This is a genomic window from Demequina aurantiaca (assembly GCF_000975135.1).
Lineage (GTDB): Bacteria > Actinomycetota > Actinomycetes > Actinomycetales > Demequinaceae > Demequina > Demequina aurantiaca.
In genome coordinates, this window is record NZ_BBRF01000002.1 from 1 (window position 1) to 416,329 (window position 416,329).

The following is a 416,329-nucleotide window of genomic DNA, read 5'->3' on the forward strand; positions in this document are numbered from 1 at the left end:
CCGGAGGTATTCCGAAGGTCGATATCGTCATTGCGTCCACTGTGAGTTTTCTCCCTCAAAGCGTTGATTGAGAGATGCCGCTCGTCATAGTTTTTCATGGCACATTGAGTTCGGGCCAGGCGTTGTACTCAGTCCTCTGGCCGTACGGCGCCGTTTAGGTCAGCTTGGGTCGACCTGTGGATTCACGCATGACCAGTTGAGTGGCAAGGCGTTGACGTGGGTGTGCGATGCGGTTTCCGTGGACCAGCTGCATGGCCATCCGTATTGCTTCGCGCGCCATCTCCTCGAGCGGCTGACGAATAGTGGTCAGTTCGGGCTGTAGCCACTTGGCGATCATCACGTCATCAAACCCGACGACGGAGAGATCGTCGGGGATCACTAGTCCATGGCGTTTCGCCTCCTTGTACACGCCAGCCGCACACTGGTCGGACCCCGCGAAGATCGCGGTGGGCGGCTGCGGGATGCTGAGCATGCGGCGGGTGGCGGACTCGCCACTCTCTGGGAGGAAGTCTCCCCAGTGTTCTAGGCGTGGATCCGTGGGTACACCGGCCTTCGATAGCGCTGCCCGGTACCCCTGTAGTCGCTCGCGTGAGCATGACACCTGGGTGGGGCCAGTAATGATTCCAATACGTTGGTGGCCCAGTTGCAGGAGGTGCTGGGTTGCCGCAAAGCCGCCCTCGTAGTTCGTCGCGGCCACGGCCGGTACGTCAGGGGCGGTCCCTCCCAGCGGATCCACGAGCACCACAGGGGTGTTGAGTTTGGACAGTTCCTCGGCGATGCCTTCCTGGAACTCGGTGACGGTGAGCACCACCGCGTCGGTGCGCCGTGTCGCGAGGTGCTGAACCCAGTGACGGTTGCCAATACGACGGCCGTGGGTAGACGTGACGACCAGGCTCACGCCTGCCCGCGCTGCCTCATCCTCTGCGCCCTGCACCAATGGCATGGCCCAGTTTGGATCGAGATCGCGAATGACAAAGTCGATCAGTCCCGTGGGTCGCTTGCTGGAAGTTCCCCGGCGCATGTAGTGATGCTCCTCGAGCAGTTGGCGCACGTGGTCTCGAGTATCTGAGGCGACCCCTTCGCGTCCGTTAAGCACTTTCGACACGGTCGGTACAGACACTCCGGCCAACTCCGCAATCTCCGCCATGGACACTCGAGTACTCATGCTCCGAGCACCACCCTCAAGTGTTTCTCGTGGCCAGCCTCCACGGCGAAGTCCGCGCTAACGCCACGGTGGGACATGCGGTAGGTGCCGGCAAAACCCTGCACCCGTAGGCGGCCAGCTTCGTCCGTTCGTTGGACGCCCGCTGGATGCCACCACTCGCTTTTGATCAAGTCGTGGATCGCGTCGAAGGCTGGTTTACGTGAGCCATTGGTGCGCAGCAGTCCCGACGGCGCCCCAAGCCATGCGGTTGCGTCGGAGAGCCCCCAGTACGTCACGGACTCGACTGAGGGGTGGGCGAACAGATTCCGGTAGTGGCGCGTGATCTCAGCTGCCTGCCGCGCCTCGCCTTGAGCCGTTGACGGCCAATCGGCGGGCGCGAAGTCATTGAGATCAACGATGTGCGCCGGCATGAGGTCTCCCGACACGAGCGACGTCTCCGTCATCTGTAGCGGCAACCCGAATCTCGCAAACCTCTCGAGGATCTCCCAGATCTCGTCCTCACCGCGGTACCCCTGGTGCATATGAGTTTGAAGTCCAATGGCGTCGATCTGTATGCCCGCATCGAGGCATTCAGAGATCACGTGCTCGTATTCGGGGGAGAGGTCAAAGTCGTTGAGCACAAGGCGTGCTTGGGGGTTGGCGGCACGTGCTGTATCAAAAGCCAGGCGCACTGTTTCGACCCGACCCTGGGACTGGGCGAGGCGGGTCACCGCATTGGTCTCGGCGGTGAATCTGGGCAGGATCACAGATTCGTTGATCGCGTCCCAATGGTCGATCACACCGGCGAATTCTTCTACTTCTCGTTTGATCCGTGCTCGCATTGCCGATTCGGCCTGCGTCTCAGTCACGTCCATCAGCCAGCGTGGGGCTAGCGTGTGCCACAGCAGCGGATGCCCCTTGACACTCACGTCGTGGCTCTTGAACCAGCGCGCTGCCGCGAGCAGACGCGCGGTGTCCGGATGTCCGGGCGTGGGTTCAAAGCGCGCCCAATAGAACGGCAGCGTCGCCATGTTAAAGAGTGAAAGCCACTCCTGCGCAAAAGCTGCGTTGTTGTCGTCGGATGTAGTGACGCTTGAGCCGGCAACAGCATCGTCCGTTGTTGTGGCGTGTTCGTTGGCGAAATCAATCAGGTCAAAGCCGATGTTTCCGAAGCCGAACGCGTGGCGCACCTGCTCCAGGAGGATGTCGGTGTGGGGGATGAGGGTTCCGCTGCCGTCGACGACGGTCACGGTAGTGCGCCCGCGCCTGTGATCAAGCGAGGTGGGCACACTGTCCGCAATTGTTGTCATCGCGTCGCCTAGTTGACCGTGACAGTAGTCATGCGCTCGGAAGCGACGGTCACCAGGTAGTCAGGGCCAGTCAGTTCGATCCGGGCTTCCGCGTCACGTGAATCGCTCGCTCCCACCCAGAGGTCCACGGTGCCTGACTCAACGACGCGCACACCGGCGCGGTTGGTGAAGGCGAGGCGTGTGGTGGGAACCCGCAGTTCGACGCGACGCGACTCTCCGGCCGCGAGTTCGACCCGGGCAAACCCGATCAGTTGGGCGACCGGCCGGGTCACACTGCCGACCAGGTCGTGTCCATACAACTGCACCACGTCCGCGCCCGCGCGCGAGCCAGTGTTGGTCACGGTCACATTTGCAACGATTGCTCCATCGCAGGGGATCTGTGCGTCGACCTCCAGATTGGTGTGGGCGAAGGTCGTATACGACAGCCCCGTTCCAAACGCCGATGCAGGGGTGGTCGAGAGATTGCTGACCTCACCATCGCCGCCAAGCGTGGGGTGGAGGTAGGAATACGGCTGGGCGCCAGCGGACCGGGGGAGGGAGACCGGCAATTTACCTGAGGGGTTGACGCGCCCAGACAGGACGCCAGCGATGGCGCTGGCCCCCTCCTCGCCGGGGAAGAACGCCTGCACAACCGCGGCACACTGTTCCATGGCCCACGCGATCGCGTAGGGGCGCCCTGTGACTGCGACGAGTACCACGGGGGTGCCGGTTGCTAGTAGTCGCTCGACCAGTTCACGCTGCACTCCGGGCAGTTCGAGGCTGTCGGTGTCGCACCCCTCACCGGAGGTGGCTCGGCCGAACAGGCCCGCACTGTCGCCCACCACCACAAGGGCGATGTCTGCGTCGCGCGTCACGCGTTCCGCCTCCTCGAATCCCGAGGTATCGGCGCTAGCCACGTCACAACCGAGCGCATAGGTCACGTCGGCGTCCCATTCTGCAGCGATAGCCTCCCGCACCGAGGGCGCCTCAAATCCCATAGGCGTTCCGGGGTGCTGTGCGAGCACATGATTGGCAAAGGAGTAGCAGCCAAACAGTGCATTGGGACGGTCGGCGTTGGGACCCACCACCGCGATCTTCGTTCGAACGGCCTCGTCTGGAGCGAAGGGCAGCGCACCGTCGTTGCTCACCAACACGATCGACTGTTCGGCGAGCGTGCGGGCCACCCGACGGTGTTCCGGTGAATCCAGGTCAACGCCGGCAGGCGGCGCATCCTCGAAGGTTGCGCCCAACAAGCCGAGTTCCTCTTTCTGAGCGAGGATGCGCAATACCGCTCGGTCCACGAGTGCCTCGTCCACCGTTCCGGCGCGCACAGCCTCGGCGAGGGGCGCGAGGTAGGCATTGCCGGTGGGTAACTCAACATCCACTCCGGCCCTGAGTGCCAGTCCAGCAGCTTCACCCAGGTCGCCTGCCACGTGGTGAAGGATCTGCAGAAAGGCGACGCCAAAGTAGTCGGCCACCACCACGCCATCGAAACCCCAAGTGCCGCGCAGGAGGTCCGTCAGCAGCGTCTCGTCGGCGGCCACTGGAACTCCGTCGATCTCTGCGTACGAGTGCATGACGGAACGCACCTTGCCGTCGAGGACCGCCATCTCGAACGGGATGAGCAGCACGTCGGCAAGCTCTCGGGGGCCCGCATGCACGGGAGCGAAATTGCGTCCCGCTTGCGACGCCGAGTAGCCCACAAAGTGCTTCAGCGTAGCGTGGACGCCCTCGCTTTGAACGCCCTGGACGTACGCGGTGCCGATGGTTCCCACAAGGAAGGGATCTTCGCTGATGCACTCTTCGACGCGACCCCAGCGCGCATCGCGCACGACGTCGAGCACCGGGGCTAGGCCCTGATGAATGCCGAGCGAACGCATCGATTCGCCAATCTGTGCACCCATCGCCGCGACGAGGTCCGGGTTGAAGCTTGCTCCCCACGACAACGGAGCGGGATAGGTCGCCGCCTTCCATGCGCTGAGTCCCGTCAGGCACTCCTCGTGGACAATTGCGGGGATGCCATGACGCGTCTCAGTGACGAGCTTGCGTTGCTGTTCCCAGAGCCATTGTGCGCGAGCATCGGCATCGACGGGAGATGTGCCGTACACGCGAGTGAGGTGGCCGAGCCCGAGTGCCACGGCCTGATCCAGCGCGCCGGTATGCGCGACCTCTCCCTGCAGTGGGGCGACGACATCTCCTCCCTCGTCCTGCCAGAAACCCACGAGTTGAGCGAGTTTTTCCTCGAGTGTCATCGACGCGACGATGCTTGCGATGTCTGTGGAATGTTGTGTGGAGGTCATGATCAGCCCTTCACCGCGCCGGTCAGGCCGTCTACGATGCGGCGCTCCATGAAGAGGAAGAAGACTAGTGCGGGAACCATAGCCAGCGACGTGTAAGCCATGATCATGGTGGTAGCCGAGGAGTGCTGGCCCTGGAAGGTGGTAACCCCGAGTGGCAGGGTCATGCCGGTGGGATCACCCGTGAGCAGCAGGAGCGGTAGCAGATAGGCATTCCATGAGCCGATGAACGCCAGCACCCCTACAGTCACCATCCCCGGCTTGGCTAGGGGCAGCAGCATCCGCCAGAAGAAGCCGATGCGGGAGACGCCGTCCATGAATGCCGCTTCCTCGAGCTCCATCGGGAGGGCCTTCAAGAAGGGGCGCAAGATGATAATCGTGACCGGAAGGCCGAACGCAATCTGAGGGATGACGAGACCGGCGAGACCGCTAATTCCCATGTCGCGCAGCAACAGGTACAACGGCAGCACGGCCACTGTGAGGGGGAACATGAGCCCCGTGGTGAAGATCACGAAGAAGAACTCGCGTCCACGAAACTTGTAGCGAGCTAGCGGGTACGCAGCCATGGTGCCGAGAAGGACAACACCCAAGGTGGTGGCGAGGGCCACCAGGGTGGAGTTCAGCAATTGACGCCAGAACAGTGGCGCCGAGAGGATGCTCCAGTAGTTCTGCCACTGGAACGGGTCGGGGAAGCCAGTGGGATTCTCCGCCAGGTCACCTTGAGTCTTAAAGCCACCCAGGACCAGGTAGAGGATGGGGCCGAGGGTCAGTGCAACACCTACGAGCGCGAGGCCGACCGACAAGTACACGGACCTGTCGAAACTACGCTTCCTGACTGGGCGCATCGGAGGGGCAGTGGCGGACATCTGTTCGACGACTGATGGTTGTGATGAGCTCATGAGGGTTACCGAGCCTTTCGGACGCGGTCGGTGTTGTCGTTGCGCAGCACCACGAGCATGTAGGCGATGGCAATGACAAACGAGATGAAGAACATGATCACTGCAATGGCTGAGCCGTAGCCCCAGTCGGAGCGGAAGAAGCCGATCTGCATCATGTACGTGGCGATGGTCGAGTATTGGCCCGTGGTGCCGCCCTGGTTCAAGACCCACACCATGTCAAAGAGCTGAATGGACCCGATAATCGACAGGAACGCCCAAATGCGGATGGTGGGACCGATCAAAGGAATGTTGATGCGCCATTGGATCTGCCACCAACTAGCGCCGTCGATCGACGCTGCCTCCTGCAGGTCCTCCGGCACGCCGGATAGCCCCGCGAGGAAGAGGATGATCGCAAGTCCGATGTACTTCCAGGTAATAACAAAGAACACGACCCAGAACGCCCACGTCTGATCCTCGAGCCAACCGCCCGCAGGGGGATTGAGCCCGATGGAGTGCATGAAGTCGGTTGCGATGCCATTGGGATCAAAGATGATGAGCCACATGACGCCAGCAATGACTTCGCTCAGCACGTAGGGCGCGAACATGATGACGCGAACCGAGGAGCGTCCCGGGAACTTGCGGTTAAGAGTGAGCGCAATGAGCAGTGCGAGCGGAAGCTGCACCACCATCGACAGGCCGATGATCGCAAAGTTGTGACCGAGCGCGTCCCAGAACGGCTGGGAGTATTGCGTGGTAAATGCCTGCTTGAGGTCGGGGTCGGTCCCGCCGAACAGGGCGCGAGCGTAGTTCTCGAAACCGATGTACTGGGCGTCGGAGAATTGTGAGACGCCGTTCCACTTGTAAAAGCTATACCTGGCCGCGGAGACCACGGGGTACACGACGAAGGTGAGGAACAGGACCAGCGCCGGTCCAACGAACAGGGTGATTTCGCCCCACTTGCGAATGGTGTCGCGGCGCTTGTGATTGGTGACGGGTGTCATGGGACGAGGTCCCGCCGCCGACGCCTTCGCGTCGACGGCGGAACCCTGATCCACACCCGAGGCCTCCAGTGCAGTCACTAGGGGAGCCTCGCTTTCGTATTCGTTGGCGGTGTGAGGACTTAGGAGGTGGCTGCTGCTGCAGTCATCGCGTCAACGATGTCCTGCGAGGAGCCCTGACCGGCGAACATCGCGACGATGCCGTCGTTCATTGCGCCACCCACGTTGGGTCCAAACGCCGTGTCCAGCCAGAGCTGCACGTAGCCTGCGTCGCCGGCTACCGACGACAGCTTCGACAGCACGGGGGATTCGATGGAAGATGCTGCAGCAGGTGCAACCGGCATGCCGCCGACTGCCTCCGCAAAGCCCGCCTGTACGTCGTCGCTGACAATGTAGGACAGGAAGTCGGCGCACTCCGGGGGAGCATCCACATAGCAGGAGAAGCCATCGCCGCCACCAAGCGCGGCGGTAGGGTCACCCGCTCCGCCAGTGGTGGCTGGCATGGGGAACCAGTCGAGGTCCTCGTGCAGAGCGGCCTTGCCTTCATCGGTGCCATCGGTGAAACCTTCGTAAACGAAGTAGTTCCACTGGCCCATGAGTTCCATAGCGGCCTTCCCAGTGGCAACCAGGCCGGCCGACGAGGTGGCGCCGGTCTGCGCCACGGTCGACGTGAACTGATCCTGGAACGGCTCGGTGTCAATCATTGCCTGCAGCTGCTCGCCCGCGTCCACCCAGCACGGATCCGAGAAGTCAAAGCTTCCGGTGCCGGCGTTGAGCGCTTCCTGAGAGCAGGAGCGCAGCGCGAAGTTGTACCACCAGTGCGCAGCGGGCCACTTGTCGCCTGCTCCCACTGCGATGGGAATGATGTCCGCGTCCTTGAGCTTCTGAACCGCATCGTCAAGCTCACCCATGGTGGTGGGCACCGCGGTAATCCCTGCCTGCTCGAACAAGGACGGGCGATACCACACACCCTCGACGGCGAACTGGAAGGGCAGGCCATAGGTCTTGTCGCCAACCTGCCATGGCGCCACGGCGCCACCCAGCTTGGTGACGTCCTCGGCGTTGGATTCACTGAGATCCATCAGGTAGCCAGCGTCTGCCTGGGCGGCCATCTCGCCGCCGCCCCACTGCTGGAAGATATCGGGCGCATCGCCCGACTGCAGTGCGGTGGGAATGCGAGTCCTCTGGAGATCCTCGTTCTGAATCTGCTCAATGTTGATGGTGACGTTGGGGTGCTCTGCTGTGTAGTCGGCAGCGACCTTGTCCCAGTAGTCACCGAGTGAGTTCTCGCCGTTGTCGCCAGCGACGCCGTTGTGCCACCAGGTGAGGGTGACGGGCTCTGCGTTGGGAGCTTCGCTCTCAGTGCCGCCAGTGGCACCGCTAGTGGGCTCTGTTGAAGGCTCTGGGTCGCTGCTACAAGCAGTGAGTACCAAAGCGGTGGATGCGAGGAGCGCGGTGAGTGCGCCCGCACGACGGAGGTTCGTCATGTTGGGTCCTTTCAGTCGTCGTTGACCTAGCCGAACATGGCGAGTCTTGCACCGGCGTCATGAAAGTGTCAATCGTTATCGATAACGTTTTAGTTAGATTGCAGGTAGCATCGTCGGTATGGAAACACGACCGCGGCCGAAGATGTCCGATGTAGCCCGAATAGCAGGCGTTTCTGTCGCAACCGTCTCGAAAGTCGTCAACGGACGCTACGGCGTGTCGAAAGAAACTTTCGAAACCGTGCAGCGCGTGATCGATGAACTCGGATACGTCGGCAACCTCAGTGCGACCTCTCTTCGCAGCGCCAAGACCAATGTCCTCGGGATCCTCGTGGCCTCATTCGAGCCATTCGCCGCGGAACTGCTCAAGGGCGCCGCATCGGCCGCCGGGGGCAGTGGCTTCGAGCTGCTCGCGCACGCTGGAAATGACACACATGGCTGGGAGCGGAGGTCACTGGCGCGTATGGGCGGCACGCTCATCGATGGAGCTGTCGTGGTGACCCCGACGGTGATCGAGGCAAGCAACGTTATCCCCATCGTCGCGGTTGACCCGCATTGGGGACCGACGTTGGTTCCCACCGTGGACTCGGATGGGTTCGGGGGTGGCCGGGCGGCCGCACGGTATCTCTTGTCACTCGGACACACGCGCATCGCCCATATGGCCGGGCGTGAAGACCTCGACTCGGCCCGCGAGCGTGAGCGTGGCTACCGAGCGGCCATGCGCGAGGCTGGCGTTGCTGTCGACAACGCGCTCGTGCGTGACGCGCGGTACGACCCCGATATTGCTCTCGAGGTGGCACGCGAGCTCCTCACTATGGCGGAGCGTCCCACCGCGATCTTCGCGGCCAATGACATTACGGCTTTGAGTGCGATGCGCGTCGCCGCGGAGTTGGGGTTGTCGGTGCCCGACGACGTCTCCATCGTGGGTTTCGATGATGTGCCCGAAGCGACGCTCGCTCAGCCTCAGTTGACCACCGTGCGGCAGCCGTTACAGGCCATGGGTGCCGAGGCGATGCGCATGTTGCTCGACATCTTGGCCGGTGTGGACCGCGAGACCCACGTGCGTATGGACACGGAGCTGATTGTCCGTGATTCCTGCGGGCCAGTTCCGGACGTTGTGAATCCGGCCACCGAGCCGAGTCCGACGACCACTTCATAGCAACCGGTCACTAGTCGCTGAGGGTGCGCGGAGGTGCCGTCGAATTGCGCACCACGAGTGACGTCGCGAGTTCGACTCGCGGCTGTGGAGCGGTGTCGTCGTGAGCGAGTGCCATTGCGGTGCGGATGGCTTCGCGAGCCATCTGTTCCAAGGGCTGTCGCACGGTGGTCAATCGCGGCGTGATCCACTCGCTCACTAGAACGTCGTCGAATCCGACCACAGAGAGATCCTGAGGAATGCTCATCCCGCGTCGCTGCGCCTCCTCGTAGATGCCCGCTGCCTGAAGGTCGGAGCCCGCAAAGATTGCAGTGGGTGGCTGGGCGAGGCTGAGGAGTTTTGCGGCACCGGCGACGCCGCTAGGGAGTTGGAAGTCACCATAGACCTCGAGCTCATGGTCGACATTTATGCCCGCTCTCGTCAGCGCGGCACGATACCCATCTAGTCGGTCGCGTGCGCACATCACATCCTCCGGCCCGGTCACCATTCCGATACGGGTGTGGCCGAGTTCTATGAGATGTTCCGTGGCGGCCAGGCCGCCCGCCCAGTTGGTGGCCGCGATTGCCGGGATGTTAGTGGTGGTGCTGCCGACTGGGTCTACGAGGACGACGGGCGTGTTGAGCCGCGAGAGTTCCTCTTCGGCACCAGGCTGTAGTTCTGAGACGACCAGAACCACCGCATCGGTGCGGCGGCTAGCGAGTTGCTGGATCCAGTGTTTGTTGCCTACCCGCCTACCGTGAGTCGACATCAGTACCAAATTGACGCCGGCACGCGCTACCTCCTCTTCCGCACCTTTGAGGAGCGGCATCGCCCAGATCGAATCGATGTCACGAATGACAAAATCGATGAGCCCCACGGGTTGACGCTTGGTAGTGCCACGGCGGCGGTATCCATTCTGGGCGAGCAATTCCTGAATGCGGTCCCGTGTTTCCGGGGCAATGCCTCCTCGGCCGTTCAGTACCTTCGAAACGGTGGGCGCAGAAACGCCGGCGAGGGCGGCAATCTCAGCGATCGTGGTGCGGGTGTCCCCTGTAGGCATGGTGCCCTCCTTCGCGAAAGTTTTACATGTGTATTGGAAACTTGCCATCGACTTAGGGTCAATGTTGCCGAAAAGTTTGCGATGTGTCTACACCGAACCGTAGCGTATGGGGTGCACCAACGTACTGGGTAGCGCCGCTGCTAGTCGAAAGCAAATGTTGGAAAGTTAACTCTCAATGAGGAGAAAAGTTATGCACATCAACTTCCGTAAGTCAGTGCTCGGTGGCGCGGCCGCCATCACGGCTCTCGCTCTCACGCTTACTGCGTGCAGTTCGAGTGATCCGGAGGCCACTGCCAGCTCCGACGCGCCAGGGGCGACATCCTCTGGTGGCGCTTCAGAGTCCGGTTTGGTCTCGGGCCCGGCGCTTGTGTGGGCCATCGAAGATGCTTCGGTCAATGCCATCAACGAGGACGCGATCACCACCTTCAACGATGCCACCGGTTCTACCGTCAAGCTCGAAACCTTTGCCAACGACCCCTACAAGGAGAAGCTGCGCACCGGCATCGGCTCTGATAACCAGCCGGACATCTTCTACAACTGGGGAGGTGGCAACCTCAAGCAATACTCGGATGCCGGCCACGTCGCGGACCTGACCTCATGGCTTGATGAAAACCCCGACTTCAGGGATCAGTTCCTGCCGTCGGTGCTTGGCGTGGGCACGGTAGACGGCAAGGTTTACGGCCTGCCGATGCAGGGGGTGCTCCCCGTCGTGATGTACGCCAATAAGGATGTTCTGGCCGCGGCGGGTATCGACGCGATGGCAACCACCTGGGACGAACTGCTGTCCCAGATCACCAAGCTCAAGGTCTCTGGCGTGCAGCCGATCGCACTTGCGGGAAATCAGGCATGGACCGAGCTCATGTGGCTCGAATACCTGCTCGATCGCGTAGGCGGCCCCGAGAAGTTCCAGGCGATCGTGAATGGGGATGAAGGAGCGTGGACTGACCCCGCGGTGATCGAGTCTCTGAGCATGATTCAGGACCTAGTCAATGCCGGTGCCTTCGGCACCAACTACGCCTCAGTGGGCTATGACGACCAAGGAACCATCGCGTTGATGGCTTCCGGAAAAGTGGGCTACGACCTCATGGGTGCCTGGCACATCGGCGCACTGAAGGGCAACGGATTTGAGGAATTCGCCGACTCAGGCAGCCTCGAGTGGGGCCCCTTCGTCTCCATCAGTGGCGGCGTCGGCGACCCCAACAACATTGTCGGCAACCCTTCGAACTACTACTCCGTGACGGAGAGCTCTCCTAACCAAGAGGTGGCGCAGGAGTTCCTGCTCGACACCCTCACCAGTGAGTCCTATGTGGATGCCCTGCTGGAGATTGGTCAGGTGCCTGCTGTCGCCGGAATCGAAGACAAGCTGACGGATCCCTTCAACAAGTTCACTTACAACCTCGTGGGCAACGCACCCGCATTTACGCAGTCCTGGGACCAGGCGCTCGACCCGGCTACATCCGAGGCAATGCTCACGAATCTCCAGAAGGTGTTCCTGCTCGACATGACGCCTGAGGAGTTCGGACAGGCGATGGACGCGGTCTAATGTCCAGCCCGGTCACGGGACAGGGGCGGCCCAGTTTTGTCTGGGCCGTCCCGGCGTTCCTCTTCTTTGCCTTTTTCGCGATCGTTCCCATGATCGTGGTGGTATGGCTGTCGTTCACTTCATGGGACGCACTCACGGCACCTACCTGGATTGGCCTCGACAACTGGGCGCGACTCGGAAGTGATCCCATCTTGATGGAATCTATCCGCGTCACGCTCGGGCTCACGGCCTTTAGCTGGCTCATTCAGACACTCATCGCGCTTCCACTGGGGGTCTGGCTTGCACGGCCAGGGCGCTCGCGAGCAACTGTCGGTGCGGTGTTGTTTATTCCGCTGCTGATCTCGTCGGCAGGCATCGGTGTGCTGTGGGGCATGTTGCTGGACCCAAACTTTGGAATGGCGGCGATCGTGGGACCCTGGATCGGCGTCACCGACGGCAACTTCATCGGAGACCCGAAACTCGCTTTCTGGGTCCTCGTCTTTGTCGGTTCGTGGCAGTTTGTGCCGTTCCACGCGCTGCTCTATCAAGGTGCGACCCGGCAGATCCCCGCATCGCTTTACGAGGCCGCACAGCTGGACGGCGCGAGTTACTTGCAGCAGTTCAGGGCGATCACGATCCCGCAGCTCAAGCACACGATTGTCACATCGTCCGTGTTGATGATTGTCGGGTCGCTGACGTACTTCGACCTCGTGTTAATTCTGACCGACGGCGGCCCAGGCACGGCGACCACCACGCTGCCGCTTCATATGTACAAACAAGGGTTCCGGGCATTCGACTTTGGCTATGCGTCGGTCCTCGCCGTGATTCTGCTGGTCCTTGGTACGACCTTGTCCGTGGTGCTCACCCGCATGACGGGCTTCGCAAAGATGGAAAGCCAGCGGGAGGGGTTGTAATGACAATAGACACAACTGCAAGCGGACCCCGAGAGCCCGTGTCAAACGTTCGGCACCCGTCCTCGAATGGCATGGGCAAGGCGCGAGCCAACAAAAAGCGGAACCGACCTGCGTGGATCTCCGGCTCGCTAGTGGCGGTGTGGACCATCATCGTTGCGTTCCCCCTCTACTTCCTCGCCGTGACATCTCTCCGGCAGCAGTCGGGGTACATCGTCGACGGGCCTCTCGCATTGCCATGGCCCATCACATTCCAGAACTACGTCGACGTGCTTACCGGGCAATTCATGCGTTACTTCGCCAACAACGTCATTGTGACCGTGGGCGCCGTTGTGATCTCCGTGGTGTTCGCGTTGTTCGCGGCGTATGCGATCGTGCGGTCCAAGAGTCGGCTACTTCGTCGATTCTTCTACTTCATGCTCCTCGGGCTCGCCATCCCAGCACAGGCTGTGATCATTCCGCTGTATCTGATTATCAACGAGCTGCACCTGTACGACACGTTGTGGGCGATCATTCTGCCGGCGGCGGCCTTTGGTCTCCCGCTCGCGATTCTCGTGTTGGTTGGCAGCTTGCGGGATATCCCGGGCGAACTCTACGAGTCGATGGAGTTGGACGGCGCGACCCCATGGATCGCCTTTAGGCAGCTGGTGTTGCCGCTGTCGCGTCCCGCGATCAGCACCGTCACGATCTATCTCGCCTTGGGTGCCTGGAACGGATTCCTCTTTCCGTTGGTGCTGACGCAGAGCCAGGACGTTCGCGTTCTGACCCTGGGTCTCTGGGACTTCCAAACACAGTTCGGAGTCAATATCCCAGGGCTCACCGCCGCGGTGACGCTGTCACTGGTGCCGTTGCTTGTGCTGTACCTCTTTAGCCGCAAGCAACTGCTGTCCGGGCTCACCGCCGGATTCAGCAAGTAGCGCCGTCATTCTTCTCACGCCATTTTTCAAGTTAAGGACTTCCCATGACTCACGTGGATGAACGGCCCAGTGCCGCGCATGCTCTAACCGGCAACACATACACCTCGGCGCAACGCGAACGCGTGGCAGCGCTGATGGCAGACATGACTGTCGAGGAAAAGCTCGCACAGCTCTACGGCATGTGGATTGGTGCCTCTGGCGATAGCGGCGAGATGGTCGCGCCCATGATGGACGAGATGCTCGGGGAGGTGCCGCCCTTCGAGGAATTCGCGAAGAATGGGCTCGGTCAGCTCACTCGCATCTTCGGAACGCATCCGGTTGAACCCGCCGCGGGCGCCAAGGCACTCATGGAGACGCAACGCTGGCTCAAGACCAACACGAGGCTTGGCATTCCGGCGCTCTCGCACGAGGAGTGCCTCACGGGGCTCGCTGCGTGGAAAGCCACCACCTTCCCCACTCCGCTCGCGTGGGGAGCCTCGTTTGACCCGGATCTGGTGGGAGAGATGTCCGCTGCCATCGGTGACTCGATGGTCAGGTTAGGTATTCACCAGGGTCTTTCCCCGGTGCTCGACGTGATCAGGGACGCACGATGGGGCCGTGTAGAGGAGTGCATCGGCGAAGACCCTTACCTGGTGGGAAGCATCGGCTCGGCCTATGTGAAGGGCCTTGAAGGCGCCGGAATCATTGCGACGCTGAAGCACTTCGTGGGCTATTCCAACTCTCGCGCGGGCCGCAATCTTGCGCCGGTGCATGCCGGTCCGCGCGAGATCGCGGACGTGCTGCTCATTCCGTTCGAAATGGCAGTGCTCGATGCAGGAGTGCGGTCCGTTATGAACTCGTACGCGGAGATCGACGGCGTCCCGGTCGCCGCGGACCCCAAGTTGCTGACGGGGCTCCTACGCGACCGATGGGGGTTCGAGGGCACCGTCGTCGCAGACTATTTCGCGTTCCAGTTCCTGCGAGACTTGCACGGGGTCGCGGAGGATTTTGCGGATGCGGGCCGTCAGGCACTCGCCGCTGGAATTGATATCGAGTTACCGACCGGCCGAACTCTGCGACAGCCGATGGTTGATGCGATCAACGCCGGCGACGTGGACATAGCCATCGTGGACCGCGCGCTGGAGCGCGTGCTGCTGCAGAAGGCCAGCATCGGGCTGCTCGATGCGACTTTTGAGGAGGATGCCCCTACGGACATCGATCTCGACCCAGCAGAACATCGAGCTATTGCTGCGCGACTCGCGGAGGAGTCGGTTGTCTTGCTCGCGAACGACGGCACGCTGCCGCTCGCGGCCGGCAGCACCATCGCTGTGGTGGGCCCGAACGCCGACCGCGCTCCCGCACTGTTCGGTTGCTACTCATTCATCAATCACGTGTTGTCTCAGCACCCCGGCACAGCACAGGGGATTGACGTCCCCACGGTTCTCAGTGCTATCCGTTCCGAACAGGGCGCCGATGCAGTAGTCGCCTATGAGCCCGGATGTGCCGTAGACGACGCGGACACCTCAGGCATCGCCGATGCTGTGGCGGCAGCCACGCGGGCCGACGTCGCAGTCGTGGTCGTTGGGGACCAGGCGGGGCTCTTTGGGCGGGGCACCGTTGGTGAGGGTTGCGACCGCGACTCGCTTGAGCTTCCCGGCGTTCAACGTCAGTTGGTCGAGGCGGTGCTCGAGACCGGCACTCCCGTTGTGCTGGTGATGGTGACCGGCCGTCCGTATGCGGTGGACTGGGCCCTCGATCGCTGTGCGGCCGCCGTGCAGGCATTCTTCCCCGGCGAGGAGGGGGCGGCTGCCATCGCGGGCGCCCTGTCCGGGCGCATCAACCCCTCTGGTCGCTTGCCGGTGAGCTTGCCCAGGTCCGTGGGTGCCCAGCCGTACAGTTACCTGCGACCGCCGCTTGGGGGGCAGAACGGCACCAGCAACCTCGACACGGCACCCGCGCGACCATTCGGATTTGGCCTAACCTACACAGATTTCCGGCACCGTAACCTGAGGGTCGCCTCCGGTGAAGTGGCCTCCGATGGGGCGATCGTCGCCACGGTGACCGTGACCAATACGGGTGAGCGCGACGGCAGCGACATCGTGCAGCTCTACGGTCACGATGTGGTGGGATCGGTCACGAGACCAGTCGCGCAGTTGCTCGGCTACGCCCGAGTGGACCTGGCGGCTGGCGAGAGAGCCGACGTGACGTTCGTCGTGCCAACGACGCGCCTCGCCTTCTCCGACCGAGACCTAGTGCGCATCGTCGAGCCCGGAAAGGTCGACCTATGGGTGGGGTCGGACTGCGAGACGCGTGACACTGAAAAGAGCATTGTGATTGTGGGTGACGTGCACCACGTGAGCCTGAGTGACGCGCGCATGACACTGGTTGAGGTCGCGCGTTGACTCCGGAACATGTGCCCCCGTCGCCGGGGCACAAGGTGTGGCTTATCACTGGTACTTCGAGGGGATTCGGACGGCAATTCGCCCTCGCGGCGCTCGAGCGGGGCGACACCGTATGCGCGACCGCGCGTGACACGTCCACCTTGGATGGCTTGGTGGAGCGGTTCGGCAACCTCGTCGTGCCATTCGAATTGGACGTTCGCGATGGTGCGCGGTGCCGTGAAGTAGTAGCCACCGCATCGAAATGGTGTGGGCGCATCGATGTGCTGGTCAACAACGCCGGTTATGGACTCTTTGGTGCCGTTGAGGAAATCACGGAGCGGCAGTTGCGTGAACAAATGGAGACTAATTTTTTCGGTGCGTTCAATCTCACCCAGGCCGCCATCCCGCTAATGCGGGAACGTAGAGCCGGCCACATTGTGCAGATCTCGACAATGGGTGGCGTGATCGCGTTCCCCACCATAGGCGGGTATCACGCATCTAAGTGGGCGCTCGAGGGGCTAACCGAATCGCTAGCCAGCGAGGTGGCGTGCCTCGGCATCAAGGTGACCATAGTGGAACCCGGCGGGTTCGACACCGACTGGGGCGCGGCATCGTCCGTCAGTGCTCTGGAACTGCCGCACTACGCCCAGGTGCGTGAACGGCTCAGTGAGAACTGGGTGGCAGCACACCCGGATGGCGTGCCATCGCCTCTTGGATTTGGGGCAGCTCTCTGCGAGATTGTGGACGCCGATGAGCCTCCGTTGCGCGTGTTCTTTGGTGCGACACCCGCACGGCTGGTTCCGCCCGTCTATGAGAAGCGCCTGGCTGAGTGGGAGAACTGGGCGGATCTGTCCGTTGCGGCCGAGGGTCGTTAGCGCCCCAACTGAGCGGTGCCGAACTGCAACTCGCCCCGGTCGTTCATTCCACCACCCGACGGATGAAGGTCGCCATGCCGGGCACCGTGAATGCGATCTGCCCTCGCTTGGGCGAGAAGACGATTCCCTTGCCGATCAGCCGGCCGCGTATAGCGCTGATGGACTCCTGAGTCTTGCCAAGGCGCTCGGCGACAACGCGTGCCTGCGACGGGCCGTCGCCGTCCTCCGCCATCGCGGTGAGGTAGCGCTGCTCGGCAGAGGTCGCGCGGTCCCATCGGGCCAGGAAGAAGCCCTGATCCAACTCGTCGAAGCCGATGGACTTGGCGACCACGGCATCGTCCGCATCGATGGGCGAATAAGCGGCGACGTCCCAGGCGGCCTTGCCGAAGACCTGAATAAAGTAGGGGTAGCCTGCGGCGATGGGCTCGAGGATGTCCAACGCGTCCGGGGCCCAACCCTCACCCAGGCTTTCCACGGGCTCGACCAGCGCGCGTCGCGTCGCGGCGGCGTCCAGCGGGCCCAGACTGCGGTAGTCGAACATGCGCTCGGCGTACGAGCGGGCGGTGCCGAGGATGCGCGGCAGTGAGGGAAGACCCGCGCCGCACACCAGTAGCGGCAGGTTCTCGAGATTCGCGTCCTGGACCGCGCGCAGCAGTGCGTTGAGTTCCTCGCGGGTGAGGTCCTGCATCTCGTCGACGGCAACCATGATGCCGGCCCGATTCTCCACCTGTGCTTGGGCGATGGTCACCAGCAGGTCGGGTAGGTCTAGCGTGACTTTGCCGGTGTAGGGGCGCGTGTAGCGGGGGTCGATCTCCACCCCAAAGGAGACCTCGTCGAGGCCGATTGCGATGCGGAACGACGTGAAGGCGCCCAGGGCGGCGTGTGCCCGCTCGGACATGGACGGCTTGACCAGCATGCGCAACTGGATCGACAGGCGGTCTGCGAGTCGTTCGATGAATGGGCTGGAGGAACTGGGATCCGACTCAATTCGCAGCGCCATCCAGCCGTGCGAGGCGGCGATCGACGTGAATTGGCCCAGCAGAACGGTTTTGCCGGTGCCACGCAGGCCGTAGGCGACGATGCCGCGGGCACCGCGTCCCAGGGACAGGCGTTCCACGGCGGCGGTGCAGGCGGCGAGCTCGTCATCGCGGCCCACGAGGGCGAAGGGTGGGTTCCCCGCTCCGGGGTTAAAAGGATTGGTGTTCGCGTGCATGGCTCACACTGTACGTAACTATGCTGACATTCGCATAGGGAGGGCCAGGGAGTGCTGGTTGCGCTCAACCACCACGCTCCTGCGCTTACATCTGGATGCAAAAGCGAGGGCTTTTGGGTTCAGATGTAAGCGCAGAAGCGAAATGTATGCGTCCGCGGAGCGGGCCGAGCGGCCAGGTGACGTGTGCAAAACTGGCATGATGATCACCGTCTCCGTCCCGTACCCAGCCATTGCCGATGCCCTGGGGGACGTTGGCCCCGACGCTCGGGTGGTGGTGTGGGACCCAAGTGTCGACGACGTAGAGCCTGCTGAACGCGACGCCATTAACGTCGTGTGCGTCCCACACTTCAAGGGCGGGCGCACGCTCTATTCGCGGATCGCCCAGTGCTCCAAGGTCTCGCTGATTCAGATTGCATCGGCGGGCTACGAGCATGCAGCCCCCTTTGTTCCTGCAGGCGTGTCGCTCGCGAACGCCAGGGGAGTGCACGACACTCGAACGGCGGAGTTCGCGATCACCCTGGCGCTCGCGAGCCAGCGCCGCATGGTCGAGATTGTCAACGCCCAGCAGCGAGGCGAGTGGCTGCCGTTCAAGGTGGACCCCTCGCTCGCGGACCGCAAGGCGCTGGTGGTGGGGTATGGCAGCATCGGCGCCGCGATTGGTTCGCGCCTGCGGGCGATGGAGGTGGACGTGGAAGGCGTGGCCACCAGGGCGCGCACTGCGGAAGACGGCACCACGGTGCACGCGATCGCAGATGTGATCTCGGTCTTGCCCACTGCAGAGCTCGTTTTTCTCGTCACGCCACACAATGACGCGACGCACCACCTCGTGAACGCCGAGTTCCTCGCCGCGATGCCCGACAACGCCTTGCTGGTCAACGTGGGTCGGGGAGCCTGCGTGGACACGGATGCCCTCGTCGTTGCGCTCGAGACTGGCCGCATTCGCGCGGCGCTCGACGTCACCGATCCGGAGCCGCTGCCCGAGGGGCACCCCCTGTGGTCCGCGCCGAACGTGATCGTCGCCCCGCACGTCGCTGGCAATACGGAACTGACCAACAGGCGCTATACGGACATGGTTCGGGCCCAGATCAACGCCCTTCGCGCGGGCACCGAGCCGATCAACCTCGTGATGACGGGGTCCACAACCTACTAGGCGGGCTCGCTAGTGGTTAGTGAGCGACTCCTCGCGCAGGGCGATCCACGCGCGGATGATCTCCTCAAGTTCGTCGCGCCGCTCCTCGGCTTCGGCAATCGAGACAATCTTCATGGCACGTGCCTCCGTTCCTTGGCCCTGCAAGTGGGGGAAGTTTCCGGGGATGAGTGCGCCCTGGTGGAACATGAGCGTCGCGTAGTTCATGGACTTGGGGTAGAAGCTAGCGAGATTGCCCTCGTACATGAAGGTAGGGGCCTGCCACTTAATGTCCTCGGTGATGCGGTCATCAGCCGCGAGGATCATGTGACGGATTCGCTGGACGACTTCCTTCATCGGATTGTCGTAGGCGGCCATCCACGCATCGACGCTTTCATGTGACATACGTCACACCATACGCTCACGTGTTGCAATTTTCTTGGCTTATTCTCGCGAAGCCTTCAGCGTGTCGAGCGTCGCGAGCCGCTCGACGGCGTGGTCGACTATGGGCTCGGGGTAGGCGGGGGTGTCGAGGTCCGGGATCCAGCGCCGGACGTACTGGTGGTCCGGATCGAACTTCTCCAATTGAGTGGTCGGGTTGAATACCCGGAAGAACGGCGAGGCGTCCCGCCCGGTGCCCGCGACCCATTGCCAGTTCAGTTGGTTCTGCGCATGGTCGTAGTCCAGCAGTGCGCGTCGAAAGTAGTCGGCTCCTCGCTGCCATGGCAGGTGCAGGTCCTTGACGAGGAAACTGGCGACGACCATGCGCACGCGGTTGTGCATGGTGCCTGTCGCCCTCAGCTCCCGCATGCCCGCGTCGACCAGCGGATAGCCGGTGAGTCCCTCGCGCCACGCGACGAACGCGGCATCGGCCTCCTTGCCTGTGTTCCAGGCGTCGTCCGCGAGGACTGGCTTGAGGGACTCGCGGCGTGCTGCGGGGTAGTGCCACAGCACGTCCGCATGGAACTCACGCCAGGCAATTTCGGACTCGTAGACGCGCGCCGATGCCGTGGCGTCCCGGGCGGTCCAGTCCAGAATGGTGCGGGGATGGATCTGGCCATAGGCGAGTGGAACCGACAGACTCGAGGTTCCGTTGGCGGCGGGGAGGTCGCGCGTGGAGTCGTAGTCATCCAGGCGGGCCTCGGCAAAGTGCCGCGCGTCGGCGAGTACCCGTTCCTCACGGAACTCTCGCTGCGGCGAGACTAAGTCGGTGCTGTCGCCATGGGCCGCGTACAGGTCCAGGCTCACGTCCGATGCCGTGGTGACGAAGGCGCCGGGATCCGCCTTGGGGTGAGGCGCGTCCCAGCCGTGATCGCGCCACGCGTTTCGAAACGGGGTAAAGACCTTGTACTCGGTGCCGTCGCCCTTCGTGACGATGCCGGGGTCTACGGCGTAAGGCGACCCTGCGAATCGGAGTTCGCGTCCGTCGGCCTGCAGCGCCTCACGCACCTGATCTTGTTCCGCGACGCCGGCGGGAGAGAACTCTCGCGCGGCCCACACCGTACGGGCGTCGTGCTCGCGCGCGGTGGCCAGGACGGCATCGGCCGCGGTAGCCTTGCGAACCCCCAAGGTGCCGCCGATGTCCTGGTTGAGGCTCCAGAGCACGCGTGCCAGATGAGCGACGCGGCGCCCCGACCAAAAATGCAGTGCGGGCACCCACGCGAACACGGCGGCGACGGGGCCAGCCGCTTGTGCGTGAAGTAGGGCGGGGTTGTCGTACAGGCGAGCGTCGCGCCGTACCCACCACACGGCCGATGCGGGGGCGGGGGCGGAACGAGTAGCGGCATCGGCGGTCATGGCCTTGGAAACCACGGGGAAGTCCAACCTGTTCCCGCGCGCGTCCCGTCGTGAAGGGGGCTCCGCGCATCGTCCTTCCTGAGCGCGCGAAAATCCCGTCCCGAAGGGCGATAACGAGATCGTCCTTCACGACGGGACGGGACGGGGTGGGGCTCGGGTAGGACTGGGCTAGGCAAGACCGGGCTGGGTAGAGGCGCAGGAGATGTGCACGAGAAGCGCCGGTGAGTTAATCAAGCTGCTGCTTGGCGTACTCCGCCATCGCGTCGCGCAGGAACTCCGCGGTGCCCGCGCCGTACTTGTCGTAGCTCGCGCGGAAGCGCTCATCGTCCACATACATCTGGCCGAGTCCCGTGTACGACTCCGCGTTGGGCGTCCACAGCCGACTCACCCACGCGAAGTGGCGACCCACAATTTCCTGCGCCGATGCTCCGGCTGGGTCCGCGCCGGACGACGCCAAGGCGGCGATCGCCTCGGAGATGGCCTCATGCTCAGCGAGGTGTGCACTCTGCGCGTCGGGGCCGAGGTCGCGCCACTGTGTGTAGGCGCGGTCGACCACAGGCGCGCCCCAGCGCTCGCGGGCCTCGGGGGCGTACTTGTCGTGGTCAAAGCCATTGAGGATGTCGTCGGACGTCATGGCTACTCCTTGTTCTAGGGATTCGATGGTGTTGGCGACGGTGGCGGCGAGGGTCGCGAAGCGGTCGCGTTCCCGCTCCAGCCCGCGTCGGTGTTCGCGCAACAGTGCGATGGTGGTGGCTTCGTCGTCCGTGTCGACGATGCTCTGGATGGTGGGCAGGGGGGTGCCGAGCTCGCGCAGTACCAGGATGTGTTGCAGGCGCAGGAGCTCGGCCTGCCCGTAGTGACGCCGGCCGTCGTGTCCGGTCCGCGCCGGGGGCAGCAGGCCGATCGCGTCGTAGTGGCGCAACGTGCGGCTGGTGACGCCGCTGATGCGGGACACTGCCGCGATATCGAGTTCCGACTCCTCTAGAGTGCTCATGGTGACAGCCTAGAAGTTGACGTTGCGTCAATGTCAAGTATCAGTGAGGTCTCAGTCGATCAATTCGCTTGCGCGACGATACTTAATCGATTTAGTATGGCCACACCTCGGACCAAGTGACCGGGGAGTCAATGACGACACCACTGCAAGGGGAATCCAATGGGACGACTGCAAGCAAAGCACTTAATCGTTATAGTTGCGGGCGTCGCGCTCGCGAGTATTGCGATACCGGCGGCGGCACAGCCAAGCGCCGGTATAGGACTCGGCAACGACGCGAGCCATGCCTCGGATTGGCGAGACGGAGCCCACGGGTGGGCATCGGTGAAGGACTGGTGGAACAACCGCAAGGACAAAGCTCCGCTCGAGGATCAGTTTGTCGACACGCGCAAGAACAGCTTCACGCTCGGAGGCAAGCCGTACGGGGTGGTCGGTTCAAACAACTATTACCCGATGTACGAATCGGAGGCGATGACCGATGCGCTGTTTGAGAAGGCGGCCGATTCTGACTTCAACACGATGCGCGTGTGGGGATTCTTCGCGGTTGGCTCGCCCGGTGGGGGTGATAAGCCCACGGTGACGGATTCAGATAAGGGCGTCTACTTCGAGTACTGGGACGATGCCGCGGGCGCGCCTGCGTACAACGATGGCGCCAACGGACTCGAGAAGCTTGACTACGTGGTGGCGAAGGCCAAGGAGGAGGGGCTAAGGCTGGTGCTGCCGCTGTCCAATAACTGGACTGCATTTGGTGGAATCGATCAGTACAACGCGTGGGCCGGCAATGACTATCACTCCGATTTCTACACGGATCCGCAGACCCGTCAGTGGTACAAGGACTGGGTCGATCACCTGCTTCACCGCGTCAACACCTACACGGGCGTGGCGTACAAGGATGAGCCCGCGATCATGGCGTGGGAGCTCGCGAACGAGCCGCGATGCATCGGCGATGGTGGACCAGCCGACGGCTCGTGGGGTAACGGCAACTTCCCGCGCGACCCTAGCTGCAGCGCGGACACGCTACTGCCGTGGGTGACGGAGATGTCGAGCTACATCAAGTCGATCGACTCCAACCACCTCGTCGCTACCGGCGACGAAGGATTCCTTGATCAGTCCGGGACCGACGACTGGGCCTACGACGGCACGGACGGAGTGGACTCGAAGGCGTTCGCCCAGGTCGACTCAATCGACTACCTGTCCTTTCATCTCTACCCCGACTCATGGGACAAGGATGCCGCGTGGGGCACGCAGTGGATCAAGGACCACAACACCATCGCGAAGCAGATCAAGAAGCCTGCACTGATGGGAGAGTTTGGGTGGACGGACAAGTCCACGCGCAACACTGTCTACAAGGAGTGGCTCGATGCGTCCTTGAAGACGAAGGGCGCAGGCTCTCTCTACTGGATTCTGAGTGACGAGCGCGATGACGGGAGTCTGTACCCCGACTACGACGGCTTTACCGTCTATTGCCCAGGCCCCGTCTGCACCACCATCGGAAACTACGGAAAGCAGCTCGCGCATTACGGCTTCGGAACATTCGCACCGGTGGCCGACCACGATGCCGTGACGGTTCAGTTCGGCGAGTCTGCCACGGTCAACCTAGTTGCCAACGACATTTCGTACTCGGCCAAGATTCAGTCCAGCACGGTCGACCTCGACGCGTCTAAGCGAGGTGTGCAACGTTCGGTGGCGGTCGCCGGTGGCACTGCGTCGGTGGATTCACGGGGCGTCGTGACGGTGGTTCCCGACGCTGACTATTCGGGCAAGGTCGTGGTTCCCTACACGGTGCGCGACAACTGGTACCGCACGTCCAACACTGCGAACCTCACGGTGACGGTGCTGCCGGACCCGAATGCCTCGGTAGTCATCGATGACTTTGACGCCGATGCCGAGGGCTGGTCTTGTGATGGAACCGGATCGGTCGCATCGGTCAACGGTCAGGGTGTCTTCACCAATGACACTGGTGACTGGGCCTGGTGCCTGAACACGCTGCCCGCGGCGCTCGACCTGAGCGATAAGGACTCGGTGACCATCGACTTTGTGGGCACTGATTCGGGAGTGAACCCCGAATTCGCGTTCAAGGTGGGAGCTGGCTGGGAATGGTGCCAGGTGGCTCCGATCTCAGGCACCTGGAACACGCCGCGCGAGGTGACCGTGGACCTATCCGCGTTCACCGGGTCGTGTGCCGACGGGTTGAACGATGTTCACGCCATCGGCATGGGAATGCAGGCGGGCGTACACACGTACGACAACCTCAAGGCCAACTAGAAGCAACGCGCTGGTGACCCGCAGGGGCGGGGGAGGGCTCTCTCTGCTCTCCCCGCTCCTGTGGCACGTCGGCGTGGCAACAAAGTTGACGTAGCGTCAATGTAAACCTCGCGCGCTAGGAGTGTTTTCCGCTCAAGCCGGCCGATGCATCGGCCGGCCTCAGCGCGTTCGTTGCCCGTGGCATCGGCGGAAGTCCTAAACTCTGGGGCATGACTGAATTCGATATCAAGCCCCGCTCGCGTCAGGTCACGGATGGCATTGAAGCCACCGCCTCGCGAGGAATGCTCCGCGCAGTAGGAATGGGTGACGACGACTTCGCCAAGCCGCAGATCGGTATTGCGAGTTCGTGGAACGAGATCACTCCCTGCAACTTGTCGCTCCAGCGCCTCGCGCAGGCGTCCAAGCAGGGCGTTCACGCTGGCGGCGGCTACCCGCTCGAATTCGGCACCATCTCGGTGTCCGACGGCATCTCCATGGGCCACGAGGGCATGCACTACTCGCTGGTCTCGCGCGACATCATCGCGGACTCCGTCGAGGTGGTGATGCAGGCCGAGCGCCTCGACGGCTCGGTGCTCCTTGCCGGCTGCGACAAGTCGCTGCCCGGCATGCTGATGGCAGCGGCGCGACTCGACCTCGCCTCCGTGTTCCTGTACGCCGGATCGATCATGCCCGGCAACGTGACGCTTGAAGACGGCACCAGCAAGGACGTCACCGTTATTGACGCGTTCGAGGCCGTGGGCGCGTGCGCCGCGGGACTGATGTCCGAGGCCGACCGCCTCGCCATCGAGAAGGCGATTTGCCCCGGCGAGGGTGCGTGTGGCGGAATGTTCACCGCCAACACCATGGCCTCCGTAGGAGAGGCGCTCGGAATGTCGATCCCTGGCTCCGCGTCGCCGCCCAGCCCCGACCGTCGACGCGACATGTACGCGCACAAGTCTGGTGAGGCAGTAGTCACTATGCTGCGCCAGGGCATCACAGCGCGGGACATCATGACCAAGCCCGCCTTCGAGAACGCGATCGCAGTGGTCATGGCCTTCGGTGGCTCGACCAATGCTGTTCTTCACTTGCTGGCCATCGCGAAGGAGGCTGACGTGGACCTTACGCTCGCTGACTTCTCCCGCATCGCCGACCAGGTCCCGCACCTGGGCGACCTCAAGCCCTTCGGTCAATTCGTGATGAACGACGTGGATCGCGTGGGCGGAGTCCCCGCCGTCATGAACACGCTGCTCGAGGCCGGCATGATGAACGGCGACGTGATGACCGTGACCGGCAAGACGATGGCCGAGAACATGGAAGACCTCAAGCCCAACAAGATCGACGGGCGCGTGGTGCGGGCGCTGAACAACCCCATTCACAAGTCGGGCGGCATCACCATCCTGCACGGCTCGTTGGCTCCCGAGGGCGCCGTGGTGAAGTCGGCAGGATTCGACACGGATGTGTTCGAGGGCACCGCGCATGTCTTTGATGGCGAGCGCAAGGCTCTGGACGCCCTCACCGCCGGAGAGATCGTCGCTGGTGACGTGGTTGTCATTCGCTACGAGGGTCCCAAGGGTGGACCTGGCATGCGCGAAATGCTGGCCATCACGGCTGCCATCAAGGGTGCGGGACTCGGCAAGGACGTGCTGCTGCTGACCGATGGCCGCTTCTCCGGAGGCACCACCGGACTGTGCGTCGGCCACGTTGCCCCCGAGGCCGTTGACGCCGGTCCCATCGCATTCATCAAGGACGGCGACAAGATTACGCTCGACGTCGCGAACAAGACGCTCGACCTGCATGTCGACGAGGCGGAACTCGAGGCGCGCAAGGTGGGCTTCGAGCCGCCCGCGCCCAAGTACACGCGCGGCGTTCTCGCCAAGTACGCGAAGCTCGTGGGTTCGGCCTCGACCGGGGCAGTGGTTGGCTACTAGCCAGCCTGATGGTGTGGGGCCGGAGCAGCGAGACGCGGCTCCGGAACTCGCCAGCCCGCACGCGTCCATCACGGGTATCCCGCGCTGGGCGCTCATTGTGGTGCCTTTCATCCTGGTCATCGTGGTGGTGGGCATCGGCTTTGCCATTGCCGGCGCGACCAGCATCGACGGCGGGCCCGGGTTTGCGACGCCCACACCGCGGGCGCCTGCCCCTGCCACGCCGTAGGGCCCGAATGCAACATGAGGGTTGTTGACGGCACCCTTAGCGGCCACCAGGTTGCGTTGGGGCAATCTGGGGGAAGAGCTGCGAGGCGGGCTCAGCGAGTGATCACTGGCGCTGTCTCATATTTTAAGACGGTGAGCCACGATGTGAGATTTCCGACCTGTGGCGTGACATTGCCCCCTCACGGGCGTACAGTCGTCTACATGCAGACGACTCTCGTTCTAGTTATCGGGCGCGCGGACATTTAGTCCTCGACCCGGCATCGTCCGCGCGCATACCCCGAAAGCCACTCCGGCTCAGGGGTTTTTCCATGCGAGGCGGATTGCGAGAGTCGCCTCACCACATCACACTCAATGGGAGAGAAGATGGCACAGGCCCCGGCCCCCAAGCCGTCCGCGATCAGCGCGACAGCTACCCAGGCACGACCAGCCACCACGACGCAGGCGCGTGGCGGCGGCGAGGAGATGAGCGGCGCGCAGTCGCTCATTCGCTCGCTTGAGCGCGCGGGTGCTACCGACATCTTTGGACTCCCGGGCGGCGCAATCCTCCCGGCCTACGATCCGCTGATGGACTCCACCATCCTGCGTCACGTGCTGGTGCGCCACGAGCAGGGTGCCGGTCACGCCGCACAAGGCTACGCCCACGCCACCGGCCGTCCCGGTGTCTGCATCGCAACGTCGGGACCGGGGGCCACCAACCTGGTGACGCCAATCGCCGATGCCAACATGGACTCGATCCCGCTGGTCGCCATCACCGGCCAGGTGGCAGCCGGCAGCATCGGCACCGACGCCTTCCAGGAGGCGGACATCGTGGGCATCACGCAGCCCATCACCAAGCACAACATGCTGGTGACGGACCCGGCCGACATCCCGCGTGCGATCGCCGAGGCTTTCTACATTGCCACCAACGGCCGCCCGGGTCCCGTGCTCGTGGACGTCACGAAGTCGGCTATGCAGTCACAGACCGTGTTCAACTGGCCGGACAAGATTGAGCTTCCCGGCTTCAACTCCGGCGCCAAGCCCCACTCGAAGACAGTGCAGGAGGCCGCGCGCCTGCTCGCGACCTCTCGCAAGCCCGTGCTGTACGTCGGTGGCGGCGTGATCCGCTCCGGTGCATCGGAGGGCCTGCTCAAGCTCGCCAACCTGTCAGGCGCGGCCGTCGTGACGACGCTGATGGCCCGCGGTGCGCTGCCCGACAGCCACCCGCAGAACCTGGGAATGCCGGGCATGCACGGCACCGTGCCCGCCGTCGCCGCCCTGCAGAACGCCGACCTGGTGGTCTCGCTGGGAGCGCGCTTCGACGACCGCGTGACCGGAAATCTGGACTCGTTCGCGCCGCTGGCGACCATCGTCCACGCAGACATCGACCCCGCGGAGATCGGCAAGAACCGCCACGCGGACGTGCCGATCGTGGGTGACCTCAAGGACGTGTTCGCCGACCTGGTGCCTGCCCTTGCCGAGGAGCACATCAAGCACGGCAAGCCGGACCTTGAGGGGTGGTGGAAGCAGCTCGACGAGTGGCGCACCACCTACTCGCTGGGCTACACGCCCACCGAGGACGGACTTGGTTCGCCGCAGCACGTGATCCAGCGCCTGGGCGAGATCTCCGGACCGGAGTCCATCTTTGTGGCCGGTGTGGGTCAGCACCAGATGTGGGCCAGCCAGTTCATCAAGTACGAGCGCCCCAACTCGTGGATCAACTCGGGCGGCCTAGGCACCATGGGATTCTCAGTTCCCGCAGCCATGGGCGCCAAGGTGGGCGCGCCAGATCGCACCGTCTGGTCCATCGACGGTGACGGCTGCTTCCAGATGACTAACCAGGAGCTCGTGACCTGCGCCCTGAACGAGATCCCGATCAAGGTCGCGATCATCAACAACTCGTCGCTGGGCATGGTGCGCCAGTGGCAGACCTTGTTCTACAACCAGCGCTACTCGAACACCGACCTCAACACCGGTCACGGCACCGCTCGCGTGCCCGACTTCGTGAAGCTGGCCGATGCCATGGGCTGCGTGGGCCTGCGTTGCGAGTCCGACGCGGACGTAGACGCCACCATCAAGCGCGCCATGGAGATCGACGACCAGCCTGTGGTCGTGGACTTCACCGTGTCGCGAGACGCGATGGTGTGGCCGATGGTTGCGTCGGGCACCAGCAACGATGAGATTCAGTACGCCAAGGGCATTGCCCCCAAGTGGGACCGTGAGGACTAGACCATGACGGACAAGCACACTCTCTCCGTACTCGTTGAGAACAAGCCCGGCGTGCTCGCGCGCGTCTCCGGCCTGTTTTCGCGACGTGCCTTCAACATTCATTCGCTGGCAGTGGGCCCCACCGAGCACCCCGAGATCTCACGCATCACCGTGGTCGTGGACGTGGATGAGCTTCCGCTCGAACAGGTCACCAAGCAGCTGAATAAGTTGATCCACGTGCTCAAGATCGTGGAGCTCGAGCGCGATAGGTCAGTTCAGCGCGAATTGCTGCTCGTGAAGCTTCGTGCGGATGCACGCCAGCGCACCGAGATCCTGCAGGTCGTGGAGCTATTCCGTGCCAAGGTCGTCGATGTCGCAACCGACTCCTTGGTCGTCGAGGCCGTCGGCACCCCTGAAAAACTTGAGGCGCTGCTTGCGGCCCTCGCGCCCCATGACATTCGCGAGATTGTTCAGTCGGGCACCGTCGCGATTGGCCGCGGCTCACGTTCCATCACGGAGCGCGCGCTCGACCGTAACCACGGACTTATTCACAACGCTAGCTAGCGCTACCGCTGAGGGGGCCACAGCATCGGCCGCCTGAAATCTTTACCGCATTTTCATCAGAATTCGTCAGATAAGACATAAGGAGAAAATCATGGCTGAACTGTTCTACGAAGAGGACGCAGACCTCTCGATCGTCCAGGGCAAGAAGGTTGCCATCGTCGGTTACGGCTCGCAGGGGCACGCGCACGCGCAGAACCTCCGCGACTCGGGCGTCGAGGTGCGCGTGGCGCTGCGCGACGGCTCGCGGTCCACCGCGAAGGCCGAGAACGACGGCTTCACCGTCCTCTCCGTCGCCGATGCCACGGCTTGGGCAGACCTCATCATGATCCTCGCGCCGGACCAGTTCCAGCGCACGATCTACAACGACGAGATCAAGCCCAACCTCGCCGAGGGCAAGATCCTTGCGTTCGCGCACGGCTTCAACATCCGCTTTGGCTACATCGAGGCTCCCGAGGGCATCGACATCATCCTGATCGCCCCCAAGGCTCCTGGCCACACCGTGCGCCGCGAGTTCGTCGCGGGCCGCGGCATCCCGGACATCATCGCCGTCGAGGCCGATGCTTCGGGCCAGGCCTGGGACATCGCGAAGTCGTACGCGAAGGCCATTGGTGGCACGCGCGCCGGCGTCATCAAGACCACGTTCACCGAAGAGACCGAGACTGACCTGTTCGGCGAGCAGGCCGTCCTGTGCGGTGGCACTTCGCAGCTCGTTCAGTACGGCTTCGAGGTCCTCACCGAGGCCGGTTACCAGCCGGAGATCGCCTACTTCGAGGTGCTTCACGAGCTCAAGCTCATCGTCGACCTCATGCACGAGGGTGGCATCACCAAGCAGCGCTGGTCGGTCTCCGACACCGCCGAGTACGGCGACTATGTCTCCGGCCCCCGCGTCATCACTCCCGAGGTGAAGGAAAACATGAAGGCTGTACTCGGCGACATCCAGAACGGCGCGTTCGCCAAGCGCTTCATCGACGACCAGGACAAGGGTGGCCCCGAGTTCCAGGAGCTGCGCAAGAAGGGCGAGACTCACTCGATCGAGGACACCGGCCGCGAGCTGCGCAAGCTGTTCGCATGGTCCGGCGTTGACGCAGCGGACGCCGACTACGTCGACGGCCAGACGGCTCGCTAGAAGGTATCTCTGTGACCAACTACCGCCTTGCAGTAATTGCTGGAGACGGCATCGGACCCGAGGTCGTAGCGGAGGGGCTCAAGTGCCTCTCCGCCGCGACCGAGGGCACCGAAATCTCGTTCGAGACGACCGACTTTGACCTGGGTGCCAAGCGTTGGCACGCGACGGGCGACACGCTCACGGACATCGACCTCGAGGCCATCCGTGGCCACGATGTGATTCTGCTGGGTGCGATCGGTGACCCGTCCGTGCCCTCCGGCACGCTCGAGCGTGGGGTACTGCTGCCGCTGCGCTTCGCCCTAGACCAGTACGTGAACCTGCGTCCCTCGCGCCTGTACCCGGGCGAAGTGTCACCACTGCGTGACGTCGATTCGGTGGACTTTGTGGTGGTGCGTGAAGGCACCGAGGGACCGTACGTGGGCAACGGCGGCGCGCTGCGCGTCGATACGCCTCACGAGATCGCGACCGAGGTTTCCATCAACACGCGTCACGGTGTGGAGCGCGTGGTTCGCTACGCGTTCGGCGTGGCTCAGGGGCGCGAGCGCAAGCAGCTGACCCTGGTTCACAAGCACAACGTGCTGGTGAACGCCGGCCACCTGTGGCGTCGCACCGTCGAGGCCGTCGCGTCAGAGTTCCCGGACGTGACCTGGGACTACCTGCACATTGACGCCGCGACCATCGTCATGACCACCAACCCGGCCAAGTTTGACGTCATTGTGACGGACAACCTGTTCGGCGACATCCTGACCGACCAGGCGGCAGCCATCTCTGGCGGCATCGGCCTGGCGGCGTCCGGAAACATCAACGCAGACAAGACAGCACCGTCGATGTTCGAGCCCGTTCACGGCTCGGCCCCCGACATCGCCGGTAAGGGCATCGCGGATCCGTCCGCGACGGTTCTGTCCGTGGCGATGCTGCTGGACTTCCTTGGCTACGCGGAGCTCGCTGCAAAGGTTGAGGGCGCTGTGGCGGCCGATGCTGCGGCGAAGGATGGTTCGGCACGTTCCACCAGCGAGGTCGGCGACGCCCTCGCAGCCCGCATTCGCGGTTAGTTTTTTTCATCGCCCTGGCGGTACATGAGTGCGGTTTTCGGACCGAATTCAGCACTCATGTACCGCCAGCGCGCAACATCTTTGAGAAAGGCCCGACATGAGCACCGAAACACCCGCTCTTGGATTTGGCGGCACGGCATCCGAAGGCCCCGTGCCCTCGGCATCGGCGCCCTCCGCAGTCGAGGCCTTTGAGGTACAGCTCAATCCCGCGCCGCAGTCCGTGGCGCAGCGCGAGGCCGCGCTTGCCGACTTGAATTTTGGCACGCAGTTCACGGACCACATGGCGCGCGCCCAGTGGCGGACCGGAACCGGCTGGCTCGACCGCCGTGTCGAGGCCTATGGCCCGCTGTCGCTGGATCCAGCAGCCGCGGTGCTGCACTACGGCCAGGAAATCTTTGAGGGCCTGAAGGCCTACCGCTGGGCCGATGGCTCGGTGTGGGTATTCCGCCCGGAAGCCAATGCTGCGCGCTTCAACAAGTCTGCACAGCGCTTGGCGCTCCCGCAGTTGCACGTCGACGACTTCATTGGGTCCATCGAGGCCCTGGTGCGCACAGACCTGGACTGGGTGCCGGACTCCGAGGAGTCCTCGCTCTACCTGCGCCCGTTCATGTTCGCGTCCGAGGCATTCCTCGGCGTGCGCCCCGCCAACCAGGTCGACTACTTGTTGATTGCGTCTCCCGTGGGCCCGTACTTCACCGGTGGTGTGAAGCCCGTGTCGATCTGGGTCGCACAGGGCTACCACCGCGCGGGCCCTGGCGGCACCGGCGACGCCAAGTGCGGCGGCAACTATGCTGCCTCGCTGTTGCCGCAGATGCAGGCGGCGGAGAACGGCTGCCAGCAGGTGCTGTTCCTCGACGCCAAGGAAGATCGTTACCTGGACGAGCTGGGCGGCATGAATGTGTTCGTGGTGCGCCGCGATGGCACCGTAGAAACCCCACGCCTGACCGGCACCATTCTTGAGGGCATCACCAGGTCCTCCGTCATCACGCAGCTCGAAGACTCGGGTCGCAAGGTGCTGGAGAAGGACATCACGCTCGACGAGGTGCGTTCCGGAATCGAATCCGGCGACGTGGTCGAGGTCTTCGCGTGCGGTACCGCCGCCGTGGTCACGCCCGTGGGCCGCCTCGCGTCGCCCGACTTTGACGTGACCATCAACGATGGAGAGGCCGGCGACGTCACGATGGCGATCCGCGCCGCGCTCACCGACATTCAGTACGGCCGCGCCGCGGACACGTACGGCTGGATGCGCCGCGTCGCGTGACTCAAAGTCCAGAGACGTCATTCTGGGTGCGACTTGATGCGGATGTGCAGCCCAAGTGAACATCGCATCCTTCTTTTCTGATCTCTGGGCGGACGTGACGACTCAGGTGGTGGCGGTGCCGGTGACAGCGCTGTGGCCGCTCGCCGCGGTGGTGGTCTGCCTGGTCGTTCCGCTGTTGTGGCATGTAACGCGCCATGTGGTGACCATCGCGCACGAGGCTGGCCACGCGCTCGTCGCGGCATTGCTGGGGCGTGAGGTGCGCGGTATTCGGCTTCACGGGGACACGTCGGGGCTGACCACGCATGCGGGCTCTTCCAAGAGGGTCCCCTTGGCTCTGGTGGCGTTCGCCGGGTACCCGGCGCCGGCCGTGCTCGGGCTAGGTGCGGCCGCGTTGCTCGGCGCCGGATACGCCTACGCGTTGTTGTGGATCGTGGTCGTCGTGCTCGTTCTGGTGCTCGTACAGATCCGCAACGTCTATGGATACCTCGTCATGGTCCTGGCCGTCGGAGGGTTTGGTTGGCTGGCGTGGTCCGCGCCCGACGCGTGGCGGGTGGGAGTTGCCTACGGTGTGGCGTGGCTTTTGCTGCTCGGCGCGGTGCGAGCGGTGGTCGAGTTGAGTAGGTCGCGGCGAACCCCCGCAGGCAGGGGATCGGATGCTGATGCGCTCGCCCGAGTGACCCGGGTGGCCGGAGCTGTTTGGGTGGGGGTGTTTTGGCTCGTGACCGTGGCGTGTGCCGGGGCAGGAGCATGGCTGATGCTCGGCCAGGTGTTCGGCACTTAGGAGACCGAGAGTTTCGCCCCAGTGTAATTCGGGACGTAGGTCCCCCTACTAACCTACGGTGCCGTAGGTTAGACTGTGGCATGGCCCAATTAGAGATGTCGTCGCCTGGACTAGCTCAACTAGACGACCACCTGCACCTGACCGCGATGCTCGACGAGCGCGCGGCGAGCAACCCCGAGCATGCGTTTGCCGAGGTCAAGGGCGCTAGTGACGACTGGACGTCGGTCTCGCTGGCTGAATTCCGCGCCCAGGTTCGCGCCGTTGCCAAGGGGCTCGTCGCATCGGGCATGAACGTAGGCGACCGCGTCGGCGTGGTAGGGGATACCCGCATCGAGTGGTCGGTCGTGGACTTCGCGATCTTCGCAGCCGGTGGCGTGAGCGTGCCGATCTATCCGTCGTCGTCTGCGTCTCAGGTCGCATGGATTGTGGAGGATGCCGGGGTCAAAATTGCTGTCGCCGAGTCCGCCGAGCAGAGGGACACGTTCGCGGGGCTCGCGACTGCGCCCACGACGTTCGCGCTTGATGAATCCGGCATGGTCGAGCTGAGCGCGCTTGGCGCGAACGTGACGGACGAGGACCTGGATGCGCGCACAGAAAACGCGGTGCTCGACGACCTGGCGACCATTATTTACACCTCCGGCACGACCGGCCGGCCCAAGGGCGCGATGTTGACGCACCGCAACCTGGTGGAGCACGCGGCGAATGTGGAACTCGACCCTGGCTTCGGTGCGTTCGTGAAGGGCGATACTCGTGTGCTGCTGTTCCTGCCGCTCGCGCACGTGTTCGCCCGGTTTGCGATGATCCTGGCACTGAGCGCTGGCTCCGTTATTGGCTACTCGCCGTCGCACAAGACCCTTGCCGCAGATATGGCCTCATTCCGTCCCACGTGGATGCCGCTCGTGCCGCGTGTGCTCGAGACGATTCTGAACCGTGCTGACACGTCGATGACTGGCGTGAAGAAGAGGCTGTTCCGCTGGGCGTCCGAAGTCGCTCGCGAGGCTTCCCGGGCTATGGAGACCGGGGGGGCCAGTACGTCACTGAAGATCCGCTACACGCTGGCCGACAAACTAGTGCTCGGCAAGATCCGTCACCTCCTGGGAGGTCAGCTCGGTTACGTGCTGTCGGGTGGCGCTCGCATGCTGCCCGATGTGGGCGACTTTTTCCGTGGAATTGGTGTCACCGTGATGCAGGGTTACGGACTGACCGAAACCTCTGCGGCCGCTACTGGTACGCAGGTCAAGGACAGCATCATGGGCACCGTCGGTCAGCCGATTGCGGGCTGCTCGGTGAAGGTCAGCGAGGACGGGGAGATCCACCTCAAGGGTGTGAACCTGTTCGCGGGCTATTGGAATGCGCCCGATGCGACGGCTTCCGTCATGTCCGATGGCTGGTTTGCGACGGGTGACCTGGGGGTCATCGAGGACGGCTCGCTGAGGATTGTGGGACGCAAGAAAGAAATCCTGGTGCTATCGTCCGGCAAAAACGTGCAGCCCGCGGTGCTCGAGGACTTCATGCGCGCGCATCCTGCGATTCAGGATGCCGTCGTGGTGGGCGAGGGGCGGAACTTCGTCTCCGCACTTGTCGCGCTCGACGAGGCGCTGCTCTCCGCTTGGCTGCGCGCCGAGGATCTGCCTGAAATGAACGTCGAGGAAGCGTCGATGAACGAGCGAGTGCGCGAGCTCGTCGGCAAAGTGATTGCTGCGGCCAATGAGCAGGTCTCGAAGGCCGAGAGCATCAAGGAGTACCGGATTGTGCCCCGTGGCTTCTCCGAGGCCCGTGAGGAGTTGACGGCGTCGCTGAAGGTGCGCCGCAAGGTAGTACTCGCGCACTTCGGTGATGTTGTTGAGGCGATCTACGCGAAGGCGAAGCCGGCGCCGCAGGAGTAGTCAGCCCGTTAACTGATCGCGGACTTCTTGAACTCTCCCCAACGTCTTGCCAGTCGTTCTTCAGAAGGATGAAGCGATGGGATGGAAGGGACCGTGATTCTCGTCTTGTGTATTCGTTTCAGGGCGTGCTCAAAAACAAGGCCGCCTTCTTGGTTCAAGATTGAAGGTTCCGCATGTATTGCACCGCTGGGTGAGATGCCAATGATGTTTGAGTCATACGCATAATGATGAATTTTGCACAGTGCTAGTCCATTTTGAATTACGGGCAAACCGTCAATCGAAGAATCCGCGTCTATATGAGCGGCATCGATAAGAGTCTCGACAGGAAGCGCACATACCGCGCACTTCGAAGCGTAGGCATCGATGACGGCGCGGCGGAAGAGTCTCTGGTGTTTCCTAACTTTGACTTCGCGTGTCGCCCAAGACCGTAGGGACTTGGCTACGGCGTTCTCGCCTCCAGTCCAATCAATTCTCTCAAGGTCCTTTCGAGCCAGCAGAACAGTGCGCTCAATGGGGTTGTTTTGAACGATTCGAACTGGGTACTCAGGCTGGTAGCGACCTCCTGCAGTTTCCCGAAAGTAGACAATGTCTACCTCAAGATCAGCAGCGCGCTGCAGTTTGCGATTGTCGCCCTCAGTTCCTCCGGCTCGATAGTGGTACTCCCAGAGGCCGTCTCCCAACTGCTTGTCTGGATAGGGGCCATTGAGTACGGAAGTTACTGACAGCGTTGCCAAGAGCCATTTTGGATTCCAGATTCCTTTTTGCAGGTCCACGAGATGTGGGGTGGAGACGGGAAGATCGAGTTTCCTTAGATCTGCTCGCTCTGGAAACTCGTTCAAATTGTCGAGAATCACATCGAGCGCCCCGAGAGCGAGTGTGCGAAGACGTCGATCCTCAAGTTTGTCCATTTGAGCAGCTTGGCAGTTAAGTTCCCTATGGACAAGAGCTGGCGCGTTTCGACCGCGTAGCACCGGCGCAGATAGGCTGGCCAGATGGACAGCATCACGCCAGCCAACCAGTTCGAGGTCCGCCTCAACCCCTCCGCAGCATCGGACGACGAGCGCGTCGCCGCCATGGCCGCGCCCGCGTTTGGCGAAGTCTTCACCGACCACATGGCCCGTGCCACGTGGACCCAATCCGAAGGCTGGGGCGACCGCCGCATCGAACCCCTGAGCGACCTGGCCCTTCACCCGGGCGCCACGATCCTGCATTACGGCCAGCAGGCGTTCGAGGGTCTCAAGGCGTACGTTCACGAGGATCGATCCGTGTGGCTGTTCCGCCCTGAAGCGAACGCCGCCCGCTTGGCAGCATCGGCCGCCCGTATGGCCCTGCCCGCTGTGAGCGAGGAGGATTTCCTCGCGGCGATTGAGGCCCTGGTCGCGACCGACCGCGCGTGGGTGCCCAGCGCCGCGGAATCCAGCCTCTACTTGCGTCCTTTGTTGATCGGAACCGAGCCCACGCTGAGCGTGCGCGGCTCGCAGCAGGTCGAGTTCCTCGTCATGGCGTGCCCCGTGGGCGCGTACTTCCCCAACGGCGTGAAGCCGGTCTCCATCTGGGTCGCACAGGGGTTTCACCGGGCAGGGCCCGGCGGTACGGGCACGGCGAAGAGTGCCGGCAACTACGCCGCGAGCCTCCTGCCTCAGCAGCAGGCGCAGGACAACAACTGCCAGCAGGTGTTGTTCCTAGACGCGCGCGAGGACAGGTACATCGAGGAGCTCGGCGGGATGAACGTGTTCATCGTGCACCGCGATGGCTCAGTGCTCACCCCGCGCCTCACCGGCACCATCCTGGAGGGCGTGACGCGGTCCTCGGTCATCACACTGCTGAAGGAGTCCGGCCGCGAAGTCTCCGAGCGCGACGTCACACTTGAGGAGCTGCGCGCGGGCATCGACTCCGGCGACATCTCGGAGGTCTTCGCCTGCGGTACGGCCGCCGTGGTCACGCCGCTGGGTAGCCTCAAGTCGCCAGATTTCAATGTCGTGGTGGGCGATGGCTCCGCCGGCGACGTCACGATGGGGGTACGCGAGGCGCTCACCGATATCTACTACGGCCGCGCCGAGGACACGCACGGCTGGATGCGCCGCATCGGTTGATTGGTGCTGCGCGTTGGCTAGCGACCGACGTCGTACGCGAGCGTGACGTGCCCGCTCGGCTGGGGTTCGGCCGAGACAAGGGCGAGTTTTGCTTGGTGCGCTAGCGTGTCCGCGAACCCGAGCCCCGAGCCGATCAGCACCGGCACGATGCGCAGGCGCAGGTGATCGACCACGCCGGCCTCGAGGAGCGCTTGAGACAGTTCCAGGCTGCCCCACACGATCACGTCGCGCTTATAGGCGGACGTGAGGCGCTGCGCGACCTCGACGGGGTTGCCGCCCTCTACGGTCGCGGGCGCCAGATCTCCCCAGGGTGCCGATTCCGAGGAGTTGGAGAATACGTGCTTGGGGAGGCGATTGATCGGCTCCGCGACGGCCTCGCTGGATGACTGCGGGGTGGGCCAATAGGAGGAGAACATTCTGTACGTGTTGGCGCCCAGCAGGATCGCGCCGACGCCCTTGAGCATCTCGAGTTGTCCCGCATCATCGGTTTCCGCTCCGGCGGCCCGCTCCACGAAGCCTAAGCCGCCGTCGGGTTCCGCCGCGAAGCCGTCCACGCTGATGATCTGCTCGACGATGAGTCGTCCCATGTGTGGACGCTAGCCCCACCGCCGATGCCTCGCAACCGCTCGCATGTCGGCATCAGTGGATACGCTCGAATCATGTTCACAACGCACACCACCGAAGGTCCAGATGGGCGCACACTTCAGTATTACGTTGCCAAAAACGACAGGGCGGACGGTGCTGTGGCGGGCTCGGCGATCCCGCTGATCTGGTTCCACGGGTCGCCCAACGTCGGCGAACCGCCCGTGCCGCTGTACGACGCGGCGGCTGGTCACGGCATCGGCTGGGTGGGGTATGACCGGCCCGGATACGGCGGATCTACCGAGAATGCGGGGCGCGATATTGCGTCCGCGGCCAAGGACGTCGAGGCCGTAGCCGATGCGCTGGGTTTGGGGCGCTTTGCCGTCATGGGTCACTCGGGCGGGGGAGCGCACGCGCTGGCTTGCGCAGCGCTAATGCCGGATCGTGTGGGGGCTGCAGTGTCGATCTCAGGTTTGGCGCCGTTCCCCGACCAGGGCGAGGAGTTGACCGCCGGAATCAGTTGGTTCGACGGTCTCTACGCGGGCAGCGTGACGGAAATGAGATCGGCGCTCGCCGGGCGCGAGGAACTCACCCGGGTCCTCGAGGCCGGCGAATATGACCCCGAAATGTTCACACCCGAGGACCACGCGGCACTCAACGGCACGTGGAATTGGTTCAATCACATAGTGAAACTTGGCTCCGCGCGTGGCGTGGGCGGCTTTGTGGACGACGACCTCGCCGCCGTCAGTGACTGGGGTTTTGACGTGGAAGACATTCGCGTGCCGACGCTGATCATGCACGGCACCGCGGACCGAGTAGTGCCCGTATCCCACGGCCGATGGCTCGGTCGCCACATTCCGGCGGCTCAGTTGCGCTTGCGCGACGGGGCGGGGCACCTTTCCATCATGGAGGGCGCGGCCGATGCGCTGAGTTGGGTCGCGCAGACGATGGCGGCGGGGGAGCGGTAGTCAGGCGTAGAACCCCGCCACAGCATCGGCAGCGTGGAATGTCCTAGCCCTTGTGGCGGTTGACGGTGACATGACAACTATCGGAATTATTGGTGCAGGCAACATTGGATCCAACGTCGCGAAGGCGGCGATTGCGAACGGCTACGAGGTGGTCATCAGCAACTCGCGCGGGCCTGAGACGCTCGGCGATCTGATTGACGAGTTGGGCTCGAAGGCGACGGCCGCGACGGCAGAGGACGCTGCGGAGGCCGGCGATTTTGTGGTGGTAGCCGTGCCCCTCAAGAACTACCGTGAGGTGCCCGTGGGGCCGCTCGCGGGAAAACTGGTCATCGACGCGAACAACTACTACTTTGAGCGCGACGGGCGCATCGAGGCGCTGGACAACAACGAGACCACCACCTCGCAGATGCTCCAGGAACACCTGCCCGAATCGCAGGTCGTGAAGGCTTTCAACAACATTCCGGCCAAGGACATCCCTACGGATGGCGCTCCTGCTGGTTCGGACAACCGACGCGCGCTGCCGATCGCCGGTGACATCGCTGAAGCCAAGGCTCGTGTTGCGGCATTGCTGGATGAGTTCGGCTTCGACGCCGTTGACGTGGGGCCGCTCGAGGACAGCTGGCGCGTCGAACGGGACCGACCCGCGTATGTGGTCCGTTCCAACGCGGACGAGCTGCGCGATCGGATTGCCGAGGCTGTCCGCTAGGCGTTCTGCCAGGCTGTTCGCAACTGTATTGGCGCGCCCTCAATGGCTCCGTTTCGGGGTTGTTGGGGGCGCGTTTGTGCGCCGTGGCTGATGTCCACAGGCTGTGATTTCTGGGGGTCAATGCACGTTTAATGGCGTTTGGAGTCATTTGTCAGACCCCAGTGATTGACTTACCTCATGACCACAACCGTCGCCGATGCTCCCGCCGCCTTGGGTTACAGGGCGGCGGCCGATGCTGGTATCGGTTCTGGGTCGAGGTCCACGTCGCGAGTGCTTGGGCGCGTGCGTGCGCGTGTAGGAGAGGGACGTGGCTGGGACGGGGTAGACCTCGAAGCACTGTCGGAGTCGGTGCTCCTGGAATCGAGTTCCGCACTTGCTCAGATTGAGCGCGAAGTGAATGCCATGCACGCGGCTATCGCACATCAGATTGCTCGACGGTCAGATGCGGGGCCGGGTGGGCTTGCGCGGCGACAGGGTTTTCAGTCGCCAGCCAAACTGATCGCGTCACAGACAGGCGAATCCACGGCAGAGGCGCAGCGACTGATCAACGTGGGAGGCGCCCTCGCGGCGACGATTCCTGAGGTGGATGGTGCGGGCGGTAGCGAGGTCGGACTGGGGAGTACAGAGACGGAAGCGACGTGCTCAGCCGATGCACAGCGGCCGTCGCGACCTAAGTACGTCCACGTCTCGGCAGCAACCGGCGCGGGGAAGTTGAGCATCTCGTCGGGGAATCTCATTACCAACATGCTGGGCCGGGTTGAGGCGGCGACGACGTCGGAGGTTCGGTTGGCGGCTGAGCGCGACCTCGTAGATCGCGCGATGAGGCTCTCCTACGATCAACTGGCGCGTGCGGTGCGGCAAGCGGAGGCATGGCTCGACCGAGAGCGCATCGAGCAAACGCACCAGATGTTGCGCGACGAGAGGTGCCTCACCATTCGCGAGGACCAGGCGGGTATGACTCTGATCTCGGGCAAACTGGATCCGGAGACGGCGGCGCCGGTGCGCGCAATGCTCGACGCGATGGTGGCGCACGGTCTGCGGGAACGGCGCGAGCAGGATCGACTCGCGGCGGATGTGCGCTCCGTGGGGCAGATGCGCGCGGACGCGCTCGGAATCGCCGCACGGCATGTGTTGGGGTGCAAGTCAGAGAAGCTTCCGATGTCACCGACCGCGATGGTGGTGCGAATGAACCTTGACGACCTGCGTGCCAGCGCGGGAGTGGGCGAAGTAGATGGATTGGGACAACCGATTCCGGCCTCGGTAGTGCGCCGTATGGCGGCTGACGCGAACGTGATTCCGGCGGTACTGGGCGGAGAGTCCGAGGTGCTCGACCTCGGTCGGGAGCAGCGCAGCTTTTCGGTCGGCCAACGTCGAGCACTGTTCGAGCGAGATGGGGGATGCGCCTTTTGTGGGGCTCCACCCAGCTTCACCGAGGCGCACCACATTCGCTGGTGGGAGAGAGATGACGGGCCCACGGATCTCGAGAACGGAGTACTGCTCTGCGTGCGATGTCATCACCTGATTCATCGCGATGGATGGGGGATCGAGGCGACGGTGTCCACGGTCGAGTTTGTGCCGCCGGCATCTGTCGATAGGAACCGAGTGCCGAGACCGGGCGGGCGTGCGATGTTTGACCGTCCGCGTGACTGGCGCGCGTTGGGAGATGGTGAGAGCGTGGGCGCCACCGCTGGGGTTGACAGTGCTGCAGATACGACCGCCGCGGGACTTATCCTGGAGCGACCATGAGTACTGACCTAACTGCCTCTGGCGCGCGTGATGTGTTCGAGGGATCGGACGCCGCGGGCTCCGGCGGCGGCGATTCGGGCGGGATGCCGGAATACGTGTTGACACGCAAGCGGATGAAGCACCTGCGAATGACGGTCAAGGCGCCCCACGGAACTGTCCACGTGAGTGCGCCAGTGCGCGCGAGGCAGCGCGACATCGATGCCTTTGTGATGAGCCGCCGTGACTGGATACTGAAGCAGCAAAAGGTGGCAGTGGAGATGCCGGTGCCGCTCACCGCCGGGCCCGAGACCGAGCGATTGCGCCGCGAGATGCGCGAATCGGTACCGCCGCTCATGGAGTACTGGGCAGACCGCATGGGCCTCGAGATGCCGACGCTGACGTTGCGCAGGATGACGTCTCGCTGGGGCACGTGCAATTCTGTGAAGCGACACGTGACGATCAATCTGGAACTCGGCCGTCGTGATCCGGAGCTGCTCGAGTATGTGATCGTGCACGAGTTGGCGCATCTTTACGAGCCCAACCACTCCAAGCGGTTCTACGCGGTGATGGACAAGTACCTGCCTGAGTGGCAAGCGAAGCGGAGGGAACTTAACAGGCGCTGAACCGACGGTGACCACCCTCAGGGGTTCGTGCGCATATTCGACGGCTGCCGAGAAGGCTGGGGCATTGCTTCACTCGCACGGTCGTAACCACCCACTAGCCGACGGCAACCAGTGACTCGCTGCAGTCGCGGCGCTCATCTTCTTGCACATCACAGGGCACCGAGTTGCGCGTCAATGGTCACCGAGCGGATCTCAACCAGGATGAACCATTTGAGTTGGTGATTGCCGTCGTGTCGGACGAGGTGCGCGAGGTCCAAGCCACGGCCGTCGCGCTGAGCGTGACCCCGCTCGGAGGATGACAGCGTTGCAGGCTGGAGCATCGTCCCTGATGTGCCACAATGAAACCAATGAGCACCTTCATCATCATTCTGTAGCGCGTCAGCCCCAATCGCCGACGCGCAGCCTCCCGTACCCTGGGGGGCTTTTTTGTTGGATGATGGGGATCGCACCGCAGGCATGGCACGAACCGAGGAGAGTCCCATGACGGACACCAACGCAGCCGGCACGTCTTCCGCGTCCGCAAGTACCGCGACCGTGAGCACCGCGACCGTGAGCACCGTAGAGGTCTACGACACCACGCTGCGCGATGGCGCGCAGCAGGAGGGGATGAACCTCTCCGTCGCAGACAAGATGGCGATCGCGCCCCTGCTCGACGAACTCGGCGTGGGCATCATCGAAGGCGGTTGGCCCGGTGCCGTGCCCAAGGACACCGAGTTCTTCCAGCTAGTAAACAAGGAACTGCAGTTCGTCAACGCTCAGTTCGCGGCCTTCGGCATGACCCGTCGTGCGGGCACCTCGGCCGCCGCCGACCCGCAGGTGCGCGCCCTCGTCGACTCCGAGGCCCCCATCATCACCCTGGTAGCCAAGTCGGACATCCGTCACGCCGAGCGCGCGCTACGCGTCAGCGGAGACGAGAACCTCGCCATGATCGAGGAGACCGTCGCGTTTCTCGTGGCCGAGGGGCGCCGCGTGGTCCTCGACGCCGAACACTTCTTTGACGGCTACAACTTCGATGCAGACTATTCACTGAAGGCTCTACTCGCCGCGGCCGGAGCCGGCGCCTCGACCCTGGTGCTGTGTGACACGAACGGTGGCATGCTGCCCGACGACGTTCAGCGCATCGTCCGTGAGGTCGGTGCCCACACCGACGTTCAGCTCGGCATGCACGCCCACAATGACTCCGGCTGCGCGGTGGCAAACTCGATGGCCGCCGTGGCCGCCGGTGCCACCCACGTCCAGGGCTGCATCAACGGCTACGGCGAGCGCACCGGCAACGCGGACATCGTCGCGGTCACCGCCAACCTGGAACTCAAGAAGGGCATCACGGCCCTCAAAGGCGATGGACTGCGCGAATCCAGTCGCATCGCCCACGCGATCTCGGAGATCACGAATATCGCGCCCTTTGCGCGCCAGCCCTACGTGGGCGCCTCGGCGTTTGCGCACAAGGCCGGCCTGCACGCCTCCGCCATCAAGGTAGATCCCGACCTCTACCAGCACATGGACCCGTCGCTCGTGGGCAATGACATGCGCATGCTCGTCTCCGAGATGGCCGGCCGCGCCTCGATTGAACTCAAGGGCAAGGAACTCGGCTTCGACCTCTCCGGCCAGAAGGAACTGCTCACCAGGGTGACGGACCGCGTGAAGCACGCCGAGGCATCGGGCTATACCTTCGACGCGGCCGATGCGTCGTTTGAGCTGCTCCTGCGCGACGAGTTGGGCGAGACGCCCGCATATTGGGCCACCGAGTCATGGCGCGTCATGGTCGAGACCTCGCCTGACGACGTCAACGAGGCCGACGCCGAGGCGATCGTGAAGCTAGTGGCCGGGGGAGAGCGACTCGTGTTCACCGGGGAGGGAAATGGTCCCGTCAACGCGCTCGACCACGCACTGCGCCAGGCGCTCGTCAGCGTCTACCCGCAGATTGAGAAGTTCGAACTCAGCGACTTCAAGGTGCGCATCATGGACGCCTCGCACGGTACGGACGCTGTCACTCGGGTGCTCATCACGACGGTCGACACCGAAACCGGAACGCTGTGGCGCACGGTGGGCGTAGGCCCGAACATCATTGAGGCCTCATGGGAGGCGCTGACCGACGCGATGTTCTATGGGCTCATCAAGCTGGGCGTCGAACCCAAGTAGCCACGTGCCCGCGCTCCGCGTGCGGTCAAAGTGACTGGCTACTCGCGCCGAACACTGCACCAAGGTTTCCCGCTCGGTTCCGCGCGCCGAGAAATGGTGACCCCAGCATCGGCCGTCAGGGCAGACTGAGACCATGCACGGTGAATACAAGGTTCCTAGCGGCAAGCTCGTTGTGGTCGACGTCGACATTGACGGCGAAGGCGACGACGCAGCACTCAACAACGTGGTGGTGTCCGGCGACTTCTTTTTAGAACCCGCCGAGGCGATCCTCGACATTGCCCGCGCGCTTGAGGGACTGCCAGCAGCGACATCGGTCTCCGCCTTGACCGCCGCCATTGCCCGAGCAGCCGGTCCGGACGCCGTCATGGTGGGATTCACCGCCGAGTCGGTCGCGATTGCCGTCCGGCGCGCGCTAGGCCACGCCACGAGCTGGGGTGACCACACGTTCGACGTGATTCACGACGAGCCGCGCGAACCATTCCTGCAGATGGCGCTCGACGAGGTGTTGTCACAAGCCGTCGCGGTGGGAACGCGCCAGCCCACGCTACGCATCTGGGAGTGGGAGCGAAACGCCGTGGTCATCGGCTCCTTCCAGTCGGTACGCAACGAGATCGACCTCGACGGCGCGGCAAAGCACGACGTCACCGTGGTGCGACGCGTCTCCGGTGGCGGCGCCATGTTCATTCAGCCTGGAAACACCATCACCTACTCAATTTCGGTGCCGACTTCACTCGTCGAGGGGCTCACATTCGAGCAGTCCTACGCCTTCCTCGACGACTGGGTGCTGGGCGCGCTGCGCGAGGTGGGAATCAATGCCACCTACGTGCCGCTCAATGACATCGCGAGCCCTGCGGGCAAGATTGCGGGCGCGGCACAGAAGCGCTACGCCGCCGGTGCCGTGCTTCACCACGTGACCATGGCCTACGACATCGACGCTGACGCGATGCTTGAGGTGCTGCGCATCGGCCGCGAGAAGATGTCGGACAAGGGCACCAAGTCAGCGAACAAGCGCGTGGACCCGTTGCGCAGTCAGACCGGCATGACTCGCGAGGCGATCATCGATGCGTTCTTGGCTCACTTCGCCAGTCGCTATGCGACGGCGGGCAGCGCCGTGACCGATGCTGAGCTCGCAGAGGCTCAGAAGTTGGCCGCGGACAAGTTCTCCACGCCGGAGTGGCATGGCCTGGTGCCGTAGAGGCGGCGGAAGCGTTACTGCGGCCCCACGTTGAGCAGTTCGATGACGGGGGAGCCCGCCTCATCCGAGGCATCGAGATTCACCACAGCGACGATGGCCCAGTCGTGGTCGCCGTCGGCGTCATCGAGCACCTGACGCACCAGCCAACTCCCCTCAGGCAACTCGCCGTCGGGCGTCACGGATAGCGCCGCTCGTGCGTGAGCAAGATCGTGGTCGCCGCCCGGCTTCACAAAGCTGACCAGCGCAGCAGATCGGGCGTTGGGGCCGATGCCGATTGCCGCGTCTCCCTGCGCCTCGAAGAGTGGGTCGAGCGCCTCGCGCCACACGTCACCGTTCCAGCCTGCGGCCCCGTCGAGCGCGCCCAAGGCCGCGTACTGCTCGCGCGACGCGAGCTCCACGCGGCGGAACATCGCGTTGCGCACCAGGCGCTGCAACATTCGTGGGTTGCCTGACATTGGGCGAGCGGGGCCTCCCATGCCGGGCGACAAGGCGGCCGATGCGGGATCGGCATCGTCGGAAATAACAGCATCGGGGTTGTTGAGGTGTTCCCATTCGTCCAAGAGCGACGAGTCGGTCGACCGCACGATGGATCCGAGCCACTCGGTGATCGCCACTACGTCCTCGGTGCGGTGCTCCTCTGGGACCGTCTGTCGCATCGCCCTGTATGCCTCGGCCAGGTACCGCAACGCGATTCCCTCGGTGCGCTCTAGGCCGTAAGCCGAGATGAGATCGGAGAACGACATCGCCCTCTCGAGCATGTCGCGCACGACGGACTTGGGCGACAATTCCGCGTCCAGGATCCATGGGTTGGTTGTGCGATACGCGATGAAGGCCGGTTCGAGCAGGTCCTCGAGCGGCTTGGGCCATGTGACTTCCTCGAGCAGCTCCATGCGCTCCTCGTACTCGATGCCGTCGGACTTCATGGAGCCAATTGCCTGGCCGCGCGCCTGATGTTGCTGCGCCATGAGAATTTGGCGCGGGTCCGACAACGTGGCCTCGATGACCGATACGACGTCGATGGCGTGGTCAGGCGAGTCCACATTGACCAGGTCCATCGCGGCCAGGGCGAAGGGGGACAGGGGCTGGTTGAGTGCGAAGTTGCGCGGCACATCGACGGTGAGGCGCACGGAGGGCCGCTCCCCACGAGGGTGATTGGCGTCCGGCACGCGGACGCGCTCAACCACGCCGGCGATGCGCAGCGACCGGTAGATCCGCAGAGCCTGACGAATGTGCGCGGAACGCTGCGTCTCGGTCTCGTGAACGGCCTGCAGGAGGTCGCGCATCGCGAGCACCGGGTCCTGCGCCTCCCGGCCCACCGCCGCGTTGGCGGTGCCGCGGGCCAGGATGTTGAGCACCATGGCGTGGTTGACGGTGAAGTGGCTGGTGAGTGCCTCGGGCGGCGCGTCCCGCAACCGTTCAAACGTCGCGTCGGTCCAATTCACGGAGCCCGCGGGGGCGCCCTTGCGCACAATCTTCTTGCGCTTCTTGGGGTCGTCGCCGGCCTTCGCGAGCATCTTGCGGTTCTCGATGACGTGCTCGGGAGCCATCACGATGACGTCACCCTCGGTATCGAACCCGGCGCGTCCGGCTCGCCCGGCTATCTGGTGGAACTCGCGCGCACTGAGGTGGCGCATGCGTTCGCCGTCGTACTTCACGAGCGAGGTGAGGAGCACGGTGCGGATGGGCACGTTGATGCCGACCCCGAGCGTGTCCGTGCCGCACACCACCTTGAGTACACCCTGCTGAGTGAGTCGTTCGACGATGCGCCGGTACTTGGGCAGCATGCCCGCGTGATGGACACCGATGCCCGCGCGGAGGAACTTACTTAACGTCTTGCCAAAGCCGGTGCTAAAGCGAACGCCATCCAAAGCATCGGCGATGATTTTGCGCTCTTCCTTGGTCGCGACCTGCTGGCTGAGAAGGGCCTGCGCCCTGTCGACCGCGTCCTTCTGCGTGAAGTGCACCACGTAGACGGGGGCGTGACCGGTCTGCACCAGACGCTCGACCACGTCCGGCAGCGGCTCGACGCAGTAGTCGAAGCTCAGCGGGACGGGGCGCTCGAGGGTCGTGACAGTGGCCACGGCGCGGTCGCTCTGACTCTGCAGTTCCTCGACCAGCCAGTCGGTGTCGCCCAATGTTGCCGACATGAGCACGAACTGTGTGTCTGGTAGCTCGAGCAGCGGCACCTGCCATGCCCACCCGCGCTGGGGGTCAGCGTAGAAGTGAAACTCATCCATGACGACAAGCGAGGCGTCGGTCGCGGAGCCGTCACGCAGCGTCAAGTTGGCCAGGATCTCCGCGGTACAGCAGATGATGGGGGCGTCGGGATTGACCGCGGAGTCGCCCGTCATGAGCCCTACGTTTTGCGTGCCGAACAGCGCGATCAGGTCAAAGAACTTCTCGCTGACCAGGGCCTTGAGTGGTGCGGTGTAAAACGTGCGGCCACCCGTGCCTGCCCGATGCGCGGCGAGTGCGGCAAAGTGCGCACCCGCGGCGACGAGTGACTTGCCGGATCCGGTGGGGGTGGCGAGGATCACGTGAGAGCCGGAGACGATCTCCATGAGCGCCTCGTCCTGGTGTGGATACAGAGGGAGGTGCTGATCGTCGGCCCAGCCCGAGAACGCCTCATAAAGGGCATCGGGGTCGGGGTTCTCTCCCGTCGTCGGCGCGGGAAGGCGATCCAGGAGGGGCGTGTCGGCGTCAGTCATCGGTTCCATTGTCTAACAGGCGATCGGCATGGGTCACACCGCCCCGCGTCGCGGCTAGCCTTGGCCAATGACCACCCACGCGCTGCCCTCCACGATTGCGGCGCCCGTCGAGCATCGGTCGGTGGTCAAGAAGTCCGTGTTCTTGGCCAACGCGGTGCCTGTCGCGTCCGTCGAAGCGGCCGATGATGTGGTCGCGTCGATACGCAAGCGGCACTGGGATGCTCGTCACCATTGCACCGCCCTAGTGGTGGGCATGGCCGCCGATCGCCAGCGTTCGAGCGACGACGGCGAGCCCGCCGGCACTGCAGGAACGCCGATGCTGGAGGTGCTCCGCCACCGCCACGTGACCGATGTGGTGGTCGTCGTCAGCAGGTGGTTCGGCGGCGTGAAGTTGGGTGCCGGCGGTTTGGTGCGGGCCTATGGCTCGGCGGTGTCCGCGGCACTGGACGAGGCGGTGTGGGTCGATCGCGTTCCCCTCACTCCGCTGTCGATGGAAGTGCACCAGGCCGATGCCGGGCGCGTCTTGGCCTCGCTGCACGCCTGGGTCGACCGTCACGACGCCGTGCTCGACGAGCCCCGCTATGGTTCCGCCGTGACCCTGGGGGTGCGCGTAGGGCCCGGCTTGGTTGAGGCTGCCCGTGCGGAGATTGCCGAACTTACCTCGGGTGCTGTTGAGGTGGTGGCAGGCGAGACTGTGATCGTGAACCGGAGGCGCTCGTGAGTACCGACTCGCGCACGACCGCGATGCCACTGTTCGTCATCCTTGGGCTGGTGTGTCAGGAGGCGGGCGCCGCCGTGGCGGTGGGCCTGATGCCTGACGTTGGCCCGTGGGGAGTCGTGGCCCTACGCCTCGTGTTCTCTGCGGTGGTGCTGCTACCCCTAGCGATCGTGAGCCTGCGACGAGGTGCCGTGATCTCGTGGCGCCACGTGTTCGCCTTCGGCTTGTCGCTTGCCGCGATGAACGTGTTCTTCTACCTGGCGCTCGAGCGCATCCCTCTGGGCGTGGCCGTCACGATCGAGGTCACCGGCCCGTTGGTGCTGAGCGTGGTCGCGAGCCGTAGCTGGCGCGGCGCACTCTGGGCCGCGTTGGCCGCCGCCGGCGTGGCCCTGTTGGGGGGCTCAGGGCTGTTGCATGGCGGGTCGAGCGCGCTCGACCCGGTGGGGCTCGCCTTCGCGGTGGGGGCGGCCGTGATGTGGGCCGCGTACATCGTCACCGCGCGGGCCGCCGGCGCGGCAATGCAGGGTGTGGTCGGACTCGCCTTGGCAATGGTGGTGGGAGCGCTGGTGACGCTACCCGTCGCCGGCGCGATGGCGGGGTCGGCGCTACTCAAGCCCGAGGTGCTCGCGCTGGGCTTCGCCGTGGCCGTGCTCTCCTCAGCAATTCCGTACGGCATTGAACTCTCCGCTTTGCGCCGCATGAAGGCCGAAACCTTCGCCATCCTGCTTGCCCTCGCGCCGGCCATCGCCGCGCTGGCCGGCCTGGTACTGCTGGACCAACGCCTTACCTGGGCAATCTCCGCGGGAATTGCACTGGTGACGGTCGCGGGGGTCGGGGCCGTAGCATCGGCCGGCCGCCGGGCCGTGCCCGCGGTGGAGGAGGTCGCTGTCGAGATAGGGGAGGACGAGGACGAGCCTCGCTAGAGGACGTGGGTGCCAAGCAGATCGCCGATGCCGTACGTCACCAGCATGGCTAGGGTTCCACCGACGACGTTGCGCACCAGCGCCTTGCGCTTGGAGGAGTGAGCGACGCGCGCCGAGGACAGTCCGGTGATGGCCAGTGCCACAATGACGGCCACGAAGGTGGCCGGGATCGCCCAGGACTCGGGCGCGAGCAGGATGGTCAGCGTGGGAATCATCCCGCCGACGGTGAAGGCGACCAGCGACGCGAAGCCCGCCACCCACGGATTGGTGAACTCGTCGGGGTCGATGCCGAGGTGCATGAGGGCGTGAATTGCGAGCGCGTCGTGGTCCATTTGCTCCGCGGCGGCCACCGTCGCAACCTCTTCTGACATGCCCGTCTTCTTGTTGAGCTCCACGAGTTGCTGGAGTTCCCACTCAGGTCGCGTGTCCTGCCAGATCTTCTCGCGCTCGATCTGCGCCTTCTCGGCGTCGCGCTGGCTCGAGACCGACACGTATTCGCCGATGCCCATCGACAGAGCGCCCGCGGAGATGCCCGCGATTCCGGCCGTCAGAAGTGCGCCCTCGCTCGGCGCTGCAGCCGCAACACCCACCAGCAGCGCCGCCATCGAGACGATGCCGTCGTTGGCTCCCAAAACGCCAGCGCGCAGCCAGTTCATGCGCGAGGAAATCGCCACCTCGTCGGGCCCGGTGTAGTGCTCCTTGTGGCGCTCGTGCTTGGTCATGATGTCAGGCTAACGAGTCGCTGCGGGTGGGCGCTAGCAAGGGGTGCCTGTCTTCGGCGACCCGAACTTCCAGGTAGAGGACTGAAACTGGCGGCGCGCCACGGACGACGAGGTGCAGGTGTTAGGCGCGTTCGCCCATCACGGCAGTGCCAACGCGGACCATGGTGGCGCCCTCGGCGATGGCCCACTCGAGGTCGCTCGACATGCCCATCGACAGGTGCCACGCCTCGCGCAGGTTGTGCTGACCGCGCTCCGACAGGATTAGTGCCTCGTCGCGGATGTCTCGCAGTTGCCGGTAACCGGCGCGCACAGCGCCCTCGTCTGAGGAGTTGAGCCCTATGGTCATGAAGCCCGTCACAGTAAGTGCGTCGAGCGCCTGGACTGCGCTCGCAAGGGTAAGAGCCTCCGACGGCTCTACACCCGCCTTGGACTCCTCACCTGACACGTTGACCTGAACCATCACGTCCAGCTCGCGCTCGGCCTCAAGGCACAGCCGCGAAAGCCGCTCGGCCAGCTTGAGGGAGTCCACGGTCTGCACACACTCCGCGAACTCCACTGCGATGGCTGCCTTGTTGCGCTGCAGCTCGCCAATCACGTGCACGTGGGCTCCGGCAGCGCGTAGGGCCTCGCCCTTCTCGGCGAGTTCCTGCATGCGGCTCTCGCCCACCAGAATCGCCCCAGCAGCCACGGCGGCTGACGCCGCGTGCGCATCCCAGGCCTTGGTAGCGACTAGGAGTTTCACTCCCGACCCGGCGCGGCCAGACTGCGCCTCGGCCACGTGAATTCTGGCCTTGGCATCAGCGATGGCCGCGGTGTAGTCCCAATCTGCGGGGGACGGGGCGAGTTCTCGGGCCACGGGTGCGCTCCTGGTGTTGATCTGCATGCATCGTTGCGGGGGCATGCGGTGAGAAAAGTTACGTACTGACAGTACTCACTCGTGCTCCGAGACATGGACATGGGCTGGCGTCGGCGTCCATTGGCCGCCATCTGAGCGCTGGGATGAGGGAGAGCGCGAAATCAACCAAAACCTGAACATTGGATGCCAAACGCTCGAAAAAACAACCAAAACCTGAACGCAGGGGGGTGGGAGGGTGGGGGAGCCGGACGCCAGGGCGACATGACGACCTGAGGACCGGGTGGCAGGAAGCCAGGACGCCAGGACGACCTGACGACCTGACGTCAGGTGACAGGAATCACGCGGACTTCGCGATGGGGGCGATGCTCCCGTGGGTCACCGCGACCAGATCGGCCGGCGCCATGCCGATATCGAACCCGCGGCGCCCCCCCGAGACATAGATAGCCTCAAAGGACAGCGCCGACTCGTCGAGCACCAGCGGCAGCCGCTTGCGCCCGCCAAGGGGAGAGATGCCGCCCACCACGTACCCAGTGGCGCGTTCAGCGTCGGCAGGCGGGGCCATCTGGGCCTTCTTGGCGCCCAGCGCGTGGGCGATGGCCTTGAGGTCGAGCTGGTGATCGACCGGCACCACACCCATTGCCAGCGCACCGTCCGCGTAGATGCACAGCGTCTTGAATACCTGCGCGGGGTCGATGCCGATCGCGGCGGCGGCCTCGAGGCCGTAGCTCAATTCAGAGTTGGGGTCGTGGTCGTAGGGATGCAAGGTGTGGGAGATCCTCGCCTTCAGCAGTGCAGCCACGGCTGGCGTACTTGCATGCTCCGCTTGATTCTTGGCTCCGTGTTTACTCACCCCGCCAGTCTGGCATCGCCTCCCGTCCCATGCCCACCTCTTCTCCAGCGTTCAGGTTTTGGTTGAAAAACGGAGCCCGGGCGCGCCAGCGTTCACGTGGTGGTTGATCGCAGTCTGTGCCATAGGGTGAACGGCGTGAGCAATGACACCGACGCAGCCAAGCGCCCCCAGGTCGACATGTGGACCGACGGCGCGTGCAAGGGCAACCCCGGGATCGGCGGCTGGGGAACCTGGATGCGTTCCGGCGGCAAGGAGAAGGAAATGTGTGGGGGCGAGCTCCACACCACCAACAACAAGATGGAACTCCAGGCGGTCATCGAAGGTCTGAAGATTCTGAAGAAGCCCTGCGACATCACCCTTCACGTGGACTCCAAGTACGTCATGGATGGCGTCACCAAGTGGATCCACGGCTGGAAGAAGAACGGTTGGAAGACTGGCTCAAAGCAGCCGGTCAAGAACAAGGAACAGTGGCAGGAACTGGACGCCCAGGTGGCCCGTCACGATGTCACTTGGGTGTGGGTCAAGGGCCATGCCGGTGACCCCGGCAATGAGCGGGCCGATGCGCTAGCGAACAAAGGTGTGGAAATGGCCCGACTCAACGCCTAAAGAATTGTAGAAGTCAGGCGAGTGGCCTAGATTCGTGATCATGTCACAGAGCCCATGGACAGATCCCGACGCCGCCATCACACGAGTGGAGGAGCAGGTGCGTCAAGCCGAGGCCGTCGCCGCCAAGGCGCAGGCCCTCGAGAAGGAAATGAAGCTGCTCGTTGGGAGCGCGCAGTCGCCGCGCCGCGAAGCCAGTGTGACGGTCACCGTGCAGGGAGCTCTCGTTGACCTGCAACTGTCACGCGACGCGATGGAACTCGACGAGCGTGCACTCAGCAAGATCATCGTCGAGACAGTGGCGAAGGCGCAACGCAACGTCGGCGAGCGAGCCGTCGCCCTGACCTCCGAGGCGTTTGGTGAGGACTCACCCATCACCGCACGCATGCGTGCCGAGGCGGACGAACGCGATTCGCTACCGGCAACGGACGGCATCCGGTACGAGCAGGAGTAGCACTGTGGCAGAGTTGATTCGCATTGATCCAGACACGGTGAGCTATCACGCGGGCCGGGTTGACGTGGCGGCGGGACGTGTTGGTACGGCCGTACAAGCGGCGCAATCGATGAATGTTGCCGGCGGTGCGTTTGGGCTGATGTGCGCGTTCCTCGTGGCGCCCGCGATGGCGACGACGTATGCCGCCACCTCGGCAATCGTGTCATCCCAGAAATTGTTGGAACGTAGCGCGCGGGAGTTGCGTGGCGCCATGAGGGACGTCGGAGTTTACGAGCAGGGCGTTATTGAATCCTTGAACCGCAGGATTAGCGCGCTCGACGGAACGGTAGACCGATAGTGGGCGTCGGATGACCGGCAACCCGCTGGTCGCCGGACCGGTCTCGATGTCTACGCCCCTGTCAGGGACGTTTCTGTTGGAGGACTGCGAGTCAATCGCGTCGGGTATTCGCAATGGTGACTGGGTCGAGGGTGGCATGGGAGCCTTTGCCGCCGTCGCCGATGGGCTTGCCATGGTGGTCGATCCCCTCGGCTCCTTGATCGCGGCCGGGCTCGGCTGGCTCATGGAGCACATGGAGCCGCTCAAGGGCTGGTTCAACGACCTCACTGGCGACGCAGGCGAAGTCATGGGGTTCGCGGCGACCTGGGAGAACATCGCCAATGAGATGAAGTCCGTGGCCGCCGAGGTCACCCGTATCCTCGGCGACCTCGACGATCAGTCGGGTGCGTTCATCGAGACCTACCGCAAATTCCAGTCTGAGGCGTCTGCTCACGTCGCGGCGGCGGGTGTGCTCGCGGGCGCGATGGGCGTCGGCATGCAAATGGCCTCGACCATCGTGCAGATCGTCCACGACATCACTCGAGACGCACTCTCGCAGATTGTGGGAACGGCGATCTCCGCCACCGCGACGGCAGTGTTCACGCTGGGGTTTGGTACGCCGTGGGCGGTCAGCCAAGTGGCCACGCGGGCCGCGTCCTTGTCCGCACGGGTCTCGTCATTCGTCACCAAGTTGCTCCGCACTGTCAAGGCGCTCCTTCCCAAGCTCGACGATGCTGCACGGCTCTTCCGTTCCCTCCAGGACGGTTTGGATCGTGCAATCCGCAGCGCAACCGATGGCGCGTCGAGCGCGTCTCGCCACCTTGACGACATTGGGCCTGGATCACCATCCATTCGTCACATGGACGATGTACCTCCGGGGCGAACCTACGACGAGGCGGTGAGTGACCGCATTGCTGACGGAACGTGGGAGGACCCCGGGTCGCGTCCATCCTGGGCCAGCACTGCCGAGCGTGGGGAAACATTCTTTGGCCCTGATGCTCTCCGGTACTACGAGGGCGATGGAGTGACGCTGGGTGCGCCAGGACGTCCAGCTTTTCTCATGCCAGGCGAGGATGGCGCGCGAATACTGACACATGAGCAGGCAATGATCCAGACTGGTCGAGCGCCGTCGGTGGAGGAGGCGTACGAGAACGGGCGCCAGATTTTCGGGGTGAATGTGCCGCTTGAAGGGCAAGACCTGCGCGTGCCCACTTTTAATGATGCGAATCTGGATCCGAGCAAACTAGATCCCGCGGACATCAACCCGAATTTTGTCCCCGGGGGCAATACCGCGCTGAACGACGACGGAGTATTCCGAAGTAATCAAACACGGGAAGCGGTAGTCGACGGCGGGCGCACGATTCCGCCCGGTAGTTACGTATTCGAGCTACTTCCCGATGGTCAACGAAGATTGGTGAGGCAATTTTGATAGCGGCGGATGAGCAGGGAGCCGGTTGCGACGTCTGTCGACAAGCCTGGTTTGGTGGTGGAGCGAACAGAACCTGCTTCATTGAGCGTGGCGAGGTCATTCCCTTGCAGATTGCGTTCTTCGAATGCAAGGAGTGTGGATCGTGGTGGGACTATGCCGCGCTGAGCCGTCCCCGACTCATTTCTGAGAGTGATGCCCGGCGCATTATTGACACAAGGGCTATGCCATGACCGCGCCCGAGTCGACCGTGGCTCTCGAATCCGCCATCGCGTCTGCGCCAACTGATGAACATGGACGTGTGCGGGCGATGCAGGCATTCCTGCGCGCCACGGTGGTATTGCCCAGTGGCACTGACGTCTCATCATTCGACTCGGTCACACCTGTGATGTTCCCTCCTGGAGGCGAGCAGTGCATTTCTGTGTTTACCAGCGCCGATGCTGCAGTTTCGGTCGCATCGCGGGCGCCATACATGCTCACGATCAGCGGAACGAGCCTGATCCTCCGTGTGGCGAAGGAGACGTCGATTGCAGTAGCGAGCACCGCTGGCGTGGTGGTGTTCTCATCCGAGTTGCTTCAGGCAGTGCGTGACGACCTCGCCACGCGGGCGGATAGAGACGCCTAGGCGGTGGCTCGAATCGCCTGGCAGGCGTCCACTATTCGTAGCCGCAGGTCCGCCCCGCGCCGCGCAAACTCCCGCTGCATCGTCGCGTATTCGGCCTTGCCCGCGGGCGTCTCGATGGCGATCGCCTCGAGCCCGTAGGAGCTGACGTTGTAGGGCGACGCGCGCATGTCCACGCGTCGCACCTCGAGCGCGAGGTCAAAGCAGTCCTGCTGAAGCTCGCTCGGCACCGCCGGCGACAACTTGAGGCACCACTTGAACAGGTCCATGGTTGCGTGCAGGCACCCGGGCTGCTCGGAGGCCACCTGAGTCTCGCGCGTCAGTTGCGTCGCGTTGAGCGGCCGCGCCTCGGGGGTGAAGAAGCGAAACGCGTCAAAGTGCGTGCACGCGATGGGGTGCGCCTCGACTACCGCATCTGTGCCCTCACGCCCCAGCCGTAGGGGGAGCGTGTGGCGGCGGTCAGGATCGCCGGATTTGTAGATCATGGCCCACTCGTGCAGCCCAAAGCACCCGACGTGTAGCGGCCGCTCGGCGGTGCGCTTCATCAGGTTCTCGACAAAGTCGACGGTGGTGCCGCGCTTCGCCATGAATGCTGCCGCGTCAAAGGTGGTTTCCATTACCCCGGCGGCCGATGCCTGGGTGCGGTACCACTTCCATCTCGCCTGGGCATCGGCCTCCTGGAGCACGATGCCGGGGCCGGGGTGCCAACGCCGCAATTGGGAAGGCTTGGTCGAGTTGTATTCGTAGAGAAAGTCCTCGACAGCGTGGGACTCGCCGGCGTCGCGGCGCTCGCGATGGCCGCAGGTGGCAGCGTCGACCCGGGCGTGAAATAAGTCTTGCAACGGCTCCCACTTGGCCCGGGACAGGACGCGCGGCGCATCTGACACGACCGTGGCATCGGCGGCAATAGGGGAGTGCATGCCCCTATTGTCTCGCGACGGGCTGGCGATCTGATCCGGCGGCGCCGTCGCCAACCACGGCATTGGCCGCGGCCATGGATGAGACGGACAGGAGCTTCTCGAGAGGCCCTTGACCCACCAGCCATCGCCATAGCGAAGCGAAGAGGATTGCGCTCAGACACAGCACCACGTAGGCCACGTTGGTGGCCTCGTAGACGATCTCGTCGCCCACGGCAGAGATCACGATGAGGTGTGCGACGTATAGCGTCAGGGCCATAGATCCGGTGGCAATGAGTGGCCACATCACGGGTCGCGCGACCTGAGCCAGCCACAGGCACACGGCAATCACGAGGCTCGCCGACGCCAGGTTTCCCGCCATCTCGAGCGGCGAGTAGCTGTGCGCTTCGGTGGACAGCCACAGAGAGTCATGCGTCGTCGTGCCCCCCGCACGTGCCGAGATCACCGCTGCGATCACCAGGCCCGCCACGCCCGCTAATCCCAGCACCACTTGCGTGCGCCGTGTCGCCAGTGGCAGTCGTCCGATCGCCATGCCCGCCAAGATGTAACCCATCCAGCTAATAGCGGGGTAGTGCTCGGACCACAGAGTGCCCACCACGGGAAGGTCATGCAGGCCAACATTGCCGGCTCCGGTGGCCGCCGTTCTGACGGCTAGTTGTCCCACCAGCACGCAGACCGCAGCGCCCACCCACAGCCACCGTGCCTGCCAGCGGAAGGCCACGAGGGACAGCAGGAACATCACTCCGAGGTTGGTCAGAATCACGATGACGGGCGTGCCGAGCTCGGAGAGCACGAGCCCAAGCACGATCAGGATGATGGCCCGCACCGCGACGCGCCAGCGCGTATGAAGGACGGCCGATGCTGGGGCCAGGTCTCCCGTCACCCCGGCCTTGCGCGTGAGCATCAGGGAGATGGAGACGCCGGCCAGGATGGCAAACAGTGCCGAGGGTCGACCGTGGGAGACGGTCAGCCACGCCCAGCCGTTCTCGCCCTTGTCATCGCCCACATGGGCTCCGAACATTCCGAGGATCGCGAGGGCGCGCGCGACGTCGAGTCCCTCGATGCGTGCGGGTCGTGGCATGACGACATCGTAGGCGTGCGTGGTGCCCCACGCCGTGCGCCGCGTGACCGGTTAGGCTGGGAGGCATGCGCATCGCCAGATTCACGACCGGAGAAGAGCCCCGCTACGCCATGGTGGACGGTGATCCGGGCGCCGAGGAATTGGTGGTGCTGACCGGCGACCCGATGTACACGCCGGGCACAGTCACAGGGGAGCGGATCCCGCTCACCGACGACGTTCGCCTGCTGGCGCCCGTCATTCCCCGCTCCAAGATCGTGTGCCTCGGGAAGAACTACGCGGCCCACGCCAAGGAGATTCCTGCGCGTGGCCCCGCCTCCGACGTGCCGATCCTGTTCCTCAAGCCCAACACCGCGGTTATTGGGCCGGACGACCCCATCGTGCTGCCGTCGTACAGCCAGGACGTCCAGATGGAGGCCGAGCTCGCGATCGTCATTGGTCGTGTCGCGAAGGAGGTCTCCGTGGAGAACGCCGAGCAGTACATCTACGGATATACCTGTGCGAACGACGTGACGGCGCGTGACCTGCAGCGTCAGGAAGACCAGTGGTTTCGGGCCAAGGCCTTCGACACCTCGCTGCCCCTGGGGCCGTGGATCGAGACTGACCTTGCGCACGACGACGTGGAGATTTCGTCGCGCTTGAACGGCAATGTGTGTCAGAGCGGAAACTCACGCGACATGATTCTCGACGTCGCTGGCGCGGTGTCGATGATCAGCGAGATCGTCACGCTGTTGCCCGGCGACATCATCCTGACCGGCACCCCCTCCGGCGTCACCACGATGAATCACGGCGATGTGGTGGAGATCGACATCGAGGACATTGGTGTGCTGCGCAACCCGGTCCTGCGTCGCGGCTAACAGTCTGTCGGAGGTGGTCGTCGCCCCGAGCGGGCCACCTTCAGATTCCCCATCAACTTTGAGTAGTAGTTCCTTAGGAAGGCCCCATGAGCAACGTTCGAGTCCGATTCTGCCCGTCTCCTACCGGCGTCCCGCACGTCGGCCTGATCCGCACGGCGCTGTTCAACTGGGCCTACGCGCGCCACACCGGCGGCGACTTCGTATTCCGCATCGAGGACACTGACGCCTCGCGCGACTCTCAGGAGAGTTACGAGCAGCTCCTCGACGCGATGCGTTGGTTGGGCCTGAACTGGGATGAGGGCCCCGAGGTGGGCGGCGAGCATGGCCCCTACCGCCAGAGCGAGCGCCGCGAACTCCACATGGACGTCGCGCGCAAGTTGCTCGAAGGCGGCTACGCGTACGAGGCATTCTCCACCGCGGAGGAGGTTGACGCTCGCCACGAGGCCGCCGGCACCCACAAGGCGCTGGGCTACGACGGCTTTGACCGAGACCTGACGGAGGAGCAGAAGGCGGCCTACCGCGCCGAAGGTCGCGTGCCTGTGATTCGCATGCGCATGCCCGACGAGGACATCACCTTCACCGACCTTATTCGTGGCGAGGTGACGTTCCCCGCCGGCTCCATCCCTGATTACGTCATTGTGCGTGGCACCGGCGACCCGCTTTACACACTGGTCAATCCCGTCGACGATGCCCTGATGAAGATCACGCACGTGCTTCGCGGCGAGGACCTGCTCAGCTCTACCCCGCGCCAGATTGTCCTGTACCGCGCCATGGTCGAGCTCGGTATCGCGGACCTCGTCCCTGACTTCGCTCACATGCCCATGGTCACGGGCGAGGGCAACAAGAAGCTGTCCAAGCGCGCTCCTGAGTCCAACCTATTCCTGCACCGCGAGCGCGGCTTCCTGCCCGAAGGCCTGCTCAACTACCTCTCGCTCCTGGGCTGGAGCATCGGCCCCGACCGCGACGTGTTTACAGTCGAGGAACTCGTCGAGGCCTTCGACATCGCGGACGTGAACCCCAACCCCTCGCGGTTCGACCTTAAGAAGGCCGAGGCCATCAACGCCGAGCACATGCGCCTGCTGCCCGTGAATGACTTTGTGGAGCGTGTGGTGCCGTACCTGCACGCCGAGGGCTTGGTGTCCTCACCCGACGCCCACGCACTGACTCCGCACGAGGAGTCCACCCTTGCGGTCGCTGCACCCCTGGTGCAGACCCGTATGAGGCTCTTGGGTGAGGCGCCCGGCATGCTGGGCTTCCTGTTTATTGCGGACGATGCAGTGGTAGTCGAGGACGCAGCACGCGCCAAACTCCCGGAGAACTCGGCAGCTATCCTTGATCGCGCAATCGCGGAACTTGAGGCGCTGCCGGACTTCACCCCCGAGGCGCAGCAGACGGCGCTGACCGCGGCGCTGATCGACGAGATGGAGATCAAGCCACGTCTCGCCTATGGCCCGTTGCGCGTAGCGATCACTGGACGCCTCGTATCGCCGCCGCTGTTCGAGTCCATGGAGATCCTGGGTCAGGACCAGTCGCTGACTCGCCTGCGGGCCTTGCGCGCGTCGCTCTAACGGGCCTCCATGGGTTCCCGGGCGGGCGCGACGGTCCACGCCGTCCTGTTTGACGTCGACGACACGCTCGTGGACACGAAGGGGGCGTTTCGGCACGCCCTCACGACGGTCGCGGCCGAGTACCTTGCGGCCGATGCTTCACTCGCCGACGTCGCGACGTTTTGGCGCGCGGACAGGCACGGCTACTACCGCGCCCATACCCGTGGCGAGATGGATCACCGCGAGCAGCGCATGCGGCGCGCGAACGATCTTCACGCGGAGTTTGGAGGGGCGCTCATGAGTGACGCCGCATATGACGCGTGGGACGTGGTCTTCGAGCAGGGTTTCCAGGACGGCTGGCGCGCGTTCGACGACGCGCACGCGTGCTTGGACTCCCTCGACGAGGCCGGCATTCCCTATGGTGCGCTCAGCAACGCGCGCTTTGACTACCAGAGCCTCAAACTCGCGACCGTGGGATTAGAACGAGTGCCGATGCTCGTGGGGGTCGACACCCTGGGTTTCGGCAAGCCCGACCCTCGAGTATTTGAACTCGCGGCCGAGCGACTCGGGTCCGTGCCGTCCGGGACCGCGTACATCGGAGACGAGCTCGACATCGACGCTATCGCGGCCACGCGCGCCGGGCTCAGCGGCTATTGGCTCGACCGGTGGGGTGGCACCGATGCTCGGTCTGATCAGGGCGCCGACGGGGGCAAATCAGAGGCGACCCAGGACGGATTGACGGTGCCACGGGTGGCAACTTTGCGTAAGTTTTCGGCCAGTATTGGCGCTCACTAGGCCACAGCATCGGCGCCGGTTTTGGATGGGGCGCAGAACAGGCTAAAGTAGTGCCTCGGTCCAGCCTTCGGGTGAGGCCATTGGGGTATGGTGTAATTGGCAGCACGAGTGATTCTGGTTCATTTAGTCTAGGTTCGAGTCCTGGTACCCCAGCCAACAAGATGGCCCGCTTCGGTGGGTCTTTTTGCTGGCCCAACGATTGGCGCGATATGCCAGCCGTAGGGTAAAGTTTGTTTTCGCATTCACCGCATAGTTGCGTGAATCGCTAGGGCCCCGTTGTGTAGCGGCCTAGCACGCCGCCCTCTCACGGCGGTAGCGCGGGTTCGAATCCCGTCGGGGCTACCAAAATTCTCCTCACCGCAATCGCGGTGGGGAGTTTTTTATTGCCCACATGACCCGAGGTGTCCCAGCGCAAGCTCGCTACGCGAGGTCGTCGATCGTTGCGAGGCGCGACGTCCACAGTGTGATGAGTTCCCGTGGCGGCACACCACAGGCGGGGTCCTCGGCGGTGACCCGCGCGCGACGGTTCGCGACGGCGTCGTAGACGCGGTTTCGCCAGGAACGGGGGACGATGCGCGCAACCACTGCCGCTCGCCACGGCCAGCCCAGTCCGCGCAGGATGGTGATGACCGCGTCGGACTTGGTGAGCACGTGGCCTACGTTGCCTTGCACCGCGGCCCAATCAACACCAGCGCCCCCATCAACGCCAGCGGCGTCGTCGGAAGATGATGTGCTATCCCACAGGACGATCGTCGAGGCCCCGATGTCGGCGGGCAGCCCCGCACGCCTGATCACCTCGCGCCCCACCTCGCCAGCGGATCCCGCAATGAGGAAGGCGCCACCGTGGTCGTGGCGAATCAACCACGAGACGAACCCATTGCACAGGCCGCACTCTCCGTCGAAGACCACGATTCGTGCCATGCCCCCAGTCTAGGGCGGGATCGCTGATTGGCATTTACCTGGTATTTCGCTAAGGTCGAGGGGATTCCATCGATGCTCCGGGGGCGTGCCATGCGCATGAGACGCGATCACAATAGTCGAGGCGACGAGGGCTGCACGAAACGCTCGGACGAGCCACGGGCCAACTCCGGTGCTTTCGTAACGATGGGCATCGCGACCGCCTTGATTCTCGCGGGGTGTACGACCCCTGACTCCGGGCCGGAGACGGCTCCCGCCCACCCGTTGGCCGGGGAGACGACCTCGTCCCGCGCGACGCCCCCGGCCTCAGCATCGTCCGCGCGCCCTGAACTGTCCGCAAGCGAGACGCCGGCACCTTCCGCCTCGGCCGACGCCCCAAGGGTGATGGAGGTGGGGGACTGTCTCAACAAAGTGGCAGTGGATGAGCTGGGGTTGCCCGTCCCCGAGTACATCGATTGCGCCAAGCCTCACATGTTTGAGGTGACGGCGATCGTCGACGTTGCGAAGGGCGAGGCGGCGTTCAATTTTGAAGCCATCGATGACGCCCGCAAGGCCCGCTGCCGTGCTGAGTACGAGTCGTACACCGGCCGAGATTCGCGTGAGGCGGGCAATGCGTTTGGGTGGGATCAGCTCACCGAGGTGGCTTGGGACGCGGGCGCGACAGCCTACCCCTGCTACGCGACGGCTCCCGGGTTCGCGGATCTCGTGGGGTCGGTTGCGTCGTAGCGCCACGTAGACGCGCCCTTTAGTTGCCCTCGCCATAGAAACAATCGGGTCCCTTTTGAGTATTTTGCGGCCAGGTGAGACATGAATCACATCATCTAGATGGGGTCTTTACGTCGTAGTTAACGCTCACTATGGTGGTCTACGCGGGAACTGAGGGGTTCTCGCCAATCCGCACGATTCACTGAGACGAACACCGTCCGGGGACGTGTCAACGAAACCCACGCCAGTGAAGGCAGACCCTTGCCTTCGACTTTGTTATGCGTGCCAACTTATAGATTGAGGAACTCTTATGACTACGCCAAACGACTCTGTTGCCCAGGCTCTTGCGATCGACGGCTGCCTCGCCGCAGCGCTCGTTGACTATGACTCCGGCATGACGCTCGCCACTGCGGGCGCTGGCCTCGATCTGGAGCTTGCCGCCGCAGGGAACACCGAGGTGGTCCGCGCCAAGATGCGCGTGATGGACTCGCTCGGCCTTGACGACAAAATCGAGGACATCCTCATTACGCTCGGCAAGCAGTTCCACCTGATCCGCCTCGTCAGCTCAGTGTCGGGCCAGGGCCTCTTCTTCTACGTCGTCCTTGACAAGACGCGCGCGAATCTTGCGATGGCGCGTCGCCAGCTGCAGACCGTCGAGCAGTCGATTCAGATTTAGGTTGAATGGGTGGCCCGCCCGCGGGCGGGCCTCCCGACCACACCATGGAATCTCAGACTTTCAAAGTAGTCGTCGCCGGGCCGTTCGCGTCCGGCAAGACGACGTTTATTGCCTCGGCTGCCGATGGCGACATCATCGGTAGCGAGAACGCTATATCGGATGCGACCAAAGCGCTCAAGCAGACCACGACGACCGCGATGGACCACGCCACGATTGAGCTCGCTGGCTCCGGCGACTTTGTGGGGCTTTTCGGCACTCCTGGTCAGGAGCGCTTCAGCTTTATGTGGCCGGTCCTCGCGCAGGGTATGCATGGCTACCTCATTCTCATCGACGCCAGCCGGTTGCAGGCGCGAGCACAGTCGCGCAGTATTGTGCGCGCGTTCGCCACCTTCGCTCCTCAGGTGCCCATGCTCATCGCCGCAAATCGCTGGGACCCGAATACGTTGCCACGCGCGGAACTCGCCGAGTTCATTGGCGTAGATCCGTCCTTAATTGTGAGTTGTGATCCTCGCGATAAGGACCAATGCCACGAGACGGTGCAGAACCTGCTTCGTTCGGTTCAAGTGGGGGAGTCAGCATGATCATTCCAAAGCAGGGTTTGCTTGCCTCAGCCCGAATTCGGCGTGCTGCGCCAGGTGTGCACCGCGTTCTGATTGCGCGCACTGAGGGGCTTCCGGTCTATGACGATGTGCCGCTGGCAGAACGTGACGCGGGTGCGGCGATGACCGCGACGCTGGTAGGCCTCGCCAACAGTGTTGCGTCGATGCTCACCGCCAGTGCTCTACGTTCGGTCGTAGTGAACACCGAATCAGACAGCCTCCTGGTGGTGCCGATCGACGCGGGGCACCTAATCGCGGCGCTCGCAGGTCCGGGAACGGACTTGGCACTCCTGACCCGTGAGGCAGAGCTCGTGGCCCAGCAACTTGGTGGTCGCTGGCGTCAGGCGGCTGTCGGCGCATGATCACCCGTGAATCGGTGGCACTTCTTACGCGGGAGTTGCGGCAGTTCCCCGGTGTGACTCGAGTGTTGCTGGCCGGGCGCGACGGGGTGCCCTTCTACGATGACTTGGCCCTCGCGGCACGAGACCACGCAGCAGCTGCCACCGCGTCCGCACTGGGCGTGGGAGCCCTCATCTGTGACGGCGTGAAAATCGGTGCGATGGAAGGTGGTGTGGTCTTCGGACGTCACGGGGTGCTTGTTTACCGCCCACTCGAGTCAGACTTTGTGCTGGCAGTGATCGCTACCAGCACTGTCGATCTCGCCGACCTCTATCGAAGAATGCGGCGAGAAGCACGAATACTGGACCAGGCTGCGCGAAAGGAGTGAACTCCTCGCGAGGACCGAGTAGATGCTGACGTGTCGACGTGATCAGAGGTTTGGTGCGAATTTTTAAGGCACCGCCTCCCAATGTTGACGTGTGTTCAGCCTTAATCTTCTGCTATGACTGCCACGAGCGCCGCTGCTAGGCGTCCCACGCAGAGTGCCCCCGTGCGCCATGCGCGGTACGACGACTACTCGAGCACGCCGCGCCGAATCCTCGGACTCGACGGCATGCGAGCTATTGCGGTCGCTGCGGTCGTCATCTTCCACCTGGGACTGTCCGGACTGCCCGGCGGTTACCTCGGCGTGGACGTGTTCTTTGTTATCTCCGGATTCCTGATCACGACGCTACTGCTCGCGGAGAGGTCCAAGAAGGGGAACATCGCGCTCGGCAAGTTTTATGTGCGGCGGGCACGGCGACTGATTCCGCCGCTCGTCCTGGTCCTGCTCGGCACGGCAATCTTGGTCGCCACCGTGGCGCGGGACTCGATCCGGGGCTTCCTGCGTGACCTGCCCGCGGCCGGCTTGTACGTCAGCAACTGGTGGTACATCGGCCATGAGGAGTCGTACTTCGAGCGCATCGGCCGCGGCAACCTGCTTGCGCACCTGTGGTCGCTCGCGGTCGAGGAGCAGTTCTACATCTTTTGGCCCGTGGTTCTGATCGTGATCGCCGCCATTGCGGTGGCCCGCGGGGTGTCGGTACGCAAAGTTCTGCTGTGGGTATCGGTGGCAGGTGCGGTCGCGTCAACCGTGTGGATGGCGACGCTGTCCATCCAGCGCGGTTTCCCGATCGACGCAGACCCCTCGCGCGCCTACTTCGGCACGGATACGCACTCGATGGCTCTGCTGGTGGGTGCAGCATTGGCTGCCATGTGGCGGCCGGGGCTCGCCGCTCAGCGGCTCAACGGCGCCGCCAAGGCAATCCTTGGCGCGGTAGGCGCCGTCGCACTGGCAGCCATGATCATCGTGATGATGAACGCCACCGAGTACAGCGAGGTCATGTATCGCGGCGGCTTTCTTGCGTTCGCGGTGCTCGTCGCAGTTGTGCTCGCACTCGTCACTCACCCGGCGTCACCGATGGGACGGCTGCTCGACAACCCGCCGATGCAGTGGATCGGCGAACGCAGTTACGGCATCTACCTCTGGCATTGGCCGATCTTCCTGGCCTTCCGACCGGGGATCGACGTTCCCTTCGAAGGCCTCTGGTTCGACGCAGTGCGCCTCGCAGCGGTGGTGGGCCTCGCCGCAGCGAGCTACACGTACGTCGAGACCCCCATCCGCGATGGCGCAGTCTCCGCGTGGTGGCGAGCCCGACGGGAAGCACACGCCAACGAACTGCCGGGCCCAAGCTCACTGATGTCCCGCCCCGTCGTCGTGGCTTCGATGGCCGGCGCCACGGCGTTGGTGCTCGCACTCTCCCTCGGTGTTCCCGATGGCACCGCCGAGGAGCACGTGTATGGCGACACCGAAGCCGTCGCGGCGGCCGGAGTGGTAGTAGACCCTGCGGCTGACGCTGAGGCCATGGTCACCGCACAGGATGGGCCGGTGAGCGTCGCCGATCTTGGGCCAGCTGACGTCGCACTTTATGGGGACTCTGTCTCGCTGTGGGCATCGGACGGGCTAGAGGCGGCCATGCCGGGAATCGGCATCGACGCGGCCCAGAACAGGTCGCCAGGCAACTTGCTGGATGCGGTCGGCAGGGCCGTTGCCGACGAATCCGTGCGCCCCATAGTGATCATGCAGATGGGTGCGGGTGGGCCTATTCGTGAATCACTGTTGCGTGACACGATCGACACCATGGGAGACGTCACAAGAATCGTGTTGGTGGGGTCTACCGCAAATTTCGCGTATATCGCTCCCAACAACTCCCTCATGGGAGCGGTGGCGGACGATTACGCCAACGTGGTCTACGTGGACTGGCCCGAAATATCGGCGGGGCATTCCGAGTGGTTCAACGACGGCTTGCATCTCAACGACACCGGCAAGCCGTTCTATGCTGAGGCACTCAAGGAAGCGTCTCTCAGCTGAGTTATTCATCCCGAAAGCACCAAGTTCAACGAGGAACGAGAACACATCATGACCGCATCTGAGACTGACCACGTGGCACCGGCCGTGCGCCCTTCGTCAAAGCTGCCGCTCTATCTGCTGCTGGCGCTCATCGCTGCCTCAGTCGCCTACGGGTTCATCGCGCCCGCGCTCGCGCCCGGCGCCGAGGGGCTGCAGGACGGCGCGATTGGGCTCGCCTCCGCACTAGTCATCACGTATCTGGGTTCGCTGGTGGCTGGCATCGTGCTGATCGTCGCGGCGGTCCAGGCGCGCAAGGGCGCGACCTGGGTCAACCCCACCGCCATCGCCGCCGTGGTCGCATGGGTGATACTGGCGGTCCTCATGACCGTGCTGATGACCGGCCTCTAGCGCTCTGACCGTCCCTCCGCGAGGACGAACGCGACGCCCCCTGCGGCCGCAACCAGCGAGATCAGTAGGGTAAGCCACAGGCTGGAGCCCTCGTCCTCGATCTGTTCGCCGGGGCTTTCCGTGCCCCCATCGCCGGTGCCTCCGGCGGCCGTCGCTGCCCCAGCATCGGCCGCTTGGTCCGCGGCGAATGATGCCACCCAACTGAGCGCCGAATTCCAGTTGATGGTGATCTCATTGGTCGCGAACGATCCGATGTCATCGACGTAGCAGAACTGCGGTGCGCAACCAGTGGAGAACAGGCCCGATGCGATGGGATCCCAGGTGCCCTGGCTCGCGTTGGGGCCTCCCGCGACGGAACCGCGGGGAGGGTTCGGAAGCTCGGGGTTGAGTTGGTTGGCGAACCAACGTGAGTGCTGATGGTGCGCGTACTCGGTACCGTAGCCCGTCACGTAGGACACGTTGAGTGCGTTGCGTCCCAGCAGGTAGTCCAGGCTTTCGAGTGCCCCGTCGCGATATTTTGCGTCTCCGCTGAGGTCGTATGCGGTTCCCAGCACCACGATGTTGTTGAGGATCTGACTGTTGGAGCCCCACACGTACTGGTTGGCCGGCAGGACCTGACCGAACGGTTGGCGGTCCTGCTCGGCGAGCATCCCGTCGGCGCCACTGAGGACCGAGGCGACCACGGCATCGTGCCCGGGAAGTTCGCTCGACACGGTCGCGAGGTCCATGCGCGCGAGTGCGGCGACGCTGCCCCAACTGAAGCCCCCAGTCGAGAAAACGTTGCGCGCGTTCAGTGGCGACCCCGTCACGAAATCCTCAAACTCCTGCTCACCGGTGGTCAGAAAGAGCTCGGCGGCGGCCCAATAGAACTCGTCGGCGACGTCCTGATCTGGGTAGGCCCCTCCGCCGTTGTTGCCGTCGGTCGCGGGCGCGTAGAGGTCCGGATGGGCGAGCGCTGCCGCCCACGCCGTGCGGGCCGAGTCAAGCAACTGTGTCGCGTAATCGGGATCGATGGGGTCGAACAGGCGTGCCCCCTGAGCGGCAGTTGCGGCAAGATTCAGCGTTGCCGCCGTCGACGGGCGGTGGAGGTAGCGGGTCTGAGGGTCGTCCGCGGGCAGCAGAGGGAGCCCCGTCCAGCCGTAGTCATGCATCTTGTGGTGCACCATTCCTGCCAGATCCTGGCCCTGCGGAACCATCATCGACATCATGAAGTCGAGTTCCCATTTGGCCTCGTCGAGCACGTCGGGGATACCGTTGGCTGACTCGGGGATGGTGAGGGTGCCGTCGGCCAGGGCGCCCTGCTGGGCCGATGGTGCGGTCAGATTGCGCTCGTAAGTCGACAGCAGCTGTGCGGTGGCGATGCCGCCATTGACGACGTACTTGCCATGGTCGCCCGCGTCGTACCAGCCGCCCACCACGTCGAGCGTGTAATCGCAGGTCCACGGTTCGCCGTAAATCGGCTTGGGATTGTCTCCGCCCGTGTTGTCGTCGGCGGGCTGACAGGCCACAGCGTTGTCACCCTGATTGGTGTCCGTGCCCCCGGCCATGCTGACGTGTCCAGGAGCGCGCGCGTACTCCTCGCCCACCAGGGCGGGATCGATGTCAGTGCCCGAACGAGCAAGGTAGAAGTACGCCAGTGAGTCTTTGCGCAGTTGGGCGTAGGCGTCAGTTCCGATGGTGAACTCGTAGGACGTGGCTCCGTCAGCACTGAGGGTGTACGTGCCTGGCGTGGTGACGTCCGAGAAGTCGATGGTCTGCGTGGTGAGTAGCGAGGACGGATCTGCCTCTGCCATCGTGGCGGGTCCCGATGCCACGGTGCCGGTTCCGTCGTCGAGCGTCCAGTCCACGGGGGAGGCTTGGTCGGTCACGACGGTGGCGTGCTTGGGTCCGTCAGGGAGGTAGCCCACCTGGTTGACGCGGACGCGGGGGCCGGTCTCCGGTGCGTAGGGCGGCAGTACCTTGCCAGCCACGAGCACGACGTTGTCAATGCAGAATGTCCACGTCTGCGACGCGCCACCGAACTGGAATGCCATCTGGCGGTCCTCGAAGTCCTGGTCGAGAGCGAAGCCCACGTCGTAGTGCTGGATGTCGGCTCCGGCTTGCACGGTCTTGTCCAAGACGGTCGCATACGTCTCAGGGTCCTGCATCAGCGCACGCACGCCCACGGGCTGACCGTCCGCGGTGTCCGCGCTGATGTCGAAGGACAGTACGTAGTCGTTCATGGGCAGGGTGAAGCCGTCCTGGCCGACAATCGCGTCCCAGGGGTTCACCGTGGCGCCAGGCACGTCGACGCATAAGGCGCCTGTGGAGGTGTCGATCGACTCGATGAGGTTTTCGGTAGACCACCAGGTGGCGTCACCGTCGTCGAAAGTGCCGTTGTTGACCGGCGAGGCCTCGTCATCGGCGGCAGATGCCGTGGTGGCGCCGAGTAGGGACCCGGACAGTGCGAGGAGTCCGGCCAGCAGGAGTGCCCCCACGCGAGTGGCAGTGGTCGAGTGGTCGTGTCCGTGGTGGCTCTCGCCGCCCTGGCGCAGTGTCGTCGTTGGCACGTGATCCTCCATCACACTTCCCCCGGCCGGGTGGCCCCGGTCGCGCATCGTCGCGCGTGTTGGCACCCTACACGAAACGTTTCGTTTTTCTCTAGGCCAGCCGCCGATCCCATCCCTCGTCACGGGTGCCAGGAACTCGAGTCTTGGGCGAACGGCAACGCGGGCCGACCAATGCCGACCCGCGCCGCCCCCTATGCTCGCGGCTGTCGCGACGCGAGCATAGGGACATGCCTACTTCTTGCTTGACTTGTCCTTCGTCACCTTCGCATCCTTCGTTTTCTTGGCGTCGCTCTTGCCCACGGTGGAGCACGGCTCCCCGTTGAGCCAGAACTGCGTGGGCTGCGCATCGGCGAGTGTGTGGGTCGACGTGATGAAGCCGATCGTGGTTTTTGCTCCCGGCTTGAGCTTGGCGTTCCACGACAGACTGGAAGCGGTCACCGTTGCCCCGGACTGCGAGTAATTCGCACTCCATGCCTGTGAGGTCACCTCGTCGTCCGCGGGGTACGCCCACGTGAGATCCCAGCCGTCAATGCTTGCGGACCCGGTGTTCTTGATCCAGACCTGGTTGTTCGTTGCCCCTGGCCACGTACCGTGAGTGATGTACTCGACCTCGCATGGAGCAACAGTGGCCGCCGCACCCTCGGACTGATCCGCGAGGAACGACGCCACCCAGCTCAGTGCTGAGTTCCAGTTCACCGTGATCTCGTTGGTCGCCCACGACTGAATCTCGTCCACATAGCAGAATTGCGGAGCACAATCCTGATCCGGGTACAGGGCCGCAAACGTGGGGTCCCAGGTGCCAACGTCGGCGTTGGGCCCACCAGACACGGAGCCGGCCGGAGGGTGCGGCAGGCTTGGACTCAACTGCGCGGAGAACCACCGAGAGTGCTGATTCTCCGAGTACACGTCTCCGTAGCCGGTGACGTAGGAGTTATTGAGGGCGTTGCGACCCAGCAGATAGTCGGCGCTCTCCACCGCAGCGTCGCGGTACTTTGCTTCGCCGCTGAGGTCGTAGGCAGTGCCGAGCACCACCATGTTGTTGAGCACTTGACTGTTGGAGCCCCAGACAAAATTGTCAGCGCCTAGCGCCTGACCAAAGGGCTGTGCCTGCTGGACCGCGCGAATGGCATCGGCGCCGTCCAACACGGAGGCGACGATTGCCTCGTGCCCCGGTAGTGAGTTCGGCACGGTCGCCAGGTCCATTCGTCCCAAGGCGGCCACCGAGCCCCAGTTGAAGCCACCGACATCGAACACATTCTCAGTGCTCAGGTCGGAGGCCAGCAGGTAGTCCTTGAACTCCTTGTCGCCGGTGGTGATGTACAGCTCCGCCGCGGCCCAGTAGAACTCATCGGTCACGTCGTCGTCGTCATAGGCACCGCCGCCGTTGTTGCCGTCGGCAACCGGTGCGTAAATCTCCGGGTGAGCCAGCGCGGCGTTCCAGGCAGTCGTGGCGGATTCCAGCAGTTGTTGTGAGTACTCCGCGTCGTACGGGGCGAACAGTCGCGCGCCCTGCGCGGCGGTGGCGGCTAGGTTGAGTGTCGCCGCCGTGGACGGGCGGTGGAGGTAGCGGGTTTGCGCGTCGTTTGCGGGCAATAGCGGCAACCCGGTCCAGCCGTAGTCGTGCACCTTGTGATGCACCATTCCTGCCAATTCTTCACCCTGCGGCACCATCATCGACATCATGAAGTCGAGTTCCCACTTGGCCTCGTCGAGGACGTCCGGAACGCCGTTGTTCGTCTCCGGAAGAGCCAGCGTGTCGTCGCCCAGCGCAGCGGCATCGGCAGTGGGGGCATTCTTGGTGCGCTCGTACGTGGACAGCAACTGCGCGGTCGCAATGCCGCCGTTGACGACATACTTGCCGTGGTCGCCAGCGTCATACCAGCCGCCCACCACGTCGAGCGTGTAGTCGCATGTCCACGGCTCGCCGTAGATCGCGGCCGAGTCCTCGGCAGGCTGGCACGCGACGTTGTTGTCGCCCTGATTGGTGTCGCTGCCACCAGCGGAACTGACGTGACCTGCGGCACGTGCGTAGTCCTCGCCCACGATGTCACCGTCGATCTCGGTGCCTGAACGTGCCAAGTAGAAGTAGTTCAGGGAGTCCGTGCGCAGCGTTTCGTATGCATCGGTGCCGATCTCGAATTCGTAGGACGTGTCGCCATCCGCTGACAGTGTGTAGGTGCCGGGCGCGGTTACCGAGGAGAAGTCGATGGTGTGAACATTCAGTCCAGCCGATGCGTCCACGCCGTGGGGAGAGGTGTCGCCTGACGCGACCACGGCATCGGCCGCGCTATGAAGCTCCCACGCCACGGCATCGGCCGAATCGGTGACGAGTGTTGCCCGTTTCGGGGCGTTGGTGATGTATCCGGCCTGATTGACGCGCACGCGAGGTCCAGTTTCCGGTTCGTACTGGGGCAGCGCCGCTCCTCCGAGCACCGAGACGTTGTCGACGCAAAAGGTCCAGTCCTCGGTCGAGGTGCCGATCTGGAAGGCGACCTGCACTCCGGTGGTCTCCTCGTCGAGCGAGAATCCCACCTGGTTGGACTCCAGCGCGTCTCCGGGCGTGGTGTTGGCTTCGGCGTAGACGTCGTAGGGGGCGGCGGCCATGCCAACAATGGCACGGACCGGCTTGCCTCCCGACACGTCATACGAGAAGACGTAGTCGCCCGCGGGGAGCGTGAGGTCGTTGAGGCCCACGATCCGGCTCCACGGATCTCCGCCGCCCGCCTGACCCGTCACGGGGGTGCACAGCGCGCCATCGATGATCGCGCCCGCGTTGTCAGGCGTAAACCACGAGCCAAGTCCGGCATCGAAGCCTCCGTCGGGGACGAATTCCGCACCCGGAGCCGCCACCGAGACGTTGTCCGCGCAGAACGTCCACTCTTCCGCCGCTCCGCCCACCTGGAATGCGACCTGGGGATCAACCGCGGCGTCGGACAGCGTGAAACCCACGTCGTAGTGAGTCATGTCCGTGGACTGAGGGGGGAGGGATTCTGCATAGGTGGCGTATGCGCCGCCGTTCTGGGCGACGATCGCGCGGATGGGGCCCTCTCCGGAGACGTCGAAGCTGAAGACGTAATCACCTGCGGGCAGGTCAAGGTCATTCTGGCCAAAGCCGATGTCGTAGGCATTGGTAGTGCCGCCAGGTACGGTGCCGCAGAATTGCCCGCCCTCGAAGGTGGTCGATCCGCCTACAAAGCCGTAGGAGAACCACGCATCGGTGTTATCGCCCTCGAAGTCGCCATTGATGACGTCCGCGTTGGCGGCGGTGGCACCGCTAGTGAGCAGGATGGCAGCCGCACCTAAGGCGGCCAAAGTGGTGCGTGTTGACTTCTTTGTGAACACTGGGATTCCTCTTCTAGTGGAGTCATGCCCCTCAGCACGTGAGCGTCCTTGCCCACGCCGGGAAACGTAGCACGAAACGATTCGACTTGCGATGGCAACGTTCACTTTTTCTACCGCCTGGTAGGGAATCTGCTGCTTGGCGAGTGCCTGGCTGGTGGGTCCCGTGCTGAATCGGACCAACTGGGCGCAGCGAGGCCCAGATTCGTGCCGAATCGGACCAATAGGGCGCGGGGGCCATTGAGGGCGTGGCGCCGTGCGGCGCGAGTGCGGGGGCTAGTGCTCCGTGCGACGGAGGACGTCGCTGAGTTGGCGAGCCGCGTCCATGACTGACTCGGCGTGCTCGCCCGCCGGGTGCGAGGTCAGCCGCTCGATGGGTCCGGATATTGAGACGGCGGCGATGACGGTCCCCGCTGTGCCCCACACCGGCGCGGACACTGAGCTGACACCGGTCTCGCGCTCGCCCGCGGATTCGGCATAGCCGTAGGCGCGCACGTGGTCCAGATCCTTGGCGGTGAAGCGGGCCCCCGCGAGGCCGCGATGCATGCGCGTGGGCTCCTGCCAGGCGAGCAGCACCTGCGCGGCGGAGCCGGCGGTCATGGTCATGGTGGTGCCCACGGGGATTGAGTCGCGCAGGCCAACGGGGCGATCCGCCGCGGCGATGCAGATGCGTTGGTCGCCGTGCGGGCGGTACAGCTGCGCGGACTCGCCGGTGCGGTCGCGCAGCACCGTCAGCACGGGCTGCGCGGCGCTCACCAGGCGGTCCTCGCCCACGGAGGCGGCGAGCTGCGCGAAGCGGCTACCCAGGACAAATGCGCCGTTGGAGTCGCGCCCCACCAGGTGGTGGTGCTCGAGCGCCAGGGCAAGCCGGTGCACCGTGGGGCGCGCCAGGTGAGTGGTCGCCACCAGCTCCGCCAAGGTCGACGGGCCCTGTTCTAGCGCGCCAAGTATCGCAGCCGCCTTGTCAATGACGCCAACTCCGCTATGATTGTCCATAGAGCGATACTAGCGTCTCGCATTGTGAGATGTCTAGATCAAGGAAGAATATCGCTACACGGATCTAACACCCCCGCAGGGTGCCGACACTGGAGGAAAAATGGGAACCACACTGGCTGAAAAGCTGTGGGAGAGCCACCTGGTGCGTAAGGGCACCGACGGCGCCCCCGACCTGATCTACATCGACCTGCACATGTGCCACGAGGTCACGAGTGCCCAGGCGTTCGAAGGCCTCCGCATCGCCGGTCGCACCGTGCGCCGCCCGGACCTCACCATCGCAACGGAGGACCACAATACTCCGACGCTGGACATCGACCAGCCGATCGCTGACGAGACCAGCCGCATCCAGATTCAGACCCTGCGCGACAACGCCAAGGAGTTCGGCGTGCGCATCCACTCGCTGGGTGACGCCGACCAGGGAGTCGTCCACGTGGTGGGCCCGCAGCTTGGCCTGACCATGCCCGGCATGACCGTGGTCTGCGGCGACTCGCACACCTCAACGCACGGCGCCTTCGGAGCGCTCGCGTTCGGCATCGGCACCTCCGAGGTCGAGCACGTGCTCGCCACGCAGACGCTGCCACTCGCGCCCTTCAAGACCATGGCGATCAACGTCGACGGCGACCTGCCGGAGGGCACCACGGCCAAGGACATCATCCTGGCCGTCATCACCAAGATCGGCACCGGCGGGGGACAGGGCTACGTGCTCGAGTACCGCGGCGCCGCGATCCGCGCCCTCTCACAGGAGGCGCGCATGACGGTGTGCAACATGTCGATCGAGGCGGGCGCCCGCGCCGGCCTGATCGCCCCCGACGAGACCACGTTTGAGTACGTCAAGGGACGCCCGCACGCTCCCGAGGGCGCGGACTGGGACGCCGCCGTGGCGGACTGGAAACAGCTCGTCACCGACGAGGACGCGACCTTTGACGCCGAGGTCAACCTCAACGCCGCCGACCTCGAGCCCTTCATCACGTGGGGCACCAACCCGGGCCAGGGTGCTCCGCTGAGCGCCTCGGTTCCCGACCCCGAGGACTTTGCCGACGCGGACCAGCGCGAGGCCGCCGCGAACGCCCTCAAGTACATGGGTCTCACGCCCGGTACCCCGTTCCGCGAGGTCGCCATCGACACCGTGTTCCTGGGCTCGTGCACCAACGGTCGCATCGAGGACTTGCGCGCCGCCGCGGACATCATCGCGGGCCGTGAGAAGGCACCCAACACGCGCTTCCTCGTCGTCCCCGGGTCCGCTCGCGTCCGTCTCCAGGCCGAGGCCGAGGGGCTCGACAAGGTGTTCCTGGACTTCGGCGCGGAGTGGCGCAACGCCGGTTGCTCCATGTGCCTGGGAATGAACCCCGACCAGCTCGCTCCTCAGGAGCGCAGTGCCTCCACCTCGAACCGCAACTTCGAGGGTCGCCAGGGCAAGGGCGGACGCACACACCTCGTGTCCCCGCTCGTCGCCGCCGCCACTGCGGTCCGTGGCACGCTGTCCAGCCCCGCCGACCTCGAGCCCGCCGCAGCGCTGGCGTAAGGGAGATACTCATGGAAAAGTTCACCACTCACACCGGCATCGGCGTTCCGCTACGTCGCTCCAACGTCGACACGGACCAGATCATCCCCGCCGTCTACCTCAAGCGCGTGACGCGCACCGGCTTCGAGGACGCGCTCTTCGCCGCCTGGCGCGGGGACGAGAGCTTCGTCCTCAACCAACCCGCATATCAGGCAGGGTCGGTCCTCGTGGCGGGCCCGGACTTCGGAACGGGTTCGTCGCGCGAGCACGCCGTCTGGGCGCTCAAGGACTACGGCTTCAAGGTCGTCATCGCGAGCCGCTTCGCCGACATCTTCCGCGGCAACTCCGGCAAGCAGGGTCTGCTCGCCGCGATCGTCGAGCAGAGCGACATCGAACTCCTCTGGAAGGCGCTCGAGGCCGAGCCCGGCAAGGAACTGACCGTGTCGCTCGAGGACCGCACGGTGTCCTGCGGCGACATCACCGTCCAGTTCGAGATCGACGATTACGTGCGCTGGCGCCTCATGGAGGGCTTAGACGACATTGGTCTGAGCCTCCAGCACGAGGAGGACATCACTGCGTTCGAGGCCAAGCGCGAGGCATGGCGTCCCAAGACGCTGCCGGAGAAGACTGAGCCCAAGCAGGAGATTGTCGCGGCTCGCCCGGTCAAGTAGTTCGCAAAGTTGCGCCACTGAAGCCGCCGTCCCTTTGGGGGCGGCGGCTTCTGTCATGCTCGGGGGCATGAATGCGCCCACTCACGCTACATCGGCCGATGCTGCGGATGCGTTGCTGCCCGACCATCGGGACGGGGCCGCGGCTGACTCGTCATCGGCCCCGCCGCCGATGCCGCGGCTGGGTTGGGATGGCCCGTCGGCCGCGCGTCTGCTCGCCGCCGCGATGGTCTGTGGCGCCGCGATTCTGCTGTTTGCCGTGCACGTCCGACCGTGGGGCTACATCCCGCTCGTCCTTGGAGTGGCACTCGCCTTCGCTGTCGACCGCCGCCTCGCCCGCGACCTCGGGCTCATAGCGCTCGCCCAGGTCATCATCTCGACCATCTCGCTGCACGCGGACCTCTCCGATGCCGGCATGGCGCGCTTCACCGTGGTGCTGTCACTGGCAGTGCTGGTGCCGTGGGCCATCTCGCGCTTCGTGTTTCGCGACCGTAGCATCGTCTTCCCCGTGGGCACCGGAAAGCGCTGGACGCGACCGCAATGGCTGTACCTTGGCATCGTCGTCGTGTTCGGGTATCTGGTTCTACCCGTGTATTTCATCGGCTCCGGCGCGTACCACAACTGGCCGGACCTCGACGGTGACGGAGACATCGGCCGACTATTCGTGGGTGTGAACGCGGTGGGCCTGTGGGACGAACTGTTCTTCATCTGCGTGGTGTTTGCCCTCCTGCGGTCGCACTTCCCCATGTGGGTGGCGAACGTGCTGCAGTCGCTCGTGTTCGTGTCGTTCCTGTGGGAGTTGGGGTACCGCGAGTGGGGTCCGCTGCTGACGATCCCCTTCGCGCTGGTGCAGGGGTGGATCTTCTCGTGGACCAAGTCGCTGCCCTATGTAGTCACGGTGCATCTGCTCTTTGACGCGGTGGTGTTCGCGGTACTCGTGCACGCCCACCACCCCGAACTATTCGACATCTTCATCACCGCCCCCGCCGTTGGACCATAGGTCGCGGGTCGTCGTGCGCCACCGGCGCGGCCTAATAGGGGAAGATAGTCACATGAGCGACTCCATTCGAATTCACGGCGGCAAGCCGCTCGAGGGTGAGATTTCCGTACGCGGTGCCAAGAACTTCGTCTCCAAGGCGATGGTTGCGGCGCTGCTCGGCTCGACACCCTCGATGCTGCGCAACGTTCCCGACATCCGCGACGTAGGGGTCGTGTCAGGCCTCCTTCGCCTGCACGGCGTCGACCTGGATTACGACGTCGACGCCGGCACCGTGTCGATGGACACCACGAGCCTGAATTCCGCCGAGGCGATCGATATTGCGGCGCACGCCGGATCCTCGCGCATCCCCATCCTGCTGTGCGGCCCGCTACTGCATCGTCTGGGTGAGGCCGTCATTCCCGACCTGGGTGGCTGCCTGATCGGCGACCGCCCCATCGACTTCCACCTGGAAATCCTGAAGAAGTTTGGCGCCACGGTAGCCGAGTCCGGAGACGGCCTCCACCTGACGGCCCCCAACGGCCTCAAGGGCATCCGTCACGAGTTGTCGTACCCCTCCGTGGGAGCCACCGAGCAGTTGCTGCTGACCGCCGTCATGGCCGAGGGCATCACGTTGCTGGAGAATGCCGCAGTGGAGCCAGAGATCAAGGATCTGATCGACACGCTGCAGAAGATGGGCGCCATTATCTCGGTCGACACCGACCGCACCATTCAGATCGAGGGTGTCAAGGAGATGCGCGGGTACGATCACACCGCGCTGTGCGACCGCATCGAAGTGGCCTCCTGGGCGAGTGCCGCGCTAGCCACCAAGGGCAACATCTTGGTGCACGGCGCGCAGCAGCGGTCCATGGGCACGTTCCTGAACGTCTTTCGCAAGGTAGGTGGAGAATTCGACGTCGTCGAGGGTGGCATCCGGTTCTATCACCCGGGCGGCGAACTGCACTCGATCGCGCTACAGACGGACGTCCACCCCGGCTTCATGACGGACTGGCAGCAGCCGCTCGTCGTGGCCCTCACGCAGGCCAAGGGCCTCAGCATCGTCCACGAGACGGTGTACGAGAAGCGGTTTGGCTTCACGCACGCACTCAACGCGATGGGCGCGCAGGTGCAGTTGTTTAGCGAGTGCTTGGGGGACCGCACCTGCCGCTTTGGTCAGCGCAACTTCAAGCACTCCGCCGTGATCTCCGGCCCCACACCGCTGACCGGAGCCGACATCGAGGTACCCGACCTGCGTGGCGGCTTCTCCCACCTGATCGCGGCGCTGGCCGCGACAGGGACCTCCAACGTGTCGGGCATCGGCATCATCGACCGTGGTTACGAGAACTTCCGCGCCAAGCTTGTGGCGCTCGGCGCCAGCATCGAGTAGCCGCGTATGGCAACCGGAATTTCCCGGTGCTATCGCGCGGTGGCGTGCGTGTTGCGCCCCATCGTCTCCGCCATGACGCGCAAGGACTGGCACGGCGAGGCGAACTTGCCGCGCGACACCGGCTACATCGCCGTATCCAACCATGTGTCCTACGCGGATCCCATTACGTTTGCGCACTTCCTCTACAACAATGGCCACCCCCCACGGTTCCTCGCCAAGTCGAGCCTGTTCGACATCCCCATCGCCGGCAAGCTGCTGCGCAACCTGGACCAGATTCCTGTGTATCGCGGCACCAAGCGCGCCCGCGATGCGCTTGACATGGGTGCCGTGGCGCTCGATCGCGGCGACATGATTGCGGTCTTCCCCGAGGGCACGCTGACGAAGGACCCTCAGATGTGGCCCATGGTGGCCCGCACCGGCGCAGCTCGCATGGCGCTCGAGCAGAACGTGCCCGTCATCCCGATCGCCCAATGGGGCGCCCACGAGCTGTTGAGCCCGTATTCCAAGGTGCTCAAGCCATTTCCGCGCAAGAAGATCACCGTGATTGCCGGTCCGCCGGTCGATCTTGACGAATTCCGCGGCAAGCCCATTGACTCGGTGTTGCTGCGTGCGGCGACCAACAAGATCATGGCGACCCTCACCTCTATGCTGGAGGACATTCGGGGCGAGAGCGCTCCCGCCGAGCCGTTCAACATGCGAGACAGGAAGCGAGATCAATGACCAAGGCTGCTGTTCTGGGTGCAGGCGCGTGGGGCACCACCTTCGCGGCCGTATTGGCCGATGCCGGGACTGAGGTATCGCTGTGGGGTCGCGACGAGGCGGTCGTCGCCGGCATTAACAATGACCGCCGTCACGAGCGCGCGTTGCAGGGGCTCGAGTTGCCGTCAGGCATCGACGCCACCACGGTGATGGACGATGCCCTCGCAGGCGCGGACATCGTTGCCGTGGCCCTTCCCTCGCAGCATGTGCGTTCCATCCTTGCCGGGCACGAGGGTGCGCTGCCGGACAGCGCCATCGTGACGTCACTCATGAAGGGGATTGAGCTCGGCACGCACGAGCGCATGAGCGAGGTCCTGGCAGACGTGTGGTCACTGCCCAACGAACGCCTCACCGTTGTCTCCGGACCTAATTTGGCGCGCGAGATCGCCGCCAAGCAGCCCACCGCTACGGTCGTCGCCGGCTACGATGCCGATGCCGCCGTGCTCCTGTCCGAAGCCACTGCGTCGTCCTACTTCCGCCCATACACGAACACCGATGTGGTGGGCGTCGAGCTGTGTGGCGCGTACAAGAACATCATCGCCGTTGCCGTAGGCGTGGCCGCGGGACTCGGCTTTGGCCACAACACCACTGCAACCGTCATTACCAGGGGTCTCGCGGAGATCACGCGGTTGGGTCTGGCACTGGGAGCAACCCCAGAGACGTTCTCTGGCCTGGCAGGAATGGGCGACCTCATCGCGACCTGTGCCTCGCCGCTGTCGCGCAATCACACGCTTGGCGCGCACATCGGCCGAGGCGCGAGCCTCGACAACGCCATCGCCCTCACCGGCGGTACCGCGGAGGGCGTCAAGACCTCGCTCTCGGTGCGTGAACTCGCAGCGACCGTGGACGTCGACATCCCCATTTGCGACGCCGTCGTGGCCATGCTGCACGAAGGCAAGCCCAAGGAGTCCGTGCTGCAGGCGCTGCTCGCGCGACCCCGCAAGGCGGAAGGCGTCTAAGCCCATGAGCAAGCCCACCGTTGCCGTCGCCTTTGGCGGTCGCTCGTCCGAGCACGGAGTCTCGTGTGTCACCGCGGGTGGGGTGCTCGGCGCCATCGACCGCGACAAGTGGAACGTCGTCGCCCTTGGCATCACCTCTGACGGCCGCTGGACGGTCGCGAGCGACGAGCCCAGCGACTGGGCGATCACGGACGGCGCGCTGCCGACGGTCGCAAACGACGGAGAGACCGTCCTGCTCCCCGTGAGCGCCGGTAGCCGGACGTGGCGCGTCGAGGGCCACGACGGCCGGGTCCGCCATCTCGCGGATATTGACGTGGTGTTTCCCGTGTTGCACGGTCCCTTTGGCGAGGATGGCACTCTGCAGGGTGCGCTAGAACTGCTGGACGTCCGGTACGTGGGCGCGGGAGTTCTCGCGTCAGCAGTAGGCATGGACAAGCAGTTCATGAAGACCGCATTCAAGGACGCCGGACTCCCGGTCACGCCGGACGTGGTGCTGTACCCGGGTGAACACCCGGAAGGTCACATGGCAGACATTGAGGCGCTCGGACTGCCGCTGTTCGTCAAGCCCGCGCGAGCAGGGTCCTCCATGGGAATCTCGCGAGTCGACGACCTCGCCGAGCTCGATGCCGCCGTCGACGAGGCCGTGAAGCACGACCCCAAGGTGCTGATCGAGCGCGGCGTGAGTGGACGCGAGATCGAGACCGCCGTGCTCGCCACCGAGACCGAGGTGAGAGTTTCTCCCGCAGGAGAGATCGTCACGGGCGGAGACTACGATTTCTACGACTTCGAGGCGAAGTACCTGGACGATGGCGATGTGAGGCTGCTGTGCCCCACCACACTGCCGGCGGGGGTCGCCGATGTGGTGGCCGACTACGCGCGCCGCGCCTTCAGGGCGGTAGGGGCCGAAGGGCTCGCGCGCGTGGACGTCTTTGTCAGCGAGGACGGCACCGTGACCGTCAACGAAATCAACACCATGCCTGGGTTCACCACCACGAGCATGTACCCGCGTATGTGGGCGTCAGCCGGGGTTGACTACCCCGAACTGGTGCAGACCCTTCTCGAGACTGCTCTCGAGCGCCGCATTGGGCTCCGCTAAACACTCTCGGCAAGCGTCACCGGACCGCGAGGAAACGGCGGCTGCGACAGACGTGCATTGAGGGACCGCTACGGAGTAAGGCTGGGAGTCAGCGGCACTCGAGGCCGTTGGTCGGGGCCAAGGCAGCCGCGTCGGAGACCTCGGCGAGGACGTCACCCACTGCGGCATCGGCGCGGATTTTTGGCACGCGCATCTCGAGTGCGGGCGAGTGCCCAAAGGTGACTGCGAGCCAGTCGTCGCCATCCTCCTCGATGAGCCACCCCATCGTGACGGAAGGGGTCTTCACCTCGGTGCAGGATTCCGCCGTGGGGCCTGGTGGCTCCACGCCGCACCGCGCAACAATCGGAAAGTCGTCGCCCCACGAACTCGTCGCCTGCGACGACGTCGCGTGCACGTCGAGTCCACCCAAGTGATCCGGTACGGAGAGCATCACATCCGCGCAGTCGGGGTCAGCGGCGTACGGCGCCGGATCTACGATCAGCGGCTGCGTGCATCCGGCGAGTGCGAAGGCGGAGAGGACGGCCAGGGCCGCGATTCGAGCGCGAAGCATGGCTCAAGCCTACGGCCGCCGCGATCGTGTCCGGCACGCCTTGCGACGACCGGTAACGTCAGAGCGTGATCACCGTGCGCGAGCTCGTCTCTGACCTGCCGCACAGGCGCGCCTTCGCGCTGGCATGGCCCGCGATCCTGTCCAACATTTCGGTGCCGCTCGTAGGACTGGTGGACACCGCGATGCTGGGGCACTTCTCCGATGAACTCAACCTGGGTGCGGTGGCGCTCGGGGCCACCGTCTTGGGTGCGGTGTTCTGGTTGATGTCGTTCCTCCGCACGGGAACAACGTCGCTGGTGGGTAGGGCGCTCGGGGCAGGTCGCGCTGATGCCGCGCTCACCCACGGGCAACGTGCCGCCCTGCTCGCTTTGATCATGGGTGCCGTCGTGCTACTGATTCAGGCACCGGTGGTGCCGTGGATCATGGACTTCCTGACGCCGGATGGTGCTATCTCCTCAGTCGCGTCTCAGTACACATCGATCCGCCTCGCCTCCGCGCCTGCGGTGCTGCTCACGCTGGTAGTGACGGGTTGGTTCATCGGTGCGGGCGACACCAAGCGCCCGCTTGCCACAGTGGCCGTCGTGGCGACGATCAACATCGTGCTGGATGCGACCTTCGTCGCCGGCCTGGGTTGGGGCGCTCAGGGTGCTGCCGCCGCCACGGTGATCGCGGAGTGGGCGGGACTCGCCGTCGCGCTGTGGCTGTGGTGGCGCATGGCCGGCCCGGCACTTCGCGCCGGCGTCACCAAGCTCCGTGGTCGCGGCCTGCGCCGAGGTTGGACGGCGCTGATGGGCATGAACCGCGACATTTTCCTGCGCACGCTCATCCTCTACGCCGTGATCACGTTTGTCACCGCGTACGGGTCACACATTTCTCCCACAGTGCTGGCCGCGAACGCGATCCTCATGCAGTTGATGTACCTGGCGTCCTACGGACAGGACGGCTACGCGGCGGCCGCCGAGTCGATGGCTGCGCGCGAGATCGGCGAGGGTGACGTCCCAGGCCTGCACCGCGCGGTCGCCGCGGCTACGCTGCCCGCGTTCGCCATCGGGGGTGCGTTCACTCTTGCGTACCTGCTGGCGGGGCCCGCTTTCATCGGGATTCTCACGTCCTTGCCGGACGTCACCGAGGCAGCGCTAGCCGCGCTGCCATGGGTGGCGGTGCTTCCTCTCGCCTCTGCGGGGGCGTACCTGTTCGATGGCGTGTTTCTCGGTAGCGGCAAGGTGGGATGGATGGTGCTGGGCATGGCCATCTCGGCTGCGATCTTCGCGCTCGCCTGGTGGCTGGGCTCGACCACCGATGACCCGAATGGCAACCTGTGGCGCGCGTTCGCGATCTTTAACTTTGCCCGCGGCGCTACCTTGGGGATTGCGTATTGGCGCCAGAGCGTAGCTGGCACATGGCTCACGGGCACGCGCGCGCATTAGCGTGACTCGTGGGAACGCTCATCGCCCGTAGGCTCGTACCTATGACAGACATCGGTCCCAGCACGACCATCGGCGAGATTGACGAGGATGCCCTCATTGCCCTCTTTGCTCCCCGGCTCCCACGCTCCGACGCAGAGATTCTTGGCCCGGGCGACGATGCTGCGGTGCTATCAGTTGATGGCAATCTGGTGGTTTCCACGGACGTGCTGATCGAGAACAGACACTTCCGCACCGAATGGTCCTCCGGCGCAGACGTCGGCTGGCGTGCGGCGATGCAGAACTTGGCGGACATCGACGCGATGGGCGCCGTTCCGACTGCTCTCCAGGTCACCCTTGCCGCCCCTGCGCACACCCCGGTGCAGTGGGTACTCGACTTTGCCGACGGGCTGCGTGAGGCGTGCGAGCCGCATGGCGTGGGTGTCGTGGGCGGCGACCTCAGCGGCGCGAGCGAGATCTGCATCTCGGTGACGGCCATGGGCGAGACGCACGGCACGGAGCCCATCACCCGAGCCGATGCCGTGGACGGCCAGGTGGTGGCGGTCGCCGGTCCGCTCGGCGGGGCAAGGGCAGGGCTCGAACAGCTCACGCGTGGCGAACGTATCGATGCGGAAAGCATCGGCCTGTTCCTGAGGCCCAGCCCGCGCATCGGCGCTGGTCTTGAGGCGGCGCTGCACGGCGCGACCGCCATGATGGACCTGTCAGATGGGCTCGTGCGCGACGCGACCAGGATGGCACGGGCCTCCGAGGTGGGAATCGACATTGAGTCGGCGCTGCTGCCCGTGCACGACGGTGCACGCAAGGTGGCGGTCGCTCTTCAACTGGACCCACGCCCGTGGGCGCTGGCTGGGGGAGAGGACCACCACATGCTGGCCGTCTTCCAGCGCGAGTCCGCGGTGCCCGAGGGGTGGACCGTCGTAGGCGTGACGTCGGACGCGTTCAGCGGCGTGCGCGTCGATGGCGAGGAGCCCACGGTGCGCGGCTGGGATCACTTTGCCGGCTAGGTGCGGCAGGACGTGAACCCGAACGGGGAGTTATTGCCGTTCAAGCATCGGCCGCGGGGGCATGAAAAAAGCGGACGCTCCCCAGGGGAACGCCCGCCTTCCGCGGAAAGACCGCGTTAGATGTTGCGGGTCACCTTGCCGGCCTTGAGGCACGACGTGCACACATTGAGGCGCTTGGGGGTACCGGAAACAATCGCGCGGACGCGCTGGATGTTCGGGTTCCAGCGACGCGAGGTGCGGCGGTGAGAGTGCGAAATAGAGTTACCGAAGGACGGCTTCTTGCCGCAGACTTCGCAGTTGGCAGCCACGATAGATCTCCTAAAATAATGCGCGATTCATTACTGAAATGTCGCGCCACGATGTTCTGCCCGGTACTCGGGCAACCGCACAAGAGTATCTGACGAATGCCCTTCGCGCCAAACCTGACATGACATTGCCTCGTAAATGCGCGCCAAGTCGGTGTGTCGTGCCACCATTGTGCTCAAGAAGTTCGCGTCGCGCGGACTGGATCGAGCGTAAAAGTCGACGATGGAAGGTGAACGCGTGAGCGAAACCGCGAACCTGCGTCATTGGCTTGAGTCCGGGGCCAAGGCTATCAAGGGCGCGCGCACCAAACTGGACTCCATCAACGTCTTCCCCGTGCCGGACTCCGATACGGGCACCAACATGTACCTCACGCTCCAGGAGGGGAACCGAGCGGTCTCGCGACTGCCCTCCACCGCCTCGCACCGAGAGGTTGTTGCGGCGTTCGTGCGCGGCGCACTGATGGGGGCGCGCGGTAATTCTGGAGTGATTGTCAGCCAGTACCTCAGTGCCTTCCTCACGGGCCTCGACGAGCGGGGAGGGCTCGACAAGGTGGGGGCACAGGGCATTGCCGAGGCACTCGACGAGGCGGCCGATGCTGCCTACGGGGCCGTGCTCGACCCCGTCGAGGGCACTATTTTGTCCGTTGCTCGTGCCGCGGCCAAGGGAGCGGCGGACACGTTGCCCTCGAAGCCCGATCGCTCCACGGCCATCGTCGCCGCGGTGCTGGCGGCCCGTACCGCTCTCGCCCAGACCCACGAAGATCTCCCGAGCGCCAAGGCCGCCGGTGTGGTTGACGCTGGCGCCGCGGGACTGGTCCTCCAACTGGAGTCGCTCGCCGAGAACATTGCCGGTGCCGACGCCCTGGACGCCCTCGACGAGGTCGACTGGGAAATCCGTGGCGGACGTGAGCGAATTGGCAGAGACGAGCTTGCGCACACCGGCCATGCGCACGGCGGCGCTTATGAGGTCATGTTCGTGGTTGCGCACGACTCGGGAGCCGGCGCGACCCTGCGTGATCAGCTCGGAAAGATTGGCGATTCCGTGGCCGTCACGGGATCGCATGGGCTCTGGCAGGCCCACGTACACACCGATGCCCCGCACCTCGCGGTGGAGGTCGCCCACGCGCACAGGTCGTACCAAATGCTCGTGAGGAACGTTGCCCTGAGTCACATTGGGGACCGAGCCTCGACGGGGGTGGTGGCGCTCACCACGTGCCCCGGCCTCGCAGAGCCGCTGGCTGATGCAGGCGCCGTGGTCTTGGTGGTTCCAGATCCCGCCGCGCTCAAGCCTCGCGCGCTGGTCCGCGCAGTCAAGGACGCCTCCGGTCGTGCCGCCGTGGTCGCGGCCGGACACCCCGCGCTGCGGGCCGCCGCTCTCAAGCTTGCGGACAAGCGCTCCAAGCCTGAGCTGACTGTGTTGCGGTGTACTCACGAGGCGCAGGTGGTGGCGGCCGTCGCCGCAAGCGCGCTCATCACCCCCGGTCAGGACATTGCTGAACAGATGGCCGAAGCAGTGGCTTCCACCGCGGTCGGTTCGAGCACGGGCGACGCGCTCGACGACGATGTCGACAGGCTGCTGAGCCGCTCTACCGAGGTCGTGACACTCGTGCTCGCAGACGGCATCAACCCCGGTATCGCGGATGCGGTGCGGCTTTCGGCGCGTACGACTGCTCCCGAGGCAGATATCAACGTCTATCTCGGTGGCCACTCAGAGCCCGCCGTATTGATCGGCGTCGAGAATCCGCCTGCGCACTAGCAATGAGCACAGCGTCAACGGGTTCTGAGGAGTCGGATTCAGGGGCACGTATGTCGGCTATGCAGGGCGGACCCGATGCCCAACTTAATCGTGAGCGCCAGCGTGAGTCGCTGACCAAGGTGCTCGGCGCACGTACCGCGAAGCAGTTGGCCAAGCTGTCGCTCGAAACAGTGGAAGATCTCCTGCGTCACTACCCTCGCCGCTACGGAGATCCGGGTCAACTCACGGATATCTCACAACTCAAGGTGGGCGAGCACGTCACCGTGATGGCACAGGTGAGAACCGCAACGATTCGTACGATGCGCTCGCGCGGGGGCGCCATGCTCCAAGCCACCGTGACGGACGGCGCTCACACGCTGCAACTCACCTTCTTCGCCAAGCGCGCTGGCGTGCTACGCATGCACGAGGACAAGTTGCGTCCGGGCCGGACGGGGCTCTTCACGGGCACGGTGGGGGAGTACCGCGGCTCTCGGCAGCTCACGCATCCCGACTATCTGATTGTGGGCGTGGATGCCGCGGACGAGGACGAGGCGGTGCTTGAGGCTTCGCGGCCCATCCCGTTCTATCCGGCGGCCGCAAGTGTGCCCACATGGCGCATCGGCCGCTCGGTTCGTACGGTGCTCGACCCTCTGCCGGACGACTACTTCGCCGACCCCATTCCTACCTTCTTGCTGGAGCGGCACGGCCACTTCCCTCTCATCCCGAGCCTGCGCGATGTTCACATCCCAGACGACTCAGCGGCGTGGAAGCGGGGTCGGGCGCGGTTTGTCTACGAGGAGGCGCTGATTCTTCAGTCCGCCCTCGCGCGTCGGCGCGTTGCACACGAGTTGCTCACGTCGGTGGCGCGACCACGACGCGCCGATGCCATGGCGGCTGCGTTCGACGCTCGCCTGCCGTTCCCGCTCACCCAGGGGCAGAGGGAGGTGGGCGAGCAGATCGCCACGGACCTTGAGCGCAACACTCCGATGATGCGGCTTCTGCAGGGTGACGTGGGCGCGGGAAAGACCGTCGTCGCGCTGCGGGCGATGCTGCAGGTCGTGGACGCGGGCGGCCAGGCGGCGTTGCTGGCGCCCACAGAGGTGCTCGCCGCCCAGCACCTCGTGACGCTTCGAGCACTGATGGGCCCGCTCGCCGAGGGTGGGATGCTGACCGGAGCTGCCGATGCCACGCGAGTGACGCTGCTGACTGGCTCGCAAGGCTCCAAGGCGCGGCGGGCCGCCTTGGCCGAGGCGGCATCGGGTGCGGCCGGAATTGTGGTGGGAACGCACGCACTACTCAGCGAGACTGTGCAGTTTGCGGACCTTGGGCTAGTGGTGGTGGACGAGCAGCATCGCTTTGGAGTCGAGCAACGAGACGAGTTGCGTGCTCGCGGCAACCGTCCGCCCCACATGCTGGTGATGACGGCGACACCGATTCCGCGCACGGTTGCCATGACGGTGTTCGGGGACCTCGAGACGTCGGTGTTGGCGGAGAAACCGGCGGGTCGCGCCGAGATCGCGACGCATGTGGTGCCCGCGGACAATCAGGCGTGGCTGACACGCGCGTGGAGTCGCATCCGTGAGGAGGTGGAGGCCGGGCGCCGCGCCTACGTGGTGTGCGCGCGCATCGATGGCGACACGGCGACCGAGAGCGACGACTCAGCCAACGATGCCCCCGATGTTGATGGTGCTCTCCTCGCTGCGGACGGTAGCCTCGACCTGGAGAACGGGACGCCGGCGAGCACATCGAAGACGCCGCTCGCGTCGGTCAGCGACACGGCGGCGATGCTCGGCGCTCGCCCAGAGCTTGCTGGCATCGGCATCGGGGTCATGCACGGCCGCCTGTCCGCGGAGGCGAAGGCCGAGGCGATGGGCCGCTTCGCGTCCGGCGAGACCCCCGTGCTGGTTTCCACCACGGTGATCGAGGTGGGCGTGGACGTGCCGCAGGCCACTGTGATGGTGGTGTTGGACGCCGACAATTTTGGAATCTCCCAGCTGCACCAACTCCGAGGGCGGGTGGGCCGTGCGGGCCACGACTCGCTGTGCCTGCTCATTTCGCGGGCGGAGGAGGGGTCCGTCGCCCAGGAGCGGCTTCAGGCGCTGGCGGCCACGACGGATGGGTTCGCGCTCGCGGAGACGGACTTGGAACTGCGCCGCGAGGGGGACGTGCTGGGCGCCGCACAGTCTGGTGGACGAAACTCATTGCGCCTGCTGCGCGTGGTGCGAGACGCGAAGGTCATCGACGCCGCACGGATCGATGCGCGCGAACTGGTGGCCGACGACCCAGAACTCACGGCCTACCCCGCGTTGGCACAGGCGATCGAGTCCTGGCTCGAACCCGCGCGCGAGGACTATCTCGAACGATCCTGAGGCTCGCGCGCTCTAGGCTGGGGGCATGACGCGCATCATCGCAGGCACCTTCGGCGGCCGCCGTATCGCTGTGCCGCCCAAGGGGACTCGGCCCACGTCTGATCGTGTACGAGAGGCGCTCTTCAGCCGGCTCGACCACTCCAACCTGCTACGCGGCGCTCACGTGCTGGACCTTTTCGCGGGATCCGGGGGACTGGGTCTCGAGGCGCTCAGTCGCGGCGCGGCGGAAGCCACGTTTGTCGAGGCGAATAGCAGTGCGGCTCGTGTGCTTCAGTCCAACATTCGCGAGCTCGGCGTGGGGACCAGCGCGACGCTCGTGCGCGAGCGAGTGCAGCCCTATCTGCAGCGCGGCGGCCCGTCCACCAAGGCCGACCTAGTGTTCGCGGACCCGCCCTATGACATCCCACGGGGCGAGATGGCGGACATGCTTGCCGCGCTCAAGCCGGCCCTCGCATCGGCCGCCGTGGTGGTGGTCGAGTGGTCCACCCGCGCCCCGTTGCCCGACTGGCCACACTTTCTGGTGCCGGTGGCGCGCAAGGAGTATGGCGAGACCGTGCTGCACTACGCCGAGTTCGACAAGCCCGCCGAGTTCGATGAGCCTGCGGAGTAGAGCGCCAGCCAGGACTTACTCGACGGTGTGCGGTAGCGTCGAGCCATGACAATCGCCGTATTTCCGGGCACATTCGACCCCATCACCCTCGGTCACGTGGACATCGCGGTGCGCGCACGCAAACTGTTCGATGAAGTCATCATCGGCGTCGCACACAACTCGTCCAAGTCGCCGCTTCTGAACGCGGAGGCGAGGCTCGACATTGCATCGGCCGTCGTCGCCCCCATCGACGGCGTGCGAGTGGAGATCGTCGACGGCCTGCTCGCCCAGTTCTGTGAGGAGCGCGGCGTGGGAGTCATCGTCAAGGGACTACGCGGGGGAGCGGACTACGACGCCGAGCTGCCAATGGCCCTCATGAACCGCTCGCTCACCGGGATTGAGAGCATTTTCATCGTGGGAGACAGCTCCCTCAGCCACGTGGCGTCATCGCTGGTGCGTGACGTCGCCAGGCATGGTGGGGACATCTCAGGATACGTTCCCGATGGCGTAGTTCCGGTGGTGGCCGACGCGCTTTCTCGCCAGTAGTGGGATTTGAGCCCCACGACACGGCACAGAGGTTGAGCAACCGCCCAACTTCCCGTAAAGTAAGTCGCTGGTCCTGCCTGTCATGGCGGGCCAAGGTCCACGAGGACTAAGGATTAGTGGGAGGCGCGTGTGACACACTCGCACCGCCCTGCCGCCTCGCCGTTGACATTCTCCATGCGGGATATGTCGCGGCGCCCAGGTGCGCAGCGGATGGAATCTCTCACCTTCCCGGCCCCCGTGGTGCTTGGCACCGACGTGATTGGAGTGCCGGTCGGTGGCGACGTGGAGCTCGAGTTGAGCTTCGAGTCGGTTTCCGACGGCATTTGGGTTTCTGGTTCCGTCAAGGCGCAAGCCGTGGGGGAATGCGTACGTTGCTTGGATGAGGTTCGGCTGGATGTCGATGCCCCGGTCCAGGGAATGTTCATGTTCCCCGACTCGCAGCGCGAGGCGGACGAGGAAGAATCAGAGGATGTTTTCGAGTTCGATGGCGAGACCATTGAGCTTGAGGAAGTAGTGCGGGACGCGGTGGCGACAAGCCTGCCGTACACCCCGCTGTGTTCGCCGGATTGCCCCGGATTGTGCGACCAATGTGGCGCGCGACTCGCGGATGATCCGGACCACGAGCACGAGGTGATCGACCCGCGGTGGTCGGCACTGCAAAATTTGCGAGACAATGAAGGCTGAACCAATACTGGTTTGACCGATACACGGGGATTTTTCCCAAGACAGAGATGAGTTAATCGTGGCAGTTCCGAAGCGCAAGATGTCGCGCAGCAACACCCGTGCGCGCCGTTCGCAGTGGAAGACCACCCCGTCGAACACCGCAACGTGCCCCTCGTGCAAGGCTCTCAAGCTGACGCACGTCGCATGCCCCTCGTGTGGCGCCTACAACGGCCGCCAGTACGCCGAGGCGCTGCGCACCGAGCACGAGGGCTAAAGGTTGCGCCGTGAGGCGCAGGGTGAGTCAATGAATATCCCAGGGCAGGCTGCGGCTGATGCTTTGGTGAAGCGGTTGGGTGTATCAATCGACCCCGATTTGCTCGTATTGGCGTTGACTCACCGTTCTTTCGCTTACGAGGCCGGCGGACTTCCCACCAACGAGCGCCTGGAGTTTCTGGGCGATTCGGTGCTGGGCATTGTCGTCACCAACAAGCTGTACCGCTCGCATCCCGATCTTCCCGAGGGTGACCTCGCGAAGATGCGGGCCGCGAGCGTGTCGCAAAAGGCACTCTCAGTTGTTGCCCGTGACGTTGGCCTGGGCCCGTGCATTCTGCTCGGCAAGGGTGAGCGCGCCACCGGCGGCGCGGACAAAGACTCGATCCTCTGCGACGGCCTCGAGGCAATCTTTGGAGCCATCTACCTGACGCACGGCATCGAGGTGGCCACCGACGCGATCCTGCGCATGGTGGGCCCCACGCTCGACGCCGCTGCGAACTCGGGTGTCGCGCTCGACTGGAAGACTTCTCTGCAAGAGGCCAGCGCCGAGCGCGGCCTCGGCAGCCCCGTCTACGAGGTCGTGGGCAGCGGCCCCGATCATGAACGAAGCTTCATCGCCACCGTGCTGATCGCCGGCGAGGCGCGTGGCACCGGCAAGGGCAGCGCAAAGAAGCACGCCGAACAGGATGCGGCTGCAGCCGCCTATGCAGCGCTCATCGCCGCCGATGCTGCGGCCTCCGGCACCACGCCTGCAGCCGATGCTGTGGTCGGCGACGTTCCTCCCTCGCCCACGCAGTAGCGCGGCAGTTAGACGTGCCCGAACTTCCCGAGGTCGAGACCGTGAGGGTGGGTCTCGAGCGCCTGATCGCGGGCGCAGTGATCGCGGACGTCGACATTCGTCGTGACTCCTGCGTGCGGCTGCTTCCCGGCGGGCCTCAGGAATTCCGTGCGACGGTGACAGGACAGCGCATCGTGGAGGCCGCACGCCGCGGCAAGTTCATGTGGCTCACGCTGGTACCGGCGGACGGCGCCGATGACATCCCACGCGAGGCGCTCTCCGTTCACCTGGGGATGTCCGGCCAGTTTCGGGTACACGAGGGTCCTTGGGTCGATGCCCCCGAGCCGCACTCACATTGCCGCGCGCGGATCTCGCTGCGCAGAGACGACGGCGCCCAGTTGACGGCGGACTTCCTGGACCAGCGCACGTTCGGCTACCTTCACGTGGAGCCGTTGGTCCCGACCCCAGGCCTAGACACCGATACCCGCCCCAATCGCGAGGCATCTGACGACGCAGTGCCGGCCGGCGCGGGTACCACGTGGTCGCTGTTGCCCGCATCGGTGGCGCACATCGGCCGCGACGCGTTGGACCCAAACCTGGATGCCGTGGTCGCGTTAGGTCTCTGGCGGCGCGGGTCACGCGGCATCAAACAGGTCTTGCTCGACCAGACGCTCGTCAGTGGCATCGGCAACATCTATGCGGATGAGGCGTTGTGGGCCGCGCGAGTCCATCCGGAGCGGCCCGCGCACGCAGTCACGCGCGCCACATCACAGGAGTTGCTCACGGCGGCCCGCCACGTGATGACCAGTGCGCTCGCTCAGGGCGGCACCAGTTTTGATGCCCTATACGTGAACGTCAATGGCGAATCCGGGTATTTCTCGCGCTCCCTCGAGGCGTATGGGCGCGAAGGCGAGCCGTGTAGCCGGTGCGGGACGGCACTGCTCCGCCAGAGCATCGGCGGCAGGTCGACTCATTGGTGCCCACGGTGCCAACGTCGGTGGTCCGGGCGCCGAGCGCGGTAGCATCGAGCCATGCCCGACATTACCGTGATGGTCCTGGACGACCACGAGGTTGTCCGCCGTGGAATCTGCGACATCCTGGAGCGTGCCGACGGCATCGAAGTGGTGGCTGAAGCAGCGACCGTGGCGCAGGCGATCCGTCGCGCGGATGCGGTGAAGCCGCAGGTGATCCTGTCGGATCTCCGCCTTCCCGATGGCACCGGGTTGGACGTCGTCGAGCACGTCCGGAGTTCGCTGCCGGACACCCGTATCGTGGTCCTCACGAGTTACGATGACGATGGCGCCAAGGCCGCTGCCCGCGCCGCCGGTGCCGACGTGTTCCTCGCCAAGACGGCATCGTCGGCGCAGATGCTTCAGGCGGTGCGCGACGCGGCCTCGGGACGCGAGCACGGCCAGCACATCTCGGTGCACGAGGACGACGACATCGCCTCGTTGACGCCCATGGAGCGGCGTGTGCTTGAGAAGGTGGGGGAGGGGCTCTCCAACCGCGAAATCGCGGACGCCTTAGGCGTCGCCGAGAAGACTGTCAAGAATCACGTCACTGCTGTCCTCGCCAAAATGGGACTGCAGCGGCGCACGCAGGTGGTTGCGTGGGCGACCGCCAAGCGCAGCCAGGCCTTCGACGGTTAGCGATACGGCGACCAGTAGGTCGAGTTCGCGGAAGTAGTTGCGCGCGAAATCTGACCCCAAGCGCCGCCCCGTGAGAGTGCCGCACGATCTTGCTGGCACGCGTCAAGCGACCAGCCGCATGGTCGAGAGATCGTTATGTCGGCGTTCGTCAAAAGTTGGCGCGTTGGGCGTGTCGGCGTCGTCGCCGCGTTGTCGAAACGCTTCCGCGAATCTACCTCTATTCGCTCAATTATCAGGGAATATGTTCTCCTAGGTCCGCCATGAGCGTCGTCTCTTATCACGACAGGCACTTTTGCGCCCGACTTCAACAATTGAAAGATAACAATATTTGGTTTGTGTTGACACAAAACATATTGCTCCGTAGCGTGACGGCCAATGACCTGGCACGAGTTGTGTCCTCGTCATATCCGATGCAGTTGACGCGGTGCCGCAAAGACGCGGCGCTCGAGAGGAAGATATTCCGTGTACAGAGTCGTACAACGTCCTAGTCTCCGGTTGACATCCGGCCTACTCAGCGGAGCACTCGTGCTCCCTCTCGCTGTACTCGCTACAGCACCCGCACAGGCAGCGACCATTCCAGCGTCGGGCCTCGACGCAGCGGCATTTGAGCTCGGTGCGGTGGCGCCGCTCGCCGTGGGCGAAGAGGAGCCAGAGTTCAAGGCTCTAGTTTTCTCTAAGACTGCTGGTTACACGCATACGTCGATTCCCACGGCGATCGCGGCAATTGAGCAGATGGGGGAGGACGAGGGCTTTGAGGTGGATTCCACTGATGACGCCGGCGCCTTCACTGCCGAGAACCTCGAACAGTACGACGTTGTGGTCTGGGTATCGACCACAGGTGACGTGCTCGACACAACGCAGCAGGAGGCGTTCGAAGGCTACATTCAGGGTGGTGGTGGTTACGCGGGAATTCACGCAGCGTCCGACACTGAGTACGACTGGCCCTGGTACGGCGACCTGGTAGGCGCCTACTTTAAGGGGCACCCTGCACAGCAGAACGCCGATGTCATCGTTGAGGACCATGCACACCCGTCCACGGAACACCTCCCCGAGGTCTGGACGCGTTTTGACGAGTGGTACTCATTCCAGGACAACCCCCGCAGCGACGTGCATGTGTTGGCGTCGGTGGACGAGTCCTCATATACCGGAGGCACGATGGGTGACGATCACCCCATCGCGTGGTGCCACAACTACGACGGTGGCCGATCCTGGTACACGGGCGGCGGGCACACCGACGCTTCGTACAGCGATCCTGCGTTCGCGACCCACTTGCTGCAGGGTATTCGTACCGCCGCTGGCGTCGAGAAGGCCGGGTGCAACGTCACTCAGAGCGACAGCTACGAACTCGTCACGCTGGACGGCGACACCGGAAACCCGATGTCCCTCAACGTGGCCGACGACGGCACGGTGTTCTACCTCGAGCGCAAGGGCACGGTGCGCCGCATCGACGCAGGTACTCAACAGCGTACTGACGCATTGGTACTCCCCGTGGCGCTGAGCGGCGAGGATGGCCTGCTCGGCATGGTCCTCGACCCTGAGTTCGAGACCAACAACTGGGCATATATCTACTACGCGCCGTTGACGCCAACGGCGGAGGATGGGCCTCACAACCGCATCTCGCGCTTCACCTATGATCCCGCAGCGGGGACCTTCGACGCGGAGTCGGAGATCGCCGTGCTGAAAATCACGACTCAGCGTGACGAGTGCTGCCACGCCGGTGGCGACATGGTCTTCGACCTCGATGGCAACCTAATTCTCGCCACGGGTGACAACACCAACCCCTTTAACTCGAGCGGCTACACGCCGATCGACGAGCGAGCCGGACGTTCCTCGTGGGACGCGCAAGGTACCTCGGGTAACACCAACGACCTGCGTGGAAAGATCGTTCGCATCACCCCACAGGCTGACGGTTCGTACACGATCCCCGCAGGCAACCTGTTCGACGAGACTGATGACGCGGACGACAAGACGCGGCCCGAGGTGTACGCCATGGGCTTCCGCAACCCCTTCCGCATTGGACTGGACCCGTATACGGGCAGCGTGCTCGTGGCCGACTATGGACCCGACGCCGGTAGCCGCAACGCAAACCGCGGCCCGGCAGCTACCACCGAGTGGAACATCGTGTCCGAGGCTGGCAACTACGGCTGGCCCTTCTGCACCGGAATTACCTGCTACAACGACTTCAACTTTGAGAATAATCAGTCGGGCTCGGTGTTCAACGCTGCGGCCATCACCAACGACAGCCCCAACAACACTGGGTTAACGACTCTTCCCCCGGTCATCTCTCCCGAGTACTACGGCGAGCGTGGACGCAACGACAACCCCTGGCCGCAGGTGGGCAACGGATCCGGGTACACCGGCGCGCCCATGGGTGGTCCCGTGTACGAGTATGACAAGGACCTCGATGTCGACACTAAGTTCCCCGAGTACTGGGACGGCAAGGCGTTCTTTGGTGATTGGAACACCGGCGAGGCGTTCTCGATTCAGATGAACCGTGAAGGCGCGCAACCCGGAACCGAGATCATGAAGATGGTTCCGATGCTGCCAGGCGTCATCGGCGACGAGTCCGGCTTTAACCGGGTGATGGACGCGGAGTGGGGCCCCGACGGCTCGCTGTATGTGATCGACTGGGGCTCCGGCTTCGGCGGCAACAACGGCAACTCAGGAGTCTTCCGCATTGACTACGTCGAGGGAAACCCCTCACCAATTGCTCGGGCAGCCGCTGACGTCACGCACACCGCAGACGAATCACTTGAGGTCAATTTCTCCTCGGAGGGTACGCGTCACCCCGCAGCGCTTCCGCTCGATTTTGAGTGGGACTTTGGCGATGGATCCGCAACCTCGAGTGAGCTGAACCCGACGCACACCTACAACGGTGTGGGTGAGTACACCGCTCAGCTGACGGTGACCGACCCCGATGGTCGTTTTGCCATCGCCACGGTGAACCTCGTGGTTGGCAACGCCCTACCCACCGTAAGCATTGTCTTCCCCGAACAGGGAGGATTCTTCTCCTGGGGTGACGAGGTCTCCTACAAGGTGATCGTGGACGACCCCGACGCATCCGGAGCTATCGACTGCGCCAATGTGCAGGTGCTTCCGGCGCTGGGTCACGACTCGCACCAGCACCCGATGAGCGAGCTGAATGGCTGCGAGGGCAAGATCCCCACGCAGCGTGACAGCGGACACGGTCTCACGGCCAACATCTTCTGGGTCGTGGACGTCCGCTACACGGATGACGGTGGCGCCGCAGGCGTCCCGCTGACCGCATATGGCACGAACGTTCTCAATTCGAAGCACTTCGAGGCTGAGTACTTCGACGAGACTGGCGGAGACTCTGAGGGAGTGCGTACCGAAGACACCGAGGATGAAGGCGGCGGACTCAACTTGTCCTACGTCGGCGCCGGCGACTGGTGGTCGTACGAGCCAGTCAACTTCAAGGGCATCACTGGCATCGAGATGCGTGGAGCATCTCCAAACAAGCCGGGCACCATCACGATGCACTGGAACGCGCCCGATGGCCCTGTTCTGGGGACCTTCACCTACACCAACACTGGTGGATGGCAGAAGTATCAGGACTTTGGCACTGAACTGACGGATCTTCCTACAGAAACCGGAACGCTATACTTCGTCAACTCAGGCGGCGAGGTCAACATCAACTACTTCGAGTGGACCGGGGTAGGTGTCGACAGCAACCAGCTGCCCGTCATCGACCTGGATGTTCCAGTAGTGTCCGGTGACGCGCCGCTGACGGTGGATGCCACCGCCACGGCGACTGACCCCGAAGGTACCGCGGTCACGCTGACGTGGAACCAGGGCACTGGCGCAGGATTCGTTGCAGGAGATGCCACCGAGCAGTTCGTGTATGACACGCCTGGCCAATACTTGCTGAGGGTACGTGCCACTGACGAGGAAGGCGCCTACGGAGAGGAAGAGGTCACGATTAACGTGACTCAGGCCGGCGGAAACACGGGCACGCACATGTGCTTCAGTGGTCGCTCGGACGACTTCCTTGACGACACGCTCGATACCGACCGCTGGGACGGCATCGTTCGCGCCAACCAGGACGCCACTGTAAAGGACGGCAGCCTGGTCATCCCCGCAGGCAAGACCGACATCTACAAGGAAACGAACAATGTCGAGAACATCGTCTTGCAGGATGTTCCTGCAGGCGCATGGTCCGCGACGACCAAGGTGACCTTCCCTGCCAGGGACAAGTACCAGCAGGCCGGTCTCGTGATCTACGGAGATGACGACAACTACGCGAAGATGGTGCTCCAGGCACGCGGTGCTGACAACGCTGGCCAGCGCATTTTCCAGTTCGTGAGGGAGGAGGCGGGGGCTCCTAACGAAGTCGCGGCCTCCAACACCGCGAACCTGGGTGCCGAGTTCCCGGACACCTACTTTGTTCGCCTCACCAGCGACGGAACCAGTCTCAACGGTTGGTATTCAGAAGATGGTGTGGACTTCACGATGATGCCGGAGACCAAGCTGCTTGCGGGTATAGACAACCCCCGCATCGGCGTGGCCGCCTGGGCAAACGCGGCAGCTCCCATCACCCTGGTGGAGGCTGAGTTCGACTGGTTCCACATCACTCCCGACGACACCGCATCCGCGGTCGGGGGCCCGGATGACGAGTTCGACGGCTCTGCCCTCAACACGTGCATCTGGACTGTGGTGAACGAGGACACCGACGGCTACCGAGTGGCCGACGGTGAATTGCAGATCGACACCACCCCGTACGACATCTACGAAAGCGCAGCGGGCGACGTGACCAACTTCGTCGTCCAGGATGTCGAGGGGGACGAGTGGGTAGTCGAGACCAAGGTCGATGCCTCAGGGCTCGACCGTCGCTACCAGCAGGGTGGCCTGATTGTTCGGGCCGACGATGACAACTATGTGAAGTTGGACATCCTGGCCACGAACGCTGCTGGGTCCACTCTCAACCGCAACATCGAGATGCGCAGTGAGGTTGGCGGTGCGGTGCAACAGCCGCAACCCACAGTCAACGGTTTCTCCGGGGACATCGTTTCGCTCCGCCTTGAGCGCAGTGGCGATGACTTCACTGGCTACTACAGCGTTGACGGTGAATCGTGGACTCAGGTGGGGTCCGTCGCGATTACGAACGCGGCGGCAGCTACGGGCGAGGTTGGACTGTATGCCCTGGGCAACCCCGCGCAGGGATCCCAGATCAACACCGCGCACTTCGATTATTTCCGGGTGATTGAAGACACCGTGGTGGAGCCACTAGAGGTCTCCGCGGCCGTGAGCCCCGAGGACCCTTCGGGTGCGAACGGTTGGTACAACGGTGACGTCACGGTGGAGATCGATGTCACCGGTGGTGGCGAGAGCAGTGTGTACCGCGAGTGGTTGCTGGAAGGCACTCACGTATGGTCCGAGTACACCGCGCCTATCGTGGTGAGCGAAGACGGGGAACACACCATCTACTTCAAGGCGTCCAGCCCTGAGGCGGATGAGGTTGAGGGTGAGGTGTCGTTCAAGATTGACGCCACCAAGCCTTCGGTGACCGGTGCTGTCGCTGACTTGGAAGCTGATCCTCGTGTCTTTGAGGCGACGGCTACCGACGCTGGCAGTGGCGTGGAACTGACCGAGTACAGGATTGATGCTGGGGCATGGACTGAGTACACCGAGGGCGTCGAGCTCACGGATGCTGCGCAGACCATCGAGTTCCGTGCAACTGACGCGGCGGGCAATCTCTCCGCAGTGGGCAGTGCGGCAGTGCCAGCAGTGGAGGGTGAGGTGGAGGTTGCCGCTCCAGTCCTCACCAAGGTCGCGCCGACGTCAGGAACGACCGCAGGTGGAACCACGGTGACCCTGACGGGTACTGACTTCACCGGTGCTACCTCAGTCAAGTTCGATGGCAAGGCGGGCACCTCACTGTCCGTTGTGTCGTCGACCAAGATCACGGTCAAGACTCCCGCGCATGCGGCGGGTTCAGCCAACGTGGTGGTCACCACTGCGGCTGGAGTGTCTGCGGGGAAGTCGTTCACCTACGTTGCTCCGGTGGCGTCCAAGTCGTTTGCAGATGTCACGACGTCAACGAAGTTCTACAAGGAGATCCTGTGGCTTGCCAATGAGGGTGTCTCTACGGGTTGGGATACTCCTGCTGGTAAGGAGTACCGCCCGCTGGTGAGCGTCGAACGCAACGCGATGGTGGCGTTCATGTACCGGTATGCCGGTTCGCCTGCCGTGACATTGCCTGCGAAGTCTCCTTTTGCGGACATCACTCCGAGCACGAAGTTCTACAAGGAAATGGTGTGGGCTTCGCAGCAGGGAATCTCGACAGGTTGGCTTGAGAAGAACGGAACGAAGACGTTCCGTCCGTATGAGGCGATTACTCGTGATGCGATGGCGGCGTTCTTGTACCGCATGGCGGGCAAGCCGTCACACACTAGCCCGGCGTTGTCACCCTTCGTGGACATGACTCCTGCGAGCAAGTTCTACAAGGAAATCACGTGGTTGGCCGACACCGGTATCACCACTGGATGGGGTGTCAGCGGAGGTAAGGAGTACCGGCCCTTTAGCTTCACCAACCGTGACGCGATGGCGGCGTTCCTGTACCGCTTCGACCGACTAGGCAACTAGCCCAATGTGTGAGGGGCTCCGACATCAAGACGATGCCGGAGCCCCTCACACAGGTGCTGACACAGCAACGAGATTTCATGTTTAGGAAGGCAGCACGATGACGCACGCACTAGAACAGGTGGGTAGTTCGGTCCACTACCGTCGCTTCGTGGTAGACGCAGAACATTTCAGTGAAGCCGGGCCCCGGTGGGGCCGTTCGGTTGTATCGGCAATATTTGTTGCAGTGATTGCGCTGACGGGTGGAATGCTCTCGGCTACCAGTGCCGCAGCACACGGCGGGCCCTACGAGCTGGAGATTACTAGCGATGCCGCGGGTGGGATCGCGGTGTCGGCGACGTACGTCGAGGACGGACACGTCGTGAGCGAGATCATGGATCCGGTCGCCGAGGCCACGTCCGCCGACGGTCGGAACGCCGGGCCCATTGAGTTGATCTCGTCATCTGAGGGCGTGGGTCGGTGGGTGTCGGAGGAGCCATTCCTTGACGACGGCGATTGGACGGTGACTGTGACCACGACGCAACCGGAGGAGACTACGGCCACGGTCGAATTCACCGTTGCTCCATTGGAGGCGCCAGTGGAACCCGCGCCGATCACCAGCAACGACGAGTCTGCCGGCGAGGTCGCCACGGATAGTGATTCGACAACAGAAAGCGCGCCTGTGGGGGACGACTCCTCATCATCATTTGCCTGGCTGATCTTCGCAGGAGCTGCCGGGCTTATCGTGATCGTTGGAGTTGCCGTGATTCTGGCCAAGCGCCGCAGCCGCGCACACTCCTAAATCTCGGAGTTGGGATCCACGCGTACGATCCACGTCGCGACGGTACCGGGGTTGTCCGCACCCGGGTCACGCGGTTCCAAAGAGAAAGTACCGTCGCGCCGGATCGCACGGTTCGCCAGGTTGGACGTCCCGGAGTGACGGACGGTCGCACCCGAGGCTCCGCGCCCATTGTCGCTCACCTGAATTTCCAGGCGGTGCTCACGGACCTTGACGGTGACCCAGGCCGCACTAGCGTTGGCGTGCCGAGCGACGTTTGACAGCAGTTCGCGCATGACTGCCACCGCATCGTCCGCCAGCGAGCGGTCGACCTCGCTGGCCGCAGCCACCTCGTCCCAGGATGCGTCCACTCGTGGCGCGAAGCCCAGTGTCTCCCGCGCGAGTGTGACCTCACGCTCAAGGCGAGTAGTCAGCGTCTCCTCACTGCGGCCACCGGCGAGTGCACTCATGACGCCGCGCACCTCATACTGGGCGCGGCGCACGTGCTCCAGGGTGGAATTGAGGCGCCTTGCCGCAGCATCGTCGACGTCTGCGGCAATGCCCTCGAGCTGAATCGAGGTTGCGAAGAGCTCTTGGGAGACGAAGTCGTGGAGATCGTCGGCGATGCGTTGGCGTTCGTCGCTTAATCCGGCCACGTGTTTCAAGTGCGTGATCTCTGCGAGGCCAAGCGCGATCGCGGCATCGGTCGCGAATCGCTGCGCCGTCGCCAGGTCCGACGAGAGAAACTCCTCGGCGCCCCGCTCGCGCCACAGCATCAGCAGCCCCACCGTGGTCTCGCCTGCGCGTAACGGCGCGTACATCGCCGGTCCAAAGTCGCGAATTGCCTCGAGCACATGGGCGCCCGGCGGGATCGACGAGACGAGGCCCACTCCACTGTGAACGGTCTGCATCGCGGGCCCATTCTCGGGGAGGTTGAGCCCCAACAACTCATGCGCTCGCGGGCCACCCGTGAATTCCAGCACCCACCGATCCGCGACTCCTGGCAGCGCGAGTGCAGAATGGGTGGCACGCGCGAGAGAGGACGCCGAGTCGAGGATCATCGTGAAGATCGACTCGTCCTCGGGGTTGGACAACAGCGAGGTGACGATGGTGTTCGAGGCCTCAAGCCACGCCTGGCGTTCCACGGCCTGGCTGTAAAGCTTCGCGTTGTCGATGGCGACCGAGGCGGCTGCGGCTAGCGCACGAACGATGCTCCCATCGGCGGCATTGAAGCCGCCGTCCTTGTTCGCGAGATAGAGGTAACCAAAGGTCGTGTCGCGCACTCGAAGTCGGGTGCCGAGGAACGCCCCGAGGGGCGGGTGCCCGGGTGGTAGGCCGAGAAACGCCGGGTGCGAAGTGATTTCGTCGATCATGAGGACGTCGTCCTGCGGAATCTCGTGCAGTACGCCGACGCCGCTGGGGGCGCGGCCGATGGCGTCCCATACCGAGGCGTCCATGCCGACGTACTGAAAACCCACGCTACGGTCATTGGCGTCGAGCTGATTGATGGCTGCGTATTGTGCGCCGGTGAGTTGCACTGAGGCATCGAGCATCTCGGCGAGAACTTCCGCCAGTTCGTGCTTGGCGTTCAGTCCTACGATGGCGTGCGTCAGTGCGTCGAGAGAAGTGCCGCTGTCATCGTTCATCGAGATTCACCACCTGGTCCGCGCGATCGAGGAGGCTCACGTCGTGCGTCACGATGACCACGGTGCGTCCGCGCCTTCGCATCGTATCCAAGACGGCCCTCAGGGCGTCCCGTCCGGCGGCATCCAGGTGCTCGCCGGGCTCGTCGATGAGGTGAATGGGGGCCGGGGTCACCAGCACGCGGGCAAGGAGTAGGCGCCGGCGCTCGCCGCCAGAAATCGAGTCGCCGCCCGAGCCGAGCACCGTGTCGAGCCCTGCCGGCAGCCCGGCAACCCAGGCCCTCAGCCCGACGGTGTCGAGCGCCTCGGTCGCCTCGTCGAGCGTCACGTCGCCGCGTGCCACGCGCAGGTTCTCCAGCACCGAAGTCCCAAAGACGTGCGCGTCCTCGGCTGTCATTGCCACGGTGTGGCCGGTGGCCTCCTCGGTGACGGGGAGGCCGTCGAGGGTGACGGTGCCCTCCACGGGGTCGAGTGCCCCAGCAATCGTCAGCAGCATGGTGGTCTTGCCGATTCCAGAGCGTCCGATGAGCCCCAGGCTGGCGCCGGGTTCGACTCGCACGCTCACCGGTCGCGTGGGGGCCGATGCTTCCCCATCCTCCGTTGCAGGCCATCCCGCGCGCAGGGCTTGGATCTCGAGTCGTGGCGCAGTGGAGGGCGCGAGAGCCGCCTCGGTGGAGCTGGCCGGGGTAGCCGCTTGAGAACCTGCCACCTGTCCCGTCATCGCTCGTACTCGTCGCGCGGCGAACCTCGACCGGAAATACTGGCTCATGGCGGTGGGGATTGCGCCGACGGCCTCGAACGCGGCGAGCGGAGTGAGGGCCACCACGGCCGCGCCGGGGCCGCTGAGGTTCCCTGCAGTGGCGGCGGTGATCCCGATACCTACCGCGAGGACCAGCGCCGCGCCCGAGGCGAGGGACTGGAGTCCCGCTGCCCACGCCGAGGGGCCGGCCGCAGCATCGGCCGCCGCCTCTGCCTCTCGGTTCGCGGCGTGGAGCTCGTCGCGGACGGCTCCCGTCGTGTCCCACACACGGTGTTCGGAGGCCGAGTCGAGCGAGGAATGAACGGCCGCGGAGACCTCCGCCTGAGCCGCGCCCCCGCGCTCGGCGGCGATGCGTGATGCGCGCGCCGTGAGCATCCCCGGGAGCAGAGCCGCGAGGACGAGGCACACGGCTAGGGCCGCAGCCGCGAGGAGCGAGAAATAGCCAACAATGGCGACGGCGAGCGCGGAGACGGTGAGTGCGACCCAGGCTGGGATGATGGCGCGCACCACCGCATCGCCTATCGCGTCGAGGTCGGCGCCAAGACGCGCGAGGATATCGCCGCGGCGCAGTCCCAAGATGGTGCGCGAGCCCGATGCCGCGAGCGCCGCGTAGGTGCGTTCCCGCAGCGTTACGACTCCCCGCAGCGCGGCGTCGTGGCTGGCGAGACGTTCCAGGTAGCGGAACAGTCCACGGCTGATGCCAAAGAAGCGGACGATGACTGCAGCGAGCGCAATGTCTGCCGGCGACGGCATCTCGGCGGCCTTCGCGATGAGCCACGCGGCCACCGCCGCGAGTCCGACGGCCGAGCCGAGCGCCATCGTGCCGGCGGAGACCGCCTTGACGACCTGCCAGCGGCGCAGTCCGGTGTCGCGGATTGCTTCCTTGAGATCGCTCACCGGGCATCACCAGCGGAGTGCTCGGTGGTGCTTCCGTGACGGTGGGTCTCGGAAACGCGCGGGGCATCGAGTACGTCCACCACGACGTCGGCGGCCACGATCATCTCTTCCTCATGGGTCGCGATCACGACGGTGGCGCCGGAGTGTGCGGCGGCACGGATCTGATCGATCACCTCTGCGCGGGAGGCAGAGTCGAGGTGCGCGGTGGGCTCGTCGAGCACGAGCACGGGGCGGTTAGAGGCGAAGGCGCGCTCGAGCGCCCGTCGCTGGCGCTGTCCTAGGCTCAGGGTGCGTCCGTCGGGACCCAAGTCGGGTCGTTGCGGCACCCAGCCGCACTGGGCGCTCCACGTTGCGCGTTGAACGGTCGCAGTGGCATCGGCGAGGAGACGCGAGTCTGTACCCGTAGCGACCGCGTGGATCGTACCGGAGTCCGGTGCCAGTAGCCCCACCAGTGCCATCAAAGCCGTGGACTTGCCCTCGCCATTGCTGCCGCGCAGCACAGTCACCGTTCCGGGGACAGCATCGAAGCTCAAGCTGGATGGTGCCCATCGGCGACCATCGGGCGTCGCCACTGCGAGGCCGCGAACGTGCAGTGACGTGCTGCGCAGGGGCGGGGCAGCTCCGAGTGACTCGGTCTGCGTTCCCGGCGGGCGCTCGTCCAGAATGGAGAACGCTGCGTCGGCGGCCGCGAGGCCATCGGCGGAGGCGTGGAAGTGTGTGCCGACGTTGCGAACCGGCAGGTAGACCTCGGGGGCGAGGACGAGGACCGCGAGGGCAGTCTCAATACCGATGTCGCCGGCAACCAGGCGGAAACCCATCGTGACGGCCACCAGCGCCACCGCCAGGGTGGTCAGCAATTCGAGCACCATTCCTGATAGGAACGCGATGCGCAGTGAGCTCATGGTTGCGGCGCGATACGCATCGCCGAGCTCGCGGACCCGGGCGGCGGGGCCGCGCTCGCGTCCCAGCGCGCGCAGCGTGGGCAGCCCCTCGATCAGATCCAAGGTGCGTGTCGCCAGACGGTCCATGCTCGCCAGGTGCCGTGCCGAGCGCTCGCGCGTCAGCAGGCCCACCAGAATCATGAAGACAGGGACCAGTGGCAGGGTCACCGCAATTATCACGGCGGACAACCAGTCCAGGCCCAGCACCACGATGAGCATGAGCGGCGTCACGGTTGCCGCCAGCATGAGCTGCGGGAGATAGCGCACAAAGTAGGGGAGTAGGTTCTCCAGCCCGCGAGTCACCACCGTGGTCACGGAGGCGCCCCCACCACTGGCGACCCACCGCGGGCCCAGCGTGGCGGCATGATCCACCACCTGGGTACGAATGTCGCTGATGACTCGAACCCCGGCCCGGTGCGCGAGGCGTTCCTGCAGCCACGTCACCGCAGCACGCGCGGCTACCACTGCGATCAGCCACGCCAGGCCCGTAGCGAGCGAGCGCGTGCCCTCCGGCACGAGCCGACCCCACCAGCCCAGTCCGTCCTCCGCGAGGGGAGCTGGGGCGAGAATTGGGGATAGCAGGCGCGCCAACAACAGCGCCTGCGCGAGAATCAGCAGTGCGGTCACCGCCCCGAGCGCCGCCGTCGTGATGACGTAGCGGCGCGCGGGTCCGATCCGGCCCACCAGGCGCGGATCGAAAGGACGCATACCGCCCTAGTCCTTGGAGAAGGTGAGTTCGTTGTGCTCGGGGATGTGCTTGACGGAGATGCGCTTGCGGAACACCCAGTACGTCCAGCCCTGGTAGAGCAGGATGACAGGAAGCAGGAAGCAGGCGACCCAGGTCATGACGGTGAGGGTGTAGTCGGTTGACGAGGCGTTGTCGACCGTCAGTGAGTTAGCGGCGTCATTGCTCGCGGGCATGACGTCCGGGAACATTGAGCCGAAGATCAGCACGACGGCGCCCGCGATTGCCACGGCGTTAGCGGTAAAGGCCTTGCCAAAGCTGCCCTGGAGAGAGAACCACCAGGCCAGCGCCAGACCCACGGCGGCGATGGCCAGCGGGACCCAGGTCCAGACGACCTCGGAGTACGCCAGCTGTGCCCAGATGGCCCAGACCGCGGCGACAACGAGCGAGATCGGCGCGAAGCGCTTGGCCAGTGACTCGGCCCGCTCGCGCACGATTCCGTCGGTCTTGAGCGCCAGGAAGATGGAGCCGTGCGTCAGGAACAGCAGCAGAGTGACGGCACCGCCCAGGAGTGCAAAGGGGCTGAGCAGCGTGAAGAAGTTGCCGATGAATTCGTGGTTCTCGTCGAGCGGCACGCCGCGCACCAGGTTGGCGAAGGCAACACCCCACAGGATCGAGGGTACCCACGCGGTGATGATGATCGCGCGGTCCCAGTTCTTGCGCCAGGTGGGGTCGTTGATCTTGGCGCGGTACTCGATCGCCACGGCACGCACGATGAGCGCCACCAGGATCAGCAGGAGCGGCAGATAGAAGCCGCTGAACATAGTCGCGTACCACTCGGGGAATGCCGCGAACGTGGCACCACCGGCGGTGAGCAGCCACACCTCGTTGCCGTCCCACACGGGACCGATGGTGTTGAGGGCCACCCGGCGCTCGGTGTTGTTCTTTCCGACGACGGGCATGAGCATCCCCACGCCAAAGTCGAATCCTTCGAGCACGAGGTAGCCGGTCCACAGGACGGCGATGAGGATGAACCAGACGGTTGCGAGTTCCATGTCGTTTTCTCCTTAACCTTCCGGGGCCGACTCAGTACGCGAACGACATAGGCTTGCCGGCCTCGTCGTCGCTGTCGTCGGGTGGGGGAGCGATCACGGGGGCGCCTTCGCTTGTATATCGCTTCTGAAGCCGGAACCAGAACACTCCGAGCACGCCGTAGACCACGGTGAAGGTGATCATGGACGTCAGCACCTCGCCGGCGCTGACGGAGTCAGAGTTGCCAAACATCGTCATCATCAGGATCTGGTCGGAGCCGGTGGGGTTGGGCGCGACCACGAACGGCTGCCTGCCCATCTCGGTGAAGATCCACCCAAAAGCGGAGGCGAAGAACGGCATGGGAATCGCCACCAATGCCAACCGTTTGAACCAGAGCGCGCCGGATACCTGCTTCTTTCGTGTGACCCACAGGATGGCGAGGGCGAGCGCCGCGGAGAACGCGGCCAGGCCGATCATGAGGCGGAACGACCAGTAGGTGACCAGCAGGTTGGGGCGGTATTCGATCGTCTCGCCGTCGGCTGTCGTCGCACCGTAGCGCTCCGAGTAGATCTCCTGGAGCTGATTGATGCCAGTCACCGGGGCATCCCAGTCACCGGTAGCGAGGTAGGACGTCAGGCCAGGAATTTCGAGCACGTGCTTCACGGATTCAGGGTCGTTGCCCGCGAGGTTACCGATCGCGAGCAGCGAGAACGCCGCCGGTTGCTCCGTGTTCATCAGTCCCTCGGCAGCAGCCATCTTGATGGGCTGCTGCTTGAACATCAGCTTTGCCTGCAGGTCACCGGTGACGAGCAGTCCGACGCCGGCAATCAGCATGACGACCGCGCCAAAGCGGGCGGCGGTGCGGTACATGCTCGCGTCGGTGTTCTCGGGACCATCACCGTTGGCGCGCACGGACTTGACCATCCACCACACGCCAATTCCCGCGACGAAGGTGCCGGCCACGAGGAACGCGGTAGCGATCACGTGCGGGAACGCCACAAGGGTGGTGTTGTTGGTCAGCACGGCCCAGATGTCCGTCATCTCGGCGCGGCCGGTTTCCTCGTTGTAGATCGCACCAACGGGGTGCTGCATCCACGAGTTAGCCGCGAGGATGAAGTACGCGGACATCAGTGAACCAATCGAGAACGCCCAGACCGTTGCCAGGTGAACCTTCTTGGACAAGCGATCCCATCCGAAAATCCACAGGCCGAGGAAGGTCGACTCGAGGAAGAATGCGGCGAGGGCCTCCATTGCGAGGGGAGCCCCAAACACGTCGCCTACGTACCGCGAATAGTTGGACCAGTTCATACCGAACTGGAACTCCTGCACGATTCCGGTGGCGACGCCCAGCGCGAAGTTGATCAGCAGCAGCTTGCCGTAAAACTTGGTCAGGCGCAGCCACTTCTCGTTTCCGGTGCGCACCCATGCGGTCTGCATGATCGCGACGAGGGTGGAGAGCCCAATCGTCAGCGGCACCAGCATGAAGTGATAGACCGTCGTGATGCCGAACTGCCATCGGGCTAAATCAAGGGCTTCCACAGGTAATTCCTTTCGCGAAACATCGCGTGCATTGCGCAGGTTGAGCGTCTCTCCCGCGGTCAATGACATCGGCTGAGAAGCACTGCTCCAAACCTACACGCGAAAGCCCCTGCAGGTGGCACCCCATCGTCCCGTGTGCGACGCGCCCTACTCGGGCCGCCACCAGCGCAATCCGCACTTTCCTGGAGGCGTGTGTCACAATGGTCATCAGGTCAGCACCCAGCCACACCGGGAGCGAACCGCGCGACATTTGCAGTGACTGAAGAGCAGCCAGTCCCGCCATGGTCCCGCCGGCTACAGCCACTAGCGGAGACACCGGGGATAGGCGCTTAAGAGATCGACTACAAATGCTCGCCGCGACCTGAAGACTTCTGTGGGCACGGACCGTGACCCATGACCGACAACGATGTCGAGACGATGTGTGGGTCGTCTCGATCTGAGGTACCCGCTTTGAGCGAGGACAACAACACCCCAGCAGCACCCGCCAACGCCCTGGTTTTTCAGGCGCCCGAGCCCGCGAAGCCACGACGTGCTTCCGCACCGGCCGGACCCCCCGCATCGTCCGCCGACAAGGCCGCGGCTTCCACGCCCAAGTCCGGCGCCGATGCTGCGGACAACGCACCCAGGAAGTCAAGTGGTGACGACGGAGACGGCGCACCCAAGAAGAAGACATCGGGCGGCAGGTCCGGTGCCAAGAAGTCAGGCGGCAACAAGAAGTCTGGCGACGCTCCTCAGGGAGACGGTGGTTCTGCAGACGGCTCGAACGACAAGCCTGGCGCCGATGCGGCCGCTAGCGAGAGGTCTGGTGGCCGGGGCAAGCAGTCGTCCGCCGACAGCTCTCGCGGCGACAGCCAGAATGATGACAACTCACGTGGCGACAACTCGGAGTCACGAGACGGCGGTTCCGATGGCGACGATGGTTCGCCTCGCCGCCGTCGCCGCGGAGGACGCGGACGTGGCAAGAAGCGCACCGACGGCGACAACGGAGGCGACGGCTCGAATGACCGTTCCGGCGACGATGCTGGAAACGACAACGGCGGTGACAACGGCCGCAACACAGATGGCGCATCGGACGACGGCGGCAACGGTGGCAACCGTGGTGGCCGCGGCAATGATGGCGACAACGACAACAATGGTGGCGACGACTCGAGTGAGGGTGGCTCGCGTAAGCGTCGCCGCTCGCGCAGCGGACGCGGCTCACGTTCCGGCGGCGGCTCAGGCGGCAGTTCCAACTCGGGCGGCGACGACCAGCTCCAGGGGTCCACTCGCCTGCAGGCGAAGCGCCAGCGTCGACGTGATAGCCGCGACGGTCAGCGCCGTCGCCCGGTAATTTCTGAGGCAGAGTTCCTCGCCCGCCGCGAATCCGTCAAACGCTCCATGGTTGTGCGCGAGAAGGACAGTCGCGTGCAGATTGCCGTCATGGAGGACGACGTGCTCGTTGAGCACTACGTCTCCCACCAGGCTCAGCAGGCGATGGCCGGCAATGTCTACCTCGGCCGCGTTCAGAACGTGCTGCCCGGCATGGAAGCTGCCTTCATCGATGTGGGCCGCGGACGCAACGCCGTGCTCTACGCGGGCGAAGTCAACTGGGATGCCGCTGGCATGGAGGGCAAGCCCCGTCGTATCGAACTTGCGCTCAAGCCAGGCGACACGGTCATGGTGCAGGTGACCAAGGACCCCATCGGTCACAAGGGTGCCCGCGTCACGAGTCAAATCTCGCTGGCTGGCCGCTTCCTGGTCTACGTACCAGGCGGGGGAGTGACCGGTATCAGCCGCAAGCTTCCCGACACCGAGCGCGCCCGGCTCAAGAAACTGCTGCGCGAGGTCATCCCGGCGGACGCGGGCGTCATCGTCCGCACCGCAGCCGAGGGTGCCGCGGAAGAGGAACTCCGTGCGGACGTCGAGCGCCTCAAGCGCCAGTGGGAGTCCATCGAGAAGGAAGCCAAGACCGGAAAGGCACCGCAGTTGCTTCGCGGCGAACCCGACATGGCTATCCGCGTGGTGCGCGACATCTTTAACGAAGACTTTGACTCGCTCACCATCCAAGGTGACGACACGTGGAACTCCCTGAGCGCCTACGTGGGCTCGGTTGCGCCGGACCTCATGGAGCGTCTGCACAAGTTCGTGGGTGACAAGGACGTGTTCTCCGAGTCGCGCATCGACGAGCAGCTTGCCAAGGGCATGGACCGCAAGGTGTGGCTCCCGTCAGGCGGCTCCCTCGTGATCGACCGCACCGAGGCCATGACTGTGGTTGACGTCAATACCGGCAAGTTCGTCGGCAAGGGCGGCACGCTCGAAGAGACCATGACGCTCAACAACCTTGAGGCTGCCGAAGAAATCGTTCGCCAGCTCCGCCTGCGCGACATTGGCGGCATCATCGTGGTCGACTTCGTGGACATGCTCCTCGAGGCCAACCGTGACCGGGTTCTGCGCCGCCTCATCGAGTGCCTGGGGCGCGACCGCACGAAGCACCAAGTGGCCGAGGTCACCTCATTGGGTCTGGTTCAGATGACCCGCAAGCGCGTCGGACAGGGTCTTGTCGAGGCCTTCTCCGAGACCTGTGAGTGCTGCAAGGGGCGCGGTTTCCTCGTGCAGGGCGAGCCGGTCCCCGAGGCCAGCGAGAAGCAGCCAGAGCGTGGCGGCCGTCGCGGTCGTGGCGGAAACAACTCTGGCGGCAATTCCGGAAACAATTCCGGAAACAACTCCGGCGGCGGCAAGCGTGGCGATGGCAACCAGTCGTCGCACGACGACGAGCCGCACGGTGAGACTCACGCCCTCGATGACCGAGAGGACGCGCGCGCGGCAGTCAAGGCCACGCTCGCCTCCATTGCCGCGGCAGCGGAGAAGGCTCACCACCACGACGACCAGCCTGCAGCCGCAGGTGAAAAACTTGCCGAGGACGTGACGGTGGACCTCGTCCTGCCTGAGTCCAAGGACGCCAAGACCGACGCGGAGCCGGCCCCTCAGGCCAGCGTTGACACCGCATCGGACGACGCAGCAGCACCAGAGACCAACGACTCTGCGGCGCCCGCCGTCGAGTCATCACCCGAAGCGGACGAATCGGCTACCAAGGAGTAGCGCTCTGCGTGCCTGTCGCGTTTGACCGAGGGGCATGCAAGGCGGTATCTTTGACAGTCGGCGCGCGAGCGTCCAACCCTGCCTGCGCCCTCACTGGGAACAGCGGAGCGGCAGCGGTAGGGAAACAAGAGACAGACTTAGAGGAATAGATCATGGTTTACGCGATTGTTAAGGCCGGTGGCCGCCAGGAGAAGGTTTCCGTTGGCACCGTTGTGGTGATGAACCGCATCAAGGCAACCCAGGGCGACAAGGTTGAGCTCCCGGCTCTCCTGCTCGTCGACGGTGAAGCCGTCACCTCGGACGCTAAGTCCTTGGCGAAGATTAAGGTCACCGCTGAGGTCGTTCGCGACGAGCGTGGACCCAAGATCGACATCCTGAAGTACAAGAACAAGACCGGCTACCGCAAGCGCATCGGCCACCGTCAGGAGCTCACGCGCCTGAAGGTCACGGGCATTAAGTAAAGGCGAGGATTAACTCATGGCACACAAAAAGGGCGCGAGTTCCTCGCGCAACGGTCGTGACTCGAACGCTCAGTACCTGGGCGTCAAGCGCTTCGGCGGCGAGGTCGTAAACGCAGGCGAGATCATTCTTCGCCAGCGTGGCACGCACCACCACCCTGGACACAACGTCGGCCGCGGCAAGGACGACACTCTGTTCGCCTTGTCGGCGGGCTCGGTTGCGTTCACCAACCGTCGTGGCCGCAAGGTCGTAGACGTGGTGGCTGCGGTCTAACCACCAGCAACTATCTTTCTCACGTCAGGGGCGCGCCGGATGGCAGCGCCCCTGACGTGTATCTAGGCTAGAAAGCACGCTGCACGGTCAATGTTGAGACCGTGCGGGTGTACAACTGCGCAGGCGTAGAGATACGTCGCGATTGAGAGGCGACACATGGCATCGTTCGTGGACCGGGTGGTACTTCACGCCACCGGCGGTAACGGTGGCCACGGCGTGGCGTCCGTGCACCGCGAGAAGTTCAAGCCACTCGGCGGCCCCGACGGCGGCAACGGCGGCAGGGGCGGATCCGTCATCCTGCGCGTCAGCGCGCAAATGACTACGTTGCTCGACTACCACCACTCGCCGCATCGCATTGCTGACAACGGCAAGCAGGGTGCGGGTGACAACCGCAACGGTGCCACCGCCGATGACTTGATCTTGCCCGTGCCGAACGGCACCATCGTCAAGTCCCACACAGGCGAATTCCTCGAGGACCTCGTAGGCGAGGGTGCAGAGTTCGTCATCGCCGCCGGTGGACGTGGTGGGCTTGGCAACGCCGCACTCGCTTCTTCCAAGCGCAAAGCTCCCGGCTTCGCGCTCATGGGTGAGCCCGGTGCCGAGGCATCGGTCATCCTCGAGCTCAAGTCAATTGCCGACGTCGCACTCGTCGGTTTTCCGAGCGCTGGAAAGTCCTCGCTGATCGCGGCCATGTCCAAGGTGCGGCCCAAGATCGCCGACTATCCCTTCACCACGCTGGTGCCGAACCTTGGCGTGGTCGAGGCGGGCGGTGCGCGCTACACGATCGCGGATGTTCCGGGACTGATCGAGGGTGCCTCCGAGGGCAAGGGCCTGGGTCACGCCTTCCTGCGTCACATTGAGCGTTGCTCGGTGATCGCTCACGTGCTGGACACCGCGACGCTCGAGAGCGATCGTGACCCATTGCGCGACCTTGACATCATTGCGGCTGAGCTCGCTGCGTACAGCGGCGACGAGGCCATATCCGGTGTACCGCTGGCCGAGCGTCCGCAGATCATCATTCTCAACAAGATCGACATCCCAGACGGCCGTGAGCTCGCAGAGATGGTTCGTGAGGACCTCGAGAAGCGCGGAATGCCCATCTTCGAGGTGAGCGCGGTGAGCCACGAAGGTCTACGGGAACTCGGCTTCGCGCTGGCAAAGATGGTTGCCGACGAGCGCGCCAAACTACCAGAACTCGAGAAGGCGCCCATGGTGCTACGGCCCAAGGCTGTGGACGACAGTGGCTTCACCGTCAAGCACGTGCGCGACGGCGCCGAGGACTACTTCCAGGTGCGCGGAGAGCGTGTCGAGCGCTGGGTCAGACAAACCGACTTCAGCAATGACGAGGCTGTGGGCTACTTGGCCGACCGCCTTGCTCGTGCCGGCGTGGAGACGGGACTGTTTAAGGCCGGCGCCGTTCCCGGTGTCGAGGTCGTGATTGGCGCCCGCGAGGGTGGCATCATGTTCGACTGGGAGCCCACCATGTACACAGGAGCCGAGCTGCTTGGTCAGCGCGGAACGGATATTCGCGTGGAGGAGCACGACAGTGGCGGGCGAGCCACACGTGCCGAGAAGCGTGCCGAGCACAAGGACCGCATGGACGCCAAGACCGCAGCTCGCAAGGAGCTGTGGACTGAGCGCGATGCGGGACACTGGACGGATCCGAACAAAGACGACTAGCCTCGCACCATCTGCCAGGCGAGAGAACCACAGGAGGACCAGTGCCCTCAGCCGCTCACAGCGCCGCGCGCGCGGAGATTGCCGCCGCGCGTCGGGTGGTGGTCAAGATTGGCTCGTCGTCGCTGACGGGTCCGGACGGTCACCTGGACGAACTTGCCCTTGGTGAGTTGGCCGACGTCCTTGCGGAGGTGCGTGGATCGGGGCGAGAGGTCATCCTGGTCACATCGGGCTCTATCGCGGCCGGCATCGGACCGCTGGGGCTCGCGAACCGCCCGCGCGACCTCGAGATGCAGCAAGCGACGGCATCGGTGGGTCAGGGGATCCTGATCGCCGCGTATTCGGCCGCGTTTGCGCGTCACAGTCTGCGAGTCGGCCAGGTCTTGCTGACCGCTGACGACATGGTGCGTCGCGCGCATTACGGCAACGCCCAACGAGCACTCCACCGACTCCTGGAGCTTGGCGTCGTGCCCATCGTGAACGAGAACGACACGGTGGCAACGGACGAGATTCGTTTTGGTGACAACGATAGGCTCGCCGCGCTCGTCGCGACGGTTGTTCATGCTGATGCCCTGGTACTGCTCACTGATGTCGACGGCCTCTACACGGCGGCGCCTGACACACCGGGTGCACGTCGAGTCTCTGTCGTGTCCTCGCCTACGGAACTTGAAGGCATCGACATCTCGCGACGCGGCTCGGCTATTGGCACGGGAGGCATGGTGACCAAACTTGAGGCTGCTGCGATCGCCACATCCTCGGGCATGCCAGTGGTGCTGACATCGGCCGGCTTGGCCCGTGACGCGATCGGGGGACAGGACGTAGGTACAGCCTTCGTTGCCACGGGCAAGCGCAGCGTGTCGCGACTGGCATGGTTGGCCCATGCCGCGCGGCCATCTGGGCAACTCGTGCTGGATGCGGGCGCCGTGCGTGCGCTCCGTGGGGGAAAGGCGTCGCTCCTCGCGGCTGGCGTGAGCGCCGTTCGCGGCGAATTTGAACCCGGTGATCCCATCGAGTTGGTGGCGCCCGATGGCACCGTGGTGGCGCGCGGTCTTGCGAGCTTCGCGGCGCATGAGGTGCCCGCGATGCTGGGGCTGAGCACTGACCAGCTGCGTGATCAATTGGGCCCCCACTTCGCGCATGAATTGGTTCACATCGATGATCTCGTGGTGGTCTAGGGCTCGATAGTTTCGTGGCCGGATCGCGATTGTTATCTTTCCGTGACTTCAATAGGTGAACCCAACGCCCCCTTTTATCGCTATGGTGAATCGTGCCGCTCAACGTTGAGTGGTTAACGGGGGAAGTTCCTCGCTTACACAGAGAGGTGTGATGTGAAGAAGAATTCAGTTATTGCAATGGGAGCATTTGCCTTCCTAGCAACGGCAACCATTGCCGGATGTTCAAGTGGTGGAGATGGCGGCACTGACGCAACTCCAGCCGCAAGTTCCACCGCGTCTGCCACCGGCGGAGACGCCATGGCAGCGGGAGACGCTCGGGCATGCGTCATCCTTCCCGATGCTGCCTCCTCGCCGCGCTGGGAAAACGGTGACCGTCCCGCACTGGAGAAGGCCATCACGGATGCAGGCTTCGAAGTCGACATTCAGAACGCCCAGGGCGACACCGGTCAGTACGCGACCATCGCAGAACAGCAGATGACGGGTGGGTGTGACGTGATGCTGCTCGTCGACCTGCAGGGTGCCGCCCAGTCGGTCACCGAGAATGCTCAGGCCGAGGGGATCCCAGTGATCGCCTATGACCGTCCCATCCCGGGAGCGGACTACTACGTATCCTTCGATAACTTCCACGTGGGAGAGCTCGAGGGTCAGACTGTTGTCGATGGACTCGAGGCAAACGGAGTCGCAGCAGCCGACGCAGTGGTGGTCTACATCGGTGGAGACCCTGCAGATGGAAACGCAGCGATGTTCCACGACGGTGCCGACTCAGTGATGAAGGCTGCCGGTATCACGCCTGCGGCTGAGCCGCCGGGACTCTGGGACGGCGAACACTCCGCCACGGTCTTTGAGCAGGCGCTCACGGACCTCGATGGCAAGGTAGACGCCGTCTGGGCCGCCAACGACACGAACGCCGCGGGCGTCATCACGATCCTCGACAAGAACGGTCTTACTGTTCCGGTCTCGGGTCAGGATGCATCGGTCGCTGGTCTGCAGAATGTTCTGCTGGGCAAGCAAGGCGGCACGGTCTACAAGCCCTTCCAGGTTGAGGCACAGGACGCATCGAATCTCGCGATTCAGCTCCTGAACGGCGAGACGCCCACGATCGAGAAGTCGCTTGATGACGGAACGCCGTTTATCGCAGCGACCCCGATCCTGGTGACCAAGGACAACGTCCAGGTCGTGATTGACGACGGCAATGCCTCGTACGACGAGATCTGCGCTGGCGACGTCAAGGCCGCCTGCGACGAGGCTGGTCTGACGGCCGGCGCGTAGCGATCCACGCTCACTCGGAGGGGTTCCACACCGCCTGGTGTGGGCCCCTTCGTGTGAGGTCGGTGCCTTCAGACGCCGTCGATCCCATCACGCCACGCTCACCCGCGCAGGACCGTAGGTTGGGCAGGCAACGCAGTGCCGCTCATACATGTCAAAGGAGACAAACTAGTGGACCGCCCAATTATTGAACTGCAGCACACGACAAAGAGCTTTGGTCCCGTCAAAGTGCTCAAGGGAATCAATCTCACCGCCTACGCTGGTCACGTCACCGCGCTTGTTGGCGACAACGGTGCAGGTAAATCGACACTTATTAAGGGACTGTCAGGCGTGCAGCCGTACGACGGCGGGACAGTTCTGTTTGACGGCGAGACCGTCAACATCCACCACCCGCGAGAGGCGTCGCGCCTCGGCATTGAGGTGGTCTACCAAGACCTCGCGCTCTGCGACAACCTCGATATAGTCCAAAACATGTTCCTTGGTCGCGAGGAGACGAGTGGGGCTACGTTCGAAGAGGGCGACATGGAGGTGCAGGCCGCAGCCGCGCTCCAGTCCCTGAACGTGCGCACTGTGGAGTCCCTCCACCAAAAGGTGGCCTCGCTGTCCGGCGGGCAGCGACAGACGGTCGCCATTGCCCGTTCCGTGGTTAAACAGGCCAAAGTCGTCATTCTCGACGAGCCCACGGCGGCTCTCGGAGTGGCTCAGACCGAGCAGGTACTGAACCTGGTTCGACGGCTTGCCGACAGTGGCGTCGCGGTCATCATCGTGTCGCACAACCTGCAGGACGTGTTCAAGGTCGCCGACGAAATCAATGTGCTGTACCTCGGAACCCTCACCGCACGTCTCAAGACCTCAGACACCAACCCCAACGATGTAGTGGGCTACATCACCGGGACCAAGACAATGGAAGAGGTTGCCTCGTGACCACCGAATCGGAAACGACCGCGGCAGCGGAAGCCCCACGAGCATCCGACGCTCCTAGTTTGCTAGGTAAGGGCATCGAGCACGGCATCGGTGATCACTTCCGTGCGTACATCAGCCGGCTGCGTGGCGGCGAAATGGGCGCGTTGCCCGCCGTTGGTGGACTCATCGTCCTCTTCATCATCTTTGCCTTCGCGAATGACAAGTTCCTGACTGAGCGCAATATTGCGAACCTCTTGACGCAGGCCGCTCCGCTGGTCGTGCTGGGAATGGCGCTCGTCTTTGTGCTTCTGCTGGGCGAGATCGACCTCTCGGCAGGTGTGACATTTGGCGTCGCGATGGCAGTGTTCGTCAAGTACACGCAGCCCGGTGGTCTGTCCTGGCCCGTCGCGCTCGTGCTCGCCCTCGCCATCGGACTCGCCATCGGCGCGTTCATCGGCTTCTTCGTCGCGAAAATCGGTGTTCCATCGTTCGTGGTGTCGCTGGGACTCTTCCTGGGGTTGCAGGGCGTCATTCTGATGATCATCGGCCAGGGCGGTACGTATCGCGTCATTCCCGAACCCATCAAGGCGATCCAGAACAGCAACATGCCACTGTGGGCGGGATGGGCCATGCTTGCCATCGCCCTGGTGTTGCTGCTCGGTGTGGCTCTCTGGGATCGCGCGCGCCGCGCCTCCTCGGGTGCTCCTAACGGGCCCATCTCCATCATGCTGGCCAAGCTCATCGGGATCGCCATTTTGGGTGCCGTGGTCGTGTTCGTTCTCAACCAGGACCGAGGCACGGAGGCCCGCGCACTCTCGGGTGTTCCCATTGTGGTGCCCGTCGTCCTGGTCCTCGTCATGGTCGGTACTTTCCTCTTGGATAGGACCAAGTACGGCCGTTACATCTACGCGATCGGCGGCAACAAGGAGGCCGCTCGCCGGGCCGGTATCAACGTCACCATGATCAAGTGGACGGCATTCATGATCTGCTCCACCCTCGCCGTTGTGGCGGGTGTGCTGTACGTCTCTCGTGTCGGTTCGGCCGATGCCTCGACAGGACGTGACATTGTCCTCTCGGGTGTGGCGGCGGCAGTCGTCGGTGGTGTCAGCCTGTTCGGAGGACGTGGACGCTTGCTTCACGCACTCGTCGGTGCGCTCGTGATCGCCGTGATCGAAAACGGACTTGGCCTGCTCGGCTTTTCTGCTGGTGCGACGCTTGCCGTCAGTGGTGGAGTGCTCGTACTCGCTGCAACTGTCGACGCTCTCGCGCGACGGCGCAATGGCGAAGTGACCTAGCGCGACGTCACCAGAGGAGTCGGGGATCCCATGATTGACGTGGGGTCTCCGACTCTTGTGTGTATTGCGACCGATGTGCTGAGATTTCCTCCTCCCGAAGGTGCGTGCCAGCTGCTCGCCAGTGGCTCTTGGAGCTCGTCAGGGCATCCGCGTAAACTACCGACATGACCGACACCGCCCAGAACACCGCCGGCACTGACGTAGAGTCCGCCGTCCTCGAAGCCTGCCGTCGCGCAAAGCTCGCCTCGCGAGCGCTCGCGACCGCGACCCGCGCAACCAAAGACGCCGCGCTACTTGCCATGGCGGATGCGTTGGTGGCGCAAGCGCCACGAATCGTGGACGCCAATGCGAAGGACCTCGAGCGCGGCCGCGCAAACGACATGAAGCCGGGTCTGCTGGACCGCCTTGCGCTCACCGAGGAACGCATCGGCTCGATTGCGGAGGCGTTGCGCTTCCTCGCGACGCTTCCGGATCCGGTGGGCGAAGTGAAGCGTGGCTCGACCCTGCCGAATGGGCTGCGACTGATCCAGAAGGCCGTACCCATGGGTGTCGTGGGCATGATCTACGAGGCACGTCCCAACGTGACCGTCGACGCAGCTGGCTTGGCACTGAAGTCGGGAAATGCCGCCGTGCTGCGCGGGGGCTCGGCCGCCGCATCGTCGAATGAAGTGATCGTTGAGGTCTTGCAAGAGGCGCTCGAGGGCGCTGGACTGCCGCGTGACGCCGTGCAGTCCATCGATGCCTATGGGCGTGAGGGGGCTCGCGTGCTGATGAACGCGCGTGGACTCGTGGACGTGCTCGTGCCGCGCGGCGGCCGTGACCTGATTCAAGCCGTCGTCAGTGACTCGACCGTGCCGGCCATCGAGACGGGCGAGGGAAACTGCCACGTCTATCTGGATGCCTCGGCGCCAGTGCAGCGCGCCGTCGACATCGTCGTCAATTCCAAGGCGCAGCGCGTCGGTGTGTGCAACGCGGCCGAGACGCTCGTGGTCCACCGCGACGCGGCTCCCCGTGTCCTGCCCGCGGTGATGGCGGCGCTCCACGCCGAGAACGTCGTGCTTCACGCCGATGCTGCGGCGGCCGGGTTTGCCCCCGAGGGAGTTCCGACAGTGGAAGCCACGGACGAGGACTGGGGCACCGAGTACCTATCGCTGGACATTGCCATCAAGGTAGTGGACGACCTCGACGAGGCGATCGCGCACATCAGTCGCTATTCGACCGGACACACCGAGGCCATCGTGACCGACGACATCGGGGCAGCGGACAGGTTCGTCGCGAATCTCGACACGGCAGCGGTCATGGTGAACGCCTCCACGCGGTTCACTGATGGTGCCGAATTCGGTTTGGGCGCGGAAATCGGCATCTCGACGCAGAAGCTTCACGCACGCGGCCCGATGGGACTAGGCGAGCTCACCACGACGACCTGGGTAGTCTACGGCGACGGACACGTCCGGCCATAGCGTCGACGCTCGTCGCGGCGGCCTCTAAACCGCGCGGTACGTGGAATAATCGGTGCAGACCGTGATTGGAGTCACCGTGATCAATGAAGTTGTTACCACCAGCGAACATGTTGCCAATGAGATGGCCATTCCGCCCGCTGCCATCGGTTTGTTGGCGTTCGCCGGCCTGATGGCCCTGCTGTTCATCACGTTTGCCTTCCGGAGTGTTGGCACCCGTCACTGACGTGAGTGCATCGCGCACCCGGATCGGGGTCCTTGGAGGGACCTTCGATCCAATTCACCATGGGCACCTGGCGGCAGCGTCGGAGGTGTGCGCCGCGTTGCGGCTGGATCAGGTTCTGATCGTGCCCACTGCTGTGCAGCCCTTCAAGCGAGACTCCGTCAGCGCATCGAAGGAACATCGCGTCGCGATGTGCGAGAAGGCGGTGCGCAACGACGCGCGGTTTGAGGTGTCAACCGTCGACATTGATCGTGGAGGAGTAACCTACACGGTCGACACCCTGCGCGACTTGAAGGCGCAGTACCCCTCTGCCGATTTCTTCTTCATCACTGGTGCAGACTCGCTCGCGCGGCTCTCCGAGTGGAAGGACGCGGAGCAATTGGGAGAACTCGCACAATTCGTGGGAGTGACTCGCGCCGGTCATTCGTTTCCCCAGTTAGAAACCACACATCGAGTCGTGGAAGCGCCCTCGTTGGCGATATCCTCGACAGATATCCGTCGCCGCGTTCGGGCGGGTGTGCCGATTCGGTACTTGATGCCCGCGTCGGTGGTCGATTACATCTCGAAGCATGAGCTTTACCTCGGAGGACTGGATGACTGAGCAGGGCAAGCCCCTCTCGCGACGGGACCGACGTGCCATGGAGGCGCGCGCTGCCGCAACCAACCCCGACGCCACCGAGTCATTGGAATCCGCCGGCGATCACCCTTCGCCCCCCACGGACGGCCTGTCGCGCCGTGACCGCCGCCGCATAGAGCGTTCCCAGCAGCCGATGGAGACGTGGACCGCCGAGGAAGAAATGATCGCCACAGGTCAGCTTCCCGCGATGACTCCCGAAGTGATTGCCCAGCAGGAGCAGATTGCCAAGAAGAAGGCAGCAGAGGCCGCAGCCGATGCTGCTGCGGCGGCCGCCGCTCTTGGCCTCGCCCACGGTGACGACGCGCCACCGGCTCCCGCGGATACGGACGCATCGACGCCTCCCGTGCGTGCGAGTGCGTTTGGTCGCGTGGCGGATGCCGGCACCGAGCCTGACGACACTGCTTCAGGCGACGATGTTCCAGAAGGCCGCCCTGCCGAGGTTGGCGGTTCCGACGACAGCGCGACCGACGACAGTGCTTCAGGCGATAGCACCTCCGAAGACGGCGATACCGGTAGCGACGTGCCTCTCGAGGATGCGCCGCACATCGACGAGTCGGCAATGGCCGCGACCGACGACACTGACGCTGAGATGGTCCCACCCGAGGCCGGGACCACTGATGGGTCGGAGTCTGAGCACCAGCCCGCAGATGAGTCTGACGATGGCGCTGACGCCGAGCCGTCAAACGAAACCGTTGCGGAATCTGATGTTGCGCCCCACGAGGACTCCGACGTGGCGTCTGAGGTGGACGGCGGCGAGCCGGACCTGGCCACTGAACAGCCGCTGCCCGGTGACGATGACGGGATCCCTGCGGCGTTCCGGGGGATGTTCCCGCCTGGCTCATTGCAAGCACGTGTCATGGCAGCACGCCGTGAAGAGGCAGCCCAGGCGGCCGCTGCACCCGCCGCACGTGCGTCGAGCGCGTCATCGAGCGACTCCCTCGAGGAATTTCGACGCCTGACCGCCGAAGCCATGGCGGGCATCGAGGGCTCAGCCGCACGCGCCGAGGCGCAGGCTGAGCCGACGGATCCCCAGCCCGAGTGGGGTGCGCCCTCGGAGCACGCAGCGGATGACTCATCCGCGGATGCCGAGCTTGATGGCTCAGGTGACAAGATCGACGCTGAGGACGGCGAGTCAGGCGTAGATGCTGACGACGTCGCTACCGAGCAGAACCCTTGGCACGCCGCACCAGTACTCGCGGCAACCACCTCACCACCCGCGGGCGACGTAGCCGACGCACGTGAGCTCGACGAGTCTCCCGCCGAAACGGATGCCGAGCCGTCGACATCAAGCGACGGGGAGTCGCTCGATGCGGATGCCGATGCCATGCCGCCCAAGGCCTCGTTCGACGACCTGATCGCCGCCCCTGAGGGCGAGGTTCCACTCGCCGAACAGACTGTCGATCCAAAGGCGGCGCTGCCTCAGGCGTCGGACGAGAACCCGACGGTTGAGCCTTCGATTTGGGACTCGCACCCGCTCAACGACACAAACGCCACCGCTCGTGAGTTGGCGGATGCGCCATCGCAGGCGATTCCGCAGCCCGACTTTTCCAAGTTGGCACCCGCGACAAACCCCGAGCACCCGGCGCCGTTCTCTCCCACGGCCTACACGGGCGGGGAGCCGCCGTTGACGACCGGCAGCATCGAGGTCGCGCGTCGCAAGGTTCCTGAACTTCATCCCGCGGGTGGCGCACGCCACTTCCGCTGGGCGCATATAGCCGTCATCGGTGCCATAGCTTTTGTTCTCGGCGTGCTCGTATGGAATTTGGCAGGGCAAGGATCATGACCGCGACAGAACGAGCCATCGAGCTCACACGAATGGCAGCATTGGCCGCCGACGACAAGAAGGCGGAGAACATCGTCGCCCTCGACGTGAGCGCCAAGATGCCGCTTGCCGACGTCTTCCTCATCGCATCGGGCAGCAATGAGCGCCACGTAGCCGCGATCGCCGAGGGCATTGAGGACGCTCTGCGCGCCGAAGGCACGGACGCGAAGCGCCGTGAGGGCGTGCGCGAGGGCCGCTGGGCGCTGCTGGATTTCAACGACGTGATCGTGCACGTGATGCACGACGAGGATCGGGGATACTACGAACTTGAGCGCCTCTGGAAGGACTGCCCGGTCGTACCGCTTCCGATAGCCTCGGATTCATGACACAAGTCTACATCGTCCGCCACGGCCAAACCGACTGGAATGTCGAAGGGCGTCTGCAGGGGTCCTCGAACACGTCGCTGAACGACACCGGGCGTGAGCAGGCGCGGCACGCCGCCTCGACTCTGGGTGCAGCGGTGCGCGAGGGTGTCGTCGTGGTGAGCTCGCCGCTCGACCGTACTCGAGAGACCGCGGACATTATTGCTGCGCAGTGGGGGAGCGAGATCCACACCGATCAGCGCCTGGTCGAGCGTGACTACGGTCCGTGGGAGGGCCTGACCGCCGACGAGCGCGAGCAATTCGACCCGCTGCAGCACAAGGCGTGGCGTGCCGGGCGTGAGCCAGAGTACGAAGGCTATGAGAACCACGCGACCGTTGGCGCGCGTATGGTCGAGGGAATCCTTCACTGGGTTGAGCAGGCGCCTGACGACCTGTTGATCGTGACGCACGGAAGCTCCGCGCGTATGGCGATTCTTCACCTCCTCGAGCTGGAGGTCGCCGGCCGGCGCGTCGGAAACCTCGAAAACGCCGCCTGGTCTCGACTGGTGCAGCCCGAAGGTGGAGGCTGGTCGCTAGACCGCCACAACATCGGCGCTGAGTAATACGCCTCGACCCCGGCCCCACGTGGCATCGCGTGACGGGGATCGGGAACCGCGGTTCAGGGCCCTAAGAGCTGGCCGTGTGGCTCACACCGCGCCCCTTCATTCCTGCGTTCAGGTTTGGGTTGTTTTTGGTGACCCCGCCAATCCCACGTTCACCTGGTGGTTGAATTCTCGCGGCTCCGATTGACCGACCGTCTAGACGGACTGTACGATGGAGCGATGCCCACCGAGACCCGCGCCTTAGATACCCGTACTGCCATCGTGCAGGCGACTTTCGACCTGACCTTGGCGAACGGGGCGGTGCCGTCGCTTGACGCGGTGGTGCGAGCATCGGGCGTCTCCAAGGGCGGCTTGCTACACCATTTCCCCACACGGGTGACGTTGCTTCGTGGCCTCGCCCAGTGGCTGGGCGCCAAGTCCATCGCCTGGTTCGATGATCTCTGCGAGCAGGGCTCAGCGATCGATGCCTGGCTCGCCGCGTCGACCCCCAAGTCCGAGGAAATGAACGAGATCTTCGTGCTCTTCACCACGATGCAGGCGCTGCGTGCGGCGGGGGAGACCGGCGACAGCGACTACGGCGAGTTCACCGCCCACGTGGACCGGAAGATTGCCGAGGAACTCGCCGGGCCCGATGCCGAGCAGCGCGCGCTCTTGATCCGACTCGTGGGAGACGGGCTGTTCTTCGCGTCGCTCCTCGGGTCCAGCGTTCCCGAGGCGGCTCGCCTCGCTCTTAGTGAGCGGCTGGCAGCACCGGTTCCCTCGTGATTCTCGCGGCACCAGCCGCACCCTGCATGACGTCACCGATGCGCATCTGTGTCCCACGGTGGCTCGCTTTCTCTTAAAGGAATGACCAATGTCCCTCTTTACCAGGCCGAACTCTGCAGCCGAGATGTCTCACCGGCGGCAGTGGGCCGCGCTGGCGGTGCTCATGCTGCCCGTTCTGCTGATCTCGGTCGACAACACCGTGCTGAGCTTTGCTCTACCCATCATCACCGAGGACTTGGGGCCCAGCGCCACGATGCAGCTCTGGATCGCGGACATCTACGCGCTCGTACTTGCCGCATTGCTCGTCACCATGGGTAGCCTGAGCGACCGGTTTGGTCGCCGACGCATGTTGATTATTGGCGCGGTCGGCTTTGCGCTGGTGTCTGCCTTCGCCGCATTCGCGACGTCCCCCGAGCAGCTGTTCGCTGCACGGGCGGCGCTGGGTCTGTTTGGCGCGATGCTCATGCCCGCGACGCTGTCTCTGCTGCGCAACATCTTCATCGACCCGATGCGCAGGCGGAAGGCCATTGCGATCTGGGCCACCGGGTTTGCTGCCGGCAACAGCCTGGGGCCCATCCTCGGCGGCGCCCTGCTCGAGCACTTCCACTGGGGCTCGGTGTTCTTCATTGCCGTACCAATTCTGTTGCCGTTGCTCGTGCTGTACCGCTTCCTCCTGCCCGAATCCAAGGATCCACACCCGGGTCCCGTTGACCTCGTCAGTGCCGTGTTGTCCTTCGTCGGCATGTTCCTGGTGGTCTGGTCCATCAAGACGCTGGCTCACGACGGCGTGACCGTGTGGCCCATCGCGGCAGCAGCCATGGGCGCCGCCATCATCGCGTGGTTCATCATCCGTCAGCTGCGCAGCGCGACTCCGCTGCTCGACGTCCGCCTCTTCAAGCGCCTCCCGTTCACTGCCTCGGTGCTTGCGAACTTCCTGTCCGTGGTCAGCCTCATCGGCTTCCTCTTCTTCATTGCTCAACACCTGCAGTTGGTGCTAGGGATGAGCCCCATGAACGCCGGACTGGTACTGCTTCCTGGAGCAGTGCTATCCGCGATCGCCGGGATCGGTGTGGTGCGGTTGAGCAAGAAGTTCGCGCCGAAGTATCTGATGGTGGCCGGACTGGTACTCGTTGCCATCGGCTTCATTCTGGTTTTCGTGTTCCGTGTCGATTTCACGGTCCCGGCGATCCTGCTGGCCTTCGGCTTCATCGAGATCGGCGTGGGCATGTCGCAGACGCTGTCCAACGACACCATCATCGGTTCCGTTCCCGCGGAGAAGGCTGGTGCCGCATCGGCCATTTCAGAGACGGCTTACGAGCTGGGTGCCGTCGTGGGCACCGCGACTCTCGGAACCATGATCACCGCGTTCTATCGCACGAACATGACTGTCCCGGCCGGGCTAACTCCGGACCAGGCGACCCTAGCGGGGGAGACCATCAGTGGCGCTGCGGTGGTGGCGCAGGAGGTTCCTGCAACCATGGCGAGCGAGCTCATGGCGTCTGCCGGGCAGGCATTTGACTCTGGCTTGGGCTGGCTGGGTCTAGTGAGCGCCGTGCTCGTCCTGGGCGCAGCAGCGATCGTGATGGTGGGCTTCAAGGACCGCTCCCCGGTTCACCGCGAGGAGCCTGCGCCGACTCTCGTGAGCTAATTCGTCCTCCGATTAGGAAAGTGCGCCGCCGATTCGGTACTATGGCAGTCGCTCTTCGGGGCGCTCCGGTCGCAAGACCGCGGGGCTGTGGCGCAGCTGGTAGCGCACCTGCATGGCATGCAGGGGGTCAGGGGTTCGAGTCCCCTCAGCTCCACCAAAGAAACACGAAAGCCGTCCTTCGGGGCGGCTTTCGTGTTTCTCAGCAATTCCCTACTGAGGTTTAGGCTTGACGCTATGCACAAGATATTTTCGATGCCCGTCGCTGACGTCTATCCGCTCTACGTCACGAAGTTGGAACGCAAGGGGCGCACGCGTGAGGAGCTCGATGAAGTCATCGAGTGGCTCACCGGTTACGACGATGCGACGCTCGCCGAGCAACTCGACACGGGCGCCACATTCGACGAGTTTTTCGCGGGCGCGAAGCTTAATGCACACAGCAATCTCATCAAGGGTGTGGTGTGCGGAGTAAGGGTCGAGGAGATCGAAGACCCGCTCATGCAGAAGATTCGCTACCTCGACAAGCTCGTCGACGAGCTCGCGCGCGGCAAGTCGATGGAGAAGGTGTTGCGCGCTTAGCACGTGCCAATGGCGCTAAGCGGCTCGATAGATCCTGATGTCGCCTAGCTTGGTGCGGGCACGTATCGACACCGTCTGCTCATCGGACGCCGGCGCCCGGTCACCGTCGAGTTCGTTGCGCACATGTCCTGATGTGGACGATAAGTCGAGCCAGGCCGCGGCTCCCTTGAGAACTCCCACGGAGAGTTGGCCGAATCCGCTTTCAAGTTCCGCTGCTCCGCTGGACACTTCGCCGACCTTAATGCTTCCGTAGGCAGTCTTGCCGACGATTGAACCCAGTACCTTGCCGACGTCGAGGTCGCCGTAGGAAAGATTGGCCGCAACACTGCTATTGGCTCGTTCGATCATGATGGTGCCGTGTGAGGCCTTGAGGCTTGCGTCGCCGGCGACCGTGCCGATGCGAATCTGACCCATGTCGGCCTTGATCTCCGCGGTACCGTCCACGTCGCCCACCGACACGCTGCCGTGCGACGCACTGGCCCACAGGTCTCCAGTGGTGTCGAGTTCTACGGCACCAGACGAGCTCTTGACTCGAGTAGCGCCCAGGCGACCGACGGAACGCACTACGCCGACGGCGAGTTCGCCGGAGAACCGCGAACCTGAGGGTAGCTCGACACGGATGTCCACGGACTCATGGGGTCCCATCCACATGAATCGCGGGCGGGGCCCGGTGATGACTAGGCGTTCCCCGTCGAATTCGACGGCGGTGTCTTGGGCGCCGCGGCGGTCTTTAGCGTTGTCCGGGTTAGTGGGAGCGATCGTGACCACGGTGTCCGTGCGGTCGGTTGCGAATACCTCGAGGGCGCCCACCTCGAGGTGGACGGCGAGGTCGATGGGGCGGGGAGTGCTAAATGTGGGCATGCTGGCGCCTTCCTTGATGTGGGCGTGTGTACTCGGCCCCGCGGGCTGCGGGGCTGGTGAATGGTGGTGGGTCGCTCTAGCGTGCCCAACCGGTGAAGTTGTCGCCTGTGCGCAGGGTTCGTTGCGTGGATCGTCGCTGCTTGGGTTGGAGGGCGTCGGCCACCGCCCGCACGAGCCAGGCGTTGACGGACACTCCGTCCGCTGCGGCAGCATCGTCCACCCGTGACTTGAGCGCATCGGGTAGTCGTAGCGTGGTACGCGAGGTGCTGACGTCATCCAATTCGGTCGATGCGGGGGGCGTGTTCTCCATATCGGCTTCGGTCTGCGCTTGGGTCACCACGAATTCGACCTCGCGTCCGCGCAAGCGCAGATCGACCGACCCGGGAGCCAGTTCGCGCGTGATCTCGCCTGCCGCTGCTGAGAGGGCGTCGAGGAGGACGAGCCGGCTGGCTGCGTCGAGCCCGGAGGCGAGTCGTTCGGCCACGGCGCGAGTGTCGTCGCCGCCGTCGTAGGTGGTGTTGATGAGCTGACGCTGCAGATCGGTGACGTAGGTTCCAAGTTCCATGCCATCATTTTGACACCACGATGGTGTCATGTCAAGCAATATTGGTGTCAATCGCGAGCCGGGAGCCGCACGATGCGGCAAGTGGTCCGCGTAGAATGGCACCATTGCGGCAACGAGACACTGCGGCAACGAGAAAACGGCGATCACGGATTGGCGGAAACCCATGCTGAGGAGACGTACGTGACGGTTCCCCAAGGCGATGCGTTCGTCATACTCCTTCTTGCCCTTTTCTACTCGTACCCCATCGTCGGTGGCATGGCCTTCATCGTCTCGTCGTTCTATTACAGGGTCTTCGCCGAGACCAAGGACCTCCCGTCCTACCTGAGGCACGGGGAGCCCTTCGTGACAATCTTGGTGCCCGCGCACAATGAGGAACACTCCATTGCGCAGACGGTTCGCTACCTTGGCACTCGGCTCAACTACCCCAGCGACAGGTACGAGATCATCGTCATTGATGATGGCTCGACCGACCAGACCGCCTCCATTCTGTCCAACCTTCAGTCGGAAATTCCTCACCTCCGAGTCATTACGATCGTGGAGAACCGGGGAAAGGCGCACGGATTTAACGTTGCCTTGGCGTATGCCAAAGGGGAATTCATCCTTTCCAATGACGCAGATACCAGGCCGAATCCCGATGCGCTGTGGCAGTACATGAGCTATTTCGAGCGCGAGGGTTCGCAAAACGTGGGCGCAGTGACGGGCAACATGCTGTCAGCGAACCGCACCACGCTCACGGCTCAGGCGCAGCAGAACGAGCTGAACTCGATCATTGGCATTATTAAGCGGTCGCAAATGTCATACGGTGCGCTGTTTGCCTTCTCCGGAGCAAACACCATGTACCGCAAGGCCGCCGTACTGGACTCTGGCGGTTGGCAAACCGAGCAACCAACAGAAGACATTGCCATTGCTTGGGACATGCAGGCGGGTGGTTGGCGTGCGCTATTTGCGCCTCACATCCGCTTCTTTTTGGATGTACCGGAGACTGCATCGCAGCTCTTTAAGCAGCGCCGTCGGTGGTCGGCTGGTGGATTGTATGTACTCCTGACGAAGTCGAGCACGCTGATGCGTCATCCACTTCGCAACGCTCGAATGATTCCAGTGATCTTCGACTACGGCGTCAGCACCCTGTGGAGTCTCTTTCATTGGGTGAGCGTCGTGTTGTTCGCGTGGGTGCAGGCGGTGCTCGTGGTGTCACAAGACTGGGAGCGGTTCTTCCATAACTGGTTCCTGGCCGGCATGTTCGTCGCTGTCCAAATGGTGGTGGGGATGATCCAACTCCTCGCCGCCTCGTACGACAACGATCGTGGCAAGTCCCTCAAGTACTTGTTGTTTGCCCCGTGGTACTTGCTGGCCTATTGGATGTTTAACGCGTGGACTATTGCGTGGGAGTTCTTCCCCGCGGTGGTGTCACTCTTCCAACCTCGCGTCGGTGGAGTGTGGGCATCTCCCACCCGCTCATCGAGTCTGCGCGATTCGATTGACGAGACGGGGGCGCAGCAATGACTTCTCAGCCAGCCTATATTCGTCACTCCGTCGCCGAAAGCGATGTGACTGTCGACTGGTTCTTTGGGAATGCCTCAGTAGCCCTGAAAGCTCGCCAATTGGCGCTGGTGGGTATTAGTTGGTTCTTCGCGCTCTTGCCTGTGGCGCTGACGGCATGGGCCCTCATCCACCGCCACGACCCGGATAGCCTATGGGCGAGATACTCGGATTGGTACGCCACCTGGCAGACAATGATGACCATCGTCGTTGCGCTGATCGCCTTTTTCGCGGTGACCTTTCTTGCGATGTTCCTGCTGAACCGAGCCGCCATGCGCAAGCGCAACCTGCGAAACACTTTTCATGAGCATCGACTCGAGCGTCGCCTCGCGGTTTCGGCAGAGTGGTACGAGGAAAAGTACGGCGACATGCAAGCGCGCACCGCCGAATCTCGAGTGGTCGTCCTTCCCGGAGGCAACATCGGTACGTTCGAACTGCGTGAGCTTTACGCAAAAAACGACGTCGCCTGATCTGACAGTGCCGCTCCACCCTCAGGGGCTCGTGAGCACCACAAGCTCCTGGGTAGCCCGCGTCATGCCGACGTAGCGATCCACCGCCCCCTCGATGCCGTCACCGAACGCGTCCGGATCTACGAGCACCACGAGATCGAACTCCAGCCCCTTGGCTAGGGCAGGGGACAGTGACCGCACGCGCGTGGTCGCCTCAAATGACGCATCGCCGATGACGACCACGGTGCCATCCGGGTGCTCAGCCAGCCACGAGTCGAGCATCGACGGAAGTTCGTCAACCGAACCGTGCCGCACCGGGGTGCCGCTGGATCGGACCGACGTGGGCACGTTGGCGTCTGGAATGGCCGCGCGAATGACGGGCTCCGCCTCCGCCATGACTTCCGTCGGCGTCCGGTAATTCACCGTGAGTGAGGAAATGTTGACACGGTCCAGGCCAACGGTCGCGAGTCGCTCCTGCCACGACTTGGTGAAGCCATGCCTGGCCTGCGCACGGTCGCCCACGACAGTGAAGCTCTTGGAAGGACACCGTCGGAGGAGCATCTGCCACTGGGCATCGGTCAATTCCTGCGCCTCGTCGACGATGATGTGCGAGAACGGCCCCGCGAGCCGGTCAGCGTGGGCGCCGGGGGCGTCGGTGTCACGCGCGAGAGTATTCTCCGCGTCGATTCCCATGAGCATTCCCACCGCCGCCTCGAAGTCCTTATCTGCGGTGACCGCCTCGTCCACTACTAAAGACATAAACTCGCGGTCCTTCGCATCGGCCGCGGCGCGGCGGCGTTTGCGAGCCGATGCCGCCGAGTCGCCCAAGCGGTACCTGGCCGCGTCCAACAGCGGGAGGTCTGACTGCGTCCATGCCTGAGCATCGGGCCGCTGCAAGACGGCCACCTGGGCAGCAGAAAGCCACGGTGCGCACATGCGCAGGTACGCCGGCACCGTCCACAGGTCGGAGACCACGTCCTCCGCCTCGAGCAGCGGCCACGCGCTGTTGAAAGCGCCGGTCAGGTCGTGGTTGCCCGCCAGCGTCCGCCTCAACATATCGATTTCGATTGCGAGGTCGTCGTCCGACATGTCGGGGTCGACACCCTCGCGCTTCTCCCAAATCACGCCGACGAGTGCCTCCCACACCTGGTCGCGCGCCTCATTGTGCGGGGTGCTGGGCTCGGGGGCGTCAAACGCCTCGGCCCAGTCCTGGGCGCTGATCCACACCTCGGACCAGGTGGTCTCCGCAATGAGCCGGTCAGTGGGCGGCTGCTCGTATAGCGCCACGGCCGCGTCAATTGCGCGCTCCATGTTTGCCGCAGATTTGAGTTGAGCCACGGCCGGGTCGACCTCAGCCGGGGCGGACGCACCCTCGGGCACCAGGTGCCGCAGCGTGCAGGTTTGGACGCCGTCCTCGCCCAGGCTGGGCAGCACATCAGCGACGTATGCGAGATAGGGGTCGTGTGGGCCCACAAACAAGACACCGCCGCGTCGGTCGCCAAGGTGGGGGTCGGAGTAGAGCAGGTAGGCCGCGCGGTGTAGCGCAACCACGGTCTTGCCTGTTCCGGGTCCGCCGTCTACCACGAGGGCGCCGCGGGCTCCCGCGCGAATGATCTGGTCCTGGTCAGATTGAATGGTCGCGAGCACGTCTCGCATGCGCGATGACCGGCTTTCCCCCAGGCTTGCGATGAACGATGACTCGTCGTCAAGGGCAACGCCGTCGGGGAATGCGCCAAAGTCGAATACCTCGTCCCAGTAGTCAGTGACCTGGCTGCCCGTCCAGTGGTAGCGACGGCGACTGGCCAAGCCCATGGGGTTGGCGTGGGTCGCACCAAAGAACGGCTCGGCAGCGGGGGCGCGCCAGTCGATCAGCAGGGGATTGCCGTCACCGTCCGTGAGTCCCACTCTTCCGATGTACACGGGCTCGCCGCTGGCGTCACCGTGAGAGTCGAGGGGGACCATTCTCCCCAGGCACAAGTCGACGCCGTAGCGCCGCAATACCTTGAGCCGGCCCACCAGGCGGTGTACCTCGAGATCTCGATTGAGCGCCGCCTCGCCGGCTGCACCCGGAGCCTTACGTTCCGCATCGAGCCGCTGGGATAGGTCCGCAATTTGTCCGTCAAGTCGAGCGGCGAGGCGCTGAAAGTGCTCGGAATCGCGCTGGATGAGCGCGGCATCGGCCTTTCGGGCGAGCGAATCGGGAAGATTGACATGGGGCATCGTCACGTGGTTTAACTCCGTTTTTTCTGGCGGGCGCGGTCCGCGCAATAGGTCAATGTTCATGGAGGGAGGGCCCTTGCGGCAAGCCCCTATACGTGGGTTAACCTGAAGGAAGGACGCGCGGCCCGGCGTGGTGTCACCGCCGGCGACGCGATCCCTAGATCCTACGTATCACTTCGAAAAATATTCCCATTTCTGCGTTTTTCAGCCATGGACAGAATTTGCGTTTCTGACGAGCGCAGGGGCCCCACACGTGCTTACGATGAGGTTGCTGAGATCAATTGCTGAGAACAACGGAGGTAGCAATCATGGGACTTGGTGACAAGATCGGCAACGCTGCAGAGGACGCCAAGGGCAAGGGCAAGGAAGCCTTTGGCAAGGCCACTGACAACGAGCAGATGGAGGCCGAGGGCAAGCTCGACCAGGCCAAGGCAGAAGGCAAGCAGAAGGTCGAGGACGCCAAGGACAACGCGGCGGAGAAGTTCAACGACGCCACCGAGTAGGCGCTAGCAACCTCGCACAACATTGACGAGCCCCCGGGAACGATCCAAGCGATCGGTTTCCGGGGGCTTCGTCGCGTTTCCGTCCGCTTACGCTTGACTGTATGACCGACCTCGTTGCACTGCGCTCCACTGACTCCGCGCCCACTGAACCTCACGAGTTTCTCGCCGTGTTCCTGCACGGCTACGGATCTGACGAGCGCGACCTCGCTGGTCTCTCGGGTCACCTCCCCCTGGGTCTGCCATGGGCATCGGTGCGAGCGCCCCTGCGTCACCCAGCGTTCGGGTTCTCGTGGTACCCGCTCGAGAGTGAGTTTTCGCCAGCCGAGGCGATCGCGGAGGCCACGGAGACGCTGTGGGCTTGGGTCGACGCCAACGTTGCTGACGGAGTGCGCATTGTGCCCATCGGCTTCTCGCAGGGTGCCATGATGGCGAGCCAGCTACTCCGTACCCGCCCTGAGCGCATCGGCGCGACGGTCGCGCTCAGTGGCTATGTCTCCGATGCACCAAGGCCGGCCGATGCCGCGCTGGCCGAATCTCGCCCTGGCCTGTTCTGGGGCAGGGGGGATCAGGACCCGGTCATTCCGGCCCACGAGGTGACCGCCGCTGGCGATTGGTTCGAGACTCACACCACGCTCGAGCGACACGTGTACCCCGGCATGGGGCACAGCGTCAGCGAGCAGGAGCTGGTCGACATTCGTCAGTTCCTCGCACGCACGCTCGGCTAGGAACGCTCCCGATTCCTGCGCTTACATTGGGATCGCGATGGACGCCTTTTTGAGCCCACATGTAAGCGCAGGGGAGTCAAGGGCGGCTAGTGCGCGATCGCGCCGTCGGTCTGGGCGCTCGCGGCAACGTCATCCACGGGATCCTCCGCTGGCGGCCGCACAAAGAACGCGAACACAATCGCGAATGAGGCCATCACCGCGCCAATCATGAACGCGGCCTGAATGCCGTCCGACTGTGCCTGGGCCGCGCTGGCGCCTTCATCGGCCGAGGTCATTGCTACTGCTGACATCGTCGAGATGAAGAGCGCAGTGCCCGCGGCTCCCGCGACCTGCTGCAGCGTGGATAGCGTCGCGGACCCGTGCGAATACAGGTGCGGCGGCAGGGAGCCCAAGCTGGCCGTAAACAATGGCGTGAACATCAGCGCGAGGCCGATGCTGAGCGTCATGTGTGCGGCGACGAGCTGCCACACCGGCGTGCCAGGCGTCAGGATGAATGTCAGGGTCCACAGGACAGCGGCGACGATTGCCGCCCCCGGAATCAGCAACGGTCGCGGACCAACGCGGTCGTAGATCTTGCCGATGGTCGGCGCGAGAAGTCCCATGATGAGTCCACCGGGAAGAATGACGAGTCCGCTCTGCAGCACGCTCAGTCCCAGCACGCCCTGGATGAACAGTGGCAATAGGATCAGCGATCCGAAGAGCGACACCATCAGGATCATAAACATCACCACGGAGATGGTGAACGTTGGGGTGCGGAACACGCGCAGGTCGAGTAGTGCGGTGTCGGTTCGCTGCAGCACAATCTGGCGCCACACGAACAGTCCAAGGGACACGACGCCCACCGCAATGGCGGCGATGGTCGAGACGGCTAGGCCGCCCTCCGTCGACTCACCCAGACGGCTGAGGCCAAACACGAATCCACCGAAGCCGAATGCGGACAGCACCACGGACAACAGGTCGAGAGGCACCTTGCGCGGCTCGGTGACGTTCTCCATGCGGCGCCAGCCCATCCACAGCGCCGTCAGCGCCACCGGAAGCACAAAGATGAACATGTAGCGCCAACTGAATGCCGACAAGATCAGGCCGGAAATGGTGGGGCCGATCGCCGGGGCAACGGAGATCACGATGGAAATGCTTCCCATGCGTCGCCCGCGCGTAGCCGGGGGCTCGAGCTGCATCACGGTGGTGATGAGCAGGGGGAACATAATGGCGGTACCGCTGGCCTGGATCACCCGGGCCACGAGCAGTACGTCGAATCCTGGTGCCGCTGCAGCGAGGAGCGTTCCCGCGCTGAAGAGCGACATTGCGGCGATGAAGATGCCGCGAGTGGGGAAGCGCTGCAGCAGGAAGCCGGTGATGGGGATGACCACAGCCATGGTGAGCAGGAACGCGGTGGTCAGCCACTGCGCCGCGTTGGCCGTGATTTGCAGGTCCGTCATGAGGTGCGGGATGGCGACGCCCATGACCGTCTCGTTCAGGATGACCACAAACGCGGAGACGACCAGCAGCATGATCACACGCGAATTGCGCTTGCTGTGATCCTGGATCAAGGTGGGAGTGGAGCCGTGCGGCTGGGTGTCGGTCACGATGGCGTGCACCTTCCTAATTCAAATGCGTGGGGGCACACGGTATTCGCGCCTATGGTCAAGGTTAACCCGTGTGCGCGCTACGTCCAGCCGGTTATAGGCTCAAGCAATGCGCTATGTAGCAATTGGAGACAGCTTTACCGAGGGCGTGGGTGACGCCGTAGGCAACGATGCGGTCCGAGGGTGGGCGGATCTGGTCGCCGTAGGACTCGCAACTGCTGGGCAGGATGTCTGGTATTCGAATCTCGCAATCCGCGGCCGCCTCATTCAGGAAATTGTCGACACCCAACTCGAGCCCGCACTGGCTCTCGATCCCGCCCCAGATCTGATGACCTTCAACGGTGGTGGCAACGACATGTTGCGCACGGGCTTCAGCGTGGACCGAGTGATGGGCCTCGCGGAGAGAGTGGTGGAGCGCTGCGCGGAGACGGGCACGCGCCTGGTCATTTTGAGCGGCGGCGATCCCACGGAGGGCCTCCCGCGTGGCAAGACTATTCGTGCGCGTGGCAACGACTTCATGAACTTTACTCGCGACATGCTCGCCAGGCACCCCGAGGTGGCCTTCGTTGACAACTTCAGCGACGAGGAACTGCGCGATGGCGCCTATTGGGCAGCCGATCGCCTCCACCTCAATGCGCTGGGTCACGCCCGGGTCGCGGCGCGAGTACTGACCGCGTTGGGCGTCGAGACGCCACTGCCACGAGCGGACGATGCCGTGGTCGCCAAGCGCGACATCCTCACCGAGGCCAAGTACGTGGGGGCGTTTGTGTTGCCGTGGATTGCGCGGCGCATCACTCGCACGAGTTCGGGGGACGGCCGTCAGCCCAAGTACGCCGACTGGGTGCGCATCGATGCCGCGACGTCATCGGCGAAGTCCACCAACGTCACCGAATAGGCGGCCTAGTAGCCCGTCGGCAGGCGTGGCGTGTAGGGCGCCTCGAGTGCGGCGACCTCATCGTCGGTGAGCGTGATGTCCAGGGCCGCTGCGGCATCGGCGAGGTGGTGTGGCTTGGTGGCGCCCACGAGTGGCGCGGAGACCACGGGATTGCGCAGCACCCAGGCCAGCGCGACCTGGGCCATCGGGATGCCCCGCTCGGCGGCGACCTTCTCGCAGGCTCCGGCAATGTGCTCGTCGTCCGGATTGAAGCGCTTGGCTAACAGGTCGTCGGTGCCGCTGCGCTTGGTCTGTTGACCCCAGGGCCGAGTGAGCTGGCCGCGAGCGAGCGGGCTCCACGGGAGCGAGCCCACTCCCTGGTCAGCGAGGAGGCCAAACATCTCGCGCTCCTCCTCGCGCATCATGAGGGAGTACTGGTCCTGCATCGAGACGAAGCGGGTCCAGCCGCCCAAGTCCGCGGCGTGTTGCATGGTGGCGAACTGCCACGCCCACATGGAGGATGCGCCCAGGTAGCGCACCTTGCCGGCCTTGACCACGTCGTGCAGCGCCTCCATGGTTTCCTCGACGGGCGTCTCGGGGTCAAAGCGATGGATCTGATACAGGTCCACGTACTCGGTGCCCAGACGTGTCAGAGACGCATCGATTTGCTCCATGATCGCCTTACGAGACAGGCCGCCGCCTCCCGGACCGTCGTGCATCGGGAAATACACCTTAGTGGCGAGCACGATGTCCTCGCGGCGCGAGTACTTCTTGATGGCCCGTCCCACCACTTCCTCCGACGTGCCGTCGCCGTAGACGTTCGCGGTGTCCCAGAAGGTGATGCCGAGGTCGAGGGCCTGACGGAAAATAGGCTCCGCCGCCGCATCGTCGAGCACCCAGTCGTTTCCCTCCAGCGACGGGTCGCCAAAGCTCATGCATCCCAACGCGAGGCGGCTGATCTTCAGCCCGGTGGTCCCGAGTCGGGTGGTCTGCATGGGGGTCTCCTTGGTCGTTGTCTGCGCAAACGCGGTCACGCGCACTGCTTCCAATGTAGTCGGGTTTCACGCAGTGACGTATGGTGCGAGCGTGCCTCAAAATCTCCAGGATGCCCCCGCCCAGGCCCACGGTCCCGTGGGCAGCTTGGGCATCATTGGTGCTGGGCGCGTGGGGGCAGCAGTCGCGCGACTCGCGCTCACCGCAGGGTACGAGGTCGTGATTGCGGGATCCGGGTCTCCGGAGCGCATTGCGACGTTTGTTGGCTACGAGGCGCCCGGGGCGAGGCCCGTGATGGCGTCCGATGCCGCGGCGGCCGACCTGGTCGTGTTGGCTATCCCGCTGGGCAAGTTTCGCTCGCTACCGGTAAACGCTCTCCGAGGGGCACTCGTCATCGACGCCATGAACTACTGGTGGGAATACGACGGCGCGATCCCCGAACTCAACGACCCCCTGACCTCCACCAGCGAGACGCTGCAGGTGTTCCTAAGCGAGGCACGCGTGGTCAAGACGCTCAATCACATGAGTGTGTATGCACTGGAGCACGAGGCGCGGGCGGCGGGGGATCCCGAACGCAAGGCGCTCGCGGTCGCTGGAGATGACGATGACGCGGTCGCCAGGGTGGTGCAGTTTGTCGAGCGCATCGGGTTCGATGCTGTGGTGGCCGGGCCATTGGCACAAGGGATGAAGCTCGAGCCGCATACGGCGCTTTTCGCAGCGGATGAGGACGCCGCCGAGGTGCGCGCAATTCTCGACAGGTTCTGGCAGTCGCAGCGCGGCCGGGTGGTCGCCCGCGCTCGCGGGCTGGTCTAGTCCCCCTTGGGCCACTCGATGTTTGCTCCCGCGATGGGATGCTTGCGCAGGTAGCTTTCGATGAAGGGGCAGGAGGGCACGATGGTGAGTCCGCGGTCCACGGCATCAATAATCGCGCCGCCCGCGAGGGTCTCCCCGATGCCGCTGCCGCGGAAGTCGCCGAATACTTCGGTGTGCGTCATGTCGATGCGACCGTCGTGCTCGTCGTACTCCACGACGCCCGCCAGGTTGCCGTCGACCTGAACCTCGTAGCGGCTCGCCTCGCTGTTGCGCGTGACGGGTTCGCTGACGTGGTCGCTCATGATGTTCTCCCTCGTGGATGCGTGCTTCTCACACCACGCTACGCCCACTGGGAAAGTTAGGCGACTAGACCCATCTCCGCGAATGCCTTCGCAAGGCCGTCCTGCTGCGGTGGCTGAGCAGTTCTGTCCGCGAGGGCAAGCACCCGGGGGTCCGATCCCTCAATCGCGACCGCGGTACCAGCGAACTCGAGCATCTCCAGGTCGTTGATGCCATCGCCAAAGGCGACCACGTCCTCGACCGCAATTCCGAGGTGGTCGACGGCAATACGCATGCCCACCGCCTTGTTGATGTGCGCCTGGTAGATCTCGCCCGCACCCGCGCCGATGTCCTGAATGGCGGTGGGGACTACCGCGACCTCCGGTCCAACCTCTCGAGCGAGATCCGAGAGGTCGATGTCGCCGCCGAGGCTGACGATCTTGGCGAACGTGAGGCGGTGGGGGTCGTCCGCCGCCGTGATGGGAGGGTGCCGCGGGGCGGAGGGGTCATCTGGGCCCCAGAAGGCGATCCGCGCCCGCGCGATAAGCCCGACAGCGTGAGGGCGCGTGTACAGCCCCTCGGCGTTCTCGATGATGTAGAGCATGTCGTGCGCTTCCAGCGCGTCCAGCGTGCGCCGCGCCAAGTCTGTGGGGAAACGCACGTCGGACAGGACCTGGCCGCCGATGGTGACGTAGGCGCCGGCAGCTCCCACCACGCCGTCGAATCCAGCTCCGGTGAGTGACTCAGGAAGCGCCGACACCGGCCTCCCCGTGCAGAGAAACACGAGGTTCCCCGCGGCTCGTGCGGCTCGCACCGCTGCCACGTGGGCCGGCGGGACGTTGCCGTGGGACGCGTAGGTGCCGTCGACGTCGAGGAAGATTGCGCGGGGAGATGACATGGAGCCAACCTAATGCACCGATCCGCGGGCGCCATCCCGGCCGCTATGTGGAGGGGGATGAGGATGCCTTTGCTGCGTCCTCGGCTTCGTACGAGGCAAGCAATGCGATCTCGGCGTCCTGCTTGGGCAGCATGAACGCCGCGAGCGCCGCACCGCCGACGATCGCGATCGCGCCCACGACGTAGGCCCAGGTGGCGCCGGAGACAAAGCTCTCTGAGGCTGCCTGGGTGATGGCGTCCGCGTACTGCGGATTCTGGCTCGCGACGTTCATGGCGGACGCGTAGGACGACTGCAGTGCGGCGGTGGTCGCGTCACTGATCTGGGCCGCGTCACTCGAATCGGCAATGAGCTTGGCGAAGGATCCAGCGAAGCCGGTGGCGAGGATCGCTCCGAGCAGGGACTGCATGATCGAGCCTCCCAGGTCACGCTGCAGGTCGGCGGTGGCCGATGCCATGCCGACGCGGCGGACGGGGGTGCTTTGGGTGATCGATCGCGAGGCGGGCGTCATGGCAAAGCCGGCGCCACATCCGATGAGCGCGTATCCGAGACCCAGATACCAGTACGGGGTCGACTCCCCCCAAAAGACCATGGTGAGGAACCCGAGGAATACCAGGATGTAGCCGGAGATCATGGTGAAACGCGAGCCGTGCAATGTAATCATTCGCGCAGAGAACTGCGCCACTATGAGCAAACCGATGGCGAGGGGCACCACGGCCAGCGCGGCGTCCACCGTGGAGTAGCCGAGGATGTTCTGCATGAACTGCTGGCCCACGAACATCGCGCCCATGAGGGAGCCGAAGACGATCAGTCCACAGGTCGCCGGAACCCAGAACAGGCGACGCTTGGCGACCCCCAGCGAGTACAGGGGGAACTTGATGGTGCTCTGACGCTTCCCAAAGAGTGCGAGAAGTACAGCGGCGATCACGAGCAAACCGATGCCGAGTGTGGTGGTCCCAGGGGCGAATACCGTGCTGATCCCGAGCACGAGCGCGCCGATGAGCAACGTGGCGAGCACACCGCCGAGGTGGTCGACGGGGTCGTCGGACTCTGCCACGTGCGACGGGACAAAGAGCAGCACCATCACGGCGGCGATGATGGCGAGCGGCACGGCGACGAGGAACGCGGATCCCCACCAGAAGCTGTCGAGCAGCAAACCGGCGACGATCGATCCCAAGACGGTGGCGGTCGCACTCACCGAGGACCACAGTGCAATGGCGAGGGTGCGCTTGGGACCGTTGCCCCACAACGCCGTGATCAGGGACAGCGTGGTCGGGTAGGCCATGCCGGCAGCGATACCGGTGAATACGCGCGCGGCGATGAGGATTTCCACGGAAGGGGCCCACGCCGAGAGGCAGCTTGCGATCACCGTCAGGACGAGGCCCAGCGTGAGTAGTTGCTTGCGGCCGTAGCGGTCCGCGATCGCGCCCAGGTAGAGCACCGACATGGCGAGACCCAGGGCGCATCCCACGGCGACGAGATTGAGCTGCGTCTGGCTCGCGCCAAACGCCGTGCCTACGGAGGGCAGGGTGATGTTCGCCGCGGCAAGGTTGATGTTGCATACCAGCGCACTCAGGATGAGAGCGGTCAGTACCAGGCCCGCTCGCTTGGGCACCAGCGTCGTCGTGTCGGTCATGAAATCACCCTAGTGGGGACGCGCGCACGACGGGCTGAAGCGAGATCGTCCTCTGGCGCTTAGTAGAGCGGTTACTCCGGACGGCGAGGCTTGGCGGACCCGCCGGTGGCGAGGCGCATGAGATCGCTTGACAGGTCGATGTCCAATTCCGTGCCGCCCGCCGAACCGTACTCGTGTTGGTAGTGGCCCCAGGACTCCTCTTTGACGGCGCGCGCAAATCCGCTTTCCATGAGTAGTACCAGTTCAAAGGCGGCCCGGTCGATGCGCTTGGTGAGGGCCTTGTCGCTCCAGTCCTCGGTGGCAGCGAACAGTGAGGTGGGCACCACCAGCGTGCGCAAATAGGCGAACAGTGAACGCAACTCTTCGTCGACCACCAGGGCGTGACGGGCCGTGCCAGCGGTGGCCGCGAGAATGACGGGCTTGCCAATGAGGAGGTCGTTGTCGAGCACCTGGAAGAACGATGTAAAGAGCCCAGACGCGCCGGCCTTGTAGACGGGTGCGGCGGCGATCACGGCATCGGCCGCCTGGAGTGCGTCGATGGCCTGCTTGAAACCAGGGCCGAAGTGCTGCGAGGAGATCGCGGGCGCGAGTTCGGGCAGCAAAGCGCGAAGGTCGATGGTGGTGAGCTCGATCGTCGCATCGCGTGATTCGGCGAGGCTGACCACGCGCGCCGTGGCGCGGTCCGCGAGCAGCTTGGTAGAGGACGGGTCGGAGACTCCGGCGTTGACGACGACGAGTCGGTACGTTGTCACGATGTTGCCTCCTGAAGTTTGCGTGTGAGCGCGATCAGCGTGCGGAGTTCCTCGGGGGAGAGGGCCGCGGTCATTGTTCTGGTGACCGAGACTCCGTGAGAACTACCGGCTATGCGTTGGGCCTCGCGACCCGATGCGGTCAGGCCGATGCGCACGGAGCGGGCATCCGCGGGATCGGGCAAGCGCTCAACGAGGCCGCGCGCCTCGAGGCGATCAACGAGTCGAGACAGTGCGGGCTGGCTGAGCAGGACGTTCCTTCCCAATTCGCCGATGCGCTGGGGGTTCGGCTGGCCGGCTGGTGTCGTGCACTTGGTGAGCGTGTAGAGCACGTCGTATTCGCGCATCGACACCTCGTTCCAGCTGCCCTCCGCCGCAAACTGGCGCATCAGGGTGGTGTGAGCGGTCAGTAGCCCCTCCCACGCATCGTTCGCCAGGTGCGTGCGTGACTGTCTCGATGTGGGAGATGCGGCCCCGGCATCGGCCGAAAGGGTTTTTGGGGTTGCCGTGGTCATCATGCCGGGTAGACCGCGGAGAATTCCGCGTCAGTGTCCTGGTAGGGCGAGGCGCCGGTGACGTTGTCGCCGCGGTTCGCGTTGGGGCGGGGCTGGCGTGGCTCGGCGTCGCCGTACTTGGCGGTCACCAAGCGCTCGTGCGTGGGGACGACGGCTGATTCCGGATCCCGGCGCGCGTCGAGCTCCTTGCGAAGGACGGGCACGACCTCGCCGCCGAGCAGCTCAAGCTGGTCGAGGACCATGGCCAACGGCATGCCGGCGTGGTCCATGAGGAACAGTTGGCGCTGGTAGTCGCCGAACGACTGCTGGAACGTGAGGGTCTTATCAATGACCTCCTGGACGCTACCCACGCTGAGTGGGGTCTGATCCGAGAAGTCCTCCATGGAGGGACCGTGGCCATACACCGGCGCGGAGTCAAAGTACGGGCGGAACTGGTCCTTGGCTGCCTGAGAGGTTTTCCCGATGAAGGCCTGGCCGCCCACGCCGACGATCGCGTCCTTGGTGGTGCCGTGACCGTAGTGCTCAAAGCGCTGGCGGTAGAAGTCGATCAGGCGCTTGTAATGGCCCTTGGGCCAGAAGATGTTGTTCGCAAAATAGCCGTTGCCGTAGAACGCGGCCTGCTCGGCGATCTCCGGGGTGCGAATGGATCCGTGCCAGACGAACGGCGGCACATCGTCGAGCGGGCGCGGGGTGGAAGTGAAGCCCTGGAGTGGCGTACGGTATTCGCCCTCCCAGTCCACGACGTCCTCGCGCCAGAGGCGGTGCAGCAGATTGTAGTTCTCGAGGGCAAGGGGCAGGCCCGCGCGGATGTCCTGGCCAAACCAGGGGTAGACGGGCGCCGTGTTGCCGCGACCCAGCATGAGGTCCATGCGGCCACCGCTCAGGTGCTGGAGCATCGCGTACTCCTCCGCTATGCGAACCGGGTCGTTGGTGGTGATGAGCGTGGTCGACGTGGTGACCGTGAGCGTCTCGGTGAGGGCGGCGATGTGGGAAAGCAGCGTCGTGGGGGACGAGGAGAAGAACGGCGGGTTGTGGTGCTCGCCAATGGCGAAGACGTCTAGGCCCACGTCTTCGGCCGTGGTGGCGATTTTGACGATGGCGGCGATGCGCTCGGCCTCCGACGGGGTATTGCCGCTGATGGGGTCGCGAGTGATGTCGCTGACCGACATGATGCCGAACTGCATGGGGTGAGTCACGGTGCTGCTCCTTAGGCGTTGATCAAAGTATATGCGTATGCATATATCAACCAGGCATGGTGAGATCTATTCCCGGGCGGACGTGCGTGCGGAACTACGCTTCCCGAGAGTCAGCGTCGGCGACTCCCTATGAATGCTCGCCGTGCGGATTTTCCTTGCGAGGCGACATGGCTCCCGCGAGCAGGATCACCATCATTCCCATCACCGGCACGATGGCGAGCCCCACACGCAGGCTGGTCGCGTCGGCAATGGCGCCCACGAGCGGGGGCGACAGCAGGAATGCGAGTCTGAGTAGCCACGACACGATGGTGAGCCCGGTTCCGGTGCGCAGCCCGGGAAGTTCGTCGGCGGCGTGCATCGCCCCGGGGATCAACGTCGCGACACCGAAGCCGGCAAGACCGAACCCTGCGATGGTGCCCCACACGGACGGGAAGGCGAGCGCCATGCCCATGCCGACGGCAACGAGCAATCCACCCCAACGGGCAACAGCACGCTGGCCCCACCGGTCCACCATGCGGTCTCCGAGGATGCGTCCGATGAACTGGAAGCCCTGCATGGAGACAAAGCCGAGCGCGGCGAGTGTGGCGCCTGCAGTCAGCTCGTCGCGAAGGTAACTCGCCGACCAGGTCGAGGCCGCGTCCTCTGCCCAGCCTCCCGCAATTGCGATCATGCTCAGTGCGGCGAGCAGGCCCCAGGTGCGGCCCGGAACTCGGCGTAGGGGAGTGTGAGGTGAATCCGCGGTATGGGGGACACCGGCCTCGTCTGCGCCCTCCTCGCCAGAGTGCTTGGGCTCGGGGCCCTTCAGCAGCATCGGATACGCGACGATGTTGACCGCCACGACCAGCACAGAGACAAGGCCAAATTGCCACGGTACCGAGAGCCCGATGCCGGCCGCGATGCCGCCGATGAGTCCTCCCGATACGGCTCCGATGCTCCACAGCGCGTGGAAGGAGTTCAGGATGGAACGCTTGTAGCGTCGCTGGACGCGCAGTCCGTGCGAGTTTTGGGCGACGTCAACCCAGGCGTCCGTCGCGCCCACGATGAAGAGCGCCACTCCAAACCAGAGGGGGGAGCTCGCGAGGCCGGCGGCGAGCATCGCGAACGTGCTGAGGACCATGCCGAACGTCGCCACGCGGGAGGACCGGAATCTTCGGATGAGGGCGGCGGCTCCTAATCCAAGGAGTAGTGAGCCAACCGGCCAGGCCGCCATCGCGACGCCAAGGCCGCCGTAGGACAACTCGAGCGAGTCCCGGATTTCGGGGATGCGGGGGGCGAATCCGCCCAGCACGATTCCGTTCGTGAAGAAGATGAGGGCGACGCCAAGACGGGCGCGTTTGAGTTCCGGGGCGACGGTGCGGAGGGTCGACATGAGACTAGTCTCCCGGAATTTTCAGACTTTACTTGCCACGCGGTAGGTTTTAGGGCTCGCGCACCGTGAAGCGCGCGCTCAGGAGCGACTCCAGGCGGGACGATGGCCCCACGAGCAGGTCGAAGTCTCCCGCTTCAACTATCCGCTCGGCGCGCGCATTCACCATCGAGCAGTCTGCGACCGGCACGGAAATGTCCACGTGTGCAGACTCGCCAGGCTGGAGGTCCACGTGCGAGTGAGACTTGAGTTCACGGTCCGCCCACGTAGCGGACGTGTTGACGTCTCGCACGTACACCTGAATGGTTTCGCGCGTGGGGCGATCACCCGTGTTCGTGATGGTGACAGTGGCGCGGACCGTGTCGTTCCGGCCCAGGTCGGCCCGCTCGATGCTCAGGCCGGAATACTCAACGGTCGTGTAGGACAAGCCCTCGCCGAACACCCACGCAGGCTCCTGGGTGAGATCCGCATAGCGGGTGCCGTGCTGGGCGTCGATCTGGTTGTAGAACGTGGGTTGCTGGCCCACGTGACGCGCGAAGGAGATGGGCAGGCGTCCGCTTGGCTCGATATGGCCCAAGATCAGCTCGGCAAGGGCCTGTCCTCCAACCATGCCGGGGTTCGCGGCCCAGATGATGGCGGCGGCTTGATGTGCGGAGGGCGGGAGGACAAGCGGCTTGGACGCGAGTACCACCACAATCATGGGCGTGTCCGTCGAGGCCAGGGCGTCGAGCAGGGCCACCTGGCCGCCGATGAGGTCGAGCGTCGCGGTGGACCTTCCCTCGCCAATCAGTTCGATGCGGTCACCCACCACTGCCACCACATAGTCTGCGTCACGCGCGGCCGCCACGGCATCGGCGATCATGTCCCTGTTCGGCTCGCTGGGAAAGACCACCTGCGGGCGCGGTTGGCCATCGGCGAAGAAGGCGCCGGCAGGGTCCTCGCCCAACGTCAGGATGTCCGCACCGCGAGAGTGCGTCACAGTCCAGCCGTCGGGGGTCAGGTTGGTGAGTCCATCGAGAACCGTCGTGATCTGCTCACGAGGGTGGCCATCCATCAGCCAGGGGGCCTGACCGGACGAACCCGCCCAATCCCCCAACTGGGTCTGTGCGTCGTCTGCATTCGGTCCGACGACGGCAATACGTTTGGTGGCGTCGAGCGGGAGGGGCAGGGTGCCGTCGTTCTGGAGTAGCACCAGCGAGCGGCGCGCTGACTCGAGGTTAATGTCGGTATGCGCCGGGGTGGCGATATTGGCGTCCTGGAGCGACGGGTCGGGCATGCGAGGATTCTCAAACAGTCCCAACTCGAACTTCAGGGTAAGGATGCGGGCAACGGCCTGGTCAATGCGCGATTCCTCCAGCAAGCCCTGTGCGACGGCGTCCTGGGCTCCCTGGAAGAACGCGGGCGTGGTCATGATCATGTCGTTGCCGGCGTTGACTGCTGCGGCCGAAGCCTGGGCGTAGTCGGGGAACAGGCGCTGTTCGCGCACCAGGTTGCCGACGTTGTCCCAGTCCGTGATCAGCGTGCCGGAGTATCCCCACTCCTCACGCAGGATGTCCTTGAGAAGCCAGTCGTTGATGGTGATGGGCACGCCGTCGGTGGCCTGGTAGCCCAGCATGAAGGTGGCGCTGCCCTCCCGGGCGACCCGCTCGAATGGGGGCAGGTACCAGGCGCGCAGCTTGCGACGCGAGATGTCCGCCTCGGACGCGTCGCGCCCGCCCTGAGTCTCGGAGTAGCCAGCGAAGTGCTTGGCAGTGGCCAGAATGGCCGTGGGGTCGCCAAGGCCGTCACCCTGATAACCCTTGACCATCGCCGATGCGAGCTCGCCAATCAGGTATGGATCCTCGCCAAACGTCTCGCTGACTCGGCCCCAGCGCAGGTCGCGTGCAATGCACAGGACAGGGGAGAAGGTCCAGTGGATGCCGGTGGCGGCGACCTCGACGGCGGTGGCGCGTGCGACGCGCTCCAGGAGGTCCGCGTCCCACGTTGCGGCCATGCCGAGCTGCGTGGGGAAGATGGTGGCACCCTTCCAGAAGGAGTGACCGTGAATGCAGTCTTCGCCCACGAGCAGTGGGATCTGTAGGCGAGACTTCTCGGTCCAGGTGTGCGCCTCGAGTACTCGGTCAGGCGAGGTATGAAGAATCGACCCGACATGGAAGTCTTCGATGATCGACTGGACGCCATCAGTCGCCGTGAGTTGCATCATCTGGCCGACCTTCTCGGCCAGCGTCATGCGGGCGATGAGGTCTTCAACTCGCTGAGAGGTAGGAAGCGAGGAGTCCAGGTACGGAGAGGCGTTCACAAAATTGTCCTTGGGTGGTAGCGGTCGCACACGCTCGTGACGAATCGTTTCGAGTCTATTATATCGGATTTACTTACTCACTAGTAAGTAAATCCCGCTGTTCGGCCCCTCCGCTCCAGTCCCGTCCTTTCGTTGCTGCACGCAACTTGCGCAATCTGGAGACGCTGAGGGTCACCAGAGCGCAAACGTTTGGCTGGTTTGTGACGATTTACGCAAAAATCGAACTAAAGAGAGAGAAATTGCGATTTTGGGTAGCCAAAGCGGAAGCGACCCGCTTTGATAGCGGTCAGCACCCAGGCGACGATGCCCGGGTGCGCGCAAGGCCGTCGCGATCGCCGCGCGGCATATCACCCAAGGGGACGAGTCAATGACGACACGACAACCACGCCCAACAGGGCACCACCACCGACACGATGCCGCCCGACGCGGCACCCTCATCGCGACAACGGCCGCGGTGGCCGCCGTCGCTCTCGTTGCGGGCGGCGCGACCGTGGCCACCGCAAAGACGAAGACCTTGCCCGCGAGCCCTGTAGTCACGCGTGCGGGCCTCGACCCAGCGCTCATTGTCGATCACCGCGGCGCGGAAGTCGCCTTCGAGGAGCAGCGCGCGGTAGATGCCGACCACAACGGAACCGTGCTTGCCGAGAGTCGCGATGCCTACACCCTGGCGTCCGAGGCGACGGGCCGTTCCGCCGTGAGTCTCGCTCCGGGGCAGTGGGTGAAGTTCACCCTGCCGAATGACACCAACGCCATCACGGTTCGCTACGCGATTCCAGATTCCGCCGATGGTGGCGGCATCACGGCGCCCCTTGAGGTAGACCTTCCGCGGGGCAAGGACAGGACCATGACCCTCACGTCCGAGTACTCGTGGCTCTACAACCAGTACCCATTCACCAACGACCCGAACTCCGGCCTGCTGCACCCCGACTGGTGGGTGAGCGAGTTCGGTGGCGTGCCTGGGGTTACCGAGCCGGAGGGCTTTGAGAAGCCGTTTCGACCCTTCCACTTCTATGACGAGCAGCGTCTCTTGCTCGGCAAGACCTATCGCGCGGGCGACGTCGTCACCCTCAGGGTTCCTACGTCCAGCGCCGCGGAGTACACCGTGATCGACGTGCTCGACACGGAGCTTGTGGGCAAGCCCTACAAGAACCCCCACGCCGTCAACGTGATGTCGACCGGCGCGGATCCCAAGGGCAAGCGTGACTCGGCCGATGCTATCGACCGAGCGATTGCCTTGGCGAAAAAGCGCGGGACGTCCGTCTACGTCCCGCCGGGCACCTACAAGGTTGACCGCCACATCATCGTCGATGATGTCACGATCGAGGGCGCCGGTCACTGGTACACCACGTTCAAGGGCTCCGAGGTTGCTCTCGACGAGCCGGCCGCCGATGGCTCTATCCACACGGGCGTCGGCTTCTACGGCAAGTGGGCCGAGGACGGTGGCAGCTCCAACGTGCACCTCTCCGGCTTTGCGATCGAGGGCGACGTCCGCGAGCGCATCGATACCGACCAGGTCAACGGCATCGGTGGCGCGTTTAGTGACTCCACCTTTGACGGCCTCCATGTCAACCACACCAAGGTGGCGGTCTGGCTAGACGGACCCATGTCGAACGTGTCCGTCACGAACAACATCTTCGTCAATCAGATTGCCGACGCGCTGAACTTCCACAAAGGCGTGACGGACTCACACGCGACGAACAACTTTATTCGCAATACCGGAGACGATGGCCTGGCGATGTGGGCGGATTCCATCACCAACGCCCGCAACACCTTCGATCACAACACGGTGCAGTCGCCCGTGCTGGCGAACGGCATCGCGATCTATGGTGGCGAGGACATCACGGTGTCCAACAACCTGGTAGCCGACCCGGTTCGCGAGGGCAGCGGCATCCACCTGGGTAGCCGCTTTGGGGCCGAGCCGTTCGCGGGGACCATTTCAGTCACCGACAACACCGTGGTGAGGGCCGGCTCGCGCGAACTCAACTGGAACATCGGTATGGGAGCCCTGTGGATCTACGCGCTCGACAGGAGCATCGATGCGGACATCCAGATTGTGGGTGACCACTTCCTGGACAGCACCTATTACGCGATGATGTTCGTCACCGAGTGGGGCGTCAAGGATGACTACGTCATCGACGGAATCAACGTCGAAGATGTGCGCATCGATGGCACTGGCTTCGGTGCGGTATCCGCAAGGAGCGCCGGCTCCGCGACGTTCACGAACGTGGACGCCCGCAACATCGGCGAACGCGGTATCAACAACTGTGGCGCGTTTAACTGGGACTGGGACGACGGATCCGAGTTCTCGTTTATTGACGGCGGCGGAAACGATGGTGTCGACAACAACCCGTGGGAACCCGGCGTCACCAACTGGTTCACGCGGTACATCCCCAACACCATCACGTGCTTGGACGACGGGCCGCTCAACCCGGCCCCGGCACCCTCGTCGTGGGAGCAGCCTGTCACCCCATAACTCCTTGGAAGGCTAGCAACGCCCGATGCCGGGGTGCCTGGGTTACGCCAGACGCCCCGGCATTGCGCATGCCAGAAATGTGGCGGTCCTAGTGATTGCGCGCATCGGACGAATCGTTCCAGGTAGGGGGGACGAAAGTCCGGTATTGGTGCCAGCGGGCGACCCTAATCTGAAGTCATCAGGTTGCTTAGAAGTGATACTCAGTCCCGAGGTCGCTGGCAGCTGACTGAATCAGAGGAGAACTGAAATGAGTGCGGAAACTGGCAGTGCCACCGAGGTTGCGGCGCCGATTAAGGGACGCGCGGGCTGGGTCTTGCTCAGTGTCACGCGAATCCTGATTGGATTCACCTTTCTGTGGGCATTCCTCGACAAGACGTTTGGGCTCGGATTCTCGACGTGTCGCGACCGTGAGAGTGGAGCCATCACCCTCAACTGTGACGCCTCATGGATCAATGGCGGCCGCATCACCGAGGGCTACCTGGGGTCGTCCTCAGGTCCCCTGAAGGACTTCTTTGTGAGCCTTGGCTCGCAGCCGTGGACTGACTGGGCCTTCATGATTGGCCTGGCCGGCGTGGGCCTGGCCCTCATCCTTGGCATCGGCACACGCATCGCCGCCGTCGGTGGCGCCGCTCTGCTCGCCATGATGTACGTGTCGCACGCATGGCCTGGACAAGGGGGCAACACGACCAACCCGTTCGTCGATGACCACATGATCAACGCTGTCGCGATCTTCGCCATCGTGATTCTCGAGATTCACTTCGTGCAGAAGATTGGCCTCGGTGAGAAGTGGAAGAAGCTGGAGATTGTGAAGAAGAACCGCTGGCTCATCTAGCCGCATTCGTCGGGCGGGGTCCCGCGTGCTCCAGGCGCGCGGGCCCCGCCTCTTTGCGCGCCCGGACGCCCACCAGCACTATCTGTCGCCTGGGGGACTGGCGCAGAGGGCCCGGCGCTACCACCTGGTAGGTAAACTAAGGTAGCAACATGACGAGTGAACAGACTCGAGTCGATGACGGCCCCGCAACAAGCGCTACGCGCAAGGGCGACCAAACTCGTACCCTCATTTTGCGGACGGCCTTGACTCAGTTCGGAGAGCAGGGATATCGCGGCGCGTCATTGCGCGACATCGCCTCCAGATGCGGAATATCGCACCCCGGTCTGCTGTATCACTTTCCCACCAAGGAGGCGCTGCTCCTTGCCGTCCTGGATCACCGCGATCAGGTCGATCGGGCGGAACACGCCACCGCCAACGACTCCGGTATCGACGTGTTGCGGAGGCTGGTGCGCTCAGCCCAGGTGAATCAAAGCCGTCCCGGCATTGTCGAATTGTTCGTGGTGGTGTCCGCCGAGTCCACCTCGGTCGAGCACCCTGCCCACCAGTTCTTTCAGGACCGCTACGCGCGCCTGGTGGACGAAGTCGCGCGCGCCTATGCCGAGGTGGAAGAGCAAGGCGGATTAGTAGCGGGCGTACAGCCGCGCCGCGCCGCGCAGCAAGTGATCGCGCTCATGGACGGCCTGCAGGTGCAATGGTTGCTCGACAACGACGGCGTCGACATGTCGGAGGCGTTGCGCACGCACATTCAGCGCGACGTTAGCTTCACCGTCTAACAGCCTCACACCAGCGGTTTCCCCTCGCGGCGCACAGCAAATCGGCGTATTTTTTTGTGTAGTGGCCATGGACGGTCGCTCGGGCTGCTGCTCGACATACGAATGGGGACATCGCTATGACGAACGACACAATGATGATGGACAACACTCCGGAGGCGTCCGCTGCACCGCGCCACGTCGAAGTAGCGGGTCGAGGAGGCTGGCCATTCCTCAGCCTGCTCCGCATCGCCATCGGCTTCATTTTTCTCTGGGCCTTCCTTGACAAGCTCTTTGGTCTGGGATTCTCGACCTGCCGCGACAGGGACACGGGCGACATCACTGTGGGGTGTGACGCCGCGTGGATCCATGGTTCGCGAATCACCGAAGGGTATCTGGGCAGTTCCACTGGCCCCTTTGCCGACTTCTTCGCCAACCTCGGCACACAGGCATGGACCGACTGGCCCTTCATGCTTGGTCTCGCCGGCATCGGCTTGGCGCTGATGCTCGGCATCGGGACCCGCATTGCCATGTGGGCGGGCATCCTGATGCTGTCCATGATGTACATCTCGCACTCTTGGCCCAACCAGGGTGGAAACACCACCAACCCCTTTATTGACGAGCACATCATCGAGATCCTCGCGATCGTCGCGTGCGTCCAACTAGAACTCGCTCGCCAGTCCATCGGCCTCGGCAAGTGGTGGCGTGGAATGGGTGTCGTTCAGAAGAACCGCTGGCTCATCTAGCCGCGTTCTTCGGGCGGGGTCACGCGTGCACATGATGCCGCGGACCCCGCCTTTGCCATGCACCGAGCGGTGGAGATGACCCCGCGCACGAGGTGGGAGAATGGATCGCATGAACCGCGCTTTACTCAGTCCCATGAAAATCGTCGTGCTGGCACTCGCGTCAGGCCTCGCACTTGTCGTCGCACCCGCAGCTAGCGCTCATACGTCGCTCATCAGCGAGACGCCCGCAGACGGCGACGTGCTCACCGAACTCACGGACGTCGAGCTGGAGTTCTCAGAAGAACTCTTGGACATCGGGAACTCGGTGACGCTGACCGACGCGGAGGGCACGACGCTAGACCTGGCCATCGACCTGACGGTGCCGCGAGTTCTCACTGCGCCCCTGCCCGCAGACCTGACCGCCGGAGACTACGTGGTGGACTGGCGCGTGGTAGCGAACGACGGCCACCCCCTCGAGGACACCATCGCGTTCACTTACGCGCCGGCCGCAACGCCGAGCGAGAGCGCGTCCCCGTTCGCGCCGGGGCCGGCATCGCCCTCCCCGGAATCGAGTGAAAGTGCGGCTCCAGTGCCGACTCAGATTTCCGCTCCCTCCCCGAGCCTGATCTCGGAGCCCTCGGCAAGCGCCGTTCCCATTAGCGCTCCCCTCGAGCAAGAGTCGAGCTCATCCGTGTGGTGGTGGGTCATCGGAATCGGCTTGTTCGTAGGCATCGTGGTGGGCGTCGTCGTGTGGCGCGCCGGATCGCGCCCGGCGACCGCAACAGATGACCCTCCGTCTCATAGCGGGGACACCCCCCAGTCGTGACCGCGCAGTCGAGCATTGTGGGACGCTAATGAGTATGAATCTTCGCCTCGGCACGCGCGCCTCCACCCTGGCGACGACGCAGTCAGGAATGGTCGCCGACGACATCGTCGCGCGCGCCGCCGCGCAGGGCCACGAGGTGACTGTCGAGTTGGTCGAGATCTCGACCAAGGGCGACCGCACCCAGGGCTCGCTGGTGGGTCTTAGTGAGGTGGGGGTGTTCGTCAACGCGCTGCGCGATGCGCTCTTGAACGATGAGTGCGACCTGATTGTCCACTCGCTCAAGGACATGCCCGTGGGTGCACACCCTGAGCTCACCATGGTGGCAGTGACGGAGCGGGAGGACGTGCGCGACGCACTGTGCGCAGACGGCCTGACCCTCGCGGAGTTGCCCGATGGCGCCCGCGTGGGTACCAGTTCACCGCGGCGAGCGGCTCAAGTCAGGGCGTTGCGCTCAGACCTCCAGGTCGCCGACCTGCGAGGCAACGTGGACTCGCGATTGGGGCGCGTGGGAAACGACTTTGATGCGGTGATCTTGGCCGCGGCTGGGTTGGCCAGATTGGGCCGGTCTGATGAAGTCTCCGAGTTCTTCGACGTTACGCAGATGGTTCCCGCCCCCGGTCAAGGGGCCCTGGGCGTAGAGGTTCGCAACGACGCCCCGAAGGACCTGATCGACCTTGTCGGCGCGATCGACCACCCTCAGACCCGCGCCGCAGTGACAGCCGAACGCGCGACGCTCGGAATCCTCGACGCGGGGTGCTCGGCACCGGTCGCCGCGCACGCCACCGTCAATGGCTCCGAACTGAAACTCACCGCGCGGGTCACCAACCTCGCGGGAACGCTGGTGCTCAACGAAATCGACTCTGGCGAGTCGGTGCGCGCCGAATCCATCGGTAAGTCCGCTGGCTGGGCGCTGATGGGTAGAGGTGCCGCCCGGCTGATGGGTCGGTCGTGAGCATCCTGCGGGGAGCGCGAGTGCTGGTGCCGGTCACCGAGCGACGCAGAGCCCTCGCGGACAGGCTGAGTGACGCTGGGATGCAGGTCGACGAGGTGGAGTTCATCGCCATCGCACCGTCGTCCACCCCCGCGGATCTCGCCATCGCTACCGCCAGGTGGTGTTCGGGTCAGTACGACTGGATGGCGGTCACGAGCCGCAACGCGGTCACCGCCATGGCGGAACTCGCCGCCACCGCCGGTACCACGCTCGCTGAGCCACAGCCAGCGGCAAAGGTGGCGACAGTGGGCGAGTCCACCGTGGGCGTGTGCGTGGAGGTCGGACTCGACGTGTCACTGCTGCCATCGGGCAAGGCCAACGCGGCGGGAATCGTCGCCGATATGCCCGAGGGGCCAGGTCGAGTGCTCGCGCCCCTGGGAAACCTGGCGTCACCCGTATTGACTCGCGGCCTGGAACGCAAGGGGTGGACCGTCGACGCGGTCGAGGCCTACCGGACAGTCGATGGGCCGGGAGTGGGGCCCGAGACGATCGCCGCACTACGGGACGGTGACCTTGACGCGGTGTTGCTGACCTCCGGGTCCGTCGCCGAAAGGTTCGCCGCGCAATGCCCGGATGTCGCCGCCGGCACCCGCATCGTCGCTATCGGAGCCACCACCGCGGCATCCGCCGTCGCGGCCGGCCTGAGCGTCACCGCGGTGGCCACCACGCCGTCCTACGACGGCATCGTCGACGCACTCGTCGACGCGCTCACACAGGCGGGTGGCGCATCCGCTCAAGAACTAGCACCAGCCCACGACTCCGCGGAGGACTCATGACCCACACCGGACCCCAGCGCCGCCCTCGCCGACTGCGAGTCTCGCCCGCCATGCGCACTCTGGTGCGAGAGACCCGTCTCAGCGCCGACGCCCTGGTGCTGCCCATCTTTGTGCACGAGTCCATCACCGAACCCCAGCCCATCGCCTCGCTGCCAGGCGTGAGTCACCACACCCTGGATTCGCTCGCGGCGCTCGTGAACGAGGCCGCCCAGGCTGGCATCGGCGCCGTCATGCTGTTCGCGATCCCCACCACGAGGGATGCCACCGGCTCGGCCGGAGCCGACCCGGATGGCATCCTGAACCGCGCGATCGCGCGGGCAGTCGCGGCGGCGGACGGTCGGCTCGTGGTGATGGCAGATTTGTGCCTCGACGAGTTCACCGATCACGGGCACTGCGGGCTCCTCGATACCAACGGCAACGTCGACAATGACGCGACCCTGGGCGCCTACGGCGACATGGCGCTCGCGCAGGCGCGGGCAGGTGCCCACGTGTTGGGGCTCAGCGGCATGATGGACGGCCAGGTGGCCTACGTTCGGGCCGTGCTGGACGATGCGGGCCTGACGGACACCTCGCTACTCGCCTATGCGGCCAAGTATGCGTCGGCATTCTATGGTCCCTTCCGCGAGGCCGTACAGAGCGAACTTGAGGGCGACCGCAAGACGTATCAAATGGATCCCGGCAACGGGCGTGAAGGCGTCCTCGAGGCGGAGATCGACGAAGCCGAAGGTGCGGACATCGTGATGGTGAAGCCTGCACTGCCGTACCTCGACGTGCTCGCCGAGGTCGCCGCCGCCTCCCGCGTGCCGGTGGCCGCGTATCACGTGTCCGGGGAATACTCCCAGATCGAAGCCGCCGCCGAGCGCGGCTGGCTGGACCGCCGCGCAGCTCACCTCGAGGCATTGACGTCGATGGCGCGCGCAGGATCCGACATTGTCGTCACCTACGCGGCGCTGGACCTTGCCGCCTGGCTCAAAGAAAGTTAAGGAACCCATATGACTGACGCTGCACACTTCGACGCTGACGCCTTCGCCGCGCGCGCGGCGGACATCACGCCCGGAGGAGTGAACTCGCCGGTGCGCGCGTGGAACGGAGTCGGTGGCCACCCCGTGCCGATCGCCTCGGCCACGGGGGCTCACGTCACCGACGCCGCGGGTCAGACCTATGTAGACATGGTGTGCTCATGGGGTGCAGCGATCGTCGGTCACGCCCACCCGCAGGTAGTGGATGCGGTGCAAAGGGCCGCGGCCAAGGGCCTTAGTTTTGGGGCATCCACCGAGGCCGAGATTGAGCTCGCGGAGACCATCCGTGCCCGCTACGCCCCGGCCCAGCGGGTTCGCCTGGTCAGCACCGGCACCGAGGCGACCATGACGGCTGTCAGGCTGGCGCGCGGCGCGACGGGCCGCGACCTGGTCGTGAAGTTCGCTGGCTGTTATCACGGACACTCGGACGGCCTGCTGGTCGCCGCGGGCTCCGGGCTCGCCACCTCCGGCGTTCCCGACAGCGGTGGGGTGACGGCAGCCATCGCCGCCCAGACCATCGTCCTGCCCTACGGGGACGATGCGGCGCTCACCGACGCGTTTGCCGAACACGGCGCGCGCATCGCCGCGGTGATCACCGAGGCCGCGCCATCCAACATGGGGGTCGTCGAGCCTCCACTCGGGTTCAACGAGCTGATCGCGTCGCTGTGCCGCAACGAGGGCGCGGTCTTCATCCTCGATGAGGTGCTCACCGGCTTCCGTGCGGGGCCCGCCGGCTATTGGGGTGTGGAGCGAGACGCCGCCGTCGCCCGCGGCAGCGAACCATGGGTGCCGGACCTCGTCACCTTCGGCAAGGTCATCGGCGGGGGACTGCCCGTTGCGGCGCTCGCGGGACGCACCGACCTGATGGAACAACTCGCGCCGATCGGAAGCGTCTACCAAGCCGGCACCCTCTCCGGGAACCCGGTCGCCGTGGCATCGGGACTCGCGACGATGTCGCTGCTCGACGACGGCTTTTACGGGCGCCTCGGTTCACATTCCGACGCCCTCGTCGCGAATGTTTCGGGCGCGCTCTCGGGTGCGAGCATGCCTCACGCCGTCGGTCGCGCTGGCACGCTGGCCTCCTTTTTCTTAGGCCTTGACACCCCGCCAACGACTTTTGGCCAGGCGGCCGAGCAGGACCAAGATGCGTACGCGTCGCTGTTCCACTCGATGCGCAATAGTGGTACCTACCTGCCCCCTTCCTCGTTCGAGGCTTGGTTCCTCTCCGGCGCTCACACGCTCGCGGACATCGACCGTGTCGCCGACGCGGTCGCCACCTGGGCGGTGTCCCGCCCGTAGTCGCGGGCTCCGCCTGTCCCATTCTTTCTCACAGCCGCCCCGCACCAGGGGTGAGAGAAAAGTTTCCCTCGCTTTACACGCGGGGGCACCTCCTGTAACACCCCCTCCCTAGATTTTGTTGTGTCCGACACTGACGTTGACGTCCGTCAGACGTCTCCGCAGCCAACTCAGGGGGAGGGGACACATGGCAATCAACGACACCACCGAGACTCGCCAGGTAGAGCCGGGAGTCATCGGCAAGGGCCGCTGGATAGAGCGCTGGGAACCCGAGAATGACGTCTTCTGGGAGGCCAAGGGCAAGGCCATCGCCTTCCGCAACCTTTGCTACTCGATTCTAGCCGAGCACATCGGCTTCTCCGTATGGCTGCTGTGGAGCATTGTCGTCGTCAAGATGTACGGCACCTTCGATTCCAACGGGGTACTCCTCGAAGCCGGCACTGGCGGCTGGGCCCTCACCCCGGGTGAGGGACTTACCCTGCTTGCCGTGGCATCGGGCGTCGGAGCCTTTCTGCGAATTCCCTACACGTTCGCGGTGCCGATCTTCGGCGGCCGCAACTGGACAGTCATCTCTGCGGTCCTGCTGCTCATCCCCACCTTGGGAATGGCGTGGGTGCTAGGCAAGCCGGACACCTCCTTCGGAGTGCTGCTCGCGATCGCAGCGACGGCCGGACTCGGTGGCGGTAACTTCGCCTCCTCGATGGCGAACATCTCCTTCTTCTACCCCGACAAGGAAAAGGGTTGGGCGCTGGGCCTGAACGCGGCTGGTGGCAACATTGGAGTCGCTGTCGCGCAGAAACTGGTTCCGCTCGCGATCGGCATCTCCGCCATCGGCCTTCCCGCCGCCGGTCTGCTGTACGCGCCCCTCGCAGTCGCCGCAGCGATCTTGTCCTTCGTATTCATGGACAACCTACGCGAGGCCAAGGCCGACCCGAAGCCCACCGCACGGGCCCTGACCCACGGTCACACCTGGTTGATGGCCTTCCTGTACATCGGCACCTTCGGTTCCTTCATCGGCTATTCCGCGGCATTTCCCACGCTGCTCAAGGTGGTCTTTGACCGCGGAGACATCGCGCTGTCGTGGGGCTTCCTGGGGGCGCTGATCGGCTCCCTCGCCCGACCCTACGGAGGCAAACTCGCTGATAGGTTCGGCGGCTCCATCATCACCGTGGTCTCCTTCATGGTGATGGCCGTCGGTGGATACCTGGCCGTCCTCGGAGTCCAACAGGAAAACCTGTTCCTGTTCTTCCTCAGCTTCATTCTGCTGTTCGCCTTCACCGGCATCGGCAATGGCTCGACGTACCGCATGATCCCGTCCATCTTCAACCGACTGCGCGACCAGGACGGCGACGGCTCCGACGACTCGGTGCTCGAATACAAGCGGCAATCCGCCGGGGCCGTGGGCATCATCTCCGCCATTGGCGCCTTTGGTGGCTTTGCGATTCCCTTTGTCTACAAGTGGTCTCAGGCGACGTTCGACGGCTCGATCGTCCCAGCGCTGCAGATCTACATCGGGGTGTTCGTCTTCATGGCGGTCCTGACGTGGGCATTCTTCCTCCGCCCCGGCGCACGGATGCAGAACGTCTGATTCATGACTGACTCACGAGGTGCGACTGAATCGCCGGCTACCACCGCCGGCGGTTCGGTCGCGAGCCACTGCCCGTACTGCGCGCTGCAATGCGCCCAGACGCTGACGCCAACCCCGGCCGGCTCACTGCCGCTCGAGGTCACGGGCCGTGACTTTCCCACCAACCGCGGCGGCATGTGCCAGAAGGGGTGGACCTCCGCCGAGGTGCTACGCGCAAGCGATCGCATCACGGAGCCGATGATCCGCACCGCGGATGGCGGCTTCCGCACCGCCGGCTGGGATGAGGCGCTCGACCTGGTGAGCTCGCGGCTCGCTGACATTCAGCAGCGCTATGGCAAGGACAAAGTCGCCATCTTTGGCGGCGGCGGGCTGACCAACGAGAAGGCCTACTTACTCGGCAAGTTCGCGCGTGTGGTCCTGCAGACGCCCTTCATCGACTACAACGGCCGGTTCTGCATGTCCTCGGCTGCCGCGGCCTCGAACCGGGCGTTCGGAATGGACCGAGGGCTAGGCTTCCCCCTCGCGGATCTGGGCGGCGCCGATGCCGTGTTCGTCTTGGGTTCCAACATGGGCGTGACGATGCCGCCCTTCGTGCAGCATCTGGCCGGCTGCCGCGCACGCGGTGGGCTGATCGTGATGGATCCGCGCGAGACCGTGACCGCCAAGTTGGCGCGCGATGGGGCGGGAATCCACCTAGCCCCGGTACCAGGTAGCGACATGGTGGTGGTGCTCGCGCTCACCCACATCATCTTTGCTGAGGGCCTGGCAGACCTGTATTACTTGGAATCCCGTGCGCAGGGCTGGGAGGCCATTCGCCGCTCGGTCGCGCAGTGGTGGCCGGAGCGTGCGGAGGCCGTGTGTGGCATTCCCGCCGATGAACTTCGACGCGTGGCCCGGCTGCTGGCCGCGGCTGCGCCCGTGCACGGAGGTAGCGGCGCCTACGTGCTGACCGGGCGCGGGGTCGAGCAGATGTCGCAGGGGACTGCGTGTGTGACTGCCGCGATCAACCTCGCGCTGACGCTCGGTCTTGTGGGCGTGGCTGGGTCAGGCTTTGGCCCCGTCACCGGCCAGGGCAATGGTCAGGGGGGACGCGAGCACGGCCAAAAGGCGGACCAGCTTCCCGGATACCGCATGATCACCGACCCCGCCGCACGCGAGTACGTCGCCAGGATATGGGGCGTGCCTGCGGATCACCTGCCCGGTGCGGGCATTCCGGCAGTGCCGATGCTCAAGGCCTTGGGCACCCAAGAAGGTGCCCGCGCGCTACTGGTGCACGGTTCCAACGTGGTGGTGTCCGCGCCCAACTCCGGCGAGGTTATCGACGCGCTCGGCCGGCTCGATTTCCTCGTGGTGAGCGACCTGGTGCCCTCCGAGACCGCGATGCTCGCCGACGTGATCCTGCCCGTCACGCAATGGGCCGAAGAAGACGGCACGATGACCAACCTCGAGGGCCGCGTCATCCGTCGTCGCAAAGCAGTCGAGGCCCCCGGCCAGGTCCGCTCCGAGCTGTGGATCCTGCGCGAGCTCGCCGCGCGGCTGGGCTACACCACCGGCTTCTCCGACGACGCGGAGGAAGTCTTTACGGAACTTGCGTTGGCGTCCAAGGGCGGAACCGCGGACTACAGCGGCATCACGTATCCCATGCTGGACGGCGAGGGAGTGCAGTGGCCCTGCCCGGCGACGGATGTGGGCGCTGCGACGTCAGGAGCTACGCCGCTAGGGACGCCGCGCGTGTTCCTCGACCGCTTCAACACCCCAGATGGCCGCGCCCGGATGATGGTGGTCGACCATCACGCACCGGACGACGATGTGCGCGAAGGTGCGCCGACGTACCTTGTCACCGGGCGGGTGCTGCAGCACTATCAGTCCGGGGCCCAGACCCGCCGCGTCGAGGAACTCTCGGCAGCGCAGCCCGAGCCCTTTGTCGAGGTGCATCCCCTGTTCGCGGAACGCATGGGCCTGGTGGCAGGGGAGTTCGCGACGCTGGCCACCGCACGCGGCCACGCCATTGCTCGTGTGCGTGTGAGCGCTGACATTCGCCCCGACACGGTGTTCATGCCGTTTCACTGGGCCGGACCAGGCAGCGCAAACCTGCTCACCAACGACGTCACCGACCCGATCTCCGGCATGCCGGAGTTCAAGGTCACCGCCGTCGCCGTCGCACCCGTCGCGACGCTGGCGCCGATTCCGGAAGGGGCCACCGCCTGATGAGAGTGGTGTTGATTGGTCACGGCATGGTGGGCTCCCGGTTCGCCGATGACTTGGTGTCCCGCCGCCCCGACGCTCGCGTCACGGTGCTGGCCAAAGAGGACGTGGCTCCCTACAACCGTGTGCTGCTATCGAGTGTGGTGGCAGGAAAGTCTGACGCCTCGATGCTGTCGCTGCCGCTGGAGTCGCACCCACGAATCGACGTGAGGCAGGGAGTCAGGGCGGTGTCAGTCAACCGAGGTGACTGCACGGTCACCGACAGCACGGGCGAGGTCCACCACTATGACCGCCTCGTGTTCGCCACCGGCTCCGCTGCGCGCATCCCCAACATTCACGGCATCGCCACTGATCTGGGACTGGTGCCGGGAGTGTCGGTACTCAAGGACCTGGCGGACGCCGAGCAGATCGTTGCTCAGATTCCGCGCGCCCGCCGAGCGGTCGTGCTAGGTGCAGGTGTCCTTGGGCTGGAGGTCGCGACCGGCCTGGCGAGTCGTGGATTGTCCGTCACCCTCGTTCATCACCACGGCAGGTTGATGGAGCGCCAACTCGGTGACGCGGCCTCGAATGTCGCGGAGGGCTCGCTGGGCCGCCTGGGCGTGAGCGTCGTCACCGATTCCTCGGTCGACCGGGTCACGGAGCGCCGTGGAGTGCTGAGCGCAGTGGAGCTCAGCAACGGCACCGAGATCTTGGCCGACATGTTGATCATGTGCGCCGGCACCATCACCGAGTCCGCACTCGCGCGCAACGTGGGCCTGCCATGCGATCGCGGCATCCTGGTGGGCGATGACCTCGCCTCTCCAGCGGATCCCAAAGTCTTTGCCATCGGCGACTGCGCGCAACCGTCTGAGGGCGGGACGGGCCTCGTTGCCCAGGGCTGGGACCAGGCCGCACGGTTGGTCAACGCCTGGTCGGTGAGCCCGGGCTCGCAGTCGCATGCCGCTTCACAGGGCAGTGGTGCGAAGGGTGCGGACGAGATGGACACAGACCTGACCAATGTGGTGCGCGTCAAAGCGCCCGGCCTGGACGTCGTGACGATGGGACTGTCGGGCAAATTCGACCACGGCGAGCGCGAACTGCGGGCAGTGCGCATGAGTGACCCCAGCATCGGCCGCTTTGTGGAGGTGGTGGTGTCACACGGGATCCTCGTCGGCGCCACCGTTGTGGGTGACAAAGTGGCCGCCGCCGAGCTCAGCGCGATGTATACGCGCATGATCCCGGTACCCAGCGATCCAGCACACCTGATCATCCGCCCACTTGCGGGTGCTGTCGCCACGGTGGTGACTTCTGTCGAGGACATGGACGACGATCACCCCGTCTGCCAGTGCAACTCGGTCAGCAAGGGCGCGATTGTCGCGGCAGTCCATGACGGCTGCACCACCACGGACGAGGTGGCGCGTGCCACTCGAGCCTCAACCGGCTGCGGCGATTGTCGGTCTCTCGTGGGAGACATCATCGGCTCCTGTGCGGCACCAGACCTCGACACAGTCTCATCAGATTCACGACCCGCGGATCAGTCCGCGGCCACCAAAGTCCCCGCACTGGCGGGGCGGACGAAGGGATGACCCATGAGTGCAACATCTAACACCACCAGCCCCAAGCAGATCGTGGTCGTGGGTGGCGGCATGGTCGCTCACCGCTTCACCGAGGCTATGCGTGCTCGCGATACCGCCGGTGAGTTCGCGGTCACCGTACTCGCGGAGGAGCCGCGGCGTCCGTACGACCGCGTCGCGTTGACGAGCTACTTCACTGGTCGCCACCCCGAAGACCTGGAACTGGGGGACCGCGACCTGTGGGATCACCCGCTGGTCACCCTTCACCGCGACGCACGCGTCGTCGAGATCGACCGCGAATTACGCACCGTGACCGACAAGCACGGCAAGACGTACCCATACGACCACCTCGTGATGGCCACAGGTTCCTACGCCTGGACCCCGCCGACCGAGGGCGCGGACCTGCCGGGCGTGTTCGTCTATCGCACCATCGATGACGTCGCCGCACTGCGCATCTACGTCGAGGAACGTGCCAAGGAGGAGGGACGCCCCGTTCGCGGGGCCGTGATCGGTGGCGGTCTGCTGGGCCTGGAAGCGGCCGGCGCACTGCAGGAGTTGGGGGCGACCAGCACGGTGATCCAGTTCAACGATCGCCTGATGAACTTGCAGGTGGACGAGGGTGGTGGCGCCGCACTCGGCCGCCTCGTCGAGAACCTCGGCGTGACCGTCAAGGTGAACACCGCGACACAGTCCATCAAGCCCAACAAGACGGGCCGCGTGGGCCACCTGGTCTTCGCCAATGGTGGGGAACAGCTTGCGGACGTCGTGGTCTTCGCTACGGGGGTGCGGCCGCGCGACGAACTGGGCCGCGAGGCTGGCCTTCACATAGGCGAGCGTGGCGGAATCGTGGTTGACGACACGTGCCTGACGAGCGACGCATCCGTCAGCGCGATCGGTGAGGTGGCCTGCATCCAGGGTGCCTGCATTGGTCTTATTGCGCCGGGCAACACCATGGCGGAGATCGCCGTGGACCGGCTCCTCGGCGGCAGTTCTGAGTTTCCGGGCGCCGACACCGCTGCGAAGCTCAAGCTGCTCGGCGTCGACGTCGCATCGTTCGGAGACGCGCACGGCACCACGCCGGGAGCGCTTGAACTGGTGTACGCGGACCCCGTCGCCGGTGTCTACAAGAAGCTCGTGCTCACCGATGACGCACGTACCCTGTTGGGCGGTGTCCTGGTGGGTGACGCATCGTCCTACGCCTCGCTGCGCCCCATGGTCGGCAGCGAGCTGGGCGGCGACCCTGCCGGCTGGCTCCTTCCCGAGGGAGCGATCGAGCGACCCAATGTCGAGTTGCCCGATGCGGCCAACGTGTGCTCGTGCAATAACGTCTCCGCTGGCACCATCCGCGGTGCCGTCACGGACCATGAATGCACCGATATTGCGTCGGTCAAGGCGTGCACCAAGGCAGGTACGTCGTGTGGATCGTGCCTCCCGCTCGTCAAAAAGATTGTCGGCACCGAACTCGAGAAGGCCGGTATCGAGATCTCTAACGCCCTGTGCGAGCACTTTGAGTTCTCCCGCGCGCAACTCTTTGACGCGATCCAAGTCAGTGAATTGCGGACGTTCTCGGAGATCATCGAGCGTTTTGGCAAGGGGCGCGGCTGCGACGTCTGCAAGCCCACCATCGGATCCGTCCTCGCATCGCTGCACAATGAGCACGTGCTCGCGGAGGACCGCGCGGCCCTGCAGGACACCAACGATCGCGTCATGGCAAACATGCAGAAGGACGGCACCTATTCAGTAGTGCCGCGCGTTCCCGGAGGCGAGATCCTGCCCGAGCACCTCATCCTGATCGGTCAAGTTGCCAAGGACTACGGCTTGTACACCAAGATCACCGGCGGCCAGCGGCTCGATCTGTTCGGCGCCCGCCTCGAGCAGTTGCCGGAGATCTGGCAGCGGCTCGTGGACGCCGGCATGGAGTCCGGCCAGGCGTACGGCAAGTCGCTGCGCACCGTGAAGTCCTGCGTGGGCTCCACCTGGTGCAGGTTCGGGGTGCAGGACTCCACGACCATGGCCATCGCGCTCGAGCTGCGCTACCGCGGCCTGCGCAGCCCCCATAAGCTCAAGATGGGCGTCTCCGGATGTGCCCGTGAGTGTGCCGAGGCGCGCGGCAAGGACGTGGGCATCATCGCGACGGACAACGGTTGGAACGTCTACGTGGGAGGCAACGGCGGCTTCACCCCGGTACACGCGCAGCTCCTGGTCGAGGACGTGGACGACGACATGGTGTTCAAGGTCATCGACCGCTATCTAATGTTTTACATCCGCACGGCGGATCGTTTGCAGCGCACGGCACCCTGGCAGCAGGACTACGAGGGCGGCCTAGACGCCATTCGCGAGATCGTTGTCAACGACTCCCTGGGCATCTGCGCTGACCTGGACGCACACATGGAGCGCCACGTCGACACCTACGAGGACGAGTGGGCGGCGGTGTTGCGTGATCCTGAGCGCCTGCGCCAGTTCAGCTCGTTCATCAACGCCCCCGAGACGCCGGATCCCACGCTCGCCTACATGCCCGAGCGCGGTCAGCGCCGTCCCGCCACCGACGAAGAGCGCGAGAATTCTCCCGTGCTCATCGCATCGCCCACCCTGGAGATTCGCTCATGACCACTCTTCACGCCACAGACACCGAGACGATGGTACGTGTGTGTCACGTCGATCAGCTCACTCCAGAGTTGGGCGTCGCGGCGCTCGTGGGCGAGACTCAAGTAGCACTGTTCTTGCTGAGCGACGGCTCCGTTCACGCGGTGCAGAACCTCGACCCCTTCTCAGGCGCGTCGGTGATATCCCGCGGCATCACCGGCTCCAAGGGAGACATCCCCACCATTGCGTCGCCCATCTACAAGCAGGTCTTCTCGCTACTGACGGGGGAGTGCCTGAGCACCATGGACAAGGAACCCAAGAATGGCGCGAGCCCCAACTTGGCGACCTACCGCATCACCAGCGACAATGGCCAGGTGTACATCAACCTGGCAGGTGGCGAGTGACCTCACTCTTTGGATTAGATCTGCGCGACAAGCGCATTGTGGTTGCCGGCGGTGGCATCGTCGCGACTCGACGGCTCCGGCGCTTCCTCTCCGAGGGGGCCGAGGTGGTCGTGATCTCACCCGAGGTTTCAGACGACATCGCGCGACTGGCCAGTCATCACGACATCGAGTGGCGACAGCGCACCATTGAGGAGGCGGACCTCGAGGGTGCCTGGTTCATCCTCCTCGCCACGGATGACCGCGAGGTCAATGCGCGTCTCTCAGCCCGCGCCGCCCAACTACGCGTGTGGTGTATCAACGCGTCCGATGCTGCGCAAGGCACCGCACGCGCGGCCGCGACGTCGACGCACGGTGATCTCGCCATCGGCGTCGTGTCCCTTGATGCCCCCGACCCGGCGCGCGTGCGCGCAGTCCGCGATGCGATTGCAGCGGTGGTCGACGGCGGCGAGGTGGATTTGCGCCGGCACCGTCCAGGCGCCGGTCGCGTCATCCTGGTGGGATCAGGGCCCGGGGATGCAGGGATGTTGACCATCCGTGGACGTCAAGCCCTCTCCGAGGCCGATGTGGTGGTCACCGATCGGCTGGGATCTTCTGCAATTCTGTCGTCCCTTCCGTACGACGTCGAGGTCGTGAATGTCGGCAAGTCGCCGGACAACCACCCCGTGCCGCAAGCGGAGATCAACCGCATCCTGGTGGAGCGCGCGCTGGAGGGCAAGTCTGTGGTGAGGCTCAAAGGTGGCGACCCGTTCGTGTTCGGTCGCGGCGGCGAAGAGGTCAATGCGTGCCTAAGCGCAGGCGTCGACTACGAGGTGGTGCCCGGAGTGACGTCTGCGCTGTCCGTGCCCGCGTCCGTCGGCATTCCCGTCACGCAGCGAGGCGTTGCGACGTCGGTGCTCGTGACCACCGGCCACGCGGGTGCTGACCAGGCGGCCATCGCCTCGATGCTTGCGGGTGCCACCGTCGTCGTGCTGATGGGCGTCACGGCCCTTCCCGCCATTGCGTCAGCAGCCATCGCCGCGGGCGTTGATGAGGACACCCCGGTGGCCGTGGTCGAGAGCGGCACCACCGCCCGAGAACGAGTGACACGGGGACCGTTGGCTGACATCGCCCGTATCGCGTCGGAAACAGGCGTGAAACCTCCCGCCGTTATCGTCATCGGAGAGGTGGCACGACCTGACCTATTAGCGTCGCTCGTGGCCGCCACCCCACAGTAGAGGAGCTCGGCGTGACGATGGTTGGCGAACCGCTCGCGGGATGCGTCATGGTCATCACGGCTGACCGTCGCAAACGGGAGCTCGCGTCGGCGCTCGAGCGCCGGGGAGCGACCATTCAGCACGCCGCCGCGCTGAGCACCATCCCGCACCTCGATGACGAACGACTCATCGCGGACACCCGCGCCATCATCGCCAACCCACCCCATGTGGTGGTGGCGACCACCGGCATCGGCTTCCGGGGATGGATCGAGGCAGCCGATGCCGCGGGTCTCGCGGACGACCTACTCGACTGCCTGCGCGGTGCCCGATTGATCGCACGCGGTCCCAAGGCGCGCGGTGCGATCCAGGCCGCCGGACTGGAATCCGACTGGGTTGCGGAGAGCGAGACCGCCGCAGAACTGCGCGACTACCTGCTGGCCGAGGGCGTCAACGGACTGCGCATCGCGGTCCAGCATCACGGCAATGGCTCGGACGGGCTCGATGAGGCTTTTACCAGCGCGGGCGCCGAAGTGCAGAGCCTGCTGATCTACGGCTGGGGGCCGCCAGTGGAACCCGACGCTCACCGGGAATGGGTGCAGCGGGCCGCGGACGGGGGAGTCGATGCCGTGCTGTTCACCTCCGCGCCGGGAGCGTACGAGTGGCTCGGCACCGCGCGCGAACTCGGAGTTGTCGAGGAGGTCAAGCGTCGCAGCGCTGATCGCTCACTCGTGATGGCGGCGGTAGGCCCGGTCACTGCCGGCCCTCTGGAGGCTGTCGGCATTACGACGTGCTATCCGGAGAGGTGGCGTCTGGGCGCGTTGATCCGCGAACTCGTGCGCCACTACGCCGAGGACTCCGTGGGACAACAGACCGCCAGCGGCATGCTCGTCATGCGCGCGACCACCGCCGTCCTCGATGGGCGAGTGCTGCCGCTGACCCCCACTGGCCTAGAAATCCTGCGAGCGCTGGCCTCCGCCGGCGGAAACGTGTTGACCCGGGACCAACTCGCAGAACTGCTGCCCGGTGCGCAGGCGGGGCCGCATGCCGTCGAGGCGGCCATCAATCGCCTACGCGAAAATTCCGGCGCCAAGGGTATTGTCCGTACGGTGGTGAAGCGCGGCTATGCGTTGGGGGTGACCTCGTGAGCGCCGATGCTGTGGTGACGCCGGCCAAGACGTCACGTCCCGTCCTCATCGGCTGCGCGCACGGTACTCGCGAGCCGGCCGGACAGCAGGTGATCCTGGATCTGCTCGAGGCGATCCGTGGTCACCTCGGCGTGGACGTCCGCGAGGCCTACGTCGACGTGCAAGACCCCAAGGTTGACCAGGTGGTCGACAGCATCCCCGCGGCAGGCGAGGGATCCGGCCCGACCGCCGTCGTGGTGCCGCTGCTCTTGGCCGGCGGCTATCACGTGTACGTGGACATCGCCAAGGCCACCCAGGAGCGCGACGATGTCGTCGCCGCACCGGCGCTAGGGCCCGACGAACGTCTGATTGACATTGTGCTCGAGCGCGTCGCGGAGGCCGGGATTCCGGACACCGCAACACTCGTCTTGGCCGCCGCAGGGTCCTCGGACCCGCGCTCCCAGGCGGATACCGAGGCGGCCGCGGACATGTTGCGTACGCACTGGGGCGGTCCGGTGAGGATCGGCTATGCCGCGGGCATCAAGCCCAGCGTCGCGGAGGCTGTGGAAGCCGCCCGCGCCAATGGCGAGGAGATGGAGGTTGCCGTCGCATCGTTCCTGCTGTCACCTGGTTTCTTCCAGGGACGCATCGAGGCTGCGGGCGCCGATCACTTCACCGCGCCACTCGCGCCGCACCCCCTCCTGCTTGACATCGTCGCCGACCGGTATCGTGATGCGAGTGGAGCATGACCGAGACACCCCAGCCAGCCCGGAGCTAGATCCGTTCGTGCGGCAACGCACACTCGCCGGCTTTGGCGATGAAGGTCAGCGCGCCCTTGCAGAAGCGTCGGTGGCGATTGTAGGAGTGGGCGGACTGGGGTGCCCCGCCGCGTTGTATCTCGCCGCGGCCGGCGTGGGACGCATCACGCTCATCGACTCCGACACCGTCTCCGTGACGAACCTTCATCGCCAGGTTCTGTTCGGCCCCGACGACGTGGGCGCGCGCAAGGTGGATGCCGCTGCGCGCAGACTCGCCGCCATCGCTCCCCATTGCGAGGTGATGGTGATGCCACGGCGCCTTTCCACGGCCAACGCCGCCGAGACCCTCGCGGGCCACGACGTGATCGTCGACGCCACCGATACCTTTCACGCACGCTTACTGATAGACGATGGCGCGGCTGGCTTGGGCATTCCGGTTGCCTGGGGAGCGGTGCAGGGGTGGCACGGTCAAGTGACCGCGTTCGGTGCGCGAGTGCGGCTGCGCGACGCCTTCCCCGAGGAACCCGAGTTCGACCTCGACGTGTGCGACAGCGGGCCGGTGATGGGTACGGTATGCGGGCAGGTGGCGACGGCGATGGCCACCGAAGCGATCAAGATTGCCAGCGGCGCCGGCAGCACCTTGGAGGGCCGCATCGAGGTGCTCGACGGCCGCACGGGTCGATGGCGCTCGCTCACCGTGCGCGGCTCAGAAGAGTTGGCTGACGTCGCCGGCGACGATGTTCGTTCACCCGTGGGCGGTACACGTGCGTAGCGTCGCCGAACATGTCGCCGCCGCGACCGCGCTGGTCTCCGCCTTGCCTACCGAGGAGGTCTCGCTAGGCGACGCCCTCGGTCGCGTGCTCGCAGACCCAGTGAACTCCCGCACCGACAATCCGCCATTCGATAACTCCGCGATGGATGGCTATGCGGTGCGTGGGGACGAGGTGGCCGCGGCGTCCGATTCGGCCCCGGTCGCAATGATCGTGTCCGCCGACATCCCTGCCGGATCGGGAATGCCTGACCCCCTCGCTCCGGGCACCGTCGCGCGCATCATGACGGGGGCTCCGGTGCCCGAGGGTGCCGATGCAATCGTGCCCGTGGAGCACACGGACGCGTTCGGCGGTGCAGGTGGACCGAGCACGCGTCCTCGCGGGATGGTCACCGGCACGCCTATTTCCATCGCCGTGGCGCCCGCGCTCGAGGCGCACATCCGTCGTCGCGGCGAGGACGTGCGCGAGGGCGACGAGGTGCTGCGCTCCGGAACGCGCTTGGGTCCGTGGCAGATCGCGGCCGCCGCCAGCGCGGGTGTTGCGCGGCTGACGGTCGCGCGCCGCCCTCGGGTCGCGGTGCTGGCCACCGGAGACGAGCTGACCGCCCCTGGGCAGCCGCTACCTGTCGGGAGTATCTACGACTCGAATGGGATGCTCATGACAGCCCTCGCCGCCGCTACGGGAGCCGACGTGGTAGTCCTTCCGCGCGCGGGAGACGACCCGGCGAGGCTGCTCGGGGTACTCGCTGAAGCATCGGCCGATCTGATCGTGACGTCAGGCGGTGTGAGCGTAGGCGCGTACGACGTAGTGAAGGCCGCACTCGCGAGCCGTGGCGTTGACTTTGTGCCCGTGGCGATGCAACCAGGCAAGCCCCAAGGCCTCGGAGTGTTCGACGGCACCCCCATCGTGTGTCTGCCAGGCAATCCGGTGTCCGTGGCGGTGTCCTTTGCCGTGATCGTCGCGCCGATGCTGCGGGCCATGGTGGGGGAAATCGAGCCGGAACTCGCGTACGCCGTGGCCGCGACGGGCTGGCGTTCGCCTCCCGGCCGTCAGCAGCACGTGCCAGTGCGGATCAACCCGAACGGCACCGTCGAGCCGGCAACCGGCGGGGGATCGCGCTCGCACCTGGCGGCCTCCTTGGCGCACGGTGAGGCGCTGGCGGTGGTGGCACCCGAGACAACCGAGGTTTCCGCGGGCGATACCGTGGGTTTGATGAGGAGAACATGGTGACCGAATTTACGCATCTGGACGGCGAGGGCCACGCGCGCATGGTCGACGTGACCGCCAAGCAGCCAACGATCCGCAGCGCCACTGCGCGTGGTTTTGTCGAGTGCGCACCCCACGTCGTCGCCGCCCTGCGAGACGGCTCGGTGCCCAAGGGAGACGTGCTCGCCGTGGCGCGCATCGCAGGCATCGCTGGCGCGAAGAAGACGCCCGATTTGCTGCCCCTCGCTCACGTCATCGGTGTGCACGGTGTGGTCGTGGATCTCGAGGTGAACGATCGCGGGGTCGCAATCCAGGCTACGGCGCGCACCGCGGACCGCACCGGAGTGGAGATGGAGGCCCTCACCGCGGTCAGCATCGCCGCGCTCAACGTGGTCGACATGGTCAAGGGCATGGACAAGGGCACGGCCATCGGTCGCGTGGAGCTCGTGAAGAAGACCGGGGGAAAGTCGGGAGACTGGAGCCGCGAGGCATGAGTTCTTCGACACTCGGGACGGTCAGCGCGATTGTGCTGGCCGGAGGTGCAGCGCGCAGGCTCGGTGGTGCGTCAAAGCCCGACCTGATCGTGGGTGACGACACGCTGCTCGACCTCGCGCTCGCGGCATGTGTCGTGGCCCAGGCGAGTCCCGTGGTGGTGGTGGGGCCGGAGGCGCTCGCTCGCGACGGCGTCATCGTGACTCGCGAGGAGCCGGCGGGCGGTGGCCCCGCGGCGGGGCTTGCTGCCGGGGTGGCCGCGCTCGCCGACGCGCGTGCTGACGCCATTGGTGCCGAGGATCTGATTCTTGCGCTTGCATGCGACATGCCGAACGCGGCCGATGCTGTGCCCGCCTTGCTCGAGGCCGCGCGGTCGCGTGAGAGTGACGGCGCGTGGCTGGTGGACGACACGGGCTACGCCCAGCCGCTACTTGCCGTGTACCGGGGTGAGGCATTCGCGGCTGCGCTGCAATCCGTCGCGAGCGTCACGGGAACCTCGATGAAGCAGATGACCAGCGAACTGGAAATGACCCCAGTGCTCGGATTGCACCACGCGAGTGATGACGTCGATACTTGGCAGGACGCGGACCGATGGGGTGCGCGTCCATGGCCCAGCTCGCTGGGGGAGGAATCATGACTACACCGGCACAACTTGAGTCCTGGGTGGCACGGCTCGCAGCCGAGCTCCAGATCAACCTCGAGGACCTTGATATTCAGGAACTGCTCGACGTCGCGCGTGACGCTGCGCATTCGGTAACGCGCCCGGCAGCGCCGCTGGCGACCTTCCTGGTCGGCTACGCGGCCGCCCAGCAGGGCGGGGGAGCCGATGCGGTGGCTGAGGCCTCCCGCAAGGCCAGCGCGCTGGCGCTGGCGTGGACCGAGGAGATGCCCGGCTGATGGTGACTGTCAGATTCTTTGCCGCCGCCGCCGAGGCCGCGGGTGCCGAGCAGGCGACGGTTCCAGAGGGGACGGTCGAGGATATCCGCGCACGCTTAATTGCGTCGCGTGGAGACGATCTCGCACGCGTGTGGCGTCAGTGCGCCGTGATGGTGGACGGACGTAGGGTTGCCGCCGATGAATTAGTGGCCGCAGGCTCGACCCTGGACGTTCTGCCTCCCTTCGCGGGGGGATAGTCACAGCTCCATGGCATAGTCGTTGAGCTCGATTTCGCCCGCGCCCACGGATGGATCCTTGACGGCTCCCACCAGAGAGAAGCCAGCCTTGCGGCACACGGCGTTTGATGCTGCGTTGTCGATGCGAGGGTAAGCGTGCAACAGGCAGGTCTCGCCACCCTCGCGCAGGAACTGAATCATGGTGGTGGTCGCGATTGTTGCGATACCTCGCCCGCGGTACTGAGCCTCGATCGACCAACCGCATTCGAGGGTGCGCTCGGGAATGTCAGTCCTGACCCAGTACCCCACCATTCCCACGCCTTCTGGGTGGCCCGGGATGATCACGCGAAATTGCTGGCCCAGGTGGCCGATCGGGAGCAGCAGGTAGCGTTCGTGACGCCGGTGAACCGCGGCCTCATCCTCCACTCCACCCATCTGGTCCATGAGTTCGGGGGTGTTGGCACGCCGCAAGAGATCGAGATCCTCCGGTGCATAGGGAAGTAGTTCGACATTCTCGGGCACAATGGCGGTCATCTCTTGAGTCAATCACTCGGGAGTGACACAGCCCTGGCGTAGACGACAGCGCCCACGGGATCGATGTGCATGGTCACCACGTCGCCGGGACGTGGCGCTTGGGTGCGTGCTTCCTCAAGATTCATGTCCGCGATGAGCCCGCCCGCCCAGATTCGAAGTGATTCGGCGTGGGTTTCCAGCGCCGTCACCGGCGCGGTGACCGTGTTTGCTGCCGGCTTGGCGAGACGAGCAGACGCAGGTACCACGCGTACGGAACCAGGTCGAACGGTCAGCAAGACCCCAGAGCCCACTGCAGAATCGTCCGCCAGTGCGCACGCAACCAAGGCGCCATCGGGCAGTCGAATGCCAGAATCAGTGCGCACGCCTGCGACCAGGCCGCGTCCGGCCATGCGCGCGGTGAACGGATGTTGCGGCCGTGCCAGGACGTCGCGCGTGGGGCCCGCTTCGACGATGTGCCCGTCGTGCATGACGGCGATGTCGTCTGCGAGCATCGAGGCGTCCACCACATCGTGCGTCGCGAAGATGGCTGTGCGCTCGGCGAGCACCGAGGCCAGCACCGCTCGCACCGTCTGGGCCGAGTCCACGTCGAGCGCAGCCAGCGGCTCGTCCAACAGCAGGATTTCCGGTTCGGCCGCGAGCGCCCGGGCGATCGCGACGCGCTGCGACTCGCCACCGGAGAGTTCGCGAGGGCGCGATGCCGACAGCGTCTCGGCATCGACGGCGCGCAACCATTGCAGTGCGGCCCGTCGAGCATCTGGCTTGGACGCGCCGCGGGCGCGCGCGGGGAACGCGACGTTGTCGAGCGCGCTCAGGTGGGGAAACAGCATCGGAACCTGCCCCAGTAATCCGATGGGGCGTTCGTCGGGTCGTGGCCACGTGGCGCTGCCTGGGGAGAGGTTGAACAGCTCGGCGTCGCCGAGGCTCGCGTCGCCGGAATCTGGTCGTAGGACACCGGCCAGAACACCCAGTAGCGACGACTTGCCAGACCCGTTGGCGCCCAGCAGGGCGAGCGTCCGGCCCGATTCGACCGTCAAGGTGGCGTTCAGTCCGCGTGCGGCAACGACGGCCGATGCTCGTAACCTCACCGCTCGCTCCGCCCAGAAGGGCGACGGTAGGCAAAGCCCACGATGACCAGCGCGATGATGATCAGCAGTAGCGACAACGCGACGGCGGCGTCGGGGTCCACCTCGCGCTGCAGGTAAATCTCCAAGGGCACCGTGCGGGTCACGCCCTCCAGGCTGCCCGCGAAGGTGATGGTCGCGCCAAACTCGCCGAGCGCCCGCGCGAAGCACAGCACGGTGCCCGCCACCAGCGCGGGCCACATCAGCGGCAGCGTCACCGTGCGGAACGCGTAGCCTCGCCGCGCCCCGAGCGTCGCCGCGACGCCCTCGTACGCTGCACCCTGCGCTCGCAGCGCGGATTCTAAGGTGAGCACCATGAATGGCAGCGCCACGAACGTCTGGGCCAGCACCACGGCGGTCGTGGAGAACGCGATGTCGATCCCCAGAAAGCTGAACGCGCCTCCCAGGAGCCCGCGGCGCCCGAAGGCGTAGAGTAGCGCGAGTCCACCCACCACGGGGGGGAGCACCAGCGGCACCAACACCAGCGTGCGGGCGAGTGCCTTGAAGGGAAAGTCCATTCGCGCGAGCACGATGGCCATGGGCACGCCGAGTAGGACGCACCACACGGTGGCGGCGAGCGATGTGCGCAACGACAGCCCTACCGCCGCGAGGGCGCTTGGTGAAGACACGAGGGTTCCAAAGTTTGCCCAGTCCACGCGCGTGCCCATCGCGACGAGCGGGACAAGCACGAGCAGTGCGCCGAGGATCGCGATCGGTAGCACCCAGCCAGGGACGTATCCCGCTACTCGCGCAGGGGAGGTGCGGCGACCGGTGACCCGGGCTTTGACATCGGGCATGAGTGTCATGGCGTGCCGAACCCGGCGTCCGCGAGGACTGCCTGACCCGCGGGGCTCGTGACGTAGTCGACGAATGCCTGTGCGCCGGGGTCAGCATCTGTCACGGATGCGATGGGATACGAGGTCACCGCGGCATCGGCGCCGTCAATGGGGATGCCGATCACCGCCGCGCCCGCTCGGGCGACGTCGGTGACGTAGACGATTCCGGCGTCTGCCTGCCCGGAGGTGACCTTGCCCAGTACGTCGGTTACCGAGGATTCCTCGCTGACAGGAGCGACGTCGACGCCAGTCGCCGTCTCGACCGCAAGTTCGGCGGCGCCGCACGGCACCTGGGGTGCGCACACCACGGTCGCTACTTCCGGGTTGGCAAGGTCCGCGAACGATGACACCGCTGCTGGATTATCCGCCGGCACCACGATGGTGGGCTCGTTGGTAGCAAAAATCACGGGGGGCGCGGCCGTGAGCCCAGCGTCGACGACCGACTGCATCTGTGCCTCGTTGGCCGACGCGAAGACGTCGGCGGGGGCGCCCTCGACGATCTGGGTCGCGAGGTCGGCGGAGCCGGCAAACGACATCGTGACGGCAAGTGCGGGGTTCTCGTCCTCGAAATTCTCGGCAATCTGAGCGAAGGGTTCGGTCAGGGACGCAGCGGCGAATACCGTGATGGTCTCCGAGCCGTTGTGACCGCTCGCGGTCGAGTCTGCGTTGGGAGAGCACGCGGACAGTGCAGTGCAGGCGAGCGCCGCAGAAACGAAAGTGAACGCGGCGCGACTCAATGGCCGCAGGTTCACGACCGCGCCCGGGGTTCGGCCGTCTCGACGATAACGGTCGTGGCCTTGACGACCGCGGTGGCCACCGTGCCTACCTCGAGTCCAAGGTCGCGTACCGCCTCGGAACTCATGAGCGACACCACGCGGTGAGGGCCGCACTGAAGCTCAACCTGAGCCATCACCGTGTCTGCGGTGATCGCAGTGACGATGCCGACAAACTGGTTGCGAGCGGAGCGAGATACGCCCGAGGTGTCCGCCGGCGCGACTGCATGGTCGCGCGCGAGGCGGGCGACGTACTCGCCGTCGATGAGCGCGCGTCCGGACTCATCTTTGGCCGTGGGAAGGGAGTCGGCCTCGATCCAGCGGCGCATCGTGTCGTCGCTCACGCCCACGAGTCGCGCGGCCTCGGAAATCCTCAAATGCGGCATGAAGCCCACGTTAGTGCCGCACCTGCGGACAGGCAAGCGTGAGAGGCGCAGTTAGCCGCCGATGGCGCTCATGGGGCGGTCGGGCTGCAGGAAGGCGGGGTCGTCGATATCGTGGCCGGGCTGCTTGAGCTGCAGGCACGCGGTGATGGCGGCAGCGATCGCTTCATCGTCCGACCCATCGCGCAGCAGGCCCCGGATGTCGGACTCCTTGCGGGCGAAGAGGCACGCGCGGAGTTGGCCGTCCGCGGTGAGGCGCACGCGGTCGCACGTGCCGCAGAACGGGCTGGTGACGGACGCGATGACGCCCACCGAGGCTGGCCCGCCGTCGATGTCCCACACTTGCGCGGGCGCGGCACCTCGGTCGTCGCGCTCGGTCAGCGTGTAATGTGCGGTCAGCTGGGCGAGGATCTCCTCGCCCGTCACCATCTCGTTGCGGTCCCACGTGTGCCCGGCATCCAGCGGCATCTGCTCGATGAAGCGCATCTGGTAGCCGTGGTCCACGCAGAACTGGGTGAGATCCACGATCTCGTCTTCGTTGACCCCGCGCATCGCGACGGCGTTGATCTTGATGGGGGACAGGCCCGCGGCATCGGCCGCGGCCAAACCAGCGAGCGTGTCGGTGAGACGGTCGCGCCGGGTGAGTTCCGCGAAGCGTTCGCGGCGCAAAGTGTCGAGCGAGACGTTGACGCGCGCGAGTCCTGCGTCCCGCAGCTGCGCCGCGAGGCCGGGCAAGCGAAGTCCGTTAGTGGTCAGCGACACCTCGGGGTGTCCGTGGGGTCCCTCGAGGCCCGCCATGCGCGCGACCACGTCGACCACGTCGGGGCGCAGCAGTGGTTCGCCACCGGTCAGACGAATCTCGCTGATGCCCATCTCGACGCCAACGCGCGCCACGCGCACTAACTCGTCGGTGGTCAGCATCGTATCGGCCTTGAGCCAAGGTACGCCGTCTGCGGGCATGCAGTACGTGCAACGCAGTGAGCAGCGGTCGGTCAGGCTAATGCGCAGGTCGCGGTGCACGCGGCCAAAACGATCGAGAAGTCCGTCGGTCATGAGATACCTACCCAGGTGTGCGATCCGTCGGCCAACACCTCGCGCTTCCACACGGGCAGTTCGGCCTTGATTCGTTCAACGAGCAGGCGGCACGTGTCGAAGGCCTCGGCACGGTGCGCACTCGATACTGCGGCCACAATAGCGGCCTCGCCCACGCCCAGTAAGCCGATGCGGTGGCTGACAGCGGCAGTCAACTCACCGGCGTCGTCACCACATACCTCCGCTGCGATGCGTTTGATAGTGCTCTGCGCATCGGGATGGGCCGAATAGTCAAGGTGCGTGACGCGGCCGTCAACCGACGGGTCGTGGTCGCGCACCGTACCTATGAATGACGCGATCGCACCCTGGGCGGGCCCCGTCACCGCGGTCACGTGCTCGTCAAGCGACAGCGGCGCCTCGGTGATGCGGGCCATGGCGATCAATGGTCGCCACCATCCAGTTGACTCAGCATGTGGGGGAGCAGCGGCAGGATGGTCTCGATGCCGGCCTTGGCAGAGTCGAGTGAGCCCGGCAAGTTGATGATGATGGCGTTAATCGGACCACCCGTCACTCCGGCGATGCCGCGAGACAGGGCGGCCGTTGGCACGGACTCGCCGCTGACGCGTCGCAGCATCTCGGGGATGCCCGGAATGGGGCGCGCAATGATGCTTGCGGTGGCTTCTGGGGTGAAATCGCGCGGGGCAATGCCCGTGCCACCAGTAGTGATGACCACGCGCGCGCCCGTGGCTGTCGAGGCGCGCAGTGCGCCAAGTACCGAGTCGACGCCGTCGCTGACCACTGTGTGCTCAACATCGGCGCCCACCGATTTCAGGGCATCGGCGATGGCCTTGCCACTGGTGTCTTTACGTTCCCCGCGCGAGGCGCGGTCGGACACCGTGATGACGGAACATAGGACGTCGTGAAGTTCGTCGCTCATGGTGCCAGTGTAGGAGGTACGCAGGTTTCGCGTGTCGACATCGTCGTGAGGTGGCGTTGTGGCATCAGTCGGTGCGCGTGGGTTCCCACCCACGACGGGTTGTGCGGTTTCCCGAGCGATGCGGCGACTTCTTGCGGTAGACCACATAAGGGCGCATGAGGTACTGCAGCGGCACGGAGAAGACGTGCACGAGGCGAGTGAATGGCCAGATGCAGAACAGCAGCATTCCGGCGACGGCGTGGATCTGGAAATACGCCGGCGCGGATGCCATTGCCTCCGGCTGCGGCTGGAAGATCAGGATGGACCGGAACCACACCGCAACGTCCTCACGGTAGTTGTGGCCGTCGTCAAAGATGCCCGATGCTGCCCAGGAGGTGAAGACCCCAAGCAAGATCGCGGCGCCCAGGAAGACGTACATCACCTTGTCGTTCTTGGTGGTGCGCTGGAAAACCTGCGCGGTGGTGCGTCGGCGGAAGATCAACATGATCAGGCCAATGAGCGTGGCTGCACCGGCAATCAGGCTGAGGGGCAGCGTGAGCATGTGATACGTGTGCTCGTCTAGTCCAATGGCTTCGGTCCACGTCTCCGGAATCATCAGCCCCAAAATGTGGCCAAAGAACACCGCGATTATTCCGTAGTGGAACAGCGGGCTTGCCACATGCATGATCTTGTTCTCGTACGACTGACTCGACCGAGTGGTCCAGCCGAACTTGTCATAGCGGTAGCGCCAGACCAAGCCGACGATGATGGTGGCGATCGCGACATAGGGGAACGCAATCCACAGCAGCAGGTTGAGACTAGATGGCTCAGCCACCTCTGCCGATGTCGTGGATACTTCCGCAGCCAGCAATCCAGTGACGATGATATTCATCGACGGCCTCCGAGTTCGGCAAGGTTGAGTGAGGTGGGGAACGAGTCGAGCCCCACGGTCTCCGTGGGGGGTCCCTGCTTGGCGAGTGACGCCATGCGCGCAGAGATTTCCGGGGTAATCGCGGGAAGCGTTGCGAGAACCGCATCCACAACATGCATGTACGGTGAGTTGAGGCGCTCAAGTGCGGCTCTCAACAGTCCGATGGCAACTCGATGCTCCACCAGCAGGGCATCACCCGTGAGCGAGTCTCCAACAGCCGCGAACTCGAGCACCACCGAGAGGTGATCGGGAAGCTCCGCGTCGTCTACTTCAAACCCGTGCCTGAGGTATGCCTGTTTGAAGCGCAGGATCGAGAAACCCCGGTTGCGGGTGTCGCCATCAGTCCAAAAGGTCAGATACGGCGAGGCCTTCAACTTCATGTCAAACACCGCAACATAGTTGCGCTGCATCTCATTGATGTCCGTCTTGTCGAACTCGGTGAGGAATTGGTCGAGAGAAACACGTACGGCTGCGGGCAGCTCAGGTATCACCTGCCGTATCTGTGGCAGGCGTTCCAGCAGGGCGTCGTCGGGGTACCACAGCAGCCAAGCTGCGGCGAGGCGCGAGGCCGCCGTGAGATCAGTCATCGCTCTTGCGAATCTGAGGCATACCGAGCGGTACCCCCTTGCCGTCCCAATGCGGCAGGTTGATGTCGATCGAGCCGGCCGTCGCATCGGAACGTTGGTGCGACGCTCCCTTGAGGGCATGAAAACTCTCAGCGGCGACCGGGCGAGGGGGAGCGACGGCCGTTGCAGTGCCGCCGCCCGGTCGGCCCTGGCCGCCCTCGGGAAACTGCCCAGGGCCACCCTCGCCATCGAGTGAGCATGCCAAGTCCTCCAACTCCTTTCCCGCCTCGGCGTGCGCCGACGGGATCACGTAGCGGTCCTCGTACTTGGCAATCGCGAGCAGGCGGTAGAGCTCCAGGATCTCGGTTTCGGTGAGGCCCACGCGCTGAGGCAACTCAGGGCGCAGCGGGTTGCCCACGTTCTGGTCACGCATGTATGAGCGCATGACGGACAGTGTGTCGAGTGCCCGCATCACCGGCTTGGGGTCGCCCGCAGTGAAGAGTTCCGCGAGGTACTCCATGGGAATGCGAAGCGAACGCAGCGCACCGAAGAGGTTGTCGGCGTCCTCCGCGTCGTGGCCCGTCTCGCGCAACGAGTCCACGACAGGGCTCAGCGGGGGAACGTACCAAACCATCGGCATCGTCCGGTATTCGGGGTGCAGCGGCAACGCGACGCGGAATTCCTTGGCGAGGCGGTAGACGGGGGACCGCTCGGCGGCCTCCAGCCAGTCCGCGGGGATGCCGTCGCGCCGCGCCTGCGCCTGCACTTCGGGATCGTGGGGGTCGAGAATGATGTCGAGTTGCGCCTCATAGAGGTCCTGCTCGTTGGGCGTGGCAGCCGCCTCGGCCACTCGATCCGCGTCGTAGAGGAACAACCCCAGGTAGCGCAGGCGACCCACACAGGTTTCGGAGCACACGGTGGGCTGGCCCGCCTCGATGCGCGGGTAGCACATGGTGCACTTCTCGGCCTTGCCGGTCGCGTGGTTGAAGAAAACCTTCTTGTAGGGGCAGCCGGTGACGCACATGCGCCAGCCACGGCACCCGTCCTGGTCAACCAGCACAATGCCGTCCTCTTCGCGCTTGTACATGGCGCCCGAGGGGCACGCCGACACGCAGGACGGGTTGAGGCAGTGTTCACAGATGCGCGGCAGGTAGAACATGTACGCCTGCTCAAACTCGAACTTCACGCGGTCCGTGACGTCGGCCTTGATCTTCTTGATGATGGGGTCGTTGGGGCCGGTCTCCGGCGCCCCGCCTAGATCGTCATCCCAGTTCGCGGACCACTCGATTTTCATGGGGTTGCCAGTAATCGTGGACTTGGGCTGCGCGACGGGGCTGTGTTCGCCGAGCGGCGCGGACAGCAGGTTGTCGTAGTCGTAGGTCCAGGGCTCGTAGTAGTCGCTGACCGCGGGGAGCTTGGGGTTGTTGAAGATGCTGAGCAGGCGCTTGACGCGACCACCGGACCGCAACTGCAGTTTGCCGCGCTTATTCAGCACCCAGCCGCCTTGCCATTTCTCCTGGTCCTGGTAGGTGCGCGGGTAGCCCAGGCCGGGTCGCGTCTCCACATTGTTAAACCAGGCGTACTCCATGCCGTCGCGATTGGTCCACGCCTGCTTGCAGGTCACTGAGCACGTGTGACACCCAATGCACTTGTCCAGGTTCATCACCATGCCTACTTGGGCCATGACCTTCATGAGTACTTCACCTCCTGAGATCGACGTCGTATGACTGTGACCTCGTCTCGTTGGTTGCCAGTGGGGCCGTAGTAGTTAAAGGCGAACGACAGTTGCGCGTAGCCCCCGAGCAGGTGCGTCGGCTTGATTACCAGGCGGGTGAGCGAGTTGTGAATGCCGCCGCGCTTTCCGGATTCCTCAGCAATCGGCACATCGACCAGGCGATCCTTCGCGTGGTACATGTACACGGTTCCGGCGGGCATGCGGTGAGAAACCACGGCCCGGGCGACGACCACACCGTTGCGGTTGTAGGCCTCGATCCACTCGTTGTCCTTGACCCCAATGATCTCGGCGTCCTCCACACTCATCCAGATGTCTGGACCGCCTCGAGACAGCGACAGCATGTACTGGTTGTCTTGGTAGTTCGAGTGAATCGACCACTTCGAGTGCGGGGTGAGGTACCTGACGGTGACCTCCTTGCCTTGACCCGTCTTGGAATCTCCGGAAATGCGATGCATATTGAGCGGGGGTCGATACGTGGGCAGATTCTCTCCCAGTTCCGACATCCAGTCGTGGTCAAGGAAGAAGTGCTGGCGACCGGTCAGGGTGTGCCATGGCTTGAGGCGCTCGACGTTGATCGCGAACGCCGTGTAGCGCCTGCCGCCGTGCTCGCTGCCCGACCACTCGGGGCTGGTAATGACCGGCACCGGCCGGGCCTGGGTGTCCGCAAAGGTGATGCGCTTGCCCTCGTTGTCGAGCGCGAGATCGGCCATTCCTTGGCCGGTGCGTTTCTCCTGATTGCGGAAGCCGTCGACGGCCATCCGACCGTTGGTTGTACCTGACAGTGCCAGAATCGTCTCGCAGGCGTGGACGGACGTCGCTAGGGACGGTCGTCCGGCGGCCACGCCGGTAGGGATCACGCCATTGATCTTGCCCAGCAATTCCACCTCGGGGGTGGGGTCAAACTTGACCCCCTTGGTCATCAGGCCCAAACCTTCGGTGAGCGGACCAAGGGCCGACATCTTGTCCGCGACCGCGGTGTAGTCGCGCTCGACCACAATGAATTTGGGGGCGGTCTTGCCGGGAATGATGTCAACCTCACCCTCGCGCCAGTCCTTCACGACGCCGCTGGGCAGCGCCATAGCGTCCGGGGTGTCGTGCAGCAGGGGAGCCGTGACCAGGTCGTGCCTGGTATCGAGGTGCCCCCGCGCGAGTTCACTGAAGGAGCGCGCAATTTCCTGGAACGTGTCGTAGTCGCTCTTGGTCTCCCAAGGTGGGCTAATCGCCGGGGTAAACGCGTGAATGAACGGATGCATGTCCGTGGTGGAGAGGTCGTGCTTCTCGTACCACGTGGCCGCGGGGAAGAGGATGTCGGAGTAGAGGCCTGTGGAGGTCATGCGGTAATCCATGCTGACCAGCAAGTCGAGCTTGCCCTGGCCAGATTCCCGCCACCTGACCTCCTCGGGGCGTTCGTCCTCCTCCAATTCCGAGGCCCTGATAGAACTATCGGTCCCCAGCAGGTGATGGAGGAAGAATTCGTTGCCCTTGGCGGAGGAGCCCACCAGGTTGGCACGCCACACGGTGAGGACGCGGGGCCAGTTTTCCTCGGCATCGGGGTCCTCGATGGCGAAGTTGACCTCGCCGGACGTGAGTTTCTCCTTCATGTACTCGCCCGGGGCTTGGCCCGAGGCCTTGATTGCATCGCCGAGGTCGAGGGAGTTCGCGTTGAGCGACGGAAAGGAGGGCATCCAACCCGAACGCGCTGCCTGCGCGAGGGTGCCCATGGTCGACTTGTTCGCAAAGCGGTTCTCGCCCAATGGGGACGACAGTGCGTCGGGACTCAAGCGGTCGTAGCGCCACTGGCCGGTATTCACGTAGGACCACGCGGTGGTATTCATGTGACGCGGCGGCCGAGTCCAGTCGAGCGCGTTTGCCACCGTTGCCCAACCGGTAACGGGCCGGCACTTCTCTTGACCCACGTAGTGCGCCCAGCCACCACCATTGACGCCCTGGCAACCGGTCATCGTGATGAGGGACAAGAACGTGCGGTAGGTCTCATCCGAGTGGAACCAGTGGTTGGTGCCTGCCCCCAGGATGATCATGGAGCGACCACCGGAATCCTCGGCGTTCTGCGCGAACTCGCGGCCCACGCGCTCTGCCATCGACGCGGGTACTCCCGTGATCTCTTCCTGCCACGCGGGCGTGTAAGGGGAGAGATCGTCGTAGCCGGTGGGCCACTCACCGGGTAGGCCCTCGCGGCCCACACCATATTGCGCCAGCGTGAGGTCGTACACGGTGGTGACGAGGCGCTCTCCGCCGACAGTCTCGAGCCTCGCCGCCGGTACGCCGCGGTGGTGGACACCGCCACGCTCGCCGTCGGACTGCTCCACGTCGAAGCGCGGCAGCAGCAGCTCGGCAGTCTCAGTGCCGGACGCTTCAAACAACGACAGCGCAGGGTCCACGCCCTCGAGGTCGAGGTTCCACTTGCCTTCGCCCTCGTCGCCAAAGCGGTGGCCAAGCGAGCCGTTGGGCACGTGGGGACGGCCCGTAGCGGAGTCGATGAGCACCGTTTTGAACTCGGCGTTCTCGCTGGTATCGCCCAAGTCTGCCGCGGTCACAAACTTGTCGGGAACCCAGGCGCCGTCCTTCTCCTTTAGCGTGACGAGGTAGGGGAAGTCGCTGTAGCGCTTGACGTAGTCCACAAATCGCGGGACCTGCCGGTCAACGTAGAACTCCTTGAGCATGACGTGGCCCATGGCCATCGCGAGCGCACCATCCGTGCCGGGGTGCGGGCTCATCCACTCATCCGCAAACTTAGTGTTGTCCGCATAGTCGGGGGAAACGGTGACGACCTTCTGCCCCCGGTAGCGAGCCTCGGCCATGAAGTGGGCATCGGGCGTACGGGTGACGGGCACATTGGCGCCCCACATGATCAGGTACGAGGAGTTGAACCAGTCTGCGGACTCGGGAACGTCGGTCTGATCGCCAAAGACCTGAGGTGAGGCCACCGGAAGGTCGGCGTACCAGTCGTAGAAGGACAGCATCGAGCCGCCCACGAGCGAGATGAATCGTGAGCCGGCGGCGTGCGATGCCATCGACATGGCGGGGATGGGCGAGAAGCCAAAGATTCGGTCCGGGCCGTACTTTTTAGCGGTGTGCACGTGAGCAGCCGCGACGATTTCCTTGGCCTCAGACCACGACGCGCGGACCAGTCCACCCTTGCCGCGGGCCTTCTGATACTTCATTCGGGCTTTGGAGTCGTCGACGATGGAGGCCCAGGCGTCGACGGGGTCGGGGAAGCGCTTCTTGGCCTCGCGGTAGGCCTCGAGCAGGACGCCGCGGATGTAGGGGTATTTCACTCGCGTGGGTGAATACGTGTACCACGAGAATGCCGCGCCTCGCGGGCAGCCGCGTGGTTCGTACTCGGGGCTATCGGCACCGACCGAGGGGTAGTCGGTCTGTTGGGTCTCCCAGGTAATCACGCCGTCCTTGACGTACACCTTCCAGGAACAGGAGCCGGTGCAGTTCACGCCGTGCGTGCTACGCACAATCTTGTCGTGGCTCCACCGGTCGCGGTAGAACGTGTCCGCGTCGCGCCCTCCCTGGTGAGTGACGGTGCGCAGGTCGGGGGAGACGTCGCCCCTTTGGAGGAAGCGACCCGCGTTCACCAGGAACGTGCTCGCTAGAGGGCTTTCGGACTCGTGAACCGTGGTCATCGTTGCATCCCTAATCAAGTTTCGTGATGGTGCAAAAAGCTGACTAGTCCTGGCGCCGCAATTGCCGCCCGGGCCACCTTCCTCCAAGTACGTGTCTACCAGACCCTAGCGGCTACCGCAGTGCCAAAACGCGCCGCGTGCCGCCGTTGATTTTCGCCACGCTCTCGTTGGCATAATGTCAGCAACAGGCCAGGTATTGGCCGGGACCTTAGTCCCGACACGAATGGCCGGTCGGTGCTATTTTTGGATCTACATGGCATCTCTCAGAGGCATCGGTGCCTCGACTTCCGCGAAAGGTTTCCCCGATGACCGCGACCGCGCCAGCACCCAAGGTTCCGAACCGAACAGGCAAGGAATGGCTCCAGGATTGGGATCCCGAGGGGCCCAATTGGGACAAGAAACTCGCATGGCGCACGTTGTGGATCACCACCTTCAACCTCACGCTGTGCTTCATTGCGTGGTTCCTGGTGTCCGCCATCGCGCCGGTCCTCAACGACCTCGGCTTTGACCTCACGCAGAGCCAGCTCTACTGGCTGACCGCGATGCCGGGCCTCGCGGGTGGCTTCTTGCGCCTGGTGTGGATGTTCCTGCCGCCGGTCCTTGGAACGCGCAAGATGGTCACCTTCACGACCATCCTGCTGCTCGTGCCGTTCATCGGTTGGGCTATTGCCGTCCAGAATCCGGACACTCCCTACTTCGCCCTCATCTTGCTCGCCCTCTTCGCGGGAATCGGCGGTGGAGCGTTCTCGGGCTTCATGCCGAGCACCAGCTACTTCTTCCCCAAGAAGAAGGCCGGAACTGCGCTCGGTGTGCAGGCCGGCGTCGGTAACTTTGGCGTTTCCGTTGTCCAGATCGCCACCCCGTGGATCGTTGGCATCATGCTCCTCGGCGGTGCTTTCGCCACCCAAATCGGTGGCTCACAACAATTGACCGACGCCGCGACGGGTGCCACCCGTGAGGTGTGGTACCAGAACGCTGGTTACGCATGGGTGCCGCTCACCATCATCGGCGCGATCGCCGCGTGGTTCATGCTCAAGTCCATCCCGATGCAGGTGCGCGGCGTCAAGGACCAACTCGACATCTTCAAGAACAAGCACACCTGGAACATGACGGTGCTGTACGTCGTGACATTTGGCGCGTTCTCCGGCTTCGCGGCCGTCTTTGGTCTGCTGATCGACAACATCTACGGAACCGGCGTCTTTGGTGACGACGGCATTAACCCCCTGCAGTACGCATTCCTCGGCGCCCTCGTGGGTTCCGCGGCCCGCGTCCTCGCTGGACCTGTGTCTGACAAACTCGGTGGCGCGCCTGTGACGCTGGTCTCGTGCCTCGGTACTGGCGCTGCCTGTGTGTTCACGGCGTTCCAACTCAATCCCACGTCGGCCTCAGACTTCCCGATGTTCCTGTGGGGCATGCTGGCCATCTTCTTCTTCTCGGGAATCGGCAACGCCTCTACGTTCAAGCAGATGCCGTCAATCTTCCACCCCCGTCAGGCCGGTGGCGTGATTGGATTCACCGCAGCCATCGCAGCGTTCGGGCCGTTCTTCTTCTCGATCATCCTGGCGTCGTCCGCATCGATCACTCTGTACATCTACTGGGCAGTGATCTCCTTTATTGGGGTAGGCATCACGTGGTGGTTCTACGCACGCAAGGGCGCGGAGATGCCGTCCTAGCGGATCGGTCCGTGAGGACGGCGCGCCCATAATGGCGCTTGAAACTCCCTGGTCACGCATGAGAAACAGGGCGTTGTTAGTGTGGAAGGCATGACGCCAGACTCACTGCACACGCCCTGGACTGGGTATTCGCCCCAGGCCGCCTGGGATGAAGCTGTCGATGTGCACGGCAAGGTACGCGAGCCGTATGCACGGGTTTATGCCGAGATCGACCGCATGTCCGGGGACGACCTCTATGCCCGCGCCGAGGCGCTAGCGAGCACATACCTCGCGCAGGGTGTCACGTTCGACCACGCGGGCGAGGAGCGGCCCTTTCCGCTCGACATCGTGCCGCGCGTGATCGGCGCCGACGAGTGGGACATCATTTCTCCTGGGGTTGCTCAGCGCGTGAAGACTCTTGAGGCATTTCTGGCCGACGTGTACGGCTCGCAGCGTTGCGTCACCGACGGCATCGTGCCGCGCAAGCTCATCGCATCGTCGCAGTATTTTTATCGCTCCGTTGCTGGAGTCGATCCCGCGAATGGCGTGCGTGTGCACGTTTCGGGCATCGACCTAGTCCGCGACCAACACGGCATCTGGCGTGTCCTCGAAGACAACGTGCGCGTCCCGTCCGGAGTCAGCTATGTGTTGTCCAACCGACGCGCGATGTCCCAGATGTTCCCGGACATGTTTGGGGCGATGGGAGTGCGCCCCGTCCTTGAGTACTCGCAGCGACTGCGCTCAGCACTCGCGAAGGCTGCGCCCGAGGACGTTGACGATCCCACCATCGTGGTTCTCACGCCCGGTGTCTTCAACTCGGCGTACTACGAGCACTCGCTGCTTGCGCGCACCATGGGCGTCGAGCTCGTCGAGGGCCGCGACCTCGAGACACATAATGGCCGGGTCTACATGCGCACCACCGCTGGTCGACGCCGCGTGGATGTCATCTACCGTCGCATCGACGACGACTACCTGGATCCCATCGCGTTCCGACCGGATTCGACGCTGGGCGCCCCCGGCCTGATCAACGCCGCGCGCATGGGTAACGTCACCATCGCGAACGCCGTGGGTAATGGCGTCGCGGATGACAAGCTCATCTACACCTACATGCCGGACCTCACCAGGTATTACCTGGGCGAGGAGCCGATTCTGCCCAATGTTGACACGTGGCGTCTTGAAGAACCTGAGGCCCGCGAGGAGGTCATGGATCGCCTGCACGAACTGGTCGTCAAGCCCGTCGACGGTGCCGGAGGTAAGGGCGTGACGATCGGCCCCAAGGTGTCCAAGGCGGAACTCGAGGCCGTGCGCAAGCAGATTCTCACTGATCCCCGCGGCTGGGTCGCACAGCCCGTCGTTCAATTGTCTACCGTGCCAACGCTGACTGACGAGGGACTCGACCCCCGTCACGTGGATCTGCGACCCTTCGCCATCAACGACGGCGATGACGTGTGGGTCCTCCCTGGCGGCCTCACTCGAGTGGCGCTCGCGAAGGGGCAGCTCATCGTGAACTCCTCCCAGGGCGGCGGGTCCAAGGACACCTGGGTACTCGGTGGAGTGCGTCACCGTGGCACCGCGCAGCCACCCCCCGAGGCGCGCGTGGAGTTCTCCGGCATCGGCTCCGTACCGCAGGCCTCGCATCCGGAGGACTATGCCGCCGGCCAGGAACAGCAGCAACAGCAACAGCAGCAGGGCGAGCCGACGGCAACCGCTCAGTCGGACGATGCTGCCGAACACGTGGGTGCCAACGGCCACGACGGAGGTGCGGTCTGATGCTGAGTCGTATCGCAGAATCACTGTTCTGGATTGGTCGCTACGTGGAGCGCGCGGACAACACCGCCCGACTGCTGGACGTGCACCTCAATGTGTTGCTCGAGGACCCTTGGGTCGACGAGCCCAGTGCCAATGCTTCGATCCTGGCGGTCATGAATTGCGAGTTCGACGGGCCGGTGTCCCGTTCCGACGTGCTGGCGACCCTGGCCTTCGATCGTGACCGTTCGTCATCGATTGCGGGCACGATGGCGGCCGCCCGCGAGAACGCCCGCCGTGCCCGCGAGGTCATCTCCACCGAGGTGTGGGAGAGCCTCAACATGACCCGCAATCAACTGCCGCGTTGGTCGCAGGCGTCGCGGCCCCACGAGTACTTTGTCTGGGTGCGCGAACGCGCGGCAGTGGTGTGGGGCCTGTCGAGCGCAACAACTTCCCGCGATGACGCCTGGCACTTCATGGAACTGGGCCGTTCACTTGAGCGGGCCGACATGATCGCGCGGTTGCTGATGACTCGCAGTCTTGAGGGCACCACAGGTCCCAACTGGACCACGCTGCTACGCACCTGTTCAGCGCACGAGGCGTACTTGCGCACCGTGCGTGCACTCGTGACCGAGGAGCGAGCGGCGGAGTTCCTCCTGATAGACCGACTGTTCCCACGCTCGATTGCGTACAACCTGGACCGGGCGGAAACCATCCTGAGCGAGATCGACGGGGCGGGCGCAAGCAGAGCGCTGGCCGACCGCGCCCGTCTCGCCTTGGGGCGCGCCAGGACCAACCTCGAATACCGTGACGTCGGCGAAATCCTTGCCGACCTACCCGCTCAGATGCGCGAGGTGCAGAAGGCGTGCGCCACGGCATCGGACCTTATCCGTGACCGCTACTTCCTGCCCGCGTCGACGGTCATGTGGAGCCAGGAGGCCCTGTGAGTACCTTGCGCATCGAACACCGCACCGCGTTCCAATACGCTGAGCCGGTGGTGTCGTCGTACAACGAGGCACGCCTGACCCCCGCGTGGCTGCCACGCCAGCGCGTGCTCGAGTCAAACATCGAGATCTCGCCGCTGTCCTGGCGAACCGCCTACCGCGACTACTGGGAGAGTGACGTCACGGTCTTCGAGATCACTCAGCCGCACACGTCCTTGACGGTGACCAACCGGTCCCTCGTGGAGATCTTGCCGCAAAACTACCGTGAGGAGCGCGCAGATTGGGATGCGTTGAATGGTCCGCGTTTTCAGGACCTGTTGTGTGAGTACCTGTCACTGACTCCCGTGACCCGTCCCACTGATGAACTGCTGGAATTCGCCAAGCAGTCGGCTCGTACGCTCGACCCCGATGCCGCCGCGCGGCAGATCTGTGACTACCTTCACGACCAGGTGAACTACGTACCAGGCGTGACGAACGTCCACACCCCAGCGGCCGATGCTTGGGCAGCCAGGTCCGGTGTCTGCCAGGATTTTGCTCACCTCGCGATTGGCGCGCTGCGTTCCGTGGGCATCCCGGCACGCTACGTGTCTGGCTACCTGCACCCCAAGAAGGATGCGGAGATCGGAGAAACGGTCAGCGGCGAGTCACACGCGTGGGTGGAGTGGTGGAGCGGCGATTGGTTCGGTTACGACCCCACCAACGCTTCGGAAGTGGGAGATCACCACGTGATTGTGGCGCGTGCCCGTGAATATCGCGACGTGCCGCCGCTGTCTGGTGTGGTCGCCGGCACCACCACGGATCTGAACGTCACCGTGAAGGTGACCACGGTTTCCTAGCCGCAGTTCCGACTGCGACGGGCGCGATGCGCGGAGCTTGTCGGGAAGGCGAAGAACCTGGGAACTCAGCCCGTGTATTCGAAGTGCCAGGGCTCGGGGTTGTACCCGGAGGGTCTTGCCCAGTCGGGCGCCTTCCAGTTGTAACCGGTGAGCTGGTCTCGCAGCCACAGGTACGCAGCGCCGCTATAGCCCCCGGGAAGGGATGAACCCGCGACATCGATCGCGGCCCCCCAGCCGTGGTTCGACGTGCCCGGGATGGCGGCGATGTTGCCAAGGACGGCTCGGGCCGTGACTTGTTCCTGGTAGGTGCGGTAAGCATCGTTGATGGGAATGTTCATGCCATAGCGTGCCCGGAAGGCGCGGTTGAGCCGTTCCAGGTCGTCCGCAGCCTGGCAGAGAAGCAATTCGGCCGTGTCCCACGACAATGGGCACAGATGAGTGACGGGGATGTAGCCGTTCGAGTACGAGGTCTTGGCCCGGGTGATTGCCACGCCGGACGAGCCCGCGAGGTAATAGCCCGAACCCCATGCCCGTGTGGTGCCCAACTGAACCTCGATCCAGCCTCCTGTGGAGACGGCCCCGGTGGCGGTGAGTGCGTTGCCCCGAGATCGCTGGGTGACGACCGAGTACGACGTGGACGGACCCGAGCGCAGATTGAGAGTTGAGGTGCCATAGACGTACACCACGGAGTGCCGGAGGAGCGGGCCCGACGACGCTGAGGGTGCGTAGCTCACGCCGGCGCGATCTAGCCGGTACAGAAATGCCGCCATGGCGTCCCGGGTGATCGAGGCGCCCGGCCTGAACTCCGCCCCACCGGGAGTCTTCCAACCGGTGGTGGCGCCCGTCGAGGCCAACCACACGATTTGCTTGTAAAACTGCGACGAGGTCGTCACGTCGGTGAAGGGTGACTTTGAGGGCACCGAGACCTTTGGCGACCCGGCGAATCGATAAAGGAATGCAGCCATCGCCTCGCGCGTAATGGCGCTGTACGGCCGGAATTCGTGCCCGCTCGTGACGCGCCATCCTTTTGAAATCCCGGTCTCGGCCGCCCATGAAATCTCGGTGAAGAAGGCGGTGGAAGATTTGATGTCTGCGAAGGGTGAGTGGGGAGCGGCGATGTATGCGGGCTTTCCCGCATACCGATAGAGAAAAGCTGCCATGGCGTCTCTCGCGACAGTCGAGTACGGGCGGTACTCGCGTGAGCCGCCAGGCATCAGCCATCCGGTGGTCACGCCGCTATTGGCAAGCCAGGCGATCTCCGTCGAGAACTTGGAGTAGTGACTGGAGCTCGCACTCGTGGAGTCGTCGGTGAAGGTGATCGCTGGGGCAGCACGTACCGCCTCAGGGGTCGCCGACCTCAGCATCATCGAGGTGGGGGGCAGTGCGTCGACGGTTGAGTCTGGAGACACGTCCGCGTTGGGTGCGTCCTTGGGAGGCACCACAACCTCGAGCGGGGGCTCATGGTCCAGGTCAGGATCGGGCTTGGCAGAGGATGAAGGGCTCGGAACCGGTGTTGGCGTCGGTGTTGGCGCGGCACTCACTGAGGGAGCGGGGCTTGGCACCGGAGCCGTGGACGGCGTCGGGGTGGCAGTGGCCGAAGGGGCCGGACGCGGGGAATCATCTGCCGACGGTGACGGCTTGTCGGATGCCGAGGGACCCGGGCTGGGCACATCGCTGGGCTGCGACGACGCTGAATCTGACGGCGGAGCTGCCTCGTCAAACATGATCGGTTGCGCATGCGCTGTGGTGCTGCCGAGGGCGATCACGACGCCTATCGTGACAGCGCACACGGCTCGTACAGCGACTAGTCGGGCGTTGTTGCGTAATGCTTGGATGAGCCCTACTCCTCTGGCGTTGTTGAGCCCGTGAGCCTCGGAAGCACGCGGATGGTTATAGGGATAATCGGCGTATATCGGATGTAAGTAAACCTCGTGTGGCACATCCCACTGCAACGTTGGATGCCAACCCTAGGATGCATCGGCCGGGGGCGGGCCGTCCAATGGAGCGCGTGACCGCGATGCGTACAACCCGGCTAAAATCGGTGGGTGACTTCCGCGAATCCAGAATCTGACGAGAACCGCTACGACTTCCACGCGCTCGAGAGGCGTTGGCAGCCGGTGTGGGCCGAGACCCAGCCGTTCAAGGCTGGAGGTGCCGACGATGCGCGCCCCACCAAGTACGTGCTCGACATGTTTCCGTACCCCTCGGGCGACCTTCACATGGGCCACGCGGAGGCTTACGCACTGGGAGACGTGATCTCCCGGTACTGGATTCAGCGTGGCTTCAACGTGCTGCACCCCATCGGATGGGACTCCTTCGGTCTGCCTGCAGAGAACGCCGCGATCAAGAACAATACTGATCCTCGAGTCTGGACTGAGGCGAACATCGCCCAGCAGCGCGCCTCGATGGAACGCTACGCCTGCTCTTTTGACTGGGACCGTGTGCTCGCGACACACCGCCCCGAGTACTACCACTGGAACCAGTGGATCTTTACGCGCATGTACGAGCGCGGACTCGCGTACCGCAAGCCGTCGCTGGTGAACTGGTGCCCCAAGGATCAGACGGTACTCGCGAACGAGCAGGTTGTGCAGGGGCTCTGCGAACGTTGTGACACTCCCGTCACCAAGAAGAAGCTCACGCAGTGGTATTTCAAGGTCACTGAGTACGCGGACCGACTGCTGGACGATCTCGATGGTCTCGAGGGCACGTGGCCGTCCAAGGTCATCGCGATGCAGCGCAACTGGATTAACCGCTCGCACGGTGCGGACGTGGTGTTCTCGATCGAGGGCCGCGACGAACCCATCAGCATCTATACGACGCGGCCGGACACGCTCTGTGGCGCCACCTTCATGGTGGTCGCCGCAGACTCCGACCTAGCCTCAGAACTTGCGGCCGATGCTGACGACGCCACGCGACAGGCTTTCGACACGTACGTGGCAGCCGTCAAGGGTGCGACCGACATTGACCGCATGAGCACCGAGCGACCTAAGACTGGCGTGTTTCTGGGGCGCTACGCCACCAATCCTGTCAACGGCGAGCGTCTGCCCATCTGGGCATCTGACTACGTGTTGGCCGACTACGGGCACGGCGCCATCATGGCGGTCCCCGCACACGACCAACGTGACCTTGACTTTGCACGCGCCATGGAACTACCCGTGCGCACCGTTGTCGATGTGAAGGATGAGGAGGGCAACTCCCTGCCTGACCCCGCCGAGTCCTGGATCGCGACCGGAGGAGACGGACTCGTTGTCAACTCCGGTGAGTTCGACGGCCTCGCAAAAACAGAGGCCATCGCCGCCGTCGTCGCCAAGCTGAATGCAGATGGAGTGGGTAGCGAGACCACTAACTATCGCCTGCGAGACTGGCTGATCTCGCGCCAGCGCTACTGGGGTACTCCTATCCCGATCGTGCACTGCGACAAGTGCGGCGAGGTCCCGGTTCCGGATGATCAGCTTCCCGTGGAGCTGCCTCCCACTGAGGGTCTCGACCTCAAGCCCAAGGGCAAGTCCCCGCTGGCCGCCGCGACCGACTGGGTCAACACCACGTGCCCCAAGTGCTCGGCTCCCGCTCTGCGCGACACCGACACCATGGACACTTTCGTGGATAGTTCCTGGTACTTCCTGCGCTACCTGTCGCCCAACAAGACCGACGGCCCGTTTGATCCGGCGGAGGCCGCGCGGTGGGCTCCCGTCGACCAATACGTCGGCGGAGTCACGCACGCGATCCTGCACTTGCTGTACGCCCGCTTCTTCACCAAGGCGTTGAACGACATGGGCTATGTCGACTTCGAGGAGCCATTCCTCGCACTGCTCAACCAGGGCATGGTGCAAATGGACGGTTCAGCGATGTCTAAGTCACGCGGCAACATTGTGCGTCTGAGCGAGCAGCTCGACGAATACGGCGTAGATGCCGTCCGGCTCACGATGGCGTTCGCGGGCCCACCTGAGGACGACATCGACTGGGCTGACGTCTCTCCCTCCGGTAGCGCCAAGTTCCTTGCCCGTGCGTGGCGCCTCGCGCGCGACGTGACGAGCGAACCCGGGACGGACCCGGCATCGGGCGATGTGTCCCTGCGTGCTCACACCCACAAGACGCTGGCCGAGTGTGCTGAGCTCGTCGAGGGCTTCCGCTTCAACGTGGTCGTGGCTCGCACCATGGAACTGGTCAATGTGACGCGCAAGGCCATCGACTCGGGAGCCGGTCCGGCTGACCCCGCGGTGCGCGAGGCCGCTGAGGTAGTGGCGATCCTGCTGAGCATGTTCGCGCCCTACTGCTCCGAGGACATGTGGTCGATGCTCGGTCACGACAACGTCGCGCACGCCGGCTACCCAGAGGTGGACCCGGAGCTGCTCGTCGAGGAGACCGTGACATGCGTCGTTCAGGTGAAGGGCAAGGTGCGCGACCGTCTCGAGGTCGACCCGAACGTCGGTGAGGACGCCCTGCGAGAGTTGGCCCTCGCATCGGACGTCATCAAGCGCGCCCTCGACGGCGCGGAGCTGCGAACGGTGATCGTGCGCGCCCCCAAGCTCGTCAACATCGTCCCCATGTAGGAGAAATGTGCCCTCTCGGGGGGCGCATCGAGAAAGGATTGCTCGTGGCTGAACGCACTGTCGCCGTCATCACCGACTCAGTCTGTGGCCTGGCTGGAAACGTCGCTGCGGAGTTTGGCGTGTACCTCATCCCGGTGCGCGTGACGACCCCTGACGGCACCTATTCCGACGGCGCGGGCTTTGGCCCGGATGATGCGATCGCCGCCATTGTCGCGGGGAAGAAGGTCGAGACCGCCGAGCCGCAAGTGGCGGCGATGGCCAACGCGTTCGCCGAGTGCGCGAACGCCGGCGCCCAATCAATCGTGTGTGTGCACGTGAGCAGCGAGCTGTCCGGCACCGTCGGAGCAGCGCGTGCTGCCGCGGCGACCTCGCCGATTCCTGTCACCGTGGTAGACACCGGCACCACTGGCATGGCACAGGGATACGCCGCACTCGCGGCGGGCGCAGTCTCGCTTGCCGGCGGCACCAACGCGGAGGTCGCGCGAGCAGCTGAGATGGCCGCCGAGAGTTCGCAGGTGTACTTCACGGTAGACACGCTCGACTTCCTGCGCCGCTCTGGACGCATCTCCGGAGCGATTGCGACTCTGGGATCCATGTTTAAATTGCGCCCCATCATGGGGATTCGCAACGGCAAGGTTGAGTCGGTGGATCGCAAGCGCGGCACCGACGCCGCCCGTAGCACGGTGCGTGAATTGGCCGAGCGACGCGCGGGCGAGATGGTGAGGCCCGCAGGAGCCGTTGGACTGGTGGGCTCCGAGGCAGTCCCCGCAGAGTTCCAGTTGTCCATTTCTGGACCGACTCTCGAGTCGGATCCTCCGACGTCGCTCGCAATCCACGCGGGACCGGGGATGTACTACGCGGCCGTCGCCCAAATGCCGCAGGCCTATTTTGATGTGCTGCGCGGGTCCTCTCTCGCCTCGTCCTAGTTCCCTCAGGGTGCGGCCCGGCGCATCGCCGCTACTGTGGTGCCCATGAGCAACGTCGCGGTGATCACTGACTCCGCAGCTTCACTTCCGCCTGCCTTGGCCAAGAAGTGGGGCATCATCGTGGTGCCACTGCAGGTCATCGTGGACGACGTGTCTTTTCCCGAGGGCGAGGAGATCACTCCGACCGAAGTCCTGACTCACCTGCTTGACGGCCGTGCCGTGTCCACGTCGCAACCGAGCATTGCGGCGTTCGAAGCCGCCTACGCGCAGGCAGCCGCGTCGGGTGCGCAGGCTGCTGTCGTGGTGCTCATTTCAGGAGAGATGTCGGGCACCGTCAATGCTGCGCGTGCCGCGGCTCAGGGCGCTGCGATCCCGGTGCGTGTGGTAGACACTCGGACCCTCGCGATGGCGGCTGGATTCGCTGCCGTGGCCGCAGCCGCCCGCGCCGCAGCCGGGGCGGGAATCGACGACGTGGCTCAGCGGGCGCAGGATGTGGCGGCGTCATCGTTGTGTGTCTTCACGCTCGATAGCCTCGAATTCCTCAGGCGAGGAGGACGAGTGAACGCAGCGACGGCCGCCATCGGAAATGCGCTGAGTCTGCGTCCGGTGATGGCGATCCGCGACGGCAAGGTGGAGGTCCTGGAAAGAGTGCGGACCACTGCGAGAGCGCGCAGCGCCATGCTGGACATGGTCGACACACATGTAGGCGGCCTTGCACGCCCTGCGGCCGCGATCATGGTGCTCGGGGACGAGCAATTTGGTAGCGACGCTGCACTCCTCGTCGAGAACCGTCACCCCGAACTGGCGATGCTGGTGCGCACGCCGGTGAGCGCGGTGCTGGCGGTCCACACCGGACCGGGCACGCTCGCCGCTGTCGTGGTGGATCTCCCAGACGACGTGCGCTGACACCAGTCTTACTGCCTGACCCGTGCAGTCCGGGGAGTTCTGCCAGTGGACTGATGCCCACAGGCCGTCTCCTGAGTGTGCGAACTCAGCGACCACGGTCGCCGCTTACCGGCCACGGTGTGTGCTGCCTAGCGTCAGGGGATGAGCAATCACGAACGGCAGGGCGGTACGGCCGATGCGCGCAGCCCAGTGGTGTCCAGCGACAGCGTGGGGGCGCGGTGGCGTGACGGCGTCGCTCGTCAGGCGCGAGCCGTCTACGAGTCCGCGCACGGTAACCCCATTGCCGACGACGCCCGCGGAATGCGCTGGATGCTATCGCCTCGCGCTGCGCTCACCGCCGGCATCGTGGTCCTGCTCTGTGGTGTCATCCTGCTGATGGTGGTGAGGCCCCCGGCAAGAACGGTCATAGGACCCGGTGTCGACGTGGATGGTGCGGCTGGGGTGGATGGAGCCGAGTATGAGTCCGCCGGCGCGGAAGGCACCGGTCCAGGGGTGACTCCGTCGCCCGGCGCTAGTGACGACGGTTCCAGAGATGGGTGGGACGACGCCAGCGACAGCGGCATCGTAGTCGTCGACGTCGCGGGCCATGTGGCGCTGCCAGGCCTGCGTGAATTGCCCGCGGGATCACGTGTAGCAGACGCCATCGATGCCGCCGGTGGGCCGCTTGCCGACGCCGCAGCCGATGGACCCAACCTCGCCCGGGTGCTGGTCGATGGCGAGCAGATTTATGTGCCGGGAGTGGATGAGGGTGCAACTCATGATGCTGGAGCGGGTACCGCAGCGGTGCACGGCAAAATCAACGTGAACCGGAGTGATGCGGCTGAGCTCGAGGCGCTACCCGGGGTAGGGCCAGTCCTCGCGCAGCGTATTGAGGACTTTCGCGAGGAACACGGCCCATTTGCGTCAGTAGAGGACCTTGACGCCGTCTCAGGAATCGGACCCGCGTTGCTGGCCCGGCTCTCCGAGGAAGCGACGGTGTGAAGCCAAGGCATGACGCACGGCTGGTTCCCGCGGCTCTCGCCGCGTACCTGTGCGCGGGAATGATCGCCAGCGAACTCATCAAACCGTCCATGGCCTTCCTGATGGTTCTGGTGATTGCTGCCGGCGCTGTTGCCGTGGGAACACTTGCCTCGATGCGGCGTGAGCGGGTTGGACTAGTCCCATCTGGCAGTGGTCGTGGTGACGCGCGCATATCCAGACGTCGAGCGCGACACGGACTGATGGTCACGCTGTGCTCGCACGCGGCACTCGTAGCCGTGATGGCGGGAGTCGTCGTGTTGAGCACCTCCGCCCATATGATCGCGCGGTGGGAAGGGGGCTTCGCCGCTGCCGTGGGGTCCAAAGCCCCAGAGGTTGAGCTGATGGCTGTCGTTGCCCGGGAGCCGGTGCCACTCACCAATCCGGGATTCGACGGTGAACAACGCCACGCCGTCCGTGTGTCGGTTCGCCAATGGCGTGAGGCCGACGAGCGTGCCTCGTGGCGGCCGTCTGCAGCGACGGTGGACGTGATGGGCGCGCAAGATGTTGCGGCCCTCGCCTATGGCGATCAGGTCACTGTGGTGACACGTCTGGACCGCCGCCGTGGCGATCGTCCCGTCGCGGTGGGGTGGGACGCGGCAGTGGATGACGTGCGCGGAGCTGGGGGAGTGGCGGGTGCCGTAGCGACCGTCCGCGAGGACTTTAGGCAAGCGAGCAAGGGGCTGGCCACTCCGGTGAGGGGACTCACCCGGGGCATGGTCATCGGAGATACCCGAGCAATGCCCAGTGAGCAACGGGAAGACATGCGCGTCTCGGGGCTCACGCACCTGACCGCGGTCTCGGGCGCGCACTTCGCCGTGGTCGCGGTGATGGTGCACGGCATGCTGCGCAGGTTGCCATTGCACCGGGGCCTGCGAGCGACTCTTGCGGCACTGGGAATGGCATGCTTTGCGTGCCTAGTATTTCCGGACGCGTCCGTAGTGCGTGCCCTGGTCATGGCACTCGTGGGAGCGCTCGCGGTGTGGTGGGGGCGACCGCCTCAAGCGCTTGCCGCGCTCGCGACAGCAGTGATCGCGCTCGTGACGGTAGACCCATTCGTGGCACTTGAACCGGGATTCGCGCTTTCCGTCAGCGCGGTGGCCGCCATCGTCCTGTGGGCACCGCGCCTGCGCATAGTGCTGGGCAAGGTGATGGCGCCCACGCCGGCAATGTTGATCTCTGTCCCACTCGCCGCTCAGGCAGCTTGCGCGCCCATCCTGATCCTTCTCGAGCCCCGCGTCAGCCTCTACGCGGTCATAGCGAACCTGCTCGCTGTACCCTTCGCCGCGCCCGTGACCCTCATCGGTCTCGCCGCAGTCGTGCTCGGGCCCGCGTCGGGGGGCATTGCCTCGGCCATCACGTGGCTCGCCTCATTATCAGTGTGGCCGGTAGCGCTGATCTCCCATGTGGCGGCATCGCTTCCCGGGGCGACAGTGCTGTGGCCACCGGGTGTCCCTGGAGCTGTGTCCTTGGCCGCACTCACGTGCGTGACGATGTGGTGGACCGTAGGCAGGGGCCGCGTATCAGTCAAGGTCCTGGTGACCGTTGCCACGCTGACGGCGGTCGTCTTGGCGGGAAGGTCGGACCGCACGTGGGGCTGGGTCAGCCCAGTGCCGGGACAGTGGTCCCTCGTCGCTTGTGACGTGGGACAAGGAGACATGATGATGTTGCGCGTCGGGGCGCATTCTGCCGTGGTGATCGACGCAGGTCCGGGGGACGGGACGGCAGCCGCGTGCCTGAGTCGTTTTGGGGTGAGCGAAGTTCCGCTGCTCATTCTCACGCACCCCCATGCGGATCACGACGGTGGTGTGCCTGAGGTGCTATCCCACGCCAGCGTCGAGGCGGCATGGGTACCCGATCTCGCCACCCATCCGGGGTTCGACGCCGCCGCGCGACGGCTGGCCGAAGCCGAGGTGAGCGTCGTTGTTCCACGCGCCGGGGCGACGTGGAATGGGGCATCGGTCACCCTCACTCTGCGTGAGGCGCGCGCGGTGAGCAGCGTTCCCGGTCCAGACTCCGAGGTCGCAGGAAGCCTCGTGAATGATGCGTCGTTGGTGGTGTCCGGGAGCGTCGACGGGGTGACATTCCTGGCCCTAGGGGACGTGGAGACCGCCGCTCAACGGGACCTGGAGGCGAAGGTGCGGGCCCCCGTTGTCGTGGACGTCGTCAAATTGGCTCACCATGGTTCACGGGTCCAGGATCCGCGCCTGGTGGAGCAGATCCGAGCCGCCGTGGCAATCGTCAGTGTAGGTGCCGGAAACACCTACGGGCATCCGTCAGCGGAGGCACTCGCGCTCTACTCCGGGAACGGCGCCACCACAGTCCGGACGGACGAATGTGCTGACGTGGTGGTGTGGCGCAACCCGGAGTTGCGCGTGGCATCGCAGTGTCGGTGACGCATGGCAGGCTAAGCACATGGCCGCACGCAATTCCACCCCGGAAGCAACCTGGTTTAAGGCCGCGCCAGCGCCGCTCGTGCTGGTGTCGGGCCCAGAGACGGTACTAGGGGAGCGAGCGATTGAGCGCATCGTGCTCGCGGTCAAGAAGCGTGAGGACTCCGTCACCGTGACGCGCCTGGACGCCGGTGCGTATAGCCGTGGCGCGCTCATGTCAGCGACCAGCCCGTCGCTGTTTGCGGAGCCCGGCATCGTGGTTGTCGATAGTGCGGAGGCGATGAACGACGAGTTCCTCGCCGATGGCTTGGCCTATGTGGCAGCACCCGATCCCACCGTCGTCGTGGTGATCCGTCACGGCGGTGGAGTGCGAGGCAAGAAGCTGCTCGACGCGCTCAAGGCGGCCGGTGCCGCTCAGTACACGTGTCCCGCCATCAAGAAGGATGCCGAGTTGGTTGACTTCGCGATGGGGGAGTTTGAGCGCGGCAAACGACCCGCACCCGCCCGCGCGGTGCGCTCGCTCGTGGACGCGATTGGCGGAGACGTCGCCGAGCTCGCGGCCGCATGTGCGCAGCTCATGAGCGATGTCGACGGCACCATCGACGAAGCGGCCGTGACGCGCTATTACGGATCCCGCGTCAACGCGACAGGCTTCGCAGTCGCCGATGCCGCGGTGGCGGGAAAGACGGGCGAAGCACTCGCGCTCGTTCGACACGCAGTTTCGACCGGAACAGATCCCGTGCCCCTGGTGGCGGCGCTCGCGTTGAAGCTGCGCACGCTGGCCAAGGTGGGCGCGGCACGCGGGCGCGGAATGGACCCCGTGCGCGACATGAAACTGGCTCCGTGGCAGGTGGATCGTGCTCGGCGCGAACTGCAGCGTTGGAACGCGCGGACACTGGCCGAGGCCATCGAAGAGGTCGCACAGGCAGATGCCGACATCAAGGGTGGCGGTCGCGCGCCAGATTTCGCGCTCGAGCGGGTGGTGCGCCGAGTCTCCGGGCTGGCGTCCAACTAGTCAGATGCCGCACCGCCGGCGAGACAACGCACACCGAATTTGACGGGCTGTCGCGGCCCCATGGCACGGCTACTAAGTTCGATTGCCGGCGCCACGCGTGGGAATACTGAGTACCTCGGTGTGCTCGAACAGATCCCCTTGGATCTGCTCGAAACCGAGAGCCACGAGGGCGTCGAGTTGAGATTGTGTCTCCACGCATTCCGCAACCAGTGTTCGCCCATTGCCTCGCGCTCGCTCCACCAGTTGCGGTCCGAGTCTCGTCACGTCGTGTTGGTCGAGTTTGACGAAATCCGCGTAGGGCAGCAGCTCGCACTGAGCGTCAGTGGCGGTGAAGTCGTCGAGCGCGATACGGAATCCCTGGGCACGCAGCTCGCGAAGTCGGTCCACGAGTGGATGCTGCAGGGTGATCGACTCCACGATCTCGATAATCACCGTGGCGGGGTCGCAGGCCAGGTCACGATGAGTGAGTAGGTAGTTTCCGGTGAAGTTCACGGACGCGTCTCTGCCGTTGGTGATATCGATGCCTTGGTGAAAGGCGGCGGCGATCACGTGCTCAGTCGCGAGGTCCTGGTCTTCCGCATTCCAACGATCAGCTCGCGCTCCCTTGAGTCCCGCAGCGCGGAAGAGGAGTTCGTAGCCAAACAACTCGCCACCCGGTGTGTAGATGCCTTGGCGGCCTACGAGGGTGGGCACTTTGGTGTACCGAGCGACGGCCTCCGGGTGCGTGACATGCCACAGGCGCGGCGTCGCGGACGTGGTCATTGAATCCCTTGAAGAAAGGCGCTGGGTAGCACAAAAGCCCCGGTCACGCAGAGCATGCCGGGGCGAAGTGTGCGGGGCTAGAGAGCCGCGACCTGCTTGGCGAGAGCCGACTTGCGGTTCGCGGCCTGGTTCTCGTGGATGACGCCCTTGGACGCAGCCTTGTCGAGCTTGGTGGTTGCGGTCTGCAGTGCAGTCTGCGCAGCGGCCTTGTCGCCGGCAGCAATGGCCGTGCGGACCTTGCGGACGTGCGTCTTGAGCTCAGACTTGACGGCGACGTTGCGCACGCGAGCCTTCTCGTTGGTGCCGATACGCTTGATCTTCGACTTAATGTTTGCCACGTGGGTCCTCTAACGGTGTTGGAAATAAACTTGGGGTGTTGCGCCCGACGGGCGCACACACGACCGCCAATACTACCAGTGATGGCACTCAATTAGCGAACGTGATACTTGTTCGTACTTCGCGTACGGGAGAACGGCGCCTTCGCGCCGCACTGTGCGCGGGTTGACACGCAACACTCTATCAAGACGCACCTCGCTTGGGCGGCCTTGACGGTCCCACGCGCCGGACCCAATATCGAGCCAATATCGGCCCCAGTGAGCCTCACTGGCGGTGTTGCGGTTGTGATCCTTGCTCGTGAGCATGAGGCCGAGCAACCAGTCACCATCTCGACCTATCAAGAGCACCGGCCGGTCCTTGCCGTGGTTGAAGTCCTCCTCGAAAGGCACCCACGTCCACACCACCTCGCCAGGATCCGGCTTGCCGTCGAGTTTGGGGGAGTACTCGATGTCGAATTTGCCCTCGAAGTCGCCTGGATATGACGGGGGGCCCTTGCGCGCAGAGCGCGGTGCGAGTGCAGTCTTTAACTTCGCAAACAATCGCGATAGGCGGGAAGGATGTGGGTTGGCCATGTTGCGTTACGTTAGCGCGCCGGAGCCGGGCAGTGTCAACGCCCGGTCGGCGAGTTCGGGGTCAGTGGGTGCTCCGACAAAGAGCTCTTCAGCGGGCAACGCGTGCCCGAACAGGAAGCCCTGACCAAAGCTCCACCCGTGCTGACGGGCTATGGAGTATTGGGCTTCTGTCTCGATGCCTTCGATGATCCCGTACATGTCGAGCGAGGTCGTGAGGCTCGCCATCGCAGTTGAGATGCGATCACCAGTGGAACGGTCTCCCAATCGCAGGGTGAATTCTCGCGCGAGTTTGAGGCCGGAGACGGGGTTCTGCAGCACGGAGGACAGCGATGAGTAACCCGTGCCGAAGTCGTCAATGAGGAGGTCGATGCCCATTGCTGTTAGCCGGTCCAGGTCGGAGTGCTCGGCGGGCGTGGCCGCGAGCATCCCTGACTCTGTGATTTCTAGTCCGAGGCGGTCGGGACTGACCCCGGTTGAGTCGAGTGCCGCAGTCACCACGCGAGTCAGGTCGGCTCCACCAATCTGGCGGGTCGACACGTTGACAAATATCTTGCCCTGGAAATCTGGACGTGAGGCGATCAGCCGGCACGCATCAAGCAAGACAAAGCGACCCAGGTCGATGACGAGGTTCGCCGCCTCGCACACCTCGATAAAGTCCTGAGGTAGCAATAGTCCGCGCGTCGGGTGCTGCCAACGAACAAGGGCTTCGTACGCCACCACCTCGCGAGTGCCGAGGTCTACCACCGGCTGATAGTGGACTCGCAATTCGCCCTCGGCAATAGCGGTGCGGAGCTCCGCCTCGACGGACAGTCGGGACAGTGCATTGGCATGCAGGTCTTCGCGGAAGACTTCAGCACCGGCACGTCCGGCCTGCTTCGCCGCGAACATCGCCAGATCGGCGCGGCGCACCAACCCCTCCGCACCCAATCCCACATCAGCCAGGGCGATGCCGGTACTCATTGTGACGCGCACGTGCTGGCCGCCCACGACGAGCGGTTCCTGCACGGCATCGGTGATCACGGTCAGGAGTCCCTGCGCGGCATTCTCCGTAAGGATCGTGTCGAGCACCACCACAAACTCGTCGCCGCCGAGTCGGGCCACGACGTCAGTAGGGCGCACGGAATCCCGTATTCGGCGCGCCACCTCCACGATCGCATCGTCGCCAGCCTCGTGCCCGAACGAGTCATTGATGAGTTTGAAGTGGTCAATGTCGATGAAGAGCACGGCCACAGGAGCGGCGGTCGGGTGGTGGTCGAGCATTGCAGTGAGCAATTCGATCAAGCGAGATCGGTTGGGTAGGCCAGTCAGGTGGTCGTACTGCGCCCGATGCTCAAGAAGCTCCTTGGTGCGACGCACCTCAGTCACGTCTTCGATCTGCACGATGCACGTGTGGCGGCCGGAGGCGGCATCGTGGGCAACGTCCGACACGGTGACGCGGGTCCAGACGGTGTCGCCATTGCGGTGCAGGAGTCGCTTTTGTGCCTGGTAATAGGGCATGGCGCCGGATGCGACGGCCGTCATCATCTCGCGGTCGCGTTGAAGATCGTCGGGATGGGTGTACGTCGAGTAGTGGACCCCCACGACATCCAGGCTGTCGCGGCCGAGGATGCGCGCGAACGCGTCGTTGAGCGCGACGAACGTGCCTGCGTCGTCCACGAGCGCCATACCGATGGGCGAGTCTCGAAAGATAGAGTGGAAAAGGTCGTCGTCGTGCGTCATCTGTCCCCCCAGTTTCAGCAAGTGCGGCACTACGGTGTTTGCGGTCGTGATCAAACGTCGTTGTTGACCAGTGCGTCCTTGCCTTATGTATCGGCAGACGTGGGCAGCGCATGAGCGGGCCGATTCATGGGACGATAGGGGCTTGCCTCCGCCCCCGTTCAAGGAATAGCCACCACAGTGTCACTTGACCCTCGCATTCAGCCTGCCTCGACTGACCCGAGTCTGATCCGCAACTTCTGCATCATTGCGCACATCGACCACGGCAAGTCCACCCTGGCCGACCGCATGCTCGGCATCACCGGCGTGGTCAGCGAGCGTGCCTCACGCGCGCAGTACCTGGACCGCATGGACATCGAGCGCGAGCGTGGCATCACCATCAAGTCGCAGGCGGTACGCATGCCGTGGGAGGTGGAGGGGGGAGCTCACGCGCTCAACATGATCGACACCCCCGGCCACGTGGACTTTAGTTACGAGGTCTCCCGCTCTCTCGCCGCGTGCGAGGGAGCGATTCTGCTGGTGGACGCAGCACAGGGCATCGAGGCTCAGACGCTCGCCAACCTCTACCTGGCGATGGAAAACGACCTGGTCATCATTCCTGTACTTAACAAAATTGACCTGCCGTCGGCGGACCCTGACCGCTACGCCGCGGAACTCGCTCAACTCATTGGCTGTGATGAGGGCGACGTGCTGCGCGTCAGCGGCAAGACCGGCGAAGGCGTGCCTGAGCTACTCGACCGTGTGGTGCGCGACATCCCGCCGCCCGAGGGCGACGCGTCGGCTCCCACCCGCGCCATGATTTTCGACTCGGTCTACGACACCTACCGGGGCGTCGTGACCTATATCCGGGTGATCGACGGCGCCCTGAAGCCCAAGGAAAAGATCGCGATGATGTCGACCCTTGCGACTCACGAGCTGCTCGAGATTGGCGTCATCAGCCCCGAACCCGTCCCCACCAAGGGTTTGGGAGTAGGCGAGGTGGGTTACCTCATCACCGGCGTGAAGGATGTGCGCCTGTCCAAGGTGGGTGACACGGTCACGCTGGCGAACAACCGCGCTAAGGAATCCCTTGGCGGGTACCGCGACCCGCGGCCGATGGTCTACTCGGGTCTGTTCCCGCTCGATGGCTCAGACTTTCCTATCCTTCGCGACGCCCTGGACAAGCTTCAACTGAACGACGCCTCACTCGTTTATGAGCCGGAGAGTTCTGTCGCGCTTGGGTTTGGTTTCCGTTGCGGCTACCTCGGCCTGCTTCACCTTGAGATCGTGCGAGACCGGCTCGAGCGCGAGTTCAATATTGACCTCATTTCCACCGCGCCCAACGTGGTCTATCAGGTCACCATGGACGACGGCAAGGTTCACGAGGTCACCAACCCTTCCGAGTTTCCCGGCGGCAAAATCGCCGAGGTGCGTGAGCCGGTGGTCAAGGCATCCATCCTGGTCCCTAGTGAGTTCATCGGTACAGTCATGGAGTTGTGTCAAGAGCGCCGCGGCACCATGGGCACCATGAACTACCTCAGTGAGACGCGCGTGGAAATGCACTACACGCTGCCGCTGGCCGAGGTGGTTTTCGACTTCTTCGACCAGCTCAAGTCGCGTACCAAGGGTTATGGCTCGCTCGACTATGAGCCCGACGGCGACCAGGCTGCGGACCTCGTCAAGGTCGATATCCTGCTCCAGGGCGAGACCGTCGACGCCTTCAGCGCTGTGGTCCACAAGGATGCCGCGTACTCCTATGGGCTCTCGATGGTGGGCAAACTGCGCAAGTTGATTGACCGTCAGCAATTCGAGATCCCCATTCAGGCCGCAGTCGGTGCCCGCGTCATCGCTCGCGAGACCATCAAGGCCATTCGCAAGGACGTTCTAGCCAAGTGCTACGGCGGCGACATCTCGCGAAAGCGCAAGCTGCTGGAGAAGCAGAAGGCCGGTAAGAAGCGCATGAAGAACATCGGCTCCGTTGAGGTTCCCCCGGAGGCGTTCATCGCCGCGCTCTCGACGTCTGACGACGGCTCCGACAAGGGCAAGAAGAAGTAACGACGCCGATGCGTGACTTCGGGGTCTACATTCATGTCCCGTTCTGCTCGGTTCGGTGCGGGTATTGCGACTTCAACACCTACGCCCCAGGCGAGGTTGAGGGCGCGACGCGCGAGGGGTACGTCGAGGCGGCACTGGGCGAGATGGCTCAGGCTCACGACTCGATGGCCGGCGACAGTCGTCCCGCCTCGACGGTGTTCTTTGGTGGCGGTACGCCCACCATGCTGGACCCGACGGCACTGATCGCGCTACTCGGCGGCGTCCGCGACACGTGGGGCATCGCCCCAGGGGCAGAGATCTCTACCGAGGCGAACCCTGACTCGGTGAGCGCCGCGTCCCTGTCGGCCCTAGCATCGGCCGGCTTTACGCGAGTGAGTTTTGGGATGCAGTCAGCCGTCCCGCACGTTCTCAAGACCCTGGAACGGACCCACAACCCAGACAATGTCGCGAAGGCCGTGGGCTGGGCAAAGCAGGCGGGGCTTGCGGTGAGCCTTGATCTCATCTACGGCACGCCGGGGGAGTCTCTCGAGGACTGGAACGCTAGCCTCGACGCCGTGGTGGCGCTCGAGCCGGACCATGTCAGTGCGTACGCCCTCGTTATCGAGCCCGGCACCAAAATGGGTGCTCAGTTGCGCAGGGGCGAGGTCGAGCCGGTCGACCTCGACACACAGGCCGACATGTACGAGGCGGCAGAGTCGCGCCTGGCGGCGGCGGGATTCGGCTGGTACGAGGTGAGTAACTGGGCGCGCGAGCCCGAGCAGGTGTGCCGCCATAACCTGGCCTACTGGCGTAGTCAGGATTGGTGGGGAATCGGTCCCGGCGCGCACAGCTACTTGGGTCCTCGCACGGGGGCAAGCGCCGAGCGCTGGTGGAACGTGAAGCACCCGCGCGCGTATGCGGCGCGCATTGGCGCGGGCGAGAGCCCAGAGCAGGAGCGTGAGCCGCTCACCGCCGATGACCTCGCGCTGGAATCCGTCATGCTTCAGATCCGGCTCGCCGAGGGAATCCCGCGCGACGCGGTCGCCGCGGACAAAGCTGGCGCGATCGCCGCACTCATCGGCGACGGGCTATTGGATGGCCACGCAGCGCTCGCTGGTCGACTGGTATTGACGATGCGCGGGCGGCTGCTCGCCGACGCCGCCGTCCGCGCGCTGACCTAGGGTCATCGACTCGCGTGCGGAGTCAGGTCTGCGAGCCGCTCCCTAGCGAACGAACGGTATGACAAGCGGGATCTTGTAGTACTCGCCACGTTGTGCAGCGGTGCCCGCCATGAACGAGATTACGACCGAGAAGATCCAGTACGCGATGAACAGCGGGATCGTGACGATGAATCCAATGAACAGCGTGACGACGCCGAGGATGACGGCGGCGATTCCCGCACCGATCATGGTCAGTTGCAGGTTGAGGTTCTGCTTGCCGTGCCAGTCCACGAGGGCGCTGCGTTCTCGGTACATGAGCCACATGACGAGGGGCACCACAAAACTGAGGGTCCCCGCGGAGAGGATGGCGGCGATCGCGGCGGCGAAGTGGAGCCACATCGAGATGGTGCGGGCCTCTGACTCGTACATGGGTGCCGGCGTGATGGGGTGGGGTGGCCGCGGGGTCTGAGGATCGTGCGTCGTTTCGTTCATGTCACGAGCGTGCCACGAAACGCCAAAGCCCCGCATCCTTCCGCGGAGGGATACGGGGCCCTGGTTGGTCTCAGGGTGGTGGGTAAGGGTCTTACTTCACCAGGTTCAGGTTGAAGGGGTACTTGTACGCCTGGCCCTTGTTCGCGGCCATTGCACCCTGGATTCCGAAGATCAGCGCGACGACGACGGTTCCGAGCCACAGGATGGGGGAAAGGATCCAGCCGATGATCGGAATCACGCTCAGGATGACTGAGGCGAAGTAGCCGATGGAGACCAAGATGCCAAAGTTCAGCGCCTTCTTGCCCTCGGTGTCCGTGAACTGGCTCTGGTCCTTGCCCACAAGCCAGATGATGAGCGGGATCAGGAATCCGGTGACGACCACTGCGTGTGCGATCGTGGCCATCGTGTTGGGGTTCGTGCTCGCGGAGCCTGCGGGCTGACCGGCGGGCTGCTGAGGCTGCTCGGGAGGGGGAGGGGGAGGAGTGCTGTCTGTCATGGTTTTCTCCAGTGCGTAGTCGAGATGGACGTAAGGCTGGTCCGCCTCGCCGTGTCGCGCGGACTGTCTGGACACATGGTGACCGCGACGGTGAGGACTTCCAACCCCACCAATGTAGCGACAAAGGCCCAGCAAAGTACAGAAGTGGAGCCCAGAAGTGACGGTCGTAGTTGTCGATAAGGTCCGGTTAACGGGGAATCTACGCACGTGTGGGCCCGCAAAGCTCCTCACAGGACGCGGTAGAATTGGCACTCGGGCGGGTCGAGTGCCAGAGATTCGATGCCCGCGCGCGCACGTAAGACGCCCCTTCACCAAGCCAACGACCACTCGCCGACGGGAGGCAAGCCATGACCGATGATCGCCGCCGTGCCGTCCTGCACGCCATCGTCGAGGGCTACGTCTCCACGTCTGAGCCCGTGGGCTCCAAAGCGCTGTCGACACGTCAGGAACTTGGTGTCTCGCCGGCCACGATCCGCAACGACATGGCAGCGCTCGAGGAGGAGGGGCTGATCGCTCAGCCACATACCTCCGCTGGGCGCATCCCTACCGACAAGGGCTATCGCTCGTTCGTCGATCACGTCGCGGCATCGGCGTTGCAGGACTCGCAGAAGCGAGCCATCACCACTTTTCTGTCCGACGCCGTCGACGTCAACGACGTAGTGGAGCGTTCAGTGCGATTGCTGAGCCAGCTCACGCGCCAGGTGGCGGTGGTCCAGTACCCGTCGGTGCGGGAGAGCGCGGTACGCCGCGTAGAACTGGTACGCATGGGCGCCGATCGTGCGCTTGCGGTGGTGGTATCCGCCGATGCGCGGGTGGAGCAAGCGACCATTGCGCTCGGCGAGGATCCCAGCGAAGAAGAATTCGAGCGCGTGGCGCGCGAGGTCAACCAGGTCTCAGTGTCGGCCACGCCGTCGTCTCTCCAAGGTGATCTGGACGCCTGGGCCGCCCACGATGGGCAGCCCCTGTGGGCATCGTCGCTCGCAGGCGCGGTCGCCAAGTCGGCCCGTGGCGGTACGGTGGAGCGTGTGGTGTTTGCTGGCACGGCGAACCTCGCGAGGGCAGGAACGGACTTCGAGGCCGACGCTATGGGCTCCGTTCTTGACGCCCTTGAGGAACAAGTAGTGCTGTTGCGGTTGTTACACGAGATGACCGGGCAAAGCCAGGACGTGGCGGTGCGCATCGGTTCGGAGACTCAACACGAGTCTCTCGCGCGCACGTCGATCGTTGCCGCAGGGTACGGAGCCGACAACGGCGGCCTCTCCCTGTTGGGCGCATTAGGACCTACACGAATGGATTACCCAGGGACGATGGCCGCGGTTCGCGCCGTCGCCCGCTACTTGTCGAAGGTTGTGGAAGCTTAAGTGAATGACTACTACTCCGTCTTGGGCGTCCCTCGCGACGCCACCGAGGCTGACATCAAGAAGGCCTACCGCAAGCTAGCGCGGGAGTTCCACCCGGACGTCGCCGGCCCCGATGGCGAGGCGCGCTTCAAAGAGGTGGGCGCCGCATATGAGGTGCTCGGCAACTCCGAGAAGCGCGCGCAATATGACCGCGGGGTGGACCCCCGAGGTGGACACAGCGGCCAGAACACGGGCCCCCAGGGCTTCGGCTTCGAAGACATCTTCGAGTCCTTCTTTGGCGGCGGGCAGCAGCAGCGACGTGGCCCCGCGAGCCGCATGCAGCGTGGCGGCGACACCCTCGTGTCGGCGGAAATTACGCTGGATGAGGCGGTGTTCGGTGTCAAGCGCGAGATCCAGGTCGATCTGGCCGACACGTGTGGCACGTGCAAGGGTACGTGCTGCGCTCCCGGCACCTCGCCTCAGCAGTGCCGCCAGTGCAATGGCCAGGGACAAGTGCAGCGCATGGCGCGGTCTCTGCTCGGCAACGTCATGACCACGTCACCCTGCCCCGTGTGCGGCGGCTACGGTTCGACCATTCCGCAGCCGTGTGGCGAATGCTCAGGCCAGGGACGCACGCACTCGCGCCACACCATCTCCGTGGACATTCCTGCGGGTGTCGAGACGGGCACACGTATCCGCATGTCGAACTCGGGCGATGCCGGTGTTGCCGGGGGGCCCAAGGGCGATCTCTACATCGAGATCCGCGAAAAGGCGCACCCTACCTTCGAGCGCCAGGGCTTCGACCTTCACTGCACGCTGCATGTGCCGATGACCGCAGCGGCGCTCGGTACCGTCATGGGCATTGACACTTTTGACGGTGCGCAGGATGTCGAGGTCCGCGCAGGCACGCATTCCGGCTCGACCGTGAAGTTGAAGGGCCTAGGCGTCGGACGTCTCCAGCGCTCCGGCCGCGGCGACCTGCTGGTCCACCTCGACGTGCAGACCCCCACGGACATGAGTGACGAGGAAACGGAGTTGCTTCGCCAGCTCGCGGCGCTGCGCGGCGAGGAGATGCCCGAGGCCCACATGGCGCCCATCGGCGGGGGAGTGTTTTCCCGTCTGCGTGATGCCTTCATGGGCCGCGCGTAGCGTCCTGAGCACCTCGTGAGCGCGCCGGTATTCATTTGCCCCGCGGCGGCCGATGCCGTGGCGGGCGCCATGGTCGAGGTCACCGGTGACGAGGCACGCCATGCGGTGACGGTGCAGCGACGTCTGGTGGGCGAGGCCGTGGATTTGGTGGACGGTGCGGGTGCGCGTGCAAGCGGGCGCATCGTCGCGGTCGGGGACTCCCGTATGACGGTGGAGATCGCGCGGGCGTCACGTGACGCTGATCCAGAAGTGGTGCTCGTCCAGGCGCTCGCCAAGGGAGGGCGTGACGAGCAGGCCATTGAAGCGGCGACCGAATTGGGGGCCACCCGGGTGGTGCCGTGGGCTGCTGACCGGTCCATCGTGCAGTGGCGTGGCGCGAAGGTGGACAAGGCCCGCGACCGCTGGCGGTCCCTCGTGACCGCGGCGACCAAACAGTCCCGACGGGCGCGCATTCCCACGGTGGAGCCCCACGTATCGACCAAGCAGTTAGCCCTCCTCGTGACCGCCGCTACCGATGCGGGTGCACGGGTATTGATCCTGCATGAATCTGCCGACACCGCCATGGTCGACCTCGACTGGTCGCACGGAAATACTGCGCCACTCTGGATGATCGTCGGGCCCGAGGGTGGAGTGTCTGATCACGAGATCGACCTGCTCACGCACGCCGGTGCAGAAGCCGTCCTGCTCGGTCCCCATGTCCTGCGCGCATCGTCCGCCGGACCCGCCGCAATCGCCGCCCTTGCCGCATTACGCGGCACGTGGTCGACCCGTGGCGACGGGCGGGGCTTTACGCTAGAGGGATGACCGACACCGACTGCTTGTTCTGCCGCATCGTCGCGGGAGAAATTCCTAGTGACAAGGTGGCCGAGACCGACACCGTCCTGGCCTTCCGCGACATCAACCCCGCGGCACCCGTACACGTCCTGGTGATCCCCAAGACGCACTCACCGAACATCACCGCGCTCGCGGCCACGCATCCAGACTTGATTGCCGACATGGCGGCCGTCGCCCAGACAGTGGCCGATGACGAATGCGGGGGGCAATACCGCTGGATCTTCAATACCGGACCGGCTGCCGGGCAGTCGGTCTTTCATGTGCACGGCCACGTCATCGGTGGCAAGGACCTTGGATGGAGCCCCGCGTGAGCACCAATCGCGTCGTCACAGTCGACAACTCACATGTGGCCGAATTGCTGGGCTACAACGACACGGTGATCCGAGTGGTCGAGAAGTCGTACCCCGCCGTTTCCATTCTGGTTCGCGGCAACGAAATTTCCCTCGAGGGAACCACGGCCGATGTCGACGAGGCGGCCACCGCAATCGAGGAGTTGCGCGGCATCCTGGCAGCCGGGGCCCCGCTCAACGCCGACGTCGCTCGGGAGACCATCCGCATGCTGCGAGGTGCGCGCGACTTCGCGGCCACGACACAGGCTGAATTGCCTGCCACCGAGCCCGAGGACGACCTTCATGACGATGCCCCTGAGATGGCGCACAATGAATCGGAGGGCGACGAGCGGGAGGTAGAGCTCGTGCCTGAACTGGTCCCAGACCTGGAGCCGGAGCCCGAGCCTCAGCCCGAACTGGTTCCGGAACTCGAGCTCGCGCCTGACCTTGAGTTAGAACCCGACCTTGAGTTGGAACCCGAACTGGAAGTGGTTCCAGATCCCGTGGCGCACCTCGTGGCGGAACCCGAGAGCGCCCCCAAGGACGACCTTTCCCCCGAGTTGAAAGCGGCTCTCGCACCGAGCGAGACTTCTGCCCCGGCCCGTCCAACCGAGGACGAGGCGGACCCGGCACCCCCCATGGCGGCCACGGAACGCCCGGCTCAGGTGTTGTCGCGCTCTATTCTGAGTTCGCGCGGCCGCACCATCCGGCCCAAGACGGAGGGGCAGGCTAAGTACGTCGACGCGATTGAGCAACACACCATCACGTTCGGAATCGGCCCCGCAGGAACCGGCAAGACCTATCTCGCCATGGCACAGGCGGTGGCGGCTCTCCAGGCCAAGCGCGTCAACCGCATCGTCCTCACGCGTCCAGCCGTCGAGGCGGGGGAGCGACTCGGCTTCCTGCCCGGTTCGCTAAGTGAAAAGATCGACCCCTACCTGCGCCCGCTCTACGACGCGCTTCACGACATGCTCGACCCGGAGTCAATTCCTCGCCTCATGGAGGCCGGCACCATTGAGGTGGCGCCGCTTGCGTATATGCGTGGTCGCACGCTGAACGATGCCTTCGTCATCCTCGACGAGGCTCAAAACACCACGCGCGAGCAGATGAAAATGTTCCTCACGCGGCTCGGATTTGGCGCGACAATGGTCGTCACTGGCGACGTCACGCAGGTAGATCTACCAGGAGGCACGCAGTCTGGCTTGCGGGCGGCGAGCGAGATCCTGACGGGTGTCGAGGATATTTCCTTCTGCTTCTTGGGTGCCGAGGACGTGGTGCGTCACCGACTGGTGAGCGACATCATCACTGCTTACGCGACCGCCGACGAGTCTGGCATTCCAACCGCCTCGCGTCGCACGGTGCGCGATGGACAACAGCGCCGCTTCAACAACAACGGAGACCACCAATGATTGACGTCAACAACGAGACCGATGCGGTGGTCGAGGAGATTGAGTTCGCCGAGTTGGCGACCTTTGTGCTGAAGGAGATGCACGTCGCCGATGGCGCCGAGCTCGCGATCCTGTTTGTTGACGAACCCACCATGGAACAGCTGCATATCCAGTGGATGGATGAGCCGGGTCCCACCGACGTGCTGAGTTTTCCCATGGACGAACTCCGTCCCGGCACCCCTGACGAGCCGACTCCGGCAGGGTTGCTGGGTGACATCGTGGTGTGCCCCAGCGTTGCGGCCCGTCAGGCGACCGCCGCCGGCCACACCGCGGACGAGGAGATGCTGCTCCTGACCACCCACGGCATCCTCCACCTGCTCGGCTATGACCACGCGGAGCCTGAGGAGGAGAAGGAGATGTTTGCCCTGCAGCGCAGGCTCCTCCTCACGTTCCTCGCAAGTCGCGCATGAGTCGCTTGGGGCACATCACTTCTGAAAGATCAGTGAGTATCCATGTCTAGCGGCGATGTGACGCTGCTGGTAGTTGTCGGCGTGGTGAGCCTGTTCGGCGCGGCTATTCTGCACGCCGTGGTGGCCGCCTTCGAGCAGCTTCCCTACGCGGACGAGCGCAGGATTGCTGCGAAACAACGCCCCGACGGCAGGCCAACTGCGGCCGCCAAACTAGCCGCGCTGCCCGAGCATACGGACAACGCAGCCTCGGTCGCCTACGCCACTCTCGAGGCGATCGTGATTGTCTGCTGGAGCGTGCTGGCGTGGAGCATCGGCGACGCGCTGTCGTGGCCCGTCTGGGTGACCTTCGCCATCGCGATCGTGATCGCGGCGTTTATTGCTCTCATGCTCATTCGCGCGGTTCCGCGACAGATTGCGCGCGCCAACCCGCTCACCACCGTGGCCGCCCTGGCACCCGCAGCATCGGCGCTTATTACGCTCACCACGCCGGTGCGTGCGGTGGTGCCCGCGCTACGAATGCCGGCCCTGGCCGAGCCCGAGGACCTGGTGGAACAGGCCCAGGACGCGCTCGAGGACGAGGATGCCGAACTCCTTCGATCCGTGGTGAGTCTTGGCGACACTCTGACACGCGAGGTGATGGTGCCGCGTACCGACATGGTGACTATTGCCTCGGGCACCTCGGCACGCAAGGCCATGGTGTTGTTTATGCGCTCCGGCTTCTCCCGCGTTCCCGTCATCGGCGAGAGTGTCGACGACACGCTGGGCGTCATCTATCTCAAGGACGTCGTGAAGGCCACGTGGGACGACAACGATAAGTTGGGCAAGCCCGTCGACGACTACATGCGCGAGCCTGTCTTCGTGCCCGAATCGGTGCCGGTTGACGACCTCTTGCGGCGCATGCAGGGCGAGGTGTTCCATCAGGCGATTGTGGTGGACGAGTTTGGAGGAGTAGCCGGGCTGGTCACCATTGAGGATGCCCTCGAGGAGATCGTGGGTGAGGTGGTCGACGAGCACGACCGGTTCTCACCCGATGCCGTAGAACTCGACACAGGTGGGTACCGGGTGCCGGCGCGGTTCCCGCTCGACGAACTTGGTGAACTGTTCGACATCGAGATAGACGACGATGATGTAGAGACGGCCGCCGGTCTGCTCGCGAAGGCGCTTGGAAAGGTGCCGATACCCGGATCACGCGTTGCTACCCATGGGCTGGTATTGCTCGCGGAGCGTGCCGAAGGACGCAGGCGCCGCCTGACGTCGATTGTTGTGGTCAAGGAGGCCGAAGATGAGTGATGTACCTTTCCGGAGCGGATTCGCGTGCTTTGTGGGGCGACCCAATGCGGGCAAGTCGACGCTGATGAACGCGCTCGTGGGTCAGAAGGTCGCGATCATGTCCTCGCGCCCGCAGACCACGCGCCGGGCGATCCGCGGAATTGTTCACCGCGAAGACGCGCAGATCATCGTGGTCGACACCCCCGGCCTGCACCGTCCGCGCACGCTACTCGGCGAGCGCCTAAACGACCTGGTGAGGGAGACCTTCAATGAGGTCGACGTGATCGGCATGTGCTTGCCGGCGGACGAGAAGATCGGCCCCGGCGACAAGTGGATCGCGCGTGAACTTGCCGGCGCCCGTGCCCCCAAGGTCGCGATCGTCACCAAGGTCGACAAGGTGCCACGTCCGCAGGTGGGGGACCACCTGCTGGCGGTCTCGGAACTTGCCGACTGGGCGGACATCGTGCCCGTGAGCTCAGTCAAGGACATTCAGATCGATGTGTTGACGGACGTGCTCACCAAATACCTGCCCGAAGGTCCCGCGCTGTATCCGGATGGCGAGCTCACGGATGAACCCGAGCAGATCATGATCGCCGAACTGGTGCGCGAGGCGGCGCTTGAGGGAGTTCACGACGAACTCCCGCATTCGATCGCCGTGCAGGTCGAGGAAATCGTGGAGCGCCCGCAGGCCGAGGACGATCCGCGTCCACCGTTGCTTGAGGTGCGCGTGCAGCTCTTCGTGGAGCGCGACAGCCAGAAGGGCATCATTCTGGGGCACAAGGGCGAGCGACTGCGCGACGTAGGGTCCAAGGCGCGCAAGGAGATTGAGGGTCTGCTGGGGCGCAAGATCTACCTCGACCTGCACGTCAAGGTCGCCAAGGAGTGGCAACGCGACCCCAAGCAACTGGGCCGACTGGGCTTCTAGCCTTGTCTGCGCCACGTCAGCGTGACCGATATTGGCACGGTCACCACAGCATCGGCTATGGTGAACGCATGCGTGCACCGCAGTTCACACTGCTCCTTCGTTGCCGCGACGAGGCCTAAGTCAGCCGGAAACTCGTCGCGGTGGTTGGTGTGCCGGCTTACACAGCCCCCAACGAACTTTGAAGGATTGACATGAGTACAGAACCGCAGACCACGCCCAACTACTACACCGGTGGCGAGCAGACTCGCTCGCCCATGCCGCTGCACAAGTACATCCCGTTCCACGAGCAAATCGCCGTCGACCTGCCGGACCGCACGTGGCCCGCCAAGCGCATCGACACGGCACCACGCTGGTGCGCCGTCGACCTGCGTGACGGCAACCAGGCCCTCATCGAGCCCATGAATGCCGAACGCAAAATGCGCATGTTCGACCTGCTGGTCGGCATGGGCTACAAGGAGATCGAGGTTGGCTTCCCATCGGCAAGCCAAACTGACTTCGACTTTGTGCGTGCGCTCATCGAGCAGGACAAGATTCCCGACGACGTCATCATCCAGGTGCTGACCCAGGCGCGCGAGCACCTGATCGAGCGCACCTACGAATCCATCAAGGGTGCCAAGAACGCGATCGTCCACCTGTACAACTCGACGTCCGTACTGCAGCGAGACGTGGTATTCCGCAAGGACATGGACGAGATCATGGACATCGCCACCCACGGTGCGATGCTGTGCCAGAAATTCGAGGAGACGGTGCCCGGCACTAACGTCTTCTACGAGTACAGCCCGGAAAGCTACACCGGCACTGAATTGGAGTACGCAGTCAAGGTGTGCAACGCCGTGCTGGATGTGTGGAAGCCCACGCCGGATCGCAAGGTGATCATTAACCTGCCAGCGACCGTCGAGATGGCTACGCCGAACGTGTATGCGGACTCGATCGAGTGGATGAGCCGCAACCTGGATTACCGCGAATCCGTCGTCATCAGCCTGCACCCGCACAACGACCGCGGCACGGCAGTCGCCGCCGCGGAACTGGGCTACATGGCCGGCGCGGACCGCATCGAGGGCTGCCTGTTCGGCAATGGCGAGCGCACGGGCAACGTTGACCTTGTCACGCTGGGAATGAACCTCTTCAGCCAGGGAATCGACCCGCAGATTGACTTTGGCGACATGGACAACATCCGCCGCACGGTCGAATACTGCAACCAGATTGACGTGCACCCGCGTCACCCATGGGGTGGCGACCTGGTCTTCACCGCATTCTCCGGCTCTCACCAGGACGCGATCAAGAAGGGCCTCGAGTCCATGGACGCCAAAGCTGAGAAGCAGGGTGTCGAGGTGGATGACCTGGTGTGGGCTGTACCGTACCTGCCGATCGACCCTCGCGATGTAGGCCGCTCGTACGAGGCCGTCATTCGCGTCAATTCACAGTCCGGCAAGGGCGGCGTCGCCTACCTGCTCAAGACCGAGCACCAGATTGACTTGCCCCGCAGGCTGCAGATCGAGTTCTCGCAGGTGGTGCAGCGCGAGGCCGACTCGACCGGTCACGAGATGACCGCCGAGGCGATCTGGCAAATCTTCCAGGACGAGTACCTGCCTGCCGCCGAGGGGGACAAGGCCTGGGGTCGCTTCGCTCTGCACGGCACGCGTGCCACGTCCACGGATGCCGGTCCCGACACCCTCGCGGCCGACATCGGTGACTCCGGTGAGGCGATCACCGTCGAGGGATCCGGCAACGGGCCCCTCGCGGCCTTCGTCGCGGCGCTCGGCACTAGGGGAGTCAAGGTCGAGGTGCTCGACTATCACGAGCACGCTCTCGGTGGTGGTGGAGACGCAGCAGCGGCCTCGTACGTCGAATGCCAAATTGACGACCAGATTCTCTGGGGAGTCGGCGTCGACCCATCGATCACCACCGCGTCGCTCAAAGCAATCATCTCCGCGGTCAACCGCGCGGCAAAATAGCGGCCGATGCCGTCGTTCGCTTGAGCACGACGGCTGACTTCGTCCGAGGAGAAGCTCAATGACGCCTTCCATTCGTGCGTTCCTTCCCACGGACGCCGATGCCGTGGCCGAGCTGTGGCGCGCAGCCTTCCCCAATGATCCGGCGCGGAATGAACCCTCCGCGATGATCGAGCGGAAGGTTGCGCGCGACCCGGATCTGTTCTGGGTGGCGGAGGCGAACGGCATCGTGGTGGGGGTGCTCATGGCGGGCTGGGACGGGGTGCGCGGCTGGCTGTATCACCTGGCAGTCGCAGACAGTCATCGGCGGCAGGGGATCGCCACTGCGCTTGTGGAGCGCGCGGTCAACGAATTGAAGCACCTCGGGTGCACCAAGGTGAATCTGCAGGTGCGCGAGACCAATGCCGGTGTGATTGCGCTGTATGAGCGCCTCGGTTGGACCGAAGACCGCACCATGAGCCTGGGTCGTCAACTTCACTAAGGCGACGGTAGGCGCGGTGCGTTTCACCTGTCGCCTGGCGCGAGACAATAGAGCGTGCCTCTCTACCGTGATCACGCGATCGTGCTGCGCACCCACAAGTTGGGTGAGGCAGATCGCATCGTCACGTTTCTGAGCCGGTATCACGGCAAGATCCGTGCGGTCGCCAAGGGCGTGCGGCGCACGACGAGCCGCATCGGCGCCCGTACCGAGCCGTTCATGCTGGTAGATGTGCAGTTTTACGAAGGTCGCAATTTGGACATCGTGAGTCAGATTGAGACCCGCGAGCCGTACGCTCGGCGCATCAGCGAGGACTATGGCCTCTATACCGCCGCCACGGCAATGGTCGAAACCGCGGACAAGCTGATCGACCTGGAGAAGGAACCAGCCAACGAGCAGTACCGCCTCCTTCACGGCGGGCTTGGTGCGCTGAGCCGCCACGAGCACGATCCCGGGCTGGTGCTCGACAGTTTCCTGCTCCGTTCGCTGTCCATTGCTGGCTACGAGCCGAGCTTTGACGAGTGTGCGAGTTGCGGGAGGCCCGGACCGCATCGGGCGTTCGTCGTCGCGGGTGGTGGCGCGGTGTGCGAGGCGTGTCGACCCTCGGGCGCCGCCGCGCCTGCAGTCGAGACCTTCGAGCTTCTCCAGGGACTGCTGAGCGGAAACTGGGCGGCGGCCGATTCCTCCGATCAACGCAATCGCCGCGAGGCCGCGGGTCTTATCGCCGCCTATACGCAGTTCCACTTGGAACGCAAGGTCCGCAGCCTCACACACGTGGACCGCACCGAGCGCACGCCACATAGTTCTGACGCGCCCCAGTAGTCGTTCCACTGCGTTTGGCCGGAACTGGCACCGGCCATTGCTGCCCGCTGGGTGACTGTCGCTGGGGACGCCATCCGATATGCGGCGCGCTCGAGCGTCAGTCGCGATAGATATATGCCCCTGTGCAGAAAAGTTCTTCTGTTCGTAACCTTCTCGTGGCCATTCTGTCCATCTTGGGTGATTATGTTGGACGCATTGTCCACCCGGGCATTGATCACGACGCTTTTGCTCGCCAGGCGAGTGGGGCTACGGAACACAAAGGATGACAGTGACGCACACCATCGTCTTCGACTTTGACGGCACACTTGCGCTCGGTCTGGGTCCGCTCAAAGCCTACGCCCGCTGCGTCTCTGAGCTGGTCGAGGCGTCACGCCGCGATTCAGTGGAGGCGGCACTCGACGCCGCCATCGTCGAATTCTCGCGGAGCACGGAGCGCTACCGCGACGCGTACGACGCCGTGCGTCAGGCCTCGCTCGCCCTAGGCATTGACGACGAGTTGCTGTCGCGTGGATACATGGCCAGCCGCGAACTGCTCGCCACCGAGGCAGCCCCGGTGATATCGCCGACCGGACTGCGGGGATTCCTGGAGTCCCTGCCATCGCACGTCACGGTCACGATGGTGACCAACGCTCCAGACATCCGCATCACGGAAGCGCTCCGAGCACTTGATGTTGGCGACCTCATCGGTGCCAGGGTGTGCTCCGCGCGCAAGCCCGCGGGCATCGAGGCTGTCGTTCGCGACGCATTGCGGCTCGGTCCCGTGTTGTCGGTTGGCGACATTTACGAGTTCGACCTTGCCCCGGCGCTTGAACTCGGTGCCGACGCCGCCCTCGTAGGCGACACGTCCGGGCGCTACACGGATCGCGTCACGATGGCCGGCGCGACTCTGGCAGATCTCTATCCGGCCATCTCATCGTGGGCGACCAGCACGACCGCCCTCACCCATGTGCCAACCGGCACCCGTACCAACAATGAAAGGCACAACTAATATGCGCACCAAGCTCATTGCCTCCGGTGTCGCCGCGACAGCCCTCCTCACGTTGGTGGGATGCTCAAGCAGCGACGACGAAGCGACCACCACTCCCGACGCCACCGCTGCTACGGCCGCGGGGGAACCCACTGTCGCCGCGGGCTCCGCTGACTGGCCCACGGAGATCACGCTCGCGTTGATCCCGAACGAGAACGTGACGGATTTGGTGACCTCGGTCGCCCCGTTGACCGACTATCTCTCAGAACAACTCGGCATCACGGTGGAGGGTGTCGTCACCAAGGACTACCAGGCGACCGTTGAGGCGCTTGGTTCCGGCCAGGCCCAAATCGCAATTACCGATGCCGGGTCGATGGCGGCGGCAGAGGACATGTACGGTGCGCATGCGGTTCTGCAGGACGTCCGATTCGGTGCTTCGCAGTACGCCTCCGAGTTCTTTACCAACAATCCCGACAAGTACTGCGATGACGAGCCCGTCATGGCGACATACGGGGCCACGGGGCAGGAGATGCTGTACTGCAATGGCGTGGCCTCAGGCGACGACAACACCGGCGTCGGACCGGTGGGCGTCGATGCGCTCAGCAAGATTGAGTCTGGAACCAAGGTCGCGTTCGGCAACACCACGTCGCCTGCCGGCTATCAGCTGCCGGTGCTCGCGTTGGAAGCGCTAGACATCAACATTGACGACCTGTCCCAGGTGCCCGTGACGGGGAACGACACCCTCATCATGGCTGTCTACAACAACGATGCCGAGGTTGGCTTCGCGTACTGGGATGCTCGCAGCGCGATTGACGCCGAGGAGGTGCCCGATCTGGGAGAGAAGGTTGTCGTATTCGGGCTCTCGGACATGTACCCCAATGGTGGAGTGGTGCTGTCCGACGAGCTCCCTCAGGACCTTCGCGACCAGATCACGACGCTGATGGACAACTACTCGGAGGTCGACCCGGACACGCTGATGAATATCTTCAGCCAGACCGACTGGACTCCGGCCGACCCGGCCGCCATCGACTTGGCCCGTCAGGTCAACGCCCGCTTCAGCGGTCAGTAAGCACGCGACGCATGCCAGAGCGTACAACGCACGCGGAGGCCGAGGGCACCCAGCCCTCGGCCTCCGTGGCGTGGCCAATTGAACTCGATGCTGTCACCGTGCGATACCCCAACGGTGTCGTCGCACTTCGCGACGTGTCGTTGTCAATCGCGGCGGGCGAGATGGTTTCCGTCGTCGGGCTTTCCGGCTCGGGAAAGTCCACCATGATCCGCACCATCAACGGTCTTGTGCCCGCGACGACGGGCACAGTGACCGTCGGACCGCATGTGGTGAGCAAGCTTCGCGGTAGAGCACTACGGGAGCTGCGTGGCAATGTCGGCATGATCTTTCAAGGGTTCAACCTCGCGGATCGTGCCAGCGTTTACCAAAACGTGCTGGTGGGCCGCTTCGCCCATACACCCACGTGGAAGTCCATGCTCGGAATGGCGAGTAGCGGCGATCGCGAGATTGTCCTGCGCGCACTCGATTCCGTGGGGATGCTCGAGAAAGTATGGGGCAGAGCAGGTGCGCTCTCTGGGGGCCAGAAGCAACGTATCGCGATCGCGCGAGCGCTCAGTCAGCAACCCGAGGTCATGCTTGCAGATGAACCGGTCGCCAGTCTTGACCCGCCTACAGCCCATTCGGTCATGTCGGACCTCGCGCGAGTCAACACTGAGCGGGGCCTCACGGTCCTTGTCAACCTCCACCTCATGGATCTGGCGCGTCAGTACACCACACGAATGATTGGCCTGCGGGCAGGCGAAGTGGTCTACGACGGCCCCGCATCAACGGCCACGGACGCGGACTTTGAGGCGATCTATGGCCGCCCGATTCAGAGCCGCGACAGGCTGGGCAAGTAGCGCATGACCACACTTCTTGTCCTCCCCCCTCGACCACGAGCGTGGCCCCGCAGGCTAGCCGTGATCGCTGCGCTTGCGGCGTTTACCGCCCTCACGACGATTCCCGCACTCGGCGGGGTGGAGATTGACCTGGAGTCGATCGCCAGAAACTGGTCCAACGGCGCGCAGCGTGTGGGCATGTTGCTCACCCCCGATTGGTCGATTCTGCCGCGTACCTGGGAGCCGATGTATCAAACGCTTTCCATGGCGATGGTTGGCACTGTCATTTCCGCTGCGCTAGCAATTCCGTTGTCGCTGTGGGCAGCGCGTCCCACGAACCCGAACGGATTGACGCGCCGCGCAGTGCGCTTCTCTCTCAACGTGGTCCGCGCGATTCCTGACTTGGTCTACGCGACCATTTTGGTCGCCATGGTGGGAGTCGGCACCCTACCTGGAGTGATCACCCTGGTGCTCTTCGATATCGGCATCGTCGTCAAGCTTGTGTCCGAGTCGATCGACTCGGCCGACTCGTCCTACATGGAGGCGGGTAGGGCCGCGGGCGGAACACAGACGCAAATCAACAAGGTGACCGCATTGCCGCAGTCCTGGCCAGTGATGGCAAGCCAGATTCTGTACTCGCTGGAACTCAATGTGCGCATCTCCGCGATCTTGGGAATCGTGGGGGCGGGCGGCATCGGGCGCCTCATCGACGAAGTTAGGGGCTTCTACCGCTACGACGCGCTGTCGGCGATCATCATCGAGATCCTTGTGGTCGTGCTGATCATTGAAGTCATCTCCAACGGCTTACGAAAGCGGCTGCGATGACTGCGCTCTTGAGTTCACCTACGCGTGTGCCCGCCAAGCCACGTCGTCTCGCTCTGCGGGCGGCGTGGACACTGGTGGGGGTCCTGTTTATCGCGTCGTTCTGGGGTCTCGACCTGGAGTGGGCGAAACTGTGGGAACTACCTTCAGATGTCTGGCACTACTTCGGACTCATGTTCTCCGATCCAGACTGGTCCAAGCTCCCCGAGGCTCTGTTCCAGACATGGCGTTCCGTATCGATGGCGTGGGTGGGTGCTCTAGTTGGCGTCGTACTCGCCACCTTGCTCGGGATTCCCGCAGCGGAGGGAGTGGGGCCCATCTGGGTGCGGCTGCCATTGCGCTGGATGTTTGCGGTGATCCGTGCCGTGCCCGAGGTGATCATCGCGATCATCCTGCTGACCGTCACCGGCCTCACGCCCTTCACTGGAGCGCTTGCGCTAGCCATCGGCGGCATTGGCACCCACGCAAAATGGACGTACGAGACAATCGAAGCCACGCCCACTGGGACGGGTGAGGCGGTCAAGGCGGCCGGTGGAAATCGGATGCAAATGGTGCGCTGGGGACTATGGCCCTCCGCGTCTCCCGAACTCATGTCGCTCGGCCTGTATCGTTTCGAAATAAACGTCCGCACCTCAGCAATCTTGGGTCTGATTGGAGTGGGAGGCATCGGCGACATGCTGACCGCCTACACACAGTTCCGTGAGTGGGGTGTGGTGGGCATGCTCATCATTGTGGTGATCGTTGTCACGATGACGATTGACGCCATCTCCGGTCGAATCCGACGGCGAATTATGGAAGGGGCCAAGTCTCGTGACCTGGACAGGATCGTCTGACGCACCACCGTCGGCGCGCATCGCGGCGTTGATTTCATCACTACAACCAAGCGAACGCCGCGTTGCGGAGGCAATTGTTGCGGACGTCGGTCGGGCCGTCGATATGACGGCCCAAGAGGTGGCCGATTTTGTTGGTGTAGGGAGAGCTTCGGTCGTCCGTACCTCACAGAGCCTCGGCTACGACGGCTATCCGCAATTGCGAGTCGCGCTTGCCAGACAGAGGGCTTTTGAGCAACCAATTGCGGCAACTGGTGACGGCTCGTTGGGAATCATGCGTGCCGCGATGGACCGATTCGTGCGCGCGCTCCCACACACCGCGGCCGCGCTGACGGAGGATGTGGTGGACACCTTCATCGCCACGCTCGACGAGGCGCCACGAGTTGTGGTGGCCGCCAGCGGTCTGTCCGCGCCACTCGGATACGACGCTGCCCTACGGCTTACCTCCGCTGGCCGTCCTGCCGAGTACATCCCGGACACGCTTGCCCAGCAGATTGCCGCGCGACAGCTTGATCCAGACGGGGTTCTGCTCGTCATCTCAGGTTCCGGCGCCAACCGGGCAACCCTCGATGTAGTTGCCGCCGCGCGAGCGGCGGGCGCAACTGTATTGGCGGTGACTGGGTTCTCACGTTCCGCGCTCGTGACGGCAGCCTCCACCACGCTGGTGGTGCCACCTGCGACCGAGTCCTTCCAGGACGAACTGGTTCAGACGTCGCGCGCGGCGTTGGCCCTCGTTATCGAATCCCTGGTGGAGGCGCTCGTGGCGCGCAGGGGAGAGCGCGGCCGCACTGCCCGCTCGGCGGTGCTTTCCGTCCTGTCCGACAGCCTCGACAGTTAATGCTCTGCCCCCGGATAGGGTAGGCAACGTGACCTACATGCGACCCGCGCCCCACCCATCGGGCGCGACGGCCCCCGACCTGCCAGCATCGGCGGTTCCCAAGCACATTGCCGTGGTGATGGACGGAAACGGCAGGTGGGCCAAGGAACGAGGGCTGCCCCGCACCGAAGGTCACAAGCGCGGTGAGGCGGCGTTGCTTGACGTCGTCGCCGGCGGTGTCGAGGCCGGCGTCAGTCACATCAGTGCGTACGCGTTCAGCACTGAAAACTGGAAGCGTAGCCCCGAGGAAGTGCGCTTTCTCATGGGATTCAATCGCGACGTGATTCGTCGACGCCGCGACGAGATGAACGAGTGGGGAGTTCGCGTTCGCTGGGCAGGTCGCCGCCCCAAGCTCTGGAAATCAGTTATTGACGAACTCGAGGAAGCCGAGCGTCTCACCGCCAACAACACGGGCCTGACGCTGACCATGTGCGTCAACTACGGGGGCCGTGCGGAGATCGCCGATGCTGCGCGAGAAATTGCACGCAAGGTTGCGGCAGGCGAGATCAACCCTGAGAAGGTCACGGAGAAGACGCTCGCGGCGCACCTAGACGAGCCTGATATGCCTGATGTTGACCTGTTCTGGCGCTCGAGTGGCGAGCAGCGCTCAAGCAACTTCCTGCCGTGGCAGGCGGCGTACGCCGAGTACGTGTTTAGCGACGTCCTGTGGCCCGAGGTCGACCGCACGCACCTGTGGGCAGCTATCGAGGAGTACGCACGTCGGAATCGGCGCTTCGGCGCAGCCTGACGGCAAGCCACGCCACGACCACCACGAGTGCGACGGTGCCGACGAGGAGCCAGGGGGAGACCTTCCACAAGCCAGCGACGGACGCGCCCACGGCGAAGTAGGCGCCCACCCAGAGCAAGCAGCCCGGCAGCATGATGAGGGTGTAGAGGTCCCAACGCATGCGGCTGTAGCCTGCCGCCGCGTTGACTAGAGTCTGCAGGCCGAGCGTGAGGAAGGACAGGGGAATACCGATGAATCCCCAGCGATCCAAAAACGCTTCCGCCTTGACCATGTTTGGCCCGGTCAGCCGTCTACTGACCTTGGCCAGCCGAGGATGTTTGTCGGGCTCGGCAGCGAGCTTAGTGGTGCCTCCTCGTACCCAACGGCCGGCAAAATATGTGGCCTGGGTACGGACAAAGACCACGCCGAACAGGAAGATCGCAATCGCCCACCAGCCGAGGTCGTCGATGAATCCAGGGATCCCCGCCATCTAGTTGGTCGCCTTTGCGCACTCGCCGCATAGGCCAGTGATTTCCACGGTGTGATCGATACTGGAGTAGCCGTGCGTGGCCGCGAGCTGAGTGGCCCACGCCTCGAAGTCTGGAACGTCAATTTCTTCTGCCGCTCCGCAGCGGCGACACCGCAGATGATGGTGGTGCTCGTCGCCGGCCTCGCAGCGGCGGTAGAGCGTCTCGCCGGAGTCGGTGACGACCGCGTCGACCTCACCGGATTCGGCGAGCGACTGCAGCGCGCGATACACCGTGGCGAGGCCCACGGTTGAGGACTCATGGCGCAACACGTCGTGCCATTGCTGCGCAGAACGGAAATCGCCCGCCGTCGCCAAAGCGGACAGGATCTCGGCGCGCTGTCGGGTCTGGCGTGGCTTGGGCTTGGAGGTCATGAGGACACCACCGTGCGGCTGGTGGTTGCTCGCGAGCGACGCCGCGCAAGGGCCGTTCCGATGCTGACTACCAGGAACAACACCACGCCGAGTACGACGATAAGTGCACCAGGCTGCAGGTTGTGTTCAAGTGTGATGCCCACGCCGGTCACACACAGCGTGGCGCCGATGCCCATGGCTAGCCACATGGTGCGGGCAAAGGAGCGCGTGAGTAGTTGGGCGATGGCTACCGGCAGGATCATCAGGGCTGAGACGAGGAGCACACCAACCACGCGCATGGCAACCGTAATGGTCACGGCCGCGAGCACCGCGACCACCATATTGAGCGCCCGGACGGGAAGGCCGATTGAGAAGGCGAATTCCTGATCATGGGTGACGGCAAAGAGGGCTTGTCGCAGTCCGAGGCCAACCACGAGGATGACGACGGCGAGGCCGACCGTCACCCACACGTCGGTCCAGGTCACCGTGGAGATAGAGCCGAACAGGTAGCCGAGCAGATTGGCATTGGTGCCGCCCGCGGCACCAATGAGTAGCACGCCAGCCGCAATGCCGCCGTAAAACAGGATAGCCATCACGACGTCCGCGCCGGTGGTGCCGTGTGAGCGCATGCGCTCGATGATCGCTGCGGCGGCAATCGCGAACACGATTGCGCCGGGGATGGCGAGCGCGTCACGCTCGGCGAACCCGGCCCACGAACCAGCGAGCCAGCCCGCCGCAACACCGGCGAGGGCGACGTGGCCGATGCCGTCACCGAGTAGCGCCATGCGCCGCTGCACCAGGTAGGTTCCGACGATGGGGGCCGCTAGCCCCACGAGAAGAGCGACCAGCAGCATGCGCTGCACCAGCGGATCGGTGAGCAGGCTCATGAGGTCACTTCCCAGTTCAGGCGCGGTTCGCCCTCGTGCGGGTCGTCGTGCGGGTGCACGTGATCGTGACCGGGTAGGGCGTGGACACCCAGGTCACGAGGCGGCTCGCCAACGTGGGTGACGCAACCGTGCTCCAGCACCACCGCGGTGTCGATCAGTGGCGCGAGGGCTCCCAGCTCATGCAACACAATTACGATCGCGGTGCCGGCCTTTTTGCGGTCGTCGAGGGCGTGAGCGAGCGCCTCCTGGCTGGGGACGTCGACCCCGGCCATGGGCTCGTCCAGGATGAGTAGTTCGGGATTGCGCACGAGCGCGCGGGCGATGAGCACACGCTGTTGCTGACCGCCGGACAAGCGCGAGACATCCTTGCTGGCCAGGTTGCCGATTCCCATGTCTGCCAGCGTCTGCTCCGCGCGAGTGCGCGCGTCGCGAGGAGCTCTCAGGTGGCCGCCGCCCAGCAGTCCAGAGCTGACGACTTCGCGTGCCGTCGCGGAAACTCCTGACGCGGCACTGATGCGTTGGGGGACGTAACCGACCCGGCCCATGGTTTTGCGAGACGGCTTCTCGCCAAAGATGCGAATGTCGCCGGTCGAGTGCGCGATGGCTCCCACCACGGTCCGCACCAGAGTGGACTTGCCGGAACCGTTGCCGCCCATGATGGCGACGACCTCACCGGGGGCGCACCCAAAGTCCACGCCGTGCAGGATTTGGGTGCCTCCGAGCGCCACCGTGACGCCAGCGACGTCAACGGCGGCTGTGGTGGGTGCCGGGTAAGGCTTAGGCACAGTCAAGGGCGCCTTGGAGGCTGGAGAGGTTGCGGTTCATCACGCTCATGTAGTCATCATCCCCGACAACACCCTCAACTGGATCTAGAACCGCGGTGGTGACCCCAGCATCGGACGCGAGGGCCTCGGCCACGTTGGCACTCACGAGCGACTCAGTGAAGACGGTGGTTGCGCCATCCGCAGCCATGAGGTCGCGGATCTCGCGCACGCGAGCGGGCGAAGGCTCGGCGTCCGGGTCGATGCCGCTGAGGCCCTCTTGGTGCAGGCCGTAACGACTCGTCAAGTATCCGAACGCCTCGTGAGTGACAAAGATGTCGTCACGCTCGCACTGAGCGAGGCCATCGCTGAACGCCGAGTCGAGTCCGGTGAGGTCACTCACCAGCGCGGAGGCGTTGGCAATGTAGTCCGCGGCATTCGCTGGGTCGAGCTGTGCAAACTCTTCGCCCACGGCCGATGCGTAGGTGGCCAGTAGCGTGGGGTCGAGCCAGAAGTGTGGGTCGATAGTGCCGTGATCGTGGTCGGCGTGGTCGTCCTCAGCGTGGTCGTCGTCCGCATGGTCATGGTCGGCGTGGTCATCATCGGCGTCAACCGCGGTTTCGTGGTCGGCCGCGTCCTTAAGTGGCACGACGGTCGCCGCGTCGAGCGACTCCACATCCGTTGCTGCCACGGCGTCATCGACGGCGGGCTGAAAGTCGGAGAGGTACAGCACTACATCCGCCTGCTGCATCTCGCGTACGGCTACAGGGGAGAGTTCCAGGTCGTGAGGTTCGACACCGGGAGCGGTGAGCTCCTGGATCGTGCCATGGTCGCCGGCAACGTGCTCCGCTACATACGCGAGCGGGTAGAACGCCGCAGCGATGTTGAGCGTTGGCGTGGCAACCTCAGTCTCCTGGCTGGAGGTGCTTGCGCTCGCAGGCGCATCGTCGGCGCCGGCCGAGCAGGCCGAGAGTGAGAGGGCGCCGAGGACGGCGGCAGTGAGGGCGGGGCGCGCAATAGTGTTCATGCCTCCAAGTGTATTGGTATTGATAATCATTGTCAATAAGCGGAGGAGCGACGGGCCGCTGAGGCAACCACAGCATCGGCCTCGCGTGGATAGACTGTGCCGAGCAACTTTCCCGTGTATTGAAGGAGTCCCCAGTGGCACAGCCGTCCCGTCTTGACAGTGCGATCTCACTCGCGAAGCGTCGTGGCTTCGTGTTCCCTGCAGGCGAGATCTACGGCGGCACGCGCTCGGCGTGGGACTACGGCCCACTGGGAGTGGAGCTCAAGGAGAACATCAAGCGTCAGTGGTGGCGCGCAATGGTCAACACGCGCGACGACATCGTCGGCCTTGACTCCTCAGTGATCCTGCCCACCAAGGTGTGGGAAGCATCGGGCCACCTCAAAGCATTTACCGACCCGCTCGTTGAGTGCACGAGCTGCCACAAGCGATACCGCGAGGACCACCTGCTTGAGGAGTTCGAGGAAAAGAAGGGACGAGTCCCCGAGAACGGCCTGGCAGATATCGCGTGTGCGAACTGCGGAACCCGTGACGCCTGGACCGAGCCGCGCAACTTCAACGGCCTCCTCAAGACATACCTCGGCGCCGTCGAGGACGAGTCGGGGCTGCACTACCTGCGTCCCGAGACCGCGCAGGGCATTTTTGTGAACTTCGCGAACGTCATGCAGGCCACGCGCCAGAAGCCGCCGTTCGGCATCGCACAAATCGGCAAGAGCTTCCGCAACGAGATCACCCCCGGCAACTTCATCTTCCGCACCCGCGAGTTCGAGCAGATGGAGATGGAGTTCTTTGTGGTGCCCGGCACCGACGAGGAGTGGCACCAGAAGTGGATCGACGAGCGCACCGACTGGTACGTGGGCCTCGGCATTGATCGTGACAACCTGCGCCAGTACGAGCACGCACAGGAGAAGCTGTCGCACTATTCCAAGCGCACCGTGGACATCGAGTACCGCTTTGGGTTCCAGGGCAGCGAGTGGGGCGAGCTCGAGGGCATCGCGAACCGCACCGACTTTGACCTCAAGACGCACCACGAGCACTCGGGCAAGGACCTCCAGTTCCGCGACCCAGTGACCAACGAAAAGTTCTTCCCGTACGTGATCGAGCCCGCCGCCGGCCTGACGCGTTCGCTAATGGCGTTCCTGGTCGAGGCCTACGTTGAGGACGAGGCGCCCAACACCAAGGGCGGCGTCGACAAGCGCACCGTCTTGCGCCTCGACCACCGCCTCGCTCCCGTCAAGGCCGCGGTGCTGCCGCTGTCCAAGTCCGAGGACCTGAGCCCGACGGCGCGCAATCTTGCCAAGGAGCTGCGCGGCTCGTGGAACGTGGACTACGACGAGACGCAGGCCATTGGCAAGCGCTACCGTCGCCAGGACGAGATTGGCACGCCGTATTGCGTCACGGTGGACTTCGAGACGCTCGAGGACCAAGCTGTGACCATCCGCGACCGTGACACGATGCAGCAGGAGCGCGTGGGTCTCAGTCAGGTGCAGGGCTACCTCGCTCAGCGCCTGATCGGCGCATAGTCCTCGTCACTTTCAGGGCGGTCGGTAATTCCAGTGCACTCGCATACTGATGCTCCACCGCGCGCGACGCGTCGCACATCGCTCATTCTGGGTGTGCTCGTTGGAATCATCGGGGTGGCGGTAGCGGTCGGAGCCGTGGCGACATGGCCGACCAACCTGTCGACTCTCGGGTCGGAACAGTCGACTGCTGATGACGCCTCGTGGGCCACCGCCGATGTGGTGTCGGTCGACAATGCCACGGGGGAAATGACGGTCGATGTCGAGACCGTGGACGGACCTGTCCGCGAGACCGTCCAACCCTCCGGTGTGCCGGGAACGCTCATTGGCGCTGGTGATTCCATCCGGGTTCTCGTGCTGCCGGATGGTTCCCTGGTCTTCTCGGACTTTGAGCGCACGCAGCCGATGCTGCTATTGCTGGTGATCTACATCTTGGTCGTACTGCTGGTGGCACGTTGGCGCGGCGCTGGTGCGCTGTTGGGTCTCGGAATCGCGTTCGGCATTGTGGTGTTCTACGCGGTGCCTTCGTTGCTGGATGGCAACAATCCAGTGGTCGTCGGCCTGGTGACCGGTGCCGGAGCCTTGTTCGCATTGCTGTACATCGCGCACGGGGTCAACGCCCGCACCACGACGGCCTACCTGGGAACCATCGCGGGACTCGGAGTCATCGCGATCATCGGCGTGTGGGCGGTTGCCGCCGCGAACATCCCGGGTGTGCCGTCGGAAGCCGAGCTCACCCTGTATTACGTCAACGGCAACATCGAACTACGTGGCCTTGCTTTGTGCGGACTCATGCTGGCCGGATTGGGCATTCTCAACGATGTGACGGTGACGCAGGCATCGGCCGCCTGGGAGTTACGCAGTGCGCGGCCGGACCTCTCTCGGATCCAGTTGTACAAGCGGACCATGCGGATTGGGCGCGACCATATCGCTTCGACCGTCTACACCTTCGCCTTCGCCTACGTGGGTGCCTCGCTTCCCCTCATCATCATTGTGTTGCTCTACGACACCAGTGCAGGGACCGCCATCACGTCCTCCGAGGTGGCCGGTGAGGTGGTGCGGACGCTGGTCGGGTCGATCGGCCTGGTGCTGGCGGTGCCGATGACCACGGCGATCGCGGCACTCGTCGTGGGTCGCAGGGCGGTGCGCACGGAACCGAGCGCGCGTAGTTGAGGTTCCCACCGCGGGGCGTGCGAAAATGGTGCCATGACTGTGGTGAATGACGCTTCCGACGCGCCCGCGCCGGCTCCCGCGCGCGTCCTGCCGCCGCTGAGCATCGGCCCCATCACGGTGGACACTCCCGTGATTCTCGCGCCGATGGCGGGCATTACCAACGCCGCCTTCCGCAGACTGTGCCGCGAGCACGGCGGCGGGCTCTATGTGGCCGAGATGGTCACCTCGCGCGCGCTGGTCGAGCGCACCCGGGAGTCGATGCGCATCATTCACCATGACCCGGACGAGAAGCCGCGGTCGGTGCAGGTCTACGGGGTCGACCCGTCGACCATCGGTGCGGCCGTGAAGATGCTGGTGCAGGAAGATCGCGCCGACCACATTGACATGAACTTTGGCTGCCCCGTGCCCAAGGTCACCAAGAAGGGCGGGGGAGCGGTCCTGCCATGGAAGCGCGACCTCTTCCGCGACATCGTGCGCGCGGCGGTTCGTGAGGCGGACCCGTACGGCATTCCCGTCACCGTGAAGATGCGGAAGGGGATCGACGATGACCACTTGACGTACTTGGATGCTGGGCGCATGGCTGAGGCCGAGGGGGTCGCGGCCGTCGCGCTACACGCACGGACCGCCGCTGACTACTATTCGGGCGAGGCTGATTGGGAAGCCATCGCGCGTCTCAAGGAAGCCGTGACAAGCGTTCCCGTGCTCGGCAACGGTGACATCTGGGCGGCTGAGGATGCGCTGCGGATGGTCGAGCGAACCGGCTGCGATGGTGTCGTGGTGGGTCGTGGATGCCAGGGGCGGCCGTGGCTGTTCGCGGACCTGCAGGCGGCCTTCGAGGGGCGACCCGAGCGCGTTCAGCCCGGGCTGCGGGTGGTGGCGGACACCATCTATCGCCACGGCGAGCTCATGGTCACGTTCTTCGACGATGACGAGCAGAAGGCGATGCGCGAGATTCGCAAACATGTCGCCTGGTACTTCAAGGGTTATCCCGTCGGTGGCGACGTGCGACGATCTCTCGGCCTGGTCGAGTCACTGTCCCAACTGCGTGGACTGCTCGACGGGCTCGACCTCGACTTGCCGTATCCCGGTGTCGGCGCCGAAGGTGCGCGTGGTCGCCAAGGCACTCCGAAGCGTCCGTCGTGCCCCGATGGGTGGCTCGACACCCAGGACATCACGCCCGACCTTGAGCTCAAACTGCGCGAGGCAGAACTCAGCGTCTCCGGCGGCTAGCTAGCCCCAGCATCGGCCGCTCAGTTGTCACTACTTCGCGACGTCGTGCACCGGCATCAAGTGCAGTTGCACCATGCCGTCCTCAAACTTGAGTACGTCCGTGACGGTCAGTTCGCGCGGGTTGTCCGCCCCGGCGAAGAGTGGGTGGCCGCGACCCAGCACCGTCGGCATCTGCGTCACGATGATTTGGTCGATTTGATCGGCGTCCAGGGCCTGGCGGATGAGGTTGCCACCGTCGAGGTAGACGTCCTTCTCGCCGGCCGCGTCGTGCGCCTCCGCAATGAGGTTCTTGATGGGTGCCGATGCGGTCGTCACGGTGGGTGGTGCATCGTCGAGTGGGCGGGAGGTCGCCACGATCACGGGAGTGTCACCATACGGCCACTCGTCAAACGTCGAGACAACGTCATACGTGCGCCTGCCCATGAGCAGGCAGCCCACGTCGCGGAAGAAGTCGTCGTATTGCAGTGCGTCAGCGGGGCGTTCAGCCCAGTTCCCACTGGCGAGTGGCCCGTGGTCCGCTCGCGGCTGCGTGAGCCAGTCAAGTCCATCGTGAACATCCGCGATGAAGCCGTCCAGCGAACAGGCAATGTAGACGCGCACGCGTCCGGGAAGGTTGTCCATGCCTCTCACGCTACGCCGTCGCGACACACGCGGCCAACGGAGTCAGGAGGGCAGGATCGGTCGGTTTTCGTAGAACGTCTGCAGCACGACCGTGGTGTGGGTATTGACTGATGCGGCGGAGCGGATGTCGCGAATGAGTGACTCCAGGTGCCGCGGGGAGGCCACGCGAACGAGCAACATGTAGGCCGAGTCACCAGCGATCGAATGGCAGGCCTCGATCTCGGTGAGGTGCTCAAGGAGCTCGGGGGCGTTGTCGGGTTGGCCCGGGTCTAGTGGGGTGATCTCGACAAAGGCCGCGAGTGGCTTGCCTACGGATTCAGGGTCGACCAGTGCGCGATATCCCGTGATGACGCCTCGCGTCTCGAGTTTGCGTAGGCGCGCCTGCACCGCCGATACGGACAGGCCGACAGTGGTTGATAGCTCAGCGAGAGTCGCGCGGCCATCAAGCGACATCGCGCGAACGATACCTGCGTCGATGTCGTCGTCAAGGTGTGCGGGTGTGTCGTTGGCCATATCCCGAGGCTACCAGGGGAGCATCGTCGTGGCAGGAATCTTTCCCGCAAAACAGATGACAGGCAGGAATATCTCCCGTAGGCTCAGAATACGAGGACGACCCAACGCAGGGACCGGAGGTTCACATGTCAATCCACGCACACGCGACGCAGCACATTGTTGGCGAACCCGAGGTTGTCGAAGACGCCTCGCGGGTGGAGACCAGTGACGCATGGTTGAGGCTCAAGGCCGCCGCCACTGCAATTCAGCTACTTCAGGAGCAGGACGGCTCTATTCCCGCGCACGTTGATGAGGTGGCGGAGGATGCGCACGCCGACGCCCGCGCGTTGGTCACCGAGGTCATTGCCGCCATTCGCGCGTTGACGCCCGCGTTCCCGCACGACCAGGACTACCTTGTTGAGGTCGTCCAGGATTTTGAGCGGTGGGCGGACCAGGGCTTCGGCATCCCCGACTTCCTCGACTCGCTTTCGGCCTTCCAGCCGCAGCAGCACCGAGTGGACGGCACCCGTCACCTGGTGGTCTTTCCGATGTACACCCAAAATGGCTCGCGTGACCGCCACGTCGAGGCGGTGCTGGTGGAGGCCATTTGGCCCGAGTTCATCGCGCAGCTCGAGGCAGGCGACTACGGCAACAAGTTATTCGTGTCGCTGCGTTTTCTGGACTACACGCCCGGCTACGACACGAACTCGGCCGTGCTCTTCCCCGAGACCATTGCCATGCGCGAAATTCCGACCTTCACGTGGGGTGCGATCTTCGAGGACCGCGAGGCCGCACGATACCGACGCGTTGTGCGCGCCGCTGCGGAGATCACCAAACTCGACCTGCCCGCGGACGCCGCGCGCATGCTTGACGACCAGCAACTGACCGAGAAGACGTTCGTGATGTGGGACATGATTCACGACCGCACCCACATGCGCGGCGACCTGCCGTTCGATCCCTTCATGATCAAGCAGCGCATGCCGTACTTCCTCTACTCGCTCGAGGAACTGCGCTGCGACCTCACCGCGTTCCGCGAGAGCGTCGCGATCGAGAGGCGACTAGGTGCCCGGGCCGACGCGGGTGAGGCACTCGATGCCGTGGAGGCCGAGACGCTCGAACACGCACACCTGGTGCAATACGCCATCATCTTCGACCGCATCTTCCGATTCCCCATCACCGGCTCGCGCGTGCGCAACTATGACGGGCTCGGGGGCCAGTTGCTCTTCGCCTGGCTGCACCAGCGCGGCGTACTGCACTGGACGGACACCGCCTTGTCCCTCGATTGGGAGGACGTCCCCGACGCGGTCATTGCCCTGAGCGACGAGATCAACGACCTGTACTGGCGCTCCATCGACCGACCCAAGACAGCCCATTGGCTCGCGGCATATGACCTCGTACGTTCGACGCTCACGCCAAACCCCGCCTCCGTATGGGCACGAGCCCTGCCGGACGAGATCCTCGCGGGCTTGCCCAAGGGGTACACGGACGCGGTGCTGGACGACGAGTTCCCGCTGTCGATGTTCTTCGAAGCGTTAAACAAGAAGATGAAGGACGTTGTCGAATCGACCGCCGGTATCACCGGTCGCGATTCCTGAAACCCGTGCGCGCACATCGTGGGAGGCTGAACGCATGAGCGTCGCAGGCAGGACCGTGGTGATCGGTGGTGCTACCAGCACGTCCGGGGTCGCTGCGGTACGCGAACTTGCTCATGCCGGGGCGCGGGTGATCGCTGTGGGCCGCGACCCGGACAAGCTCGATAGTTTGCTGTTCAACGTCACCCGGGCTCGAGGTGAGGGAGATGACGGAGGTGCCGAGAACGTGCGCACCGAGGTCTGCGACCTCACTGATGAGGCCTCAGTCGCTCGGCTCGTACAGCGCGTCCACGATGCCGACGGTGCCGTTGACGGGGTCGTGCACCTCGTAGGCGGGTGGCGCGGCGGTGGCGGCCTTGCCGGCCAGAACGAGGTCGATTTCCGATTCCTCGAGGGGTCATTCACGGCGCTCCGCCACCTCAGTCGCGCCTGTGATTCCGACCTTAAGGCTTCGGGTGCCGGTCGCCTAGCGGTGGTCTCCTCCACTGCCGTCGCACGCCCGCTTGCCGGGGGTGCGAACTATGCGGCGGTAAAGTCCGCGACCGAGGCGTGGGCGCGCGCCGTCGCGCAGGGCTACGCGAAGGACGCCCGAGATGCGGCGCGGCCGTTGACTGCAGCCGCCGTGATCTTCCGCGTCACAAGCCTCGCGGGTCTCGAGGAGGCGCTCGCACGGCGCTTCGTCGACCTTTGGAACGCGCCAGCGACTCGACTCAACGACACGACTCTTGATCTCACCGCTCCTGACAGCTCCTCGATTGGACAACCATGACCACCATTCACGACCCCGCCTCACGCGGCTTCGCCTCAGACAACTACTCGGGCATCCACCCGGAGGTCCTTGAGGCGATCGGCGCGGCCAACGGCGGTCATCAGGGCGCCTATGGAGGTGACGTGTACACGGCCCGCCTCCAGGAAGTCATGGCCGGTCACTTCGGCGAGGGTGTCGAGGCGTATCCGATGTTTAACGGGACCGGCGCCAACGTCGTGGGACTGCAGTCGATGCTGCCTCGCTGGGGTGCCGTGGTGACGGCAGCTACCGCCCACATTCACGTCGACGAGGGCGGAGCCCCCGAGCGCGTGGCGGGGATCAAGTTGCTCACGGTCCCCACGGACACCGGAAAGCTCACCCCGGAGCTCATCGATCGCGAGGCGTGGGGCTGGGGTGACGAGCACCGTGCACAGCCGCTAGTCGTGTCGATCACGCAATCCACCGAACTCGGCACGCTGTACACCGTTGACGAGATCGCCGCCATTGCCGATCATGCTCACGGACTGGGAATGCGGGTTCATCTCGACGGCGCGCGCATCTCCAATGCCGCAGCATCGCTCGGTGTGCCGTTGCGTGCGTTCACGCGCGACGCGGGGGTCGACGTGCTCAGTTTTGGCGGCACCAAGAACGGGGCGATGCTCGGCGAGGCCATCGTGGTGCTCAACCCGGAGGCATCGGAGGGCCTGACATACCTCCGCAAATTCGACATGCAGCTGGCGTCGAAGATGCGCTTTGTCTCGGCCCAATTGATCGCACTTCTCGACGGCGACCTGTGGCTGCGCAACGCCACGCACTCCAACGCGATGGCCCAGCGCCTACGGGCAGGCATCGAGGACGGGCTCGCCGACGGATCAATCCAGGGAGTGGCCTTCACACAGCCGACTGAGGCGAACGGCATCTTCGCGACGCTGCCCGACGGGGTAGCGGATCGCTTGCGCAAGGAGTTCGCGTTCTACGACTGGGATGCCGCCCAAAACGAAGTGCGGTGGATGTGCAGCTTTGATACGTCGGAGGAGGACATCGACGCACTTGTTGCGGCGGTAGCTCGCGAGACCTCCGCGGCCTGAATCGAACATTGAGTGCGGGCTCGTGGAGCCGTCTCCATAGGGACGCAGCGCTGTCCATGACAGGATGAGAAGAACGGTTCAACGTCGATCGTGAGGAGCGCTCGTGTCACCCAAAATTCTGGTCACCACCGATCAGGGCATCGCACACATACAGCTAGCCAACCCCACAAGGCTCAATGCCATCGACTTCGACGCGGGAGAGCAGTATCGGGACGCGTGCCTCGCGGCCGTCTCTGCTGAGGATGTTGCCGCGATCGTCATCTCAGCGTCAGGACCTGCGTTCTGCGTGGGAGGCGACCTGCTTGCCATGGCCAGCGCGGAGGTGTCCGGCTCGCAGGTGACCGACGCAGCACACGTCATCCACGAGGGAATCGCCGCGCTCGTCGGCTCCTCAATTCCAGTGGTCGCCGCGGTGCGGGGTGCTGTGGCAGGTGGGGGCATCGGATTGATGCTCGCAGCGGATTATGTCGTTGCCGGGCCTGACCTCAGGGTGACCGGCAGCTACTCCGATGTTGGCCTGACGCCAGACCTGGGTGTCAGCACGTTGCTCACTCGCGCGGTGGGTGAGCGCCGAGCCCTCGAGGTGCTGCTGACCAAGCGGGAGCTCGACGCCCCGACCGCCCACGAGTGGGGCATGGTTGCGGAGGTGGTGGATGACCCCGAGTCCCGGGCTATGGTGATCGCTGGGCAGTGGGCAGGGGGTGCGAGCCGCGCCTTCGGTGACGCCAAACGCCTCGTTCACGCGTCGTCTCACCGTACCTTCGTGGACAGCCTTGCCGACGAGGCCCGCAGCATCGGCGTGGCATTCGACAGCGACGACGCGCGTCAACGCATTGCGGCATTCGTCGCGGCTAGCGCGGCCCGAGGGGGAAAACGATGAGCACACATTCGCTGTCCGGCAAGACCGTACTCATCTCCGGGGGCAGCCGCGGCATCGGGCTTGCCATCGCACTCAGGGCCGCGCAGGACGGCGCCAACGTTGCTTTGCTCGCGAAGACCGACAAGCCTCACCCGCGACTTGAGGGCACGGTTCATAGCGCGGCCGATGCGGTGAAGGCAGGCGGAGGCGAGCCGCTGGCGATCGTGGGTGACGTACGCAACGACGCAGACATTGCGCGTGCCGTCGACCAGACCGTCGCGACCTTTGGCGGCATCGACATCGTGGTCAACAACGCCAGCGTCATCGACCTGTCGCCGTCTGCCGACCTCGAGGCAAAAAAATACGACCTCATGCAGGATGTCAATGTGCGTGGAACGTTCATGCTGTCGCGCGCCGCGGCACCGTTTCTGGCGAAGGCAGAGAATCCGCACATTCTGTCGTTGTCGCCGCCCCTCAATCCTTCGGCGAAGTGGCTCGGCGCACACACGGCGTACACGCTCGCGAAGTTCGGCATGACGATGGTGACGGTAGGGATGGCGGCGGAGTTCGAGTCGCAAGGGATCGCCGCAAATACGCTGTGGCCCCGCACGACCATCGCTACCGCTGCCGTACAGAATCTGCTCGGTGGTGACAAGATCATGCGGGCCAGCCGCACTCCAGAGATTTATGCGGATGCCGCATACCTGGTGGTCACCTCTGGGTCGCGTGAAATGACCGGCCAGAGCCTGATCGTGGAGGACGTGCTCGTGGCTGCAGGGGTGAGCGATTTCGCTCACTACGCCGCGAAGCCGGGCACCCCCGACGAGGCACTCTTCCCGGACATCTTCCTGGACTGAAGCATTCGGGGACCCCAGGCCGGGAGACTGAGTGCCCGCCCCTCGGCGCGCGCGCCGGCGCTCGCCTCGACGCCCACTAGCATCGGAAGGTGAGCACTCTTCCCGCGGGCTACAGCGCATCCGACATCGAGCGCTACGTCACCGAGCCTCCCAAGAGCGCCGCCCGCTCGCCATTTGAGCGGGACCGGGCGCGCATCGTGCACTCGTCCGCGTTGCGCAGGCTCGGCGCGAAGACGCAGGTCCTAGGCGCCGGCTCCGGGGACTTTGTTCGCACCCGGCTCACCCACACCCTCGAGGTCGCGCAGGTGGGACGCGAGTTGGGCAAGTCGCTGGGCTGCGACCCCGACGTGGTGGACACGGCGTGCCTCGCCCACGACCTCGGCCACCCGCCATTCGGACACAACGGCGAGCGTGCGCTCGACGAGGTCGCCAAAGACATCGGCGGCTTTGAGGGCAACGCGCAGACGTTGCGCCTGCTTACCCGCCTGGAACCCAAGTCCGTTCACCCTGACACGGGAGAGAGCGTGGGCCTCAATCTCACTCGCGCCACGCTCGACGCCTCCGTGAAGTACCCCTGGCGCGAAAATGCGACGCCCACCCGACCCGACGGCAGTGCCACCCGCAAGTTCGGCGTCTACGAGGACGATCGCCCCGTATTCGACTGGCTTCGTGGCGACGCCCCTGAGCGCCACATCAGCTTTGAGGCGCAGGTCATGGACCTTGCCGACGACATTTCCTACTCGGTTCACGACGTCGAGGACTCCGTAGTGCACAACGCCGTCTCGCTCAGCGTGCTGCGCGACCCCGGCCAGGCCCGCGAGGTCGCGGCGCACGTGCGCGCCTGGTACGGCAGGGGAGACGAGGCCGAGTTGGCCGCAGCACTGGACCGCCTCCGCGCCCAGGACTGGTGGATGGACGAGTACAACGGCTCGCACCGCGCGCTCGCCGCCCTCAAGGACATGACGAGCCAACTCATCGGTCGCCTCGCCGGTACGGTCACGGACGCGACGCGGGCAGAGTATGGCGATGGCCCTCTGACCCGCCACAACGCCCAATTGGTGATCCCATCGGAGATCGCCAACGAGATCCTGATCCTCAAGGGCATCGCCGTGCACTTCCTGATGGCCCCGCGCGAGAAGAAGCCCGCGTACAAGCAGCAACGTCAGCGACTGGCGGCGTTGGTGATGGAGTTGGCCAAGCGTGGGGCCGATGCGCTTGAGCCTCACTTCGCGGCATCGTATGTGGACGCGGCGGACGATGCTGCGCGGCTACGCGTCGCCGTCGACCAGGTGGCGTCCCTCACCGACAAGTCGGCGTACGACTGGCACCACCGCTACTGCCGCTAGTTTTTTTCTGCGGCTGATGCTGAGGCTGGGTCAGAGGACGCGGCGGCTGCCGTGCGACGCCTCACCACGAGCAGGACGAGCGCGGCGATCGGCAGCACCAGCGGCACCCATCCGTAGGCCGAGCCAAAGCCAGTCCACACGGTCTCGTCCGGCCACCAGCTGGACTCGACATAGCCCAGCGTGCCTACCACAATCACGCCGGTAAGCTCGACGGCCGTTCCCCATAGCGCCAGCTTGTAGCGTCCGCGCCAGATCGCGAAGGCGATCACGGTATAGAGGACGGCGGACAGGAACGAGATCGAATACGCGAGGGGAGCTTCGGAGAACTTGGTGGTGATCTGCACCACGGAGCGACCGGCTGCGGCCAACCCCAGAATTGCGTACAGCGCCACCAGCGTGATGCGCACGATGGCGTTCACTAGTGGACTCCTTGGAAGATCTCGAACACCCGCCATGCCACTACGGACATCGCGATGGCGACGATGATGGCCACCGCGCCATCCACGCGCGCGATCTGATCCGGTGCGAGGACGGGCCGATTGGGGTCGGGGTCCTCCGCCGCGGCATCGGGCTCACCGAGGCGGCCGATGCCAAGCAACGGCATCAGCGCGATGGCGGCCAGAAGGTAGCCGATGGTGATCACTAAGGGAATGCCGCCGCCCAGTAGGGCATTGATGATCGCCAAGACCTCGATGAGGGTCACCACATACGCCGCAGTCACGACCCACGTGAGCACGCGATGTGCCCGAATCCAGATCAGCGTCACGATGCCGGTCAGCGCCAGGAGCGCACTGAATCCCAACACAAGGGGATAGATGTACCCCTCGAAGAACTCCATGTGGGGTTAGTTGGAAGCTTGCTGCACGCGCATCGGCAGGCGGGTAGCCTCTTCGCCGTCGACCGAGACGACCCACGTGAACATGCCGGGCGCCTGGAAGCGCATGCCGTCTACGGTGAATGCGAAGCACGCGACCTGCTCGTCGCCATCAACGAGGTGCGGGGGACGGCCGAGCGTGAACTCGCCACCCATCGCGCGCACGGGCTCGGGCTGACCCTCGGCGTTCTGACGGATGCCGATCGGGTACTCCTTGCCATCCTCGGTGAGCAGCTTGAGCTCAAAGTTGTGGCTCGCGTTGGTCGCGGTGAACGGCACGTGCACGGTCGATGCGACCGACAGGCGACGGTGGGCGGCAGGGAACTGGCGCACGTAGATGGTGTTCCATCCGGCACCCATGGCGTAGATCTTGCCCTGTACGACCTCGGCGGTGTCCGCCAAGAATGCATCGACTCTCACGGTGATGTCCTTTCGGTGTAATGCCCCTAGCCTACCCAGCACCAAACCCTCTGCGGACGTACGAAATTTCGCTGAGCGAGTAGTAGCCGCCACGAGGGGCGCCAGGCGGCCGATGCTGACGCACGAATTCGTGCGTGACGCGATCCGGTCCCAACTAGAGTAGGCACGTGGCTGGGACTATCAATCGGGATGACATCGCGACCGTTCGCGAGCGCGCGCCCATTGAGGACATCATCGGACAGCACGTCACACTAAAGTCCGCGGGCGTCGGCTCACTGAAGGGCCTGTGTCCCTTCCATGATGAGCGCAGCCCCTCATTCCACGTGCGCCCCGCCGCCGGACGCTGGCACTGCTTTGGCTGTGGCGAGGGCGGTGACGTCATTGAGTTCGTGATGCGCATGGACGGATTGCCCTTCGCGGAGGCCGTGGAATACCTGGCCGAACGCTCCAATGTGACGCTTCGCTACGAGGCCGGTGGCGGACCGCGCAAGGAGGGCACGGCGGGGCTGCGCAAGCGGCTGCTCGACGCGCACCGCGTCGCCGCCGAATTCTTCGTTTCCCAGCTCGGCACCCCGGAGGCCAAGACCGCCAGGGACTTCCTGCTGGGTCGTGGGTTCGGCCAGGAGGCCGCCGCGACGTTCGGAGTGGGCTACGCGCCCCAAGGCTGGTCGTCCTTATTGGACCACCTGCGCAGCAACGGCTTCACCGAGCCGGAGTTACGCGCATCGGGACTGGTCTCCGAAGGCCAGCGCGGCATCTACGACCGCTTCCGCGGCCGCCTGGTGTGGCCCATCCGCGACGTCACCGGTGAGCCCATCGGCTTTGGCGCGCGTAAGCTTTACGAGGATGACCAGGGCCCCAAGTACCTGAACACCCCGGAGACCGCGCTCTACAAGAAGAGCAACGTCCTTTACGGGCTGGACCTCGCCAAGGGCGCCATTCGGTCCGAGCGCACCGTCGTGGTGGTCGAGGGCTATACCGACGTCATGGCGTGTCACCTCGCGGGCATCAAGAACGCCGTCGCGACCTGCGGCACCGCCTTTGGCGAGGACCACGTCAAGGTGGTGCGCCGCCTCATGGGAGACACCGGCGGTGCGCAACTCAAGGTCGGCTCGACCGGCGCCAAGGTGATCTTCACGTTTGACGGCGACGAGGCCGGGCAGAACGCCGCGCTCAAGTCCTTTGCGCTCGACCAGCAGTTCCTCGCACAGACATTCGTCGCCGTGGACCCGGACGGGATGGACCCCTGCGACATTCGTCAGCAGCGCGGGGACGAGGCCGTGCGTGCGCTGATGGAGGCGCGCGTGCCGCTGTTTGAGTTTGTGATCAAGACCGCGCTGGGAGCCAACAACCTCGAGACCCCCGAGGGCCGCGTAGCTGCACTGCGTGCGGCCGCCCCCGTGGTCGCGGGCATCCGCGATCGTGCCATTCAGCCCGAGTACGCGCGCCGCCTGGCGGGCTGGCTCGGTATGGACGAGGTCGTGGTGCGCAAGGCGGTGACCGATGCGGGCAAGGCGAGGCAGGCCGCGGCTAGGTCACAGCCGCCCCAGGGACGTCCCGCGCAGGGCGGGCAGCAAGGTGGCCAACACCGTGGCCAGGCGACTCGTCCTGGGCAGCCAGCCGCAGCATCGGCCGGACGGGGTGAACCTCCTCCCTACGACGCGCCTCCGCTGGACGACGGCGATCCGTACACGGACCACGCGTCCGCGCAGGGCGCCTTTGGAGCGAACGAGGGCTACGAGCGGCCCAACCCCCGCGACCCGGTGGTGCGCTCCGAAGCCGTCGCGCTGGGCGTCATCCTGCAGTTGCCCGATGCGATCACGGCCCACGCTGACGTCCGTCAGGTCTTTGATGGGCTGGCTTCCGACGCGTTCACCGTGCCGCAGTACCGTGCGGTGTTTGACGGCGTTCTGGCCGCCGGCGGCCCCCAGGCCACCAGTGAGTGGGTAGCGATGGTTGCCGAGCAGGTGGGACCGATGCTGGCGCCCACCGTTTCGGAAATTGCTGTCACGCCGCTGCCGCACGATAAGCCTGAAGAGGCGCATCGCTACGTGCGTTCCGTGCTCGCGCGCGTCGCAGACCTGAGCGTGACCCGCCAGATCGCCGAACTGCGCGGGCGCATGCAGCGCGCGGGGCAGGGGACCGAGGCGGCGAGCGAGGCGTTCGCGGAAGTGATTCGGCTGGAGCAGCTAAGGCGCACCCTGCGGGAGGAATAGCGATTGCGCCTGGCAGAGTGGTGTTTGCTGGCTAGGCCATCCGTCTTGGAAACACAAAAGCCGGCCCGCGATGTGGACCGGCTTAGTGCTTGCAGTGGCTCCCTCTATTGGACTCGAACCAATAACCTGCCGATTAACAGTCGGCTGCTCTGCCAATTGAGCTAAGAGGGATTGTGCAGTCACAAACTTTACATGACTTCGCGGCGTTCTACGAACACGCGAAACTGGTGTCTTCACTCGCCGATAGACTACCTACCGCTCGCCCTTGCGGCGAGCGCGGGCCAGTAGCTCAGCCGGTTAGAGCAGCGGACTCATAATCCGTCGGTCGTGGGTTCAAGCCCCACCTGGCCCACTGCAGTCGAGGGGGACCTCAAGGCGACAGAAGGGTAGCCGAACCGTGACGACGACGTACGAGTTCAAGGCCAGTCTCTGGCGCTGGGACGTCCACCAGGGCGTCTGGTTGTTCGTTACCTTGCCCAACAAGATCACCGATGAGATCGACGAGGAGTACTCCGGGCTCCGCGCGGGGTTCGGGTCGGTCAAGGTGAGCGTCAGCATCGGCGAGACGACCTGGGAGACGTCGGTCTTTCCGTCCAAGGAAGAGGGCGGGTTCATCCTTCCCATCAAGAAGGCAGTCCGTAAATCCGAGGGGCTTGACGAGGGCTCGACCGCGAGCGTTCGCCTCACCCCCATCGACTAGGCCGGCGACTCGTCGCCGTACTGGTCGACAATTGCCGCGACCACGGTCGGCACCATGTCGGCCACGTCGAGCGCACTGATGGGCCCACCGTCGGAAGCCAGCACCCCAGCTTGGGCGTGGATCCACGCGGCGCTGGCCCCGGCATCGGCCGCGGTGAGGCCCCCAGCAAGAAGTGTGCCAGCGATGCCGGCCAGGGTATCCCCGGAGCCGGCAGTGGCCAGCCAGGGCGTCGCCTCAGGTAGGGCGATGGTCGTACCGCCGGGGGAGACGACGATGGTGCGTGAGCCCTTGAGCAACACGGTCGCCCTAGCGGTCTCGGCAAGCAGGCGTGCGTGTCCGGCGCGATCGCCGTCGACGTCGGCGCGTGTGACGTCGTGCCGCAATGCCTGCAACGCGCGAACGAGTTCATTCGCGTGCGGTGTGAGAAGCACGCTGTCGCTCGCGGCGGCGCGGTCGCCGGATGCCCGGGCGCGGGCGATAGCTTCGAGTGCACCGGCGTCGACCACCATCGGCAGCCCATTCTCGGTCACGGCGCTCATGACTGCATCCTGCTCGGGGTGGTCGGCGACGCCTGGGCCCACCACCCACGCCTGGCAGCGGGGCAGGGCGTCCGATGCGTCGGATGGGGCGTGCACGACCACTTCGGGGTGGCGGGCCAGCACGAGGTCCTGGGCCCGACGCGGGCCCACGTAACGCACGAATGCTGCTCCGGCGCGAACGGCTGCGTTGACCACCAACACAGCCGCGCTCGGGTAGGCGTCGGAGCCCGCGATGACGCCCAAGACGCCCCGCGAATACTTGTCGTCACCGGCGCCCGGCACCGGCCAAACGCGCTCGACATCGGCCGCTGACCACTCGTGTGCGTCGCTCATGGCTCCAGCGTCGCACACGCGAACCCGGAGCGGTCGGAGGGCATGAAAGAATGTCGCCATGGCATTCCGCGACATCCGAGTAACCGGTGACCCCGTCCTGCGCACGATGTGCGACCCCATCACGGATATTGACGCCCGCGTCAAGACCCTGATCGAGGACCTGCTTGAGACTGTCGACTACGACGGCCGCGCGGGACTGGCCGCGAATCAGATCGGCGTAAACCTGCGCGCGTTCTCCTGGAACATTGACGACAACATGGGCTACATCATCAACCCCGTCATCGTGGAGCGCTCCGAGGAGTTGCAGGAACTCGGCGACGAGGGCTGCCTCTCCGTCCCCGGCCTCTGGTACCCGTGCGAGCGCCCCGCGTACACGCGCGCCGAGGGAATCGACCTGGACGGCAAGCCCGTGGTGGTCGAGGGCGAGGAGATCTGGGCGCGCCTGATCAATCACGAGGTCGACCACCTCGACGGCCACCTCTACCTGGACCGACTCAAGAAGGACGTTCGCAAGCGCGCCATGCGCGAACTGCGTGAATCGCTCGACGAGGCTAAATAATCTAGGCTTCGTCGCTGCGCGCTAGTCCAGCGTGACGCCCACATCGGCGAGCACCACCAGACCGGCCGATGTTTTGGCCGGCCTGGCAGACAGGCAACGCTTGAGTGCGGTGAAGGTCACGGTGACGCCCGCGTGAACGTGAGGGAGGTCTGCGTCCCCGGAGTCGGCCTCGAGCCCGCTCGGAATGTCGACGGCGATCACGGCCGCATGCAGCGGAATCTCGGCCACCAGGCCGTCCGCAGGGGCTCGTAGTCCCGCGCGGGCGCCGAGGCCGACGATGCCATCGATCACACAGTGAGCTTCCCTCACTAAGGCCAGCGCCTCATCCAGGGAGTCCGCCGCGCGGACTATTCGTCCACCTGCGGCGGCAAAGCGCTTCAGCCCTCGCTCGTGCGCACCGTCGCCCACGAGTACCGCCACCGCATCGGCGCCCTCCGCGCTGAGCAATGCCCCGGCCAGCAGCGCGTCGCCACCGTTGTTTCCCGTGCCGGCCAGGACCACCACATGCGCTCGCCCCATCTGGCGAGTGCGTGCCTCGGTGGTGCCGCGCGCCTCCGCCGCGACCGCATCGGCGGCCCTATCCATGAGCTCGGCCTCCGGCGTCGACTGCATGGTGATCCGCTCGGCATCACGCAGCTGTGCCGCGGTCATCACTTCTGAGTAGGTAGCCATGATTCGACTCTGGCACGGCCCACGGATTGGCGCACATTGCGCCGCGCCGCGCGAGCACACTGGCGCATCCGCGTGAGATAGGGCAACATAGGGACATAGCAGTAACGAACTACCCCGGTAAGCCGGACATTTCTTCAGAGGTCGTAGGGGAAGACGTACCTCAACAGGAAGGAAGGGTCATGGCTGCAATTACCCGTGGTGTTCTATTCGTGCACTCTGCAACGCGCGCAATGTGCCCTCACATCGAGTGGGCCGCACAGAGCGTGCTAGGTTCGCGCGCCACCTTTGACTGGATCGACCAGCCCGCTGGCACCAATCTTTTCCGCGCCGAGGTGGCGTGGCAGGGACAGCAAGGCACCGGCGCCAACCTCGCCTCCGCCTTGCGCGGGTGGGAGCACGTCCGCTACGAGGTCACCGAGGACCCTTCCTTTGGCTGTGACGGCGGACGCTGGTCGCATACCCCCTCGCTGGGCATCTTCCACGCCGTCACCGACGTCCACGGCAATATCGTGGTGCCCGAGGACCGCATTCGTGCAGCAATCGAGGCTGGCGGTACGGCAGCTGACTTCAAGCGCTCCATGGATCTAGCTCTTGGGGCCGCGTGGGACCACGAGCTGGAGCCGTTCCGCTATGCGGGCCACGGTGCCCCGGTGCGCTGGCTCCACCGCGTTGGCTAGAGCTCGCGATGTAGACGCAAAGTAGGGCCCCGCTCCACTGGAGCGGGGCCCTACTTTATGCGTCAGCGGTTACGCAGTACCAAAGATGAGGGCGACGTTGTGGCCGCCGAACCCGAACGAGTTGTTGATGGCCGCGAGCTGACCCTCGGCCGGCAAGTCACGCGGAACGTCGCGAACCAAGTCGAGCTCGAGCTCGGGGTCCGGCTCTGTCACGTTGATGGTCGGCGGGGCCTTGCGGTCCTGTAGGGCCTTGACGGTGAAGACCGACTCGAGTGCGCCTGCGCCACCGAGGAGGTGCCCAGTCATGGACTTGGTAGCGCTGAGAAGCACGTGGTCGGCGTGCGAGCCGAGCACGCTTCGGATGCCGCGAGCCTCGATCATGTCGCCAACAGGCGTGGACGTGGCGTGGCCGTTCACGTGCACGATGTCACTCGCGGTGAGCTCCGCGCAGTCGAGCGCGAACTGCATCGCGCGCGTCTGACCCGCACCCTGGGGGTCCGGCGCCGCAATGTGGTGCGCGTCCGCGGTCATGCCCATGCCGAGCAGGCGGCCGTAGATGCGCGCGCCACGCGCCTTGGCGTGCTCCTCAGACTCGATGACCATGACTCCAGCGCCTTCACCCAGAACAAAGCCGTCCCGCGTGACGTCGTACGGACGCGAGGCGCCCGCCGGGTCGTCATTGCGCTTGGACAGTGCCTGCATGGCTGCAAACGAGGAGATCGGAAGCGGGTGGATAGCCGCCTCGGTGCCGCCAGCGACCACAACATCGGCCCGACCGGACTGGATCATCTCGTACGCCATGCCGATAGCCTCGGCGCCCGATGCGCAGGCGGAGACGGGGGCGTGTGCGCCGGCTCGTGCGGTTATTTCAAGCGAGACGTACGCGGTGGGGGAGTTCGGCATCAGCATGGGCACGGTGAGGGGAAGCACGCGCGCGGCACCCTTCTCCTTCATCGTGTCCCATGCCGATAGCAGCGTCCACACTCCACCGATGCCCGAAGAGACCACGGCGCCCAGGCGCTCGGGGTCAACTTCGGGGGTACCGGCATCGGCCCAAGCCTCGCGCGTCGCCACGATCGCCATCTGGGCGGACGGGTCCATGCGCTTGGTCTCGGGACGGGAGAGAACCTCGTCAGGACGCACCATGAGCTGACCGGCGAAGTTCACGGCCATGCCGTAGGTCTCCGCCCAATCGTTGTCGAGGGTACGCACTCCGGACTTGCCGGCGAGCGCGTTCTCCCAGGTCGTTGGGACGTCTCCGCCAAGCGGCGTGGTCGCTCCAAGTCCAGTGATAACGACATTCGTCATGGTGTGATTCTCCCTTTACGAGGTCAAGAGGGGCAGGGGTGCCGAAAGGCTGAGGTTACGCCTGCGCCTTGGTGATGTACTGGACGGCGTCGCCCACGGTGACGAGGTTCTTGACGTCCTCGTCGGGGATGCGCACGTCGAACTTCTCTTCAGCGAGAGTAACGATGGTCATCATCGACAGCGAGTCGATGTCGAGGTCGTCGGTGAACGACTTGTCGTTCTGGACGTCTGCTGCGTCGAGGCCGGTCTCTTCGGCGACGATCTCTGCCAGGCCCTCAAGGACCTCGTTTTCGTTCAGTGCCATGTGTGTCTCCTTAGGTGGTGGTGATGCGGACGCATCGTGTTCTTGTGTAGAACGATTGTGAAATTAGTAGGTATCCCGAATTTACGGGATCTCGATGACCTGGGCGGCGTACACCAGCCCAGCGCCAAAGCCAATCTGCAGCGCGAGGTCGCCCGACTTCGCGTCGCCATCGCGGAGGAGTCGTTCCGTTGCTAGTGGAATCGAGGCTGCGGACGTGTTGCCGGAGTCGACGATGTCCTTGCCTACTGCCACGTGGTCTGGCAGTCCAATCTGCTTGACGAGCTGGTCAATGATGCGGACGTTGGCCTGGTGAGGAATGAACACCGAGATGGCGTCCGGCGTCAGGCCGGCAGCAGCGATGGCCTCGCGTGCGATGGGAGCCATCTTGAAGGACGCCCATTTGAAGACGGAGGGGCCCTCCTGGAACAACGTGGGGAAGGGGACGTCGGGGTTGTCGCGCACCTCAAGCCAGGAGGCGGTTTGGCGAATGAGCTTGGCGCCCGAACCATCCGAGCCCCAGACAGTAGGGCCGATGCCGGCGGTGTCCGATGCGCCAATGACCACCGCTCCTGCGGCGTCGCCGAGCAAGTACGAGATGGTGCGGTCGGCCGGGTCGACGAAGTCGCTCATCTTCTCCGCACCAACGACCAGCACGTTGCGTGCGGTACCCGCACGAACCAGTGCATCTGCCTGGCCGATGCCGTAGCAATAGCCGGCACACGCGGCGGAGATGTCGAAGGCGGCCGCCGGGATCCCCAGCCGGTCGGCAAGCACGGGTGCGCCTCCGGGGGTCATGTGCGGATACGTGATGGTGGACAGGATGACGGTGTCAACCTCGTCCGCGGAGATGCCGGCCTTGGCGATTGCCTCGAGCGCGGCACGTTCAGCGAGGTCGATGACCGACGTGTCGGAGTTGGCCCGCACACGGGTGGCGATGCCAGTCATCTTGCGGATCCACTCGTCAGACGAGTCAATGGGCTCGATGATGTCCTCGTTGGGGACAGCGGTTTCGCCACGGGCGACGCCCAGGCCAAGGATGCGCGAGAACTCAGGTCCTCGCTTGATGGACATCGTGGTCACGCGTGTGCCTCCAGGAGTTCGCGGGCTGCGTCCAAATCGTCCGGCGACTTAAGGGCTACTGCAGGAATACCCTTCATCGACCGCCGGGCAAGGCCCGTGAGGACTCCGCCTGGCGCGACTTCGATGATCGCCGTGACGCCAAGGTCCAGCATGGTTTGCTGGCAGAGATCCCAGCGTACTGGGTTGGCGACTTGTGACACGAGACGCGCGAGCACCTCATTGCCGTCGATGACTCGCGTCCCGTCCGCGTTGGAAATCAGCACCTCGGCCACGTCGTTGGGGGTGACGCCCGATGCTGCCTCGGCAAGCGTTGCTATGGCCGGCTTCATGGTGTCGGTGTGGAAGGCACCGGCAACCTGCAACTCGATGACACGAGCGCGAGCCGGGGGAGAGGCGACCAGCGCCTCGATCGCAGTCTTAGCCCCAGCGGCAACAACCTGACCGCCGCCGTTCATGTTTGCGGGGGTGAGTCCCAACGAGCCGAGCGTCGCCAGGACCTCGTCTGCGTCGCCACCGAGGACGGCCGCCATAGATGTGGGCTCTGCTTCCGCTGCCGCGGCCGCCATGGCGTTGGCTCGGACCGAGACAAGGCTCATGGCCTCCTGGTCGGTGATCGCGCCTGCCAGTGCGGCTGCTCCGAACTCGCCCACACTGTGCCCAGCAGTGACCGCGGGGATCGCATCACCCAGTACTTCCCGAGCGGTCGCCAGCGCAGTTGCAACGAGTAGTGGCTGCGCAATAGCAGTATCGCGAATCGCGTCAGCATCGGACGTGGTGCCGTGTTCCACCACATCAATATCTGTGGCTTCCGACAACAACTGAAGTTTCTTGGCAACTCCCGGAATCTCAAGCCAAGGGGCGAGCATTCCGGGAGTCTGGGCACCCTGACCGGGGCAGAGAACGGCAATCATGTCTCTAGAGTGCCTTATGAATCACGAAAAGTTGGGCTCCGTGCTCACCGTTTCCTACGAATCGGATTGTATGAGTCCTACAGTTTCAGCCTAGAGAGCCGAGTGGCTGGAGTCACGCAAGCGACCCAACGCGAACGCGGTTTCCAACACGTGGGCGTCACGCGTGGACAACACATTCCATCCGGTGAGCTCCGAGACCTTCTTGAGGCGGTAACGGACCGTATTGGCGTGAACGAACATGAGCCGTGACGCGAGCTCGAGCGAGCGGCCGCAGTCCAAGTACGTCGAAACCGTGTCGACGAGTGCGCCGCTGGCCTTGACGATGGGGTCGTACGCCACCGCGATGAGCTTTTCACGTGCCGCGGAGTCGCCCACCAGGACGCGCTCAGGGAGGAGATCATCGGCCTTCACCGGGCGGGGAGACAGCGCCCATGCGGGGGCGGCGAGCACACCGGTGAACGCGGCGCGGGTCGCGCGGGCGACCTCGACGAGCGTCACGGCCGGCGGACCAACGACGACGGGACCCGGGCCGAAGTTCGTCAGCAACTGCTGAGTCAGTTCGTCCATGTCCGTGTCGGAGCGCGCGATGATGACAAGGTCGTCACCATGAATACCTACGAGGGCACCATTCGCAGTGCGTCGGATGGAGCGTCGTAGCTCCGCGGACTGCACTTCGCCGAGCGTGCCATGGGTAAGTCCAACCATGACCAGTGTGGGGCCGGGCTTCCATCCGAGCGCCGCGGCGCGGCTGGGGAGGTCGTCATCCACCTCTCCGCGGACGAGGGCATCGACCACCAGGGCCTCGATACGAGCGTCCCAGGCACCGCGCGACTCAGCAGCACGCGCGTACACCTCGGCGGCGCTGAAAGCGATCTCGCGGGAGTAACGGAGAATGGCCTCGCGGAGTTCCTGCTCGCCCCCGGGGGCGGCGAATTCGTCGCAGTGATCCTCGACAACCTGAACCACAGTGCGCACAATGCCCAGTGTGTGCTGAAGAGAGATGGAGCGGGTCAACTCGGGAGGCGCTGCGGAGAAAACCTCAGCCGCACCTCGGTAACTACGGGTGGGGTCTGCGTACCACTGCACAAAGGAGTCGATGCCAGCCTGTGCCACTGTTCCGACCCACGAACGCTCCTGAGCGGGAAGGTCTCGGAACCAGGCGTACTCGGTGTCGAGGCTGGTGATGGCCGCGGTGGACAACTTGCCTGTGCCGCCGCGTAGACGCTTGAGGGTGTCCTGTCGGGTGTCAGTTGATGCCATGCCGACCATCATAGGACAGAGTTGTGTGATTTCGACAAGGGCGCGCCCCCCAAGTGGGGGGCAGACTGTGCGGGAATATACGACAAAGCGGTCAGATCGGGGCGTCAAAAACGTGAATTCCTGTTGGTAACGTCAGTTTCGAGTATTTTCGCCGAATCGTTGCGAATCGGTGCCTTGGCGCCCCATGGGTGGTGGTGGCAGTGGAATGGTCGCCAAAAATGGCAAACCATGGGTAGGTTGGTTTAGCAAAACTAGGAGGTAGGCAATGAAGCCGCAACCCAAGCCAGTGACTGGTGCGATTTTTGGATTCCTATTGGGAATTGTGATGGTGGCGTTGCTATGGCAACTCGGCATCCTGCCGCCGGATCGCTTGGTGGTATTCGGCATCGTCGCGATCGTGATGATGGTGAGTACGTTCGCCTTGACCCAGCGGGTGTCGCTCGTCCGCAAGCGGTTTGTCGTGGTTGTGGTTTTCGCAGCATTGTTCGGCGGGGTAGGCCTCACTGGAATACCCGAGTTTGTCGGCGGCGGATCCATCAGCGACGGTTGCACCATCGAAGCGAGTTCCTCGCTCAGCGACACCACCAGTCCTGCAGATACTTCCGCGACCGCGCCGTTCAAGGCCGCGCTGAGCGATGATGTGCCGTGGACGATGACGACCTCCGCGGTGGTCACGACTGGCACAAACGCCGCGGGCCTGAAGGTCGCCGGATTCGAGATTCCGACGTACCAAGGCACCGTGGACAATGCTGCTGGGGTTGAGGAAATCTCTGGCACGGCAAACGTGCAGGCCGTTCAGGATCAGCTCAAGGATGACAGCGGACTTAGTCTCACGGGCGTCTATCACGTCTACGGCTACGTCCACGCTGCGGAAGGTGACTGTGACGTCGATGGCTATGTGCTTGTGGCACCAGCAAGCGCATTTGGCAACTCGATTCTGGTGGGGCTGTGGGTACTTGCCGCAATCCTCTTCATCGTGATCGTGACGCTCGCCATCGGCGTACGCCGTTCGATCCGCACGTCGGAGCGGTTGGCGGCCACGACCCCTCCCACCGGCGTGAGTTCAGGGTCGGAGACCTCGACGTCCGCGCCCATCGTCGCCGCGACAGCGACCAATGCCGAGACACCGGCGGACCAGCAATCTCCGGAGTATGCGCCACAAGCCGACGACACCCAGGCTGCTCTACCGGCCCCGACCCCGGGCACCACGGACGAGGCGGTGGCCGAGCCTGGCGCACCAACGGAGCGGGAGGAGCCGACGGCGGCACCACAGGTTGACGCCGCATCGGCGCCCGAACCCGAGCCCGCTGCGGTCTCGGAGCCGGTGACGGAGCCCGCATCAGACGAGGCACCGTCCTCCGAGGCGCAGGAAGAGCCAGAAGCCGATTCCGCGGCTGAGCCGGTCACGCCCACGGAAGCATCCGACACTCCCGATGCTCCCGCGGAGGATGAACCAAGGCGTGACGGTGACGACACTGGTCACCAGATCTAAGGTCTCCAACGTAAGAACGCCCCGACTCCATCTGGAGCCGGGGCGTTCTTACGTTTTACGAGGGTGAGTGTTAAGCGTCGCCGCCCGCGTTGCCCGACGTGCCCTTGGAGGGGTCGTGGAGCTCGTAACGGTCGATCGCAGCAGCCGTAGTGCCGGCCTCTACCTGTCCCTTGCGCTCGAGCAACTGCAGCGCCTTGACGGCCATTGACGGACCGTCGATGTGGAAGTAGCGGCGCGCGGCGGCGCGGGTGTCGGAGAATCCAAAGCCATCGGCACCGAGCGTGGCGTATTCGCCGGGGACCCAGGCGCGGATCTGGTCGGGAATCAGGTGGTCGTAGTCCGAGGTGGCGATGAACGGCCCCTCGGCACCCTGGAGCTTCTGGGTGACGTAGGGAACCTGCTGGCCGTCCTCGGGGTGAAGGAACGAGGCTTCCTCGGCCGCGAGCGCGTCGCGTCGGAGTTCGTTCCAGGAGGTCACCGACCACACGTCGGCGCGAACGCCGTAGTGAGCGAGCAGCAGCTCCTGAGCCTCGAGAGCCCAGGGAACGCCCACGCCGGACGCGAGCAACTGGACGCGGGGTCCATCACCCTCGGCCGCATCGGCGACCTTGTAGATGCCCTTAAGGATGCCCTCGACGTCCACGTTCTCCGGCTCAACGGGCTGGTGGATCGGCTCGTTGTAGACGGTGAGGTAGTACATGACGTTGGGGTCGCGGCCGTCGTCGCCGTACATCCGCTGGATGCCGTCCTTGACGATGTGGCGGATCTCGTAGCCGAAAGCAGGGTCGTACTGGACCACCGCAGTATTCGTCGCAGCCAGGATGGGGGAGTGCCCGTCACCGTGCTGCAGGCCCTCGCCGGCAAGCGTGGTGCGGCCCGCCGTCGCGCCAATGATGAATCCGCGCGTGAGCTGGTCGCCGGCGGCCCAGAACTGGTCTCCCGTGCGCTGGAAGCCGAACATCGAGTAGAAGATGTAGAAGGGAATCATCGGCTCGCCGTGCGTGGCGTAGGACGTGCCGACGGCCTGGAAGGCGGCTGCCGACCCGGCCTCGTTGATGCCGGTGTGCATGATCTGTCCGGCCTCGGACTCCTTGTAACTCAGCATGAGCTCGCGGTCCACGGGGAGGTAGTTTTGACCCTGCGTGTTGAAGATCTTGGCACTCGGGAAGATCGCGTCGAGGCCGAACGTGCGCGCCTCGTCGGGAATGATCGGCACGATGCGCTTGCCGAACTCCTTGTCGCGCACCAGGTCCTTGAACAGGCGCACAAATGCCATGGTCGTGGCCACCTGCTGCTTGCCTGATCCCTTGGCGAGCAGTTCGTAGTTCTTGTCGTCCGGGAGCTTGATCGGTGCGTGGTCCTCGCGGCGTTCGGGGACGAAGCCGCCGAGCTCCTTGCGGCGGTCCAGCATGTACTGGATCGCAGGGTCGGACGGGTCTGGACGGTAGTAAGGCGGGTTGTATGGATCCGCCTCGAGCTCCTCGTCCGTGAACGGAATCTCGAATGTATCGCGCAGCACCTTGAGGTCGGCCGCGGCCAACTTCTTCATCTGGTGAGTCGAGTTGCGTGCCGCGAAGTTGGCACCCAATCCGTAGCCCTTGATGGTCTTCGCAAGGATGACCGTGGGCTTGCCGTTCTTCTCCATCGACTTTGCGTATGCCGCGTACAGCTTGCTGTAGTCGTGGCCACCGCGCTTGAGGGCCCAGATCTCGTCGTCTGTCATGTCCTTGACGAGTTCCTTGGCGCGGGGATCGCCGCCAAAGAACTGGTCACGGATGAATGCTCCGGACTCGGCACGGAACGTCTGGAAGTCGCCGTCGGGAACCGTGTTCATGAGGTTGACCAGTGCACCGTCCTCGTCGCGTGCCAGTAGCGGGTCCCAGTTGCGGCCCCACACCACCTTGAGGACATTCCAACCAGCGCCACGGAAGTAAGCCTCGAGCTCCTGGATGATCTTGCCGTTACCGCGCACAGGGCCATCGAGGCGCTGCAAGTTGCAGTTCACGACGAAGGTGAGGTTGTCGAGGCCCTGATTGGCTGCGAGCTGCAGCATGCCGCGGCTCTCGGGCTCGTCCATTTCGCCGTCGCCCAGGTAGGCCCAGACCTGCTGCTCGGACGTGTCCTTGATGTCGCGTGCCTGGAGGTAGCGGTTGGTCCACGCCTGGTAGATGGCCGATGCCGGGCCAAGTCCCATGGAGACGGTGGGGAACTCCCACAGTTCCGGCATGAGGCGCGGGTGCGGGTAGGAGGACAGCCCGCGGCCCGAGGCAGACTTCTCCTGACGGAACGAGTCGAGGTCCTCCTCGGTCATGCGGCCCTCGACGAAGGCTCGGGCATAAACACCGGGAGCCGCGTGGCCCTGGAAGTAAATCTGGTCTCCGCCGCCTGGGTGGTCCTTGCCGCGGAAGAAGTGGTTGAGACCCACTTCGTAGAGCGTCGCGACGGAGGCGTAGGACGAGATGTGCCCTCCCACGCCCTTGCCGTCTGCCTGCGCGCGCGTCACCATGACGGCGGCGTTCCAGCGAATCCAGCCACGGTACTTGCGCTCGATCGCCTCGTCGCCCGGGAATTCGGGCTCGTCCTCGTAGTGAATCGTGTTCAGGTACGGGGTATTGAGGCTGAGCGGCACGCTGAGGCGGCGCTGTGCTGCACGTTCCAACATCTGGTCAAGAATGAACTCTGCCCGGCCCTCGCCGTTCGTTTCGATCAGACCGTCGAGCGAATCAAGCCACTCATTTGTCTCGTTCGGATCCTGGTCAACGTCGCCGTGTGATGCCACCGGTGGCCTTCCTGCCGGGCGCGGGGTAATGCGCCAATGTGTCTATGGGGGCGTAGCGGGTGTGCCGCCTCTTTGAACATTCTTGCCATTTTGCGGCCGATTGTCACGCTGGCGCATGGGCGCCGCACGCTCGCCCCCACAACACGAGAGGTCTGGTCGCCGTTGCATAGGGGGCATTAGTGCCTCTACTGTGGTCGCAGGCGCACGTGGAGGCGCCATTCCCCAATGACAAGGAGCGACGCCGCCGTGGCGACACAGGAGGACCCGACATCAGTCGACGAGACGATGATCGCGAGGTTTGGTCTCGACAAGGGCCACATCATCCAGGAGTTTGGATACGACGATGACGTCGAGAAGGAACTTCGGGTGGGGATCGAGGACGCCACGGGCGAGGCGATCGTTTTCGAAGACTTCGGGGATGTCACTGATGGTGCACTGGTGTGGTTCCGCGATGGTGACGAAGACCTCGCCGACCTCCTGATGGACGCTCAGGCACTGCTTGATGACGGCGCATCCATGTGGGTGCTGACGCCAAAGAAGGGTGTCGCAGGACACGTCGAGCCGCGCATCGTTGGTGAGTCGGCCTCTCTCGCGGGCCTTCACGCCACCTCAACCTTTGTGGTGGGCGATTCCTGGTCATGCACCCAACTCGTTGAAAAGGGTCGCTCTAAGTGACGCCGGTCACGGGCCTGACGGCCGCAGACCTCGCCGAAGCCAGCGCACTCCAGGCACAGGCCCAGCCGCTCGTCGGCGAGCCGGCTCCAGCCTTTAGTCTGCTCGACCAGCACGGGCGCACCGTGACGCTCGAGAGTTTTCGCGGCACCGGCTTGCTATTGGTGTTCATCCCCTTTGCCTTCACCGACACCTGCACCAACGAGCTGGTCGACCTGCAAGGCGCGGAGGACCTGCTGAACAGTGACGACATCAAGGTAGTAGTCGTGTCGTGTGATTCGATCTATACGCTCAAGGCTTGGGCCGATGCTCATGCGTACGACGGCGGCATCCTCGCTGATTTCTGGCCACATGGGGAAGCGGCCCGCGCCTATGGAGTGTTTAACGCGGACAAGGGCCTGGCCAACCGGGGCTCCTTCCTGATCGACGGCGACGGAATCGTGAGGTGGGCAATCGTGAGCGCGATGGGTCAAGCCCGCGACCTCGACGAGTACCGAGCGGCACTTCCGCTGGCGATTTCCTGCCCGTCAAAGACCTAGTCGGCGCGGGAATTACGCCAATCGCGGCCGATGGGCCACAATAGTTACGCCTGAAAAGGTGAAGGGCCCTTAGCTCAGTTGGTTAGAGCACTGCGTTTACACCGCAGGTGTCATCGGTTCGAGTCCGGTAGGGCCCACGCAGTCGGAGGGGGAGTATCGCGATGTCAGAGACGGGCGCCTTGCCAACCAAGTACGACCGCTACGCGAACAAGTTCGACGTACCGATGCTCGTGCTCGCCTTCGTCTTTCTGGTGGTGTGGTCCACCCGGATCATTGGCCAGGATCTTCCCGGCGGAGTTCGGGGAACGCTGATCGTGATCCAGGGCTGGGTGTGGCTGGCGTTTATCGCGGACATCATCATCAGGACCGTGCTGTCGGAAAAATCCTGGAAATACCTGTGGACGCATCCCATCGATGTGATCGCCGTACTGCTGCCTCCCGCACGGCCGCTCAAGATCCTCACTGTTTTTGGTAGCGGCACGGTCCTCGCCAGCAAGAAGGGCGCGGTCCAAAGTTCGCAGGCTATCGGCATCTCATTGCTGCTACTGATCTGGATTGGCGCAGTCTCAATTCTGAGCGCCGAGCGCGGTGCCGTGGGTGCGCAGATCGAGAACTTCGGGGACGCGATTTGGTGGGCCCTCGTGACCATCACGACCGTGGGATACGGCGACTTTGCTCCCGTCACCACGGAAGGGCGCCTCGTCGCTACGGTGATGATGTTCATCGGCATTGCCCTGATCGGTGTGGTCACCGCGTCGGTGGCCGGCTGGGTGGTGTCTCTGACATCGAACAAGGCGGCCGAGGATGCCGAGCAAGACGAGGAAGTCCGCGACCACCGCGACGACGCGATGGCTCAGCGTGTAGTGGACCTCGAGGCAAAGATTGACAGGCTGCTCGAGCTCCAGGGGGAAGCTCCGCCGGGCAAACAATCTCAGCCCCGTAGGCCAGGCGCCCCGACCGAGCCGGAGTAGCGTATTCATATGGCAACAGTGAAAGACGTGGTCGAGGTGCTGGAGCGCATGTTCCCGCCCGCCACAGCCGAGGACTGGGACGTCAACGGACTGGCCGTGGGTGACCGCTCGGCGCTAGTCACGCGGGTCCACTTCGCGGTGGACCCCACCCTCGCCGTGATCGACGAGGCTATTGCCGCGGGCGCCGACATGTTGGTGACACACCACCCACTCATGCTGCGCGGTGTGACCTCAGTCGCGGCGGACACGTCCAAGGGCTCGGTGGTTCACCGGCTCATTCAGGGTGGGTGCGCGCTCTACAACGCACACACCAACGCCGATATCGCCCACGGCGGCGTCGCCGATGCACTGGCTGCCGCGCTTGGGGTGGTCGATGCCTCGCCGCTCGTGCCCTCGGCGGACGACGCTTCGATAGGTCCGGGACGCATCGGCCGCTTAGAAACGCCGATGCCGCTGCAGGCTTTTGCCGATCGCGTCGCCGTTGCGTTGCCCCGGACGGCGCACGGCGTCCGCATCGCAGGGGACCTGGAGGCCGACGTCGAGACGGTCGCCGTGATGGGCGGTTCCGGGGATTCCTATCTGGACGTGGTGCGGGCAAGCGGCGCCGATGTCTACGTCACCGCAGACCTCCGTCATCACCCCGCTTCCGATGCCCGCGAACGTGCTGAACTCTCCGGCGGCAAACCTTTCCTCGTGGACGTGGCACACTTCGCATCAGAGTGGTCGTGGCTTGCCGCGACCGCCGAGCGCGTCGCCGACGCGACCGGCACCGACACCTTCGTCAGCAAACTGAACACCGACCCATGGACCGCGCGCGCAGGCGCCTGAGTCCACAAGGAGAACCCGTGCCCACTGCACCCGCCGCCGACCAGAAGCGACTTTTGGCCGTTCAAGACGCGGACATCCGCGCCCAGCAGGCGCGACACCGTCGTGACCACCATCCGCTGATCTCCCAGATCGACGAGCTGATGGGTCGTGCGCTTGATCTCGATGACGAGCGCATTGCTCGGGGCACCGAAGTGAGTGACATCCAGCGCGAGGTGACCAAGGCCGAGGACGATGTGCAGGCGGTGCGTAGCCGCGCCGAACGCGACAACAAGCGCCTCGAATCGGGCCAGGGCAGCGCCAAGGACCTGCAGGCGCTTCAGAGTGAGCTTGAGGTGCTGACGCGCCGCCAGGACGCGCTCGAAGAGGTTGAGATGGAGATTATGCAGAGGCTGGAGGACGCGCAGAAGGCGCAGGCCGACGCCACTTCACAGTATGACGCGATCATGAAGCAGGTCGAGGAACTCAGGGCGCTGCAGCGTGCCGCGTTCAGCGAGATCGAGGCGGAGTTGGTCACCATCGAAGCCGAGCGCGACAAGGCCGCCGAGGGCCTCGACGAGACCATGATGGCGCTGTACGAGAAGATCAGCGCACAGTACGGCGGTATCGGTGCGGCCGCGTTCATTCGCGGCGCCTGCCAGGGCTGCAACATGAACCTCAACGCCGGCGACGTCGCCCGTATCAATGCCGCGGAGTCGAATGCCATTGTGCGCTGCGAAGAGTGCGGTCGAATCCTGGTGCGTGGGACTGACGCGTGAGTGGATCCGGCGACAGCCAGATCCGAGACGGCGGACCCTCCGCGGCCGCCGGTGATGGTGCCATCCCCCGCATCGCCTCGGACGGGATTGACTTCGTCAGCCCACTGCTCTTTGTGATGGTGCGCCACGGAGTGACGGAGGCGACGACCGCGCGTCGGTTCGCCGGCTCCGGGGTGCCGGGACCCCACCTGAGCGCGGCGGGACGGGTGCAGGCGGCGAGGGCAGCGGACGCCGTTCACCGCATCGGCCGCAAGTCCTGGGGCGACCTGCCCAAGGTGAGCCGAGTCATCGCCTCTCCAATGAACCGGGCGCAGAACACCGGCGAGGCGCTGGGGCGCCGGTCGGGAATTCGTGTCGAGACCGACGATCGATTGAGGGAGATCGACTTCGGTTCCTGGGAGGGGCGCACCGGAGCCGAGATCAGAGAGAGTGAAGCGGATGCGCTCAGCCAATGGCGGGTCGGAGCTGTCGCGGCACCGGGCGGGGAGTCGTTTGCGGATGTTGGCGCGCGCATGGACAGCTTGATCGTGGAGCTTGCGGCCGAGCACGCCGCCTTGTGCGTCCACGGCGAGGACGTTGGTCGCGCCTACGCCTTTGCGACCCATGCGGTCGCTATCAAGTCTGCCGTGGGCATCTCCATGGGCATCGACGTGAGCTCGTGGGGCAGCATATGGCCGTCACCGGCCTCGCTGACCATTCTGCAGTTGCGCGTCACCACCAGCGGCATGATCGCGGAGCGGCACCTCATGTGCCTGGGCGCACCCGTCGAATAGGCGCGCTAGCCGGCAATCACGAGCGTGAGTTCGTCGGGGCCCTTGGCATTGGGCGTGAGTCCTACGTCGACGAGCGCGTCGCCGACCATCCCGGCTGCTGCATCGGCGAGGTCTTGGGCAGAGGCGGGTGCGGCATCCGCCGCTACCAAATGAGCGGCGAGCAGGCCGCGCGTGTGCTTGGCCATGTGGCTGACAACCGCGCGCTTACCGTCGAGCTCGCGTAGCACTTTTACCGTCACCCAAGGGTTGTCGGACGGACGCCAAGCCGCGACATACGAGCTACTGCGGCAGTCGACCACCAGGCCCCCGTCCGCGAGTTCGCTCAGCGGCGCCGCGAGGTGCCTACGCCAGAACGTCGGTAGTGTGCCGATGCGGCCCAGGCTCGTCGCCATCGATAGGCGGTAGGCGGGGATACGGTCGGCGGGGGAGACGGCGCCCCACAGCGCGGAGATGATGCGGATGCGCTCTGCGGCGCGAGTTATCGTCGCTGCATCCCAAGTGGCCATGCCGGCAGCGTCGTAGAGGACGCCGGTGTAGACGTGGGAGGCGGGCGCGGTCGGATTGGCCCACAGCGACGTGTTGTACGCGACGTCGCCCGCGAGGCTCGCGCCCACGTCCAGGACGCTCATGGCGTTGCGCTGGCCGCTGACCTTGACCAACGTGTCGCCGACGCGCTGGCGTGCAGTGGCGAGTTCCGGGTGGCTGAGTGACTCGAGGTGAACTGGATTGCCGGTGGCCGGGGGAGTCTTGCCCTCGGAGGGCGGCAACAGTAGGAGCACGGGTACCAGGGTACGGAACATTGGGTTGGCTCCAGACCGGGCTAGCGATCGCGGTAGAGTTAGCGCGCGGATGAGTTGGCCAGGCGGTCGCGTGGTGGGGCAACCCACACCGAGGAACGTCCGGGCTCCGTAGAGCAAGGTGGTGGCTAACGGCCACCCGGGGTGACCCGCGGGACAGTGCCACAGAAAATAACCGCCTCGCAAGAGGTAAGGGTGAAAAGGTGAGGTAAGAGCTCACCGCGATGCTGGTGACAGCATCGGTCAAGGTAAACCCCACTTGGAGCAAGACCAGACAGGATGCGTTCGAGGGCTGCTCGCCCGAGTATCTGGGTAGGTTGCTAGAGGCGTGCGGCAACGTACGTCGTAGATGGATGACCGCCCCCGTGGCTTAGGTCACGGCGACAAAACCCGGCGTATCGGCCAACTCATCCGCCTCACGCCGGGCGGTTCTTAGACCAGCAATTCCGCCGCGAGAGCGTCCGTCAGCAGACCAACCAGCGCCTCAAGTTGCACGTTGGTGGACATGTCGGGGTCCTCGTCTGGCGCACCGTCGAGAGCCCTCGCCGCCAAGCCGGACTTGCTGTCGATCAACTCTGCAATCTTGGAATCAATGGTGTGCGCGGCAATGATGCGCCACGCGGTGACCGGCTGGTCCTGCCCGATGCGGTGGATGCGGTCGATGGCCTGAGTCTGTTCGGCGTCCGTCCAGGACAGTTCCGCCAACACCAGGTTGGATGCGACCTGAAGATTGAGGCCCACGCCCGCGGCCGTCAGCGAGCACACCACGATCGATACCTCTGGGTCCTCGACAAACGCCGCAATGTTCTTTTTCCGTACTGACGGAGACTGGTCGCCGCGGATGGAGGCATACCTGATGCCGCGATCCGCGAACATCTGCTCGGCCTGATCCATGACATCGATGTGCTTGGCGAAGAACACCACCTTGCCGACGTTGCGCGAAAGCTGGGCGGCGAAGTCCGCAGCGAGTGAGGCCTTGGCCTGGCCGATGCGGCGCACCATCGTGAACACGTTCTCGGCGCCACTGTCCGCGCTCGCGGCCTTGAGTTCCGATGCCGCCACGCGACGGACTACCTCGTGATCGATGGCATCCGTGGCGCTGTCGGCGGAGCGAGCCTTGACCGCCGAGCGGTACCGCTCGACCAGTCGGGCGGCGAGGGCGGCCTCCGCTGCACGGATGGAGCGGCCTGCTGCGCCGTCGAGTTCAACAGGCATGTCCGCGACACGTCGGGCGGGGATGTCGGCGACCACATCGACCTTCTGACGGCGCACGATGCCCATGTCGATGACACTGGCGCGTGCGGCGGCAAAGAATCCGCGGTCGACTGGGGTGAGGCCGGTCTCTTCCAGCGAGTTCATGAGCGGGCCGAGTGGCATCGTGTCGTCAATCCAGCCCAGAAACTGCCAGATCGCACGGAAGTCTTCGATGTCGTTGATGAGAGGAGTACCGGTGAGCGCCATCAGCAGCGGTCGCGCGGCACGTGCCTGGATCCGGTCCGACAACGCAAGGATGTGCTGCGAGCGCTGAGACGTCTTGTTCTTGATGAAGTGAGCCTCGTCGACGACCATGCCGCGGAAGCCAAGGTCGCCCAACCAACCGACGTGGCGGTCCAGGATCTCGTAGTTCACAATCACGATGTCGGCGAACCCGTCAACTTGGTCGCCGTCCCCGTGTACCACCGTGGCGCGCTTCTGAGGTGTCCACAGGCGGACCTCGTTCTCCCAGTTGGTCTTCACCACGTTGGGCGAGACGACAAGCAGGGGATAGGCGTTGGCGGCCTGGGCGGCCAAGAGCGCTTGCGCGGTCTTCCCGAGTCCGGGCTCATCGGCGAGCAGGAAGGTGCGGTGACCGCTCGCTGCTGCAGCGACGACCTGAGACTGGTGAGGCATCAACTCCCGGCCGGCGGGCGTGGGGACGGGCCGGGGATCGGGCAACGTCATACAGGAGGGAGCGCCGTTGGCTCCCTGTTCAAAGGACCTAAAGAGCGGCTCGAGCAGTTCCCAGCCGGCGAGGCGGCGGGCCTGTGGAGCGTTGCGTGCGGCAGCGGCCTCAAAGTCTGGGGCAAGGAACGGATTGGCGAGCTGGCGTGCGGTGACCGACTGGGGCTGAACCTGATTCTTGGTACTGAGGGCGGGCTCAGCGGGAGCTGCCGGCTCCGACTCTGGCTCCTCGGGTGGCTCAAGACCCGCGGAACGCATCACCTTCGCCTTTACCGCGCGCGCTGAGTCGGAGACGCGGGCGTCGTCGGCCAGGAGCTGGAGGAGCGACGTGTCGCGGACGGCGGTGCGCGCGATGAGGGTGGCCACGCCGTCGAGTTGCTCAAGCTTCCTGGCACGCTTCGAATCATTGAGGTCAGTATCCGCCAACACTCGGGCACGCTCCTCTCGTACGAGCAGCGCAACCACCTGGAATTTGGTGCGTACGACCGGGCGTGTCGGCGGCCCGCTCACAGCACGGTCGACTTCTCGGGCGAGGCCGGTGAGAACCGAAATCAGGCTTCGTTCGGAGGCTCGAGTGTTGCGTCGCTGACCGGCGCCACGCCCATTGCGTGCGCCGTTCGATTTGCGTTGGCCTGCTCGTGCCACTTCTCCTCCTTCTCATGCAGCTATGCCGCGGATGCGGCACAGCCGGCCGTGCAACGTCCGTGCCGGCCTGCTCCGGCGCTACGGCCTTGGCATCGGAACTCCAGGTCCTGCATCAGCCTGGTCTGGGCGAGGAGCCCGGGCGACTCGCCATCAAGCGTCATCCTCGCCGGCATGTGCGGCTGGAACGTACGTCAGTCAATGTGGGCAGAGCCGCCACACATCTCGACCACGGTTGGTCTTGTGCAGAGTTTACCCGGTGTTTGCTGCTCACTCCGTTCAGGCGCCACAGCGGTGCGTTGGTTCGTGTCCTCATCGACGTCAGCCACATCAGTCCGGTGCGGGCGCTGGGTGTTCTGGCATACTTTTGCCCACCGGCGGGTCAGGGTGGCGCGTTGTATGAGATTGCCGCTGTGAGGAACTGACGTTGTCCGAGCCGAGTGAATCAACGCCCCTGCCGCAAGGTGCGCCATCGTCTCCTCCTCCGCCACCACCACCGCCATCGGCCTATGCGTATCAGCAGCCTCCCCAGGCTCAATTGGCGACACCTGCTCAATACCAATCTCAGGCCCTGTCCTCACCTCAAGGGCAGTATGCGGGTCAATTTCCTCCCCAGGGTCAGCCACCGTATTACGCACCGCCGCCGTCCAAGGACTGGATGGGCATCTGCGCCCTTGCAGGTGCCTTCTTCATGCCGCCGGCGGGCATCGTCTTCGGTCACCTCGCGATGCAGGCAAATGCCAAGGGTGAGGCGAAAAACCGAGGCGTCTCCTTCGCCGGGCTCCTGGTGTCGTACGCGATCACAGTGTTGTGGATCTTGTTCTTTGGGGCGATGTTCGTGTGGTTCCCCTTCATCAGCATCCCCGCGGGCCTCATGTGCCTCGCTGGGGGGATCGTGGGGATAGTGCTGGGTATCCGCATGCAGCGCGGGCCCAACCGTTCCCGCTGGAGCCCTACCGAGTCGGGCTGGACCATTGGGGTCTCATCACTGGTGACCTTCTTATCGCTGGCGCTGTGCGTGGGATCCGTGCTCTTTTTTGGACTATGGGCCTCCCTGGGAAACGAATGGAATCAGTCCGGCAACAACACCGATCAGCCTTACGAGTACGACGACTCGGGAGTCTTTCAAGGGATCGCCCCCTCCGTGGCGGATCTATCGGGTGGAATTCCCGTCGGGACTACCGGCATCGTGGGAGTCGACGTGGCCTCGGATGCTCCCCGCGTAGACATTTACGAGGATTTCATGTGCCCCATCTGCCTCGAGTTCGAGCGAGTCAACGGCACTGACATCGACGCAATGCGTGAGGCCGGAACGATTCAGGTGTATTACCACCCCATCTCAATTCTTGATCGGTATTCGCAGGGGACGGACTACTCCACGCGAGCGGCGGCTGCCGCCACCGTGGTGGCTGAACTCGCCCCGGAGTACTTCCTGGCCTTTAACGCTGAGCTCTACGCGAACCAGCCCTTGGAGAATTCGGGCGGCCTCAACGACGACGAATTGGTGAGCCTCGCAATCCAGGCGGGTGTCCCGGCCGAGGTGGCCGTGCAGATCGTGGATGGTCGCTACGCGGAATGGGTCGCCGCGGCGACCGAACAGGCGAGCATCGACGGGATGAACGGCACCCCTACCGTCATTCTTGATGGCCTGGTTGTTGATCAGCGAGAAGTGCAGTATTTCCAGCCGGGCGAACTTCGAGCCGCTTTCGAAAGCATCCGCGCAAGCACGGGACTCGCCTGAGCCACACCGGGAGACACGAGGTGACTCCTACTCGCTGACTACCTCAGGCTGCTTGTTGCGTTGCTTGCGGAGGTAGCGCCGGTCATCGTTCGCGTAGGCGTAGTAGAACCCGATGAGCAGTCCGCCGCCAACAAAGTTCCCGGCGAGCACTATCCCCAAGTTCGCGAGAGCGAGTCCCACCTCGATGCCGCCGTTGAGTGCCTGAATCGTGAACAGCACGGTGTTCGCGACCGAGTGCTCAAAGCCAACAAAGACGAAGATGAAAACACTGATGATCATCGCGAGCGACTTAGTAAACGCGTCTTTGATCATGCCGTTGTAGACCAGCACCATCGCCAGATTGATCATGAAGTTGCACAGGATGGCACGCATGAACAGATCCGACCAACCCGCGGGTCCGGCAGAGATGAATGCGAGTTTAAGGTCAACCGAGGCCGACATCTGATAGCCCACGCCCCCATCGACCAGCGTTGACCCCATCACAATGAGGGCGATCGCAAGCCCGCCCAGAAAATTACCGATGAAGCACATGGTCAGGACGCGAAACGAGCGGAAGCAGTTGATGCGTCGGAAGTACCCGCCGACTGCCACGAACATCATGTTCGACGTCAGCAGTTCGGACTTACTGAAGTAGATGAACACCAGAGCGAAACCAAAGAACAGCGCACCCACCAGGCGGCCAATGCCGAAGAGGTCGCCGGAGCCTACCGAGGCGAAGACGTCAATCACGGAGAAGGTGGTCAAATACATGACGCCGATGATCGCGCCGGCCATCGCTGCGCGCATGAGATACACGCGGGCCAAGCCGCCACTCATACGAGTCTTGGTGTCAAGCGCGTCGAGCACAGTGGAGATGAACTGCTTGCCTGGAAACAGGTGCCCCTGATCGGTCATGAGACTAAGGCTCTCACGGTTAGGCGGGTCGCATACTCACCAATGGGAACCGTGGCGGTATTCTCGCTACGTGACACCAACAGGCGAGGACAACTCAAACGGACAGCGCGACGCGCGCCGCCCCATGCCCCCGTCGATCGCACCCGGCAACACGCCGCAGCGCCGCTCAGTGATCCCGCCCTCGCAAGAGCAGCGACAGAGCCGCCCGCCCGTGCGGGCCACCTCGCCGTCACGCGAGCAGTGGTCGCAGTCGCCGCAACAACCACGCCAACCTAAACAACCACACCAACCGCAGCAACAGCGGTACGAGCAGGAGCCGCCTCAGCCCAAGCCACGCCGCAAGCATCACCGATGCTGCGTGATTGCCTGGGTGATCATCGGCGCCTTGGTTCTCTATTGGGTGGCCTTCCTGTTCTGGGCGCAGTCGAACATCAATTCTGTCGAGGCACTCAGCGGAGCCGCGAGCACGCCAGGGGAGACATATCTCATCGTGGGTTCCGATTCCCGCGAGGGCTGGGACCATCCTGACTCGACTGAGGGGGAGCGAACCGACACCATCATGGTGCTCCACAAGCCCGAAAGCGGCCCGGTTGCCCTGATCAGCATTCCTCGCGACTCGTACGTCGACATCCCCGGCCACGACAAGAACAAGATCAACGCGTCGTTCGCCTGGGGCGGCCCGCAACTGCTGGTCGAGACCGTCGAGGAGTTGACAGGTCTGACCGTTGACGGCTACTTCGAGATTGGCTTCACGGGAGTTGGGGAAATTGTTGATGCTCTCGGCGGCGTCGAGCTTTGCTACGACCAGGACGTCAGCGACAAGAACAGCAAGATGGAATGGGAGGCCGGCTGCCACGTGGTGGACGGCGACGAGGCACTCGCGTTTTCGCGTATGCGGTACGCCGACCCCCTGGGTGACATCGGTCGCACCCAACGACAGCAACAACTGGTGGCGGTCGTTGCGCAGGACATCCTCAGCCCCGCGACAATCCTCAATCCCACCAAGCTGATTCCGGTGACCGCGGCAGGACTCGACGCCTTCCGCGTCAGCGAGGGCACCGGCGTTCTCGACCTGGGCAAATTTGCGCTGGCGTTGCGCTCGGGAATGGGCGGCAACGCGGTGACGGGCACGCCGCCCATCAAGGACCTCGGGTACAACGTTGCGGGTGCTGGTTCGACCGTGTTGCTCGACCCCGACCAGATCGACGAGTTTTGGGACAAGATCGCCAACGGCGAGTACGAACCCGGCACCGAGGTCGGCGGAATCGGCTAGTCGGCGCGCTGAACCCTCGCCTCAAGGGCGTTCCGTGCGGCGGGCCACTCGCTCGCGATGAGCGAAAACACTACGGTGTCGCGCAGAGACCCATCGCGCAACACCTGGTGATTGCGCAGCACGCCGTCCTGCTTGGCGCCCAGGCGGGCGATCGCGGCACGAGACTGGTGGTTGTGCCAGTGAGTGCGAAACTCGACCGCGATGCAGTCCAGGTCCTCAAAGGCCCGCGTGAGGAGCAATAGTTTGGCGGACGCGTTGATCCCGGTGCCGTGCGACTCCTTGCCCAGCCAGGTGTGGCCAATCTCGAGGCGTCGGTTGGGCTCGTCGATGTTCATGTACGTCGTCATGCCGACGGCGCGTCCCGATTGGGCGTTCACGATTGCCCACGGCGCCATGGCCCCGCTGTGCTGCAAGCTGAGCCGGCGTTCAATCTCTCCCGCCATGGCATCGGGTGCAGGAATTGACGTGTACCACGTGCGCCACAGCTCGCCGACGGATGCGGCCGCGTTCAGTTCCGCCGCGTGGTCCGCCACGAGAGGCTCGAGACGCACGTACCGGTTCTCAAGCAGGGGAGTCTCAGAAAAAGTCACGGCACGACCCTACCGCCCGCTGTAATCGGAGCGGAAGTGGTCGTGCCCATCGCAACGGGGCCGAGGGTTTGTCAATACTTGGGGCGAGCGTGCGTGTGTTCCGCAGTTCCTAGGCCCCACCGCACTGCCTTGGTCGCGATGGCCGCTTGCATACGGCCGATGCGGGGACCGCCCAGGCGCTCCACTCCCAGGTCACGACGGGCCCAGTCAGGAAGCAGCGCCACCGAACCGGCCGCGAGCATCTGGTACCCGGGGCGGGCCAACCAAGGAAGCGGCGGCTCCTTCAGGAGGAAGTGCACCGTGTCGAGCGCCTCGTCGGTGGCCTCAAGTTCGGGACGATACCCCTCGATGCACGTGGCCAGCTCCGCGGTGGTCTGCGGGATGTCCGTAGCGCCGAGCGCTGCAGCGACGCGACCCGACTGCGCGACGTAAAGGTCGGCGTCCGCATCCGTCATGGGGCGGGCGCCAAAGGTGCGGTAGGCACGCAGGAACGAGTCCGCCTCCGCCACGTGAACCCACCGCAGCAGGTGGGGGTCGGACGCACGGTAAGGTCGCCCATCGGCCGCCTTCCCCCGTACCCGCTCGTGAACTGCACGGACCCGATCCACCATCTCCTGTGCATCGTCCGCATTGCCAAAAGTGGTGAAGGCGAGGAAGGTGGACGTGCGTGCGAGCCGACCCCACGGATCGCCCCGGTAACCGGAGTGTCCCGCGACCCCCGCCATCGCGAGTGGGTGAAGCGACTGTAGGAGCAGGGCCCGCAGGCCACCCACAAAGGTGGAAGCGTCGCCATGAACACGGCGCATGGGACTGCCGGGCGGAAACCAGCGCGGGCCCGGCGTGTTGTGGATGCGGTCGCGTGCCTCGTACCCGCCGGGACCCGCGATCTTGGTGAACAGCGCGTCGCCCACGCGAGATCTCACGCGCTCGATGGGGTTGGCAGTAGCGGTCATCCGTCCAGTATCACCCTGGACGGGTTGAGCATCTACGCGGTCGTGAGCGACGCCTTCGAATGGTTAGAGGTTCTGATCCATGGGCTTGGCTCCCCAGATGCGATCCAGGTAGTCCTGCATCGAACGGTCCGAGGAAAAGTACCCGGAGCGTGCCACGTTCAGTACTGCCGAACGGCTCCAGCCCTCGTGATCCGCGTAGGCGGCCTCGACACGCGCCTGAGCATCCATGTACGACCGGAAGTCTGCGAGCGCCATGAATGGGTCAGAGTGCACCAGATTCGAGACGAGTGGAGCGGTGGCAGAAGCATCACCATTGGTGAAGATGCCTGACGAGATGAGGTCGAGAGCCGCGCGGAGCTGGGCATCTGACTCGTAGTAGTCGTGCGGCTGGTACCCGTCCGCCGCGAGTGCGGCGGCGGCGGGCTCGTCCATGCCGAACAGAAAGAAGTGGTCGTCGCCCACGAGCTCGCGGATCTCCACGTTGGCGCCATCGTCGGTGCCGATCGTGAGGGCGCCGTTCAAGGCAAATTTCATGTTGCCCGTTCCGGACGCCTCCTTGCCAGCAAGTGATATCTGCTCAGACAGATCCGCCGCTGGGATGAGCTTCTCCGCGAGCGTGACGTTGTAATTCGCGGGAAAGGCGACCTTGAGCCGGCCCTGGATACTGGCGTCCGCGTTGATGGTGCGGCCCACCGCGTTGATCATCGCGATGGTTTCCTTGGCCATGTAGTAGCCGGGGGCGGCCTTGGCGCCAAACACAAACGTGCGCGGCGTTACCGTGTCTAGCGGTAGTCGTCCCGAGCGAATTCCCTCGTAAAGCGACACGATGTGGAGCAGCTTGAGGCTCTGACGCTTGTACTCGTGGAGGCGCTTGACCATCGCGTCCACCATCGCGTCGCCAGCAATCTCGATGCCATCGCGGGCGGCGAGGACGTCGGCAAAGTGACGCTTGTTGGCGGCCTTGACCTCACGGAACTGGCGGCGGAACTCTGTGTCCTCGGCGTACGGCTCGAGTTCACGTAGGCGTTCAAGATCAGTGATCCACTCGTCACCGATCGCCTCGGTAATCAGACCGGACAGGCCCGGGTTGGCGAGTCGCATGAAGCGTCGCGGGGTGACGCCATTCGTCACGTTGGTGAACTTCTGCGGCCACATCTCGGCAAAGTCCTTGAGGACCTTGGAGGCCAACAGCTGAGAGTGAAGCGCGGCGACGCCGTTGACTCTGTGGCCCGCGACTGTCGCGAGGTGCGCCATGCGCACTGCGCGCACTGGACCTTCCGCAATGATGGACATGCGCTCGACGCGCGCGTCGTCACCAGGGTATTGAGCCTGGACCTCGGCAAGGAAATCCGCGTTAATGCGGTCAATGATCTCGAGGTGACGGGGGAGTAGGCGGCCGAGCAACTCAACGGGCCACACCTCAAGTGCCTCGGGAAGCAGCGTGTGGCACGTGTAGTTGAATACGCGCTGCGCGACCGCCCAGGCGGCGTCCCACTCCCAGTCTCGCTCGTCGACGAGCAAACGCATGAGTTCCGGCACCGCGATCACGGGGTGAGTGTCGTTGAGTTGGAACGTGATGCGCTCGGGAAGCGCGGTGAGGTCGAAGTCATCCGGCAGGACGTTCTCAATGAAGTCGCGTAGCGAACAGGCGACAAAGAAGTACTGCTGCTGCAGTCGCAGCTCCTTGCCCTGGGGAGTGGAATCCTCGGGGTAGAGCACTTTGGAGATGTTCTCTGCAAAGGTCTGGGCGCGCACGGCCTCGGCGTAGTCACCAGAGTTGAAAATCTGCAGGTCGAAGGCTTGCGTAGCCCGTGCGCTCCATAGGCGCAGTGTGTTGACGCGGCCGTTGTGGTAACCGGGAACCATGTAGTTGTACGGGACTCCGTTGACGTTCCAGCCCGGTACCCACTTGCGTGCACCGTTCTTTGCGCCCGCGACCGACTCGGTGTGGCCTCCAAACCAGACCTCGACCGCGTTCTCGGGGTGGGGTAGTTCCCAAGGCGATCCGAGGCCCAGCCAGTTGTCTGGCTTCTCAACCTGGCGTCCGTCAACGAAGGTCTGCCTGAAGATGCCGTACTCGTAGCGGATGCCGTAGCCGATCGACGGCACATTGAGCGTCGCGAGTGAGTCGATGAAACAGGCGGCGAGTCGCCCAAGTCCGCCGTTGCCCAGACCGGGCTCAATCTCGACGCCGCGCAGGTCCTCGATGTTGATGCCCAGTTCCGCCAGCGATTGCGCAGCGATGCCTTCGAGGTCAGCGGACAGCAGGTTGTTCTCGAGTTGTGGTCCGAGGAGGAACTCGGCAGACAGATATGCGACTGCCTTTGCCTGATCGCGGTTCTGATTGCGTAGCGTCTCAAGCCAACGGGTCATGAGGTAGTGGCGAACGGTGCGCGCTAGCGCTAGATATTGATCGTTCGCCGAGGCCCGGTCAAGGTCGACGCCCTGACCAAAATTGAGTTCACGAAGGAACTCGCGGGTAAAGCTCTCGACGGTGTGCTCGCGTGCAGCGACGGGGGGTGTATTTGAGTCCACGCCACGAATGTATCCGGGATTTGCAACTGGCGCTTCCGGCAAACGTCCCAGACCGCCGATGCGTCGCAGACTGGCTAGGTGCAATCAGCAACAATTCGGTCAAGTTGATGAAGAGAATGGGCGATTTGTCGCATTTTCCTGTATGAATAGTCCAAAGGTAGACAAAAACTTCATCCAAAAAACCCGGTTCGATACCGGTTCGCGGTATGGTGAACCTTGGTCCCGCCGAATTTCTTCGGCAACTGAGCAGTCGACGACGCCTCGCCACGACCAAAGAAATAGCCCTTGGTGAGGAGTGTGTATGACGAGTTTGAGTCGCAGTCGCGACCGCGTCATGCGCGCCCTCGACACGACGGCTGGACGCGACGCACTCACGGTGTGGGCAGTGGTGCTCATGTTCTCCGGCCAGGGCTTTCGTTACCTCCTCGGACTTCCGCTGTATTCCGTCCTCTGCTTGGTGACCTTGGTGGCGGTTGTCATTGGGTTCCGCGAGACGATGGCGCGAATCAAGGTTCCGCTGCTCATTACCGGCCTCATTGTGCTTGCGGGTGTCAGCATCGTGTGGTCCGCGACCCCGGCAGTGTCCATGCTGGCGGTGGTGGTGCTTATTGCCACCACCTTCCTCGCCGCGGTCACCGTCCAATCCGCTGGCACCTTCAGGTTCATGCGATTGCTCTACCGTGGCCTGCAGATCAGCCTGATGGGTGGACTAGCCTTTGAGTTGGCGGTCTCCGTCGTGGTGCGGCACCCGCTCAATCCGCTGGTCAATGACCTTGACTCACTGGCAGGCATCGACCCCAAGGCATCGCCCTTCACCTGGTCAAACAACCTGCTCTTTGAGGGCGGCCCCATCCAGGGTTTCGTGGGCAACCGCAATCCTTTCGCGGCGATCGCACTCGTCGCTGGCATCGTCGCTGTGGTCATGTTGCTGGATGGCCGCGTGCGCCGCTTGGACGCCATCGCCACCATCGCCACGTCGGTCCTGGTTCACGCGCTGACCCGCTCCGCGACTGCCTTCGCCATCATCGCCTGCCTCATCGTCCTGGTGGCCGCGGCCTTCTTTATTCGCCGTCTCAACCGTCAGATGAGCCGCCTCGTCACCGTCTGCGTGGGAATGTTCGGACTCTTCTCGCTCGCAGTCGCCGCAAAGTTCTACCCCCTGGTACTCGGGCTGTTTGACCGCGACACTGACCTCACCAACCGCACCGGCATCTGGGGGCACGTGTCGACGCTCGCGTTGGAGCGCCCACAGGGATGGGGGTACGTAGCGTATTGGCCGGTATGGGAGGAGCCCTACGCCTCCGTCGTACGAAACACGACGCTCCGCGCGACTCACGCCCACAACGCCTTCATTGACGCATGGTTCCAGCTCGGTATTGCGGGCATGATCTGCCTCATTGCCATTGTGGTGGCACTGTCGATCCGTTCGTGGAGGATCGTGCAACGCAGTAACCGAGGGGACTCCTACATCCCGCTCGGCTGGGCCTTGCTCACCGCAACGCTTGCCTTGCAAGCGTTCACGGAATCCAGGCTGCTGGTCGAGGGCGGCTGGTTCCTGCTAGTCGCGCTGGTCCTCATGGTTCCGCGCGGAATCGCGTTCCAGTTGGCCCCACCATTCCTGGTTCGCACCGGATCGCGCAGCGAACCTGACATGGCGCTGTGGAAGAAGACGCCACCGCGCGTCCACTCGGATCGCATTCCGCTGATGGTCGACGATCCACGCATTGCCGACGGCACGCTGGCCCGCGATCACGCGACGCCACCCGACGACGACCAGCCACGCCGCGGCCGGTTCGACGCGTCGGAGGACTCGTAGTAACGCTCAGTTGAGGGTTACTTGCCCTTCTTCTTGGCCTTCTTCTCAGCAGCCTTCGCGGCATCGGCCTGCCGCTTTGTCACGTTGTAAGCGTGCGCGGCCGCACCCACAATTCCGGCCTGGTTAAAGAGTTCTGCCGGCACGATAGGTGCACGGAGAGCCAACCTTGGCAGGAAATCCTCCCAGTGCTTGGAGATTCCGCCTCCCACAATGATCAGATCCGGCCACAGCAGCTTCTCCATCTCGGAGTAGTACCGCTGTAGGTGAACCGTCCACTCCTCCATCGATAGGTCGTGGCGCTCACGGGCTGACTCCGCCGCAAAATCCTCGGCGATCGCACCGTCGATCTCTACATGCCCGAACTCGGTGTTGCGCACCAAGGTGCCGTCCACAATGAGCGCCGAGCCCACTCCGGTTCCCAGAGTCGTCAGCAACACCACACCATCCTGCTCGTGGGCAGCTCCGTACTTGTACTCGCCGTACCCGGCGGCATCCGCGTCGTTCAGGACCACGACGTCGTGGCCCGCGTAGTCGCGGATGATTTGGCGCAGGTCGGTACCGATCCATTTGTCGTCAACATTGGCGGCTGTCTTCACGATGCCGTCCTGGATAACGCCAGGGAACGTGACGCCGACCGGCACCTTGTGCGACGGCTCGAAGCGGGCGATGACCTGAGCAACTGTCCTGGCCACAGCATCGGGAGTGGAAGGGTGCGGCGTGGGGATGCGGTAGCGATCCTCGGTGAGCTCGCCTGTCTTGAGGTTGACCGGCGCGCCCTTGATGCCGCTTCCGCCAATGTCTATTCCGAGTGCGATGTGTTTGCTCATGGCAGTGTCAGAACCTCCGGGCCTGAATCAGTGATCACTATGGTGTGTTCAAATTGCGCGACCCAGGCACCGGACTTGGTGACGACGGTCCAGCCGTCGTTCCATTCCTCGTTGGCCTGAGATCCATCGACGAGCATCGGCTCGACGGTGAAGACCATGCCCGGCTCGATGACGTCCGCATGCTCGGGGGCGGCGTCGTAGTGGGGGATGACAAGTCCAGTGTGGAAGGCGGGACCCACGCCGTGACCCGTGTAGCTCTGCACGGACTCCATGCCAAACCGTGAGGCGTACTTTTCAATGACGCGGCCAATGATGTTGACCTCGCGTCCCGGGCGGGCGGCCTTGATGCCACGCATCATCGCCTCGTGGGTGACCTCCACCAGCTGACGGCTGCGCTCCGTGCCCTCTCCGGCGATGAAGGACCCGCAGTTGTCGCCGTGCATGTGGTTCTTGTAGGCGGTGATGTCCACCTTCACGATGTCGCCGTCTTCGATCACGGTGGAGTCGGGAATCCCGTGGCAGATGACCTCATTGACCGAGGTGCACATCGCCTTCGGGAAAGGCGGCCTGCCCGCGGCGCCTGGATAGCCGAGCGTCGAGGGATAGGCGCCGTGGTCGAGGATGAACTCGTGACCGATGCGGTCGAGCTCATCAGTGGTGACACCGGGGACCACGTGCTTGCCGACCTCGGCCAGCGCCTGCGCGGCAATTTTGGCGCTGATTCGGATGCGCTCGATGACCTCGGCAGAATGAACATCCCCGCCAGTCCAACGCGCCGCGCGCTTCTTGCCGACGTAATCTGGGCGAGTAATGCCCTTCGGTACGGCGCGCAGTGGAGACACCACGCCCTTGCTGATGGTCTCGCGTACTGGTGCCATACCTGGCAGTCTATTAGTGGAGGCGACGCTCATGTCCACCGATTCGGAACAGAAGCCCGAGTACTTCTTCAATACCCGGACCAAGATGGTCGAGAAGGGGCAGTTGAGCTCCTGGGACGACCTGATGGGCCCGTACGCCACCCACGAGGAGGCGGAGAAGGCCCTGGAGACGGCCAAGAAGCGGACCGAGTCCTGGGACGACGCCGACGACAAGTGGGGCAACGGCTAAGGGCAGCCGATGCTGCGGCGAGTTACTCGTCGAACGTGTGCTCGGCGGCGGGGAACGTCCCGCCCTTGACCTCGCCGACGTAGGAACGTGCCGCCTGCGTCATGAGCGCTCCGACCTCACCAAACGTCTTGGAGAACGACGGGTGCCAGTCGCCCACGCCCGCCATGTCGAGCCACACCAGCACCTGGCCATCGGTGTTCGGCCCGGCGCCAATGCCAATTGTGGGGATGTCCAGCGCGGCGGAAATCTTTTCCGCGACCGGCGCGACCACCATCTCGAGCACCACGGCGAACGCGCCCGCCTCTTGGAGAGCCACGGCATCGGCGAGCATGTCGTCGTAGGCGCCGTCTCCGCGGCCCTGGATGCGGCGTCCACCCAGGGCGTTCTCCGACTGCGGCGTGAAGCCCAGGTGGCCCATGAAGGGAATGCCGGCATCGGTCACCGCCTTGACCTGGCGCGCGATGCGGCGTCCACCCTCGAACTTGACCGCATTGGGTGCGCCCAGCTTCATCATGCGAATCGAGGACTCGACCGCCTGCTCGGGGGAGACCTCGTACGAGCCGAAGGGCAGGTCGGCCACCACGAAGGAGTGCTCGCTGCCGCGAGAGACGGCACGCACGAAGGGAATCATCTCGTCGACGGTCAGCGGCACGGTCGAGTCGTACCCCAGGATGTTGTCACCCAATGAGTCACCCACGAGCAGGATGTCCGCGCCTCCAGCGTCGAACAGTCGTGCGGTGGGGGTGTCATACGCCGTCAGCATCGCGATCTTCTCGCCGCGCGCCTTCATCTCGCCAAAGTGGTGAATTCGAACCTTCTTGCGATCGCTCATGATTCAACCTTCTCACGCCAGCGGCTGGTAATTGGCAGTCTGCGATCACGGCCAAAAGCCAGCGCGGTGACCTTGGGTCCCGGCGGGTACTGGCGTCGCTTCCACTCCGCACGGTCGACCAGTGACAGCACCTTGTCCACGACGTACTCGTCGAATCCGCGGGCGAGGAGCTCGGCGCGGCCCTCGGCGTGCTCGACATACGCGTCGAGCACCTCGTCAAGCAGGTCGTAGGGAGGCAGCGAGTCCTGGTCCACCTGTCCAGGACGCAGCTCGGCGCTAGGCGGCTTGGAGATGGAGTTTTCGGGAATGGGAGGAGTCTCGCCTCGCGCGACCGCGTCGGCATTGCGCCATCGCGACAGGTCCCACACGCGAGTCTTGTCGAGGTCCTTGATGGGAGCGAAGGCGCCCACCGCGTCTCCGTACACGGTCGAGTAGCCGACGGCGAGCTCGCTCTTGTTTCCCGTGGCTAGCGCGAAGACGCCCTCGGCGTTCGAGATTCCCATCAGAATCATGCCGCGTACGCGCGCCTGGATGTTCTCCGCGGCCACGCCGGTCAGGCCGAGCTGGGACTCAAAGACGGCGACCATCGGCTCGATGGGTTGCACGCGGTAGTCGGCGCCGATGTTCTCGGCAAGCACCTCGGCGTCGGACTTGGAGTGATCGGACGAGAACTTGGACGGCATGGAGACGCCGATGACGTTCTCACCACCCAGCGCATCGGCCGCTATGGCCGCGACCAAGGCGGAGTCGATGCCGCCGGAGAGTCCGAGCACCACCCTGGACATGCCGTTCTTGAGGACGTAGTCACGCAGGCCGGTCACGCAGGCCCAGTAGGTCTTGGCGTCGTCACTCAGCGGAGCAGTGACCTCGGAGGCCGGGGGAGTCTGGTCGTCGCGGGGCACGTCCCAGACGATGAGCGCGTCGGTGAAGGCTGGCGCGGCGGCGAGCAGCCGCCCGTCGGAGCCGACGATGAAGCTCTGGCCATCGAACACCAGGTCGTCCTGGCCGCCCCACATGTTGACGTACGCCACCGGTGCGGCGACCTCCGCGGCTCGGCGTTGCGCAAGCTCGGTACGGATGTGCCCCTTGCCTTCCTCGAACGGCGAGCCGTTGAGTACCACGAGGAGTTGCACGTCGGCATCGTCCATCTGAGAAACGGGGCCGCCGTCCTGCCAAATGTCCTCGCAAATGACGAGCCCGACGCGAACACCATTCGCCTCGATCACGCAGCGATCCTCGCCCGAGGCGAAAATGCGGCGTTCGTCAAACACCCCGTAGTTGGGCAGGTGATGCTTGTTGTAGCGCGCGGAAACCGAGCCGTGTTGGATGACGACGGCCTGGTTGAAGGGCCGGCCCTCGGTGTTGACGCCTAGGGTGCCGAGCAGCACGGTGAGGCTACCCAGGCCCTCGGCCTCGAGCGTCTGGGCGATCTCGGTCACCGAGCGTTCGGCGGCGCGCTGAAAGCTCTCGCGCAGGGCGAGGTCTTCGATGGGGTAGCCGGTGGTGGTCATCTCGGGGAAAGCCACGAGATGGGCACCGAGCGCGTACGCCGCGCGGCATCGGTCGAGGATAAGTGCGCGGTTACCAGCGATGTCGCCAACGCAGGTGTTGATCTGCGCCATGGCAATTCTCAAGTCAGACATGGCGTCAGCCTATCCGTCGGCGCGTCCCTGGTCACGTTACACAAACGACACGTGAGTACGGCAAGATGGGGGCATGGATAAGCAGCAGGAGTACGTGCTTCGCAGCGTCGAAGAACGGGATATTCGATTCATCCGCTTGTGGTTCACCGATGTGCTGGGGATTCTCAAGTCCGTGGCAATCGCCCCCGCGGAGCTCGAGAACGCGTTCGACGAGGGGATTGGCTTTGACGGCAGCGCCGTTGAGGGACTGACCCGCGTCTACGAGGCGGACATGCTCGCCAAGCCGGACCCTTCGACGTTCCAGATTCTTCCGTGGCGGGGTGAGCGACAGGGTGCCGCCCGCATGTTCTGCGACATCTACACGCCCGATGGCGAGCCGGCACTGTCCGACCCGCGCCAGGTGCTTAAGCGCACACTCGACAAGGCGTCCAAGCTGGGTTTCAGCTTCTACACGCACCCCGAGATCGAGTTTTACCTCTTCAAGCCGCTGGAGGAGGGCAAGCTGCCCAAGCCCATCGACCAGGCCGGCTACTTCGACAACGTGCCGCGCGGCACGGCGCACGAGTTCCGTCGCACCGCGATCACGATGCTCGAGAACATGGGTATTTCCGTCGAGTTCAGCCACCACGAGGCGGGACCCGGTCAGAACGAGATCGATCTGCGTTACGCGGACGCATTACAGATGGCCGACAACATCATGACGTTCCGCATGGTCGTCAAGGAGGTGGCCCTCGAGCAGGGGCTGTTCGCCTCGTTCATGCCCAAGCCCTTGGCCACCGGGCCCGGCTCCGGCATGCACACTCACATGAGCCTGTTCGAGGGCGACAGGAACGCCTTCTTCGAGGCGGGCGCACCCCACCAGTTGTCCCCGGTGGCACGCCAGTTCATGGCGGGAATCCTCAAGCACGCCCCGGAGATCACCGCGATCACCAACCAGTACGTGAACTCGTACAAGCGGCTGTGGGGCGGTGCCGAGGCGCCGTCGTACGTGTGCTGGGGCTCGAACAACCGCAGCGCGCTGGTCCGCATTCCTACGCACAAGCCGGGCAAGGGACAGTCCACCCGCGTCGAGTACCGCGCGATGGACTCCGCAGCCAACCCCTACTTGAGTTTCGCAGTCATGCTCGCCGCCGGCCTGAAGGGCATTGAGGACGGTCTCGTGCTGCCGGACGGCGCTGAGGACGACGTGTGGGAGCTGTCCAACTCCGAGCGTCGCGCCATGGGCTACGAACCGTTGCCAGCGTCGTTGTCGGACGCCGTCGACATCATGGAGCGTTCCGAGCTCGTAGCCGAGACCCTGGGCGAGCGGGTGTTTGACTTTGTGCTGCGCAACAAGCGCGCAGAGTGGGACGCCTACCGTGCTCAGGTGACGCCCTACGAACTCGAGCAGTACCTTCCCGTTCTCTAATCCGGGACTCGCCATCCACCATAGGGTGAAGTCATGAGTTCCAGAGAAGTCTCGCTTGCCACCCAGTTGCGGCGCGCCGGCGTGCTCGATGCGGCACGGGTGGAGTCCCAGATCGAGCAAATCAACGCGATCACGGGGACGTATCTTGAGGATCCAGCACACGCGCTGTCGTATCTCGCGGATCCCGATGCTGGAGTGCTGCAGTTGCTGCGCCTTGCCGAATCGGCTCGCGACAGCGGCAACCTCGACGCCCTCGTAGCGCTGCGCGGCACCGAGGGCGGCGCCAAAATGTCGGTGTTGCTGGGGGGGTCCCTCGCGCTCGGCGACTTCCTGATCCGTCACCCTGACTTCGTGGCTGACTTCGGCAACCTGCCCGTGGGGGAGAAGTTCGCCGACATCGACGTGCGTGGCATCGTGCTGCGCGGCGTAGGCGCCGATCCGGAGGCCGAGGTTCCCGTCGCGACCATCACCGGTGCAGCGGGACAGGCAGCAATGCGCGTCGCGTATCGCCGTGTGCTGATGCGGGTGGCGGCGGAGGATCTCTTTGCGAAGGTGCCGACAGGAATCATGCACGAGGTGGGCAGCGTCCTTGCGGACCTCGCTGGTGCCGCGTTGGAGGCGGGCTTAGCCCTCGCGCGGGCCGAGTATCCGGCACACGACGCCACCCGACTGTGCATCATCGGGATGGGCAAGTGCGGGGCGCGAGAACTGAACTATGTGTCCGACGTGGACGTAATTTACGTGGCGGAGCCCACCGAGGGGCACTCGGACGAGGCGTCGCTCAAGGTGGCCGGGAAGTTGGCCAACTACGCCGCGCGGGCGTGTGACACCCCAGGTATCGAGCCGGCGCTGTGGGAAGTGGACGCGAATCTACGTCCGGAAGGTGGCGATGGCGCGCTCGTCCGCAACGTGGCGTCGCATCGGGCGTATTACGAACGCTGGGCGGAGACCTGGGAGTTCCAGGCACTCTTGAAGGCGCGGCCCATCGCCGGCGATCTCGAGATCGGCGAGCGCTACGTCGACGAGTTGGCGCCGCTGATTTGGAGCGCCGTTGAACGTGAGGGATTTGTCGAGAACGCGCAGGCAATGCGCCGACGTGTCGAGGAGCACGTGTCGCGTGCGGAGGCTGACCGTCAGATCAAACTTGGACCCGGTGGTCTGCGGGACGTCGAGTTCACAGTGCAGCTGCTGCAACTCGTGCACGGTCGATCCGATGAGTCACTGAGGTCACGGAACACTCTGGGAGCGTTGTACGCGTTGCGATCTGGAGGATATGTGGGCCGCGTGCAGGCGGCGACCATGGAGCGTTCGTATCGTCAGCTGCGGGTGTGGGAACACCGCCTGCAGATGCGCAAGCTCAGCCGGACCCACTTAATGCCCGCGACGGACGAGGGCAAGCGTGTCCTGGCGCGGGCATCGGGCTTCGCGACCGTCGAGTACATGGAGGAGGTCTGGCATGACGTTCGACGCGAAGTGCGTGCCATGCACCTCGAGATGTTCTATCGCCCGATTCTTCCCGTCGTCGCACGCCTGAGTGCCGACGAGGCCGCGCTTGACGACGATGCGGCGCGTGCCCGTCTGACCGCCGTGGGCTTTGGCGATGCCACCGGCGCGCAGCGGCACATTGCGGCGTTGACCGATGGCGTGAGTCGCCGGGCATCTATCCAGCGCCAATTGTTGCCTGCCATGATCGGCTGGTTCGCCCAAGGTGCGGACCCCGATGCCGGCCTGCTCGCGTTTCGCCAGCTATCCGAGCAACTCGAGAACGCGCAGTGGTATCTCAAACTGCTGAGGGACTCCCGCACGGCCGCAGAACGGCTCGCGCGTTTGCTCTCGACCTCTGGCTATGTCACCAAGGCGCTCCTGATCTCCGCGCAGGACATCACGTGGCTCGACAACGATGACGACCTCGCGCCTCGCGACCCCGCGCGGCTGTGGGGCGAGGCGGACGCGATTCTGAAGCGTTCCGCAGATGCCGAACAGTGCATCACTGCGCTGCGAGGGATGCGCCGTCGCGAACTAGCTCGCACCGCCGCCGCGGATGTCCTGGGGCTACTTGACTCCGTCGACGCGGCGAAGACCGTCACGATGGTGGCTGATGTGCTGATTGACGGCGCGCTACGCATTGCGATGGAAACCGTCACCAAGACCAAGGGTCTCGACGCCCCACCCATCACCATGGCCGTGATCGCGATGGGTCGCTATGGCGGGCAAGAGATGGGCTACAACTCCGACGCCGACGTGCAGTTCGTTTTTGATGGCGAGGGACAGGACGCCCAATCGTTTGCTCAACAGGTCGCGACCGAACTGCGCCGACTGCTGCAGACCGTGGGCCCGCAACCTGGCCTCGAGATTGATGCCGACCTGCGCCCCGAGGGAAAGAATGGCCCGTTGGCCCGGTCGCTGGAGAGCTGCCGCGAATATTACGGCCGCTGGTCCGACCCGTGGGAGGCGCAGGCCTTGCTGCGCGCCCGACCGTGCGCGGGAGACGATGACCTGCGCAAGCGATTCGTCGACGCGATCGATCCGGTGCGCTACCCGGAGGAACTGCCCGCCTCGGCACTCAAGCAGATGCGTTCGCTTAAGGCGCGAATGGAGAGCGAGCGGCTCCCTCGCGGTGTGGACCCCCGCAGGCACGTGAAACTGGGCCCCGGCGGCCTCTCGGACGTCGAGTGGAGCGTGCAACTTCTGCAGCTTCAGCACGCGCACGAGCATCCCGCGCTGCGCACCACGGTCACTCTCGAGGCGTTGAACGTAGCGGTGACAGAGGGGCTGGTCGAGGTCAACGACGCCGATGTTCTCGCCGAGGCCTGGAAATTCGCGACCGACATTCGTGGCGCCCTCGCGCTTCGCGGCGTGGGCAAGCGTACCGATGTGCTCCCCAACGACATTCGTCAGATGAAGGTGCTCGCCGACATCATGAACGTCCGGCTGACCGGCTCTGAGCTCGACGAGCAGTACACCCGCGCGTCACGCAGGGCCCGGCTCGTGACCGAGCGAGTGTTCTTTGGCTGGATCGAGGACGACCGATGATCGCGCGCACCATCATCTCAGCCATTTCCATCGTCCTTGGGGCGCTCCTGGTGGCGACGTGGGCTGTGAGCCAAGTTGCCGTGACGGCGGTCGAGGACGGTAGTGCCGTCGACAGCATCGCGGCAGCGGTTTTCGACTCTCCCGAGGCAGTGGGGGACATGAGTGACGACCTTGGCGACGCGGCTGTCGACGCGATCAGTGACAACGGGATCAACATCGAGGCACTCGGGCTGGACGGGCCCATCCGAGACCAGGTGACGTCGCTCGTGCAGTCAGACGAGTTCGCGACGGAAGTCCAGCGGCAGGTGGCGGATTCGCATGAGCAATTCGCCGATGCGCTGACTGACGAGGCGCGTGCGCCTGGACCCATGATCCTCATGTTGGACGTTTCTCCGATGGTGAATGATCGGCTCGACCAAGTTCCTGTCGTCGGCTCCTTGATTCCCGATCTCACCCTCGACCCCATTCCCGTCGAGGTGGTTAGCACTGAAGTCACCGAAGATGCGCGCACGGCTTTCGGATTCATGGAGTTTGCCGCCGCCTGGTTCCTCTGGGCTGGCATTGCATTGATGGTGCTCGGCCTGCTGATTTCCGCGCGCAAGCGATGGTTCATCTCCAAGACCCTGCTCGCGGTCGGTGTGCTGTCCCTTGGGGTGTGGGCGTTGCTGACCTTCACCTCACCGCAGACCATCGCGAGTTGGTTCCCCGGCGGCGAAGATAGCAGTGTGGGCACCATCGTTGTTCAGACCTTCACTGCGGAGGCCGCACCGCCGATCGCCAGCCGTATGTTGTGGTGGGCGATCATTTCCTTGGCGGGATCTGCGATTTTCGCACTCGTTGCCGCTGGTATGCGGCGCAAAAAGGCGTAACCTAACGTCCATAGAGCACCCCCTAATCTCGCATGGAGTCCGACCGTGAAACTTTTCCGCACCATAGTGTCCGCATTCCTCGTGCTACTTGGAGTGATGCTGATCGTGACGTGGGCCTTCGCGTCCAAGTCCGCTGAGGCGGTCGAGAACGGCGAGGCAGCGGCGAACCTGACGGACAAGGTGCTGTCGTCGCCCGCGGTCGCAGACCTGGTGGCGACCAAGGCGCAGGAAGAAATTGTCAGGTCTGTCGAGGAGCAGTTCGACAACGACCTGGTGAATCTTGCGCTGGGGCTCGCCGCGGGTCCAATTCACGACGCGATCGAGACTGCCATCTCCTCCGACTTCGTCAATGATGCGGCCCGCGCCGGTGCCGGTGAGGTCCAGACGAGGCTCGTCGCTGCGATGACGGATCCGGACCGTCCCTATGGGCCGCTCGAACTCACCATCGACGTCTCTCCTCGCATCAACGACCGCCTGGACCAGGTGCCGCTGGTCGGTTCGTTCATTCCAGACGTCACGGTGCCGTCCGTCAGCGTCGAGGTTGTTGATGCAGCCACATTCGAAGACGTGCGGTCTGCGTATGGGGTGCTGCAGTGGGCCGCCACCTGGTTCATTTGGATTGGCCTCCTGCTGATCGCCGTGGGGGTATTTGCTTCCCCTCGTCGCCGCTGGTTCCTGTCTCGTGCCATGCTCGTGGCCGGAGTCGTGGTGCTCGCCATCGGTTACACCGTCAGCGCGATCGGCGCGAGCTCCATCGCGAACCTGATGCCGGGTGGGTCCGAGGGCGGTTTGGGTGTGGTGGTCAATGACCTCCTGTCCGACACCGCGATTCCGCCCATCGCCGACGTTCTCATCACGCTCGGGTTTGCGGCTCTCGTTCTAGCGCTCGTCGCGGCCGTGGCCGTGCACTATGGACCGCGCTTGCGTACCAAGTACGACGAGAGTCGTGCCAAGAATGGGGAACCGCTGGTGAACGGGCAGGCCGCGGCTACCCCGGCCACCTCCTCGACGGTCGAGTTGGTCCCAGCGACCGTCGGAGCGCCGGCGGATTCGGCGAGTGCTCCTCGGTCGGTTCCCGCGAGCATCTCCACGTCGATTCCCACGGCGGTTCCCGCGCCCGACGAGACGACCGGACACCCGCGGGACGATGACGATTTTGAGTTCGAGGAGTACGACGTGCAAGGCTCAAGCTCGGGCGCGCCCACCGACGACCCCGAATCCGCTCACGTCTCGCCCGCTGCTGCCGAACCGGAGTCGACAGAGAGCGTCGTGACGCCTGAGAGTTCCGCCCCGACGGCCGATGCAGCGGCGACCCCGGCGGCTAGGCCGGCCAAGAAGCCAGTGGCGAAGCGCAAGCCCGCAACGGCATCGGCCGCAAGGAAGGCGCCGGCGAGAAAGCCCGCGGCCAAGAAGGCTCCTACCGCGAAGTCCGCGTCCGCGACTGCACAGAAGTCCTCGGCCAAGGCCCCCGCGGCCAAGGCATCGGCTCCCAAGAAGCCGGCCGTCAAGAAGGCTCCAACGACGTCTACTAAGGCACCCACGACGGGCACGTCGTCCACGCCGGCTGCGAAGAAGGCCGCGCCCAAGAAGCCTGCGACGCGCAAGCCTGCAACGAAGAAGGCGGCCCCCAACAAGGGTGAGCCGCCTACCTCCGCCTAGCTGTTGAGCGCTACTTGACGGCTCCGGCCGTCAGTCCCGACACGATGTAGCGCTGCAGGAATAGGAAGAGGATCACCACGGGAACGGCGGCCATCACGGCACCCGCGGCGAACTGACTCCAGTCTGCGTAGTTGGGGTTCGAGACCATGCGGAAGAGTCCTACCGCGAGTGTCTGTTGATCGCTGTCGACCAGGATGACCGACGCAATGACGTAGTCGTTCATTGACGCGATGAAGGACAGTAGTCCCACGACGGCGAGGATGGGCGCGACGAGCCGCAGGATGATCGAGAAGAACACGCGGGCGTGACCCGCGCCGTCGATTTTCGCAGCCTCATCGATTTCCTTAGGCACCGTGTTGAAGAAGCCGTACATCAGGTACGTGTTGACCCCGAGCGCACCGCCCAGATAGACCATGATCAGACCAGCATGGGTGTTGAGCCCGATGGCGGGGAAGATGTCGCCAATCTTGGTGAGTAGCAGGAAGATCGCGACGACGGCCAACAGTTGAGGGAACATCTGTACCAGCACGATCGTGAGCAGACCGGTGCGGCGGCCTGTGAAACGCATGCGGGAGAACGCGTACGCGGCCAGCGCGCCCAAGAAGACGGCGAGCACCGCAGTAGTGAGCCCCACGACGAGTGAGTTGATGAACCAGTCCTTGAAGGGGTACTGCGACGACGTCAGCAGGCGTGTGTAGCTCGCGAAACTGGCCTCCTGAAAGAGCTGGTTGGATCCCGTCAGCGTGCCAAAGGGCTTGAGCGACGTGGAGACGATGTACGCGAGCGGAAACAACGCGAACAGCGACAAGAACACGGCAACAATATGGCGCCAGCCGGTATCCCGGAACCAGCGCCCAAGGTGGAACGGGCGGCGACGCTTGGTGGCGGTCGTGGTGACCTGAGTGGTGGTGCTCATTAGTGGATGTCCTCCAGCGTCTTGGTCCTGCGGAAGCTAATGATGGAGACGGTCGCGACCACCACAAAGATGATGATCGAGAACGCGCTGGCGAGCCCGTAATCGCGTTGCTGGCCGGTGAAGGCCACCTTGTAGACGAGCGAGATCAGGATGTCTGTGTGTCCCACGGGTATGTCCGCGTCGGATATTCGAGGACCACCACCCGTCACCAGGTAGATCACGTTGAAGTTGTTGAAGTTGAACGCGAAGGTCGCGATCAACACCGGGGCAACGCTGACGAGCAGGAGAGGAAGCTTGATCTGCCGGAAGACCTGCCACGGGCTGGCTCCGTCAGTCCTGGCTGCCTCCTGAATTTCCTCAGGAATTGACTGCAGCGCCCCGAGGGTCACCAGGAACATGTACGGGAATCCCAGCCAAAGGTTCACAATCAGCACGGCGACCTTGGCAAGCGTCGGGTCGGTGAGCCACGGGATGTTCGCGCCACCCAGCAGCACGTTGTTGATGAAGCCAAAACTGGTCGAATACATGCCCGACCACACCATCGCCCCCAGGAAGGCGGGGAACGCGTAGGGGAGCACCATCATGATGCGATAGATCTTGATGCCACGCATCCGCGGGTGGTTGAACATGAGTGCCATGAACAGGCCGAGAGCGAATGTGAAGAGCATCGATAACGCGGCGAAGACGAACGTCCAGATCATCACGCTGACCAGCGGCCCGCGAATAGATGAGTCGGTGAAGGCTCGCTCGAAGTTCTCGAAGCCAATGTTGATGGTCCAACCGGGCAGGAGTTCGGCTCCCTCCGCGGATTCGAAGGAGCCATTACCTTGGTCGGTATAGACCACGCCGGTGGTGCCGTTCGTTAGTGTGTCCGCCGACTCGTCGTAGAGCAGGTTCGACACGTACTGGTAGCCGCTCGAGCCGTCGAGCGTGCGGATTGATCCGTCGGCAGCATCGTCGGAGACGGGGACCACCAGGTTGAATACCTGGTCCTGAACCTGCAGCACGTCAGCAAACTTAAGAGTGGTGTAACCGTCAGTTGCAACCGCCTTGTCATCCTCGAATGTGGCGTCGACGGGGGCGAGGGGAGTCTCGGAGTCACCCACCAGTGCGTCCCCGGCGGGGTCTGTCACCAAGAAGCCTAGGCCGTTGGGGCCGTCAACCACGGTGAGGGGATAGGAGGCAGAGTCGGGGACCCGCTCCTGGTTCTGGCTCAGCAGCGACTGGATGGCGTCGTCCTTGTCCAGGATGTGACCGGTGGAGAAGTTAGTAAAGGCGATGTAGAAGGTGTAAATGATGATGAACACCTGGAAGATCAGCAGGAACACGAGGCCCGGAGTGATGTACTTCGCGGGAAGCATGCGCTTGTTCAGGTAGATCACGTCTATCGCGATCGTCAACGCAGCCGCTGCGGCGACAAGACCCCAACTTCCCTGGCTCGCGAGCGTGAACATGAGGAATGCCATGATCGCGTTGAAAGTCGAGAGCAGGATGATCTTGATGACCAAGGGGCCAATCCGGAAGGAGTTGAACTTGAGTCGCTTCTCGGGTGCGCTATGCGGCGCGGGGGTCTCGACGCTGGTGTTCGTCATTGAACTAAATGTCCGTTCTCGTCAGTGTGTTCGAGCGGTGACGCATCGAGCCGGGGCGAACCCAGTGCGGGTTCACCCCGGCTCAATGTGATGCTGGGACTAGCCTGCGATCGCTGCTTCGACGTCGCTGGTCAGCTTGGTCCAGGTGGAGTCCGGGTCAGCACCGTCGAGGATGGCGGCCTCGGCGATTCCCCAGTACTGCCAGACCTGACCCATGGCGGGAATGGCGGGCATGGGGACGGCGTCGGTTCCGGCGGCGAGGAATCCACTCACCAGCGGGTCCGCCGCGGCGGTGTCAGCGGCAGCCTTGAGTGCCGGCAGGATCTTGCCGGACTCGTAGAGCGCCAGCTGGACATCTTCGGTGCCAATGTAGTTCACCAGGAAATCGTTGGCGGCAACCTTGTTCTCGGAGTACTCGTTGACAAAGAAGCCCTTGACGCCTGCGAAGGGTGCTGCGGCAGACGGTCCAGGTGCAGGAACGGCGTCAACGGCCACGTTGATGCCCGCCTCGGTCGCTGCGGTGAGGTTCCACGGTCCCGTGAGCCAGAACGCGGCGTCTCCGGACGTGAACTTCTCCTTGGCAATGTCACCAGTGATCTCGGTGCTCATGTTGCCTTCCTTGCCCTGCTCGCCCAGCCACTCGGCAAACTGGTCTCCGTCACCGAGCTTGAGCTGGGTGGGGTCGTAGCTGCCCGCGTCATCGCGGCCAAAGACGGGTGCATCGAAGGACGTCTGGAACGGGTACAGGTGGTACGGGTTGCCCTCTGCGCCCTGCTCAACAACGAATGGGTACTCGGCGCCGGCGGCCTCGCCCTTGGCGATCATGTCGTCGTAGTCGCCGGCGGCCTCGGGAACGAGGTCGGCGTTGCGGAGTACCGCGAGGTTCTCCACCGCGTAGGGGAGCTCGTAGACGGTTCCCTCATAGGTCGACGCGTCGAGGGCGACCGGAAGGTAGTCGTCGGCCTTGTCGCCCAGCTCGAGGGGAGCGACCACGCCATTGGCGGTGAGCTCTCCTAGCCAGTCGTGTGCGCCCATGGTGATGTCCGGGCCGGAGCCGGAGTTTGCCTGCTGGATGAAATCGTCCTTGAGGGTGGCGTTGTCGCGACCCACGATCTCGACGTGGACACCCGTCTTGGCCTCATAGTCTGCTGCGGGCTGCGCGAGGGCGTCGGCGCGCTCCGAGTCAACCCACACGACGAGGTCGGCGCCGCCTGCGGCGGGGGAGGTGCTCTCCATGGCCGACGACGAGGGCTCGGGGCTGGTGCTGGTGGCGGTGTCATCGGTGCTGCTCGAGCATGCGGTGATGAGCAGGCCGGCGGTGACGAGTACTGCCCCCAGGCCTAAGGACTTCTTTGTCTTCAACATCGGTGTCTTCCTTTTTGCTGTAGTTGACGGAGGGCCACCTCGCTGAAGGAATTCAACGGCGAGAGACCCTTCTCTCGACTCACACCGGAATGCAAGCGCTTACAGAGTAGCCCGACGTTTACGATGCGCGCAACCTCGGAAGGTCACGGTTCGGTATCCGTGCCAATGGTCGTGGAATTCGTGCGTAAAGTTCCCGGTATTCGCTCGGATGTGGCAGGGGTTGATCAGTTCTGAACTGTGACCGCTCCCAGCCAGATGATGCGGCGTGCGCCGCAACTTATCGAACGCTTACATCTCCAGCGATGCGCACAAATGGCGGCTCGAGAGCGCGCGAGTGGCTTGATTGGAGCCCGCCTTGAGCATGGTGGCGAGAGTGTCGCCCCGAAGCCGCGCGGCGAGGGCACCCGCGACGAAGGCGTCGCCGGCGCCGTTGGTATCTATGACATCGGCGAGTGGTGCCGCGCATTCAACGACGTGGCCGTTCATGTCCATCCCGATCGAACCTGCAGCGCCGCGCGTCACGATCGCGAGCTCGGCGCCCTCGTCGATGCATCGGCGCAAAAACGCGTGGATGTCCGCCAGTCGTTCGTGACTGGCGACGACCACGTTGGCCGCACGTAGAAACGGTAGTTGAAAGTCACTCGAGCCATCCCAGTCGTGAAGGTCAACCCATACTTCCGCGTCTATCTCTTGTGGATCGGCAGCGAGCGAGGACCCGGGACTGGCAAGATCCAAGACCACGGCGGCCGCGCCCTGCATTGCTGCACGCGCGACGTCGAGACCGGATTCATGACTGGCAGGAGGTTCATCGACGTAGAGAGATACCCGCTCGCCCGCGTCATTCATGAGATTGACGTGGCTCTCCGTGACTCGTGCAGCGGGCATTTCGACAACGTGGACGCCAGCGCTGCGCAGGGCCTCCCGCACGCGACTGCCGTTGTCGTCGTTGCCAATCGAGGCGACCAACGTATGAACCACCCCAAGGTCAGCGAGATGCACAGTCTTGCCTGCGGATGTGCCGCCTAGAGTCCACCAGTGATCCATGGCGAATTGCATGTGCGGTGTAGGGCTTGGAAGCTGATCCAGCACGATGATGTGGTTCCATGTCGCGGGTCCGATCACGACCACACGGGGGCTGGCGACGCTCTCGTGCCCCACCACCATCTCAGTCGCTACTTACCGGAGTCGGGGAGGACGTTGACTTTCGCACGACGAGGTCGTGAGGGAGGTAGGTGTTGTCCGGCTTGGGCTTAGCAGTGCCGGACTCAATCTCGGCGAGCAGCACGTCCACGGCGCGCCGTCCCTGGGCTTCTGGATGCTGGTCGATGGTCGTGAGTCCAAAGAAGCCTCCCAACTCATGGCCGTCAATGCCGATGACTGAGAGGTCGCCAGGGACGGACTTGCCGAGGTCCCGTGCTGCGAGGATGGCGCCTATGGCCATCTCGTCCGATGCGGCGAAGACTGCCGTGGGATGCACGCGAGGGTCGCCAAGAAGTTGGAGCGTTGCGTCGTATCCGCCCGCGATGGTGAAGTCGGCAGATCGCACCATGAGTGGCTGTATCGGGATTCCAGCTGCGGTGAGGGCACCCTCGTACCCGTCGCGACGGTTCGATGGCAGGTGGAAGTCGAGTTCGAAGTCTGGGTTACCGCCAATATGAGCAATCTGCGTATGGCCGAGTGCAATCAAGTGATCCGTCGCGAGGCTTGCGATAGCTCGGTCGTCGACGCTCAGGGTGGGCACCCCAGGGAGCGGACCGCCCAGGCCCACGACGGGCTTGTCCAACCGGCGCACGTGGTCCAGTTCCTCTTGCTCGAGTTCGAGGCTGATGGCCAGCAGTGCGTCGACGCGCTTGCGCTGAAGGAAGTCCTCGAAGAGCTGTCGTCGACGTGGGTTGGAGGCGTGAGGCAGGTCGCTACCGGGGTTGGTGTCCAGCAGGTACAGAGTGAGGTCGTAGCCCGAATCCGCCAAAGCGCGCTGGGCGCCCTTGAGGACGGTGGTGTAGAACCAACTTGTCAAGATGGGTGTGACCACGCCAACATTGCGAGTGCGGCCAGAGGCGAGGCTGGACGCCGCTGCGGAGACGACGTAACCAAGCTCTTTGGCTGCGGCCTCAACTCGCACGCGGGTGGCGGGGGACACGGAGTCTTTGCCGGCCAATGCACGCGACACGGTAGCCGTCGAGACTCCCGCGAGTTCCGCGACCTTCTGAATCTTGGTCATGACCGCCCCTTAGCTGTGTGGTGCGAACGTGCAGATTATGTGCGCACCCACACCGTAGTGTCTGCCGGAAGCGTATCGGTGATGGGGGAGGATGTGCCAAGCACCTCGCCAGCGGGCAACGAAACTGGCTCGCCATCAATGTTTGCGAGGACTGTCACCTCGCCCACCCGGAAGCCGATGCAGCCGTCGGGGGCGTCGTCAAGCCATTCCAGTGTCGCCATGGCCGTGCCAAACTCTCGCCGTAGCGCCAACGCGGTCGTGTACATCTCGAGCGTCGAGTCGGGTACACCCACCTGGGCATCCCGGGCAAGGTCGCGCCATGCCTCAGGTTGCGGGAGCCAGGCGGCACCCGTCGTCGAGAATCCGTAGGCGGGAGCATCGGCGTTCCAGGGTAGGGGTACCCGGCAACCGTCTCGGCCATAGCGTTCTCCGTTGGTGCGGAAAAAGGTAGGGTCTTCGCGGGCCTCGTCGGGCACGTCGATCGCCTCGGGCAGCCCCAACTCTTCCCCTTGGTAGATGTACGAGCTGCCTGGAAGTGCCAACATGAGGAGCGTTGCGGCGCGGGCGCGACGCAGGCCCTGGACCGGGTTGGGTAGGCCGATGCTGCGGGGGCCCAGCCCGTGACCCTGCGGATTGTCGGCACTGAGAGAAAGCCGAGTGGCGTGACGAACCACGTCGTGATTCGACAGTACCCAGGTGCTGGGCGCGCCCACGGCCGCGAATTCGCTGATCGAGAGGTCGATGATCTCGCGCATGGCAGCGGCTTCCCAGGGCGTCTCGAGGTACGCGAAATTGAAGGCCTGGTGCATTTCGTCGGAACGCACCCATTTGGCCATCTTGGACAGCGGGTATACCCATGCCTCGGCAGCCAGAATCCGTTCACCCTCATAGGACTCCAGCACGCGGCGCCAGCGGCGCCACACGTCGTGCACGCCCTCTTGCGCCCAGAAGGGGGGTGTCTGAGCCTCGGATCCCATGGATCCGGCGCTCTCGTCAACCACGAAGTCTGGCAGGCCCTCCGCCTTGATCAGGCCGTGAGCTACATCCACGCGGAAGCCGTCGACTCCACGATCCAACCAAAAGCGTAAGACGTCATCAAAGCCAGCGAGGACGCCATCGTTCGCCCAGTTGAGATCTGGTTGCGAAGTGTCGAACAGGTGGAGGTACCACTCGCCGGGGGTGCCGTCCGTGTCCACGAGTCGAGTCCACGCGGGACCGCCAAAGACCGAGACCCAGTTATTGGGAGGCTCAGCGCCAGAGGGGCCCCGGCCTGGTCGGAAGATGTACTTGTCACGCTCGGGCGAGCCCGGCGCCGCGGCTATGGCTTGCTGGAACCACTCGTGCTGGTCGGAGGTGTGATTGGGGACAATGTCGACGATGACGCGCAGACCACGTGCGTGCGCCTCGGTCACCATCTCATCGAAGTCGGCAAGGGTGCCGAAGAGCGGATCAACATCGGTGAAATCTGCGACGTCATAGCCTGCGTCACGCTGGGGGGACGTATAGAAGGGCGACAACCAGATGGCATCGACGCCTAGGGCCTCAAGTTGGTCAAGACGGCCCGTGATTCCTCGTAAATCCCCCACGCCGTCACCTGACGCGTCCGCAAAGGAGCGAGGGTAGATCTGGTAAATGACGGCGGTGCGCCACCATTCGTTGCCAGTGACCGGGGTCTCAGCGTGCGAGTTCACGTGGGCTCTTCTCCAATAGGTGGATGAGACTAAAGCGACACTTCACGCTATCGCGCTCGGGCCACCTTGCCTGATGAGAAACAGGTGCCGCGACTAAAAGTCAGATCGACACAGGACAAATGTAAACGCTTGCGTAGTTTCAATGCAAGCCGGGCTAGTCCCCCAGATGTCAGGAGTGTGGGTACGAGTAGCACAGTGGCGGCGTGAGCCGTCGGCGGATGTGCGCCTCCGGAGAGGAATGGCGCAGAGAGGAAATTGCAATCGATTGCGGGGTGGGAATCGTTCGGCTCCGCCCCGGTAGCACCGGCGATTGCCGCGATGCATATCGTGCCCGAATGGTGCGCCCTTGGCATCGCGCGCGCAAGGGACTTAGGTCCCGAGATAAATCGGGGGTCGTATCGGATACTTCGAAAGTGAGCGAATTAGAGAGCCACCACGTTGCCAAATTAGGGCGCCTTGCGGCCCTGATCCCCGATGGCTTACTGCCGTGGACGGATGATGCCTCATGAGAGCACGCTGGCACCTCCGCGCCAACGCCGTCGTTGTCCTTTGGCTCGTCGCCGCGGCCGTTGTCGCGATAGCGCACCGAGCAATCCCCGCCGCTGCCTGGATGATGGTTCACTTGCTCATGCTGGGTGGGGTCACTGCCGCCATCCTCATTTGGAGCGCCCATTTCACGCAGGCCCTGCGCCGCCGTGATCTACCCACGGGGCTCACGGGGCAGGCAATCCGCCTTGCCGGCCATAGCATCGGCGCAATCCTCGTGATCGTGGGAGTCGTGGGGGCCATGGACTTCTCGCTGTGGGCGGGGGCAGTGGTGCTGATTGCTGTCGGCGTATGGCACGGGTTTGAGTTGATCGTGGTCAGCCGGCACAGTCTGGGCGGACACCTCAGTTGGTCGACGTGGGGCTATGTGGGATCAGCTGGGGCCCTAGCAATGGGAATCATTGGTGGCGTGTACCTCGCCCGAGGTGGGGCTCCCCAGACCATGGCCCGTCTATACGTTGGCCACACGACAGCCATGCTGTTGGGCTGGGTGGCACTAGCGATCGTGACGACACTCATTACCCTGTGGCCTACTGTCCTCGCCGTCAGGTTGGAACCCATGTCCATCCGACGTGGGCGCATCGCGCTACTCACGATCGGGGGCGCTTTGGTCGTCATCGGTACGGGCCTGGGTTTGGATCTGCGGTGGATCACCGTACTCGGCTACGCCATCTATGGTGGCGGGCTGGTCGTCGCCGGGATCCCACTGGTGACGGCCTGGCGTGTCAAGCCACCCTCGACAGCCGCGGCGCTTCACATCGCATGCGCGATGGTGTGGTTGATCGTGACTGTCCTCATATGGGGAACTTTTGTCGCCCTGGGCAGTAGTTGGGAGGACGTGCAGGCGCGTCTTGGCGGACTCATCGCCCCCATCGTCGCGGGCGCCGCAGCCCAAGTTCTGCTGGGGGCGCTATCCCACCTGATGCCGATGGTGCTGGGAGGCGGTCCCACCGCAGTGCGCGCGGCGCGTGCCCGGGTAGAGCGCGGCGGCACAGTGCGCCTCGTGCTCTTCAACGGGGGCATGCTCCTCTTTGTTCTGCCCACTCCCAGTCTGGTGAGCGTGGTCGGATCGCTGTTCGCGCTCGGGGCGGCTATCGCCACCCTGATCGCCATCGTGAGCGGCGTGGTGGTTTCGCGCCGGACGCAGCGCGACATCGCCCAGACGGGTCCGGTCGTCGTCTCGGTGGCGGAGATGGAGCGCGACCGCGTTCCCCGCCGCAAGGTGTCCGCCCTTGTCTCGGTATGCGCTCTGGTCGTGGGGACGGCCATCGGAGTCGCGGCGGACCCGGCTGCCGCGGGAATCGGGACAGTCGACGCGTCTCAATCCGTGGTTGCGACGGGCAAGACCGTCGACGTTGACGTCGAGGCCGTCAGCATGCGTTTCACCCCGAGCACCATCGAGGTGGACCCCGGTGACCGCCTCCTGATTCACGTCACGAATACCGACGACACGGTGCACGACTTGGTGATGGATTCAGGCGCGTCAAGCGGACGCTTGGGGGTTGGCGAGACCGCCACGATGGACGTCGGAGTCGTGGGCCGTGACATGGATGGCTGGTGCTCGATCGCCGGGCACCGTCAGATGGGAATGACACTGAAGGTACTGCTCACATCTGATCCGACCACCGGCCCCGACATGGGTGGCGCGGATGCCCAGGGCCACCACATGCCGGGGATGACTGACGGCGGCACGACCACCGGCGCATCGGCCGCCGACGGTATGGATCTCATGGGAGAGCCCACGGTAGGGGCGCGCGATGCGTCGCTACCTCCGGCTGACGATGCCACTACGCACCAGGTGACCATCGAGGTCACCGACGAACTACTGGAGGTCGCTCCTGGTGCCACCCAGACGCTGTGGACCTTCAATGGCGGTCCCGTTGGACCCACGTTGCGCGGCAAGGTAGGTGACACCTTTGAGGTCACGCTCGTCAACAGCGGCACCATGGGCCATTCGATCGACTTCCACGCCAGTGCTGTGGCCCCGGATCCGAGTATGCGCACCATCGAGCCAGGCGAGTCGCTGGTGTACTCGTTCATCGCGAAGCACGCGGGAGCTTGGCTGTACCACTGCTCAACGATGCCGATGTCGCTGCACATCGCCAATGGCATGATCGGTGCCGTCATCATTGATCCGCCGGACCTGGAACCAGTGGACAAGGAGTTCGTGATGGTTCAATCCGAGTACTACTTGGGGGCGCAGGGAGACGTCGCGGACGCCGACAAGATCAACGCGGAGCGACCCGACCTTGTGGTGTTCAACGGCTACGCGAACCAATACCGCCACGAGCCTCTCGACGTCGAGGTGGGAGAGCGGGTGCGCGTGTGGGTCGTGGATGCTGGTCCCAATCGTGCCTCGTCGTTCCACATTGTGGGTGGCCAATTCGACACTGTCTATAGCGAAGGCGGGTACGCGCTAGGCGGACCGGGAGCCGACACCGAAGGCGGCTCGCAGGCCCTAGCGCTGCAGCCGGGACAAGGCGGATTCGTCGAACTTGCTTTCCCCGAGCCTGGTCAGTATCCGTTTGTGTCGCACGTCATGATCGACGCCGAACGCGGCGCATCTGGCCTATTTGACGTGACAGCACCAGGTGGCGACCAGTAAGCCACTGTGCCAAGAGAACCACTGAAACCCACAAAGCTGCGCCACTGGTGTGGCGCAGCAAGCAAGGAGACAAGACATGACCGAGACTCAGAAGACCCAGGCCACCCAGGCAGGCACAGGTTGCGCGTGCGGTGGCGATGGCGGTTGCAGCGGCGACGCCAAGGCAACCGCACCCCAGGTCATCGGGATCGAGGAGGTGACCGCCCCTGCGCCCTCGGCACCCGCGGCCACCGAGGCGCACGAAGGTGACCTCGACGTGCGGACCATCGACCACTCGGCGCGACATGCGCGTGTGATCGGCGTCGTGACGTCGCTCGTACCCGGTGAGTCGATGGTGATCGCGGCTGACCACGCGCCGTTGGGCGTGCTCAGGGAGATCGACGCGGAAGTCCAGGGTGACTTCCGCTTTGAATACCTCGCCGAGGGCCCGTCGCTGTGGCGCGTTCAGGTAGAGCGCGTGACCTGCTGCTGAGACCTTGAAGGCACGGGCCACCCGGGCGTCGCGACGTCACGGGTGCGCTGTCACCGTCCCAAAACCTGCGCGACGAGCACGCGCAGCTCGGGCAGGACATCAGTGGCAAACCACTCGTTTCTCGCTTGCCACCTGAAATTCAGCGGCGATGGGTGCACCAAGGGGAAGTAGGTAGGTAGGTACTCGCGAAAGTCGTGCACGGTCGCTGTAAGAGTGCGCTTGCGAGCGTCTCGTAGGTAGTGCGCCTGTGCGTAGGCGCCGACGAGCAAGGTGAGCGAGACATCGGGCATCGCTGCGAGCAATGGTGGATGCCATCGGGAAGCGAAGCCGCGACGCGGCGCTGCGTCGCCGCTCGGACCCTTGCCCGGAAAGTAGAAGTCCATCGGCAGTACCGAGAACAACGACGGGTCCCTCAATTGCGTCAGAGTGACTCCAAGCCAGTCAACGAGGTTCCTGCCGCTACGGTCGTCCCAGGGAATTCCGCTCGCCTGCGCGTGCCTTCCTGGCGCTTGCCCGACAATCGCGATGCGGGCGTCGGGGTGCGCGGTAAACAGCGGCTGCCATCCCCGCTCAGTCATCTCCGCATTTGAGGGGTCTGCGACCACCTGTGCCCGGATTTTACTGATCTCAGCGGCGGTCATTCGTTATCGAGCTCTAGGTCAGCGCTGGGGTCATTCGACTGGGCTGAGGGTCACTCGGTCTCGAGGCGACGGAGGAAGGCACGTAGGTCGAAGAGGATCTCTTCCTCCGAGTAGTCCGTAGCCTCCGCGAGCTGGCCAATGAGCCACTGCGTGATGACGGTGGTGCCGATCAACAGTGGGGTGATCTCGAGAGCGACCTCGTCGTCCTCATCTTCCTCGACCGTGAATGCGCCGGCGTCCTCGAGGCCGATGAACGCCTCGTCGAAGGCCTTGTCCTCGTCGTCCGGGCCCTCGGCTCGTGCGGCGTTGGCGTAGAAGTCGACGAGTACCTGGGCGGTCTGCTTTGCTGATTCATCCATGCGCTAAGCATACGAGCAACTGTCCGAGGGGCAACGCAGAAGCGGGGCCACCCGGTGAAGGGTGACCCCGCTTTACTGAGCAGCTACGGCTTAGCAGTCGTAGTAGAGCTCAAACTCGTGCGGGTGCGGACGGAAGCGCAGCGGGTCGATCTCGCTGGTGCGCTTGTAGTCGATCCACTCGGCGATGAGGTCGTCCGTGAAGACGCCGCCCTCGAGCAGGTAGTCGTGGTTCTTCTCGAGTTCGTCGAGCACCTCGGGAAGCGAGGCGGGAACCTGCTGGATCTGTGCGTGCTCCTCGGGGGGCAACTCGTACAGGTCCTTGTCGACGGGTGCGGGGGGCTCGATGCGGTTCTTGATGCCGTCGATGCCGGCCATGAGCAGCGCCGAGAACGCGAGGTACGGGTTGCTCGATGCGTCGGGTGCGCGGAACTCGATGCGCTTGGCCTTGGCGTTCGAACCGGTGATCGGGATGCGAACCGCGGCGGAGCGGTTACGTGCCGAGTACACCAGGTTGACAGGAGCCTCGTAGCCAGGCACCAGGCGGTGGTACGAGTTGACCGTGGGGTTGGTGAAGGCAAGCAGCGACGGCGCGTGCTTGAGGATTCCACCGACGTACCAGCGAGCGATGTCGGACAGTCCGCCGTAGCCGGACTCGTCGTAGAACAGCGGCTCGCCGTCGTTCCAGATGGACTGGTGGACGTGCATGCCGGAGCCGTTGTCGCCGAAGATGGGCTTGGGCATGAAGGTCACGGTCTTGCCCGCGGCCCAGGCAACGTTCTTGACGACGTACTTGAACTTCATGAGGTCGTCAGCAGCGTGCAGCAGCGTGTTGAAGCGGTAGTTGATCTCTTGCTGGCCGCCGGTGCCCACTTCGTGGTGTGCGCGCTCCATGTCGAGTCCAACGTTCGTCAGAGCGGTGCACATCTCGTCACGCAGGTCTGCGTACTGGTCGCCAGGGCTGACGGGGAAGTATCCACCCTTGATGCGGGTCTTGTAACCACGGTTGGGCGTGCCGTCTGCCTCGGTCTCGTTGCCGGTGTTCCACCAGCCCTCAGAGGAGTCGATGTGGTAGTAGCCCTCGTGCTGGTTGGTCGCGAAGCGCACGGAGTCAAAGATGAAGAACTCGGCCTCAGGGGCAAAGAAGGCGGTGTCGCCGATTCCGGTCGACTTCAGGTATTCCTGAGCCTTCATGGCGACGTTGCGAGGGTCACGCGAGTAACGCTCGTTCGTGAAGGGGTCCACGATGGAGAAGTTGATGACCAGGGTCTTGGCCTTGCGGAACGGGTCGACGAAGGCGGTAGCGACGTCCGGCAGCAGCTTCATGTCGGACTCGTTGATGGCCTGGAACCCGCGGATCGAGGATCCATCGAACATGGCGCCGTCTTCGAAGATGTCTTCGGTGAACTGGTGCGCAGGAATGTTGAAGTGGTGCATCGAACCCGGAAGGTCGCAGAAGCGAATGTCGACGTACTCAACTCCTTCGTCCTTAACGTAGGCGAGGGCCTCTTCGGCGGTGTTAAACATCCGTTTGCTCCTTGAAAGTAATCTCTAGCCTGGAGTGGCAAGTACCACCTTAACGGGCGGCAGTTTCTCCCGCGTTCGTGGAATGTTTCGGGCATGTTAACTGCGGGGCTCACAGCGACCTATTTTGAGCACAAAGCCGACGATTGGGACTCGCCGGCTGCCCGGCTACGATGGGCGCGTGACTACCTCAGAAACCCCGACGGCCGATGCTGCCGCACGCCCTGGAATTGGCCGTCGCCTGCTGGGGCTTGGCATTGACTGGATGCTGTCCCTGCTCATTTCCTCCGCGTTCTTTGCGAACGCCACCGCCGTCGCGGCCGCTGGCCCCTTTGAGAGGGTGCTGTTGGTGGGTAACTCGTTCGCGACGCTGGGAATCTGGGCTGTTCAGCATTTCCTGCTCGTGTCGACGCTCGGCACCACGATCGGACATCGCATCGTCGGCATCAAGGTGGTGCGCGTGGATGGTGGTTCTCCCATCGGGCTGATCGGTGGAGCTATTCGCACCATTCTGCTGGCCTTGATAGTGCCGGCCCTGTTCACCGACCCCGAGGGACGCGGTTACCACGACCGCGCGGCCCACACACGACTCGTCCGCACGCGATGAGCGCCGAGTCCGAGTCACTCGAAGCGGTGGCCGCTCAACGCGTCGTGGAAGCGGGTACTCCGCACCCCAGGTACTGATTGACGCGGGCTCAGCGACGCATGGCAAGTCCGTTCCCGGGGGCTAAACCGCCGCGGCCCTTGACCCTGGTGTCGATCCACAGGACTGCGTAGCGATCGAGCACCCAGTCCCATACTTCCCCGAGCTAGCGAGTGCCCTTACGGTTGGGGCGAGCGCGCATCGGATCGACGCCCTTTGGCACGGCAAGCTTCTGTCCGCCGATGGCGCGCAGACGAGCAGTGACCGCGTCACGTTCGCCTTTGGAAAGAACCTTCTTGGTCCTGCGAATCTTTTTCGACAGATCCTTGAGGGGGACCTGACCCTCGCCGGTACCCACGTAGATGGCGTTGATCGGCACACCAGGGATGAGCTTGCTCACCCGGCGACGTGTGGCGTCGACCTGCTTCTTGGCGGCGTTGCCACCCTCGGCGAGCAGCAGCACGCCTCCACGACCAATGCCCTGGAACACGACGGACTTGCCGCGCGGGTCAATCGACACCGGGTCGTCGGCGAAGCTCCAGCCGGAGCGGATGGACTGTGCGACGGACAGCGAGCCGCCGATCTGGCCCTCCATGCGCGCGAAGGCGTTCTTCTCAAAGCGCTTGGTGAGTGTGAAAAGCATCACGAGTACCGCGGTGAGGAAGCCAAAGACGGAGGTGTACACGATTGCCGCGGTGGATCCCATCAGGATTCCCACGACTACCGCAATACCGATGATGCCGACAAACTCCCCGATCATGATGGGGAGCAGGAACTTGTCGTGCGGTGCGGTGACCTTGTACGCCTGCCAGATCAGTTTGTACCAGCGGGGCTTCTTCTCGGGTTCAGTCTTAGCCATAATGCCCCACAGTCTAGTCGCTTCAGCGAAGGTGCTAAGCGCGCGCCTTGAGCAGCGCCGATGCCTCCTGGCGTGCCTCGACCGGCTCGCCAAGGTGAGCGAGGGCATCGGGAATCTGTCGACCCTTGCTCGTCATTGCCTGACCCCAGAGGCGGCCGGCGCGGTACGACGAGCGAACGAGCGGTCCGGACATGACGCCGAGGAAGCCGATCTCCTCCGCCGCGTCGGACAGGTCCACGAACTCCTCGGGCCTGACCCACCGGTCAACGGGGTGGTGGCGGGGGCTGGGTCGCAGGTACTGGGTGATGGTGATGAGGTCGCAGCCCGCGTCGTGCAGGTCCTGCAGTGCCTGGAGCACCTCGTCCATGGTCTCGCCCATGCCCAGGATCAGGTTGGACTTGGTGACGAAACCGTCTTCCTGCGCGGAGGTGAGTACCGATAGCGAGCGCTCGTAGCGGAACGCTGGGCGGATTCGCTTGAAGATGCGCGGCACTGTTTCAACATTGTGTGCGAGCACCTCCGGACGCGAGGAGAAAACCTCGGCAAGCTGCTCGGGAACGGCGTTGAAGTCGGGGATTAGGAGTTCGACACCGGTGCCAGGGTTGAGTTCGTGGATCTTGCGCACGGTCTCGGCATACAGCCACGCGCCGCCGTCGTCCAGGTCGTCGCGCGCGACGCCGGTCACGGTGGAGTACTTCAGGCCCATCTGCTGGACGGACTGCGCGACCTTGAGGGGCTCGCCACGGTCAAGGGCAGAGGGCTTACCGGTGTCGATCTGGCAAAAGTCACAGCGCCGGGTGCATTGGGCACCGCCGATGAGGAACGTCGCCTCACGATCTTCCCAGCACTCGAAGATGTTGGGACAACCAGCCTCCTCGCACACCGTGTGCAAGCCGCCGGACTTGACGAGCGACTTGAGCTCGTTGTACTCGGGGCCCATGGTTGCCTTGGTGCGGATCCATTCGGGCTTGCGCTCAATGGGCGTCTCGGCGTTGCGGGCTTCGACGCGCAACATCTTGCGTCCCTCGGGTGCGATAGTCACACGGTCTCCTTTGTGGGGGTCGCGTTGGCGGCGGCGCCGGTGTGCGCCTGGTTAGAAACACTAGTGGTCAAGCGTACGTCGGTGAGCGCGCTTTCCAGGCATTGGGTCGCTGGAACCGAAACCTCTGCGATGCTGACGTCACGGCCGAGCTCTGCGGACAACGAGGTAACTCCCGCGTCGCCGATGCCACAAGGGACGATGCTGCCGAACTCGCCTAAGTCGGGGTTGCAGTTGAGGGCGAAGCCATGCATCGTGACGCCTTTGGCGACACGCACGCCGATGGCGCACACCTTACGTTCACGCTCAGTGTCCGTGGCCGGGAGCCACACTCCCGAGCGGTCCTCGACGCGAACAGTCTCGAGGCCGTACGAGCGACACAGGTCCATCGTCGCCTGTTCTAGTGCCCGAACGTACTTCACGACGTCAACAGGCTCGCGGAGTTTGACGATGGGATAGCCGACCAACTGGCCCGGGCCGTGCCACGTAATCTTGCCGCCGCGGTCCACGTCGACAACGGGGGTGTCGTCGGTGGGGCGATCCCACGAGGCGGTGCGCCTGCCTGCCGTATACACGCTCTGGTGCTCCACCAGAATGACGGTGTCCGGGCGCGTGCCCGCGACCACTTCGGCGTGGATCTTACGTTGCAGCTCCCACGCTTCGTGATACTCGACCAGGCGTTCGCCCAGCCCGAGTTCCAGGATTTCCATAGGTTCAGGCTAACGCGTCGGAATGACTTGCATTTTCATGCGTTACTTATGCCATGACCTCGACAAAGAAGACCTGGTGGCGCCCCGTAGCGATCGTTGTGATGATCATGGCTTGGCTCGCGATCAGCGGTGTGGGTGGCTCGACTTTCGGCAAGCTTGGCTCCGTCCAGGAGAACGATGCTGCGGCGTTTCTTCCCGCCAGCGCCGAGTCCACGGAGGCGGCGGCTTTGCATCAGGAATTCGTGCCCTCGGACACGATTCCAGGTCTGTTTGTCGTCGACGGAATCGCCAACGACTCAGACATTGGGGACGTCGAGGCGTTCGCTAAGGAGGCCGGGGAGACACCCATCGAGGGCGACCCCGAGGACCGCACGGTCAACGACATCCTGGTGGCGCCGCCCACGGTTGTCCCGTCGGAGGACGGGGAGGCCGTGCTCGTCGCCTTCAACCTCGGCGCGGAGAAGTTCTCGGAGAACATCGGCGAGGAGACCCTGGGCGAGGCGTTTGCGTCGACGGTGCGCGACGTGTGGACGGAGCAAGATCTCGACCTCAACGGATACCTCACCGGTCCCGTAGGACTCACTGCAGACCTCGTGGCCGCCTTTGCGGGCATCGACGGCATCCTGCTGCTGGTCGCACTCGCCGTGGTCCTGATCATCTTGCTGATCGTCTACCGCAGCCCCGTGCTGCCGTTCGCGGTCCTCATGACGGCCATGATCGCCCTCACGGCGGCCATCATTGCGGTGTACGCGATGGCCAACGCCGACATCATCACCCTCAACGGTCAGAGCCAGGGAATCATGTTCATCCTGGTCGTAGGCGCGACCACGGATTACGCGTTGCTCTTGGTGGCGCGTTACCGCGAGGAGCTGCAGCGTCATCAGTCGCCGTACGAGGCGATGAGCGTGGCCTGGCGCCGGTCGCTTGCCCCCATCGCCGCATCGGCCGGAACTGTTGTGTTGGGCCTGCTGGTGCTCCTGCTGTCTGACCTCAAGTCAAATGCATCGTTGGGCCCCGCGGGGGCTATCGGAATCGTCGCTGCGTTCGTGGCCGCCCTGACTCTTCTGCCCGCTTTGCTGCTCATTGGTGGCAAACACGCGCGTGGAGTCTTCTGGCCCAAGCGTCCGGTCTACACCGGTGACAGCTCGGATGACGAGGACTCCATTGAAGCGGTTGAGAAGCGTGCAGGAGTATGGGGGCGAGTCTCACGCGCAGTGGATGCGCGTCCTCGACGCACGTGGATTGGCGCCGGAGCGGTCCTTCTCCTCATGTCTGCGGGTCTGTTTGGGCTGAAGGCCGACGGCCTTGGCTCGAGTGATGTCTTCACCGGCGAGGTGGAGTCCACGACCGGATTCGACGTGCTTGAGGCTCACTTTGACGCAGGGCAGAGTTCGCCCATCCGCGTCTTTGTCCCGGAAGCCGACGCAGACGAGGCATTGGAGGCCGTCCAGGGAGTCGATGGGGTGACCGCCGCCTACCCGCTGACCGAGTCCGTGGCTCAAGGCGCCCCGCCCATGGGTGGAGGCGAGCCGCCCATCGTGGTCGACGGCATGGTTGAAATTGATGCCGTCACCGAGGTGGCCTCCGCATCGGCTGAGGCGACTGACACGGTTCAGGCAGTGCGTGACGCTGTGCACCCCATCTCTGATCAGGCGCTGGTGGGTGGCGAGGCCGCCGAGAACCTCGACACGAAGCTCACAACGGACCGGGACATCACTGTCATCATCCCCGTGATTCTGCTGGTTATCTTTGTGGTCCTCATGATCCTGTTGCGTGCGATCCTGACGCCGTTGCTCATCGTGCTCGCGAACATTCTGTCCTTCGCCGCCGCGCTGGGTCTGTCGTCCGTCTTGTTCAACACCGTCTTCGGCTTCCCGGGGATGGACCCGGCGACGCCGCTACTCGGGTTCGTCTTCCTCGTTGCCTTGGGCGTGGACTACTCGATCTTCCTCATGTCCCGCGCCCGCGAGGAGAGTCTCAAACACGGCACCCGTGAGGGCGTGCGGCGGGCACTCGCAGTGACCGGAGGGGTGATCACTTCCGCGGGTATCGTGCTCGCCGCGACCTTCGCCGCCCTAGGTGTCATCCCGCTGATCTTCCTCGCGCAGATCGCCGTGATCGTGGGCCTGGGTGTATTGATTGACACGCTGATCGTGCGCTCACTGCTGGTTCCTGGGCTGGTGTCGGACATCGGTCGCGCGTCCTGGTGGCCGTGGCAGCGCTCGATTGAGAACTAGGCCTCGGCCCGGAGGAGTTCGTCCTGTGGATAACGGCTTCGCTGCCTTGGGAGTTGTCACAGTGGAGGAATGAACTGGTTCCGCACAGGTAGCGCCGCCGTGAATACGGCGACCTCCGGCCCCGCACGAACGGTCGACCGCGTCGTGGGGGAGGGCGTCGATGCCTTTGCCGCGGCCCGTGAACGAGCAGCCACGCTGCGACTTGTCGCGGATGCACGCGTGTGTGTCCCCGAGAGAGTGACGATGCGCAAGGACGGAGTGGTGGTCGCGACCATGCCGAGTGTCGAGGGCGTCAATCTAGACGCGCTGCTGGCACGACGCGGCTACCTGTCCCTGGGGGAGTGTGTATATCTAGGTGTGCACCTCTGTGGTGCGCTTGCCACGCTACACAAAAGCGGACTTGCCCACGGTGACCTTTCTCTCGCGAACGTGATGGTGACACGCTCCGGCATCGTGGTGGTCGACACCGTGGGTGGTGGATTGCCCCACGAGGTAGGTACGGAGGGATTTCGTGCCCCAGAGCGGACCAAGGGCGCTTCCATGCAAGGCGACGTCTACTCGGTCGGGGCGGTGCTCGCCGCGTGCGTGGACCCCGTCATGCGTCAGGGCTTCATGGGCTGGCTCGATCCATTGCTGGATCCGAACGCGGCCTCCCGTCCCTCCGCGAGTGGAATTGAAGCCGGACTGGGACGCTGTGCGAAGGCGGTGCCGATTCAGTTGGGGGAGTGGGGCGTGGCCGGCGAGTTGCGCGCCCACGCACACGAACCGCGTGAACGGACCACGGTGCTACGAAGTTCTCGCCCGTGGCGAATGAGGCGACTAGGGCTGCGAGTCGCGATCACCGGGCTCGCGGCACTCGCCGTCATTGTCGCGGCTGCCTATGTCATTCCCCGAACCGACAGCGCGGCTGCGGGTAGCGATCCTGAGAGGTCGGCTCCACCGGGGGACATCACGGGCCACGCCGGCCCCTCGGCCCAACCCTCGGCGGTAGAGAGACGAACTGACGAGGTGTCGGCAACGGACGCCGCTCGAGACCTCACCAACGCGCGTTTTGCTGCCCTGGCGGAAGGTGACGGTGCCGCACTTATCGCGACAGGTGTTCCCGACACTGAGGTTGCCGCGCAACTCCAGGTGCAGGCGAGTGCGCTCACCGCCGGTGACCTGCGCTTCCACGGATTGAGTGCAACAGTGGTGGCAGTCGAGCCGTCGTCGGCGGGTGACGGCGGACTCCCGTGGGTCACCGTGACCTATGTGGTATCCGAGCACTCCGTCTGGAGTCGCGACCCTGCCACGGGCGTTGAGGAAGTCACCGACGTCAGCGCCCATAAGGAGATAGCCCGCCTGGAACTTCGGCAGGACGGTTCTACATGGAGGGTGGCGCGAGTCCAGCCTCAGTCATGACCCAGGTGGCCGCCTCGTCGATGGTGGCGTGATCCCACGTGAAGCCCAAACGCGTGAGCACCCCGGGTGTCGCCTTCTGAGAGCTGAGCAGGTCGTCGATGGCAGGACCGATGGCTATCTCGAGCATCCACGCCGGCACCACGAGTCCAGCCTTCTTGCCGACGGCGGCGCTCAAGGCATCCATCAGGTCCTGATCGCGCACGGGGGAGGGCGCGATGATGTTTGCGGGGCCGGCGTGGTCTGAGTCGATCAGGTAGCGCAGCGCGCGCACTTCGTCGTGAAGGGTGATCCACGCGTGCCATGGGTTCGCGCTGCCAAGCCCACCAAGAATTCCTCGCTTCACCAGCGGGAGGAGGCGGGCGGCGAACCCGCCGTGCGGGGCGAGGACCAGACCACTACGGATGAACACGGTGCGCACCCCAGCCTCAACTGCCGGCTCCGCTGCAGCCTCCCAGGCGAGCACGATGTCCGACAGGAAGGTGTCTCCTGGCGCGGATCGCTCGCTGAGCTCCTCGGTGCCCCGTGCACCGTAGAAACCCATGGCAGAGCCGGACAGCAGCACGCCGTCGGTGCGCGGCGCATACGCACGGGCAATGAGATCGGTGGAATCCACGCGGGACTGTTTCACGAGGCGCTTGTGGCTATTCGTCAGGCGCTTGGCGCCGATGGAGGCGCCAGCAAAGTTGACCACGGCATCGGCGGACTGCACGACATCCTGGTCGATCACGCCGCCCGCAGGGTCCCACTCTGATTCGAATGGGCCCTGCGGAGAACGGCGTACGAGCGCAATCACCTCGTGGTCGTCGGCGCGCAGTGACTTCGTCAGTGCGGTTCCGATCAGGCCAGAGGCCCCTGAGATGACGACGCGCATGGTGTCGTGGCTACAGTCCGACTTCGGACTCGAAGGCGCCTTCCTCGAGACGCTTCTTCACGCTCTGCAGGAACTTCGCTGCGTCCGCGCCGTCCACGATGCGGTGGTCGTAGCTGAGCGGGAGGTAGCACATGGGGCGAATTGAGATGACGTCTTCGCCGTTGGGACCGCGGACCACTACTGGCTTCTTGACAATCGCGCAGGTCGCCAGGATTCCCACCTGAGGAGCCGGGACGATCGGGGTGTCGAACATCGTGCCACCCGAACCGGTGTTGGTCACCGCGAACGTACCACCGGAGATCTCGTCCGAGCTGAGTCCGCCGGTGCGGGCCTTCTCGGCGAGGTCGGCAATAGCCTTCGCGTGTTCGCCCACGGTGAGGTGCTCGGCACCGCGCATCGTCGGCAGCATGAGTCCCTTCTCCGTGTCCACGGCCAGCGAGAGGTTCACGCTGTCGTGGTAGACGATGTTGGTGCCGTCGACGGAGGCGTTCAGGAACGCGTGCTCCGCGAGCGCCTCGGCGACCGCCTTGGTGAAGAACGGCAGGAACGTCAATTTGACGCCTTCGCGTTCTTGGAAGCCGTCCTTAGCCTTGGCCCGGAGCGCCCAGATCTTAGAACAGTCGACCTCGACGACGGAGGTGAGCTGCGCCATGCCGTGCAGCGACTCCATCATTTTTTCCGAGGTGATCTTGCGGATCCGTGACATCTTGACCGTGGTGCCGCGCAGATCCGACTCGACGAGCTCACCCGATGCGGCAGATTCGCTCGCAGTTGCCGGCGTAGCTGCGGCTGCGGAGGAGTCCGTTGATGCTGGCGTAACGGCAGGGGCGTCCGCCTTGGTGGCTGCCTCGAGGACGTCCTCCTTGCGGATGCGTCCGCCCACGCCGGTACCAGTCAGACCCGCGAGGTCGACGCCGCGTTCGGCGGCGAGCTTGCGCACGATTGGAGTGACGTAGCCACTGCCGTTCGACGACCCTGCATCGGTCGCCGCTGGAGCAGGAGCGGACGCAGCCGGTGCCGAATCAGCGGGCTTCTGAGCTGCCTCGGGTTCCGGTGCGGACTGCGGCTCGGGAGCTGCCTTCTGCTCCGCGGGGGCCGCGGCGGTGCCAGCGGCCGGAGCCTCGGGCTCAGTCTCGTCAGTTTCGACATCCGCTTCAGCGTCGGCCTCGGACGGAGTGGACTCCTCGCCTGCTGGTGCTGCGGGGGCGGCGTTGCCATCCCCGATGCGTGCCAGGACAGCTCCGACCTCAGCGTCCTCATCCTCCTGAACCAGAATCTCGGTCAGCGTGCCCGCGAAGGGCGAGGGAATCTCGGTGTCGACCTTGTCGGTTGAGACCTCGAGAAGAGGCTCGTCCTGCTCGACCGAATCGCCGACGCTCTTCAGCCAACGGGTGACGGTGCCTTCGGTGACAGATTCGCCCAAGGCAGGCAGCGTCACGTCCTGGCCACCCGCTGCGGGAGCAGCGGATTCGGCAGGAGCAGACTTCTCCTCTTGCTCAGGCTCTGACTTCTCCTCGGGCTCGGCTGGGGCTTCCTCAGCTGGAGCCGGCTCGGCCGCAGATGCGCCCGCATCGTCCGAGGGTGCGGATTCAGCAGGAGCGGATTCGGCGGAAGTCGACTCCTCAGCTGTAGCGTCGTCGCCACCAGCAGATTCACCGGCCTCGCCGATGCGCGCCAGTACGGCACCGACCTCGGCGTCCTCGTCCTCCTGGATGAGGATCTCGGTCAGCGTGCCCGCGAAGGGCGAGGGGATCTCAGTGTCGACCTTGTCGGTCGAGACTTCGAGAAGAGGCTCATCGACCTCGACGGTGTCGCCGACATTCTTTAGCCAGCGGGTAACGGTTCCCTCGGTAACGGATTCGCCGAGGGCAGGAAGCGTGACGTCATTGCTCATGTTGCTCATTGTCTCCGAAATCAGTCGTGTTGGTGGAGTGGCTTACCGGCGAGCGCCAAGTGCGCCTCCCCAAGCGACTCGTTTTGGGTGGGGTGGGCGTGTAGCAGGGGTGCCACGTCTTCGGGGTGCGCGTCCCAACTCACGATGAGCTGAGCTTCGCCAATCTGCTCGCCCATGCGAGCGCCAATCATGTGAATGCCAACCACGGGGCCGTCCTTCACGCGAACCAACTTGACGAAGCCCTGGGTGGCGAGGATCTGGCTCTTGCCGTTACCTCCCAGGTTGGTCTCGAGTGCCTCGATGTTGTCCGCGCCGTGGATCTCCGCGGCCTTGGCCTCAGTGAGTCCCACGGACGCAACCTCGGGGTCGCAGTAGGTCACGCGGGGGATGTTCGCCTCGATGATCGGCTGGGGGTTGAGACCGGCGATCTGCTCGGCGACAAAGATGCCCTGCGCAAAGCCGCGGTGTGCGAGCTGAAGGCCGGGAACGATGTCACCAACCGCGTAGATGTTCGCGACCCCGGTGTGTAGGCGCTCGTCGGTCAGCACAAAGCCACGGTCGAGTCGCAGTCCCTGATCTTCGTAGCCGAGGTTTGCGGTGCGGGGTCCGCGGCCAACGGCGACCAGGAGGATCTCCGCCTCGAGAACGGTGCCGTCCTCGAGGGTGACCTTGACGCCGTCGTCGTTCTGCTCAACGCCCTGGAACTTGACGCCAACCTTGAAGTTGATCTTGCGCTTGCGGAACTGACGCTCGAGCGCCTTGGACAGCGACTCGTCTTCGTTGGGCACGAGGTGGGGCAAGCCCTCGACGATGCTGACGTCAGCACCGAAGGACTTCCACACGGAGGCGAATTCGACGCCGATGACGCCACCACCCAGCACGATGGCGGACTGAGGAACTACGTCGAGTTCAAGTGCCTGGTCAGAGGTCATCACACGACCGCCGATTTCGAGACCCGGCAGCGAACGGGCGTAGGAGCCGGACGCCAGGACGATGTTCTTGCCGGTGTAGCGCTCTCCGCGAACCTCGACCGTGTCGGGACCCACCAGCGTGCCGTGGCCCTCGATCACGTGGACGTCACGGCTCTTCACGAGTCCGGTCAGTCCCTTATAGAGGCGGTCGATCACGCCCTGCTTGTACGCATTGACGGCCGTCATGTCAATGCTGTCGAGCGTGGTGTTGACGCCGAACTTGGAGCCCTCGCGGGCGTTGTCGGCGAGCTCGGCCGCGTGCAAGAGGGCCTTCGTTGGGATACAGCCGTTGTGTAGACACGTACCTCCAACCTTGGACTCCTCAACGAGTCCAACGGTGAGCCCGAGCTGGGCTGCGCGCAGTGCAGCGGCGTAGCCGCCGCTTCCGGCGCCGAGGATAAGGACATCAAACGAGCGTGGGGTTGACTCGGTCACAGTGAAAATCTCCTTGTAAGGAAGTCGGTCCTACCCATCTTGCCACTCCTCACGGCACACGTGAACCGCAAAGCGTGACTAACCTGGGCACATGGGCATCTTCTCGCGCAAGTCAAGGTCGAAGTCGTCGTCACAGGCGTCCGGAACCGGTTCCAAAGAGGCGCAGGCGGCCACCGTCACGCACCTCAAGACATTTATCGCCGGCCACCCCGGATGTGAGGCGTTCATCGAGCCACCCACCCGCGTCACTCAGACCACCATGGTGGTCGTGGCGGATACAGGCGAATGGACACGGCGCAAGGTGCCGGACCCCGTCGCGGCTCGCAAACTTGCCACGCAGCTCGGCATCCCCGCCTTCGATGTCAACCTGTCGGGATACCCGTCGCGCATGCGCGAATGGAACGAAGCGCACCGCAAGGGTCTATAGCCCCACGCGCCGGCTGGTGCCGGCCGCTGGGACGCGCAAACGCCCGCCCCAGCATCGGCCGGAGCGGGCGTTGACGAGCGGAACCTAGGCGTTGGCGCGGTTCTCCAGGAACTGCAGGAGCGTGCGCACACCGGCGCCAGTGCCGCCAGACGGCGTGAAGCCGTGCGCGGACGCCTCGTTGTATGCGGGACGCGCGATGTCCAGGTGAGCCCACTTGGCGTCGCCCACAAATTGCTGCAGGAACACGCCGGCGGACAGCATGCCACCCGCGGGGCCCGCAATGTTCTGCAGGTCTGCGACCTTTGATTCGAGCTGCTTGAGGAGGTGCTGCGGGAGCGGCATCGGCCACATGGGCTCGGATACCGCATCGGCGGCGGCGACGACCTCGGCACGAATCTCGTCGACGCCCATGACGCCGGACGTCTGGGTTCCGAGTGCGACGCCCTGTGCGCCCGTCAGTGTCGCGATGTCCAGAACGACGTCGGGGTTCTCCTCGATGGCCCGCACCAGGCCGTCTGCCAAGACCAGGCGGCCCTCGGCGTCGGTGTTGAGAACCTCAACCGTCTTGCCGCCGTACATGCGGATGACGTCGGACGGGCGCTGAGCGGTGGCGGAGGGCATGTTCTCGGCGAGGCACAGCCAACCGACAACACCGATCTGCAGGTTTGCCTGCGCGGCACCAAGCACCGTGTGCATGACGGCGGCCGCACCCGCCATGTCGGACTTCATGGTCTCCATCGACTTTGGCGGCTTGAGCGAGATTCCACCAGAATCAAAGGTGATTCCCTTGCCCACGAGCGCGACGGTCTGCTTCGCGCCCTCAGGCTTCCATTCGAGACGCACCAAGCGCGGCAGTCGAGCCGAACCCATGCCTACGGCGAGGATGCCATTGAAGCCCTCCTCGGCGAGCTGCTGGACGTCGAAAACGGTGGCCTCGACTCCCATCGCGCCGGCATACCCCTCCGCGATCTCCGCGAATGAGCCGGGGAAGAGATCTAGTGGGGGAGTGTTGACGAGGTCGCGGGTGCCGGCAACGGCGCCCGCGATGATGCTTGCGCGCTTGAGAGTGTCCGCGGAGGCGCCAGCGACAAGCCAGGCCGTTCCGGTGTCCTCATCGGTGGCGTCGTCATCCATCACTGCATCGGACTTGTAATCGGTGAAGCGGTAAGCGCCGAGCAGCGCGCCCACCGCGAACGCCGCGATGCCGTCGTCGTCTGCCTCAATCGCGATGACGACTGTCGAGGGCTCCTTGCCGCATTCACGCGCGGCGCTACCTGCCGCAAGCCGTAGGTCGGTAGGCGTGCCGTCGCCTAGGCCCACTAGCACCACCCGCTTAGCCGCCAGGCCCACGCCCGGAAGGACGGTGGTCGCGCCCACCTTGCCCGAGGCGTCGAGCTTGCCCGCGAGCTCGGAGAGCGTTGCGAGGGCTTCGTCGTCCAGCTGGCCATGGGGCGAGATTGCTCCGTCCGCAGTAACGCCCAGGATGAGGGCGTCCGCGGTGAGCGTCGATAGATTGTCGCTTGTTGCGTGTATTGAGGTCATGAAACGAGCCTAACCCCCGCTAGGTTGGAGGCGTGTACTCGTCTCTCTATCGCCACGTCATTTCCAAGCTCGATGCCGAGAGCGCTCACCGGCTCGGCGTCAACGCGTTCCACTACGGATACGTGGGGTTTCGCGCCGCGCGTGCCACCGGGGTGCTGGACCAACCGGACCCTAGCGGTGCAGTGACCGTGATGGGAATCACGTTCCCTGCCCCGCTCGGCCTGGCCGCCGGCATGGATAAGAATGGTGAATCTGTCCGCGGTCTCGCGGCTGCCGGCTTCGGGTTTGTCGAGATAGGCACCGTCACGGCACGTGCGCAGCCGGGCAATCCCAAGCCGCGCTCATGGCGCGAGCTGGACGTGCGCGGCCTGCGCAACCAAATGGGCTTTAACAACGATGGCGCGGATGCTGTCGCCGAGCGGCTATCCGTGATGCGGGCCTCGCCTGAGGGCGCCAAGGTGATCATGGGCGTCAACATCGGCAAGACGAAGGCCACCCCCGCCGCCGATGCTGCGGCTGACTATGCGTACTCGGCGCGGGTTCTCGCTCCGTACGCCGACTACATGGTGGTCAATGTGAGTTCGCCCAATACGCCTGGGCTGCGCGATCTCCAGTCCACCGAGGCCCTGCACCCTATCCTGGTGGCCGTGCAGGCCGCCATGGAGGACGTGGGCAAGCGGGTGCCCCTGCTGGTGAAGATTGCGCCGGACCTTGCCGACGAGGATGTGGATGCCGTGGCTGACCTTGCTGGGGAGCTGGGGTTGGACGGCATTGTCGCGACCAATACGACCATCGCTCACGATCGCGGTCCAGGAGGGCTGTCGGGCCCCCCGGTGCATTCACGAGCACTTGACGTCGTGACACGTCTGCGCGCTCGCGTGGGTGGAGAGATGACCATCATCGGAGTGGGCGGAATCGACTCGGTCGACGACGCACGAGCGCTTCTCGCGGCGGGTGCGAATCTGCTACAGACCTACACGGGCTTTGTCTACAACGGCCCCGGGTGGGTTGCACGGCTGAACGCCGAACTTACGCGGTAGCCCACGCAGCGGCGACGTGAGACTGCGCCCTGACGAAGGTGCGGCGCGCGGTCACTGCCCAGCCGGCGACAAGCAGGGCGAAAAGTGCCATGGCAAGTCCTGCCAGTGCAGTGGAACCCGTGTGAGCAGCCAGCCCGGAAGCCCCGGTCACACAGGTGCCCACGGGGAAGGTAAACGACCACCACGACATGGTGAACGGCATTCCGCGGCGCAGAGCGTGACGAGTGAGCAGGACCACGATCACCAGCCACATCATCGCGAAGCCCATCGTGGGAACGCCATAGGCGACGGCTAGCTTGGGAGCGGCTGCGGCGGCGGCAGGCCCCACGACCGTTCCCGTGTGGTCAGCCAGCAGGTTTGTCGCCGTGGTGGACTGGCCGAGGAAGCCAAGCACGATCCACGCAGTGGGGACAATCGCTGCTGCGGGCACCGACTTGTGCATCATTCGGCTCCACAATTGCGTCGTGAGGATGATCGACGCGATGAGGCTGGCACCGAACATTGCGCCGAGCGCCAGGGTGAACGTCAGCCTTGGTTGCCCCGCCCCGACGTGTTCGATGAGAAGCGCCCCCGTGGATGCGGACACCATGGGCGCAACCACGGGCATCAGCCAGCCACCAAAAGCGCCGTCCGATTCAAACGTGTGCCGAGTGAACATGAGGTACGGAATGACAGTGGCAGAGGCGAGTCCGATGGCGGTACCCACCGTCCACAGCACAACGAAGACGCCAAGTGCGACCGGATCGGGAAGGAACTGCCCCCCTGCGAGATAGGCCCCGGCACCTACCGACATGATCCCCATGGCCGGTGCTCCGTAGGAATGCGCACGCACGGGGTCAAGGTGGTGGCGAGCGGCGAGGTGCGGGTGGCGCACTGCCTGGAGAATCCCGGCAGAAGTAGCGGCGATCATGACCGTTGCTCCCAGCACCCATACGAGGGCAGCGATCGCGTGGGTTGCCGAATTTCCGACGGGCAAGGTCATGAGTGCGACCGCAATGATCGACGTACCCATCACAGGCGTGAACCACGACGGAGAAAAGCGTGCGCTCACCACGTCAGCGGCGCCGCGCAATCGTGATGCAGTGCCGGTAGCGAAGTCTGTCGGGGGGAAAGTTGTCGTCGTCACGTTTCGATTGTGTGCCTCGCGATGCATTCTCGGTAGGGGCTCCCATTTGTCGGGATACAAGTTAATGTTGTATCTATGTTCAGGTGCCTCCCATGACCCGTCAGCCGACAGAGCTCGCTCCGCTGCGCATGCTGGTAGCCGTGCATGAGCACGGCTCACTGAGTGCTGCGGCAGATGTCCTGGGGGTCTCTCAGCAGGGCGTGTCCGCGCGTATGCGGGCGCTGGAGTCCCAGTGGGGTTTGCGCTTGTTCGAGCGGTCGACTCGCGGGACGACATTGACCCCCGAGGGCGTCGTGATCGCCGAGTGGGCCCACGACCTACTGAGCAGGTCTGCGTCATTCGAGTCCGCGGTAGACGCACTCAAGAAGGATGCGCAGTCCCACGTGCGCGTGGCCGCTAGCCTTACGGTCGCGGAGCACCTCATGCCCTTGTGGCTGACCAGATTTGCGGCGACTGGCGACCCGGCGCGCCTCGAACTATCCGCAGCCAACAGTGCCGGGGTGATTGCGGGTGTAAGGGACGGCAAGTACTCCATCGGCTTCATTGAGACTCCCGACGTGCCCGAGGATCTTGATTCTATGATCGTTGCCAGCGACGAACTGGTCGTCGTCGTGGGTAATACCCACGCATGGGCGTCGCGCGATGCGGTGACAGTCGAAGAACTCGCCGCCACCCCACTCATCAGCCGAGAGCGCGGATCCGGAACTCGGACCACACTCGAGCGCCGCGTGCGCCTCGCAGCCGAGGGCTTGACCATCGTGGAACCCGCAGCAGAGTTACCCACGGCACTCGCGATCCGGTCGACGGTGATGGCCGGCGGGGGAGTCGCGGTACTCAGCGGACTGGCTGTTGCGGATGACTTGGCCGCAGGCCGACTCACCCGCGTGGAGACCGAGGACCTCACCTTTCCGCGTCCAATCGTGGCGGTGTGGGACCCGCGTGCGCCTCGTCACGACGCGGTCAGACGGCTACTGGACATTGCCCGAGACGGCGCCAAACCTTCCTGAAAAGATACTTTGAATATCGGGAACTAGTACCGAATCTCGCCCGTTATCCAAGTGTGCGTACCTGCCAGGCGCACGATCATTGTTTTCTCCTTTGAAACAAGTAGAAGGGCCCCGCGATCCTGGACGGTCGCGGGGCCCTTCTGTGTTCAATGCTGCTGTTGACGGCTACACCGGCCGGGTCTGCGGACTGGTCTTGACGGTCATTCCGGGGTCGCGCACCACGGCATCGCCCAGGGCGTCGTCGATGCGGGTCATGAGTTCGTCCGGGATGGTGACGCCCGATGCCTTGGCGTTCTCGTATACCTGCTCGGGACGTGACGCGCCGATGATGGCCGCTGCCACATTCGAGTTCTGTAGCACCCAGGCCACGGCGAGCTGGGCCATCGACAGGTCCAGTTCGTCAGCGATGGGTTGCAGTTTTTGCACGCGCGTCAGTAGCTCGTCGTTGCCGAGGAAGCGGCTGATCATGTCCTTACCGCCCTTATCGTCGGTGCCGCGTGAACCCTCGGGAGCGGGCTGACCCGGCTTGTACTTGCCGGTGAGCACACCTTGGGCGACGGGGGACCAGACAATCTGCGAGAGACCCGACTCCTCCGAGGCGGGGACAACCTCGTCTTCGATCACGCGCCACAGCATCGAGTACTGGGGCTGGCTCGAGATTAGCTGGATGTTGAGTTCCTTGGCGAGCGCGGCGCCGGCACGGATTTGCTCGCCGGTCCACTCGCTGACTCCGATGTACAACGCCTTGCCCTGTCGGACCACGTCCGCGAACGCGGTCATGGTCTCTTCGAGGGGAGTTTCGGTGTCGTAGCGGTGCGCCTGGTAGAGGTCGACGTAGTCGGTCTGCAGCCGCGTCAGCGACCCATTGATCGACTCCATAATGTGCTTGCGCGACAGGCCGGTGTCATTGGGACCCTTGGGGCCAGTGGGCCAATAGACCTTGGTAAAGACCTCGAGTCCCTCGCGCCGCTCACCCTTGAGGATGTCGCCCAGAACGGTTTCGGCAGCCGTGTTCGCGTACGTGTCGGCAGTGTCGAACGACGTGATGCCGACGTCGAGCGCGGCCTTGACGCAGGCCGCGGCCTGCTCGTTGGCGACCTGTGACGCGTGCGTCAGCCAGTTGCCGTAGGTGAGCTCCGTGATTTTGAGGCCGGAGTTGCCCAGGTAGCGATATTCAGTCATACCTTCACACTAACCAGCGCCGGAGCGGCGAGGGCAGAAAACCTTACGCGCTGGGTGAAACGGCTATTCCGCGCATCGATGAGTGGCGCGCGGAACTAGGAGTTAGACGGGGAACTCGCCGCGCTTGACCTTAGGGCGGGGCACGCGGAAGCGGCGCAGGTTGAAGTGACGCGAGATCACATAGAACACCCAGCCACGCGGTAACTTGCCAGCACCAAACTTGGTGATGAAGTGCTTCTTCAGGCGCCGAGTCATGAGCCACGTGTCGACCGCCGCGGCGAGCACGATGACGTAGAAGACCAGGATCAGCGAGCCGCCGAGTGCCGCGTTGTTGAGAAACAGCGAGCCGATGACAAAAACGATCGACATGGGCAGCAAGAACTCGCCAATGGAGGTGCGGGCGTCCACAAAGTCGCGCAGGAAGCGCCGCTCGGGTCCGCGGTGCTCGAGCGGCATATTGCGCTCGTCGCCGCTGCGCATGGCCTGGTACTGCATCTCGCGCTCGGCGCGGACCTTCGCCTTGCGCTCCTTGGCGCCAGCCTTGGGGTCGATGATGAGGCCGCGCTGATTCTTGGCCTCCTGCTCCTTGCGCGTGGGCGTGGGGCGGCCCTTCTTGGCCGCCGCTGTCGCGTCGGTCTCAGCTTCACCCGTGGACTCAGCCGGCGCGATGGTGGGCTCGGCGGGCGCGGGCACGGACTTGTCGTTGTTCTTGCTCATCATTTCCTTAAATCACATCACGCGCCACGAGGCGCTTGGGCTGAAGTCTTAGTCCTTGGCCGCGTCTTTAGCGGGCAGGGCGAGCATGCGGTCTAGCGCGACCTTAGCCTGCTCCTGTGTCTGAGCGTCCACGGTGACCTGGTTGGGCACGTCTCCGGCGACCAGTGACTCAAGCGCCCACACCAGGTGTGGAAGATCGATGCGGTTCATGGTGGAGCAGAAGCACACAGTGTCTTCGAGGAACATGATCTGCTTGTCCGGGTGGGCGTTCGCGAGGCGACGCACCAGGTTGAGTTCGGTGCCGATCACCCATGCGGAGCCGGGCTCGGCTGCGTCGAGTGTCTTGATAATGAACTCGGTGGAGCCCACGTAGTCCGCGCTCGTGACTACCTCGTGGGTGCACTCGGGGTGAACCAGCACGTTGATGCCGGGCACCTGCTCGCGAGCTGCGTCGACGTTGGTCTTGCGGAAGCGGCCGTGCACGGAGCAGTGGCCCTTCCACAGGATGACCCGAGCGGCGGCGAGCTCCTCGGCGGTGTTGCCGCCAAGTGGCTTGCGGGGATCGTAGACCACGCAGTCCTCGAGGCTGAGTCCCAGTTGCAGGACTGCAGTATTGCGCCCCAGGTGCTGATCTGGCATGAACAGCACCTTGCCGGTGCCATCTACTCCGCCGACCTGGTCGAAGGCCCAACGCATCGCGACTTCGGCATTCGAGGACGTGCAGACCACGCCGCCGTTGCGACCACAGAATGCCTTGATCGCCGCGGTCGAGTTCATATAGGTCACGGGCACGGTCTGTTCGGCCACGCCCGCCTCAGCGAGTTGCTCCCACGCGTCCTCGACCTGGTTGATGTTCGCCATATCCGCCATTGAGCAGCCGGCCGCCATGTCGGGCAGGATCACCGCCTGTGACGAGTCGGTGAGTACGTCCGCGCTTTCGGCCATGAAGTGCACGCCACAGAAGACGATGAATTCGGCTGCGGGGCGAGCAGCCGCGTCGCGCGCGAGTTTGAAGGAGTCACCGGTCACGTCGGCGAACTGGATGACTTCGTCACGCTGATAGTGGTGGCCGAGGACGAATACGCGTTCGCCGAGTGCCTCCTTGGCCGCGGTTGCGCGCGCCACCAGGTTCGGGTCGGACGGCTCAGGCAGGTCTCCAGGGCAGTCCACGCCGCGCTCGGACATCGGATCGCGGCGGCCTCCGAGGAGCAGCAGCGCCGGCGAATCGGACGGTTCGGTGAACGTCGAAGTCATTCGTCCATTGTGTCACGATCCGCAGGGCACACTAGTGTCCATGCGTGTAGTGATGGTGTGCCAAGAATGGGATGGGAACGGACCCTTTTCGGTTCCCGCGGATTCGGCACAGGAGATTTCGCTGCTGGCCTGGGGTACGGCCGCCCCTCACGTCGATGTCCATGCCTTCGCGATCGGGGACGGCGGACCACGTTCGGCCGATGCTGTAGCGGGGTCTCGTTCCCGCGTGGGCGGAGTCGAGCTGGTCGCCTGGGATGCGACCCTCGACGGTGGTGCTGTGATGGCCGCACCTCGGGGTACCGAGACGCGCTGGAACCCGCTCGATCTCGCGTCGGGGCTCATGGGTCTAGCAGCCGAGGCTCGTCGTGGGGGCAGACGCCAGACGGTGGTGGTTCCCGTCGGCAATGGAGACTGTGCGGGGGACGCCACCGGCTTGTGGGGCGTAGGAGCGTCGTTGGCGCAAAACGTCGCCGCAATGCGATCAACGCTCGATGTGCTGGACATCGTGGTGCTGACCACTACAGATCGACCGCTGCTGGGTTTTCACGGCATGAGCTCGGCGCTGCGCGACGGACGCGAGTCCGATGCAGCAGTGTCCGTCGCGGCTCAGGCGCAGGAGGAACGCTGGACTGCCATCGCCCGTGAGATCGATGCAGAGGTATCACGGCCCATGCTGCTCGGTGCGAACAGGCTGTCCGATCAGGCGGGCACCGGAGCCGCGACGGGGCTTGCGTACTGCCTTGCCGCTGTCGGAGGGCGACTGGTGACCGACGCCGCCGGATACCTCATGGACGCCGTGGGGGTAACGGCGGCCATCGGTGACGACGTGACCGTGGTGGTGGCCCTGGCCCCCACGCTGACCCCCACGACCCTCGACCATGGAGTCGCCAGCTCATTGGCCCGGACAGCATCGGCCGCCGCCGTTCCAGTCGTTGCTGTTGCCCCGGAAGTTCACGTCGGAAAGCGTGACCTTATGGCTGCTGGAGTCGCTGCCGCCTATGAGGCGGGGCACGGCGAGAACGCGCTTGGGGATCAGATTCGTCGCGTCGCACAGACCTGGACGCGGCTCGACTGACGGTGCGTCAACCAGTTGTACTGAGTTTCTCCGGAATGCTTGGAATATCCGCAACACGGCGTACGCTATTACCTACAGACCTATCAGAGAGGAGCGGCATATGACTGATACCGCGACCGAGAACGCCACGCATGGAGTGGTCATTACCGACGGCGCCGCCAGCAAGGTAAAGAGCCTGTTGGAGCAAGAAGGCCGTGACGACCTCAACCTGCGCCTCGCGGTGCAGCCTGGTGGTTGCTCTGGCCTGATCTACCAGCTCTACTTTGACGAGCGCACGCTTGACGGTGACGTCCGCATGGAGTTTGACGGCGTGGGAGTTGTCGTTGACAAGATGTCGGTTCCGTATCTTGACGGTGCGACCATCGACTTTGCCGACACGATCGAGAAGCAGGGCTTCACGATTGACAACCCCAATGCTTCGAGTTCCTGCGCGTGCGGAGACTCCTTCAGTTAAGCGCGACGATTCTTACGCAGGACGGGCGGTGCGGGCCAGAAGTGGCCCCGCCGCCCGTTTGCATGTGCGGGCCCACGACGGGCTACGAGCCCAGTACCCCCATGTCGGATTTCACGTCAGCGATCACTCGCGGCAGGACGCCGATGAAGCGGCGCACATCAGCGTGAGTCACACCAGGGTGCAAACCGATGCGGAGGTTGCCGTGGGTCAGCGCTCCCATCACCTCGAGTACGCGACTGGGCTCGAAGGTCGCCTTCCCACAAGCGGATCCCGAGCCGACGGCAATGCCCGCACGGTCGAGACGCGACACGAGCGGTTCGCCGTCCAGATAGAGGAACGCGGCAGTAAGAACGTGGGGGAGTCGTTCCTCGGAGTCGCCGATGACGGTCACGTCCTCGAGGCCGTCGATGGCCGTGCGAATCTCGTCGATGTACGAACTGAGACGCGTCGCGGTGCGCTCCCGCTCCTCAACACGCTCCTGAAGCGCCACCGCTGCGGCGAGCGCGAGCGGAACGGAGATGCCGCCAGGTGCCCACGGGTCACCATCGGGCCATGCTTGCAACCATCGCGTCTGTGGACGCAGCGCTACCACTCCGAGGCCAGCGGGGCCACCCCAATCCGCGGGGTTCGCCACGAGGGCATCCCAATGCTGCGGAGATTCGATGTGACCGATGCTGGCGGTCGCATCCACGACCAATGGCACCGAGTGATGTGAAGTCACCGCCGCGACATCCGTTAGTCGCTGGACCGTTGCGACCTCATGATTTGCGTGCTGAACCGCGGCCATCGCGGTCGCGGGGTCGCTGGTGAATGCGGAGAGGGCATCGAGATCGAGGTGACCGAGCCTGTCGACGGGGACGAGATCAACCTCGCCTTTGGTTGCGAAGGTCGCGGCGTCAAGCATCGCATCGCGTTCAATCGCCGAGGCGACGATGCGGTCGCGTCCTCGTCGCGCCGAACAGATGCCAGTCACCACTCGCTCAAAGCCAAGACTGACCGAGGCCGTGAAGTGCAAATACTCGCTCTGAGTACCGATCACATCCGCGATCGCGCCGCGGGCACCGTCCACGAGTGCGCGGGCTCGTCGGGATTCGACGTGAAGGCGATTGGGGTCAGCCCAACCGTCGGCAAAACCGACTCGCAGGGCATCGGTGACGCGGGGTGTAAGGGGCGCGGAACCGCTTGCATCCAGAAACATGCGGGTGTCTGACATGCCCTCACGTTATCGCGCGCTAGACTGACCGCGTGTCCAAAGTAACTCGTCCCAGAACACTTCGTTATGCCCTTGGCGCAACTGGTGCAGTAGCGGTGATGCTCCTGCTCTCAGGCTGTGTGGAGGGTATTGAGAACGGCGCGCTGCCAAGCACGCCGGACGTCACAAACCAAACCGGTCGCATCATCACTCTGTGGAATGGGTCGTGGATTGCGGCCCTTGCCGTCGGTGTGCTGACGTGGGGTCTCATCCTGTGGTGCGTTGCGGTGTACCGCAAGCGCAAGGGTGACTCCAAGCTGCCGCTACAGACTCGCGCCAACGTGCCGCTTGAGCTCATGTACACGGTGGTACCGCTGATGCTTATTGGGGTGCTGTTCAAGTTCACCGCGCAGGACATCAGCGCGATACGCGACACATCGGAGACTCCGGATGTCACGATCCAGGTGATCGGAAAGCAGTGGAGTTGGGACTTCAATTACGTGGACGACAACGTCTACACCGCAGGCGTGCAGGCGACGCTGACCGGTGAGACCGGCGTCGAGGAGACTCTCCCCACGCTCTACCTGCCCGTCAACGAGCGTGTCGAGTTCATCCTGAACTCCCGTGACGTGATCCACTCCTTCTGGATTCCGGCGTTCCTCTATAAGGAGGACACGATTCCCGGCCGCACCAACAGTTTCCAGGTGATTCCCACTCAGACGGGCACGTACAAGGGCAAGTGTGCTGAGCTTTGCGGCGAGTACCACGCGTCCATGCTGTTCAACGTCGAGGTGGTGGAGCGCGACGAGTACGACGCATACATTCAGGAACTGCGCGACGAAGGCTACGAGGGCCAGATCGGTCTGGAATACAGCCGTGACCAGGTCGTCAAGATGACCCAGGACCACGAGGAGACCCACGAATAATGGCGACCGACATCATTGAAGCTGCGGATGCGGCGTCAACCCACGAGCCCACACCCAAGGCACCCATGAGCAAGGGACGCTTGTTCATCAAGTGGATCACCTCCACTGACCACAAGACCATCGGGTACATGTACCTGATCACGTCGTTTATCTTCTTCTGCATCGGCGGTGTGATGGCGCTGATCATCCGCGCCGAGCTGTTCGAGCCAGGTATCCAGGTGGTGCAGTCGGCTGAGCAGTACAACCAGCTGTTTACCATGCACGGCACCATCATGCTGCTGCTGTTTGCGACGCCGCTGTTTGCCGGCTTCGCCAACGTCATCATGCCGCTGCAGATTGGTGCACCCGACGTCGCGTTTCCGCGTGTCAACATGTTTGCGTACTGGCTCTACCTCTTCGGTGGACTCATCGCATCGGCCGGCTTCTTTACGCCCCAAGGCGCCGCCGCGTTTGGTTGGTTCGCCTACGCTCCGCTGAGCAACGCCGTGTATTCGCCTGGAGTAGGCGGAGACCTGTGGGTGTTCGGTCTGGCACTTGGTGGCTTCGGTACCATTCTCGGTGCTGTGAACTTCATCACCACGATCGTCACGATGCGTGCGCCCGGCATGACGATGTTCCGTATGCCGATCTTCACCTGGAACATCCTCGTGACGTCCATGCTCGTGCTGATCGCATTCCCCCCTCTGGCCTCCGCATTGCTCGCGCTGGGCTCCGACAGACGGTTGGGGTCGCAGGTCTTTAACCCGGACAATGGCGGAGCCATCTTGTGGCAACACCTGTTCTGGTTCTTTGGGCATCCAGAGGTCTACATCATTGCGCTGCCGTTCTTCGGCATCATTACCGAGATCATCCCGGTGTTTTCGCGTAAGCCGCTCTTCGGGTACCACGGCCTGGTCTATGCGACCATCGCCATTGCTGCGCTGTCCGTGACTGTATGGGCGCACCACATGTACGTCACCGGTGCCGTGCTGCTGCCATTCTTCGCCTTCATGACCATGTTGATTGCGGTGCCGACAGGCGTGAAATTCTTCAATTGGATTGGCACCATGTGGAGAGGAAAGTTGACATTCGAGACGCCGATGCTGTGGACGATCGGCTTCCTCATCACCTTCCTTTTCGGTGGACTGACCGGTGTCATTCTGTCCGCACCGCCGCTCGACTTCCCCGTGTCCGACTCGTACTTCGTGGTGGCTCACTTCCACTACGTGGTGTTCGGCACCGTGGTATTCGCGATGTTCGCGGGCTTCTACTTCTGGTGGCCAAAGTTCACCGGCAAGATGCTCGACGAACGCCTGGGCAAGCTGCACTTCTGGTTGTTGTTCATCGGCTTCCACACCACGTTCCTCATCCAGCACTGGGCCGGAGTGCAGGGCATGGCTCGACGCTACGTCGACTACCTCCCGGAGGACGGCTTCACTGGTATGAACCAGGTGTCGACCATCGGTGCGTTCATTCTCGCGATCTCGACGCTTCCGTTCCTGTGGAATGTGTACCGTACTCACAAGAAGGCGCCCAAGGTAACGGTCGACGACCCGTGGGGCTTCGGAAACTCGCTTGAGTGGGCGACGTCCTGCCCGCCGCCCCGTCACAACTTCACCTCCATCCCGCGTATTCGCTCTGAGCGTCCCGCGTTCGACCTCCACCACCCGGAGGCAGCGGCCATCGATCACTACCAGGCTGAACGCGACGATGCCGATCATGCAGTGGTGAGCTAGGGGTATAGACAGTGAACATTGAAGCGAAGCTCTTTAATCTGCCGGCGATCTTCTTCTTCCTGGTAGCGATCCTGTACGGAATCTTCAACAGTTTTGATGAGTGGGTCGGCTTTGTCGGCATCCTGCTGACCGGGGGCCTTTTCCTCATGGTCGGAATCTACTTCCGCATGCTGGACAAGCGTCACGGCGCGCGTCCCGAGGACCGCAATGATGGCGAGATCGCTGAGCTCGTCGGCGAACAGGGAATCTATGCCCCCTGGAGCTGGTGGCCCTTGGTGCTTGCAGCATCGGCTGCGCTTGGATTCCTAGCTCTCGCTGTGGGCTGGTGGATCATGGCCCCGGCCGTGGCGATCTTCGTGATCGGAATCGTCGGTTGGGTCTTTGAATACTCGCGCGGACAGCACGCGCACTAGCGCTTCTCTGAAGTGAAAGGGCCGGCGCCATAGGGAGCCGGCCTTTTTGCGTTGCTCAACCCCATACCGGCCCCGCAATGGTCCACAGTGGGCCGCCTGAATCGTGGCGGTCTCCAGTTAGACAGCTCGGGACCGCTAGGTTATTGGTCAGGAGGTGGGTATGTCTCAACGCGGAACTCTTTGGGTGCTCTTTGGATGCCTGGTACTGCTGCAGTTCGGCTATCCGGTCACCGCTTATGGACCATGGTGGACGGTCGGCTACCTCTTGCTCTACAGCGGAGTAATCTTCTACGGCGCGCGGGAGATCGCCATCCACCCACGTGCTGGATGGCCGATCGTTCCCGGTGTGATCTTGTTAGTCGGTGCCGCCGTGTGGTTCGCCCTCAATCAGGGCGAGAAGATGGCCACGGTCATCTTGCTGGGAGCAGTCGGTATCTTCCAGTTGATGCTGCTCGTGATCCTGATACGACGGCTCCTGCAGCCATCCCACCACGCGCATACCATCGACATGTTGTTGATCGCGGTCTCCGCGTATTTGCTTCTCGGCGGGGTCTTCGGGGTCATCGCCAGCCAACTCGAGTTCGCCGCCGCGGGCAGCTACATCGATGCGACATCGGCGGAACCTGTGACGTGGCAGAGCCTGTTCTATGGGAGCTATGTGACGATCTCCACCCTCGGTTACGGAGATATTGTCCCCAAGTCGGACTGGGCACGCTCCCTGGGCTCACTGGAGGCCGTCCTGGGCACCTTGTTCGTTGCAGTGGTCATTGCACGCCTGGTGGGCCTGGGCGGGTCACGATGGCGCAAGGACGAACCAGCGGTGGAAACCGAGTCAGCTTAACCGCTCGGCTACTTCACCAGGACGCGACAAAGGGGGCCGGCTCCATGTGGAACCAGCCCCCCTTAGTCGTGCTGTCAAGCGTCGCGCATCACGTTACGCGATAAGCCCGGCGCCCTGCGTGCGGGCGGTCGCGAAGCGAGCCTGGACGTTGGCCCAGTCGATGACGTTCCACCAGGCCTTGACGTAGTCGGCCTTCACGTTGCGGTACTGCAGGTAGAAGGCGTGCTCCCACATGTCGAGCATCAGCAGCGGAATGATGCCGATAGGCAAGTTGCCCTGCTGGTCGTAGAGCTGCACGATGATGAGCTTCTCACCGAGCGTGTCCCAGGCCAGAATTGACCAACCGGAGCCCTGAATCGTCATCGCGGTGTTCGTGAAGTGCCCCTGGAAGCCGTCGAACGAGCCAAAGTGCTCGTCGATTGCGGAGGCGAGGTCGCCTACAGGCTTGTCGCCGCCATCGGGCGACATGTTGGTCCAGAAGACGGAGTGGTTGACGTGACCGCCGAGGTTGAACGCGAGGTTCTTCTCCAGCATAGGGATGGTCGCGAAATTCTCGGAGTCCCGTGCCTCGGCCATCTTTTCGAGTGCGGTGTTCGCGCCCGCGACGTACGCCGCGTGGTGCTTGCTGTGGTGCAACTCCATGATTTCGCCCGCAATGTGCGGATCGAGTGCGCCATAGTCGTAGGAAAGATCTGGAAGGCTGTAGTCGCCCATTGAGTCTCCTTAGGTCGTGTCCAGTCGGGTCCGACTGGAGCTTTTCTGGGAACCCTTCGAGCCTAGTCCCGCCCGGCCAAGATCGCTTGGCGCATCGCGGAGGCATAGCCGACTCACTAGGGTCCTACCTGGTCAAACACGAATGGCCCGCCCAAGATTCCCGGGCGGGCCATTCGTGTTTGTGAAACGGCGGTGACTAGTGGTGGTGTTGGGCTTCCTCGAGCTCGGCCGGCGTCACAGGTGACACGCGGTCCTCGAAGTAGAAGCGCGACAGGCGGTGCTTGAACCGGTCGAACTTGTGGCCCTTGCGCTCCACACCACGGTCGTTGTGCGACGGCGCCACCACGCTAGGAGCGATGTCGTCATAGTTCACGGCAATCCAGCGAGCCTGCTCATCGAGCGGCTCGTGGACCTCAATGTACTCGCCGTTTTCGTGACGCACGATGCGGCCGGTCTCGTTGCCGTGAAGCACGAGCTCGCGGTCCTTCCGCTGCAGTCCCAGGCAGAAGCGCTTGGTCACCATGAATGCCACGACGGGCAGGATGAAGATCGCGAAGCGGAAGAAGATCGTGAGGTCGTTGAGCGACAGGTGGAACAAGTTCGCCACGATGTCATTGGAGCCCTCGAGAACGAGGATGACGTAGAACGTGATGACGGCGACGCCAATTCCGGTGCGAACTGGTGCATTGCGGGGCCTGTCCAGCACGTGCTTCTCGCCGCGGTCGCCGGTAGCCCACGCCTCGAACCACGGATAGAAGGCCATGAAGCCAAAGAGCAGGGCAGGCATGATGAGGCCCGGAATCAGCAGGTTCATCGACAGCGTGTAGCCACCAATAACCCACTCGAAGGGGAAGCCCCATAGCTCGCCAGGCATCATGCGCAGTGCGCCGTCGACAAACAGGATGTACCAGTCAGGCTGGGTACCTGCCGAGACGGGGGAGGGGTCGTAAGGACCGTAGTTCCACACCGGGTTGATGGTGAAGAACGCACCCATGAATGCGATGACACCGAACACGACGAAGAAGAATCCACCGGCCTTGGCCGTGTACACGGGGAACAACGGAAGACCCACAACATTCTTGTGCGTCCGTCCACCGCCCGGGTACTGAGTGTGCTTGTGCAGGAACACCAGGAAGAGGTGCAGTGCAATCAACCCCAGGATGAGCGCTGGCACCAGCAACACGTGCGCGGTAAACAGCCTCGGGATTAGCACCTCACCGGGGAACTCACCACCGAACAGCCAGTACGAGATGTACGTACCGATGATCGGAATGGCCTTGACGATTCCGTCGATGATTCGCAGACCGTTGCCGGAGAGAACGTCATCGGGGAGCGAGTAGCCCGTGAAGCCCGCCGCGAGCGACATGATCATCAGCGTGAAGCCGATGAGCCAGTTGATCTCGCGCGGCTTGCGGAATGCTCCGGTGAAGAAGACTCGCGCCATGTGGAACAGGATCGATGCGGTGAAGAGCAGCGCCGCCCAGTGGTGGATCTGACGCATCAGGAGCCCGCCTGGCACCTCAAAGGAGGTGTCGAGCGTGGAGGCGAACGCACGTGACATCTCCACGCCCTGCATGGTGGGGAAGGTGCCGTCGTAGTGGATGATGTCCATCGAGGGCACAAAGAATGCGGTCAGGAAGACACCTGAGATAAGCAGCACGATGAACGAGTACAGTGCGACCTCGCCCAGCATGAATGACCAGTGGTCAGGGAAGATCTTGCGTGCGAAGAACTTGACGAAGCCGCCGATCGACGTGCGCTCGTCAACGTAATTGGCCGTGCCGGCAGCGGCGTTATTGAGCTTGGTACCCATTAGTGGCTGCCCTCCTCAGGGGTCAAGTCGCCGTCAGGAGTCTTGAGGCGGTCCCAGTAGCTTGGTCCCACTGGCTCGTCAAAGTCGCTCTTGGCGATGATGTAGCCCTCATCGTCTACGGCGATGGGCAACTGGGGCAACGGGCGCTTTGCGGGACCGAAGACCACTTTGGCGCCATCGGAGACGTCGAAAGTTGACTGGTGGCACGGGCACAGCAGGTGGTGCGTCTGCTGCTCGTAAAGAGCAACCGGGCAACCGACGTGGGTGCATACCTTGGAATAGGCGACGATGCCATCAAATGACCAGTCCTCGCGCCCAGGCTGAATCGTGAGGTCACGGGGGTCAAGGCGAACCATGAGCACGATGGCCTTGGCCTTCGCCTCGAGCTTGCCGTGACCCATCTCATTGAGTCCCTCGGGGATCACGTGGAAGGCGGAGCCGATAGTGACGTCGGAGGCCTTGATGGGGGTGCCGTCAGGGTCACGCGCTAGGCGGGTTCCCTTCTTCCACATGGTGTGGCGCAGCAGACCCACGTTCCAGTCGCCGCCCATGTTGCCGATCTGGGGCACGAGTAGTGCAAGCGGAGCCACAAGCATCGCGGTGATGAGTGATCCCTTGAGTAGGCCACGACGCGGGACGCCCTCCTTGGATGCCCCAATGCCGGAGTCCTCGACGCCGTCCTTGAGGTTCTGAATCGCACCCGCGCGGCTCTCGTCCGACGAGCGCAGTTCGTGGCGCTCTTCAACCATTTCGTGATCGCGCATGAGCGTCTTGGCCCAGTGAATGGCGCCCCAGCCGATGCCGAACATCGCGAGCATGACACCGATACCGATGACCGTGTTGGTCTGCTGGATCGACTCAACGTCTTCGCCCATGTCGTGGAGGCCAAAGTAGGCCCAGATGGCGATGACGGTGCCGAGGATCGAGATGCCGAACATTGCGGCCACCTGACGCTCAGCGCGCTTGGCGGCCTTGGGGTCCTTGTCGGACAGACGCGGGCGGTGGTACGGGACACCCGGATCCTGGAACGAATCAGGTTCCGTGGTCTCTTGACTCTGATCTGACTGGCTCATGAAGAACGCGCTCCTACCCACACGGTGCTGGCGATGATGAGGCCGATTCCGACCAGCCAAGCCCAGAAGCCTTCAGCAACGGGGCCAATGGCGCCTAGCTTGAGTCCGCCGGGAGACGGCTGACGCTGCTCCTCGAGGTACGCGATGACGTCGCGCTTTCCCTCGGACGAGATGTTGGCGTTGTTGAACACCGGCATCGACTGCGGGCCCGTCAGCATCGCCTCGTAGATGTGAGTGGGAGTCGTGGCCCACAGCGAAGGCGCGTACTTGCCCTGGGTCAGTGCTCCACCACCACCGACTGAGCCGTGGCACATGGCGCAGTTGGTCCGGAAAAGTTCCATGCCATTCGCGGGGTCACCGAGCGAACCGTCGACCTGTTCCGCGGTGGGAACAGTGGGTCCAGCGCCGAGCGACGCGACATAGCCAGCGAGCTGGTCGATCTGGTCCTGGTCAAACTGTGGTGCCTTGGCGCGCGCCTGGGGTCCGGACATCTGCATCGGCATGCGGCCGGTGCCCACCTGGAAGTCCACGGCGGCTGCACCTACGCCGACCAGCGAGGGAGCAATATCCTCTTGGCCCTGGGCGTCCATGCCGTGGCAGGTGGCGCAGTTGGCTGCGAAGAGTTTTTCGCCCTGTGCGACGTCGTCTTCAGACACCTGGGTCGCGGCGGTGGCGGGGGAGCTGGTGGTCACCGCGGCGACGCCAGTGATGGCGGCGAGCAGTAGCAGTACCAGCATGAGCGGAGCGGCCTTGTGGTACCGCTTTTTGGCTAAAGATTTCATGGTCATTCCCTACTGAACCAGGTAGATCACGGCGAACAGGGCAATCCAGACCACGTCGACGAAGTGCCAGTAGTACGACACGACGATGGTGGTGGTCGCCTCATGGTTGCCGAACTTGCGGGCCGCGAACGAGCGTCCAAGCACGAACAACATGGCAATCAGACCACCGAGCACGTGAAGTCCGTGGAACCCGGTAGTGAGGTAGAACACGGAACCATACGGGCTCGAGGAGATCGTGAGACCGTGCGACACCAGCTCCGAGTACTCAAACACCTGGCCACCGATGAAGATGGAGCCCATGATGAAGGTCAGCACGAACCACTCGTGCATTCCCCACTTCTTGAACTGCCAAATTGAGCCCTCACGTCGGCGCTGATAGCGCTCGGCGGCGAACACGCCCGCTTGGGCGGTAAACGAGGACAACACCAGGATGGTGGTGTTGGCGATGGCGAACGGGACGTTCAGGAGTTGCGTTTCCTCGGCCCACACCTCGGGGACCTGCGCCCGGAGTGTGAAGTACATCGCAAAAAGGCCAGCAAAGAACATCAGTTCGGAGCTGAGCCAGACGATGGTGCCTACGGCAACCTGATTGGGGCGCGTCGCGTGAATAGGCGACGGCTTAGTCGTGGCTTGGGACATGTCGTTCATTATTGCGTAAATAAGAGGACTTGTGTGCCAGCGACAGGCCCCAATGCCAGGCGTCTATGTGTGCCCGCAGTGCATTGTGCGTAACTCGTGCCAAAATGGGCGACATGAGCGATGTGGCAAAGAACAATGACGGAGCGGTGAACACCGCCAAGGCAACAATCCTGATCTACTCGGATGACAAGAACGTGCGTGAGAAGGTGCGCTTTGCGGTGGGTTCTCGCACGCACGGCCGCACTATTGAGTGGACAGAAGCGGCCACGCACGATGCAACGATCGGCTTCCTCGACGCAGGCACGTTTGACCTCGTGATCTTGGACGGCGAAGCAGCAAAGTCCGGCGGCATGGGAATTTGCCGGCAGATGAAGCACGAGTACTTCGACTGCCCACCGGTGCTGCTCCTCGTAGGGCGCCCTGGTGATGCTTGGCTCGCCACGTGGTCCGAGGCCGATGCCGCCGTAGCGCACCCTCTCGACCCATTCATCGTCCGCGATACCGTCGACGAGTTCTTCGCGCCCGCCGCGGTCTAGCCGGCTGACTTTCACTTAGGCGACTGCCGAGCAGCCGCGCACATTCGACTCGACCCAACGGAGGCACCCGTCATGGCATCGTGGCGCGATATTTTGAACCGACTCGTGAGTGGCGAGGACTTGGAGACCGCCGACACCCGATGGATTATGGATCAAATCCTCACCGGTGAGGCGACCGCGGTTCCCATGGCGGCGTTCCTCGCGGGACTGCGTGTCAAGGGTGAGACGCCGGCAGAAGTCGAGGGACTTGTCGACGCCATGCTGGAGCATGCCGTCAGAATCTCCATTCCAGTGCGTTCGGTGGACCTGGTGGGTACCGGCGGAGACGGTGCCAACACCGTCAACATCACCACGATGGCCTCTCTCGTGACAGCCGGAGCTGGACTCACTGTGGTGAAGCACGGCAACCGCGCCGCGTCGTCCACTACAGGAAGCTCGGACGTTCTCTCCGAACTTGGAATCAACCTCAACGCCACGCCTGAACGGGTCGCGGAACTCGCGACCGAGGTGGGTATCACGTTCTGCCCCGCGCCCGTCTTTCACTCGTCGATGAAGTATGTGGGGCCGATTCGTTCGGAACTGGGCATCGCCACGACGTTCAACATCCTGGGACCGCTCACGAACCCCGCCCAGCCCGAGGCCTCGGCCATTGGCGCCTCTAGCCGCGACCTGGCCCCGGTAATTGCCGGTGTGCTCGCTCGCAAGGGACGCGACGGACTGGTATTCCGGGGTGGAGACGGGCTCGACGAGCTCGCCGCGACGGCGCCGTCGAGCGTCTGGGAAGTGCGCGGAGGCGAGATTGCCGAGATCACGCTCAACGCCGTGACCGAGCTCGGCCTTCCCGCGATTGAGACCGCCGACCTCAAGGGCGGCGACCCTCAATACAACGCCTCGGTGGTGCACCGTGTGATGGATGGCGACAAGGGGGCCGTGCGCGACACTGTGCTGTTGAACGCCGCTGCCGGCATCGTTGCAGACGCGACACTCCCGGGAACGGCCGATGGCACCTTTGCCGAGCGCATGCTCGTAGGCCTCGAGTTCGCAACTCAGTCGATTGATACAGGCGCCGCAGCCGACGTGCTGTCGCGGTGGGCGACTGCCAGCAACAACTAGCAACTGCGAGGAGCACCTCGGAGGGGCGTCGTTCGAGTAGCTATGGTTGCGACTGCGGTTGGTCGAGCAGCATCACTGCGGACTAGAACATGCGAGAGTCGCCCCGCGCCACGTCGAGCACCAGTTCGTGATCCGATCGGCGTGCGGCAACCCATGCATGGTGAGGGCCCGCGCTAGCGAGGGGCTGTGCCCAGTCTCCGTCGATGTGAAGGAGTCTGGTACCTGATTGTTCGAGCCACCGAGCAACCATCTCCTGTTCCTCGATGAGGGGCGTCCCGTCCGCATCAGCGTCCCACGTGGACTGCAGGGCATCCGCGGCGTCCCACACTCCGCTCGTGACGCGCGCACTGCCGGTGAGGCGCCCGTGTGCCACGGAGACGAGCTCCCACGAGTCTCCTACCCGCCGCGTGGCGACAAGTCTCACCCTTTTCAATGACGCAAGCCGCTCGGTGCGCATCCCTGCCTCAACGATCGCACTCGCGGCGTCCCTGAGTTCCGCAGCACGCTCGTAGTCGAGCGCCTCGGCATGGTGTGCCACTTGTGCCGCGAGGGCGGCAATCACGGGAGAGGGGTCCTGCGAGATCGCGTGTCTAGCCGCGACCACCACCGAGTCATAGCCGGAATCGGCGCCTTCTACGCAAGGTGCATCGCACGCCCCGAGGTCCTTCAGCAGACACGCTCGCGCCCCCTTGCGCGGCACCACGGTCAGGCGCGGAGTGCATGTGCGCAACCGCAACGCATGTTGAAGCGCCTCCAGTGCCCGCTTTGCATCGCCGCCTCCGCGCATCGGGCCCAGCACCGTTCCCTTGCCGTCGGCGGATCGGGTGATACTGAGCCTCGGGTAGCGCTCATCCGTCAGCGTCAGCCAGACGGTTCGCTCGGGACGTACGGAGCGGCGGTTGTATCGCGGTCGGTACTGGTCAATCATGCGAACCTCGAGAACAGCCGCCTCGAGTGGGGTCGCGCATACGTGTGGCTCGACGCTGACGGCGAGTTCGAGCATCTCGCGCATCCGTCGCCGCTGCTCTCCGCGCGTGAAGTAGGTTTTGACTCGTGAGCGCAGGTTCTTGGACGTGCCGACGTATAGGTGCTCGCCACGCGGCCCACGGAATACGTAGACGCCAGGCTTGGCTGGCACAGCATCGGCCATCGTGGCCTTGCGTCGTAGGTGTTCCGGCACCGGGTTGCGCAGCGCGTCGAGGTCCTCGCGGTGGGTAATACCCCACGCGGCCAGCCTTTCGAAGAGACCGTGGAGCACCTGCGACGTGGCGCGTGCGTCCTCCAGTGCCCGGTGATTGGGCTCTACCGTGGAGCCAAAGAGGCGGGCGAGCGTCGCCAATTTCTTGTTGGGCGCCTCTTCTTTGGTCGTGGCGCGACGGGCCAACGTGAGCGTGTCGACAATCTCGTTGCCCGGCCACGCATAGCCGTGATCCCGACATGCCGCCTTGAGGAATCCCACGTCGAATCGCGCGTTGTGTGCCACGAGGACTGAGTCGCCGAGAAACTCAAGAAACGCAGGTAGCACGCCCTCGATGCGGGGTGCGGCCATCACCATGGCGTCAGTAATGCCGGTCAGGGCGATGATGAATGGTGGAATGGGTCCGCCCGGGTCCACGAAGGTCTGAAACTCACCAATGATTTCTCCGCCGCGAGTCTTAACCGCGCCGATCTCGGTGATGGCAGAGGTGGCGGGGGAGCCCCCCGTCGTCTCGAGGTCGACCACCACGAATGTTGTGGCGGACAGTGGCTCACCGATGTCGTCGAAACCCGGTTGAATAATGTCGCCCAGCTGATCTCGCACCGGTTCGGCAACACCTGCCTTGTCCCCACGCGCTTCGGTATGCGCGCCGGTCCGGGTGGCGGGAGTCGTGCTCATAGGACGAACATACGTCAGGCGACTGACACTGATAGGACCCACGTGTCAGAGGGCAGTTCTAGGGTCAGTGACATGATTATTGATTGCGACACCTGCGAGGTGCGAGACAAGGCGTGCGGCGATTGTGTCGTGTCCTTCCTCACCATTCCGGTGCGCGCCGGGGCGGCTGCCCCACGCGACACGCATGGAGTGTGGATGGACGCGGAGCAGGAGGCTGCCGTCGAGGCGTTGGTCGCTGGCGGGCTCGTACCGCCGCTGCGACTGGTCCACAGTGCGGAGCCACGCTCGCTGCCGCCTCGGGTGGCGAGGACCGGCCAGCACGCGAGCTAGTCCTCGGGCGAGTCCCTGCGCGCATAGACACGCTCGACTGCGTCGGCGTAGTCGGCCAGAACTCGATCACGCTTGACCTTGAGCGACGGCGTGAGCGTGCCGGCCTCGACGGTGAAGTCGTCCTCGAGGATCTCGAAGTTGCGCACCGACTCGGCGCGCGAGACAACGGAGTTCGCGCGCTTAATGGCCTTCTCTACCCGGGCTCGCACGCGAGGATCGCGAGCCGCCTCGGCTACGCTCATGTTCTCGATTCCCTTGCTCTTGAGCCAACCGGGCAGACCTTGCTCGTCCAGTGTGACGAGCGCACCGATGAAGGGACGCCCATCCCCAACGACAATGCACTGGCTGACCAGAGGGTAGGCGCGCAAGCGGTCCTCGATGACAGCGGGTGCCACGTTCTTTCCGCCCGCGGTCACGATGATCTCCTTCTTGCGACCGGTGATTCGCACATAGCCGTCGGCGTCCTCCTCGCCAAGATCGCCCGTCATGAACCAGCCGTCCTTCATGGTCGCGGCGGTCGCATCGGGGTTGCGGTGGTACCCGTCGAAGAGCGTCTCTCCGCGCATCAGGATCTCGCCGTCGTCGGCGATTTTTGACTCAAGTCCGGGGAGCGGCGGACCGACCGTGCCCATCTTGACCAGTTCGGGCCGGTTGACATGTGATGCCGCATTCGTCTCGGTGAGCCCGTAGCCCTCCAGCACAGTGAGTCCGAGCCCGCGATAGAAGTGACCCAGTCGCTCACCGAGCGGCGCCGAGCCGGACACCGCCCAGGTGGCCCGCCCGCCGAGGACGTCGCGTATCTTTCCGAGCACCAACTTGTCCGCAATTCCATGACGCGCCTTGAGCGCCAAGGACGGGCCGTGGGGGTTGTCCAGCGCCGTCGAGTAGTCGATGGCTTGCTTGGCCGCCCAACGGAAGATTTTGACCTTGCCACCGAGTTCGGCTTTCTGTTCCGCACCCGCGTAAACCTTCTCAAAGACGCGTGGCACGGCGAGCACCAGGGTGGGCTTGAGCGAACCCATCATGGGCACGAGCTGTGCGGCATCCGGGCAATAGCCGATGCGCATGCCGGAGGCGAGCAGTACCACCTGGATCATTCGCGCGAGTGAATGAGCGAGCGTGAGGAACAGGACGGTGCTGCCGTCCTTTTGGAACACCACGCCGGGAGCGATTTCCTGGATGCCCTTGATCTGCCTCAGGTAGGCAAAGTGGGAGAGGCGCACGCCCTTGGGTCGACCAGTGGTGCCGGATGTATAAACAATGGTGGCGAGATCCTGTTGCCCGGGGCCAGCCTTACGCTCCATCAACGTGTCGTCGCTCACCTTCGCACCATCCTCGATGAGCTCATCGAGGATGCCGTGATCAATGACATACACGTCGTTGAGGGGGGACTCCGTGTCCGCGGCAACAGCGTGGGCGAGGGCAGCGTGCGCATCGGTCTCGACGAACAGCACCGACATGTCGGAATCGGAGGAAATCCAGTCAACCTGAGAACGTGCTGACGTGTCATAAATGGGGATCGGGATGGCGCCGGCTGACCAAATGGCAAAGTCCAACACTGACCACTCGTAGCGCGTGCGAGCCATGATGCCGACGCTCTGGTGAGGTTCAATTCCGCGCGCAATGAGCCCTTTGGCGACGTCATCGACCATTTGTCGGAACTCGTAGCCGGTGAGGTCAACCCATGCATCGTCAACCATGTGGCTGACCAGGACGCGGTCACCGTAGCGTTCCCAGGCGTTGTTCACCTCCACCACGATGTTGGGGGCATAGTCGGGGTGAGCGTTGGCTGGCATTCTTGACTCCATTGTCATTGACCGGGTAGGGAAACGATACTCTTTCTGGTGTTGATCAAGTGACCGGGGGAGAGTATGACGAAGCACGCAATCGGTGTGGATATTGGCGGAACCAAGATTGCCGTAGGTGTCGTGGACGAGCACGGCGCGATTGTGGCGAAGACTCGCCGCAAGACGCAGCCCCAGGATCCCGCCAGCATCGACTCCGCAATCGCCGATGCGGTCGCTGAGTTGGCTCAGAACTACGAGTTCCACGCCGTGGGCTTGGCGGCCGCGGGATTCGTCTCCGCCGATCGTGCGCACGTGACCTTTGCCCCAAACATCGCCTGGCGCGAGTACCCGCTCGCCGCCAATGTCTCGGCGCTGATTGGCCGCCCCGACATCACCGTGGTGGTTGAGAACGACGCCAACGCGGCCGGATGGGCGGAGTACAAGTACGGCGCGGCACGAGACGCCACCAACATGGTGATGCTCACTATCGGGACTGGACTGGGCGCCGCGCTCGTGGTCGACGGCCGCCTGGTTCGCGGTCAGTACGGCTTTGGTGCCGAGCTGGGGCACTTCCGAGTCGTTCCTGGAGGTCACGCGTGCGGATGTGGGCACCGCGGCTGCTGGGAGCAGTATGCGTCTGGCTCGGCCTTGGTACGCGAGGCACACCGCGCGGGTGTGGAGCGGCCGGTCCGCTCAGCGGCACTCCTCGAGCTCGCAGGCGGAAGCGCCGCAGGCATCACAGGTCCGCATGTGACGACGGCAGCAGTGGCGGGCGACGAGCTCGGCATCGAGTTGCTCGCAGAGCTCGGCTCATGGATCGGACAGGGCTGCGCCTCTCTGGCCGCAGTTCTCGACCCCGAACTATTCGTCGTTGGGGGCGGCGTGATTGCGGCGGGAGACTTGATGCTCGAGCCAGCCCGCGCATCGTACTCCGAATATTTGCCCGCACGCGGGCACCGTCCGATCGCGTCGATTGTGGCCGCGGATATGGCAAACGACGCCGGAATTGTGGGCGCGGCCGCCCTGGCGCGCGAGGCGACCGGGGAGTAACCGGCTAGCCTGAGAAGCCAGGAAAGGACGCGGATGTACTACGGGTTGTTTAAGCACGTACTTTTGGGGCCGGGCCTCAAGACGTATTATCGACCCTGGGCGGAAGGCGTAGAGAATGTGCCGGCTGCAGGCGGCGCGATCCTAGCGTCGAACCACCTGTCATTTTCTGATTCCGTCTTCCTACCGCTCGTCCTCAAGCGCAAAGTCGTATTTCTCGGCAAGGCTGAATACTTCACGGGCAAGGGCATCAAGGGCTACGGCACCAAAGCCTTCATGCAGGGCGTGGGGGTCATCCCCGTCCACCGTGGGGGAGGGAAGGCTTCCGAGGCCGCGTTGCGCACGGGACTTGAGGCGCTCCAAGGCGGTGACCTGCTTGGCATTTACCCGGAAGGCACCCGCAGCCCCGATGGGCGTCTATTCCGCGGCAAGACGGGCATGGCGCGGATGGCCATTGAGGCGCAGGTGCCCATCGTTCCTGTGGCCATGATCGACACGGATATCGCACAACCCATCGGGCAACGGGTGCCATCTCGCCATCCCATTGGCGTGCGCATCGGCAAGCCGATCACCCATCAGCCCTACGTGGGGATGCAGGACGACCGCGTCGCATTGCGCACCTTCACCGACAGTGTGATGGAAGCGATACGTGAACTGTCGGGCCAGGAGTATGTCGACCGCGATTCCGCGCAATATAAGCGTGAACTCGAGCGCGAGAACCGCGCCAACGGCGACTCCGCCTAGCTGGCGGCTTTGGCCATTATTCTTCGCCCCTAGAATGGGCGTGAAATCACCTAAGCATTGAACTGAAAGGTATGTCATGACGGTACGTCGCGTTGCACTGCTCACCGCCGGAGGGTTCGCCCCCTGCCTGTCCTCCGCAGTTGGTGGACTGATCGAGCGTTACACCGAGATCGCGCCGGAGGTCGAGATCATCGCCTATGAGCACGGCTACTGGGGCCTGCTGCTCGGCAAGAAGACTGTCATCGACGATGAGGTGCGCGCCAAGGCCGGCATCCTGCACGAGTTCGGGGGGTCGCCCATCGGTAACTCACGCGTCAAGCTCACCAACCGTGAGGACTGCGTCAAGCGCGGTCTGGTCCAGGAGGGGCAGGACCCGCTCGCGGTGGCCGCGGAGCGTCTCAAGGCGGACGGGGTGGACGTGCTTCACACCATCGGTGGAGACGACACCAACACGACGGCCGCAGACCTCGCCGCCTACCTGTCAGAGAACGACTACGACCTGACCGTCGTGGGACTTCCCAAGACCATCGACAACGATGTGGTACCGATTCGCCAGTCGCTGGGTGCGTGGACCGCTGCCGACGAGGCCGCAGGGTTTGCACGCAACATCATCGGCGAGCACCGTTCCGGTCCGCGCATGTTGATCATTCACGAAGTCATGGGTCGTGCCTGTGGTTGGCTCACCGCCGCCGCGGCAGCGTCGTACCGCAAGGACCTCGACACCCGTGAGTTCCTGCCCGGAATTGGCTTGACCAAGGAGCGTTGGGACATCCACGCCATCTACGTCCCGGAGTCCAAGCTGGACCTGGATACGGAGGCAACGCGCCTACGTACCGTGATGGATGAGGTCGGAAACGTCAACATCTTCCTGTCGGAAGGCGCTGGAGTGCCCGAGATCATCGCGGAAATCGAGGCATCCGGTGGAACCGTTGACCGCGACCCGTTCGGTCACGTCAAGCTCGACACCATCAATCCCGGTGCGTGGTTCGCTAAGCAGTTCGCGGAGCGCCTTGGAGCTGAGAAGGTCATGGTTCAGAAGTCCGGCTACTTCTCGCGTGCCGCGGCCGCGAACGCCGAGGACCTTCGCCTCATCAAGTCGATGACCGACCTGGCGGTGGAGTGTTCGCTGCGCGGTGAGTCCGGCGTGATCGGCCACGACGAGGAGGACGGCGACCGTCTCAAGGCCATCGCGTTCCCGCGCATCGCCGGCCACAAGGCATTCGACACCACGACGCCCTGGTACACCAACATGCTGTCCGAGATTGGTCAGGCATAGCGCGATGACTCAGGCCGATCTTCAGGCCGCGGGAGTGGACTCGTTCCTTTCCTGTGAGGCCAAACAACAGCCCGTGTGGCCAGACGCGGAGGCGCTCAAGCGTGCCACCGACCGGCTCCGTGAGGTTCCACCGCTGGTCTTTGCCGGGGAGGCAGACGTACTCCGCGAGCAGCTCGCGGCCGCCGGTCGCGGCGAGGCATTCGTGCTGCAGGGCGGTGACTGCGCGGAGGTCTTCTCCGAGGCAACCGCCGACCGCATCCGCAACAAGATCAAGACGATCCTGCAGATGGCCGTCGTTCTTACGTATGGCGCCTCGACGCCAATCGTCAAGATCGGACGCATGGCCGGGCAGTATGCGAAGCCGCGTTCGTCGAACGATGAAACGCGCGACGGAGTCACCCTTCCCGCATACCGCGGTGACATCGTGAATTCGTCTGCGTGGTCGCCAGAGTCGCGTATTCCCAACCCCGAACGCCTGCTCGACGCGTACCACGTGTCCGCGTCCACGTTGAACCTCATTCGTGCCTTCACGACCGGTGGATTCGCGGACCTGCGCCGTGTTCACGCCTGGAACAAGGGCTTCGCCGCCAATCCTGCATACGCGAAGTATGAGCAGACGGCCGCCGAGATCGACCGTGCAGTGCGCTTTATGGCGGCCGCAGGCGGCGACTTCGACGCGCTCAAGACTGTCGAGTTGTTCTCTAGCCACGAGGCGCTCTTGCTGGACTACGAGCACGCGCTCACGCGCATCGATTCCCGCACGGGGCTCGCATATGACTGCTCCGCACACTTCCTTTGGATTGGCGAGCGCACCCGCGAGTTGGACGGCGCCCACGTGGAGTTCATGTCCAAGATTCACAACCCGATCGGTGTGAAGCTCGGACCCACCACCAAGCCCACGGACGCTCTCGCTCTCGCTCAGCGCCTCAACCCGGACAACATTCCTGGGCGACTCACGTTTGTGGCGCGTATGGGCGCGGACAAGGTGCGGGAAGTGCTGCCGAGCTTGGTCGAGGCGGTGCGTGACGCAGGAGTGGTTGTCACGTGGATGACGGATCCGATGCACGGCAACACCTTCACGTCCGACTCTGGCTACAAGACGCGTAAGTTCGACACGATCCTGGACGAGGTCACCGGATTCTTTGAGGTGCACCGCAACGCAGGCACGGTGCCGGGCGGAATTCACGTCGAACTCACCGGCGACGACGTCACCGAGGTCATGGGCGGTACTGAGGAGATTGATGACGAAGGCCTTGCCCGTCGTTACGAGACCAAGGTTGACCCGCGTCTGAACCACCAGCAATCGCTGGAGATGGCCTTCAAGGTGTCGGAGTTACTCTCGCACCAGCCGTAGAGGATTCTCCGGCACTGAGAACGGCGCCCGCACCCCTCACAGGGGTGCGGGCGCCGTTTGCGTTGGTTCCTGTCGCGCTCGTGCGTCAGTTGTAGATCAGGACGATGGTGGTGCCGCGTTCGACGTCGGTGCCGGGCGCAATCGACTGGTCCGCGATCTGGTTCCGGGTGCTGAACGGCCAGCGGGCGCGCAGCTCGGGCACCAGACCGACGTCCTTCGCGGCCTGCACAGCCTCGTCTACCGGGTCGAAGACAAAGTTGGGGACGTCGACCAGGGGAGGGCCGTCCGAGACCCAAATGGTGATCGCATCGGTTCGGGTGCCGGTGTCGCCTGCTGCGGGGTCCTGCTTGAAGACCTTGCCCTTGTCTTGCTCCGCACTACGCTCGCGCTTGACGGTGACCACGAGTGCATCGTCTGCGAGCGTCTCCTGGGCATCGGCTTCAGTGCTGCCAACGACGTTGGGGATTTCGATGGGTTCGGGTCCGTCGGACACGACGAGGTTGATGGTGGTGTCGTGGCGAACTGATTCACCAGCCTCCGGATCCTGCTCGAGAACCTCACCCTTCTTGACCGTGTCGGAGAACTTCTTTTCGGAGTCCCCAACCTTGAACCCGGCTTCGCGGATGTCGTTGATCGAGTCGCCTTCAGTGGCACCGACGAGGGAGGGCACCGTGGTCATCTTGGGGCCCTGGGAGACGATGATGGTGACCTTGGCGCCGTTGGGGACCTGCTTTTGGCTGGTGGGATCGGTAGCGATCACGATACCTTCAAGAACGACGTCGTCATATTCAAACTGTGTCTCGGTGACCAACCCCGCTGCTTGAAGAGCCTTTTCCGCCTCCTGCTGGGTGCCGGTGACGGTGGGCACCGTGGTGTAGGCGCCCGGTCCAATCGAGTTGTACCACCAGAATCCGACGCCGCCGAGAACCAGGATTGCAGCGAGAATCGCGCCGGCCCACCACAGGCCACGGCGCTGTGGTGCGAGCGGTTCGCGTGCCTCGGGATCGTCCTCAATGAGGGTGGCGGCGTTTGTCACGGGCGCGAACGCCGACTCGCCTAGGCCTATGGGAAGGGCTACGGTGGCACCGGCTGGAGCGGGATCGAATACCGTGGTGGCGTCATCGTCGCGGTCCATGAGGGCGATGGATCCCGAGGGTGGATCGGCCCGACGGTCGAGCGTGGGGTCATCGATGAGAGCGCGGGCCTGGCGCACCATGGTGAGCGCGACGGCAGCGTCATGGGGACGCTCGTCGGGATCGCGGGCTACAAGGTTCGCGACTAATTCGTCGAATTCGGGGGGTAGCCAGGCAACTGACTGTGATGGTGCGGGCACATCCTCGTGCACGTGGCGCGTGGCGACGTCGATGGCGGAGTCGCCCGTGAACGGCTGATGACCGGTGACCATTTCGTAAAGAAGGATGCCGGCCGCGTAGACGTCGGTGCGCGCGTCCTGGGTGCCTCGTGACACCAATTCCGGACCCAAATAGGCAACGGTGCCCATGATGGTTCCGGTTGACGTGGAGGTGACCTCGGTGACGGCACGCGCGAGTCCGAAATCGGCGACCTTGGTCCGTCCATCCTCGTCAAGGAGTACGTTCTCCGGCTTGATATCGCGGTGCACGAGGTGCTGACGATGGGCTGCGGCGAGTGCGTCCAGTACGCCCTCGGTCACAGTAAGGGCCTCGCCAAGGGTCAGGCAACCCTCGTGGTTCATGCGCTGGCGTAGGTTCTCGCCCTCGACGTACTCCATGGTGAGGTAGGAGATTTCGCCGTCGATGCCTTGGTCGTAGACCCGCACCATTCCGGGGTGCGTCAGGCGGGCGGCCGCCTTCGCCTCGCGTCGGAAGCGCGCAGTGAACTCCGTGGAGTCGAGGTCGGAGCCAAGTCCAGCGCGCATGACCTTGAGTGCAACGAGGCGTTCGAGGCGCTTGTCGAAGGCCAAGTACACGGTGGCCATGCCACCCGCGCCGACGCATTCGCGCACCACATAGCGGCCGTCGATGAGACGGCCGAGCAACGGGTCAGTGATGGTCTCGGACACAGGGTCATTCTAAGCCGGTCATGCCGCGCGCAAGGCAAAGCCACGAGCGGTAGTGACACATCTGTTACTGGAAGCGCGTCATCAGCGACTTAACGCTGGACACGTAGCGCACGGTGTCGGTGTAGAGGCCGTACTTACGCACAGCAGTCTCACCCTGGTAATAGCCGCCAATCGCGTCGGACAGCGGGGTGCCATCGCGCTGGAGTTTCTTCAGGATGGCGACACCGGCGGTCACGTTGTCCTGGGGGATGAGTAGGTTGAGGTCTCGTCCCACGATTTGCGATGCCCATTCGCCCGAAGACGGGATGACCTGCATGACACCAATGGCGTTGGCCGGGGACACCGCGCGCATGTCGAAACCTGACTCTTGGTAGGCGACTGCCTGGGCGAGGGCCGGATCGACGCCCATTTGCTTGGCAGTGGCGATGATCATCGCCTGCATCTGGGACTTGGATGGCACGTCCATCGACTTCAGCGTGGCCTTGTTCTGGTTCGCGGCTCCCACGACGGGAGCGGAGTAGGTGCGGCCCAGGAACGTGTCTCCGACGAGTCCGCTGGCCTGGTTGGAGAATTCATTGACGTTGTTCTTGGTCGCGACCTTGGGCTCACCCGACGACGTCGCGGTGACCTTCGTGACGTTGGAAACGGTGGACGCGGTAGCGCCGGGGATGGTGAGGTTCTGGCCCACGTGAATGACGGCTGACTTGCTCAGGCCGTTCGCATTGATGATGGCGGTAATGGTTGAGCCGTATTTGCGCGCAATCCCCCAGACGGTGTCGCCCGACGAGACCTTATACGTTCCGATTGACGCCGCGGACTTAGTGGTGCTCGTGGACTCCGACGACGACGTGGACTTAGACGTGGCCGCTGTGGTCGTGGTCTCGGCGGCAGTGCCGGCCTTGCCCGGAATGGTGAGCTTCTGGCCCACGTGGATGATGGCGGACTTGTTGAGGCCGTTCGCGCTGATGATCGCGGAAATCGTCGTGCCGTACTTGCGCGACAGGTCCCAGACGGTGTCACCGCTGACGACCTTGTGGGTACCAGTGGCACTGCTCGTGGTCTTGGTGGTCGTCACCTTTGCGGGCGCCGATGCGGTGGCGGACGTCGTGTGGGTGGGAATCGTGAGGGTGGTGCCCGTGTAGATCGTCGCGCGTGAGTTCAGGCGGTTGGCCTCGATGATCGCGTTGATGGTGCTGCCGTAGCGGTGCGCGAGGGCACTGACGGTGTCCCCGTTATTGACCTTGTGCTGCTCGTCTGCGCTAGCGGCGGTGGCGCCAAAGGCGGTGAAAGCGATGGCTGCGGCGGTGCCGAGTGCGGCAATTCGAGTCGCTGGACGTGACGGACCAAGATTTCCCACGATGACCTCCCTGATGATGCGCATGTGTTGGATGTTACTCATGTTACAAAAGTGAATCTAACCCACTCCGTAGGTGTGCGCAAGGGGGTCCACGTGTTTGTACGCTTGCGCTATGACTCAATCGACGCAGTGGCTGACCATCCCCGAATTTGCAGTGGAACTGGGCGTGGAAGCAGGCGATGTCCGCGACAAGATCCGCGAAGGCAAGATCGTGGCGGTGCGCCGAGGGGAAAACAACACGTGGCAGCTGCCCGCTGGCTTCATCATTCCGGGCGCGGTGAGCCCGCACATCATCCCCACGTTGCGCGGCACGTTGACTCTGCTCTCGGACGTCGGCCTGTCCGACGAGGAAGCCATGGAGTGGCTTCTGGAGCCGGCCAAGGAACTCGGCATGTCGCCCCTTGATGCGCTCCGTGAGGGGCAGCGCGCCCCGGTGCGCAGGCTCGCGCAGACGCTGCTCTAAGAAAGGGTTTTACGCGGCTCGGTCCGTCGCGGCGTTGAAGAGTGAGGTCAACAGTTCCACTCCATGCGGATCAAGTTCGAGTGCCGCGAGTTGCGTCGCTGCGTTGCTGGCGAGTGTCGCGATCTCCTGTTCGACCAGATCCAGGGCGTCGGTAGCAGCGATGACGGCGACGGCTTCGGCAACCTCGTCATCGTTGGCGTCCCGTCGCCCGAGCGTCGCTTGAAGACATGCCCTGCCCGCGGCATCGGTGACCTGCCAGGCCCGCCACGCCAGCATCGTCCGCTTGCCTTCGCGGATGTCGTCCCCCGCAGGCTTCCCAGTGACGGCGGGGGAGCCAGTGAGGCCGAGCACGTCGTCCCTCAATTGAAATGCGATTCCGAGCGGAACGCCGAGGGCTCGTATCGCTGTGATCGAATCGGCGGACGCCCCCGCGCAAGCGGCACCGAGCGCCAAGGGAAACTCGGCTGAGTATGACGCTGTCTTGGTGCGCATGACGTCTCGAATGGCAGATTCCTGGTCACCGAGTGTTGCCAGTGGCTGCGCGGCAACCCGCATGTCGAGGTATTGACCGACAGTGACGAGCTCGGCCATGTCCGCGAACAGGGCGGTCGCAGTCGCTGAATCCTTGGGGCCCAGGGGCTGCACGGCGTCGAAGAGTGCCCGGTGCGCGGCCATGAGGGTCAGATCGCCGGCCAAAATTCCCGCGGCCGCACCAAAATCATCGGCAGACCCGAGCCAGTCGTGACGGCGGTGCAGGTCGGCGAGGATGCGGTGGGCAGCGGGCCGTCCGCGTCGAGTGTCCGAGTCGTCAAGCACGTCGTCGTGAAGAAGTGCCGCGGTTTGGAACATCTCCACGGCCGCGCCGATGCCAAGGGCCGCCTCCAGCTGATGGCCACGGTGAGCGTCGTGCGCCGCGGCAATCAGTTGCGCGCGCAGACGCTTGCCCCCGCTGGACGATGCGGTGATCTGGTCGGTGATCTCCGTGGCGGCCGCACCTGCCGGGGCTGTCGCGCTGGCAGTTTTGGCGAGGGTGGCAGCGACGCGGTCGTCGACGGCGCGGGCGCGTTCGGTTAGCAGGTTGTCCACGCGTCAAGCGTAGAGCGCTTATGTCCACAGGCTGACGCGGCGCGGTGGTCATCCACACAATGCGCGACAGCACAGACGCGAGGGACTATTCACGGCCACGGTTGAAGCATGACTATTCCAACACTTCGTGGTCCCGGCGAACTGCTCGCCACCCTGCCGTCAATTCTCGGCTTCACGCCGGTCGAGTCGGTCGTGATCGTCGGCATACGACACGGCGGCGAGATTGGCGCAATCATGCGGGTGGACCGCGAGGATTGCCTCGTTTCCGAGACTCTGGAGCCGATGTCGCGTGCCGTCGCCGCGCAGCTGGCCCGGGACGCCACTCAGGCTGTGATTCTGGTGTCGTATACCGATTGCCCTGTTCGAGTCTGTTGCGAGGCCGCCGATGCGTTGCGTGCGCAGGTGGCGGACACTGTGCCTCAGGTGGACACCTGGGCCGTCGCGCGCGGTCGTTATTTCGCGCCCGGCTGTGCGGATGTGGCGTGTTGCCCCATCGAAGGTCGTGCGGTGCCAGAACCCACCGCGACGATGGTTCCGAATCCCGGGATGGCGACGATGTGCGCTTCACCTTCGCACTCGCGGTCACGCAACCTGTGGGGGACCGCGCCCGCGCTGGAACGCCGTAGGTGCGCTCGTGCTGCTGACCGATGGGCCGGCAAGGGGGAGGGTGATGAGGACACATGGAGACGGCGGAGCCTTGAACTGTGGCAGCAGCACCTGATTCGAGGCATGAGCCCCGAGGCAGTTCTCCGCGAGGCGGACATGGGCAAGTTGATTGCTGGCATAGCCGATGTGCGGGTGAGGGATTCTTTGATCGTCTGGCTCATACCGGGCTCAAGCGCTGCGATCGATGACGTTCTCGCCGGAATCCCCTCGGAAGCGGTCTCGAGGGCGCTAGACGCAATTCTTGATCCACAGCACGCGATGATGCTTGACGACGTGCAGTGCGCCGCACTCCGGCGCGTAATCGGCGCGTGTGTGGCAAACGGACGACGCAAGGACGCTGCACCTCTCCTTGCGGTGCACGCGCTAGTGGAGTGGTGGGCGGGTGATGCAGAAGCCGGGCTCTCCCTCTGCGGCGCCGCGATCGCCAGCGCACCCGGCTACCGTCTCGCGGAGCTGATCCGGGCTACTATTCGTGCGGGCATCACTCCGGGCTGGCAGGCACAAGGCGGACAATTGGGGCGCTAGGGCACACCGGTAAAAGATCTTTCCTCGAAATTGGTGCAAATCGCCGTCCCGGGGAACGATTCGGTTGACAGTCGCGTTACACTTTAATGGATTTGCGCGACGCGGCGAAGAGCCTTCTGAGCGTAGTTTCGCTACCACTTCTACGTAGCCCCGCTGCCGTCAGAGAGGATCCTCGTGTCGCCCCACAACCCTGACCCTCTTGGTCGTTGTGTTGCGGGGGCGCCTGGTGTCAACCTCGTTCGATGTGCAAGTCCAGCCGTGCGAACCCTTACCTGACGCTTCGTGCGTCGCAAGCCCGTTAGTGTCCAAGCCCTCCGCCGCATCGGCGAAGGCAATGAAGAAGGAGAAGGCCACGACTACCGCAGCCTCACCCAAGACCACCGCTACTAAGGCAAGCGCCAAGGGCGCCACCAAGAAGACGGCCGCTAAGAGCGCGCCAGAAGCAGTGGAGACCGAGAAGGACGCGAAGCCGGTAACACGCAAGAAGGCCGCCGCGCCCAAGAAGGAAGCTGCGCCTAAGAAGGCCGCAGCGACCAAGAGCACTGCTGCCGCGAAAAAGGCTGCGGCACCTACCGCCGCGGCCAAGCGGGCAGCAGCGAAGCGAGCCAAGGAAGACGCCGAGGCTCAGGCGCGAAGTGTCGAAAACCAGGATGCCCCTGTCGCTCAGGTCGAGGACGAGCCCGTTGAGGCCAAGCCAAAGGATGAGGACTCTGAAGAGCGTGGCTACGTCCTGCGTAGCGCTGACGACGATGCGCCCGTGCAGCAGGTCTTCACCGCTGGTGCCACAGCCGACCCTGTCAAGGACTACCTCAAGCAGATCGGTAAGGTTGCCCTGCTGAACGCCGAGCAGGAGGTCGACCTCGCCAAGCGCATTGAGGCCGGCCTGTTTGCCGAAGAGAAGCTCGGCTCCGGTGAGAAGATCGCGCCCAAACTGCGTCGCCAGCTGGAGTGGATCGCGAACGACGGTCGCCACGCCAAGAATCACCTGCTCGAGGCCAACCTGCGACTGGTGGTGTCGCTCGCGAAGCGTTACACCGGTCGCGGCATGCTGTTCCTGGACCTGATCCAGGAAGGAAACCTCGGTCTGATCCGTGCCGTCGAGAAGTTCGACTACACCAAGGGGTATAAGTTCTCGACCTACGCCACGTGGTGGATCCGTCAGGCCATCACGCGCGCCATGGCCGACCAGGCCCGCACCATTCGTATCCCCGTCCACATGGTCGAGGTCATCAACAAGCTCGCACGCGTGCAGCGCCAGATGCTGCAGGACCTGGGCCGTGAGCCCACGCCCGAGGAACTTGCCGCAGAGCTCGACATGACGCCCGAGAAGGTCGTCGAGGTCCAGAAGTACGGCCGCGAGCCCATCTCTTTGCACACGCCACTTGGCGAGGACGGCGACAGCGAGTTCGGTGACCTCATCGAGGACTCCGAGGCCGTCGTCCCTGCAGACGCCGTGGGCTTCACGCTGCTCCAGGAGGAGCTCAGCAAGGTGATGGACACCCTCAGCGAGCGCGAGGCCGGCGTGGTCGGTATGCGCTTTGGTCTCACCGATGGTCAGCCCAAGACGCTCGACGAGATTGGTCGAGTGTTTGGCGTGACTCGCGAGCGCATTCGTCAGATCGAGTCCAAGACGATGTCGAAGCTGCGTCACCCCAGCCGCTCACAGGTACTGCGCGACTACCTGGACTAAGCGCTCCCACATCACGCAACAATGCCCCCACGCTCTAGAGCGTGGGGGCATTGTTGCGTTGTTTGGGCGGGGTCGCAGTGACCTCGTGACTCCTACCGAGGTGCCAGGGGATCCTTGCGGCCGATGTACGACCAGTCGCGCACCGCGAACGGAGTCGCGAGGGCGACAATGGCGGCGAGCCCGGCGGCCCAGCCCACCGCAACGCTCTCGGGCGAGTCGGTCAGCCTTCCGGTGGCAATCCACCACAGACCCCAGGCAATGGCAACTCCGGTGGCGATGCTCAAAGCAGTTGAGGCTCGCAGTCCTCGCACAATCGCGACGGCAAGCACCGCGGCCACTACCAGGACAGCGATCGCGAAGCCTACGCCGTCTCCCGCCGCGAAATCGTCGATACCGCTCGCGATCGTGGCAGTGATGTCAGCCAGGGTCGCGACGACCACCCAGCCCAGATACAGGCCCACTGGTACGTCCGTGGTGAGACGCTCAGCCCATGACGACGGGGGAGTGGCAGCCAAACGTTTGGCCACCACCGCGAGCACTGCCGCCAGCACAGCAATCACCGCTACCGATGCCCAGAGCCAGCCCGCCTGAACCACTCCGATCCAAGCGGCGTTCAGCAGCATCGACGCGAGCACCCACCACGACGTGGCACGCAGCCGCGGGTCGGTCGCGTGACTCGGTAGGAACTGGAAGATCGCGAAGACGACGAGACCCAGGTAGATGACCGACCAAATGGAGAAGGCCGTCGATGCGGGTGCGAGCAGCGTCGCGTCGGCAGCAAGCGCGCCCCCTGCCGCGTCCTGGATGGGGGTGCCGCCAAAGGCACCGGAGCCCCAAGCCGCGCCGACGATTGCAACGATGGCGCCAATCAAGACCGTCCAGCGTCGCGCAGTATCCGCGCTGGTACGGGCCTGGGTAATGGGATCTGTTGATGACCTGGTGTGTGAGTGTGCCATGGTTTTTCCTCCTGCAAGGTCAAACCTATGCCACACGCAAAATCTTCCCGGCATCGGCCGATGGGGTGGCTGAGACATCGCTTTCCGGCTCGGGAGAGAACGGCTATGGAACGGCGGGAGGAGCCTCGACCACTGATTCCTCAGTACTCACCAAGGTCTGGTCCCCGGGTCTCGTGCGCGCTGTCTGCGCCACCACGATTCCCACCAAAACGAGGGCGGCACCACCTACCTGAAGCGTGGACAGCGTCTCGCCCAGCCATGCCCAGGCGACGATGAACGCAAAGAGCACCTCCGACGAGGCGAGTATGCCGACCGCGGTCGCGGATAGATGACCGAGGGCCGAGAAGATCAGCACGAAGGGGGCGAAGGCCCCAAGTGTGACAACAAAGAGCAGGGGCAGCCAGACCGGGACGACGATGGATTCGAAGGCACCAGAAAGCGAGACATCAGCGGCCAGAGTGGAGGGATCGAGCGTCCACCATGCTGAAAAGACACCCCAGAAAGCGCTGGCGAAGACGGATGCCCAGAACGCGACAGCCATGGGCGGCATGGCTGCCACCACACGTTCACCCATGATGAAGTAGAACGCGTAGGTGATGGCGGCTCCGAACGCGGCGAGCACGCCGAGCAGGGCTAAAGTGCTGTTCCACACTTGTGCCACAACAGCGAGTCCCACGAGCACTGCACCGATCGCGAACCACAGCCGAGGTTGGACGCGTTCGTTGAAGATGAGCCACGCGGCGAGAGCGACGAATACCACCGCGGTGTACTCAATCAACAGGGCGACGCCCACGGGCAGAATCGAGATTGCGACCGCGTAGAGCCACTGGATCATCGCGAGTCCGCCAATGCCGAGCGCGGCGAGATTGAAGAGTTGACGCCGAGTAGGTCGAAACTGCGACCGGTCGCTAACGAGCAGCACAGCACCGGCGATGATGACCGTCGAGAGTACGCGAAAGAATGTTAACTGGGCCGGGCTGACGCCCGCACCGATGACCACCTTCGAAACCGAGCCGTTGATGCCAAACAGTGCGGCACCAACGATCACGTAGATCGCGCCGCGAGCAGGCGACGTGGCCCGACGTGCCGGGACGTCGGGAGATGGCGTGGTCACGAGCGCAATCGTACGCCGCGGAGGCGTCCTGGAGCCGCGTGTGCAGGCATCATCGGCGAGGCAGCCGCGATAACATCGTGGCCAACGACTTTTAAGGAAAGAGCTCCATGGACGCCCTGCGCTACATCCTCCTGATTCTGCACTTCATCGGCCTGGCCGCGATCCTCGGCCCGTTCCTCGGACAGTGGACGGCGAAGGCCAAGAGCATCACCAAGACGATGGTCTGGGGTGCCCGCGCGCAGCTCGTGACCGGACTCGGACTCGTCGGCGTGGCCTACGCGAGCGACAACGAACCCGACCACGTCAAGATCGCGGTGAAGCTGCTCATCGCGCTCGCAATCGTCGCGATTTGCGAGGCCAACAACAAGAAGTCTGGCTCCGTCAGCACCGCCTGGTGGCTGGTTGGCGGACTGACCGTCGCGAACATCGTTGTCGCGGTGGTGTGGCACTAGCATGACGCTTGTCCGTGCCGCGACGCCGAGCGACGCTGCGGAGATCGTTCACCTCGGGGCGCTGATGTACAAGGCTGTAGGCGCCGCGCCCACTCCCATGTGGGCCGTCGACTCGACCAAACTCGTGGCCGAACGCATCGGCGACGATCTCATTGGCATGGTGATTGATGCGCCGGAAGGCGGCCTGGCGTGCTGTGGGCTGGTCAACGTCGCGCCACGCCTGCCTCGGCCCGGCATGCTCGCACACCACATGGGCTACGTGCAGTGGGTCTCCACGTCCGCGCAGCACCAGTACAAGGGATATGCGCGCGCCGTGATGGACGCGCTGCTTGAGGAGACCGACAAGCGTGGCATCGAAGTGGTCGAGTTGCATGCCAGCCCGCAGGGCCGCCGCATGTACGAGGACCTTGGGTTCTTCGTCAAGGACGACAACGTCGCGATGACGCAGCTGCGTAAGCGCAAAGGTCCGCAATAGCATTTCACCGCGTCGGAGTGCGGCGCGGCATGAAGGCGATGTCGTCCGCACAAACTACGCTGTAGCCCGTGGCTCAATCAGATTACTCAGCGCGTCATCTTTCCGTTCTCGAGGGACTCGAGGCGGTCCGCAAGCGTCCCGGCATGTACATCGGCACCACCGACTCGCGTGGGCTCATGCATTGCCTGTGGGAGATCATCGACAACTCGGTCGATGAAGCGCTCGGCGGCTTCGGCAATGAGATCGAGATCATCCTTCACCCCGATGATTCCGTGGAGGTGCGCGATAACGGGCGCGGCATCCCGGTCGACATCGAGCCCAAAACCGGACTGACCGGCCTCGAGGTCGTCATGACCAAGCTGCACGCGGGCGGAAAGTTTGGAGGCGGCTCGTACGCCGCGTCCGGTGGTCTGCACGGAGTGGGTGCCTCGGTGGTCAACGCTCTTAGCGAGCGCCTCGACGTATGGGTGGATCGTGGCGGCAAGACCCACCACATGGGCTTCCGCCGCGGTGAGCCGGGTTACTTCCAGGATCCTGCCAGCGGTCCGACGCCCGATGCCGACTTCGAACCGTTTATCACGGGCTCTGAGTTGCAGACCACGGGCAAGGTCGCCAAGGCCAAGACTGGCACGCGTATTCGCTACTGGTCCGACCGTCAGATCTTCAATAAGTCCGCGAGTTTCACGTACGAGGACCTCATTGTGCGGGCACGCCAGACGGCATTCCTGGTCCCCGGACTCACGCTCAGCGTTCGCGACCAGCGCGACCCCCTCGAGCCCATTGAGGAGAGCTTTCGTTACGAGGGAGGCCCGCGCGACTTCGTCGACTTCATTGCGCACGATGCCCCCGTCACCGACACGTGGGAACTCACCGGAAGCGGTTCCTACGTCGAGACCGTGCCGGTTCTCAAGCCCAACGGTCAATTGATCTCCGAAGAGGTGCAGCGCGACTGCCACGTGGACGTGGCCCTACGGTGGGGCAACGGATATGAGACCGAGGTGCGGTCCTTCGTCAACATCATCGCCACGCCCAAGGGCGGTACGCACCAGGCTGGCTTCGATGCCGGACTCACCAAGGTGCTTCGCTCCGCCATCTCGACCAACGCGCGCCGCCTCAAGCTGACCGGCAAGGACGGCGCGGAGAAGATTGAGAAGGACGACATCATGGCCGGCTTAACGGCGGTGGTGACGGTCCGGATCGCGGAGCCACAGTTCGAGGGACAGACCAAGGAGGTCCTAGGGACGGGACCGGTGCGCGGCATCGTTGCCAAGGTCGTGGAAAAGGAGCTACACGCGCTGCTCACATCTCCCAAGCGCGACCTCAAGACGCAGTCGACCAACGTGATGGAAAAGATCATCTCCGAGATGCGTGCCCGCGTCGCAGCGCGCAAGCAGAAGGAGATTTCGCGACGCAAGAACGCGCTCGAGACCTCGTCGCTGCCCTCCAAACTTGCGGACTGCCGCAGCAATGACGTGGAGACCAGCGAGCTGTTCATCGTGGAGGGTGACTCCGCTCTCGGCACGGCCAAGCTCGCTCGCCAGTCCGACTTCCAGGCGCTACTGCCCATCAGGGGCAAGATCCTCAATGTCCAGAAGGCCTCAGTGACGGACATGCTCCACAACGCGGAGTGCGCGTCGATCATCCAGGTGATCGGCGCCGGTTCGGGACGTACGTTCGATATCCCCGCGGCGCGCTACGGCAAGATCATTTTGATGACTGACGCCGACGTGGACGGTGCGCATATTCGCACGTTGCTGTTAACTCTTTTCTTCCGCTACATGCGCCCCATGGTGGATGCGGGTCGCGTGTACGCCGCTGTGCCCCCGCTGCACCGTATCGAGGTGATGGGTAGCCCGCGTCGCGAGAAGGAATACATCTACACGTACTCGGAGAAGGAACTTGTTGAGACGTTGAGCGACCTGCGTCGCAAGGGCCGCAAGTACAAGGAAGATATCCAGCGCTATAAGGGTCTCGGTGAGATGGATGCGGACCAGCTGGCTGAGACCACGATGGACCCCCAGCACCGCATGTTGCGCAAGATCACGGCGCATGACGCCGAGGGTGCGGAGCGCGTGTTCGAGTTGTTGATGGGTAACGACGTCGCGCCTCGTAAGGACTTCATTGTCGCCGGTGCTGCGAATCTGGATACCAACCGCATCGACATGTAGCCATCAGCTCGACCAATCCGAACGCCTCTTCCGGGCGAACCCCTGGTGGAACCGCTTCACGGTGAATGCAGATCGCATTCGCGGGGAAGCAGTTCCGTGGCAGGACCGACAACGGTCATCCACCAGTAGTGCAACGGAAAGGCAATCATGAAGATTCTCCGCACCTCAATGCTCCTCGCCGCAACCGGCCTGCTTGTCGCAGGCCCGGCATCGATGGCGATGGCAGCTGACGGAACATACGATGGCAGCATGTCCGAGCTCAACGGCTCGGGCGCCTCCGGAACCGCGCAGGTCAAGGTCGACGGCACGGAAGTGTCCGTCAACATTTCAGGCACGGGCTTTACCCCCAACGCTCCCCACGCACAGCACCTTCACGGTGACGTGTCAGGTAAGGACTTCGTGTGCCCCACTGACGCGGACGTCGAGGAACTCGACAAGGACGGCGACGGACTGCTCAGCACTCTCGAGGCAGCGCCGCTCTACGGTGGGGTGCTCATCGCACTGACGACCGAGGGCGACACCTCGCCCGACTCAGCACTTGCGGTGGACCGTTTTCCCACGGCCGATGCTGATGGCAACCTGGAATACAGCCGCACCTTCACGGTGACGCAGGATGTCGCAGACCAGATGGCCAACCTTCACATTGTGGATCACGGTATCGACCTCGATGGTTCGGGCACCTACGACGGTGACGTCAAGAGCTCGCTGTCTGAGGACCTCCCGCTAGAGGCGACCATCCCCGCCGCGTGTGGCGCACTCGGTGACGCACAGACCGAAGCAATGCCCGCCGGTGGAGTGGCAACCGGTGACGCCATGGGCGACACCTCGACGGCCGTGATCTACGGATCGGTGGCCCTCGCCGCGCTGGCTGCTGCCGGTGGAGTGGTGATGACCAACCGCCGCCGCACAGCAACCAAGTAACGGCGAAGTACTGAGGAGGGGCCGGGCCGAGGCATCGGTTCGGCCCCTCCGCAGTTCCGTCGCCTCGAACCCCAGGGAGTTCACATGTCTTACTCGGAAGCTCAGTCCAATCGTGGCCGCCTACCAGGCGGACGCCAAGCCTGGATGGTGGGCGCACTCGTCGCAGTGGCCCTGATCTTCGCGGCACTTGCCTGGGCCGCGACCCGGCCCGTCGTGCCCGAGCCGCTGGCACAGGACGCGCAGAGCCAAAGCCCCGCGGCAACGTCGTCCCCGGCCCCCACATCGACCCCATCGCAGCTGAACTCGCCCGCGCCGCGGCCATCAGCATCGGCGACACCCGTTCCCATTGATCTCACGGGCCGGGTCGAGCCAGCGATGACACGCCCGCCGCAGGCGGCACCAGCAACGTTGACGGTGAATTCCGTGGGGATCTCCACTAATCTCGAATCATTGGGACTGATGGACGATGGCACGCTGGCGACCCCAGTCGACACCGATTTGGCGGGATGGTACGACGGCGGGCCTAAGCCGGGCGCCGTGGGACCGGCGGTAATTGCGGGGCATGTGAGTTACGGCGGGGGAGAGTCAGTGTTCTTTCGCCTGAGCGAGATCGAGCGTGGCGACAAGATCACCGTGGCTCAGGAGGATGGATCGAACGTGAACTTTCGAGTGACTCGGGTGGAGCAGCATCCCAAGGATGAGTTCCCGACTCTCGCGGTTTATGGGAACACCGCCACACCTGAGCTCCGCCTCATTACGTGTGGCGGGGACGTCGACACCTCCACCGGCCACTTCTATGACAACGTCATTGTGTTTGCGCAGATGGAATAGCGACGGTGCAGCCGGATGGTGCGCCACAATGGAGGGGTGAGCGAACCAGACGACGTCCCCATCAAGGAAATGGTGCGGCCGGTGAGCGCCGACGAAGAAGCCATGGAGCCCGTCGAACTCATCGAGCAGTCGGGGGCCATCATGCGCACGGGCCGGCTCATGCTCGCCGCGGGAACCGCCAGCTACCGGGTGGCACAGGCGATGCAGGCCGTCGCACAATCACTCGGCGTCGACGCTCACCACGCCCAAGTGTCGCTGACTGACATCACCGCGACCTCGCGACGCGGGCGGATCTTCCGCACTGAACTCGTGACCAATAGTGTGTTCTCGGTCAACACCGACAGAATCGTCGCACTCGACCGGATGCGGCGCACTATGCCGGAACACACCACAGCCGCGGAAGTCCACAAGACTCTCGACAATATCGAGGCCCGAGGTGCGCGCTACCCGGTGATAGCGAACGCGGCGTTCGCCGGTGCGGCGTGCGGCGGGTTTGCACTCCTGAACCATGCGAGGCTACTCGAGATCGTCGCGGTGTTTTTGGCTGCAGGGCTAGGTCAGTATGTGCGGCGCCTCCTCATGATGCGTCACTTCAATATCTTCGGAGTCACCATGGCGGCCGCTGCGGTGGCGACCGGCGTCTATATGTCCAGCATGGCCCTGCTCAATGTCACAGGAGTCCAGGTGAGCACCCACGCCGCGGGCTATATATCCGCGGTGCTCTTCCTTTTGCCTGGGTTCGCTCTCATCACTGGAGCTCTCGACATGGCAAAAATGGATATCACTGCCGGGATATCGCGCATCGCCTTCGGAACCATGATCACGCTCGGCGCGACGGTGAGCGTGTGGGCGGTGTCGCTTTTCGGCACCCTGGAGATCAGCGAACGGCCCGAGGCGAACCTTCCTGTCGCAGCAGATATTGCACTGTGGGCGGGTGGCACCGCGGTTGGTGTGCTGGGCTTCGCGTTGATGTTCAATAGCGCCTGGCGGCTCGCGCTCTCCGCTGCCGCCATTGGTGCCATCGCCAATACCGGTCGTCTCTTTGCGATGGATCAGGGCGTCGCCATCCAGACCGCAACGGCGGCGGCGTGCGTGCTGGTGGGCGTGCTCGCCGCGTGGGCGGCCCGTGGCGGTCGCTTCCCCGTAATCACCTTGTCAGTGCCGGCCGTGCTCGTGATGGTGCCCGGGGTGACAGCCCATGAGGCGGTAGTGAGCCTCAACCGCGGTGACTATGGCACGGCCGTCGCCGGGGTGCTACTCGTGGTTCTGGTGGTGCTGTCCATCATGGTGGGGCTGGTTGTCGCTAAATTACTCACGGACCGAGAATGGGCCTTTACACAAACGGAGCAATCATGGCATCACATCGATACCGCGAAGTAGACCCCAGCCTTCCTGACGTGGGCAAGAGTGCGGGTGGGCCCAAGGAAATGACGCTCGACGACGCGAAGGCGATCATGGCGTCGACTGACGTGTTGGCACTTGGCCTGCTGCACGGATACCTGCGGTCATACGCGGCGACCGCAGGCGCGATCATGTTTGCCCCCGCCATTGCGGCGATCGCGCTGGTCCTAGGCTGGACCGGAGTCGCGATCATCTTCTTTGCATTGTTCGGCATGGCGGCCTGGGTCGTCATGGAAGCACGACGCCGCGCCCGCAAGTGGGAGTCCGTGGTGTCCACTCGTATTGCGCAGCTGACTGCTTCGCCAGGGTGACGCCAAGCCAGTCCTCGCCAGCCGCAGTGCAACGTGACGGTCGCTCAAACGCCCCTTGACGACCCTGAGGTTGCACTACGGAAGGAGGGGCGAGTGGTTGGACGCTAGCCGATCCCATGAACGGGCGCGCTGATCCGGGTGCCGGACCCGTCGCGTCGTCCAAACTCCTCGGGGAGGTCGATTGACTGACCGGCGCCGGAACTTGCGCGGGCGGGGCCGGTCCCGACCCAGGCTGACATCAGTGCATCCTCTCCACGAACAAACCGATGCGCGCGCACCCCACCAGTCGCCCGTCCCTTGGAGGGGTACTCGGCGAACGGGGTGACCTTGGCGCTACCGGGGGTGGTCCCAGGAAGGGCGGTCGACGGGCCAGCGATCGTGACCACCACTGGCGCTGTGGGATCGTCACCCTGGGCAGCATCGGCTGCGACGACGCCAAAGTAGGTGACCTTGGCGCCCGCGCTCAACTTGATGCCAGCCACACCACCACCGGCACGCCCCTGAGGGCGCACGAGCGAGGCGGCGAAGTGAAGAAGTTGGGCGTCATCGGTCACGAACACCAGCGAGTCGTCATCGGCAGCGAGTACAGCGCCGACCACCGCATCCCCATCCTTCAGCGAGATGACCTCCCACGCGTCCTTGTTGGGTGCGTCACCTGGGGCGACGCGCTTGACGACACCCTGAGCCGTACCCAGCGTGAGTGGTCGCTCGCCGGTCAGCGGAACGATGGATAGCGGCTCCTCGCCGCGCTCCAATGTCACCAGTTCCGTGAGCGGCACGCCGCCGCCCAGCGAAGGCGGCTCGGACGATGGAGCGAGCGCTGGCACGTCGAGCAAAGACAGGCGGACGATGCGCCCTAGTGTCGTCACGACGCCCACGTCCGCGCGTGCCGAGGCGGGGATCATGGCCCTGATGACGTCGTGCGAACTTCTGCGTCCCTCGGTGGGGACAGGGGAGTCGTCGGCAGTGCGCGCCACGAGGCCCGTGACCGAGAGCAACGCAAAGCACGCGGTGTCCTCGATCTCCATCGGGATAGCGGCGCTGCGAGACGAGGTTCCCGTGCCGACGGCACCGAGTGACGCAGGTGCACCAGCATCGGCCAGCAAGATGGTGCGGCGAGGCGTGCCGTACTCGGCAGCGGCGGCATCCATCTCGGTGCCGACGACGGATCGCAGGGTGGTGGGGGAGGACAGGATCTCCTCGAGCTCGGCGATCTCCGCAAGCAGTTTGGCCTTCTCCTCTTCCAGTTCGAGCTTGGAGAACTTGGTCAGGCGGCGCAGCCGCAGTTCGAGGATGTACTCGGCCTGAATCTCCGACAAGTCAAAGGCCGTCATCAGGCGCGAGCGCGCCTCGGCCACCTCCTCCGAGGACCGAATGATCTGAATAACGTCGTCGATGTCAAGAATTGCGATCAACAGGCCGTCGACCAGGTGCAAGCGGTCGAGACGTGCCTGGAGGCGGTGCTTGGAGCGGCGTGTCACCACGTTGATGCGGTGCCCCACCCACACGGCCAGCATCTCCTTAAGGCCCATGGTGCGCGGCTCGCCGTCAACGAGTGCCACGTTGTTGATGGAGAAGGACTCCTCAAGTGGGGTGTATCGGTACAGCTTCTCCAGCACGGCCTCGGGGTTGAAGCCATTCTTGATCTCGATCACCAGACGCAGGCCATGGTGGCGGTCGGTGAGGTCGGTCACGGCGCTGATGCCGTCCAGCTTCTTGTTGGAGACACCGTCCTTGATCTTCTCAATGACCTTCTCAGGGCCTACCAGGTATGGCAGCTCGGTGACGACGATTCCCTGACGTTTAGGGGTGACCTTTTCGATCCGCGTCGTGGCACGAGTCTTGAACGCCCCCTTACCGGTCTCGTAGGCCTGACGTACGCCATCGAGGCCCACGATCTTGCCGCCGGAGGGAAGATCCGGACCGGGCACAAAGCGCATCAGCTCGTCGAGGTCGGCCTTGGGGTTGGAGAGGAGATGGCGCGCGGCAGCGATGACCTCGATGAGGTTGTGTGGCGCCATATTGGTCGCCATTCCCACGGCGATTCCCGATGCCCCGTTGACGAGCAGATTGGGAATGGCGGCAGGCAGCACTTCTGGCTGCTGCAGCTTGTTGTCGTAGTTGGGGACAAAGTCGACGACGTCCTCGCCAAGATCAGCGGTGAGCGCCATCGACGCCTTGGCCAGTCGTGCCTCGGTGTAACGAGCGGCCGCGGGGCCGTCGTCGAGCGAGCCGAAGTTTCCGTGGCCGTCCACCAGCGGCAAGCGCAAGGAGAAGTTCTGGGCCATGCGCACCAGTGCGTCGTAGATGGCTGAGTCGCCGTGAGGGTGAAGCTTCCCCATGACCTCGCCGACCACGCGGGCGGACTTCACATAGCTGCGCTCCGGGCGCAGACCCATGTCCTGCATCATGTAGACAATGCGCCGCTGTACGGGCTTGAGGCCATCTCGCGCATCGGGAAGAGCGCGCGAGTAAATCACCGAGTAGGCGTACTCCAGGAACGAAGCCTCCATCTCGGCACTGACATCTATATCGACGATCTGCGAGTCCGACACGTCGGTCATCTCACTCCTCAGGAACAGCGTGGGTCTAGTGAACTGCACGTATTGTCTCGCGACCGGGCAGGGTCATGGTGCAGCCACGCGGCGTGCGCCCGTCACAGCGGTGAAGTTCCCACGGCGAGTCGGAAGGTGGAACACTAGTGGCATGTCTCAGACGCTTGACCAAGCAGTTGCCGTCGCCGGGTATTACCCGGCCCTCGCATCGTCCGTCCTCAAGGGCGCCATCGGTGCCGAATCCGTACGCGCGCACTTTGTGCACGCCGAGACGACGTTCGACGACCGCGAAGTGCGCCGCCACATGACGGTCCTGGTCATCACCGACACACGGCTACTTCGAGTACACATGGACGATGGCGCTGGGCACTCGGGCGAGGGCGCCCACGAGGCATCGGCGACCGTCGAGACGGCCTTCCTCACTCGAATCTCGAACATGGCAATGACCCATGTGGTGCACCACCCGGAGAACTTTCGCGAGGGAGATGGTCCATCGGAACTCGTCCTCGCGGTGGGCTGGGGCATTCACTCACGTATTGAGCTCGAGCCAGCAACATGTGGCGACGAGAACTGCGATGCCGATCACGGCTACACCGGCGGTATTACGGGTGACGACACGTTGGTGCGCGTCAGCGCAATCGCCGATGGTATCGACTCAGTTCACGCCCTTGAGAGGTTCGCCGCGACCCTTCAGCAGGCCATCGGGGCCCCTGCGTGACGCTCGCCCAGCACCTCGGTGCTGCCGGGCTCAGCCTTCCCAATTACGGGCGCAAGGACCTGGGGGCGGTGCTCCCCGCGGCACTCGCGTCGGTGGGCGCCGGTCATGTCGTCAAGGGGCGCAACGCCGAATCCGACCGGCAACGGCTAGGTCTCCCTCGCGCTCGTCACGTCGTGGTGGTGTTACTCGACGGGCTGGGACACCTCCAGCTCGACGCGCGTCGCGGACACGCACCCTTTCTGCGGTCGATCGAGTCCGGCATCGTGACCGCCGGGTACCCAACCACGACCGCGGCCTCGTTGGCGATGTTCGGTACCGGGCAGCCTTCGGGTCGAACCGGGATGACGGGTTACACCGCGATGAATCCTGACACGGGCAAGGTCGCCAACCTCATCTCATGGGAGAACGCCGATGCGCCGGAAGAGTGGCAGCGACAGCCGTCCCTTCTCGAGCGGGCCGCGGCAGACGGTTTCACCATCACGACCCTTGGAAAGCGCCGCTTCGCCGGGTCAGGTCTGACGCAGGCCGTGTTGCGCGGCGGTCAGTTTGTGGGGGCCGAGAGTCTCGCGGAGCGAATTGACGTCGCACTGGGCGCCGCCCGCCAGTCCGGAGTGTCGTACTGCTACTGGGGAGAGATCGATGCCGCGGGGCACCGTTACGGCTGGGAGAGTGAGCAGTGGGTGGCGGCGCTCGAAGACGCCGACCGTGAGCTGCGCCGTTTAGCCTCTCAACTTCCGCGGGGGGCAGCCATGGTCGTCACGGCAGATCATGGCATGGTCGACGTCACGGACGCGCCTCGTTGGGATGCCGGCGAACACGCGGGCCTGCTGGAGGGCGTCCGACTCACGGCGGGGGAGCCGCGCGCCTTACACCTTCACCTCAACGAGGGCGCGGACGCCGCAGGCGTGGTGGAGCGCTGGCGCAACATCTTGGGCAAACACGCCGCAGTCGTCACCAAGGAGGACGCCGATGCTGGGGGGCTCTTTGGGCCGATCCTGCCGGAGGTCTCGGGCCGCATCGGCGACGTTGTCGTCGCCATGTCAGGACGGGCGACCGTGGTCGACTCCCGCACGCAGTCGGAGCGATCGATGGCGCTGATTGGTGTGCACGGCTCACTCACCCCCGAGGAACTGCAGGTTCCCCTACTCACTGCGTCCGGAGACTAGTCGCGCGGCGGCTCTTCGTTCTTGGCGCCAAAGACGATCTCGTCCCAACTGGGAACTGACGCGCGACCCTTCTTAGAGGGACGCTTCTCGCCCGTCTCAGGGTTCACGTTGCGCTCGACTGCGGGCGTCTTGCCCACCTGAGCCGAAGCGTCATCGCGACGCGCGGATCCGGCCGGGTGCGGCATCGTCTGGCCGGCGGAACTGAATCCCACGTCGGCGCTACGAGCCTTGGCCGCCGGGCCAAAGCCCTCGAATCCGCCGTCTTCGTCGTACTCGTCCACGTCGTCCTCGTCGACACTCTCACGAGTGCCGCGCTTGCCCTGCAGGTCTTCGAGCAACGCCTCTGTGGGGTTGACCGTGAAATCGCGCTCGGCCTCACCCCCCGCGGCGGGGACAGGGGCGTCGTCGTCAAAGTCGTCGTTGTCGAGGTGGAAGCCGCCCTGAGTTTGATCGGGCAACGCGGTCACCGCTGGAGGACGCGTCTCGTTGAGCGGTCCTGCCTCGGCCTCCTCGCCCCGAACGGCACTCAGGTGTCGCTTGGGGATGGGAACGTCAAGGAGTTCGGTCTCGGTGAGCCAGCGGGCCTCGTCGTCCTCGGCGGTGACTGCCCGAGCACTGTGGTCAAAGGTCCACCGGGCGCGAACGCTACGTCCACCGGCGACGTAGTCTGCCGCAACTTGCCACGGCTCGTCGACCTCACGCCATGCGTCCCACACGATGCTCTCTGTGTCGACGCCTCGGGATGCCAGCCTGTCCGCGACGAGGTCGCCCAGGACAGGGGAGCCCACGTCGCGACCAATTCGCGTGCCGCGGGCGAGGTCCGCGATGTAGGAGCGTTCTGCGATGACCGGGACTTCGTACTTCTCGAACGAGCGCACGTCCTCTCCGGTGATCTCCGCGAGCTCGGCGGCGTTCAATCCCGCACGGATACGCTGTTGGATCTCCTTGGGACTGAGTCCAGAGGATGCTGGGGCGGGCGCAGTGCTCACCGGGGTAGTTGCCCTCGCGTGCCGAATGGCGCGACGAAGTTCGTCCGAGATCGGCAACGTATACCGTTCCCCGGATTCGGAAGTAACGATGAGGTTTTCACCATCATCGGCTGGGCCCACCAAAGACAAGCGTGTCATGTGCCCAGCGTGCCACGCCTTGCGGCGTATCGCGCGTCACGCCACGCTGAAGCACCACCTGAGAACGGGCGGCTCTGTGCCCAATCCGCCCTCGCACGCTTGATGGGGCACCATGGGTGCCATGACCGAGACCCCCGCCTACGACATTGATGTGCTCCTCGACATCGCTCGAACCCTGGCGCGTGAGACTGGTGAGCAGGTGGTTGCATCTCTGCGTGAAGCCAAGGTTTCTGCCACCAAGTCCAGCGCAGAGGATGTGGTGACCCAGAACGACCTCGCAGCCGAGCGCCACCTCAGATCCCGCATCGCTCAACTGCGCCCTCATGATGGGATTCTGGGAGAGGAGGGGGAGGACGTCGTGGGCACCTCGGGTGTGACCTGGGTACTTGATCCGATCGATGGCACCGTGAACTACCTCTACGGATTGCCGCACTACGGCGTGTCAGTCGCCGCAGTCGCTGGACCCCCACGAGCGAGCGAGTGGACCGCGCTGGTGGGAGCCGTGTACGACGGTTCTGGGGTGCTGTGGTCTGCGGGCCGCACGAAGGGAGCGACCCGGGACGACGTGCGTTTGGCGCGCACCACGGGACCGGATGTGGCGGGAACGCTACTCGCGACGGGGTTTCAGTACGTGGCAGAGCGTCGCGTACGGCAAGGGGAGATCGCGACCCGGATGCTGGCCCAGGTGCGAGACATCCGTCGCCTCGGCGCGGCATCGGTGGATTTGTGCCTCGCGGCTGCCGGTCACGTCGACGCCTATTACGAGCATGGACTCAACGCATGGGATTTTGCTGCCGGCGCGTTGATTGCGACTGAGGCGGGCCTGACGGTGGCGGGAATCGACGGCGGGCCCGCTGACGAGCGTCTAGTCATCGCGGCCGTACCTGGTGCGTGGGAGGCTCTCCGAGATGCTCTAATTGAGGCCGGCGCGGAGCACTCATGGTCGTGATAGCGCGCGTCGAGTCGCATTCCGCCGATTTTTCAGGCACAATGCGTGCGCCTGGGGAACAAATTTAACCGCAGGCGCATTGAGTACTCACCAGTACTTTTCGTGAAGGGAAGACCGCCGAATGGCAACGGACTATGACGCACCACGTAAGACGGACGACGAGATCTCCGCAGACTCGATCGAGGAGTTGAAGGCACGCCGTGCCGACAAGTCCTCCGGAGTGGTGGATGAAGACGAGGCGGAGGCCGCCGAGGGTTTCGAACTCCCCGGTGCTGACCTGTCAGGCGAGGAGTTGAGCGTTCGCGTTCTCCCGCCGCAGCAGGACGAATTTACTTGCATGTCTTGCTTCCTCGTTCACCACCGCAGTCAGCTTGCTGAGTTTAAGAACGACCAGCCCATCTGCTCGGAGTGCGCCGCCTAAGGGCGAACGTGATGACGACGCTCGACGTGCTGATCAGCACGATATCTCCCGATGTGCCGTTGCCCGCGTACGCCCATCCAGGCGACGCGGGCGCGGACATTACGACCCGAATCGACGTGACACTCGCTCCGGGAGAGCGAGCGACGGTACCCACCGGCATCAAGATTGCGCTCCCCGACGGGTACGTGGCACTGATTCACCCGCGATCAGGGCTAGCGGCCAAGCACGGCATCACCGTGGTCAATGCCCCGGGAACTGTGGACGCCGCCTATCGAGGCGAGATCGCAGTCACGCTCCTCAACACCGATGCAACCACGTCGATGACCTTTGCTAAGGGTGATCGAATCGCACAGCTTGTGATCCAACGCGTCGAGCGCGCCGCATTCGTGGAGGTCGAACGCCTGCCAGGGACTCACCGCGGTGAGGGTGGATTCGGCTCAACGGGCGGCACCACCGCTTCCCACCAGACCGACGCCGCCAGCGACGCGACTGCGTCCTAGGCCCTGCCATGACCCAGCCTCCCACCGCGCTTTCCCCCATTTCTGAGGCCCAACCACGCACCTACGCGCGGGTTGCCGGCCGCATTGTGTGGGTTCAGGTCGAGCCCTCGGACGCCGCGCCCCAACTGACGGCGCGCATCGAGGACCAGTCCGGACGCCTCGACGCAATCTTTCAGGGCCGCCGCGCCATCGCGGGCATCGAGCCCGGTCGTCGTGTGGTTCTCGAGGGCCGGATCTGCGAGGCGACTGCCGTTCCCCTCATGTACAACCCTCGCTACGAACTGGTGGCCAGCGCATGAGTGAGCCAACTGAAGCGAGTGAGCCTTCCGAGACCGGCGGTGCGGCAGCAACTGCCGCACGCGGAGCCCAACTCTTGGGAGGTGAGGACTTCTCCTTCGCTGCTGCGATCGGTGGGCCGCGCGGCTTCGTCGAATCGATCCTGCCCGGGCTCGTCTTTGTGGTGGCCTACATCACCGTGGGCGGCTTCCAGGTGCCCGTCATCGCCTCAGTGGTGGTCGTGGTCGCCATGGTTGCGGCGCGGCTTATTCAACGCACCCCGGTCACGCAGGCGCTCTCAGGAGTCCTTGGTGTAGCACTGGGCGCCGTGTGGGCCTGGCGTTCCGGCGATGCGGGGGAGTACTTCTTGCCGGGACTCTGGATCAATGCCGCGTATCTAGCCGCTGTGCTCATCACCATGATTGTTGGCTGGCCGGTCGTGGGGATCGCCGTGGGCTTGTTGCGCGGCTTGGGCACGTCGTGGCGCAAGGACCGCGCGCTTCGACGACGGATGCAACTCGCGACCGCCGTTCTTGCCGCGACGTTCCTGCTGCGGCTCGTGGTGCAGGTCCCGCTGTACATGTCGGACAACGTCGCCGCGCTGGGAACCGCAAAACTTGCCATGGGCGTGCCACTCTTCGCCCTCAGTCTGTGGGTGATGTGGCTCCTGGTGGGGTCCGTAGGACGGCCGCAAGCAGCTCGGGATCAGCCTCAGCAGACATGACGAACAGCAGTTCGTCGCGGGCCTCGAGGGTGTCCTCGGGGCTCGGCGCGATGGTGCGGTCGGAGCGCATGATGCACGACAGCACAATCTCGCCGGGCCACTGAATCTCACGCACGAGCGCGCCCACCACTGGGGACGTCGGCGGGAGGGTGACCTCGACAATCGACGCGCCTGACTGGTGAAACGTGAAGACCTTGACCAGGTCACCCACGGCCACCGCCTCTTCGACCATGGCGGTCATGATGCGCGGAGTTGATACCGCGACATCGACACCCCATTGGGAGTCATACATCCACTCATTGCGCGGGTTATTGACGCGGGCAACGGTGCGAGGCACCCCAAACTCAGTCTTGGCGAGGAACGAGATGACCAGGTTGGCCTTGTCGTCACCCGTAGCGGCGACCACGACGTCCATGGTCTCCACCGCTGCCTCGCGAAGAGCGGTCAGCTCGCAGGCGTCCGCGAGCATCCACTCGGCCTCAGCGACCTGTGCCACTCGCATCGCGCTGGGTGAGTGGTCCATCAGGAGCACCTCGTGGCCATGCTCGAGGAGGTCACGCGCGATCGAGCGTCCAACGGAGCCGGCGCCGGCGATGAGAACCTTCATGCCTTCACCGTCCTGGGGCGTGACAAGACGCGTTCGGCGTCCTTGGCGACTGCATCGGGCACGATGAAATACACCTCGTCGCCGGTTTGAAGGAGCGACTCGACATCGGGAAGAGTCGCCTCGCCAAACCGCACGACATACGCGACACGACATCCCGAGGCCTCCTCGACGGAGGTCAGCGAGTGGCCAACCCAGCTCTGGTGAGGCGCCATCCGACGCAACGAGACTCCTGCCGCGGGGTCGACGAATTCAGCATCCGTGACACCCGGGAGCAACCGGGACACGATCTGAGACGTCGTCCACGGCACTGGTGCAACGGTAGGGATGCCCAGCCTGCGGTACACGTCCGCACGCCCGGAGTCCGAGATCCGGGCGACTACGTTCTCGACGCCATATGTCTCACGCACCACCCGGGCCGCAAGGATGTTTGAGTTGTCACCGTCGGACACCGCGGCGAACGCGTAGGCGTCCTCGACCCCTGCGGAGACCAGCGTCTCGCGGTCAAATCCGATGCCGGTGATCTTCTGACCCTGGAAAGATGAGGGGAGTCGGCGGAAGGCGTCACCCGTGCGGTCGATGATGGCGACGGAGTGCCCGCGCGCCTCAAATTCTTCCGCCAACGAGGACCCGGTACGGCCGCAACCCATAATGACTATATGCACGAGAACCCACGCTATACCCGTTACGCCTAGGATTGTGCGACGTGCGACAGTTTCTGGAAAGGCTCAAGGCTCTCGTCTTCGGACGACCCATCGCGACTGACCGCGCGCGCCCAATAATTCTGCGGACGAGGTTGGCACTTCCCGTGTTCGGCGCCGGCATCGTCTCTGCCGTGGCGTACGCGCCCGATGCTGTTCTGGACGCACTCAGACGAGGCAGCCAGCAGAGCGCAATGCTCGCCATGGCGATCGGCGTGTTGGCGATTCTGTTGCTCTTGGGATTTGCGTACCGCTCCAACGTTCACCAACGCCCCGACGAACTAGGGGACTACGGCCTGGTTCGCGACAAACTGGGAGCGCAAGCCGGCGTGATTACCGGCTCCGCGCTACTGATTGACTACCTGTTCACCGTGGCCGTCTCAGTCGCAGCGCTTGCGCACTTCCTGAGGTACCTCGTGCCCTGGGCGAACGACTGGCACACCGTCATCGCGGTGGGGGCTATTGGGCTGATGACCCTCGCGGCACTGCGCGGTATCAGGGACCGTGCTCGCATCCTGCTCCTCGTGTTTTTTGGCTTCCTTGCCATCATCGCGCTCGTGGTGACGTTCGGCATCGTGCGGCACACAGATTCCATCCTCGCCCCCATCGAAGCCGCGGCACCCACCACCATGACGGTGATCTTCGCGTACGCGGGAGCCATCGCGTCCGGTGCCGTGATGGTGACGGGGATCGAGCACCTCGCCTCGGCGGGGCCCTACCACGCGGAGCCTCGCGGCAAACGAGCGGGCCGGACGCTACTGATCGCGGTAGCAGCCGCCGGAGCGGCGTTCTTTGGAGTCTCGTGGCTGGTGTGGTCGTACCGCGTGACTGGATGGACCGATGGGCCGGTGCTGCTGCAAGCAGCCGAGCGTGCCTTCGGCTCGACCTGGGTCCTGTGGATCGTCGCCCTTGCTGCCGTCGCCATTCTGTACGCCGCCGCATCGGCGGTCTTCAAGCGCTTTGCGAATCTAACGTCGCTGTTGGCACGCGACTCCTACCTACCCCGACAGCTCGCGACCCGCAATGACCGGCTGGTGTTTCGTGGCAGCGTGCTGCTCGTCGGTGTGCTGTCCGCGATCCTAGTGATTGCCGTCGACGCTCGGCTCGACCAACTGATTCACATGTACGTGATCGGCGTCTTTACCTCGATCGTGCTGAGCCAACTCGCCATGGTGCGCCTCTTCGATGGCAAGCTTGCGTTGGAAACGGCAGGCAAAGCGCGTACGCGCATGGCTCTCACTCGCATCCTGCACTGGGTTGCCACGATCGTGGCAGCCACCGTGCTCGCAGTGGTCGCGATCTTCAACTTCCTCAACGGCGCCTGGGTGGCGTTGGTGCTGATCGTGGTGCTGGTCGTCATGATGCGCGCAATTAAGAGCCACTACAGTCACGTTGCCGCGGACCTCAAGATCGTGCCCGGGGACCATACCTCGGCGCTTCCGAGTGCCACCCACGGCATCGTGCTTGTGACCCAGTTGAACCGACCGGTGTTGCGCACGCTCGCGTACGCGAAGGCCGCGCGTCACTCCTCACTCGAGGCGGTCTCCGTCCGTGTGGAGGCGAACGCGGCGACCGAACTGCAGAATTCCTGGGGCAAACTCACGGCAGGCGTGCCCCTCGTCATCCTCGACTCTCCGTATCGTGACGTGGTGGGACCGGTCATGGAGTATGTCCGCTCCATTCACCGAGACAGTCCCCGAGACGTCGTCGTGGTGTACGTACCGGAGTTCATCGTGGGACGCTGGTGGGAGCGATTCCTGCACAACCGGTCAACGGTTCGCCTGCGGTCGCTGCTCTTGCACATGCCGGGCGTGGTGGTTGCCGCCGTGCCCTGGCACCTTGAATCAGCGCAAAGTGCGCGCGAAGACGCCCAACGCGGCTAGGAACGAGACACGACGTGAACACCATCCGACTAACCATTGGCAGCCCTGCGCACGGAGGCCACTGCGTTGCCCGGCACGACGGACGGGTCATCTTTGTGCGGCACACGTTGCCCGGCGAAGTGGTCGAGGCGGAACTCACCGAATCCGCGGGCGATGCCACGTTCTGGCGAGCCGATGCCGTGGAGATTGTGGAGGCGTCGCCAGATCGCGTCGCTTCCGTCTGGCCAGAGGCAGGACCCGGCGGCGTTGGCGGGGGAGAGCTGGCCCATGTGTCCCTCGACGGCCAGCGCGCGTGGAAGCTGGCGGTGGTCAAGGAGTCCTTTGAGCGGTTCGCGAACCAAGAATTCCCCGGAGTCGTGAGCGCCGCACCGAGCGACGCCGAGCGTGGCGGACTGGGGTGGCGCACCCGCGTGGGCGCCATTGGCGATGTCGAGGGACGCGCAGCGATGCACCGATTCCGTTCCACATCGATCGCCACGCTGACAGCGATGCCGCTTGCCGTACCTGCCGCGGAGGAGGCATTGCTGAGCCAACGCTTTCCCGGCGGGAGCAAGATTCAGGTGGTGGTGCCGGCTGACGGCGAGGCCCGTACGCTCGTCGATGGCGTGCGCTGGAACGGCGGCCGGCGCGACAAGCGAGACAACGCACCCGCGAGCGTGGCCGAGCGAGTCACCGTAGACGGTCAGACGTATGAGTATCGGGTGGCGACCGGTGGCTTCTGGCAGGTACACACGGACGCCCCCGAAACCATGATTCGCGAAGTGCTGCGTCGGGTGGGTGACGCCCCCGCAGCGTGGGATCTATACGCCGGTGCCGGACTATTCTCGCTTGCGCTCGCCACCGCTGGTAAGCGAGTGATTTCCGTCGAGGAGGACGAGACTGCGTCCAAGAATGCACGCCGGAACCTCCACAGCTTCGAGGGAGCAACGGTGCTCAATGGGGATGTGCGCAAGACGCTGGCCGACTCGCTGACGAATCCTGCGCTCGCCCTCGGAGACGAGGTAGCCGTAGTTCTAGACCCGCCGCGCTCGGGTGCCGGCGGGGCGACCATTGAGCGCATCGTCGCCTTGAACCCCGCCCGGATTGTGTACGTGGCGTGCGACCCCGTTGCACTGGCCCGTGACACTGCTTTTCTTGCCGGGCACGGATACGTTCTTGCCGGTGCGGAGGCGTTTGATCTGTTCCCCATGACACACCACGTCGAGGCGATTGCGACGTTCGAACGGGCGTAACCGGGCACAGTTGGCCGCAAAAGACGCTGCCCTCATCCGGATAGGATGGACGGCAGCGAACTAAACGGAGGAAGACATGAGCGAGAACACACTTGGAGCCAAGGCCACGCTGGACGTGGAAGGCAATGAATACGAGATCTACCGGCTAAATGCGGTGCCGGGGCTCGAGAAGTTGCCCTACTCGCTCAAGGTTCTCGCCGAGGCACTTCTGCGCACCGAAGACGGTGCGAACATCACGGCCGAGCATGTGAAGGCGCTCGCCGAGTGGGACCCCAAGGCCAACCCCGAGACGGAAATTCAGTTCACTCCAGCGCGCGTGGTGATGCAGGACTTCACCGGCGTTCCCTGTGTGGTCGACCTTGCCACCATGCGCGAGGCCGTCGCGGAACTCGGCGGCGACCCCACCGTCATTAATCCGCTCGCACCTGCGGAGATGGTCATCGACCACTCCGTCGTCATTGACGTGTTTGGCCGTGGCGACGCGCTGCAGCGCAACACCGACAAGGAATATGAGCGCAACCGAGAGCGCTACCAGTTCCTGCGTTGGGGACAGACCGCGTTCGATAACTTCAAGGTGGTTCCCCCGGGGACTGGAATCGTCCACCAGGTCAACCTCGAGCACCTTGCCCGCGGTGTCATGACCGCGGATGTCGACGGGGTCACTCGGGCTTACCCGGACTCCTGTGTCGGAACCGACTCTCACACCACCATGATCAACGGGCTGGGCGTATTGGGCTGGGGCGTGGGCGGCATCGAGGCCGAGGCGGCCATGCTCGGTCAGCCCGTCTCGATGCTGATCCCCAAGGTGGTTGGCTTCAAGCTCAGCGGCAAGATCCCCGCGACCGCGACCGCCACCGATGTGGTGCTGACTATCACGCAGATGCTCCGTGAGCACGGCGTGGTCGGCAAGTTCGTCGAGTTCTATGGAGACGGCGTTGGCGCTGTACCTCTCGCCAACCGTGCCACCATCGGAAATATGTCGCCTGAATTCGGTTCGACGGCAGCGATGTTCCCGATTGATGGCGTCACCATCGACTACCTGAAGCTCACCGGTCGTTCCGACGACCAGGTCGCGCTGGTCGAGGCGTACGCCAAGGAACAGGGCATGTGGCACGACCCGTCGGCGGATGGCTACGTCGAGCCCGTGTTCTCGGAGTACCTCGAGCTTGACCTCGGCACCGTGGTTCCGTCCATCGCCGGTCCCAAGCGCCCCCAGGACCGCATCGAACTCACTGACGCCAAGAATTCGTTCGGCCACGCCGTGCTGAACTACGCCAAGCACGAGGCACAGGAAACCCACGGCCTCGACGAGTCCGTGGAAGAGACGTTCCCCGCATCGGACCCCATCGCTGCCGAAGCTCACGCTGGCGACGAGCCGGAGCCGCGCGATCCCCGCGAGGGTGTCCCGGCCGGTCGTCCGAGCAAGCGCACAGCGCTCACCATGGAGGACGGCACCAAGACTGAGCTCGACCACGGCGCCGTCGTGATCGCGTCGATCACGTCTTGCACCAACACCTCGAACCCCTCGGTAATGCTGGCCGCCGGGCTGCTCGCTCGCAACGCGAATGCCAAGGGTCTGAATGTCAAGCCATGGGTGAAGACGTCGATGGCTCCCGGCTCCAAGGTGGTCACCGATTACTACGAGAAGGCCGGTCTGTGGCCTGACCTCGAAGCACTCGGCTACCACCTGGTGGGTTACGGCTGCACCACGTGCATCGGCAACTCCGGGCCGCTGCCAGCGGAGGTCTCCGCGGCGGTCAACGAGGCAGACCTCGCGGTCGTCTCGGTGCTGTCTGGTAACCGCAACTTCGAAGGGCGCATCAACCCCGACGTGAAGATGAACTACCTGGCATCCCCGCCGCTCGTCATCGCCTACGCGCTGGCCGGCACCATGGACTTCGACTTCGAGACCGAGGCACTGGGCCAGGACCACGACGGCAATGACGTCTTCCTGCGTGACATCTGGCCCGACCAGTCAGAGGTTGACCAGATTGTCGGCTCCTCGATCACCGAGGCGATGTTTGAGAAGGGTTACTCCGACGTTTTCGCTGGCGACGAGCGCTGGCAGACGCTGCCCACGCCCGACGGCAAGACCTTCGAGTGGGAGGACGACAGCACTTACGTGCGCAAGCCCCCATACTTCGAGGGTATGTCGATGGAGCCCGCCCGTGTGAAGGACATCACCGGTGCGCGCGTCCTTGCGCTGCTCGGCGACTCCGTGACCACCGACCACATCTCGCCTGCAGGCGCGATCAAGGTCGATAGCCCGGCGGGCAAGTACCTCGACGAGAACGGCGTAGAGCGCAAGGACTTTAACTCCTATGGCTCACGTCGCGGCAACCACGAGGTCATGATTCGTGGCACGTTCGCGAATATTCGTCTGCGCAACCTGCTGCTTGCTGACAAGAACGACGGCGCCGGAGTCGAGGGCGGATTCACGTTCAACTTCCTCAGCCAGGAGCAAGACACCATCTACGACGCCGCACAGGCCTACGCCGCAGCAGAGGTGCCATTGGTGGTACTCGCTGGCAAGGAGTATGGATCCGGTTCCTCGCGTGACTGGGCAGCCAAGGGCACGTCCCTGCTGGGTGTACGCGCCGTCATCACGGAAAGCTTCGAGCGTATTCACCGTTCGAACCTGATTGGCATGGGTGTGCTTCCGCTGCAGTTCCCGGAGGGGCAGTCCGCTGCTTCACTCGGGCTCGACGGTTCCGAAACTTTTGACATCGACGGTGTCAGCGCAATCAGCGATGGTGCGCACCCACGTGCGATGTCGGTGAAGGCGACCAAGGCTGACGGCTCGGTCATCGAGTTTGACGCGGTTGTTCGTATTGACACCCCCGGCGAGGCCGACTACTTCCGCAACGGCGGCATTCTGCAGTACGTGCTGCGATCACTCGTTAAGCAGTAGCAAACCCCGTCTAGTTAGACATCTCCATCAGTTCGCCGCCACCCATTCGGGTGGCGGCGAACCTTGTCTTTAATGCCAGCCACACGTCGTACAGTGGAAAGACGCCAGGTAAGGAGGCACGGTGCTCGAGCGAATCAGTTCGCCCCGCGACCTGCGTGACTTCACGCCCGAGCAGCTTGACGAGCTCGCGGCGGAGATTCGTGACTACTTGGTCGATTCCGTGTCGCGCACGGGGGGACACTTGGGCCCCAACCTTGGTGTCGTTGAGCTCACTATCGGCATTCATCGCGTGTTCGAGTCCCCCCGCGACCCGATCGTGTTCGACACGGGACACCAGTCGTACGTGCACAAATTGCTCACTGGGCGTGGAGACTTCTCCAACCTCCGCAAACGCGACGGACTGTCGGGGTACCCCTCTCGCGCGGAGAGTGAGCACGACATCGTCGAAAACTCGCACGCCTCCACCGCGCTGTCATGGGCCGCGGGTATTGGCCGCGGACACACCATTAAGGGCGAAAAGGACCGCACCACGGTCGCGGTCATCGGCGATGGCGCGCTGACCGGGGGAATGGCCTGGGAGGCTCTCAACTCGCTTGGTGCCTCGAAGGACCGCGTGGTGGTGATTGTGAACGACAACGGGCGCTCGTATGCCCCCACCATCGGCGGGCTCGCCCGCAAGCTTGACGGGATTCGCACCGATCGTCGCTACGAGGAGTTCCTGGGTTGGGGCAAGCGCACCTTCCAGGATCGTGGGCCGTGGCGCAACTTCGCCTATCGCTCGGTGATGCACGGCAAATTGGCCCTCAAGGGCCTCATCCAGGAACCCAGTATGTTTGACGACCTTGGTCTCAAGTACGTGGGTCCCATCGATGGCCACAACCTCGAGCACGTGGAGGCCGCCCTCACGCACGCGCGGGACTTCGGCGGTCCTGTGCTGGTCCACGTTCTCACCGAGAAGGGGCGCGGATATTCGCCCGCCGAGGAGGACGTCGCGGATCGTTTTCACGCCGTGGGCAAGATCCACCCGGAGACGGGGCTCCCCATTGAGCCATCGCGTTTTGGGTGGACCAAGGTCTTTGCCGAAGAGGTGCTCGAGGCGGGGCGTCAGCGAGAGGACATCGTCGCGCTGACGGCCGCGATGCTCGCGCCGGTGGGCCTGCAACCCTTCGCGGACGAATTCCCCGACCGAGTGATCGACGTTGGCATCGCTGAGCAGCATGCTGTCACCTCCGCGGCGGGCCTGGCGTTCGCTGGCCTGCACCCCGTGTTCGCCGTGTACGCCACGTTCTTGAATCGTGCGTTTGACCAAGTATTGATGGATGTGGCCCTGCACAAGGCTGGTGTCACGTTCATGTTGGATCGTGCCGGCATCACCGGTGACGACGGCGCGAGTCACAACGGCATGTGGGACATGGCGTTGCTACGTCACGTGCCGGGGCTGCGCCTCGCCGCACCCCGCGATGAGCCCACCATGCGCCGGGCGTTCCGCGAGGCCATTGAGGTGGACGATGCGCCCACAGTGGTGCGTTACCCGAAGGGGGCCGTGGCCGAGGACCTACCCGCGGTGCGTTCACACCGTGGCATTGACGTCCTCGCCGAGCATGGCACGGGCATGCCGGAGATCATCGTGTTCGGCATCGGCTCGATGGCGGTGACGGCCGTGGAGGTCGCGGGCAAACTCGCAGCTGACGGCCGCAGCGTCATGGCGGCCTCGGCGACCTGGGTACGTCCGGTTCCCGATGGCCTGGCTGAGTTCGTTGCCGGCGCGCAGTTGGTGATCACGATCGAGGACGGGCTACGTGACGGGGGAGTTGGCGAGGAATGGGCCGATGCTCTGAGTGGGTCGTCCGTCGCTGGTCGGGTGGCCTGGGAACACCACGGCGTGCCTACCCAGTTCCTCGATCACGCGACACGCGCGCAGATTATCGAGGCGATTGGCCTGGATTCATCTGCCATCGCGGACGATGCTCGGGAGACGTTGACGCGCGACTAGGCCGCATGTGGGTGGACGAGCGGCACAGCTTGGGGCAGCGTGACTCGCTCGAGCGTGCGAAATCGGACCAACAAGGCGCCGAGTAGCCCTGAGGCGTGCCAAATCGGACCAATAGAGTTTGGGCGGTGGGGCGAAGTGAGGCTCTCTAGGAGTCTGATTCCGCAGCCGCGGCAGACTCGTCGGCCGCCGCGGCGAATGCTGCCGCCAGAACCGGGGCGGTAAGGTCGATTTGCCACTGACGTGCACCGCGCCCTGCCTGGAATTCGCGAATCCAGGCCTCGGTATCGGTGTCCGGGCTCGGCCGGAACTCCCAGCACGTGCGACGCAACGCGTCAGGCTGCAGCAGGTTCTCCGCCGGGACATTGTGCTCGTCCACCAGCGCCTGGATGGCCTCGCGAGCGTGCGTCAACCGGATGGCTGCCTCAGGGCGTTTGTCCCTCCACATTCTGGGCTGAGGGGGGCCATCTCCAGCAGGCCCGCGACGCGGCGGCAGCTTCTTGTCCGGGAGCGCCATGGCCTCCTCGACGGCTACGTACCATTCACGAGCGCGGCGGCGCGTGCCCTTGGACTGCCACTCGCGGATGGCGACCAGCTCGTCAAACGAGGTGGGCTTGGCCTGGCCGGCGGCGGTGATCGCAGCATCGCGCAGGACCCGGCCAGGGGACGTGTCGCGGCGTTGCGCCTCGCGATCGCGCGCCTCCCACAGTGACTTGACGACGGCTAGTCCGCGCGGATCGCGGATCTGATGTGACCCAGAGGTGCGTCGCCACGGATCTACGCGCGGCGCGGCTGGGGGAGCGAGGCGAACTGCCTCGAACTCTTGCTGGGCCCACTCGAGCTTGCCCGCGTCGACGAGGTGTTGGTGAATTCCATTGCGAAGCTCGATGAGGATCTCGACATCTAGTGCGGCGTAGACCAACCACGAATGGGGGAGCGGACGAGTCGACCAGTCCTGCGCAGAATGTTCTTTGGCGAGAGCAAGACCCAACTCGCGCTCAACCACGGCGGCGAGACCAACCTTGGGCCACCCCAGTAGCCGTGCGGCGAGTTCCGTGTCGAACACTGAGGCAGGGTGCATACCGAGGTCATGCATACCGGGAAGATCCTGGCTCGCGGCGTGGAAGATCCACTCGGCGTCACCAAGTGCCTCCCCAAACGATGACAGGTCAGTGAGCACGCCTGCATCGATAAGAATCAGCCCTGCGCCTTCACGCTTGAACTGCACCAGGTAGGTCGCCTGCCCATAGCGGAATCCGGAAGCACGCTCGGCGTCCGCGGCGACCGGTCCGGTGCCCTGAGCGAAGCGTGCGGCGGCCTCAGCAAGCGCCTCGGGGGTATCGATGACGGGTGGGACGCCGTCAACGGGCATCGTCAGCGGCGTCGCCGGCTCGGCCTCAGGCTCGGTTGCCGACTCGTTGTCGGGGGCGACGTTCTGGTTCTCGCTCACGCGGTCCTTCCTGGGAGCATCGTGACGCCATCCGGTACAGGAGGGATGCCAGCGCACGATGCGAGTAGTTCCGTCCACGCCACGATGTGTGGCGCGATGTCTGATGAATCGGGGGTCCAGGACACGCGCATTTCCACGTTGACCTCGGACGGGCGCTCGGAGAGCTCGCCGAATGACCTTGATACGACCTTAGTGACCGTACCGCCTCGCGCGTGGTGAGGGATGCCATCAAGGGCGTCGCCGAGCCACGACCAAGCAACATCCGCCCACATGTCGTCCTCGCCAACTTCCGCCTCGACGACAGCCTTGACGAGGGCCACGACCCGGAACGTGCCTTGCCACGCGTCTTGCCCGTCGGGGTCGTGAAGCAACACAAAGCGACCACTGGCTTCGGCATCGTCAGCGACCACCTCACCGTTGATGGCAATGGCGAAAGGCGCGATGCGGCTGGGGGCGGGAGTCTCCGTCAGCGTGACCTCGCGTCGCGTGGGCGCGCCCTGCAGGGACCGCAGTGCCTCTTGGAAGGACTGCGGGGCGGCACCAATGTCCTGACCCATAACCTGAGCGTAGGCGGGGCACGCCGTGGTGCCGGGTACGCCACGCTGTCGCTGACCCTCTAGGCTGGACGGCGTACCCCAACACAGCACTTTAAGGACGTGACATGGCGCTTGCACACATTGGCGTAACCGGAATGGCGGTCATGGGCCGCAACCTCGCCCGTAACTTTGCCCGCAACGGCTTCACGGTGGCGGTGCACAACCGCTCCGTCGAAAAGATGACGTCGCTTATCGAGGACCACGGCGACGAGGGCGACTTCGTCGGCTGCGAGTCACTCGAGGACTTCGTGGCAGCGCTGGCCAAGCCGCGCACCGTCGTCATCATGGTTCAGGCGGGCAAGGCAACGGACGCCGTGATCGAGTCGCTGACCGAGCTGCTCGAAGAGGGCGACATCATCGTGGACGCCGGGAACGCGCATTACCCGGACACGATCCGTCGGGAAGCCGCGCTCAAGGCCAAGGGCCTGCACTTTGTTGGTGCCGGTGTCTCGGGTGGCGAGGAAGGTGCGCTCCTTGGACCCTCGATCATGCCAGGCGGCCCCGCCGAGTCCTACAAGACCCTCGGTCCCATCCTTGAGAAGATCTCGGCAAAGGTCGACGGTGAGCCGTGCTGCGTGCACGTAGGGCCCGACGGCGCCGGACACTTCGTCAAGATGGTGCACAACGGCATCGAGTACGCGGACATGCAGCTCATCGCCGAGGCGTACCAGCTGCTTCGCGAAGGCCTCGATCTGAGCCCCAAGGAGATCGGCAAGATCTTCGAAGAGTGGAACAAGGGCGACCTCGAGTCGTTCCTGATCGAGATCACCGCAGAGGTACTGGCGCAGGTCGACGCCAAGACGGGTAAGCCGCTCGTCGATGTCATCCTCGACCAGGCGGGACAGAAGGGCACCGGTCGTTGGACCGTGCAGTCAGCACTCGACCTCGGAGTTCCCGTGACGGGAATTGCAGAGGCGACCTTCGCGCGCGCCATCTCATCGCAGACCACGCAGCGGGTCGCGGCACAAGGAGTGCTTGCAGCGAACGCATCGGACTTCCACATCAAGAACAAGGAAGGCTTCATCGAGGACGTACGCCTCGCGCTGTACGCCTCCAAGGTGGTTGCCTATGCGCAAGGATTCGACCAGATCCAGAAGGCCTCCGAGGAGTTCGGATGGGACATCGATCGTGGCGCGATGGCCCGCATCTGGCGTGGTGGCTGCATCATCCGCGCCCGCTTCCTCAATCGCATCTCCGAGGCCTACGGCCGCAACCCCGAACTCGAGTCGCTGTTGGTCGACCCGTACTTCGTCGACGAGGTTGCCTCGGGAGTCTCCGCATGGCGCCGCGTCGTTTCGCAGGCCGCGTTGGCCGGTGTGCCATCGCCCGCCTTCGGGTCGTCGCTGTCCTACTACGACTCGCTTCGTGCCGAGCGTCTGCCCGCGGCGCTGATCCAGGGTCAGCGTGACTTCTTCGGTGCGCACACGTACAAGCGTGTCGACGTCGAGGGAACGTTCCACACCGTGTGGACCGGCGAGCGCAACGAGGTCGAGGCCTAGACTGCCCACGCACCCATGTGATGCCGATGTCCCCCCGATCACGATCGGCGGGGACATCGGCATTTCCACGGCCAAAACGTCCGCTCACAGCAAGTGCAGACGGCTTTTTCTCTACAGTGCGCGAGAATCGTCACCATGACACGCAAAGAGATCGGCGTAATTGGCGGGGTAGGACCGGCCGCGACGGTCGAGTTCCTACGCCGGGTTGTGGACATGACGGACTCGGCAACGGATCAGGGACACGCAGACCTCGTCGTACTCCAGCACAGCTCGATTCCAGACCGCACCGCCTATGTGCTCGATGCCTCGCGTGAGAATCCAGGACCGGTACTTGCCGCGGATGCTCGCCGCCTGGAGGCCATGGGCGTGACGGCCATCGTGATTCCCTGCAATACGGCACGAGTCTTCATCGCCGAGATCGAGGCAGCCGTGCACACGCCGGTCGTGGACATCGTGCAACGCGGCGCGGAGGCGGCGAGCATGCTCTCCACGCCTGGCGCGCGCGTGGGAGTACTTGCGACGGATGGGACACTGGCGTCAGGCACGTACGCCCACGCCCTCAAGGATCTCGGGCACGATATCGTCGTTCCCCGCCACGACCTGCAGGCACGGGTGACGGAACTCATCTATGACGAGGTGAAAGCCGGCCGCGAGCCTACGCGGGACAAGCTTGACGACGCGATTCGTTTCCTGCGGGAGCAGGGCGCCGAGGTCGTGATCCTCGGGTGTACGGAGCTGTCCGTGGCCGCCGTGGCCTGGGACCTCGACAGCAATGTGGTCGACGCGCTCGATGCATTGGCAGAGTCAACGATTGAACTCGCCGGGTGCTCGGTGCGAACCCGGCGCTAGCGGCGCCAACGCCGCACGATAAATCCGCCACCCACCAACTCGTGGGAGAGGTGGAACTCCGGCGGAACGGGGGGTGTCTGGGCGACCTGGGCGCCTCCGGGCTGGGGCGACGTCGTCAGACAGTAGTCGTCGACGAGTCCTCGCTTGAGCAGGTCCTGCGCGAGCGTAGGGCCTCCCTCGCACAGCACCCGCGTCAAGCCTCGTAGTGCCAGTTCGTTGATCATGGTGCGGGGGGCGACGTTGTCTGCGCCGGAAAGGATGAGGCGAGGCTGCCACTCGGCACCTAGTCGATGCGTGGCCGGCGATCCGGCGGTGGTCACGACCCACGTCGATGTCGGATCAAGTTCAGGGGGCAGGTTGCCACTTCGCGTGACGATCGCGAGGTGTACTGGCGAGTCGAGTCCGGCACTCAAGCGTGAGGAGCGCATGGCCTCAGGAAGCGTGATGGCGCCGTAGCGTTCCCGGCGTGCTGTTTGAGCGCCGACCACGACCACGTCCGCCTGACTGCGTAGCGTGCGTAGGAGCCGAAGGTCCTCAGGGCCATTGAGTGAGCGCGAGGACCCGTCCGCTCCGGCACACTTGCCGTCGACGCTTTCGATCATGCCGAGCCGGACGCTTTGGGGTCGCTGGCGGTATAGCGTGGCCAGAGCTGACTCGGAGGGGTCGGGTGGAAAGGTCGCCGCGGTTGGTTGCGTCTGCGTCAGCGTGGGGCCGCTTGCTTCCGAGTCATCGTTCATGGGTGTTTGTGCCGCCCTTGTCTGGTGTCAGATAGTGATTTTCCTTCTTCTCAGCACTCTAGGCTAGAGACGTGAGTATCACCCTGCTCGGACGCCGTCCCCACCTGACCCCGGACGAGCTCGTTGAGGCGCTCGTTCCGCCCCCGCACTTTCGCGAAGCAACGTTCGACACGTATCGGCCCGACCCGGATCACTCGAGTCAAGCAGCCGCGCTGAAGGCGGCGAGTGGGTTCGCCGCTCGCGCCGCCAAGTCTGCGCGTAGGGGCCGCAAGCGGTCCCGTGCCGAGGGACTGTACCTCGATGGTGGGTTCGGCGTGGGTAAGACTCACCTGCTAGTTTCGATCGCCCGCGAAGTTGGTGACGCGTCCGCCTTTGGCACGTTCGTCGAATACACCAACTTGGTGGGCGCACTCGGTTTCGCCGCGGCCCGCGAGGCATTGTCGGGCTTCGCCGTACTGTGTATTGACGAGTTCGAATTGGACGACCCGGGCGACACCCTCCTCATGGCAAGGCTCATGCGGGAACTGGTCGAGGCAGGTGTCGCCATCGCGGCCTCGTCCAACACGCCTCCTGGGGCCCTCGGCAATGGCCGCTTCGCCGCTGAGGACTTCCAACGTGAAATACAGTCGCTTGCCGGTGTCTTTGACGTGGTGCGGATCGATGGGCCTGACTATCGCCACCGCCACACGGACGAATTCCCAGCCCCAGCATCGGCCGATGCTGTGGTCGCCGTGGCGGACGACGAGGACGGTGCGGTGGTGGACTTCGCGGACCTCGTTGCGGATATCGCGAAGGTGCACCCGAGCCGCTATGGAGCGTTCATCGATGGGCTCGCGAGGCTGGGCCTCAACGATGTCACAACGCTAACCGACCAGTCTCAGGCACTGCGACTAGTGACACTTGTGGACCGCCTCTACGACCGCGACGTGAGCATCGTGGCATCGGGCGTGGGCTTTGACGAGGTGTTCTCTGAGGACATGTTGCGTGGCGGATATCGCAAGAAGTACCTGCGTGCGCAGTCGCGGCTCGTGGCGATGACGACGGGGGAGTAGTCCCTACTTGCCCGCTTCCCGAAGCACGTCGATGCGGGCGCGTTCCGCGTCAACATCGAAGGCTGCCGGCGGCCACTGCAATGACATGCCCTCGAGCGCCTCGCACAGCAATTCTGTCATCGCAAGGCGTGCGAACCATTTGCGATCCGCCGGGATGACATGCCAGGGTGCAGCGTCCGTGGAGGTGCGCTCGAACATTGCCTCATAGGCGTCTCGGTAGTCGGTCCAACGTGCCCGGTCATCGAGGTCGCTGGTGCTGTACTTCCAGTACTTGTCCGGGCGGTGAAGCCTGCTCTCCAGTCGGTCCAATTGCTCGTCCAGAGACACGAGGAGCGTGGCCTTCACGATCGTGGTGCCGTGGTCAATCAGGCGCTGCTCCCATTCATTGATTTCGCCGTAGCGCGCCTCGATCTCCTCGGGGGGAGCAAACTCGCGAACCTTCGCCACTAACACGTCCTCGTAATGACTGCGGTCAAAGACGCCGATGCTGCCCGCGCTTGGTATCTTGCGTTCTATTCGCCATAGGAAATGGTGGCTGAGCTCCTCTTTGGTGGGTGCGGCAAAACTCGCGTGTTCAACTCCCTGGGGATCCACCATGCCGATGACGTGACGGACGATTCCGCCCTTGCCCGCGGTATCCATCCCCTGCAGGACAAGAAGCACTGAACGCCGCCCGCCCGAGCGGCCCTCGGCGAAGAGTTGCTCCTGCAAAATGGCGAGGTCGCGGCCACGAGCCTCCATGCGCTCGATGCCGTCCTCCTTGTTGCCGTCGAACCCGGGCGTGGAGTGCTTGTCGAAGCCGGCGATGCTGAATCCAGGGGGAACCCGCAGTGCCGCGGACGGGTGGTCTCGCAAGTCCGAGTAGTTCCTGCTCATGATCTCTCCTTCGAGGTAGATGACCTCACGCTAGTAGCCCGGGGCCCTTGCGCGAGTGCCTGAGGCGCGAACGACAACCAACGAATCAGGAGGCAATCGCAACGCGCCGGATTCCTCGACGATGACCTCCCCAAACTGGGCGGCGACGTCGCCGTTGGGGACGGACGCGGGGGCGTCGCTCAGGTTCGCGTGAACGGTGAGCGGTCCGTGCATGGTCACCACGCGCGGCGCCAATTCGGATATCCGGGCACCGTGCTTCACCCACGCGTCCCTCGCCTGAGCCTCGTGCCTCAGTGCCATCAGCTGACGCACCCATTCGCGTAGAGCATCGTGGATGGTTCCCTCGGCGGCCACGCCGTCACCTAGCTTGGAACGCAGGAAGGTGGTGCGGTCCTGAGGGTCGGGTACGTGCACCACGCCCCCGTAGAGCTCCTCCCACCCATGGCCACCAAATTCGCTCATGCGGCCTTCCGAGACTGCGCTTCCCAGCGGCTCATCGTGTTCGGTAAAGAACATGAAAGGCCTGGTCTCGCCGTACTCCTCGCCCATGAACAGCATCGGCGTGAAGGGAGAAAGCAAGATGAAGGCGAGCGAGGTAGCTTGCGCACCAGGAGAGAGAGTGGTGGAAGGGCGGTCGCCGATGGCACGGTTACCCACCTGGTCGTGGTTCGACGCGCAGACCACGAACCGACGCCGGTCGATGTCGGGGCCGACAGGTCGTCCCCAGACCTTGCCACGGAACGGTGAAAAGGTTCCGTTGTGCCAAAACACGTCGCGATACACCTTGTCCAGGGCTTCGACGGACCCAAAGTCGGTGTAGTAACCGTGGCGCTCGCCGGTCAGGTAAGCGTGCAGGGCATGGTGGACGTCGTCGTTCCATTGCGCGGTCATGCCGTAGCCGCCGTCGGCGGTGGGCGTGACCATGATGTCGTCGTTGAGGTCTGATTCCGCGACCAACGACAAAGGCCGGCCGATGCTGCGGCTGAGTTCGGAAGTCTCGTCGGACAGCTGAGCGAGCACGTGGCGTTCGGAGTCATCCTTGAGCTCGTGAACGGCGTCCAAGCGAAGGCAATCGATGTGGAAGTCACGGAACCAGCGCAGCGCGTTGTCACAAATGAAGCGACGCATGCCGTCTGCATGTGGCTGATCTAGGTTGACCGCCCAACCCCAGGGGGTGTCGTGTGCATCCGTAAAATAGGGACCAAACTTCGACAGGTAGTTGCCGTCGGGCCCTAGGTGGTTGTACACCACGTCCAGACATACGCCCAGTCCGGCCTGGTGGGCGGCATCCACGAAGCGCTGAAGTGCAGCGGGACCACCGTAGGCCTCGTGCACGCCGTACAGCGAGACGCCATCGTAGCCCCAGCCATGGCGGCCGGGGAAAGGGGCAAGCGGCATGAGTTCCACCACATCCACGCCGATGGACCTCAGTGCCGGCAGTTGTGCGGCAGCGGCGTCGAGGGTGCCCTGTGGCGTAAAGGCGCCCACGTGGAGTTCATAGAAGACCGCACCAAGCGCGTCCACACCCGCCCACGTGCCGTCGGCCCAACGGTGCAGTCCCGAGTCGAACACCCGGGACGCACCGTGCACTCCATGCGGCTGCTGCGCACTGCGCGGGTCCGGCCACGGCCCCTCGCCATCCACCTCGTAGGCGTAATCCGTCCCGTGGGGAAGTTCTGGACCGGTCCACCACCCGTTGCCGTCCGCGCCGTGTGCCCGCCGCATCGGCTCGCGGGAGGGCTCAGCCTGGTCGCCCACGACGCACACCACGGACTCCGCCTCAGGAGCCCAGACACGTGCCAGCATTAGGCGCGCACCAGCAGGGCGACGGGGGAGGTCTTGAGGAGTTCGGCGAGCGGCACCGGTCCACCCTCGAAGGTCTGACGCGCGATGCTGTCGTGCCACGTTCCCGGAGGTAGCTGGACGGTGTGATCACCCCACCCACCCAGGCGTTCAAGGTCGAGTGCGACGCGGGTCGCGACTGTGATGACGTGCGGCTCGTCGTCCACGGTCCTGGCAAAGACCACGGCGTGGCCGGACGATGACGGCAAGGGAAGGTAGCCGGCGTCGGGGCCGGTGAAGGCGCCCTCGTGGTCACGACGAGCATGCAGAGCACGGGCCGTCACCTGCAGCTTTTCCTCGCCCAACGAGCGTGGCTTGGAGCGTCCAAGCACGCGGCCCAAGACCGATGCATTGGCGTCGAAGTCAATGGCGCGGCGGTTGTCTGGGTCGACGAGTGTGGGATTGACCGATTCGGTGCCCTGGTAAATGTCAGGCACTCCGGGCATGGTGAGTTGGATGAGTTTCATACCGAGGGTCGCTGCCCGAACGCCGTGAGCAGTCCGGTGATGCCACTGCATGACCAACTCACGCACGGCTTCGTCCTTGCGTGCCTTCTTGGCGAACTTGAGGACAGCGGTCTCATAGACGTCGTTGACGGACGTCCACGTCGTGTGGGTTTTGGCCTCACGCATCGCCTTGATCAGGTAGCCCTCAAGCCGGTGCCATTCCATGAAGGTGGACTCGTCGGACGTTCCGACCAGAATTTGCCACCACAGGTTTTCCATCCGGCCGTCCAACTCGCTCGGACGGTACTTCTCCGTGCCCGACTGCAGGTGCCGCACGAGCTCGTCCCAGGCCTCCGCGTCCTCGCTCAGCACACCGAGTCGCGCACGCACGTCTTCTGAGCGCTTGGTGTCGTGAGTCGACAGACACGTCATCGCGTGAGGGTACGTCTGCTGTTGCTCGCTGGCCCAAGCGTGGAAGGAAGCGGGGGGCATCGCGAATCGCGATGCCGGGGAGCCGACCTCGCACAGTGGTAGCAGATGCGTCCAGCGGTAGTACGCGGTGTCCTCGATGCCCTTGGCCATCACCGCCCCGCACGCCTGCTGGAATCGCGTGATGAGTTCACGCCGGCTGGCCTCCTGGGTTCGCCCTGCACTTCCCACTTCGGCGCCACGAAGCAAATCCGCGACCACCTCGAGGGTTTCGTGGCGCTCAGGGTCGAGCGACTCGCGGGCGAGCGCTTCCGCGTGAGCAATGGCATCGAGTGACATTGCCTTGGGCGGCACTCCCGCGACCACGTAGGCGCGATAGCGGTCAAACGCGACCAACATAGTGCGCAGGCAGTCGTAAATCGAGCGCCACGTGTGGTCGCGTAGGCGCACGTCGGAGTCGCAGATCCCATGCGCGATGGTCGCGAGGCGGTGCACCTCGCTGGACAGCGTCTCCTTGACGATCTCGCGCTTGGCCTCGTCGATGATCGCTGGCAGTGACCCCATGGCGTCGCCGGTCACCCGGTGCAGGGTGCCAGCGAGCGGTGACGAGCCGGCGGGGTCGCGAAGCAGCGCACCGATGCGCCACGAGGCGTCATAGCCGGTGGTTCCCGCGGTCTTCCATGACGTTGGCAGACGTTCTTCGTCCTCGAGGATCTTCTCGACGACGATCCAGGCGCCATTCGTGGCATCGGAGAGGCGAGAGATGTAGCCGGCCGGGTCCGCGAGCCCGTCCGGGTGGTCGATGCGTAGGCCGTCGAGGGTGCCGTCGTTGATGAGGTCGACGATGACCTGGTGTGTGGCGTCAAAAACGTCCGGGTCCTCGACGCGTACGGCCACCAGCGAACCCACGTCAAAGAAGCGACGGTAGTTCAATTCTTCATTGGCGACACGCCAATACGCGAGGCGATAGTGCTGCTGCTCGACCAGCGACGCCATCGGAAGGTTTTCCGTACCAGCACGAACGGGAAACACGTGCTCGTAGTAGCGCAGCACGGGAATGTCGCCCTGGTCTTCGAAGCCGGGGATGGTCATCGAGTCGAGCGTCAGTTCGCCGCGTGCAAGGACTGTACCGATGCGCTCGCCAAGGACGGGCATCAGTACGGGGTCGCCGCCAGACCAGTCAACGTCGAACCAGTGCGAGAAGTCACTCTCCTCGCCGTACTGCAGCACCGACCACAGCGCCTTGTTGAAGTACGCGGGGGTGGGCACCGCCATGTGGTTGGGAACTAGATCGGCGATGAGGCCGATGTTGCGTTCACCCGCGGCCCAGGACAGTTGGCGTAGACCCTCCCTGCCGCCGAGCACGGGGGAGATGTGCGAGTGATCGACCACGTCATAAAAGTGGGTGGAGCCCGGGGCAGCGTCAAGGATCGGTGACAGATAGAGGTGCGACACCCCCAGTGACTGGAAGTAATCCAATTGCGCTGTCGCATCGGCAAAGGTGAAGTCTGCGTTGAGTTGCAGGCGGTAGGTGGAAAGGGGAACTGGGGCGCCGGGCCTGTGACCAAGTCGCCTGCTACGTTCGTGAGTCACGTCTGTCATGTAGGTAACCACTCCTTCGCCTTCATTCTGTCAGACCTGGGTGACGGCAAGATTTCGGCGCCCCGTCCGCTATTGGTCCGTTTACGCACGCGCTGAGATGTTGCCGCGCCCTACTGGTCCATTTTGCCCGGCTCTGTACGGTGGCTCTATGAGTGCATTCGATGTTGCCCATTGGCGCAGGTCCACGTTCGACATCTATCGGCAGGTGCGTGCCGAGCCGGATCACGTCAAAGCCCATGCCTTGTGGGCGTCCGCACGCCGCGAGATGCTGCTGAACCATCCCGCCTCCCCGGTGAAGCCTGAAGACCGCGGCAACCCCGGCATCGGCGGCGTGGCGGACTACGACGCCTCCTTCAGGTTTGTTGCGGGGCTGGACAGCGACGTTCCCGCACTCACCCGCGACGTGCAAACCGGCACCGATGGTGTGGTGCCCTTTGAACGCCTCGGAATTGTGCGTCTGGAGGGAATCGGAGAGCTCGACGTCTGGCGTTTGACGACGTACGGAGGTGGAATCTTTGTGCCGATGAGAGACACCACCGCTGGTAGGTCGAGCTATGGAGCAGGCAGATACCTGCTCGACACAATCAAGGGCGCGGACCTGGGTGGCGACGCTGGTGGTCTGGTGATCGACCTCAACTTCGCTTACAACCCCTCCTGCGCGTACGACGAGGCGTGGGCGTGCCCGCTGCCCGGTCCCGGGAATCGACTTGACGTGGATGTCCCAGTGGGGGAGCAGTACGGGGGCTAGCGCGTGATTGTGACTTATCGGCCCAGCAGGGAGCGTGCGACCCGAAAAAGCGTGCGCTATCGGACCAATAGAGGCAGCGATGGCGATGCGATGGCGGGGGGCTGGCCGAGTAGCGCGGCGCAAGAACTAAAAAGACCGGCTCAGCCCCGAAGGGCCGAGCCGGTCTTTGTACTGCATGGTGGGCCGTACTGGGATCGAACCAGTGACCTCTTCCGTGTCAGGGAAGCGCGCTACCGCTGCGCCAACGGCCCCATGCGAGGTGGAGATGGGATTCGAACCCACGTATACGGCTTTGCAGGCCGCTGCCTCGCCTCTCGGCCACTCCACCGCGAAGGAACTTATGGGTATGTACCAGGTACAGAACCATAAATCTTTCTCCGAGCGGACGACGGGATTTGAACCCGCGACCCTCACCTTGGCAAGGTGATGCTCTACCACTGAGCTACGTCCGCATGTTCTCGGGGATTCCCTCGAACAGGAGATGACAATATCCGAAACTTCGCCGCTTTACCAATCCGTCGGGAACGCGTGTCGGTGCCGCGCGCAATCACCTCGCCGTGCATTGCCAAATCCGGCTATACCGCCAATGACCTCGCCTTTGACCGCTAGCGTTAGGGCGTGGACTGGAGCAATGACCCTCGCCGTGCGGGAAGCGCTGAGTTTCGTGGCGTGCGCGCGAGCCATCCGGTGGAACGCATCGATGTCGCCACACATGGTCATCGTCTCTCCGAAGGTGGCTTTTGGGTCTTGGTCGCCGAGTTTGATGGAGTGATGAGCGCGTGGAGGTTCGCGCAGGTTGAGCGGTCTGACGTTCCAGCTGAGCCAGATGGCAGGCGTCCGTGGCGAGGTCCGTCGCGCGATGCCTGGGCTACCTCGATGGATCGCGCTGCCTACGTGCGCGGCGTGAAACATATACGCGCAGCGATCAGCGAAGGCGATGTTTACCAGGTCAATCTTTGTCGAGTGTTATCGGCGTCTCTGATCGCCGAGGCGCCAGGACCCGATGCGGTGGCGCTATCCCAGACCCTGACGACTGGGAATCCCGCGCGTTTCGCCTCTCGGATCGTGGTTCCGAGCATCGATGGCGCCGAGGGTGTGTGGGTGGTGTCGGCGTCACCCGAGCTCTACTTAGCGATTGATGGCTCGACCGTCTCGTCGTCTCCAATCAAGGGCACGGCCGCTCCGGGGGTGCCGATGCTACCCAAGGACGAGGCGGAGAACGTCATGATTACCGACCTCATTCGCAACGATGTTTCTCACGTGGCGCTACCTGGATCGGTGCGCGTGCCGGAGTTCCTCGCCGAACATGAGCACCCCGGCTTGTCGCACCTGCAGAGCACCGTCGAGGCGACGCTCGCACCGGAGTTCGAGTGGACCCCCGCGATGTGGCCGGCGCTCCTCAACGGCACGTTCCCTCCTGGCTCCGTCTCCGGGGCTCCCAAGTCGAGCGCCCTCGAGATCATTGGACGAGAGGAACGCGCCATGCGCGGACCGTACTGCGGCGGGATCGGATGGATTGATGCGGATGTGCAGCGCGCAGAATTGGCTGTCGGAATTCGCACCTTCTGGTGGACCCCTGCCCATGGGGGCACGCTGCACTTTGGAACCGGCGCAGGCATCACGTGGGGCTCAGATCCCGATGGTGAATGGCGCGAGACGGAACTTAAGGCCAAACGCTTGATTGCCCTGGCAAGTAGCGAGAGGATGTCCAGATGAACATCGTCGTATGGGTGAACGGCGTCATCATGGATGCTGGCGCGCCTGTCGTGACCGCCACCGACCATGGCCTCACCGTGGGTGATGGGGTGTTCGAGACGATGGCAGTGGTGAACGGAAAGCCGTTTGCGCTCACGCGCCACATCGCGCGTCTCGCCTACTCGGCTCAGCGCATGGGTATCGACGAGGCGCATAGGGACTTGATTCGCGAAGGAGTGGCCGCAGTTCGCGACGCAGCGGCTACCGCGGATCAGCCGTTTGAGATCACCCGCATGCGGCTCACGCTAGTTTCTGGTCCGGGTCCCATGAGCTCGGTTCGTGGTGAGGGGCCCGCCTCACTCATCGTCACCGCCACCGACGCTCCGGCGCCCAAGCGATGCCGTGCGGTACGAGCGCCGTGGGTGCGAAACGAGCGCTCAGCGATCGCGGGCGTGAAGTCAACCTCGTACGCCGAGAACGTGGTGATGGCTCAGTTCGCGGCGGGCAAGGGTGCCGATGAGGCGATTGTCGCCAATACTCACGGCCACTTATGCGAAGGTACCGCGACCAATATCTTCATCGAGGTCGACGATGAGATTCTGACGCCACCTCTCGCCTCGGGCTGCCTACCTGGGATCACTCGTGGTCTCGCACTCGAGTGGGGGGCGCGTGCAGGCCTGCCGATTCGCCCCGCGGACGTGGGGGAACTCGATATGTCCGTGCTCGAGCGGGTGAGAGAGGGGGCGGCATTCGCAGCCGTGTCCTCCTCGACGCGTGGCGTGCAACCACTCGACATGCTCGATGGCGTGGCGTTGAAGCCCGGGCCACTATTGGCACGACTCTCACGCATCTTCGACGAGTTCGCGAGCGACAACCCCGACCCGGTCCCGCCGCGCCAAAAATAGCGGCTAGTATGGTGTCTGCTTTCAGGGCGATTGGCGCAGGGGTAGCGCGCTTCCTTCACACGGAAGAGGTCACTGGTTCGATCCCAGTATCGCCCACCAACATTTTTTGCTCCTGATAGGCGTCGAGGCACATCGGTCGCTCGACGCGGTTGAACCACCAGGGCGCTTGCTCGGCAACCTTTTGCGCGCGCGACTCGTTCCCTTGATGGCGATGTTTGCCACTACGCAACCAGTCACCAGCCACGGTCAGCACCTGAGTGCCATCTGACGCGTGGAATACTCCACAGAGGTACGGTGCACGTCGCCGCGCAGCTTGCGGCGCGTGGCGAAAGCCGTCCCTTTGCTCGATTTTGAGACGAGATGAACAATGTCTGAATTCGCGGGCACGAACGTGCCTTGGTGTGACATTCGTCACGATTTGTGTGGTTACACTGGCAAAGGCAGCGTGAAATTCTACGTAAGCACATGACAGAACTATGAGGGTGACCTGTCGACTGAGGGAGATTTACCTGTGAATTTGGATGCAGCTAATGGCGCCGCCGCGCGCCCGGAAATCGACACTGCGCCGGAGGGCGTGACCGTCGGGGATCCCGCGAACGAGCTGCTTGAGGCTGGACCTCAAAGCAAGAAGCGGGCACGAAAAGATGCCAAGGCGCCCAAGCGGCGTCGTCGACAGTGGGGTTCCGAGAAGCCTCGCCCGCCCCTGGATATCCAGGAGAAGCCGGCAAGTACCGCCGCAACCTGGTTTGGTGGCCTGGGCATCGTCTTTACGGTCATTGCCCTGTGTGTCTATCTTGCTCAAACCGTCATCTCTCGGGTGATCGACTACGGCATCCAGGACAGTCACTTCTGGTTCCAGACCATTCTCTACGTTGGCATTATGGCGATGCTGATCTTTTCCGCCTACTGCTATCTCCTCGCCCGCCAGGGCGCCCTGTACCGCTCCCGCACACATGTGCGGGTGCCACGCGCGGAGATCGACGCGGCCATGGGCGCTTCGCGTCCATCGCTCACCGTCTTGGTCCCGTCCTACGCCGAGGAGCCCTCGGTCGTGCGCGCCACGTTGCTGTCCGCTGCGTTGCAGGAGTATCCGGGAATGCGTGTTGTCCTGCTGCTGGACGACCCACCCACACCCAAGGACGACGAGGCCCGCGCCAGCCTTGAGGAGTGCCGCGCGCTTCCGACTGAAATCATGGACCTGCTGCGCACCCCCTACAAGCGTTTCGCGACCTCTCTCGATGTCTATGAAAGCGCGATCCGCGTTGATGGAAAGAGTTCGCCCGACGAGGTCCGTAGCCTCGCGCTCGACTACGTGTGGGGCGCCAAGTGGCTGCGCGAGCAGGCCTCGGCGTACATCCGTGAGAGCCACGCAGACGACTTCCTGGCCGAGGAGGTCTTTGGAGGTTTGGCGGGAGACTTCGAGATCACGGCACGCGCCCTATTCCGCTCGCTCGATGAGCGTGCAAGCCTGCCTGCCGAGCGCCTCAAGCAATTGGGCCGTCGACTGGTGTGGACCTTCGATGCCAACTTGAGTTCTTTTGAGCGCAAGGCTTACGCCCACCTCCCGCACGACGCCAACAAGGCAATGAACCTCAACGCCTACATGGGTCTCATGGGCCGCCGTGTCCAGGCGGTACAGACCAAGATCGGCGTCGTCCTGCGCGACACCACGGCGGCCGACGGGCCCGGGGTGTTGGACGTACCCGAGACTGACTTCATTCTGACCCTGGATGCGGATAGCGTGCTGCTACGTGAGTACTGCCTCCGACTTGTCCACCACATGGAGACACCGGGGAATGAACGCATCGGAGTCATCCAGACTCCTTACTCGGCGTTCCGAGGCGCGGAGACTCGGCTCGAGCGGATTGCCGGTGCTACCACCGACATCCAGCACATCCTGCATCAGGGGCTGAGTTACTACGACGCGACATTCTGGGTTGGCGCAAATGCCGTGATTCGCAAGAGTGCGCTCGACGACATCGTCGAAGTGTCCTATGTGGATGGGCAGCCCGTGTACCGCTACGTGCAGGACCGCACCGTGATCGAGGACACCGAGTCGAGCATCGACCTGATCGCCAAGGACTGGACGCTCTTCAACTACCCGGAACGACTCAGCTATAGCGCCACGCCGCCTGACTTTGGTTCGCTGGTGGTGCAGCGCGCACGCTGGGCAAACGGCGGTCTGCTGATTCTGCCTAAGTTCCTGCGCTACGTGCGCCGCGAGCGCAAGGCCGGTAGGCGCGTGCCTCGGTCTTCTGTGGCTCTGCGCTTCAACTACATGGCGTCCATCTCGTGGGCGAGCGTCGGCCTGGTGTTGCTTCTCGTGTTCCCCTTCGATGAGAGGCTCCTGAGCCCCGTCATCGTCGCTGCGGCACTGCCGTACTTCCTGGCGATGTCATCGGACTTCAAGCGACTGGGTTACAAGCGCACCGACATCTTCCGCGTCTACGCGTTTAATTTGCTCCTACTACCGGTCAACCTGGCTGGTACGTTGAAGTCTCTTCAGCAGGCGGCGGCCAAGTCAAAGATCGCATTCGCTCGTACCCCCAAGGTCGCCAACCGCACCGCCACGCCCGCGCTCTACGTCGTTGCTGCATATTTGATTGCAGCATGGTCGATCTACACCGTGGCCAACGGCATTTTGGCGGAAAACTGGAGCAACAGTGCGTTCGCATTGTTCAACGGAATTCTGACCCTCTACGCGATCTTTGCCTTTATTGGCTTTCGCAACTCCATCGTCGACGTCTTCGTGGGCGTGGCGCACTGGGTCAAGGTTCCCCCTAAGGAACGCCCAGTACCAAGTCCGAGTGATCAGACCCATGACCTTGACTGGGAGTCTGTTCTCTACTTCGGTCCCGATAGCGACATCGTCCCTGGCGATCGACGCGCGACAGCGGTGACATCCGTACCATCCGTGCGCCGCGGCGACACTCGAGCGCACCACCGAGGCTGACAGCCTCAAGGCACCTTCATCTCCATCCAACGGCGCGCGTTAACGACGTGCGCCCCTCTCACACTTGGGTATTTCAATGAGTAAATCAAAGAAAGCGAAAGCTCCACGCTCCCGCGTCTCGATCGTCCGAGTTGGATTAGTGCTGGCCTGCACCGGATTGCTCGGCTGGGCGGGATATGCGGCGGTCGCGTCCGTGGTGTCGCAGACGGAGAAGACGGGACCATCAACGTTCGCTGGCTACGTCGACGCGACGCTGACACCGACGTACTCCTACGGCACCCCAGCAGGTCCAGCGCAGTCGAACGTCATCCTGTCCTTCGTCGTGGCTGATCCGACCAGTGGCTGCACCCCACTGTGGGGCGGTGCGTACACGCTCGATGCTGCGGCGGACGAGCTCGAGATGGATCGCCGAATCACCCAACTCCGCAGCACGGGCGGAGACGTCCGCGTTTCCTTCGGTGGTCAGGCAGGCACCGAACTTGCGGCTGCGTGCACCGACGTGAGCGCCCTCGAGGACGCCTACCAATCTGTGGTTGATCGATACCAGGTCGCCAGCATTGACCTCGACATTGAGGGCGCTTCACTCGCCGACTCAGAGGGCGGCGCGCGACGTGCGACGGCGATCAAGGCCGTGCAGGACAACGCAATCGCGGACGGGCAGCAGTTGGCTGTGTGGTTGACGCTTCCGGTTGCGACCAGTGGACTGACGGCCGATGGCATCGCAGTGGTGGACCAGATGCTCGACCAAGGAGTTGACCTGGCTGGCGTCAACGGAATGACCATGGACTTCAACTCTGGCGTGTCGCCCACCGCACCATACTCCGATGCGGTGCTCGAGGCTGCCAATTCTCTGCACGTTCAGGTATCCGACGCGTACCGCCGTATCGGTACCAAGTTGGACTCACCTCGTGCATGGGAGAAGGTGGGCATTACGCCGATGATCGGTCAGAACGACGTCGCCGGGGAGGTCTTCACCATCGAGGACGCTCAGGTTGTCAACGAGTTCGCCCGTGAACACGGAGTGGGGCAGTTGTCGATGTGGTCGCTCAACCGCGACGCTGAGTGCCAAAGCCCGTTGCCCAAGATCATCACGGTGGTGCAGAACACCTGCAGCGGAGTTGACCAGGGCTCGCAGTCCTTCGCGGAGGTACTCGCCGCGGACCTGCCGAACGTGCTCCCCACCAAGGACGAAGACAGTTCGCCGAGCGCGGCACCAACATCATCGGCGGCTCCGTCACCTACCTCGGCGAGCGGCGATGAGGTCGACGATCCCGCTCACAGCCCGTTCCCGATCTGGGATCCACTAGGCGATTACCCCGGCGGCACCAAGATTGTCTGGCATAAAAATGTCTACGAAGCCCGCTATTGGACCAGTGGCATGGCACCTGGTACACCGGTGGCGAACCCGGACGATTCACCGTGGACGTTGGTCGGTCCCGTGCTGCCCGGTGACACCCCAGCACCGCTCCCCACGCTCGCGCCGGGAAGCTATCCCCAGTGGAACGAGACTGAGAAATACACCACCGGTACGCGAGTACAGCTAGGCAACGTTCCTTACGAGGCAAAGTGGTGGAGTCAGGGGCAGGAACCAGGAGTTCCAGCCGCAGGAGGTTCGCCATGGGTGCTGATCACCCCCGCCGAGGGGGAGTAGGCAGGGGGAGACTCTCCCAACTCTGCACCTGAGCGACGGATTTTCCAGAGGTAGCCCCTAGGCTATTGGCACTGTTACTTCCATCGACGGAGCCCCACATGATTGACGACGTTCTTCTCGGAATCACCAAAGTGGGCATGCTCGCCTTCGTGGTCGCTGGCATGTTTGCGATGGGTCTCAAGCTCACCGTGGCGAGCATTCTGGGGCCGCTCAAGAACGCGCGCCTCGTGATCATGTTGTTGATCGCAAACTTCGTCGTGGTGCCCGGAATCATGGTGCTCGTCACCAAGGTGTTGCCCATGGATGATGCCACCGCAACTGCATTGATCCTGGTCGCTTGCTGTGCCGGTGCGCCATTCCTTCCCACGCTCGCCAAGCTCTCCAAGAGCGATCCGGCCTTCGCCGTGGGCGGCATGGTGTTGCTGATGGTGGTCACGGTGGTCTATGCGCCCATCGTGGTGCCCTTGCTCGTTACCGGTGCCGAGGTTTCGCCAGGAGATATAGCGTCGTCACTGGTGGTACTCATGCTGATCCCGCTCGCAATCGGGCTGTTCATTCGAGCGCGCTATGAGGGATCGGCCGCTACCTTAGCCAAACCGGTCAACCAGATTTCGACTGTCGGTCTGGCGTTAGGCATCGTCGCCGGCATCATCGTGAACTGGAGCGAAATCATCGGCTCGGTCGGCTCATGGATCTTCATCGGCACGTTGATTCTGCTCGCGGTTGGCTATGGCGCTGGCTACCTCGCAGGCTTCGGTATGTCTGCCTCCGACCGGCGCGTCACGAGCTTTGCGACCGCACAGCGCAATATCTCTGCCGCACTTGTGATTGCAGTCTCGCTCGACGGTGACGTGATCGTTCGCACGCTGGTGGCGGCGCTGGTGGTGCCGATTGTGCTGATCTGGCTTGCGGCCGAACTCGGAAAGCGCTCGGGCGGCACGTCTGAGACGACCGTCGAGGCTGTTGAGGCCTAGCGCCACCTGGGCGCGTGATTGCCGGGTGCCGACGCGAACCTCGGTAACATTGACGGGTGTGCGCCCATTGGTGCGCGCTCCGACGACACCAAAAGGGGTTTCTCTGTGGCCAGCATGACCGTGACCATCGACGGCGACGAACGTTCGATCGATTCCGGCACGACGGGCCTCGACCTGTTCCGCGACCGCCGCGACGTGGTGGTGATGCGAGTCGCCGGAGAACTGGTCGATCTTGCCCGGGAACTGGTCGACGGTGATGTTGTCGAGGCTGTTTCCGTGAACGAACCCGACGGGCTCATGGTGTTGCGTCACTCGACCGCGCACGTGCTCGCACAGGCTGTTCAACAGGTCAACCCCAGCGCGAAGCTCGGCATCGGGCCTCCCATCGAGAACGGCTTCTATTACGATTTTGACGTCGAGGAGCCCTTCACCCCCGAGGACCTCAAAAAACTCGAGAAGACAATGCAGCGCATCGTCAAGGAGGGGCAAACCTTCTCGCGTCGCGAGATTAGTGACGCCGACGCACTCGCAGAGCTCGCGGATGAGCCCTACAAGTGCGAGCTCGTGGGGCTCAAGTCGAATGCGGCCGATGCGGCCGAGGGGGCATCCGCGGAAGTCGGCGAGGGCGGCCTCACCATTTACGACAACCTCAATCGCCAAGGCGAGGTGAAGTGGAAGGACCTGTGCCGCGGACCCCACGTCCCTAACACCAAGGTGCTAGCCAATGGTTGGTCGTTGATGCGTTCGGCCGCGGCTTACTGGCGTGGCAACGAAAACAACCCGCAGCTCCAGCGTGTGTACGGCACCGCGTGGCCCACCAAGGAGGAGCTCACCGAGTACAAGGAGCGACTGGCTGAGGCCGAGCGCCGCGATCACCGCCGCCTCGGCGCAGAGATGGACCTCTTTTCCTTCCCCGATGCGATTGGTTCCGGCCTGGCGGTTTTCCACCCCAAGGGCGGCGTCATCCGGATGGAGATGGAGGAGTACTCCCGCAAGCGTCACGTCGAAGAGGGGTACGAGTTCGTCTACACCCCTCACGCGACCAAGAAGCAGCTGTTCGAGACCTCCGGCCACCTGGATTGGTACGCAGACGGCATGTACCCGCCCATGCACATGGACGAAGAGCGGGACGCCGACGGCAACATCACCAAGCAGGGCCAGGACTACTACCTGAAGCCCATGAATTGCCCCATGCACAACCTGGTCTTCGATTCCCGTGGTCGCTCGTATCGCGAGTTGCCGCTACGTATGTTCGAGTTCGGCACGGTGTACCGCAACGAGAAGTCCGGCGTGGTTCACGGACTCACTCGAGCGCGTGGTTTCACACAGGACGATGCCCATATTTATTGCACCCGCGAGCAGATGAAGGACGAGCTCACCACCACGTTGAACTTCGTGCTGGGTCTGCTCAAGGACTACGGCCTCACTGACTTCTATCTCGAGCTGTCCACCCGCAATCCGGAGAAGTCAGTGGGCGACGACGACGTCTGGGAGGAGGCCACCGAGACTCTGCGGGAGGTAGGCATCGCCTCTGGCCTTGAACTGGTCCCGGATCCCGAAGGTGCCGCCTTTTACGGCCCCAAGATCTCTGTGCAGACTCGCGATGCGATTGGCCGGTCGTGGCAGATGTCGACCATTCAGTTGGACTTCAACTTGCCCGAGCGCTTTGAGCTCGAATACACCGCGGCAGACAACTCGCGTCAGCGTCCGGTCATGATCCACCGCGCATTGTTCGGCTCCATCGAACGCTTCTTCGCGATCCTCACCGAACACTACGCGGGGCAATTCCCGGTGTGGCTCGCGCCTGTCCAGGTCCGCGCCATCCCGGTCGCCGAGCCCTTCAATGAGTACCTGGGCGAGGTCGTGGCAGAACTCAAGCGACAGGGTGTACGTGCGGAGATTGACGACTCGGACGAGCGTTTCCCCAAGAAGATTCGCAACGCGTCCAAGGAGAAGGTGCCGTTCGTGCTGATCGCGGGTGGCGACGATCAGGAGGCGAATGCAGTGAGCTTCCGCCTGCGCGACGGCAGCCAGGACAACCAGGTGCCCATCGCCGATGCGGTGGCGCGCATCGTCGCCGCGATCGCGGACAAGGTGCAGGTCTAGCGCGTGGCGGACATGGTTGACGGCGAGATGATGGGCGGCGAGGCCGATGGCTTCGAGCGCCTATGGACGCCTCATCGCCTGGCCTATGTGAGTCATTCCTCGGATCGCCCCGAGTACGAGGGCGAGCACCAGTGCCCGCTGTGTCAGAAGATCGACGGCAACGACCGCGAGTCACTGGTGGTGTATCGCGGCGAGCACAACTACGTGGTGCTCAACCTGTATCCATACAACCCCGGTCACCTGATGGTTTGCCCGTACCGCCACATCGGCTGGTACACGGACGCGACCGATGCCGAGCGCAACGAGATGGGCGACCTGACTCAGCAGGCGATGCGAGTGCTGACACGCGTGAGTGGGACCAAAGGCTTCAACATCGGCATGAATCAGGGAGCTGTGGGAGGCGCTGGCATATCAGAGCACCTTCACCAGCACGTCGTGCCACGATGGACAGGAGATTCCAACTTCCTGCCGATCATCGCCAAGACCAAGGCGCTTCCGGAACTGCTAGACGACACCTGGCAGCGGCTGAGCGACGCTTGGACCAAAGAGGGCTAACGCCCGGAGCAGAGGTTTTTGATGTTTGGCAAGTTGCGGCCGCTGATGGCAGCAGTCTGGGAGGCGCCTGCGCGCGGGCTCCTCAAGATGGGGCTGCACCCCAACGCTGTGACGATCATCGGCACGATCGGTGTGGTCTTTGGTGCGCTCTTTTTCTACCCCAAGGGCGGCACGATGTTGCTGTGGGGAACGCTCTTCATCGCGTTCTTTGTGGTGACCGACATGCTCGACGGAACGATGGCGCGACTGGGTGGGTTGTCGTCTCGCCTAGGTGCGTTCCTCGATTCAACGCTCGACCGGGTCGCCGACGCCGCCATCTTTGGCGCGTTGGTGTGGACCTTCCTCGACGTGGACCGCAATACCGCCCTGGCGGCGATGCTGTGCCTCACGATCGGGTCATTTGTGCCGTATGCCCGCGCACGTGCGGAATCACTCGGCATTGATGCCGCCGTCGGCATCGCCGAGCGCTCGGATCGCCTGGTCGTTGGGCTACTCGCGACCGGGCTCGTAGGCATGGGCCTGCCACTGTGGATTCTGACCTGGGCGCTGTACGCACTCGCCGCCGCGGCGTTGATCACCGTGGTGCAGCGCGCGCTTGCTGTCAAGCGCGCATCGGACCTGTCGCCGTTGTTGCCAGGGGAGAAGGCGCCGGGCGCTCATCCCGCGATCACCGTGGCAGATCTCCAACTTGAGCGCGAACGTGGTCGCGAGGAGGAGAGGGCGCGCGCTCAAAGCGATGCCTCCGCGAGCGAGCCGAGCGGCGACGTGTCAGGCGAGAATGTCGGCAATGATGCGGAGCGCGACGCTTCCGAATGAATGCCTTCTTGATCGCGTGGCGGGCGTCGCGCTACCTTCCCGTCTCCGTCGTCCGCGGCCTCGCCAGCCTTGGCGCGGCCTCTGCGTGGTTTCTGCGCGGCAAGTCTGTAACCCGACTTGAGTCGAACCTTCACAAGGTCACCGGGCTGTCGGGTAAACCGCTGCGCCGTCTCAGCAGACGCGGCATGTCCTCGGTGGCGAACTACTACGCGGAGGTTCTCGAACTACCGCGCATGTCTGGGGACGTCATCGATGCGCGGGTGCGCATGGAGAACGAGCACGAGGTTCAGGCGATCCTGAGGGACGAGGGCAGGGTGGTCCTGCCGCTGAGCCACTCGGGCAATTGGGACCTCATCGGCGCCTACGCAGGGCGCAACATCGCTCACGTGACTTCTGTCGCAGAGGTTCTCAACCCGCCCGAGGTTTTCGAGGAGTTCATCAAGTTCCGCGCGGGCCTTGGAATGACAATCTTCGGCCACGAGGGTCAGTCGACATTCCGCAAACTCATCACGCAGGCCAAGACCGTGGGTGGGGCGCTGGCACTCGTTGCCGACCGCGACTTGTCCGGAAGCGGCATCCACGTCGACATGTGGGGACACGACGTACGTGTGGCGCCAGGTCCGGCTGCCCTGGCGGTAGCGTCTGGATCTGCGTTGATCCCCGTGATGGTGTACTCGGAGCCGCTCACAGGAGCGCGACGCAAGGCCGCCAAGTCCCGAGTGGGAAAAGTCCTGAAGTTTGGGCCGACTATCCGTATCCCGGAGGGGCGTAAGACGGATCAGGTGCAGTCCATGACAGAGTCATGGGTGGCGTTCATCAGCACGGAGATTGCCGCCCACCCGGAGGATTGGCACATGCTGCAACGGTTTGGTTGGACCGAATGAGGATTGGCATCGTCTGCCCGTATTCTCTGGACCGTCCCGGCGGCGTGCAACTTCACGTGACGGACTTGGCCGAGGCACTCATTGCCCGTGGTCACGAGGTATCCGTACTCGCGCCGGCCGCGCCCAACACGCCCGTGCCTGACTACGTTCAGGCCAGCGGCCGGTCATTTCCCGTCAGTTACAACGGGTCGACGGCGCGCCTGACCTTCGGACTGCTCACCGCTGCGCGCGTGCGCCGATGGCTTCAGGATGGTCACTTCGATGTGGTTCACCTGCACGAGCCAGGCACGATGTCACTCAGCGTGATAGCGATGTGGGCGCGCCTCGGCCCCACCGTCGCGACATTCCACACGTCGAACGACCACTCGCGCCTCATGCGCATCGGGAAGCCGTTTGTGAAGCCCGGGATGGAGGAACTCGACGCACGCATCGCGGTGTCACCCTCCGCTGACAAGACCATTCAGCAGCACCTGCGTCTTTCCGCGACTCACATCATTCCGAATGGCGTGGACACGTCTGGCTACGTCGACGCGAAGCCAAAGCGTGAGTGGCAGGGGAGCAAGGCGGTGCCGACCGTTGGCATTCTGGGTCGCATGGACGAGACCCGTAAGGGACTCGACGACTTTCTCGCCATGATCCCGGCCGTGCGTCGCGAGATGCCCCGCACGCGCTTCTTGGTGGCGGGTCGCTTCTCCGATCGCGTCGCCGCCAAGGCGGCACGGGCCGGTGCAGAGATTATCGGCGAGTTGGCGGAGGACGAGAAGGAAGTGTTCATGAGTTCAGTGGACATTTATTGCGCTCCGAACCTGGGAGGCGAGAGCTTCGGCATCGTGTTGGTCGAGGCGATGGCCGCAGGCGCGGCTGTTGTGGCGAGCGACCTCACTGCCTTCAAGGATGTGGCGACAAACGTGGATGGCGTCGAGACGGTGTCCTTCCACAAGGTGGGCGATGCGGACGATCTCGCGCGCCAGGTCCTCGATTTGTTGCGTGACCCTGACGCGCGTGCTGACCTCGCCCAACTCGGTCAGGAATGCGCCATGGAATTCGACTGGGACGTGGTGGCGCCGCGAGTCCTGGAGACCTACCAAGACGCGATTAGAATGGATGCAGAATTCCATCCCCATCAGAGTAAGGAAGCAGCCTCATGAGTCAGCCCGATGCTAAGTCACCCCAGGTAGGTACGGACCTAGTCAAGCGCGGCATGGCCGAGATGCTCAAGGGTGGCGTGATCATGGACGTGGTCACGGCCGAGCAGGCCAAGATCGCCGAGGACGCCGGAGCGGTGGCTGTCATGGCGCTCGAGCGCGTGCCCGCCGACATCCGCGCTCAGGGCGGCGTGTCCCGCAGCAGCGACCCGGACATGATCGAATCCATCATGAAGGCAGTGTCCATCCCCGTGATGGCCAAGGCTCGTATTGGTCACTTTGTCGAGGCTCAGATCCTTGAGTCGCTCGGCGTGGACTACATCGACGAGTCCGAGGTGCTGACCCCCGCCGACTACACGCACCACATCGACAAGTGGAACTTCACCGTTCCCTTTGTTTGCGGAGCGACTAACCTGGGCGAGGCGCTGCGTCGCATCTCCGAAGGCGCAGCCATGATCCGATCTAAGGGTGAGGCCGGCACCGGCGACGTGTCCAACGCCACCACCCACATGCGCACCCTGCGCTCTCAGATTCTGCACCTGACCTCGATGCCCAAGGACGAGCTCTACGTGGCCGCCAAAGAACTTCAGGCGCCGCTGCAGCTGGTTCAGGAAGTCGCCGCGACAGGCAAGCTTCCCGTGGTCACCTTCACCGCGGGCGGCATCGCCACCCCGGCCGATGCTGCGATGATGATGCAACTCGGCGCCGAGGGCGTGTTCGTTGGATCCGGAATCTTCAAGTCCGGAAACCCCGAGCAGCGCGCCAAGGCCATCGTGAAGGCCACCACCTTCTTCGACGATGCTTCCGTGGTCGCAGACGTGTCGCGCGGCCTGGGCGAGGCCATGGTCGGCATCAACGTCGACGAAGTTCCGGAGCCCCACCGCCTCGCCGAGCGCGGCTGGTAGGTCGTCTTTGGTCGCCTCACCCGTAGCCAGGGAGGCGGCACGCGTCCTGCTGTTCGACGCATCGGGCCGCATCTTGTTGCTTCAGGGGCACGACCCTGCGCAGCCGGGGCGCCACTGGTGGTTCACACCGGGGGGCGGATTGGAGGCGGGGGAGTCGCACCCGGAGGCTGCTGTGCGAGAGCTCGCTGAGGAAACGGGGTTCGTCATCTCTGTGGATCAGTTGGTGGGACCGGTGTGGGAGCGTTCGGCGCTGTTCGACTTTATGGAGACTCCGTTCGTCCAGCACGAGGAATTCTTCATGGCGACCCTCGCCGCCGATGCCGTAGCTGGGTCGCTCGCATGGACGGATACCGAGACCGACACCATCGACGAGTCACGATGGTTCTCGATCACGGAACTCAGGGATGTGACGATCGAGATCTTCCCAACTCACTTGAGACACTTGTTGACGACCGTGACGCCCTGGGATGGGCAGTTGCGACACCTGGGAGAGGAGCACGCGTGAGCGCTCAGACCAATCAGACCGAGGGTCCCATCGTTGGGGTACTGGCGCTGCAAGGGGATGTCCGAGAGCACGCCGCCGTGCTCGCAGAGCTTGGAGCAACCGTGTTGCCCGTACGGCGAGCGACAGAACTCGCTCAGGTTCAGGCTTTGGTCATTCCCGGTGGCGAGTCCACCACCATGGACAAGTTGTTGCGCGCATTCGACCTACGGGACGCGGTCATTGCCGCCATCGACGGGGGACTGCCAGTGCTGGGGTCGTGTGCTGGCATGGTCCTCCTGGCGCGCGACATCGAGGGAGGCATCGAGGGTCAGCAGACTCTTGGCGGCATCCCCATGACTGTGCGCCGCAATGCTTTTGGGCGTCAAGTGGACTCCTCAGAGGTCGCGCTGACGTGGGCACCGGACGGCTCGCCGATGCACGCAACTTTTATTCGCGCGCCGTGGGTCGAGGCCTACGACGCCGATGTCGAAGTTCTCGCCACCGTCGTAGGCACGAGCGACAACGACACGCATGCGGTCGCTGTCCGCTACGGCAAGCGCATTGCCACCGCCTTCCACCCCGAGATTTCCGGTGATCACCGCGTACACCAGCTGCTGCTCGACCTGATCTAGTCCCCAGCAGTCAACGAGTGTCGATTCTTGATCCGTTTGCGGCACTGATTGCCTGCTGGCGCGCATGAGTGAGGGTGAGCGCGTCCTGCCCTAGACTGGAAAGCAATTCCAACTAGTCGTTACTAGGTCATCAAGATTTTCAGGGAGCCAACGTGTCCGGACACTCCAAATGGGCAACGACCAAGCACAAGAAGGCCGTTGTCGACGCGAAGCGAGCAAAGGCGTTCGCCAAGCTAGTGAAGAACATCGAGGTTGCGGCACGTGACGGCGGTGCCGACATGTCGGGCAACCCCACGCTGGTAGACGCAGTTCAGAAGGCGAAGAAGTCCTCGGTTCCCAACGACAACATCGACCGCGCGGTCAAGCGTGGTGCGGGCCTCGAGGCTGGTGCTGCCAGCTACGAGACGATCATGTACGAGGCGTATGGGCCCAATGGCGTCGCAATGCTAATCGAGTGCCTGACGGACAACCGTAACCGTGCGGCCATGGAGGTGCGCACGGCGCTCACTCGCAACAACGGCACGCTGGCGGATCCCGGTTCGGTCATGTTTATGTTCTCGCGCAAGGGTCAAGTCATTGTGGCGAAGGAGGGCGACGCCGACGAGGACCACCTCATGGAGGCCACGCTCGACGCGGGGGCTGAGGACATTACGGACCTCGGCGAGCACTTCGAAGTCATCTCGGAGCCGACGGACGTCGTTGCCGTTCGCACGGCGCTCCAGGATGCTGGTCTCGACTACGAAAGTGCCGAGGCGACGTGGATGCCGTCCGTCAAGATCGAGCTCGACGTCAACGGTGCCAAGCAGATGCTGCGCCTGATCGACGCTCTTGAGGACTGTGACGACGTCCAGAACGTGTACGCCAACATGGACGCCTCAGATGAGGTGCTCGAGGAAGCGTCCGCCGAGTAGTTTCATGCGCATTCTCGGTGTCGACCCGGGCCTCACCCGCTGCGGCCTTGGAGTCATCGAGGCAGGGCGTTCCCGCACGATTGCCTTGGTGGACGTTTCCGTGGCGCGCTCCAGCGCCAACGCCGAGGTTCCGGATCGACTTGCCAGCATCGCCGATGCGTTCGACGCTGCCCTCAACAAGCACCAGCCCGACGCTGTGGCTCTCGAGCGCGTGTTCGCGCAGCACAACGTGCGGACGGTGATGGGCACAGCACAGATCTCCGGTGTAGTGATGGCGACCGCCGCTCGACGTGGAATTCCAGTGGCGCTCTACACGCCCTCCGAGGTCAAAGCTGCGGTGACCGGCAGCGGCCGCGCTGACAAGGCGCAAGTGAGCTTCATGGTCGCGAAGCTCCTCGGCCTAGATTCAGTCCCCGGTCCGGCCGATGCCGCGGATGCCTTGGCCATTGCCATCGCCCACGCTTGGCGTGGGGGAGCAGGGCCAACGGCTGCCGGCCCGGGAAACCCGGGAAGCGTGACGCCGGCGCAGCGGCGCTGGGCCGAGGCGGAGAAGGCAGCGCGTAAACGCGGGTAGCGCGGTGGCTACGTGACACTCCGAAGCGCGGCGCGTCAGACGTGCGGTGCCCTGCGCATGGCGTAGCGTGTTCGTACATACGTTCGAACGACGTCACGAATGTGCTCGTGACACAACAGTGGTGATGGGGACAACACAGTGATCGCTCAGTTGCAGGGAACCGTGCTCAGTGTGGGCACCTCGACCGTGATCGTCGACGTGGGTGGCCTGGGCTACAGTGTGCTGTCCACTCCAGCCACCCTGGCAGAGTTGCGCATCAACCAACCTGTGCAGTTGTTCACGCACCTGGTCGTACGAGAGGACTCGCTGACGTTGTTCGGCTTCGGCACTGCGTCTGAGCGTTCGACATTCGAGGCGCTGACGTCCGTCCAGGGGGTGGGTCCCAGGCTCGCCCTCGCCATGCTTGCCGTGCACTCGCCAGTTTCTCTCGCAGAGTCCGTCGCCGCGGGAGACCGCAAGGCACTCGAGAAGGTGCCGGGAATTGGCGCAAAGGTTGCCGCTCGACTGCTCCTCGAACTGGGCGGAAAACTCACGCTCCCAGTCCAGGAAGGTGCGCGTGTCGTCGCCGCGGATGGACGCGGCCAGGTAACCGAGGCGCTCGTTGGGCTCGGCTGGAACGTGAAGGCCGCAGAGAAGGCGGTGGAGGCCGTGACGGACGGACCCATTGGAGACGACGAGGTCTCGAACACGCTGCGTGCCGCGCTGCAGACACTCGGAGGATCGCGTGGCTGACGATGCCGGTGACTCGGTGACCTCGCACGACGAGGACGCGTGGGCTGACGCAGACGTCCCCGCCCGCGTCGTGAGCGCGGATTCGGACGTGATCGAACGGTCGAACGAGGCCGCGCTACGCCCCCGCAACCTCGACGAGTTCGTCGGCCAGCAGGTGGTGCGCAACCAGTTGTCGCTGATGTTGCGCGCAGCCGCGTCCCGTGGGGCTGTCGCCGACCACGTGTTGTTCTCCGGTCCCCCTGGGCTGGGCAAGACGACGTTGGCGATGATCGTGGCGGGGGAGATGAAGTCCACGCTGCGAGTGAGTTCCGGTCCCGCGATCCAGCACGCGGGCGACCTTGCCGCGATTTTGAGTTCACTCGACGAGGGCGACGTGCTCTTCCTCGATGAGATTCACCGCCTCGCGCGCCCCGTGGAGGAGATGCTCTACCTCGCGATGGAGGACTTCCGGGTGGACGTGGTGGTAGGCAAGGGCGCGGGCGCCACCTCCATTCCCTTGAGCTTGCCGCCGTTTACCGTGGTGGGGGCGACCACGCGTGCCGGGCTACTGCCGGCGCCGCTACGTGACCGGTTCGGCTTCACCGCGCACCTCGACTTCTACGAGCCAGCGGATCTGCAGCGCATCATTGTGCGATCGGCGACCATGCTGGAGTTTGAACTCGACGCCGATGCCGCGGGTGAGATTTCGTCCCGGTCACGGGGAACGCCCCGGATCGCCAATCGCCTGCTGCGCCGGGTGCGCGACTGGGCGCAGATCCACGGCACGGGTGTGGGTGACGTGGCAGCCGCCCAGGCAGCGTTGACCGTGTACGAGGTGGATGAGCTTGGTCTCGACAGGCTGGACCGCGCGGTGTTGCGTGCCTTGTGTACGCGCTTTGGCGGCGGACCCGTGGGGCTGTCCACCCTGGCAGTTTCTGTGGGCGAGGAGACCGAGACGGTAGAAACGGTCGCTGAGCCGTTCCTGGTGCGTGAAGGACTGATGTCGCGCAGCCCGCGTGGGCGCATTGCGACGGCGGATGCCTGGATTCACCTAGGGTTAGAACCGCCTGCAGACGCCGTGAATGGGACGCAAGCGTCGCGCCTATTCGACTAGGCGCGCGTTCCCGCCTAGAATCGGCTGGGCTCTGCGGAGCACTCGACCGTTAGGAACACAGTGTCAACAGTTAAGAAGTCAGCGCGCAAGTCGCTGATCTGGCTCGGCGCCCTCACCGCCGTCCTCTATACCGTGCTCGCCATTGGTGTCGGCACGGGTAGCACCACCTGGGCCCCGGGGCTCGGGCTCGACCTCGCCGGTGGACGTCAGCTCATCCTGACCCCCGAGGTCGACAACGGCGTAGAAATCACGCAGACCGACCTTGACCAGGCCGTCGAGATTATGCGCAACCGCGTTGACGCGAGTGGTGTGGCAGAGGCCGAGATCAGCACCCAGTACCCGAATATCGTGGTGTCACTACCGGGTAACCCTGACCAGGCCACTATTGATCTAGTACGCCAGTCGGCGCAGTTGCAGTTCCGAGCCGTGCTCGTCGAAGGTAGCGCTACACCGACCGCCACCGAGCCCGTCGCGAGCCCGAGCGCCGAGGCGAGCCCTGCCGAGGTTGTCGCTCCTAGCGCCAGCGCAGCACCGTCGCCGAGCCCGTCTGCGTCACAGGCTTCACTGTCACTGTTCCAGGAGGCGACTGATGAGCCGGCACCCTCACCGTCTCTCATCTCTGCCCCGGTACCTAGCGTCGATGCGTCCGCCGTACCTACGGACACCACCGTTCCGGTGACCGAGCCCGTACCAGGGGAGACCGATCCCTCCTCGTTCGACTGGATCACCCCGGAGATTTCAGCAGAGTACGCGCAACTCAACTGCCTCGACCCCGTGAACATCTCTGGTCGTGACCTGGGCGAAGCCGACTATGGGCACGTGGCGTGTGGAAGCACCACGCCTGCGAAGTACATCATGGGCCCTGTCGAGATGACGGGAACGGACCTTTCCGGCGCATCCTCCGGCCCGCACTACACCACCGCGGGGACCCTCGACGGCACCTACCAGGTGAACATGGAGTTCACGGCAGAGGGTGGAGCCAAGTTCGCCGAGATCACGGGCCGCATCGCGCAGCTCGAAGCACCGCGCAATCAGTTCGCAATCATGCTGGACGGCGCCGTGCTGTCGGCACCGCGTGTCCAGCAGTCCATTACCGGCGGCAGCGCACAGATCACCGGAAACTTCACTCAGGAAGAAGCTGCGCAGCTGGCTAACCAGCTCAAGTTTGGTGCGCTTCCCCTGACGTTCACCGTGCAGTCCGACGAGCAGATCTCCGCCACCCTCGGTGCCGAGCAACTGCAGAGCGGTCTGATCGCGGGTGCCATCGGCCTGGTGCTGGTCGTCATCTACTCCTTGTTCCAGTACCGCGCTCTTGGCCTAGTAACCATCGGCTCGCTGATCATTGCTGGACTTATCAGCTTCGCGGTGATCTCCCTGTTGTCGTGGGGCATCGGCTATCGTCTATCGCTCGCAGGGGTCGCCGGCTTGATTGTCGCGATCGGTATCACCGCCGACTCATTCATCGTCTACTTTGAACGCGTGAGAGACGAACTCCGAGAAGGGCGCTCTCTGCATAGCGCGATCGATCACGCCTGGAAGCGTGCCCGCCGCACCATTCTGGCGTCCGATGCGGTAAGCCTGCTCGCCGCCGTCGTTCTCTACACCTTCGCCGTGGGTGGCGTGCGAGGGTTCGCCTTCACCCTCGGACTCACCACGTTGGTCGACATCCTGGTGGTGTTCCTGTTTACTCACCCGATTCTGGTCCTGCTGGGCCGCACCAAGTTCTTTGGCGACGGTCACCCGATGTCGGGTTTCGATCCCAAGCAACTGGGCCGCGACACCATGTACAAGGGCCGTGGCCGTGTGGCATCACCGAGTGCCAAGAGCGTCTCTGGGTCGACGGGGGCCGATGGCTCGCCACTCACGCTCGCTGAGCGAAAGGCTGCTGCGGCCAAGGCCGCACAGCCGGCGCCGGCGGATTCCGCAGACGACGGAGCCTCTGATGCCACCGACCCGGCCTCAGCATCGGCCGAAGGAGAGAAGTAGCCATGGCGATGAACCTTGCACAGTGGGGAAATGCGCTCCACTCGGGGGAGAAGACCTACCCGATCGTTCAACAGCGCAAGCGTTGGTTCCTGATCTCGGGCATCCTGATGGTCGCAGCCATTGTGCTGCTGCTCGTCAAGGGCTTGACCTTGGGAATCGACTTTGAGGGTGGCACGCAGTTCCAGGTGTCGAACGCCAGCGATCCGGACCCCGCGATTGCGACGGAAGTCATTGAGAACGCCGTCCCTGACGAGGTGCCAGAGGTCTCCATCCTGGGTACGAATGACGTGCTGGTGCAGATTGGCGTGATTGAGCAGGAGCAGTCGCAGGAGATCACAGCGGAGCTCGCGGATGCCTACGACGTGTCAGCGGACGAGGTCGGTTTCACTCAGATCGGTCCCACGTGGGGAGCTGAGGTAGGTAAGAAGGCAGTTCAAGGTCTCATCATCTTCCTGATTTTGGTCGCCGCTGTCATCTCGATCTACTTCCGCGCATGGCGCATGGCAGCGGCCGCAATTGGCGCATTGGCACACGACCTGCTCTTTACAGTCGGCATCTATGCTCTGGTCGGCTTCGAGGTCACACCGGCCACGGTGATTGGCTTCCTCACGATCCTCGGCTACTCGCTGTATGACACCGTGGTGGTGTTCGATAAGGTGAAGGAGAACACCACTCACCTCACGGAACAGAACCGATATACGTATGAGGAACTCGCGAACCTCGCGGTGAACCAGACGCTGGTGCGGTCCATCAACACCTCCGTCGTGGCGCTGCTACCGGTGAGTGCGATTCTGTTTATCGGCTCATTCCTCCTGGGGGCCGGAACACTCAAGGACATCTCTCTTGCGCTGTTCGTCGGTATGGCCGTCGGGACGTATTCGTCGATCTTCGTCGCGACGCCGCTCGAAGTTTCCCTGCGCATGCGCGAGCCGCGTATCAAGGAGCACACGGCCATGGTGCTCAAGCTCCGCGAGACCGGCGACGTTGATGTGGCACACAAGGCGGATGGCTCGGTCGTCGTTGGCGCGCTGACCCCCGGCCGTCACCTGGGCACGCAGGCACAGCCCAGGCGCAAGAAGAAGTAACTCGCGACTTTCATACGGAACGGCCTCGCCACTGCGGCGGGGCCGTTCCGCGTTGTGGTGGGTCGTTGGAACTAACCCGCGCCGATAGACTGGCCGGACATCGAGAGCGCACAGGGAGGCGACCATGACAGACACCCGTCCACCGTCTTCGTCGTCTGGCCCATTGGGGTTCCTGAGGCGCCCCACACGGGAGCCCACTGCCGTTGACGGGGTCGTCGAAACGTACCGCCGCATGTACCCCAAGGCACCTAAGACGGCCGCGATAGAGCGTGCCTACAAGGTCGCCGAGGTCGCGCACCGCGGTCAGGTACGCAAGAGCGGCGAGCCGTACATCATCCACCCCATTGCGGTGGCCCAGATTGTGGCCGAACTGGGACTTCCCGAGACGGTCATTGTCGCGGCTCTCTTGCACGATGTGGTGGAGGACACCGAATACCCCCTCGAGACGATGCGGGAGGAGTTCGGCGACGAGGTCGCCATGATCGTTGACGGCGTGACCAAGCTCGACAAGGTTCATTACGGCGATGCCGCTCAGGCTGAGACCGTGCGCAAGATGGTCGTGGCCATGGCCAAGGACATCCGCGTGCTGTTGCTTAAGCTGGCGGACCGCCTGCACAACGCTCGTACCTGGAAGTACGTGAGCGCGGAAAGCGCGCGGCGCAAGGCACAGGAGACCCTCGAGATCTACGCGCCCCTCGCGCATCGCATGGGTCTCAACGCGATCAAATGGGAGCTCGAGGATCTGTCCTTCCAGACGCTGTACCCCAAGATCTATCAGGAGATCGTCGACGTCGTGACCGAGCGTGCCCCAGAGCGCGACAAGTACCTGGCCGAGGTGCGCGGCGAGATCGACAAGGACCTGAAGTCCATGAAGATCAAGGCGGCCATCACCGGGCGCCCCAAGCACTATTACTCGGTCTACCAAAAGATGATTGTGCGCGGCCGCGACCTCAATGAGATTTACGACCTCGTGGGCGTCCGCATTCTCGTGGACTCGGTGCGGGACTGCTACGCGGTTCTGGGAGCGATGCACGCCAGGTACCAGCCTGTGCCGGGTCGCTTCAAGGACTACATCGCCATGCCCAAGTTCAACCTCTATCAGTCGTTGCACACGACGGTGATTGGCCCCTCGGGCAAGCCCGTTGAACTGCAGATTCGCACCCACGAAATGCACCGCCGCGCCGAGTACGGACTCGCGGCGCATTGGCGCTACAAGGAGAACGCTAGGGCGTCGGATGGCTCGAGCAATTCACCTGAGGGCATGGGTTGGCTGCGCCAGATTGCCGATTGGCAACAGGAGACCGCCGACCCCAACGACTTCCTCGACAGCCTGCGCGGTGAAATCTCGCGGGCAGAGGTGTATGTATTCACGCCCCGAGGACGGCTGCTCGCGCTGCCGCAAGGGGCAACACCGGTGGACTTCGCCTACGGCGTTCACACCGAGGTGGGCCACAAGACCATTGGCGCGAAGGTTAACGGCCGCCTGGTCTCACTAGATTCAACGCTGGACAACGGTGACACGGTCGAGGTACTCACTACTACGGACGAGAACGGCCACCCCAAGCGCGACTGGCTAGAGTTTGTCCAATCCACCCGTGCGCGCAACAAGATCCGTCAGTGGTTCACCCGCGAGCGTCGTGAAGAGTCCGTCGACACCGGCCGCGACATGCTCGCACGTGCCATTCGCCGCCAGCACTTGCCAATGCAACGTCTAATGAGCAAGTCGACGCTGCTCGCACTCGCCAAGGAAATGCACTACGAAGATGTGGACTCGCTCTACGCCGCCATCGGCGAACATAAGGAGCAAGCTGTCGACGTCGTCACCCGCATGGTGGAGGCGGTGGGTGGCACTGAGGGTGCTGACGAAGACATCACAGAGATCACCCGACCGGGTACTCAGCAGCGCGTGCGCAGGGGAGACCCAGGAGTGTCAGTGCACGGCATATCCGACGTCGTCGTCAAACTGGCCAAGTGCTGTACGCCGGTCCCGGGCGATCCCATCCAAGGCTTCGTCACACGCGGCTCAGGCGTCAGCGTGCACCGCGCGGATTGCGACAACCTCGCCGCGCTCAAGGCGCAGGAAGAGCGCCTGATTGACGTCGAGTGGACGGGGCAGTCGGAGACCACCTTCCTGGTGCAAATTGAGGTCGAGGCGCTGGATCGCAACAGGTTGCTGTCCGACGTCACCCAGGTGCTCTCGGATTACCACGTGAATATCCTGTCGGCAGCAGTATCGACCAGTCGCGACCGCGTGGCGCTCTCCAGCTTCTCGTTCGAGATGGCTGACCCGTCTCACCTGGGCGCCGTCCTGGGTGCGGTCCGGCGCATTGACGGTGTGTACGACGCGCGCCGAGTGACCGGCAAGCATCCAGGAAAGCGGCCCGCTTAGCCCGGACGCAGCGCCTGTCCACAGATTGTGCCTCCACCCCCTCACGGCATGTGGGGCCGTGACACGCTGGCAACATGTTCCTCGTCGACGCAGCCGGCTTTGGCGCCACGTGCTACGGGCGGATGGTGCGCGACGGCGTCGTCGTCCCCGCGACCGGCCGCTATGGCTTGCCGCTAGACATCGTGGCGACGCCGGGTCTTCGTGCGTGCTGTGTGGCTCCCAGTGTTCCGGCACACACGGTATTAAGCGGAGCCGCAGGGTGGTGGGTGCGGCACGGGGGAGCGTGGCCGGGCCACGTGACAGTGGTGGGACAGCGTGGCCTCCATCGCGGGGTCCCGGTCCCCGAGTCCTCGCCCGTCAGCGACCGAGTGACATTTCATTCGGGACTCGCGTGGAGAGACGGTGGGCTAAAGATCGGGCCTGTGGCGGTGGCCAGCGACACGCGGTGTTGCGTCGATGCCATGCGATGGGACTCGCATCAAGGCGTCATTCCGATGGTCGTTGATGCTGTCGCGACGGGAAAGGTGACGCTCGCAGGCTTGCGGGCCGAGGTGCGTCGAGATGATGCGCGTGGCTCTGGCTACGCACGGCTCAGGGAACTGTGGCGGGAACTTGATCCGGTGCTACACTCGCTGGATTCCGTACGGAAATGAGAAAGTCGGCCCCGCCTGCACCAACAGGCCGGGCCGACTCCTCGACAAACTCGGATTAAGACAGACCCTCAATCTGCTTGAGCCAGGCCGTGCGCGCCGTCAGATCCTCAGTCAGCGACTTGACGGCCTTGGTGTCCTTCGCGGCCTTCGCCTCGGCAAGTTCAGCCTCAAGCTTCGAAATCGCGGCTTGGAGCTGTGCTGCGGCTCCGGTGGCACGGGCCTCGAGCTCGGGGTTGCGTGAGGTCCACGCGGACTCCTCGGCGTCCCGCACCGCCTTCTCGACGGCAGACATGCGCTTAGTCAGGCGCGCGATGTCACCGCGAGGTACCTGTCCGGCAGCCTCAAAGCGGTCCTGGGCGGTGTGTAGGGCCTTCTTGGTGAGTTCGAGGTCCTTGATCGGGAGCAGAGCCTCTGCTTCCACCACAGCGGCTTCTTTTGCCTCGACGTTGCCAGCGAGAGCCTCATCCTCGGCATCGGACGCACTGCGGCGCGCGTCGAAGAATGCGTCCTGGGCCTTCTGGAACTTCTTCCAGAGCGCGTCGTCGGTGCTGCGGCGCCCGCGACCGGAATTCTTCCACTCGCCCATCAGGTCCTTGAACGCTCGCGCCGTGCGGTCCCAGTCAGTGGACTCGGCCAGTGTCTGCGCCTTGGCGACGAGCGCCTCCTTCGCGCTTGCCACGGCGCCGTTCTCCTTGTCCAGCTCAGCGAAGTGGTGCTTGCGGGCCTTCTCGAATGCCGAACGCGCGTGAGTGAAACGCTTCCACAGTGCGCGTTCGGTGTCCTTGGGGACGCGTGCGCCGGAGCGCTGTGCTTCCTTCCAGCTGTCGAGCAGGTCGCGCAGCGTGGTGGTGTCATTCTTCCAGTGGACTGTCGCCACGTCCTTGGCTGCGATCGCCTCGGCCTTGACCACAATCTCCTCGCGCACCGCGATGGCGGCTTCTCGAGCGGCTTTGCGCTCCGCCTGGATACGGGAGCGAACCTCGGTCGCCTCGGCCTCGACGACGGCGAAACGCTCGCGCAGCGCTGCGAGATCGCCCACCACCACGGGGGTCTCGAGTCCGGAGGTGATCGACTTCATCGAGTCGTCGATGTCCTTGGGGCTGAGTTCCGCAGAACTCAGGCGGGCGTGGAAGCGCTCGATGGACGCCTGCAGTTCCGAGTACGCACGCACATAGGGCGAGATGGGCTCGTCACCCTTTGCTTCGCCAACTTCGTGCTTGGTCTCACCGTCGATAACGAATACCTTGTCGTCGACTACCTCGGCGTGCTTCTTGGCAGCGGCGAGTTCCTCCGGTGTGACGGGGTGCACCACGGGCACCTTGACGGGGTGCGTCTTGTGAGCAGCGACGTTTGCCGGGCTCGCCTGAGCAAAGGACCCGGGCTTGGGCGCTGCCGGTCGTGGCTTCGCGGTCGGCTTGGGCGCGGTCTTTGCCGACGACTTGGCGACTTCCGTCGCGGGCTTTACGTCGTCTGTTGTTGCCGCAGCCTCGTCGGCGGTGACGGCATCGGCCGTGGGCTTGGCTGATTCCGCTGCGGGCGCTACCGCCTCGTTGGCGGGCTCGGGAGCGGCCGCAGTTGCGGCTTCCGTGGCGGAATCGATGGCTTCGCTCGCTGCGACATCCGGTGCGTTTTCGTGCTCAGCGGAGTCGGAAGGAGGGGTGTTGGACGGGGTCATGAGACGGATACCTCGTTGATGATGACGGACTGCGCGGGACGGCCATCGGGGTCTCCGGTGATCGTGCCAGCTTGGGCAACATCCTCAACAATAGCGAGACCTTGCGTTACCTCGCCAAACACGGTGTATCCACCGGCCGCGTCGGATGGGATGACGGAGTCGTCATAGACGATGAAAAACTGGCTTCCCATGGACGCTGGATCGTTGCCGACGCGCGCCATGGCGAGGGTCCCAGCCGGATACAGGTCGTCCTGAGGCGTGTTTTCCAGGGGACCGAAGCGGTATGCAGGACCGCCGGTTCCCGTGCCGGTCGGGTCGCCACACTGAAGGACGTAGATGCCCTCAGTGGTCAGGCGGTGACAGTCGGTGTTGTTGAAGAAGCCATCCTGGCCGAGCGACACGAACGAGGCGACTGCTTGCGGGGCGTTCACCCCATCGAGCTGCACGGTGATGGGGCCCTGGTTGGTGTCGATGTCGACGGTCCATTCCCTGGCTTCCGCGAGCTCGGGACCTGGCGGCGTGAGCGAGTTTGCCCAACCTTCCGTGTCGACGTCAATATCCGAAGCTGAAGCCGTAGCGGTCGGCTCGGCACTGCTGGAGGGTACGACGGCAGGGGAGTCGTCATTGCTGGTCAGCATGACTGCTACCAAAACGACGATGACGACGGCCACGAGCGCGCCGGCGGCGTAGGCCGCCATCTTGCGTTTGCGTTGCTGCTCGACCTTGGCCGCGGCAATCTTGCGCTGAAACTCCGCATTGCGCTTCTGCTCGTACGCCTTGGACTGCTTCTTGCTGGTCATTCGTCGTCCGCCTCTAATGATGTGCCTGGTGCCGTGCCAGTCTATTGCGCCAGGGGTGGAACAATAGGCGCATGGCTCGCGTGCAACCACTGTCCGGATTCCCAGAATGGTCCCCTCAGGACCGGATCCTCGAATCTCACGTTCTTTCAACGCTGAGCGAGGTCTTCGCGTTGCACGGATTTGGCGAGATCCAAACGCGGGCGGTGGAGCCCATCGCGAGGCTAGCGGGGGACAGTGACGCGTCGAAGGAGATCTACACGCTGGGTCGTCTTACCGCTGAGGGTGATGCCGATGCCAAGCTTGGCCTTCACTTTGACCTGACGGTTCCGTTCGCACGCTACGTCGAGGAACGCCAGGGCCAGTTGCACTTCCCGTTCCGTCGCTTTCAGATTCAAAAGGTATGGCGTGGCGAGCGCCCGCAAGAGGGGCGCTACCGCGAGTTCTACCAAGCCGACATCGACGTCGTGGGCCGCGACACCCTGCCCGAGCACCTCGAATCCGAGGTCGCGATCGTCATGGCGCGCGCACTGGCAGCACTGCCAGTCCCGGCGGTCCGCATGCACGTGAACAACCGCCAGTTGGTGGAGGGCTTTTACGAGGGCGTGGGAATCACCGACGTCGCGGGCGCACTTCGCAGCGTCGACAAGCTCGACAAGATCGGCCCCGAGGGTGTCGCCAAGGAACTCGCGGGTAAGGGCATCGACGAACGTGCGGCCGATGCCCTCCTTCAGTTGGCAAAGATCTCCTCCACCGATGCGTCCTTCGCGCAGGCAGTAGAGGACCTGTGGGAGACCACGGTGCTCGTGCAGGATACGGCCGCCGTAGATGCTGCCCAGCTCAAACTCGCAAAGGGTATTGCGTCGCTTGCCGCCCTCGTCACAGCGGTGAATGCCGCGACCGCCGCTGATGGCACTGCCGGGGTCGCCGTCGCGGACCTGCGCATCGCACGCGGTCTCGACTACTACACGGGATCGGTCTACGAGACGTTCCTCACCGGTCACGAAGACCTGGGATCCATTTGCTCCGGCGGGCGCTACGACTCACTGATTGCCGGCGGTGGCTTTCCAGGCGTGGGGATGTCGATCGGTGTCAGCCGGCTTGTGAGCCGCATCCTGGGCGCCGAACTCGCTTCGGTGACCCGTTCGGTACCCAGTGCGGTGTTGGTGGCGGTGACGGACGAGCAAGCCCGTGCAGCATCGGCCGACATTGCGGACCGCCTGCGGGCCCGCGGTATTGCCTGTGAGGTGTCACCATCGGCGGCCAAGTTTGGCAAGCAGATTCAGTATGCGGACCGGCGGGGGATTCCTTTTGTATGGTTCCCCGATGCGGGCGACGGCACTGCTGGCGACGGTGAGGTCAAGGACATTCGTAGCGGGGATCAGACCCCAGCGGACGCCGACGTCTGGACGCCGCCTGTGGAGGACCTCGAACCGCGCATCGTTCACGGCTAGACTGAGCGGCAGTAGCGGGCGCTGAGGCGACCGCGCACACATTCATGAACATTCGCGTGCCCGCAGGACGGGCGCGCACAGGGAAAGGCACATCTTGCTCCGCACTCACCTCGCTGGAAACCTTCGCGCCGCCGATGCTGGTTCGACAGTCACACTCGCAGGCTGGGTGGGTCGTCGCCGCGATCACGGCGGGGTGGCCTTCATCGACCTACGTGATTCCTCGGGCTTTGCCCAGGTCGTTATCCGCGAGGACGTGGCGCACTCCCTACGCAACGAGTACGTCATTCAGGTGACTGGCGAGGTGCGCCTGCGCCCTGAGGGCTCCGCGAATGCAAACCTGCCGTCTGGTGAGGTCGAGATCGTCATCGACGAGCTCACCATTCTCAACGAGTCTGCGCCGCTGCCGTTGCCCATTGATGAGCACGTCGAGGTAGGCGAGGAGGCCCGCCTCAAGCACCGTTACTTGGACCTGCGACGCCCGCAGCCGCGCGCCAACATGGTGCTGCGCTCCAAGGTCAACCAGGCTGCGCGCCGAGTGCTCGAACGCCACGACTTCCTCGAGATCGAGACACCAACCTTGACGCGCTCCACCCCAGAAGGGGCACGTGACTTCCTGGTGCCCGCGCGCCTGTCGCCCGGCTCCTGGTATGCGCTGCCGCAGTCGCCTCAGCTTTTCAAGCAGTTGCTCATGGTGGCTGGTATGGAGAAGTACTACCAGATCGCCCGTTGCTACCGCGATGAGGACTTCCGCGCGGACCGTCAGCCGGAATTCACTCAGCTCGACATCGAGATGAGTTTTGTGAACCAGGACGATGTCATCGCGCTGGGCGAGGAGCTCGTCAAGGAACTGTGGTCGCTGATCGACTACGACATCGAGCTGCCCATCCCGCGCATCACCTACGCCGACTCGATGGCACGCTACGGCTCCGACAAGCCGGACCTGCGCTTTGGGCTCGAGCTGACCGAGATGACCGAGTACTTCAAGGACACGACGTTCAGGGTGTTTGCCGCCGACTACGTGGGCGCCGTCGTGATGCCCGGTGGCGCGTCGCAGCCCCGCAAGACGCTCGACAAGTGGCAGGACTGGGCCAAGTCGCGAGGAGCTCGTGGACTCGCCTACGTGCTGGTGCAGGAGGACGGCACTCTGACAGGTCCCGTCGCCAAGAACCTCAGCGAGACCGAAGTGGCCGGTTTGGCCGCCGCTGTCGGCGCGAACCCTGGCGACTGCATCTTCTTCGCTGCTGGTAAGCCCACCCCCGCGCGTGCGTTGTTGGGAGCTGCGCGTCTCGAGATTGGCGACCGTTGCGGCCTGATCGACCAGGATTCCTACAAGTTTGTCTGGGTGGTCGACGCGCCGTTGTTTAAGGCAATCGACGAGGACCCAGACGACGATGATGTGGTGCTCGGCACCGGCGCGTTCACCGCCGTCCACCACGCGTTCACGTCTCCCAAGCCGGAGTTCATGGACACGTTCGACAAGGACCCTGGATCCGCGCTTGCCTATGCGTACGACATTGTGTGCAACGGCAACGAGCTGGGCGGTGGGTCGATCCGTATCCACCAGCGCTCGGTCCAGGAGCGGGTATTCGGTGTGATGGGCATTGGTGAGGAGGAAGCGCAAGAAAAGTTTGGCTTCCTACTCGAGGCGTTCGGCTTTGGTGCGCCCCCTCACGGCGGAATCGCCTTGGGGTGGGACCGCGTCACGGCATTGCTGGCCAAGGCTGACTCGATCCGCGACGTCATCGCGTTCCCCAAGTCCGGTGGCGGTTACGACCCGCTCACCGCGGCGCCGGCTCCCATCACTGACGAGCAGCGCAGCGAGGCTGGCGTGGACTTTGTACCTGAGATTGACGATGAGGTCGACGTCCACGCCTAGTACCGGGATCACCGGAGTCTTCGCGACCCGACGCTGGAATTGAGTTACTTTACGTGCGCCGCTAGGTAGCCTTAGACGACCTCCGGGGGAATCGACCCGTCGTTCT

Annotated in this window: 371 protein-coding genes, 10 tRNA genes and 1 other RNA gene; 241 read left to right on the forward strand and 141 right to left on the reverse strand. The window is 64.1% G+C overall.

Annotation, left to right across the window (positions count from 1 at the left end; genetic code table 11):
- Window positions 1-154: 154 nt before the first annotated feature.
- The 6 genes from AOP73_RS08480 to AOP73_RS08505 are packed head-to-tail and all read right to left on the reverse strand — an operon-like array spanning window position 155 to window position 8,093.
- On the reverse strand, window positions 155-1,165 hold the full coding sequence (locus AOP73_RS08480; RefSeq protein ID WP_061964994.1) for a LacI family DNA-binding transcriptional regulator: 1,011 nt from the start codon (window positions 1,163-1,165) through the stop codon (window positions 155-157).
- On the reverse strand, window positions 1,162-2,454 hold the full coding sequence (locus tag AOP73_RS08485; protein ID WP_061964996.1) for an endo-1,4-beta-xylanase: 1,293 nt from the start codon (window positions 2,452-2,454) through the stop codon (window positions 1,162-1,164). Before AOP73_RS08485 ends, AOP73_RS08480 begins: the two co-directional genes overlap by 4 nt.
- Window positions 2,455-2,462: 8 nt before the next feature.
- Window positions 2,463-4,733 carry a beta-xylosidase/alpha-l-arabinosidase gene (locus AOP73_RS08490; protein WP_061964998.1) on the reverse strand — a complete coding sequence of 757 codons (2,271 nt, stop codon included), beginning with the start codon at window positions 4,731-4,733 and terminating at the stop codon, window positions 2,463-2,465.
- Window positions 4,734-4,735: 2 nt separating this feature from the next.
- Entirely contained in the window at window positions 4,736-5,629 is an 894-nt protein-coding gene (locus AOP73_RS08495) for a carbohydrate ABC transporter permease (protein ID WP_061965001.1), read from the reverse strand.
- 5 nt (window positions 5,630-5,634) lie between these two features.
- Window positions 5,635-6,687, reverse strand: a complete 1,053-nt coding sequence (locus AOP73_RS08500) for a carbohydrate ABC transporter permease (protein ID WP_061965003.1) — start codon at window positions 6,685-6,687, stop codon at window positions 5,635-5,637.
- A 41-nt stretch (window positions 6,688-6,728) separates the two neighbouring features.
- Entirely contained in the window at window positions 6,729-8,093 is a 1,365-nt protein-coding gene (locus tag AOP73_RS08505) for an ABC transporter substrate-binding protein (RefSeq protein ID WP_061965005.1), read from the reverse strand.
- 118 nt (window positions 8,094-8,211) lie between these two features.
- Here AOP73_RS08505 and AOP73_RS08510 point away from each other — a divergent pair, with 118 nt between their 5' ends.
- Complete coding sequence (locus tag AOP73_RS08510) at window positions 8,212-9,249, forward strand: LacI family DNA-binding transcriptional regulator (RefSeq protein ID WP_061965007.1); 1,038 nt, start codon at window positions 8,212-8,214, stop codon at window positions 9,247-9,249.
- A gap of 10 nt (window positions 9,250-9,259) precedes the next feature.
- Here the strand turns inward: AOP73_RS08510 and AOP73_RS08515 are convergent, their stop codons facing one another.
- The gene (locus AOP73_RS08515) at window positions 9,260-10,285 is read right to left on the reverse strand and encodes a LacI family DNA-binding transcriptional regulator (protein ID WP_061965009.1); all 1,026 of its coding nucleotides are present in this window, start codon (window positions 10,283-10,285) and stop codon (window positions 9,260-9,262) included.
- 190 nt (window positions 10,286-10,475) lie between these two features.
- Here AOP73_RS08515 and AOP73_RS08520 point away from each other — a divergent pair, with 190 nt between their 5' ends.
- From AOP73_RS08520 to AOP73_RS08540, 5 genes are read left to right on the forward strand one after another with little or no spacing between them, the layout of a single operon-like run.
- The gene (locus AOP73_RS08520) at window positions 10,476-11,828 is read left to right on the forward strand and encodes an extracellular solute-binding protein (protein WP_061965011.1); all 1,353 of its coding nucleotides are present in this window, start codon (window positions 10,476-10,478) and stop codon (window positions 11,826-11,828) included.
- Window positions 11,828-12,721, forward strand: coding sequence for a carbohydrate ABC transporter permease (locus tag AOP73_RS08525; protein ID WP_061965013.1), 894 nt, complete (start codon window positions 11,828-11,830; stop codon window positions 12,719-12,721). The genes AOP73_RS08520 and AOP73_RS08525 overlap by 1 nt, the downstream gene beginning before the upstream one ends.
- Window positions 12,721-13,635 (forward strand): carbohydrate ABC transporter permease, encoded by a 915-nt coding sequence (locus tag AOP73_RS08530; protein WP_084626748.1) that lies wholly within the window; start codon window positions 12,721-12,723, stop codon window positions 13,633-13,635. The genes AOP73_RS08525 and AOP73_RS08530 overlap by 1 nt, the downstream gene beginning before the upstream one ends.
- A 44-nt stretch (window positions 13,636-13,679) precedes the next feature.
- Window positions 13,680-16,016, forward strand: a complete 2,337-nt coding sequence (locus AOP73_RS08535; protein WP_061965017.1) for a beta-xylosidase/alpha-l-arabinosidase — start codon at window positions 13,680-13,682, stop codon at window positions 16,014-16,016.
- Window positions 16,013-16,870: an SDR family NAD(P)-dependent oxidoreductase gene (locus AOP73_RS08540; RefSeq protein WP_236683562.1), complete on the forward strand. Its 858-nt coding sequence runs from the start codon at window positions 16,013-16,015 to the stop codon at window positions 16,868-16,870. Before AOP73_RS08535 ends, AOP73_RS08540 begins: the two co-directional genes overlap by 4 nt.
- A gap of 43 nt (window positions 16,871-16,913) precedes the next feature.
- Here the strand turns inward: AOP73_RS08540 and AOP73_RS08545 are convergent, their stop codons facing one another.
- Window positions 16,914-18,083 carry an ATP-binding protein gene (locus AOP73_RS08545; protein WP_061965021.1) on the reverse strand — a complete coding sequence of 390 codons (1,170 nt, stop codon included), beginning with the start codon at window positions 18,081-18,083 and terminating at the stop codon, window positions 16,914-16,916.
- A 196-nt stretch (window positions 18,084-18,279) separates the two neighbouring features.
- Here AOP73_RS08545 and AOP73_RS08550 point away from each other — a divergent pair, with 196 nt between their 5' ends.
- Window positions 18,280-19,233 (forward strand): 2-hydroxyacid dehydrogenase, encoded by a 954-nt coding sequence (locus tag AOP73_RS08550; protein WP_061965023.1) that lies wholly within the window; start codon window positions 18,280-18,282, stop codon window positions 19,231-19,233.
- Window positions 19,234-19,242: 9 nt separating this feature from the next.
- Here AOP73_RS08550 and AOP73_RS08555 read toward each other — a convergent pair whose 3' ends face one another.
- The 3 genes from AOP73_RS08555 to AOP73_RS08565 form a co-directional block, all read right to left on the reverse strand.
- Window positions 19,243-19,614 carry a DUF1801 domain-containing protein gene (locus tag AOP73_RS08555; RefSeq protein ID WP_061965025.1) on the reverse strand — a complete coding sequence of 124 codons (372 nt, stop codon included), beginning with the start codon at window positions 19,612-19,614 and terminating at the stop codon, window positions 19,243-19,245.
- 39 nt (window positions 19,615-19,653) lie between these two features.
- Entirely contained in the window at window positions 19,654-21,021 is a 1,368-nt protein-coding gene (locus AOP73_RS08560) for a cryptochrome/photolyase family protein (RefSeq protein WP_236683563.1), read from the reverse strand.
- A gap of 211 nt (window positions 21,022-21,232) precedes the next feature.
- A complete protein-coding gene (locus AOP73_RS08565; RefSeq protein WP_061965027.1) occupies window positions 21,233-22,000 on the reverse strand; it encodes a MerR family transcriptional regulator in 768 nt (255 codons plus the stop codon).
- 159 nt (window positions 22,001-22,159) lie between these two features.
- On the opposite strand from AOP73_RS08565, the gene AOP73_RS08570 reads away from it, so the two are divergent.
- The 10 genes from AOP73_RS08570 to AOP73_RS08615 all read left to right on the forward strand — a co-directional run bounded on the left by AOP73_RS08570 (window position 22,160) and on the right by AOP73_RS08615 (window position 35,248).
- Complete coding sequence (locus AOP73_RS08570) at window positions 22,160-24,262, forward strand: cellulase family glycosylhydrolase (RefSeq protein ID WP_084626749.1); 2,103 nt, start codon at window positions 22,160-22,162, stop codon at window positions 24,260-24,262.
- 209 nt (window positions 24,263-24,471) lie between these two features.
- On the forward strand, window positions 24,472-26,169 hold the full coding sequence (ilvD, locus tag AOP73_RS08575) for a dihydroxy-acid dehydratase (RefSeq protein ID WP_061965031.1): 1,698 nt from the start codon (window positions 24,472-24,474) through the stop codon (window positions 26,167-26,169).
- Complete coding sequence (locus AOP73_RS08580) at window positions 26,159-26,395, forward strand: hypothetical protein (RefSeq protein WP_152650614.1); 237 nt, start codon at window positions 26,159-26,161, stop codon at window positions 26,393-26,395. The genes ilvD and AOP73_RS08580 overlap by 11 nt, the downstream gene beginning before the upstream one ends.
- A 362-nt stretch (window positions 26,396-26,757) precedes the next feature.
- The gene (locus AOP73_RS08585) at window positions 26,758-28,599 is read left to right on the forward strand and encodes an acetolactate synthase large subunit (protein WP_061965652.1); all 1,842 of its coding nucleotides are present in this window, start codon (window positions 26,758-26,760) and stop codon (window positions 28,597-28,599) included.
- 3 nt (window positions 28,600-28,602) lie between these two features.
- Window positions 28,603-29,142 carry an acetolactate synthase small subunit gene (gene ilvN, locus AOP73_RS08590; RefSeq protein WP_061965035.1) on the forward strand — a complete coding sequence of 180 codons (540 nt, stop codon included), beginning with the start codon at window positions 28,603-28,605 and terminating at the stop codon, window positions 29,140-29,142.
- A 70-nt stretch (window positions 29,143-29,212) separates the two neighbouring features.
- On the forward strand, window positions 29,213-30,268 hold the full coding sequence (gene ilvC / locus AOP73_RS08595; RefSeq protein WP_369345527.1) for a ketol-acid reductoisomerase: 1,056 nt from the start codon (window positions 29,213-29,215) through the stop codon (window positions 30,266-30,268).
- Window positions 30,269-30,279: 11 nt separating this feature from the next.
- Window positions 30,280-31,320, forward strand: a complete 1,041-nt coding sequence (locus tag AOP73_RS08600; RefSeq protein ID WP_061965039.1) for a 3-isopropylmalate dehydrogenase — start codon at window positions 30,280-30,282, stop codon at window positions 31,318-31,320.
- Between the two features lie 97 nt (window positions 31,321-31,417).
- Window positions 31,418-32,581 (forward strand): branched-chain amino acid aminotransferase, encoded by a 1,164-nt coding sequence (locus tag AOP73_RS08605; RefSeq protein ID WP_084626750.1) that lies wholly within the window; start codon window positions 31,418-31,420, stop codon window positions 32,579-32,581.
- A gap of 55 nt (window positions 32,582-32,636) precedes the next feature.
- A complete protein-coding gene (locus AOP73_RS08610) occupies window positions 32,637-33,362 on the forward strand; it encodes a M50 family metallopeptidase (RefSeq protein WP_236683564.1) in 726 nt (241 codons plus the stop codon).
- An 80-nt stretch (window positions 33,363-33,442) separates the two neighbouring features.
- Window positions 33,443-35,248 carry an AMP-dependent synthetase/ligase gene (locus tag AOP73_RS08615; RefSeq protein WP_160295460.1) on the forward strand — a complete coding sequence of 602 codons (1,806 nt, stop codon included), beginning with the start codon at window positions 33,443-33,445 and terminating at the stop codon, window positions 35,246-35,248.
- Between the two features lie 8 nt (window positions 35,249-35,256).
- Here AOP73_RS08615 and AOP73_RS11910 read toward each other — a convergent pair whose 3' ends face one another.
- Window positions 35,257-36,156 (reverse strand): HNH endonuclease, encoded by a 900-nt coding sequence (locus AOP73_RS11910; RefSeq protein ID WP_152650615.1) that lies wholly within the window; start codon window positions 36,154-36,156, stop codon window positions 35,257-35,259.
- Between the two features lie 84 nt (window positions 36,157-36,240).
- On the opposite strand from AOP73_RS11910, the gene AOP73_RS08620 reads away from it, so the two are divergent.
- The gene (locus tag AOP73_RS08620; protein ID WP_061965043.1) at window positions 36,241-37,341 is read left to right on the forward strand and encodes a branched-chain amino acid aminotransferase; all 1,101 of its coding nucleotides are present in this window, start codon (window positions 36,241-36,243) and stop codon (window positions 37,339-37,341) included.
- Between the two features lie 17 nt (window positions 37,342-37,358).
- On the opposite strand, the gene AOP73_RS08625 is transcribed toward AOP73_RS08620, so the two are convergent.
- Complete coding sequence (locus AOP73_RS08625; protein WP_061965045.1) at window positions 37,359-37,928, reverse strand: dihydrofolate reductase family protein; 570 nt, start codon at window positions 37,926-37,928, stop codon at window positions 37,359-37,361.
- A gap of 72 nt (window positions 37,929-38,000) precedes the next feature.
- Between AOP73_RS08625 and AOP73_RS08630 the strand changes: the two genes are divergently transcribed.
- From AOP73_RS08630 to AOP73_RS08645, 4 genes are all read left to right on the forward strand, one after another.
- Entirely contained in the window at window positions 38,001-38,891 is an 891-nt protein-coding gene (locus AOP73_RS08630; RefSeq protein WP_061965658.1) for an alpha/beta fold hydrolase, read from the forward strand.
- A 70-nt stretch (window positions 38,892-38,961) separates the two neighbouring features.
- Window positions 38,962-39,597: an NADPH-dependent F420 reductase gene (locus AOP73_RS08635; protein ID WP_061965660.1), complete on the forward strand. Its 636-nt coding sequence runs from the start codon at window positions 38,962-38,964 to the stop codon at window positions 39,595-39,597.
- A 177-nt stretch (window positions 39,598-39,774) separates the two neighbouring features.
- Entirely contained in the window at window positions 39,775-41,343 is a 1,569-nt protein-coding gene (locus AOP73_RS08640; protein ID WP_061965047.1) for an HNH endonuclease, read from the forward strand.
- Complete coding sequence (locus AOP73_RS08645) at window positions 41,340-41,945, forward strand: M48 family metallopeptidase (RefSeq protein WP_061965050.1); 606 nt, start codon at window positions 41,340-41,342, stop codon at window positions 41,943-41,945. The genes AOP73_RS08640 and AOP73_RS08645 overlap by 4 nt, the downstream gene beginning before the upstream one ends.
- A gap of 149 nt (window positions 41,946-42,094) precedes the next feature.
- Here AOP73_RS08645 and AOP73_RS12035 read toward each other — a convergent pair whose 3' ends face one another.
- Complete coding sequence (locus AOP73_RS12035) at window positions 42,095-42,265, reverse strand: hypothetical protein (protein ID WP_160295461.1); 171 nt, start codon at window positions 42,263-42,265, stop codon at window positions 42,095-42,097.
- Window positions 42,266-42,425: 160 nt separating this feature from the next.
- On the opposite strand from AOP73_RS12035, the gene cimA reads away from it, so the two are divergent.
- Window positions 42,426-44,084: a citramalate synthase gene (cimA, locus tag AOP73_RS08650; protein ID WP_084626752.1), complete on the forward strand. Its 1,659-nt coding sequence runs from the start codon at window positions 42,426-42,428 to the stop codon at window positions 44,082-44,084.
- A 133-nt stretch (window positions 44,085-44,217) separates the two neighbouring features.
- Window positions 44,218-45,279 (forward strand): lipoate-protein ligase LplAB, encoded by a 1,062-nt coding sequence (gene lplAB, locus AOP73_RS08655; protein ID WP_061965052.1) that lies wholly within the window; start codon window positions 44,218-44,220, stop codon window positions 45,277-45,279.
- 14 nt (window positions 45,280-45,293) lie between these two features.
- Here the strand turns inward: lplAB and AOP73_RS08660 are convergent, their stop codons facing one another.
- Entirely contained in the window at window positions 45,294-47,996 is a 2,703-nt protein-coding gene (locus AOP73_RS08660; protein WP_152650616.1) for a DEAD/DEAH box helicase, read from the reverse strand.
- Between the two features lie 58 nt (window positions 47,997-48,054).
- Here AOP73_RS08660 and AOP73_RS08665 point away from each other — a divergent pair, with 58 nt between their 5' ends.
- Together AOP73_RS08665 and AOP73_RS08670 are read left to right on the forward strand one after the other, a co-directional pair.
- Window positions 48,055-48,708 carry an IMPACT family protein gene (locus AOP73_RS08665; protein ID WP_061965057.1) on the forward strand — a complete coding sequence of 218 codons (654 nt, stop codon included), beginning with the start codon at window positions 48,055-48,057 and terminating at the stop codon, window positions 48,706-48,708.
- Entirely contained in the window at window positions 48,705-49,628 is a 924-nt protein-coding gene (locus AOP73_RS08670; protein ID WP_236683565.1) for an EamA family transporter, read from the forward strand. The genes AOP73_RS08665 and AOP73_RS08670 overlap by 4 nt, the downstream gene beginning before the upstream one ends.
- On the opposite strand, the gene AOP73_RS08675 is transcribed toward AOP73_RS08670, so the two are convergent.
- The 3 genes from AOP73_RS08675 to ybaK form a co-directional block, all read right to left on the reverse strand.
- Window positions 49,625-50,350, reverse strand: a complete 726-nt coding sequence (locus AOP73_RS08675; protein WP_084626753.1) for a VIT1/CCC1 transporter family protein — start codon at window positions 50,348-50,350, stop codon at window positions 49,625-49,627. The genes AOP73_RS08670 and AOP73_RS08675 overlap by 4 nt on opposite strands.
- Window positions 50,351-50,471: 121 nt before the next feature.
- Window positions 50,472-51,206 carry a YggS family pyridoxal phosphate-dependent enzyme gene (locus AOP73_RS08680; protein ID WP_061965668.1) on the reverse strand — a complete coding sequence of 245 codons (735 nt, stop codon included), beginning with the start codon at window positions 51,204-51,206 and terminating at the stop codon, window positions 50,472-50,474.
- A 337-nt stretch (window positions 51,207-51,543) separates the two neighbouring features.
- A complete protein-coding gene (ybaK, locus tag AOP73_RS08685; RefSeq protein ID WP_061965059.1) occupies window positions 51,544-52,056 on the reverse strand; it encodes a Cys-tRNA(Pro) deacylase in 513 nt (170 codons plus the stop codon).
- A gap of 135 nt (window positions 52,057-52,191) precedes the next feature.
- Here ybaK and rnhA point away from each other — a divergent pair, with 135 nt between their 5' ends.
- From rnhA to AOP73_RS08710, 5 genes are all read left to right on the forward strand, one after another.
- The gene (gene rnhA / locus AOP73_RS08690; RefSeq protein ID WP_439645234.1) at window positions 52,192-52,662 is read left to right on the forward strand and encodes a ribonuclease HI; all 471 of its coding nucleotides are present in this window, start codon (window positions 52,192-52,194) and stop codon (window positions 52,660-52,662) included.
- Window positions 52,663-52,702: 40 nt separating this feature from the next.
- Entirely contained in the window at window positions 52,703-53,113 is a 411-nt protein-coding gene (locus AOP73_RS08695; RefSeq protein ID WP_152650617.1) for a YbaB/EbfC family nucleoid-associated protein, read from the forward strand.
- A gap of 4 nt (window positions 53,114-53,117) precedes the next feature.
- The gene (locus tag AOP73_RS08700; protein WP_061965063.1) at window positions 53,118-53,450 is read left to right on the forward strand and encodes a hypothetical protein; all 333 of its coding nucleotides are present in this window, start codon (window positions 53,118-53,120) and stop codon (window positions 53,448-53,450) included.
- A 10-nt stretch (window positions 53,451-53,460) separates the two neighbouring features.
- Window positions 53,461-54,858, forward strand: a complete 1,398-nt coding sequence (locus tag AOP73_RS08705; protein ID WP_061965064.1) for a hypothetical protein — start codon at window positions 53,461-53,463, stop codon at window positions 54,856-54,858.
- Window positions 54,859-55,084: 226 nt separating this feature from the next.
- On the forward strand, window positions 55,085-55,480 hold the full coding sequence (locus AOP73_RS08710; RefSeq protein WP_061965066.1) for an SseB family protein: 396 nt from the start codon (window positions 55,085-55,087) through the stop codon (window positions 55,478-55,480).
- On the opposite strand, the gene AOP73_RS08715 is transcribed toward AOP73_RS08710, so the two are convergent.
- Window positions 55,477-56,397 (reverse strand): hypothetical protein, encoded by a 921-nt coding sequence (locus AOP73_RS08715; RefSeq protein ID WP_061965068.1) that lies wholly within the window; start codon window positions 56,395-56,397, stop codon window positions 55,477-55,479. The genes AOP73_RS08710 and AOP73_RS08715 overlap by 4 nt on opposite strands.
- A gap of 4 nt (window positions 56,398-56,401) precedes the next feature.
- The gene (locus tag AOP73_RS08720) at window positions 56,402-57,475 is read right to left on the reverse strand and encodes a heparan-alpha-glucosaminide N-acetyltransferase domain-containing protein (RefSeq protein WP_061965070.1); all 1,074 of its coding nucleotides are present in this window, start codon (window positions 57,473-57,475) and stop codon (window positions 56,402-56,404) included.
- 65 nt (window positions 57,476-57,540) lie between these two features.
- Between AOP73_RS08720 and AOP73_RS08725 the strand changes: the two genes are divergently transcribed.
- From AOP73_RS08725 to AOP73_RS08745, 5 genes are all read left to right on the forward strand, one after another.
- On the forward strand, window positions 57,541-58,329 hold the full coding sequence (locus AOP73_RS08725) for a fumarylacetoacetate hydrolase family protein (RefSeq protein ID WP_061965072.1): 789 nt from the start codon (window positions 57,541-57,543) through the stop codon (window positions 58,327-58,329).
- Window positions 58,330-58,415: 86 nt separating this feature from the next.
- Entirely contained in the window at window positions 58,416-59,897 is a 1,482-nt protein-coding gene (gene gltX, locus AOP73_RS08730) for a glutamate--tRNA ligase (protein WP_061965074.1), read from the forward strand.
- Between the two features lie 9 nt (window positions 59,898-59,906).
- Complete coding sequence (locus tag AOP73_RS08735; RefSeq protein ID WP_061965076.1) at window positions 59,907-60,671, forward strand: HAD family hydrolase; 765 nt, start codon at window positions 59,907-59,909, stop codon at window positions 60,669-60,671.
- Window positions 60,672-60,752: 81 nt separating this feature from the next.
- Window positions 60,753-60,827 (forward strand) — tRNA-Gln (locus tag AOP73_RS08740).
- Between the two features lie 113 nt (window positions 60,828-60,940).
- A tRNA-Glu gene (locus AOP73_RS08745) sits at window positions 60,941-61,016 on the forward strand.
- A gap of 75 nt (window positions 61,017-61,091) precedes the next feature.
- Here AOP73_RS08745 and AOP73_RS08750 read toward each other — a convergent pair.
- On the reverse strand, window positions 61,092-61,592 hold the full coding sequence (locus AOP73_RS08750; RefSeq protein WP_084626755.1) for a thiol-disulfide oxidoreductase DCC family protein: 501 nt from the start codon (window positions 61,590-61,592) through the stop codon (window positions 61,092-61,094).
- A 107-nt stretch (window positions 61,593-61,699) separates the two neighbouring features.
- Window positions 61,700-61,999 carry a hypothetical protein gene (locus tag AOP73_RS12210; RefSeq protein ID WP_236683583.1) on the reverse strand — a complete coding sequence of 100 codons (300 nt, stop codon included), beginning with the start codon at window positions 61,997-61,999 and terminating at the stop codon, window positions 61,700-61,702.
- On the opposite strand from AOP73_RS12210, the gene AOP73_RS12215 reads away from it, so the two are divergent.
- The 7 genes from AOP73_RS12215 to AOP73_RS08790 all read left to right on the forward strand — a co-directional run bounded on the left by AOP73_RS12215 (window position 61,974) and on the right by AOP73_RS08790 (window position 66,705).
- Window positions 61,974-62,315, forward strand: coding sequence for a septum formation family protein (locus tag AOP73_RS12215; RefSeq protein ID WP_236683580.1), 342 nt, complete (start codon window positions 61,974-61,976; stop codon window positions 62,313-62,315). The genes AOP73_RS12210 and AOP73_RS12215 overlap by 26 nt on opposite strands.
- 289 nt (window positions 62,316-62,604) lie before the next feature.
- Window positions 62,605-62,970, forward strand: a complete 366-nt coding sequence (locus tag AOP73_RS08765) for a hypothetical protein (RefSeq protein ID WP_061965084.1) — start codon at window positions 62,605-62,607, stop codon at window positions 62,968-62,970.
- Window positions 62,971-63,014: 44 nt separating this feature from the next.
- Window positions 63,015-63,551, forward strand: coding sequence for a GTP-binding protein (locus AOP73_RS08770; protein WP_160295463.1), 537 nt, complete (start codon window positions 63,015-63,017; stop codon window positions 63,549-63,551).
- The gene (locus tag AOP73_RS08775) at window positions 63,548-63,931 is read left to right on the forward strand and encodes a roadblock/LC7 domain-containing protein (protein WP_061965088.1); all 384 of its coding nucleotides are present in this window, start codon (window positions 63,548-63,550) and stop codon (window positions 63,929-63,931) included. The genes AOP73_RS08770 and AOP73_RS08775 overlap by 4 nt, the downstream gene beginning before the upstream one ends.
- Window positions 63,928-64,296 (forward strand): roadblock/LC7 domain-containing protein, encoded by a 369-nt coding sequence (locus AOP73_RS08780; RefSeq protein ID WP_061965090.1) that lies wholly within the window; start codon window positions 63,928-63,930, stop codon window positions 64,294-64,296. Before AOP73_RS08775 ends, AOP73_RS08780 begins: the two co-directional genes overlap by 4 nt.
- Before the next feature lie 114 nt (window positions 64,297-64,410).
- Entirely contained in the window at window positions 64,411-66,318 is a 1,908-nt protein-coding gene (locus tag AOP73_RS08785) for an acyltransferase family protein (RefSeq protein ID WP_084626758.1), read from the forward strand.
- A 48-nt stretch (window positions 66,319-66,366) separates the two neighbouring features.
- Window positions 66,367-66,705, forward strand: a complete 339-nt coding sequence (locus AOP73_RS08790; RefSeq protein ID WP_061965094.1) for a hypothetical protein — start codon at window positions 66,367-66,369, stop codon at window positions 66,703-66,705.
- On the opposite strand, the gene AOP73_RS08795 is transcribed toward AOP73_RS08790, so the two are convergent.
- The 3 genes from AOP73_RS08795 to AOP73_RS08805 form a co-directional block, all read right to left on the reverse strand.
- The gene (locus AOP73_RS08795; RefSeq protein WP_160295464.1) at window positions 66,702-69,254 is read right to left on the reverse strand and encodes a glycoside hydrolase family 9 protein; all 2,553 of its coding nucleotides are present in this window, start codon (window positions 69,252-69,254) and stop codon (window positions 66,702-66,704) included. The genes AOP73_RS08790 and AOP73_RS08795 overlap by 4 nt on opposite strands.
- Window positions 69,255-69,485: 231 nt before the next feature.
- Window positions 69,486-72,596, reverse strand: a complete 3,111-nt coding sequence (locus AOP73_RS08800; RefSeq protein WP_152650620.1) for a glycoside hydrolase family 9 protein — start codon at window positions 72,594-72,596, stop codon at window positions 69,486-69,488.
- 273 nt (window positions 72,597-72,869) lie between these two features.
- On the reverse strand, window positions 72,870-73,589 hold the full coding sequence (locus AOP73_RS08805; RefSeq protein WP_061965096.1) for an IclR family transcriptional regulator: 720 nt from the start codon (window positions 73,587-73,589) through the stop codon (window positions 72,870-72,872).
- Window positions 73,590-73,689: 100 nt separating this feature from the next.
- Here AOP73_RS08805 and leuC point away from each other — a divergent pair, with 100 nt between their 5' ends.
- From leuC to AOP73_RS08840, 7 genes are all read left to right on the forward strand, one after another.
- On the forward strand, window positions 73,690-75,111 hold the full coding sequence (leuC, locus tag AOP73_RS08810) for a 3-isopropylmalate dehydratase large subunit (protein WP_061965099.1): 1,422 nt from the start codon (window positions 73,690-73,692) through the stop codon (window positions 75,109-75,111).
- Between the two features lie 11 nt (window positions 75,112-75,122).
- On the forward strand, window positions 75,123-75,761 hold the full coding sequence (leuD, locus tag AOP73_RS08815; RefSeq protein WP_061965101.1) for a 3-isopropylmalate dehydratase small subunit: 639 nt from the start codon (window positions 75,123-75,125) through the stop codon (window positions 75,759-75,761).
- 169 nt (window positions 75,762-75,930) lie between these two features.
- Entirely contained in the window at window positions 75,931-76,758 is an 828-nt protein-coding gene (locus AOP73_RS08820; protein WP_061965672.1) for a CPBP family intramembrane glutamic endopeptidase, read from the forward strand.
- A gap of 52 nt (window positions 76,759-76,810) precedes the next feature.
- The gene (murA, locus tag AOP73_RS08825; RefSeq protein ID WP_061965103.1) at window positions 76,811-78,121 is read left to right on the forward strand and encodes a UDP-N-acetylglucosamine 1-carboxyvinyltransferase; all 1,311 of its coding nucleotides are present in this window, start codon (window positions 76,811-76,813) and stop codon (window positions 78,119-78,121) included.
- Between the two features lie 6 nt (window positions 78,122-78,127).
- Window positions 78,128-78,841 (forward strand): lysophospholipid acyltransferase family protein, encoded by a 714-nt coding sequence (locus AOP73_RS08830; RefSeq protein ID WP_061965105.1) that lies wholly within the window; start codon window positions 78,128-78,130, stop codon window positions 78,839-78,841.
- A complete protein-coding gene (locus AOP73_RS08835; protein ID WP_061965107.1) occupies window positions 78,838-79,839 on the forward strand; it encodes an NAD(P)H-dependent glycerol-3-phosphate dehydrogenase in 1,002 nt (333 codons plus the stop codon). Before AOP73_RS08830 ends, AOP73_RS08835 begins: the two co-directional genes overlap by 4 nt.
- 4 nt (window positions 79,840-79,843) lie before the next feature.
- Window positions 79,844-80,935, forward strand: coding sequence for a D-alanine--D-alanine ligase family protein (locus tag AOP73_RS08840; RefSeq protein ID WP_061965109.1), 1,092 nt, complete (start codon window positions 79,844-79,846; stop codon window positions 80,933-80,935).
- 88 nt (window positions 80,936-81,023) lie between these two features.
- Here the strand turns inward: AOP73_RS08840 and AOP73_RS08845 are convergent, their stop codons facing one another.
- On the reverse strand, window positions 81,024-81,485 hold the full coding sequence (locus tag AOP73_RS08845; RefSeq protein ID WP_061965111.1) for a DUF3515 family protein: 462 nt from the start codon (window positions 81,483-81,485) through the stop codon (window positions 81,024-81,026).
- Between the two features lie 65 nt (window positions 81,486-81,550).
- Between AOP73_RS08845 and AOP73_RS08850 the strand changes: the two genes are divergently transcribed.
- Complete coding sequence (locus tag AOP73_RS08850; protein WP_061965113.1) at window positions 81,551-82,912, forward strand: MATE family efflux transporter; 1,362 nt, start codon at window positions 81,551-81,553, stop codon at window positions 82,910-82,912.
- 41 nt (window positions 82,913-82,953) lie between these two features.
- The gene (locus AOP73_RS08855) at window positions 82,954-83,913 is read left to right on the forward strand and encodes a thiamine-phosphate kinase (protein WP_061965115.1); all 960 of its coding nucleotides are present in this window, start codon (window positions 82,954-82,956) and stop codon (window positions 83,911-83,913) included.
- 116 nt (window positions 83,914-84,029) lie between these two features.
- Here the strand turns inward: AOP73_RS08855 and rpmB are convergent, their stop codons facing one another.
- On the reverse strand, window positions 84,030-84,221 hold the full coding sequence (rpmB, locus tag AOP73_RS08860; protein WP_061965117.1) for a 50S ribosomal protein L28: 192 nt from the start codon (window positions 84,219-84,221) through the stop codon (window positions 84,030-84,032).
- Between the two features lie 235 nt (window positions 84,222-84,456).
- Between rpmB and AOP73_RS08865 the strand changes: the two genes are divergently transcribed.
- The 11 genes from AOP73_RS08865 to AOP73_RS08915 all read left to right on the forward strand — a co-directional run bounded on the left by AOP73_RS08865 (window position 84,457) and on the right by AOP73_RS08915 (window position 100,201).
- A complete protein-coding gene (locus AOP73_RS08865; protein ID WP_061965119.1) occupies window positions 84,457-85,974 on the forward strand; it encodes a DAK2 domain-containing protein in 1,518 nt (505 codons plus the stop codon).
- A 50-nt stretch (window positions 85,975-86,024) separates the two neighbouring features.
- Window positions 86,025-88,322 carry an ATP-dependent DNA helicase RecG gene (locus AOP73_RS08870; protein ID WP_236683566.1) on the forward strand — a complete coding sequence of 766 codons (2,298 nt, stop codon included), beginning with the start codon at window positions 86,025-86,027 and terminating at the stop codon, window positions 88,320-88,322.
- Window positions 88,323-88,347: 25 nt separating this feature from the next.
- On the forward strand, window positions 88,348-88,932 hold the full coding sequence (gene rsmD, locus AOP73_RS08875; protein WP_061965123.1) for a 16S rRNA (guanine(966)-N(2))-methyltransferase RsmD: 585 nt from the start codon (window positions 88,348-88,350) through the stop codon (window positions 88,930-88,932).
- Between the two features lie 45 nt (window positions 88,933-88,977).
- Window positions 88,978-89,457 carry a pantetheine-phosphate adenylyltransferase gene (coaD, locus tag AOP73_RS08880; protein ID WP_061965125.1) on the forward strand — a complete coding sequence of 160 codons (480 nt, stop codon included), beginning with the start codon at window positions 88,978-88,980 and terminating at the stop codon, window positions 89,455-89,457.
- A gap of 210 nt (window positions 89,458-89,667) precedes the next feature.
- Window positions 89,668-90,141 carry a YceD family protein gene (locus tag AOP73_RS08885; protein WP_236683567.1) on the forward strand — a complete coding sequence of 158 codons (474 nt, stop codon included), beginning with the start codon at window positions 89,668-89,670 and terminating at the stop codon, window positions 90,139-90,141.
- 58 nt (window positions 90,142-90,199) lie between these two features.
- Complete coding sequence (rpmF, locus tag AOP73_RS08890) at window positions 90,200-90,394, forward strand: 50S ribosomal protein L32 (protein WP_061965127.1); 195 nt, start codon at window positions 90,200-90,202, stop codon at window positions 90,392-90,394.
- 30 nt (window positions 90,395-90,424) lie between these two features.
- Window positions 90,425-91,192, forward strand: coding sequence for a ribonuclease III (gene rnc / locus AOP73_RS08895; RefSeq protein ID WP_061965129.1), 768 nt, complete (start codon window positions 90,425-90,427; stop codon window positions 91,190-91,192).
- Between the two features lie 14 nt (window positions 91,193-91,206).
- Window positions 91,207-92,193, forward strand: coding sequence for a bifunctional DNA-formamidopyrimidine glycosylase/DNA-(apurinic or apyrimidinic site) lyase (gene mutM / locus AOP73_RS08900; RefSeq protein WP_061965131.1), 987 nt, complete (start codon window positions 91,207-91,209; stop codon window positions 92,191-92,193).
- A 9-nt stretch (window positions 92,194-92,202) separates the two neighbouring features.
- The gene (locus AOP73_RS08905; RefSeq protein ID WP_061965134.1) at window positions 92,203-92,820 is read left to right on the forward strand and encodes a response regulator; all 618 of its coding nucleotides are present in this window, start codon (window positions 92,203-92,205) and stop codon (window positions 92,818-92,820) included.
- A 525-nt stretch (window positions 92,821-93,345) separates the two neighbouring features.
- Window positions 93,346-99,423 (forward strand): ThuA domain-containing protein, encoded by a 6,078-nt coding sequence (locus AOP73_RS08910; protein ID WP_061965136.1) that lies wholly within the window; start codon window positions 93,346-93,348, stop codon window positions 99,421-99,423.
- A gap of 97 nt (window positions 99,424-99,520) precedes the next feature.
- On the forward strand, window positions 99,521-100,201 hold the full coding sequence (locus AOP73_RS08915) for a hypothetical protein (RefSeq protein ID WP_061965138.1): 681 nt from the start codon (window positions 99,521-99,523) through the stop codon (window positions 100,199-100,201).
- Here AOP73_RS08915 and AOP73_RS08920 read toward each other — a convergent pair.
- The 5 genes from AOP73_RS08920 to AOP73_RS08940 are packed head-to-tail and all read right to left on the reverse strand — an operon-like array spanning window position 100,198 to window position 107,674.
- Window positions 100,198-101,823 carry a GAF domain-containing sensor histidine kinase gene (locus tag AOP73_RS08920; RefSeq protein ID WP_061965140.1) on the reverse strand — a complete coding sequence of 542 codons (1,626 nt, stop codon included), beginning with the start codon at window positions 101,821-101,823 and terminating at the stop codon, window positions 100,198-100,200. The two genes, AOP73_RS08915 and AOP73_RS08920, sit on opposite strands and share 4 nt — an antisense overlap.
- A complete protein-coding gene (gene cydC, locus AOP73_RS08925; RefSeq protein WP_061965142.1) occupies window positions 101,813-103,477 on the reverse strand; it encodes a thiol reductant ABC exporter subunit CydC in 1,665 nt (554 codons plus the stop codon). The genes AOP73_RS08920 and cydC overlap by 11 nt, the downstream gene beginning before the upstream one ends.
- Window positions 103,474-105,126, reverse strand: coding sequence for an ABC transporter ATP-binding protein/permease (locus AOP73_RS08930; protein ID WP_084626762.1), 1,653 nt, complete (start codon window positions 105,124-105,126; stop codon window positions 103,474-103,476). Before AOP73_RS08930 ends, cydC begins: the two co-directional genes overlap by 4 nt.
- Before the next feature lie 6 nt (window positions 105,127-105,132).
- Window positions 105,133-106,158, reverse strand: a complete 1,026-nt coding sequence (cydB, locus tag AOP73_RS08935) for a cytochrome d ubiquinol oxidase subunit II (protein WP_061965144.1) — start codon at window positions 106,156-106,158, stop codon at window positions 105,133-105,135.
- 31 nt (window positions 106,159-106,189) lie between these two features.
- Window positions 106,190-107,674: a cytochrome ubiquinol oxidase subunit I gene (locus AOP73_RS08940; protein ID WP_061965676.1), complete on the reverse strand. Its 1,485-nt coding sequence runs from the start codon at window positions 107,672-107,674 to the stop codon at window positions 106,190-106,192.
- 393 nt (window positions 107,675-108,067) lie between these two features.
- On the opposite strand from AOP73_RS08940, the gene AOP73_RS08945 reads away from it, so the two are divergent.
- From AOP73_RS08945 to AOP73_RS09025, 18 genes are all read left to right on the forward strand, one after another.
- A complete protein-coding gene (locus tag AOP73_RS08945) occupies window positions 108,068-110,752 on the forward strand; it encodes an Rne/Rng family ribonuclease (RefSeq protein WP_061965146.1) in 2,685 nt (894 codons plus the stop codon).
- Window positions 110,753-110,904: 152 nt separating this feature from the next.
- Window positions 110,905-111,213, forward strand: a complete 309-nt coding sequence (gene rplU / locus AOP73_RS08950) for a 50S ribosomal protein L21 (RefSeq protein ID WP_061965148.1) — start codon at window positions 110,905-110,907, stop codon at window positions 111,211-111,213.
- A 16-nt stretch (window positions 111,214-111,229) separates the two neighbouring features.
- Complete coding sequence (gene rpmA, locus AOP73_RS08955) at window positions 111,230-111,484, forward strand: 50S ribosomal protein L27 (RefSeq protein ID WP_061965150.1); 255 nt, start codon at window positions 111,230-111,232, stop codon at window positions 111,482-111,484.
- A 156-nt stretch (window positions 111,485-111,640) separates the two neighbouring features.
- Window positions 111,641-113,164, forward strand: a complete 1,524-nt coding sequence (gene obgE, locus AOP73_RS08960; RefSeq protein ID WP_061965152.1) for a GTPase ObgE — start codon at window positions 111,641-111,643, stop codon at window positions 113,162-113,164.
- Window positions 113,165-113,205: 41 nt separating this feature from the next.
- The gene (proB, locus tag AOP73_RS08965) at window positions 113,206-114,336 is read left to right on the forward strand and encodes a glutamate 5-kinase (RefSeq protein ID WP_061965154.1); all 1,131 of its coding nucleotides are present in this window, start codon (window positions 113,206-113,208) and stop codon (window positions 114,334-114,336) included.
- 177 nt (window positions 114,337-114,513) lie between these two features.
- Entirely contained in the window at window positions 114,514-115,605 is a 1,092-nt protein-coding gene (locus AOP73_RS08970; RefSeq protein ID WP_084626763.1) for a sugar ABC transporter substrate-binding protein, read from the forward strand.
- A 168-nt stretch (window positions 115,606-115,773) separates the two neighbouring features.
- Window positions 115,774-116,526, forward strand: coding sequence for an ATP-binding cassette domain-containing protein (locus tag AOP73_RS08975; RefSeq protein ID WP_061965158.1), 753 nt, complete (start codon window positions 115,774-115,776; stop codon window positions 116,524-116,526).
- Window positions 116,523-117,800, forward strand: coding sequence for a sugar ABC transporter permease (locus tag AOP73_RS08980; RefSeq protein ID WP_061965160.1), 1,278 nt, complete (start codon window positions 116,523-116,525; stop codon window positions 117,798-117,800). Before AOP73_RS08975 ends, AOP73_RS08980 begins: the two co-directional genes overlap by 4 nt.
- A 164-nt stretch (window positions 117,801-117,964) precedes the next feature.
- The gene (locus AOP73_RS08985; protein ID WP_061965162.1) at window positions 117,965-119,260 is read left to right on the forward strand and encodes a glutamate-5-semialdehyde dehydrogenase; all 1,296 of its coding nucleotides are present in this window, start codon (window positions 117,965-117,967) and stop codon (window positions 119,258-119,260) included.
- A gap of 52 nt (window positions 119,261-119,312) precedes the next feature.
- Window positions 119,313-119,483, forward strand: a complete 171-nt coding sequence (locus AOP73_RS12040) for a hypothetical protein (RefSeq protein ID WP_160295465.1) — start codon at window positions 119,313-119,315, stop codon at window positions 119,481-119,483.
- Entirely contained in the window at window positions 119,467-120,081 is a 615-nt protein-coding gene (gene nadD / locus AOP73_RS08990; protein ID WP_236683581.1) for a nicotinate-nucleotide adenylyltransferase, read from the forward strand. The genes AOP73_RS12040 and nadD overlap by 17 nt, the downstream gene beginning before the upstream one ends.
- Complete coding sequence (locus AOP73_RS08995) at window positions 120,050-121,900, forward strand: hypothetical protein (protein WP_152650621.1); 1,851 nt, start codon at window positions 120,050-120,052, stop codon at window positions 121,898-121,900. Before nadD ends, AOP73_RS08995 begins: the two co-directional genes overlap by 32 nt.
- Window positions 121,897-122,265, forward strand: coding sequence for a ribosome silencing factor (gene rsfS / locus AOP73_RS09000; protein ID WP_061965168.1), 369 nt, complete (start codon window positions 121,897-121,899; stop codon window positions 122,263-122,265). The genes AOP73_RS08995 and rsfS overlap by 4 nt, the downstream gene beginning before the upstream one ends.
- Entirely contained in the window at window positions 122,262-122,864 is a 603-nt protein-coding gene (locus tag AOP73_RS09005) for a histidine phosphatase family protein (protein WP_061965170.1), read from the forward strand. Before rsfS ends, AOP73_RS09005 begins: the two co-directional genes overlap by 4 nt.
- 219 nt (window positions 122,865-123,083) lie before the next feature.
- Window positions 123,084-123,629 (forward strand): TetR/AcrR family transcriptional regulator, encoded by a 546-nt coding sequence (locus tag AOP73_RS09010; protein WP_061965172.1) that lies wholly within the window; start codon window positions 123,084-123,086, stop codon window positions 123,627-123,629.
- An 88-nt stretch (window positions 123,630-123,717) separates the two neighbouring features.
- Window positions 123,718-125,277, forward strand: a complete 1,560-nt coding sequence (locus tag AOP73_RS09015; RefSeq protein WP_061965174.1) for an MFS transporter — start codon at window positions 123,718-123,720, stop codon at window positions 125,275-125,277.
- An 81-nt stretch (window positions 125,278-125,358) separates the two neighbouring features.
- Window positions 125,359-125,434 (forward strand) — tRNA-Ala (locus AOP73_RS09020).
- 77 nt (window positions 125,435-125,511) lie between these two features.
- Window positions 125,512-125,853, forward strand: a complete 342-nt coding sequence (locus AOP73_RS09025) for a DUF2200 domain-containing protein (RefSeq protein WP_061965176.1) — start codon at window positions 125,512-125,514, stop codon at window positions 125,851-125,853.
- Window positions 125,854-125,868: 15 nt separating this feature from the next.
- Here the strand turns inward: AOP73_RS09025 and AOP73_RS09030 are convergent, their stop codons facing one another.
- Entirely contained in the window at window positions 125,869-126,714 is an 846-nt protein-coding gene (locus AOP73_RS09030; RefSeq protein WP_061965178.1) for a DUF4097 family beta strand repeat-containing protein, read from the reverse strand.
- Between the two features lie 76 nt (window positions 126,715-126,790).
- Window positions 126,791-127,279, reverse strand: coding sequence for a hypothetical protein (locus AOP73_RS09035; RefSeq protein WP_061965180.1), 489 nt, complete (start codon window positions 127,277-127,279; stop codon window positions 126,791-126,793).
- A gap of 180 nt (window positions 127,280-127,459) precedes the next feature.
- Between AOP73_RS09035 and AOP73_RS09040 the strand changes: the two genes are divergently transcribed.
- Window positions 127,460-128,782 carry a glycosyltransferase family 2 protein gene (locus AOP73_RS09040; protein ID WP_061965182.1) on the forward strand — a complete coding sequence of 441 codons (1,323 nt, stop codon included), beginning with the start codon at window positions 127,460-127,462 and terminating at the stop codon, window positions 128,780-128,782.
- Complete coding sequence (locus AOP73_RS09045) at window positions 128,779-129,288, forward strand: hypothetical protein (protein WP_061965184.1); 510 nt, start codon at window positions 128,779-128,781, stop codon at window positions 129,286-129,288. The genes AOP73_RS09040 and AOP73_RS09045 overlap by 4 nt, the downstream gene beginning before the upstream one ends.
- 21 nt (window positions 129,289-129,309) lie before the next feature.
- On the opposite strand, the gene helR is transcribed toward AOP73_RS09045, so the two are convergent.
- Complete coding sequence (helR, locus tag AOP73_RS09050) at window positions 129,310-131,487, reverse strand: RNA polymerase recycling motor ATPase HelR (RefSeq protein ID WP_061965678.1); 2,178 nt, start codon at window positions 131,485-131,487, stop codon at window positions 129,310-129,312.
- Between the two features lie 308 nt (window positions 131,488-131,795).
- Between helR and AOP73_RS09055 the strand changes: the two genes are divergently transcribed.
- Complete coding sequence (locus AOP73_RS09055) at window positions 131,796-131,990, forward strand: CsbD family protein (protein WP_061965186.1); 195 nt, start codon at window positions 131,796-131,798, stop codon at window positions 131,988-131,990.
- A gap of 101 nt (window positions 131,991-132,091) precedes the next feature.
- Entirely contained in the window at window positions 132,092-132,715 is a 624-nt protein-coding gene (locus AOP73_RS09060) for an alpha/beta hydrolase (protein WP_061965188.1), read from the forward strand.
- Between the two features lie 86 nt (window positions 132,716-132,801).
- Here AOP73_RS09060 and AOP73_RS09065 read toward each other — a convergent pair whose 3' ends face one another.
- Window positions 132,802-134,301 carry an MDR family MFS transporter gene (locus tag AOP73_RS09065; protein ID WP_061965680.1) on the reverse strand — a complete coding sequence of 500 codons (1,500 nt, stop codon included), beginning with the start codon at window positions 134,299-134,301 and terminating at the stop codon, window positions 132,802-132,804.
- A gap of 109 nt (window positions 134,302-134,410) precedes the next feature.
- On the opposite strand from AOP73_RS09065, the gene AOP73_RS09070 reads away from it, so the two are divergent.
- Window positions 134,411-135,196 (forward strand): SGNH/GDSL hydrolase family protein, encoded by a 786-nt coding sequence (locus AOP73_RS09070; protein ID WP_061965190.1) that lies wholly within the window; start codon window positions 134,411-134,413, stop codon window positions 135,194-135,196.
- A 5-nt stretch (window positions 135,197-135,201) separates the two neighbouring features.
- On the opposite strand, the gene AOP73_RS09075 is transcribed toward AOP73_RS09070, so the two are convergent.
- On the reverse strand, window positions 135,202-136,170 hold the full coding sequence (locus AOP73_RS09075; RefSeq protein WP_061965192.1) for an aldo/keto reductase: 969 nt from the start codon (window positions 136,168-136,170) through the stop codon (window positions 135,202-135,204).
- A gap of 91 nt (window positions 136,171-136,261) precedes the next feature.
- Between AOP73_RS09075 and AOP73_RS09080 the strand changes: the two genes are divergently transcribed.
- Window positions 136,262-136,981 carry an NADPH-dependent F420 reductase gene (locus AOP73_RS09080; protein WP_236683568.1) on the forward strand — a complete coding sequence of 240 codons (720 nt, stop codon included), beginning with the start codon at window positions 136,262-136,264 and terminating at the stop codon, window positions 136,979-136,981.
- On the opposite strand, the gene AOP73_RS09085 is transcribed toward AOP73_RS09080, so the two are convergent.
- From AOP73_RS09085 to AOP73_RS09120, 8 genes are all read right to left on the reverse strand, one after another.
- Window positions 136,978-137,283, reverse strand: coding sequence for a GNAT family N-acetyltransferase (locus tag AOP73_RS09085; protein ID WP_061965194.1), 306 nt, complete (start codon window positions 137,281-137,283; stop codon window positions 136,978-136,980). The two genes, AOP73_RS09080 and AOP73_RS09085, sit on opposite strands and share 4 nt — an antisense overlap.
- A gap of 56 nt (window positions 137,284-137,339) precedes the next feature.
- Window positions 137,340-138,158, reverse strand: coding sequence for an HAD-IIB family hydrolase (locus AOP73_RS09090; protein WP_061965196.1), 819 nt, complete (start codon window positions 138,156-138,158; stop codon window positions 137,340-137,342).
- A 43-nt stretch (window positions 138,159-138,201) separates the two neighbouring features.
- On the reverse strand, window positions 138,202-139,791 hold the full coding sequence (locus tag AOP73_RS09095; protein WP_061965198.1) for an MFS transporter: 1,590 nt from the start codon (window positions 139,789-139,791) through the stop codon (window positions 138,202-138,204).
- Between the two features lie 71 nt (window positions 139,792-139,862).
- Complete coding sequence (locus tag AOP73_RS09100; protein WP_236683569.1) at window positions 139,863-140,543, reverse strand: CE1759 family FMN reductase; 681 nt, start codon at window positions 140,541-140,543, stop codon at window positions 139,863-139,865.
- Window positions 140,540-141,058 carry a MarR family winged helix-turn-helix transcriptional regulator gene (locus AOP73_RS09105; RefSeq protein WP_236683570.1) on the reverse strand — a complete coding sequence of 173 codons (519 nt, stop codon included), beginning with the start codon at window positions 141,056-141,058 and terminating at the stop codon, window positions 140,540-140,542. Before AOP73_RS09105 ends, AOP73_RS09100 begins: the two co-directional genes overlap by 4 nt.
- The gene (locus AOP73_RS09110; protein ID WP_061965685.1) at window positions 141,055-142,239 is read right to left on the reverse strand and encodes a CE1758 family FMN-dependent luciferase-like monooxygenase; all 1,185 of its coding nucleotides are present in this window, start codon (window positions 142,237-142,239) and stop codon (window positions 141,055-141,057) included. The genes AOP73_RS09105 and AOP73_RS09110 overlap by 4 nt, the downstream gene beginning before the upstream one ends.
- Before the next feature lie 139 nt (window positions 142,240-142,378).
- Window positions 142,379-143,620: an MFS transporter gene (locus tag AOP73_RS09115; RefSeq protein ID WP_061965202.1), complete on the reverse strand. Its 1,242-nt coding sequence runs from the start codon at window positions 143,618-143,620 to the stop codon at window positions 142,379-142,381.
- A 49-nt stretch (window positions 143,621-143,669) separates the two neighbouring features.
- Window positions 143,670-145,916, reverse strand: coding sequence for an exo-beta-d-1,3/1,6-glucosidase (locus AOP73_RS09120; RefSeq protein WP_061965204.1), 2,247 nt, complete (start codon window positions 145,914-145,916; stop codon window positions 143,670-143,672).
- Between the two features lie 367 nt (window positions 145,917-146,283).
- Between AOP73_RS09120 and AOP73_RS09125 the strand changes: the two genes are divergently transcribed.
- The 23 genes from AOP73_RS09125 (at window position 146,284) to AOP73_RS09235 (ending at window position 170,612) form a co-directional block, all read left to right on the forward strand.
- Window positions 146,284-148,389 (forward strand): glycosyl hydrolase family 28-related protein, encoded by a 2,106-nt coding sequence (locus tag AOP73_RS09125; RefSeq protein ID WP_084626765.1) that lies wholly within the window; start codon window positions 146,284-146,286, stop codon window positions 148,387-148,389.
- A gap of 247 nt (window positions 148,390-148,636) precedes the next feature.
- Window positions 148,637-149,221, forward strand: a complete 585-nt coding sequence (locus tag AOP73_RS09130) for a DoxX family membrane protein (protein WP_061965208.1) — start codon at window positions 148,637-148,639, stop codon at window positions 149,219-149,221.
- Window positions 149,222-149,370: 149 nt separating this feature from the next.
- On the forward strand, window positions 149,371-149,994 hold the full coding sequence (locus tag AOP73_RS09135) for a TetR/AcrR family transcriptional regulator (protein ID WP_061965210.1): 624 nt from the start codon (window positions 149,371-149,373) through the stop codon (window positions 149,992-149,994).
- 116 nt (window positions 149,995-150,110) lie between these two features.
- Complete coding sequence (locus AOP73_RS09140; protein WP_061965212.1) at window positions 150,111-150,716, forward strand: DoxX family protein; 606 nt, start codon at window positions 150,111-150,113, stop codon at window positions 150,714-150,716.
- Window positions 150,717-150,849: 133 nt separating this feature from the next.
- Window positions 150,850-151,521: a copper resistance CopC family protein gene (locus tag AOP73_RS09145; protein WP_061965214.1), complete on the forward strand. Its 672-nt coding sequence runs from the start codon at window positions 150,850-150,852 to the stop codon at window positions 151,519-151,521.
- A 34-nt stretch (window positions 151,522-151,555) separates the two neighbouring features.
- The gene (gene hemC, locus AOP73_RS09150; RefSeq protein ID WP_236683571.1) at window positions 151,556-152,473 is read left to right on the forward strand and encodes a hydroxymethylbilane synthase; all 918 of its coding nucleotides are present in this window, start codon (window positions 151,556-151,558) and stop codon (window positions 152,471-152,473) included.
- A complete protein-coding gene (locus AOP73_RS09155; protein WP_152650623.1) occupies window positions 152,470-153,288 on the forward strand; it encodes a uroporphyrinogen-III synthase in 819 nt (272 codons plus the stop codon). The genes hemC and AOP73_RS09155 overlap by 4 nt, the downstream gene beginning before the upstream one ends.
- Window positions 153,285-154,271, forward strand: a complete 987-nt coding sequence (hemB, locus tag AOP73_RS09160; RefSeq protein WP_061965220.1) for a porphobilinogen synthase — start codon at window positions 153,285-153,287, stop codon at window positions 154,269-154,271. The genes AOP73_RS09155 and hemB overlap by 4 nt, the downstream gene beginning before the upstream one ends.
- Window positions 154,272-154,280: 9 nt before the next feature.
- On the forward strand, window positions 154,281-155,606 hold the full coding sequence (locus AOP73_RS09165; protein ID WP_061965222.1) for a glutamate-1-semialdehyde 2,1-aminomutase: 1,326 nt from the start codon (window positions 154,281-154,283) through the stop codon (window positions 155,604-155,606).
- Window positions 155,607-155,790: 184 nt separating this feature from the next.
- Window positions 155,791-157,191, forward strand: coding sequence for an MFS transporter (locus AOP73_RS09170; RefSeq protein WP_061965224.1), 1,401 nt, complete (start codon window positions 155,791-155,793; stop codon window positions 157,189-157,191).
- A gap of 3 nt (window positions 157,192-157,194) precedes the next feature.
- Window positions 157,195-159,399, forward strand: a complete 2,205-nt coding sequence (locus tag AOP73_RS09175) for a molybdopterin oxidoreductase family protein (protein ID WP_061965226.1) — start codon at window positions 157,195-157,197, stop codon at window positions 159,397-159,399.
- A complete protein-coding gene (locus AOP73_RS09180) occupies window positions 159,399-160,961 on the forward strand; it encodes an FAD-dependent oxidoreductase (RefSeq protein ID WP_084626768.1) in 1,563 nt (520 codons plus the stop codon). The genes AOP73_RS09175 and AOP73_RS09180 overlap by 1 nt, the downstream gene beginning before the upstream one ends.
- A 3-nt stretch (window positions 160,962-160,964) precedes the next feature.
- Window positions 160,965-163,556, forward strand: coding sequence for a nitrite reductase large subunit NirB (gene nirB, locus AOP73_RS09185; RefSeq protein WP_061965230.1), 2,592 nt, complete (start codon window positions 160,965-160,967; stop codon window positions 163,554-163,556).
- A complete protein-coding gene (gene nirD, locus AOP73_RS09190) occupies window positions 163,553-163,936 on the forward strand; it encodes a nitrite reductase small subunit NirD (RefSeq protein WP_061965232.1) in 384 nt (127 codons plus the stop codon). Before nirB ends, nirD begins: the two co-directional genes overlap by 4 nt.
- Window positions 163,933-165,150, forward strand: coding sequence for a uroporphyrinogen-III C-methyltransferase (cobA, locus tag AOP73_RS09195; protein WP_061965234.1), 1,218 nt, complete (start codon window positions 163,933-163,935; stop codon window positions 165,148-165,150). The genes nirD and cobA overlap by 4 nt, the downstream gene beginning before the upstream one ends.
- A gap of 17 nt (window positions 165,151-165,167) precedes the next feature.
- Entirely contained in the window at window positions 165,168-166,274 is a 1,107-nt protein-coding gene (locus AOP73_RS09200; protein WP_061965687.1) for a uroporphyrinogen-III synthase, read from the forward strand.
- Entirely contained in the window at window positions 166,271-167,002 is a 732-nt protein-coding gene (locus tag AOP73_RS09205; protein WP_236683572.1) for a sirohydrochlorin chelatase, read from the forward strand. Before AOP73_RS09200 ends, AOP73_RS09205 begins: the two co-directional genes overlap by 4 nt.
- Window positions 167,003-167,039: 37 nt before the next feature.
- Window positions 167,040-167,783 carry a HesA/MoeB/ThiF family protein gene (locus tag AOP73_RS09210; RefSeq protein ID WP_160295466.1) on the forward strand — a complete coding sequence of 248 codons (744 nt, stop codon included), beginning with the start codon at window positions 167,040-167,042 and terminating at the stop codon, window positions 167,781-167,783.
- Window positions 167,776-169,011 carry a molybdopterin molybdotransferase MoeA gene (locus AOP73_RS09215; RefSeq protein WP_061965238.1) on the forward strand — a complete coding sequence of 412 codons (1,236 nt, stop codon included), beginning with the start codon at window positions 167,776-167,778 and terminating at the stop codon, window positions 169,009-169,011. Before AOP73_RS09210 ends, AOP73_RS09215 begins: the two co-directional genes overlap by 8 nt.
- A complete protein-coding gene (moaC, locus tag AOP73_RS09220; protein ID WP_061965240.1) occupies window positions 169,005-169,481 on the forward strand; it encodes a cyclic pyranopterin monophosphate synthase MoaC in 477 nt (158 codons plus the stop codon). The genes AOP73_RS09215 and moaC overlap by 7 nt, the downstream gene beginning before the upstream one ends.
- Window positions 169,478-170,116: a molybdenum cofactor guanylyltransferase gene (gene mobA, locus AOP73_RS09225; RefSeq protein WP_061965242.1), complete on the forward strand. Its 639-nt coding sequence runs from the start codon at window positions 169,478-169,480 to the stop codon at window positions 170,114-170,116. The genes moaC and mobA overlap by 4 nt, the downstream gene beginning before the upstream one ends.
- The gene (locus AOP73_RS12135) at window positions 170,113-170,376 is read left to right on the forward strand and encodes a DUF6457 domain-containing protein (RefSeq protein ID WP_061965244.1); all 264 of its coding nucleotides are present in this window, start codon (window positions 170,113-170,115) and stop codon (window positions 170,374-170,376) included. The genes mobA and AOP73_RS12135 overlap by 4 nt, the downstream gene beginning before the upstream one ends.
- Window positions 170,376-170,612, forward strand: a complete 237-nt coding sequence (locus AOP73_RS09235) for a MoaD/ThiS family protein (RefSeq protein ID WP_061965245.1) — start codon at window positions 170,376-170,378, stop codon at window positions 170,610-170,612. The genes AOP73_RS12135 and AOP73_RS09235 overlap by 1 nt, the downstream gene beginning before the upstream one ends.
- Here the strand turns inward: AOP73_RS09235 and AOP73_RS09240 are convergent, their stop codons facing one another.
- The 12 genes from AOP73_RS09240 to AOP73_RS09295 all read right to left on the reverse strand — a co-directional run bounded on the left by AOP73_RS09240 (window position 170,613) and on the right by AOP73_RS09295 (window position 183,071).
- On the reverse strand, window positions 170,613-171,125 hold the full coding sequence (locus tag AOP73_RS09240; RefSeq protein WP_061965248.1) for a GNAT family N-acetyltransferase: 513 nt from the start codon (window positions 171,123-171,125) through the stop codon (window positions 170,613-170,615).
- 8 nt (window positions 171,126-171,133) lie between these two features.
- A complete protein-coding gene (locus AOP73_RS09245; RefSeq protein ID WP_061965250.1) occupies window positions 171,134-172,210 on the reverse strand; it encodes a sulfate/molybdate ABC transporter ATP-binding protein in 1,077 nt (358 codons plus the stop codon).
- The gene (locus AOP73_RS09250; protein ID WP_061965693.1) at window positions 172,207-173,043 is read right to left on the reverse strand and encodes an ABC transporter permease; all 837 of its coding nucleotides are present in this window, start codon (window positions 173,041-173,043) and stop codon (window positions 172,207-172,209) included. The genes AOP73_RS09245 and AOP73_RS09250 overlap by 4 nt, the downstream gene beginning before the upstream one ends.
- Before the next feature lie 5 nt (window positions 173,044-173,048).
- The gene (gene modA / locus AOP73_RS09255; protein WP_061965691.1) at window positions 173,049-173,819 is read right to left on the reverse strand and encodes a molybdate ABC transporter substrate-binding protein; all 771 of its coding nucleotides are present in this window, start codon (window positions 173,817-173,819) and stop codon (window positions 173,049-173,051) included.
- 11 nt (window positions 173,820-173,830) lie between these two features.
- Window positions 173,831-174,241, reverse strand: a complete 411-nt coding sequence (locus AOP73_RS09260; RefSeq protein ID WP_061965695.1) for a TOBE domain-containing protein — start codon at window positions 174,239-174,241, stop codon at window positions 173,831-173,833.
- Window positions 174,242-174,292: 51 nt separating this feature from the next.
- Entirely contained in the window at window positions 174,293-175,291 is a 999-nt protein-coding gene (gene moaA / locus AOP73_RS09265; RefSeq protein ID WP_061965252.1) for a GTP 3',8-cyclase MoaA, read from the reverse strand.
- The gene (locus tag AOP73_RS09270) at window positions 175,288-175,704 is read right to left on the reverse strand and encodes a molybdenum cofactor biosynthesis protein MoaE (RefSeq protein WP_061965255.1); all 417 of its coding nucleotides are present in this window, start codon (window positions 175,702-175,704) and stop codon (window positions 175,288-175,290) included. Before AOP73_RS09270 ends, moaA begins: the two co-directional genes overlap by 4 nt.
- A gap of 5 nt (window positions 175,705-175,709) precedes the next feature.
- The gene (locus AOP73_RS09275) at window positions 175,710-176,207 is read right to left on the reverse strand and encodes a MogA/MoaB family molybdenum cofactor biosynthesis protein (protein WP_061965697.1); all 498 of its coding nucleotides are present in this window, start codon (window positions 176,205-176,207) and stop codon (window positions 175,710-175,712) included.
- Window positions 176,208-176,271: 64 nt separating this feature from the next.
- A complete protein-coding gene (narI, locus tag AOP73_RS09280; RefSeq protein ID WP_084626771.1) occupies window positions 176,272-177,078 on the reverse strand; it encodes a respiratory nitrate reductase subunit gamma in 807 nt (268 codons plus the stop codon).
- On the reverse strand, window positions 177,075-177,704 hold the full coding sequence (gene narJ / locus AOP73_RS09285; protein WP_061965257.1) for a nitrate reductase molybdenum cofactor assembly chaperone: 630 nt from the start codon (window positions 177,702-177,704) through the stop codon (window positions 177,075-177,077). Before narJ ends, narI begins: the two co-directional genes overlap by 4 nt.
- Window positions 177,697-179,376 carry a nitrate reductase subunit beta gene (narH, locus tag AOP73_RS09290; RefSeq protein ID WP_061965259.1) on the reverse strand — a complete coding sequence of 560 codons (1,680 nt, stop codon included), beginning with the start codon at window positions 179,374-179,376 and terminating at the stop codon, window positions 177,697-177,699. The genes narJ and narH overlap by 8 nt, the downstream gene beginning before the upstream one ends.
- A complete protein-coding gene (locus tag AOP73_RS09295) occupies window positions 179,373-183,071 on the reverse strand; it encodes a nitrate reductase subunit alpha (RefSeq protein WP_061965261.1) in 3,699 nt (1,232 codons plus the stop codon). Before AOP73_RS09295 ends, narH begins: the two co-directional genes overlap by 4 nt.
- 305 nt (window positions 183,072-183,376) lie before the next feature.
- On the opposite strand from AOP73_RS09295, the gene AOP73_RS09300 reads away from it, so the two are divergent.
- The 4 genes from AOP73_RS09300 (at window position 183,377) to AOP73_RS09315 (ending at window position 188,249) form a co-directional block, all read left to right on the forward strand.
- Window positions 183,377-184,744: an MFS transporter gene (locus AOP73_RS09300; protein WP_061965263.1), complete on the forward strand. Its 1,368-nt coding sequence runs from the start codon at window positions 183,377-183,379 to the stop codon at window positions 184,742-184,744.
- A 90-nt stretch (window positions 184,745-184,834) separates the two neighbouring features.
- Window positions 184,835-186,493, forward strand: coding sequence for a circularly permuted type 2 ATP-grasp protein (locus AOP73_RS09305; protein ID WP_084626773.1), 1,659 nt, complete (start codon window positions 184,835-184,837; stop codon window positions 186,491-186,493).
- Entirely contained in the window at window positions 186,493-187,416 is a 924-nt protein-coding gene (locus tag AOP73_RS09310) for an alpha-E domain-containing protein (RefSeq protein ID WP_061965265.1), read from the forward strand. The genes AOP73_RS09305 and AOP73_RS09310 overlap by 1 nt, the downstream gene beginning before the upstream one ends.
- Window positions 187,413-188,249 (forward strand): transglutaminase family protein, encoded by an 837-nt coding sequence (locus AOP73_RS09315; protein ID WP_061965267.1) that lies wholly within the window; start codon window positions 187,413-187,415, stop codon window positions 188,247-188,249. Before AOP73_RS09310 ends, AOP73_RS09315 begins: the two co-directional genes overlap by 4 nt.
- Before the next feature lie 65 nt (window positions 188,250-188,314).
- Here AOP73_RS09315 and AOP73_RS09320 read toward each other — a convergent pair whose 3' ends face one another.
- Window positions 188,315-189,688, reverse strand: a complete 1,374-nt coding sequence (locus AOP73_RS09320) for a D-alanyl-D-alanine carboxypeptidase family protein (protein WP_152650625.1) — start codon at window positions 189,686-189,688, stop codon at window positions 188,315-188,317.
- Window positions 189,689-190,294: 606 nt separating this feature from the next.
- Here AOP73_RS09320 and leuS point away from each other — a divergent pair.
- The 6 genes from leuS (at window position 190,295) to holA (ending at window position 199,056) form a co-directional block, all read left to right on the forward strand.
- Entirely contained in the window at window positions 190,295-192,799 is a 2,505-nt protein-coding gene (gene leuS, locus AOP73_RS09325; RefSeq protein WP_061965271.1) for a leucine--tRNA ligase, read from the forward strand.
- A gap of 44 nt (window positions 192,800-192,843) precedes the next feature.
- The gene (locus AOP73_RS09330) at window positions 192,844-193,725 is read left to right on the forward strand and encodes a DegV family protein (protein WP_061965273.1); all 882 of its coding nucleotides are present in this window, start codon (window positions 192,844-192,846) and stop codon (window positions 193,723-193,725) included.
- 45 nt (window positions 193,726-193,770) lie between these two features.
- Window positions 193,771-194,631, forward strand: a complete 861-nt coding sequence (locus AOP73_RS09335) for a DegV family protein (protein ID WP_061965275.1) — start codon at window positions 193,771-193,773, stop codon at window positions 194,629-194,631.
- A gap of 141 nt (window positions 194,632-194,772) precedes the next feature.
- The gene (locus AOP73_RS09340) at window positions 194,773-195,612 is read left to right on the forward strand and encodes a ComEA family DNA-binding protein (protein WP_061965277.1); all 840 of its coding nucleotides are present in this window, start codon (window positions 194,773-194,775) and stop codon (window positions 195,610-195,612) included.
- Entirely contained in the window at window positions 195,609-198,044 is a 2,436-nt protein-coding gene (locus AOP73_RS09345) for a ComEC/Rec2 family competence protein (protein WP_061965279.1), read from the forward strand. The genes AOP73_RS09340 and AOP73_RS09345 overlap by 4 nt, the downstream gene beginning before the upstream one ends.
- Window positions 198,045-198,063: 19 nt before the next feature.
- Window positions 198,064-199,056, forward strand: coding sequence for a DNA polymerase III subunit delta (holA, locus tag AOP73_RS09350; protein ID WP_061965281.1), 993 nt, complete (start codon window positions 198,064-198,066; stop codon window positions 199,054-199,056).
- 72 nt (window positions 199,057-199,128) lie between these two features.
- On the opposite strand, the gene AOP73_RS09355 is transcribed toward holA, so the two are convergent.
- The 4 genes from AOP73_RS09355 to AOP73_RS09370 all read right to left on the reverse strand — a co-directional run bounded on the left by AOP73_RS09355 (window position 199,129) and on the right by AOP73_RS09370 (window position 202,445).
- Window positions 199,129-199,818: an EAL domain-containing protein gene (locus AOP73_RS09355; RefSeq protein WP_061965283.1), complete on the reverse strand. Its 690-nt coding sequence runs from the start codon at window positions 199,816-199,818 to the stop codon at window positions 199,129-199,131.
- A gap of 77 nt (window positions 199,819-199,895) precedes the next feature.
- The gene (gene rpsT / locus AOP73_RS09360; protein ID WP_061965285.1) at window positions 199,896-200,156 is read right to left on the reverse strand and encodes a 30S ribosomal protein S20; all 261 of its coding nucleotides are present in this window, start codon (window positions 200,154-200,156) and stop codon (window positions 199,896-199,898) included.
- Between the two features lie 72 nt (window positions 200,157-200,228).
- Window positions 200,229-200,693, reverse strand: coding sequence for a type II toxin-antitoxin system PemK/MazF family toxin (locus AOP73_RS09365; RefSeq protein WP_061965701.1), 465 nt, complete (start codon window positions 200,691-200,693; stop codon window positions 200,229-200,231).
- A gap of 39 nt (window positions 200,694-200,732) precedes the next feature.
- Window positions 200,733-202,445, reverse strand: coding sequence for a putative bifunctional diguanylate cyclase/phosphodiesterase (locus AOP73_RS09370; protein ID WP_152650626.1), 1,713 nt, complete (start codon window positions 202,443-202,445; stop codon window positions 200,733-200,735).
- Window positions 202,446-202,622: 177 nt separating this feature from the next.
- Between AOP73_RS09370 and lepA the strand changes: the two genes are divergently transcribed.
- Together lepA and hemW are read left to right on the forward strand one after the other, a co-directional pair.
- On the forward strand, window positions 202,623-204,476 hold the full coding sequence (gene lepA / locus AOP73_RS09375; RefSeq protein WP_152650627.1) for a translation elongation factor 4: 1,854 nt from the start codon (window positions 202,623-202,625) through the stop codon (window positions 204,474-204,476).
- 8 nt (window positions 204,477-204,484) lie between these two features.
- Entirely contained in the window at window positions 204,485-205,636 is a 1,152-nt protein-coding gene (gene hemW / locus AOP73_RS09380; RefSeq protein ID WP_061965291.1) for a radical SAM family heme chaperone HemW, read from the forward strand.
- Window positions 205,637-205,678: 42 nt separating this feature from the next.
- Here the strand turns inward: hemW and AOP73_RS09385 are convergent, their stop codons facing one another.
- Together AOP73_RS09385 and AOP73_RS09390 are read right to left on the reverse strand one after the other, a co-directional pair.
- Entirely contained in the window at window positions 205,679-206,107 is a 429-nt protein-coding gene (locus tag AOP73_RS09385) for a DUF4870 domain-containing protein (protein WP_061965293.1), read from the reverse strand.
- 91 nt (window positions 206,108-206,198) lie between these two features.
- A complete protein-coding gene (locus AOP73_RS09390) occupies window positions 206,199-206,603 on the reverse strand; it encodes a DUF4870 domain-containing protein (protein ID WP_061965295.1) in 405 nt (134 codons plus the stop codon).
- Between the two features lie 347 nt (window positions 206,604-206,950).
- Here AOP73_RS09390 and hrcA point away from each other — a divergent pair, with 347 nt between their 5' ends.
- The 18 genes from hrcA (at window position 206,951) to AOP73_RS09480 (ending at window position 223,690) form a co-directional block, all read left to right on the forward strand.
- Window positions 206,951-207,964 (forward strand): heat-inducible transcriptional repressor HrcA, encoded by a 1,014-nt coding sequence (hrcA, locus tag AOP73_RS09395; protein WP_061965297.1) that lies wholly within the window; start codon window positions 206,951-206,953, stop codon window positions 207,962-207,964.
- A complete protein-coding gene (gene dnaJ / locus AOP73_RS09400) occupies window positions 207,965-209,092 on the forward strand; it encodes a molecular chaperone DnaJ (RefSeq protein ID WP_061965299.1) in 1,128 nt (375 codons plus the stop codon).
- A gap of 15 nt (window positions 209,093-209,107) precedes the next feature.
- Window positions 209,108-209,896: a 16S rRNA (uracil(1498)-N(3))-methyltransferase gene (locus AOP73_RS09405; RefSeq protein WP_061965301.1), complete on the forward strand. Its 789-nt coding sequence runs from the start codon at window positions 209,108-209,110 to the stop codon at window positions 209,894-209,896.
- Window positions 209,893-210,237, forward strand: a complete 345-nt coding sequence (locus tag AOP73_RS09410) for a histidine triad nucleotide-binding protein (protein ID WP_061965303.1) — start codon at window positions 209,893-209,895, stop codon at window positions 210,235-210,237. Before AOP73_RS09405 ends, AOP73_RS09410 begins: the two co-directional genes overlap by 4 nt.
- Before the next feature lie 383 nt (window positions 210,238-210,620).
- Window positions 210,621-211,664, forward strand: a complete 1,044-nt coding sequence (locus AOP73_RS09415) for a PhoH family protein (RefSeq protein ID WP_439645235.1) — start codon at window positions 210,621-210,623, stop codon at window positions 211,662-211,664.
- The gene (gene ybeY, locus AOP73_RS09420) at window positions 211,661-212,113 is read left to right on the forward strand and encodes an rRNA maturation RNase YbeY (protein ID WP_061965305.1); all 453 of its coding nucleotides are present in this window, start codon (window positions 211,661-211,663) and stop codon (window positions 212,111-212,113) included. Before AOP73_RS09415 ends, ybeY begins: the two co-directional genes overlap by 4 nt.
- A 42-nt stretch (window positions 212,114-212,155) precedes the next feature.
- Entirely contained in the window at window positions 212,156-213,403 is a 1,248-nt protein-coding gene (locus AOP73_RS09425; RefSeq protein WP_061965307.1) for a hemolysin family protein, read from the forward strand.
- A complete protein-coding gene (era, locus tag AOP73_RS09430; RefSeq protein ID WP_061965309.1) occupies window positions 213,396-214,307 on the forward strand; it encodes a GTPase Era in 912 nt (303 codons plus the stop codon). Before AOP73_RS09425 ends, era begins: the two co-directional genes overlap by 8 nt.
- A 191-nt stretch (window positions 214,308-214,498) precedes the next feature.
- Window positions 214,499-216,262: a 2-isopropylmalate synthase gene (gene leuA / locus AOP73_RS09435; RefSeq protein WP_061965311.1), complete on the forward strand. Its 1,764-nt coding sequence runs from the start codon at window positions 214,499-214,501 to the stop codon at window positions 216,260-216,262.
- Between the two features lie 58 nt (window positions 216,263-216,320).
- On the forward strand, window positions 216,321-216,740 hold the full coding sequence (locus tag AOP73_RS09440; protein ID WP_061965313.1) for a GNAT family acetyltransferase: 420 nt from the start codon (window positions 216,321-216,323) through the stop codon (window positions 216,738-216,740).
- A 54-nt stretch (window positions 216,741-216,794) separates the two neighbouring features.
- On the forward strand, window positions 216,795-217,559 hold the full coding sequence (gene recO / locus AOP73_RS09445) for a DNA repair protein RecO (protein WP_061965315.1): 765 nt from the start codon (window positions 216,795-216,797) through the stop codon (window positions 217,557-217,559).
- A gap of 268 nt (window positions 217,560-217,827) precedes the next feature.
- Complete coding sequence (locus AOP73_RS09450; protein ID WP_061965317.1) at window positions 217,828-218,547, forward strand: HAD family hydrolase; 720 nt, start codon at window positions 217,828-217,830, stop codon at window positions 218,545-218,547.
- Window position 218,548: 1 nt separating this feature from the next.
- Window positions 218,549-219,595, forward strand: a complete 1,047-nt coding sequence (locus AOP73_RS09455; protein ID WP_061965319.1) for a phosphate/phosphite/phosphonate ABC transporter substrate-binding protein — start codon at window positions 218,549-218,551, stop codon at window positions 219,593-219,595.
- An 11-nt stretch (window positions 219,596-219,606) separates the two neighbouring features.
- The gene (gene phnC / locus AOP73_RS09460; RefSeq protein ID WP_061965321.1) at window positions 219,607-220,434 is read left to right on the forward strand and encodes a phosphonate ABC transporter ATP-binding protein; all 828 of its coding nucleotides are present in this window, start codon (window positions 219,607-219,609) and stop codon (window positions 220,432-220,434) included.
- A 3-nt stretch (window positions 220,435-220,437) separates the two neighbouring features.
- The gene (gene phnE, locus AOP73_RS09465; protein ID WP_061965323.1) at window positions 220,438-221,238 is read left to right on the forward strand and encodes a phosphonate ABC transporter, permease protein PhnE; all 801 of its coding nucleotides are present in this window, start codon (window positions 220,438-220,440) and stop codon (window positions 221,236-221,238) included.
- A gap of 8 nt (window positions 221,239-221,246) precedes the next feature.
- Window positions 221,247-222,068 carry a phosphonate ABC transporter, permease protein PhnE gene (gene phnE / locus AOP73_RS09470; RefSeq protein ID WP_236683573.1) on the forward strand — a complete coding sequence of 274 codons (822 nt, stop codon included), beginning with the start codon at window positions 221,247-221,249 and terminating at the stop codon, window positions 222,066-222,068.
- Window positions 222,046-222,903: a MurR/RpiR family transcriptional regulator gene (locus AOP73_RS09475; protein ID WP_061965327.1), complete on the forward strand. Its 858-nt coding sequence runs from the start codon at window positions 222,046-222,048 to the stop codon at window positions 222,901-222,903. Before phnE (AOP73_RS09470) ends, AOP73_RS09475 begins: the two co-directional genes overlap by 23 nt.
- Before the next feature lie 37 nt (window positions 222,904-222,940).
- A complete protein-coding gene (locus tag AOP73_RS09480) occupies window positions 222,941-223,690 on the forward strand; it encodes an isoprenyl transferase (RefSeq protein ID WP_061965702.1) in 750 nt (249 codons plus the stop codon).
- Here the strand turns inward: AOP73_RS09480 and AOP73_RS09485 are convergent.
- Genes AOP73_RS09485 through AOP73_RS09505 form a run of 5 tightly spaced genes read right to left on the reverse strand, consistent with a single transcriptional unit; the run spans window position 223,644 to window position 227,224 of the window.
- On the reverse strand, window positions 223,644-224,159 hold the full coding sequence (locus AOP73_RS09485) for a DedA family protein (RefSeq protein ID WP_061965329.1): 516 nt from the start codon (window positions 224,157-224,159) through the stop codon (window positions 223,644-223,646). The genes AOP73_RS09480 and AOP73_RS09485 overlap by 47 nt on opposite strands.
- Window positions 224,160-224,570, reverse strand: coding sequence for a Fur family transcriptional regulator (locus AOP73_RS09490; RefSeq protein ID WP_061965331.1), 411 nt, complete (start codon window positions 224,568-224,570; stop codon window positions 224,160-224,162).
- The gene (locus AOP73_RS09495) at window positions 224,567-225,436 is read right to left on the reverse strand and encodes a metal ABC transporter permease (RefSeq protein ID WP_061965333.1); all 870 of its coding nucleotides are present in this window, start codon (window positions 225,434-225,436) and stop codon (window positions 224,567-224,569) included. Before AOP73_RS09495 ends, AOP73_RS09490 begins: the two co-directional genes overlap by 4 nt.
- Window positions 225,433-226,221: a metal ABC transporter ATP-binding protein gene (locus AOP73_RS09500; RefSeq protein ID WP_061965335.1), complete on the reverse strand. Its 789-nt coding sequence runs from the start codon at window positions 226,219-226,221 to the stop codon at window positions 225,433-225,435. Before AOP73_RS09500 ends, AOP73_RS09495 begins: the two co-directional genes overlap by 4 nt.
- Window positions 226,214-227,224: a metal ABC transporter substrate-binding protein gene (locus AOP73_RS09505; RefSeq protein WP_061965338.1), complete on the reverse strand. Its 1,011-nt coding sequence runs from the start codon at window positions 227,222-227,224 to the stop codon at window positions 226,214-226,216. The genes AOP73_RS09500 and AOP73_RS09505 overlap by 8 nt, the downstream gene beginning before the upstream one ends.
- A 134-nt stretch (window positions 227,225-227,358) precedes the next feature.
- On the opposite strand from AOP73_RS09505, the gene AOP73_RS09510 reads away from it, so the two are divergent.
- The 3 genes from AOP73_RS09510 to dusB are packed head-to-tail and all read left to right on the forward strand — an operon-like array spanning window position 227,359 to window position 231,144.
- Window positions 227,359-228,744, forward strand: a complete 1,386-nt coding sequence (locus AOP73_RS09510; protein WP_061965339.1) for a glycine--tRNA ligase — start codon at window positions 227,359-227,361, stop codon at window positions 228,742-228,744.
- Window positions 228,745-228,777: 33 nt separating this feature from the next.
- Entirely contained in the window at window positions 228,778-229,914 is a 1,137-nt protein-coding gene (locus AOP73_RS09515; RefSeq protein ID WP_061965341.1) for a YibE/F family protein, read from the forward strand.
- A 33-nt stretch (window positions 229,915-229,947) separates the two neighbouring features.
- Complete coding sequence (gene dusB / locus AOP73_RS09520) at window positions 229,948-231,144, forward strand: tRNA dihydrouridine synthase DusB (RefSeq protein ID WP_061965343.1); 1,197 nt, start codon at window positions 229,948-229,950, stop codon at window positions 231,142-231,144.
- Between the two features lie 30 nt (window positions 231,145-231,174).
- Here dusB and AOP73_RS09525 read toward each other — a convergent pair whose 3' ends face one another.
- Window positions 231,175-231,765: a dihydrofolate reductase family protein gene (locus AOP73_RS09525; protein WP_061965345.1), complete on the reverse strand. Its 591-nt coding sequence runs from the start codon at window positions 231,763-231,765 to the stop codon at window positions 231,175-231,177.
- A 42-nt stretch (window positions 231,766-231,807) separates the two neighbouring features.
- Entirely contained in the window at window positions 231,808-232,278 is a 471-nt protein-coding gene (locus AOP73_RS09530) for an Lrp/AsnC family transcriptional regulator (RefSeq protein WP_061965348.1), read from the reverse strand.
- A gap of 125 nt (window positions 232,279-232,403) precedes the next feature.
- Here AOP73_RS09530 and AOP73_RS09535 point away from each other — a divergent pair, with 125 nt between their 5' ends.
- From AOP73_RS09535 to AOP73_RS09560, 6 genes are all read left to right on the forward strand, one after another.
- On the forward strand, window positions 232,404-233,852 hold the full coding sequence (locus AOP73_RS09535) for a DUF6421 family protein (RefSeq protein WP_061965350.1): 1,449 nt from the start codon (window positions 232,404-232,406) through the stop codon (window positions 233,850-233,852).
- Window positions 233,853-233,886: 34 nt separating this feature from the next.
- Window positions 233,887-234,618 (forward strand): SDR family NAD(P)-dependent oxidoreductase, encoded by a 732-nt coding sequence (locus tag AOP73_RS09540; RefSeq protein WP_061965352.1) that lies wholly within the window; start codon window positions 233,887-233,889, stop codon window positions 234,616-234,618.
- The gene (locus tag AOP73_RS09545) at window positions 234,615-235,685 is read left to right on the forward strand and encodes a threonine aldolase family protein (RefSeq protein ID WP_061965354.1); all 1,071 of its coding nucleotides are present in this window, start codon (window positions 234,615-234,617) and stop codon (window positions 235,683-235,685) included. The genes AOP73_RS09540 and AOP73_RS09545 overlap by 4 nt, the downstream gene beginning before the upstream one ends.
- Window positions 235,686-235,788: 103 nt before the next feature.
- On the forward strand, window positions 235,789-236,565 hold the full coding sequence (locus AOP73_RS09550; protein WP_061965357.1) for an enoyl-CoA hydratase/isomerase family protein: 777 nt from the start codon (window positions 235,789-235,791) through the stop codon (window positions 236,563-236,565).
- Window positions 236,562-237,401: an SDR family oxidoreductase gene (locus tag AOP73_RS09555; protein WP_061965359.1), complete on the forward strand. Its 840-nt coding sequence runs from the start codon at window positions 236,562-236,564 to the stop codon at window positions 237,399-237,401. The genes AOP73_RS09550 and AOP73_RS09555 overlap by 4 nt, the downstream gene beginning before the upstream one ends.
- Window positions 237,402-237,490: 89 nt before the next feature.
- Window positions 237,491-238,747: a deoxyguanosinetriphosphate triphosphohydrolase gene (locus tag AOP73_RS09560; protein ID WP_061965361.1), complete on the forward strand. Its 1,257-nt coding sequence runs from the start codon at window positions 237,491-237,493 to the stop codon at window positions 238,745-238,747.
- On the opposite strand, the gene AOP73_RS09565 is transcribed toward AOP73_RS09560, so the two are convergent.
- From AOP73_RS09565 to AOP73_RS09575, 3 genes are read right to left on the reverse strand one after another with little or no spacing between them, the layout of a single operon-like run.
- Window positions 238,744-239,166, reverse strand: a complete 423-nt coding sequence (locus AOP73_RS09565; RefSeq protein WP_236683574.1) for a hypothetical protein — start codon at window positions 239,164-239,166, stop codon at window positions 238,744-238,746. The genes AOP73_RS09560 and AOP73_RS09565 overlap by 4 nt on opposite strands.
- A complete protein-coding gene (locus tag AOP73_RS09570) occupies window positions 239,166-239,585 on the reverse strand; it encodes a hypothetical protein (RefSeq protein WP_061965363.1) in 420 nt (139 codons plus the stop codon). The genes AOP73_RS09565 and AOP73_RS09570 overlap by 1 nt, the downstream gene beginning before the upstream one ends.
- 6 nt (window positions 239,586-239,591) lie before the next feature.
- Window positions 239,592-240,041, reverse strand: coding sequence for a DUF6941 family protein (locus tag AOP73_RS09575; protein ID WP_061965365.1), 450 nt, complete (start codon window positions 240,039-240,041; stop codon window positions 239,592-239,594).
- A gap of 167 nt (window positions 240,042-240,208) precedes the next feature.
- On the opposite strand from AOP73_RS09575, the gene dnaG reads away from it, so the two are divergent.
- Complete coding sequence (dnaG, locus tag AOP73_RS09580; RefSeq protein ID WP_061965367.1) at window positions 240,209-242,257, forward strand: DNA primase; 2,049 nt, start codon at window positions 240,209-240,211, stop codon at window positions 242,255-242,257.
- Window positions 242,258-242,352: 95 nt separating this feature from the next.
- Here the strand turns inward: dnaG and AOP73_RS09585 are convergent.
- Window positions 242,353-242,428: transfer RNA gene (locus AOP73_RS09585), tRNA-Asn, on the reverse strand.
- A gap of 107 nt (window positions 242,429-242,535) precedes the next feature.
- Between AOP73_RS09585 and AOP73_RS09590 the strand changes: the two genes are divergently transcribed.
- Window positions 242,536-242,609, forward strand: a tRNA-Ile gene (locus AOP73_RS09590).
- A 45-nt stretch (window positions 242,610-242,654) separates the two neighbouring features.
- Window positions 242,655-242,957, forward strand: a complete 303-nt coding sequence (locus AOP73_RS09595) for a DUF1905 domain-containing protein (RefSeq protein ID WP_061965369.1) — start codon at window positions 242,655-242,657, stop codon at window positions 242,955-242,957.
- Here the strand turns inward: AOP73_RS09595 and AOP73_RS09600 are convergent.
- Window positions 242,954-243,829, reverse strand: a complete 876-nt coding sequence (locus AOP73_RS09600) for an NAD(P)H-hydrate dehydratase (protein ID WP_061965371.1) — start codon at window positions 243,827-243,829, stop codon at window positions 242,954-242,956. The two genes, AOP73_RS09595 and AOP73_RS09600, sit on opposite strands and share 4 nt — an antisense overlap.
- A gap of 58 nt (window positions 243,830-243,887) precedes the next feature.
- Here AOP73_RS09600 and def point away from each other — a divergent pair, with 58 nt between their 5' ends.
- Complete coding sequence (gene def / locus AOP73_RS09605) at window positions 243,888-244,388, forward strand: peptide deformylase (protein ID WP_061965373.1); 501 nt, start codon at window positions 243,888-243,890, stop codon at window positions 244,386-244,388.
- 21 nt (window positions 244,389-244,409) lie between these two features.
- Here def and AOP73_RS09610 read toward each other — a convergent pair whose 3' ends face one another.
- Window positions 244,410-245,060 (reverse strand): NAD(P)H-hydrate epimerase, encoded by a 651-nt coding sequence (locus AOP73_RS09610; RefSeq protein ID WP_061965375.1) that lies wholly within the window; start codon window positions 245,058-245,060, stop codon window positions 244,410-244,412.
- Between the two features lie 179 nt (window positions 245,061-245,239).
- Here AOP73_RS09610 and AOP73_RS09615 point away from each other — a divergent pair, with 179 nt between their 5' ends.
- Window positions 245,240-245,737 carry a DUF3145 domain-containing protein gene (locus tag AOP73_RS09615; protein ID WP_061965377.1) on the forward strand — a complete coding sequence of 166 codons (498 nt, stop codon included), beginning with the start codon at window positions 245,240-245,242 and terminating at the stop codon, window positions 245,735-245,737.
- A 69-nt stretch (window positions 245,738-245,806) separates the two neighbouring features.
- Here AOP73_RS09615 and fabF read toward each other — a convergent pair whose 3' ends face one another.
- The 5 genes from fabF to AOP73_RS09640 form a co-directional block, all read right to left on the reverse strand.
- Entirely contained in the window at window positions 245,807-247,045 is a 1,239-nt protein-coding gene (gene fabF / locus AOP73_RS09620; RefSeq protein ID WP_061965379.1) for a beta-ketoacyl-ACP synthase II, read from the reverse strand.
- A 55-nt stretch (window positions 247,046-247,100) separates the two neighbouring features.
- Complete coding sequence (locus AOP73_RS09625) at window positions 247,101-247,349, reverse strand: acyl carrier protein (RefSeq protein WP_061965381.1); 249 nt, start codon at window positions 247,347-247,349, stop codon at window positions 247,101-247,103.
- Window positions 247,350-247,430: 81 nt separating this feature from the next.
- On the reverse strand, window positions 247,431-248,420 hold the full coding sequence (locus AOP73_RS09630; RefSeq protein ID WP_061965704.1) for a beta-ketoacyl-ACP synthase III: 990 nt from the start codon (window positions 248,418-248,420) through the stop codon (window positions 247,431-247,433).
- A gap of 5 nt (window positions 248,421-248,425) precedes the next feature.
- Entirely contained in the window at window positions 248,426-249,340 is a 915-nt protein-coding gene (locus AOP73_RS09635) for an ACP S-malonyltransferase (RefSeq protein WP_061965383.1), read from the reverse strand.
- Between the two features lie 90 nt (window positions 249,341-249,430).
- Entirely contained in the window at window positions 249,431-250,600 is a 1,170-nt protein-coding gene (locus tag AOP73_RS09640) for a PucR family transcriptional regulator (protein WP_236683575.1), read from the reverse strand.
- A gap of 265 nt (window positions 250,601-250,865) precedes the next feature.
- On the opposite strand from AOP73_RS09640, the gene AOP73_RS09645 reads away from it, so the two are divergent.
- Window positions 250,866-252,092: a hypothetical protein gene (locus AOP73_RS09645; protein WP_061965387.1), complete on the forward strand. Its 1,227-nt coding sequence runs from the start codon at window positions 250,866-250,868 to the stop codon at window positions 252,090-252,092.
- Between the two features lie 70 nt (window positions 252,093-252,162).
- Here AOP73_RS09645 and aceE read toward each other — a convergent pair whose 3' ends face one another.
- Window positions 252,163-254,871 (reverse strand): pyruvate dehydrogenase (acetyl-transferring), homodimeric type, encoded by a 2,709-nt coding sequence (gene aceE, locus AOP73_RS09650; RefSeq protein WP_236683576.1) that lies wholly within the window; start codon window positions 254,869-254,871, stop codon window positions 252,163-252,165.
- A 225-nt stretch (window positions 254,872-255,096) separates the two neighbouring features.
- Between aceE and AOP73_RS09655 the strand changes: the two genes are divergently transcribed.
- The 7 genes from AOP73_RS09655 (at window position 255,097) to AOP73_RS09685 (ending at window position 259,409) form a co-directional block, all read left to right on the forward strand.
- Window positions 255,097-255,546 carry a DUF3052 domain-containing protein gene (locus AOP73_RS09655; RefSeq protein ID WP_084626780.1) on the forward strand — a complete coding sequence of 150 codons (450 nt, stop codon included), beginning with the start codon at window positions 255,097-255,099 and terminating at the stop codon, window positions 255,544-255,546.
- Entirely contained in the window at window positions 255,543-256,082 is a 540-nt protein-coding gene (locus tag AOP73_RS09660; RefSeq protein WP_236683577.1) for a peroxiredoxin, read from the forward strand. The genes AOP73_RS09655 and AOP73_RS09660 overlap by 4 nt, the downstream gene beginning before the upstream one ends.
- Window positions 256,083-256,145: 63 nt before the next feature.
- Window positions 256,146-256,219 (forward strand) — tRNA-Val (locus AOP73_RS09665).
- A 24-nt stretch (window positions 256,220-256,243) separates the two neighbouring features.
- The gene (locus tag AOP73_RS09670; protein WP_061965391.1) at window positions 256,244-257,053 is read left to right on the forward strand and encodes a potassium channel family protein; all 810 of its coding nucleotides are present in this window, start codon (window positions 256,244-256,246) and stop codon (window positions 257,051-257,053) included.
- A gap of 9 nt (window positions 257,054-257,062) precedes the next feature.
- Complete coding sequence (locus AOP73_RS09675) at window positions 257,063-257,881, forward strand: Nif3-like dinuclear metal center hexameric protein (protein ID WP_061965393.1); 819 nt, start codon at window positions 257,063-257,065, stop codon at window positions 257,879-257,881.
- Window positions 257,882-257,898: 17 nt separating this feature from the next.
- Entirely contained in the window at window positions 257,899-258,636 is a 738-nt protein-coding gene (locus AOP73_RS09680) for a zinc ribbon domain-containing protein (RefSeq protein ID WP_061965395.1), read from the forward strand.
- Window positions 258,633-259,409: a histidine phosphatase family protein gene (locus AOP73_RS09685; RefSeq protein WP_061965397.1), complete on the forward strand. Its 777-nt coding sequence runs from the start codon at window positions 258,633-258,635 to the stop codon at window positions 259,407-259,409. The genes AOP73_RS09680 and AOP73_RS09685 overlap by 4 nt, the downstream gene beginning before the upstream one ends.
- Window positions 259,410-259,414: 5 nt before the next feature.
- Here the strand turns inward: AOP73_RS09685 and AOP73_RS09690 are convergent, their stop codons facing one another.
- Window positions 259,415-260,188: a YaaA family protein gene (locus AOP73_RS09690; RefSeq protein ID WP_061965710.1), complete on the reverse strand. Its 774-nt coding sequence runs from the start codon at window positions 260,186-260,188 to the stop codon at window positions 259,415-259,417.
- 71 nt (window positions 260,189-260,259) lie between these two features.
- On the opposite strand from AOP73_RS09690, the gene rnpB reads away from it, so the two are divergent.
- Window positions 260,260-260,620: RNase P RNA component class A (rnpB, locus tag AOP73_RS09695), an RNA gene on the forward strand.
- Between the two features lie 18 nt (window positions 260,621-260,638).
- On the opposite strand, the gene AOP73_RS09700 is transcribed toward rnpB, so the two are convergent.
- On the reverse strand, window positions 260,639-262,792 hold the full coding sequence (locus AOP73_RS09700) for a DEAD/DEAH box helicase (RefSeq protein ID WP_061965399.1): 2,154 nt from the start codon (window positions 262,790-262,792) through the stop codon (window positions 260,639-260,641).
- Window positions 262,793-263,447: 655 nt separating this feature from the next.
- Between AOP73_RS09700 and AOP73_RS09705 the strand changes: the two genes are divergently transcribed.
- Window positions 263,448-264,530 (forward strand): thioredoxin domain-containing protein, encoded by a 1,083-nt coding sequence (locus AOP73_RS09705; protein WP_061965401.1) that lies wholly within the window; start codon window positions 263,448-263,450, stop codon window positions 264,528-264,530.
- Between the two features lie 27 nt (window positions 264,531-264,557).
- Here the strand turns inward: AOP73_RS09705 and AOP73_RS09710 are convergent, their stop codons facing one another.
- Window positions 264,558-265,424: a formate/nitrite transporter family protein gene (locus AOP73_RS09710; RefSeq protein ID WP_061965403.1), complete on the reverse strand. Its 867-nt coding sequence runs from the start codon at window positions 265,422-265,424 to the stop codon at window positions 264,558-264,560.
- A gap of 70 nt (window positions 265,425-265,494) precedes the next feature.
- On the opposite strand from AOP73_RS09710, the gene AOP73_RS09715 reads away from it, so the two are divergent.
- Window positions 265,495-266,697 carry an LCP family protein gene (locus AOP73_RS09715; protein ID WP_160295467.1) on the forward strand — a complete coding sequence of 401 codons (1,203 nt, stop codon included), beginning with the start codon at window positions 265,495-265,497 and terminating at the stop codon, window positions 266,695-266,697.
- Here the strand turns inward: AOP73_RS09715 and AOP73_RS09720 are convergent.
- From AOP73_RS09720 to AOP73_RS09730, 3 genes are all read right to left on the reverse strand, one after another.
- A complete protein-coding gene (locus AOP73_RS09720; protein WP_061965405.1) occupies window positions 266,694-267,287 on the reverse strand; it encodes a GNAT family N-acetyltransferase in 594 nt (197 codons plus the stop codon). The two genes, AOP73_RS09715 and AOP73_RS09720, sit on opposite strands and share 4 nt — an antisense overlap.
- A 71-nt stretch (window positions 267,288-267,358) precedes the next feature.
- A complete protein-coding gene (locus AOP73_RS09725; RefSeq protein ID WP_061965407.1) occupies window positions 267,359-268,240 on the reverse strand; it encodes an oxygenase MpaB family protein in 882 nt (293 codons plus the stop codon).
- A 63-nt stretch (window positions 268,241-268,303) separates the two neighbouring features.
- A complete protein-coding gene (locus AOP73_RS09730) occupies window positions 268,304-270,775 on the reverse strand; it encodes a glycogen/starch/alpha-glucan phosphorylase (RefSeq protein WP_084626783.1) in 2,472 nt (823 codons plus the stop codon).
- Between the two features lie 301 nt (window positions 270,776-271,076).
- Here AOP73_RS09730 and AOP73_RS09735 point away from each other — a divergent pair, with 301 nt between their 5' ends.
- Window positions 271,077-272,591 (forward strand): O-antigen ligase family protein, encoded by a 1,515-nt coding sequence (locus tag AOP73_RS09735; RefSeq protein ID WP_061965409.1) that lies wholly within the window; start codon window positions 271,077-271,079, stop codon window positions 272,589-272,591.
- 17 nt (window positions 272,592-272,608) lie between these two features.
- Here the strand turns inward: AOP73_RS09735 and ppgK are convergent, their stop codons facing one another.
- Together ppgK and map are read right to left on the reverse strand one after the other, a co-directional pair.
- Complete coding sequence (ppgK, locus tag AOP73_RS09740; RefSeq protein WP_061965411.1) at window positions 272,609-273,418, reverse strand: polyphosphate--glucose phosphotransferase; 810 nt, start codon at window positions 273,416-273,418, stop codon at window positions 272,609-272,611.
- Complete coding sequence (gene map / locus AOP73_RS09745) at window positions 273,415-274,296, reverse strand: type I methionyl aminopeptidase (protein WP_061965414.1); 882 nt, start codon at window positions 274,294-274,296, stop codon at window positions 273,415-273,417. Before map ends, ppgK begins: the two co-directional genes overlap by 4 nt.
- Window positions 274,297-274,327: 31 nt before the next feature.
- Between map and AOP73_RS09750 the strand changes: the two genes are divergently transcribed.
- Entirely contained in the window at window positions 274,328-274,525 is a 198-nt protein-coding gene (locus AOP73_RS09750) for a hypothetical protein (protein WP_061965416.1), read from the forward strand.
- Between the two features lie 22 nt (window positions 274,526-274,547).
- Here the strand turns inward: AOP73_RS09750 and panB are convergent, their stop codons facing one another.
- Window positions 274,548-275,357 carry a 3-methyl-2-oxobutanoate hydroxymethyltransferase gene (gene panB / locus AOP73_RS09755; protein ID WP_061965418.1) on the reverse strand — a complete coding sequence of 270 codons (810 nt, stop codon included), beginning with the start codon at window positions 275,355-275,357 and terminating at the stop codon, window positions 274,548-274,550.
- Window positions 275,354-277,000, reverse strand: coding sequence for an NAD+ synthase (locus AOP73_RS09760; RefSeq protein WP_061965420.1), 1,647 nt, complete (start codon window positions 276,998-277,000; stop codon window positions 275,354-275,356). Before AOP73_RS09760 ends, panB begins: the two co-directional genes overlap by 4 nt.
- Window positions 277,001-277,073: 73 nt before the next feature.
- Between AOP73_RS09760 and AOP73_RS09765 the strand changes: the two genes are divergently transcribed.
- Genes AOP73_RS09765 through AOP73_RS09780 form a run of 4 tightly spaced genes read left to right on the forward strand, consistent with a single transcriptional unit; the run spans window position 277,074 to window position 283,969 of the window.
- Window positions 277,074-278,408, forward strand: coding sequence for a glutamine synthetase family protein (locus AOP73_RS09765; RefSeq protein ID WP_061965422.1), 1,335 nt, complete (start codon window positions 277,074-277,076; stop codon window positions 278,406-278,408).
- A gap of 33 nt (window positions 278,409-278,441) precedes the next feature.
- The gene (locus tag AOP73_RS09770) at window positions 278,442-281,441 is read left to right on the forward strand and encodes a bifunctional [glutamine synthetase] adenylyltransferase/[glutamine synthetase]-adenylyl-L-tyrosine phosphorylase (RefSeq protein ID WP_061965424.1); all 3,000 of its coding nucleotides are present in this window, start codon (window positions 278,442-278,444) and stop codon (window positions 281,439-281,441) included.
- Window positions 281,438-282,310 (forward strand): hypothetical protein, encoded by an 873-nt coding sequence (locus AOP73_RS09775; protein WP_061965426.1) that lies wholly within the window; start codon window positions 281,438-281,440, stop codon window positions 282,308-282,310. The genes AOP73_RS09770 and AOP73_RS09775 overlap by 4 nt, the downstream gene beginning before the upstream one ends.
- Before the next feature lie 45 nt (window positions 282,311-282,355).
- Complete coding sequence (locus AOP73_RS09780) at window positions 282,356-283,969, forward strand: hypothetical protein (RefSeq protein ID WP_061965428.1); 1,614 nt, start codon at window positions 282,356-282,358, stop codon at window positions 283,967-283,969.
- 10 nt (window positions 283,970-283,979) lie between these two features.
- Here the strand turns inward: AOP73_RS09780 and AOP73_RS09785 are convergent, their stop codons facing one another.
- From AOP73_RS09785 to AOP73_RS09810, 6 genes are all read right to left on the reverse strand, one after another.
- On the reverse strand, window positions 283,980-284,885 hold the full coding sequence (locus AOP73_RS09785) for a sugar ABC transporter permease (protein ID WP_061965430.1): 906 nt from the start codon (window positions 284,883-284,885) through the stop codon (window positions 283,980-283,982).
- Window positions 284,885-286,477: an ABC transporter permease subunit gene (locus tag AOP73_RS09790; protein WP_061965432.1), complete on the reverse strand. Its 1,593-nt coding sequence runs from the start codon at window positions 286,475-286,477 to the stop codon at window positions 284,885-284,887. The genes AOP73_RS09785 and AOP73_RS09790 overlap by 1 nt, the downstream gene beginning before the upstream one ends.
- Before the next feature lie 99 nt (window positions 286,478-286,576).
- Window positions 286,577-287,842 (reverse strand): sugar ABC transporter substrate-binding protein, encoded by a 1,266-nt coding sequence (locus AOP73_RS09795; protein ID WP_061965434.1) that lies wholly within the window; start codon window positions 287,840-287,842, stop codon window positions 286,577-286,579.
- A 288-nt stretch (window positions 287,843-288,130) separates the two neighbouring features.
- Entirely contained in the window at window positions 288,131-289,006 is an 876-nt protein-coding gene (locus AOP73_RS09800; RefSeq protein ID WP_061965436.1) for a carbohydrate kinase family protein, read from the reverse strand.
- Between the two features lies 1 nt (window position 289,007).
- Window positions 289,008-290,063, reverse strand: a complete 1,056-nt coding sequence (locus AOP73_RS09805; protein ID WP_061965438.1) for a LacI family DNA-binding transcriptional regulator — start codon at window positions 290,061-290,063, stop codon at window positions 289,008-289,010.
- Window positions 290,064-290,098: 35 nt separating this feature from the next.
- Window positions 290,099-291,754 (reverse strand): glycoside hydrolase family 13 protein, encoded by a 1,656-nt coding sequence (locus AOP73_RS09810; protein WP_061965440.1) that lies wholly within the window; start codon window positions 291,752-291,754, stop codon window positions 290,099-290,101.
- 505 nt (window positions 291,755-292,259) lie between these two features.
- On the opposite strand from AOP73_RS09810, the gene AOP73_RS09815 reads away from it, so the two are divergent.
- On the forward strand, window positions 292,260-294,905 hold the full coding sequence (locus AOP73_RS09815; RefSeq protein ID WP_061965442.1) for a multicopper oxidase domain-containing protein: 2,646 nt from the start codon (window positions 292,260-292,262) through the stop codon (window positions 294,903-294,905).
- Between the two features lie 76 nt (window positions 294,906-294,981).
- Entirely contained in the window at window positions 294,982-295,377 is a 396-nt protein-coding gene (locus tag AOP73_RS09820; protein WP_061965444.1) for a DUF2249 domain-containing protein, read from the forward strand.
- A gap of 50 nt (window positions 295,378-295,427) precedes the next feature.
- Here AOP73_RS09820 and AOP73_RS09825 read toward each other — a convergent pair whose 3' ends face one another.
- The 3 genes from AOP73_RS09825 to glnA form a co-directional block, all read right to left on the reverse strand.
- The gene (locus AOP73_RS09825) at window positions 295,428-295,955 is read right to left on the reverse strand and encodes a uracil-DNA glycosylase family protein (RefSeq protein WP_236683578.1); all 528 of its coding nucleotides are present in this window, start codon (window positions 295,953-295,955) and stop codon (window positions 295,428-295,430) included.
- Window positions 295,956-296,068: 113 nt separating this feature from the next.
- Entirely contained in the window at window positions 296,069-296,377 is a 309-nt protein-coding gene (locus AOP73_RS09830; RefSeq protein ID WP_061965448.1) for a hypothetical protein, read from the reverse strand.
- A gap of 90 nt (window positions 296,378-296,467) precedes the next feature.
- Window positions 296,468-297,901 (reverse strand): type I glutamate--ammonia ligase, encoded by a 1,434-nt coding sequence (gene glnA / locus AOP73_RS09835; RefSeq protein WP_061965450.1) that lies wholly within the window; start codon window positions 297,899-297,901, stop codon window positions 296,468-296,470.
- 178 nt (window positions 297,902-298,079) lie between these two features.
- Between glnA and AOP73_RS09840 the strand changes: the two genes are divergently transcribed.
- Window positions 298,080-298,505 carry an RDD family protein gene (locus AOP73_RS09840; protein ID WP_061965461.1) on the forward strand — a complete coding sequence of 142 codons (426 nt, stop codon included), beginning with the start codon at window positions 298,080-298,082 and terminating at the stop codon, window positions 298,503-298,505.
- Window positions 298,506-298,707: 202 nt separating this feature from the next.
- Here AOP73_RS09840 and AOP73_RS09845 read toward each other — a convergent pair whose 3' ends face one another.
- The 3 genes from AOP73_RS09845 to lipB are packed head-to-tail and all read right to left on the reverse strand — an operon-like array spanning window position 298,708 to window position 301,149.
- Window positions 298,708-299,400, reverse strand: a complete 693-nt coding sequence (locus tag AOP73_RS09845; RefSeq protein ID WP_061965463.1) for a DUF4191 domain-containing protein — start codon at window positions 299,398-299,400, stop codon at window positions 298,708-298,710.
- A gap of 34 nt (window positions 299,401-299,434) precedes the next feature.
- Window positions 299,435-300,442: a lipoyl synthase gene (gene lipA, locus AOP73_RS09850; protein WP_061965465.1), complete on the reverse strand. Its 1,008-nt coding sequence runs from the start codon at window positions 300,440-300,442 to the stop codon at window positions 299,435-299,437.
- Window positions 300,439-301,149, reverse strand: coding sequence for a lipoyl(octanoyl) transferase LipB (gene lipB / locus AOP73_RS09855; RefSeq protein ID WP_061965467.1), 711 nt, complete (start codon window positions 301,147-301,149; stop codon window positions 300,439-300,441). Before lipB ends, lipA begins: the two co-directional genes overlap by 4 nt.
- Before the next feature lie 53 nt (window positions 301,150-301,202).
- On the opposite strand from lipB, the gene AOP73_RS09860 reads away from it, so the two are divergent.
- Window positions 301,203-303,386: an MMPL family transporter gene (locus AOP73_RS09860; protein WP_061965470.1), complete on the forward strand. Its 2,184-nt coding sequence runs from the start codon at window positions 301,203-301,205 to the stop codon at window positions 303,384-303,386.
- Window positions 303,387-303,455: 69 nt separating this feature from the next.
- Window positions 303,456-304,787, forward strand: a complete 1,332-nt coding sequence (locus AOP73_RS09865; RefSeq protein WP_061965472.1) for a protein kinase domain-containing protein — start codon at window positions 303,456-303,458, stop codon at window positions 304,785-304,787.
- On the opposite strand, the gene AOP73_RS09870 is transcribed toward AOP73_RS09865, so the two are convergent.
- Genes AOP73_RS09870 through lpdA form a run of 3 tightly spaced genes read right to left on the reverse strand, consistent with a single transcriptional unit; the run spans window position 304,750 to window position 308,958 of the window.
- Window positions 304,750-305,658: a TIGR01777 family oxidoreductase gene (locus tag AOP73_RS09870; protein ID WP_061965474.1), complete on the reverse strand. Its 909-nt coding sequence runs from the start codon at window positions 305,656-305,658 to the stop codon at window positions 304,750-304,752. The two genes, AOP73_RS09865 and AOP73_RS09870, sit on opposite strands and share 38 nt — an antisense overlap.
- 10 nt (window positions 305,659-305,668) lie before the next feature.
- Window positions 305,669-307,552, reverse strand: a complete 1,884-nt coding sequence (gene sucB, locus AOP73_RS09875; RefSeq protein WP_061965476.1) for a 2-oxoglutarate dehydrogenase, E2 component, dihydrolipoamide succinyltransferase — start codon at window positions 307,550-307,552, stop codon at window positions 305,669-305,671.
- A 20-nt stretch (window positions 307,553-307,572) separates the two neighbouring features.
- On the reverse strand, window positions 307,573-308,958 hold the full coding sequence (gene lpdA / locus AOP73_RS09880; protein WP_061965478.1) for a dihydrolipoyl dehydrogenase: 1,386 nt from the start codon (window positions 308,956-308,958) through the stop codon (window positions 307,573-307,575).
- Between the two features lie 91 nt (window positions 308,959-309,049).
- On the opposite strand from lpdA, the gene AOP73_RS09885 reads away from it, so the two are divergent.
- Complete coding sequence (locus AOP73_RS09885; RefSeq protein WP_061965480.1) at window positions 309,050-309,385, forward strand: hypothetical protein; 336 nt, start codon at window positions 309,050-309,052, stop codon at window positions 309,383-309,385.
- An 84-nt stretch (window positions 309,386-309,469) separates the two neighbouring features.
- Here the strand turns inward: AOP73_RS09885 and AOP73_RS09890 are convergent, their stop codons facing one another.
- Entirely contained in the window at window positions 309,470-310,927 is a 1,458-nt protein-coding gene (locus tag AOP73_RS09890; protein WP_061965482.1) for a leucyl aminopeptidase, read from the reverse strand.
- 32 nt (window positions 310,928-310,959) lie between these two features.
- Here AOP73_RS09890 and AOP73_RS09895 point away from each other — a divergent pair, with 32 nt between their 5' ends.
- Window positions 310,960-311,967, forward strand: coding sequence for a quinone-dependent dihydroorotate dehydrogenase (locus AOP73_RS09895; protein ID WP_061965484.1), 1,008 nt, complete (start codon window positions 310,960-310,962; stop codon window positions 311,965-311,967).
- On the opposite strand, the gene AOP73_RS09900 is transcribed toward AOP73_RS09895, so the two are convergent.
- Window positions 311,957-313,093 (reverse strand): TDT family transporter, encoded by a 1,137-nt coding sequence (locus AOP73_RS09900; RefSeq protein ID WP_160295468.1) that lies wholly within the window; start codon window positions 313,091-313,093, stop codon window positions 311,957-311,959. The genes AOP73_RS09895 and AOP73_RS09900 overlap by 11 nt on opposite strands.
- Window positions 313,094-313,185: 92 nt before the next feature.
- Between AOP73_RS09900 and AOP73_RS09905 the strand changes: the two genes are divergently transcribed.
- Window positions 313,186-314,100 (forward strand): LysR family transcriptional regulator, encoded by a 915-nt coding sequence (locus AOP73_RS09905; RefSeq protein WP_061965488.1) that lies wholly within the window; start codon window positions 313,186-313,188, stop codon window positions 314,098-314,100.
- A 165-nt stretch (window positions 314,101-314,265) separates the two neighbouring features.
- Here AOP73_RS09905 and AOP73_RS09910 read toward each other — a convergent pair whose 3' ends face one another.
- The 3 genes from AOP73_RS09910 to nadA all read right to left on the reverse strand — a co-directional run bounded on the left by AOP73_RS09910 (window position 314,266) and on the right by nadA (window position 317,253).
- Window positions 314,266-315,282: an aldo/keto reductase family protein gene (locus tag AOP73_RS09910; RefSeq protein WP_061965490.1), complete on the reverse strand. Its 1,017-nt coding sequence runs from the start codon at window positions 315,280-315,282 to the stop codon at window positions 314,266-314,268.
- Between the two features lie 102 nt (window positions 315,283-315,384).
- Window positions 315,385-315,999 carry a DUF3043 domain-containing protein gene (locus AOP73_RS09915; protein ID WP_061965493.1) on the reverse strand — a complete coding sequence of 205 codons (615 nt, stop codon included), beginning with the start codon at window positions 315,997-315,999 and terminating at the stop codon, window positions 315,385-315,387.
- Window positions 316,000-316,047: 48 nt separating this feature from the next.
- Window positions 316,048-317,253: a quinolinate synthase NadA gene (gene nadA / locus AOP73_RS09920; RefSeq protein ID WP_061965495.1), complete on the reverse strand. Its 1,206-nt coding sequence runs from the start codon at window positions 317,251-317,253 to the stop codon at window positions 316,048-316,050.
- Between the two features lie 40 nt (window positions 317,254-317,293).
- Here nadA and AOP73_RS09925 point away from each other — a divergent pair, with 40 nt between their 5' ends.
- Window positions 317,294-318,328, forward strand: a complete 1,035-nt coding sequence (locus AOP73_RS09925) for a glycerate kinase (RefSeq protein ID WP_152650629.1) — start codon at window positions 317,294-317,296, stop codon at window positions 318,326-318,328.
- A 100-nt stretch (window positions 318,329-318,428) separates the two neighbouring features.
- The gene (erpA, locus tag AOP73_RS09930) at window positions 318,429-318,782 is read left to right on the forward strand and encodes an iron-sulfur cluster insertion protein ErpA (protein ID WP_061965499.1); all 354 of its coding nucleotides are present in this window, start codon (window positions 318,429-318,431) and stop codon (window positions 318,780-318,782) included.
- Between the two features lie 82 nt (window positions 318,783-318,864).
- On the opposite strand, the gene AOP73_RS09935 is transcribed toward erpA, so the two are convergent.
- Window positions 318,865-319,995, reverse strand: coding sequence for a cysteine desulfurase family protein (locus tag AOP73_RS09935; protein WP_061965501.1), 1,131 nt, complete (start codon window positions 319,993-319,995; stop codon window positions 318,865-318,867).
- A 32-nt stretch (window positions 319,996-320,027) separates the two neighbouring features.
- Between AOP73_RS09935 and ctaC the strand changes: the two genes are divergently transcribed.
- The 4 genes from ctaC (at window position 320,028) to AOP73_RS09955 (ending at window position 323,869) form a co-directional block, all read left to right on the forward strand.
- Entirely contained in the window at window positions 320,028-320,900 is an 873-nt protein-coding gene (ctaC, locus tag AOP73_RS09940; RefSeq protein WP_061965503.1) for an aa3-type cytochrome oxidase subunit II, read from the forward strand.
- 65 nt (window positions 320,901-320,965) lie between these two features.
- A complete protein-coding gene (gene ctaD / locus AOP73_RS09945) occupies window positions 320,966-322,615 on the forward strand; it encodes an aa3-type cytochrome oxidase subunit I (RefSeq protein WP_061965716.1) in 1,650 nt (549 codons plus the stop codon).
- Between the two features lie 11 nt (window positions 322,616-322,626).
- Window positions 322,627-323,028, forward strand: coding sequence for a cytochrome c oxidase subunit 4 (locus AOP73_RS09950; protein WP_061965505.1), 402 nt, complete (start codon window positions 322,627-322,629; stop codon window positions 323,026-323,028).
- A gap of 160 nt (window positions 323,029-323,188) precedes the next feature.
- The gene (locus AOP73_RS09955) at window positions 323,189-323,869 is read left to right on the forward strand and encodes a potassium channel family protein (protein ID WP_061965508.1); all 681 of its coding nucleotides are present in this window, start codon (window positions 323,189-323,191) and stop codon (window positions 323,867-323,869) included.
- Window positions 323,870-323,962: 93 nt separating this feature from the next.
- Here AOP73_RS09955 and AOP73_RS09960 read toward each other — a convergent pair whose 3' ends face one another.
- The 5 genes from AOP73_RS09960 to ctaE form a co-directional block, all read right to left on the reverse strand.
- The gene (locus AOP73_RS09960) at window positions 323,963-324,583 is read right to left on the reverse strand and encodes a superoxide dismutase (protein WP_061965511.1); all 621 of its coding nucleotides are present in this window, start codon (window positions 324,581-324,583) and stop codon (window positions 323,963-323,965) included.
- 196 nt (window positions 324,584-324,779) lie between these two features.
- Window positions 324,780-326,396, reverse strand: a complete 1,617-nt coding sequence (gene qcrB, locus AOP73_RS09965; protein WP_061965513.1) for a cytochrome bc1 complex cytochrome b subunit — start codon at window positions 326,394-326,396, stop codon at window positions 324,780-324,782.
- The gene (gene qcrA / locus AOP73_RS09970; RefSeq protein WP_061965515.1) at window positions 326,396-327,469 is read right to left on the reverse strand and encodes a cytochrome bc1 complex Rieske iron-sulfur subunit; all 1,074 of its coding nucleotides are present in this window, start codon (window positions 327,467-327,469) and stop codon (window positions 326,396-326,398) included. Before qcrA ends, qcrB begins: the two co-directional genes overlap by 1 nt.
- Complete coding sequence (gene qcrC, locus AOP73_RS09975; protein ID WP_061965517.1) at window positions 327,466-328,251, reverse strand: cytochrome bc1 complex diheme cytochrome c subunit; 786 nt, start codon at window positions 328,249-328,251, stop codon at window positions 327,466-327,468. The genes qcrA and qcrC overlap by 4 nt, the downstream gene beginning before the upstream one ends.
- 9 nt (window positions 328,252-328,260) lie before the next feature.
- A complete protein-coding gene (ctaE, locus tag AOP73_RS09980; protein WP_061965519.1) occupies window positions 328,261-328,890 on the reverse strand; it encodes an aa3-type cytochrome oxidase subunit III in 630 nt (209 codons plus the stop codon).
- 113 nt (window positions 328,891-329,003) lie between these two features.
- Between ctaE and AOP73_RS09985 the strand changes: the two genes are divergently transcribed.
- Window positions 329,004-329,426 (forward strand): response regulator, encoded by a 423-nt coding sequence (locus AOP73_RS09985; RefSeq protein ID WP_061965718.1) that lies wholly within the window; start codon window positions 329,004-329,006, stop codon window positions 329,424-329,426.
- Window positions 329,427-329,498: 72 nt separating this feature from the next.
- Window positions 329,499-330,539 carry an anthranilate phosphoribosyltransferase gene (trpD, locus tag AOP73_RS09990; RefSeq protein ID WP_061965521.1) on the forward strand — a complete coding sequence of 347 codons (1,041 nt, stop codon included), beginning with the start codon at window positions 329,499-329,501 and terminating at the stop codon, window positions 330,537-330,539.
- 82 nt (window positions 330,540-330,621) lie between these two features.
- Here the strand turns inward: trpD and AOP73_RS09995 are convergent, their stop codons facing one another.
- Window positions 330,622-332,415, reverse strand: a complete 1,794-nt coding sequence (locus AOP73_RS09995) for a DEDD exonuclease domain-containing protein (RefSeq protein WP_084626789.1) — start codon at window positions 332,413-332,415, stop codon at window positions 330,622-330,624.
- A 72-nt stretch (window positions 332,416-332,487) separates the two neighbouring features.
- On the opposite strand from AOP73_RS09995, the gene AOP73_RS10000 reads away from it, so the two are divergent.
- Window positions 332,488-332,745 (forward strand): hypothetical protein, encoded by a 258-nt coding sequence (locus AOP73_RS10000; RefSeq protein WP_061965523.1) that lies wholly within the window; start codon window positions 332,488-332,490, stop codon window positions 332,743-332,745.
- Here the strand turns inward: AOP73_RS10000 and AOP73_RS10005 are convergent.
- Complete coding sequence (locus AOP73_RS10005) at window positions 332,742-334,541, reverse strand: AMP-dependent synthetase/ligase (RefSeq protein WP_061965525.1); 1,800 nt, start codon at window positions 334,539-334,541, stop codon at window positions 332,742-332,744. The two genes, AOP73_RS10000 and AOP73_RS10005, sit on opposite strands and share 4 nt — an antisense overlap.
- Window positions 334,542-334,616: 75 nt before the next feature.
- On the opposite strand from AOP73_RS10005, the gene AOP73_RS10010 reads away from it, so the two are divergent.
- The 4 genes from AOP73_RS10010 to AOP73_RS10025 all read left to right on the forward strand — a co-directional run bounded on the left by AOP73_RS10010 (window position 334,617) and on the right by AOP73_RS10025 (window position 338,953).
- Window positions 334,617-335,582 (forward strand): ROK family glucokinase, encoded by a 966-nt coding sequence (locus AOP73_RS10010; protein WP_061965527.1) that lies wholly within the window; start codon window positions 334,617-334,619, stop codon window positions 335,580-335,582.
- Between the two features lie 33 nt (window positions 335,583-335,615).
- Window positions 335,616-336,323: a lysophospholipid acyltransferase family protein gene (locus tag AOP73_RS10015; RefSeq protein ID WP_061965529.1), complete on the forward strand. Its 708-nt coding sequence runs from the start codon at window positions 335,616-335,618 to the stop codon at window positions 336,321-336,323.
- 76 nt (window positions 336,324-336,399) lie between these two features.
- Window positions 336,400-337,599, forward strand: coding sequence for a pyrophosphate--fructose-6-phosphate 1-phosphotransferase (locus tag AOP73_RS10020; protein WP_061965531.1), 1,200 nt, complete (start codon window positions 336,400-336,402; stop codon window positions 337,597-337,599).
- A 4-nt stretch (window positions 337,600-337,603) separates the two neighbouring features.
- Entirely contained in the window at window positions 337,604-338,953 is a 1,350-nt protein-coding gene (locus AOP73_RS10025) for a class II 3-deoxy-7-phosphoheptulonate synthase (protein WP_061965533.1), read from the forward strand.
- Window positions 338,954-339,038: 85 nt separating this feature from the next.
- Here AOP73_RS10025 and pknB read toward each other — a convergent pair whose 3' ends face one another.
- Together pknB and AOP73_RS10035 are read right to left on the reverse strand one after the other, a co-directional pair.
- Window positions 339,039-340,994, reverse strand: a complete 1,956-nt coding sequence (gene pknB / locus AOP73_RS10030) for a Stk1 family PASTA domain-containing Ser/Thr kinase (RefSeq protein ID WP_061965535.1) — start codon at window positions 340,992-340,994, stop codon at window positions 339,039-339,041.
- Window positions 340,995-341,058: 64 nt separating this feature from the next.
- Window positions 341,059-342,393, reverse strand: a complete 1,335-nt coding sequence (locus AOP73_RS10035; RefSeq protein WP_152650631.1) for a LysM peptidoglycan-binding domain-containing protein — start codon at window positions 342,391-342,393, stop codon at window positions 341,059-341,061.
- A gap of 70 nt (window positions 342,394-342,463) precedes the next feature.
- On the opposite strand from AOP73_RS10035, the gene AOP73_RS10040 reads away from it, so the two are divergent.
- Window positions 342,464-342,814 carry an Rv2175c family DNA-binding protein gene (locus AOP73_RS10040; protein WP_061965539.1) on the forward strand — a complete coding sequence of 117 codons (351 nt, stop codon included), beginning with the start codon at window positions 342,464-342,466 and terminating at the stop codon, window positions 342,812-342,814.
- A 9-nt stretch (window positions 342,815-342,823) separates the two neighbouring features.
- Here the strand turns inward: AOP73_RS10040 and AOP73_RS10045 are convergent, their stop codons facing one another.
- Window positions 342,824-343,900: a polyprenyl synthetase family protein gene (locus tag AOP73_RS10045; RefSeq protein WP_061965541.1), complete on the reverse strand. Its 1,077-nt coding sequence runs from the start codon at window positions 343,898-343,900 to the stop codon at window positions 342,824-342,826.
- Between the two features lie 108 nt (window positions 343,901-344,008).
- Between AOP73_RS10045 and AOP73_RS10050 the strand changes: the two genes are divergently transcribed.
- Both AOP73_RS10050 and AOP73_RS10055 read left to right on the forward strand, forming a co-directional pair.
- Window positions 344,009-345,091 carry a DUF4192 domain-containing protein gene (locus AOP73_RS10050; RefSeq protein WP_061965543.1) on the forward strand — a complete coding sequence of 361 codons (1,083 nt, stop codon included), beginning with the start codon at window positions 344,009-344,011 and terminating at the stop codon, window positions 345,089-345,091.
- A 301-nt stretch (window positions 345,092-345,392) separates the two neighbouring features.
- Entirely contained in the window at window positions 345,393-346,781 is a 1,389-nt protein-coding gene (locus AOP73_RS10055) for an RNA polymerase sigma factor (protein WP_269078524.1), read from the forward strand.
- Between the two features lie 92 nt (window positions 346,782-346,873).
- Here AOP73_RS10055 and AOP73_RS10060 read toward each other — a convergent pair whose 3' ends face one another.
- Both AOP73_RS10060 and AOP73_RS10065 read right to left on the reverse strand, forming a co-directional pair.
- Window positions 346,874-347,737 carry a TspO-related membrane protein gene (locus AOP73_RS10060; protein ID WP_061965547.1) on the reverse strand — a complete coding sequence of 288 codons (864 nt, stop codon included), beginning with the start codon at window positions 347,735-347,737 and terminating at the stop codon, window positions 346,874-346,876.
- Between the two features lie 103 nt (window positions 347,738-347,840).
- The gene (locus AOP73_RS10065) at window positions 347,841-348,851 is read right to left on the reverse strand and encodes an EamA family transporter (protein WP_061965549.1); all 1,011 of its coding nucleotides are present in this window, start codon (window positions 348,849-348,851) and stop codon (window positions 347,841-347,843) included.
- 107 nt (window positions 348,852-348,958) lie between these two features.
- Between AOP73_RS10065 and AOP73_RS10070 the strand changes: the two genes are divergently transcribed.
- The 7 genes from AOP73_RS10070 to AOP73_RS10100 all read left to right on the forward strand — a co-directional run bounded on the left by AOP73_RS10070 (window position 348,959) and on the right by AOP73_RS10100 (window position 355,410).
- Window positions 348,959-349,303, forward strand: coding sequence for a hypothetical protein (locus AOP73_RS10070; protein ID WP_061965551.1), 345 nt, complete (start codon window positions 348,959-348,961; stop codon window positions 349,301-349,303).
- Between the two features lies 1 nt (window position 349,304).
- Complete coding sequence (locus AOP73_RS10075; protein WP_061965553.1) at window positions 349,305-349,778, forward strand: GNAT family N-acetyltransferase; 474 nt, start codon at window positions 349,305-349,307, stop codon at window positions 349,776-349,778.
- 68 nt (window positions 349,779-349,846) lie between these two features.
- On the forward strand, window positions 349,847-351,946 hold the full coding sequence (locus tag AOP73_RS10080) for a DNA gyrase/topoisomerase IV subunit B (RefSeq protein WP_061965555.1): 2,100 nt from the start codon (window positions 349,847-349,849) through the stop codon (window positions 351,944-351,946).
- Window positions 351,947-352,093: 147 nt separating this feature from the next.
- The gene (locus AOP73_RS10085) at window positions 352,094-352,867 is read left to right on the forward strand and encodes a hypothetical protein (RefSeq protein ID WP_152650632.1); all 774 of its coding nucleotides are present in this window, start codon (window positions 352,094-352,096) and stop codon (window positions 352,865-352,867) included.
- 84 nt (window positions 352,868-352,951) lie between these two features.
- Window positions 352,952-353,698 carry a class F sortase gene (locus AOP73_RS10090; RefSeq protein WP_084626791.1) on the forward strand — a complete coding sequence of 249 codons (747 nt, stop codon included), beginning with the start codon at window positions 352,952-352,954 and terminating at the stop codon, window positions 353,696-353,698.
- Between the two features lie 36 nt (window positions 353,699-353,734).
- Window positions 353,735-355,078, forward strand: a complete 1,344-nt coding sequence (locus AOP73_RS10095) for a threonine/serine exporter family protein (protein ID WP_160295469.1) — start codon at window positions 353,735-353,737, stop codon at window positions 355,076-355,078.
- Window positions 355,051-355,410: a hypothetical protein gene (locus AOP73_RS10100; protein ID WP_152650633.1), complete on the forward strand. Its 360-nt coding sequence runs from the start codon at window positions 355,051-355,053 to the stop codon at window positions 355,408-355,410. Before AOP73_RS10095 ends, AOP73_RS10100 begins: the two co-directional genes overlap by 28 nt.
- 104 nt (window positions 355,411-355,514) lie before the next feature.
- Here the strand turns inward: AOP73_RS10100 and AOP73_RS10105 are convergent, their stop codons facing one another.
- A complete protein-coding gene (locus AOP73_RS10105; RefSeq protein WP_061965563.1) occupies window positions 355,515-357,974 on the reverse strand; it encodes a DNA gyrase/topoisomerase IV subunit A in 2,460 nt (819 codons plus the stop codon).
- Window positions 357,975-358,116: 142 nt separating this feature from the next.
- On the opposite strand from AOP73_RS10105, the gene AOP73_RS10110 reads away from it, so the two are divergent.
- Together AOP73_RS10110 and AOP73_RS10115 are read left to right on the forward strand one after the other, a co-directional pair.
- Entirely contained in the window at window positions 358,117-358,683 is a 567-nt protein-coding gene (locus AOP73_RS10110; protein ID WP_061965565.1) for a DUF5998 family protein, read from the forward strand.
- Window positions 358,680-359,849 (forward strand): alkaline phosphatase family protein, encoded by a 1,170-nt coding sequence (locus AOP73_RS10115; RefSeq protein WP_061965567.1) that lies wholly within the window; start codon window positions 358,680-358,682, stop codon window positions 359,847-359,849. Before AOP73_RS10110 ends, AOP73_RS10115 begins: the two co-directional genes overlap by 4 nt.
- Here AOP73_RS10115 and sepH read toward each other — a convergent pair.
- Window positions 359,846-360,976, reverse strand: coding sequence for a septation protein SepH (sepH, locus tag AOP73_RS10120; protein ID WP_084626792.1), 1,131 nt, complete (start codon window positions 360,974-360,976; stop codon window positions 359,846-359,848). The genes AOP73_RS10115 and sepH overlap by 4 nt on opposite strands.
- Before the next feature lie 121 nt (window positions 360,977-361,097).
- On the opposite strand from sepH, the gene AOP73_RS10125 reads away from it, so the two are divergent.
- The 5 genes from AOP73_RS10125 to AOP73_RS10145 all read left to right on the forward strand — a co-directional run bounded on the left by AOP73_RS10125 (window position 361,098) and on the right by AOP73_RS10145 (window position 363,846).
- Window positions 361,098-361,925 (forward strand): inositol monophosphatase family protein, encoded by an 828-nt coding sequence (locus tag AOP73_RS10125; RefSeq protein ID WP_084626811.1) that lies wholly within the window; start codon window positions 361,098-361,100, stop codon window positions 361,923-361,925.
- A 121-nt stretch (window positions 361,926-362,046) separates the two neighbouring features.
- Window positions 362,047-362,346, forward strand: a complete 300-nt coding sequence (locus AOP73_RS10130) for a DUF4193 domain-containing protein (protein ID WP_061965573.1) — start codon at window positions 362,047-362,049, stop codon at window positions 362,344-362,346.
- 11 nt (window positions 362,347-362,357) lie between these two features.
- On the forward strand, window positions 362,358-362,846 hold the full coding sequence (gene dut, locus AOP73_RS10135) for a dUTP diphosphatase (protein ID WP_061965575.1): 489 nt from the start codon (window positions 362,358-362,360) through the stop codon (window positions 362,844-362,846).
- An 8-nt stretch (window positions 362,847-362,854) separates the two neighbouring features.
- Window positions 362,855-363,145 carry an OB-fold nucleic acid binding domain-containing protein gene (locus AOP73_RS10140; RefSeq protein ID WP_061965577.1) on the forward strand — a complete coding sequence of 97 codons (291 nt, stop codon included), beginning with the start codon at window positions 362,855-362,857 and terminating at the stop codon, window positions 363,143-363,145.
- Window positions 363,142-363,846: a DUF3159 domain-containing protein gene (locus AOP73_RS10145; RefSeq protein ID WP_061965579.1), complete on the forward strand. Its 705-nt coding sequence runs from the start codon at window positions 363,142-363,144 to the stop codon at window positions 363,844-363,846. The genes AOP73_RS10140 and AOP73_RS10145 overlap by 4 nt, the downstream gene beginning before the upstream one ends.
- On the opposite strand, the gene AOP73_RS10150 is transcribed toward AOP73_RS10145, so the two are convergent.
- Both AOP73_RS10150 and AOP73_RS10155 read right to left on the reverse strand, forming a co-directional pair.
- Window positions 363,767-364,453, reverse strand: coding sequence for a potassium channel family protein (locus AOP73_RS10150; RefSeq protein WP_061965581.1), 687 nt, complete (start codon window positions 364,451-364,453; stop codon window positions 363,767-363,769). The genes AOP73_RS10145 and AOP73_RS10150 overlap by 80 nt on opposite strands.
- A complete protein-coding gene (locus tag AOP73_RS10155) occupies window positions 364,450-365,115 on the reverse strand; it encodes a potassium channel family protein (protein ID WP_152650634.1) in 666 nt (221 codons plus the stop codon). Before AOP73_RS10155 ends, AOP73_RS10150 begins: the two co-directional genes overlap by 4 nt.
- Before the next feature lie 41 nt (window positions 365,116-365,156).
- On the opposite strand from AOP73_RS10155, the gene AOP73_RS10160 reads away from it, so the two are divergent.
- The 4 genes from AOP73_RS10160 (at window position 365,157) to dxs (ending at window position 373,170) form a co-directional block, all read left to right on the forward strand.
- Window positions 365,157-367,034 carry an APC family permease gene (locus tag AOP73_RS10160; RefSeq protein ID WP_152650635.1) on the forward strand — a complete coding sequence of 626 codons (1,878 nt, stop codon included), beginning with the start codon at window positions 365,157-365,159 and terminating at the stop codon, window positions 367,032-367,034.
- Window positions 367,035-367,048: 14 nt separating this feature from the next.
- Complete coding sequence (locus tag AOP73_RS10165) at window positions 367,049-368,266, forward strand: class I SAM-dependent RNA methyltransferase (protein ID WP_061965587.1); 1,218 nt, start codon at window positions 367,049-367,051, stop codon at window positions 368,264-368,266.
- 76 nt (window positions 368,267-368,342) lie between these two features.
- Window positions 368,343-371,177 (forward strand): aconitate hydratase, encoded by a 2,835-nt coding sequence (locus AOP73_RS10170; protein WP_061965589.1) that lies wholly within the window; start codon window positions 368,343-368,345, stop codon window positions 371,175-371,177.
- 121 nt (window positions 371,178-371,298) lie between these two features.
- Window positions 371,299-373,170 carry a 1-deoxy-D-xylulose-5-phosphate synthase gene (gene dxs, locus AOP73_RS10175; protein ID WP_061965591.1) on the forward strand — a complete coding sequence of 624 codons (1,872 nt, stop codon included), beginning with the start codon at window positions 371,299-371,301 and terminating at the stop codon, window positions 373,168-373,170.
- A 145-nt stretch (window positions 373,171-373,315) separates the two neighbouring features.
- Here dxs and AOP73_RS10180 read toward each other — a convergent pair whose 3' ends face one another.
- Together AOP73_RS10180 and AOP73_RS10185 are read right to left on the reverse strand one after the other, a co-directional pair.
- A complete protein-coding gene (locus AOP73_RS10180) occupies window positions 373,316-374,617 on the reverse strand; it encodes an HRDC domain-containing protein (protein ID WP_369345526.1) in 1,302 nt (433 codons plus the stop codon).
- On the reverse strand, window positions 374,614-375,174 hold the full coding sequence (locus AOP73_RS10185) for a DUF3000 domain-containing protein (RefSeq protein WP_061965593.1): 561 nt from the start codon (window positions 375,172-375,174) through the stop codon (window positions 374,614-374,616). The genes AOP73_RS10180 and AOP73_RS10185 overlap by 4 nt, the downstream gene beginning before the upstream one ends.
- A gap of 104 nt (window positions 375,175-375,278) precedes the next feature.
- Here AOP73_RS10185 and gnd point away from each other — a divergent pair, with 104 nt between their 5' ends.
- Together gnd and cuyB are read left to right on the forward strand one after the other, a co-directional pair.
- Window positions 375,279-376,712: an NADP-dependent phosphogluconate dehydrogenase gene (gene gnd / locus AOP73_RS10190; protein WP_061965595.1), complete on the forward strand. Its 1,434-nt coding sequence runs from the start codon at window positions 375,279-375,281 to the stop codon at window positions 376,710-376,712.
- 135 nt (window positions 376,713-376,847) lie between these two features.
- The gene (gene cuyB / locus AOP73_RS10195; RefSeq protein ID WP_061965597.1) at window positions 376,848-377,561 is read left to right on the forward strand and encodes a cysteate racemase; all 714 of its coding nucleotides are present in this window, start codon (window positions 376,848-376,850) and stop codon (window positions 377,559-377,561) included.
- Here the strand turns inward: cuyB and AOP73_RS10200 are convergent.
- Window positions 377,558-378,298, reverse strand: a complete 741-nt coding sequence (locus AOP73_RS10200) for a dihydrofolate reductase family protein (RefSeq protein ID WP_061965599.1) — start codon at window positions 378,296-378,298, stop codon at window positions 377,558-377,560. The two genes, cuyB and AOP73_RS10200, sit on opposite strands and share 4 nt — an antisense overlap.
- Before the next feature lie 71 nt (window positions 378,299-378,369).
- Here AOP73_RS10200 and zapE point away from each other — a divergent pair, with 71 nt between their 5' ends.
- A complete protein-coding gene (zapE, locus tag AOP73_RS10205; protein ID WP_061965601.1) occupies window positions 378,370-379,350 on the forward strand; it encodes a cell division protein ZapE in 981 nt (326 codons plus the stop codon).
- A gap of 3 nt (window positions 379,351-379,353) precedes the next feature.
- Here zapE and AOP73_RS10210 read toward each other — a convergent pair whose 3' ends face one another.
- From AOP73_RS10210 to treY, 3 genes are read right to left on the reverse strand one after another with little or no spacing between them, the layout of a single operon-like run.
- Complete coding sequence (locus tag AOP73_RS10210; protein WP_061965603.1) at window positions 379,354-380,226, reverse strand: PPK2 family polyphosphate kinase; 873 nt, start codon at window positions 380,224-380,226, stop codon at window positions 379,354-379,356.
- A gap of 30 nt (window positions 380,227-380,256) precedes the next feature.
- Complete coding sequence (gene treZ / locus AOP73_RS10215) at window positions 380,257-382,032, reverse strand: malto-oligosyltrehalose trehalohydrolase (RefSeq protein ID WP_061965605.1); 1,776 nt, start codon at window positions 382,030-382,032, stop codon at window positions 380,257-380,259.
- Window positions 382,032-384,545: a malto-oligosyltrehalose synthase gene (treY, locus tag AOP73_RS10220; protein ID WP_061965607.1), complete on the reverse strand. Its 2,514-nt coding sequence runs from the start codon at window positions 384,543-384,545 to the stop codon at window positions 382,032-382,034. Before treY ends, treZ begins: the two co-directional genes overlap by 1 nt.
- 148 nt (window positions 384,546-384,693) lie before the next feature.
- Here treY and AOP73_RS10225 point away from each other — a divergent pair, with 148 nt between their 5' ends.
- On the forward strand, window positions 384,694-385,293 hold the full coding sequence (locus AOP73_RS10225; RefSeq protein WP_061965609.1) for a DUF1684 domain-containing protein: 600 nt from the start codon (window positions 384,694-384,696) through the stop codon (window positions 385,291-385,293).
- 176 nt (window positions 385,294-385,469) lie between these two features.
- Here the strand turns inward: AOP73_RS10225 and AOP73_RS10230 are convergent.
- The 3 genes from AOP73_RS10230 to AOP73_RS10240 all read right to left on the reverse strand — a co-directional run bounded on the left by AOP73_RS10230 (window position 385,470) and on the right by AOP73_RS10240 (window position 385,745).
- Window positions 385,470-385,544, reverse strand: a tRNA-Val gene (locus tag AOP73_RS10230).
- A gap of 6 nt (window positions 385,545-385,550) precedes the next feature.
- Window positions 385,551-385,621: transfer RNA gene (locus AOP73_RS10235), tRNA-Cys, on the reverse strand.
- A 52-nt stretch (window positions 385,622-385,673) separates the two neighbouring features.
- Window positions 385,674-385,745: transfer RNA gene (locus tag AOP73_RS10240), tRNA-Gly, on the reverse strand.
- 166 nt (window positions 385,746-385,911) lie between these two features.
- Between AOP73_RS10240 and AOP73_RS10245 the strand changes: the two genes are divergently transcribed.
- The 22 genes from AOP73_RS10245 to AOP73_RS11915 all read left to right on the forward strand — a co-directional run bounded on the left by AOP73_RS10245 (window position 385,912) and on the right by AOP73_RS11915 (window position 410,421).
- Complete coding sequence (locus tag AOP73_RS10245) at window positions 385,912-387,009, forward strand: chorismate-binding protein (RefSeq protein ID WP_061965611.1); 1,098 nt, start codon at window positions 385,912-385,914, stop codon at window positions 387,007-387,009.
- Window positions 387,006-387,893 (forward strand): aminotransferase class IV, encoded by an 888-nt coding sequence (locus tag AOP73_RS10250; RefSeq protein ID WP_061965613.1) that lies wholly within the window; start codon window positions 387,006-387,008, stop codon window positions 387,891-387,893. Before AOP73_RS10245 ends, AOP73_RS10250 begins: the two co-directional genes overlap by 4 nt.
- A gap of 24 nt (window positions 387,894-387,917) precedes the next feature.
- Window positions 387,918-387,992: transfer RNA gene (locus AOP73_RS10255), tRNA-Val, on the forward strand.
- Window positions 387,993-388,410: 418 nt separating this feature from the next.
- Window positions 388,411-390,846: a glycosyltransferase family 2 protein gene (locus AOP73_RS10260; protein WP_152650636.1), complete on the forward strand. Its 2,436-nt coding sequence runs from the start codon at window positions 388,411-388,413 to the stop codon at window positions 390,844-390,846.
- Window positions 390,847-390,922: 76 nt separating this feature from the next.
- The gene (locus AOP73_RS10265) at window positions 390,923-392,497 is read left to right on the forward strand and encodes a glycosyl hydrolase family 18 protein (protein ID WP_084626794.1); all 1,575 of its coding nucleotides are present in this window, start codon (window positions 390,923-390,925) and stop codon (window positions 392,495-392,497) included.
- 98 nt (window positions 392,498-392,595) lie between these two features.
- On the forward strand, window positions 392,596-393,471 hold the full coding sequence (locus tag AOP73_RS10270) for a bile acid:sodium symporter family protein (RefSeq protein WP_061965619.1): 876 nt from the start codon (window positions 392,596-392,598) through the stop codon (window positions 393,469-393,471).
- A 114-nt stretch (window positions 393,472-393,585) separates the two neighbouring features.
- Window positions 393,586-395,577 (forward strand): threonine--tRNA ligase, encoded by a 1,992-nt coding sequence (gene thrS, locus AOP73_RS10275; protein WP_174435872.1) that lies wholly within the window; start codon window positions 393,586-393,588, stop codon window positions 395,575-395,577.
- A 12-nt stretch (window positions 395,578-395,589) separates the two neighbouring features.
- Window positions 395,590-396,132: an HIT family protein gene (locus AOP73_RS10280; RefSeq protein WP_061965727.1), complete on the forward strand. Its 543-nt coding sequence runs from the start codon at window positions 395,590-395,592 to the stop codon at window positions 396,130-396,132.
- A 21-nt stretch (window positions 396,133-396,153) separates the two neighbouring features.
- Window positions 396,154-396,948, forward strand: a complete 795-nt coding sequence (pgsA, locus tag AOP73_RS10285) for a phosphatidylinositol phosphate synthase (protein ID WP_084626795.1) — start codon at window positions 396,154-396,156, stop codon at window positions 396,946-396,948.
- Window positions 396,945-397,832 carry a phosphatidylinositol mannoside acyltransferase gene (locus AOP73_RS10290; protein WP_061965621.1) on the forward strand — a complete coding sequence of 296 codons (888 nt, stop codon included), beginning with the start codon at window positions 396,945-396,947 and terminating at the stop codon, window positions 397,830-397,832. The genes pgsA and AOP73_RS10290 overlap by 4 nt, the downstream gene beginning before the upstream one ends.
- Window positions 397,829-398,980, forward strand: coding sequence for a glycosyltransferase family 4 protein (locus AOP73_RS10295; protein ID WP_084626796.1), 1,152 nt, complete (start codon window positions 397,829-397,831; stop codon window positions 398,978-398,980). Before AOP73_RS10290 ends, AOP73_RS10295 begins: the two co-directional genes overlap by 4 nt.
- A complete protein-coding gene (gene pdxS, locus AOP73_RS10300) occupies window positions 398,977-399,882 on the forward strand; it encodes a pyridoxal 5'-phosphate synthase lyase subunit PdxS (RefSeq protein ID WP_061965623.1) in 906 nt (301 codons plus the stop codon). The genes AOP73_RS10295 and pdxS overlap by 4 nt, the downstream gene beginning before the upstream one ends.
- 7 nt (window positions 399,883-399,889) lie before the next feature.
- Window positions 399,890-400,387, forward strand: a complete 498-nt coding sequence (locus tag AOP73_RS10305) for an NUDIX hydrolase (RefSeq protein WP_061965625.1) — start codon at window positions 399,890-399,892, stop codon at window positions 400,385-400,387.
- On the forward strand, window positions 400,384-400,998 hold the full coding sequence (gene pdxT, locus AOP73_RS10310; RefSeq protein WP_061965627.1) for a pyridoxal 5'-phosphate synthase glutaminase subunit PdxT: 615 nt from the start codon (window positions 400,384-400,386) through the stop codon (window positions 400,996-400,998). The genes AOP73_RS10305 and pdxT overlap by 4 nt, the downstream gene beginning before the upstream one ends.
- A 152-nt stretch (window positions 400,999-401,150) precedes the next feature.
- Window positions 401,151-401,909 (forward strand): YebC/PmpR family DNA-binding transcriptional regulator, encoded by a 759-nt coding sequence (locus tag AOP73_RS10315; RefSeq protein ID WP_061965629.1) that lies wholly within the window; start codon window positions 401,151-401,153, stop codon window positions 401,907-401,909.
- A gap of 4 nt (window positions 401,910-401,913) precedes the next feature.
- Window positions 401,914-402,483, forward strand: coding sequence for a crossover junction endodeoxyribonuclease RuvC (gene ruvC / locus AOP73_RS10320; protein ID WP_061965631.1), 570 nt, complete (start codon window positions 401,914-401,916; stop codon window positions 402,481-402,483).
- A gap of 138 nt (window positions 402,484-402,621) precedes the next feature.
- Window positions 402,622-403,215 carry a Holliday junction branch migration protein RuvA gene (gene ruvA, locus AOP73_RS10325; protein WP_061965633.1) on the forward strand — a complete coding sequence of 198 codons (594 nt, stop codon included), beginning with the start codon at window positions 402,622-402,624 and terminating at the stop codon, window positions 403,213-403,215.
- A complete protein-coding gene (ruvB, locus tag AOP73_RS10330; protein WP_084626798.1) occupies window positions 403,208-404,308 on the forward strand; it encodes a Holliday junction branch migration DNA helicase RuvB in 1,101 nt (366 codons plus the stop codon). Before ruvA ends, ruvB begins: the two co-directional genes overlap by 8 nt.
- 60 nt (window positions 404,309-404,368) lie before the next feature.
- A complete protein-coding gene (secD, locus tag AOP73_RS10335) occupies window positions 404,369-406,294 on the forward strand; it encodes a protein translocase subunit SecD (protein ID WP_061965635.1) in 1,926 nt (641 codons plus the stop codon).
- 2 nt (window positions 406,295-406,296) lie between these two features.
- Entirely contained in the window at window positions 406,297-407,379 is a 1,083-nt protein-coding gene (gene secF / locus AOP73_RS10340; protein WP_061965638.1) for a protein translocase subunit SecF, read from the forward strand.
- Between the two features lie 124 nt (window positions 407,380-407,503).
- Window positions 407,504-409,768, forward strand: a complete 2,265-nt coding sequence (locus AOP73_RS10345) for a RelA/SpoT family protein (protein WP_061965640.1) — start codon at window positions 407,504-407,506, stop codon at window positions 409,766-409,768.
- A gap of 74 nt (window positions 409,769-409,842) precedes the next feature.
- Window positions 409,843-410,421 (forward strand): hypothetical protein, encoded by a 579-nt coding sequence (locus AOP73_RS11915; protein WP_152650638.1) that lies wholly within the window; start codon window positions 409,843-409,845, stop codon window positions 410,419-410,421.
- A 55-nt stretch (window positions 410,422-410,476) separates the two neighbouring features.
- Here AOP73_RS11915 and AOP73_RS10350 read toward each other — a convergent pair whose 3' ends face one another.
- Both AOP73_RS10350 and AOP73_RS10355 read right to left on the reverse strand, forming a co-directional pair.
- Window positions 410,477-412,096 carry a DUF349 domain-containing protein gene (locus tag AOP73_RS10350; protein WP_061965642.1) on the reverse strand — a complete coding sequence of 540 codons (1,620 nt, stop codon included), beginning with the start codon at window positions 412,094-412,096 and terminating at the stop codon, window positions 410,477-410,479.
- The gene (locus AOP73_RS10355) at window positions 412,093-412,896 is read right to left on the reverse strand and encodes a peptidylprolyl isomerase (protein WP_061965644.1); all 804 of its coding nucleotides are present in this window, start codon (window positions 412,894-412,896) and stop codon (window positions 412,093-412,095) included. Before AOP73_RS10355 ends, AOP73_RS10350 begins: the two co-directional genes overlap by 4 nt.
- Before the next feature lie 71 nt (window positions 412,897-412,967).
- On the opposite strand from AOP73_RS10355, the gene hisS reads away from it, so the two are divergent.
- Both hisS and aspS read left to right on the forward strand, forming a co-directional pair.
- A complete protein-coding gene (gene hisS, locus AOP73_RS10360) occupies window positions 412,968-414,347 on the forward strand; it encodes a histidine--tRNA ligase (protein ID WP_061965646.1) in 1,380 nt (459 codons plus the stop codon).
- A 94-nt stretch (window positions 414,348-414,441) separates the two neighbouring features.
- A complete protein-coding gene (aspS, locus tag AOP73_RS10365) occupies window positions 414,442-416,223 on the forward strand; it encodes an aspartate--tRNA ligase (RefSeq protein ID WP_061965648.1) in 1,782 nt (593 codons plus the stop codon).
- The last annotated feature ends 106 nt before the right edge of the window (window positions 416,224-416,329 follow it).

What these genes read in the sequence shown, in the direction of transcription:
- AOP73_RS08480 (WP_061964994.1), bottom strand. Translation starts at nt 1,165, where the DNA reads ATGAGTACTCGAGTGTCCATGGCGGAGATTGCGGAGTTGGCCGGAGTG.
- AOP73_RS08485 (WP_061964996.1), bottom strand. Translation starts at nt 2,454, where the DNA reads ATGACAACAATTGCGGACAGTGTGCCCACCTCGCTTGATCACAGGCGC.
- AOP73_RS08490 (WP_061964998.1), bottom strand. Translation starts at nt 4,733, where the DNA reads ATGACCTCCACACAACATTCCACAGACATCGCAAGCATCGTCGCGTCG.
- AOP73_RS08495 (WP_061965001.1), bottom strand. Translation starts at nt 5,629, where the DNA reads ATGAGCTCATCACAACCATCAGTCGTCGAACAGATGTCCGCCACTGCC.
- AOP73_RS08505 (WP_061965005.1), bottom strand. Translation starts at nt 8,093, where the DNA reads ATGACGAACCTCCGTCGTGCGGGCGCACTCACCGCGCTCCTCGCATCC.
- AOP73_RS08510 (WP_061965007.1), top strand. Translation starts at nt 8,212, where the DNA reads ATGGAAACACGACCGCGGCCGAAGATGTCCGATGTAGCCCGAATAGCA.
- AOP73_RS08515 (WP_061965009.1), bottom strand. Translation starts at nt 10,285, where the DNA reads ATGCCTACAGGGGACACCCGCACCACGATCGCTGAGATTGCCGCCCTC.
- AOP73_RS08520 (WP_061965011.1), top strand. Translation starts at nt 10,476, where the DNA reads ATGCACATCAACTTCCGTAAGTCAGTGCTCGGTGGCGCGGCCGCCATC.
- AOP73_RS08525 (WP_061965013.1), top strand. Translation starts at nt 11,828, where the DNA reads ATGTCCAGCCCGGTCACGGGACAGGGGCGGCCCAGTTTTGTCTGGGCC.
- AOP73_RS08530 (WP_084626748.1), top strand. Translation starts at nt 12,721, where the DNA reads ATGACAATAGACACAACTGCAAGCGGACCCCGAGAGCCCGTGTCAAAC.
- AOP73_RS08535 (WP_061965017.1), top strand. Translation starts at nt 13,680, where the DNA reads ATGACTCACGTGGATGAACGGCCCAGTGCCGCGCATGCTCTAACCGGC.
- AOP73_RS08545 (WP_061965021.1), bottom strand. Translation starts at nt 18,083, where the DNA reads ATGCACGCGAACACCAATCCTTTTAACCCCGGAGCGGGGAACCCACCC.
- AOP73_RS08550 (WP_061965023.1), top strand. Translation starts at nt 18,280, where the DNA reads ATGATGATCACCGTCTCCGTCCCGTACCCAGCCATTGCCGATGCCCTG.
- AOP73_RS08555 (WP_061965025.1), bottom strand. Translation starts at nt 19,614, where the DNA reads ATGTCACATGAAAGCGTCGATGCGTGGATGGCCGCCTACGACAATCCG.
- AOP73_RS08565 (WP_061965027.1), bottom strand. Translation starts at nt 22,000, where the DNA reads ATGAGCACTCTAGAGGAGTCGGAACTCGATATCGCGGCAGTGTCCCGC.
- AOP73_RS08570 (WP_084626749.1), top strand. Translation starts at nt 22,160, where the DNA reads ATGGGACGACTGCAAGCAAAGCACTTAATCGTTATAGTTGCGGGCGTC.
- ilvD (WP_061965031.1), top strand. Translation starts at nt 24,472, where the DNA reads ATGACTGAATTCGATATCAAGCCCCGCTCGCGTCAGGTCACGGATGGC.
- AOP73_RS08585 (WP_061965652.1), top strand. Translation starts at nt 26,758, where the DNA reads ATGGCACAGGCCCCGGCCCCCAAGCCGTCCGCGATCAGCGCGACAGCT.
- ilvN (WP_061965035.1), top strand. Translation starts at nt 28,603, where the DNA reads ATGACGGACAAGCACACTCTCTCCGTACTCGTTGAGAACAAGCCCGGC.
- AOP73_RS08605 (WP_084626750.1), top strand. Translation starts at nt 31,418, where the DNA reads ATGAGCACCGAAACACCCGCTCTTGGATTTGGCGGCACGGCATCCGAA.
- AOP73_RS08615 (WP_160295460.1), top strand. Translation starts at nt 33,443, where the DNA reads ATGGCCCAATTAGAGATGTCGTCGCCTGGACTAGCTCAACTAGACGAC.
- AOP73_RS11910 (WP_152650615.1), bottom strand. Translation starts at nt 36,156, where the DNA reads ATGGACAAACTTGAGGATCGACGTCTTCGCACACTCGCTCTCGGGGCG.
- AOP73_RS08620 (WP_061965043.1), top strand. Translation starts at nt 36,241, where the DNA reads ATGGACAGCATCACGCCAGCCAACCAGTTCGAGGTCCGCCTCAACCCC.
- AOP73_RS08625 (WP_061965045.1), bottom strand. Translation starts at nt 37,928, where the DNA reads ATGGGACGACTCATCGTCGAGCAGATCATCAGCGTGGACGGCTTCGCG.
- AOP73_RS08630 (WP_061965658.1), top strand. Translation starts at nt 38,001, where the DNA reads ATGTTCACAACGCACACCACCGAAGGTCCAGATGGGCGCACACTTCAG.
- AOP73_RS08635 (WP_061965660.1), top strand. Translation starts at nt 38,962, where the DNA reads ATGACAACTATCGGAATTATTGGTGCAGGCAACATTGGATCCAACGTC.
- AOP73_RS08640 (WP_061965047.1), top strand. Translation starts at nt 39,775, where the DNA reads ATGACCACAACCGTCGCCGATGCTCCCGCCGCCTTGGGTTACAGGGCG.
- AOP73_RS08645 (WP_061965050.1), top strand. Translation starts at nt 41,340, where the DNA reads ATGAGTACTGACCTAACTGCCTCTGGCGCGCGTGATGTGTTCGAGGGA.
- AOP73_RS12035 (WP_160295461.1), bottom strand. Translation starts at nt 42,265, where the DNA reads ATGCTCCAGCCTGCAACGCTGTCATCCTCCGAGCGGGGTCACGCTCAG.
- cimA (WP_084626752.1), top strand. Translation starts at nt 42,426, where the DNA reads ATGACGGACACCAACGCAGCCGGCACGTCTTCCGCGTCCGCAAGTACC.
- lplAB (WP_061965052.1), top strand. Translation starts at nt 44,218, where the DNA reads ATGCACGGTGAATACAAGGTTCCTAGCGGCAAGCTCGTTGTGGTCGAC.
- AOP73_RS08660 (WP_152650616.1), bottom strand. Translation starts at nt 47,996, where the DNA reads ATGGAACCGATGACTGACGCCGACACGCCCCTCCTGGATCGCCTTCCC.
- AOP73_RS08665 (WP_061965057.1), top strand. Translation starts at nt 48,055, where the DNA reads ATGACCACCCACGCGCTGCCCTCCACGATTGCGGCGCCCGTCGAGCAT.
- AOP73_RS08675 (WP_084626753.1), bottom strand. Translation starts at nt 50,350, where the DNA reads ATGACCAAGCACGAGCGCCACAAGGAGCACTACACCGGGCCCGACGAG.
- AOP73_RS08695 (WP_152650617.1), top strand. Translation starts at nt 52,703, where the DNA reads ATGTCACAGAGCCCATGGACAGATCCCGACGCCGCCATCACACGAGTG.
- AOP73_RS08705 (WP_061965064.1), top strand. Translation starts at nt 53,461, where the DNA reads ATGACCGGCAACCCGCTGGTCGCCGGACCGGTCTCGATGTCTACGCCC.
- AOP73_RS08710 (WP_061965066.1), top strand. Translation starts at nt 55,085, where the DNA reads ATGACCGCGCCCGAGTCGACCGTGGCTCTCGAATCCGCCATCGCGTCT.
- AOP73_RS08715 (WP_061965068.1), bottom strand. Translation starts at nt 56,397, where the DNA reads ATGCACTCCCCTATTGCCGCCGATGCCACGGTCGTGTCAGATGCGCCG.
- AOP73_RS08720 (WP_061965070.1), bottom strand. Translation starts at nt 57,475, where the DNA reads ATGCCACGACCCGCACGCATCGAGGGACTCGACGTCGCGCGCGCCCTC.
- AOP73_RS08725 (WP_061965072.1), top strand. Translation starts at nt 57,541, where the DNA reads ATGCGCATCGCCAGATTCACGACCGGAGAAGAGCCCCGCTACGCCATG.
- gltX (WP_061965074.1), top strand. Translation starts at nt 58,416, where the DNA reads ATGAGCAACGTTCGAGTCCGATTCTGCCCGTCTCCTACCGGCGTCCCG.
- AOP73_RS08735 (WP_061965076.1), top strand. Translation starts at nt 59,907, where the DNA reads ATGGGTTCCCGGGCGGGCGCGACGGTCCACGCCGTCCTGTTTGACGTC.
- AOP73_RS08750 (WP_084626755.1), bottom strand. Translation starts at nt 61,592, where the DNA reads ATGGCACGAATCGTGGTCTTCGACGGAGAGTGCGGCCTGTGCAATGGG.
- AOP73_RS12215 (WP_236683580.1), top strand. Translation starts at nt 61,974, where the DNA reads ATGGAGGTGGGGGACTGTCTCAACAAAGTGGCAGTGGATGAGCTGGGG.
- AOP73_RS08765 (WP_061965084.1), top strand. Translation starts at nt 62,605, where the DNA reads ATGACTACGCCAAACGACTCTGTTGCCCAGGCTCTTGCGATCGACGGC.
- AOP73_RS08770 (WP_160295463.1), top strand. Translation starts at nt 63,015, where the DNA reads ATGGAATCTCAGACTTTCAAAGTAGTCGTCGCCGGGCCGTTCGCGTCC.
- AOP73_RS08775 (WP_061965088.1), top strand. Translation starts at nt 63,548, where the DNA reads ATGATCATTCCAAAGCAGGGTTTGCTTGCCTCAGCCCGAATTCGGCGT.
- AOP73_RS08780 (WP_061965090.1), top strand. Translation starts at nt 63,928, where the DNA reads ATGATCACCCGTGAATCGGTGGCACTTCTTACGCGGGAGTTGCGGCAG.
- AOP73_RS08785 (WP_084626758.1), top strand. Translation starts at nt 64,411, where the DNA reads ATGACTGCCACGAGCGCCGCTGCTAGGCGTCCCACGCAGAGTGCCCCC.
- AOP73_RS08790 (WP_061965094.1), top strand. Translation starts at nt 66,367, where the DNA reads ATGACCGCATCTGAGACTGACCACGTGGCACCGGCCGTGCGCCCTTCG.
- AOP73_RS08805 (WP_061965096.1), bottom strand. Translation starts at nt 73,589, where the DNA reads ATGGACAATCATAGCGGAGTTGGCGTCATTGACAAGGCGGCTGCGATA.
- leuC (WP_061965099.1), top strand. Translation starts at nt 73,690, where the DNA reads ATGGGAACCACACTGGCTGAAAAGCTGTGGGAGAGCCACCTGGTGCGT.
- leuD (WP_061965101.1), top strand. Translation starts at nt 75,123, where the DNA reads ATGGAAAAGTTCACCACTCACACCGGCATCGGCGTTCCGCTACGTCGC.
- AOP73_RS08820 (WP_061965672.1), top strand. Translation starts at nt 75,931, where the DNA reads ATGCCGCGGCTGGGTTGGGATGGCCCGTCGGCCGCGCGTCTGCTCGCC.
- murA (WP_061965103.1), top strand. Translation starts at nt 76,811, where the DNA reads ATGAGCGACTCCATTCGAATTCACGGCGGCAAGCCGCTCGAGGGTGAG.
- AOP73_RS08830 (WP_061965105.1), top strand. Translation starts at nt 78,128, where the DNA reads ATGGCAACCGGAATTTCCCGGTGCTATCGCGCGGTGGCGTGCGTGTTG.
- AOP73_RS08835 (WP_061965107.1), top strand. Translation starts at nt 78,838, where the DNA reads ATGACCAAGGCTGCTGTTCTGGGTGCAGGCGCGTGGGGCACCACCTTC.
- AOP73_RS08840 (WP_061965109.1), top strand. Translation starts at nt 79,844, where the DNA reads ATGAGCAAGCCCACCGTTGCCGTCGCCTTTGGCGGTCGCTCGTCCGAG.
- AOP73_RS08845 (WP_061965111.1), bottom strand. Translation starts at nt 81,485, where the DNA reads ATGCTTCGCGCTCGAATCGCGGCCCTGGCCGTCCTCTCCGCCTTCGCA.
- AOP73_RS08855 (WP_061965115.1), top strand. Translation starts at nt 82,954, where the DNA reads ATGACAGACATCGGTCCCAGCACGACCATCGGCGAGATTGACGAGGAT.
- AOP73_RS08870 (WP_236683566.1), top strand. Translation starts at nt 86,025, where the DNA reads ATGTCGGCTATGCAGGGCGGACCCGATGCCCAACTTAATCGTGAGCGC.
- rsmD (WP_061965123.1), top strand. Translation starts at nt 88,348, where the DNA reads ATGACGCGCATCATCGCAGGCACCTTCGGCGGCCGCCGTATCGCTGTG.
- coaD (WP_061965125.1), top strand. Translation starts at nt 88,978, where the DNA reads ATGACAATCGCCGTATTTCCGGGCACATTCGACCCCATCACCCTCGGT.
- AOP73_RS08885 (WP_236683567.1), top strand. Translation starts at nt 89,668, where the DNA reads ATGGAATCTCTCACCTTCCCGGCCCCCGTGGTGCTTGGCACCGACGTG.
- rnc (WP_061965129.1), top strand. Translation starts at nt 90,425, where the DNA reads ATGAATATCCCAGGGCAGGCTGCGGCTGATGCTTTGGTGAAGCGGTTG.
- AOP73_RS08905 (WP_061965134.1), top strand. Translation starts at nt 92,203, where the DNA reads ATGCCCGACATTACCGTGATGGTCCTGGACGACCACGAGGTTGTCCGC.
- AOP73_RS08915 (WP_061965138.1), top strand. Translation starts at nt 99,521, where the DNA reads ATGACGCACGCACTAGAACAGGTGGGTAGTTCGGTCCACTACCGTCGC.
- AOP73_RS08920 (WP_061965140.1), bottom strand. Translation starts at nt 101,823, where the DNA reads ATGAACGATGACAGCGGCACTTCTCTCGACGCACTGACGCACGCCATC.
- AOP73_RS08930 (WP_084626762.1), bottom strand. Translation starts at nt 105,126, where the DNA reads ATGCGTCCTTTCGATCCGCGCCTGGTGGGCCGGATCGGACCCGCGCGC.
- cydB (WP_061965144.1), bottom strand. Translation starts at nt 106,158, where the DNA reads ATGGAACTCGCAACCGTCTGGTTCATCCTCATCGCCGTCCTGTGGACC.
- AOP73_RS08945 (WP_061965146.1), top strand. Translation starts at nt 108,068, where the DNA reads ATGACCGACAACGATGTCGAGACGATGTGTGGGTCGTCTCGATCTGAG.
- rplU (WP_061965148.1), top strand. Translation starts at nt 110,905, where the DNA reads ATGGTTTACGCGATTGTTAAGGCCGGTGGCCGCCAGGAGAAGGTTTCC.
- rpmA (WP_061965150.1), top strand. Translation starts at nt 111,230, where the DNA reads ATGGCACACAAAAAGGGCGCGAGTTCCTCGCGCAACGGTCGTGACTCG.
- obgE (WP_061965152.1), top strand. Translation starts at nt 111,641, where the DNA reads ATGGCATCGTTCGTGGACCGGGTGGTACTTCACGCCACCGGCGGTAAC.
- AOP73_RS08970 (WP_084626763.1), top strand. Translation starts at nt 114,514, where the DNA reads ATGGGAGCATTTGCCTTCCTAGCAACGGCAACCATTGCCGGATGTTCA.
- AOP73_RS08985 (WP_061965162.1), top strand. Translation starts at nt 117,965, where the DNA reads ATGACCGACACCGCCCAGAACACCGCCGGCACTGACGTAGAGTCCGCC.
- AOP73_RS08995 (WP_152650621.1), top strand. Translation starts at nt 120,050, where the DNA reads ATGAGCTTTACCTCGGAGGACTGGATGACTGAGCAGGGCAAGCCCCTC.
- rsfS (WP_061965168.1), top strand. Translation starts at nt 121,897, where the DNA reads ATGACCGCGACAGAACGAGCCATCGAGCTCACACGAATGGCAGCATTG.
- AOP73_RS09005 (WP_061965170.1), top strand. Translation starts at nt 122,262, where the DNA reads ATGACACAAGTCTACATCGTCCGCCACGGCCAAACCGACTGGAATGTC.
- AOP73_RS09010 (WP_061965172.1), top strand. Translation starts at nt 123,084, where the DNA reads ATGCCCACCGAGACCCGCGCCTTAGATACCCGTACTGCCATCGTGCAG.
- AOP73_RS09015 (WP_061965174.1), top strand. Translation starts at nt 123,718, where the DNA reads ATGTCCCTCTTTACCAGGCCGAACTCTGCAGCCGAGATGTCTCACCGG.
- AOP73_RS09025 (WP_061965176.1), top strand. Translation starts at nt 125,512, where the DNA reads ATGCACAAGATATTTTCGATGCCCGTCGCTGACGTCTATCCGCTCTAC.
- AOP73_RS09030 (WP_061965178.1), bottom strand. Translation starts at nt 126,714, where the DNA reads ATGCCCACATTTAGCACTCCCCGCCCCATCGACCTCGCCGTCCACCTC.
- AOP73_RS09035 (WP_061965180.1), bottom strand. Translation starts at nt 127,279, where the DNA reads ATGGAACTTGGAACCTACGTCACCGATCTGCAGCGTCAGCTCATCAAC.
- AOP73_RS09045 (WP_061965184.1), top strand. Translation starts at nt 128,779, where the DNA reads ATGACTTCTCAGCCAGCCTATATTCGTCACTCCGTCGCCGAAAGCGAT.
- helR (WP_061965678.1), bottom strand. Translation starts at nt 131,487, where the DNA reads ATGCCCCATGTCAATCTTCCCGATTCGCTCGCCCGAAAGGCCGATGCC.
- AOP73_RS09055 (WP_061965186.1), top strand. Translation starts at nt 131,796, where the DNA reads ATGGGACTTGGTGACAAGATCGGCAACGCTGCAGAGGACGCCAAGGGC.
- AOP73_RS09060 (WP_061965188.1), top strand. Translation starts at nt 132,092, where the DNA reads ATGACCGACCTCGTTGCACTGCGCTCCACTGACTCCGCGCCCACTGAA.
- AOP73_RS09070 (WP_061965190.1), top strand. Translation starts at nt 134,411, where the DNA reads ATGCGCTATGTAGCAATTGGAGACAGCTTTACCGAGGGCGTGGGTGAC.
- AOP73_RS09075 (WP_061965192.1), bottom strand. Translation starts at nt 136,170, where the DNA reads ATGCAGACCACCCGACTCGGGACCACCGGGCTGAAGATCAGCCGCCTC.
- AOP73_RS09085 (WP_061965194.1), bottom strand. Translation starts at nt 137,283, where the DNA reads ATGAGCGACCACGTCAGCGAACCCGTCACGCGCAACAGCGAGGCGAGC.
- AOP73_RS09090 (WP_061965196.1), bottom strand. Translation starts at nt 138,158, where the DNA reads ATGTCATCTCCCCGCGCAATCTTCCTCGACGTCGACGGCACCTACGCG.
- AOP73_RS09095 (WP_061965198.1), bottom strand. Translation starts at nt 139,791, where the DNA reads ATGACCGACACGACGACGCTGGTGCCCAAGCGAGCGGGCCTGGTACTG.
- AOP73_RS09105 (WP_236683570.1), bottom strand. Translation starts at nt 141,058, where the DNA reads ATGATGACCACGGCAACCCCAAAAACCCTTTCGGCCGATGCCGGGGCC.
- AOP73_RS09110 (WP_061965685.1), bottom strand. Translation starts at nt 142,239, where the DNA reads ATGCAGTTCGGCATCATGTCGGTCAGCGACATCACTCGCGACCCCATC.
- AOP73_RS09115 (WP_061965202.1), bottom strand. Translation starts at nt 143,620, where the DNA reads ATGTCGACCCTCCGCACCGTCGCCCCGGAACTCAAACGCGCCCGTCTT.
- AOP73_RS09125 (WP_084626765.1), top strand. Translation starts at nt 146,284, where the DNA reads ATGACGACACGACAACCACGCCCAACAGGGCACCACCACCGACACGAT.
- AOP73_RS09130 (WP_061965208.1), top strand. Translation starts at nt 148,637, where the DNA reads ATGAGTGCGGAAACTGGCAGTGCCACCGAGGTTGCGGCGCCGATTAAG.
- AOP73_RS09135 (WP_061965210.1), top strand. Translation starts at nt 149,371, where the DNA reads ATGACGAGTGAACAGACTCGAGTCGATGACGGCCCCGCAACAAGCGCT.
- AOP73_RS09140 (WP_061965212.1), top strand. Translation starts at nt 150,111, where the DNA reads ATGACGAACGACACAATGATGATGGACAACACTCCGGAGGCGTCCGCT.
- AOP73_RS09145 (WP_061965214.1), top strand. Translation starts at nt 150,850, where the DNA reads ATGAAAATCGTCGTGCTGGCACTCGCGTCAGGCCTCGCACTTGTCGTC.
- hemC (WP_236683571.1), top strand. Translation starts at nt 151,556, where the DNA reads ATGAATCTTCGCCTCGGCACGCGCGCCTCCACCCTGGCGACGACGCAG.
- hemB (WP_061965220.1), top strand. Translation starts at nt 153,285, where the DNA reads ATGACCCACACCGGACCCCAGCGCCGCCCTCGCCGACTGCGAGTCTCG.
- AOP73_RS09165 (WP_061965222.1), top strand. Translation starts at nt 154,281, where the DNA reads ATGACTGACGCTGCACACTTCGACGCTGACGCCTTCGCCGCGCGCGCG.
- AOP73_RS09170 (WP_061965224.1), top strand. Translation starts at nt 155,791, where the DNA reads ATGGCAATCAACGACACCACCGAGACTCGCCAGGTAGAGCCGGGAGTC.
- AOP73_RS09175 (WP_061965226.1), top strand. Translation starts at nt 157,195, where the DNA reads ATGACTGACTCACGAGGTGCGACTGAATCGCCGGCTACCACCGCCGGC.
- AOP73_RS09180 (WP_084626768.1), top strand. Translation starts at nt 159,399, where the DNA reads ATGAGAGTGGTGTTGATTGGTCACGGCATGGTGGGCTCCCGGTTCGCC.
- nirB (WP_061965230.1), top strand. Translation starts at nt 160,965, where the DNA reads ATGAGTGCAACATCTAACACCACCAGCCCCAAGCAGATCGTGGTCGTG.
- nirD (WP_061965232.1), top strand. Translation starts at nt 163,553, where the DNA reads ATGACCACTCTTCACGCCACAGACACCGAGACGATGGTACGTGTGTGT.
- AOP73_RS09200 (WP_061965687.1), top strand. Translation starts at nt 165,168, where the DNA reads ATGGTTGGCGAACCGCTCGCGGGATGCGTCATGGTCATCACGGCTGAC.
- moaC (WP_061965240.1), top strand. Translation starts at nt 169,005, where the DNA reads ATGGTGACCGAATTTACGCATCTGGACGGCGAGGGCCACGCGCGCATG.
- mobA (WP_061965242.1), top strand. Translation starts at nt 169,478, where the DNA reads ATGAGTTCTTCGACACTCGGGACGGTCAGCGCGATTGTGCTGGCCGGA.
- AOP73_RS12135 (WP_061965244.1), top strand. Translation starts at nt 170,113, where the DNA reads ATGACTACACCGGCACAACTTGAGTCCTGGGTGGCACGGCTCGCAGCC.
- AOP73_RS09235 (WP_061965245.1), top strand. Translation starts at nt 170,376, where the DNA reads ATGGTGACTGTCAGATTCTTTGCCGCCGCCGCCGAGGCCGCGGGTGCC.
- AOP73_RS09240 (WP_061965248.1), bottom strand. Translation starts at nt 171,125, where the DNA reads ATGACCGCCATTGTGCCCGAGAATGTCGAACTACTTCCCTATGCACCG.
- AOP73_RS09250 (WP_061965693.1), bottom strand. Translation starts at nt 173,043, where the DNA reads ATGCCCGATGTCAAAGCCCGGGTCACCGGTCGCCGCACCTCCCCTGCG.
- AOP73_RS09260 (WP_061965695.1), bottom strand. Translation starts at nt 174,241, where the DNA reads ATGCCGCATTTGAGGATTTCCGAGGCCGCGCGACTCGTGGGCGTGAGC.
- moaA (WP_061965252.1), bottom strand. Translation starts at nt 175,291, where the DNA reads ATGACCGACGGACTTCTCGATCGTTTTGGCCGCGTGCACCGCGACCTG.
- AOP73_RS09270 (WP_061965255.1), bottom strand. Translation starts at nt 175,704, where the DNA reads ATGGCCCGCATCACCGAGGCGCCGCTGTCGCTTGACGAGCACGTGACC.
- AOP73_RS09275 (WP_061965697.1), bottom strand. Translation starts at nt 176,207, where the DNA reads ATGAGCGACGAACTTCACGACGTCCTATGTTCCGTCATCACGGTGTCC.
- narI (WP_084626771.1), bottom strand. Translation starts at nt 177,078, where the DNA reads ATGAATATCATCGTCACTGGATTGCTGGCTGCGGAAGTATCCACGACA.
- narJ (WP_061965257.1), bottom strand. Translation starts at nt 177,704, where the DNA reads ATGACTGATCTCACGGCGGCCTCGCGCCTCGCCGCAGCTTGGCTGCTG.
- narH (WP_061965259.1), bottom strand. Translation starts at nt 179,376, where the DNA reads ATGAAGGTCATGGCCCAAGTAGGCATGGTGATGAACCTGGACAAGTGC.
- AOP73_RS09295 (WP_061965261.1), bottom strand. Translation starts at nt 183,071, where the DNA reads ATGACCACGGTTCACGAGTCCGAAAGCCCTCTAGCGAGCACGTTCCTG.
- AOP73_RS09300 (WP_061965263.1), top strand. Translation starts at nt 183,377, where the DNA reads ATGACCGCGACCGCGCCAGCACCCAAGGTTCCGAACCGAACAGGCAAG.
- AOP73_RS09305 (WP_084626773.1), top strand. Translation starts at nt 184,835, where the DNA reads ATGACGCCAGACTCACTGCACACGCCCTGGACTGGGTATTCGCCCCAG.
- AOP73_RS09310 (WP_061965265.1), top strand. Translation starts at nt 186,493, where the DNA reads ATGCTGAGTCGTATCGCAGAATCACTGTTCTGGATTGGTCGCTACGTG.
- AOP73_RS09335 (WP_061965275.1), top strand. Translation starts at nt 193,771, where the DNA reads ATGAGCAACGTCGCGGTGATCACTGACTCCGCAGCTTCACTTCCGCCT.
- AOP73_RS09340 (WP_061965277.1), top strand. Translation starts at nt 194,773, where the DNA reads ATGAGCAATCACGAACGGCAGGGCGGTACGGCCGATGCGCGCAGCCCA.
- holA (WP_061965281.1), top strand. Translation starts at nt 198,064, where the DNA reads ATGGCCGCACGCAATTCCACCCCGGAAGCAACCTGGTTTAAGGCCGCG.
- AOP73_RS09355 (WP_061965283.1), bottom strand. Translation starts at nt 199,818, where the DNA reads ATGACCACGTCCGCGACGCCGCGCCTGTGGCATGTCACGCACCCGGAG.
- AOP73_RS09370 (WP_152650626.1), bottom strand. Translation starts at nt 202,445, where the DNA reads ATGACGCACGACGACGACCTTTTCCACTCTATCTTTCGAGACTCGCCC.
- hemW (WP_061965291.1), top strand. Translation starts at nt 204,485, where the DNA reads ATGCGTGACTTCGGGGTCTACATTCATGTCCCGTTCTGCTCGGTTCGG.
- AOP73_RS09385 (WP_061965293.1), bottom strand. Translation starts at nt 206,107, where the DNA reads ATGAACGAAACGACGCACGATCCTCAGACCCCGCGGCCACCCCACCCC.
- AOP73_RS09390 (WP_061965295.1), bottom strand. Translation starts at nt 206,603, where the DNA reads ATGACAGACAGCACTCCTCCCCCTCCCCCTCCCGAGCAGCCTCAGCAG.
- hrcA (WP_061965297.1), top strand. Translation starts at nt 206,951, where the DNA reads ATGACCGATGATCGCCGCCGTGCCGTCCTGCACGCCATCGTCGAGGGC.
- AOP73_RS09410 (WP_061965303.1), top strand. Translation starts at nt 209,893, where the DNA reads ATGACCGACACCGACTGCTTGTTCTGCCGCATCGTCGCGGGAGAAATT.
- ybeY (WP_061965305.1), top strand. Translation starts at nt 211,661, where the DNA reads ATGATTGACGTCAACAACGAGACCGATGCGGTGGTCGAGGAGATTGAG.
- AOP73_RS09425 (WP_061965307.1), top strand. Translation starts at nt 212,156, where the DNA reads ATGTCTAGCGGCGATGTGACGCTGCTGGTAGTTGTCGGCGTGGTGAGC.
- era (WP_061965309.1), top strand. Translation starts at nt 213,396, where the DNA reads ATGAGTGATGTACCTTTCCGGAGCGGATTCGCGTGCTTTGTGGGGCGA.
- leuA (WP_061965311.1), top strand. Translation starts at nt 214,499, where the DNA reads ATGAGTACAGAACCGCAGACCACGCCCAACTACTACACCGGTGGCGAG.
- AOP73_RS09440 (WP_061965313.1), top strand. Translation starts at nt 216,321, where the DNA reads ATGACGCCTTCCATTCGTGCGTTCCTTCCCACGGACGCCGATGCCGTG.
- AOP73_RS09455 (WP_061965319.1), top strand. Translation starts at nt 218,549, where the DNA reads ATGCGCACCAAGCTCATTGCCTCCGGTGTCGCCGCGACAGCCCTCCTC.
- phnC (WP_061965321.1), top strand. Translation starts at nt 219,607, where the DNA reads ATGCCAGAGCGTACAACGCACGCGGAGGCCGAGGGCACCCAGCCCTCG.
- phnE (WP_061965323.1), top strand. Translation starts at nt 220,438, where the DNA reads ATGACCACACTTCTTGTCCTCCCCCCTCGACCACGAGCGTGGCCCCGC.
- AOP73_RS09480 (WP_061965702.1), top strand. Translation starts at nt 222,941, where the DNA reads ATGCGACCCGCGCCCCACCCATCGGGCGCGACGGCCCCCGACCTGCCA.
- AOP73_RS09485 (WP_061965329.1), bottom strand. Translation starts at nt 224,159, where the DNA reads ATGGCGGGGATCCCTGGATTCATCGACGACCTCGGCTGGTGGGCGATT.
- AOP73_RS09490 (WP_061965331.1), bottom strand. Translation starts at nt 224,570, where the DNA reads ATGACCTCCAAGCCCAAGCCACGCCAGACCCGACAGCGCGCCGAGATC.
- AOP73_RS09495 (WP_061965333.1), bottom strand. Translation starts at nt 225,436, where the DNA reads ATGAGCCTGCTCACCGATCCGCTGGTGCAGCGCATGCTGCTGGTCGCT.
- AOP73_RS09505 (WP_061965338.1), bottom strand. Translation starts at nt 227,224, where the DNA reads ATGAACACTATTGCGCGCCCCGCCCTCACTGCCGCCGTCCTCGGCGCC.
- dusB (WP_061965343.1), top strand. Translation starts at nt 229,948, where the DNA reads ATGACTGTGGTGAATGACGCTTCCGACGCGCCCGCGCCGGCTCCCGCG.
- AOP73_RS09525 (WP_061965345.1), bottom strand. Translation starts at nt 231,765, where the DNA reads ATGGACAACCTTCCCGGACGCGTGCGCGTCTACATTGCCTGTTCGCTG.
- AOP73_RS09530 (WP_061965348.1), bottom strand. Translation starts at nt 232,278, where the DNA reads ATGGCCAACGACACACCCGCACACCTTGACGACGACATCGACGCAGGT.
- AOP73_RS09535 (WP_061965350.1), top strand. Translation starts at nt 232,404, where the DNA reads ATGTCAATCCACGCACACGCGACGCAGCACATTGTTGGCGAACCCGAG.
- AOP73_RS09540 (WP_061965352.1), top strand. Translation starts at nt 233,887, where the DNA reads ATGAGCGTCGCAGGCAGGACCGTGGTGATCGGTGGTGCTACCAGCACG.
- AOP73_RS09545 (WP_061965354.1), top strand. Translation starts at nt 234,615, where the DNA reads ATGACCACCATTCACGACCCCGCCTCACGCGGCTTCGCCTCAGACAAC.
- AOP73_RS09555 (WP_061965359.1), top strand. Translation starts at nt 236,562, where the DNA reads ATGAGCACACATTCGCTGTCCGGCAAGACCGTACTCATCTCCGGGGGC.
- AOP73_RS09570 (WP_061965363.1), bottom strand. Translation starts at nt 239,585, where the DNA reads ATGGAGTTCTTCGAGGGGTACATCTATCCCCTTGTGTTGGGATTCAGT.
- AOP73_RS09600 (WP_061965371.1), bottom strand. Translation starts at nt 243,829, where the DNA reads ATGAGCGACGCACACGAGTGGTCAGCGGCCGATGTCGAGCGCGTTTGG.
- def (WP_061965373.1), top strand. Translation starts at nt 243,888, where the DNA reads ATGGCATTCCGCGACATCCGAGTAACCGGTGACCCCGTCCTGCGCACG.
- AOP73_RS09610 (WP_061965375.1), bottom strand. Translation starts at nt 245,060, where the DNA reads ATGGCTACCTACTCAGAAGTGATGACCGCGGCACAGCTGCGTGATGCC.
- AOP73_RS09615 (WP_061965377.1), top strand. Translation starts at nt 245,240, where the DNA reads ATGGCTGCAATTACCCGTGGTGTTCTATTCGTGCACTCTGCAACGCGC.
- fabF (WP_061965379.1), bottom strand. Translation starts at nt 247,045, where the DNA reads ATGACGAATGTCGTTATCACTGGACTTGGAGCGACCACGCCGCTTGGC.
- AOP73_RS09625 (WP_061965381.1), bottom strand. Translation starts at nt 247,349, where the DNA reads ATGGCACTGAACGAAAACGAGGTCCTTGAGGGCCTGGCAGAGATCGTC.
- AOP73_RS09630 (WP_061965704.1), bottom strand. Translation starts at nt 248,420, where the DNA reads ATGTCCATCAAGCGAGGACCTGAGTTCTCGCGCATCCTTGGCCTGGGC.
- AOP73_RS09635 (WP_061965383.1), bottom strand. Translation starts at nt 249,340, where the DNA reads ATGATTGCCGTTCTCTGCCCCGGTCAGGGTGCCCAGACTCCCGGAATG.
- AOP73_RS09640 (WP_236683575.1), bottom strand. Translation starts at nt 250,600, where the DNA reads ATGGCATCAACTGACACCCGACAGGACACCCTCAAGCGTCTACGCGGC.
- AOP73_RS09645 (WP_061965387.1), top strand. Translation starts at nt 250,866, where the DNA reads ATGAAGCCGCAACCCAAGCCAGTGACTGGTGCGATTTTTGGATTCCTA.
- AOP73_RS09655 (WP_084626780.1), top strand. Translation starts at nt 255,097, where the DNA reads ATGACAAGGAGCGACGCCGCCGTGGCGACACAGGAGGACCCGACATCA.
- AOP73_RS09670 (WP_061965391.1), top strand. Translation starts at nt 256,244, where the DNA reads ATGTCAGAGACGGGCGCCTTGCCAACCAAGTACGACCGCTACGCGAAC.
- AOP73_RS09675 (WP_061965393.1), top strand. Translation starts at nt 257,063, where the DNA reads ATGGCAACAGTGAAAGACGTGGTCGAGGTGCTGGAGCGCATGTTCCCG.
- AOP73_RS09705 (WP_061965401.1), top strand. Translation starts at nt 263,448, where the DNA reads ATGGGCATCTGCGCCCTTGCAGGTGCCTTCTTCATGCCGCCGGCGGGC.
- AOP73_RS09710 (WP_061965403.1), bottom strand. Translation starts at nt 265,424, where the DNA reads ATGACCGATCAGGGGCACCTGTTTCCAGGCAAGCAGTTCATCTCCACT.
- AOP73_RS09725 (WP_061965407.1), bottom strand. Translation starts at nt 268,240, where the DNA reads ATGACCGCTACTGCCAACCCCATCGAGCGCGTGAGATCTCGCGTGGGC.
- AOP73_RS09735 (WP_061965409.1), top strand. Translation starts at nt 271,077, where the DNA reads ATGACGAGTTTGAGTCGCAGTCGCGACCGCGTCATGCGCGCCCTCGAC.
- ppgK (WP_061965411.1), bottom strand. Translation starts at nt 273,418, where the DNA reads ATGAGCAAACACATCGCACTCGGAATAGACATTGGCGGAAGCGGCATC.
- map (WP_061965414.1), bottom strand. Translation starts at nt 274,296, where the DNA reads ATGGCACCAGTACGCGAGACCATCAGCAAGGGCGTGGTGTCTCCACTG.
- AOP73_RS09750 (WP_061965416.1), top strand. Translation starts at nt 274,328, where the DNA reads ATGTCCACCGATTCGGAACAGAAGCCCGAGTACTTCTTCAATACCCGG.
- panB (WP_061965418.1), bottom strand. Translation starts at nt 275,357, where the DNA reads ATGAGCGATCGCAAGAAGGTTCGAATTCACCACTTTGGCGAGATGAAG.
- AOP73_RS09760 (WP_061965420.1), bottom strand. Translation starts at nt 277,000, where the DNA reads ATGTCTGACTTGAGAATTGCCATGGCGCAGATCAACACCTGCGTTGGC.
- AOP73_RS09765 (WP_061965422.1), top strand. Translation starts at nt 277,074, where the DNA reads ATGGATAAGCAGCAGGAGTACGTGCTTCGCAGCGTCGAAGAACGGGAT.
- AOP73_RS09770 (WP_061965424.1), top strand. Translation starts at nt 278,442, where the DNA reads ATGAGTTCCAGAGAAGTCTCGCTTGCCACCCAGTTGCGGCGCGCCGGC.
- AOP73_RS09775 (WP_061965426.1), top strand. Translation starts at nt 281,438, where the DNA reads ATGATCGCGCGCACCATCATCTCAGCCATTTCCATCGTCCTTGGGGCG.
- AOP73_RS09785 (WP_061965430.1), bottom strand. Translation starts at nt 284,885, where the DNA reads ATGAGCACCACCACTCAGGTCACCACGACCGCCACCAAGCGTCGCCGC.
- AOP73_RS09790 (WP_061965432.1), bottom strand. Translation starts at nt 286,477, where the DNA reads ATGACGAACACCAGCGTCGAGACCCCCGCGCCGCATAGCGCACCCGAG.
- AOP73_RS09795 (WP_061965434.1), bottom strand. Translation starts at nt 287,842, where the DNA reads ATGTTGAAGACAAAGAAGTCCTTAGGCCTGGGGGCAGTACTCGTCACC.
- AOP73_RS09800 (WP_061965436.1), bottom strand. Translation starts at nt 289,006, where the DNA reads ATGGTGGTGGGGCACGAGAGCGTCGCCAGCCCCCGTGTGGTCGTGATC.
- AOP73_RS09805 (WP_061965438.1), bottom strand. Translation starts at nt 290,063, where the DNA reads ATGACCAAGATTCAGAAGGTCGCGGAACTCGCGGGAGTCTCGACGGCT.
- AOP73_RS09815 (WP_061965442.1), top strand. Translation starts at nt 292,260, where the DNA reads ATGAGAGCACGCTGGCACCTCCGCGCCAACGCCGTCGTTGTCCTTTGG.
- AOP73_RS09820 (WP_061965444.1), top strand. Translation starts at nt 294,982, where the DNA reads ATGACCGAGACTCAGAAGACCCAGGCCACCCAGGCAGGCACAGGTTGC.
- AOP73_RS09825 (WP_236683578.1), bottom strand. Translation starts at nt 295,955, where the DNA reads ATGACTGAGCGGGGATGGCAGCCGCTGTTTACCGCGCACCCCGACGCC.
- AOP73_RS09830 (WP_061965448.1), bottom strand. Translation starts at nt 296,377, where the DNA reads ATGGATGAATCAGCAAAGCAGACCGCCCAGGTACTCGTCGACTTCTAC.
- glnA (WP_061965450.1), bottom strand. Translation starts at nt 297,901, where the DNA reads ATGTTTAACACCGCCGAAGAGGCCCTCGCCTACGTTAAGGACGAAGGA.
- AOP73_RS09845 (WP_061965463.1), bottom strand. Translation starts at nt 299,400, where the DNA reads ATGGCTAAGACTGAACCCGAGAAGAAGCCCCGCTGGTACAAACTGATC.
- lipB (WP_061965467.1), bottom strand. Translation starts at nt 301,149, where the DNA reads ATGGAAATCCTGGAACTCGGGCTGGGCGAACGCCTGGTCGAGTATCAC.
- AOP73_RS09860 (WP_061965470.1), top strand. Translation starts at nt 301,203, where the DNA reads ATGACCTCGACAAAGAAGACCTGGTGGCGCCCCGTAGCGATCGTTGTG.
- AOP73_RS09865 (WP_061965472.1), top strand. Translation starts at nt 303,456, where the DNA reads ATGAACTGGTTCCGCACAGGTAGCGCCGCCGTGAATACGGCGACCTCC.
- AOP73_RS09870 (WP_061965474.1), bottom strand. Translation starts at nt 305,658, where the DNA reads ATGCGCGTCGTCATCTCAGGGGCCTCTGGCCTGATCGGAACCGCACTG.
- sucB (WP_061965476.1), bottom strand. Translation starts at nt 307,552, where the DNA reads ATGAGCAATGACGTCACGCTTCCTGCCCTCGGCGAATCCGTTACCGAG.
- AOP73_RS09885 (WP_061965480.1), top strand. Translation starts at nt 309,050, where the DNA reads ATGGGCATCTTCTCGCGCAAGTCAAGGTCGAAGTCGTCGTCACAGGCG.
- AOP73_RS09890 (WP_061965482.1), bottom strand. Translation starts at nt 310,927, where the DNA reads ATGACCTCAATACACGCAACAAGCGACAATCTATCGACGCTCACCGCG.
- AOP73_RS09905 (WP_061965488.1), top strand. Translation starts at nt 313,186, where the DNA reads ATGACCCGTCAGCCGACAGAGCTCGCTCCGCTGCGCATGCTGGTAGCC.
- AOP73_RS09910 (WP_061965490.1), bottom strand. Translation starts at nt 315,282, where the DNA reads ATGACTGAATATCGCTACCTGGGCAACTCCGGCCTCAAAATCACGGAG.
- AOP73_RS09915 (WP_061965493.1), bottom strand. Translation starts at nt 315,999, where the DNA reads ATGAGCAAGAACAACGACAAGTCCGTGCCCGCGCCCGCCGAGCCCACC.
- nadA (WP_061965495.1), bottom strand. Translation starts at nt 317,253, where the DNA reads ATGACTTCGACGTTCACCGAACCGTCCGATTCGCCGGCGCTGCTGCTC.
- AOP73_RS09925 (WP_152650629.1), top strand. Translation starts at nt 317,294, where the DNA reads ATGCGTGTAGTGATGGTGTGCCAAGAATGGGATGGGAACGGACCCTTT.
- erpA (WP_061965499.1), top strand. Translation starts at nt 318,429, where the DNA reads ATGACTGATACCGCGACCGAGAACGCCACGCATGGAGTGGTCATTACC.
- AOP73_RS09935 (WP_061965501.1), bottom strand. Translation starts at nt 319,995, where the DNA reads ATGTCAGACACCCGCATGTTTCTGGATGCAAGCGGTTCCGCGCCCCTT.
- ctaD (WP_061965716.1), top strand. Translation starts at nt 320,966, where the DNA reads ATGAGCAAGGGACGCTTGTTCATCAAGTGGATCACCTCCACTGACCAC.
- AOP73_RS09955 (WP_061965508.1), top strand. Translation starts at nt 323,189, where the DNA reads ATGTCTCAACGCGGAACTCTTTGGGTGCTCTTTGGATGCCTGGTACTG.
- AOP73_RS09960 (WP_061965511.1), bottom strand. Translation starts at nt 324,583, where the DNA reads ATGGGCGACTACAGCCTTCCAGATCTTTCCTACGACTATGGCGCACTC.
- qcrB (WP_061965513.1), bottom strand. Translation starts at nt 326,396, where the DNA reads ATGGGTACCAAGCTCAATAACGCCGCTGCCGGCACGGCCAATTACGTT.
- qcrA (WP_061965515.1), bottom strand. Translation starts at nt 327,469, where the DNA reads ATGAGCCAGTCAGATCAGAGTCAAGAGACCACGGAACCTGATTCGTTC.
- qcrC (WP_061965517.1), bottom strand. Translation starts at nt 328,251, where the DNA reads ATGAAATCTTTAGCCAAAAAGCGGTACCACAAGGCCGCTCCGCTCATG.
- ctaE (WP_061965519.1), bottom strand. Translation starts at nt 328,890, where the DNA reads ATGTCCCAAGCCACGACTAAGCCGTCGCCTATTCACGCGACGCGCCCC.
- AOP73_RS09985 (WP_061965718.1), top strand. Translation starts at nt 329,004, where the DNA reads ATGAGCGATGTGGCAAAGAACAATGACGGAGCGGTGAACACCGCCAAG.
- trpD (WP_061965521.1), top strand. Translation starts at nt 329,499, where the DNA reads ATGGCATCGTGGCGCGATATTTTGAACCGACTCGTGAGTGGCGAGGAC.
- AOP73_RS09995 (WP_084626789.1), bottom strand. Translation starts at nt 332,415, where the DNA reads ATGAGCACGACTCCCGCCACCCGGACCGGCGCGCATACCGAAGCGCGT.
- AOP73_RS10000 (WP_061965523.1), top strand. Translation starts at nt 332,488, where the DNA reads ATGATTATTGATTGCGACACCTGCGAGGTGCGAGACAAGGCGTGCGGC.
- AOP73_RS10005 (WP_061965525.1), bottom strand. Translation starts at nt 334,541, where the DNA reads ATGCCAGCCAACGCTCACCCCGACTATGCCCCCAACATCGTGGTGGAG.
- AOP73_RS10010 (WP_061965527.1), top strand. Translation starts at nt 334,617, where the DNA reads ATGACGAAGCACGCAATCGGTGTGGATATTGGCGGAACCAAGATTGCC.
- AOP73_RS10015 (WP_061965529.1), top strand. Translation starts at nt 335,616, where the DNA reads ATGTACTACGGGTTGTTTAAGCACGTACTTTTGGGGCCGGGCCTCAAG.
- AOP73_RS10020 (WP_061965531.1), top strand. Translation starts at nt 336,400, where the DNA reads ATGACGGTACGTCGCGTTGCACTGCTCACCGCCGGAGGGTTCGCCCCC.
- AOP73_RS10025 (WP_061965533.1), top strand. Translation starts at nt 337,604, where the DNA reads ATGACTCAGGCCGATCTTCAGGCCGCGGGAGTGGACTCGTTCCTTTCC.
- AOP73_RS10035 (WP_152650631.1), bottom strand. Translation starts at nt 342,393, where the DNA reads ATGAGTAACATCCAACACATGCGCATCATCAGGGAGGTCATCGTGGGA.
- AOP73_RS10040 (WP_061965539.1), top strand. Translation starts at nt 342,464, where the DNA reads ATGACTCAATCGACGCAGTGGCTGACCATCCCCGAATTTGCAGTGGAA.
- AOP73_RS10050 (WP_061965543.1), top strand. Translation starts at nt 344,009, where the DNA reads ATGACTATTCCAACACTTCGTGGTCCCGGCGAACTGCTCGCCACCCTG.
- AOP73_RS10060 (WP_061965547.1), bottom strand. Translation starts at nt 347,737, where the DNA reads ATGGCACACTCACACACCAGGTCATCAACAGATCCCATTACCCAGGCC.
- AOP73_RS10070 (WP_061965551.1), top strand. Translation starts at nt 348,959, where the DNA reads ATGGACGCCCTGCGCTACATCCTCCTGATTCTGCACTTCATCGGCCTG.
- AOP73_RS10075 (WP_061965553.1), top strand. Translation starts at nt 349,305, where the DNA reads ATGACGCTTGTCCGTGCCGCGACGCCGAGCGACGCTGCGGAGATCGTT.
- AOP73_RS10085 (WP_152650632.1), top strand. Translation starts at nt 352,094, where the DNA reads ATGAAGATTCTCCGCACCTCAATGCTCCTCGCCGCAACCGGCCTGCTT.
- AOP73_RS10090 (WP_084626791.1), top strand. Translation starts at nt 352,952, where the DNA reads ATGTCTTACTCGGAAGCTCAGTCCAATCGTGGCCGCCTACCAGGCGGA.
- AOP73_RS10100 (WP_152650633.1), top strand. Translation starts at nt 355,051, where the DNA reads ATGGCATCACATCGATACCGCGAAGTAGACCCCAGCCTTCCTGACGTG.
- AOP73_RS10105 (WP_061965563.1), bottom strand. Translation starts at nt 357,974, where the DNA reads ATGACCGACGTGTCGGACTCGCAGATCGTCGATATAGATGTCAGTGCC.
- AOP73_RS10110 (WP_061965565.1), top strand. Translation starts at nt 358,117, where the DNA reads ATGTCTCAGACGCTTGACCAAGCAGTTGCCGTCGCCGGGTATTACCCG.
- sepH (WP_084626792.1), bottom strand. Translation starts at nt 360,976, where the DNA reads ATGACACGCTTGTCTTTGGTGGGCCCAGCCGATGATGGTGAAAACCTC.
- AOP73_RS10125 (WP_084626811.1), top strand. Translation starts at nt 361,098, where the DNA reads ATGACCGAGACCCCCGCCTACGACATTGATGTGCTCCTCGACATCGCT.
- AOP73_RS10130 (WP_061965573.1), top strand. Translation starts at nt 362,047, where the DNA reads ATGGCAACGGACTATGACGCACCACGTAAGACGGACGACGAGATCTCC.
- dut (WP_061965575.1), top strand. Translation starts at nt 362,358, where the DNA reads ATGACGACGCTCGACGTGCTGATCAGCACGATATCTCCCGATGTGCCG.
- AOP73_RS10140 (WP_061965577.1), top strand. Translation starts at nt 362,855, where the DNA reads ATGACCCAGCCTCCCACCGCGCTTTCCCCCATTTCTGAGGCCCAACCA.
- AOP73_RS10145 (WP_061965579.1), top strand. Translation starts at nt 363,142, where the DNA reads ATGAGTGAGCCAACTGAAGCGAGTGAGCCTTCCGAGACCGGCGGTGCG.
- AOP73_RS10150 (WP_061965581.1), bottom strand. Translation starts at nt 364,453, where the DNA reads ATGAAGGTTCTCATCGCCGGCGCCGGCTCCGTTGGACGCTCGATCGCG.
- AOP73_RS10170 (WP_061965589.1), top strand. Translation starts at nt 368,343, where the DNA reads ATGAGCGAGAACACACTTGGAGCCAAGGCCACGCTGGACGTGGAAGGC.
- AOP73_RS10185 (WP_061965593.1), bottom strand. Translation starts at nt 375,174, where the DNA reads ATGGGTCAGGACATTGGTGCCGCCCCGCAGTCCTTCCAAGAGGCACTG.
- gnd (WP_061965595.1), top strand. Translation starts at nt 375,279, where the DNA reads ATGGCGCTTGCACACATTGGCGTAACCGGAATGGCGGTCATGGGCCGC.
- cuyB (WP_061965597.1), top strand. Translation starts at nt 376,848, where the DNA reads ATGACACGCAAAGAGATCGGCGTAATTGGCGGGGTAGGACCGGCCGCG.
- AOP73_RS10200 (WP_061965599.1), bottom strand. Translation starts at nt 378,298, where the DNA reads ATGAACGATGACTCGGAAGCAAGCGGCCCCACGCTGACGCAGACGCAA.
- AOP73_RS10210 (WP_061965603.1), bottom strand. Translation starts at nt 380,226, where the DNA reads ATGAGCAGGAACTACTCGGACTTGCGAGACCACCCGTCCGCGGCACTG.
- treZ (WP_061965605.1), bottom strand. Translation starts at nt 382,032, where the DNA reads ATGCTGGCACGTGTCTGGGCTCCTGAGGCGGAGTCCGTGGTGTGCGTC.
- treY (WP_061965607.1), bottom strand. Translation starts at nt 384,545, where the DNA reads ATGACAGACGTGACTCACGAACGTAGCAGGCGACTTGGTCACAGGCCC.
- AOP73_RS10225 (WP_061965609.1), top strand. Translation starts at nt 384,694, where the DNA reads ATGAGTGCATTCGATGTTGCCCATTGGCGCAGGTCCACGTTCGACATC.
- AOP73_RS10250 (WP_061965613.1), top strand. Translation starts at nt 387,006, where the DNA reads ATGAACATCGTCGTATGGGTGAACGGCGTCATCATGGATGCTGGCGCG.
- AOP73_RS10265 (WP_084626794.1), top strand. Translation starts at nt 390,923, where the DNA reads ATGAGTAAATCAAAGAAAGCGAAAGCTCCACGCTCCCGCGTCTCGATC.
- AOP73_RS10270 (WP_061965619.1), top strand. Translation starts at nt 392,596, where the DNA reads ATGATTGACGACGTTCTTCTCGGAATCACCAAAGTGGGCATGCTCGCC.
- thrS (WP_174435872.1), top strand. Translation starts at nt 393,586, where the DNA reads ATGACCGTGACCATCGACGGCGACGAACGTTCGATCGATTCCGGCACG.
- AOP73_RS10280 (WP_061965727.1), top strand. Translation starts at nt 395,590, where the DNA reads ATGGTTGACGGCGAGATGATGGGCGGCGAGGCCGATGGCTTCGAGCGC.
- pgsA (WP_084626795.1), top strand. Translation starts at nt 396,154, where the DNA reads ATGTTTGGCAAGTTGCGGCCGCTGATGGCAGCAGTCTGGGAGGCGCCT.
- AOP73_RS10290 (WP_061965621.1), top strand. Translation starts at nt 396,945, where the DNA reads ATGAATGCCTTCTTGATCGCGTGGCGGGCGTCGCGCTACCTTCCCGTC.
- AOP73_RS10295 (WP_084626796.1), top strand. Translation starts at nt 397,829, where the DNA reads ATGAGGATTGGCATCGTCTGCCCGTATTCTCTGGACCGTCCCGGCGGC.
- pdxS (WP_061965623.1), top strand. Translation starts at nt 398,977, where the DNA reads ATGAGTCAGCCCGATGCTAAGTCACCCCAGGTAGGTACGGACCTAGTC.
- ruvC (WP_061965631.1), top strand. Translation starts at nt 401,914, where the DNA reads ATGCGCATTCTCGGTGTCGACCCGGGCCTCACCCGCTGCGGCCTTGGA.
- secF (WP_061965638.1), top strand. Translation starts at nt 406,297, where the DNA reads ATGGCGATGAACCTTGCACAGTGGGGAAATGCGCTCCACTCGGGGGAG.
- AOP73_RS10345 (WP_061965640.1), top strand. Translation starts at nt 407,504, where the DNA reads ATGACAGACACCCGTCCACCGTCTTCGTCGTCTGGCCCATTGGGGTTC.
- AOP73_RS11915 (WP_152650638.1), top strand. Translation starts at nt 409,843, where the DNA reads ATGTTCCTCGTCGACGCAGCCGGCTTTGGCGCCACGTGCTACGGGCGG.
- AOP73_RS10350 (WP_061965642.1), bottom strand. Translation starts at nt 412,096, where the DNA reads ATGACCCCGTCCAACACCCCTCCTTCCGACTCCGCTGAGCACGAAAAC.
- AOP73_RS10355 (WP_061965644.1), bottom strand. Translation starts at nt 412,896, where the DNA reads ATGACCAGCAAGAAGCAGTCCAAGGCGTACGAGCAGAAGCGCAATGCG.
- hisS (WP_061965646.1), top strand. Translation starts at nt 412,968, where the DNA reads ATGGCTCGCGTGCAACCACTGTCCGGATTCCCAGAATGGTCCCCTCAG.